The organism is Sinorhizobium garamanticum (assembly GCF_029892065.1).
Classification (GTDB): Bacteria; Pseudomonadota; Alphaproteobacteria; order Rhizobiales; family Rhizobiaceae; genus Sinorhizobium; species Sinorhizobium garamanticum.
Genome location: NZ_CP120373.1, coordinates 2,115,001 through 2,569,385, shown reverse-complemented (window position 1 = coordinate 2,569,385; position 454,385 = coordinate 2,115,001). Strand labels below are relative to the sequence as shown.

At 62.1% G+C, this 454,385-nt stretch carries 430 protein-coding genes, 2 tRNA genes, 2 rRNA genes and 2 pseudogenes (2 of these 436 only partly in view); 228 read left to right on the top strand and 208 right to left on the bottom strand.

Annotated features, from left to right (window positions below; translation table 11 throughout):
• From rpoD to PZN02_RS11935, 3 genes are all read right to left on the bottom strand, one after another.
• On the bottom strand, positions 1-285 hold the beginning of the coding sequence (gene rpoD, locus PZN02_RS11945; RefSeq protein ID WP_280658208.1) for an RNA polymerase sigma factor RpoD. The gene continues 1,776 nt to the left of window position 1, outside the view; the window shows 285 of its 2,061 coding nt (coding positions 1-285); its start codon is at positions 283-285; its stop codon lies off the left edge, out of view.
• A 498-nt stretch (positions 286-783) separates the two neighbouring features.
• Positions 784-1,818: an L-threonine 3-dehydrogenase gene (tdh, locus tag PZN02_RS11940; protein ID WP_280658207.1), complete on the bottom strand. Its 1,035-nt coding sequence runs from the start codon at positions 1,816-1,818 to the stop codon at positions 784-786.
• Between the two features lie 34 nt (positions 1,819-1,852).
• Entirely contained in the window at positions 1,853-3,040 is a 1,188-nt protein-coding gene (locus PZN02_RS11935) for a glycine C-acetyltransferase (protein WP_280658206.1), read from the bottom strand.
• Between the two features lie 396 nt (positions 3,041-3,436).
• Here PZN02_RS11935 and PZN02_RS11930 point away from each other — a divergent pair, with 396 nt between their 5' ends.
• A complete protein-coding gene (locus PZN02_RS11930; RefSeq protein WP_280658205.1) occupies positions 3,437-4,351 on the top strand; it encodes an AbiTii domain-containing protein in 915 nt (304 codons plus the stop codon).
• Positions 4,352-4,429: 78 nt separating this feature from the next.
• On the opposite strand, the gene recQ is transcribed toward PZN02_RS11930, so the two are convergent.
• The 3 genes from recQ to PZN02_RS11915 form a co-directional block, all read right to left on the bottom strand.
• The gene (gene recQ, locus PZN02_RS11925) at positions 4,430-6,295 is read right to left on the bottom strand and encodes a DNA helicase RecQ (protein ID WP_280658204.1); all 1,866 of its coding nucleotides are present in this window, start codon (positions 6,293-6,295) and stop codon (positions 4,430-4,432) included.
• A gap of 289 nt (positions 6,296-6,584) precedes the next feature.
• Entirely contained in the window at positions 6,585-8,573 is a 1,989-nt protein-coding gene (dnaG, locus tag PZN02_RS11920) for a DNA primase (protein WP_280658203.1), read from the bottom strand.
• 176 nt (positions 8,574-8,749) lie between these two features.
• Positions 8,750-9,199 (bottom strand): GatB/YqeY domain-containing protein, encoded by a 450-nt coding sequence (locus PZN02_RS11915; protein ID WP_280658202.1) that lies wholly within the window; start codon positions 9,197-9,199, stop codon positions 8,750-8,752.
• Positions 9,200-9,525: 326 nt separating this feature from the next.
• Between PZN02_RS11915 and carA the strand changes: the two genes are divergently transcribed.
• Positions 9,526-10,731, top strand: a complete 1,206-nt coding sequence (gene carA, locus PZN02_RS11910) for a glutamine-hydrolyzing carbamoyl-phosphate synthase small subunit (protein ID WP_280658201.1) — start codon at positions 9,526-9,528, stop codon at positions 10,729-10,731.
• A 68-nt stretch (positions 10,732-10,799) separates the two neighbouring features.
• On the opposite strand, the gene PZN02_RS11905 is transcribed toward carA, so the two are convergent.
• Entirely contained in the window at positions 10,800-11,690 is an 891-nt protein-coding gene (locus PZN02_RS11905) for a LysR substrate-binding domain-containing protein (RefSeq protein ID WP_280658200.1), read from the bottom strand.
• A gap of 118 nt (positions 11,691-11,808) precedes the next feature.
• On the opposite strand from PZN02_RS11905, the gene PZN02_RS11900 reads away from it, so the two are divergent.
• The 3 genes from PZN02_RS11900 to PZN02_RS11890 all read left to right on the top strand — a co-directional run bounded on the left by PZN02_RS11900 (position 11,809) and on the right by PZN02_RS11890 (position 14,429).
• On the top strand, positions 11,809-12,567 hold the full coding sequence (locus tag PZN02_RS11900) for an SDR family oxidoreductase (RefSeq protein ID WP_280658199.1): 759 nt from the start codon (positions 11,809-11,811) through the stop codon (positions 12,565-12,567).
• A 21-nt stretch (positions 12,568-12,588) separates the two neighbouring features.
• Positions 12,589-13,455 (top strand): NAD(P)-dependent oxidoreductase, encoded by an 867-nt coding sequence (locus PZN02_RS11895; protein ID WP_280658198.1) that lies wholly within the window; start codon positions 12,589-12,591, stop codon positions 13,453-13,455.
• Between the two features lie 335 nt (positions 13,456-13,790).
• Positions 13,791-14,429, top strand: coding sequence for a glutathione S-transferase family protein (locus PZN02_RS11890; protein ID WP_280658197.1), 639 nt, complete (start codon positions 13,791-13,793; stop codon positions 14,427-14,429).
• A gap of 168 nt (positions 14,430-14,597) precedes the next feature.
• Here PZN02_RS11890 and PZN02_RS11885 read toward each other — a convergent pair whose 3' ends face one another.
• Positions 14,598-15,800 (bottom strand): pyridoxal phosphate-dependent aminotransferase, encoded by a 1,203-nt coding sequence (locus tag PZN02_RS11885; RefSeq protein ID WP_280658196.1) that lies wholly within the window; start codon positions 15,798-15,800, stop codon positions 14,598-14,600.
• A gap of 427 nt (positions 15,801-16,227) precedes the next feature.
• Here PZN02_RS11885 and PZN02_RS11880 point away from each other — a divergent pair, with 427 nt between their 5' ends.
• From PZN02_RS11880 to PZN02_RS11870, 3 genes are all read left to right on the top strand, one after another.
• Positions 16,228-18,567 carry a marine proteobacterial sortase target protein gene (locus PZN02_RS11880; protein WP_280658195.1) on the top strand — a complete coding sequence of 780 codons (2,340 nt, stop codon included), beginning with the start codon at positions 16,228-16,230 and terminating at the stop codon, positions 18,565-18,567.
• The gene (locus PZN02_RS11875; protein ID WP_280658194.1) at positions 18,560-19,228 is read left to right on the top strand and encodes a class GN sortase; all 669 of its coding nucleotides are present in this window, start codon (positions 18,560-18,562) and stop codon (positions 19,226-19,228) included. The genes PZN02_RS11880 and PZN02_RS11875 overlap by 8 nt, the downstream gene beginning before the upstream one ends.
• Positions 19,229-19,313: 85 nt before the next feature.
• The gene (locus tag PZN02_RS11870) at positions 19,314-20,504 is read left to right on the top strand and encodes a PQQ-dependent sugar dehydrogenase (RefSeq protein ID WP_280658193.1); all 1,191 of its coding nucleotides are present in this window, start codon (positions 19,314-19,316) and stop codon (positions 20,502-20,504) included.
• Between the two features lie 61 nt (positions 20,505-20,565).
• Here the strand turns inward: PZN02_RS11870 and PZN02_RS11865 are convergent, their stop codons facing one another.
• A complete protein-coding gene (locus PZN02_RS11865) occupies positions 20,566-21,003 on the bottom strand; it encodes a hypothetical protein (RefSeq protein ID WP_280658192.1) in 438 nt (145 codons plus the stop codon).
• A 232-nt stretch (positions 21,004-21,235) separates the two neighbouring features.
• Here PZN02_RS11865 and PZN02_RS11860 point away from each other — a divergent pair, with 232 nt between their 5' ends.
• From PZN02_RS11860 to PZN02_RS11850, 3 genes are all read left to right on the top strand, one after another.
• Entirely contained in the window at positions 21,236-22,135 is a 900-nt protein-coding gene (locus tag PZN02_RS11860) for a DMT family transporter (protein WP_280658191.1), read from the top strand.
• Between the two features lie 674 nt (positions 22,136-22,809).
• Positions 22,810-23,025 carry a cold-shock protein gene (locus PZN02_RS11855; protein WP_128442587.1) on the top strand — a complete coding sequence of 72 codons (216 nt, stop codon included), beginning with the start codon at positions 22,810-22,812 and terminating at the stop codon, positions 23,023-23,025.
• 151 nt (positions 23,026-23,176) lie between these two features.
• Positions 23,177-23,590 (top strand): BA14K family protein, encoded by a 414-nt coding sequence (locus tag PZN02_RS11850; protein WP_280658190.1) that lies wholly within the window; start codon positions 23,177-23,179, stop codon positions 23,588-23,590.
• Positions 23,591-23,728: 138 nt separating this feature from the next.
• Here PZN02_RS11850 and PZN02_RS11845 read toward each other — a convergent pair whose 3' ends face one another.
• Together PZN02_RS11845 and PZN02_RS11840 are read right to left on the bottom strand one after the other, a co-directional pair.
• Complete coding sequence (locus PZN02_RS11845) at positions 23,729-24,370, bottom strand: MBL fold metallo-hydrolase (RefSeq protein ID WP_280658189.1); 642 nt, start codon at positions 24,368-24,370, stop codon at positions 23,729-23,731.
• Between the two features lie 123 nt (positions 24,371-24,493).
• Positions 24,494-24,655: a hypothetical protein gene (locus PZN02_RS11840; protein ID WP_280658188.1), complete on the bottom strand. Its 162-nt coding sequence runs from the start codon at positions 24,653-24,655 to the stop codon at positions 24,494-24,496.
• A gap of 214 nt (positions 24,656-24,869) precedes the next feature.
• Here PZN02_RS11840 and PZN02_RS11835 point away from each other — a divergent pair, with 214 nt between their 5' ends.
• Positions 24,870-25,499 (top strand): DUF1236 domain-containing protein, encoded by a 630-nt coding sequence (locus PZN02_RS11835; RefSeq protein ID WP_280658187.1) that lies wholly within the window; start codon positions 24,870-24,872, stop codon positions 25,497-25,499.
• A gap of 402 nt (positions 25,500-25,901) precedes the next feature.
• Positions 25,902-26,168, top strand: coding sequence for a hypothetical protein (locus PZN02_RS11830; protein ID WP_280658186.1), 267 nt, complete (start codon positions 25,902-25,904; stop codon positions 26,166-26,168).
• A gap of 323 nt (positions 26,169-26,491) precedes the next feature.
• Here the strand turns inward: PZN02_RS11830 and PZN02_RS11825 are convergent, their stop codons facing one another.
• Entirely contained in the window at positions 26,492-27,382 is an 891-nt protein-coding gene (locus PZN02_RS11825; RefSeq protein ID WP_280658185.1) for a branched-chain amino acid aminotransferase, read from the bottom strand.
• A 269-nt stretch (positions 27,383-27,651) separates the two neighbouring features.
• Here PZN02_RS11825 and PZN02_RS11820 point away from each other — a divergent pair, with 269 nt between their 5' ends.
• The 3 genes from PZN02_RS11820 to PZN02_RS11810 all read left to right on the top strand — a co-directional run bounded on the left by PZN02_RS11820 (position 27,652) and on the right by PZN02_RS11810 (position 30,395).
• On the top strand, positions 27,652-28,134 hold the full coding sequence (locus PZN02_RS11820) for a MarR family winged helix-turn-helix transcriptional regulator (protein ID WP_280658184.1): 483 nt from the start codon (positions 27,652-27,654) through the stop codon (positions 28,132-28,134).
• 141 nt (positions 28,135-28,275) lie between these two features.
• Entirely contained in the window at positions 28,276-28,977 is a 702-nt protein-coding gene (locus PZN02_RS11815; protein WP_280658183.1) for a response regulator, read from the top strand.
• 35 nt (positions 28,978-29,012) lie between these two features.
• Positions 29,013-30,395 (top strand): ATP-binding protein, encoded by a 1,383-nt coding sequence (locus PZN02_RS11810; protein ID WP_280658182.1) that lies wholly within the window; start codon positions 29,013-29,015, stop codon positions 30,393-30,395.
• Positions 30,396-30,514: 119 nt separating this feature from the next.
• Here the strand turns inward: PZN02_RS11810 and PZN02_RS11805 are convergent, their stop codons facing one another.
• From PZN02_RS11805 to PZN02_RS11785, 5 genes are all read right to left on the bottom strand, one after another.
• Positions 30,515-31,078, bottom strand: a complete 564-nt coding sequence (locus PZN02_RS11805; RefSeq protein WP_280661472.1) for a protein tyrosine phosphatase — start codon at positions 31,076-31,078, stop codon at positions 30,515-30,517.
• Positions 31,079-31,083: 5 nt separating this feature from the next.
• Positions 31,084-31,425, bottom strand: coding sequence for a tRNA-binding protein (locus PZN02_RS11800; RefSeq protein WP_280658181.1), 342 nt, complete (start codon positions 31,423-31,425; stop codon positions 31,084-31,086).
• A gap of 26 nt (positions 31,426-31,451) precedes the next feature.
• Complete coding sequence (gene proC, locus PZN02_RS11795) at positions 31,452-32,270, bottom strand: pyrroline-5-carboxylate reductase (RefSeq protein ID WP_280658180.1); 819 nt, start codon at positions 32,268-32,270, stop codon at positions 31,452-31,454.
• Position 32,271: 1 nt separating this feature from the next.
• Entirely contained in the window at positions 32,272-32,772 is a 501-nt protein-coding gene (locus PZN02_RS11790) for a type III secretion system chaperone family protein (protein WP_173509603.1), read from the bottom strand.
• A gap of 558 nt (positions 32,773-33,330) precedes the next feature.
• Positions 33,331-33,597 carry an accessory factor UbiK family protein gene (locus tag PZN02_RS11785; protein ID WP_280658179.1) on the bottom strand — a complete coding sequence of 89 codons (267 nt, stop codon included), beginning with the start codon at positions 33,595-33,597 and terminating at the stop codon, positions 33,331-33,333.
• A gap of 185 nt (positions 33,598-33,782) precedes the next feature.
• Here PZN02_RS11785 and lgt point away from each other — a divergent pair, with 185 nt between their 5' ends.
• From lgt to PZN02_RS11755, 6 genes are all read left to right on the top strand, one after another.
• Positions 33,783-34,625: a prolipoprotein diacylglyceryl transferase gene (gene lgt / locus PZN02_RS11780; RefSeq protein WP_280658178.1), complete on the top strand. Its 843-nt coding sequence runs from the start codon at positions 33,783-33,785 to the stop codon at positions 34,623-34,625.
• A gap of 12 nt (positions 34,626-34,637) precedes the next feature.
• A complete protein-coding gene (locus PZN02_RS11775; protein WP_280658177.1) occupies positions 34,638-35,741 on the top strand; it encodes a class I SAM-dependent methyltransferase in 1,104 nt (367 codons plus the stop codon).
• Positions 35,742-35,992: 251 nt separating this feature from the next.
• Positions 35,993-36,787 (top strand): peptidoglycan editing factor PgeF, encoded by a 795-nt coding sequence (pgeF, locus tag PZN02_RS11770; protein WP_280658176.1) that lies wholly within the window; start codon positions 35,993-35,995, stop codon positions 36,785-36,787.
• Between the two features lies 1 nt (position 36,788).
• Positions 36,789-37,940, top strand: a complete 1,152-nt coding sequence (locus PZN02_RS11765) for a M24 family metallopeptidase (protein ID WP_280658175.1) — start codon at positions 36,789-36,791, stop codon at positions 37,938-37,940.
• Positions 37,941-38,081: 141 nt separating this feature from the next.
• Positions 38,082-39,002, top strand: a complete 921-nt coding sequence (locus PZN02_RS11760; RefSeq protein ID WP_280658174.1) for a hypothetical protein — start codon at positions 38,082-38,084, stop codon at positions 39,000-39,002.
• 322 nt (positions 39,003-39,324) lie between these two features.
• Positions 39,325-40,257: a ribose-phosphate pyrophosphokinase gene (locus tag PZN02_RS11755; RefSeq protein ID WP_280658173.1), complete on the top strand. Its 933-nt coding sequence runs from the start codon at positions 39,325-39,327 to the stop codon at positions 40,255-40,257.
• A gap of 67 nt (positions 40,258-40,324) precedes the next feature.
• On the opposite strand, the gene PZN02_RS11750 is transcribed toward PZN02_RS11755, so the two are convergent.
• Positions 40,325-41,359, bottom strand: a complete 1,035-nt coding sequence (locus PZN02_RS11750; RefSeq protein ID WP_280658172.1) for an aldo/keto reductase — start codon at positions 41,357-41,359, stop codon at positions 40,325-40,327.
• A 124-nt stretch (positions 41,360-41,483) separates the two neighbouring features.
• Here PZN02_RS11750 and PZN02_RS11745 point away from each other — a divergent pair, with 124 nt between their 5' ends.
• Positions 41,484-42,389 (top strand): LysR family transcriptional regulator, encoded by a 906-nt coding sequence (locus PZN02_RS11745; protein WP_280658171.1) that lies wholly within the window; start codon positions 41,484-41,486, stop codon positions 42,387-42,389.
• Positions 42,390-42,392: 3 nt separating this feature from the next.
• Here the strand turns inward: PZN02_RS11745 and PZN02_RS11740 are convergent, their stop codons facing one another.
• The 3 genes from PZN02_RS11740 to PZN02_RS11730 form a co-directional block, all read right to left on the bottom strand.
• Entirely contained in the window at positions 42,393-42,785 is a 393-nt protein-coding gene (locus tag PZN02_RS11740) for a DUF779 domain-containing protein (protein ID WP_425336239.1), read from the bottom strand.
• A 100-nt stretch (positions 42,786-42,885) separates the two neighbouring features.
• The gene (gene adh / locus PZN02_RS11735; protein WP_280658170.1) at positions 42,886-44,394 is read right to left on the bottom strand and encodes an aldehyde dehydrogenase; all 1,509 of its coding nucleotides are present in this window, start codon (positions 44,392-44,394) and stop codon (positions 42,886-42,888) included.
• Between the two features lie 310 nt (positions 44,395-44,704).
• Complete coding sequence (locus tag PZN02_RS11730; protein ID WP_280658169.1) at positions 44,705-45,661, bottom strand: helix-turn-helix domain-containing protein; 957 nt, start codon at positions 45,659-45,661, stop codon at positions 44,705-44,707.
• A gap of 320 nt (positions 45,662-45,981) precedes the next feature.
• Here PZN02_RS11730 and PZN02_RS11725 point away from each other — a divergent pair, with 320 nt between their 5' ends.
• The 5 genes from PZN02_RS11725 to pth all read left to right on the top strand — a co-directional run bounded on the left by PZN02_RS11725 (position 45,982) and on the right by pth (position 52,262).
• A complete protein-coding gene (locus PZN02_RS11725) occupies positions 45,982-47,163 on the top strand; it encodes a benzoate/H(+) symporter BenE family transporter (protein ID WP_280658168.1) in 1,182 nt (393 codons plus the stop codon).
• Between the two features lie 158 nt (positions 47,164-47,321).
• Positions 47,322-47,948, top strand: coding sequence for a 50S ribosomal protein L25/general stress protein Ctc (locus PZN02_RS11720; RefSeq protein ID WP_280658167.1), 627 nt, complete (start codon positions 47,322-47,324; stop codon positions 47,946-47,948).
• A 287-nt stretch (positions 47,949-48,235) separates the two neighbouring features.
• The gene (locus PZN02_RS11715) at positions 48,236-50,608 is read left to right on the top strand and encodes an EAL domain-containing protein (protein WP_280658166.1); all 2,373 of its coding nucleotides are present in this window, start codon (positions 48,236-48,238) and stop codon (positions 50,606-50,608) included.
• Positions 50,609-50,633: 25 nt separating this feature from the next.
• Positions 50,634-51,368 carry a substrate-binding periplasmic protein gene (locus PZN02_RS11710; protein WP_280658165.1) on the top strand — a complete coding sequence of 245 codons (735 nt, stop codon included), beginning with the start codon at positions 50,634-50,636 and terminating at the stop codon, positions 51,366-51,368.
• A gap of 174 nt (positions 51,369-51,542) precedes the next feature.
• On the top strand, positions 51,543-52,262 hold the full coding sequence (gene pth, locus PZN02_RS11705) for an aminoacyl-tRNA hydrolase (RefSeq protein ID WP_280658164.1): 720 nt from the start codon (positions 51,543-51,545) through the stop codon (positions 52,260-52,262).
• Between the two features lie 16 nt (positions 52,263-52,278).
• Here pth and clpS read toward each other — a convergent pair whose 3' ends face one another.
• On the bottom strand, positions 52,279-52,590 hold the full coding sequence (clpS, locus tag PZN02_RS11700) for an ATP-dependent Clp protease adapter ClpS (protein WP_280658163.1): 312 nt from the start codon (positions 52,588-52,590) through the stop codon (positions 52,279-52,281).
• A gap of 285 nt (positions 52,591-52,875) precedes the next feature.
• Here clpS and ychF point away from each other — a divergent pair, with 285 nt between their 5' ends.
• The 3 genes from ychF to PZN02_RS11685 all read left to right on the top strand — a co-directional run bounded on the left by ychF (position 52,876) and on the right by PZN02_RS11685 (position 55,007).
• A complete protein-coding gene (gene ychF / locus PZN02_RS11695; protein WP_280658162.1) occupies positions 52,876-53,979 on the top strand; it encodes a redox-regulated ATPase YchF in 1,104 nt (367 codons plus the stop codon).
• 105 nt (positions 53,980-54,084) lie between these two features.
• On the top strand, positions 54,085-54,540 hold the full coding sequence (locus PZN02_RS11690) for a MaoC family dehydratase (protein ID WP_280658161.1): 456 nt from the start codon (positions 54,085-54,087) through the stop codon (positions 54,538-54,540).
• The gene (locus PZN02_RS11685) at positions 54,537-55,007 is read left to right on the top strand and encodes a MaoC family dehydratase (protein ID WP_280658160.1); all 471 of its coding nucleotides are present in this window, start codon (positions 54,537-54,539) and stop codon (positions 55,005-55,007) included. Before PZN02_RS11690 ends, PZN02_RS11685 begins: the two co-directional genes overlap by 4 nt.
• A 26-nt stretch (positions 55,008-55,033) precedes the next feature.
• Here the strand turns inward: PZN02_RS11685 and PZN02_RS11680 are convergent, their stop codons facing one another.
• Positions 55,034-55,579, bottom strand: a complete 546-nt coding sequence (locus PZN02_RS11680; RefSeq protein ID WP_280658159.1) for an adenine phosphoribosyltransferase — start codon at positions 55,577-55,579, stop codon at positions 55,034-55,036.
• Positions 55,580-55,929: 350 nt separating this feature from the next.
• On the opposite strand from PZN02_RS11680, the gene PZN02_RS11675 reads away from it, so the two are divergent.
• Positions 55,930-56,115: a DUF1059 domain-containing protein gene (locus PZN02_RS11675; protein WP_280658158.1), complete on the top strand. Its 186-nt coding sequence runs from the start codon at positions 55,930-55,932 to the stop codon at positions 56,113-56,115.
• An 81-nt stretch (positions 56,116-56,196) separates the two neighbouring features.
• On the opposite strand, the gene PZN02_RS11670 is transcribed toward PZN02_RS11675, so the two are convergent.
• The 3 genes from PZN02_RS11670 to PZN02_RS11660 are packed head-to-tail and all read right to left on the bottom strand — an operon-like array spanning position 56,197 to position 58,708.
• A complete protein-coding gene (locus tag PZN02_RS11670; protein ID WP_280658157.1) occupies positions 56,197-57,459 on the bottom strand; it encodes a CCA tRNA nucleotidyltransferase in 1,263 nt (420 codons plus the stop codon).
• On the bottom strand, positions 57,456-58,088 hold the full coding sequence (locus PZN02_RS11665) for a CoA pyrophosphatase (protein WP_280658156.1): 633 nt from the start codon (positions 58,086-58,088) through the stop codon (positions 57,456-57,458). Before PZN02_RS11665 ends, PZN02_RS11670 begins: the two co-directional genes overlap by 4 nt.
• On the bottom strand, positions 58,085-58,708 hold the full coding sequence (locus PZN02_RS11660; protein WP_280658155.1) for a DUF1285 domain-containing protein: 624 nt from the start codon (positions 58,706-58,708) through the stop codon (positions 58,085-58,087). The genes PZN02_RS11665 and PZN02_RS11660 overlap by 4 nt, the downstream gene beginning before the upstream one ends.
• 263 nt (positions 58,709-58,971) lie before the next feature.
• Between PZN02_RS11660 and PZN02_RS11655 the strand changes: the two genes are divergently transcribed.
• From PZN02_RS11655 to PZN02_RS11640, 4 genes are read left to right on the top strand one after another with little or no spacing between them, the layout of a single operon-like run.
• Positions 58,972-59,985, top strand: coding sequence for an AAA family ATPase (locus PZN02_RS11655; protein WP_280658154.1), 1,014 nt, complete (start codon positions 58,972-58,974; stop codon positions 59,983-59,985).
• A gap of 3 nt (positions 59,986-59,988) precedes the next feature.
• Positions 59,989-60,909: a DUF58 domain-containing protein gene (locus PZN02_RS11650; protein WP_280658153.1), complete on the top strand. Its 921-nt coding sequence runs from the start codon at positions 59,989-59,991 to the stop codon at positions 60,907-60,909.
• Complete coding sequence (locus PZN02_RS11645; protein WP_280658152.1) at positions 60,906-63,716, top strand: DUF4159 domain-containing protein; 2,811 nt, start codon at positions 60,906-60,908, stop codon at positions 63,714-63,716. The genes PZN02_RS11650 and PZN02_RS11645 overlap by 4 nt, the downstream gene beginning before the upstream one ends.
• A 10-nt stretch (positions 63,717-63,726) precedes the next feature.
• Entirely contained in the window at positions 63,727-65,796 is a 2,070-nt protein-coding gene (locus PZN02_RS11640) for a hypothetical protein (protein ID WP_280658151.1), read from the top strand.
• Positions 65,797-65,828: 32 nt separating this feature from the next.
• Here the strand turns inward: PZN02_RS11640 and PZN02_RS11635 are convergent, their stop codons facing one another.
• Positions 65,829-66,785 (bottom strand): LysR family transcriptional regulator, encoded by a 957-nt coding sequence (locus tag PZN02_RS11635; protein ID WP_280658150.1) that lies wholly within the window; start codon positions 66,783-66,785, stop codon positions 65,829-65,831.
• Positions 66,786-66,932: 147 nt separating this feature from the next.
• Here PZN02_RS11635 and PZN02_RS11630 point away from each other — a divergent pair, with 147 nt between their 5' ends.
• Entirely contained in the window at positions 66,933-67,904 is a 972-nt protein-coding gene (locus tag PZN02_RS11630; RefSeq protein WP_280658149.1) for an MBL fold metallo-hydrolase, read from the top strand.
• A gap of 105 nt (positions 67,905-68,009) precedes the next feature.
• On the opposite strand, the gene PZN02_RS11625 is transcribed toward PZN02_RS11630, so the two are convergent.
• Positions 68,010-68,570: a GNAT family N-acetyltransferase gene (locus PZN02_RS11625; protein WP_280658148.1), complete on the bottom strand. Its 561-nt coding sequence runs from the start codon at positions 68,568-68,570 to the stop codon at positions 68,010-68,012.
• Positions 68,571-68,830: 260 nt separating this feature from the next.
• Between PZN02_RS11625 and PZN02_RS11620 the strand changes: the two genes are divergently transcribed.
• A complete protein-coding gene (locus PZN02_RS11620) occupies positions 68,831-69,859 on the top strand; it encodes a glutathione S-transferase family protein (RefSeq protein WP_280658147.1) in 1,029 nt (342 codons plus the stop codon).
• Positions 69,860-69,862: 3 nt separating this feature from the next.
• Here PZN02_RS11620 and PZN02_RS11615 read toward each other — a convergent pair whose 3' ends face one another.
• The gene (locus tag PZN02_RS11615; RefSeq protein ID WP_425336238.1) at positions 69,863-70,384 is read right to left on the bottom strand and encodes an NUDIX domain-containing protein; all 522 of its coding nucleotides are present in this window, start codon (positions 70,382-70,384) and stop codon (positions 69,863-69,865) included.
• 58 nt (positions 70,385-70,442) lie between these two features.
• Here PZN02_RS11615 and PZN02_RS11610 point away from each other — a divergent pair, with 58 nt between their 5' ends.
• From PZN02_RS11610 to PZN02_RS11595, 4 genes are all read left to right on the top strand, one after another.
• Entirely contained in the window at positions 70,443-71,345 is a 903-nt protein-coding gene (locus PZN02_RS11610; protein WP_280658146.1) for a metallophosphoesterase family protein, read from the top strand.
• Between the two features lie 160 nt (positions 71,346-71,505).
• Entirely contained in the window at positions 71,506-72,051 is a 546-nt protein-coding gene (locus PZN02_RS11605; RefSeq protein ID WP_280661469.1) for a tetratricopeptide repeat protein, read from the top strand.
• A 300-nt stretch (positions 72,052-72,351) separates the two neighbouring features.
• A complete protein-coding gene (locus PZN02_RS11600; RefSeq protein ID WP_280658145.1) occupies positions 72,352-72,870 on the top strand; it encodes an RNA polymerase sigma factor in 519 nt (172 codons plus the stop codon).
• Positions 72,871-72,873: 3 nt separating this feature from the next.
• Positions 72,874-73,701 carry an anti-sigma factor family protein gene (locus PZN02_RS11595; protein ID WP_280658144.1) on the top strand — a complete coding sequence of 276 codons (828 nt, stop codon included), beginning with the start codon at positions 72,874-72,876 and terminating at the stop codon, positions 73,699-73,701.
• Positions 73,702-73,784: 83 nt separating this feature from the next.
• Here the strand turns inward: PZN02_RS11595 and leuA are convergent, their stop codons facing one another.
• On the bottom strand, positions 73,785-75,494 hold the full coding sequence (leuA, locus tag PZN02_RS11590) for a 2-isopropylmalate synthase (protein WP_280658143.1): 1,710 nt from the start codon (positions 75,492-75,494) through the stop codon (positions 73,785-73,787).
• Between the two features lie 511 nt (positions 75,495-76,005).
• A complete protein-coding gene (locus PZN02_RS11585) occupies positions 76,006-76,596 on the bottom strand; it encodes an ATP-dependent Clp protease proteolytic subunit (RefSeq protein ID WP_425336237.1) in 591 nt (196 codons plus the stop codon).
• Between the two features lie 309 nt (positions 76,597-76,905).
• Between PZN02_RS11585 and PZN02_RS11580 the strand changes: the two genes are divergently transcribed.
• Both PZN02_RS11580 and PZN02_RS11575 read left to right on the top strand, forming a co-directional pair.
• Positions 76,906-77,484 (top strand): HupE/UreJ family protein, encoded by a 579-nt coding sequence (locus tag PZN02_RS11580; RefSeq protein WP_280658141.1) that lies wholly within the window; start codon positions 76,906-76,908, stop codon positions 77,482-77,484.
• Between the two features lie 57 nt (positions 77,485-77,541).
• Positions 77,542-78,018 carry a GNAT family N-acetyltransferase gene (locus PZN02_RS11575; protein ID WP_280658140.1) on the top strand — a complete coding sequence of 159 codons (477 nt, stop codon included), beginning with the start codon at positions 77,542-77,544 and terminating at the stop codon, positions 78,016-78,018.
• 32 nt (positions 78,019-78,050) lie between these two features.
• Here PZN02_RS11575 and queF read toward each other — a convergent pair whose 3' ends face one another.
• The 4 genes from queF to PZN02_RS11555 form a co-directional block, all read right to left on the bottom strand.
• Entirely contained in the window at positions 78,051-78,515 is a 465-nt protein-coding gene (gene queF, locus PZN02_RS11570) for a preQ(1) synthase (RefSeq protein WP_280658139.1), read from the bottom strand.
• A gap of 116 nt (positions 78,516-78,631) precedes the next feature.
• Positions 78,632-79,543, bottom strand: coding sequence for a cation diffusion facilitator family transporter (locus PZN02_RS11565; RefSeq protein WP_280658138.1), 912 nt, complete (start codon positions 79,541-79,543; stop codon positions 78,632-78,634).
• A gap of 170 nt (positions 79,544-79,713) precedes the next feature.
• A complete protein-coding gene (locus tag PZN02_RS11560; protein ID WP_280658137.1) occupies positions 79,714-81,903 on the bottom strand; it encodes an anthranilate synthase in 2,190 nt (729 codons plus the stop codon).
• Between the two features lie 289 nt (positions 81,904-82,192).
• A complete protein-coding gene (locus PZN02_RS11555; protein WP_280658136.1) occupies positions 82,193-84,295 on the bottom strand; it encodes a TonB-dependent receptor domain-containing protein in 2,103 nt (700 codons plus the stop codon).
• Positions 84,296-84,569: 274 nt separating this feature from the next.
• Between PZN02_RS11555 and PZN02_RS11550 the strand changes: the two genes are divergently transcribed.
• Entirely contained in the window at positions 84,570-85,409 is an 840-nt protein-coding gene (locus PZN02_RS11550) for an extensin-like domain-containing protein (protein ID WP_280658135.1), read from the top strand.
• 7 nt (positions 85,410-85,416) lie between these two features.
• Here PZN02_RS11550 and PZN02_RS11545 read toward each other — a convergent pair whose 3' ends face one another.
• Positions 85,417-85,890, bottom strand: coding sequence for a YiiD C-terminal domain-containing protein (locus PZN02_RS11545; protein WP_280658134.1), 474 nt, complete (start codon positions 85,888-85,890; stop codon positions 85,417-85,419).
• A 253-nt stretch (positions 85,891-86,143) separates the two neighbouring features.
• Here PZN02_RS11545 and PZN02_RS11540 point away from each other — a divergent pair, with 253 nt between their 5' ends.
• A complete protein-coding gene (locus tag PZN02_RS11540) occupies positions 86,144-86,653 on the top strand; it encodes a DUF1993 domain-containing protein (RefSeq protein WP_280661468.1) in 510 nt (169 codons plus the stop codon).
• Positions 86,654-86,697: 44 nt separating this feature from the next.
• Here PZN02_RS11540 and PZN02_RS11535 read toward each other — a convergent pair whose 3' ends face one another.
• From PZN02_RS11535 to PZN02_RS11505, 7 genes are all read right to left on the bottom strand, one after another.
• Entirely contained in the window at positions 86,698-88,377 is a 1,680-nt protein-coding gene (locus PZN02_RS11535; protein ID WP_280658133.1) for a formate--tetrahydrofolate ligase, read from the bottom strand.
• 91 nt (positions 88,378-88,468) lie between these two features.
• On the bottom strand, positions 88,469-89,695 hold the full coding sequence (locus tag PZN02_RS11530; RefSeq protein WP_280658132.1) for a DUF2333 family protein: 1,227 nt from the start codon (positions 89,693-89,695) through the stop codon (positions 88,469-88,471).
• A 3-nt stretch (positions 89,696-89,698) separates the two neighbouring features.
• The gene (locus tag PZN02_RS11525; protein WP_280658131.1) at positions 89,699-90,988 is read right to left on the bottom strand and encodes a DUF6638 family protein; all 1,290 of its coding nucleotides are present in this window, start codon (positions 90,986-90,988) and stop codon (positions 89,699-89,701) included.
• A 49-nt stretch (positions 90,989-91,037) separates the two neighbouring features.
• Positions 91,038-92,954 (bottom strand): AAA family ATPase, encoded by a 1,917-nt coding sequence (locus PZN02_RS11520; RefSeq protein WP_280658130.1) that lies wholly within the window; start codon positions 92,952-92,954, stop codon positions 91,038-91,040.
• 2 nt (positions 92,955-92,956) lie between these two features.
• Entirely contained in the window at positions 92,957-94,105 is a 1,149-nt protein-coding gene (locus PZN02_RS11515) for a hypothetical protein (RefSeq protein WP_280658129.1), read from the bottom strand.
• Between the two features lie 61 nt (positions 94,106-94,166).
• Positions 94,167-95,255 carry a coiled-coil domain-containing protein gene (locus tag PZN02_RS11510; RefSeq protein WP_280658128.1) on the bottom strand — a complete coding sequence of 363 codons (1,089 nt, stop codon included), beginning with the start codon at positions 95,253-95,255 and terminating at the stop codon, positions 94,167-94,169.
• A gap of 235 nt (positions 95,256-95,490) precedes the next feature.
• Positions 95,491-96,078 (bottom strand): thymidine kinase, encoded by a 588-nt coding sequence (locus PZN02_RS11505; protein ID WP_280658127.1) that lies wholly within the window; start codon positions 96,076-96,078, stop codon positions 95,491-95,493.
• Positions 96,079-96,439: 361 nt separating this feature from the next.
• Here PZN02_RS11505 and PZN02_RS11500 point away from each other — a divergent pair, with 361 nt between their 5' ends.
• The 7 genes from PZN02_RS11500 to ade all read left to right on the top strand — a co-directional run bounded on the left by PZN02_RS11500 (position 96,440) and on the right by ade (position 104,319).
• Positions 96,440-97,396, top strand: a complete 957-nt coding sequence (locus tag PZN02_RS11500; RefSeq protein ID WP_280658126.1) for a choline ABC transporter substrate-binding protein — start codon at positions 96,440-96,442, stop codon at positions 97,394-97,396.
• A gap of 183 nt (positions 97,397-97,579) precedes the next feature.
• Positions 97,580-98,425 (top strand): choline ABC transporter permease subunit, encoded by an 846-nt coding sequence (gene choW / locus PZN02_RS11495; RefSeq protein WP_280658125.1) that lies wholly within the window; start codon positions 97,580-97,582, stop codon positions 98,423-98,425.
• Positions 98,422-99,471, top strand: coding sequence for a choline ABC transporter ATP-binding protein (gene choV, locus PZN02_RS11490; protein WP_280658124.1), 1,050 nt, complete (start codon positions 98,422-98,424; stop codon positions 99,469-99,471). Before choW ends, choV begins: the two co-directional genes overlap by 4 nt.
• A 92-nt stretch (positions 99,472-99,563) precedes the next feature.
• Positions 99,564-100,307 (top strand): HugZ family pyridoxamine 5'-phosphate oxidase, encoded by a 744-nt coding sequence (locus PZN02_RS11485; protein WP_280658123.1) that lies wholly within the window; start codon positions 99,564-99,566, stop codon positions 100,305-100,307.
• A gap of 119 nt (positions 100,308-100,426) precedes the next feature.
• Positions 100,427-100,768 (top strand): ArsR/SmtB family transcription factor, encoded by a 342-nt coding sequence (locus PZN02_RS11480; RefSeq protein WP_136505957.1) that lies wholly within the window; start codon positions 100,427-100,429, stop codon positions 100,766-100,768.
• Between the two features lie 334 nt (positions 100,769-101,102).
• Positions 101,103-102,431: an omega-aminotransferase AptA gene (gene aptA, locus PZN02_RS11475; RefSeq protein WP_280658122.1), complete on the top strand. Its 1,329-nt coding sequence runs from the start codon at positions 101,103-101,105 to the stop codon at positions 102,429-102,431.
• Positions 102,432-102,621: 190 nt separating this feature from the next.
• Entirely contained in the window at positions 102,622-104,319 is a 1,698-nt protein-coding gene (gene ade, locus PZN02_RS11470; RefSeq protein WP_280658121.1) for an adenine deaminase, read from the top strand.
• 3 nt (positions 104,320-104,322) lie between these two features.
• Here ade and bglA read toward each other — a convergent pair whose 3' ends face one another.
• The 4 genes from bglA to PZN02_RS11450 all read right to left on the bottom strand — a co-directional run bounded on the left by bglA (position 104,323) and on the right by PZN02_RS11450 (position 109,011).
• Entirely contained in the window at positions 104,323-105,969 is a 1,647-nt protein-coding gene (bglA, locus tag PZN02_RS11465) for a beta-galactosidase BglA (RefSeq protein ID WP_280658120.1), read from the bottom strand.
• 134 nt (positions 105,970-106,103) lie between these two features.
• Entirely contained in the window at positions 106,104-107,537 is a 1,434-nt protein-coding gene (gene der / locus PZN02_RS11460; RefSeq protein WP_280658119.1) for a ribosome biogenesis GTPase Der, read from the bottom strand.
• A 128-nt stretch (positions 107,538-107,665) separates the two neighbouring features.
• On the bottom strand, positions 107,666-108,334 hold the full coding sequence (locus tag PZN02_RS11455) for a tetratricopeptide repeat protein (protein WP_280658118.1): 669 nt from the start codon (positions 108,332-108,334) through the stop codon (positions 107,666-107,668).
• A gap of 89 nt (positions 108,335-108,423) precedes the next feature.
• Positions 108,424-109,011, bottom strand: a complete 588-nt coding sequence (locus PZN02_RS11450; RefSeq protein ID WP_280658117.1) for an NnrU family protein — start codon at positions 109,009-109,011, stop codon at positions 108,424-108,426.
• 146 nt (positions 109,012-109,157) lie between these two features.
• Here PZN02_RS11450 and PZN02_RS11445 point away from each other — a divergent pair, with 146 nt between their 5' ends.
• On the top strand, positions 109,158-110,168 hold the full coding sequence (locus PZN02_RS11445) for a polysaccharide deacetylase family protein (protein ID WP_280658116.1): 1,011 nt from the start codon (positions 109,158-109,160) through the stop codon (positions 110,166-110,168).
• Between the two features lie 10 nt (positions 110,169-110,178).
• Here PZN02_RS11445 and sbmA read toward each other — a convergent pair whose 3' ends face one another.
• The 7 genes from sbmA to glpK form a co-directional block, all read right to left on the bottom strand.
• Positions 110,179-111,441: a peptide antibiotic transporter SbmA gene (sbmA, locus tag PZN02_RS11440; protein WP_280658115.1), complete on the bottom strand. Its 1,263-nt coding sequence runs from the start codon at positions 111,439-111,441 to the stop codon at positions 110,179-110,181.
• A 167-nt stretch (positions 111,442-111,608) separates the two neighbouring features.
• Complete coding sequence (locus PZN02_RS11435) at positions 111,609-112,739, bottom strand: MFS transporter (RefSeq protein ID WP_280661467.1); 1,131 nt, start codon at positions 112,737-112,739, stop codon at positions 111,609-111,611.
• A gap of 262 nt (positions 112,740-113,001) precedes the next feature.
• Positions 113,002-113,751 carry a type I methionyl aminopeptidase gene (map, locus tag PZN02_RS11430; RefSeq protein WP_280658114.1) on the bottom strand — a complete coding sequence of 250 codons (750 nt, stop codon included), beginning with the start codon at positions 113,749-113,751 and terminating at the stop codon, positions 113,002-113,004.
• Positions 113,752-113,818: 67 nt separating this feature from the next.
• Positions 113,819-114,877, bottom strand: coding sequence for an LLM class flavin-dependent oxidoreductase (locus PZN02_RS11425; RefSeq protein ID WP_280658113.1), 1,059 nt, complete (start codon positions 114,875-114,877; stop codon positions 113,819-113,821).
• 178 nt (positions 114,878-115,055) lie between these two features.
• A complete protein-coding gene (locus tag PZN02_RS11420; protein ID WP_280658112.1) occupies positions 115,056-115,487 on the bottom strand; it encodes an SRPBCC family protein in 432 nt (143 codons plus the stop codon).
• Positions 115,484-115,807, bottom strand: coding sequence for an ArsR/SmtB family transcription factor (locus PZN02_RS11415; RefSeq protein WP_136505746.1), 324 nt, complete (start codon positions 115,805-115,807; stop codon positions 115,484-115,486). Before PZN02_RS11415 ends, PZN02_RS11420 begins: the two co-directional genes overlap by 4 nt.
• Before the next feature lie 355 nt (positions 115,808-116,162).
• The gene (gene glpK, locus PZN02_RS11410) at positions 116,163-117,656 is read right to left on the bottom strand and encodes a glycerol kinase GlpK (protein WP_280658111.1); all 1,494 of its coding nucleotides are present in this window, start codon (positions 117,654-117,656) and stop codon (positions 116,163-116,165) included.
• 305 nt (positions 117,657-117,961) lie between these two features.
• Between glpK and PZN02_RS11405 the strand changes: the two genes are divergently transcribed.
• From PZN02_RS11405 to PZN02_RS11375, 7 genes are all read left to right on the top strand, one after another.
• Complete coding sequence (locus PZN02_RS11405; protein WP_280658110.1) at positions 117,962-118,738, top strand: 3-hydroxybutyrate dehydrogenase; 777 nt, start codon at positions 117,962-117,964, stop codon at positions 118,736-118,738.
• 171 nt (positions 118,739-118,909) lie between these two features.
• Complete coding sequence (xdhA, locus tag PZN02_RS11400; protein ID WP_280658109.1) at positions 118,910-120,400, top strand: xanthine dehydrogenase small subunit; 1,491 nt, start codon at positions 118,910-118,912, stop codon at positions 120,398-120,400.
• A gap of 171 nt (positions 120,401-120,571) precedes the next feature.
• Entirely contained in the window at positions 120,572-122,908 is a 2,337-nt protein-coding gene (xdhB, locus tag PZN02_RS11395) for a xanthine dehydrogenase molybdopterin binding subunit (RefSeq protein ID WP_280658108.1), read from the top strand.
• A 441-nt stretch (positions 122,909-123,349) separates the two neighbouring features.
• Positions 123,350-124,249 carry a LysR substrate-binding domain-containing protein gene (locus PZN02_RS11390; RefSeq protein ID WP_280658107.1) on the top strand — a complete coding sequence of 300 codons (900 nt, stop codon included), beginning with the start codon at positions 123,350-123,352 and terminating at the stop codon, positions 124,247-124,249.
• Between the two features lie 217 nt (positions 124,250-124,466).
• Positions 124,467-125,699 (top strand): urate hydroxylase PuuD, encoded by a 1,233-nt coding sequence (gene puuD, locus PZN02_RS11385; protein WP_280658106.1) that lies wholly within the window; start codon positions 124,467-124,469, stop codon positions 125,697-125,699.
• On the top strand, positions 125,696-127,012 hold the full coding sequence (gene guaD, locus PZN02_RS11380) for a guanine deaminase (RefSeq protein WP_280658105.1): 1,317 nt from the start codon (positions 125,696-125,698) through the stop codon (positions 127,010-127,012). The genes puuD and guaD overlap by 4 nt, the downstream gene beginning before the upstream one ends.
• A 189-nt stretch (positions 127,013-127,201) precedes the next feature.
• Positions 127,202-128,338 (top strand): alpha-hydroxy acid oxidase, encoded by a 1,137-nt coding sequence (locus PZN02_RS11375; protein ID WP_280658104.1) that lies wholly within the window; start codon positions 127,202-127,204, stop codon positions 128,336-128,338.
• Here the strand turns inward: PZN02_RS11375 and uraH are convergent, their stop codons facing one another.
• The 5 genes from uraH to PZN02_RS11350 all read right to left on the bottom strand — a co-directional run bounded on the left by uraH (position 128,339) and on the right by PZN02_RS11350 (position 131,595).
• Entirely contained in the window at positions 128,339-128,701 is a 363-nt protein-coding gene (gene uraH / locus PZN02_RS11370) for a hydroxyisourate hydrolase (RefSeq protein WP_280658103.1), read from the bottom strand.
• 13 nt (positions 128,702-128,714) lie between these two features.
• On the bottom strand, positions 128,715-129,212 hold the full coding sequence (locus PZN02_RS11365) for an ureidoglycolate lyase (RefSeq protein ID WP_280658102.1): 498 nt from the start codon (positions 129,210-129,212) through the stop codon (positions 128,715-128,717).
• Between the two features lie 69 nt (positions 129,213-129,281).
• Entirely contained in the window at positions 129,282-129,785 is a 504-nt protein-coding gene (uraD, locus tag PZN02_RS11360) for a 2-oxo-4-hydroxy-4-carboxy-5-ureidoimidazoline decarboxylase (protein WP_280658101.1), read from the bottom strand.
• On the bottom strand, positions 129,785-130,714 hold the full coding sequence (puuE, locus tag PZN02_RS11355; protein ID WP_280658100.1) for an allantoinase PuuE: 930 nt from the start codon (positions 130,712-130,714) through the stop codon (positions 129,785-129,787). Before puuE ends, uraD begins: the two co-directional genes overlap by 1 nt.
• Positions 130,715-130,794: 80 nt before the next feature.
• A complete protein-coding gene (locus PZN02_RS11350; protein ID WP_280658099.1) occupies positions 130,795-131,595 on the bottom strand; it encodes a DUF1045 domain-containing protein in 801 nt (266 codons plus the stop codon).
• Positions 131,596-132,026: 431 nt separating this feature from the next.
• Between PZN02_RS11350 and PZN02_RS11345 the strand changes: the two genes are divergently transcribed.
• The gene (locus tag PZN02_RS11345; protein ID WP_280658098.1) at positions 132,027-133,127 is read left to right on the top strand and encodes a glycosyltransferase family 2 protein; all 1,101 of its coding nucleotides are present in this window, start codon (positions 132,027-132,029) and stop codon (positions 133,125-133,127) included.
• A 109-nt stretch (positions 133,128-133,236) separates the two neighbouring features.
• On the opposite strand, the gene PZN02_RS11340 is transcribed toward PZN02_RS11345, so the two are convergent.
• Entirely contained in the window at positions 133,237-134,403 is a 1,167-nt protein-coding gene (locus PZN02_RS11340) for an NAD(P)/FAD-dependent oxidoreductase (protein ID WP_280658097.1), read from the bottom strand.
• Positions 134,404-134,525: 122 nt separating this feature from the next.
• Between PZN02_RS11340 and mnmC2 the strand changes: the two genes are divergently transcribed.
• Positions 134,526-135,245 carry a tRNA (5-methylaminomethyl-2-thiouridine)(34)-methyltransferase MnmC2 gene (mnmC2, locus tag PZN02_RS11335; protein WP_280658096.1) on the top strand — a complete coding sequence of 240 codons (720 nt, stop codon included), beginning with the start codon at positions 134,526-134,528 and terminating at the stop codon, positions 135,243-135,245.
• A gap of 140 nt (positions 135,246-135,385) precedes the next feature.
• A complete protein-coding gene (locus PZN02_RS11330) occupies positions 135,386-136,966 on the top strand; it encodes a trimethylamine methyltransferase family protein (protein WP_280658095.1) in 1,581 nt (526 codons plus the stop codon).
• A gap of 33 nt (positions 136,967-136,999) precedes the next feature.
• Here PZN02_RS11330 and PZN02_RS11325 read toward each other — a convergent pair whose 3' ends face one another.
• Both PZN02_RS11325 and PZN02_RS11320 read right to left on the bottom strand, forming a co-directional pair.
• Entirely contained in the window at positions 137,000-137,449 is a 450-nt protein-coding gene (locus PZN02_RS11325; RefSeq protein WP_280658094.1) for a host attachment protein, read from the bottom strand.
• A gap of 107 nt (positions 137,450-137,556) precedes the next feature.
• A complete protein-coding gene (locus PZN02_RS11320) occupies positions 137,557-138,246 on the bottom strand; it encodes a helix-turn-helix transcriptional regulator (protein ID WP_280658093.1) in 690 nt (229 codons plus the stop codon).
• 83 nt (positions 138,247-138,329) lie between these two features.
• Between PZN02_RS11320 and PZN02_RS11315 the strand changes: the two genes are divergently transcribed.
• The 3 genes from PZN02_RS11315 (at position 138,330) to PZN02_RS11305 (ending at position 141,548) form a co-directional block, all read left to right on the top strand.
• Complete coding sequence (locus PZN02_RS11315; protein WP_280658092.1) at positions 138,330-138,629, top strand: hypothetical protein; 300 nt, start codon at positions 138,330-138,332, stop codon at positions 138,627-138,629.
• 9 nt (positions 138,630-138,638) lie between these two features.
• The gene (locus PZN02_RS11310; RefSeq protein ID WP_280658091.1) at positions 138,639-139,739 is read left to right on the top strand and encodes a DNA alkylation repair protein; all 1,101 of its coding nucleotides are present in this window, start codon (positions 138,639-138,641) and stop codon (positions 139,737-139,739) included.
• A 297-nt stretch (positions 139,740-140,036) separates the two neighbouring features.
• Positions 140,037-141,548 (top strand): DEAD/DEAH box helicase, encoded by a 1,512-nt coding sequence (locus PZN02_RS11305; RefSeq protein WP_280658090.1) that lies wholly within the window; start codon positions 140,037-140,039, stop codon positions 141,546-141,548.
• A gap of 217 nt (positions 141,549-141,765) precedes the next feature.
• Here PZN02_RS11305 and PZN02_RS11300 read toward each other — a convergent pair whose 3' ends face one another.
• The 3 genes from PZN02_RS11300 to PZN02_RS11290 all read right to left on the bottom strand — a co-directional run bounded on the left by PZN02_RS11300 (position 141,766) and on the right by PZN02_RS11290 (position 143,910).
• The gene (locus PZN02_RS11300) at positions 141,766-142,323 is read right to left on the bottom strand and encodes a cysteine hydrolase family protein (protein ID WP_280658089.1); all 558 of its coding nucleotides are present in this window, start codon (positions 142,321-142,323) and stop codon (positions 141,766-141,768) included.
• A gap of 72 nt (positions 142,324-142,395) precedes the next feature.
• Complete coding sequence (locus PZN02_RS11295) at positions 142,396-143,319, bottom strand: DMT family transporter (protein WP_280658088.1); 924 nt, start codon at positions 143,317-143,319, stop codon at positions 142,396-142,398.
• A gap of 129 nt (positions 143,320-143,448) precedes the next feature.
• Positions 143,449-143,910, bottom strand: a complete 462-nt coding sequence (locus PZN02_RS11290; RefSeq protein WP_280658087.1) for a GyrI-like domain-containing protein — start codon at positions 143,908-143,910, stop codon at positions 143,449-143,451.
• 264 nt (positions 143,911-144,174) lie between these two features.
• On the opposite strand from PZN02_RS11290, the gene PZN02_RS11285 reads away from it, so the two are divergent.
• From PZN02_RS11285 to PZN02_RS11275, 3 genes are read left to right on the top strand one after another with little or no spacing between them, the layout of a single operon-like run.
• Positions 144,175-145,569, top strand: a complete 1,395-nt coding sequence (locus tag PZN02_RS11285; RefSeq protein ID WP_280661466.1) for a circularly permuted type 2 ATP-grasp protein — start codon at positions 144,175-144,177, stop codon at positions 145,567-145,569.
• A 4-nt stretch (positions 145,570-145,573) separates the two neighbouring features.
• Entirely contained in the window at positions 145,574-146,515 is a 942-nt protein-coding gene (locus tag PZN02_RS11280; protein ID WP_280658086.1) for an alpha-E domain-containing protein, read from the top strand.
• A 16-nt stretch (positions 146,516-146,531) separates the two neighbouring features.
• Positions 146,532-147,380 carry a transglutaminase family protein gene (locus PZN02_RS11275; RefSeq protein ID WP_280658085.1) on the top strand — a complete coding sequence of 283 codons (849 nt, stop codon included), beginning with the start codon at positions 146,532-146,534 and terminating at the stop codon, positions 147,378-147,380.
• Between the two features lie 351 nt (positions 147,381-147,731).
• On the opposite strand, the gene araD is transcribed toward PZN02_RS11275, so the two are convergent.
• The 6 genes from araD to chvE form a co-directional block, all read right to left on the bottom strand.
• Positions 147,732-149,477: an L-arabinonate dehydratase gene (gene araD, locus PZN02_RS11270; protein WP_280658084.1), complete on the bottom strand. Its 1,746-nt coding sequence runs from the start codon at positions 149,475-149,477 to the stop codon at positions 147,732-147,734.
• Between the two features lie 48 nt (positions 149,478-149,525).
• A complete protein-coding gene (locus PZN02_RS11265; RefSeq protein ID WP_280658083.1) occupies positions 149,526-150,959 on the bottom strand; it encodes an aldehyde dehydrogenase family protein in 1,434 nt (477 codons plus the stop codon).
• Positions 150,960-151,031: 72 nt separating this feature from the next.
• On the bottom strand, positions 151,032-152,027 hold the full coding sequence (gene araD1, locus PZN02_RS11260) for an AraD1 family protein (RefSeq protein WP_280661465.1): 996 nt from the start codon (positions 152,025-152,027) through the stop codon (positions 151,032-151,034).
• A 146-nt stretch (positions 152,028-152,173) separates the two neighbouring features.
• A complete protein-coding gene (gene mmsB / locus PZN02_RS11255) occupies positions 152,174-153,388 on the bottom strand; it encodes a multiple monosaccharide ABC transporter permease (protein ID WP_280658082.1) in 1,215 nt (404 codons plus the stop codon).
• On the bottom strand, positions 153,388-154,923 hold the full coding sequence (gene mmsA, locus PZN02_RS11250; RefSeq protein WP_280658081.1) for a multiple monosaccharide ABC transporter ATP-binding protein: 1,536 nt from the start codon (positions 154,921-154,923) through the stop codon (positions 153,388-153,390). Before mmsA ends, mmsB begins: the two co-directional genes overlap by 1 nt.
• 98 nt (positions 154,924-155,021) lie before the next feature.
• On the bottom strand, positions 155,022-156,089 hold the full coding sequence (chvE, locus tag PZN02_RS11245) for a multiple monosaccharide ABC transporter substrate-binding protein (protein WP_280658080.1): 1,068 nt from the start codon (positions 156,087-156,089) through the stop codon (positions 155,022-155,024).
• A 302-nt stretch (positions 156,090-156,391) separates the two neighbouring features.
• Here chvE and PZN02_RS11240 point away from each other — a divergent pair, with 302 nt between their 5' ends.
• Both PZN02_RS11240 and PZN02_RS11235 read left to right on the top strand, forming a co-directional pair.
• Positions 156,392-157,342 (top strand): LysR family transcriptional regulator, encoded by a 951-nt coding sequence (locus tag PZN02_RS11240; protein WP_280661464.1) that lies wholly within the window; start codon positions 156,392-156,394, stop codon positions 157,340-157,342.
• Between the two features lie 98 nt (positions 157,343-157,440).
• Positions 157,441-157,896 carry a hypothetical protein gene (locus tag PZN02_RS11235; RefSeq protein ID WP_280658079.1) on the top strand — a complete coding sequence of 152 codons (456 nt, stop codon included), beginning with the start codon at positions 157,441-157,443 and terminating at the stop codon, positions 157,894-157,896.
• A 3-nt stretch (positions 157,897-157,899) separates the two neighbouring features.
• On the opposite strand, the gene PZN02_RS11230 is transcribed toward PZN02_RS11235, so the two are convergent.
• On the bottom strand, positions 157,900-158,130 hold the full coding sequence (locus PZN02_RS11230; RefSeq protein ID WP_280658078.1) for a hypothetical protein: 231 nt from the start codon (positions 158,128-158,130) through the stop codon (positions 157,900-157,902).
• A 355-nt stretch (positions 158,131-158,485) separates the two neighbouring features.
• On the opposite strand from PZN02_RS11230, the gene iolG reads away from it, so the two are divergent.
• The gene (gene iolG, locus PZN02_RS11225) at positions 158,486-159,478 is read left to right on the top strand and encodes an inositol 2-dehydrogenase (RefSeq protein WP_280658077.1); all 993 of its coding nucleotides are present in this window, start codon (positions 158,486-158,488) and stop codon (positions 159,476-159,478) included.
• Between the two features lie 77 nt (positions 159,479-159,555).
• Here the strand turns inward: iolG and PZN02_RS11220 are convergent, their stop codons facing one another.
• Together PZN02_RS11220 and PZN02_RS11215 are read right to left on the bottom strand one after the other, a co-directional pair.
• Complete coding sequence (locus PZN02_RS11220) at positions 159,556-161,907, bottom strand: bifunctional diguanylate cyclase/phosphodiesterase (protein ID WP_280658076.1); 2,352 nt, start codon at positions 161,905-161,907, stop codon at positions 159,556-159,558.
• A 125-nt stretch (positions 161,908-162,032) separates the two neighbouring features.
• Entirely contained in the window at positions 162,033-163,241 is a 1,209-nt protein-coding gene (locus PZN02_RS11215; protein ID WP_280658075.1) for an ROK family transcriptional regulator, read from the bottom strand.
• Between the two features lie 346 nt (positions 163,242-163,587).
• Here PZN02_RS11215 and xylF point away from each other — a divergent pair, with 346 nt between their 5' ends.
• From xylF to PZN02_RS11160, 11 genes are all read left to right on the top strand, one after another.
• Positions 163,588-164,628, top strand: coding sequence for a D-xylose ABC transporter substrate-binding protein (gene xylF / locus PZN02_RS11210; protein ID WP_280658074.1), 1,041 nt, complete (start codon positions 163,588-163,590; stop codon positions 164,626-164,628).
• Between the two features lie 156 nt (positions 164,629-164,784).
• The gene (locus PZN02_RS11205; protein ID WP_280661463.1) at positions 164,785-166,098 is read left to right on the top strand and encodes a sugar ABC transporter permease; all 1,314 of its coding nucleotides are present in this window, start codon (positions 164,785-164,787) and stop codon (positions 166,096-166,098) included.
• Positions 166,099-166,112: 14 nt separating this feature from the next.
• A complete protein-coding gene (locus PZN02_RS11200; RefSeq protein ID WP_136505789.1) occupies positions 166,113-166,898 on the top strand; it encodes an ATP-binding cassette domain-containing protein in 786 nt (261 codons plus the stop codon).
• Positions 166,899-167,108: 210 nt separating this feature from the next.
• Positions 167,109-167,185: transfer RNA gene (locus PZN02_RS11195), tRNA-Arg, on the top strand.
• Between the two features lie 163 nt (positions 167,186-167,348).
• Positions 167,349-167,972, top strand: coding sequence for a hypothetical protein (locus tag PZN02_RS11190; RefSeq protein ID WP_280658073.1), 624 nt, complete (start codon positions 167,349-167,351; stop codon positions 167,970-167,972).
• Positions 167,972-168,724 (top strand): hypothetical protein, encoded by a 753-nt coding sequence (locus tag PZN02_RS11185; protein ID WP_280658072.1) that lies wholly within the window; start codon positions 167,972-167,974, stop codon positions 168,722-168,724. The genes PZN02_RS11190 and PZN02_RS11185 overlap by 1 nt, the downstream gene beginning before the upstream one ends.
• Positions 168,725-168,944: 220 nt before the next feature.
• Positions 168,945-169,496 (top strand): alpha/beta fold hydrolase, encoded by a 552-nt coding sequence (locus tag PZN02_RS11180; RefSeq protein ID WP_280658071.1) that lies wholly within the window; start codon positions 168,945-168,947, stop codon positions 169,494-169,496.
• Positions 169,497-169,874: 378 nt separating this feature from the next.
• Positions 169,875-170,312, top strand: coding sequence for a MarR family winged helix-turn-helix transcriptional regulator (locus tag PZN02_RS11175; RefSeq protein ID WP_280658070.1), 438 nt, complete (start codon positions 169,875-169,877; stop codon positions 170,310-170,312).
• Positions 170,313-170,316: 4 nt separating this feature from the next.
• On the top strand, positions 170,317-171,063 hold the full coding sequence (locus tag PZN02_RS11170) for a class I SAM-dependent methyltransferase (RefSeq protein ID WP_280658069.1): 747 nt from the start codon (positions 170,317-170,319) through the stop codon (positions 171,061-171,063).
• Positions 171,060-171,500: a thioesterase family protein gene (locus PZN02_RS11165; protein ID WP_280658068.1), complete on the top strand. Its 441-nt coding sequence runs from the start codon at positions 171,060-171,062 to the stop codon at positions 171,498-171,500. The genes PZN02_RS11170 and PZN02_RS11165 overlap by 4 nt, the downstream gene beginning before the upstream one ends.
• 63 nt (positions 171,501-171,563) lie before the next feature.
• Positions 171,564-172,499 carry a bifunctional helix-turn-helix transcriptional regulator/GNAT family N-acetyltransferase gene (locus tag PZN02_RS11160; RefSeq protein WP_280658066.1) on the top strand — a complete coding sequence of 312 codons (936 nt, stop codon included), beginning with the start codon at positions 171,564-171,566 and terminating at the stop codon, positions 172,497-172,499.
• A 220-nt stretch (positions 172,500-172,719) separates the two neighbouring features.
• On the opposite strand, the gene PZN02_RS11155 is transcribed toward PZN02_RS11160, so the two are convergent.
• The 3 genes from PZN02_RS11155 to PZN02_RS11145 form a co-directional block, all read right to left on the bottom strand.
• Entirely contained in the window at positions 172,720-173,190 is a 471-nt protein-coding gene (locus tag PZN02_RS11155) for an aminoacyl-tRNA deacylase (RefSeq protein ID WP_280658065.1), read from the bottom strand.
• Positions 173,191-173,385: 195 nt separating this feature from the next.
• A complete protein-coding gene (locus PZN02_RS11150; RefSeq protein WP_280658064.1) occupies positions 173,386-174,228 on the bottom strand; it encodes an oxidoreductase in 843 nt (280 codons plus the stop codon).
• A gap of 49 nt (positions 174,229-174,277) precedes the next feature.
• The gene (locus tag PZN02_RS11145; RefSeq protein ID WP_280658063.1) at positions 174,278-175,123 is read right to left on the bottom strand and encodes an oxidoreductase; all 846 of its coding nucleotides are present in this window, start codon (positions 175,121-175,123) and stop codon (positions 174,278-174,280) included.
• A gap of 143 nt (positions 175,124-175,266) precedes the next feature.
• Between PZN02_RS11145 and PZN02_RS11140 the strand changes: the two genes are divergently transcribed.
• The gene (locus PZN02_RS11140; RefSeq protein WP_280658062.1) at positions 175,267-176,151 is read left to right on the top strand and encodes a LysR family transcriptional regulator; all 885 of its coding nucleotides are present in this window, start codon (positions 175,267-175,269) and stop codon (positions 176,149-176,151) included.
• A gap of 10 nt (positions 176,152-176,161) precedes the next feature.
• Here the strand turns inward: PZN02_RS11140 and PZN02_RS11135 are convergent, their stop codons facing one another.
• A complete protein-coding gene (locus tag PZN02_RS11135) occupies positions 176,162-177,106 on the bottom strand; it encodes a PLP-dependent cysteine synthase family protein (RefSeq protein WP_280658061.1) in 945 nt (314 codons plus the stop codon).
• Positions 177,103-177,480, bottom strand: coding sequence for a DUF488 domain-containing protein (locus PZN02_RS11130; protein ID WP_280658060.1), 378 nt, complete (start codon positions 177,478-177,480; stop codon positions 177,103-177,105). Before PZN02_RS11130 ends, PZN02_RS11135 begins: the two co-directional genes overlap by 4 nt.
• A 14-nt stretch (positions 177,481-177,494) precedes the next feature.
• Between PZN02_RS11130 and PZN02_RS11125 the strand changes: the two genes are divergently transcribed.
• Complete coding sequence (locus tag PZN02_RS11125; RefSeq protein ID WP_280658059.1) at positions 177,495-177,989, top strand: MarR family winged helix-turn-helix transcriptional regulator; 495 nt, start codon at positions 177,495-177,497, stop codon at positions 177,987-177,989.
• Positions 177,990-178,071: 82 nt separating this feature from the next.
• On the opposite strand, the gene PZN02_RS11120 is transcribed toward PZN02_RS11125, so the two are convergent.
• The 3 genes from PZN02_RS11120 to PZN02_RS11110 all read right to left on the bottom strand — a co-directional run bounded on the left by PZN02_RS11120 (position 178,072) and on the right by PZN02_RS11110 (position 181,649).
• Entirely contained in the window at positions 178,072-178,605 is a 534-nt protein-coding gene (locus PZN02_RS11120; protein ID WP_280658058.1) for a GNAT family N-acetyltransferase, read from the bottom strand.
• A 22-nt stretch (positions 178,606-178,627) separates the two neighbouring features.
• A complete protein-coding gene (locus tag PZN02_RS11115; RefSeq protein ID WP_280658057.1) occupies positions 178,628-180,061 on the bottom strand; it encodes a pyridoxal phosphate-dependent decarboxylase family protein in 1,434 nt (477 codons plus the stop codon).
• A gap of 148 nt (positions 180,062-180,209) precedes the next feature.
• Entirely contained in the window at positions 180,210-181,649 is a 1,440-nt protein-coding gene (locus PZN02_RS11110; RefSeq protein ID WP_280658056.1) for an FAD-binding oxidoreductase, read from the bottom strand.
• Positions 181,650-181,925: 276 nt separating this feature from the next.
• Between PZN02_RS11110 and rfbF the strand changes: the two genes are divergently transcribed.
• From rfbF to PZN02_RS11095, 3 genes are read left to right on the top strand one after another with little or no spacing between them, the layout of a single operon-like run.
• Positions 181,926-182,693: a glucose-1-phosphate cytidylyltransferase gene (rfbF, locus tag PZN02_RS11105; protein WP_280658055.1), complete on the top strand. Its 768-nt coding sequence runs from the start codon at positions 181,926-181,928 to the stop codon at positions 182,691-182,693.
• The gene (rfbG, locus tag PZN02_RS11100) at positions 182,690-183,763 is read left to right on the top strand and encodes a CDP-glucose 4,6-dehydratase (protein WP_280658054.1); all 1,074 of its coding nucleotides are present in this window, start codon (positions 182,690-182,692) and stop codon (positions 183,761-183,763) included. Before rfbF ends, rfbG begins: the two co-directional genes overlap by 4 nt.
• Positions 183,764-183,765: 2 nt before the next feature.
• The gene (locus tag PZN02_RS11095; protein WP_280661462.1) at positions 183,766-184,998 is read left to right on the top strand and encodes a class I SAM-dependent methyltransferase; all 1,233 of its coding nucleotides are present in this window, start codon (positions 183,766-183,768) and stop codon (positions 184,996-184,998) included.
• 132 nt (positions 184,999-185,130) lie between these two features.
• On the opposite strand, the gene rfbC is transcribed toward PZN02_RS11095, so the two are convergent.
• Entirely contained in the window at positions 185,131-185,664 is a 534-nt protein-coding gene (gene rfbC / locus PZN02_RS11090) for a dTDP-4-dehydrorhamnose 3,5-epimerase (RefSeq protein WP_280658053.1), read from the bottom strand.
• Positions 185,665-185,825: 161 nt separating this feature from the next.
• On the opposite strand from rfbC, the gene PZN02_RS11085 reads away from it, so the two are divergent.
• The 3 genes from PZN02_RS11085 to PZN02_RS11075 are packed head-to-tail and all read left to right on the top strand — an operon-like array spanning position 185,826 to position 188,504.
• Positions 185,826-186,653 (top strand): NAD-dependent epimerase/dehydratase family protein, encoded by an 828-nt coding sequence (locus PZN02_RS11085; protein ID WP_280658052.1) that lies wholly within the window; start codon positions 185,826-185,828, stop codon positions 186,651-186,653.
• 23 nt (positions 186,654-186,676) lie between these two features.
• Entirely contained in the window at positions 186,677-187,744 is a 1,068-nt protein-coding gene (locus PZN02_RS11080; protein ID WP_280658051.1) for a class I SAM-dependent methyltransferase, read from the top strand.
• Positions 187,737-188,504: a cephalosporin hydroxylase family protein gene (locus PZN02_RS11075; RefSeq protein WP_280658050.1), complete on the top strand. Its 768-nt coding sequence runs from the start codon at positions 187,737-187,739 to the stop codon at positions 188,502-188,504. Before PZN02_RS11080 ends, PZN02_RS11075 begins: the two co-directional genes overlap by 8 nt.
• A 111-nt stretch (positions 188,505-188,615) precedes the next feature.
• On the opposite strand, the gene PZN02_RS11070 is transcribed toward PZN02_RS11075, so the two are convergent.
• The 8 genes from PZN02_RS11070 to PZN02_RS11035 all read right to left on the bottom strand — a co-directional run bounded on the left by PZN02_RS11070 (position 188,616) and on the right by PZN02_RS11035 (position 196,117).
• On the bottom strand, positions 188,616-189,365 hold the full coding sequence (locus tag PZN02_RS11070) for an ABC transporter ATP-binding protein (RefSeq protein WP_280658049.1): 750 nt from the start codon (positions 189,363-189,365) through the stop codon (positions 188,616-188,618).
• Positions 189,362-190,195, bottom strand: coding sequence for an ABC transporter ATP-binding protein (locus PZN02_RS11065; protein ID WP_280658048.1), 834 nt, complete (start codon positions 190,193-190,195; stop codon positions 189,362-189,364). Before PZN02_RS11065 ends, PZN02_RS11070 begins: the two co-directional genes overlap by 4 nt.
• Positions 190,192-191,124, bottom strand: coding sequence for an ABC transporter permease (locus tag PZN02_RS11060; protein ID WP_280658047.1), 933 nt, complete (start codon positions 191,122-191,124; stop codon positions 190,192-190,194). The genes PZN02_RS11065 and PZN02_RS11060 overlap by 4 nt, the downstream gene beginning before the upstream one ends.
• On the bottom strand, positions 191,121-192,164 hold the full coding sequence (locus PZN02_RS11055) for an ABC transporter permease (RefSeq protein ID WP_280661461.1): 1,044 nt from the start codon (positions 192,162-192,164) through the stop codon (positions 191,121-191,123). The genes PZN02_RS11060 and PZN02_RS11055 overlap by 4 nt, the downstream gene beginning before the upstream one ends.
• A 42-nt stretch (positions 192,165-192,206) precedes the next feature.
• A complete protein-coding gene (locus PZN02_RS11050; protein WP_280658046.1) occupies positions 192,207-193,847 on the bottom strand; it encodes an ABC transporter substrate-binding protein in 1,641 nt (546 codons plus the stop codon).
• A 48-nt stretch (positions 193,848-193,895) separates the two neighbouring features.
• Positions 193,896-194,951 carry a dipeptidase gene (locus PZN02_RS11045; RefSeq protein ID WP_280658045.1) on the bottom strand — a complete coding sequence of 352 codons (1,056 nt, stop codon included), beginning with the start codon at positions 194,949-194,951 and terminating at the stop codon, positions 193,896-193,898.
• A 213-nt stretch (positions 194,952-195,164) separates the two neighbouring features.
• Positions 195,165-195,506 carry an SMR family transporter gene (locus tag PZN02_RS11040; protein ID WP_280658044.1) on the bottom strand — a complete coding sequence of 114 codons (342 nt, stop codon included), beginning with the start codon at positions 195,504-195,506 and terminating at the stop codon, positions 195,165-195,167.
• A 50-nt stretch (positions 195,507-195,556) separates the two neighbouring features.
• On the bottom strand, positions 195,557-196,117 hold the full coding sequence (locus tag PZN02_RS11035; protein WP_280658043.1) for a TetR/AcrR family transcriptional regulator: 561 nt from the start codon (positions 196,115-196,117) through the stop codon (positions 195,557-195,559).
• Positions 196,118-196,253: 136 nt separating this feature from the next.
• Here PZN02_RS11035 and PZN02_RS11030 point away from each other — a divergent pair, with 136 nt between their 5' ends.
• Together PZN02_RS11030 and PZN02_RS11025 are read left to right on the top strand one after the other, a co-directional pair.
• Positions 196,254-196,646 (top strand): globin domain-containing protein, encoded by a 393-nt coding sequence (locus tag PZN02_RS11030; RefSeq protein WP_280658042.1) that lies wholly within the window; start codon positions 196,254-196,256, stop codon positions 196,644-196,646.
• Positions 196,647-196,652: 6 nt separating this feature from the next.
• Complete coding sequence (locus PZN02_RS11025; protein WP_280658041.1) at positions 196,653-197,021, top strand: DUF423 domain-containing protein; 369 nt, start codon at positions 196,653-196,655, stop codon at positions 197,019-197,021.
• 75 nt (positions 197,022-197,096) lie between these two features.
• Here PZN02_RS11025 and hmuQ read toward each other — a convergent pair whose 3' ends face one another.
• The 5 genes from hmuQ to PZN02_RS11000 form a co-directional block, all read right to left on the bottom strand.
• Positions 197,097-197,411, bottom strand: a complete 315-nt coding sequence (gene hmuQ, locus PZN02_RS11020; RefSeq protein ID WP_280661460.1) for a heme-degrading protein HmuQ — start codon at positions 197,409-197,411, stop codon at positions 197,097-197,099.
• A gap of 112 nt (positions 197,412-197,523) precedes the next feature.
• Entirely contained in the window at positions 197,524-197,793 is a 270-nt protein-coding gene (locus PZN02_RS11015) for a hypothetical protein (protein ID WP_280658040.1), read from the bottom strand.
• A 58-nt stretch (positions 197,794-197,851) separates the two neighbouring features.
• Positions 197,852-198,265, bottom strand: a complete 414-nt coding sequence (locus tag PZN02_RS11010) for a DUF2325 domain-containing protein (RefSeq protein ID WP_280658039.1) — start codon at positions 198,263-198,265, stop codon at positions 197,852-197,854.
• 235 nt (positions 198,266-198,500) lie between these two features.
• A complete protein-coding gene (locus PZN02_RS11005; RefSeq protein WP_280658038.1) occupies positions 198,501-199,421 on the bottom strand; it encodes an energy transducer TonB family protein in 921 nt (306 codons plus the stop codon).
• 36 nt (positions 199,422-199,457) lie between these two features.
• On the bottom strand, positions 199,458-199,895 hold the full coding sequence (locus PZN02_RS11000; RefSeq protein ID WP_280661458.1) for a hypothetical protein: 438 nt from the start codon (positions 199,893-199,895) through the stop codon (positions 199,458-199,460).
• Between the two features lie 193 nt (positions 199,896-200,088).
• Between PZN02_RS11000 and hemP the strand changes: the two genes are divergently transcribed.
• The 7 genes from hemP (at position 200,089) to PZN02_RS10965 (ending at position 205,273) form a co-directional block, all read left to right on the top strand.
• Positions 200,089-200,268, top strand: coding sequence for a hemin uptake protein HemP (gene hemP / locus PZN02_RS10995; RefSeq protein ID WP_280658037.1), 180 nt, complete (start codon positions 200,089-200,091; stop codon positions 200,266-200,268).
• Between the two features lie 10 nt (positions 200,269-200,278).
• Positions 200,279-201,340, top strand: a complete 1,062-nt coding sequence (locus tag PZN02_RS10990; RefSeq protein ID WP_280658036.1) for a hemin-degrading factor — start codon at positions 200,279-200,281, stop codon at positions 201,338-201,340.
• Between the two features lie 9 nt (positions 201,341-201,349).
• On the top strand, positions 201,350-202,300 hold the full coding sequence (locus PZN02_RS10985) for a heme/hemin ABC transporter substrate-binding protein (protein WP_280658035.1): 951 nt from the start codon (positions 201,350-201,352) through the stop codon (positions 202,298-202,300).
• A complete protein-coding gene (locus tag PZN02_RS10980) occupies positions 202,287-203,408 on the top strand; it encodes a FecCD family ABC transporter permease (RefSeq protein ID WP_280658034.1) in 1,122 nt (373 codons plus the stop codon). Before PZN02_RS10985 ends, PZN02_RS10980 begins: the two co-directional genes overlap by 14 nt.
• 9 nt (positions 203,409-203,417) lie before the next feature.
• On the top strand, positions 203,418-204,209 hold the full coding sequence (locus PZN02_RS10975) for a heme ABC transporter ATP-binding protein (protein WP_280658033.1): 792 nt from the start codon (positions 203,418-203,420) through the stop codon (positions 204,207-204,209).
• A 193-nt stretch (positions 204,210-204,402) separates the two neighbouring features.
• Positions 204,403-204,765 (top strand): hypothetical protein, encoded by a 363-nt coding sequence (locus PZN02_RS10970; protein ID WP_280658032.1) that lies wholly within the window; start codon positions 204,403-204,405, stop codon positions 204,763-204,765.
• A gap of 76 nt (positions 204,766-204,841) precedes the next feature.
• Positions 204,842-205,273 carry a hypothetical protein gene (locus PZN02_RS10965; protein WP_280658031.1) on the top strand — a complete coding sequence of 144 codons (432 nt, stop codon included), beginning with the start codon at positions 204,842-204,844 and terminating at the stop codon, positions 205,271-205,273.
• Positions 205,274-205,339: 66 nt separating this feature from the next.
• Here the strand turns inward: PZN02_RS10965 and PZN02_RS10960 are convergent, their stop codons facing one another.
• The 3 genes from PZN02_RS10960 to PZN02_RS10950 form a co-directional block, all read right to left on the bottom strand.
• A complete protein-coding gene (locus tag PZN02_RS10960; protein WP_280658030.1) occupies positions 205,340-206,842 on the bottom strand; it encodes a sensor histidine kinase in 1,503 nt (500 codons plus the stop codon).
• A gap of 254 nt (positions 206,843-207,096) precedes the next feature.
• On the bottom strand, positions 207,097-207,651 hold the full coding sequence (locus PZN02_RS10955; RefSeq protein WP_280658029.1) for an RNA polymerase sigma factor: 555 nt from the start codon (positions 207,649-207,651) through the stop codon (positions 207,097-207,099).
• An 8-nt stretch (positions 207,652-207,659) separates the two neighbouring features.
• A complete protein-coding gene (locus PZN02_RS10950; RefSeq protein ID WP_280661457.1) occupies positions 207,660-207,872 on the bottom strand; it encodes a NepR family anti-sigma factor in 213 nt (70 codons plus the stop codon).
• Positions 207,873-208,008: 136 nt separating this feature from the next.
• On the opposite strand from PZN02_RS10950, the gene PZN02_RS10945 reads away from it, so the two are divergent.
• Positions 208,009-208,803, top strand: a complete 795-nt coding sequence (locus PZN02_RS10945) for a response regulator (RefSeq protein ID WP_280658028.1) — start codon at positions 208,009-208,011, stop codon at positions 208,801-208,803.
• 355 nt (positions 208,804-209,158) lie between these two features.
• On the opposite strand, the gene PZN02_RS10940 is transcribed toward PZN02_RS10945, so the two are convergent.
• The 9 genes from PZN02_RS10940 to PZN02_RS10900 form a co-directional block, all read right to left on the bottom strand.
• On the bottom strand, positions 209,159-210,742 hold the full coding sequence (locus PZN02_RS10940; RefSeq protein WP_280658027.1) for an FGGY-family carbohydrate kinase: 1,584 nt from the start codon (positions 210,740-210,742) through the stop codon (positions 209,159-209,161).
• Positions 210,743-210,830: 88 nt separating this feature from the next.
• Complete coding sequence (locus tag PZN02_RS10935) at positions 210,831-211,499, bottom strand: HAD family hydrolase (RefSeq protein WP_280658026.1); 669 nt, start codon at positions 211,497-211,499, stop codon at positions 210,831-210,833.
• Positions 211,500-211,501: 2 nt separating this feature from the next.
• Positions 211,502-212,986 (bottom strand): mannitol dehydrogenase family protein, encoded by a 1,485-nt coding sequence (locus tag PZN02_RS10930; RefSeq protein WP_280658025.1) that lies wholly within the window; start codon positions 212,984-212,986, stop codon positions 211,502-211,504.
• Positions 212,987-213,025: 39 nt separating this feature from the next.
• A complete protein-coding gene (locus PZN02_RS10925; protein ID WP_280658024.1) occupies positions 213,026-213,799 on the bottom strand; it encodes an L-iditol 2-dehydrogenase in 774 nt (257 codons plus the stop codon).
• Complete coding sequence (locus tag PZN02_RS10920; RefSeq protein ID WP_280658023.1) at positions 213,796-214,797, bottom strand: ABC transporter ATP-binding protein; 1,002 nt, start codon at positions 214,795-214,797, stop codon at positions 213,796-213,798. Before PZN02_RS10920 ends, PZN02_RS10925 begins: the two co-directional genes overlap by 4 nt.
• 10 nt (positions 214,798-214,807) lie before the next feature.
• Complete coding sequence (locus PZN02_RS10915) at positions 214,808-215,638, bottom strand: carbohydrate ABC transporter permease (RefSeq protein ID WP_280658022.1); 831 nt, start codon at positions 215,636-215,638, stop codon at positions 214,808-214,810.
• 5 nt (positions 215,639-215,643) lie between these two features.
• Positions 215,644-216,516 (bottom strand): carbohydrate ABC transporter permease, encoded by an 873-nt coding sequence (locus PZN02_RS10910; RefSeq protein WP_136505838.1) that lies wholly within the window; start codon positions 216,514-216,516, stop codon positions 215,644-215,646.
• Positions 216,517-216,707: 191 nt separating this feature from the next.
• Positions 216,708-218,018: an ABC transporter substrate-binding protein gene (locus tag PZN02_RS10905; protein WP_280658021.1), complete on the bottom strand. Its 1,311-nt coding sequence runs from the start codon at positions 218,016-218,018 to the stop codon at positions 216,708-216,710.
• Between the two features lie 224 nt (positions 218,019-218,242).
• Positions 218,243-219,196 carry a sugar-binding transcriptional regulator gene (locus PZN02_RS10900; protein ID WP_280658020.1) on the bottom strand — a complete coding sequence of 318 codons (954 nt, stop codon included), beginning with the start codon at positions 219,194-219,196 and terminating at the stop codon, positions 218,243-218,245.
• Positions 219,197-219,398: 202 nt separating this feature from the next.
• On the opposite strand from PZN02_RS10900, the gene PZN02_RS10895 reads away from it, so the two are divergent.
• The gene (locus PZN02_RS10895) at positions 219,399-220,760 is read left to right on the top strand and encodes an NAD(P)-dependent oxidoreductase (protein ID WP_280658019.1); all 1,362 of its coding nucleotides are present in this window, start codon (positions 219,399-219,401) and stop codon (positions 220,758-220,760) included.
• A 30-nt stretch (positions 220,761-220,790) separates the two neighbouring features.
• Positions 220,791-222,104 (top strand): NAD-dependent dihydropyrimidine dehydrogenase subunit PreA, encoded by a 1,314-nt coding sequence (preA, locus tag PZN02_RS10890; protein ID WP_280658018.1) that lies wholly within the window; start codon positions 220,791-220,793, stop codon positions 222,102-222,104.
• Positions 222,105-222,169: 65 nt separating this feature from the next.
• On the opposite strand, the gene PZN02_RS10885 is transcribed toward preA, so the two are convergent.
• Positions 222,170-223,192, bottom strand: coding sequence for a zinc-dependent alcohol dehydrogenase family protein (locus tag PZN02_RS10885; protein WP_280658017.1), 1,023 nt, complete (start codon positions 223,190-223,192; stop codon positions 222,170-222,172).
• 106 nt (positions 223,193-223,298) lie between these two features.
• On the opposite strand from PZN02_RS10885, the gene PZN02_RS10880 reads away from it, so the two are divergent.
• Both PZN02_RS10880 and PZN02_RS10875 read left to right on the top strand, forming a co-directional pair.
• The gene (locus PZN02_RS10880; RefSeq protein ID WP_280658016.1) at positions 223,299-224,198 is read left to right on the top strand and encodes a LysR family transcriptional regulator; all 900 of its coding nucleotides are present in this window, start codon (positions 223,299-223,301) and stop codon (positions 224,196-224,198) included.
• Between the two features lie 153 nt (positions 224,199-224,351).
• Entirely contained in the window at positions 224,352-226,025 is a 1,674-nt protein-coding gene (locus PZN02_RS10875) for an adenylate/guanylate cyclase domain-containing protein (protein ID WP_280658015.1), read from the top strand.
• Positions 226,026-226,053: 28 nt separating this feature from the next.
• Here PZN02_RS10875 and rutR read toward each other — a convergent pair whose 3' ends face one another.
• The gene (rutR, locus tag PZN02_RS10870; protein WP_280658014.1) at positions 226,054-226,725 is read right to left on the bottom strand and encodes an HTH-type transcriptional regulator RutR; all 672 of its coding nucleotides are present in this window, start codon (positions 226,723-226,725) and stop codon (positions 226,054-226,056) included.
• 306 nt (positions 226,726-227,031) lie between these two features.
• Between rutR and PZN02_RS10865 the strand changes: the two genes are divergently transcribed.
• Both PZN02_RS10865 and hydA read left to right on the top strand, forming a co-directional pair.
• Positions 227,032-228,282, top strand: a complete 1,251-nt coding sequence (locus PZN02_RS10865) for a Zn-dependent hydrolase (protein ID WP_280658013.1) — start codon at positions 227,032-227,034, stop codon at positions 228,280-228,282.
• Between the two features lie 80 nt (positions 228,283-228,362).
• Positions 228,363-229,817 (top strand): dihydropyrimidinase, encoded by a 1,455-nt coding sequence (gene hydA / locus PZN02_RS10860; protein WP_280658012.1) that lies wholly within the window; start codon positions 228,363-228,365, stop codon positions 229,815-229,817.
• A 58-nt stretch (positions 229,818-229,875) separates the two neighbouring features.
• Here hydA and PZN02_RS10855 read toward each other — a convergent pair whose 3' ends face one another.
• Positions 229,876-230,289 (bottom strand): cupin domain-containing protein, encoded by a 414-nt coding sequence (locus PZN02_RS10855; protein ID WP_280658011.1) that lies wholly within the window; start codon positions 230,287-230,289, stop codon positions 229,876-229,878.
• A gap of 112 nt (positions 230,290-230,401) precedes the next feature.
• Here PZN02_RS10855 and PZN02_RS10850 point away from each other — a divergent pair, with 112 nt between their 5' ends.
• The 9 genes and pseudogenes from PZN02_RS10850 to PZN02_RS10810 all read left to right on the top strand — a co-directional run bounded on the left by PZN02_RS10850 (position 230,402) and on the right by PZN02_RS10810 (position 240,822).
• Entirely contained in the window at positions 230,402-231,193 is a 792-nt protein-coding gene (locus tag PZN02_RS10850; RefSeq protein WP_280658010.1) for an ABC transporter ATP-binding protein, read from the top strand.
• Positions 231,183-231,662 (top strand): GNAT family N-acetyltransferase, encoded by a 480-nt coding sequence (locus PZN02_RS10845; protein WP_280658009.1) that lies wholly within the window; start codon positions 231,183-231,185, stop codon positions 231,660-231,662. Before PZN02_RS10850 ends, PZN02_RS10845 begins: the two co-directional genes overlap by 11 nt.
• Complete coding sequence (locus PZN02_RS10840; RefSeq protein WP_225170323.1) at positions 231,659-231,994, top strand: hypothetical protein; 336 nt, start codon at positions 231,659-231,661, stop codon at positions 231,992-231,994. The genes PZN02_RS10845 and PZN02_RS10840 overlap by 4 nt, the downstream gene beginning before the upstream one ends.
• Positions 231,995-231,996: 2 nt before the next feature.
• A complete protein-coding gene (locus tag PZN02_RS10835; RefSeq protein WP_280658008.1) occupies positions 231,997-232,881 on the top strand; it encodes an ABC transporter permease in 885 nt (294 codons plus the stop codon).
• The gene (locus tag PZN02_RS10830) at positions 232,878-233,747 is read left to right on the top strand and encodes an ABC transporter permease (protein WP_280658007.1); all 870 of its coding nucleotides are present in this window, start codon (positions 232,878-232,880) and stop codon (positions 233,745-233,747) included. Before PZN02_RS10835 ends, PZN02_RS10830 begins: the two co-directional genes overlap by 4 nt.
• A gap of 149 nt (positions 233,748-233,896) precedes the next feature.
• Positions 233,897-234,889 (top strand): ABC transporter substrate-binding protein, encoded by a 993-nt coding sequence (locus PZN02_RS10825; RefSeq protein WP_280658006.1) that lies wholly within the window; start codon positions 233,897-233,899, stop codon positions 234,887-234,889.
• A 585-nt stretch (positions 234,890-235,474) separates the two neighbouring features.
• Positions 235,475-236,662 carry an efflux RND transporter periplasmic adaptor subunit gene (locus tag PZN02_RS10820; RefSeq protein WP_280658005.1) on the top strand — a complete coding sequence of 396 codons (1,188 nt, stop codon included), beginning with the start codon at positions 235,475-235,477 and terminating at the stop codon, positions 236,660-236,662.
• Between the two features lie 14 nt (positions 236,663-236,676).
• The gene (locus PZN02_RS10815; RefSeq protein ID WP_280658004.1) at positions 236,677-239,991 is read left to right on the top strand and encodes an efflux RND transporter permease subunit; all 3,315 of its coding nucleotides are present in this window, start codon (positions 236,677-236,679) and stop codon (positions 239,989-239,991) included.
• A 149-nt stretch (positions 239,992-240,140) separates the two neighbouring features.
• Positions 240,141-240,822: pseudogene (locus PZN02_RS10810) on the top strand (Crp/Fnr family transcriptional regulator).
• An 11-nt stretch (positions 240,823-240,833) separates the two neighbouring features.
• Here the strand turns inward: PZN02_RS10810 and ureG are convergent.
• The 14 genes from ureG to PZN02_RS10740 form a co-directional block, all read right to left on the bottom strand.
• Positions 240,834-241,445 carry an urease accessory protein UreG gene (ureG, locus tag PZN02_RS10805; RefSeq protein ID WP_280658003.1) on the bottom strand — a complete coding sequence of 204 codons (612 nt, stop codon included), beginning with the start codon at positions 241,443-241,445 and terminating at the stop codon, positions 240,834-240,836.
• Positions 241,446-241,586: 141 nt separating this feature from the next.
• Positions 241,587-242,258: an urease accessory protein UreF gene (locus tag PZN02_RS10800; RefSeq protein WP_280661456.1), complete on the bottom strand. Its 672-nt coding sequence runs from the start codon at positions 242,256-242,258 to the stop codon at positions 241,587-241,589.
• A complete protein-coding gene (gene ureE, locus PZN02_RS10795; RefSeq protein WP_280658002.1) occupies positions 242,251-242,739 on the bottom strand; it encodes an urease accessory protein UreE in 489 nt (162 codons plus the stop codon). Before ureE ends, PZN02_RS10800 begins: the two co-directional genes overlap by 8 nt.
• A gap of 1 nt (position 242,740) precedes the next feature.
• Entirely contained in the window at positions 242,741-243,037 is a 297-nt protein-coding gene (locus PZN02_RS10790; protein ID WP_280658001.1) for a putative quinol monooxygenase, read from the bottom strand.
• A gap of 266 nt (positions 243,038-243,303) precedes the next feature.
• On the bottom strand, positions 243,304-243,843 hold the full coding sequence (locus PZN02_RS10785; RefSeq protein ID WP_280661455.1) for a peroxiredoxin: 540 nt from the start codon (positions 243,841-243,843) through the stop codon (positions 243,304-243,306).
• 185 nt (positions 243,844-244,028) lie between these two features.
• Positions 244,029-244,700, bottom strand: a complete 672-nt coding sequence (locus PZN02_RS10780) for a TIGR02117 family protein (RefSeq protein ID WP_280658000.1) — start codon at positions 244,698-244,700, stop codon at positions 244,029-244,031.
• A gap of 25 nt (positions 244,701-244,725) precedes the next feature.
• Complete coding sequence (ureC, locus tag PZN02_RS10775) at positions 244,726-246,438, bottom strand: urease subunit alpha (RefSeq protein WP_280657999.1); 1,713 nt, start codon at positions 246,436-246,438, stop codon at positions 244,726-244,728.
• A gap of 3 nt (positions 246,439-246,441) precedes the next feature.
• Positions 246,442-247,089, bottom strand: coding sequence for a Urease operon accessory protein (locus tag PZN02_RS10770; RefSeq protein ID WP_280657998.1), 648 nt, complete (start codon positions 247,087-247,089; stop codon positions 246,442-246,444).
• 3 nt (positions 247,090-247,092) lie between these two features.
• Positions 247,093-247,512 carry a lysozyme inhibitor LprI family protein gene (locus PZN02_RS10765; protein WP_280657997.1) on the bottom strand — a complete coding sequence of 140 codons (420 nt, stop codon included), beginning with the start codon at positions 247,510-247,512 and terminating at the stop codon, positions 247,093-247,095.
• Complete coding sequence (locus tag PZN02_RS10760; protein WP_280657996.1) at positions 247,509-247,814, bottom strand: urease subunit beta; 306 nt, start codon at positions 247,812-247,814, stop codon at positions 247,509-247,511. Before PZN02_RS10760 ends, PZN02_RS10765 begins: the two co-directional genes overlap by 4 nt.
• A gap of 13 nt (positions 247,815-247,827) precedes the next feature.
• The gene (locus PZN02_RS10755; RefSeq protein ID WP_280657995.1) at positions 247,828-248,082 is read right to left on the bottom strand and encodes a DUF1272 domain-containing protein; all 255 of its coding nucleotides are present in this window, start codon (positions 248,080-248,082) and stop codon (positions 247,828-247,830) included.
• A gap of 41 nt (positions 248,083-248,123) precedes the next feature.
• The gene (locus PZN02_RS10750) at positions 248,124-248,426 is read right to left on the bottom strand and encodes an urease subunit gamma (protein WP_026618115.1); all 303 of its coding nucleotides are present in this window, start codon (positions 248,424-248,426) and stop codon (positions 248,124-248,126) included.
• 26 nt (positions 248,427-248,452) lie between these two features.
• A complete protein-coding gene (locus PZN02_RS10745; RefSeq protein WP_280657994.1) occupies positions 248,453-249,286 on the bottom strand; it encodes an urease accessory protein UreD in 834 nt (277 codons plus the stop codon).
• 231 nt (positions 249,287-249,517) lie between these two features.
• A complete protein-coding gene (locus tag PZN02_RS10740) occupies positions 249,518-250,510 on the bottom strand; it encodes an alpha/beta fold hydrolase (RefSeq protein ID WP_280657993.1) in 993 nt (330 codons plus the stop codon).
• A 219-nt stretch (positions 250,511-250,729) separates the two neighbouring features.
• Between PZN02_RS10740 and PZN02_RS10735 the strand changes: the two genes are divergently transcribed.
• A complete protein-coding gene (locus tag PZN02_RS10735; protein ID WP_280657992.1) occupies positions 250,730-251,182 on the top strand; it encodes a MarR family winged helix-turn-helix transcriptional regulator in 453 nt (150 codons plus the stop codon).
• A 155-nt stretch (positions 251,183-251,337) separates the two neighbouring features.
• Here PZN02_RS10735 and PZN02_RS10730 read toward each other — a convergent pair whose 3' ends face one another.
• The 10 genes from PZN02_RS10730 to PZN02_RS10685 all read right to left on the bottom strand — a co-directional run bounded on the left by PZN02_RS10730 (position 251,338) and on the right by PZN02_RS10685 (position 262,330).
• A complete protein-coding gene (locus tag PZN02_RS10730) occupies positions 251,338-252,456 on the bottom strand; it encodes a branched-chain amino acid ABC transporter substrate-binding protein (RefSeq protein WP_280657991.1) in 1,119 nt (372 codons plus the stop codon).
• Between the two features lie 114 nt (positions 252,457-252,570).
• Complete coding sequence (locus PZN02_RS10725) at positions 252,571-252,915, bottom strand: DUF6867 family protein (RefSeq protein ID WP_280657990.1); 345 nt, start codon at positions 252,913-252,915, stop codon at positions 252,571-252,573.
• Positions 252,916-252,939: 24 nt separating this feature from the next.
• Complete coding sequence (locus PZN02_RS10720) at positions 252,940-253,665, bottom strand: ABC transporter ATP-binding protein (protein WP_280657989.1); 726 nt, start codon at positions 253,663-253,665, stop codon at positions 252,940-252,942.
• Positions 253,662-254,552, bottom strand: a complete 891-nt coding sequence (locus PZN02_RS10715; RefSeq protein ID WP_280657988.1) for an ABC transporter ATP-binding protein — start codon at positions 254,550-254,552, stop codon at positions 253,662-253,664. The genes PZN02_RS10720 and PZN02_RS10715 overlap by 4 nt, the downstream gene beginning before the upstream one ends.
• Positions 254,552-255,937 (bottom strand): high-affinity branched-chain amino acid ABC transporter permease LivM, encoded by a 1,386-nt coding sequence (gene livM / locus PZN02_RS10710; protein WP_280657986.1) that lies wholly within the window; start codon positions 255,935-255,937, stop codon positions 254,552-254,554. The genes PZN02_RS10715 and livM overlap by 1 nt, the downstream gene beginning before the upstream one ends.
• Positions 255,938-255,942: 5 nt before the next feature.
• Positions 255,943-256,845 carry a branched-chain amino acid ABC transporter permease gene (locus PZN02_RS10705; protein ID WP_280657985.1) on the bottom strand — a complete coding sequence of 301 codons (903 nt, stop codon included), beginning with the start codon at positions 256,843-256,845 and terminating at the stop codon, positions 255,943-255,945.
• Between the two features lie 356 nt (positions 256,846-257,201).
• Entirely contained in the window at positions 257,202-257,756 is a 555-nt protein-coding gene (locus PZN02_RS10700; protein WP_280657984.1) for a sarcosine oxidase subunit gamma, read from the bottom strand.
• Between the two features lie 11 nt (positions 257,757-257,767).
• Positions 257,768-260,725 (bottom strand): sarcosine oxidase subunit alpha family protein, encoded by a 2,958-nt coding sequence (locus PZN02_RS10695; RefSeq protein ID WP_280657983.1) that lies wholly within the window; start codon positions 260,723-260,725, stop codon positions 257,768-257,770.
• The gene (locus PZN02_RS10690) at positions 260,722-261,000 is read right to left on the bottom strand and encodes a sarcosine oxidase subunit delta (RefSeq protein ID WP_280657982.1); all 279 of its coding nucleotides are present in this window, start codon (positions 260,998-261,000) and stop codon (positions 260,722-260,724) included. Before PZN02_RS10690 ends, PZN02_RS10695 begins: the two co-directional genes overlap by 4 nt.
• Before the next feature lie 79 nt (positions 261,001-261,079).
• Entirely contained in the window at positions 261,080-262,330 is a 1,251-nt protein-coding gene (locus tag PZN02_RS10685; protein ID WP_280657981.1) for a sarcosine oxidase subunit beta family protein, read from the bottom strand.
• Positions 262,331-262,562: 232 nt separating this feature from the next.
• Between PZN02_RS10685 and cysQ the strand changes: the two genes are divergently transcribed.
• From cysQ to PZN02_RS10670, 3 genes are all read left to right on the top strand, one after another.
• Positions 262,563-263,339, top strand: a complete 777-nt coding sequence (cysQ, locus tag PZN02_RS10680; RefSeq protein ID WP_280657980.1) for a 3'(2'),5'-bisphosphate nucleotidase CysQ — start codon at positions 262,563-262,565, stop codon at positions 263,337-263,339.
• 182 nt (positions 263,340-263,521) lie between these two features.
• Positions 263,522-264,379 (top strand): SDR family NAD(P)-dependent oxidoreductase, encoded by an 858-nt coding sequence (locus PZN02_RS10675; protein ID WP_280661454.1) that lies wholly within the window; start codon positions 263,522-263,524, stop codon positions 264,377-264,379.
• Between the two features lie 78 nt (positions 264,380-264,457).
• Positions 264,458-266,014 carry a VOC family protein gene (locus tag PZN02_RS10670; protein ID WP_280661453.1) on the top strand — a complete coding sequence of 519 codons (1,557 nt, stop codon included), beginning with the start codon at positions 264,458-264,460 and terminating at the stop codon, positions 266,012-266,014.
• An 18-nt stretch (positions 266,015-266,032) separates the two neighbouring features.
• Here the strand turns inward: PZN02_RS10670 and PZN02_RS10665 are convergent, their stop codons facing one another.
• The 8 genes from PZN02_RS10665 to speB all read right to left on the bottom strand — a co-directional run bounded on the left by PZN02_RS10665 (position 266,033) and on the right by speB (position 273,962).
• Positions 266,033-266,596 (bottom strand): NADPH-dependent FMN reductase, encoded by a 564-nt coding sequence (locus tag PZN02_RS10665; RefSeq protein ID WP_280657979.1) that lies wholly within the window; start codon positions 266,594-266,596, stop codon positions 266,033-266,035.
• A gap of 108 nt (positions 266,597-266,704) precedes the next feature.
• Complete coding sequence (locus PZN02_RS10660) at positions 266,705-267,658, bottom strand: ring-cleaving dioxygenase (RefSeq protein WP_280657978.1); 954 nt, start codon at positions 267,656-267,658, stop codon at positions 266,705-266,707.
• Positions 267,659-267,815: 157 nt separating this feature from the next.
• Positions 267,816-268,601 (bottom strand): carbon-nitrogen hydrolase family protein, encoded by a 786-nt coding sequence (locus PZN02_RS10655; RefSeq protein ID WP_280657977.1) that lies wholly within the window; start codon positions 268,599-268,601, stop codon positions 267,816-267,818.
• Positions 268,598-269,398, bottom strand: a complete 801-nt coding sequence (locus tag PZN02_RS10650) for an ABC transporter permease (RefSeq protein ID WP_280657976.1) — start codon at positions 269,396-269,398, stop codon at positions 268,598-268,600. The genes PZN02_RS10655 and PZN02_RS10650 overlap by 4 nt, the downstream gene beginning before the upstream one ends.
• Entirely contained in the window at positions 269,395-270,249 is an 855-nt protein-coding gene (locus PZN02_RS10645; RefSeq protein WP_280657975.1) for an ABC transporter permease, read from the bottom strand. Before PZN02_RS10645 ends, PZN02_RS10650 begins: the two co-directional genes overlap by 4 nt.
• Positions 270,246-271,283 carry an ABC transporter ATP-binding protein gene (locus PZN02_RS10640; RefSeq protein WP_280657974.1) on the bottom strand — a complete coding sequence of 346 codons (1,038 nt, stop codon included), beginning with the start codon at positions 271,281-271,283 and terminating at the stop codon, positions 270,246-270,248. Before PZN02_RS10640 ends, PZN02_RS10645 begins: the two co-directional genes overlap by 4 nt.
• A 221-nt stretch (positions 271,284-271,504) precedes the next feature.
• Complete coding sequence (locus PZN02_RS10635) at positions 271,505-272,584, bottom strand: ABC transporter substrate-binding protein (protein WP_280657973.1); 1,080 nt, start codon at positions 272,582-272,584, stop codon at positions 271,505-271,507.
• A gap of 316 nt (positions 272,585-272,900) precedes the next feature.
• Positions 272,901-273,962: an agmatinase gene (gene speB / locus PZN02_RS10630; RefSeq protein ID WP_280657972.1), complete on the bottom strand. Its 1,062-nt coding sequence runs from the start codon at positions 273,960-273,962 to the stop codon at positions 272,901-272,903.
• Between the two features lie 217 nt (positions 273,963-274,179).
• Here speB and PZN02_RS10625 point away from each other — a divergent pair, with 217 nt between their 5' ends.
• Entirely contained in the window at positions 274,180-275,223 is a 1,044-nt protein-coding gene (locus PZN02_RS10625; RefSeq protein WP_280657971.1) for a LysR substrate-binding domain-containing protein, read from the top strand.
• 72 nt (positions 275,224-275,295) lie between these two features.
• On the top strand, positions 275,296-276,474 hold the full coding sequence (locus PZN02_RS10620) for an aminotransferase (protein WP_280657970.1): 1,179 nt from the start codon (positions 275,296-275,298) through the stop codon (positions 276,472-276,474).
• Positions 276,475-276,479: 5 nt separating this feature from the next.
• Here the strand turns inward: PZN02_RS10620 and PZN02_RS10615 are convergent, their stop codons facing one another.
• The 7 genes from PZN02_RS10615 to PZN02_RS10585 form a co-directional block, all read right to left on the bottom strand.
• Positions 276,480-277,370 carry a DMT family transporter gene (locus PZN02_RS10615; protein ID WP_425336236.1) on the bottom strand — a complete coding sequence of 297 codons (891 nt, stop codon included), beginning with the start codon at positions 277,368-277,370 and terminating at the stop codon, positions 276,480-276,482.
• Between the two features lie 164 nt (positions 277,371-277,534).
• On the bottom strand, positions 277,535-278,968 hold the full coding sequence (locus PZN02_RS10610; RefSeq protein ID WP_280657969.1) for an aldehyde dehydrogenase family protein: 1,434 nt from the start codon (positions 278,966-278,968) through the stop codon (positions 277,535-277,537).
• 16 nt (positions 278,969-278,984) lie between these two features.
• On the bottom strand, positions 278,985-279,719 hold the full coding sequence (locus tag PZN02_RS10605) for an MBL fold metallo-hydrolase (RefSeq protein WP_280657968.1): 735 nt from the start codon (positions 279,717-279,719) through the stop codon (positions 278,985-278,987).
• Positions 279,720-279,912: 193 nt separating this feature from the next.
• Positions 279,913-280,062 carry a hypothetical protein gene (locus PZN02_RS10600; RefSeq protein ID WP_280657967.1) on the bottom strand — a complete coding sequence of 50 codons (150 nt, stop codon included), beginning with the start codon at positions 280,060-280,062 and terminating at the stop codon, positions 279,913-279,915.
• A 121-nt stretch (positions 280,063-280,183) separates the two neighbouring features.
• The gene (locus PZN02_RS10595; protein ID WP_280657966.1) at positions 280,184-281,098 is read right to left on the bottom strand and encodes a transglutaminase-like domain-containing protein; all 915 of its coding nucleotides are present in this window, start codon (positions 281,096-281,098) and stop codon (positions 280,184-280,186) included.
• 260 nt (positions 281,099-281,358) lie between these two features.
• Positions 281,359-282,672: an NAD(P)/FAD-dependent oxidoreductase gene (locus tag PZN02_RS10590; RefSeq protein ID WP_280657965.1), complete on the bottom strand. Its 1,314-nt coding sequence runs from the start codon at positions 282,670-282,672 to the stop codon at positions 281,359-281,361.
• The gene (locus PZN02_RS10585) at positions 282,669-284,036 is read right to left on the bottom strand and encodes a glutamine synthetase family protein (RefSeq protein ID WP_280657964.1); all 1,368 of its coding nucleotides are present in this window, start codon (positions 284,034-284,036) and stop codon (positions 282,669-282,671) included. The genes PZN02_RS10590 and PZN02_RS10585 overlap by 4 nt, the downstream gene beginning before the upstream one ends.
• A gap of 120 nt (positions 284,037-284,156) precedes the next feature.
• On the opposite strand from PZN02_RS10585, the gene PZN02_RS10580 reads away from it, so the two are divergent.
• The 3 genes from PZN02_RS10580 to PZN02_RS10570 all read left to right on the top strand — a co-directional run bounded on the left by PZN02_RS10580 (position 284,157) and on the right by PZN02_RS10570 (position 286,854).
• A complete protein-coding gene (locus PZN02_RS10580) occupies positions 284,157-284,849 on the top strand; it encodes a GntR family transcriptional regulator (RefSeq protein WP_280657963.1) in 693 nt (230 codons plus the stop codon).
• Positions 284,850-284,995: 146 nt separating this feature from the next.
• The gene (locus PZN02_RS10575) at positions 284,996-285,676 is read left to right on the top strand and encodes a helix-turn-helix domain-containing protein (protein WP_280657962.1); all 681 of its coding nucleotides are present in this window, start codon (positions 284,996-284,998) and stop codon (positions 285,674-285,676) included.
• Between the two features lie 74 nt (positions 285,677-285,750).
• Entirely contained in the window at positions 285,751-286,854 is a 1,104-nt protein-coding gene (locus tag PZN02_RS10570; protein WP_280657961.1) for a M24 family metallopeptidase, read from the top strand.
• Between the two features lie 176 nt (positions 286,855-287,030).
• Here PZN02_RS10570 and PZN02_RS10565 read toward each other — a convergent pair whose 3' ends face one another.
• Positions 287,031-287,291, bottom strand: a complete 261-nt coding sequence (locus tag PZN02_RS10565) for a hypothetical protein (RefSeq protein WP_280657960.1) — start codon at positions 287,289-287,291, stop codon at positions 287,031-287,033.
• A gap of 219 nt (positions 287,292-287,510) precedes the next feature.
• Here PZN02_RS10565 and PZN02_RS10560 point away from each other — a divergent pair, with 219 nt between their 5' ends.
• The 12 genes from PZN02_RS10560 (at position 287,511) to PZN02_RS10505 (ending at position 298,865) form a co-directional block, all read left to right on the top strand.
• Positions 287,511-288,227, top strand: coding sequence for a FadR/GntR family transcriptional regulator (locus PZN02_RS10560; protein WP_280657959.1), 717 nt, complete (start codon positions 287,511-287,513; stop codon positions 288,225-288,227).
• Positions 288,224-289,390 (top strand): PLP-dependent transferase, encoded by a 1,167-nt coding sequence (locus tag PZN02_RS10555; protein ID WP_280657958.1) that lies wholly within the window; start codon positions 288,224-288,226, stop codon positions 289,388-289,390. Before PZN02_RS10560 ends, PZN02_RS10555 begins: the two co-directional genes overlap by 4 nt.
• Before the next feature lie 49 nt (positions 289,391-289,439).
• Complete coding sequence (locus PZN02_RS10550) at positions 289,440-290,702, top strand: ABC transporter substrate-binding protein (RefSeq protein WP_280657957.1); 1,263 nt, start codon at positions 289,440-289,442, stop codon at positions 290,700-290,702.
• Between the two features lie 120 nt (positions 290,703-290,822).
• The gene (locus tag PZN02_RS10545; protein WP_280657955.1) at positions 290,823-291,758 is read left to right on the top strand and encodes a carbohydrate ABC transporter permease; all 936 of its coding nucleotides are present in this window, start codon (positions 290,823-290,825) and stop codon (positions 291,756-291,758) included.
• A gap of 5 nt (positions 291,759-291,763) precedes the next feature.
• Entirely contained in the window at positions 291,764-292,597 is an 834-nt protein-coding gene (locus PZN02_RS10540; protein ID WP_280657954.1) for a carbohydrate ABC transporter permease, read from the top strand.
• Between the two features lie 9 nt (positions 292,598-292,606).
• Positions 292,607-293,674: an ABC transporter ATP-binding protein gene (locus PZN02_RS10535; protein WP_280657953.1), complete on the top strand. Its 1,068-nt coding sequence runs from the start codon at positions 292,607-292,609 to the stop codon at positions 293,672-293,674.
• Between the two features lie 229 nt (positions 293,675-293,903).
• Positions 293,904-294,290 (top strand): c-type cytochrome, encoded by a 387-nt coding sequence (locus PZN02_RS10530; RefSeq protein ID WP_280657952.1) that lies wholly within the window; start codon positions 293,904-293,906, stop codon positions 294,288-294,290.
• 143 nt (positions 294,291-294,433) lie between these two features.
• Positions 294,434-295,276 (top strand): cytochrome c oxidase subunit II, encoded by an 843-nt coding sequence (locus PZN02_RS10525; protein WP_280657951.1) that lies wholly within the window; start codon positions 294,434-294,436, stop codon positions 295,274-295,276.
• A gap of 42 nt (positions 295,277-295,318) precedes the next feature.
• Positions 295,319-297,097 carry a cytochrome c oxidase subunit I gene (gene ctaD / locus PZN02_RS10520; RefSeq protein WP_280657950.1) on the top strand — a complete coding sequence of 593 codons (1,779 nt, stop codon included), beginning with the start codon at positions 295,319-295,321 and terminating at the stop codon, positions 297,095-297,097.
• Positions 297,094-297,792 (top strand): cytochrome c oxidase subunit 3, encoded by a 699-nt coding sequence (locus PZN02_RS10515; RefSeq protein WP_280657949.1) that lies wholly within the window; start codon positions 297,094-297,096, stop codon positions 297,790-297,792. Before ctaD ends, PZN02_RS10515 begins: the two co-directional genes overlap by 4 nt.
• A 10-nt stretch (positions 297,793-297,802) precedes the next feature.
• Positions 297,803-298,519 (top strand): heme-copper oxidase subunit III family protein, encoded by a 717-nt coding sequence (locus tag PZN02_RS10510; RefSeq protein WP_280657948.1) that lies wholly within the window; start codon positions 297,803-297,805, stop codon positions 298,517-298,519.
• A 10-nt stretch (positions 298,520-298,529) separates the two neighbouring features.
• The gene (locus PZN02_RS10505; RefSeq protein ID WP_280657947.1) at positions 298,530-298,865 is read left to right on the top strand and encodes a cytochrome C oxidase subunit IV family protein; all 336 of its coding nucleotides are present in this window, start codon (positions 298,530-298,532) and stop codon (positions 298,863-298,865) included.
• 49 nt (positions 298,866-298,914) lie between these two features.
• Here PZN02_RS10505 and PZN02_RS10500 read toward each other — a convergent pair whose 3' ends face one another.
• Together PZN02_RS10500 and gshB are read right to left on the bottom strand one after the other, a co-directional pair.
• Positions 298,915-299,922, bottom strand: coding sequence for a serine hydrolase domain-containing protein (locus tag PZN02_RS10500; RefSeq protein ID WP_280657946.1), 1,008 nt, complete (start codon positions 299,920-299,922; stop codon positions 298,915-298,917).
• Positions 299,923-300,176: 254 nt separating this feature from the next.
• Entirely contained in the window at positions 300,177-301,121 is a 945-nt protein-coding gene (gene gshB / locus PZN02_RS10495; RefSeq protein WP_280657945.1) for a glutathione synthase, read from the bottom strand.
• Positions 301,122-301,407: 286 nt separating this feature from the next.
• Between gshB and PZN02_RS10490 the strand changes: the two genes are divergently transcribed.
• Positions 301,408-302,121: a DUF6065 family protein gene (locus tag PZN02_RS10490; protein WP_280657944.1), complete on the top strand. Its 714-nt coding sequence runs from the start codon at positions 301,408-301,410 to the stop codon at positions 302,119-302,121.
• A 191-nt stretch (positions 302,122-302,312) separates the two neighbouring features.
• The gene (locus tag PZN02_RS10485) at positions 302,313-302,537 is read left to right on the top strand and encodes a hypothetical protein (RefSeq protein ID WP_280657943.1); all 225 of its coding nucleotides are present in this window, start codon (positions 302,313-302,315) and stop codon (positions 302,535-302,537) included.
• 249 nt (positions 302,538-302,786) lie between these two features.
• Here the strand turns inward: PZN02_RS10485 and PZN02_RS10480 are convergent, their stop codons facing one another.
• Positions 302,787-303,575 (bottom strand): anti-sigma factor, encoded by a 789-nt coding sequence (locus PZN02_RS10480; RefSeq protein ID WP_280657942.1) that lies wholly within the window; start codon positions 303,573-303,575, stop codon positions 302,787-302,789.
• The gene (locus tag PZN02_RS10475; protein WP_280657941.1) at positions 303,572-304,114 is read right to left on the bottom strand and encodes an RNA polymerase sigma factor; all 543 of its coding nucleotides are present in this window, start codon (positions 304,112-304,114) and stop codon (positions 303,572-303,574) included. Before PZN02_RS10475 ends, PZN02_RS10480 begins: the two co-directional genes overlap by 4 nt.
• Before the next feature lie 343 nt (positions 304,115-304,457).
• On the opposite strand from PZN02_RS10475, the gene PZN02_RS10470 reads away from it, so the two are divergent.
• A complete protein-coding gene (locus tag PZN02_RS10470) occupies positions 304,458-305,840 on the top strand; it encodes a S8 family serine peptidase (protein WP_280657940.1) in 1,383 nt (460 codons plus the stop codon).
• Positions 305,841-305,967: 127 nt separating this feature from the next.
• Here PZN02_RS10470 and PZN02_RS10465 read toward each other — a convergent pair whose 3' ends face one another.
• The gene (locus tag PZN02_RS10465) at positions 305,968-306,417 is read right to left on the bottom strand and encodes an SRPBCC family protein (protein ID WP_280657939.1); all 450 of its coding nucleotides are present in this window, start codon (positions 306,415-306,417) and stop codon (positions 305,968-305,970) included.
• Positions 306,418-306,668: 251 nt separating this feature from the next.
• Between PZN02_RS10465 and PZN02_RS10460 the strand changes: the two genes are divergently transcribed.
• Together PZN02_RS10460 and PZN02_RS10455 are read left to right on the top strand one after the other, a co-directional pair.
• The gene (locus PZN02_RS10460; protein WP_280657938.1) at positions 306,669-307,727 is read left to right on the top strand and encodes an adenylate/guanylate cyclase domain-containing protein; all 1,059 of its coding nucleotides are present in this window, start codon (positions 306,669-306,671) and stop codon (positions 307,725-307,727) included.
• 145 nt (positions 307,728-307,872) lie between these two features.
• Positions 307,873-308,895: an LLM class flavin-dependent oxidoreductase gene (locus PZN02_RS10455; protein ID WP_280657937.1), complete on the top strand. Its 1,023-nt coding sequence runs from the start codon at positions 307,873-307,875 to the stop codon at positions 308,893-308,895.
• Positions 308,896-308,970: 75 nt separating this feature from the next.
• On the opposite strand, the gene PZN02_RS10450 is transcribed toward PZN02_RS10455, so the two are convergent.
• From PZN02_RS10450 to PZN02_RS10430, 5 genes are all read right to left on the bottom strand, one after another.
• A complete protein-coding gene (locus tag PZN02_RS10450; RefSeq protein WP_280657936.1) occupies positions 308,971-310,602 on the bottom strand; it encodes an FGGY-family carbohydrate kinase in 1,632 nt (543 codons plus the stop codon).
• A 66-nt stretch (positions 310,603-310,668) separates the two neighbouring features.
• The gene (locus PZN02_RS10445; RefSeq protein WP_280657935.1) at positions 310,669-311,397 is read right to left on the bottom strand and encodes an SDR family oxidoreductase; all 729 of its coding nucleotides are present in this window, start codon (positions 311,395-311,397) and stop codon (positions 310,669-310,671) included.
• 28 nt (positions 311,398-311,425) lie between these two features.
• On the bottom strand, positions 311,426-312,688 hold the full coding sequence (locus PZN02_RS10440) for a sugar ABC transporter permease (RefSeq protein ID WP_280657934.1): 1,263 nt from the start codon (positions 312,686-312,688) through the stop codon (positions 311,426-311,428).
• On the bottom strand, positions 312,685-313,506 hold the full coding sequence (locus tag PZN02_RS10435; protein ID WP_280657933.1) for an ATP-binding cassette domain-containing protein: 822 nt from the start codon (positions 313,504-313,506) through the stop codon (positions 312,685-312,687). Before PZN02_RS10435 ends, PZN02_RS10440 begins: the two co-directional genes overlap by 4 nt.
• Positions 313,507-313,790: 284 nt before the next feature.
• Positions 313,791-314,837, bottom strand: a complete 1,047-nt coding sequence (locus PZN02_RS10430) for an ABC transporter substrate-binding protein (RefSeq protein WP_280657932.1) — start codon at positions 314,835-314,837, stop codon at positions 313,791-313,793.
• 313 nt (positions 314,838-315,150) lie between these two features.
• On the opposite strand from PZN02_RS10430, the gene PZN02_RS10425 reads away from it, so the two are divergent.
• Entirely contained in the window at positions 315,151-316,170 is a 1,020-nt protein-coding gene (locus PZN02_RS10425; RefSeq protein ID WP_280657931.1) for a LacI family DNA-binding transcriptional regulator, read from the top strand.
• A gap of 26 nt (positions 316,171-316,196) precedes the next feature.
• Here the strand turns inward: PZN02_RS10425 and PZN02_RS10420 are convergent, their stop codons facing one another.
• From PZN02_RS10420 to PZN02_RS10410, 3 genes are read right to left on the bottom strand one after another with little or no spacing between them, the layout of a single operon-like run.
• Entirely contained in the window at positions 316,197-318,029 is a 1,833-nt protein-coding gene (locus PZN02_RS10420; RefSeq protein WP_280657930.1) for a carbamoyltransferase family protein, read from the bottom strand.
• Positions 318,030-318,042: 13 nt separating this feature from the next.
• Positions 318,043-318,192, bottom strand: coding sequence for a DUF5989 family protein (locus PZN02_RS10415; RefSeq protein WP_225106340.1), 150 nt, complete (start codon positions 318,190-318,192; stop codon positions 318,043-318,045).
• A 19-nt stretch (positions 318,193-318,211) separates the two neighbouring features.
• The gene (locus PZN02_RS10410; RefSeq protein WP_280657929.1) at positions 318,212-318,643 is read right to left on the bottom strand and encodes an SxtJ family membrane protein; all 432 of its coding nucleotides are present in this window, start codon (positions 318,641-318,643) and stop codon (positions 318,212-318,214) included.
• A 76-nt stretch (positions 318,644-318,719) separates the two neighbouring features.
• Here PZN02_RS10410 and PZN02_RS10405 point away from each other — a divergent pair, with 76 nt between their 5' ends.
• The 6 genes from PZN02_RS10405 to PZN02_RS10380 all read left to right on the top strand — a co-directional run bounded on the left by PZN02_RS10405 (position 318,720) and on the right by PZN02_RS10380 (position 325,539).
• Positions 318,720-318,992 (top strand): hypothetical protein, encoded by a 273-nt coding sequence (locus PZN02_RS10405; protein WP_280657928.1) that lies wholly within the window; start codon positions 318,720-318,722, stop codon positions 318,990-318,992.
• A 329-nt stretch (positions 318,993-319,321) separates the two neighbouring features.
• Positions 319,322-321,067 carry a sensor histidine kinase gene (locus PZN02_RS10400; protein ID WP_280657927.1) on the top strand — a complete coding sequence of 582 codons (1,746 nt, stop codon included), beginning with the start codon at positions 319,322-319,324 and terminating at the stop codon, positions 321,065-321,067.
• Positions 321,028-321,705 (top strand): response regulator, encoded by a 678-nt coding sequence (locus tag PZN02_RS10395; RefSeq protein WP_280657926.1) that lies wholly within the window; start codon positions 321,028-321,030, stop codon positions 321,703-321,705. The genes PZN02_RS10400 and PZN02_RS10395 overlap by 40 nt, the downstream gene beginning before the upstream one ends.
• 497 nt (positions 321,706-322,202) lie before the next feature.
• Entirely contained in the window at positions 322,203-323,246 is a 1,044-nt protein-coding gene (locus PZN02_RS10390) for an alginate O-acetyltransferase AlgX-related protein (RefSeq protein WP_342394695.1), read from the top strand.
• A 267-nt stretch (positions 323,247-323,513) separates the two neighbouring features.
• On the top strand, positions 323,514-324,098 hold the full coding sequence (locus tag PZN02_RS10385; protein WP_280657925.1) for a hypothetical protein: 585 nt from the start codon (positions 323,514-323,516) through the stop codon (positions 324,096-324,098).
• A 169-nt stretch (positions 324,099-324,267) separates the two neighbouring features.
• On the top strand, positions 324,268-325,539 hold the full coding sequence (locus PZN02_RS10380; RefSeq protein ID WP_280657924.1) for a hypothetical protein: 1,272 nt from the start codon (positions 324,268-324,270) through the stop codon (positions 325,537-325,539).
• Positions 325,540-325,575: 36 nt separating this feature from the next.
• Here PZN02_RS10380 and PZN02_RS10375 read toward each other — a convergent pair whose 3' ends face one another.
• On the bottom strand, positions 325,576-328,551 hold the full coding sequence (locus PZN02_RS10375; RefSeq protein ID WP_280657923.1) for an NAD(P)-dependent oxidoreductase: 2,976 nt from the start codon (positions 328,549-328,551) through the stop codon (positions 325,576-325,578).
• 256 nt (positions 328,552-328,807) lie between these two features.
• Positions 328,808-329,815 (bottom strand): GlxA family transcriptional regulator, encoded by a 1,008-nt coding sequence (locus PZN02_RS10370; RefSeq protein ID WP_280657922.1) that lies wholly within the window; start codon positions 329,813-329,815, stop codon positions 328,808-328,810.
• Between the two features lie 117 nt (positions 329,816-329,932).
• Here PZN02_RS10370 and PZN02_RS10365 point away from each other — a divergent pair, with 117 nt between their 5' ends.
• Positions 329,933-330,958, top strand: a complete 1,026-nt coding sequence (locus tag PZN02_RS10365; protein WP_280657921.1) for a GlxA family transcriptional regulator — start codon at positions 329,933-329,935, stop codon at positions 330,956-330,958.
• A gap of 139 nt (positions 330,959-331,097) precedes the next feature.
• Here PZN02_RS10365 and PZN02_RS10360 read toward each other — a convergent pair whose 3' ends face one another.
• The 6 genes from PZN02_RS10360 to PZN02_RS10335 all read right to left on the bottom strand — a co-directional run bounded on the left by PZN02_RS10360 (position 331,098) and on the right by PZN02_RS10335 (position 338,230).
• Positions 331,098-332,690: a BCCT family transporter gene (locus PZN02_RS10360; RefSeq protein WP_280657920.1), complete on the bottom strand. Its 1,593-nt coding sequence runs from the start codon at positions 332,688-332,690 to the stop codon at positions 331,098-331,100.
• Positions 332,691-333,006: 316 nt separating this feature from the next.
• The gene (gene sucD, locus PZN02_RS10355; RefSeq protein WP_225106328.1) at positions 333,007-333,906 is read right to left on the bottom strand and encodes a succinate--CoA ligase subunit alpha; all 900 of its coding nucleotides are present in this window, start codon (positions 333,904-333,906) and stop codon (positions 333,007-333,009) included.
• Positions 333,907-333,919: 13 nt separating this feature from the next.
• Positions 333,920-335,104 carry a malate--CoA ligase subunit beta gene (locus PZN02_RS10350; protein ID WP_280657919.1) on the bottom strand — a complete coding sequence of 395 codons (1,185 nt, stop codon included), beginning with the start codon at positions 335,102-335,104 and terminating at the stop codon, positions 333,920-333,922.
• 11 nt (positions 335,105-335,115) lie between these two features.
• Positions 335,116-336,057: an HpcH/HpaI aldolase/citrate lyase family protein gene (locus PZN02_RS10345; RefSeq protein WP_280657918.1), complete on the bottom strand. Its 942-nt coding sequence runs from the start codon at positions 336,055-336,057 to the stop codon at positions 335,116-335,118.
• Positions 336,058-336,077: 20 nt separating this feature from the next.
• On the bottom strand, positions 336,078-337,268 hold the full coding sequence (locus PZN02_RS10340; RefSeq protein WP_280657917.1) for an aminotransferase class V-fold PLP-dependent enzyme: 1,191 nt from the start codon (positions 337,266-337,268) through the stop codon (positions 336,078-336,080).
• Between the two features lie 320 nt (positions 337,269-337,588).
• Positions 337,589-338,230, bottom strand: coding sequence for a response regulator transcription factor (locus tag PZN02_RS10335; protein WP_280657916.1), 642 nt, complete (start codon positions 338,228-338,230; stop codon positions 337,589-337,591).
• A 352-nt stretch (positions 338,231-338,582) separates the two neighbouring features.
• Between PZN02_RS10335 and PZN02_RS10330 the strand changes: the two genes are divergently transcribed.
• Complete coding sequence (locus PZN02_RS10330; protein ID WP_280657915.1) at positions 338,583-340,859, top strand: CDC48 family AAA ATPase; 2,277 nt, start codon at positions 338,583-338,585, stop codon at positions 340,857-340,859.
• Between the two features lie 71 nt (positions 340,860-340,930).
• Here PZN02_RS10330 and PZN02_RS10325 read toward each other — a convergent pair whose 3' ends face one another.
• The 9 genes from PZN02_RS10325 to PZN02_RS10285 all read right to left on the bottom strand — a co-directional run bounded on the left by PZN02_RS10325 (position 340,931) and on the right by PZN02_RS10285 (position 350,669).
• Positions 340,931-341,959: a trans-3-hydroxy-L-proline dehydratase gene (locus PZN02_RS10325; protein ID WP_280657914.1), complete on the bottom strand. Its 1,029-nt coding sequence runs from the start codon at positions 341,957-341,959 to the stop codon at positions 340,931-340,933.
• Between the two features lie 29 nt (positions 341,960-341,988).
• Positions 341,989-343,680, bottom strand: coding sequence for a cis-3-hydroxy-L-proline dehydratase (lhpI, locus tag PZN02_RS10320; protein WP_280657913.1), 1,692 nt, complete (start codon positions 343,678-343,680; stop codon positions 341,989-341,991).
• Complete coding sequence (locus PZN02_RS10315) at positions 343,677-344,678, bottom strand: 4-hydroxyproline epimerase (protein WP_280657912.1); 1,002 nt, start codon at positions 344,676-344,678, stop codon at positions 343,677-343,679. Before PZN02_RS10315 ends, lhpI begins: the two co-directional genes overlap by 4 nt.
• Positions 344,679-344,691: 13 nt before the next feature.
• Positions 344,692-345,942: an NAD(P)/FAD-dependent oxidoreductase gene (locus PZN02_RS10310; RefSeq protein WP_280657911.1), complete on the bottom strand. Its 1,251-nt coding sequence runs from the start codon at positions 345,940-345,942 to the stop codon at positions 344,692-344,694.
• 7 nt (positions 345,943-345,949) lie between these two features.
• The gene (locus PZN02_RS10305) at positions 345,950-346,672 is read right to left on the bottom strand and encodes an amino acid ABC transporter ATP-binding protein (protein WP_280657910.1); all 723 of its coding nucleotides are present in this window, start codon (positions 346,670-346,672) and stop codon (positions 345,950-345,952) included.
• Complete coding sequence (locus PZN02_RS10300) at positions 346,665-347,315, bottom strand: amino acid ABC transporter permease (RefSeq protein WP_280657909.1); 651 nt, start codon at positions 347,313-347,315, stop codon at positions 346,665-346,667. The genes PZN02_RS10305 and PZN02_RS10300 overlap by 8 nt, the downstream gene beginning before the upstream one ends.
• Before the next feature lie 12 nt (positions 347,316-347,327).
• A complete protein-coding gene (locus PZN02_RS10295) occupies positions 347,328-347,993 on the bottom strand; it encodes an amino acid ABC transporter permease (protein WP_280657908.1) in 666 nt (221 codons plus the stop codon).
• A gap of 173 nt (positions 347,994-348,166) precedes the next feature.
• Complete coding sequence (locus PZN02_RS10290; RefSeq protein WP_280657907.1) at positions 348,167-348,973, bottom strand: ABC transporter substrate-binding protein; 807 nt, start codon at positions 348,971-348,973, stop codon at positions 348,167-348,169.
• 178 nt (positions 348,974-349,151) lie between these two features.
• On the bottom strand, positions 349,152-350,669 hold the full coding sequence (locus tag PZN02_RS10285; RefSeq protein WP_280657906.1) for an aldehyde dehydrogenase (NADP(+)): 1,518 nt from the start codon (positions 350,667-350,669) through the stop codon (positions 349,152-349,154).
• Positions 350,670-350,805: 136 nt separating this feature from the next.
• Here PZN02_RS10285 and PZN02_RS10280 point away from each other — a divergent pair, with 136 nt between their 5' ends.
• Positions 350,806-351,843, top strand: coding sequence for an Ldh family oxidoreductase (locus PZN02_RS10280; RefSeq protein WP_280657905.1), 1,038 nt, complete (start codon positions 350,806-350,808; stop codon positions 351,841-351,843).
• A 102-nt stretch (positions 351,844-351,945) separates the two neighbouring features.
• Here the strand turns inward: PZN02_RS10280 and PZN02_RS10275 are convergent, their stop codons facing one another.
• The 6 genes from PZN02_RS10275 to PZN02_RS10250 all read right to left on the bottom strand — a co-directional run bounded on the left by PZN02_RS10275 (position 351,946) and on the right by PZN02_RS10250 (position 358,712).
• On the bottom strand, positions 351,946-352,908 hold the full coding sequence (locus PZN02_RS10275; protein ID WP_280657904.1) for a dihydrodipicolinate synthase family protein: 963 nt from the start codon (positions 352,906-352,908) through the stop codon (positions 351,946-351,948).
• A gap of 125 nt (positions 352,909-353,033) precedes the next feature.
• Positions 353,034-353,738 carry a GntR family transcriptional regulator gene (locus tag PZN02_RS10270; protein WP_280657903.1) on the bottom strand — a complete coding sequence of 235 codons (705 nt, stop codon included), beginning with the start codon at positions 353,736-353,738 and terminating at the stop codon, positions 353,034-353,036.
• Between the two features lie 473 nt (positions 353,739-354,211).
• Positions 354,212-355,315, bottom strand: a complete 1,104-nt coding sequence (locus PZN02_RS10265; protein WP_280657902.1) for an SAVED domain-containing protein — start codon at positions 355,313-355,315, stop codon at positions 354,212-354,214.
• Between the two features lie 12 nt (positions 355,316-355,327).
• A complete protein-coding gene (locus PZN02_RS10260; protein ID WP_280657901.1) occupies positions 355,328-355,750 on the bottom strand; it encodes a Mov34/MPN/PAD-1 family protein in 423 nt (140 codons plus the stop codon).
• Positions 355,751-355,785: 35 nt separating this feature from the next.
• Positions 355,786-357,501 carry a ThiF family adenylyltransferase gene (locus PZN02_RS10255; protein ID WP_280657900.1) on the bottom strand — a complete coding sequence of 572 codons (1,716 nt, stop codon included), beginning with the start codon at positions 357,499-357,501 and terminating at the stop codon, positions 355,786-355,788.
• A complete protein-coding gene (locus tag PZN02_RS10250) occupies positions 357,498-358,712 on the bottom strand; it encodes a nucleotidyltransferase domain-containing protein (protein WP_280657899.1) in 1,215 nt (404 codons plus the stop codon). The genes PZN02_RS10255 and PZN02_RS10250 overlap by 4 nt, the downstream gene beginning before the upstream one ends.
• A 217-nt stretch (positions 358,713-358,929) precedes the next feature.
• On the opposite strand from PZN02_RS10250, the gene PZN02_RS10245 reads away from it, so the two are divergent.
• Positions 358,930-359,994, top strand: a complete 1,065-nt coding sequence (locus PZN02_RS10245; RefSeq protein WP_280657898.1) for a helix-turn-helix domain-containing protein — start codon at positions 358,930-358,932, stop codon at positions 359,992-359,994.
• 3 nt (positions 359,995-359,997) lie between these two features.
• Positions 359,998-360,489 (top strand): PIN domain-containing protein, encoded by a 492-nt coding sequence (locus tag PZN02_RS10240; RefSeq protein WP_280657897.1) that lies wholly within the window; start codon positions 359,998-360,000, stop codon positions 360,487-360,489.
• 183 nt (positions 360,490-360,672) lie between these two features.
• On the opposite strand, the gene PZN02_RS10235 is transcribed toward PZN02_RS10240, so the two are convergent.
• The 3 genes from PZN02_RS10235 to PZN02_RS10225 form a co-directional block, all read right to left on the bottom strand.
• Positions 360,673-363,987 carry a UvrD-helicase domain-containing protein gene (locus PZN02_RS10235; RefSeq protein ID WP_280657896.1) on the bottom strand — a complete coding sequence of 1,105 codons (3,315 nt, stop codon included), beginning with the start codon at positions 363,985-363,987 and terminating at the stop codon, positions 360,673-360,675.
• Positions 363,984-366,638, bottom strand: coding sequence for a PD-(D/E)XK nuclease family protein (locus PZN02_RS10230; RefSeq protein ID WP_280657895.1), 2,655 nt, complete (start codon positions 366,636-366,638; stop codon positions 363,984-363,986). Before PZN02_RS10230 ends, PZN02_RS10235 begins: the two co-directional genes overlap by 4 nt.
• Before the next feature lie 67 nt (positions 366,639-366,705).
• A complete protein-coding gene (locus PZN02_RS10225) occupies positions 366,706-367,278 on the bottom strand; it encodes an ATP-binding protein (protein WP_280657894.1) in 573 nt (190 codons plus the stop codon).
• Here PZN02_RS10225 and PZN02_RS10220 point away from each other — a divergent pair.
• The 4 genes from PZN02_RS10220 to PZN02_RS10205 all read left to right on the top strand — a co-directional run bounded on the left by PZN02_RS10220 (position 367,259) and on the right by PZN02_RS10205 (position 370,948).
• On the top strand, positions 367,259-368,221 hold the full coding sequence (locus PZN02_RS10220) for an ArdC family protein (protein WP_280657893.1): 963 nt from the start codon (positions 367,259-367,261) through the stop codon (positions 368,219-368,221). The genes PZN02_RS10225 and PZN02_RS10220 overlap by 20 nt on opposite strands.
• Positions 368,218-368,598, top strand: coding sequence for a DUF2958 domain-containing protein (locus tag PZN02_RS10215; protein ID WP_280657892.1), 381 nt, complete (start codon positions 368,218-368,220; stop codon positions 368,596-368,598). The genes PZN02_RS10220 and PZN02_RS10215 overlap by 4 nt, the downstream gene beginning before the upstream one ends.
• 434 nt (positions 368,599-369,032) lie before the next feature.
• Positions 369,033-369,944 carry a LysR family transcriptional regulator gene (locus PZN02_RS10210; RefSeq protein ID WP_280657891.1) on the top strand — a complete coding sequence of 304 codons (912 nt, stop codon included), beginning with the start codon at positions 369,033-369,035 and terminating at the stop codon, positions 369,942-369,944.
• 275 nt (positions 369,945-370,219) lie between these two features.
• The gene (locus tag PZN02_RS10205; RefSeq protein WP_280657890.1) at positions 370,220-370,948 is read left to right on the top strand and encodes a GGDEF domain-containing protein; all 729 of its coding nucleotides are present in this window, start codon (positions 370,220-370,222) and stop codon (positions 370,946-370,948) included.
• 709 nt (positions 370,949-371,657) lie between these two features.
• On the opposite strand, the gene PZN02_RS10200 is transcribed toward PZN02_RS10205, so the two are convergent.
• Positions 371,658-372,641, bottom strand: coding sequence for an AraC family transcriptional regulator (locus tag PZN02_RS10200; protein WP_280657889.1), 984 nt, complete (start codon positions 372,639-372,641; stop codon positions 371,658-371,660).
• A gap of 275 nt (positions 372,642-372,916) precedes the next feature.
• Positions 372,917-373,882, bottom strand: coding sequence for a helix-turn-helix domain-containing protein (locus tag PZN02_RS10195; RefSeq protein WP_280657888.1), 966 nt, complete (start codon positions 373,880-373,882; stop codon positions 372,917-372,919).
• A 624-nt stretch (positions 373,883-374,506) separates the two neighbouring features.
• Between PZN02_RS10195 and PZN02_RS10190 the strand changes: the two genes are divergently transcribed.
• Positions 374,507-374,692 carry a YdcH family protein gene (locus tag PZN02_RS10190; RefSeq protein WP_280657887.1) on the top strand — a complete coding sequence of 62 codons (186 nt, stop codon included), beginning with the start codon at positions 374,507-374,509 and terminating at the stop codon, positions 374,690-374,692.
• Between the two features lie 83 nt (positions 374,693-374,775).
• Here the strand turns inward: PZN02_RS10190 and PZN02_RS10185 are convergent, their stop codons facing one another.
• Positions 374,776-376,389: a putative bifunctional diguanylate cyclase/phosphodiesterase gene (locus tag PZN02_RS10185; RefSeq protein ID WP_425336235.1), complete on the bottom strand. Its 1,614-nt coding sequence runs from the start codon at positions 376,387-376,389 to the stop codon at positions 374,776-374,778.
• Positions 376,390-376,955: 566 nt separating this feature from the next.
• On the opposite strand from PZN02_RS10185, the gene PZN02_RS10180 reads away from it, so the two are divergent.
• The 3 genes from PZN02_RS10180 (at position 376,956) to PZN02_RS10170 (ending at position 379,817) form a co-directional block, all read left to right on the top strand.
• A complete protein-coding gene (locus PZN02_RS10180) occupies positions 376,956-379,085 on the top strand; it encodes a ParB/RepB/Spo0J family partition protein (protein ID WP_280657886.1) in 2,130 nt (709 codons plus the stop codon).
• 85 nt (positions 379,086-379,170) lie between these two features.
• Positions 379,171-379,587, top strand: a complete 417-nt coding sequence (locus PZN02_RS10175) for a hypothetical protein (protein ID WP_280657885.1) — start codon at positions 379,171-379,173, stop codon at positions 379,585-379,587.
• Entirely contained in the window at positions 379,584-379,817 is a 234-nt protein-coding gene (locus PZN02_RS10170; RefSeq protein ID WP_280657884.1) for a DUF6117 family protein, read from the top strand. The genes PZN02_RS10175 and PZN02_RS10170 overlap by 4 nt, the downstream gene beginning before the upstream one ends.
• Before the next feature lie 49 nt (positions 379,818-379,866).
• Here the strand turns inward: PZN02_RS10170 and PZN02_RS10165 are convergent, their stop codons facing one another.
• Positions 379,867-380,262 (bottom strand): thermonuclease family protein, encoded by a 396-nt coding sequence (locus PZN02_RS10165; RefSeq protein ID WP_280657883.1) that lies wholly within the window; start codon positions 380,260-380,262, stop codon positions 379,867-379,869.
• Between the two features lie 248 nt (positions 380,263-380,510).
• Between PZN02_RS10165 and PZN02_RS10160 the strand changes: the two genes are divergently transcribed.
• From PZN02_RS10160 to bioB, 7 genes are all read left to right on the top strand, one after another.
• Positions 380,511-384,839 carry a strawberry notch family protein gene (locus tag PZN02_RS10160; RefSeq protein ID WP_280657882.1) on the top strand — a complete coding sequence of 1,443 codons (4,329 nt, stop codon included), beginning with the start codon at positions 380,511-380,513 and terminating at the stop codon, positions 384,837-384,839.
• On the top strand, positions 384,839-385,897 hold the full coding sequence (locus tag PZN02_RS10155; protein ID WP_280661450.1) for a DUF7146 domain-containing protein: 1,059 nt from the start codon (positions 384,839-384,841) through the stop codon (positions 385,895-385,897). Before PZN02_RS10160 ends, PZN02_RS10155 begins: the two co-directional genes overlap by 1 nt.
• A 307-nt stretch (positions 385,898-386,204) precedes the next feature.
• Positions 386,205-387,143 carry a DUF2493 domain-containing protein gene (locus PZN02_RS10150; protein WP_280657881.1) on the top strand — a complete coding sequence of 313 codons (939 nt, stop codon included), beginning with the start codon at positions 386,205-386,207 and terminating at the stop codon, positions 387,141-387,143.
• A 133-nt stretch (positions 387,144-387,276) separates the two neighbouring features.
• A complete protein-coding gene (locus PZN02_RS10145) occupies positions 387,277-387,438 on the top strand; it encodes a cupredoxin domain-containing protein (protein ID WP_280657880.1) in 162 nt (53 codons plus the stop codon).
• Positions 387,435-388,091, top strand: a complete 657-nt coding sequence (locus PZN02_RS10140; protein ID WP_280657879.1) for a GntR family transcriptional regulator — start codon at positions 387,435-387,437, stop codon at positions 388,089-388,091. Before PZN02_RS10145 ends, PZN02_RS10140 begins: the two co-directional genes overlap by 4 nt.
• Before the next feature lie 99 nt (positions 388,092-388,190).
• Complete coding sequence (locus PZN02_RS10135; RefSeq protein WP_280657878.1) at positions 388,191-388,754, top strand: biotin transporter BioY; 564 nt, start codon at positions 388,191-388,193, stop codon at positions 388,752-388,754.
• Positions 388,751-389,734, top strand: coding sequence for a biotin synthase BioB (bioB, locus tag PZN02_RS10130; RefSeq protein ID WP_280657877.1), 984 nt, complete (start codon positions 388,751-388,753; stop codon positions 389,732-389,734). The genes PZN02_RS10135 and bioB overlap by 4 nt, the downstream gene beginning before the upstream one ends.
• Positions 389,735-389,771: 37 nt before the next feature.
• Here bioB and PZN02_RS10125 read toward each other — a convergent pair whose 3' ends face one another.
• Positions 389,772-390,935: a sensor histidine kinase gene (locus PZN02_RS10125; RefSeq protein ID WP_280657876.1), complete on the bottom strand. Its 1,164-nt coding sequence runs from the start codon at positions 390,933-390,935 to the stop codon at positions 389,772-389,774.
• A 153-nt stretch (positions 390,936-391,088) separates the two neighbouring features.
• Positions 391,089-392,609 carry a helix-turn-helix transcriptional regulator gene (locus PZN02_RS10120; RefSeq protein ID WP_342394694.1) on the bottom strand — a complete coding sequence of 507 codons (1,521 nt, stop codon included), beginning with the start codon at positions 392,607-392,609 and terminating at the stop codon, positions 391,089-391,091.
• Positions 392,610-392,975: 366 nt separating this feature from the next.
• On the opposite strand from PZN02_RS10120, the gene PZN02_RS10115 reads away from it, so the two are divergent.
• The 7 genes from PZN02_RS10115 (at position 392,976) to PZN02_RS10085 (ending at position 399,393) form a co-directional block, all read left to right on the top strand.
• A complete protein-coding gene (locus PZN02_RS10115; protein WP_280657874.1) occupies positions 392,976-393,764 on the top strand; it encodes an ATP-binding cassette domain-containing protein in 789 nt (262 codons plus the stop codon).
• Entirely contained in the window at positions 393,765-394,625 is an 861-nt protein-coding gene (locus PZN02_RS10110; protein WP_280657873.1) for an ABC transporter ATP-binding protein, read from the top strand.
• Positions 394,622-394,861, top strand: coding sequence for a hypothetical protein (locus tag PZN02_RS10105; RefSeq protein WP_280657872.1), 240 nt, complete (start codon positions 394,622-394,624; stop codon positions 394,859-394,861). Before PZN02_RS10110 ends, PZN02_RS10105 begins: the two co-directional genes overlap by 4 nt.
• A complete protein-coding gene (locus tag PZN02_RS10100) occupies positions 394,858-396,381 on the top strand; it encodes an ABC transporter substrate-binding protein (RefSeq protein WP_280657871.1) in 1,524 nt (507 codons plus the stop codon). Before PZN02_RS10105 ends, PZN02_RS10100 begins: the two co-directional genes overlap by 4 nt.
• A gap of 4 nt (positions 396,382-396,385) precedes the next feature.
• A complete protein-coding gene (locus tag PZN02_RS10095) occupies positions 396,386-398,173 on the top strand; it encodes an ABC transporter permease subunit (RefSeq protein WP_280657870.1) in 1,788 nt (595 codons plus the stop codon).
• A gap of 464 nt (positions 398,174-398,637) precedes the next feature.
• Positions 398,638-398,805, top strand: a complete 168-nt coding sequence (locus PZN02_RS10090) for a hypothetical protein (RefSeq protein ID WP_280657869.1) — start codon at positions 398,638-398,640, stop codon at positions 398,803-398,805.
• A gap of 147 nt (positions 398,806-398,952) precedes the next feature.
• Positions 398,953-399,393, top strand: coding sequence for a hypothetical protein (locus tag PZN02_RS10085; RefSeq protein WP_280657868.1), 441 nt, complete (start codon positions 398,953-398,955; stop codon positions 399,391-399,393).
• Between the two features lie 10 nt (positions 399,394-399,403).
• On the opposite strand, the gene PZN02_RS10080 is transcribed toward PZN02_RS10085, so the two are convergent.
• Positions 399,404-399,805, bottom strand: coding sequence for a hypothetical protein (locus tag PZN02_RS10080; RefSeq protein ID WP_280657867.1), 402 nt, complete (start codon positions 399,803-399,805; stop codon positions 399,404-399,406).
• 280 nt (positions 399,806-400,085) lie between these two features.
• Here PZN02_RS10080 and PZN02_RS10075 point away from each other — a divergent pair, with 280 nt between their 5' ends.
• From PZN02_RS10075 to PZN02_RS10010, 14 genes are all read left to right on the top strand, one after another.
• On the top strand, positions 400,086-400,409 hold the full coding sequence (locus PZN02_RS10075; protein WP_280657866.1) for a DUF736 domain-containing protein: 324 nt from the start codon (positions 400,086-400,088) through the stop codon (positions 400,407-400,409).
• A 190-nt stretch (positions 400,410-400,599) separates the two neighbouring features.
• Positions 400,600-400,848, top strand: a complete 249-nt coding sequence (locus tag PZN02_RS10070; RefSeq protein ID WP_280657865.1) for a helix-turn-helix domain-containing protein — start codon at positions 400,600-400,602, stop codon at positions 400,846-400,848.
• A gap of 121 nt (positions 400,849-400,969) precedes the next feature.
• A complete protein-coding gene (locus PZN02_RS10065; protein WP_280657864.1) occupies positions 400,970-401,224 on the top strand; it encodes a DNA -binding domain-containing protein in 255 nt (84 codons plus the stop codon).
• A gap of 77 nt (positions 401,225-401,301) precedes the next feature.
• Entirely contained in the window at positions 401,302-401,682 is a 381-nt protein-coding gene (locus PZN02_RS10060; protein WP_342394693.1) for a transcriptional regulator domain-containing protein, read from the top strand.
• Complete coding sequence (locus PZN02_RS10055; RefSeq protein ID WP_280657862.1) at positions 401,609-402,121, top strand: DUF2285 domain-containing protein; 513 nt, start codon at positions 401,609-401,611, stop codon at positions 402,119-402,121. Before PZN02_RS10060 ends, PZN02_RS10055 begins: the two co-directional genes overlap by 74 nt.
• Before the next feature lie 137 nt (positions 402,122-402,258).
• Positions 402,259-402,540, top strand: a complete 282-nt coding sequence (locus PZN02_RS10050; protein ID WP_280657861.1) for a helix-turn-helix transcriptional regulator — start codon at positions 402,259-402,261, stop codon at positions 402,538-402,540.
• 11 nt (positions 402,541-402,551) lie between these two features.
• Positions 402,552-403,667 carry a replication initiator protein A gene (locus PZN02_RS10045; RefSeq protein ID WP_280657860.1) on the top strand — a complete coding sequence of 372 codons (1,116 nt, stop codon included), beginning with the start codon at positions 402,552-402,554 and terminating at the stop codon, positions 403,665-403,667.
• Complete coding sequence (gene parA, locus PZN02_RS10040; RefSeq protein ID WP_280657859.1) at positions 403,664-404,317, top strand: ParA family partition ATPase; 654 nt, start codon at positions 403,664-403,666, stop codon at positions 404,315-404,317. Before PZN02_RS10045 ends, parA begins: the two co-directional genes overlap by 4 nt.
• Positions 404,314-404,568 carry a hypothetical protein gene (locus tag PZN02_RS10035; RefSeq protein WP_280657858.1) on the top strand — a complete coding sequence of 85 codons (255 nt, stop codon included), beginning with the start codon at positions 404,314-404,316 and terminating at the stop codon, positions 404,566-404,568. The genes parA and PZN02_RS10035 overlap by 4 nt, the downstream gene beginning before the upstream one ends.
• Complete coding sequence (locus PZN02_RS10030; protein ID WP_280657857.1) at positions 404,565-405,086, top strand: DUF2840 domain-containing protein; 522 nt, start codon at positions 404,565-404,567, stop codon at positions 405,084-405,086. Before PZN02_RS10035 ends, PZN02_RS10030 begins: the two co-directional genes overlap by 4 nt.
• Positions 405,083-405,628: a S26 family signal peptidase gene (locus PZN02_RS10025; protein WP_280657856.1), complete on the top strand. Its 546-nt coding sequence runs from the start codon at positions 405,083-405,085 to the stop codon at positions 405,626-405,628. Before PZN02_RS10030 ends, PZN02_RS10025 begins: the two co-directional genes overlap by 4 nt.
• A gap of 36 nt (positions 405,629-405,664) precedes the next feature.
• The gene (locus PZN02_RS10020) at positions 405,665-406,000 is read left to right on the top strand and encodes a DUF736 domain-containing protein (protein WP_280657855.1); all 336 of its coding nucleotides are present in this window, start codon (positions 405,665-405,667) and stop codon (positions 405,998-406,000) included.
• Between the two features lie 4 nt (positions 406,001-406,004).
• A complete protein-coding gene (locus PZN02_RS10015) occupies positions 406,005-406,781 on the top strand; it encodes a lytic transglycosylase domain-containing protein (protein ID WP_425336234.1) in 777 nt (258 codons plus the stop codon).
• A gap of 244 nt (positions 406,782-407,025) precedes the next feature.
• Positions 407,026-408,765, top strand: coding sequence for a relaxase/mobilization nuclease domain-containing protein (locus PZN02_RS10010; protein WP_280657854.1), 1,740 nt, complete (start codon positions 407,026-407,028; stop codon positions 408,763-408,765).
• Here PZN02_RS10010 and PZN02_RS10005 read toward each other — a convergent pair.
• Positions 408,762-410,456 (bottom strand): ABC transporter ATP-binding protein, encoded by a 1,695-nt coding sequence (locus tag PZN02_RS10005; RefSeq protein WP_280657853.1) that lies wholly within the window; start codon positions 410,454-410,456, stop codon positions 408,762-408,764. The genes PZN02_RS10010 and PZN02_RS10005 overlap by 4 nt on opposite strands.
• A 316-nt stretch (positions 410,457-410,772) precedes the next feature.
• On the opposite strand from PZN02_RS10005, the gene PZN02_RS10000 reads away from it, so the two are divergent.
• The 18 genes from PZN02_RS10000 (at position 410,773) to PZN02_RS09915 (ending at position 428,601) form a co-directional block, all read left to right on the top strand.
• A complete protein-coding gene (locus PZN02_RS10000; RefSeq protein WP_280657852.1) occupies positions 410,773-412,758 on the top strand; it encodes a conjugal transfer protein TraG in 1,986 nt (661 codons plus the stop codon).
• A 3-nt stretch (positions 412,759-412,761) separates the two neighbouring features.
• Entirely contained in the window at positions 412,762-413,196 is a 435-nt protein-coding gene (locus PZN02_RS09995) for a CopG family transcriptional regulator (RefSeq protein WP_280657851.1), read from the top strand.
• Positions 413,197-413,366: 170 nt separating this feature from the next.
• Positions 413,367-414,353 carry a P-type conjugative transfer ATPase TrbB gene (gene trbB / locus PZN02_RS09990; protein WP_280657850.1) on the top strand — a complete coding sequence of 329 codons (987 nt, stop codon included), beginning with the start codon at positions 413,367-413,369 and terminating at the stop codon, positions 414,351-414,353.
• Positions 414,350-414,682, top strand: a complete 333-nt coding sequence (locus PZN02_RS09985) for a TrbC/VirB2 family type IV secretion system protein (RefSeq protein WP_280657849.1) — start codon at positions 414,350-414,352, stop codon at positions 414,680-414,682. The genes trbB and PZN02_RS09985 overlap by 4 nt, the downstream gene beginning before the upstream one ends.
• Positions 414,682-414,963, top strand: a complete 282-nt coding sequence (locus tag PZN02_RS09980) for a VirB3 family type IV secretion system protein (protein WP_280657848.1) — start codon at positions 414,682-414,684, stop codon at positions 414,961-414,963. Before PZN02_RS09985 ends, PZN02_RS09980 begins: the two co-directional genes overlap by 1 nt.
• Before the next feature lie 13 nt (positions 414,964-414,976).
• Positions 414,977-417,430, top strand: a complete 2,454-nt coding sequence (gene trbE, locus PZN02_RS09975) for a conjugal transfer protein TrbE (protein ID WP_280657847.1) — start codon at positions 414,977-414,979, stop codon at positions 417,428-417,430.
• Positions 417,427-418,188: a P-type conjugative transfer protein TrbJ gene (gene trbJ / locus PZN02_RS09970; protein ID WP_280657846.1), complete on the top strand. Its 762-nt coding sequence runs from the start codon at positions 417,427-417,429 to the stop codon at positions 418,186-418,188. Before trbE ends, trbJ begins: the two co-directional genes overlap by 4 nt.
• A gap of 11 nt (positions 418,189-418,199) precedes the next feature.
• On the top strand, positions 418,200-418,595 hold the full coding sequence (trbK-alt, locus tag PZN02_RS09965) for a putative entry exclusion protein TrbK-alt (protein WP_280657845.1): 396 nt from the start codon (positions 418,200-418,202) through the stop codon (positions 418,593-418,595).
• A gap of 3 nt (positions 418,596-418,598) precedes the next feature.
• Entirely contained in the window at positions 418,599-419,957 is a 1,359-nt protein-coding gene (trbL, locus tag PZN02_RS09960) for a P-type conjugative transfer protein TrbL (RefSeq protein ID WP_280657844.1), read from the top strand.
• Positions 419,954-420,643: a conjugal transfer protein TrbF gene (trbF, locus tag PZN02_RS09955; RefSeq protein ID WP_280657843.1), complete on the top strand. Its 690-nt coding sequence runs from the start codon at positions 419,954-419,956 to the stop codon at positions 420,641-420,643. The genes trbL and trbF overlap by 4 nt, the downstream gene beginning before the upstream one ends.
• Entirely contained in the window at positions 420,640-421,623 is a 984-nt protein-coding gene (gene trbG, locus PZN02_RS09950) for a P-type conjugative transfer protein TrbG (RefSeq protein ID WP_280657842.1), read from the top strand. Before trbF ends, trbG begins: the two co-directional genes overlap by 4 nt.
• 23 nt (positions 421,624-421,646) lie before the next feature.
• Positions 421,647-422,822, top strand: a complete 1,176-nt coding sequence (locus tag PZN02_RS09945; protein ID WP_280661448.1) for a TraB/TrbI/VirB10 family type IV secretion system protein — start codon at positions 421,647-421,649, stop codon at positions 422,820-422,822.
• A 2-nt stretch (positions 422,823-422,824) separates the two neighbouring features.
• Positions 422,825-423,067, top strand: a complete 243-nt coding sequence (locus tag PZN02_RS09940; RefSeq protein WP_280657841.1) for a DUF2274 domain-containing protein — start codon at positions 422,825-422,827, stop codon at positions 423,065-423,067.
• Between the two features lie 209 nt (positions 423,068-423,276).
• Positions 423,277-423,636 (top strand): response regulator transcription factor, encoded by a 360-nt coding sequence (locus tag PZN02_RS09935; protein ID WP_280657840.1) that lies wholly within the window; start codon positions 423,277-423,279, stop codon positions 423,634-423,636.
• Between the two features lie 389 nt (positions 423,637-424,025).
• Entirely contained in the window at positions 424,026-424,526 is a 501-nt protein-coding gene (locus PZN02_RS09930) for a Csu type fimbrial protein (protein WP_425336233.1), read from the top strand.
• Between the two features lie 19 nt (positions 424,527-424,545).
• Complete coding sequence (locus PZN02_RS09925; RefSeq protein ID WP_280657839.1) at positions 424,546-425,265, top strand: fimbrial biogenesis chaperone; 720 nt, start codon at positions 424,546-424,548, stop codon at positions 425,263-425,265.
• 7 nt (positions 425,266-425,272) lie between these two features.
• On the top strand, positions 425,273-427,645 hold the full coding sequence (locus PZN02_RS09920) for a fimbria/pilus outer membrane usher protein (protein WP_280657838.1): 2,373 nt from the start codon (positions 425,273-425,275) through the stop codon (positions 427,643-427,645).
• Positions 427,646-427,659: 14 nt separating this feature from the next.
• Positions 427,660-428,601, top strand: a complete 942-nt coding sequence (locus PZN02_RS09915; protein ID WP_425336290.1) for a Csu type fimbrial protein — start codon at positions 427,660-427,662, stop codon at positions 428,599-428,601.
• Positions 428,602-428,794: 193 nt separating this feature from the next.
• Here the strand turns inward: PZN02_RS09915 and PZN02_RS09910 are convergent, their stop codons facing one another.
• Both PZN02_RS09910 and PZN02_RS09905 read right to left on the bottom strand, forming a co-directional pair.
• A complete protein-coding gene (locus tag PZN02_RS09910; RefSeq protein ID WP_280657836.1) occupies positions 428,795-430,069 on the bottom strand; it encodes an MFS transporter in 1,275 nt (424 codons plus the stop codon).
• Positions 430,059-430,619: an LbetaH domain-containing protein gene (locus PZN02_RS09905; RefSeq protein WP_280661446.1), complete on the bottom strand. Its 561-nt coding sequence runs from the start codon at positions 430,617-430,619 to the stop codon at positions 430,059-430,061. Before PZN02_RS09905 ends, PZN02_RS09910 begins: the two co-directional genes overlap by 11 nt.
• 133 nt (positions 430,620-430,752) lie before the next feature.
• On the opposite strand from PZN02_RS09905, the gene zigA reads away from it, so the two are divergent.
• From zigA to PZN02_RS09870, 7 genes are all read left to right on the top strand, one after another.
• Positions 430,753-431,985, top strand: coding sequence for a zinc metallochaperone GTPase ZigA (gene zigA / locus PZN02_RS09900; RefSeq protein WP_280657835.1), 1,233 nt, complete (start codon positions 430,753-430,755; stop codon positions 431,983-431,985).
• Positions 431,975-432,622 (top strand): DUF1826 domain-containing protein, encoded by a 648-nt coding sequence (locus tag PZN02_RS09895; protein ID WP_280657834.1) that lies wholly within the window; start codon positions 431,975-431,977, stop codon positions 432,620-432,622. The genes zigA and PZN02_RS09895 overlap by 11 nt, the downstream gene beginning before the upstream one ends.
• A 5-nt stretch (positions 432,623-432,627) precedes the next feature.
• Positions 432,628-433,761, top strand: a complete 1,134-nt coding sequence (locus PZN02_RS09890) for a CobW family GTP-binding protein (RefSeq protein ID WP_280657833.1) — start codon at positions 432,628-432,630, stop codon at positions 433,759-433,761.
• Positions 433,758-434,069: a hypothetical protein gene (locus tag PZN02_RS09885; RefSeq protein ID WP_280657832.1), complete on the top strand. Its 312-nt coding sequence runs from the start codon at positions 433,758-433,760 to the stop codon at positions 434,067-434,069. The genes PZN02_RS09890 and PZN02_RS09885 overlap by 4 nt, the downstream gene beginning before the upstream one ends.
• 137 nt (positions 434,070-434,206) lie before the next feature.
• A complete protein-coding gene (locus tag PZN02_RS09880; RefSeq protein ID WP_280657831.1) occupies positions 434,207-434,665 on the top strand; it encodes a Fur family transcriptional regulator in 459 nt (152 codons plus the stop codon).
• Between the two features lie 246 nt (positions 434,666-434,911).
• A complete protein-coding gene (locus tag PZN02_RS09875) occupies positions 434,912-436,801 on the top strand; it encodes a GGDEF domain-containing protein (protein ID WP_280657830.1) in 1,890 nt (629 codons plus the stop codon).
• Between the two features lie 90 nt (positions 436,802-436,891).
• Complete coding sequence (locus PZN02_RS09870; protein WP_425336232.1) at positions 436,892-437,191, top strand: helix-turn-helix domain-containing protein; 300 nt, start codon at positions 436,892-436,894, stop codon at positions 437,189-437,191.
• Here the strand turns inward: PZN02_RS09870 and PZN02_RS09865 are convergent.
• From PZN02_RS09865 to folE, 3 genes are all read right to left on the bottom strand, one after another.
• Positions 437,154-438,191: an alpha/beta hydrolase family protein gene (locus PZN02_RS09865; protein WP_280657829.1), complete on the bottom strand. Its 1,038-nt coding sequence runs from the start codon at positions 438,189-438,191 to the stop codon at positions 437,154-437,156. The genes PZN02_RS09870 and PZN02_RS09865 overlap by 38 nt on opposite strands.
• A 192-nt stretch (positions 438,192-438,383) precedes the next feature.
• Positions 438,384-438,881: a phosphoribosyl-AMP cyclohydrolase gene (gene hisI / locus PZN02_RS09860; RefSeq protein ID WP_280657828.1), complete on the bottom strand. Its 498-nt coding sequence runs from the start codon at positions 438,879-438,881 to the stop codon at positions 438,384-438,386.
• A complete protein-coding gene (gene folE, locus PZN02_RS09855) occupies positions 438,878-439,522 on the bottom strand; it encodes a GTP cyclohydrolase I FolE (RefSeq protein ID WP_280657827.1) in 645 nt (214 codons plus the stop codon). The genes hisI and folE overlap by 4 nt, the downstream gene beginning before the upstream one ends.
• 95 nt (positions 439,523-439,617) lie before the next feature.
• Between folE and PZN02_RS09850 the strand changes: the two genes are divergently transcribed.
• The 9 genes from PZN02_RS09850 (at position 439,618) to PZN02_RS09810 (ending at position 447,380) form a co-directional block, all read left to right on the top strand.
• On the top strand, positions 439,618-440,130 hold the full coding sequence (locus PZN02_RS09850; RefSeq protein WP_280657826.1) for a Fur family transcriptional regulator: 513 nt from the start codon (positions 439,618-439,620) through the stop codon (positions 440,128-440,130).
• A gap of 80 nt (positions 440,131-440,210) precedes the next feature.
• Entirely contained in the window at positions 440,211-441,182 is a 972-nt protein-coding gene (locus PZN02_RS09845; protein WP_280657825.1) for a CobW family GTP-binding protein, read from the top strand.
• Positions 441,183-441,328: 146 nt separating this feature from the next.
• Positions 441,329-442,696, top strand: coding sequence for a cysteine--tRNA ligase (gene cysS / locus PZN02_RS09840; protein WP_280657824.1), 1,368 nt, complete (start codon positions 441,329-441,331; stop codon positions 442,694-442,696).
• A 70-nt stretch (positions 442,697-442,766) separates the two neighbouring features.
• Positions 442,767-443,396 carry a HupE/UreJ family protein gene (locus PZN02_RS09835; RefSeq protein ID WP_280657823.1) on the top strand — a complete coding sequence of 210 codons (630 nt, stop codon included), beginning with the start codon at positions 442,767-442,769 and terminating at the stop codon, positions 443,394-443,396.
• Positions 443,393-444,085 carry a hypothetical protein gene (locus PZN02_RS09830; RefSeq protein WP_280657822.1) on the top strand — a complete coding sequence of 231 codons (693 nt, stop codon included), beginning with the start codon at positions 443,393-443,395 and terminating at the stop codon, positions 444,083-444,085. Before PZN02_RS09835 ends, PZN02_RS09830 begins: the two co-directional genes overlap by 4 nt.
• 26 nt (positions 444,086-444,111) lie before the next feature.
• Positions 444,112-444,525, top strand: a complete 414-nt coding sequence (locus tag PZN02_RS09825) for a VOC family protein (protein WP_280657821.1) — start codon at positions 444,112-444,114, stop codon at positions 444,523-444,525.
• Positions 444,525-445,394 (top strand): ABC transporter ATP-binding protein, encoded by an 870-nt coding sequence (locus PZN02_RS09820; protein WP_280657820.1) that lies wholly within the window; start codon positions 444,525-444,527, stop codon positions 445,392-445,394. The genes PZN02_RS09825 and PZN02_RS09820 overlap by 1 nt, the downstream gene beginning before the upstream one ends.
• A 19-nt stretch (positions 445,395-445,413) precedes the next feature.
• The gene (locus tag PZN02_RS09815; RefSeq protein ID WP_280657819.1) at positions 445,414-446,373 is read left to right on the top strand and encodes an ABC transporter substrate-binding protein; all 960 of its coding nucleotides are present in this window, start codon (positions 445,414-445,416) and stop codon (positions 446,371-446,373) included.
• Positions 446,370-447,380: a FecCD family ABC transporter permease gene (locus PZN02_RS09810; protein WP_280657818.1), complete on the top strand. Its 1,011-nt coding sequence runs from the start codon at positions 446,370-446,372 to the stop codon at positions 447,378-447,380. Before PZN02_RS09815 ends, PZN02_RS09810 begins: the two co-directional genes overlap by 4 nt.
• Positions 447,381-447,584: 204 nt before the next feature.
• On the opposite strand, the gene PZN02_RS09805 is transcribed toward PZN02_RS09810, so the two are convergent.
• Positions 447,585-448,745 carry an S-(hydroxymethyl)glutathione dehydrogenase/class III alcohol dehydrogenase gene (locus PZN02_RS09805; RefSeq protein WP_280657817.1) on the bottom strand — a complete coding sequence of 387 codons (1,161 nt, stop codon included), beginning with the start codon at positions 448,743-448,745 and terminating at the stop codon, positions 447,585-447,587.
• 192 nt (positions 448,746-448,937) lie between these two features.
• Between PZN02_RS09805 and PZN02_RS09800 the strand changes: the two genes are divergently transcribed.
• The 3 genes and pseudogenes from PZN02_RS09800 to PZN02_RS09790 form a co-directional block, all read left to right on the top strand.
• A complete protein-coding gene (locus PZN02_RS09800) occupies positions 448,938-449,942 on the top strand; it encodes a GlxA family transcriptional regulator (RefSeq protein WP_280657816.1) in 1,005 nt (334 codons plus the stop codon).
• A 674-nt stretch (positions 449,943-450,616) separates the two neighbouring features.
• Complete coding sequence (locus tag PZN02_RS09795; RefSeq protein ID WP_280657815.1) at positions 450,617-450,802, top strand: hypothetical protein; 186 nt, start codon at positions 450,617-450,619, stop codon at positions 450,800-450,802.
• A 19-nt stretch (positions 450,803-450,821) separates the two neighbouring features.
• Positions 450,822-451,859: pseudogene (locus PZN02_RS09790) on the top strand (recombinase family protein); the annotation flags it as partial.
• A gap of 54 nt (positions 451,860-451,913) precedes the next feature.
• Here PZN02_RS09790 and PZN02_RS09785 read toward each other — a convergent pair.
• From PZN02_RS09785 to PZN02_RS09770, 4 genes are all read right to left on the bottom strand, one after another.
• Entirely contained in the window at positions 451,914-452,210 is a 297-nt protein-coding gene (locus PZN02_RS09785; RefSeq protein ID WP_280657814.1) for a hypothetical protein, read from the bottom strand.
• Between the two features lie 370 nt (positions 452,211-452,580).
• Positions 452,581-452,657: transfer RNA gene (locus PZN02_RS09780), tRNA-Met, on the bottom strand.
• Positions 452,658-452,760: 103 nt separating this feature from the next.
• Positions 452,761-452,875: ribosomal RNA gene (rrf, locus tag PZN02_RS09775) — 5S ribosomal RNA — on the bottom strand.
• A 219-nt stretch (positions 452,876-453,094) separates the two neighbouring features.
• Positions 453,095-454,385, bottom strand: a 23S ribosomal RNA gene (locus PZN02_RS09770); it runs 1,508 nt beyond the window's last position.

Here is a 454,385-nt window from a genome sequence, read left to right as displayed (position 1 = left end):
GCCGTCTTCGTCGTCGCCGCCACCGCCGGCTTCCTCGGCTTCTTCATCTTCGATGACATTGATGCCCATGTCGGAGAGCATGGCCATCGTGTCTTCGATCTGTTCGGAGGTGACTTCCTCGGACGGCAGGACAGAATTCAGTTCGTCCATCGTCACATAGCCGCGCTTCTTGGCGGCCTTGATCATCTTCTTGACAGCGTCGTCGGAAAGGTCGAGAAGCGGGCCGTCCGGAGCGCCTTCGCGTTCAACGTCTGCTTCTTCGTTTTCTTTGACTTTAGTTGCCATGTATTCGTCGCTTTCCTTGTCGCAACCAGCGTGCGCCTGGTGCCAATGCCGCTTCGTGGTTCGGGCGCCGCGCACCCGCTACCGAATCATTTCCCCTGACGTAACGGGATGATGTTTAATTCCTGATTAACCACGACTGCGATCGCGGTTGAGCGGCAAGCTTCGACAGCTCTGCCACTGAAACGTCTCAGGCATGATTTTCCTATCCGCCGTACCGTGTCGCCATTTCTGCTTGAAATGGTGATTCCCAGAATTTTTGATCCCGTCAAGCATTTCCGGTGAAAAACCGCGTAAATCGGCAAAAAACGCTTCTCCGCGGGTTTTTGCGCTGTTTATCAGCTTTCGCTCAACATGTAGGAGCGGTCAAAAAAAAGACAAGGGTGGCGCCGGCTTTCGGGCCGCTGGAGCAATCTGCGGCCCGCCTTACCACGAGATCGAGTCCAGTTCGGACTTGCACACCGACCGTCCCTGGTGACGGCATGAGCGCGTCCGCGGCGCCTACCAGTCCATTACGACCTTACCGGAATTTCCGGACCGCATCGCCTCGAACCCCTCGCGGAAATCGTCGATGCCGATCCGGTGGGTGATGACCGGGGAGAGATCCAGCCCGCCCTGGACGAAGGCGATCATCTTGTACCAGGTCTCGAACATTTCGCGACCGTAGATGCCCTTCAGGTTGAGCATCTTGAAGATGACCTTGTTCCAGTCGATCTCGAAGCCCGCCGGCGCGATGCCGAGAATGGCGATCTTGCCGCCGTTGTTCATCTTGTCGATCATGTCGCGGAACGCCGGCGCCGCGCCCGACATTTCGAGACCGACATCGAAACCTTCGGTCATGCCGATCGATCGCATCACGTCGGCGAGGTTTTCCTTGGACGCATCGACGACATAGTCGATGCCGACCTTGCGGGCGAGTTCGAGGCGCGTCGGGTTAATATCGGTGATGACCACCTTGCGCGCGCCAGAGCGCTTGGCAACCATGGCACCCATGATGCCGATCGGGCCCGCCCCGGTGACGAGCACGTCCTCTCCGACGAGATCGAAGGAAAGCGCCGTGTGCACGGCATTACCAAAGGGATCGAAGATGGCGGCGATCTCATCCGGTACATCGCCGGGGATCGACACGACATTATATTCCGGGATGCAGACGAACTCCCCGAAGGAGCCCGGACGGTTGACGCCGACGCCAAGCGTGTTGCGGCAGAGGTGCCCCCTGCCCGCCCGGCAATTGCGGCACTTGCCGCAGACGATGTGGCCTTCGCCGGAGACGCGTTCACCCACGTGATACTTGGTAACGGCCGAGCCGACTTCGGCGATTTCGCCCATGAACTCGTGGCCGACGACCATCGGCACGGGGATCGTCTTCTGCGCCCACTGGTCCCAGTTCCAGATGTGAACGTCGGTGCCGCAGATCGCCGACTTCTTCACCCGGATCAAGACATCGTTGGGGCCTACTTCCGGCACCGGAACCCGCTCCATCCAGAGCCCGACTTCCGGTCTCGTCTTGACCAGCGCCTTCATCATGTTCGTCATCGCAAGATCCTCACTCGCCCCTCACCCTAACTCCTCAAATCACCCCAAGTTCGCGACCGACCTCTTCGAAGACCGCGATCGCGCGCCGGACATCCTGCTCACTGTGGGCGGCCGACATCTGGGTGCGGATGCGCGCCTGCCCCCGCGGCACCACCGGGAATGAGAAGCCGATGACATAGACGCCCTTGTCGAGCATCCGGGCGGCCATCTCCTGCGCGAGCGCCGCGTCACCGAGCATTACGGGAATAATCGGGTGCCCCTCGCCGGCAAGCGTAAAGCCAAGCTTCGACATTTCAGCGCGGAACAATGCCGCATTCGCATAAAGCCGTTCGCGCAGCTTGTCGCCGTTCTCGATCAGATCGAAGACCTTGAGCGACGCAGCGGCGATGACGGGCGCCAGCGTGTTGGAGAAAAGATAGGGCCGCGAGCGCTGCCGCAGCCATTCGACGACTTCGGCCTTGGCCGAAGTGTAGCCGCCCGAAGCGCCGCCGAGCGCCTTACCCAGCGTGCCGGTGGTGATATCGATCCTGCCCTCGACGCCGCAATGCTCGGCGGAGCCGCGGCCGTGCTTGCCGACGAAACCGACCGCATGGCTGTCGTCGACCATCACCATAGCGTCGTATTTCTCGGCGAGATCGCACACGCCCTTAAGGTTGGCGACGATGCCGTCCATCGAGAAGACGCCGTCAGTGGCGATCAGCTTGAAGCGGCAGCCTTCGGCCTTCTTCAACTCCTCCTCGAGCGCCGCCATGTCGTTATTGGCGTAGCGGAAGCGCTTCGCCTTGGAGAGCCGCACGCCGTCGATGATCGAAGCGTGGTTCAACGCGTCGGAAATGACCGCGTCTTCCTCTCCGAGCAACGTCTCGAACAGCCCGCCATTGGCGTCGAAGCAGGAGGAATAAAGGATCGTATCCTCCATTCCGAGGAAAGAGGAGATGCGCGCTTCGAGCTGCTTGTGCTCTTCCTGCGTGCCGCAGATGAAGCGCACCGACGCCATGCCGTAGCCGTAGCGATCGAGCGCCTTCTTGCCGGCCTCGGCAAGCTCTTGGTTATCCGCCAGGCCGAGATAGTTGTTGGCGCAGAAGTTCAGCACTCGGTCACCCGAAGCCACCTCGATTTCACCCCCCTGCTTCGAGGTGATCACCCGCTCGGACTTGTAGAGGCCGGCCGACTTCAGGCCTTCGAGCTCGGAACGAAGATGGGACAGAAAGGCTGAGGTCATGGCTGGCCACTCTCGCTGTAAGAAGGACGTTTCAAGCCAGGGCACCGCGCCTTTCGCACACGCTGCGGTCACCCTCGCTCCTGGATCTGCGCATCGGCTCTCACGAAGGTCGATTTCGAACTTCGATGGAACGCTAGACGACTAGCACGAGAGCCCGTCCCTTGCAGCAATTTCCCGCGCGAGACGCACTGACAGACGAAAACGACAGAGGCTTTCGCGCGGCCATCGTACAGAGGCGCTTTCTGTCACATGGAGCGCCTCAGGCGACATTTTTGTTCGCGAGATGCGGATCGATCACCTCTCGATCCGTGAAAGTCATAGGGGATAATTGCGCACCAGCCCTGGTGGACCAACCCGGATATACCTAAATTCGCAGGGTACAACCTGGGGTGAAAAATGGGCTTGCTTGTTGAGATACAGCGCGACGCGATTTCGGATACTACTCCTGCCTCGACACTTCTCCGTAAGTGCTTGGTCCTCGCCCACAACCTGGATAGCAATTTGCTCGAGGATTGGGTTCGCCACGAACTGAATGGCTATCCGAAGGACGTTGAAGTTCCTGACTACCGACGCATACCCATGCACTTCAAAGCAAACCTTACCAACCTTGTATACACCGTCACCAACCAACCGGTCCCGCAGGCCCTCGTGGCTAAGGCAGCAGGGGACAGCGACATTGGTACCTTCAAGTGCCGCCAGGCGATCGCGACAATCAGCGAGGATAAAATCAAAGATTCTGACACGTTGGTTGTCAACTTCGACAATTATGCACTCGTTCTGGAACGGAAGGGCATCTTTGATAGCAGTTATAACGTCTCCCAGTTTTGGGGCGAGGTTCCCTCTCCATCGGTACTGGGTATCGTTGACGCTGTTCGCAATCGAGTCCTTGAATTCGCGTTGGCGTTATCAAAGAAATATCCAAACGCGGGTGAAGTCGGCGGAATTACGATGAAGGAGCCTTCCGTAGAAAAGACGGTCAATCAGATATTCAACACGACGATCAACGGCAATGCGGGCGTAGTTGGCAATGCTGACAACGCCACCGTTAACATCACAGTCAATCAAGGCAATTTCGGTGATCTACGTCAGCAATTAATGCGGCAGGGAATTGGCGAAGACGACATCAAAGAACTTGAGGCAGCAATCACAAGTGAACCGCAGATCGGTGCTGATAAGAAGTACGGACCAAAGGTAGGTCAATGGGTTGGTAAAATGCTCGGTAAAGCGGCCTCCGGAGCGTGGAACGTCGGTCTCCAAGCTGGCGGCGTAATTCTGGAAAAGGCGCTGCTCGGCTACTATGGCCTCTCGTGAAAAGCCGAGACAGTTGCCTGCAAATAACGATCAGTAAGCCGTGGAGCGATCGATGCATGCGGCACCGGTAGAGACTGCCTACCCATCTAGATAGCCGTCAATGACGGCCAGGAATGCCTCGCCGTAGCGCTCGCGCTTGCTTTCGCCGATACCGGGAATATCGAGGAGGTCATCGAAATCCCGCGGGCGCTGCTTCGCCAGTGCGATCAACGTTGTATCCGGGAAGACGACATAGGGCGGCACGTTCAATTCCTTGGCGATCGAGAACCGCTCGACGCGCAGGCGCTCGAAAAGCTCGAGATCGGAGCCGGCGAGATCGGCTCTCTCGCGCTGCGCGCCGGATTTCGCCGTTCGGGCGGCCTTGCCCGAGGTCGGCCTGTCCTTGCGGAAGAACACCTGGCGCTCGCGTTTGAAGACGGCGCGGGCCTCCGGCTCGAGCTGGAGTGCCCCGAAAGCGGAATGATCAACCCGGACGAGGCCGGCGGCGAGCAACTGCCGGAACACCGATTGCCACGTTCGTGCCGGCAGGTCCTTGCCGGCACCGAAGACCGGCATATCGACATGACCGAAGCGCTCGGTTTTCTCGTTGACCGTGCCCATAAGCACATCGATCACATGGCCGGCACCGAAGCGCTCGCCGGTCCGATAGACAGCTGCAAGTGCCTTGATTGCGGCTTCGGTACCGTCCCAGGTCTCGACCGGCTTCAGGCAGGTGTCGCAATGGCCGCAGCGGCCGGGATGCGCCTCGCCGAAATGCGCAAGGATCGCCTGCCGTCGGCAGCCCACGGTCTCGCAGATTGCAAGCAACGCATTGAGCTTCGCCCGCTCGATGCGCTTGATCTCCTCCGCTGCACCGCCCTCGTCGATCATCCTCCGACGCTGGATGACATCGGCCATGCCATAGGCCATCCAGACCTCGGAGGGCAACCCGTCCCGACCCGCGCGCCCGGTCTCCTGATAATAGGCTTCGACCGAGCCCGGCAGATCGAGATGGGCGACGTAGCGGACATCCGGCTTGTCGATTCCCATGCCGAAGGCGACCGTCGCGACGAGGCAAAGATTCTCCTCCTTCAGGAAGGCGTCCTGATGGGCGTCTCGCAGGACGCGGTCCATTCCGGCATGATAGGGAAGCGCGCGCACGCCTTGCGCGTTCAGCCATTCCGCCGTGTCCTCGACCTTAGCGCGCGACAGGCAATAGACGATGCCGCTCGATCCCTTGAAGCGGGAGAGGAAGCGAAGGAGCTGCTGGCGCGGCTGATCACGCTCGACGATTTCATAGGCAATGTTCGGCCGGTCGAAGCTGGTCGTGAAGACCTTCGCTCCGGTGAGCGCCAGCCGCTCGATGATATCGTCGCGCGTATGCGCATCCGCCGTGGCCGTAAGTGCGACGCGCGGCACTCCGGGAAAGCGCGATGCGAGACAATCCAGGCCGCGATATTCCGGCCGGAAATCATGGCCCCACTGCGAGACGCAATGCGCCTCGTCGATCGCGAACAGCGCAATCTCCATACCGCTGATCATCTCGGCGAAACCGTCGGTGACGGCGCGCTCCGGCGTGACATAGAGCAGGTCGAGCGCGCCCGCCGAAAGCGCACGGCGGACCGCGATCGCCTCGTCGCGGGTCAGGGAGGAATTGAGCGCAGCGGCGCGAATGCCGAGCTGCTTCAACGCCTCGACCTGATCGCGCATCAAGGCGATCAGGGGGGAGACGACGATGCCAACGCCGTTTCGGCAAAGTGCGGGAATTTGAAAGCAGAGCGATTTGCCCGCCCCCGTCGGGAAGAGCACCACCGCATCGCCTCCCGCCATCACATGCTCGATGACGTCCCCCTGCTGACCGCGGAAGGCGGAATAGCCATAGACGCGTTTCAGGACATCGAGGGGATTGGCAACGCCTTCGCTTTCGAACAGGCGCGCGGCGGAAGCATTGTCGTTCTGAGGCATGGAATCGCTTTCGTCGGGCGCTGAGTATGGGGTTTCGGCAGGTGGGATGTAAACCGCTTAGAGACTCGCAAAGGGGGGCATCGCCGCGCTCCGCAGCTAACGCCCCTCACCCTGCCCTCTCCCTGCAAGCTGGGCGAGGGTGAACGCACTCGCCGCCCCGCGCTCTGCCTCAATCGCAAACCCTAACCGCCAGGGTTACGGCGCGGCGGACTGGGTCGACGCTGCAATGTCCCTTCGCCCGGGGAGAAGGTCGCGGCAGCGCGATGAGCGGCGGCCTGAGGCGTGTCTCCTACCGCGCAGCCGGACCTTTCACCCTTCCCGAAAGCACGCCGAAGCCTTCGATGATGGCTTCCTGGTTCTCAAGCCGCGTCACTTCGAACTGGACCTCCTGGAGCGTCCTGAGCAGTTGTGGCACGACCTCGAGGTCCCCCTCCTCGGTAGCGTGGGCCAGTTCCCGCTCCAGTTCGCGCCGCTGCCAATGGAGGGCCTTGCTGCGCCTGTGGAGGGCAAGCGCCTGAAGGTAGCCTTCGCGCGCGTCCTCTGGCGCCGCAGCAACCGTCGCCGTCCACAGCCGAGCATAGCGGACCTGCTGATCGAGTGCCGCGATCAGCGCGCCGAAACCCTCCGTCTCCAGTTGCTCGACGAGGATCTCGCGCGTCAGCCGCGGCCCGTTTGCCGCCGCGGCATTCAGTACTATGGCCCAGCAGCGCTGCAGATCGTGGTGGTCGAACTCGATGGTCGATATCTCGTCGTACTCATCGAAGAGCAATTGCGGATGGTTGACGATGGTAAGCGCCAGAACGCTTTCGCGCAGCACTGGCGGTCGAACCGAGCGGTCCGCTTTCAACAACTGGTTAAGCTTGGAACTGGCGGCAGTGCCGGCTTCGACAATCGCGCCCCTAACCGGATCGGGAGCCGCGGTTCTTCTCCCACTCTGGCGCCCGCCCCGCTCGAATGGCCGCCGTTCGTTCCTGAACGGCGCACCGCCCTGCAGAAAGGCATTGAGGCGGTCGCGCATGTCCTGGCCATAGTGGCGGCGCACGCTTTCATCGGCGATGACGGACGTCACCTGCCTCAACCGCGCTTCGAGTTCGGCGCGTTTTTCCGGCGTGTCGAATGCGCCGCCCTGGACTTCGCGCAGCCATACCATTTCGGCGAGCGAGCGGGCATTCGCGAGCACCTTGTCGAAAGGTTGGCGTCCGTCATGGCGAACGAGATCGTCCGGGTCCTTGCCGTCAGGGAGCACGGCGAAGCGGACCGATCGCCCGGGCTTCAGGTGGGGGAGCGCCAGATCGACGGCGCGGTTGGCGGCACGGATGCCCGCGCCATCGCCATCGAAGCAGAGCACCGGCTGCGGTGTCATCTTCCAGAGAAGATCGAGCTGATTTTCGGTGAGCGCGGTTCCGAGCGGTGCCACGGCATTCTCGATGCCGGCCTGATGGAGCGCGATCACGTCCATGTAGCCTTCGACGGCGATGATCGTGCCTGCTCCATCGGCACCCTGCGAAGCCCGCCGGGCGCGCGCGAAATTGAAGAGCACATTGCCCTTGTGGAAGAGCTCCGTCTCATTCGAATTCAGATATTTGGCCGGCGCGTCGGGCGACATGGCGCGGCCACCAAAGGCGATCACCTTCTCGCGTGCCGAAAGGATCGGGAACATGATGCGGTCGCGGAAACGGTCGTAGGAGACCGGCACGTCAGGCCCATGCACCACGAGACCGCAGGCTTCGATCTGCTCCTTGCCGACGCCCTTGCCGGCGAGAAACTCCTTCAGCGCATTGCGGCTGTCGGGCGCAAAGCCCAACCGAAACGTCTCGATCGTACGCCCTGTCAGCCCCCGCTCGCGGAGATAGGCCCGCGCCTTGGCACCATTCGCCGTCTGGAGCTGGTCCTGGAAGAACTGCGTCGCCATTTCCATGACGTCGAGCAGGCTGGTGCGTTCCTTTTCGCGCCGCTCGGCCTGCGGGTCGGGCTGCGGCATCGCGACGCCGGCCATGTCGGCAATCTGCTGCACCGCTTCTGGGAAGCTCAGGCCTTCAAGGTCGGTCAGAAAGCGGAAGTGGTCGCCGGAAACGCCGCAGCCGAAGCAATGATAGCGGCCCTTGCGGTCCTCGCAATGGAAGCTCGGCGACTTTTCGCCGTGAAAGGGGCAACAGGCCCAGTAGTCGCCGCGCGAAACATTGGTCTTGCGCCGATCCCAGGTGACGCGCTTGCCGACCACGTCCGAAATCGGAACGCGATCGCGTATCTCGTCGAGGAAGGACGGTGAAAAGCGCATGGATAGCCGATACCCCTAGCCGGCCTCCCATACAAGCAGTATGGGAAGGCGAAGTGGTGGCTGCGGTCCGTGGTACCCGCAATTCACAGGGTAGATACCGCGCGCCGAGGCTCGAAGATGAAGCCGGTCGGCGCCGGCGTGGAAGGCGATACGCCCGCTGCAAAGCGGGCGCGGGCTTACTTCAGCAGTTCCTTGACAAGACCGGAGGCCTTGGCGAAGTCCATCTGGCCGGGATAACGCTCCTTCAGCGCGTTCATGCACTTGCCCATGTCGCGAAGGCCGTGGGCGCCCGTCTCCTGGACAATGGCGGCGCAGGCCTGCTTCACCTTGTCCTCGGAAAGCTGTTCCGGCAGGAACTGGTTGATGACGGCAATTTCCTGGCGTTCCTGCTCGGCGAGCTCGGGGCGGCCGCCCTCGTCGTAAATGCGGGCGGATTCTTCGCGCTGTTTGATCATCTTGGCGAGGATCTGCATGATCTCGTCATCGCCGACCGGGTCCTTGCCCTGGCCGCGATTGGCAATGTCACGGTCCTTGATCGCCGCCTGGATCAGCCGGACGGTCGATGTGCGCCGCGTGTCCTTGGCTTTGAGTGCTTCTTTCAATGCGTCCGCGAGTTGGTCGCGCATGTCTTTACTCCATGTCGAAACCGGCCCGCGGTGCTTGTGCCCGGAACCGGTTCGATTACGTCGTTGTTGTCGTCGTCTTAAACCAGTGCGGCAGGTGCAATCAAACGGATTACGCAACCATTTGAATTATAAGGAACTTTATTTCCTCACAATTTACGGCGGCCGGTTGACCCGATCGAAGCCTTTGGCTATTTTCCGGCACCTGCACGACATCGGCATGAAACCTTTTCTCGCGGGGTTCCCGCGCGCCATGCCGCATGCACTTGAAATGGCGATGAACCTACCGGCTTTCAAGCCGCGCTTTCCGCCGCAACGGGATAGGAACGATGACCGCGACACCCGCATGGACAACCCAGAAACCCACCGCCCTTCTCGTTCTGGCCGACGGCACGGTGATCGAAGGCAAGGGCATCGGCGCGACCGGCAAGGTTCAAGCCGAGGTCTGCTTCAACACGGCGCTGACCGGATACCAGGAGATCCTGACAGACCCCTCCTATCTCGGCCAGATCGTCACCTTCACGTTCCCGCATATCGGCAACATCGGCACCAATGACGAGGATATCGAGGACCTGACGCCGGCCGCCCGCCACGGCGCAGTCGGCGTCATCTTCAAGGCCGACATCAGCGAACCCTCCAACTACCGCGCCGCCAAGCACCTCGACACCTGGCTGAAGGCGCGCGGCATCATCGGCCTTTGCGGCATCGACACGCGCGCGCTGACCGCCTGGATCCGCGAAAACGGCATGCCGAACGCTGTCATTGCCCACGACCCCGCCGGCGTCTTCGACATCGATCAGCTGAAGGCCGAGGCCAAAGCCTGGAGCGGTCTTGAAGGCCTCGACCTCGCCAAGGTCGCAACCTCCGGCCAGTCGTCCCGCTGGAACGAAAAGCCCTGGGTGTGGAACGAGGGCTACTCGACGCTCGGCGAAACCGACGCCGCCTATCACGTCGTGGCCCTCGACTATGGCGTCAAGCGCAACATCTTGCGGCTCTTCGCCGGTCTCAACTGCCGGGTGACGGTCGTCCCCGCACAGACCAGCGCAGAAGAGGTTCTGGCACTGCAACCGGACGGCATCTTTCTCTCCAACGGCCCGGGCGACCCGGCCGCAACCGGCGAATACGCTGTTCCGGTGATCCAGGACCTCCTGAAGACCGACATTCCGGTCTTCGGCATCTGCCTCGGCCACCAGATGCTGGCGCTGGCGCTCGGCGCCAAGACCGAGAAGATGCACCAGGGGCACCACGGCGCCAACCATCCGGTCAAGGATCACACCACCGGTAAGGTCGAGATCGTCTCGATGAACCACGGCTTCGCGGTCGATTCGAAGTCGTTGCCGGAAGGCATCGAGGAGACTCACATTTCGCTCTTCGACGGCACCAACTGCGGCCTGCGCGTCAACGGCAAGCCGGTCTTCTCGGTCCAGCACCATCCGGAAGCCTCGCCAGGCCCGCAGGACAGCCACTATCTCTTCCGCCGCTTCCTCAATCTCGTGCGCGAGAAGAAGGGTGAACCGGCGCTCGCCGAACGCTGAGAATACCACCGCTTTCACAAAGGCCCGCTCGCTGCGGGCCTTTTGCTTTCGGGGTACCGGTCTGCCCGTCAGGCTTCGCCGAGGCGCTCCGCGATGAAATCGACGGCGGCGCGCACGGACGGCAACTGCCCGCGCCGGTGCGGCATCAGGATCGTCGTCGTCACCGTCCCTGCGATCCACTCCGGTAGAATACGGACGAGCGTGCCATCGGCGATTTCGGCCGCGCAAAGTTTACCCGGGAGTGCGGTGATCCCGAGTCCGGCAAGGGCCGCCTCGCGCAGCACACGGGATTCATCCGCAACGAAACGTGGCTGCGGCCTGGCGGCCGCCTGCGCCCCCGTTGCATCCGTTGCCGTCCAGCCCTCGGATGCAAGCGAAGTCAGCAGACCGTCGTGGCCATCGAGGTCGTCCGGATGCTTCGGCTCGCCCCGCGCCGCCAGATAGGCCGGCGCGGCGACGAACCAGATCGCCTGTGAGCCGACCCGGCGCTGCACGAGAGCAGAGTCCGGCAGCGGCGCGAAATGATCGCGGACCGCCAGGTCGAATCCTTCCTGGACGATATCGACGAAGCGGTCGGTGGTATGCAGAATGACGCGAACCTTCGGATACGCGAGCGCAAACGCGGGCAACAGCGGAGCGAGCGAAAGCTGCGCCGTCGGAACGGAGGCGGTGATCCTGACCGCCCCGCTCGGCTCGGCGAGCCTGCCTTTCACCACGCTTTCGGCCGCTTCCGCTTCGATGAGCATAGCCGCCGCGTGACGGTAGAAATCCTCCCCCGTCTCGGTCACTGCAAAACGGCGCGACGTGCGGTTGATGAGCCGAACGCCAAGTGCCTTTTCGAGTTCCGCCACACGCTTGCTAAGCGTCGATTTCGGTAGCTTGAGCGCGCGCGCCGCCGATGCGAAGCCCTCGTGATCTACGACGTGGACGAAGAGCATGAAGTCATTAAGGTTTGCCATTTTACCGGTCCATCGTCCACATCTGCAGATGATAAGTTCACATCAGGCCATCTAGCACAAACTCGTCCATAAATGCATCTCTTCCTCATCCTTTATTGGAACCGACGAGGAAGACATCATGATAATCTACGAAGGTAAGAAAGCCGTTGTGATTGGCGGCACCCATGGCATGGGACTGGCGACGGTCGCACGATTGGTCGATGGCGGCGCGGAAGTGCTGCTGACCGGAAACAACGAGGACAACCTCGCAAAAGTGAGGGAGAAATTTGGCACGCGCGTCCACGCCCTGCGCTCCAACATCGCCGATCTCAACGATATCGCGGTTCTCGGCGCCGCCGTCGGCCAGAAGCTCGGCGCGATCGACCTTCTCCACGTCAATGCCGGCGTTTCGGAGCTCGAGCCATTCGACCAGGTGACCGAGGCCTCCTACGATCGCCAGTTCGCGGTCAACACCAAGGGTGCCTTCTTCACCGTCCAGCGGCTCGCGCCACTTATCCGCGACGGCGGCTCGATCGTCTTCACTTCGTCGGTTGCCGACGAAGGCGGGCATCCGGGCATGAGCGTCTACAGCGCCACCAAGGCAGCGCTCGCCTCCTTCGCCTCCGTGCTCGCGGCCGAACTCTTGCCGCGCGGCATCCGCGTCAACACAGTCAGCCCCGGCTTCATCGATACGCCGACCAAGGGCGTGCTTGGCCTCAGCGATGCCGAGCGCGCCGAGTTCAAGGCTCTCGGCGACACGATCACGCCGATGAAGCGCAATGGCACCGCCGACGAAGTGGCGCGCGCCGTCCTGTTCCTCGCCTTCGAGGCCACCTTCACCACCGGCGCAAAGCTCGCCGTCGATGGCGGCCTTGGCCAGAAGCTTTCGGTCGCTTAAGACGCGCCAAAGGAGAACTCCATGAGTAGAATTTCCATCCTCGGCCTTGGCGCAATGGGTGCGGCCCTTGCCATGACCCTCATCCGAAAAGGTCACTCGGTGACGGTCTGGAACCGGACGGCCTCACGCAGCGAGCCGCTCGCCTCGGCCGGCGCAACCGTGGCCGCGAGCCCCGCCGAAGCAATCGCGAACAGCGACCTGACGATCCTCTGCGTCGTCGACTACCCCGCCGCCCGCGCAATCCTCGCCGAAGCGGAGCCGGTTCTTGCCAACCGCGATCTCGTCAACTTGACCAATGGCACGCCGGGCGAGGCGAAGGACCTCGCCGCGTTCCTGCAGGCCAGAGGCGCGGCTTATCTCGACGGTGGCATCATGGCGATCCCGCCGATGATCGGCGATGATGGCGCGCTGATTCTCTATAGCGGCTCGGCGGCATTGTTCGAAGGGCACAAGGCGGCGCTCGACGCGCTCGCGGCAAGCCACTATCTCGGCGATGATCCGGGCCTCGCGCCGCTCTACGATCTCGCCCTGCTTTCAGGAATGTATGGCCTCTTCTCCGGCTTCATGCATGCCAGCGCGCTGGTGACGAGCGGCGGCGGCAAGGCGGTCGATTTCCTGCCGCTGCTCCTGCCTTGGCTTCAGGCGATGAGCGGCACGCTGCCGGACTTGGCGGACAAGGTCGATAGCGGCCGGCACGACCAAAACGTTGTCTCGAACCTGGCGATGCAAAAGATTGCCCTCGACAACATCGTCAGGGCGAGCCGTGAAGAGGGCGTTGCGCCGGACTTCATGGAGCCGATGCTGCGGCTCGCCGCCCGCCGTGTCGCCGACGGTCACGGTAGCGACGACATCTCGGGTGTGATCGAGACAATCCGGAGACAAAAGTGAATCCGATTCCAGAACCGTCGCCTGAAGGATTGGAGTCGTTGAATCGCTTTGTGAGCGACAAGGGCCCCGTCAGCGGGGCCTGCTCGGAGGTTTTTCACGTCAGAGATTTCTTGAAAGGTCGGACGCTTGACGTGCCTACGGCGCCGCGCGTCTTATCAGACGCGCGAAGGACGCTGTAGCTTTTGAATTCCTGCATGTTTTATCCCTAAATCCGCTACGATTTAAGGAAACATGCAAGTAGCGATAGAATGCACCGGGCACGGTGCTGCGGAAATCTGGCGCGAAGTCGCCGCCTTGATCGGGGCTTTCGCGGAATACGCTGTCGGGAACAGACAATGGCAAAGCCTCTTGTCTTCGGCGCTGATTATAGCGTCTACGTCAGAACTGTTCGGTTGACGCTGGAAGAAAAAGGCATTGGTTACGACCTCGTGCCGATCGACGTCTTTGCTGACGGCGGTCCGCCTTCCGACTATCTTCAACGACACCCGTTTGGCCGCATTCCGGCCTTCGAACACGACGGCTTTCAGTTGTATGAGACGGGCGCGATAACGCGCTATATCGATGAAACCTTTGAAGGGCCCGACCTTCAGCCTTCCGACCTGAAACGGCGCGCCCGCGTCAATCAGATCATCAGTATAATGGATGGCTATGCCTACCGGGTTCTGGTTTGGGGCATTTACGTCGAGCGGGTATCGAAGCGCGCCAGGGTCGGCTTTGCCGATGAAGCATGCATCGCCGAAAATCTCCCCAAGGCAGCAAGGTGTCTCAAAGCGATGAGCGATCTCATGAAGGATGCGCTTTGGTTCACCGGCGACAGCTTGACGTTGGCCGATCTGCATGCCGCTTCGATGTTCGACTATTTCCTGATGGCTCCGGAAGGACGCGCCCTGATCAAGGACTATCCTAATCTCGCATCGTGGTGGTCTCGAATGGCGGACAGACCGAGCATGCGGGCGACACGACCTACGACGTGACTGCACGCATTGCCCCCACGATCGCCTCAGGCGCTGGAAATTGATTCCGATTTCAACGCGATAGAACCGTCGCCTGAATCGGATTGGCAAGTCGTTGAATCGCCTTGTGAGCGCAGCAAAAAGCCCGCCGGCATCGGCGGGCCCTTGGTTTGCGGCAAAAGGCGGTTCTTACCGGCAGGCGGCGCAGAAGCGCTGGATGCGACTGCACGCCTCTTCGAGCAGTTCTTCCGAAGTCGCGTAGGAGATGCGGAAGTTCGGGCCGAGACCGAAGGCCGAACCATGGACAACCGCGACACCTTCCGCTTCCAGAAGCTCGGAGACGAAGTCCTCGTCCGTCTCGATGACCTTGCCCGACGGCGCGGTCTTGCCGATGAGGCCGGCGCAAGACGGATAGACGTAGAAGGCGCCTTCCGGCGTCGGGCAGGAAATGCCCTTGGCCTGGTTCAGCATCGAGACGACGAGATCGCGGCGGCCCTGGAAGATCTCCTTGTTGCGCGGGATGAAATCCTGCGGCCCGTTGAGCGCCTCGACAGCGGCCCACTGCGCGATGGAGGTGGCGCCCGAGGTCTGCTGGCCCTGGATCATGTCCATCGCTTTGATCAACTGCAGCGGGCCTGCGGCATAGCCGATGCGCCAGCCGGTCATGGCATAGGCCTTGGAGACGCCGTTCATCGTCAGCGTGCGTTCGTAAAGGCCGGGCTCGACCTCGACCGGCGTGGCAAACTTGAAGTCGCCATAGGTCAGGTGCTCGTACATGTCGTCGGTCAGCACCCAGACATGCGGATGCTTCATCAGCACGTCCGTCAGCGCCTTCAGCTCGTCATGCGAATAGGCAGCACCGGAAGGGTTGGACGGTGAGTTGAAGACGAACCACTTGGTCTTGGGCGTGATGGCCTTTTCGAGGTCCTCGGGCTTCAGCTTGAAATTGTCTTCCTGCTTGGTCGCGACGAAGATCGGCGTGCCGCCGCACAGCGCCACCATCTCCGGATACGAGACCCAGTAAGGCGCCGGAATCACGACTTCATCGCCGGCATTCAGCGTCGCCATAAAGGCGTTGAAAAGAATCTGTTTTCCGCCGGTGCCGACGATCGTCTGCGCCGCGATGTAGTCGAGATTGTTCTCACGCTTGAACTTCTTCGCGATCGCCTCGCGCAGTTCCGGGATGCCGGAAACGGGCGTGTACTTCGTCTCACCGCGGTTGATCGCATCGATCGCGGCCTTCTTGATGTTGTCCGGCGTGTCGAAGTCCGGCTCCCCTGCACCGAGGCCGATGACATCACGGCCTTTCGCTTTCAGCTCACGGGCTTTCTGCGAAACGGCGATGGTGGCGGAAGGCTTTACACGGGAAAGGGCATCGGCAAGGAAGGCCATGGTGTGAGGTCCTGATCGTTTCGAAACAGCGTGAAGCGCTACGGAACGGAAAGTCAGGCTCCATAGCGGTTAGGTCTATGTCGAAAGAAGCCCGGTCTTGCAAGCGCTCGAGCGGCAAAAACGGCGGCAAAGCCGCGCAAAATGCGTCACCATGACAAAGTTTCATAAATGCCATCGAGGTGATCGATCGGACAAAGCCATTGCCAGCTCGCGGCCAGCGGGCCGCGCGGCAGGAAAATTGACAACAGAAACGGACGTCCGGGGCTCCAGATTTTCTTCAAAGAAATCAGCGTGTTTTGCCGGTTTCTGCAATGCCTTAATTTGGTCACAACAACTGTCGCGGAACGCCGCAATTTAGTCCTGCAAGAGCCGATTTCCGGGCCTTTTCTACCATGACGTGAATGCATTCGCATCGTGGGGGTATGCAATGTTTCTCGACGACGAAATCGCCGCTGCGCGCACCCGGCGCAACGAGGCGCGCTGGGGCTTCTATCTGGCGCTCGCCGCACTTGCAGCCTGCATCGTGATGGTCCTCGGCCTATTGGCACAGGCCTCGGCTCAAACGGCCGAACCCAGACCGCAGCGGCTGGCGGGCTACGTCCGCCCGAACGACATGGGGACCGGTGCGCTGCTCTTTCCCTCCAGGGAACCTGGCTATTTCGTTGAGGCGCCACGGCTGGCAACCGACGTCGAGATAAACGTCAACGGCCCCGTCATGCGCACCCGCGTCACCCAGCGCTTCGAAAACCCGAGCAAGGGATGGGTCGAGGGCACCTACGTCTTTCCGCTCCCCGAGGACTCCGCCGTCGATACGCTGAAGATGCAGATCGGCGATCGCTTCATAGAGGGAAAGATCAAGCCGCGTGCCGAGGCCAAGGAAATCTACGAACAGGCAAAGGCCGAGGGCAAGAAGGCCGCGCTCCTCGAGCAGCAGCGGCCGAACATCTTCACCAACCAGGTCGCCAATATCGGCCCAGGCGAAACCATCGTCGTGCAGATCGAGTATCAGAGCGGCGTTCGCCAGTCCAACGGAGGCTTTTCCTTCCGCTTCCCGATGGTCGTCGCGCCTCGTTACAATCCACAGCCGATCGTCAACACGGTCGATATCGACGGCCGCAGCGGCTATGCCGTGAGCGAGCCTGTTCCGGATCGGGAGAAGATCGAGGCGCCGATACTCGATCCGAAGGAAAACGCCAAGGTCAATCCCGTAACCCTCACGGTCAACCTCAAGGCCGGTTTTCCGATCGCAAGTGTGACCTCGCCCTATCACGAGATCGAAACCGCATCACTCGACGAACTCAGCCGCCGGATCACCCTGAAAAGCGGCAGTGTTCCGGCCGACAAGGATTTCGAACTGAGCTGGAAGGCGATCGAGGGCAAGAACCCCTATGCCGGTCTCTTCCGCGAGACGGTAGGCGGCAAAACCTATCTGCTTTCCTTTGTGACGCCGCCGTCCGCCGTCGAGACTGGCAAGGCGGTCAGGCGCGAGGTTGTTTTCGTCATCGACAATTCCGGCTCTATGGCCGGCCCGTCAATGGAACAGGCCAAAGAGAGCTTGGCGCTAGCGATTTCGCGTCTGGACGACGATGACCGTTTCAACGTCATCCGCTTCGACGACACGATGACAGTGCACTTTCCCGAACTCGTCGCCGCCACGCCGGACAAGCGCGAGGATGCCATCGCCTTCGTGCGCGCGCTTACGGCCGATGGCGGCACCGAAATGTTGCCGGCGCTGGAAGCGGCACTTCGCACCCAGGGAGCGGTGGAACCCGGTGCCTTGCGCCAGGTGATTTTCCTTACCGACGGCGCCATCGGCAACGAGAGCCAGCTTTTCGACGAGATCCGCAACAACCGCGGTGATGCGCGCGTCTTTACCGTCGGGATTGGCTCCGCTCCCAACAGCCATTTCATGACCAAGGCCGCCGAGTATGGCCGCGGCACCTTCACCCTGATCGGCTCCGAGAGCGAGGTCGCCACCCGCATGGTCGAGCTCTTCGAGAAACTCGAAAGCCCGGTCATGACCGAAATTTCTGCCGCGTTCGACGGTGTCGCCGCAGCAGACATCACCCCCGACCCGATGCCCGACCTTTACCGCGGCGAGCCGGTGGTGCTGACGGCGGAACTTGCCGGCACGGCGCCGGAAGGCAAGCTCAGGATCGTCGGCAAGGCGGGAGACCAACCCTGGCGCGTCGAGATGGATATCGCCAAGGCGGCGGCAGGCGATGGCATCGCCAAGCTCTGGGCGCGCCGCAAGATCGACGATCTCGAAGCGAGCGGCGCCGCAATCGCAGACCCGTCCGAGCTCGGCCGGCAGATCGAGACCGTCGCGCTGGCGCATCATCTCGTGTCGCGCGTCACCAGCCTTGTCGCAGTCGACGTCAGTCCTTCCCGCCCGGCCGGAGAACCACTCTCAGGCGCCAAGGTACCGTTGAACCTCCCGGAAGGATGGGATTTCGGCAAGGTCTTTGGCGAGGACCCGGCCGAACCCGGCAAGATCGATGAGCGCGAGGCGGCGGCGGGCAACCGGAGCGAACGCGCCATGCTCGTCGCCGACCGCATGGCGGCAGCGCCGACGGCGCGTGCCGCAAGCCTGATCGCCGAGGCGAACAACGAGGTAAATCTGCCGCAGACGGCAACCGAGGCTGACAGACAGATTCTGATCGGCCTGATGCTGCTCGCCATCGCGCTCCTGGCCGGCACGACCTTCGCTCTCTGGCGGCAGCAGATCGCCGCGTTCATTGTCGCAAGGGTTCACCGCCATGGCTGACGACGATGACCTGTCCGGCCAGCGTGGCGGATTCCTTGCCAGGCTGTCGGCGATCGAAACGATCGTCGTGGCGATCATCGCCCTCATTGCCCTTGCCGGCCTTCTGCTGATCGGCAAGGGCTTCTACATGAAGGCCAAGGCCGAGGTTTCGCAGGTCCTGTTGCGAAAGAGTTTCGAAGAACAGCTTCGCGGCGCCGCCGACGGCAGGCCCTGGCCTTGGGCGGATTTCGAGACCGCGGCGGAAATCTCCGCACCGCGCATCAACCGCTCCGCAATCGTGCTTGCCGGAGCAAGCGGCGAGGCTCTTGCCTTTGGCCCCGCCTGGCTCGCCAACACGCCGCTCCCGGGCGATGAAGGAACATCCGTTATCGCCGCTCATCGCGACACGCATTTCCGCTGGCTGAAGGACGTGAACCCCGGTGACCTCCTGGTGCTGACGCGCAAGGATGGCCGCCGCTTCATTTTCCGTGCCGGCGAAGGCCGTGTCGCCCGTTGGGACGAAAGCGGCATCAACGCGTCGGCCAGCGGACGCAACCTTGCACTCGCCACCTGCTGGCCTTTCGACGCCGTCGAACAGGGGCCGATGCGCTACATCGTCAACGCCGAACTCGTGGGCGAGCAACGCGCGGTTCCGCTCACCACCGGCTCGATCTCCCGATAAAGCCGTTTTGATCCGATTTGACTTGAAAGGCTCGGGCCTGCGCCCCAGCTTACCCGGGAACTGAAAGCGCAATCCGGAGAATGCCATGTGGCGCTCGCTCTTAAGGGCAGGTTTGACGAACACCCCAACCCTTTTGGCGCGATCTGCGGCCCCTCTGCTTTCTGGTTTTCTTTGCCTCGTCGCCCCGCAGGCGGCGACCGCACAGCGGGCGCAGGAATTTTCGACCCAGACCGGCACAGTGCTTGTCGAAACGCTCGCGACCGGTCTCCGTCATCCCTGGGCCGTCGAGGTGATGCCGGACGGCGGCCTCATCGTCACCGAGCGCCCGGGACGGCTGCGCATCCTGCGCGACGGCGAACTTTCCGACCCGATCGACGGCGTACCCGATGTCGCCGCTCGCGGCCAGGGCGGATTGCTCGATGTCGCCCTCGATCCACAATTCGCCAACAACCGCGTGCTTTACCTGACCTATTCCGCCAGTGACGGCGATGGCTATGGCACGGTGCTTGTTCGAGCGGCCCTCTCCGACGACCAACGGCGCTTGACCGATGTGAAGGAACTGTTCCGGATGAGCAAGTTCACCGGCGGGGGCCAGCATTTCGGCTCGCGCATCGCCATCGACAAGGACGGCAGCCTGTTCTTCGGCATTGGGGATCGTGGTCAACCTGACCGCGCCCAGGACCCGCGCGACCATGCCGGCGCCATTCTGCACATCAATCCCGACGGCAGCATTCCGGCGTCCAACCCCTATCGCGGCGGCACCGAAGGTCGGGCCGAGATCTGGTCGAAAGGGCACCGCAATCCGCAAGGCATCACCTTCGACCAGGGCGACGGCAAGCTCTTGACCGTCGAACACGGCGCGCGCGGCGGTGATGAAGTGAACAACCCGCAGCCGGGCAAGAACTACGGCTGGCCGGTGATCACTTATGGGAAGGACTACTCAGGCGCAGAAATCGGCGAAGGCACGGCCAAGGAGGGTTATGAACAGCCGCTCTACTATTGGGATCCGTCGATCGCCCCGGGGGCGCTCGCCGTTTATCGCGGCAGCATGTTTCCGGAATGGGACGGCGACCTCCTGGTCGCGGCGCTGAAATACCAGCTGCTCGCTCGGCTGGAGAGAGACGAAAACGGCGCGATCACCTCCGAGGAACGACTGTTCGAGGGCGAATTTGGCCGCATCCGGGACGTGATCGTAGCGCCGGACGGCGCGTTGCTGATGGTGACCGACGAAGATAATGGCGCTGTTCTCCGGGTCTCCAAGTCTCCGACGCAGTAACAGCGTTCAGAGCAACTCCTGGAAAAGTGCGTGACGGTTTTCCGTCGGGAATTGCGTCGTTTCAGCCCCTTCGAAGCGACGCCCGCACCTCCTTGCGAAACATGAATTTGAGCCCCGACCAAACCTGGTCGATGGCGCAGACCTTCACATCGACGAGATCGAGCGGCAGAAATATCTCGCGCAAGGCATTCTCGGTCAGGGTCGTCGCAACGCCCGAGGCCCGTTTCGGCCACGAGACCCAGAGCATTCCATCGGCCTTCAGCCGCGCCGCGACCGCGCCGGCCCGGCTTTCGACCGCGGTCCGGTCCGTTTCGAAGATATGGATGTAGTCATAGCGGCGTGAGGCGATCCGGCCGATCGACGTGTCGACGCGTGCGAAACCGGGAAAGGCGGCAATTTCAGGAAGGTTGGCCGGAACGGCGAGAAGCAGGGCGGCCTGCCCGTCGCGCAGGCCGAGCTTTTTTGTCAGTGGCGTTCCGGAATAGCCGGTGTCGCCCATCGGTCACGCCGGGTGCCGGCCGTCGGAACGGGTCACAGGGCGCCGCTCGCCTCTTGGCAGCGGAATTTGTTTGTCGAGCGCCATCGTCATATCGCCAGTCTTCCCCCTCGCGGAGGCGGAGGATGAGGCTTGCCCGGCAAAAACGCAACTGATAGAGCGGCTTTGCAATCACCGGAGCGGCGTGGCTTTGGATTGCCTCGATCCAAATCCATCATGATCCGGGAGCACAGCCGTGACTCGCCTCCAGGCCAATCTTTTCCTGCTGTTTTCCGGCGCGATCTGGGGCGCCGGTTTTGTCGCTCAATCGACGGCGATGGAGGCAATCGGCCCGCTCTGGTTCATTAGCCTGCGTTTCGCGATCGCGACGATCGTCGCGCTGCCGCTGGCGCTCGTCGAAGGAAGGCTCGCCAAGACGCCGCTTCCGCAAAAGTCGATTCGCAACTTTATTTTCATCGGCCTGGCGCTCTTCGGCGGCGCGGTGACGCAGCAGTTCGGACTTCTGACCACCAGCGTCACCAATTCCGGCTTTCTGACGGGGCTCTACGTCGTCTTCGTACCGATATTGACCGTCGTGTTCCTGCGCCGCAAGCCGCATTGGGTTATCTGGCCGGGCGCCCTGCTTGCGACCTTCGGCATCTTCCTCCTGAGCGGTGGGGCCCTTTCGAGCCTGACCGGAGGAGATCTTCTGACGATCATCTGCGCGCTCTTCTGGGCAATCCAGATGCTGCTCGTCGGCATCTTCGCCTCCGATACCGGTCGTCCGATGCTGCTGTCGATGGTGCAATTCGCTGTCTGCGCCGTGCTTGGTTGCCTGCTCGCAACCTTCACCGAACCCTTAAGCCTCGAGGTGATCGAAAACGCCCTGCCCCAGATTCTTTACGCCGGCGTTTTTTCGAGCGGCGTCGCCTTCATCTGCCAGGTTGTCGGCCAGCGCTACACGACGGCACCGCAGGCGGCAATCTTCCTGTCGAGCGAAGCCCTGTTCGCTGCCCTTTTCGGCGTGTTGCTGCTTGGCGAGGTCATCACGCCGATCGGCTATCTCGGCTGCGCGGTCATTTTCGCGGCGATGCTGGCGGTCGAACTCATTCCGGAACTGGCGAAACGGCGCCAGGAGGCGGAAGCAGCCGCTTGATTCGACCACAGCAAGAATTTTCTGTGCTGCGCGCAATCTGAACTTACGGTATTACTTATTACTGTCCAATAGCGCCTATTTTGCTTCGGAATGAGACCGCCGGGCGCGGCCGCGCGAACTTTGCAGCATTTCCTGTAGATTTTCTGCAAAGTTTGGCGGCGGAGCATTGCCGCATGCGGAACATGAGACATATCAGGCGCTTGCGATTCCTCGAACGAAATTGCGCACAGTCGCGGCATGATCGAGAGCGACAAAATATGACGCAAATTGTCCAGTCCCGCCACAACTGTGTTCAAAAAGCTGTGATTTCAACAGCTTGCGATACGTTCAGAATATCCCGCGCCAGCATGGCAACTGATCGGTTTTTGAGCAATGACAAGCGGCAATACCTCGTCAGAAAAGTTTTGCTTGCCAATTCAAAATAAACCCATCACTCTTACTGTGTTCGGGCAATCTGCGAACATGGGAAGATCTTGAATTATAAGCGGGCCGGAGACGCAAGCCACTCCGGGCGGCCAGACCGGGGGGAGGCTTGTTTTCCCTTCTTAATGGCTGGTCGCGATAACAGGACCCTTTCCTCAAATTTCGAGAACTGCCTGCCCCCACGCCCATTTTGGGCAAAACTGCAATGCTGCCCGCTCCGTCAAGCGGGTGGAGAGAAAAGGACCTGACGCATGGCCGAAACTGGCACTGTAAAATTCTTCAACACTGACAAGGGCTTTGGTTTCATCAAGCCTGACAACGGTGGTGCAGACATCTTCGTACATATTTCTGCCGTGCAGGCTTCGGGCCTGAGCGGCCTTACGGAAAACCAGAAGGTAAGCTTCGACACCGAACCGGATCGCCGCGGCAAAGGCCCGAAGGCGGTCAACCTGCAGATCGCCGGCTGATACGGCCTCTGCTGAAACATATAAGTTTAAGTTGCAGCCCGGCAATCATGCCGGGTTTTTTCATTCAGGCTCCGTTCAGTTTGGGCACCATAAAGTCCGCTCATGATGAAAACCGGAACTGATTCCGGCCCAATGCATAGGATTGAAGCCCATGAACAAATTCATCAAAGCCGCTGTCCTCTCGGTTGCCGCAGCCACCGTGGTACTCCCGACCTTCGGTACCGCCCAAGCAGGAGATCACGATGATGCATGGGCAGCGGGCGCCGTAGGCCTGGTCACAGGCACGCTCATCGGCGGCGCGATCGCCTCGCAGCCGCGCTACTACAGCGAGCCGGTCTATGTCGATCCGGAACCCGAATATTATGAGCCGCGTCCGGTCTACCGAGCCCGGCCGGTCTATCAGGCCCGCCCGGTCTATCGCCGGGTCGCTGTCGAAAGCTACGGTATCGAACCCTGGACGCCGGCCTGGTACCGCTATTGCTCGCAGCGCTACCGCTCGTTCGATCCGGACAGCGGCACCTTCGTCGGCTATGACGGCCGCAGCCATTTCTGCACCGCCGGCTGATCGGGGCGCGACAGTCTGAACAATGGCACACGCCTTATGCGAGGTGTGTGCCATTTTGATTCTGACGGTCAACTGTGGCGCGATTCAAAGTTCTACAGCGACCTATGCGCGTCCGATCAGACGCGCGGCGCTGCAGTGTCAGAGACCTCTGAGATAGGGATTGCTGCGGCGTTCCTCGCCGATCTGCCCGCCCGGACCGTGACCGCAAATGAAACCGACATGGTCGCCAAGCGGCAGGACCTTGTCTCGGATCGAGGCAAGCAGTTGCTGGTGATTGCCGCCGGGCAAGTCGGTGCGCCCGATCGAACCGTGAAAGAGCACGTCGCCGACATGGGCGAAGTTCTGCGTCCTGTTGAAATAGACCACGTGGCCCGGCGCATGGCCCGGGCAATGCAGCACCTCGAAAACATGATCGCCGAAGGAAACGGTATCGCCGTCTTCGAGCCACCGGTCCGGCAGGACGTTCTGTACCTTCATCGTCAAGCCGAAGCGTTCCGCCTGGCTCTCCAATCGCTCGAGCAAGGGCTGGTCGTCCTTGTGCGGACCGATGATCTCGAGGCCCAGCGCTTCCTTCAATTCCTTGGCGCCGCCGGCATGATCGATATGGCCATGCGTAAGCCATATTGCTTTCAGGGTGATGCCGTTCTCACGAATGGTCTGAAGGATGATGTCGACGTCACCGCCCGGATCAACGACGACGCCCTCCTTGGTTTCACTGTCGAACAGGACCGTACAGTTCTGCTCGAAATGTGTAACCGGGATAATACCCGCCTGTAACATGCGACCTCGCCTTGCTTTCGGATCGTTTGGGTGAAATGCCGGCGTAACCCCGCGCGTCCCAACCCGATCTTAATCCGTTCCGCGGCCACCTATAGCGACATATGGGCAGGATGACAGCCCAATTCAGCGCAACGCGGCGATTTCCGGTGCCGGTGGAGGCGAAGAGAATTGCACTGTCGTCAGCAGCAGGGCCAATACCGCCAGCTTCGACGCCACGACGACAATCACCAACGGGCGAAGCCTTTGGGCCGTTATCCTGCCTTCATGGATGAGTTCCTGCTCCATTTCATCACCCTCGGATTGCAACGGACCGCCCCTTCCGCGGACGGGAAAATATCGGAATTTCACGCGGCCTTTCGACAGTCGAGCCGGCCGGCCGTATCGGTTCGATCGCCGACGTGGGAGCAATGTGTCTCATCTTCGCACTTCGTGATGTCACGGGGGGAACATCCCGGCTCTACGAGGCGTTTCGCCTCCATCACGCAATAGGAGCAAGACGATGAAGACCCCCTCCACCCATCTGTTTCGAGCGGTTGCGGCAGCGGGTTTGATGCTCGCCGCCGGCATCTCGACGGGCTATGCAGCAATGAGCGCAACCGCCGTTACGGACCTCAACATCCGCGCAGGCCCGGGGCCACAATATCCGACAATCGGCCTTGCAACCCGCGGCAGCGCTGCGATCCTCGAGGGATGCATCCAAGGCAGCAATTGGTGTCAGGTCAGCGTCAATGGCGTGCGCGGCTGGGCCTATGCCCGATATCTCGCAACTGATGTCGGCGGGTCCACCGTTGTGATAGAGCAGCGTCGCGCTGACCTCGGCATTCCGGCCGTGACCTATGAAGTACAGCCTGGTGAACCGGCGGTCGCGACCACCGCAGAACCGCTGGAACTGATCGGTCCGGTCGAACAGGTTGATGCCATCACGCCGCCTCCGGCGGTGCGCACGTATATCACCGCAAATCCCACCGATACGGTTTACCTCGAAGGCGAGCCCGTTATCGGCGCGGCATTGCCGAGTACGGTCGCAGTCCGCGAGATTCCGGATTACGCATACAATTATGTCACCATCAACGGACAGCCCGTGCTGGTAGAACCGGCGACACGGCGTATCGTTTACGTCTATCGCTGACACAATCGAGGATACGACCTGCTCTTCCTCACCCAACATGAGGCAGCGCACTAGCGTCAGGGCGCTGCACAGGGAATGATTCGCCGAATCACGCGCAAATATGCGTTTCCTACCAGAGAAGAAGTTGGCGCGCGCTGGGAATTACTCGGATTTCTTCTACCAAAAGCACCTTTTGCTATTCGCCAATTCCTTCCGCCAGCACCAGAAGGCAAGTAAATAACAATATAGATCAAGGCACTGCAGTAACTTTTCGTGCAGCTTCCCAAGCACCGCTCAGGGCCACCCGCCTCCGCACAACCCTCGACGGCGAAATTGACAGTTTCCGCTTTCGGTCTCAACCTGTCCTTGCCGGATCATCGGCGCATCGCGGCTCTTGGACGGTGGCCGCACACGGAGGGTTCAATGGAAGCATTAATGCCTATCATTACCCAGTTAATCGCGGGGGCAGCTGGCGGCAACGCGGCCAGCGCCATGCTGAAGCAGCAGGCATTCGGGGTTGTGGCGCGCACGATCGTAGGAGCCATTGGCGGTGTCGGTGGCGGCTTCCTGATCCAGATGCTGGGCGGGGAAGCGGCAGCCACCGGCCTTGTCATGCAGGCAATTGGCGGCCTTGTCGGCGGCGGCGTGCTGAGCGGCATCGTTGGACAGTTCCTCGGAAAAACAGCATGATGTCTTCCTAAAGCGCGTCGCATTTTAACGGGAGCCAGGCGACGCGCTTTAGGTCTTTGCTTGCATGTCGTTGTCCCGAAACCGCTGCACACTTTCGGGCGACATGCGTTAGCGATATCGGTAGCAAGACAAAAGGCGGCCGCAAGTCGCCTTTTCTGTTTCTGATTGCAGTGTAGACGCCCAAGCCATTGGGTTTAAAAGGCTTTTCGGCACCGCTCTCATCCCTGTGCCTGTCACAGGGATGACGGCAAGAAGGCGTGCGCCAAACGCCTCACGCTACTGTCGTGTAGCGTGGCGTCTGACAAGACGCGCGTCGTCGTAACCTATTCCGCCGCTGCGGCGACCGGATTAACTTCCTTCGTATAGTCGCTCATCAACGCTTCGGTGATCGCGGCAGGCGCAAAGCGATAGGGGCCGATCTCCGATACCGGAGTGACCTCAGCGGCCGAACCGGTCAGGAAGCATTCGGAAAAACCGGAAAGCTCTTCCGGCATGATTACCCGTTCGACCACCTCGTAGCCCCGGCGCTTGGCAAGCTCGATGACCGTCCGGCGCGTGATTCCGTCCAGGAAGCAGTCCGGCACCGGCGTATGCAGAACGCCGTCCTTAACGAAGAAGATGTTGGCGCCGGTCGCCTCGGCCACCTGGCCGCGCCAATCGAGCATCAGAGCGTCCGCATAGCCTTTGGCTTCTGCCGCATGCTTGGAGATCGTGCAGATCATGTAGAGGCCTGCGGCCTTGGACTTCGACGGGGCGGTTCGTGGATCGGGACGACGATACTCCGCAATATCCAGGCGAATGCCCTTCAACTTCTCTGCCGGATTGAAATAACTGCCCCATTGCCAGATGGCGATGGCGACGTTGATGCGGCTGTTCTGGGCGGAGACGCCCATCTGCTCGCTGCCGCGCCAGGCGATCGGGCGGACATAGGCCTCGGAAAAACCCTGGCGCTTCAGCAACTCGTTGCTGGCACTGTCGAGTTCGTCGACCGAATAGGGAATCTTGAAGCCCAGAATGGCCGCAGACTGGTGAAGCCGCTGATTGTGTTCCGTAAGCTTGAAGATGCGCCCGCCATAGGCGCGCTCGCCTTCGAAGACCGCGCTCGCATAGTGCAGCCCATGCGTCAGCACATGTATTTTGGCATCCTTCCAGGGCACGAACTCGCCGTTGAACCAGATTTCACCGTCCAACTGATCATAGGGAATAGCTGCCATGGTATTATCCTCCGGCGCGTATGCACCATATCTACTGTTGATTATCTTGCTGTTTCCAGTTTATCGGCAAACAGACTGAGGGAGAATTCAATTTCACGATTTGGATTTGCGAACTGAAACGCGCGGCCTATCCTCCAACGGCGACACCAGGCCCCGATGTCTCGCCCGGCGAGCCGATCGCTATCAATGGCGTAAAAATATGTCAACAAAACTGACATATTTTGCGATATATTTCGTGAAGTGCAATTTGGTTGAAAGGAAATGACTGCGTGCCCGGCCGACCCAAGGACAAGACCGAGTACCTGACCGAAGTTGTCGGTGATGAGGAGGACACGATAGATTTCGAGATCATCGAACTGCTGTTCTTTGCCTATCGCGACTTCACCGGTGACCCGGACGCCATACTCGAAAAGAGCGGTTTTGGCCGCGCACATCACCGCGTCGTGCATTTCGTCAACCGCGAGCCTGGTATGACCGTTGCCGACCTTCTCGATACGTTGAAGATCACCAAGCAGAGCCTCGCACGCGTTTTGAAGCAGCTCATCGATTCCGGCTATATTCGGCAGGTAACCGGCCCTGAGGACAGACGACAGCGAATGCTCTACACCACGGAGGAAGGCAAGGCGCTGGCTCGGGCGCTTGCGGAGCCACAGTCCCGCCGCATAGCCGAGGCATTGGCAAAAACGGGTCCCGGCGCGCGTGAAACCGTGAAGCGTTTTCTCGCCAACATGAAGAATGCCGCCGCGGACTGATTTTCATGGGGGCCTGCGTCTTGAGCTTCATTCGAGCGAAGCGGACGGCCCCTGGAATCAGGGAATTGGGCGGCCGTCGCGCATCTGCTTGAATGCGCGATCCAGCCAGCCCGGCTTGCGGAAAATGAGGGTAGTCGAGCCATGACAGTAAAAGCGAAAGTCTCCGACGATGCGGCGCATCTCCTGATCGTCGATGACGATCGACGGATTCGCGACCTGCTCAACCGCTACCTGGTCGAGCAAGGTTTCCGGGTGACGACGGCGGCCGATGCCGACGAGGCGCGGCGCAAGCTGATCGGCATCGATTTCGACCTCTTGATCGTCGATGTGATGATGCCCGGCGAGAGCGGCGTTCAACTGACGCAGAGCCTGAGGCAGATCAAGACGGTGCCGATCATCATGCTGACGGCGCTGGCGGAATCGAATTCGCGCATCGAGGGCCTTGAGGCCGGTGCGGACGACTATCTGCCGAAGCCCTTCGAGCCGCGCGAACTCGTGCTCAGGATCAACAACATCCTGCGCCGCAACCAGCCGGCACAGGCGCCCAAGGTCGATCAGGTCATTTTCGGTCCCTACACCTTCTCCGTGGTGCGTAAAGAGCTCCGTCGCGGCGCCGATCATATCCGGCTGACCGACCGCGAGCAGGAGATCATGACTCTGTTCTCCCAACGCGCCGGGGAGACCATTCCCCGGCATGAACTGATTGGAGACGATGCCGAGGTCGGTGAGCGGACAATCGACGTGCAAATCAACCGACTGAGGCGCAAGATCGAGGACGACCCTTCCAACCCGATCTGGCTTCAGACGGTACGCGGCATCGGCTACCGGCTGAGTGTGGACTGACATGCGGAATATTCCGGCAAGCACGGCAGAGACTCATGGCGAGCTTTGACAGCATCAGGCGCGAAAGAACAGGCCCCGCCGACGGTGCCTGGAAACGCCTGGCGCGGTGGTTGCGCCGCCGCCTGCCGATCGGCCTTTATGCACGTTCGCTGCTGATCGTCATCATCCCGATGGTGCTGCTGCAGTCGGTCGTCGCCTTCGTCTTCATGGAGCGCCACTGGCAGCTCGTCACGCAACGCCTCTCGGCCGCCGTGACCAGCGACATAGCTGCAATCGTCGATCTGATCACGACGTTTCCGCGCGATGGCGATATCAACCAGATCGTGCGCATCGCCCGTGAACAGCTCAATCTCAACATTGCCGTCGAGCCCGGCGGTGATTTGCCGCCGCCACGCCCCAAGCCCTTCTTCGAAATCCTCGACCAGATCCTCAGCGAGGAGATTTCGGAAAAGATCCGCCGCCCCTTCTGGATCGACACGGTCGGCAACTCGAAGATCGTCGAGATCCGTATCAAGCTCGATGATGGCCGTATCCTCAGGGTCTATGCGCGGCGCAACCAGGCCTATGCATCCAACACCCATATCTTCCTGGTCTGGATGGTCGGCGCCTCGCTCGTGTTGCTGACGATCGCGATCCTCTTCCTGCGCGGGCAGATCAGGCCGATCCTGGCCCTGGCGAGCGCCGCCGAAAATTTCGGGAAAGGCCAGAAGATCGATGACTTCGCGCCGCGCGGCGCCGAGGAAATCCGCCGCGCCGGCCTTGCCTTCATCCTCATGCGCGAACGGATCGAGCGCCAGATCGAGCAAAGGACCGCAATGCTGACCGGCGTCAGCCACGACCTGCGCACCATCCTCACGCGCTTCAAGCTGCAGCTCGCACTCGCCGGCAACAATCCCGACCTCGAAAGCCTCAACCAGGACGTCGAGGACATGCAGAACATGCTCGAGGGCTACCTGGCCTTCGCTCGGGGCGAGGCGGAAGAGGACGTCGGCCAGCTGAAACTCAGCGACCTCATGACCCGCCTTGCGGCCGAGGCGGAGTTATACGGCAAGACGCTGACGACCTCCGTCGAAGGAGAAGACGACATCCGCGTGAGGCCCGCCGCCTTCACCCGCCTCGTCGCCAATCTCGCATCGAATGCCTATCGCTATGCCAATTCGGTACGGATCGAGGCGCGCCAGAGTGCCAAGTGGCTGACGATTACGGTCGATGACGACGGCCCCGGCATTCCGGAGCGGTCCAGGGAGGACGTATTCAAGCCATTCTTCCGCCTCGACGAGGCCCGCAATCTCGACAGTTCCGGCACGGGGCTTGGTCTCGCGATCGCCCGCGACATCGCGCGAAGCCACGGAGGAAACGTCACCCTCGGTGACAGCCCGCTCGGCGGTTTGCGCGCGACGGTGCGCGTGCCGACATGACCGGTCGCTCTACAGCGCCGCGCGTCCTATCAGATGCGCAAAGGACGCTGTAGCACTTTGAATTGCTGCATGTTTCGTTAAATCGAGTACGATTTACGGAAACATGCAGCAGAGCTCCGTTATCGTGAATAGGCCGCGGTAAGGCCGCGCCGATGATTGAAGCGGTGCCATGCATCGATCCGGCGCGGATGGCGAGTGCGCATTGCGTCGAGCGGGGCAAGCAGCCTGCCCTCGCGGCCGAGGGAGGCATCGAGGATTTCGATGATCCGGCGGTTTGGCCAGGGCTTGCGGGTGATCGTCAGCAGCGCGGCGAAGGCTTCCTCTTCCCTGCCCGCTCCCAACTGGTGGGCGATCAGGCCGTAGGCGAAAGCCGTCGAGCGGCTGACGCCGGCATGGCAATGAACCAGGATACGGCTCGATCGATCGTCGGCGACCGGTCTCATGGCCTCGAAGACGTCCTGGACGAGATCAGGGAAATGCTGGGTCGCGCCGGCATTTTCCTGATCGCGCATGCGCACGACGCGGTGCGCGACACCGGCGATGATCGGCACGTTCGTTTCCGGCAACTCCGGATCGAGAAGCGAGAGCACATGGCTCGCCCGCCACTCGCGCGCGACTTCCGTCGCGCGCCAGAGGCAGGAAACCTTGACGCGTTCGCGGATCATCTCGTCGTTGATCGTCATGTTGCTCACATCAGCTTCTTGCCGTTCGGCACCGGCTTGTCGGTCGCCGCCAGCACGATCGCGCCGGCCTCATCTTCAAATCCGAGGGTCAGCACCTCGGAGCGCACGGGGCCGATCTGGCGCGGCGGAAAATTAACGACGCCCAGCACCTGTCGTCCGACGAGATCCTCCGGCTTGTAGTGAATCGTAATTTGCGCCGATGACCGTTTTATGCCGATTTCGGGGCCGAAATCGATCTTCAGCTTGAGTGCAGGCTTGCGCGCCTCCGGGAAAGGCTCGGCCTCGATGATCGTGCCGACGCGTATGTCGACGCGCTCGAAATCGGCGAAGGAAATGGTTTCGGCCATGATCGTGCTCTTGAAATCGCGATGATTTATCCGGCCAGTTCCTCCGCCCGCTTGCGCGCGGCCGCAATGGCCTTGTCAAAGAGCGGCTGCATTCCGTCGTCGGCCATCAGTATGGCGAGCGCCGCGGCCGTTGTTCCGCCAGGAGAGGTTACGTTCTGGCGCAGCTGCGCGGCTTCGTCGGGGGACTGATGCAGGAGTTCACCAGCCCCCGCGACGGTTTCCCGAGCGAGACGCATGGCGAGGTCCGCCTTGAGACCGGCCTTGCGCCCGGCCTCCGCCATGCACTCGACGAGATAGAAGACATAGGCCGGCCCACTGCCGGAAACGGCCGTCACGGCATCGATGTCGGCTTCGGTCGCGATCCATTCGACCGGACCGCTGACCTTCAGAAGGTCATAAACCAGACCACGCTGCGCCTCGGTTACGCGCGCATTCGCGTAGGCGCCCGTCACCCCGCGGCCGATAATCGCTGGCGTGTTCGGCATCGCGCGCACGATTGCGGCGTCACCGAGATGGCTTTCGATGAACCGGAGCGTCTTGCCCGCGGCGACGGAAACGATGACTGTCTCCGGGCCGACAAGGCCTTTGAGCGGCGGCAATACGGCATCCATGATCTGTGGCTTGACGGCCAGGAAGATCACGCCCGCCTTGATGCCTTCCGGCGCGGACGTGGCATGGCTGACGCCATTGTCGGCGATAAGCTTGGCCATCGCCGGCGGCGGACCTGGATCGATGACGAGGACGTCGCCGCCCTTGACGCCGCTCTTTAGCCAGCCGCCAAGCATCGCGCCGCCCATATTGCCGGCGCCGATAAGGACGATTGGACCTGACACGGCTAGAGCCATCTCACGCTTCCCCGACGGTTTCGAACAGCACCGCATCGACTGCACGCTGCGCATCCATTCCGGACCAGACGACGAACTGGAACGCCTGGAAATAGGATTCGCACGCATCGAGCGCACTCGACAACAGCACCTCGACCTGCTGATTCGTCGGTTCCGCGCCGCCCGCGAGCAGGAGAGATTGCCGGAAGATGATGACTTCTTCTTGGCGCCAGAGATCGAAATGCCCCATCAGCACCTGACCGTTGATGTGGGAAAGCAGGCGGATCACCTCGTTGACCCGGCCTTCCGGCACCTTGATGTCGAAGGCGCAGGCCAGATGCAGCGCCTCGAACTCCTCCATCCAGGAGAAGGAAACGTGATAGTCCGCCCATTTGCCTTCGACCGTCATGGCGATCTCGTCTTCGCCGGATCGCTCGAACGACCAGTCATTGTTGGCGGCAACGAACTCGATCATATCGACCGGGTTGGACTGGCGCTCGACTTCCATTTCCAAAAGGCTCATGCATCACCCTAGCGGTGCGGCACAGGTGTGCACGATCGCGCTCACAAGACGCAACGCTGCAAACCCAATACCAGATACGGACACACTATGATTGCTGGACACACGGCCATCCTGGCTTACTTACCCTGCCCGGAGCTTACGTGATCCGTTTCGAATCATCATTTAAAATCAGTGTATAACGGCAGAGTCAGCCTGCCAGCCCCTCGGGCGAAAAATTGCGGCGAAGAGTGACGCCCGCGTTGCGATTTTGATTCAGCACAGATGCTTAAACGACTCTGCCATAACGACTTTTTGGCAGTGTCCACAGGTGGAAAACTTTTCCGATTTTATTAACCCTAAAGCGCCGCACGTCTCTTCCGACAAACAAAGGTCGGCTAGCACTTTGAATCGCTGCATGTTTCCTCAATTCGGAGCCCCACCTGAGGAATCATGCAACACGCGCGACAGTCTTCTGCCCCAAGACCGCAGGAATCGATCCGATGAACCTGGCTCACTCAAGAACAGCCCCGAAGACAGAGCGAGCAGAGCCGCAAGGAGCTCGGCCCGGCCAATCGGTCGTTACTTTTTGTTTCCGGTCTCTGCGAGGCGTGCTTCGAGTGCTTCGATGCGGGCAAGCAGGGCGTCGTTTTCCTCGCGCGCCTTGACGGCCATTTCCTTGATCGCCTCGAATTCCTCGCGCTTGACGACATCGAGCGAGTTCAGCCAGCTTTCGGCCTGCGCGCGGAAGGCGGTCTCGACCTCGCGTCGCACGCCCTGGGCAGCGCCCGCCGCATCGGTCATCAGCTTGGCAAAGTCGTCCAGAATGCGGTTGGCTCCATTGCTCATTGTCCAGATCTCCATTTCAGCATCGCGCGTAGCAGCGCGGTCTTGAAATTGAGGTAGGGTTGTCGGCGAAAGGATGCAAGAAAAATAAGACGGCGCCGGGGTGACGGGCTGCACACGGCGGCTTGACCCGCTCGAATTCGATCGCCATGTTCCGCCAAAACAACTGGCCGGCACGAGACAAGACCTTGGAAACAATCGCCACCCGCCTTGCCATCCTCCCTTTCCCGGAGATCGATCCCGTCATCTTCACGATCGGGCCGCTTGCCGTTCATTGGTACGGCCTCGCCTATGTCGCGGGCATTCTCATCGGCTGGCTTTACGCGCGTCGCATCGTCCAGAACACGGCGCTCTGGCGCAACGAGACCCCCGCCTTCAACCTGACGCAGCTTGACGATTTCCTGCTCTGGGTTGCCGCCGGCATCGTCCTTGGCGGGCGCATTGGATACATCCTCTTCTACGATCTGGGCTCTGTCCTGCAGAATCCGATCCGCGCCGTCGAAATCTGGAACGGCGGCATGTCGTTCCATGGCGGTCTCCTCGGTACGACGTTCGCAATGATCGTCTTCGCGCGGCGGAACGCCATTGCGGTCTGGAGCCTGTTCGATGTTGTCGCAACCGTTGTGCCGATCGGCCTGTTCTTCGGCCGCATTGCCAACTTCATCAACGGCGAGCTCTGGGGACGTTTGTCCTCGGCGCCTTGGGCGATCGTCTTTCCGACCGGCGGACCCTTCTCACGCCACCCGAGCCAGCTCTATGAGGCGGCGCTCGAAGGCATTCTGCTCCTTCTGGTGCTCGCCTATTTTGTCTATCGCCGCAAAGCGCTGAGGATACCCGGCCTGGTCACCGGCATATTCGTCTGCGGCTATTCTGCGAGCCGCATTTTTGTCGAATTCTTCCGCGAACCGGACGCTCAGATCGGCTATCTGGCCGGCGGCTGGCTGACCATGGGCATGGTGCTTTCGCTGCCTATGGCGCTCGCAGGCATATGGGCGATCGCGCGCGCACGCCGGGCAGCAGCGACCGCATAACTGGACGGGTGCATGACGAATCCTCTTGCCGACAAGATCAAGGCGCTGATCAAGGCCAACGGGCCGATCAGCGTCACCGACTATTTTTCACTCTGCCTCGCCGATCCGCAGCACGGCTACTATCGTGCTCGCGAACCGTTCGGCCGCGCCGGCGATTTCACCACCGCCCCGGAGATCAGCCAGCTTTTCGGCGAGATGATCGGCATATTCCTGGTGCATGCATGGCAGGAGCACGGCCGCCCCGAGCCCGCGATCATCGCCGAGATCGGCCCGGGCCGAGGTACGATGATGTCCGACATGCTGCGTGTCATCGCTCGCCTGGCACCTGATCTCTATCGGTCGGCCAGCGTACATCTCGTGGAGACGAGCGAGCGGCTGCAGAAAGTACAGGCCGAAACGCTCGCGGGACACGAGGGCAAGACTCATTGGCACGAGAGCTTCGAAACCTTGCCGGCAGGCTTTCTCCTGCTTGCTGCAAACGAGCTTTTCGACGCAGTTCCCATCCGCCAATTCATTCGCACCGCGCAGGGGTTCCGTGAACGCGTGATTGGTCTCGATGCTGATGACGAATTGACCTTTGCGGCCGGCGTCGCGGGCATCGATCCGTCGCTTCTGCCGTCGCCGGCGCAATCGGTCGGCGAAGGTACGATTTTCGAGATCGCGCCGGCGCGCGACGCTGTCATGGCCGTGCTGTGCGAGCGCCTCCGCGCCGGCGGCGGCACGGCGATCATCATCGACTACGGACATCTGGCGACCGGCTACGGGGACACGCTGCAGGCGGTGCGCGAGCATCGCTACGATCCTCCGCTTGCCAGTCCCGGCCAGGCGGATCTCACGAGCCATGTCGATTTCGAGCAGCTTGCCCGTCGCGCGAAGGCGGAGGGGGTGCAGGTCAACGGACTTGCCCATCAGGGTGATTTCCTCGTCGGCCTTGGGCTGCTCGAGCGGGCGGCGGCACTCGGCCGCGGCAAGGACACGCTGACCCAGGAAGGCATTCGCTCCGCCGTCGAACGACTCGCGGGTTCGGGAGCCGGCAAGATGGGCGAGCTGTTCAAGGTGCTGGCTGTCAGCAGTCCCGAAGTCACGCTGGCGCCGTTCCAGAAAAAGGCACAGTGACGATCAAACGTCTGCAGCGCCATGCCTCTTTTCAGACGCGTGACGACCACGGCAGAACTTTGAATTGCTGCATGTTTTACCCTCGAGTCGATTCCGGTTTTAGGAAACTTGCAGCGGGCCGGTGGCGGTTCGGCGATTGACAGTGCCGGCATGCCGCGTCAACATCGCGCCGCAAATCAGCCGCAAATCACCGGGCCGCGACGCGCCCCAAATTCCAATGAAACCTTAAGATAGCAAGGGCGAGAACACCTATGCAGGACGATGCCTCGCTTTCCCCGGTTCAGAGTCCGCTCTTCAGCGCCCAGGCGGGACCGGCGATCGCACACGGCTATTTCACCCGCAAGGGCGGCGTTTCCGAAGGCATCTATCGCGGCCTGAATGTCGGCCTCGGCTCGAAGGACGACCGCGAGCGCGTCGGCGAAAACCGGGCGCGCGTGGCGCGCTGGTTTGATGCCGAGCCGCGGCGCCTTGCAACTGTTCACCAGATCCACTCGCCGGATGCCGTCGTCGTTGACGGCAGCTATGATGGCGCGCGCCCGGATGCCGACGCGCTCGTGACCGCGACCCCGGGCATCGTGCTCGGCGTTCTTTCGGCCGATTGCGGGCCTGTGCTCTTCGCCGATCCGCAAGCCGGCGTGATCGGTGCGGCCCATGCCGGTTGGAAAGGCGCCCTCGGCGGGATTCTTGAAAGCACCATCGAAGCGATGATCTCCCTCGGCGCGCGCCGCGACCGGATCATCGCCTGCCTTGGCCCGTCCATCAGCCGAACACACTATGAGGTCGGAGCCGAATTCGTCGAACGGTTCATCGCCGCCGACGAGGACTACGCATCTTTTTTCAGCCCCTCGGGACGGAACGGCCATGCCATGTTCGACCTGCCGGGGCTAACGATCCGGCGACTGATGGAGGCTGGCGTGACGGCGGAAAACCTCAACATCTGCACTTACGCGGACGAGGACCGTTTCTTTTCCTACCGCCGCACGACACACAGACAGGAGCCAGACTACGGCCGACAGATGTCGGCGATCTGCATACGGGAGATTTGAAATGGCGCTTCAGTTTGCGGCAGAGGAATATGCAGCCCGCCTTGCGCGGCTGACAGCCAGAATGCAGGAAGAAAAGCTCGACGCCCTGCTGCTCTTTGCCCAGGAGAGCATGTACTGGCTGACCGGTTACGATACGTTCGGCTACTGCTTCTTTCAGACGCTGGTCGTCAAGAGAGACGGCTCGATGGTGCTCTTAACGCGCTCGGCCGACCTGCGCCAGGCGCGTCACACGTCCAACATCGAGCGCATTGAAATTTGGGTGGACCGCGTCAATTCCGATCCGGCGGTGGACCTCAAGAATCTCCTCAACGAACTCGATCTGCTCGGCTGCCGCATCGGCGTCGAATACGACACGCACGGCATGACCGGCAGAACGGCACGACTCGTCGACAATCAACTCGCCAACTTCGGCGAATTGATCGACGCCTCGCTGCTTGTCAGCCGCCTTCGTCTGATCAAGAGCCCCGCCGAAGTCGCCCATGTCGAAAAGGCAGCCAGCCTCGCCGACGACGCGCTCGAAGCGGCTCTGCCATTGATCCGCCCCGGTGGCAGCGAGGCCGCCATTCTGGCGGCTATGCAGGGCGCGGTCTTTGCAGGCGGCGGCGACTATCCGGCCAACGAATTCATCATCGGCTCGGGCGCCGACGCCCTGCTCTGCCGCTACAAGTCGGGCCGGCGCACGCTCGATGCCAACGACCAGCTAACCCTCGAATGGGCAGGCGTCAGCGCCCATTACCATGCGGCGATGATGCGCACCGTCGTGATCGGAGAGCCGACCAACCGCCACCGCGAGCTCTACAGCGCCTGCCGCGAGACGATCCAGGCGATCGAAATGGTGCTCCGTCCCGGCAACACCTTCGGCACCGTCTTCGACGTCCACGCCAGGATCATGGACGAACGCGGCCTCGCCCGCCACCGGCTGAACGCCTGCGGCTATTCTCTTGGCGCGCGCTTCTCGCCCTCCTGGATGGAGCATCAGATGTTCCATGTCGGCAACCCTCAGGAGATCGAGCCGGACATGTCGCTCTTCGTGCACATGATCATCATGGATTCCGACAGCGGAACGGCCATGACCCTCGGCCAGACCTATCTCACGACACCGGATAAGCCGCGCGCACTCTCACGTTACGGACTGGACTTCATTTCTGCGTAAGGAAATCCGCCTATGATTTCCGACCGAGACGGACGAACGGAGGCAGCTTCGTAGAAACTGTCGCGAAATCGGAACGGGATCAGGACGTGCGAACCACCCCTCCCGCTCCGACTGTTAGAGTCGAGACGGACGGTGGGAACGATGCGTAAGCTGATCATGCCTATCGCAAGCCTTGGTCTTGCAACAGCACTAGCAGCCTGCAACAGCACGGACGTGCTGATACCGCAGGTGGACGTGGGCGCCGGAACCTTCCGTTCCCCGCCCGTGACGCAATCCGATCTCGACACCATGTCGACGCAAACGGCCATCGTTCCGGTGCAAAGCGTGCCACCAAGCCCCGCCTTCTCTGCGCAGCCGAACATCTCCAACCCGCCGACGCAATATGCCACAGGCGACGCAACCTATACGGATCCTGCCGGCACGCTCGACGCCCAGGCAAACCGCCTTGCCGAAGGTGGGGCACCGATCCAGACAGGGCAGGCCCAGACCGTACAAGGCGAGACCGTACAAGGCGAGACTGGGCGAGACGAGATCGAACAAGACGGGACCACGCAGGTTGAGGTAAGGAAGGTCCAGACCACGCGCATAGAAAGCCCCGCTCCTCGGCAGGAGCCGGCCCGGCAGCAATCCTCGACGCCAGCAGCCGCAGCGCCGCAAGAGGTTAACCACGCTGCCGCCTCGCCAGAAGCCGCAAGCGGCGCGGGCATTCGCTTCCTGCCGATCATCGGCGCACCGGTCGAGGCCGTGACGCCGCTTTCAAAACAGCTCGGCGCCGACGCCCGCGCGCAGGGCTTGGCGATCAAGAGCTCCGCGGACGCGACGAGCGAGCACATCCTCAAGGGCTATTTTTCGGCGCTCAACGACGGCGGCAAGACGACGGTCGTCTATGTCTGGGACATTCTCGATGGCAGCGGCAACCGCCTGCACCGTATCCAGGGACAGGATACCGTTGCAAGCACGGCCGCCGAGCCCTGGAGCGCGGTGCCGCCGGAAACAATGCAGGCAATCGCCACCAAAACGATCAAGGCCTACCTCGATTGGCGGCAATCCAGAGCAGGATGAGAAACGGCGTGCCGAGGGGTTTTTCGCCGTATCCCCGGTCCAAGATACTAAAATCGATGACGATCTATGATTATCGGTGCGGCCGACCCAGAATTGTCGTGATCTTGGCGGCTGACACAAAGTTTTTAGGGTAATGGCCTTTGCGCCGCAGCATTCCCCCTTGCATTCAAGTTCAGGGACGCTAAAAAGCGGCCGATCAGCTCTGAACAGCGGCCGTCCGTAAAGATTGCCCGCGATCGGAATGGCTTACGGAATTTGCGCGGAGAAAACCGCCCCGGACTGCACCCGGACGGAGGCCGCGCCAGCTCAAGGCGGACCGTCAATGAAGGTTTTCGCAGGCAATTCGAACCGGCTGCTTGCCGAAGCGATCTGCAACTATCTCAACCTGCCCCTCGGCAAAGCTACAGTAAGGCGGTTCGCCGACCAGGAAATCTTCGTCGAAATCGGTGAAAACGTGCGCGGCGAGGATGTGTTCATCGTCCAGTCCACCTCGTTTCCGACCAACGATCATCTGATGGAACTGCTCATCATGATCGACGCGGTGCGCCGCTCGTCCGCCCGCCGCATCACCGCCGTGCTTCCCTATTTCGGCTATGCCCGGCAGGACCGCAAACCCGGACCGCGCACGCCGATCTCCGCCAAGCTGGTCGCCAATCTCATTACCAGAGCAGGCGCCGACCGCGTCCTCACCCTTGATCTACATGCCGGCCAGATCCAGGGCTTCTTCGACATCCCGACCGACAATCTCTATGCCGTTCCGATCCTGGCGCGCGATGTCAAGGAGAACTACGACTTGAAGAACGTCATGGTGGTCTCGCCTGACGTCGGCGGCGTCGTGCGTGCCCGCGCGCTGGCCAAACGGCTCGACTGTCTGCTGGCGATCGTCGACAAGCGCCGCGATCGCCCAGGTGAATCGGAAGTCATGAATGTAATCGGCGATGTCAACGGCAAGGACTGCATCCTGATCGACGACATCGTCGATTCCGGCGGCACGCTCTGCAATGCCGCCGAGGCCCTCTTGAAGAACGGCGCCACCAGCGTCACCGCCTACATCACCCACGGCGTCCTCTCCGGCGGTGCGGTGACCCGCGTCGCCTCGTCCATGCTGAAGGAACTGGTCATCACCGATTCCATTCAGCCGACGACAGCCGTCCAGTCGGCGCATAATGTCCGCGTAATCTCGACCGCCGCGCTCATCGGCGAAGCTATCAGCCGTACCAGCCAGGAAGAATCGGTTTCGAGCCTCTTCGACTGAGATCGTTCGGTTCGAGACTAGAGCGCCGCGCGTCTAACAAGACTCGCGGCGCTGCAGGCATTTTCGCTTATCGACCTTTGCCCAGGAGCTGCGCCACCGGCTGGTCGGCGAGATTGTCGATGAACCAGTTCGGATAGACGGGTGCCGGCACGGTCTCTGCGTCGAGTGCCGCTATCTCGCCTTCCGTCAACGCGAGCTCGGCGGCGCCGAGATTGTCCTCCAGTTGATGCAGCTTGGAGGCGCCGAGCAGCACGCTGGTCACTGCATCCTTCGCCAGCAGCCAGGAAATCGCCACCTGCGCGACGCTTGCCCCGTGCGCGTCGGCGATCGTGCGCATGCGCTCGACGAGCCGGAAGCCGTGCTCCTTGTCGAAAGGCAGTATGTCGAAGCCGGAATAGCGATTGTCGGGATCACCGAGATTATCGCGGGTGTACTTACCGGAGAGGAAGCCCGCGGCAAGAGGGCTCCACACCGTCATTCCCAGGCCGTAACGCTGCATCATCGGGACCACGTCGCGTTCGACGTCCCGGCCGAGCAGGGAATAATGCATCTGGCCATGCGTGAAGCGCGCGAAGCCGGCGGCCTTCTGGATTTCGAGCGCCGCCGCGACCTTCCAGGCCGACCAGTTTGAGAAGCCGATGTAGCGCGCCTTGCCAGAGCGGACGACCTCGTCGAGCGCCGACAATGTCTCTTCGAGCGGCGTGTAGGGGTCCTCCTTGTGGACGAGGTAGACGTCGATCCAGTCGGTGCCGAGCCGTTTTAGGCTCTGGTCCACGGACCAAAGAATGTGGCGACGGGAGAGACCGGCCTGCGTCAGCGGCATGCCGGTGCGAAAGCCGACCTTGGTGGCGATCACCACCTCATCGCGGCGCGATCTGAGCGCCTCGCCAAGAATGCGCTCCGACTGACCGGATGCGTACGCGTCGGCCGTATCGAAGAAATTGATGCCGGCATCCAGCGCCTTCCCGACCAGAGCAGCCGCCGCCTCGGCATCCGTCTTGTAGACTGCGCCGATGCTGCGGTCGCCCGCCGTGAAGGTCATGGCGCCGAAAGCGAGACGCGAAACCACGAGACCGGTATTGCCAAGTGTTGTGTACTGCATGTTTTCCTCCGTTCTGCCCGATGGGCCGCATTGCTGTTGGCGATGATCATGCCAAAACGGATTATTGCGAAAAATAGGATATCGCTATAAAGGTTATGAAGAAAAACTTCATAATGGCGCGACAGTGGCAGTCGACCCCTTCAGCGGTTTGATGGAATTTCTGGCAGTGGCGGAGCATCGCAGCTTCACCACCGCCGCGGCCAAGCTCGGCGTTACGCCGAATGCCGTCAGCCAAACGATCAAGGCGCTCGAGAATCGGCTTGGTGTTCAGCTCTTCGTTCGCACGACGCGCCGCGTGGCTCTGACGGAGGCAGGCAGCGCATTCCTGCTGCGCGTACGCCCAGCGGCATCCGAGATCGCCGAAGCCTATGATCTGCTTGGCGGTTTTCGCGACCGGCCGATCGGCAACCTCCGCCTGTCCGTCCCGCGCATGGCGATCCCGCTCGTTCTGACACCGCTGCTGCCGCGCTTTCGGCAGGCTTACCCGGACGTGTCCGTAGAAATCTCGATCGATGACGCGGCGATCGATATCACCGAACGCGGCTTCGATGCCGGCATCCGCATCGGCGAGGCCGTCGAAAAGGATATGGTGGCCGTCAGGCTCACTCCCGACATTACCTGGGCCGTGGTCGGCGCTCCGTCCTATTTCGCCAAACGGGGACGCCCGGCAACGCCGGAGGAACTGACGCGGCACGAGGCGATCCGCTACCGCTATCCCACTTCGCGCATGATCTATCGCTGGGAGTTTGAGCGCGCGGGGCGCGATTTCTCCGTCGACGCTCCTGGTGGGCTGACCGTCAACGACTTCCTTCTGCTCGTTGAAATGGCGGAAGCCGGGATGGGGCTGGCCTATCTACCCGAGCCGTCGGTCCGCGAGGCAGTCGCAGCCGGGCGTCTCGAACGCACGCTCCAGGCCTATCTGCCGAAATCGCCGGGCCTCTTCATCTATTTTCCTGCCAAGGCCCAGACACAGCCCAAACTGCGGGCATTTCTCGATCTGGCGGCAAGGATCGGACGTGGGCCGAAATAGCGCCTACCCGCCGGTGGACGCTGGAGCGGCCACGGCGCAACCCTCGCCTCCACCGAACAGACGTGAGCGCGTCAAAAAACGCTTCTCCCGGCCATTGTCGAGGGAGAACATCCCGCCCCTGCCCGGAACGACATCGATGATCAGTTGCGTGTGCTTCCAGACTTCATACTGGCTAGCGCTGATATAGACCGGCACGCCATCGATCTCACCGAGCTTCACGTCATTTTCTCCGACGATATAGTCGCCAGCCGGATAGCACATCGGCGACGAGCCGTCGCAGCAGCCGCCCGATTGATGAAACAGTATACCCGGATGATCGCGCCGGATTTCGCGGATGAGGTCGATTGCCGCATCGGTCGCAAGTACGCGCGACTCGCCATTTGGTTCCGTCATCATTTTCTCCCTTCCCGTACGACCGACAGGCCCCCGATGAAATATCGGGAGCCCGCCGGGAGGATCACCGGCGATCGCCGCCGCCGGGATCGAACAATGAGGATCAGAAGAAGCCGAGCGCCTTCGGGCTGTAGCTCACCAGCATGTTCTTGGTCTGCTGGTAATGGTCGAGCATCATCTTGTGCGTCTCGCGGCCGATGCCTGACTGCTTGTAGCCACCGAAAGCCGCATGCGCCGGATAGGCATGGTAGCAATTGGTCCAGACGCGGCCAGCCTGGATGGCGCGTCCAAAGCGATAGCAGCGGTTGGCATCGCGGCTCCACACGCCCGCCCCCAGGCCGTAGAGCGTGTCGTTGGCGATCTCCAGCGCCTCGGCCTCGGTCTTGAAGGTCGTCACCGAAACAACGGGTCCGAAAATCTCCTCCTGGAAGATGCGCATCCTGTTGTGACCGCGGAACACGGTCGGCTTGACATAATAGCCCTCGGAAAATTCGCCTTCGAGCACGTTGCGCCCACCACCGGTCAGCACCTCGGCGCCCTCCTCCTTGCCGATCTCGATATAGGCGAGGATCTTTTCGAGTTGCTCGCTCGATGCCTGTGCGCCGATCATCGTCGCCTGGTCGAGCGGGTTGCCCTGGCGGATCGCCTCGACCCGTTTCAGCGCCCGCTCCATGAAACGGTCATAGATGCTTTCCTGAACCAGCGCGCGGCTCGGGCAGGTGCAGACCTCGCCCTGATTGAGCGCGAACATCGCAAAGCCCTCAAGTGCCTTGTCGAAATAGTCGTCGTCCTCGTTAAGCACATCGGCGAAGAATATATTCGGCGACTTGCCGCCGAGCTCGAGCGTCACCGGTATGAGGTTCTGGCTGGCATATTGCATGATCAGCCGCCCGGTCGTCGTCTCGCCGGTGAAAGCGATCTTGGCGATGCGGGGGCTTGTGGCGAGCGGCTTGCCGGCTTCAAGGCCGAAGCCGTTGACGATGTTCAGCACGCCCGGGGGCAGGAGGTCGCCAACGAGTTCCGCCCAGACGAGAATGGAGGCCGGCGTCTGCTCGGCCGGCTTCAGCACGACGCAGTTTCCGGCGGCAAGTGCGGGGGCCACCTTCCATGCGGCCATCAGGATCGGAAAGTTCCAGGGGATGATCTGCCCGACGACCCCGAGAGGCTCGTGGAAATGATAGGCAACCGTGTCGTGGTCGATCTCGCCGATCGAGCCTTCCTGAGCGCGGATGCAAGCGGCGAAATAACGGAAGTGATCGATCGCCAGCGGAATGTCCGCCGCCATGGTCTCGCGGATCGGCTTGCCGTTGTCGAAGGTTTCCGCCCGCGCCAGAAGCTCCAGATTGGCCTCCATGCGGTCGGCGATTTTCATCAGGATGTTGGAGCGCTCCGTCGTCGACGTCCGCCCCCATTTTTCTCGCGCCGCATGCGCAGCATCGAGCGCGGCTTCGATATCGGCGGCATCGGAACGGGCGACTTGGCAAAGCGTGCCGCCGGTGACAGGCGTCGTGTTGTCGAAATAGCGGCCCGCGACCGGCTCCCGCCATTCGCCGCCAATGAAGTTTCCATATTTCTGCTTGTACGGGTTCTCGACAATCTTCTGATGCAGCATGATTTCCTCCCTTCGAACAGCAGTCCTTTGCTGTGCGAAGAAGGGTGAGGCCGAATATCGAACTGCGATAGAGAGCCGCCGCACTTGGCGGTGCCATCTGTTTCAGAATTGAGACAGGCCGGCTCGGCTCGCCGTGCTGCAGCGCAGCATCGGTCGGAATTGAACGAATTTTCCAGTTTGTCCGCCCCTCATCCGCCTGCCGGCACTTTCTCCCCGCAGCCGGGAGCAGCGGTGTGCCGCGGCCGCCCAAGTCCCCTCTTCCCCGCTGGCTGGGAGAGGGTTAGGGTGAGGGCCCTCCTCGCGCGGCCCTTCAGTTCAGCGAAAGCCGCTTCATCTTGCGGTAGAGCGTGGCGCGGCTGATTCCAAGAAGGTCAGCTGCCATCGAGACGTTGCCTTTCGCACGAGACAGCACGCGGCGAAGGGCCGCCCGCTCGGCATCCGGCAGTTCCCCTCCGTCACCGGGCGGCTCCTCCTGTAGCAAGTCGGAAGCGGGAACACCCGCTGCAATCCGCCTGTCGTCGAGGCCGAGCCGTTGCCGCGCGGCGCGGGTCGCACCAAGGACGAGGTCGTCGCGGTCGACCGCAAGCAAGGCCGGCCCTGCCCTGTCCACCGGTACGAGCACGATGCGCGCACCGGCAAAAGCTCGCCGGAAAAGATTGGCCTCGATGCGGGAGGCGGCGTCGCGCACGGCCTGGGAAAGGATCGACACCGTCGCCTCGGACGCGTCGTCGCGGCAGGTGGAAATGTCGATCGCCCCCGCAAGGTGGCCCGCCTCGTCCCGGATCGGGGCCGTAGCGCAACTCAGTCCGATATTGCGGCTCAAAAAATGCTGGTCACGCTGGATGACGACGGCGCGCTCGTCCGCGATGGCCGTGCCGATGCCATTTGTACCGACGCTCGCCTCGCTCCACACGGTTCCCGACCATAGACCGACGTCGCGAAATTCAGCATCGTCTCCGACCGCGCCGCGGCGTTCGAGCGCGACGCCCTTGTCGTCGGTCAACAGAAGACAGCACCCGGCCTTGCCGATGACAGCGAACAGCCGATCGAGTTCTGCGGTCGCTTCCGCAACCAACACGCCGGAGCGCTCGTACGCCTGTTGGAACTCGTTATCCGTAAGCCGCCAGGGCGAACGGACCTCCTCCGGCGCCAGTCCGTGCAGCGTCATGCAGCGGCGCCACGATGCCGCAACCGGCGAACTCGCCGCAGCCGACGATTGATGCGCGATCCTGTAGACGTGTTCGGAATGATCCCTGACAGCAGGCATACGCTCCCTCCCTAAAAGCGTCCTCCGGCAGCGACAGGTCTGCCGATCTCCCAATGGATACCCGCCGCGGTGCCACTATAGGCATCGATTGCACGGCCGGTCCAGCCAGACGAAGGTCGCGCAACAAAACCCCTTCATGGATATATCAACCGAGCGGTACCGATACGGCCCCGCGTGTCCATCTGACGCGCAAGGGACACCGTAGCACTTTGAATTTCTGCATGTTTTTTATCTTTGAGTCGGGAACCATAAGGAAAGATCCAATAGGATGTGCTACAGAGTCGCTTCCCCGCACGCCCCGCAACACTCGGTTGTCCGTCATGCTTCGCGATTTTTCCCCTCAAAGCCTGTTCATGGGCCTGCTGATCGCCTTTGTCGGCTTTGCGAGCTCTTTCGCCGTTATCCTGAACGGACTTGCCGGCGTGGGAGCAACCGACGCCCAGGCCGCTTCCGGCCTGATGGCACTGTCGATTTCGATGGGGGTATGTGCAATCGTCATCAGCATTGTGACGCGGCTGCCGATCAGCATCGCGTGGTCAACCCCTGGCGCGGCATTGCTCGCAAGCTCGACCGCCGTCGAGGGCGGTTTCAATGCCGCGGTCGGCGCCTTTCTCATTTGCGGCCTGCTGATCGTTATCGCCGGGCTTTGGAGGCCGCTCGGCAGAACGGTTTCCTCGATCCCCCCGGCGTTGGCGAACGCAATGCTTGCCGGCGTGCTCATCGGACTGTGCTTCGCACCAGCCAAGGCAATCGCCTTCAACCCCCTCTTCGGCCTGCCGATCGTTCTCGCCTGGGCGCTGGTCGGCAGCATCCACAAGCTCTATGCCGTGCCGGCCGCCCTCCTCGCCTTTGTCCTCGTCATCGCCTTCGGCATAGAAATGCCCGACGGCATCTTTGCAAGGCTTTCCTCGGCGCTGATCCCCCAAGCCGAATTCGTCTTCCCGGTCTTCAACGCCGCCGCCACGGTCAGCATCGCCCTGCCGCTCTTCATCGTGACGATGGCGTCGCAGAACATTCCCGGCATCGCCGTTCTCAAGGTCAACGACTACCACCCGAATCCCGGTCCGCTCTTTGCAACGACCGGCCTCTTTTCGATGCTGAGTGCGCCCTTCGGCGGCCACGCGGTCAATCTGGCGGCGATTACCGCTGCCATGTGCGCCGGCGTCGACTCCCATCCCGACCGCGCCCGCCGCTACTGGTCGGCGATCAATGCAGGCATTGCCTATATCCTCTTCGGTCTGCTCGCCGGCGCCGTTACCACCTTCGTCAGTCTCGCGCCCCCTGTGCTCATCGAGGCCGTCGCCGGGCTGGCCCTTGTCGGCGCCTTTGCAAGCTCCGCCATGGCCGCCTTCAGCGAAAGTCAGACGCGCGAAGCCGCCGCCATCACCTTTCTGGTAACCGCATCGGGCGTCAGCTTCGGCGGCGTCTCCGGTGCCTTCTGGGGTCTTATCGCCGGTGGCCTCATGCTCGCGCTCGCCCGCTTTTCCAAGCGAAAGGCGTGAACCGCCCCGCCTCGCCTTGCATTTCCGCCCATACTCGGCTATGGACCGCGCGTCCGCGCAGACACCCTTGGAGGCAACGCGGATGAAGCTGCCAGTCAGCTTCAGGTTTTTCCGCTTTTTGACGGACGAACTCTCCAAATAACCAGAAAGGTCTACCCATGAGCCAGACTTACGAGCTCAAGGCCGAGACGCGCGAACGGGTTGGTAAGGGGTCCTCCCGCGAACTTCGCCGCAACGGTCTTATCCCAGCTGTCATCTATGGTGACAAGCAGCCCCCGCTTTCCATCGCGCTCGCCACCAAGGAAGTGACGATGAAGATACACGCCGGCGGTTTCATGACCACCGTTGCGATCATCGACGTCAACGGCGAGAAGATCCGCGTCCTGCCGAAGGACTACCAGCTGGATCCTGTCCGCGACTTCACGATGCATGTCGATTTCCTGCGCGTCTCGAAGGACAGCCAGGTTTCCGTTCAGGTCCCGGTTCACTTCGAAAACGAAGAGAAGTCCCCGGGTCTCAAGCGCGGTGGCGCGCTGAACATCGTTCGCCATGAAGTCGAGCTGAACGTCTCCGCCGACAGCATTCCGGAGTTTCTGACGGTCGACCTCACCGGCCTCAACATCGGCGACACCGTCCACATCTCGGACATCAAGCTTCCGGCAGGCGCGACCCCGGTTATCGCCGATCGCGACTTCACGGTTGCCACGATCGCCGGCCGCGTGATGGAAGCCGAGGAAGAAGAAGAAGCAGCAGCAGAAGAGGCTGAGGGCGAAGCAGAGGAATAATCTGCGTTTCGCGTATCCGCCAGCCACACTGACGGCTGACAAGACAAACCCGCTCCATGTCACATGGGGCGGGTTTTTCATTTCCGGTCGACGTGAGACCGCCCGGACTTGGCTTTTGCCAAGCATCATCATCCGCTAATGCAAGTCTTCGTTCTCATGAAATCTCGGCGTGCAACTTCAGCAACATTTAAGGATTTAATGATGTTCTGCCGGCGGGGAGACGTCGGTGGCAGTCCAAGAGAACTAGCAATGAATAAAGTGGCAGCAACTGCCGAGGGGGGCATGCGATGATGCACTCGGTGGAAAACCGGTTTGTTGCGATCATCGGCGGCGCGATGTTTGTATTCGTCGCCCCTTTGCTCGCACTCTTCCTCACCATATCCAGCGAACGTGTCGCACGCGAGCGCCTCCAGAATATCGAGCTTCTGATGGAGGCAAGCGGCGAGGCACTCGGCAAGCCGATCTGGGATTTCGACCAGCAAGGCATCGACCGGATCGCCCGCTCGCTGATGAACGCCACCGATATTCGCGCCGTCGCCATTCGCGATGCGAGTGGAAATATCCTTGCTCAATTGCCGAAGGGAAGTACTGGGGGCACGACCGCAAGCCGCTCCCTGAAGACCGCGATCGCCTTTGACAGCGTCGAGGGCATCAAGGAGGTCGGGACGCTCGAGGTCGTCGTCCCAACGCCCGGCATCCTCTCGCGCTTCAGCAAGGACGAATGGACCGTTCTCGCCATTCTCCTTTTTGCGGTCGCGATCGTCTTTGCGGCGGCCCTCGTCGGCAATCGCTTCACGGTGATCCGCCCGCTGATGCGACTGACCGCCGCGATCGAGGCGACACGGCGGCTGGGATCCCGCCACCGGGTCGACTGGACCTCGGACGACGAAATGGGTTCGCTCGCCGCAAACTTCAACGAGATGCAGGATCGTCTGGAACGCGAGGAAACCGAACTCAAGATTGCCCATGACCGCGCAACTGAGACATACAATCTGACGCCGGCCATGCTCTTCTCGCTCGACGCGGCAAACAGGCTGAGCGCCGTCAGCGATTACTGGTTGCTTGCGACGGGCTATGCCCGCGAGGAGGTCATCGGCCGCAACTTCACCGATTTCATCGATCCGCTGTGGCACGAAGCCTATCGCCTTCGCGCAAAGACGACCGCGGTCGACAATGACAATATCAGCGAAGTAACACTGCCCTTCCGCAAGGCCGACGGCGAGTTCATGACCGTCCTGATCCTGGAATCGGAAATGGACCATGGTGGCAATCTCTCGCTATCCGTCATGACCGATGTCACGGCGCTCAAGCAGGCGGAGAGCCGCAACCATGCCCAGGCGATCACCGATCACCTGACCGGGCTGCTCAATCGTCAGGGCTTCGAAAGCGCGCTCGACGACGCGATCCGCAACGCCGACGCGTGCGGCATGCAGCTTGCCTGCCTGTTTATCGACCTCGACCGCTTCAAATGGATCAACGACAATTTCGGCCACGCCGCGGGCGACGCCGTTTTGCGCCGGACCGTGGAACTGATCCGCACGACGCTCGGCGTGGATGATGTGATGTCGAGGCTCGGCGGCGACGAGTTCGCCATTCTCGTTGCCGCAACGGATGTCTTCGCTCTCGCCAGCGAGATTGCCGAGCGCATCTGCGAGGCACTGCGCGAGCCGATGCCGATTGCCGGCAACGAACTGTCGGTCAGCGCGAGTGTCGGCGTTTCCGTCTACCCGACGCATGCGGCAAGCGCCTCAGACCTTCTCCTGAAGGCGGACATGGCTATGTATGCGCGCAAGCGCGACGGCAAGAACGGCGTGCGGATTTTCGATGCGAGCATGCTCGACGCCGCACGCGAGCGCCATGAGATCGAGCAATGCATCGAAACTGGCCTGAAAGAGGATTGGTTCGAGTCATGGCTACAGCCAATCGTCAGCCTGGCCGACGGCCAGATTGTCGGTTTCGAGGCTCTGATGCGTCTCAATCACCCGGAAAAGGGGCTGATGCCGCCCGGCAAGATCATCGGCATTGCCGAGGAGACAGGCACGATCGGCCGTATCGGCGACCGCGTGCTCGACAAGGCGATCCGCCATCTCGCCGCGATCTCCGAACTGGATGGAACGCAGAACACCTATCTGGCGGTCAACTTCTCGCCGCTGCAGTTCGAGCTGACGCTGCCCCACAAGCTCGCTGCGCTGCTGCTCAAGCACCACATTTCGCCGCAGAGGATCGTCATCGAGATCACCGAGGCGGTGCTGATGCTGGACAATCCCGAGGTTCACGCCGTCCTGAAGCAACTCAACGAGTTCGGCTGCCGCATCGCGCTTGACGATTTCGGCACCGGCTATTCGTCCCTGAGCTACCTCAATCGCTTCCCCGTCGATATCGTCAAGGTCGACCAGTCCTTTACCCGGTCGCTGAGTTCCGGCACCGCCGACGTCAGGCGCAAGAGCCGCATGCTCATCAAGGGCATTCGCACCATTTCGCATCAGATGGGATGCACGGTCGTCGCCGAAGGGATCGAGACGAAGGAGCAATGGCAGCTTCTGCGCAAGCTCGGCGTGGACAATGGCCAGGGTTATCTCTTCAGCCGGCCCATGCCGATCGATGGCATGCTGGCTCTCCTGGAGAATGACTCCGAAGCCAAAGCGGCCAATCCGGCATAGCGCCGATCGAAAAGGAGAAAAGGGCGTGAAGCATCTGATCCTGGCATTCCTGCTCAGTCTTTCCGCCACCGCTCACGCCGAGACGATCCATTTCGTCACCGAGGAATATCCGCCCTACAACTTCTCGACCGCCAGCGGCGCGAATGGCGCATCGGTCGAACAGGTCGCCCTGATCATGAAGGCCGTCGATCTCCGCTACGAGATTAAGGTCCTGCCTTGGGCGCGCGCCTTTGCGCTTGCCGAAAGCCAGCCTTTCCACTGCGTTTTCACCACCGCTCACGACGCAGAGCGAGACAGGAATTTCAAGTGGATCGAACCGCTGCTCGTCGATCACCTGACCTTGGTGCGGCGCAAGGGTGCGGCGATCGCGCCGCAAACGATCGATGAGGCCAAACAGTTCGTCGTCGGAACGCAGCAAGAAGACTTCTCCGCGACCTATCTGAAGGCGCATGGCTTCGAGAAGATCGACTATGCCGCCAGTCTTGACTCCACCATGAAGAAGCTCGCGGCCGGTCGCATCGATCTGCTCATGACGTCGGAAAAAACCTTCGAGACCATGCGGGCCGACGGCAAACCGGTCGAGGCGGCATTGGTGCTGGAAGGCAAGCAATACGGCATCGCCTGCCACCGGGATATGCCCGATGAGACCGTTGCCCGCATGCAGGCCGAACTCGACCGTCTGATCGCCAACGGCACGCAGGACCGGATCTTCGAGCGCTACGGCCTGCGCCCGAACCGCATCGAACAGGCGGCGAAATAGGCGTTGACTTTGGCCGGGCCGCGATGATTTTGGGTGTAAATAACGGAATGTGGTGGAATTGCCCCTCACCCTAACCCTCTCCCCCGCGCGCGGGGAGAGGGAACTGGGAGGACGCGGCATAACCCTTCTCCCCGCCCACATCGCGTGGAGCGGAATCACTAGGAGCTTGGCGACATGCTGATTATCGCGGGACTTGGCAATCCGGGTTCGAAATATGCCGGCAACCGCCACAATATCGGCTTCATGGCCGTCGACGCGATACAGCGTCGCCCGAGCTTTTCCTCGTGGTCGAAGAAGTTCAAGGCGGAAGTCTCCGAAGGCGAGATCGCCGGCGAGCGCGTGCTCCTGATGAAGCCTCAGACCTTCATGAACCTGTCGGGAGAGGCCGTCGGCGAAGCCATGCGCTTCTACAAGCTAGCGCCGAAGGATATCGTCGTGATCTACGACGAACTCGATCTTGCTGCCGGCAAGGCACGGATCAAGACCGGCGGCGGCCACGGCGGCCACAACGGCATCAAATCGATCGACGCCCACTGCGGCAAGGACTACCGCCGCCTGCGCCTCGGCATCGGCCACCCGGGTGTGAAGGACCTGGTGCACGCCCACGTGCTTGGCGACTTCGCCAAGGCGGATCAGGCCTGGCTTTCGCCGCTTCTCGACACCATCTCCGACAACGCGGACATGCTGGTCAAGGGGGAGGATTCACAACTCATGAACAAGATCGCGCTGGCGACCGGAGGCAAGCCGACTGATGAAAAACCGCAGGCGGCGAAGAAGCAGACGGCGCAGTCCCACATCCACCAGGCCCGCGCCGCCGCGCAGCCGAAAAAACTTCCGACCACCGGTCCTATGGCCGAGATGCTGAAGAAGATGTTCGGCTCGAAGGGGGATTGAGGAGGGCCGGCCGAACCTACTCCTCCGGCTCGGTCGTGAACATCAGCGGAAAGCCCGCTTCCTTGCCGAGATCGGTCGCCTCCTTGGCTTTGGTTTCGGCGATGTCCCTGGCGCAGACCACGACGACCGAGGTGCCGAGCTTGTGTGCCGTCATCATCACCCGGTAGCCGGTTTCCTCGCTCATGCGGAAGACGGCCTTGAGGACCATGACCACGAATTCACGCGGGGTGTAGTCGTCGTTGACCAGAATGACCTTGTAGAGCTTCGGCCGCTGCAGCTTAGGCTTCGATCTGGTCTTGGGTTTTGCGGCAACATCATTGTCACTCATCGGAAATCCACCCGTTGATGACATGAGGAGGCGATCACCATCGCGCAGCACAATATTGCGCGTCGGGCATCCGCATTCAAGGCAGAGCCAGGTGATAAGGGCCGATGCATGTTTCCTCAAATCGTTCCCGATCCAAGGAAACATGCGGCAATTCAAAGTGCTGTAGCGTCCTTTCCGCCTCTGATAAGGCGCACGGCGCTTCAGAAGCGCGCGAAGAGCTTGACCGCTCCTCTCCTTTATCCCATAGGCACCGCCAAGCAATCCGAGAAAGACAGGTTTTTAGCCATGGGCTTCAAATGCGGTATCGTCGGGCTGCCGAATGTCGGCAAGTCCACACTCTTCAATGCGCTCACCAAGACAGCAGCGGCGCAAGCAGCAAACTATCCCTTCTGCACGATCGAGCCAAACACCGGTGAAGTCGCGGTTCCAGATCCGCGCATGCGCAAGCTCGCCGATGTCGCGAAGTCAAAGGAAATCATCCCGACGCGCATCTCCTTCGTCGACATCGCCGGCCTCGTACGCGGCGCGTCCAAGGGCGAAGGCCTCGGCAACCAGTTCCTCGCCAATATTCGCGAGGTCGACGCTGTGGTCCATGTTCTGCGCTGCTTCGAGGATGACGACATCACCCACGTGGAAGGCCGCATCCACCCGGTTGCCGATGCCGAGACGATCGAAACCGAACTGATGCTCGCCGACCTCGAAAGCCTGGAGCGGCGTACGGAACAGATGCGCAAGCGCGCCGTCGGCAAAGACAAGGATGCGATGGCACAGCTTCCCGTGATGGAAGCCTCGCTGAAGCTCCTGCAGGAAGGTAGGCCGGTACGGACCCTGCTTTCGAAGCTCGATGCGGACGAACTCCGCACTCTGCAGGGCCTCAATCTTCTCACAGCCCATCCGGTGCTCTATGTTTGCAACGTCGCGGAAAGCGACGCCGCTACCGGCAATGAACACACCCGCGCCGTTGCCGAAATGGCAAAGGCCCAAGGTGCCGAATCTGTTGTCATCTCGGCCGCGATCGAATCCGAAGTTGCGCAATTGCCCGAAGAGGAAGCCAAGGAATTCCTTGCTGCGCTCGGCCTCGAGGAGGCCGGCCTCGACCGGCTGATCCGCGCCGGCTACAAGCTGCTCGACCTCATCACCTATTTCACGGTCGGCCCGAAGGAGACACGCGCATGGACCATTCCGCGCGGTACGAAGGCGCCGCAGGCCGCAGGCGTCATTCACACGGATTTCGAACGCGGCTTTATTCGTGCGAACACCATCGCTTATGATGACTATATTTCGCTCGGCGGCGAAACCGGCGCGAAGGAAGCCGGCAAGGCGCGCGACGAAGGCAAGGAGTACGTCGTCCAGGACGGCGATGTCATTCATTTCCGCTTCAACACCTGACGCGGTGACTATGCGGCACGGCGCCGTCCTTAAATTGTCTTCGATTTAAGGAAACATGCAGTCGAGCCGCATAGCAGCACATCTCCGGCAGCGAGGGAGGCCGGCATGCTCTACTTCGAGGACTTCACGCCAGGGCGGCGCTTCGACTATCAGCCAGTCGTGATGCAGGCGCCCGACATCATCGCCTTCGCCAGTGAGTTCGATCCGCAACCGATGCATCTGGACGAAGAGGCCGGCAAGCGCAGTATTCTCGGCGGGCTCTCAGCGTCGGGCTGGCACACGAGCGCGATCGGCATGCGCATGATGATCGACGCCTTTCTTGGCAATTCCTCCTCTCAAGGCTCGCCGGGCATCGACTTCATGGATTGGAAGAGGCCGGTGCTCGCAGGCGACGTGCTGACGGGCTTCAGCCTGGTGCTCGGAGCCAGGCAGTCGAAGTCGAAACCTGGCGTCGGCATCGTCAAGTTCCGCAACGAGATCAACAACCAGACGGGGGAAGCAATCGCGGTTTCGGAATGTTCCGTCCTTTTCCGCCGCCGCGACCGGGGGCAGCGGCTATGATGACGTTGGCGGAAATTTACGCAGCCGGCCGAAAAACCGTGATCGGCAGTCTGACATTCACGGCAGAAGACATCGTCCGTTTCGCGCGCAACTTCGACCCGCAGTCATTCCATCTCGACGAGGAAGAAGCCAAGCACTCGCTCTTCGGTGGCCTTTGCGCGTCCGGTTGGCACACGAGCGCCGGCTGGATGCAATGTTTCGTGCGATTCTGGAAGGATGAGATCCGGCGCCTGGCGGCCGAGGGGCTGCACGCGCCGAAACTCGGCCCCTCACCCGGCTTTCGCGAACTTAAGTGGCTGAAGCCGGTCTATGCCGGCGACACGATAACCTATGCGGTCACCTTTCTCGAAGCGCGGACCGTCGCGTCGAGACCCGGATGGCGTATCAACACCATTCTTTGCGAAGGCGAGAACCAGCACGGCGAAACCGTCATCCAGTTCGAAAGCAAGGTGATCGAATTCACCTGACGTTGAGTTGAGGCGCTGCAAGCGCTTCAATGCCCCGCGAATTCGATCAGCGTGCGGACGTTGACGCCGAGGGCTTCGAGCTTCTTGCGCCCGCCAAGCTCCGGCAGATCGATGATGAAGCAGGCAGCTACGATGTCCGCGCCCATCTGGTTCAGAAGCCTGACGGCACCCTCGGCGGTTCCGCCGGTGGCAATGAGGTCATCGACCAGGATCACCTTCTCGCCCGGCTGGATCGCATCCCTGTGCATTTCCATCTCGTCCACGCCATATTCGAGGCTATAGGCGATGCGAACAGTATCGTGCGGCAGCTTGCCCTTCTTCCGGATCGGCACGAAGCCGGCCGATAGCTGGTGGGCGATCGCGCCGCCCAAAATGAACCCGCGCGCCTCGATGCCCGCGATCTTCTCGATTTTGGTTCCCGCATAGGGGTGGACGAGCTCGTCGATCGCCCGGCGGAAGGCTTTCGGATTGCCGAGCAATGTCGTGATGTCGCGAAACATGACGCCTGGCTTCGGGTAATCCGGAATGCTCCGGATGGAGGAAATCAGTTCCAATTGAACGGTCGCGGTCATGACAGGAAAACAGCCTCTGCGAGTCTCAAGGAAGGCAAAGCCATAACATCAAGGACGTGCAATTTTATAGAAATTTCTTCGCGTTGCCGTCAGAAAGCTGACCCTTCGCCGCCAACCGCAGCTCCCGTAAAATCTCCGCGGGACAGGTGGAACAATTTGTCGGCGTCGGGTGTTAATGGTGCGCTTGAATTTTGCAAGGCACGCAATGGGGGCGTGACTGCACCTACAGCGCCGCGCGTCTTATAAGACTCGCGAAGGACGCTGTAGGAGTTTGAGTTGCTGCATGTTTTAATCGTCTACGATTTAGGGAAACATGCAGTCGAGCCAGCAGCAGAGGAAGGAGCAGCACCATGCGCTTGTTTGAATGCGGTTCGCTCGTCCCGGGTTGTGAATGGCACACCCGCGCCGACAATGATGCAGAAATCGTCCGTCGTGTTGTGGAGCACATGCGCGTGACCCATGGCGAAACGACGATACGCGAGAACATGATCAACAACATCAAGGTTCGGATCGTCGACGAAAGCAAGGCCGCCTGACCGGAGTGGAGCAAGGCCGCCTTTGCCCCCGTTCGGGTCGTGCGGGATGGGGAAGCGCGGAGCAGCCTCCTTCAACCGATGTCACTTGGTGTCTGGCACCATCGATTCGAGCCGGGCCGCGAGCGCTGCCCGGGTGGGGGTGAAATTGCGCTCGATCCAGAAGTTTTCCAGTTCCAATAACACCTTGCCGACCTTCGGGCCGGCTGGAACACCGGCCTTGAGAACATCGGCCCCGGTCACAGGAAAGACCGGGCGCTTCCACTTCTCCGCACGCGACAGAAGCCGCTGAAACGCAGCCGTTTCGGGAAGAAGTGACGGATCGTTTTCGGACTGGCGGCGCGAGGATGCCAGGGAAAGCCGCAGGCGCGTTGTGATCCCCTCGGCGCCATAGCGGTAAAGCTGGCGGTCGAGAGCCGCATCCGCAAGGGTCGCGGGAACCGCGGGAGCATTTGCAAAGCGCGTGAAATAGGCGGCCTCCGCCTTCGATAGACGCAATCGCGCTGCCATGGCCTCAAGCCGTTCCGCATCCGGAGGAACGATCGCCGCCAGCCTGAGCAGCGGATCCGGCTTCCAGGAAAAGGCCTTCTCGGCGGCAATCAGGCCGGGAATGGCGTCGATGCCCCATTTCTCGGTCTCCGGCAGGATCTCGGTGAGCACGCCGGCTTGGCGCATCCACAGGAGCGCGCGGCCGGGATCATCGGCGGCGAGCAGTTTCTTGGTTTCGGACCAGACCCGTTCCGCCGAAAGCGTCGCGAGCTTTGCGCGCGCCCGTGCGCAGGCTCTCAGCCCGTCCGCGTCCGGCCGGCCGGCGCCATAATAGGCGAAGAACCGGAAGAAGCGCAGGATACGCAGATAATCCTCCCGGACGCGGTCGGCGGCGTTGCCGATGAAACGCAGCGTTCGGCTCTCGATGTCGGCAAGGCCGCCGACATGGTCGATTACCTGGCCTTTGCTGTCCGCATAAAGAGCATTGATCGTGAAGTCGCGGCGCTCCGCGTCCGCCCGCCAATCGGTTCCGAAGGCCACTTCGGCGCGGCGCCCGTCGGTTGCCACATCGCGGCGCAGCGTCGTCACTTCATAGGGCGTCTTGTCGATGACGAGGGTGACCGTGCCATGGTCGACACCGGTCGGCACGACCTTGATACCCGCGGCCCTTGCCCGTTCAGCAACGTCCTCCGGCTGCCAGGTGGTCGCCATGTCGACATCGCCCGCAGGCAGCCCCATGAGGCTGTTGCGGATCGCGCCGCCGACAACGCGCACCTCGCCGCCGTCGACGTTCAGGACGTCGAACACGCGCCGGAGCGAGGGAGCCTGAAACCACGCCTCAGCGGCAACGGAAGTCATGCGTAAAGCCTTTCGTAGAGCATGCGGACGATGCCCGCGGTAATTCCCCAGATATTCCGTTCGCCGTAGGGCATGCGATAGAATTGCCGCTCCGCGCCCTGCCAATGGCTGCGTCCGCGCCCGTGGTTGACAGGGTTCATCAAGAAAGAAAGCGGCACTTCGAACACGCTTTCCACCTCTTCCGGATTGGGCGCGAGTTCGAACCCCGGCTGGACGACCGCGAGCACCGGCGTGATGCGGAAGCCAGACATGGCCATATAGTGCGGCAGGCGGCCGATCGTCTCGACGAAACGGGGGTCGAGGCCGATCTCCTCCTGCGCCTCGCGGAGCGCCGCAACTTCGATGGACTCGTCCTCGGGATCGACGGCCCCGCCCGGGAAGGCGACCTGGCCGGAGTGTTTGCGCAATGTCGACGTCCGTTGCGTAAAGATCACGCTCGCATCTTCACCGTCGTCGACGACCGGCACAAGCACGGCCGCATCCTTCAAATGCAGGGTTTCCAGGTAGGGCACGATGCTTGGATTGAGCAGGAAATCGCCGTGATCGCGCCAGGCCGTCTCAATCGGTCCACCTGTCTGGGCGAGCGCCCTGCGGCGAAACTCATCGGCGGAAAAGGGATGATTTGTCATTGCGACAGGGCTTCCAGCTCGGCCGCCGGCATGATCGGAAAGATCGCGCCGGCCGATTTGACGCAGAACATGTCGACGCCATTGATCTCGACCGTTTCGCCCAGCTCGACAATGTCGTACATGACGGGCCTCGATACGAGCGCCTCAAGCCGCCCACGCACATGAAGGTAGGGTTTCAATTCGCGATTTTCGCCATGGACGACGAAGCGAAGCGGATGCTCCGGCCCTGCCTCTACCACGTCGCCGACATTGGTGCGAAATGTCAGGACATTTCCGCCATCCTTGACAGTAACGCTCATTTCCACGGCGATGAACGGAGCATCGGCGATGCGGATGCCGACTTTTTCCACTGGCGTGACAAGGTAGGTCTTGCCGTCCTCGTCCTTGCGCAGGACGGTGGAAAACAGCCGGACGAGTGGCTGGCGACCGATCGGTGTTCCCATGTAGAACCAGGTTCCATCGCCGCGGATTTCCATGTCGATGTTGCCGCAAAACGGCGGATTCCAACGGTCGACCGGCGGCAATCCCCGCGCTTCACCACCCCTTTCGCCGGCGGCGCGGCCAATCAGCGCGGCAAGGCCGGCGGCGTCGCCCGTTTGCTGAATCTTGGCTTCTGCCATCGTTCCGTCCCGTTTGGTCCCGATCTTGCTTCTGAAGCATAACGCGTTCAGATGAACGTGCGAGGGATGCTCCGGCCTCCGGCTTTAGGCATTCCGTCCGCGTCGACGAGCATGCGGGATGCACGGCGAGCGTCCTGCAAGCTCACGACATAGTGCGTTGACGGCGGCTTGTCAGCCGTCCGCCAGGGTCTAAATTGAAAAATAGGGACTGAATATTAGGCAATGGCGATTCGGTTCAGCAGCGACGATCTGGGAGAATTGCGATGAGTGTTATGAAAAGCGCGACCGATGCGGCCGACGAAAAGGCAATCGTCGCGGCCGCGGAAGCCGCACTGGGCGAGATCGCGCTCATACGCGCCGAAGTCGGCAAGGTGATCTTCGGCCAGGAAAGCGTCGTCGAGCAGGCGCTGCTCGCCGTGCTGTCCGGCGGCCATGCGCTGCTCGTCGGCGTACCGGGCCTTGCCAAGACCAAGCTCGTCGCCACGCTCGGTACCGTTCTTGGGCTCGACAACAGCCGTATCCAGTTCACGCCCGACCTGATGCCATCAGATATTCTCGGCTCGGAAGTGATGGACCAGGACGCCGCAGGCTATCGGTCGTTCCGTTTCATCCCCGGCCCGATCTTCACGCAGTTGCTGATGGCGGACGAGATCAACCGCGCCTCGCCGCGCACGCAGTCGGCGCTGTTGCAGGCCATGCAGGAGTATCACATCACCGTTGCCGGCGTCCGCAAGGACCTGCCTCAGCCGTTCCATGTGCTTGCGACCCAGAACCCGCTCGAGCAGGAGGGAACCTACCCCCTGCCGGAAGCGCAGCTCGACCGTTTCCTGATGCAGGTCGATGTCGGCTATCCCGAGCTTGCCGCCGAACGGCAAATACTGCTGGAAACGACCGGCGTCGCTGAAGCCGAAGCGCGACCGGTGATCGACGCCCAGCGCCTCCTGCAGATCCAGAGTCTGATCCGCCAGATGCCGGTCGGCGAGAAGGTGGTCGATGCCATCCTGTCGCTCGTGCGCTCTGCCCGCCCCGGCAACGGCAATTCGACCACCGACAAGAATGTCGCCTGGGGGCCGGGTCCGCGCGCGGGCCAGGCTCTGATGCTGTGCGCCCGTGCGCGCGCGCTCTATGACGGCCGGCTCGCGCCTTCCGCCGACGATATCCTGTCCCTTGCCGAACCCGTGCTGCAGCACCGCATGGCGCTCACCTTCGCCGCCCGTGCGGAAGGCATGACCGTGCGCGACGTCATCGCCGGCCTGGTGAAGCGAGCCAAGGGTTAGTGTATGGCCTCGATCGGGCACATAGTCGCGCGTACCCCTTCCGGCGAAGTCCTGTCGCGCGCCCAGCAGCGCGCAATGCTCGTTCCGGACTGCCTTGTCGAAGCGCGCAGGATTGCCAACACGGTGATCTCCGGCTGGCATGGCCGGCGCAAGCGCGGCATCGGTGAAAATTTCTGGCAGTTCCGCCCCTATAGCGAAGGCGAAAGCCTGTCGCGCATCGACTGGCGCCGCTCCGCCCGCGACGACCATACCTATGTCCGAGACCGCGAATGGGAGGCAGCCCATACGATCTGGCTTTGGGCAGACCTATCGCCCTCGATGATGTACAAATCAGAGCTCGGCGCGGTCTCAAAGGAAAGCCGTGCGCTCGTGCTGATGCTAGCACTTGCCGAAATTCTTGCCCGCTCCGGCGAACGGATCGGCTGCCCTGGCGTCATGGAGCCGGTCTCGGCGCGCAACGCCGCCGAACGATTGGCAACCGCGATCATGCTGAGCCAGCTTTCCGAGGGCCTGCCCGAGACCGGCATGATCCGCAATGCCAGCGATCTGGTGCTGATCGGCGATTTTCTCGACCCTGCCGACAAGGTGATGGAGCGTCTTGCTCCGCTCGCACGCCGCGGCTTCCGCGGACATATGGTCGAGATCGCCGACCCTGCGGAGGAAGTCTTTCCCTATGCCGGGCGAACCGAATTCACCGACCCGGAGACCGGCGAAAAACTCACAGCCGGACGCGCCGAGATTCTGCAGGAGGACTATCAGCGCGCCTATCTCGCCCGCCGCGACAGCCTGGGCTCGAGCCTCAGGCATCTCGGCTGGACCTTCATTCCGCATAGGACCGACCGTCCCGCGTCCGAGGCGCTGGTTGCCGTGCACATGTATCTTTCCGGAATGCCTGGACGGGCAACGCATGGAGGTCTGCTATGATCGGCGGCCTTTCCTTCGTCTTCGCCAATCCCGCCATGCTGGCCGCGCTTGTTGCGCTGCCGGTGATCTGGTGGCTTTTGCGGATGACGCCGCCGCGACCGGCGGCCGAGGTCTTTCCGCCGCTGCGCATCCTCGCCTCGGTTCTGAAGCGCGAGGAGACCCCGTCGAAAAGCCCCTGGTGGCTGACGCTTCTCAGGATGCTGATGGCGACCGCCGTCATTTTCGCAATCGCCGATCCGGTCTTCAATCCGCGCAGCAACACGCTCGCCTCCTCCGGCCCGCTCGCGCTGTTGATCGACAACAGCTGGGCGACCGCGCCCGATTGGGAGCGGCGGATCGAGGCTGCCTCGGCGCTGATCGACGACGCGGAGACGAGAGATCTTGCCGTCTCGATCGTCTTCACCGGCGATCGGCAGCATGATGCGACGCCCGGATCGGCCGGGGCCGCGCGCAACCGTCTGGCTGCCGCATCGCCCGAACCGCTTCCGGCCGATCGCCGCTCCGCGATCGCGGCGATGCGGACGGCTTTCAAGGACGCCGCACCCGGCACGCTCGCCTTCGTCACGGACGGCATCGAAGCAGAAGACGGCAAGACGATGGAGGCGCTCGCCGGAATTCGCGCGGCCAATCTCCGGGTGATCGAGGCCGACGGCAGTCAAGCGATAGCGCTCACCAATAGCAGCAACGATAACGCCGGCATGTCGGTGACGGCGAGCCGGTTGAACACCGATGATCGCCGTTCCGTTTCGATCGTCGCTTACGATACGCGTGGCCGTGCCATCGCCGATGGCGCGATCGACTTCGCGCCCGGTGACGCGATTGCGAAGGGCACGATCGCCGCACCCTTCGAGCTGCGCAACGACTTCGCCCGCATCGGCATCGAAGGCGCCGCGACCGCCGGCAGCGTCCACCTGCTCGACGACGGTTTCCGCCGCCGTCGAGTCGCTCTCTTGAGCGGCGAGGCTCGCGATCTTTCCCAGCCACTGCTGTCGCCGCTCTACTATATCAACCGGGCATTGGCTCCCTATGCCGATCTCGTCTTGCCGCGCGAGACCGATCTTGCCGTTGCCATTCCGGAACTTCTCGAACAACGGCCTTCGGTCCTGATCATGGCCGATATCGGCCGCCTGCCGGAAGAGATGTATCCGCTGATGAAAAAGTGGATCGATAATGGTGGCACACTGATCCGCTTTGCCGGGCCGCGGCTTGCGGCGGCACCGGCCGACGATCCGCTCGTCCCCGTGACGCTGAGGCAGGGTGAGCGGGCGCTTGGCGGGGCGCTGACCTGGTCGGAGCCGCAGCCTCTCGCCGACTATCCCGCCAACGGCCCCTTTGCCGGCATGCCACGTCCTACCGACATTCTCGTCAAGCGGCAGGTCCTCGCCGAACCTACGGCTGACCTGGCAGAGCGGACCTGGGCAAATCTTGCGGACGGAACACCCCTGGTGACGACGGCGGCCCAGGGGTCGGGACGCATCATCCTCTTCCATGTCAGTGCAGAGGCAACCTGGTCGAATCTTCCGATTTCCGGGCATTTCGTCGAAATGCTCCGCCGCAGCGTGCAACTTGCGCGCAGCGGCGGCGTCGCGAGCGAAGGCAAGGCGCAGGCACAGACGCTGGCGCCCTACCGGCTGCTGAACGCCGACGGTGTCCTTGTTGCCGAGACCGGCAATGCGCGGCCGCTCCACGTCGTGCCCGGCAAGACGCCGCTTGCATCTCCGGAAAACCCGCCGGGGCTCTACGGCTCCGAAGACGGTTTCACGGCGTTAAACCTGCTTCCGCGTGACACGGAACTTAAGCGGATCGACATGGTGGCAGCAGGCACGCACAGCTCGGAACGGCTGACCGGCGAGGAAAGCTGGTCACTGAAGCCGGCTCTCTTGACGCTGGCGCTGCTCCTGCTCCTTGCCGACGCCGTCATCGTTCTCTTCATGGGCGGAGCCTTTTCGCGGATGCGGATGGCAAGGAGTGCCACTGCGGTCCTCTTCGTGCTGTGCGGCACCCTTGTCCTCCTGCCGCCGCAGGCGCTTGCGGATGACGCGCGTGCGGATGACCAACGCATCCTCGAACGCCTCGATACGACCCATCTCGCCTATGTCGTCACCGGGGAAGACGACGTCGACCGTCTCTCCGAACGCGGTCTCGCGGGCCTCACCGATTTCCTGACCTATCGCACGACGCTCGAGCCGGGTGCGCCCGTCGGGCTCGACATTTCCAAGGACGAACTCAGCCTCTATCCGATCATCTATTGGCCGGTCTCCGCCAATGCGCCGATGCCGAGCCCGCAGGCTGTAAGCCGCATCGACGCCTATATGCGCGCAGGCGGTACGGTACTCTTCGACACCCGCGACCAGTTCTCCTCGCTCGGAGCCTCGTCGAACGGGACGAGCGCGAACACGGAACGGCTGCAGGCGATCCTGGCCAATCTCGACATTCCGCCGCTGGAGCCCGTTCCGGCCGACCATGTGCTGACGAAAGCCTTCTATTTGCTCACGAATTTTCCGGGGCGCTACACCGGCAGCCCTCTCTGGATCGAGGCGCAACTCGACAACCGCGAAGAGGCAAGCGACCGCCCGGCCCGGTCCGGTGATGGCGTCACGCCGATCATGATCACCGGCAACGACCTTGCCGGTGCATGGGCCGTGGATACGAATGGCGTGGCGCTCCTGCCGACGGTTCCGCCTGACGAGATGCAGCGCGAATACGCTTTCCGCTCCGGCGTCAATATCATGATGTATATGCTGACCGGCAACTACAAGGCCGACCAGGTGCACGTGCCCGCCCTGCTCGAGCGGCTCGGTCAGTGAGGACTGTTTGATGACCGTCGACTTTGCACCATTTCTTCCCTGGCCCTATCTCGCGGCGTTGATCCTCGCAGCGGTCGCGCTTGCGGCGTTCGGCCTGTGGCGTCGCGTTCGCGGTGCCTGGTTGAGAACGGCGGCGCTGGCGGCGTTCTGCCTGGCGATTGCCAATCCATCGGTTTTCCAGGAGGAGCGCGAGCCGCTTTCGACAATCGTTGCCATCGTCGTCGACCGCAGCCAAAGTCAGGAAAATGACGGCCGCCGCGAGCAGGCCGACAGGGCGCTTGCCGACCTCAAGGATCGCCTCTCCCGCTTTCCGCAGATTGAGACCCGCATTGTCGAGGCCGCGGATAGCGCCGAAACCGAGGCACCTTCGACAAAGCTTTTCGGCGCTTTGGCGACAGCGCTTGCCGACGTGCCGCCGGCGCGGGTCGGCGGCGCCGTCTTCATCACCGACGGACAAATCCACGACGTTCCCGACGTCAATCAGAAACTCGGCTTTGATGCGCCGATCCATGGCCTGATCACCGGCAAGCCGAATGAATTCGATCGGCGTATCGAAATCGTCAGCGCACCACGCTTCGGCATCGTCGGCGAACAGCAGAAGATGACCTTCCGTGTTGTCGATGACGGCGCCGCTCCTGGCGGTGGCGCTGAAGTGACGATCCGCCTCAATGGCAACGAGATCGCGACGGAGCATGCCGAGCCGGGCACCGACGTGCCGTTCAGCTTCACCGTGCCGCGCGGCGGCAACAACATCCTCGAATTCGCGGTGAACCCGCTCGCCGGCGAAGTGACGGAGGTCAACAACCGTGCCGTCCACGTACTCGACGGCATTCGCGAAAACCTGCGCGTGCTCCTCGTTTCCGGCGAGCCCCATGCGGGCGAGCGCGCCTGGCGCAATCTTCTGAAGTCCGACGCGGCAGTCGATCTCGTCCATTTCACCATTCTGCGTCCCCCGGAAAAGCAGGATGGCACCCCGATCAATGAGCTTTCGCTGATCGCCTTTCCGACGCGCGAGCTCTTCGTCGACAAGATCAGCGAGTTCGATCTGATCATCTTCGACCGCTACCAGCATCGCGGCGTGCTGCCGATCCTCTACTACGACAACATCGCGCAGTATGTGCAGAACGGCGGCGCCTTGTTGATCGCCGCCGGCCCGGAACACGCCGGAGACGACTCGATTGCCGCGACGCCGCTTTCGGCAGTGCTGCCCGCGACCCCCACCGGCGTCATGAATGAAAAGGCCTACTTCCCCCGCCTCTCAGATGAGGGAAAGAAGCATCCGGTCACGCGCGGTCTCGAAGGCGCGTCGAGCGAGCCGCCGGGCTGGGGCCGGTGGTTCCGCACCGTCGACGTCGACCGTCCGCTCGGGCAGACGGTGATGGAAGCGGCCGACGGAAAGCCGTTGCTCGTCCTCAACCGCGTCGGCAAGGGGCGTGTCGCGATGCTTTTGTCCGACCAGGGCTGGCTGTGGGCGCGCGGCTTTGAGGGCGGCGGACCGCATGTTTCGCTTTATCGGCGCACGGCCCACTGGCTGATGCAGGAACCGGCGCTCGAAGAGGAGGCACTGACGGCGCGCGCCTCCGGCCGTACGCTGGAAATTACCCGCCAGACGATCGAAGGCGATCCTGGCCAGGCGACGCTCACCTATCCGTCGGGCAAGACCGACGAGATCACTTTGACCGAGCGCGAACCGGGCCTCTACAAGGCCGAAGTCAAAACGACGGAGACCGGCCTCTTCGAGGTGGCCAATGACGAGCTCACGACGCTCGTCCATGTCGGCAATGTCGATGCACCGGAATTCAAGGCGGCAATCTCCACGGAGGAAAAGCTCCGCCCCTGGGCGGAAAAAACCAAGGGGCTCGTGCGCCGGCTGGCAGATGCCGATGGCCCGGTCGATCTTCCTTCGATCCTGCCGGTGCGTGGCGCAGTCCGGGTGGCCGACGACGAGCGCCTCTCACTGCGCATGACGGACGAGACGGTGCTGAAGGGTATCAACTCTCTGTCCCTGTTCGGCGGTCTCTTCGGGCTCGCCGCCCTGCTCTTCCTGATCTCTTCCACCTGGTATCGAGAGGGTCGATAGAGGCGTGACGCTTCAGGCCGGAACGGCAAAACCTATTCCGCAGCGAGCGGGTGCGGAAGCTGCGGGGCACTGGCGGAAAGACACGCACGAATGTGCCGCCGTAACCAGACGCCGGCCGGATCATTGTCCGAATGCAGCGGCCAGACCATGGTAACGGGCGGAAACCGAAGCACCAAAGGCACCGGGCTAACCTCCAATCCCAACAACGGCCCGTAACGCTCGGCAATACGCGAAGACACGGTAGCAATGACGGGCGACAAACTGGCGGTCGCCAGGACGGACATGAAATCGGGGGCGGCGGCGACCACATTCAGCTCGGTGCCGGCATGTTCAAGTGCATCTTTCACGCACCCATGAAGGCTTTCTGATTGCGAAATCACCACGTGGTCGGCCTGCAGATAGGCATCGAGGGTCACCGGACTCGGCAAGGGCAACAGATCGCAATTGAAGCAGCACAGCACCTCCGCCTCGTAGAGCACTTCGGAAATATAGCGCGAGTTCGGTGCGTAGGTGCAGCCGACGGCCATGTCGATCGTACCTGCGCTCAGCATCGAATCCACCTCGTCCGGAGTACAGGTCCGCACCAGAAGGCGGATACCGGGGGCCATTCTTCGCAGCAGCGCTGTCAAGTCCGGAAGCAGTAGAAGCTCGGCCTCGCAGGATAAGCCCAGGCGGAAAATTCGCCGCTCGGTTGCTGGATCGAATATGTCGGCGGCGAAGAGTGCGGCCTGCGCCTGCTTGAGTGCCAGGCGGATCGGCCCGGCCAGCGCCCGCGCCCGCGCGGTCGGCTGCATGACCTGGCCAATCCTCACGAAAAGATCGTCCTGAAACAGAACCCTCAACGTCGACAGGTTGTGGCTCATGGCCGGCTGCTGGATCTTGAGGCGGCGAGCCGCCTTGGTGACGCTGCCCTCCTCCATCATTGCATCGAAGGCGATCAACAGGTTGAGGTCGAAGGAGCGCAGATTGAAATGATCGATGACTTCCATGACCCGTATCGATTTGATTGCTGATCGCTCCATACATAGCTTTTGCCTGAGGTCTTGCAAGAGCCGGATCAGCAATCAGAGCGGGATGAGGAAAATGTGAGCGGTTTCCCGCCCGCATCCCGCTCCAAATTATTAGGAGTTGAAGCTATGCATACGCGCCGATCGATCCTAAAGGGAACCGCCACCGCTCTTATCGCGGCGAGTTCGATGCCGATTATCTCAACCCTCGCCGCCGCCAAAGCGCCCTTCGCCGAGGTCCAGGCTCCCGCTTTCTATCGCATGAAGGTGGGCTCGATCGAGGTGACGGCGCTTTCAGACGGAACTATCCCGATACCGCTTGCAAGCCTTTACAGCAATACGACTGACGAACACGCGCAATCCGCGCTGGCCGCAGCATTTCAGGGCACAGACAGCGAAACGTCCGTGAACGCATTTCTGATCAACGCTGGCGAACGTCTCGTCCTGATTGACGCGGGGACAGGCAGCTATCTCGGCCCGAAGCTTGGTAAGCTGATCCGGAACATCGAGGCATCAGGCTACCAGGCAAGTGACATCGATGACGTGATCCTCACGCATATCCACACTGACCATTCCGGAGGTCTCTCCGCCGATGGCGAGCGGCTCTTCGCGAACGCCATTGTGCGCGTCAACAAGCGAGACATCGATTTCTGGCTCGATCCCGCCAAACGGGAAGGCGCAACCGGTCCGCTTAAGAACCAGTTTGTCGAAGCGCAGCAAAGCCTCACGCCCTATCTGGACGCAGGTAGACTGGAGACCTTCGACGACGATGCCGCGCCAGTCGCGGGCATCGGTTCCATCCTACGCTCGGGCCACACGCCGGGCCATAGCTCGCTGGTGATCGAAAGCGAAGGAGAGAAGATGGTCTTCTGGGGAGATATTACGCACGGCGATGTGCTGCAGTTCGACGAACCGGGCGTTGCCATCGAATTCGATGTCGACCAGCAGAAGGCAGTCGAGGCACGCCGAGCCGCATTCGCGGAAGCAGCATCGGACCGCTATTGGGTCGCCGGCGCGCATATTGCCTTCCCCGGGATAGGTCACCTGCGCACGGACGACACGAACTACGACTGGGTACCGGTCAACTACTCGGCTGGTTGATCCACGAACGGAAACGGTGCAAATTTGCGCTCGTAATCCCAAACAGCGATCCGGTGGTGCCATCGGATCGCTGTTTGGTGTCAGTAGAAACGCAACTTATAGAAATCAGGCAGCAGCGCCTTCGGCCTGCGCGTCCACCGCGAGTTCGGCCACCGGAGCGGCACTGTCGTCGCGCCAGGCGATCAGGCCTTCGAGCCGCGCGTGAACGTCCGCCGCCATCGGCACGACCAGAACCCTCGCCGGGTCGACGGGCCCCGGAAATTCGAGTGCACCGTAATGCACTTTCTCGAAACCGAGCGGCTGATAATAGGGCGGGTCGCCGACGAGGATCACCGCCTCGGAGCCCTTCCGCCGCGCAGCCTCGACGGCAATGCGCACGAGCTCGCGGCCAATGCCCCGGTTCTTGTGCGAGGGCCGCACGGCGAGCGGGCCGAGCAGGTGCCCCCTAACCTGCCCGGCCATGACCGGCGTCAACCGCACGGAGGCGATCGTCTCGCCATCGTCGGCGCAGATGAATGACAGCGAGCGGTCATGAGGACCCTGCTCGCGAATCCGGGCTGCAGCGCGCACGAACCGCCCGGGACCAAAGGCTTCTTCGTTGATGATTTCGATGGCTGCGTCGTGTGACGCGTCTTCACTGAGATAGACGATGTCGTGCTTTTTCATGGATGTCGAAAACCAAGCATGCGAACGGACAATAAGGATGGCGCGCCCCGAAAGGGCGTTGGCAGCATCAGCGTCGTCGCAGGCTTCCCGACAGAATCATGGTTACGATCGTTCCGAACACGAAAAAAATTGCCCGATCGCGATAGCAGAAAATTGCCGTCTGTCAAAGCCCAAAACGCAGTGTTCAAAATTTGACACCTATCGCCGCCCCGCCGCTGCGTTATCTATCAATTGTAGGAGAAACATGAAGGAGCTCAGGCATGGGCAGGCTGGTCAACGGAGTCTGGCAGGACGTCTGGTACGACACCGAGACGACGAAAGGCCATTTCAAGCGCAGCGAGTCACAGTTTCGCAACTGGATCACTGCCGACGGATCGCCGGGGCCATCCCGCGAAGGCGGCTTTGCGGCCGAGCCGGACCGCTACCATCTCTATGTCTCGCTTGCATGTCCCTGGGCGCATCGCACGCTGATTTTCCGCAGGCTCAAGAAGCTCGAGGACATCATTTCGGTCTCGATCGTCGATCCCCTGATGCTGTCCAACGGTTGGGAGTTCAAGGGCGAGAACGGCGGCACCGTGGACCATCTCTTCGGTTCCGACACGCTTTGGCAGATTTATGTGCGCGCCGACCCCAAGTATTCCGGCCGCGTGACGGTGCCCGTGCTTTGGGACAAGAAGAAGAACACCATCGTCTCGAATGAATCTGCCGAAATCATCCGCATGTTCAACTCGGCCTTCGACCATCTTACCGGCTCGATCGAGGATTTCTGCCCCGAGGAACTACGCGCCGAAATCGACCGGCTCAACGCACGCGTCTATGACGCGGTAAACAACGGCGTCTACAAAGCCGGGTTCGCCACCAGCCAGCAAGCCTATGATGAGAGCGTCAAGGCCCTGTTCGCCATGTTGGACGAGTTGGAAGGCCGCCTCGCCTCGCAGCGTTATCTTTTGGGAGATCGGATCACCGAGGCCGACTGGCGCCTGTTCACGACCCTGGTCCGGTTCGACCCGGTCTATGTCGGCCACTTCAAATGCAACATCCGGCGCATTGCCGACTACCCGAACCTCTACGGCTACCTGCGCGACCTCTACCAGGTCCCGGGCGTCGCCGAGACCGTGAACATGCGCCATATCAAGGAGCACTATTACCGCAGCCACACGATGATCAACCCGACAGGCGTCGTGCCGGCAGGCCCGGCGGTTGACCTTACGACGCCGCACGGGCGCGATCGCCTCGATCGTGCAGCACGTCCAAGCGAGACTGCAAGGCGCGTTGCCGGCACCCGTTGACGCTTACCACACCGTGTCGGGTGCATCCGTTCCGGCAAGTTCGGCAATCCGCCGGCGCGTTGCGGCGGTCGTGTCTTTCGGCAGTTCGTTGAGCGCGAAGAAGCCGGCGGCGACTATCTCCAGGTCGGGAACCTTCGGCCGTAGCTGGCGCACGTTGTCGCAACGAAAGAAGATGACGTGATCGCGCTTGCTGGTGCCCCGGTTGTAGTAGACCTGCACCAGCAGCGGCGGCGACGTCAGTTCCAGATTGCCTTCTTCCCTGAGTTCGCGGGCGAGCCCCTCCACCGCAGTTTCATGGCGATCGAGGCCGCCGCCCGGCAGGTGCCAGCCGGGAAGATAGGAATGCCTGACGAGGAAGATCCGCCCTTCTCTGTCGAAGCAGGCGGCCCGCACGCCAAGCGTCATGCCGCGCGAGAGCGCAAAATAGGCATGCGCGAACCGCGTCAGCAGGCGAATTCGCCAGTTGCGCATTTCCGCCGGTCGCTGCTGCTTCAAAGAAGTCTCCTTGTGGGCCGCGGCATTCATCCGAAATCGTTACAATCTGGTGATTCCACTCTGATGGAATATGCGCTAGACGGGGGTGATGTTCAAACTCGCGCATATTTCGGACGTCCATCTCGGGCCTTTGCCGGACCTGTCCCTGAGGGAGCTTGCTTCCAAGCGGATCACCGGTTTCGTCAACTGGCACAGAAACCGAGCGCGCCATTTCTTTCCCGGCACGCTCGCCTGCCTGATGGATGACATCGAGAAGCGCAATCCGGACCATCTGGCGATCACCGGCGACCTCGTGAACCTCGCCTCTTCCCTGGAGATCGCGGCCGTGACCGCGTGGCTTGCGGCGGCAGGCGACCCCGGGGACATCTCCATCGTGCCAGGCAACCACGACGCCTATGTGCCGGGTGCCTACGAGAAGACGACACACGCCTGGTATCCCTACATGCGCAGCGACGAGGCTCCGCTCGGCTGGATCCGAGACCATCATTGCTTTCCTTATGTGCGCGTGCGCGGCCCCGTGGCACTCATCGGCTGCTCGACCGCCGTCGCCACGCCACCCTTCGCCGCGAGCGGCTACTTCGGTCAGCGACAGGCGCGTGCAACCGTCAACCTGCTACAGGCAGCGGGCGAGGCTGGCCTCTTCCGGGTCGTGCTGATCCATCATCCGCCGATCCGCGGCGCGACCTCGATGCACAAGCGCATGATTGGCATTCGCCGGTTTGCAGCGGCCATATCGTCCGGCGGCGCCGAACTCGTGCTGCATGGCCATACCCATCTCAACACTGTTTACTACCTGAAGGGACAGACCGCGCCGGTGCCGGTCGTCGGCATTGCCTCTGCGTCGCAGGGGCCGGGGGGCAGCAAGCCGGCGGCCGCCTACAATCTCTTCTCGATAGCGGGCGAGCCCGGCAACTGGAATCTCAGCCGCGAGCGCTTTGCGCTCAATGCCGACGCGAGCGGCCTCGAACTCGCCGAAACCACCCTTTTCTAGGTTCGGTCTGCCCGCAACGTCGACAGCCTTGCAGGAAAATTCCGCTCGCGGCGAATAATTTGCTACACCTATGCGTCATACTGCGGTTCGGCAGCCGGGGGACGCGTGCGTCGGTCGGTTGCCGGCTATGCTGCGCGACGTTCCAGGGAGACAGGCAATGATGTTCCGGAAGACGACTTTCTTTGTCCTTACTGCATTTATGGCTTCGATCGCCGGCCAGTCGGCCATGGCCGTCGGCGACACCAGCGAACCGCCGCGCAAGACCAAAACAAGCACCCAATGCAAGAACGGCAAGATCTGGGATACGCGCAAGGGCCAGTGCGTCAACGCGAAGAAGAGCGGCCTCAGCGACGACGTCCTGTTCGAAGCCGCACGCGAGCTTGCCTATGCCGGCCAGTACGACAATGCGATCAAGGTGCTAGAAGTCGTAAGCGACCAACGCAGTGCCCGCGTGCTCAACTATCTCGGCTACGCCAATCGCAAGGCCGGGCGCATGGAACTCGGCATGCAATACTACAAACGCGCGCTGCAGGCCGACGAGAACTACGTTCTCGCCCGGTCCTATCTCGGCCAGGCCCTGGTCGAGCAAGGACGGATCGACGAGGCCAAGGTGCAGCTCGTCGAGATTCGTGATCGTGGCGGCGAAAACACCTGGGCCTATAGGGCTCTGCTTCAATCCCTCGGCGGCATCCGTCATCATTACTGACAAGCCGGCGGAGACGGCCCGCTCTACGGCATGTTTCCTTAAATCCTACTCAGCAAATTCAAAGTGCTACGGCGTGCTTTGCGCGTCCGATTGGACGCGCAACGCTGTCGGCGAGCAGCTCAGCCTTCTCCGCTGCAGGCCGTGGCCGCGAGGCGATGGGAAACTGACGCCGGAACGCAAAAACCTGTTTCCGTTCCGGCTCTTCCCTTGCAGACTTCGGATCAAATGTTTCATATCATTGGGCAGTGCATTTCGCACCGTGAATAGATGCCCGATCCGGTACGTCTCATTGGAAGAGCAATGCGCCCAGCGGCAGAGACGAAAGACTTCAGACGGGATTTGGTCAGCCTGCTGCCCAAGTTGCGCCGCTTTGCGCTGACGCTGACGCGCAACGCCAATGATGCCGATGACCTCGTTCAGGTGGTTTGCGAGCGGGCCATCGCACGCAGCCACTTGTGGCATGGGGAAGGCCGGCTGGAGAGCTGGGTCTATGCCATGACACGCAATCTCTGGGTCGATGAAGTCCGCAAGCGCAAGGTCCGCGCCGGCGGCGCAGCCGTCGACATTTTTGACCAGAGCGAGTTGCGCGTGGAGGCTGTTGCCGAAAAGGCGGTCTATGCCAACCAACTGCAGAAGATGATCCTTTCCATGCCGGAAGGCCTTGCCAGCGTCTTCCTGCTCATCAATGTCGAAGGTCACAGCTACCGCGAGACCGCAGATATCCTCGGCGTTCCGATCGGTACCGTGATGAGCAGGCTGTCCACCGCCCGCCTGCGGCTCGCCGCCATGCTGTCCGAGAATACCGAAAGGAGGGCCTGACCATTGCAGCAGACGACAGGTCAAGCGCTTGAAGTTCGGTTGTCCGCCTATATCGACGACGAGCTCGGCGACGCCGAGAGAGCCGAACTCGATGCTTTGCTTGCCCGTGACGAGGACGCCAAGGTCATGCTCGATAAGCTGAAGGCCGGCAGTGCCTTTGGCAACAAGGCGTTCGAGGACTTTCTCCATGACCCGGTGCCGCTGGCGCTAGTGCGCCAGATCAAGCAGGGATCCGGCATCAATCCGAGATCCGAGCGCGTCGCGACGGCAAACCTGCCGGCGCGGACGATTCGCGTCTGGCCGCGAGCCTTGGCCGCGGCCATGGCGCTATTGCTTCTCGGCGGTGCCGCGGGGTTCCTCGCCGGCAGCGCGCATTACGTCGCCGAGCCCGAAAGCGCCGCCTCCGCGCGCCCGTGGATAGATGAGATCGCCGACTATCATCGCATCTATTCCCGGCAGAAGGAGCACCTCGTCGAGGCGCCTGCATCGGACGGGCCGAAGATCGAGGCCTGGCTCGCCTCCAGCGTCGGCGTCGGCTTCAAGACCCCGGATCTCGCAAGCAAGGGTCTCACCTTCGAGGGTGCAAGGCTGTTGGTGGTTGACGGCAAGCCCGTTGGCCAGCTCGTTTACCGCGATCGCGAGGGCGATATCTACGCGATCTGCTTCCTCAAGGGTGGCGAGGAGCCGCAAACGGACCAGTTCCGCGAGGACATCCGCGACAACCTCGGACTGGTCTCCTGGCAGAAAGGCGATGCATCGCTCGTGGTCGTCGGCCCGTCTGCGGATGCCGGGCTCCGCGAGCTCGCAGAAGCCGTGGCGGCGAGCATTTGATTAGCGGTGGTTGGCAAAATGAAAAAGCCGCACGGTCCGAAGAACCGGCGCGGCTTTTCTGCATAGGCTGATGTTGGCGGTCCTTATACCGCCTTCATCTCCGGCACCCGGTTGGCCGCCGAGACAATCGCTTCCAGCGAGGCAGCGACGATATTGGTGTTGATTCCAACGCCGAACAGCTTGCCGCCGGGATATTCGACCTCGACATAGGCAATGGCCGCGGCATTCGAACCATGCTGCAGCGAGTGTTCCGAATAGTCGGCCACCGAAAGCTCGATGCCGAGATAGATCGACAGCGCATTGATGAAGCCGTCGATCGGGCCCGTGCCCTTGCCCTCGATCCGCTTGGTCTCACCCCTGTCGGTGATTTCGGCGGCAACGACACGCAGGCCCTTGTGCTCACCGACCGGATAGGTGTGGTGGTCGACGAATTTCAGCCGCGCGTTGGGCTGCTCCACATAGCGCTCGAGGAAACGGGCATGGATGCGCTTCGACGGCAGTTCCTTGCCCTCTTCGTCGGTGATGCGCTGGATGTCCTCGCGGAACTCGACCTGCAGGTTGCGCGGCAGGTTGATGCCGTAGTCTTCCTGCAGGATATAGGCGATGCCGCCCTTGCCGGACTGGGAATTGATGCGGATGATCGCCTCGTAGCTGCGGCCGACGTCACGCGGGTCGATCGGCAGATAGGGCACTTCCCAGAGCGGCTTGTTGGCCTGCTTGATCGCCTTCATCCCCTTGTTGATCGCGTCCTGATGCGACCCGGAGAAAGCCGTGTAGACGAGTTCGCCGACGTAAGGGTGGCGCTCGGGAATGACCATCTGGTTTGAATATTCGTAGACTTCCTTGATCCGCTCGATGTCCGAGCAGTCGAGCTTGGGGTCGACCCCTTGCGTGAACATGTTCAAAGCCAGCGTCACCACATCGACGTTGCCAGTGCGTTCGCCATTGCCGAAGAGTGTCCCCTCGACGCGGTCAGCGCCAGCCATCAGACCCAGTTCGGTGGCAGCAATGCCGGTGCCGCGATCGTTGTGCGGATGCAGCGAGATGATCAGGTTCTCGCGGTTGTCGAGATTTCGGCACATCCACTCGATCTGGTCGGCATAGATGTTCGGTGTCGCCATCTCGACGGTCGAGGGCAGATTGATGATCAGCTTGTTGTCCGGCGTCGGCCTGACGACTTCGGTGACCGCGTTGCAGATCTCCAGCGCCACTTCGAGCTCGGTGCCCGTGAAGCTTTCCGGCGAATATTCGAAGCGATAGCCGCCGCCGGCCTTCGCGGCCATGTCGGTGATCATCTTGGCGGCATCGGTCGCGATCTGTTTGATGCCGGCGACGTCCTTGCCGAACACCACGCGGCGCTGCAACTCACTGGTTGAGTTATAGAAATGTACGATCGGCTGGTGCGCACCACGGAGTGCCTCGAACGTGCGGGCGATCAATTCCGGCCGGCATTGCACAAGCACCTGCAACGACACGTCGGCGGGGACATTGCCCTCCTCCACGCACCAGCGTGCGAAGTCGAAATCGGTCTGCGAGGCGGACGGGAAGCCAATCTCGATTTCCTTGAAACCCATGTCGAGCAGCAAATGGAACATGCGCGCCTTGCGGTCGTGCCCCATCGGATCGACCAGCGCCTGATTGCCGTCGCGCAGATCCACCGAGCACCAGATCGGCGCTTGCGTGATGGTCTTGGATGGCCACGTCCGCTCCGTCAGCGCGATCTGCGGGTAAGGCTGATATTTCACCGCCGCCTCGGGCATGCCGGTCTTGATGGAATGCGATTTCAGAATCATGTGCAGCTTCTCTTCGTCACTGGGGCGTGGCTTGCCGCCTGCAATAGCCGATCATCGAAATCATTGCGATCGCTAACGCCGCGGGGCCGCGCCTTTTTGTTTCAGCTCTCTTGGGATTCGAGGAGCATCTGCCGGCTAGGCTTTTCGGCCGCCGGGCGCTCCTCAGCGAACCCGGCAACCGCGAATAAGGCCGAGAAGAAGAAGCGATGCGAGGGCGCGGGACGGCGCACGATTGTCATCGTGTCCGGAGAAGATCGCTGCGATCTTATATACGTTCGCGCCAGTCATGGGGAAAGCCTATACACGGCTTGTGGCGGCGGGGCAAGGGAGCCGATGCGCGAGGCACAAACGTTGCTCCTACCTCGAATGCCCCTCACCCTAAACCTTCTCCTTGCATGCGGAGAGAGGGGATTTTGGGATCGAAGCATTGCCGAGAGTCACCTTCTCCCCGCATGAAGGGAGAAGGTGTGGCAGGCGGATGAGGGGCGGATTCCGATCGAATCCGCCGATATCAAATGTCCGCGATCGACGTGATGATCCGCGAAACGAGCCCGTAGGCCTTCGCTTCTTCCGCACCGAGCCAGTAGTCGCGGTCGGTGTCCTTGGCGATCTTCTCGACCGGCTGGCCGGTTGCCTCGGAGAAGATTTTGTTCAGGCGCTCGTTCATCTTGAGGATTTCGCGTGCCTGGATCTCGATATCGGAGGCCATGCCGCGTGTACCGCCGGACGGTTGGTGCAGCAGGAAGCGCGTGTTCGGCAGGCAAAGACGCCGTTCCTTGGGCGGACCGACATAGATCAGAGCACCCGCCGAGGCGACCCAGCCGGTGCCGATCGTCCAAACATTCGGCTTCACGAACTTGATCATGTCGTGAATGCTGTCGCCGGACTCGACGTGGCCGCCGGGAGAATTGACGAAAATGCGGATATCGTCATCACTGGCGGAAGCGAGCGCCACGAGCTGCGAGCAAACCTTCTGCGCCAGTTCCTGGGTGATCGTCCCGTAGATGAAAATCGAACGCGACTTGAAAAGGTTCGCCTCCGTTTCCTTGCCGAGCGGCAATTCGGTCTTTTTCTCTTCCTGTTCGTCGTCGTTCATCCGCATCCTCCGGACTCCTCATGAAATGTCTTCAAAGTCAGATAATGCGACTCGACGGCGAAAACAATGCAAACGCACGGGCGAAGACCGGCTCAAATGGCCAACGCTGCCGCCATGGTAAATGCGAGGGCCGTCAAATGCCGTATGGACAGGCCGACAAAGCCCAATAAGATCAGCGGGTCATCGAAGCGGGCGAGAACGCAGGAGCTTGGCACCGCTTTGACCGCAAGAATCGATCACCAGGCCGGAGTGACCCGAGCCGTGATCCGGATAAGGCGGGCTGCCTCCCGGGCCCGCCGATCAGTGGGGACCAGAATGAAGAGACATATCCTAATCGCCGCCGCGGCAGTCAGCACCTCCGCTGCGCCAGCCTTTGCCCATCTCAATCCCGCCGAGCACGGCTCGCTGATGGCGGGCCTTTCCCATCCATTTTTCGGCGCCGACCATGTCCTTGCGATGGTGGCTGTCGGGCTTTGGGCCGCGCAGATCGACGGACGGGCGCTTTGGACGATACCGGCCGGCTTCGTCGCCACCATGGCGCTCGGCTTCGCGTTCGCCGTGACCGGCACACCCCTGCCCCTCGTCGAACCGGTGATCCTCGCCTCGGTCGTCGCCTTCGGCCTTATCGTGGCGACGGCGGTGCGGCTCGATGCCGCGAAGGCCGCAGCCGTCGTCGGCGTCCTCGCCCTGTTCCATGGCCATGCCCATGGCGGCGAGATAGGCGCAGCCGAAATCGCCCCCTTCGCTGCGGGCTTCATGGTGGCAACCGCGCTCCTGCACGCAGCCGGCATCGGCCTCGGCATCCTGCTCGGCAAGCTTTCCGGCAACAAAGCTCTCGCCCGCCTCCTCGGCGGCTTCACAGCCGCAGCGGGCGCGGTCTTGATGCTGGGATGATGCATGAAGAGTGAAGGGGCTGGGGCAGCGCATCGGCCTGTCGGGAGAGACGGCTGAATGCTGGTGATTCGCCCTGCGCTGCTGGAGGAGATCGATGCGCTTGCCGACATCGGCCTCTCAGCATGGCTGAAGGGAATAAAGCCACTCGTGTCCGCGCAAGTGGCCGCCAAGATCGCGGCAAGCAATCCCTTCCTGCCATTCCTGCGGGAACTCGGTTCGCGCGTGCTGGTGGCCGAGATCGATAGCGAACCGGCGGGTCTCGGCGCCAGCGAGCGTGAAGACGATACCATCAGCGATATCTGGATTGCGCCGACCTTCGAAGGGCGCGGCGCCGGATCCGCACTGATAGGAGCGCTCGAGGCAGAGATCGCCGCTCGAGGATACGCCGAGGCGCACATTCACGTGGCCGCCATGAACGAGCGAGCCCTTCGCCTTTATCAGCATCTCGGATACCGCCAGCTTTGGCGGGAGGTTCTGTTCGACCCGATCCTTGAGAACAATCTGGAGAAGATTGGCCTCTCCAAGCCTCTTTGATCTCGACCCTCAAACGGCGCGAAATGCGCCAGTCACCCGCGACCGCGATAGGTCGGCACACCTTGGTCCGGCAGCCAGACGCCCTCCGGCGGCGCGCCGGTCTGCCAGAAGACGTCGATCGGAATGCCGCCGCGCGGATACCAGTAGGCACCGATCCTCAGCCATTTCGGCGAAAGCAGCGATACCAGCCGCTTGCCGATCTCCATGGTGCAATCCTCATGGAAAGCGCCGTGATTGCGGAAGGAATGCAGGAAGAGCTTGAGCGACTTCGACTCCACGAGCCAGCCATCCGGCACATAGTCGATGACGATATGCGCGAAATCCGGTTGTCCGGTCATCGGACAAAGCGAGGTGAATTCCGGTGCCGTGAAGCGGACGACGAAGTCCGTGCCAGCATGACCGCTTGGCACCCTTTCCAGCACCGCCTCATCCGGGCTCTGCGGCAGGTCGACCTTTGCGCCTAGTTGTGAAAGTCCCGATACGTCCGTTTTCGTCATTTCCTTACTGCTCCACTAGATCACGAGGATTTGGGTCGGTACGACCCAAATCCTGGCCGTGATCGATGCTAAATAGTAAGAGCGGGATGCGGGCGGAAAACCGCATACACTTTTCCTCATCCCGCTCTGGTCTTCACGCGCACACCGTGCGCCTTCTCGCCTTCCGGCTCGACATGAATGGCAATTCTCGCGCCAGGATGAACGACGCGAATCGCGTCCTCGACCCGGTCACAAATGTCATGGGCGTCGCCGACGGGCATCGCTTCGGGCACGACCATGTGGAAATCCACGAAGATCGCCGGACCGGCCTGCCGTGTCTTCAGATCGTGAACGCCGAGAGAGCCGCCGGCATTTGCCGCGATTGCCTGCTTGATCGCCTCTTCCTCTTCCGCCGGCACGGCCTTGTCCATCAGCCCGTCGACCGAACGAAAGATAACCTTCCAGCCCTGGAGCAGGATGTTGCCGGCGACGATCACTGCCAGCAGCGGATCGAGGATGGCGTAACCGGTGGCAATGGCAAGAAGAAGGCCGGCGAGCACGCCTGCTGATGTCACGACGTCGGAGAGAATATGATGTCCGTCGGCGCTCAGCGCCGGTGAGCGATGACGGGTGCCGGCGCGGATCAGCAGATAGGCCCAGATCGCATTGATGACGCTGGCGGCGAAGTTGATCGCAAGACCGAGCGCCGGTGCGCTCAAGAGCTCTGGCGCCATCATCTCGGGCACGGCCTGCCATAGGATTAGAAGCGCCGCCACGACAATCAACACGCCTTCGATGACCGCGGAAAAATACTCCGCCTTGTGATGTCCGAACGGGTGGGTCGCATCCGCCGGTTTCGCGGCATAGCCAATCACCACATAAGCGATCACTGCGGCAATCACGTTCACGATGGATTCCAGCCCGTCGGAAAGCAGCGCAACCGAACCGGTCACCCACCAGGCGAGCATCTTCAGGCCCATGACGCCGACGGAAAGCGGTATGCCCCAGAAGGCCAGCCTGAGGACGCTTCGATTATCGGGTGCGGTCATCTTCATTCCTCGCGCAGATGCAAACGAGTTGCAAATGCAAGCCCATTCAAACGCAAAACCGCCCGCGCGAATTTTCGCGCAGGCGGGTTCCAAAGACCATATGGGCAATAATGACCCTCTTGTCAAAGGGCCGTGTCGTGCTGGCTAACGCCGACGCCGATTCAAAGGCGTCAGGCGGCTTTGGTCTTGGCCCGCTTGGCGAGATGCGCAACCACGTTCTCGATCATTCGTATGCCGGCGTCGCCGCCGAGCGTCATGATCGATTCCGGATGGAACTGCACTGCCGCCACCGGCTCTTTCATGTGTTCGATGCCCATGATCGTGCCGTCCTCGCTCTCTGCCGTGATCATGAACTCGCGCGGCAGGCTGGAAGGATCGGCAAAGATCGAATGGTAGCGTCCGACCGTCACCTCCCTGCCGAGGCCGGAGAAGACGATGCCGGGTTCCAGCACGCGGATGCGCGACGGCTTGCCGTGCATGGGAATCGCCAGTTGCCTGAGGTCGCCGCCATAGGCTTCGGCCAGCGCCTGCAGGCCGAGGCAGACGCCGAAGATCGGCAGCTCGCGCGCCCGCGCCTTCTTGATCGTCGCCTTGCAGTCGAAGTCCTTCGGGGTGCCCGGTCCAGGGGAGAGCACGACGAGGTCCGGCTTGACGCGGTCGAAGATCTCGTCGGCAACCGGCGTGCGAACGGTGGTGACGGTCGCGCCCGTCTGCCGGAAATAGTTCGCCAGTGTATGGACGAAGCTGTCCTCGTGGTCGACGAGCAGAATATTGACGCCCGCGCCGACCGGCGCAACGTCACGCCCGACCTTGGCGCTGTTGGCGGATTTGGCGTCGCGGATGGCTGCAATCATAGCGGATGCCTTCAGTTCGGTTTCGGCTTCTTCTTCTTCCGGATTGGAATCGTAGAGCAGCGTGGCGCCCGCTCTCACCTCGGCGATCCCGTCCTTGATGCGGATGGTGCGCAAGGTCAGGCCGGTATTCATGTCGCCATTGAAGCCGACCATGCCGATTGCGCCACCATACCATGCGCGCGGACTCTTCTCATGGCTTTCGATGAAGCGCATCGCCCAGAGCTTCGGCGCGCCGGTGACCGTCACCGCCCACGCATGGCTGAGGAAGCCGTCGAAGGCGTCCATGTCGTCACGCAAGCGGCCCTCGATATGGTCGACCGTGTGGATCAGCCGCGAATACATCTCGATCTGGCGTCGGCCGATCACTTTCACCGAACCCGGCACGCAGACGCGGCTCTTGTCGTTGCGGTCAACGTCCGAACACATGGTGAGTTCGGATTCGTCCTTCTTCGAATTCAGCAGCTTCAGGATCTGTTCGCTGTCGGCGATCGGGTCGTCGCCCCGCTTGATCGTGCCGGAGATCGGGCAGGTCTCGATGCGGCGGCCAGAGACCCGGACGAACATCTCCGGCGAGGCGCCGACGAGATATTCCTGGTTTCCGAGGTTGATGAAAAAGGAATAGGGAGAAGGGTTGATCGCCTTCAGCCGCTTGGAAATCTCCGAAGGGCGGCTCTCGCAGCGCTCGTAGAACTTCTGTCCCGGCACGACTTCGAAGAGATCACCGCGGCGGAAGCTTTCCTTGGCCTTGACCACGAGTTCCGCATATTCGCCCGGCCGATGATCGCCATGCGGCGGAATACTGTCGACCGTGCGGAACGGCTCGGTCGCGATTTCCGCCGCCTGGCCCTCGGTCGAAAGGCCATCCTTGGCAAAGTCGTAGCGGTCGATCCATGCCTTCGCCGCATAGTGGTCGACGACGAGGATTTCATCGGGCAGGAAGAGGACCATGTCGCGCTGGTCATCGGGCCGCTGCAATTTGAGGTCGATCGCGTCGAACTGGAAGGCAAGGTCGTAGCCGAAGGCGCCATAGAAGCCGAGATTGGCATCTTCGGCCGAATGGAAGAGGTTCGTCACGGCGCGGAGAACCGTGAAAACCGTCGGCATCTTCGAGCGCTCTTCCTCGGTAAACACGCGGTCCGGCTGGTTGATGGTAAGATCGAGGCGACGCGCCGTCGACGCATCAATGGTGATGTCTGCGACCGATTTCAGATGCTCGCCGATGAGCGCGAGCAGCACCTCGCCGCGACCGTTATAGGCTTCGATCCAGATCGAGCGACCGAAGGAAGAGATGGCGAGCGGAGGATCGACGACGGCGGTGTCCCAGCGTGTATAGCGGCCGGGATATTCGTAGTTGGAGGAGAAGACCGCGCCGCGCCGCTCGTCGAGCTTGTCGACACAGGACGAGATCGCGTCCGTGTAGGAAGCATCGCGCCGCCTGCGCGTGATGACTATGCCGCCTTCGGTGGTGTAGCTCTCCGCGCCGTCTTCCAGAATTACCGTTGCCATTCGCCTCGCTCCGTAAAAGCCCGGTCTTTCCACGCGGCCAGAATACGAAAAAGCCGCCTCGAAATCTCCGGGCGGCTTCATGTCTCAATCACGCATGACTGGTCAAGGCCGCCTCAGCGAGCCCACCACCAGATCGAAATGTTGCGTTCGTTCATCATGGGCGAAAGTGTTAGCGCGGCTTGCGTATGCGCGCAAGCGGGAAAACGAGCGTTTGCCCGCTGCTGACATTGTCCCCACGAAAAGAGGCGGCCCTTTCAGACCACCCCGGTTGGAGACCGTCTGATGCTGATCAGAATTTGGCCTTCGCGGTGACAAGGAACGTCCGGCCGCGACCGGTTTCGACCGTGTTGCCCGCGATCGTGCTCGATGCCGGCGTGTAGGTCTTGTCGAAGAGGTTCGTTACGCTTCCCGTCAGTTCGAAGCCGTTTTCGAACTTGTAGTTCGCAAACAGATCGACCAGCCCGTAGCCCGCGACGAAGGGCGACCCCGACGGCGCGTTCGCCTCGCCGATGAAGGCGTTGGAGACGGCATAGAAGCGCGATCCCACCGTCAGCCGCTGCTCGTCGAGGAAGCGCGCCCCAATCGTCGCACTGAAGATGTCATCCGGCAGGAAGCTCTGCACGCCGAAACCGTTGATCTGAGACGGCAACTCGCTATCGGTATGGGTATAGGCGAGATTTCCGAAGACATAGCCGGCATCATAGGCGGCTTGCAGTTCGAAGCCCTGGACCGTGGATTCGCCCGGGTTGTTGACGAAGAAAACCTGCATGCCGCCGCCACCCAGCGCCGCAGTGATATAGTTATCTACCCTCTGGTGAAAATAGTTCGCCTTCAGGCGGAAGCTGTCTCCCGCAGCGATGACATCATCCAGTCTAATGTTGGCGCCTATTTCCCAGCCCTTGGATATTTCCGGCTGGAGGAACGGGTTGGGGAAAAACATCTGGAACCCGCCCGGGTGCGAGCCGCCGGCGAAAGTTTCGTTCACCGTCGGCGCCCGCGAAGTTTCCGCATAGGTCACGTAGGGCTGCAGCCAGTCGGTCGGGTTTAGCGCAACTGTTACACTGGGATTGAGGCGTCCGTCCGACTCGTCGACGCTGTAAGGGCCAGCCGGCATCCCGAGTGGATTGAAAGCGGAAACAACGCCATTTCCGTCGATCGTGTAGCGGTCGTAGCGCAACCCCGCCGTCAACTCGGCCATGCCGTAAGTGAACGTGTTCGTGCTGAAGACGCCGGTTGTCGAGTTCTTGCCCTCACCGTTTACGCCTCCCGAAGGCTGCGCCGCGCTGTTGATGACGTCGTAGTCGTCCTGGAAATATTCCACACCGTAGTTGGCTCGAACGGCTACCTCGCCGAGGTCGAACAGCGACGTGTTCGAGATGTCGAAGCCGGTGCCGGTGTCGGTGATTTCTCGTCCCTTCGCCGAGCCGCCGCCGGTGATGTTACCGTCATATTGCATCTTCACCCGGTTGTAGTAGGCGTTGGCACGGAAATCGATGAACTCGTTGTCGGGTGTGTACGCATAATTCGCGCCGAGCGTCTGATTCTTCACGTTCTGGAAATAGGAATTCGCAAAGAAATCATTGTCGTAGGCCATCGCGCTGAACTTGAACGAATGGTCCTTGTCCGGCGTGATTTCGGCCTTCAACAGGCCCGAGAGCAGATCTTCTTCAGTAAACGGGACTTCGATGCCGTCGCCGTTTTCGTAATTGCCGGGATCGCTCTTGCTGATACCGCCGAGGACCGAGAAGACGTCGTTGAATCGATAGGCGCCGAGCAGCGATTCCGACCAGTCACTGCCGTTCGTTCCGTAGGTGACCGCAGCATGGCCGCCATAGTTCTTGCCGTCCTGGATCAGATCCTCGATGTCATAGGTTCGGAAGTTCACCGACCCGGCCAGCGCGCCGCCGCCAACGCCCGTAACGGCGCCACGCGTGACGTCGATCCCGGCAAGAAAGGCAGGATCGAGGTAGGCGAAGCCTTGAGCTTCGTGACCGGTAAATCGGAAATTCTGGCGCACGCCGTCGATCATCATGTTGACACGGCCGGATCCTTCAAAGCCGCGGATATTGACTGCGACACCGGGATTCTGCGGGTTGTTGGCCGTTGACGTTCCGGGCACGCTGCGGAGCAGGTCGTCAGTCTCCTGCCCTGCCTGCAATGCGATCTCGTCCGTTGTCACCGTGCTCGAAGGGCCAGGCTTGGCATAGGGATCCGCATCACGCCCGCCTTTTACCACGATGGTTGAGAGATAGGTTTCGCCTTTTGCGGCTTCGGCTTTCTCGGTTTCCGTCTGTGCGGCCGTAGTATCTTGAGCGAATGTGTTGGAGGCAGCTGATAGTGCGAGTGTCGCCGTGCATGCGAGAAGAGCCAGGCGATGATGCCGGTTGAGCATGGACCAGTCCTTTGAGATTTTGGCCGGGCTTGCTGTTGAGCGGCAAACTCAAGGGGCTGGCTGGGCGAGTGTTTGGATGCGTGCGACGTGTCAGCGCGTCGCCTCATTTACGCCACATAAAAAACATGAGTGAAATTGTCAATATAAATCTAGGGGTATCGTCTGGGCCGGATTCACGCTCGCAGCTGCCCTTGTCCTCAGTTTGAGCACATTTTGAAAGAGGATCTGCTCTCATGCGTTCTGGCTTCGGCCCCAACGGATGCGAAGGACCTGCATGCGCCACACCGTCGGAATGATCCTGTTGCCCGTCTTGATTCTCTCAGGCGCAAGCCTTCCCAAGAAGGGTCCGGTGCCGGTCCCGAAACCCGCAATCCCCAGCGAGCAAGCAACGCCAACGCCGGAACCGAAGCCTGCCGTGCCGCCCAAGGGCGCCGAAGTTCCCGCCAATGGCAAGACGGGTTCTCAGCCAGGTGGAGAACAGAAAGAGGGCATCCCCGGGGACACAACCAAGGACGACAGCATTGAGACAGTATTCCTGCCGGTGAAAGAGGAGCCTGCCGAAGAGCACGCATCCTGCCTTGCCGACCTCAAGGCGCTCGGGGGCACATTCACTGACACCAAGCGCATCGACGACGGCAAGGGCTGTGGTATCGACAAGCCGATTCGCGTGACGGCAATATTGCCGGGTGTTGCGCTGAAACCGGAGGGGACGATGCGTTGCGCAACGGCACTGGCGCTTGCCCGCTGGACCAAGGAATCGGCAATCCCCGCCGCCGCCACGGCCTTCGGACCGGATACACGGATCACGGCGCTGAACCACGCATCGACTTATGTCTGCCGCCGGCGCAACAACGGGACGACCGGCAAGATTTCGGAACATGCCCACGGCAACGCTGTCGACATCGCCTCGTTCACGCTGGGCGACGGCAGGACCATCGCCATTCAGCCGCGCGACGAGGATGGCACACTGACAGGCGCGTTTCAGCGCGCGGTTACGGCATCGGGCTGCCTCTATTTCACGACTGTCCTCGATCCGGGCAGCGACGCCGCCCATGAGACGCACCTGCATTTCGACATCATCGAACGCAAGAACGGCTATCGCTACTGTCGATAGGCGGTTGTCACGTGCCGTCTATGCCCGTTGTCGCCTTTTCGGATCCAAGCGCAACGAACTCGCCGGAGAAGAAACCGGCGACCTCTTCTTCCGCAAGCAGATCGGCCCTCACCACAAGGCGCGCCCTGCCCCGCCGTTCCAGGAGGCGCATGAAAGCGGGCCATTGATCGGCGTCCTCAAGACTTGAGCGCGCCGAGAAGGAGCCGGCGATCGGCTGCAGGTAATCCATGCGGTTGCTCTGGATCACCAGGCGCGTGGCGATGCCGCTGAGACGGAGCCGGAGATGGAGGAGCGACCACGCGGCAAGGATCGACAGCGCCGAGGCGCTGCCACCGAAAACCGTTTCGCGGTGATTGATATTCGGTGCAAGCGGCGCGCGGAGGAGCACGTTCTCCCACTCCGCCTTGACCACTTCGACCTGCATGGCCGCCGACAGCGGAATGTGCGCGTGAAGGTAAGCCTGCAGTTCCGAAGGCGTCATGATGCTCTCGTATTGCTCGCCAACAAAGGAGTCTCGGCTACGGCAAGCTATCAGCAAACTAAGGACGAAGTCGTGCAGTGAATCAAGCTGTTACGCCGATACCTGCGCGCCTCGGCATGCATGCGGCACCGTCACGCGACGCGCAAGATAGCGGCAACTCGATTGAAATCGCCGTGGGCGAGAACAATCTATGGCGTGGACTGCAGAACTGCCGCATCATTCGCCCGCCATCGACCTGACAGAGGAACAATCCATGCCGCTAACCATGCACAAGCTTTCCGTGCCCGCCTTCATCCGCGGCTTTTCCGCCCTCGGTGGCCTGCTCGACAAGGCCGAAACCTTCGCTTCGGAGAAGGGCATGCCGCTCGCCGAGCTCTTTGAGGCACGACTCGCGCCGGACATGCTGCCGCTCGCCGGACAGGTCCAGCGGGCGAGCGACACCAGCAAGAATGCCATCGCGCGGTTGACGACGATCGAGGCGCCGCGCTTCCCGGACGAGGAACGGAGCTTCGCGGAACTGCGCGAACGGATCGCCAAGACGGTCGCATTCCTCGAAACGGTCCAACCCGCCGATCTCGAAGGCAGCGAGAACCGCGAAGTGACGCTGAGCTTCCCCACCCTCAAGATCACCTTCAGCGGTGGGGACTACCTCTTGAAGTTCGTGCTGCCGAACTTCTACTTTCACGTCACCACCGCCTACGACATCCTCCGCCACAAGGGCGTGCCGATCGGCAAGGCCGACTATATTGGCGGTCTTGGCTGAGATGCGTACACAGTGGGCGAAACGTCACGCCCGCTGCGCCACCTTCAGAACAACCCCTCGATCAGCCCCTCCTCATTGAGCCGTATCCTCTCCGAGGACGGCGCTTTCGGCAGGCCCGGCATCGTCATGATTTCGCCGGTGATGACGACGATGAAGCCAGCGCCGGCCGCAAGCCGCACCTCGCGGATCGGCACGGTGTGGCCGCTCGGCGCGCCGCGTAGGTTCGGGTCCGTCGAGAAGGAATATTGCGTCTTGGCCATGCAGATCGGAAGGTGGCCGTAACCCTGCTCCTCCCAGGTCCGGAGCTGTTCGCGCACCAGCTTGTCGGCAATCACCTCGCTCGCGTGATAGATGTCCTTGGCGATCGTCTCGATCTTCTGGAAGAGCGGCATGTCGTCCGGATAAAGCGGCGAGAACTGCGAGTGGCCCGCATTCGCGAGGTCCACGACCTTGTGCGCAAGTTCCTCGATCCCTGCCGAACCCTCGGCCCAATGCTTGCAAAGAACGGCTTCTGAACCAAGCGTCCTGACATAGTCCTTGATCGCCTGGATCTCGGCCTCGGTGTCGGAGGTAAAGTGGTTGATCGCAACGAGCACGGGAACGCCGAATTTCTTGACGTTCTGCACGTGCCGCCCGAGATTGGCGCAGCCTTTCTTGAGCGCTTCGATATTCTCCCGGCCCAGGTCGTCTTTCTTCACGCCGCCATTCATCTTGACCGCCCGCACGGTCGCGACGACGACCGCGGCGTCCGGCTTCAGGCCGGCCTTGCGGCACTTGATGTCGAAGAATTTTTCAGCTCCGAGATCGGCACCGAAGCCGGCCTCGGTAACGACGTAATCGGCGAGCTTCAGGGCAGTTGCCGTGGCGACCACCGAATTGCAGCCATGGGCAATATTGGCAAAGGGGCCGCCATGGACGAAGGCCGGGTTGTTCTCGAGCGTCTGCACAAGATTCGGCTGCATCGCGTCCTTGAGCAGCACCGCCATCGCCCCGTCCGCCTTGATGTCGCGGGCATAGACCGGGCTCTTGTCGCGCCTGTAGCCGATGATGATGTTGCCGAGCCGCTTTTCGAGATCCTTGATGTCCATCGCGAGGCAGAGGATCGCCATGACTTCCGAGGCGACGGTGATGTCGAAGCCGGTCTCGCGCGGGTAGCCGTTGGCGACGCCGCCGAGCGAGCCGACGATCTGGCGCAGTGCCCGGTCGTTCATGTCCATTACCCGACGCCAGGCGATGCGGCGAATGTCGATCGACTGCTCGTTGCCCCAATAGATGTGATTGTCGATCAGTGCCGCAAGCAGGTTGTGCGCCGCCGTGACGGCGTGGAAATCACCAGTGAAGTGAAGGTTGATGTCCTCCATCGGCACGACCTGGGCGTAACCGCCGCCGGCCGCACCGCCTTTGCTGCCGAAGCAGGGGCCGAGCGATGCCTCCCGGATACAGACGATCGTCTTCTTGCCGATGCGATTGAGGCCGTCGCCGAGGCCGACGGTGGTCGTCGTCTTACCTTCGCCGGCGGGCGTCGGATTGATCGCCGTCACCAGGATGAGCCGGCCGTTTCCGTTGTTCCGCTGCGCGGCGATGAATTCAGCGCTGACCTTGGCCTTGTCGTGGCCGTAGGGCAGCAGGTGCTCCGACGGAATGCCTAGCTTTTCGCCGATCTCCTGGATCGGCTTTTTCTTTGCGGCGCGCGCGATCTCGATATCGGATTTGACCTCCGGCATGGCTGCTCCCCCTTTGTGGCACGCCCAATCCGCCTCGTCCGCGAAAATGGGCGCGCTTTGTTTCTTTGCGCTTACGCTTACACGCCGCGCATCATCGGGCAAGGATATCGCGCATTTCCACCAGGTTGGACCGCACACGAAGGATGTAGAAGCCCATCGTTGCCAGATGCGTCGGCATGATCCAGCCATCCTCGCGGCCGTTCGAGATGATAAGCGGCTGGATGTTCAAGGCGGAGCGCAGCTGCCGGATCGTCTCCGTCCAGATCGGCGTCAGGCCGCGCTGGGCGACGACATTCTCGAAGTCGGCACCGGCGGCTGAAAGAATGCCGTAGTAGCCATAGAGCTGGCCGAAGGCGAACCAGAAGCGGTCGTCCGCGCGCGTGTCGAACCAGCCGCCATTGTGGAATTCGGAGCGTTCGCGGATGATCGCCGAGGTGTTGCCGAGGTCGTTGGCGATGCGGTCGAGGAACTCGACCATGTTGTCGGACCGACCGTCGAAGATCGCCTCGCACTTGCCGAGCGAGAGATTGAACTTCCTGAAATCGCGCATCGCCGCCCGATAGAAGCTCGGCGTCGGTGTCTTGGGTCCGAACGGGTTGATGCCGAAATACCAGGTCTCCTCGTCGAACTGGATGTTGCCGCGCGCGCTTTGCAGGTCGTTGTTGATGCCCGACGTGCCGCGGACGCGTCCGAGCGAATCCACGAGCTCCACCGACGTTCGGCGTATCGCCTGGTTGATGCCGCGCTGGAACGACGCCTTGTTGTCGAGCCAGGGCGTGTCGTCCCAGTCGAGCCCGAAGAGGCCGAGCTTGTAGTGCAGCATCGAAGATATCCAGGCATTCTGGTTGACGTTGAAGTCGATGAGATCGGCCGCGACGTCGACGATCGCCGAGGTTTGGCAAACCGTTCCCGCCGGCAGCTGCGCCACGGCGAGCGCCTCGGTCGTGTTGGCCCCGCCCGATGGATCGGCCGCTGCCGCCCGGTCGGCGGCGGCCCCTGCATTTGGCTGCCCCGGCGTCGTTGCGCCGGGACCTCTTACCGGCGACCCTGCCGGCACCTTGCGCTCGGCAAGCTTGTAGCGATCGACATAGTCAGGATTGAAATTGGTCCATGCCTGCGTCTGCCAGACGAAATAGCCGTAGAACAGGATCAGACCGAGCAGGATAAGGCCGATCGGTCCCTTGATGATCCAGCTTCGCTGCCGGTACCAGTTGCCCATTGCCACGAAAGGCCAGAGGAGCCAGGCAACAGCAAGGCCGATGCCACGGCCGATCGCCGTGAAAACCCGCTGGAAGAACGCAACGATCGGATCGAACATGTCCTATTCCTCTTTGAGGCCGTAGAGCTTGTGCCGGAAGGCGGCCTTGTCCTTGAGATACGTACTGGTCAATGTCGCCACAACATATTCCCGGAACTTTTCGCTGTAGCGCTCGTAAGCGTCATAGAATCCCTGCTTGTCGAACACGAAGCGGGAGACGAAATCTCGGGGAACGAGCTGTGAGATGAGGCGATTCACCAGCCATTGATCGGTATGCATCGGCGCGGCGCGCACCAGCAGAAAGCGATGTTCCGGCGGGACCTCCGCCATGGTGATCGTGCCCGTTGCGGCAATCGTCCGGGCCATTTCCTGAAGGAAGGGGTAGGTTCCATCGCGCGACACAAGCGCCGCGTTACGGTGGATCCAGGTCTGCAGCCAGATCCGATCAGCATTCATGAGATCGGCCGTCGGATCGGTATCGTTGATCAGCCCGCGAATGATCATATCCGCCCGGTGCTGAAACAGCCCGGATTCCTGCACCCAGGAGGCCTGCGGCAGTTGCAGCCGGTTGGTCCGGGCGAGAAACTCGTAGATGCGGGCATGATCGTTGATGGCAATGTAGCTCACCTGCCATGGCCGCGACCGCCTGAAACCGGGTACCGAAGGATCGCAGATCACCGTCGTCGTCTTCTCGTCGAGGAAGACATAGACGCCGCCGAAATGATTGGCCCAGAAGGCCTCGTGGCGGAAAACGAGTTCATTTGGCACGAGGACGTTCTGCCGGATGTCGCCCGTCATTTTTGCCAGCTCGACCATCCGGTTCAGCATGGCGTCATCGGCCCAGGCGGTCGGTACCTTCTTCAGCCGGTCCACCAGTTCCCTGAGCTCGGTTGCCTTGCCGAGCATGTCTTCCGCGGAAAGGACCCGGAAACGAACTTCATTGATCGACAGGAGGTCGTCGATGTCCTCGACCACCGAAACCGAGTCCTCGATCTCGCCGTAGAGCGCATCCTTGATGGTTACCGCGTTGATCGCGCGGCTGTTGGCGTTGAAGAACTCATGCATCAGCGCCGCGGTGTTGGAGAAACTCGTATGGACAACGGGAAGGTCCGCCTGAGCCGGCGTTAGGATAATGAAGCGCCGATTGACGCGATTCGGGTCGAGATAATCGCGATCCCCAAGTTCGTCGGCGATCTCCGGCGAGAAACCGGTCATGTCAATGCTGAAGTGATCGAGCGCCGTTGGTTTCAGGCCCAAGCCCTCCAGCGCCTTGTTGTAGCGGGCGATAAGATGAGGCTCGGATATGTCGAGCAGCCGACCATAGATCAGCTCGGCTTCGAGGAGGCGTTTCATGCGGAAATGCTCCTCGCCATGGCAATTGAGCGCTCCTGATCCTCATCGCTCATGCCTGCCACCTGCCCTCCCTCTTCATCGCCTCGATTTCGCGGATCGCCTTTTCGCGCTGGCGCTCACGCCGAATGATGTCGCCAATAGCGGCATCGTCCGACTTGTCGGTGTAGCGGAACTCGCTGTCGGCGTAGCGGTTGATTTCCTGCAGCACCATTTCGATCGTGATCGGACCGCGCAACTCCTCGATCATCGCCTTCTTCTCATCGTAGGACTTGTGCATGAAGGCGCCGGCATCCTTGAACCAGTCGTCGGGAAGCTCGACGTCCATCGCCCGCATCTTGATCGCGTCGGTGATGTTCCTGATCGCCCGGCCGGTGAAGCGCGGCTCGGCTTCCTTGATCATGTGCAGATAGGCGCCGACGTCGGCGAGCGTGGCAATCTTGCCCTTCTCTTTCTCGTAGCGCTCCCAAACGGCGGCGAGGCCCTCCTCCTGCGGCCGTGCATGGGCTGCATAGGACTGCGAGACCGCGCGCTTGATCTCCTGGCCGGCATAGAGATCGTGCTCACCAAGCGGGATCTTGTGGTTCTTGCCGACAAGCAGCGCGAATATGTCGATGTAGTCGCCTTCCGTCTGCGGCCCATCGACGAGCCAGCGCGCGCCCGCACGCTGACGCAACGCGTCATCGACGTTCTCCGGGTAGTTCGAGAACATGCCGAAGGTGCAGTTGCCGCGCACCACGGTGGAGGCACCGGCAAAGCTTTCCATCAGCACCGCCGTCACCTCGTGCTGACCGGCCGAAGCACGGTCGTCGGAACGCCTGGCCGCCACCTGATCGACATCATCGATCGTGCCGAAGCCGATCGCCCGAGGATTGATGACGTTGTTGACGAATTCCTTGCAGTTCTGCCCAGACTTTCCCTGATAGGAGGAAATCTGGTCGACGCCGAAATTCTCATAATGGAAAGCGTAGCCGGCGACGCCGCAGTAATCGTGGAGCATCCCGGCGAGCATCTGGATGAGAATGGTCTTGCCGGTGCCGGGCATGCCGTCGCCGAAAAAGGTGAAGAGAAAGCCGCCAAGTTCGACGAAGGGATTCATCTGCCGGTCGAAGTCATAGGCCATCAGCATCTTGGCAAGCTTCAGTGCCTGGTACTTCGCAATGTGGTTGCCGATGATTTCCTCGGGTTTCTTGAACGTCATCACCAGCGGCTTGCGCTTCTGCCCCGGTGCAATATCGAAACCGTTCAGGGTGAAATCGTCCTGGTCGAGCCGGATATGGACGTTTTCGAAGCTCTGAAGGCCGGTGAACCGCGCCTTGCGGGCGATCAGTCCTTCGATCGCGACACGTGAAAAGGCGCGCGTGCGCGCCGTCAAGGAAAGATCGTCCGGCGCACCGGCAATGCTGCGGTCGAGCGCCGCGACCATGCTCTTCAGCGCATCCTGGGGCGTGTCGAAGAGAAAGTCCGGCTCTGCCGCATCGTCGACCGGTTCGCCTTCGCTCTGCAGGGTCGCACCCAAATAGGCCGCGAGCGTAAATGCGGCAACATAGGCGGCGGCCGAAAGCAGTGCCTTGAATTGGCCCGCCTCTTCGCCGCCGAGCGGCGAGGAGGCGTTGCGCGCCTGCAATTGCTCGAGATTCGTCTGTCGCGCGAAGACGTCGGCGACGGCAAGCGCCACCTGAATGCCGCGGCGCGTCCGGTAAAGGACGGCATGCTGGGCCGGCGACAGGAGCGGATCGGCGCCGCGCACCGACTGGATCGTGCGCTGAAGCTCAACCTCTCGGGTGCGGCGCTGGCCGGCGGTCGAAACGGTCGAGACGAAGCGGCGGCCAGTGCCGGCGAGCGGCGTCCCCCCTGATGCGTCATCCCGTTCAAGGATGACAAGCTTGGTGACAAGGCTCTGGGCCGTCGCCTGATGCTTGGCGATGTCGTCCTCGTGCAGCGTCGTCAGGCCGGTATTCAGCGTCATCGTCAAACCTCGCTCACCACCTGGTTGCCGGAAATCACGTGCACCTTGTAGTCCCCGAAGACCTCGCCCGCCTCGCCTTCGGCGTAAAGCGCCTGATAGGCGTCGTGCGGCACGAGCGCATGCTTTTCGTAGCAGCTGACGCCCATCCGGGCAGCCTCCAGGTTGTCAGTGTCTATGTGGAATTCCTCCTGCGCCGGCGTCGAGGACCAGAAGCCGCGCTCCGCAGGACGTTCGGCCTTGGAGAAGACCTCCTGCACCGTCCAGGTCAAAAGCCAGGCATTTTCGGCCTTCCGCACCTTCGAGAGAATATCGTTGATCCTGGCGTTGTTCTCTGTAATCCCGGCCGAATAGAACGGGCCGAGTACGATGCGCCGAAGCTGTTTCGGGTGAAGCTCCGGGAAATCCTTGTCGAGATTGGTGGCGATCGTCACCGGCGTCAGCGAATAGGCGCTGTTCTTCGAGGCGAAGTCATCGAAGCGGCTCGCAAGGTCAGGATTGAGCAGACCGCCGACCGGAAGCGGAATCTCGATGTCCGGATTGAGCTTGCCGTCACGGGTGACCAGCATTTCGACGATGTTTTCCGAAGAATCCTCGATCGTCGCCATGTAGACCATGGGGAGCGTCTGAGTTCCATCGAAGGCGCCCCAGGAGACGACGTAATAGGGCCGCATCGTCTTCGGGTTGACGGCGACCCGGATCGTCTCCGGCAGGATGAAGGGCGAAAAGATGTCGCCCTTGCCGATCTGCTCGAGATAGAGCCTTTCCGCCATTCGGGCTTGCAGCGCCTCGGGAAAGGACTTCTGCCTGAGGATGAAGTCGGCCATCTCTTCGCGGAGCGCATCGGCAGGCGGAATGTTCGCCAGACGCTCTTCCGCACTCTGCCGGTCGTTTTCCAATTCGAGCACGTTCTGGAACACCGGGAAGCCGCTTTCGGCGCGCGAGATCCGGAACCGCTCGACGAAGCCGATGCGGTTTTCCCAGCAGGCGATCGACGCCTTCAGGCGGGCGAGATAGGAAACGATGATCTCCCCGACCACCGTGTTCTGGTAAAGCGGTGAGTTGCGGTCGCCGAGAAACAGTTCAAGCCCCGCCAGCGCGGAACGGATGGAACTGAAATATTGCCGTACGGCGGCGGATGCGGCGGTGTTCATGCCTAGTCCCTCGGCAGGCGCCGAAAGGCGGTCGGAAATCTGGTCATTGCCGCCTTGCCGATCACTGCTTCACGTAGTTTGCCGCGTTGTGCTTGTCCATCACCGTTTGGAAGCGACGGGCGAAGGCGTCGTCGGCGAGTTTCTTGCGCCGCTGGATATCCTGCGTCGCGAGCATGTTCTTTTCATGCATTTCGAGCAAGTCGCCGATGTGACGCTGTGCCGCCGCGCCGATGCCGGCCATGGTCTCCTCGGCCGCGGTGTCGACCTGGCTACCGAGCGTGTTGATCTTGTGGGCGACATCCTGCTGCGCCGCCGTCTTCAACGAATCCTCCAGCGACTTGTAGAGCACGATGCGCTGTTCGGTATCAATCGTCAGCTTGTTGATCAGCGTATTCTGCGCGGCGATCTGATTGTTGAGGGAATCGACGAAGGTCTGGAACATCGACGTGTAGCGCTCGAGCGTCTGGCTCTCTGCGAGCAGCTCCTGCTCCTTCGCCTGCTTCTCGTTATATTCCGTCGCAAGCGTCGAGCGCTCGCCCTCCAGTTCCGTTCTCGTCTTCTGGTCGGTCGACGCCGCGATCCTGTTCTCGATGTCGAGCAACAGGGGATTTAGCTCCTCAATGCGCTTCTGCGTCTCCTCAAGCGCCGCCATCGTGCCCTTGCGGCGATCGATCACCTTGATGAGGCTGTGCTCGGAGGTCTTGTAGCGCTGGTCGAGGACCGCCCTCTGGTCCTTGAGGATCCCGACGATCGTGTCGGACTTGGCGAGAAGCTCCTGCAGGTTGCCGGCAAGCGACATGTTGCGCACGCGATCGGTCCGCAAGCGCTGCATCTTCTGCTTGGAGAACATGCCGATGAACTTCTCATAGCCGGTATAGCTCTTCATGCTTTCGAATTCGGCGCCGAAGACATTGGTCGCATCTTCCAGCCCGATGATCAGATCGGCGATATTGGCTTCCATCACCTTCTGCTGATTGATCACGTCCTGAATGCGGGCGTTCTCGATGTCGAAATTGACGTCGCCGAGTTTGGTGTCGGCCTTGGCGAACTGGTCGAGAACAACGCCAGATTGCTCAAGCTTGCCGCGCATCTCCTGGACGACATTCTTCGTCTTTTCGATTTCCGCGTCAAAATTCTGAAGAGTCGCCATTCCTTCCCCCTTTAATCCGGCCCTTGATCGGGACAGTCACCGCATCGGCGTGCCGAATTATTCAGCCTTCGATTGCAGTTATATAAAGGACGTTTAGCCGGTGAGAACAAGTGCCGCACGCAGGCTTTTTCATGCGGATGGTCGAACAGAAGGCGAGCAATGGCGGCGGCCGTCTACCGGGCAGCCGAAGGGCCCTTGAGATAGGCGATCACATCGGCGATTTCAGCGGGCTTCTTCAGCCGTCGCGCATCCGGTCTTCCCAGTGACGGCGGCAATAGGAAACGTATTTCTCGTTGCCGCCGACATCCACCTGCGCGCCCTCGCGCACAAGGTTGCCGGCGCCGTCGAGGCGTACGACCATCGTCGCCTTGCGTCCGCAATGGCAGATCGTCCTGACTTCGCGCAGCTCGTCAGCGATCGCCAGCAGCGCCATGGAACCGGGAAAAAGCTTGCCCTGGAAGTCGGTCCTGAGGCCATAGGCCATCACCGGAATGCCGAGGCGGTCGGCAACACGCGCAAGCTGCCAGACCTGGTCTTCGCCGAGGAATTGCGCTTCGTCGACGAAGACACACGCGATCTTGCCTGACCCGTCCGCATTCAGGCGTTCGACAAGGGCGTAGAGATCGTCATGGCCGCTGAACGGGACTGCGTCCGAGGCCAGCCCGATGCGCGATGAAATGCGGCCGGTTCCGGCGCGGTCATCGAAGGCGGCGATCAGCATGACGACGCGCATGCCCCGCTCCTGGTAGTTATAGGAGGCCTGCAGCAACAGCGTGCTCTTGCCGGCATTCATCGTCGCATAGCTGAAATAGAGTTTGGCCATATTCCCCGTCTCCAGACTTCCGACAGCGCCGTGCGTCTTTTCGGACACATGCAGTAGTCCGCTTCTTGACGGGGCTTTCGGCCGATGGCCAGAGCGGGTCAGCATGACCCACAGATTTTCGCTTCCGCGCGATTCCTTAAAGCCACGCCGCTGGTCCAAGCATGACGACAACCCCTGCGCGTCGGCGCAAGCGCGTGACGCAAAATGGCTTCCTTTTCTTGGATATTGCGACATCGGGCGTCGCATTGTGCATCCCGTCAATGTATTGACGCAATACACTTCCTTCGACATCAAGGCGCTTGAATTCAAGCTCCATTGGTGTTTGGCTAAAACAATAAATAGAGGCAGGGGAACGACAACGATGATAAGGATACGCTCTCTCAAATTCATGCTGGCTGGTGCCGTCTGCATGGCAGCCCTGACCGCCGGAACTGCCGTCGCGGCCGAACCGGAAAGCTGCAGCACCGTCCGTTTCTCCGACGTGGGCTGGACTGACATTACGGCAACGACCGCAACTGCGACGACTATCCTCAAGGGCCTCGGCTACGAGACGGATGTGAAAGTCCTGTCGGTTCCCGTCACCTATACTTCGCTGAAGAACAAGGACATCGACGTCTTCCTCGGCAACTGGATGCCGACGATGGAAGCCGACATCGCGCCCTATCGCGAGGACAAGTCCGTCGAGACCGTGCGCGAGAACCTCGAAGGCGCCAAGTACACGCTGGCGACCAACGCCAAAGGCGCGGAACTCGGCATCAAGGATTTCAAGGATATCGCCGCGCACAAGGACGCGCTGGAAGGCAAGATCTACGGAATCGAACCGGGCAATGACGGCAACCGTCTGATCATCGACATGGTCGAAAAGGGAACCTTCGATCTCAAGGGTTTCGAAGTGGTCGAATCCTCCGAGCAAGGCATGCTGGCGCAAGTCGCCCGCGCCGAAAAGGACGGCGAGCCGATCGTCTTTCTCGGGTGGGAGCCGCATCCGATGAACGCCAATTTCAAACTCAGCTATCTGTCCGGCGGCGATGACATCTTCGGCCCGAACTTCGGCGGAGCGACGGTGCACACCAACGTGCGTGCCGGCTACACGACCGAATGCCCGAACGTCGGTGCCCTGCTGAAGAACCTGAAGTTCTCGCTCCAGATGGAGAACGAGATCATGGGCAAGATCCTGAATGACGGCGAAGAGCCGGAGGCAGCGGCAGCGGCATGGCTCAAAGCCAATCCGACGGCAATCGAACCCTGGCTTGCTGGTGTGACCACCAGGGATGGCGGCGACGGACTGGCTGCGGTGAAGGCCGCCCTCGGTCTCTGATCGACCAGAGGGCCGTGTGTCCTGCAGCACGCATAAAGATCGCTGTAGCACTTTGAAGTGCTGCACGTTTTATCCTTCAATCGGTCCGGTTTGAGGAAACATGCAGCGGGCGGGGACCACCCCGCCTTTTTTCACCGCTTCGCGCGATCTGGTTTTTGACCCTGACTAGAGGGATCCAAGCTCGTGGAATTTCTGACTGAATACCGCATTCCGATCGGCGGCTGGGCCAAAGCGTTCGTCGATTGGCTGACAACCAATTTCGAACTGTTCTTCGATCAGCTCGCAAATTTCCTGTCGGCGGTCGTGGCCGTCCTGCTCTACATCCTCCAGACACCGCACCCGCTCATAGTTGTTGCTATCGTCACCGCGCTTGCTTGGTGGTTGCGACGCTCAATCGGGATTGCGCTCTTCACGTGTCTTGGGCTGCTGCTGATCATCAATCAGGGCTATTGGCAAGAGACGACCGAAACGCTGGCGCTGGTGCTCGCGGCGAGCTTCGTCAGCATGGCTGTCGGCATCCCTCTCGGCATTGCCGCAGCGCGACGTGCCTGGATCTACTCGATCATGCGTCCAATTCTCGATCTTATGCAGACCATTCCCACCTTCGTCTATCTCATCCCGGCGCTGATCCTCTTCGGCCTCGGTATGGTGCCGGGCCTGATCGCCACGGTCATCTTCGCGATCCCGGCGCCGATCCGATTGACCCGCCTCGGCATCATCTCCACGCCGCCGTCGCTGGTCGAGGCAGCCGAATCCTTTGGCGCCACGCCGTGGCAGGTGCTGCGCAAGGTGGAGTTGCCTTTCGCAATGCCGCAGATCATGGCCGGGCTTACCCAGACGATCATGCTGTCGCTCTCCATGGTCGTCATCGCCGCTCTGGTGGGCGCCGACGGTCTCGGCGTACCGGTCCTCAGGGCGCTGAACACGGTGAACATCGCCAGGGGTTTCGAATCCGGCCTCTGCATCGTCATTCTCGCCATTGTTCTCGACCGTCTGTTCCGCTCGTCCGATGAAGGAGAAGGCGCATGACAGACGCGGTCGTTTTCAAGAATGTCGACATCATCTTCGGCAAGAACCCGCAGACCGCCCTGCAAATGGTCGACCAGGGAAAAAGCCGCGACGAGATCGGTGCGGCCACGGGTCTCGTGCTCGGCGTCGCCGGTGCTTCGCTGACGATCAACGAGGGCGAGATCCTGGTCCTGATGGGCCTCTCCGGTTCCGGCAAGTCGACGCTGCTTCGAGCCGTGAACGGCCTTGCGCCCGTGGTGCGCGGCGACGTCGAGATAAAGACCGCAAACGGATCGCTGAACCCCTATCGCTGCACCGCGAAGTCGCTGCGCGACTTCCGCATGCACACGGTTTCCATGGTGTTCCAGCAGTTCGCGCTTCTTCCCTGGCGCACCGTCGCCGATAATGTCGGCTTCGGCCTCGAGCTCGCAGGCATGCCTGAGGCAGAACGCAAGAAACGCGTCGGCGAACAGCTCGAGCTGGTCAACCTTACGAAATGGGCGGACAGGAAAGTCAACGAGCTTTCGGGCGGCATGCAGCAGCGCGTCGGACTTGCCCGCGCCTTTGCGACCGGTGCGCCCATCCTCCTGATGGACGAACCATTCTCGGCGCTCGATCCGTTGATCCGCACCCGTTTGCAGGATGAATTGCTCGAATTCCAGCGGCGGCTGAAGAAGACGATTATCTTCGTAAGCCACGATCTCGACGAAGCCTTCCGCATCGGCAACCGCATCGCCATCATGGAAGGCGGACGCATCATCCAGTGCGGCACACCGCAGGAGATCGTGAAGAACCCGGCCAACCAGTATGTCGCCGACTTCGTCCAGCACATGAACCCGATCACCATGCTGATGGCCAAGGACGTCATGCGGACCGGCGTCGAACGAGGCGCGACAATAGCCGGCGTGACGGCGACGGCGAAACCGACGACTCCCCTCGTTGATATTCTGGACGCGATGTCCCGCCAGCCGGGCAGCATCGGCGTCGTCGACAACGGCTCGGTAGTCGGCACGATCGACGCGCAAAACATTGTCGAAGGCCTGACGCGTCATCGCAACAAAAGTTGACGCAACACGCCGAACGGCGAATAAAGGCCTGGAGCAACCGCTTCGGGCCTTTTTTATTGTTCGGAGCGACAAGCGGCGAAAGGAAGACGTTCATGAGCGAAAAACCCAACGTTCTGCGCGAAACCGATGATGAGGCCCGCAAGCTCGCCCGGACATTGCTTCGCTCGGCGAAAAGCGGCTCGCTCGCTGCGATCGAGCCCGAAAGCGGCGGCTTTCCTTTCGTCAGCCGCGTGCTGATCGGCATCGACATCGATGGCGCGCCGGTCGTTCTCGTCTCGCGACTGGCAACGCACACGCAGGCGCTGCTCGCCGACCGGCGCGCGTCGCTTCTGACGGGCGAGCCCGGCAAAGGCGATCCGCTCGCCCACCCGCGCCTGACCGTTCAGTGCGAGGCGGAAGAGGTCGCACGTGCATCCGAGGCCCACGATCGCATCCGCGCGCGCTTCGTCCGCCGCCATCCCAAGGCCAAGCTCTATGTCGACTTTCCCGATTTCGGCTTCTTTCGCCTGAAACCACTGAGGGCAAGCCTCAACGGCGGCTTCGGACGCGCCTATGCGCTGACGGCCGAAGATCTCGCCATTGCTTCGCCCGCCGCAGCCGCGCTCGCCGAAATGGAAGACAGCGCGATCGAGCACATGAATGCCGACCATGCCGACGCCGTGAAGCACTACGCGACCGTCCATTGCCGCGCGCCGGACGGTGACTGGAAGGTCGTCGGTATCGACGCGGCAGGCCTCGATCTCTTCGATGGCGAGCGGTTGAAGCGCCTCGAATTCGAGGCCCCGATCCAGGGGACGGGGGAATTGCGGCCGCTTCTGAAAAAACTTTACGGTTAATCGGCGTCCAGGTACCCCCATTTTTCGCACTGGGTGGTTGCCCTTTTATGCATCACGTCTAATTATCGTGCTTCATCAATCATAACTACGTGTGATGTAATTTTCGCATGGAGCACGCAATGCAGCCCCTTCCGCCTGAAAAACACGAGGAAGCCGAAATAGCAGCCGGTTTCCTTTCGGCCATGGCAAATCCCAAACGCCTCCTCATCCTTGACTCTCTCATCAAGGAAGAGCTGGCGGTCGGCGCCTTGGCCAACAAGGTCGGGCTGAGCCAGTCGGCCCTTTCCCAGCACCTTTCGAAATTGCGCGCCCAGAATCTGGTAAGCACTCGTCGTGACGCCCAGACGATTTATTATTCGAGTTCCTCTGACGCTGTCATGAAGATCTTGGGCGCCCTCGCAGAAATCTACGGCGAAGACAATGCCGTGGAAGAAAAAGTCCTCGTCCGCAAATCGGCGTAATCTCCCAATACGTCCGCCCCGCAGGACACACCTTAAGAAGCCCCCACGAGCAATCGCGCGGGGCTTTTATTTTTTCGGCGAACCACGGAAACGCCGACCGTCTTCTCTCGAGACGCAAAAGCCACAGGCTTGACGCTATCGGGCGCGCTGATAGTTTGACCAAAGGGTAAAAGAATCCGACCTACAGCGCCGCGCGTCTTATCGAACGCGTGGACGCTGTAGCACTTTGAATTGCTGCATGTTTGATCCCCCGATCGGGTACGATTTGAGGAAACATGCAGCGGCCAGCGACGCGCACCACCAGCAGTCAGAATTCGCGGAGGAGAAACAGGACATGTCGAACCGATTGAATACAACGCCGAACGATCTGCGCGCCTTCTGGATGCCGTTCACGGCCAACCGGCAATTCAAGAAGGAGCCGCGCCTCTTCGTCGGCGCCAAAGACATGTACTACACGACCCATGATGGTCGCACGGTGCTGGACGGCACGGCCGGCCTCTGGTGCGTCAATGCGGGTCACTGCCGGCCCAAGATCACCGAAGCGATCCGCGAACAGGCCGGCGAACTCGACTATGCTCCGGCTTTCCAGCTTGGCCATCCGAAAGCCTTCGAGCTGGCGAACCGGCTTGTGGACATCGCGCCTGAGGGCATGAACCATGTCCTCTACACGAACTCGGGTTCGGAATCGGTCGATACGGCGCTGAAGGTCGCGCTTGCCTATCATCGCGCCAAAGGCAATGGCTCCCGCTTCCGGCTGATCGGCCGCGAGCGCGGATATCACGGCGTCAACTTCGGCGGCATCTCTGTCGGCGGCATCGTCGCCAACCGCAAGATGTTCGGCACGCTTCTGACCGGCGTCGATCACCTGCCGCACACCCACCTTCCGGCAAAGAATGCTTTCACCCGCGGGGAACCGGAGCATGGCGCCGATCTTGCTGCCGAACTGGAGCGGATCGTCACCCTGCATGACGCCTCCACGATCGCCGCCGTCATCGTCGAGCCCGTTGCGGGGTCGACGGGCGTGCTCATCCCGCCGAAGGGCTATCTCCAGAAGCTTCGGGAAATCTGCACCAAACACGGCATCCTCTTGATCTTCGACGAGGTGATCACCGGTTTTGGCCGCCTGGGCACGCCCTTCGCTGCGCAGTATTTCGACGTGAAGCCAGACATCATCACGACCGCAAAAGGCATCACCAACGGCGTGATCCCGATGGGTGCTGTCTTTGTGACGTCGGAGATTCACGACGCCTTCATGACCGGGCCGGAACATCTGATCGAGTTCTTCCACGGCTACACCTATTCCGGCAACCCGATCGCCTCCGCTGCTGCACTCGGCACGCTCGACACCTACAAGGAGGAAGGCCTGCTCACGCGGGCCGCCGAGCTCGCACCCTATTGGGAAGAAGCTCTGCATTCGCTCAAGGACTGCCCGCATGTCATCGACATCCGCAACATCGGACTGATCGGCGCGATCGAACTGGAACCGATCGCCGGAGAGCCTACGAAGCGTGCATTCTCTGCCTTCCTGAAGGCCTATGAGAAGGGGCTGCTTATCCGCACGACCGGCGACATCATCGCGTTGTCGCCGCCGCTGATCATTCAGAAGCAGCAGATCGACGAATTGTTCGACAAGCTGCGAGATGTCCTGAAGAATAACATCTGAGCTTTCGACATCACGCTTTCTCAGGCCCTTTCCCCGCATGCGGGGAGAGGGTTATTGTTATGAATCAACCGCTGCATGATTCCTTAAATCGAGATCGATTTAAGGACAAAATCATGCAGCAATTCAATAGTGCTATAGCGGCCTTTGCGCGTCCGATTGGACGCGGCGCTGGAGAATGCGGAGTGCGCGCATGTCCGAGATGTTGGAGCGTATCATCGATCAGGGCGTGGGCCGCGCCCCGGCAGACATCGTGCTCAAGGGCGGCCGTTTCTTCGACCTTGTCACCGGCGAACTTGTTGCCTCCGACATCGCCATTTGCGGCGACCGCATCGTCGGCACCTACGGGGATTATCAGGGACGCGAGGAAATCGACGTTGCCGGCCGCATCGTCGTTCCAGGTTTCATCGATACGCATTTGCATATCGAATCCTCGCTCGTCACCCCGCACGAGTTCGACCGCTGCGTGCTGCCGCTCGGCATCACGACGGTGGTCTGCGATCCGCACGAGATCGCCAACGTCCTTGGTACCGAGGGCATCCAGTTCTTCCTTGATTCGGCGATGGAAACGATCATGGACATCCGCGTCCAGCTATCGTCCTGCGTGCCGGCAACGCATCTCGAGACGGCCGGCGCCGACCTGCCGATCGAGCGCCTCGTGCCCTTCCGCCACCACCCGAAAGTGATCGGGCTCGCCGAGTTCATGAACTTTCCCGGCGTCATCCACAAGGACCCCGTCTGCCTGGCCAAGCTCGATGCATTCCAGGGCGGGCACATCGACGGCCATGCACCGCTTCTCTCCGGCAAGGAGCTGAACGGCTATCTAGCCACCGGCATCCGCACCGACCACGAATGCACGACCGCCGACGAGGCGCTCGAAAAGATCCGCAAGGGCATGCACATTCTCGTGCGCGAGGGCTCGGTCTCGAAGGACTTGCATGCCCTGATGCCGATCATCACCGAGCGGCTGTCTCCCTACCTCGCGCTCTGCACCGACGACCGCAATCCGCTCGATATCGCCGAACAGGGCCACCTCGATCACATGATCCGCACTGCGATCGCCGCCGGCGTCGAGCCTCTGGCGATCTATCGCGCTGCCTCGATTTCTGCCGCCCGCGCCTTCGGCCTCAGGGACCGCGGCCTTGTCGCGCCGGGCTGGCGCGCCGACCTCGTGGTCATCGACAGCCTGGAGAACTGCAAGGCCGAGATCGTGTTTTCAGGGGGGAGACGGGTTACGGATGCGCTGTTCGCGACGCGCAAGCCAGTCGAGCCGGTCGGGCTCGACAGCGTCAAGGCTGGCGAGGTCAAAGCAGCCGATTTCGCGGTTCCCCTTACCGAGGGCCAGACCTCGGTGATCGGCGTCCTGCCCGGCAAGATCATAACCGAACACAGGCGCTTCCATCTGCCCGCTGAAGGAAATCAGACTGGAATCGATCTCGGCCAGGACATCATCAAGGTGGCCGTCATCGAGCGCCACGGCGTCAACGGCAACCACGCCAACGGTTTCGTTCAGGGTTTTGGGCTGAAGAAGGGCGCGATCGCCTCGACCGTCGGCCATGACAGCCACAATATCTGCGTGGTTGGCGTCAGCGACGAAGACATGGCGATCGCCGCCAATCGGCTCGGCCAAATCAAGGGCGGCTTCGTCGTTGTCGAAGACGGCAAGGTGACCGGTGAGATCTCCCTGCCTGTCGCGGGCCTCATGAGCCTCGAACCCTATGAGCGGGTGCGCGACACCCTCCATCACCTCCGGCAGGCCGCCTTTGCCCTCGGCGCCACGCTGCAGGAGCCCTTCCTCCAGCTCGCGTTCCTGCCATTGCCGGTGATTCCGCACCTGAAGATCTCGGATCGCGGGTTGGTCGACGTGGACAAGTTCACGCTGATCGGGTGACGGTCACCGCAACCGACCGCAGAAGACGTCGAGCGCAGAAAGCGCGACTACGTCGTCGACCAAGTGCGGTGCGAAGCCGGGCATCGGGACGGCTTCGCGAACAATCACATCGACCGGCAGACGCACCTCCTGCGGTTCCCGCGTGAGATTGAACACGAACAGCAGCCGTTCGCCATTCTTCTCCCTCGTGAAAGCCAGAATGTCATGGTTGATGGTGAGAAATGCCATTTCGCCATCAAGAAGCGGTGCGTGCAGTCGACGGAAAGCGAGGGTTCGGCGATAATGCTCCAGCACCGATCCCGGAACGCCCTCCTGCGCGTCGACCGCGAGCAGCCGCTGTTCCTCACGCACCGGCAGCCAGGGTGCCCCGCGGGAGAAGCCCGCATTGGGCAATTCCTGTTCCCACACCATCGGCGTGCGGCATCCGTCGCGACCCTTGAAGGCCGGCCAGAAGCGGATGCCGTAGGGGTCGCGCAGTTCCTCGAAGGCAAGTTCCGCCTCCGGTAATCCCAGTTCCTCGCCCTGGTAAAGGCAGATCGACCCGCGCAACGCGGCAAGCAGGGAAATCGCGATCTTCGCCACCCGCTCCCGCTCGGCTTCATTGCGCGCGAACCGGCTGACATGGCGGGTAACATCGTGGTTGGAAAAGGCCCAGCAGACCCAACCGTCGGCGACCACGGCCTGGAAATTCTCGACGCAGCGACGGATATGGCCTGCCGTGAATTCGGGTCCGAGAAAATCGAAGGTGTAACACATGTGCAGCTTGTCGCGGCCGCCCGTGTAGGCGGCGACCGTCCTCAGCGAACGGGCGCCGTCGCCCACTTCGCCGACCGTTGCGCGTCCGCTGTATTCATCGAGCATCGCCCGCAATCGGCGCAAGAAGCCGACGTTCTCCGGCTGCGTCTTGTCGTAGAGATGATCCTGCATGCCATAGGGGTTGACATCCGGCGCATCGTGGCTCGTTGCATTCGGATCGGGAACGAGCGGCGGATTGTCCCTGAGGTTCCGGTCGTGGAAATAGTAGTTGGCGGTATCGAGCCGGAACCCGTCGACGCCGCGATCGAGCCAGAAGCGGACGGTCGAGAGTACGGCCTCCTGGACCTCCGGATTGTGGAAGTTGAGGTCCGGCTGCGACGACAGGAAATTGTGCAGGTAATACTGCTTGCGGACGCCGTCCCATTCCCAGGCTGGGCCGCCGAAGATCGAAAGCCAGTTGTTCGGCGCCGTCCCGTCTGGCTTCGGGTCGGCCCATACATACCAGTCCTCCTTGGCATTGGTCCTGCTCGACCGGCTCTCGATGAACCAGGGATGCCGGTCCGAGCTGTGCGAAATCACCTGATCGATGATCACCTTCAGGCCGAGACGATGCGCCTCCGCGAGCATGGCGTCGAAATCGGCGAGCGTGCCGAACATCGGATCGACGTCGCAATAGTCGGAGACATCATAGCCCATGTCGGCCTGCGGTGACCTGAAGAAGGGCGACAGCCAGATCGCATCGACACCGAGCGAGGCGATATGGTGAAGCCTCCGGGTGACGCCGCGAAGATCGCCGATGCCGTCGCCGTCGGTGTCCTGAAAGGAGCGCGGATAGACCTGATAGATCACCGCGCCCCGCCACCAGTCATCCGCTGATATCGATGCTGTCGCCATCGGCAAATCCCCTCGTTTCGGCTGTCTCCAAGCAGATGTATCTTTGGGAGTTCTTCGAGTAAACGACGATGGTGGCATTCGCTTGCAGGACATCGTCTTGCGGGTGGGGCATTGATCGCGCGGGAGGCCGCTGATCAACGCTTTTTGCGTGCCTTGGATTCGTAAGGATTATCCGACGCGCGGAAATGCACCCGGATTGGCACGCCCGGCAGGTCGAAGTCGTTGCGAAGCCCGTTGATCAGATAGCGGGTGTAGGATTCCGGCAGGGCCTCGGGACGCGTGCAGGAGATCATGAAGCCCGGCGGACGGGCCTTTACCTGCGTCATGTATTTGAGCTTGAGGCGGCGCCCGGAAACGGCCGGGGGCGGATGCTGCACCTGCTGCGATTCGAGCCAGCGGTTGAGCCGCGCCGTCGAAATGCGCCGGTTCCAGACCTTGTCGGTGTCGATGATCGCCTGCATCAGCCGGTCGAGGCCATAGCCCGTATGGCCGGAAATCGGCACCGCGCGGATGCCGCGCGCCTGCGGCAAGAGACGCTCGGTCTTTTCACGAAGATCGGCCAGCACTGCTTGCCAGTCCTCGACAAGATCCCATTTGTTGAAAGCGATCACAGCCGCCCGTCCCTCGCGCAGGACCAGATCGACGATCTGCAGGTCTTGCTTCTCGAAGGGGATCGTGGCGTCGAAAATGATGACGACAGTCTCGGCGAAGCGGATCGCCCTCAGCGCATCGGCGACCGACAGCTTCTCGAGCTTCTCCTGGACCTTGGCCTTGCGGCGCATGCCGGCCGTGTCGAACATCTTGATCGTGCGGCCGCGCCATTGCCATTCCACGGAGATCGAATCGCGGGTGATGCCCGCCTCTGGTCCGGTCAGCAACCGGTCTTCGCCGAGGAAACGGTTGATCAGCGTCGATTTGCCGGCATTCGGCCGGCCGACGATCGCCACGCGCAGCGGCTTCGTCTCGTCATAGGCGGGCTCGGCATCCTCGTCTTCCGTCTCCTCGCCCGGAGCGGTTGGGCGGATGTCGACATCGGTCACCGCCACGTCTTCCTTCGGCGGAAATGCCCTCTCCTCGCCGAGCGCGGCCACGATCGCGTCGCGGAGGTCGATCATACCCTCGCCATGTTCGGCCGAGATCGGGCAAGGGTCGCCGAGACCGAGCGTGAAAGCATCGTAGAAGCCGCCATCGGAGCCGCGCGCTTCAGCCTTGTTGGCGACGACGATGACCGGCTTGCCGCGACGGCGCAGCATTTCGGCGAGCGTTTCGTCGGCCGGGGTCAATCCTGCCTTGGCATCGATCACGAACAGCGAAAGATCGGCCTCGTCGATCGCCGCCTCGGTCTGCGCCCACATACGGCCCTGCAGGCTCTCGGGCGCCGACTGTTCTAGGCCGGCGGTATCGATGATGCGAAACTTGAGATCGACAAGCTTGGCGTCGCCGGGACGGCGATCGCGGGTGACTCCCGGCGTATCGTCGACGAGCGCCAGCTTCTTGCCAACCAGGCGGTTGAACAAGGTGGACTTGCCGACATTGGGGCGCCCGACGATGGCGACGGTAAAACTCATCTCAAAATCCGTTTCAAGATCACGATGATTTTTGGGTCAAACCGACCCAAAATCATAAACGTGATCGATTCTAGTAGGCTAGAGCGGGATGCGGGCGGAAAACCGCACACACTTTTCCTCATCCCGCTCTAGGCTTTGCCGCTCGCAGCGATCACGTCAAGCAGCATCTGCGCACGGCCCATGACCCCGCGCGGGCTCTCGGCGTCGTCGGTGATCTGTTGGAACCAGCTTCTTGCCTTGGTGAAGTCGCCCGCCTTGTAGGCCGCGAGCCCAAGCGCTTCCCGGGCGGAATGGCGCATCGTGTTTTGCGGAACGGCCAGTTGTTCGACCTCCGACGACACCTGCTCATAGGTTCCGTGGTCGACAAGCAGATAGGCGGCGCGCAGGCGCGCGGCGTCACGCAGCGCCGGCGGAATGCGCGTATCCTTGCCGATTTCGGAGAAGGCAGTGATCGCCGCGTCGGTCTCGCCCTTCTGCGCCTGCAGGGTCGCAGACCGCAACCGGGCCAGCACAGGATAGGAACCGTAGCCGTCCTTTTCCAAAGCCGTCAGCGCCGCAAGAGCCTCATCCGACTTGTTCTCCCGCGCGAGATTGAGCGCGGCGAGGAAGGCGTCGCCCGATTGCGACGAGGATGTTTCCTGCCAATAGTCGTAACCGACCTTGCCGACGGTGCCGAGAACGATCAAGGCAGCGAGCGCGACGATCAGCCCGCCGAAGCGTGTCCAGATGGCTTTCATCTGGTCCGAACGGAGTTCTTCATTGACCTCGCGGATAAAGCTGTCGTCTTGGTTCGCCATGTCCCTGTGTTCCGGCTGCCCGGCCTTCATGCTGAGAATTCTGCGCCTTCTACCCGATTTTGCGCCGCTTGTAAGGGGGAGAAGATCATTTAGCCGATGGCGATGGGCGCTACGCCGATCATCAGTTCGTGCAGCCTCCAGACAATCGCAACGAAGAGCACGGCACCGAGGAGGATTGCGCCGGCATCGTAGCGATAGGAAACAACGGTGGGATAGCTGATCTCGCCGGCTAGCCAGCGCTTCTTCATGGATATGCGGAGTATGACGCCCCAGGCCAGGAAGGAGCCGAAGAGCAGGACGGACGACGTCTCGCCGTTGGCAAGCAGATGGGCGAGCGCCCAGATTTTGATGGCGAGGATGGCCGGATGTTTCGTTGCGACCCGGATCTTGCCGGCCGGCAGGAAGGCGGCGGCGAGACAGATGCAGGCGATCAGCATCAGCGTCAGGGCGATATGAGTGAGAAAGACCGGCGGCGTGTAGAGGATGCCGGTGGTCGCGCGCGCCTGGTCGAAACCGAAGGCGATAAGCACGAGGCCAATGACCGCCGAGATGCCGTGGATCGCATGCCAGGTCCCGACGCCCTTCCGCTCGATCACCGCCATGCGCACGCCGGGCGCGAAGCTTCGAACGAGGTGGATGCCGAAGAAGATCACAATGCCCAGTATCAGAAGCGCCATGTTTCACCCGCCGCAATTATTCATTTGTTTACCAAGCCATAGCGATATCGATCGCGGATTTCCAGATGGATCAAAGGATTGCCGCATTCCTGCAGAAGGGACGGCAGGAACAATTCCTTTACTGATTCTCCCAAGATGCCTCCGGAATGACGCGCCAGATCCTTGCTCTCTCCCTTTGCCTTTTTCCCGCCCTCGCCATTGCCGAGCCGCTGCTGGCGCCGGCGCCGGGGGCCACGGCGAACAAGCAACTCGTAATCGTCTCCTTCGACGGCGCACATGACAACGCGCTGTGGGAGAAGAGTCTCGCCATGGCCAAGCGCAGCGGTGCCCACTTTACCTATTTCCTCTCCTGCACCTTCCTGATGACGAAGGCCGACGGCAAGCAGATCTACAAGGCACCGGGCCAGAAGGCCGGGCGCTCGAACGTCGGCTTCGCGCAAAGCCGCGATGAAATCGCGACGCGCGCCGGGCATATCTGGCAGGCCCATCTCGATGGACACGATATCGGCAGCCATGCCTGCGGCCATTTCGACGGCAAGGGCTGGAGCGAGCGCGCTTGGCAGCAAGAATTCACCGCGTTCCGCGAGGCACTAATCGACGCCTGGAAAAAGGCCGCCAGGGCAGAGGCCGAGCCGCAAGGCTGGGCGGAGTTTGCCAGAAACGATGTCAAGGGCTTCCGCGCGCCCTACCTTTCGTTGAGCGACGGCCTGCTGCCGGCGTTGAAGACGTTCGGCTTCACCTATGACGCAAGCCTGGTGACCAAGGGGCCCGGCTGGCCGTCGGTGCAGGACGGCTTGCCGCGTTTCGGTTTGCCTCTCATTCCCGAAGGCCCGTCGCATCGGCCGGTGATCGGAATGGACTATAATCTTTTCGTCCGCCATTCGATGGGGGTCGAGAACAAGAAGAACAGCTCCGTTTTCGAAGAACGCACGCTTGCGGCCTACCGCGATGCCTTCCGCAAGGAGTATGACGGCGGCCGTGTTCCGCTGCAGCTCGGCTTCCATTTCGTCGAGATGAATGGCGGCGCCTATTGGCGCGCGCTCGACCGTTTCCTGGCAGAGACCTGCGGCAGGCCGGATGTCGCCTGCGTCAGCTACGCGGAAGCGCTTCCCATCATCGAGAGCGCAAAAAAGAAGGCGGATCGCTCCGCCTTCTGACGGCCACCTCTTAAAGGGCCAGCTCCTCCTTGCCGCCGACCTCGATGAACTGCTGGTCGATCTCAGGCAGCGGCTCCTCGTCGAGGATCGCTTCGAAGGCGCGCAGGCGCTTGTAGATCGAGAGGAGCTCGACGATCGTCGGCCACGAGTTGACGAGATACTGGAACGAAGACGTCACCTGGCCGAATGCACCGGAAATCTGGTTCAGGGCGCCGAGCGAAATCCTGCCGGCGATGATCGACGGAGCGAGAATCAGCAGCGAGAAGATGTTGTTGATCTGCAGGTAGAAGATGCGGGCGATATTGAAATAGAGATAGTGGAAGTAAAGCCGGAAATAGTTCCGGCGGACATTGTCGAACAGATCGGCGACCGTCGGCGGCTGGGCGCGGTCGGCGTGATCCTCGCCGTAGACGAGTTCCTTACGGTAGGCGGCCTCCACGCGCTGATTGCGGAACTCCAGCCCCGGCAGCTTGACGCCGACGAGAGCCAGGAACACGGTGCCGAACAGCGACCAGAGCACGGCTGCCGTCACCAGCGGATAGGGAATGATGCCGACAATCGGAAGCTCGGTGACGTTGGCCGACAGTCGGATCAGCACCGGCGTGAATGCGATCAGGGTCATGACGCTATCGATCAGGCTGACGCCAAGCCCCTCGACTGTAGTCGAGAAACGCATTGTGTCTTCCTGGACGCGCTGCGAAGCACCTTCGATATGGCGAAGCCTGCCCCAGTTGTCCATGTAGTATTCGTTCATCGCTGTGCGCCAGCGGAAGATGTAGTGGCTGACGAAGAAGCGCGTCATGACCGCAACGGCGACGGCCACCATCGCGATCGCCAGGAAGGTGGCAATCTCTCCGTAGAACTGCTCGGCCGTCACCACTGCCGATTTCGAAACCGCAGCCTGCACCAGATCCCAAAACGGGCCGTACCAGTTGTTGATCGCGACACTGACCTGAACCTGGAAATAGGTAACAAAAAGGATCAGGGCGGATCCCAGGATGGACCAGGTCTGCCAGCGATGCGGCGAGTAGACATACCAGAACGCCGTGAAGAGCCCGACGACCACAGCGAAGTAGATGTAGAACCACAGGAAAGCCGGCGACCAGAACGCCGAAATGCCGACGATGGGCGGCGCGTCAACCGCCAGCGGTGGAAGACCGAACTCCGCTCCCAGCCTTTCGCCCCAGCCATACCAGAAGGCAATGGCTAGCAGCGACCAGACGGTGACGGAAATGAAGAATTGCTTCGGCTTGGGGAAAAAGGATTGGAACAAGGTGCGGCACTCTCGCTTCTGAGGAGGGACAATGACTTGCCCCTTGATGTGCCGAAACTAGGGCAATTCGCCCTAGGCAACAATTAGGTAATGTGAATGTTACTGTTATTTCATCAATCTGCGCGCGTTCAAATTTTTCCTGCGCGTCAGCCGGATGACCTTGGAAATCAACGATCCAGCGCGGGGTTGATCTTGCGCAGTTCGAGGACGACCACGCTTCCGCAGCAAAAGAGAACGCCGGCTGCTACGAGCGTCGGCAGGGTAAAATCGCCGGTCCGTTCGGCCAGCCACCCCGCCACCAGCGGTCCGATGATCTGGCCGATGCCGAAAGCTGCGGTCATCAAGGCCAGCGCCCGGCGCGGGCTTTCCGGCGCAAGGCGCCGGCCGATCTGCAGCCCGTAGGCCGTGATCATCATGAAGGTGGCGCCGAGCATCAAGCCGCCTATGAGCGGCGCGAAGGGCAAGGGCAACGAAACGGTCAGAACAAGCCCCGCAGCCTCCACCAGCAGGCCGATGGCGTAAACGCCGGCAAGCCCGAAGCTCGGTACCGCGAAGCGCCAGAGATAAACCGAGACCGCGGCGCTCGCGCCCGTCAGCAGCCAAGCGAGGAATTCGACGCTGTGGCCGCCGCTGGCATCCCTTGCCATGGCGACGAGAAACGTGGCGGTGATCACATAGCCGAAGCCGAAGAAGCCGTAGGTAAGCGTCATGACCGTCAACGGCCGCGTCCACGTCAGCGGTCGTTCGCGTTCACCCCCGCTCGCGGCAATATGACCGCGCGGCAGCAGCGCAGCCACGACGACCGTGCCTACAAGCGCGACGAGCGCACCGGTGAACCAGTCGGCCTGCGACGTGGAGAAGCCGGCGGCCGCAAGCAGCGCGGCCCAGACACAAATCGAGGAAAGGGCGATGCCGAGACCGACGCCGCCGAAATGCACCGACGGTACATGCTCCGATCTGGCGCGCAGCCCCTCTCCCAGCACGATCCCCGAGATGAAGATCATCGCGAAGGCGCTGGCGAGGCCGGCAAGGAAACGAATGACCGAGTAAGCGAGCACGGAGGACGTCATCCCCATGGCGGCGAGCAATAGCGTCGTCGCCACGAGCGCCGCGAGGCCGATCCGCCGTTCGCGACCATGAGCCCAGCCATAGGCCGCAAGCACGGCGCCGGCGAGATAGCCAACGAAGTTCGCCGATGCAATCAGCCCGGCGTCCCGCGGCGAGAGCCCAGCATCTGCCATCATCGCCGGCAGGATCGGCGTGTAGGAAAAACGGCCGAAGCCCATGGCAACTGCCATCGCGATGGCACCGGCGACCGCCGTAGCCGCGAGATTGTCACTCGGAGCGGGATGCACGACGGAAGACGCCGGCTCTTTGCTTCCGCGGTGCTTTACCTCATGAAGGCCGGCACCGGTTTGCTTCGAAGGGACGTGATCGCGGTCCGGCAGTTTGTGAAGCGTGCTCATGGTCTTCTTATTGCACCGCAGCAAGAAGACGACAAATGACTATAATTGAACGTCCTATTGAAGGAATCGAACGATCCACGGGGTCAGTGGTGCGTCAGCCCGGCAAAGTCACGACCAGCGGCCCGCCGCGCGTGACGACGACGGTATGTTCATACTGGACCGTCGGGGCGCGCGGCTCGCTGTAGAGCGTCCAGTCATCGTCTCCGCCTTCCGCCCAGTGAGCGCCCATCGACAAGAACGGCTCGACGGTGAAAACCATACCATCGGTCATGTGCCGCCGCTCGGACGGGTCCGGCCAGGTGGCGATCTCGCCCGGCTCCTCATGCAACGAACGGCCGATGCCGTGGCTCGCGAGGTTGGTGACGAGCGAATAACGGTTCTTGCGGGCAAAGTCGCCGATGGCATTGCCAATCGCAGCCAATGGTTGACCCGGGCGCACCTGCTTCAGTCCGACCCACATGGCGCGCTTGCCGTCGCGGCAAAGCCTGTCGATTGCTGTGGTTACCGGCGGCACCGGAAAGGAAGCGCCCGTATCGGCGAAGATGCCGTCCTTCTCGGCCGAAACATCGATGTTGACGAGGTCGCCGGCGCGGATCACGCGGCTGCCGGGGATGCCGTGCGCAACTTCCTCGTTGACGCTGATGCAGGTTGCGCCGGGGAACTTGTAGCAGAGCTCCGGCGCCGAGCGCGCGCTCGCATCCTCCAGCACCTTGCGGCCGATCGCGTCGAGCTCCGCCGTGGTGATGCCGGGTTCGAGCGCCTCGCCCATTGCCTGGAGAGCATTGGCGCAAATGCGGCCAATTTCCTTCAGCCGCTCGAGATCTTCGTCGTTGTTGAGGGTCATGGTATCTCACTTTCGCGGCCACATGTAGCGTGCCGGCGCGGCATATGCCAGCGCCGACAGCGGACGTTCAGGCGCCGGCAGGCTGCGATCGGCGTTCCTCCGCCAGCATCTCCCGGACCAGCGGCGCGACCTTGGTGCCGTAAAGCTCGATGCCGCGCATGATCTGGTCGTGCGGCATCAGGCCGATCGCCATTTGCAGAAGGAAGCGATCATTGCGGAAGAGCTTTTGATGCGCGACGATCTTTTCCGCCACGGTCTCGGGATCGCCGAGGAAGAGGTTGCCGGTCGCGCTGCGCGCCTGGTCGAAGTGGGCGCGGTTCGTCGGCCCCCAGCCGCGTTCACGGCCGATGCGGTTCATCACCTCCCCCTGCGGTCCGTAAAACTGGTCAGCCGCCTTCTCCGTTGTGTCGGCGATGAAACCGTGAACATTGATGCTGGTCTTCAGCTTCGCGATGTCCTGACCAGCGCGGCGCGCCGCCTCGCGATAGAGATCGAAGAGCGGCGCGAAACGGCGGGGCTCGCCGCCGATGATCGCAAGCGCCATCGGCAAGCCGAGCGCGCCGGCCCGCGCGACCGACTGCGGCGTGCCGCCGACGGCGATCCAGAGCGGCAGCGGATTCTGTAGCGGGCGCGGATAGACACCGCGGTCGTCGATCGGCGGACGCAGCTCGCCCGACCAGGTGACTTTCTCCGTCTCCCGGATCGCCAGCAGCAGATCCAGCTTTTCGGAGAAGAGCTGGTCGTAGTCGTCGAGCGACTGGCCGAAGAGCGGGAAGGATTCGATGAAGGATCCTCGTCCGGCCATGATCTCCGCGCGGCCGTTGGAGAGAAGGTCGAGCGTCGAAAACTGCTGGAAGACCCGCACCGGATCGTCCGAGCTCAGCACCGTCACGGCGCTGCTCAATCGGATCTTGGCTGTACGCGAGGCCGCGGCCGCCAGGATCACCGCCGGCGCCGAGGCCGCATAGTCCGGTCGGTGGTGCTCGCCAAGACCGAAGACATCGAGCCCGACCTGATCGGCAAGCTCGATTTCCTCAAGCAGATTGGCGAGACGCCGCCGTCCTTCGGCTCCCTTGTCGATCGCATTCGGATCGACGTCCGCGAATGTGTAAAGCCCGAGTTCCATGATGCCTCCCTGTTGCTGTTTGCAGAGAAATAGTTGGCATCACATCGAGCCGCAAATGCCGTTGAGGAAACGCACCGTTTCCAACGGGAGTGTTCACTTCATTGCAGCAGTAGGCCGACCGCATGAAGCGCAGTGGATCGGGCCTCGTTTGGCCCATTTTGAGCGATGGCGGCAGACTTCAATCCATCCTCGCCAAGACCTGCTCCAGATTTGCAAAGAACTTCTGCCATCCCGCGTTGGCGCCTCCGTAGGCCTGCCGCTGTTCCGGCCGGAAGCCCGACTGCTCCATGCGCAGCTGTGTCCCCGTGCTCGTTGGGGTGAGGGTGAAAGTCACCACGCTCTTCAGATCGTAGGCCGGATCCTCGTGGGCGAAATTCCAAGTGTAGGTCAGCTTTTTGTTCGGCTCTACGGTTAGCACCTCGCAATCCAATACTCCGCCCCAATCTCCGCGAAGATTGAAACGGTGACCCACAACCGGTTTGAAATCGTTCTTCATCAGCCACTCCTCGACCAGATGTGGCTGGGTGAGCGCGCGCCAGATCTTTTCCGGCGGATGAGGGATCTCGCGTTCGACCACGACGGAGCGCGTTTCGGGCAACGTTTCATTCATTGGTCCATCCTTTTCAGTAGGTCTTCGAGGTCGTCGAAGCGGCTTTGCCAGAACCCGGCCATCTGGCTTGTCCAATCGACCAGCGGGGCAAGCGCGCCGAGTTGGGCGCTGTAGTACGTATGGCGACCTTCGTGGCGGTCGCGCACCAAACCCGCCTGCTTCAGGACCCCGAGATGCTTTGAGACGACGGGTTGCGACACCCCGGCCCGCGCCGTCAGGGCTCCGACCGTCCTTTCCCCCTCACGGCAAAGGCGTTCAAAGAGAGCCCGCCGAGTCGGATCGGCAAGCGTCCTGAAGAGAACATCGTGAGCGTTCGACATTTGGGATCAATACCCCGCTGGCTATTGATCAATATATAGCCGGCGAGCTATGCGTGAGTCAAGTCGATCCCGGGTCGGTTGATGATCCTCCTACAGGAGCCGTTGGTCGGGGGCTAAATCGCCGTTGTGCTGGGCCTCATTCGGTCCAGGAGTGCGCGCGTGTGCGGGAATGGCAGCGCTCACCATGGCGCGCGGAGTCGCATATCTCTCCAGCTATACCTTCGAGTATTATCGATATGCGCCACGTCCGACCCCGCACCGAGATCGACCTCGTCGGAAAGGAAGCGGGGAGCCCCGCAGAGAGGGATTGCCGCCCGCGCATGGTAGCCGCGATTCGGGCAGATCGGGCGTTGCTCTAAGCCGCGATCAACGTCCTCTTGACCGCGCTGCGCCAGCCCTTGAGCTTCACCTTACGTGTCGCCTCGTCCATCTTCGGCTCAAAACGCCGGTCGCGCGCCCAGGATCTCGCGAACTCCTCCTGGCTTGGCCAGATGCCGGCGCGACTTCCGGCAAGCCAGGCGACCCCAAGCGCCGTCGTCTCGAGAATGAAGGGACGATCGACCGGGGCGTCGAGCAGATCGGAGAGGCGCTGCATCGTCCAGTCGGACGCGACCATGCCGCCGTCGACGCGCAGCACTGTATCCCTGCCGCCGTTGCGCCAATCCTTGTGCATGGCCTCGAGCAGATCGCGGGTCTGGTAGCAGACAGCTTCGAGCGCCGCCCGGGCAAACTCTGCCGGGCCTGTGTTGCGCGTCATGCCGAAGATCGCGCCGCGAGCATCAGGATTCCAGTGCGGCGCACCGAGGCCGGTAAAGGCCGGAACGAGATAGACGTCCTGCGAGGGATCGGCACTCTCGGCAAGCGTGCCGGTGTCCGGGGCCGCCTTGATCACCTTGAGACCATCGCGCAGCCATTGCACGGCCGCACCGGCAACGAAGATCGAACCCTCGAGCGCGTAGGTGGTTTCGCCATCGAGACGATAGGCGATGGTGGTAAGCAGGCGGTTCTTTGAGCGGACGATGTCGCTGCCGGTGTTGAGCAGGGCGAAGCAGCCGGTGCCATAGGTCGATTTCAGCATGCCGGGCGTGAAGCAGGCCTGACCGATCGTCGCCGCCTGCTGGTCGCCGGCGACGCCGAGGATCGGGATCGCCGCGCCAAAGAGCGCTGAGTCAGCCACGCCGAAGTCGGCGGCGCAATCCTTGACCTCCGGCAGCATCGCCCGCGGAACGCGCAGAATATCGAGCAGGTCGTCGTCCCAGGCATTGTCGGCGATGTTGTAGAGGAGCGTGCGCGATGCGTTGGTCGCGTCCGTCGCGAAGGACTTGCCGCCGGTGAGCCGCCAGATGAGGAAAGTGTCGATCGTGCCGAAGCAAAGCTCGCCCTTTGCCGCGCGCACCCGCGCCCCCTTCACGTTCGAAAGCAGCCAGTTGAGCTTCGTGCCGGAGAAATAGGGATCGAGCAGCAGGCCGGTCTTTTTCGCAAAGGTCTTTTCAAAGCCCTTTTTCTTCAGCTTTTCGCAGAAGGACGCCGTGCGGCGGTCCTGCCAGACGATCGCATTGTGGATCGGCTTTCCGGTCTCCCGCTCCCATACGACCACCGTCTCGCGCTGGTTCGTGATGCCGATCGCGGCGATCTCGCTTGCGGAAATACCCGCGTTTCCGATCGCCTCCTTGACGGTGAAGAGAACCGTTTGCCAGATTTCTTCCGGGTCGTGCTCGACCCAGCCCGACTTCGGGAAATGTTGCCTGAATTCCTTCTGGCCGACGCCGGCGACCTTCTGCTTGCGGTCGAAAACAATCGCCCGGCTCGATGTCGTGCCCTGATCGATCGCGAGAATATATTCGCCCATGCGCCCCTCCCCGGCCTTACCTCGACGTCGCGCCTTCCTCAAGGACGACATTCGAAAAACTTCAATACGACGGAAAAACGAATGTCAAACGAAAACGAAACGCAATTCCATTGCCCGTGCGAACGGCGCCAAATCTGCGTCGGCAATCTGAAAAACACAATTGTCACCCGTGCATTTTTCCGCGTAGGTTGACACTGTTGCATTGCAAAACCGAGCCGAGGCGGAACGAGGAACAGCGCGGCGCGTTTCGTCCGCGACCCGCTCGAACCGGTGACAAGGAGCGGCAGCGCGAGGGAGAGAACAAAATGACAAAAACTGCGGTCATAACGGGTTCGACGAGCGGAATCGGTCTGGCGATTGCCAGGGCTTTCGCGAAGACCGGAGGCAATATCGTGCTGAATGGCTTCGGTGCGCCGGACGAGATCAGGGCAGTGACGGACGACGTCGCCGGACTCGGAAGCGGCATCGTCATCTATCATCCCGCGGACATGACCAAACCCGACGAGATCGCCGACCTGATGGCGACCGCTGCGACGCGCTTCGGCGGTGTCGATATCCTCGTCAACAATGCCGGCGTGCAATATGTCGAGAAAGTCGAGGACTTTCCGGTCGAACAATGGGACCGGATAATCGCCATCAATCTCTCCTCTTCCTTCCACACGATCCGCGCCGCGCTGCCGGGCATGAAGGCGAAAGGCTGGGGGCGTATCATCAATATCGCCTCGGCGCATGGGCTCGTCGCCTCGCCGTTCAAGTCCGCCTATGTCGCGGCCAAGCATGGTATCATGGGCCTCACCAAGACGGTCGCGCTGGAGGTCGCGGAAAACGGCATCACCGCGAACTCGATCTGCCCCGGCTACGTACTAACACCGCTTGTCGAGAAGCAGATCCCGGACCAGGCTAGGACGCGCGGCATCACGGAGGCGCAGGTGGTGAACGACGTGATGCTCAAGGGCCAGCCGACCAAGAAATTCATTACGGTCGAGCAAGTGGCATCGCTGGCGCTCTATCTTGCGAGCGATGACGCTGCGCAGATCACCGGCACGCATGTCTCGATGGATGGCGGCTGGACTGCGCAGTAGAGCGGACTAAGGAAAAGCGTAAGCGGTTTCCGCCCGTATTGCGTTCCAATCTACGCCGCCGCGAGTCTAATCAGACGCGCAAACGACGCTGTAGCACTTTGAATTGCTGCATGTTTTATCCTTAAATCGGGTACGATTAAGGGAACATACGGCAGCAACGGAATGATTGGCATGGCACAGGCATCCGACAGCATCCGCTTCATCCTGAACGACACCGAGGTCGCCCTTTCGGACGTCGCGCCGACCGCGACACTGCTCGACTATCTGAGGCTGGAGCGCCGGCTGACCGGGACGAAGGAGGGCTGTGCTGAAGGCGATTGCGGCGCCTGCACGGTGCTGGTTGGCCGCCTTTCGAACGATGGCGAGAACGGCGAAAGACTCGTCTACGAAAGCGTCAACGCCTGCATCCGCTTTATCGGCTCGCTGAACGCGACGCATGTCGTGACCGTCGAGCATCTCGCGGCCAAGGACGGCACGCTCCATCCGGTGCAGCAGGCCATGGTCGATTTCCACGGTTCGCAATGCGGCTTCTGCACGCCCGGCTTCGTCATGTCGCTCTATGGCCTGTGGCTGACGAACGACAATCCGAGCCGGGCCGCAATCGAGAAGACGCTGCAAGGCAATCTCTGTCGCTGCACCGGCTATGAGCCGATCGTGCGGGCGGCAGAGGCCGCAGCGCGGGAACGCCCCTCGGCAATCTTCGATCCGATCACCCGTACGCGGCAAGCGGTCACCGCACGGCTGAAAGCGCTCCGCTCTACGAAAACGATCGTGATCCGCACGGGCGAGGACTGTCTGATCGTGCCGGCGGACGCGACGGGACTCGCGACGGCGCTGGACGAACATCCGACCGCGACGATCGTCGCCGGCGCAACCGATGTCGGTCTCTGGGTGACGAAGCAGATGCGACCGCTCAATCCGGCGGTGTTCATCAACGGCATCGCCGAACTGCAACGGATCGACCGCACGGACGCGGGCCTGACGATTGGCGCCAGCGTCAGCTATACGGCCGCGTTCGATGCCCTGTCCAATGCCTACCCGGCCTTCGGCCAGCTCATCGATCGCATCGGCGGCGAACAGATCCGCAACATGGGCACGATCGGCGGCAACATCGCCAATGGCTCGCCGATCGGCGACAGCCCACCACCGTTGATCGTCCTCGGCGCATCGGTCACCCTGCGATCGAAGAACGGCACCCGCACGCTGCCGCTCGAGGATTTCTTCATCGGCTACGGCAAGCAGGATCGCAAGCCGGGCGAATTCGTCGAAAGCATCTTCGTTCCCGCGCTGCCTGACGGCGATCGTTTCGCCGCCTACAAGGTCTCCAAGCGTCGCGACGAGGATATCTCCGCCCTCCTCGGCGCCTTCCGGGTTGCGCTTGACGAGGACAATCGCGTCCGCACCGCCCTCGTCGCCTTCGGCGGCATGGCCGCGACGCCCAAGCGGGCGAAGGCCGTCGAGGCGGCCCTCATCGGCCAGCCCTGGAGCGAGGAGGCTGTTCGTGCGGCGCAGGCAGCTTTCGAGACCGATTACCAGCCGATCACCGACTGGCGCGCCACGAGCGCCTATCGCATGTTGGCGGCAAAGAATCTGCTGATGCGCTTTTTACTGGAGAGCACCGGCGAGACGGTTCAACTCCAGCGTTTCGAGGACGTGGCATGAGTGCGGCATTCGAAGCCTGTGCCGTGAGATCGCCCCTCACCCTAACCCTCTCCCCGCAGGCGGGGAGAGGGAACAAAGGCCGCGCGGCAACGTCCCTTCTCCCCGTCAGAACGGGGAGAAGGTGGCCAGCAGGCCGGATGAGGGGCGCTTTCTTCGAAAGGAATCGACAAGATGGATAAGTCCACCTTCGAAGAACAGACCACCATTGCTGGCCCGATGCACATGCGGCTCCGCCACGACAGCGCCCACAAGCATGTGGCGGGAACGGCCGACTACATCGACGACATGCCCGAGCCCGCCGGTACCCTGCATGGCGCGCTGGGCCTCACCGATCGTGCTCATGCCGAGATCCTGGAGATGGACCTCTCCGCCGTCGTCGCGTTGCCCGGTGTCGTCTGCGTGCTGACCGCAAGCGACATGCCGCATTCGAACGACATCAGTCCCAGCCACCTGCATGACGAGCCGGTGCTGGCCGACGGGCGCGTGCAGTTCCATGGCCAGCCGGCCTTCGCCGTGATTGCCGAAACGCGCGACATCGCCCGCCGCGCGGCGCGGCTCGCGAAGATCACCTATCGCGACCTGCCGCATCTGATCGATGTGGCAGACGCCATGGCTCAAGGCGGCGAACTCGTGACGCAGCCGCTGACGCTCCAGCGCGGCGACGCGGAAGCTGAACTGGAACGAGCGCCGCGCCGGCTGAAGGGGCAGATGCGGATCGGCGGCCAGGAGCACTTCTATCTGGAGGGGCACATAGCCCTGGCCATTCCCGGGGAAGACGACGAAATGACCGTCTGGTCCTCGACGCAGCATCCAAGCGAAATCCAGCACATGGTCGCGCATGTGCTTGGTGTGCCGTCCAACGCGGTAACGGTGAACGTTCGCCGCATGGGCGGCGGCTTTGGCGGCAAGGAGACGCAGGGCAACCAATTTGCGGCGCTTGCCGCCGTCGCCGCGCGAAGGCTTCGCCGCGCCGTGAAATTCCGGCCGGATCGCGACGACGACATGATGGCGACCGGCAAGCGCCACGATTTCCTCGTCGATTACGACGTCGGCTTTGACGACGAAGGGCGCATCCACGCCGTCCATGCGAACTACGCCGCCCGTTGCGGCTACTCCTCCGATCTCTCTGGGCCGGTGACCGACAGGGCGCTCTTCCACGCGGACAGCTCCTATTTCTACCCGCATGTGAAGCTGACCTCGCAGCCGCTGAAAACCAATACGGTCTCCAATACCGCCTATCGCGGTTTCGGGGGGCCACAGGGCATGATCGGCGCCGAGCGCATCGTCGAGGAGATCGCCTATGCGCTTGGCAAGGATCCGCTCGAAATCCGCAAGTTGAACTTCTACGGAGAGAAGGGATCGGGCCGCGACGTCACGCCCTACCACCAGAAGATCGAGGACAATATCATCCATCGGATCGTCGGCGAATTGGAGGTCAGCGCCGATTACCAGGCGCGCCGCGCGGCAATCATCGAATTCAACAAGTCGAGCCGCGTGATCCGAAAGGGCATCGCGCTGACGCCCGTTAAGTTCGGCATCTCCTTCACCATGACCGCCTTCAACCAGGCGGGCGCGCTGGTGCATATCTATCAGGATGGCTCCGTCCACCTCAATCATGGCGGCACCGAGATGGGCCAGGGCCTCTACACCAAGGTGGCCCAGGTTCTTGCGGACAGCTTCCAGATCGATATCGACCGGATGAAGATCACCGCGACGACAACCGGCAAGGTGCCGAACACGTCGGCGACCGCGGCCTCATCGGGCTCGGATCTCAACGGCATGGCCGCCTTCGATGCGGCCCGCCAGATCAAGGATCGTCTTGTCGCCTTCGCCGCCGAACGCTGGCAGACAACCGCCGAGCACGTCACCTTCGTGGCGAACCATGTGAAGATCGGCGAAGAGCTCGTGCCCTTCCCCGATTTCATCCGGCAGGCTTACACGGCCCGCGTACAGTTGTCCGCCGCCGGCTTCTACAGGACGCCGAAGATCCACTGGGATCGAGCTACGGGGCGCGGCACGCCCTTCTACTATTTCGCCTATGGCGCCGCCGTCTCCGAGGTCTCGATCGACACTCTGACTGGCGAATACCTCGTCGACCGCGTCGACGTGCTGCACGATGTCGGCCGCTCGCTCAATCCGGCGATCGACCTTGGCCAGATCGAAGGCGGCTTCGTCCAGGGCATGGGCTGGCTGACCACGGAAGAGCTCTGGTGGGACGAAAAGGGACGTTTGAGGACGCATGCGCCCTCGACCTACAAGATTCCGCTCGCCTCGGACCGGCCGAAGATCTTCAACGTGCGGCTCGCCGAGTGGTCGGAAAACGCAGAAAAGACCATCGGACGATCGAAGGCCGTGGGAGAACCGCCCTTCATGCTGCCCATCTCCGTATTGGAGGCCTTGTCGATGGCGGTCGCGAGCGTCGCCGACTATCGCGAATGCCCCCGTCTCGATACCCCGGCGACACCCGAGCGTATTTTGATGGCGCTGGAAAGGCTCAGGGGAATCTGAGCAGTTCCGAGATTTGCCTGTTCATCTTTGACAGAAATGGCTGGGGCAGCAGGTCGCTCGGCCCTCACCTTTGCCTTCTCCCCGCAAGCGGGGCGAAGGTGGCCGGCAGGCCGGATGAGGGGCAAACAGCCTCGCCTACCGCAGGACCTCGTCATCCTGCCGGGGCATTCGCCCGTCGAGGATGCCCAAGTCCTTTTTCATGTAATCGGACGTGGAGTCGAGATCGAGTCTCAAGCCGATACCCCTGATGCGGCGGACGGTGAAAGCGACGGCGCGCACTACGCCCGCAAACGAAAGAAGCGGTTTTCTTTCAGTATATTCCAATACATCGCACGACATCTGAACACCCTTCGTAAGCGGTGAAGTTGACTTGCAGGATGCCGGGAAAGATGCTCGAATTCCAATCGAACATCCGTCTGCATGCATCAAGAGAACTTATCCATGAAAATGTCGAAGCAGTTCCCGCTGAACGCGCTAAGGATCTTCGAGGCCGCGGCCCGGCTCGGCAGTTTCACCAAGGCAGGCGATGAGCTCGGCATGACCCAGACGGCCGTCAGCTACCAGATCAAGCTCATCGAGGAGAATATCGGCGAGCCGCTTTTCCTGAGGCGCCCGCGGCAAGTCACGCTGACGGAGGTCGGCCAACGGCTGGCGCCCAGGGTGACGGAAGCATTCGAAATGTTGCAGGAGGCGGTTGCCTCGGCGCGCGGCGATGCGGCGTCCGCCCTGCTCATCAGTTCGACCGCGACCTTCGCGTCGCAATGGCTCGCTCGTCATATCGGCTCGTTCCAACTCGCCCATCCCAACATGGCCGTCCGCCTGTCGGCGAACGATGCGATGATCGATTTCAGCAAAGAGGCAGTGGACGTGGCGATCCGCTCCGGGTTGGGCGATTGGCCGGGTCTCGTTAGCCATCGACTGATGAAAGTGGAATTTACGCCGATGCTCAGTCCGGCGCTCGCTTCGACGGTCGGCGGGGTGAACGAACCGCGAGACCTCCTGAAGCTCCGCATCATCGACCCTCAAGACCGTTGGTGGCCGCTATGGTTTAGCGCTGCCGGCGTCCGCGATCCGGATCTCGAGGGCCGGGTTCCGACGCGGCTCGGTGCCCAGGCCTTCGAGGCAGGCGCTGCAATCGCCGGGCAAGGCGTGGCGATCCTTACTCCGCAATTCTATACCGATGACGTCGCACTCGGTCGGCTTTATCAACCTTTCGATCTGCGCGGCAGCGATGGCCACGACTATTGGCTGGTCTACCCGCATGCACGGCGCAACGTCGCAAAGATCCGCAACTTTCGCGACTGGATCCTCGCAGAGTTCAAGCAGGACGGCGCCGCCTAAAGTCTGTCGCGTGACTCTGTCGCGTGACAAGGAGTGCACGCACGGGTGTTGGGGCATTGTTTTCATACATGTTATTGGAAAAACGCTGCAGATTTTTGCACGACGTGCATTAAGGTGGCTCGACCTTCGCAAAGGCTCGCTGGATCGCCGAGAACGCCCCTTCCCCGTTTCCGCTTTTTTTCGCAAGGTACGTCAACGGAGAAAAAAAGGGACCTGAATGTACGAATTCGCCATTGCCTGGGAGTGGCTGGCCTTCGCCGCCCGCTGGCTGCATGTCGTGACGGCGATCGCCTGGATCGGCTCATCCTTCTATTTCATCGCGCTCGACCTTGGCTTGGTGAAGCGCAACCATCTTCCCCCCGGCGCCTATGGCGAGGAATGGCAGGTGCATGGCGGCGGCTTCTACCATATCCAGAAATATCTGGTCGCACCGGCTGCGATGCCGGAGCATCTCACCTGGTTCAAATGGGAATCCTACATGACGTGGCTCTCGGGCTTCGCCATGCTCTGCATCATCTATTATGGCGGCGCCGATCTTTTCCTGATCGACCGTCATGTGCTCGACATCTCGGCGACGACGGCGATCCTGATCTCGCTCGCCTCGCTCGGGATCGGCTGGGTTCTTTACGATCTTCTCTGCAAATCGCCGATCGGCAAGAGCACCTGGGGGCTGATGGCGCTGCTTTATGTCGTGCTCGTCGCCATGGCGTGGGGCTACACGCAGGTTTTCACCGGCCGCGCCGCCTTCCTGCATCTTGGCGCCTTCACCGCGACCATCATGTCCGCCAACGTCTTCTTCATCATCATTCCCAACCAGAAGATCGTCGTGGCCGACCTGATCGCCGGCCGTACGCCGGATCCGAAGCTCGGCGCCCAGGCCAAGCAGCGCTCACTCCACAACAACTATCTGACGCTGCCGGTCATCTTCTTCATGCTGTCGAACCACTATCCGCTCGCCTTCGCCACGGCTTTCAACTGGATCATCGCCGCACTCGTCTTCCTGATGGGCGTCACCATCCGCCACTGGTTCAATACCACCCATGCGCGCAAGGGCGAGCCGACCTGGACCTGGATCGTCACGGTGATCCTCTTCATCCTGATCATGTGGCTCTCGACAGTGCCGAAGGTGTTGACCGGCGAGGAACAGGCCGAGGCCGCCCCGGCCTTCAAGCGCTTCGCCGATAACGCGCATTTTCCGGCGGTGAAGGACACGATCTCGACCCGCTGTAGCATGTGCCACGCAGCCGAGCCCGTTTACGAGGGCATTGCCCGGGCGCCGAACGGCGTCATACTCGAAAGCGACGCCGAGATTGCCGCCCGTGCCCGCGAAATCTATATCCAGGCCGGGCGCAGCCATGCCATGCCGCCCGGCAACATAACCGATATGACGGCGGATGAACGTAGGCTGGTGACCGCCTGGTACGAAAGCGCCGTCGGGGAGACACGATGACAACCACCCTCATTCGCGGCCGCCTGCTGAGCTTCAACCGCGCCCCGCAAGCCATCGACGACAGCGCTGCCTATTCCTATGAAAGCGATGGCGCGCTGCTCATCGGGGACGGCGTGATCAAGGCGTCTGGCCCGTACGGGGTCGTCAAAGCCGCAGCGCCGGACGGCGTCACGGAGATCGATCATCGCCCGCATCTGATCATGCCCGGCTTCATCGACACGCATCTTCACTTCCCGCAGATGCAGGTGATGGCCTCCTACGCCGCCAATCTGCTCGAATGGCTGAACACCTACACGTTCCCGGAGGAATGCCGGTTCGTCGAATCGGCTCATGCCGAACGCATCGCCATTCATTTCTTCGACGAGATGATCCGCCATGGGACGACGACGGCGGCTGCCTATTGCTCGGTCCACAAGGCCTCCGCCGACGCCTTCTTCGCCGAAAGCCTGAAGCGCAACATGCGCATGGTCGCCGGCAAGGTGATGATGGACCGCAACGCTCCGCAAGGCCTGCTCGACACCCCTGGGATGAGCTATGACGAGACGCGGGCGGTCATCGCGGATTGGCACGGCAAGGGCCGCAACCACGTCGCCATCACGCCGCGTTTCGCCATCACCTCGACGCCGGAGCAGATGGAGGTCGCAAAATCGCTTGTCGGCGAATTCCCCGATCTGCACGTGCAGACGCATCTTTCCGAAAATCGCGACGAGATCACCTTCACCTGCGAGCTCTATCCGGAAGCGAAGGACTACACCGACGTCTATGCCCGCTACGGCCTGCTTGGACCGAAGAGCCTCTTCGGCCATTGCATCCATCTTTCCGATCGAGAGGCAGATGCCATGAGCGAGACCGGCTCCGTCGCGGTCTTCTGCCCGACCTCGAACCTTTTCCTGGGCTCGGGTCTCTTCCCGCTGCGCGCCTTGACGCGCCGGCAGAAACCGGTGCGCGTTTCGGTCGCCTCCGATATCGGCGGCGGCACCAGCTACTCGATGCTGAAGACGCTCGACGAGGCCTACAAGATCCTGCAGTTGCAGGCCGAGCGGCTGAACCCTTTCGACAGCTTCTACCTGATGACCCGCTGCAACGCCGAGGCGCTGTCGCTTGTCGAACGCATCGGCACTCTGGAGCCAGGCACCGATGCAGACCTTGTAGTGCTGAACATGGCGGCGACGCCGGCCATGGCGCTGCGTGCCGAAGTGGTCAATTCGCTGGCCGATGAGCTCTTCCTGTTGCAGACAATGGGGGACGATCGGGCGATCGTGGAGACCTATGTGGCCGGCCGCCCGGCCAAATCTTCGCTCGGTACAGTCTGAATCGAACAAGAGGTCAATTTTTTTGACCTCTTTCTCCCGAGAGCTATTACACGCCTCCTCAAATCATGATAATGGCCCCTACAGCGCCGGGCGTCCTATTAAGACGCAAAACGTCGCTGTAGCACTTTGAGTTGCTGCATGGTTTTACCGGAAACATGCAGTCGTCATTCATCGATGAAGGCCGTTCTCATGACGCAAATCCTCGAAATCCGCGATCTCAAGGCGCTCGCCAAGCGGCGTGTCCCGAAGCTCTTCTTCGACTATGCCGACAGCGGCGCCTGGACGGAGGGAACCTATCGCGCCAACGAGGAGGATTTCCAGAAGATCAAGCTGCGTCAGCGGGTACTGGTCGACATGAGCAACCGCTCGCTGGAAACGACGATGATCGGCCAGAAGGTGTCGATGCCCGTCGCCCTTGCGCCGACGGGCCTCACGGGCATGCAGCATGCCGACGGAGAAATGCTGGCGGCGCAGGCGGCGGAGGCTTTCGGGGTTCCCTTCACGCTTTCGACCATGAGCATCTGCTCCATAGAGGATGTCGCCTCGGTCACCACAAAGCCCTTCTGGTTCCAGCTTTACGTGATGCGCGAGCGCGAATTCGTGCTGAACCTGATCGACCGCGCAAAGGCCGCCAAATGCTCGGCGCTGGTCCTGACACTCGATCTGCAGATCCTCGGCCAGCGGCACAAGGACCTGCGCAATGGCCTGTCCGCGCCACCGCGCATGACACCGAAACACCTCTGGCAGATGGCGACGCGGCCGCGCTGGTGCATGAAGATGCTCGGCACTAACAGGCGCACCTTCCGCAACATCGTCGGCCACGCCAAAAGCGTCACCGATCTTTCCTCACTGGGCGCCTGGACCAACGAGCAGTTCGATCCGCAGCTTTCCTGGAAGGACGTCGAATGGATCAAGGAGCGCTGGGGCGGTCCGTTGATCCTCAAGGGAATCCTCGATCCCGAGGACGCGAAGATGGCGGCAAAGACCGGTGCCGACGCGATCGTCGTCTCGAACCACGGCGGCCGCCAGCTCGACGGCGCACCGTCATCGATCAGCATGCTGCCGCGCATCGTCGAAGCCGTCGGGCATCAGATCGAAGTCCATATCGACGGCGGCATCCGTTCCGGCCAGGATGTGTTGAAGGCCATCGCCCTCGGTGCGAAGGGAACCTTTATCGGCCGCCCCTTCCTCTACGGCCTCGGCGCCATGGGCAAGGAGGGCGTGACGCTCGCGCTCGAAATCATCCGCAAAGAGATGGACATCACCATGGCACTCTGCGGCAAGCGCAACATCACCGACGTGAGCAGCGACATTCTCGCGGAATGATCAGCTTCCGCGATAGGTCGAGTACCCGTAGGGCGAAAGCAGCAGCGGCACGTGATAGTGGCTTCCGGGATCGGCGATCCCGAAGCGCAAGGGGATGAGGTCGAGGAAGGCCGGCTTCGGAAGGACGACGCCGGTTGCCCGGAGATAGTCGCCGGCGTGGAACACCAGTTCGTAATTGCCCGCCATGAAGGCCAAGCCTTCGACCATCGGTCCGTCGACGCGCCCGTCACTGTTCGTGTGGACCGAGCGGATCAATTGCCGTTCCTCACCCTCCAGCCAATAGAGATCGATCCTCAAGCCCTCGGCCGGTTTGCCGAGCGCAGTATCGAGAACGTGGGTCGTAAGTCGCCCGGTCTTGCTCATCGCTTCATTTCCTTCAGAAGGGAGCGGGAATGACGAAAGGCTCGTCGTAGAAGAATTCTTCCAGATTGTTGCCCGGCCCTTCGCGATCGACGACGATGAAATCGCTCGCCGCTTCGACCGCCATAAGCGGATGATGCCAGACGTTGCGGCCATAGTTGACCCCCTGCCGTCCGCTCGCCAGGAACACCCGGGGACTGCTCGGCCGCCCGCCTTCATCCTCGGCCACCACTGCGAGCCACGGCCTATCATCGAGCGGCGAAAAACTCTGGCTGCCGAGCGGATGCCGCTCCATCATCGTCACGGCATAGGGGAACGCGCGCGGCTGGCCGCGAAAGATGTTGATGATGACGCCGGCGCCCTCGCCCGTCACATCGGCCCGCGCAAGTGCGTGAAACCGTTCGGTGTTGCCGCCATTGATGAAGCGCATCGATGCCGGATCCGCTTCGATGACACTGCCAAACGGGGCAAAAGCCTCCTTCGTCAGGGGCTCGATCGAAAGCAGGCGCGACATCAGGCTTCAGTTCCGCAGCATGCGGGCGCGCCGCGCGATGCCGAGGCGGACAAGTCAGGGACGGCACTTTTAGGCATTTTCATCTCCGGGGAGCATGGATCTGAGCCGCAGCCGGGCGATCTGCTCCACCTGCGCGCAGGCGGTTTCAAATTCTTCTTCTTTCGAGTTGTCAATCCGCGTTTCGAAGGCAGCGAGAATGTCGTCCTTCGTCAGCCCCTTGACCGCAATAATGAAGGGGAAGCCGAATTTCTTCGTATAAGCCTTGTTGAGCGCAATGAACCGCTGATGTTCCTCGGGTGAAAGGCGGTCCAATCCGGCGGACGCCTGCTCCGCCCGGGAGTCGGCGGTCAGCTTGCCGGCGATCGCGAGTTTTCCGGCGAGATCCGGATGGGCCTTGAGGACGGCAAGACGTTCGGCGGGCGAAGCCGCACGAAACGCGTTGCAGAGTGCCGAATGAACGCTGCCAGCGGTCAGCCCGGCGGCAGCGGCGCGGTCGTAGGCGCGCTCCGCCACCCATGGCGAATGCTCGAAGACACCGCCGAAGCGAGCGACGAAGGCCTCCCTGTCAGACATCAGCGCACACCTTCCGGCTTGTGATGATCGTACCAATGGCGCGCAATGTCGATGCGGCGCGGGATCCAGACCTTGTCGTGGGACAGCACGTAATCGATGAAGCGGGCGAGCGCAGCCGCGCGGCCGGGCCGGCCGACGAGGCGGCAATGCAGACCGATATTTATCATCTTCGGACTGCCTTCCTTGCCCTCCGCATAGAGCACGTCGAACGTGTCTTTGAGGTAGGTGAAGAACTGGTCGCCGGAATTGAATCCCTGATTGGTCGCAAAGCGCATGTCGTTGGCATCGAGCGTGTAGGGAATGATGAGATGCGGCTTGTCGGCGGTCAATCCAGGAACCCAGTAGGGAAGCTCGTCCGCATAGGAATCGCAGGAGTAGAGAAAGCCGCCCTCCTCCAGCACGAGCTTCAGCGTGTTGACCGAAGGCTTGCCCTGATAGATGCCGAGCGGCCGCTCTCCTGTCAGTTCCGTATGCAGGCGGACGACCTCGCGGATATGCTCGCGTTCCACTTCTTCCGGGAAATCCTTGTATTCGAGCCAGCGTAGCCCGTGGCTGGCGATTTCCCAGCCCGCCTCCTTCATCGCCGCGACCGCTTCCGGGTTGCGCGCCATCGCAAGCGTCACGCCATAGACCGTGAGCGTGACGCCGCGGCTGGTGAACATGCGCCACAGCCGCCAGAACCCAGCACGAGCGCCATACTCGTAGATCGATTCCATATTGAGATTGCGCTGACCCGGCCAGGGCTGCGCGCCGACGATCTCCGACAGCAGGCATTCGGATGCCGGATCGCCATCGAGAATGCAGCTTTCGCCCCCCTCCTCATAGTTCAGGACGAACTGCACGGCGATGTGCGCATCACCCGGCCAGCGTACCTGCGGCGGTGTCCGCCCATAGCCTACGAGATCGCGCGGGTAGGAAGTCTCTGCCATCAAATCACCCTTCGATTTTTCCGGAACGGTAGCACCGCGAACCGGATTGTCGAGATGAATTTGACGCTTGCGAGGGGCGTCTAACTGCCCGCAAGCAAAGAGGCCATGATGAAGGGGATGGGCCTGGCGGCGCGACCGTCGGCCGGGTTTTCGACGCCCTGCCGTTTCGCCGTGCCGTCGCGCAGGCGGGCGGAAATCTTGCCAAGTGGATGCTGCGAATGGACCCGCATCGGCGCGCCTGGATCCTGCTCGATGAACAGGGCAAGGCTGCCGATCGCTAACGGCCTCTCCAAATGCGGCTCGAAAAGCTCCCTGAGGGGCGCCTCCATGCGTCGGGCGGTTTCCGGATTCAAGGCGCCCGTCACCTTCATGTGAAAGCGATACTCGTCCATCACATAGGGATCGCCCCAGCGATACAGGTTGGTGAATTGCGGTGCCGTCAGCCGGTCCGGATCGCATCGTTCGATTTCGTCCTCGCTCATCGGGGCGCGAAACCTGTCGAATGCCTGCACGACACGGGCGGCAAGCAGGTGCATTTCGAGGCTCGGCACCTGCGGCACGAGCCCCCAGCACTGGCTGAATCGGGCAACCTCCATCCGCGCGATTTCAAAAGGCGTTTCGGCACTGGCGAAATGCATCAGCGACTTCAGCAGCTCGGCTTCGTCCGTCGCCACGTTGAGGGAGAACGGCGCCATGATCATGGCATGAAAGCCGAAGCGGCGGGGTGCTGCCGTATGGAAGGCGATCTCCGAAACGCTCAATCCGGCAACAGAAGGCAATTCCGTCGGCTCATCCGAATAAACGTTCCGCCCGAGCCAGCTGGCGGCCACTGCCGACAGCGGGTCCCCCATAGGCGGGGTGAAACAAATGGCGTAACGCATGGCGCAAGCTCCGGAAGTCCGTAGATGGCCGCCCTATTAGGTGATTTGCATGACAGATTGACGAACTTGGCGGCTCGGAACCGAGCCATGGATCGATCGCCCAGAAGCGACGGAGGCGTGTCATGCAAAGCAAGATGGACCATCGAAACTCGCGGCGTCGAAACCCTGCCAAGTCCTATCGACATCCCGCGCCGATCCGGCAAGGCCCTATTGTCAACACAATAGGTGCAGTTACTACGTCGCAGCGCTTCCCTTGAAGCGTGGAGAATCGCGCAATGGTGCAAGGCAGCAATCTGCCGTTTTAAGCACCGCCGCGCCGGAGGAAATCTACCCGCGGTTTCCTTTAATGGTCGGTACCGGCCGCCTGCTTGGCGGGCGAATGCCTTGTTGTGTCCAGGCGAGACGCCGGTGACCGGCCGCTTACACTCAGCATGAGTAACCGAAGCAAAAAGCGGGGATCAGAGCGAGGGCAGGCTTTGCTGGACCAAACTTCCGTATCAATCATCATCACCAACTATAACTACTCACGCTTTCTGAGGCGCTGTATTGACAGCGCGTTGGCTCAAGATCACCCGCATACCGAGGTTATCGTCGTCGACGATGCCTCATCCGATGGATCGCCAGATATCATTCGATCATACGGCGACAGGATCCGCGCCTGTCTGCGACCGGCAAACGGCGGACATGCGGCCGCCTTCAACACCGGTTTCGCCGCAAGCGCGGGCGACATCGTGTTCTTTCTGGACGCCGACGACTATCTCTATCCGACTGCCGTATCCGAGGTCGTCAATGCATGGGATGCCTCAACCGCACAGTTTCAGTTCAGGCTCCATCTCGTCGATCAACGAGAAAAGGTAATGGATATCTTCCCGCCGCCGGAGCAGCCATTCGATACGGGCGACGTAACGCCAAAACTGTTTCATCGCGGTCGCTATCAGACGACAGTCACCAGCGGCCTTGCCTTCGCCCGTTCGGCCCTGGAAGCGGTGATGCCGATGCCGGAAGGAAAATTCAGGCAAGGAGCCGATGGCTATCTTGCAACTGTGGCTCCGCTGCATGGACAGGTCCAGGCCACGGACGATTGCCTCGGAGCATACCGCATGCATGGTTCCAATCATTCGCTGTTTGCCGAAAAGCTGGCCGAACGGGCCCGCTGGCGCGTGCAGCATGACTTCCGCCGCCTCGAGGCTCTTTCCGCTGAGGCGGCCGCCACCGGATCGCAGTTGCAGCCGGGGATCGCCCTGCGCGACCCGACCCACCTCGAAGAGCGGCTCGCGTCCTTGTGCATCGAGGAGACTCGGCACCCGGTCAGAAATGACTCGCGGCTGCGCCTGGCGACAGCCGGTGCAACCGCGAGCCTTGCCATGAATTACTCTATCCGCAGGCGCGCCGTGGAAGCGATCTGGTTCCTTGCGGTCGGGGTGCTTCCGCGGCAGTTGGCGACGTCGGTGCTCTCCTGGAAGCTCGTGGCATCCTCCCGCCCGGCCTTCCTGTCTCTGCTGTCAAAAACCGTACGGCGGGCAATGGGCTGACGCTACTGCATGTTTCCTTAAATCGTAGCCGATTTAAGGATAAAACATGCGGCAATTCAAAGTGCTACAGCGTCCTTTGCGCGTCTCACAAGACGCGCGGCGCTGTCGGTCATGGGGCGCCCTCAGGCAGCGTGCGGACTTGATGCCGTAGCGCCGCGATGTGGTGCGCGCACGCAAACGACTCCGGAAGATCGATCGTCGGCCGCCCAATGATGTCGTCGATCACGAAGCGCGCCAGCGCGTGTGCTATGCCGAAACTCACTTTGAAGCCGCCGGTCAGCACGGACAGATTGTCGTGATCGGGATGGCGGCCGACGATCGGCTCGCGCCCCGTCGCCTTCGGGCGCAGTCCGGCCCAACGTTCGACCACCTGCGCGCCGCGCAACGCGGGCGCTATCGCTTCGGCTCGCCGGATCAGCGCGTCCAGTTGATCGTCCGTCGAATACGGCTCGTCGAAGCGATTTTCGCTGGTGCTGCCGATCGCCACGTGACCATCTTCATGCGCAACGATGTAGAGCCCGTCGGTGAAGATGATTGGCGAAGCCGGATCGATATCGGCGCTAAGCAGCGCTGCCTGTCCCTTGACCGCACCGCCGCTCGGCGCCTGTGCCGAACGCGCGAGGCGGTCGATCAGGCAAAAGCTTTCGACGCCGGCGGAAAGGATGCAATGTCTGAAGGAGACCACCCTCCCGTCCGAGAGCGAGAGCCGTCCGCGTTGAGGATCGAGCGCCGCAACCTCGGCGCCCTCTTCGACCCGGACATGGGGGAATTGCTCAAGCGCAGTCTTGAGAACCTGCACCAGACGCCGCGGCGCCACTCTCGCAGCGAGCGTGTCGTGGACGATGCCGAAGGGCGCCGCCTCTGCCGCCGGCCAGTCGCAGCCGGCATCCACATCCCGGACATGCCAATGGAACGGGCGTTCGCCGGAAATCCAATGCCGCGCCGCATCCTGCTCGTGGCCCAGGGCGATGTCTCTTAGATGCGGTCTGCCAAGCGGCATGAGCCGGCCGCAGCGGCGATAATCGGCCGATAGTCCGGTCGCTCGCTGCAGTTCGGCGATCTCGTCTTCGAGCGCGACCAACGCATCGAACTGGAATTGTTTCTTTGCGTTCCATCGGTCGGGCATATGCGGCATCAGCGCGCCGAGCAGGCCTCCGCTCGCGCCCGCGCCTGTGCTGCTGCGCTCGACAAGGCACGTCGCGATACCGGCCCGGCCGGCCATCACGGCGGCCCACAACCCCATGACACCGCCGCCCACGATCAAAAGTTCACTCATCGATTGACCTTCTACGGCATAATTCCTTAGATCGAATTCGATCGAAGGGAAAATTATGCAGCGTTTCAACGTGCTACAGCGACCCTTGCGCGTTTTCAAAGGGTCGGAAGACGACTATCGCCATGACAGCACCTGATCTCCGCCAGAGCCATCCGCCATCACGGCAGAACCTCGAATGGCACGAGGGCGATATGCCCTACTCGATGGAATTTGGCGATCACTTTTATTGCCGCATTGACGGCCGGCTGGAATGCGGTCATGTCTTCCTCTCCGGCAACCGGCTGCCGCAACGCTGGCAGACGGCAGAGAGGTTCGTCATCGGCGAGCTCGGCTTCGGCACGGGCCTCAATTTCTGCGAAACCTGGCGGCAATGGAAGCAGACGCGGACGGCGACGGGCCAGTTGCACTTCATCTCCTTCGAGCGTTTCCCGATGCCGGCGGCCGATATCGACCGGGCACTTTCGCACTGGCCGGAAATTTCCGATGAAAGACAGACGCTTATCGCAAGTTGGCCGGAAATACCGGACGGCCACGTCGATCTCGACTTCACGGATGGGGTTCGGTTGACGGTGGTGTGCGGCCCTGCGCTTGAGAGTCTCGGCGCCTCGGAGCACAGATTCGACGCCTGGTATCTCGACGGGTTTGCTCCATCGCGGAACCCGGACATGTGGTCACAGGAGCTGATGCAGCTGGTGTTCGACAAGGCCGCGTCCGGCGGCACCTTCGCGACCTATGCCGCGGCCGGCTTCGTCCGCCGCAATCTCGAGGCGGCCGGGTTCATCGTCGAGCGGCGCCCAGGTTTCGCCGGCAAACGCGAGATGCTGCGCGGCGACAAGCCCTGACCTACAGCGCCGCGTTGGCAATTGCGACGGCGCTTTTCAACCTCTGCTACCCTGCACGAAGTGAACTGTCGCAAATGGCGGGCCATGGCGCATCAAAATCTGCGACAGAGATCCAACGGAGACGCGGGGGTGGATCTTTCATGACCGACAATCAATTCCGGGACGCTGCGGCAGGCGAAACTTCACCGCTGGAGCGACGCCGCCGATCTGGCGGCCGAGGCGCGGAACGGTCACGAAAGCCAGCGGCCACGAAATACCTCAAACTCGTCAACACGTTGGCGAAGTCGACGGTCCTCTCGGAAGATGCACTCGAAGCCATACACGACGCTTCCCTGACGATCCTCGAAGAAATCGGCATGGACATCATCCTGCCGGAGGCGCGCGATCGCATGAAGGCGGCCGGCGCGGACGTGACGCCCGGCACAGACCGCGTCCGCTTCGATCGCGGTCTGATCATGGAGATGATCGCCTCGGCTCCCTCCGGTTTCACCATGCATGCGCGCAATCCGGCGCGAAACGTCGAGATCGGAGGCAACAACCTCGTCTTCGCGCAGATCGCCAGCGCGCCCTTCGTTGCCGATCGCGAAGGCGGGAGGCGCACCGGCAACCAGGAGGATTTCCGCAAACTGGTCAAGCTGGCGCAGTCCTACGACATTGTGCACACCACGGGCGGCTACCCGGTCGAACCGGTCGACCTCCACGCCTCGATCCGTCACCTGGATTGCCTCTCGGACATGGTGAAGCTGACCGACAAGGTGTTTCATGCCTATTCGCTCGGTCGCCAGCGCAACACCGACGGCATCGAAATCGCCCGTATCGGCCGCGGCATCTCGATGGAGCAGATGCAGCGGGAGCCGTCGCTCTTCACAATCATCAATACCTCTTCGCCGCTCCGCCTCGACGGCCCGATGCTTCAGGGCATCATCGAAATGTCGTCGCGCAATCAGGTGGTCGTCGTCACCCCCTTCACGCTCGCCGGCGCCATGGCGCCTGTCACCATCGCCGGGGCCCTGGTGCAGCAGAACGCCGAAGCGCTTTGCGGCATTGCCTTTACCCAGATGGTGCGCAAGGGCGCGCCGGTCATGTATGGCGGCTTCACCTCGAATGTCGACATGAAGACCGGCGCGCCCGCCTTCGGGACGCCGGAATACATGAAGGCCGTCATCGCCGGCGGCCAGCTCGCGCGCAAGTACAACATCCCCTACCGCACATCCAACACCAACGCGGCGAATACGCTCGACGCGCAGGCCGCCTATGAGTCGGCACTTTCGCTCTGGGCGCTGACCCAGGGCGGCGGCAATTTCGTCATGCACGCGGCCGGCTGGACCGAGGGCGGCCTGACAGCCTCGTTCGAGAAGTTCATCCTTGATGTCGATATGCTGCAGATGGTGGCTGAATTTCTCCAGCCACTCGATGTCAGCGAAGATGCACTCGGTCTCGATGCGGTGCGGGATGTCGGTCCCGGCGGACACTATTTTGGTACGATGCACACGCTCCAGCGCTACGAGACGGCTTTCTACTCGCCGATCCTTTCCGATTGGCGGAATTTCGAGACGTGGACAGAAGCGGGTCGGCCGACCACCTACGATCATGCCAACCGCGTCTTCAAGCAGAAGCTCAACGAATATGAGCGCCCCCCGCTCGATCCGGCGATAGAAGAAGAACTCGACGCTTTCGTCGCCAGGCGCAAGGAGGAAGGCGGCGTACCGACGGATTTCTGACGGCACGCCGAGAGTAGAGCAGTATCTCGCGCGCTACGGAAACACCACGGAGCGGACCGTTGCGATCAGTTGGTCCGTGGGCACGGCGACGCAGTTGCGATCGATCTCCGCAACGGTCCTTTCCTTGACCTGGTGCGAAAGCAGCTTCCTGAGGTCGCCCAGCGTCCTGGGCGCTGCACAGATCACAAGGTTCTCGAAGGCGTGCTCAAGCGCATAGTGGTCGAGTTTCCCGGCAATCTCCATGGCGAAGCGGTGCTGTTCCTCGCGAACCGGATCGCTGCTGTATTCCATGGCCGAGCGGCCGTAGCCGACCGACGTGTGACTGCGGCCGGGTTTGTCGGCCATGATATCCTGAGCTCGCTTGGCTTCGATCTGGTACGTCTCCACTTCCGGTTGCTGACGTCCATCTTTCAGCAAGTTGACGTCCTTGACGATCCGCGCCGTGTTGCCGTCGGCTGTCAGTATCCAAACCCGGTTCCGCACTATTTTCTCCCCTGTGTCGTCGATGGCAGATAGATCGGCGAATGCCTAAAGGACGGAACGACTGAAGTCGCGCCAAGTTCCTTACGCCGAAGGTCTAACGTCCGATTTCACGCGCGCCCCAGCTCCATTCGGGCAATATAGGCGTCGAAACTGCGCTCCGGAGCCGGCTCGTACCGCTCCCGCTCGGTCTTGAGGGAAACGATCCTGTCGACGCGGAAATCACGGAAGTCCTGGCGCAACTCGCACCAGGCCGTCACCAGCCAATAGTGCCCGAAAACGCTAAGGCCGAGTGGGCAGATTGTACGCTCGGACGTTTCTTCTGCAAGACTTTCATACGTGATGCGCAGCTTGCGCCGTCCGGAAATCGCTTCACGGATTTCGCCAAGCAACACCGGCGGGTCAGGCTGGAGTTGAGATCGAAAGGCGCGCAGCGGCGCACTTCTCAGCTTTCTTGCATGCTCGGCCGGCAAACTATGGCCGATCTTCTCCATGGCCTCGCGGGCCGCTTGAGCCAGGCGCCGATCGCCGAGCATCTGTACGGCCCGGACGCCAAAGGCAAGCGCCTCCAATTGCTCAAAGGTGAAGGCAAGCGGCGGCGCATCGAAAGCGTCGCGCATAAGGTAGCCGACGCCGCGTTCGCCATCGATCGGTGCACCAGACGCGATCAGATGCTGCATGTCGCGGTAGATCGTTCGCGGCGCGACTTCCATCCTCTCGGCGATCTCGCTCGCCGTCATCACGCGACCTGAGGCGCGCATGAGCTGGATGATTCGGAACAATCGGTCGGCGGGCCGCACGGTTCTCCTCCTGCAACATTATGGCCATAAGGCTGGCAGTTGGGGTGTGATTAAGTCAAGCGGTATTCAGCAAGGAGACAAGCATGACATCCCCGAACATTCTCGAACTCGCCGTCTGTACCATCACGGACAAGGACGCGGCACTTGCGGCCCGCGAGCGCGCCATGCAGGCCGTCTCCCGTTATCCAGGTTTCGTTTCCTGGCGTGCCCTTACGGCATGCGAGACGGCCGACATGATCGCCGATCTCGTCGCATGGGAATCGCTTGAAGCGGCACAGGCAGCCGGCAAACGCGTTCTCACTGACCCGGATTTCGCCCCTTACATGGCAGCGATCGGCTCGGTAAAGCTGATGCAGCACTTCGTCACCGAGCAGCAGATATAGGTCAGGCCTATGGCAGAACCGCTCAAGAACCTGTTGCATGCAGGCGTCGTACTTGAAATCGCCACGCAGCTGGGCCGGAATGCGGCCGCATTCGACCGCGAGCGCTTCATTGCGCTCGCGACGCGCGACCTGGATTCGCTCGAACTAATGCAGCGATCGCTGCGGATCCGCGATGCCCTCTTTCAAACGTTGCCCGAAGAGTTCCCTGCCGCCGCCGAGATCCTACGGCGGGCGCTGCCGAGCGACGACGCACCGGGGCTCAGCGGCTGGGCGCTTCTTCCGGTGAACCAGTTCATCGCGGCCCGCGGCCTTGACGATTTCGAACTCTCGCTCGCGCTTCTGCACCGCCTGACACCGCATTTCACCGCGGAATTCGGCATCCGCGCTTTCATCCATCGGGATCAGCAACGGGCGCTGGCCACGATCTCCGGCTGGACCGGCGACAGCAACCATCATGTCCGGCGGCTGGCGAGCGAAGGCACGCGCCCGCGCCTGCCTTGGGCCATGCGGCTGCCGGAACTCATCCGCGATCCGGGCCCGATCCTTCCGATAATTGCCGCGTTGATCGACGACCCGGAAGACTATGTGCGCCGCTCCGTCGCCAACAGCCTCAATGACATCGCCAAAGATCATCCGGACCTCGTCGCGCGGTTCGTGGCCGCGCATGTTGACGGCGCATCGCCGGAACGCCTGAGGTTGCTCCGCCGCGCTTGCCGTACGCTGCTGAAACAGGGACATGTGGAGGCGCTCGCCAATTTCGGTTTCGGTGCATTGTCAGACATCGATGCCAGTTTGACGCTGGGCACACCGCTTGTCCGCCTTGGCGAGCAACTTCGCTTCGGTGTCGAAATACGGAATTCCGGCGCGGCCGGGCAAAAAGTCATGATCGACTACGCCGTGCATCACCAGAAGGCGAACGGCACGACATCGCCGAAAGTGTTCAAGTGGACGACAATGACGCTCGGACCAGGCGCGGTCCTCGAAATCGAGAAACGCCACCCGATCCGCCCGATCACGACGCGGCGTTACTATGCCGGCGCGCACCGGCTGGTCGTTCTGATCAACGGCCAACCGGTGGCTGACGCCGCTTTCGAACTCGTGATCGACTGAAACGTACGGCTTTTCGCACCTGCGAAAAGATAGACCTTGACTTTTCCGGCCAAAACAACGACATGGTCGCAGCGTCACCTTCCGGCCGCCGCGTGAGCGCGCCCTCGGCAACCACTCTCAGCCGTGAAGAAGGAAAAGCGCGAACATTCGCCGCGATCAGCGGCAGCATAGGCGCCTGACGATTTTTCTTTAACCTACAAGTTCCCAATTCACGCGGGGTTCTTGACGCCAGACGACACCGGAATTGCATGCTGCGGTTCCGGCGAGAGCGTTTGGCGCGCCCTAAAGGTATACGCATTGTCCACTTTTAAAGAGCTCGGTCTTTCCGAGCATATTCTGGTGACACTCTCCGCCAATGGTTTCGAAAAGCCGACGCCGATCCAGGCGCAGGCCATTCCGCTGGTCTTGAAAGGCCATGATCTCATCGGCCTCGCACAGACAGGCACCGGCAAGACCGCTGCATTCGGCCTGCCGATGATCGAGAAGCTCGTCGCCGACGGCAAGCGCCCGGATCCGCGCAACATCCGCGCTCTCGTGCTTGCCCCCACCCGCGAACTGGTGAACCAGATCGCAGCCAACCTGAAGCTTTTCGTGAAGAAGAGCCCGCTTAAGATCGGCGTCGTCGTCGGTGGCGTCTCGATAAACAAGCAGACCGAACAGCTCGCCCGCGGCGTCGACATTCTGGTCGCGACCCCTGGCCGTCTCCTCGATCTCGTTGCCCGCAAGGCGGTGACATTGACGCAGGCTCGCTATCTCGTCCTCGACGAGGCCGACCAGATGCTTGACCTCGGCTTCATCCACGACCTGCGCAAGATCTCGAAGCTGGTGCCGAAGAACCGCCAGACGCTGCTCTTCTCCGCGACCATGCCGAAGCTGATCGCCGAGCTTGCCGGCGAGTACCTGACCGATCCGGTCAAGGTCGCTGTCACGCCTCCGGGCAAGGCCGCCGACAAGGTGGAGCAATATGTCCATTTCGTTCCCGGCAAGGATCTGAAGACGGTAATCCTGAAGCAGACGCTGACCGCCAATCCCGATGGCCTGTCGCTGATCTTCAGCCGCACCAAGCATGGCGCCGAGAAGCTGATGAAGCATCTGGACCATGTCGGCTTCAAGGCCGCCTCAATCCATGGCAACAAGAGCCAGGGTCAGCGCGAGCGCGCCTTGAAGGCCTTCCGCGACGGTGAAATCCGGGTGCTCGTCGCGACCGATGTCGCCGCCCGCGGTATCGACATTCCAGGCGTGACCCATGTCTACAACTACGACCTGCCGGAAGTTCCGGACGCCTACGTCCACCGCATCGGCCGCACGGCCCGCAACGGCCGCGACGGCATCGCCATCGCCTTCTGTGCACCGGACGAAATCCGCCTTCTGCGCGACATCGAGAAGTTGATGGGCATCAACATTGCCGTCGCTAGCGGCGAGACCCCTGCCGACCAGGCGCGTCCGTCGAAGGGACGCGGCGGTCGCGGCAATGGCCAGCGTCACGGCAACGGTGGCGGTCACCGGCAGGAAGGGCGCCCGCATCGCGAGCGTCCGGCGCGCGAACCGGCGGCAGCTCCGTCGAGCTTTGCCGGCGACGATCTGCTGCGCGACGAACGGCATCCGCAAAAGCACGACCGCCGCGATCAGCGCCAGCCGGCTCACGGCCATCATGACGGCCGGTCGGAAGGCAACCGCAACCACGAAGGTCGCAAGCACCACGGCCGTCCGGCATCGAAACACGAAGGCCGAAACCACCGTGACGGGCAGTCCGGCAACCGCCAGGAAAGCGGCCGGGGAACCCGTCGCAGCAACAATGGTGTTCGCTAGAGCATTCTTCGTGCGTTCATTTGAACGCACGGCGCTCTACAGCGCCGCGCGTCTTTCAGACGCACAAAGGACGCTGTAGCACTTTGAATCGCTGCATGTTTTTGTCCTTAAATCGAGTACGATTTAAGGAAACATGCAGTAGGGCTGACGTCTGCGCGGCATACATACCAAGCGCGATCGCGGACTTCCGCGGTCGCGCACTAAACTGGGGCCTCTATCAGACGGCTATTTCGGCGGCGGGGCGGACACTCACTTTGGCTCTGCCGGCATCGAACCCATCGAGTGTTTCATTGTGATGCGCCACTATCGCGGGAAACGGTAGGCTTCCCGAGTCCGCCGTCATGTGGCCATCGGCAACCAGCGTCACGTCATATCCGAGCGTAACGGCCCGCCTTACCGTGGTATCGACACAGAACTGCGACATGCATCCGCCAATGATCAGGTGCGTCACGGACCGCTCCTTGAGGCGCTCCGCAAGGTCGGTGTCGAAGAACGAGTCGCAACTCTTCTTGTGAACGACCACGTCGTTTTCCGCCGGCGCGATTTCGTCGCGAATGGCCCATCCGGGTGTACCGACGGCCAGACGATGTTCCGGAGGGCCGTCATGCTGGACGAGCACCACCGGAACGCCAGCAATTCGCGCCTTTTCTTGAAGCGCGCGCAGCCGTATGACGGTCTCGTCCAGCGCCGCATCGATGTGCGGCTGTCGCTCTGGCGTGCCTTTTCCCGAAAGAATGGCGTTTTGAACGTCGATTATCAGCAGTGCTTTGGTCATTTGATTTGGAAGCTCCAAGAATGCCCCGCGGTTTCAGCTATCTATGGCGGCAATGCTTCTGCCTGCAACGATCTAACTGGCCGCAGCGCTTCCGGCACGATCGGCAGATGGCGCCGGGCCGGCGGCCTTTCGGTTGGTAAGATAGACCCCGGTCACGGCGATGATCGTGCCGACGATCATTGGCAGGGTCAGTGCCTCGCCGAAGAAGAGTGCCGCCTGGACGGCCGCAAGCGGCGGCACCAGATAGATCAGCGACGCTGCCCGCGAGACCTGTCCGCGGCGGATGAGATAGAGCAGGAGCGCGATCGCTCCCATGGACAAGCCAAGCACCGACCAGGCCAGCGCGGCGACAAGCTGCAGATTCCAGGTGACATGCAGGTCCTCAAGCGCGAACGCGAGAGGAACCGTGACGATCAGGGCGCCGGCATATTGCAGCGTCGCGATGGCACGGATGTCTCCGTTCTGAAGATGCCGTTTCTGGTAGAGCGTGCCGTAGGTAACGGCCGCCATGCCAAGGACGTTGACGACGACCGGCAGGAACTCAATCTGCGTCGCGGCGGTATCGATTGCCACCATCTTCGGCAGCACCGCGAGCGCAATGCCGAAAAAGCCGAGCACGAGCCCGGCCTGCTGCAGCCGGGTGAGGTTTTCGTTGATCATGAACGGCGCGACGGCCGCGGTCATCAATGGCTGCAGTCCGGCGATGATGCCGGAAATCGCTGCCGGCACACCCTGCCCGATCGCCCACCACACGGCCCCCAGGTAGAGCCCATGGAGGAACATCCCCGACACGATGGCATGACCGATCGTCGTCCAGGAGCGCGGCCAGCGAGCGCCCGTCACCACGCAGAAGCCGATAAAGAGCAGGATCGCGAAGGCATAACGCAGCACAAGAAAGGTCAGCGGATCGGCGAAAAAGGCCGCATATTTGGCGACCACCCAGCCGGTGGACCAGAGCAGGACGAAGATGGCCGGAGCCAGACGGGCAAGCGTCATCGATTTTTCCATGGCTGGGCGTGACCACGGCGAATTAGTCGAGTGCCAGAGGTCGCAAGCTGATACGAGCACGCCCGCCGATAAAGCGCACGCCGCCATCGGTCAAAGCAATTTTTCTGATGCTCACCATCAGCGAATCGGAACCATAAGCCTGAGCGACGAAGTCGAGGGCGAAACGAACCCGGCCTCGTATTCCTCCCGATAGTGGAAATGGGTCGTATCGACGACGTACCCCTCGGCGGCGATCCAGTCGAACATCTTGCTGTAATCCATGAAGACATCCGAGCTCTCGGGACGATGGATCGTCGTTGCCAGACGCATGGCCGGCAATTCCACCTGGTGCGGCTGGGTGAAGGTCCCGTCGTCTTCACCCGCATAGCCGACGAGATAACGGAAGCCGTCCAGCCGATCGTTCCAGGAAAGACCGATCAGCGCCGAATGATCATCGGGATAAACACGCCGGCGATGCTCCTGCGTCTCGGCGATCAGGCGGCGGACGGCACCGTCGGCCGCTTCGACAAAAGTGCCCTCCCAGAGGTGACCTGTGATCCTTTGGGCCGGGCGCTCCACGATTTCGAACGCTATCACCATCTCGCTTCCTCCCATCGCCTCCCGCCGAATGCTCAAATTCTAAGCATCTGCCGATTTCCTAACACACATCGAGAAGTCGCCCTGGAGCCTGCCGCCGGCTGTGGCGGATTTCGGCCGCCCGCGACCGCGGCAGCCACGTCCCGAAAGACATTTAAGGCAGCTCGAAAATTCTTGATCCGCGAATGTGCACGCTTCTTGCATTGCATCAACCATTGTACTCAAATGGTCAAAAATAAGGGGACCACGCCTTTGGCATTTGACGAAATGATGAATGCGGACAGCAGTCCGCGCCAGCCATATTCGACCTACAATGAATGGTATGCCAGCCAGGACAGAAATCGGCTCATAGCGAAATCAAAGGAAGCTGAGAACATCTTCCGCAAGACGGGCATCACCTTCGCGGTCTACGGACACGCAGACTCCTCCGAAAAACTCATCCCCTTCGACCTTATCCCCCGCATCATTTCCGGCCGAGAGTGGCGCAAGCTGGCGCAAGGCATCGAACAGCGGGTCATCGCCCTCAACGCCTTCCTCGACGACATCTACCACAAGCAGGAAATCGTCCGCGCCGGCCGCATCCCGCGCGAACTGATCGAGAAAAACGATGCCTTCCTGCCGCAGATGATCGGCTTCAGGCCGCCGGGCGGCGTCTACACGCATATCGTCGGCACCGATATCGTGCGCACCGGCGAAGACCAGTTCTATGTCCTGGAGGACAATGCCCGCACACCGTCCGGTGTCAGCTACATGCTGGAAAACCGGGAAACCATGATGCAGATGTTTCCGGAGCTATTTCATCAGAACCGCGTGCGGCCGGTCGAGAACTATCCCTACCTGCTTCGCCAGAGCCTCGCCTCGCTGGCGCCGCCCGGCTGCAGCGGCAAGCCGCGGGTGGCTGTGTTGACACCAGGCATCTACAACTCCGCCTTCTATGAACACGCCTTCCTTGCGGACATGATGGGCGTCGAACTGGTAGAAGGCTCGGACCTTCGCGTCATCGACGGCAAGGTGAAGATGCGCACGACGCGCGGCTACGAGGCGATCGACGTGCTCTACCGCCGCGTCGACGACGATTTCCTCGATCCCCTCACCTTCCGCGCCGACTCCGCGCTCGGTATCCCCGGCATCATGGACGTCTACCGGTCCGGCAACATCACCATCGCCAACGCGCCCGGCACCGGCATTTCCGACGACAAGGCGATCTATTCCTACATGCCGGAGATCGTCGAGTTCTATACCGGCCGCAAGCCCTTGCTCGAGAACGTACCGACCTGGCGCTGCTCGGAACCGCAGAGCCTTAAATATGTGCTCGAACACATCGAGGAACTGGTGATCAAGGAAGTTCACGGTTCGGGCGGCTACGGCATGCTCGTCGGCCCGACGGCGACCCGGAAGGAGCGAGCCATTTTTGCCGAAAAGCTGAAGGCGCGCCCCGGCAACTACATCGCCCAGCCGACACTGTCGCTCTCCACCGTTCCGATCCTCGTCAACAAGGGCATCGCTCCTCGCCATGTCGACCTGCGTCCCTACGTCCTCGTCTCTGACAAGGTGCAGATCATTCCCGGCGGCTTGACCCGCGTCGCGCTGAAGGCCGGCTCCCTGGTGGTCAATTCCAGCCAGGGCGGCGGCACCAAGGACACCTGGGTATTGGAGGACTGACGCGATGCTGGGAAGAACTGCGAATGGCCTCTACTGGATGTTCCGCCATATCGAGCGCGCGGAAAACGGCGCCCGCCTGATCGATGCGGGCCTGCGCATGTCGCTGACCCGCAGCGAAGCGACCGAGGGCGACTGGGACGGTGTGCTGCAGAGCGCCGGTGTGCGCGAGCTCTATGACGAGGTGCACGACACGCTGACGAGCAGCGATGCCATCGACTTCCTGCTGCGTGATCGCGCCAACCCTTCGAGCGTCATGTCCTGCATAGAGGCGGGCCGCCACAATGCGCGCATGGTCCGCACGGCGCTGACGCGCGAGACCTGGGAAGCGACCAACGAATGCTGGATCGAGATGAAGGCGATGCTGGCGAAAAAGGCGCGGCCCGCCGATATGCCCGAGATCATCGACACAATCAAGCGCCGCGCCGGTCTCATCCGCGGCGCCTTCCACGGCACGATGCTGAGGAACGAGATCTTCAACTTCTCGCGCATCGGAACCTTCATCGAGCGGGCGGACAATACGGCGCGCATTCTCGACGTGAAGTATTACGTGCTGCTGCCAGCCGTCGCCGCCGTCGGGTCATCGATGGACAACGTGCAGTGGGAATCGATCCTGCGCTCCGTCTCAGCCCACCGCGCCTATGGCTGGGTCTACGACGCCGAACTCAGGCCGGCGAACATCGCCGACTTCCTGATCTCCAACGGACGCATGCCGCGCTCGCTCGCCTATTGCTACGAAAAGATCGTCAGCAATCTCGGCTATCTCGCGCGCGAGTACGGCGAGACGCACGCGGCCCATGAGACCGCCGAGCAGACGCTCGCGTCGCTGCGCAGCCGCTCGATGACCGACATCATGGACCAAGGCCTGCACGAATATCTCGAGGAATTCATCAGCGACAACAACCGTCTGGGCCAGGAAATTTCCGACGGTTATCGGTTTTATCACTGAGCTTCAGGAGAAGAACATGCACCTGAAAATCAGCCACACGACCGAATATCACTATGATGAGCCGGTGCAATATTCACTTCGGCGGCTGCGACTGACGCCGACGACCCAGGTGGGTCAAACGGTCCTGAACTGGGAGACCCGCGTCGAGGGTGCGGCTGTCGAGGTGGCCTACGACGACCACTTCGGCAATCGCACGCATCTCGTCAGTATTGAAGGAGACCGCGAGGCCATTCGGATCGTGGCGAGCGGCGAAGTGGAGACGGAGGATCGCGCCGGCGTTTTCGGCCCGCACCACTCCTTCGTGCCACTATGGCTTTATGCGCGCGAGACGCCGCTCAGCAAAGCGGGGAAGCTGATCCGCGACCTCGCGAAGTCGGCCGAAGGCGAGACCGATCTCGAGCGCGTCCATTCGCTGATGGCCATCATTCACGAAACGGTCGAATACAAGCCCGGCGACACGCAGACCGAGACCACCGCCGAAGAGGCGTTGGAGCGCGGCAAGGGTGTCTGTCAGGATCATGCTCATATCCTGATTTCCGCCGCCCGCACGCTCGGCCTTCCCGCCCGCTATCTCTCCGGCTATCTCATGACCGAGGGCCATCCCGAGCAGACGGCGAGCCATGCCTGGGCGGAGATCCATCTCGCCGGCCTCGGCTGGGTCGGCTTCGACGCCGCCAACAAGATCTGCCCCGACGACCGCTATGTCCGGATCGCCTCAGGCCTCTGCTACCGGGATGCCGCGCCGATTTCCGGGCTCGTGCACGGCGCCGCCAGTGAGAGGCTGAAGGTGGCGGTAACGGTCGAAAAGCAGGGGCAGACGCAAAGCCAGGCGCAAGGCGAGCAGAGCCAAACGCAGAGCCAATAGTGCTTCGCGTTAGTACTCCGAGCCTATTGCCATGCACCGCCACCTCAACAAAAAGACAGCCCCGCTTGTGATTGCTCTCTCGTTTTCCGCATTCACCGCGGTGCTTTTAACCTTTGCCTTCGTTCTTCTTCGGTGCAGCAGCGAATTGTCGAGCGGAAAATTGAGAGGTCTTTTCAGGGTTTATGAGCGTATGCATCCGCCTCACCGGCCACCTTCTCCCCGCAAGCGGGGCGAAGGGAGACTCGCGGCGACCACCTAAGTACCCTCTCCCCGCTGGCGGGGAGAGGGTTAGGGTGAGGGACAATCCGGTGAGGATTTGAAGGCGAAAGGCAACGGCCCTCCGCCAACTCATCAATGGCTGTCGCGGTCCATCGGGATGCGATCCCCGCGTGCGCCGACGAGGAAGTCGAGGTCGGCACCGGTGTCGGCCTGCATGACCGTCTTGATGTAGAGCCCGCCGTAACCGCCCGTGAGCGGCTGAACGGGCGATACCCAAGCCAGGCGGCGGCGGGCAAGCTCCTCATCCGAAACGTCGAGGTGCAGCGTGCGGTTCGGGATATCGACTTCGATCAGGTCGCCGTTTTGGACGAGCGCCAGCGGCCCGCCCTCGGCCGCCTCCGGGGCGGTGTGGAGGATGACGGTGCCGTAGGCCGTGCCCGACATGCGCGCATCGGAAATGCGGATCATGTCGGTGATGCCCTTCTTCAGCACCTTGGGCGGCAGGCCCATGTTGCCGACTTCGGCCATGCCCGGATAACCCTTGGGGCCGCAATATTTCAGCACCATGATGCAGTTCTCGTCGATGTCGAGATCGTCACGGTTGATGCGCGCGTGATAGTCCTCGATGCTCTCGAAGACGACGGCGCGGCCTTTGTGCTGCATCAGGTGGGGCGAAGCGGCGGACGGCTTCAGCACGGCGCCCCGCGGGGCAAGGTTGCCGCGCAGCACCGCGATGCCGCCCGCCTTCGTTAGCGCCTTTTCGCGCGGCAGGATCACGTCTTCGTTGTAATTGACGACGCCCTTGACGTCGTTCCAGATCGTGTCGCCGCTGACCGTGATGGCGTCGTTATGAAGGAGCCCCATCTCGGCGACGGCCTTGATGACAACCGGCAGGCCGCCGGCGTAATAGAACTCCTCCATCAGGTACTTGCCCGACGGCTGCAGGTTGACGATCGTCGGCACGTCGCGGCCGAGCCGATCCCAGTCATCGAGCGAAAGATCGACGCCGACACGGCCGGCAAGCGCGAGCAGGTGCAACACCGCGTTGGTGGAGCCGCCGACCGCGCCGTTGACGCGGATGGCGTTTTCGAAGGCCTGCTTGGTCAGGATGTCGGAAGGCCTCAGGTCTTCCTTGACCATTTCGACGATGCGGCGGCCGGTGAGCTGAGAAATTACCCGGCGGCGCGCATCAACGGCGGGGATGGCGGCGTTGCCGGAGAGCGTCATGCCGAGCGCTTCGGCCATCGACGCCATGGTCGAAGCCGTGCCCATGGTCATACAGCTTCCGGCAGAACGGGCCATGCCCTGCTCGGCGTCCATGAACTCTTCCAGCGTCATTTCGCCGGACTTGACCATTTCGGAAAACTGCCAGACAGCGGTGCCCGAACCGACATCCTTGCCGCGCCACTTGCCGTTGAGCATCGGTCCGCCGGAGACGACGATCGCCGGAATATCGACGCTCGCCGCCCCCATCAGAAGGCTAGGCGTGGTCTTGTCACAGCCGCCGAGCAGCACGACGCCATCGACCGGGTTGCCGCGGATCGCTTCTTCGACATCCATGGCCGCGAGGTTGCGGAACATCATCGCCGTAGGCCTGAGTGTGCTTTCGCCCGTCGAGAAGACCGGGAATTCCACCGGGAATCCGCCCGCCTCGTAGACGCCGCGCTTTACGCGCTCCGCAAGGTCACGCAGATGCGCATTGCAGGGCGTGAGCTCGGACCAGGTGTTGCAGATGCCGATGATCGGCCGACCGTCGAAGGTATCGGCGGGTAGCCCCTGGTTCTTCATCCAGGAGCGATGCATGATGGCATTCTTGCCCGTACCGCCGAACCATTCCTGCGAACGGAGTTTGCGCGGCCACTCAGCTTTCTTCTTCATCGTTTCCTCTTTAACCCCGCATCGCGGGCGGGCAATACCACGCTGGCGTTAGGCCAGCGTGTAGGCTGTCTTGACAGTTGTGTAGAATTCGGCGGCGTATTTGCCCTGCTCGCGCGAGCCGTAGGACGAGCCCTTGCGGCCGCCGAACGGCACGTGGAAATCGACGCCGGCGGTCGGCAGGTTGACCATCACCATGCCGGCCTCGGCATTGCGCTTGAAATGCGTCGCATGCTTGAGGCTGGTGGTGGCGATGCCGGAGGACAGCCCGAACGGCGTGTCGTTGGCAACGGCAAGCGCCTCGTCGTAGTCCTTCACCCGGATCACCGCCGCCACCGGGCCAAAGATTTCCTCGCGGGATATGCGCATCTGATTGGTCGCCTCGGTGAACAGCGCCGGCTGCAGATAGAAGCCGGGCGTGTCGCGGGCAATCAGTTCGCCGCCGAAGGCGAGCCTGGCGCCTTCCTGCTGGCCGATGGCGATATAGTCGGTGTCCTGGTTCAACTGGCCCTGATCGACGACCGGACCGATATGGGTGCCGGCCTTCAAGGCGTCGTCGACGACAAGACCGTGCATCCGCTCGGCCATCGCCGCGACGAACTTATCGTGGATGCCTTCGGTGACGATCAGCCGCGACGAGGCGGTGCAGCGCTGGCCGGTCGAGAAGAAGGCGGAATTGACCGCCGCCTCGACGGCGACCGCAAGGTCGGCGTCATCGAGCACGACGAACGGGTTCTTGCCGCCCATCTCCAGCTGGAATTTGCGGTTGTGCTCGACCGAGGCGGCGGCGACACGTTTGCCGGTGCCGACCGAGCCGGTGAAGGTGATCGCCTGCAGGTCGGGGCTGTCGAGCATCGCCTGGCCGACGACCGAGCCCTTGCCCATGACGAGGTTCAACACCCCCTTGGGCAGACCGGCGCGGTGGAGAATATCGACGATCGCCCACGAGCAGCCGGGCACCAGTTCGGCCGGCTTGAAGACGACGGTGTTGCCGTAGCAAAGCGCCGGGGCAATCTTCCAGGCGGGAATGGCGATCGGAAAGTTCCACGGGGTGATGATGCCGACGACGCCGACTGGCTCGCGGGTGATCTCGACACCGATATTGGGCCGCACCGACGGGATGACCTCGCCGGCCAGCCGCAGAGCTTCGCCGGCGAAGAAGTCGAAGATCTGGCCGGCCCGCACCGTCTCGCCGATGCCCTCGGCCAGCGTCTTGCCCTCCTCGCGCGACAACAGCCGCCCGAGTTCGTCCTTGCGCGCCAGGATCTCGTCGGCGGTCTTCTTTAAGATCGCGTGGCGCTCGAGGATGCCGGAGCGCGACCAGGCCGGAAACGCCGCCTTGGCCGCCGCGATCGCGGCTAACGCGTCGTCGGCGCTGGCGCGGGCATAGTCGCCGATGACATCGTTGGTGTTCGACGGATTGATGTTGGCAACGCCATCCGTGCCGACCCATTCGCCGGCGATCAGGTTCTGATGAAGTGTCATGGGCTCTGAGCCTCCTTGTCTTCTTGACGCAACCGGCCGCCCTCGCGGCCTGCGGCTGCCGTAGCAGATATATCAGAGTTGGCGTATTGCGATCTCTTCCTCTGCCGCAATCGCCAGCGGATTGCGCAACGGCAGGCCGAATTCCCCGGCCTCGATCTCGAATACGTCGCCCTCCTCAGTCCGGATGCCGTCGCCGAAGGAAAGCGTCGCCGTGCCGAACATGTGCACATGCACGTCGCCCGGCACACGGAAGAGACCGTACTTGAAATGGTGATATTCGAGGTTGGCGAAGCTGTGCGACATGTTCGCTTCGCCGGAAAGGAACGGCTTTTCCCACAGTACCTCGCCGCCGCGCAGGATGCGCGAGGTGCCGCGAATGTCGTCAGGCGCCACACCGATGCGAATTTCCGGCCCGAAGCTCGCCTGGCGCAGCTTCGAATGCGCGAGCCAGAGATAATTGACCCGTTCCGTCTTGTGATCGGAAAACTCGTTGGCGACGGCAAAGCCGAGGCGGTAGGGCACGCCCTTGTCCGAGATGACATAGATGCCGGCCATTTCCGGTTCCTCGCCACCATCTTCGGCAAAGGCGGGCGACGTCAGCGGTTGGCCCGGGGCGACCGCGGCGATGCCGTTGCCCTTGTAGAACCATTCCGGCTGGACGCCCTTTTCGCCCGGCTTCGGCTTGCCGCCTTCGAGTCCCATGCGGAACATCTTCATCGAATCGGTCAGCGTCTCTTCCACGGCCTCGGCCGTCTTCTTGTGCATGGCGTCGCGGGTCGCCGCCGAGCCGAGATGGGTCAAGCCGGTTCCGGTCAGATGCAGGTGCGCGGGATCAGGATGAGTGATAGGTGAAAGAAGCCGGCCTTCCGCATACGCCTTCTCGAGATCGACCGTATCGCCCAGACCGCGGGCGTCGATCACCTCCTTGAGGCTCTTGCCGCCGTTGGCCGCCTCCATTGCCAGTGCGTAGACGCTTTCCGCCCCCTTGACGACGCGAGCCATCTCGCCCGGCGAGCGAACGGCGACGGCGATCGATCCATCTTCCTTCCTGACCTGAGAAATCAGCACGTTCCTGTCCTTCCTGTCGAACTGGGCTGCCTGCCATTCATGATGCAGGCAATGCGCCGCCCTGAGGGTGAGTTGCGTCACCCAATCCAGCGGCCGCAGCCGCCCGTTTCTGTTTCTGGTTCAATGCTGGCTGATCGGAGAACCGGTCAACCTTTGCCTTTGTTCTTGTTGTAGACGTCGAAGAATACGGCTGCGAGCAGCACGAGACCCTTGATCAGCTGCTGGTAGTCGATGCCGATGCCCATGATCGACATGCCGTTGTTCATCACGCCCATGATGAAGGCGCCGATTACGGCACCGGTGATCTTGCCGACGCCGCCCGAAGCCGACGCTCCACCGATGAAGCAGGCCGCGATGACGTCGAGTTCGAAACCGACGCCTGCCTTCGGAGTGGCCGAGTTCAACCGCGCCGTGATGATCATGCCGGCAAGGGCGGCGAGCACGCCCATGTTCACGAAGGCGTAGAAGGTCAGTCGTTCGGTGTTGATGCCGGAGAGCTTGGCCGCCTTCTCGTTGCCGCCCATCGCATAGATCCGGCGGCCGATCGTCGTACGCGTGGTGACGAACGTGTACAAGGCGATCAGCACGCCCATGACAATAAGGACGTTCGGCAGGCCGCGATAGGTCGAGAGCTGGAAACCGAGGAACAGGGCGACGACGCCGATGACCGCCATCTGGATGGCGAAAAAGACGAAAGGCTCGTTCTCGGTGCCGTGCTGCTCGTTGATCCGGCGATTGCGGAAGCCGGCGTAGATGGCATAGGCCACCAGCGCGATGACCGCGAACAAAGCCACATAGTTCTTGATGAGACTGGTCGCCGGATCGGAGAGTGACAGGAAGTCCGGGATGAAGCCCGTCGAAAGCAGCTGGAATTCCTTCGGGAACGGCCCGATCGGGCGTCCGCCTAGCACCACATAGGTGAGACCGCGGAAAACCAGCATGCCCGCAAGGGTGACGATGAATGAGGGAATCTTCTGATAGGCGACCCAGTAGCCCTGTGCGGCCCCCATGATACCGCCGAGGATCAGACAGGCGGGCACCACGATCGCGAAATGAACCTGCCATTTGACCAGCATGATCGCAGAGATCGCGCCGATGAAGGCCACGATCGAGCCGACGGATAGATCGATATGGCCGGCGACGATGATCAGCAGCATGCCCAGCGCCATGATGACGATGAACGAGTTCTGCAGCACCAGGTTCGTGATGTTCACGGGCCTGAAGAGAACGCCGTCGGTCACGAACTGGAAGAACAGCATGATGATCACGAGCGCGACCAGAAGGCCGTATTCGCGGATATTGTTCCTGAGATAATCGCCGATCGACGGTTTGGTGGTATGGGTGCTCGTATCGGCGACCATTAGTGTTTCTCCCCTGAACGCATGATGGCACGCATGATGGATTCCTGGCTTGCTTCTTCCTTGGAAAGCTCTGCCACGATGCGCCCTTCGTTCATGACATAGATGCGATCGCAGGTCCCGAGTAGTTCCGGCATCTCCGACGAAATCATCAGGATGCCTTTGCCCTCGGCCGCGAGTTGGTTGATGATGGTGTAGATTTCATACTTCGCGCCGATGTCGATGCCGCGTGTCGGCTCATCGAGTATGAGAACCTCCGGGTTGGTGAACAGCCACTTGGACAGAACCACCTTCTGCTGATTGCCGCCAGAGAGATTCACCGTCTCCTGATAGATCGAATGCGAACGGATCCGGAGCTTGGAGCGATAGTCCGCAGCGACCTTTCTCTCTTTGCGCTCATCGATGACGCCGTTCGACGCGACCGCGCTCAGGTTGGCAAGCGTCGTGTTATCCTTGATGTTGTTGATCAGCACGAGACCGAGCTGCTTGCGGTCTTCCGTGACATAGGCAAGGCCCGCCTTGATCGCGCGCGGAATCGTGCTCACGTCCACAGGATTGCCGCGCATGGTCACCTCGCCGGTAATCTTGTGCCCCCACGACTTGCCGAAGATGCTCATCACCGTTTCGGTGCGGCCGGCGCCCATCAGCCCGGCGATGCCGACGACCTCGCCGGCGCGGACGTTGAAGCTGACATCATGCAGGAACTGCCGGTCGCGGTGGTGCTGGTGGTAGACGTTCCAGTTCTTGACCTCGAGCAGCGTGTCGCCAATCTTCGGTTCGCGCGCCGGATAGCGATCCTCCATGGCGCGACCGACCATGCCCTTGATGATCCGGTCCTCGCTGATGTCTTCCTTGTGACAGTCGAGCGTTTCCACCGTGCCGCCGTCACGCAGAATGGTGATCTGGTCCGCAACCTTCTTAATCTCGTTCAGCTTGTGCGAGATGATAATCGACGTCATGCCCTGCTTGCGAAATTCCATGAGCAGCTTCAGAAGCGCGTCGGAATCGGTCTCGTTGAGCGAGGCGGTCGGTTCGTCGAGGATCAGCAGCCGGACCTTCTTGGAAAGGGCCTTGGCGATCTCCACCAGTTGCTGCTTGCCGACGCCGATGTCGGTGATGAGCGTCGCCGGCGACTCGCTCAGGCCCACCTTTTTCAGCAGCTCCTGCGTGCGGGCAAAGGTCTGCGGCCAGTGGATCACGCCTTTGCTGGCGATCTCGTTGCCAAGAAAGATGTTCTCGGCGATCGAGAGCAGCGGGACGAGCGCCAGTTCCTGATGGATGATGATGATGCCGAGATGCTCACTGTCAGAGATCGTGCTGAAGCGGCGCTCCTCGCCGTCATAATGGATCTCACCTTCGTAGGTTCCGGCGGGATAGACGCCGCTCAGCACCTTCATCAAGGTCGACTTGCCGGCGCCATTTTCACCCACAAGAGCGTGAATTTCACCTTCGCGGACCTTGAAACTGACATTGTCCAGCGCCTTGACGCCGGGAAACGTCTTGGTGATGCCCCGCATTTCGAGAATGATATTGTCCATGTTCAGTCATTCCAGCGGCAATCTGCGAGAGACTACAGACTCCCTCACCCAGATAAAAGGGTCCGCAATGGATCGCGGACCCTCCATGTTCGACGGGATCAGTTGTTGATCTGGTCTTCCGTGTAATAGCCGGAGCCGACAAGGACTTCCTTGGCGTTGGACTTGTCAACCGAAACCGGCTTCAAGAGGTAGGACGGAACAACCTTGACGCCGTTTTCATAGGTCTTGGTGTCGTTCACTTCCGGCTCTTTGCCATCCATGATCGCGTTGACCATGTTGACCGTGACCTTGGCGAGTTCGCGGGTGTCCTTGAAGACGGTCGAATGCTGTTCGTCGGCAAGGATCGACTTGACCGACGGCAACTCCGCATCCTGACCGGTGACGATCGGCATCGGCATGTCGCCGGAGCCGTAGCCGACACCCTTCAGAGCCGAAATGATGCCGATCGAGAGGCCGTCATAGGGCGAGAGAACGCCATCGACCTTGGCATCGGTGTAGGTGGACGACAGCAGGTTTTCCATGCGAGCCTGAGCAACGGCACCATCCCAACGCAGCGTGCCGACCTGATCCATGCCCACCTGCCCGGACTTCACGACAATCTTGCCGCTGTCGATCAACGGCTGAAGAACCGACATGGCGCCGTCATAGAAGAAGAAGGCGTTGTTGTCGTCCGGCGAGCCGCCAAAAAGTTCGATGTTCTTCGGCTCGGTGGCGCTGTCGAGCTTCAGGCCTTCAACGAGCGATGTCGCCTGCAGCACGCCGACCTGGAAGTTGTCGAAGGTCGCGTAATAATCGACATTGCCCGAGTCGCGGATCAGACGGTCGTAAGCGATGACCTTGACGCCGGCGTCGGCTGCTTTCTGCAGGATGTCGGAGAGTGTCGTGCCGTCGATGGCGCCGATCACGAGGACCTTGGCGCCCTTGGTCACCATGTTCTCGATCTGGGCGAGCTGGTTCGGAATGTCGTCGTCAGCGAACTGCAGGTCCGGCGTGTAGCCGGCTTCCTTGAAAAGCTTCTCCATGGTTTCGCCATCGGAGATCCAGCGCGTCGACGTCTTGGTCGGCATGGAGATGCCAACCGTGCCCTTGTCCTGTGCGAAGACCGGTGCAGCAAACGACGCGACGGTGAACGCCGCGGCTGCGAGAAGCGAAGTAATCAATTTCATCAGATCTCTCCCTGAGTGTTGAAGCCGGCAGGCCCCGTCATATGCGCAGCGATCCACCGGCCCGGAGAGTTGGTCTCCGGCGGTGGTTCAAGGTGAAGGAAAGCCCTCCCGGCCCCACATACTCCCGCATGCACTGACGCATCGGAAGGGAAACTGGAATCAATCGACATAACTGTCAAATACAATATCGATTTGCATGCATATCAAATCTGGTATACCACGCAAAAAGAGTGTGATTATTGAAGCTTCCCGAAAACAGGACCGGTGCCGTGACAGTAGACAGCAGGGCGAATGCCGCAGGCATGGCGGACGAACTCCTCGATACCGGCATATTGCGGTCGGGGCTGAAGATCAATCACCTGAGACTCATCCTGGCGATCGAGGATCACCGTCGCATCAGCACCGCCGCCGATTCGCTCGGCATTTCGCAACCGGCTGCATCGCGGATGCTCGCCGAGATCGAAGCAATCATGAAGGCGCCGATCTGCGAACGCGTGGCGCGCGGCGTCGAATTGACGCGTTACGGCGAAGCACTTGCGCGACGTGCCCGCACGATCTTTCTCGAACTGCGAGAGGCCGCCCGCGAAATCAATGAATTGAAGACCGGCAGCGGCGGTTCGGTATCGCTGGGCTCGGTGACCGGCCCCGCCCTCAATCTCGCCGTACCGGCCATCCGCCAGGTTTCGACCGCCTATCCCGGCATCGAGATCAACGTGCAGATCGACAACAGCAATGTGCTGACGCGCGAACTCCTGGCGGCGCGCCACGACTTCGTCGTCGGCCGTATTCCCGACGATCTCAACCCTCGTCTCTTCAATATGGTGGAGATCGGTTTCGAGGAAGTCTGCCTCATCGTTCGCGAAGGCCATCCCCTACTCGACAAGCCACTTGTCAATGCCGAGGACCTGCCGGGTTACGACTGGGTGTTTCAGCCGCCGGGCACGCTGTTGCGCCGTGCGGTCGAGGACAGCTTCGTCTCCGCCGGCGTCCGGCTGCCGGCAACCGTTATCAACACGTCCTCGATCATCCTGACGCTGTCGATCGTTCGAAACACCAATGCAATTGCGCCAGTCGCTCTCGACGTCGCAAACCTTGTCGCCGGCAACGGGACGCCCGCCGGCGATATTCGCGTACTGCCGACGCAATTCCCGATACGCATCAAGCCCTACGGCCTCATCACCGCCGAAGGCCGTGCCCTGCCGCCGAGCGCAAAGCTGCTCTACGACCTGATCCTGAAGCAAAGCAGAGCGTGATCAGGTCCGCATAACCCTCACAGGCCAGGATGGCCGAAGAATCTTGCTTCGTCGGTCGCGCTAAAGCAGTGCCAAAACAAATACGAGAAGGCAAAATCATGTTCGGCATGTCGGTGTTTCAGTCAGTGCTCGAACGATTGAAGGCAGAGCAGGAGGACGAGGCGTCCAACGAGGACGCAGGCGGGCAGGCATTCCGGCATGAGATGGCCGGTTTCCCGCAAGGCTTCATCGCCGATACGTCGCCGGCCATAACTGCATTCGATGCGGTGCAACGAGCCTATCGCGACCTTGCACCGGCCGAGAGCACGCAGCCGCCGGTGATGCCCGATTATCTGAAGCGCATCAGTCTTGCCGAGATTGCGGCCGAGCTTGCGCTTGAGAAGCAGGAAACCGCGGTCACGCTTGCTGCCAAACGACGGCGGTTCGCCGCCGCCAACCATCCGGACAAGTTAGCCGCCGAATTCAGGGCCAACGCCACCATCCGGATGAAGCTCGCCAACATGCTCATAGACGAAGCGTCGCGAAGGCTGCCGCGCCACAACCGGTCGACATGACCCTCACTTCGAGGCGTCGCCCGCGTCGGTCTTGTCATCGGCCGATTGCTTCGGCTTGAAAAAGATCAGCAGCGCACAGCCTGCATAGGCGGTCACGGCCAGAAAGATCATGCCCCAAGTGATCTGCCCGGTGCTGAACTCGACCGCCGTCCAGGCGGCGCAGAAAGCGACGATCAACAGGCGGACCCACAACGGTCTGTAGAAAGGGTGATCCGGATCGATGAATTTGAGCATCCTGTCTCTCGGCCTGTTGTTAATCGGCCTTCCTTCTAGGGGTAAACTGGCTGCGTCTGCAAGTGCGCCACCACAAACAGACGCTTGACGCCTTCAGCATAGATGGAATAAAAATTCCGAAATAGAACAAACTAGCGTTTTCATTCCGTCGGTGGCCTCTCGCGAAATTGTCGCGAAGGAGAGACGGTGTCGGAATGGAGGCAAGGGAGAGACACACGTCGCCGCGGTGCGCGGGGACATAACTGCCGGCAGTTCCTTCGTATGCGCGGGCAACGTGGTCCGCGACGCTTTTGCGCGATGAGCGTCAATCATCGCGCCCCCTTCCGGTTGCGACCGGATTTCGAGAGAGACGAACATGACAGTGAGATTTGGTCTTCTGGGCGCCGGGCGCATCGGCAAGGTTCACGCGAAAGCCGTCAGCGGCAATCCCGAGGCCGTCCTCGTCGCGGTTGCCGACGCCTTCCCGGCCGCGGCGGACGCCATCGCCAAGGCCTATGGCTGCGAAGTGCGCACGATCGAAGAAATCGAAAGCGCTGCCGATATCGATGCCGTCGTCATCTGCACGCCGACCGACACCCACGCCGACCTGATCGAGCGCTTCGCCCGCGCCGGCAAGGCGATCTTCTGCGAAAAGCCGATCGATCTCGATGTCGAGCGCGTAAGGGCCTGCCTCAAGGTCGTGTCTGACACCAAGGCAAAGCTGATGGTCGGTTTCAACCGCCGCTTCGATCCGCATTTCATGGCGGTGCGCAAGGCGATCGACGACGGCCGCATCGGCGATGTCGAGATGGTGACGATCACGTCGCGCGATCCGGGTGCACCGCCGGTCGATTACATCAAGCGCTCGGGCGGCATCTTCCGCGACATGACGATCCACGACTTCGACATGGCGCGCTTCCTGCTCGGGGAAGAGCCCGTTACCGTGACCGCCACTGCCGCCGTGCTCGTCGACAAGGCGATCGGCGAGGCCGGCGACTACGACAGCGTTTCGGTCATCCTGCAGACGGCCTCCGGCAAGCAGGCAATCATCTCGAATTCGCGCCGCGCCACCTATGGCTACGATCAGCGGATCGAGGTTCACGGATCGAAGGGTGTCGTCTCGGCGGAAAACCAGCGCCCCGTATCGATCGAAATCGCCACCGGCGAAGGCTACACCCGTCCGCCGCTGCACGACTTCTTCATGACGCGCTATACCGAGGCTTACGCAAACGAGATCGAGAGCTTCATCGCCGCGATCGAAAAAGGCGCGGAAATCACGCCCTCCGGCAAGGATGGCCTCGCAGCGCTGGCGCTGGCAGACGCGGCCGTGAAGTCGGTTGCCGAGAAGCGGCAGGTCAGCGTCGCCTGACGCCAGCATTTTCGACAAAACGGACAGGGCCGGGCCACTGTTAGTGCCCGGCCTTGATCTTTTTCAGTCGGTAAAAATCACGCCTCGATCCTTTTCGGCCGGTCCTGCGCCGAGTGGCTGGAACTCGGTGCGCGCCCCGGGCGGCCGGAGAGGAAGCCCTGAATCTGCCGGCATCCCTCGTCGACGATGATCTGCTTCTGTCGCTCTGTTTCGACGCCTTCGGTCACCACCGGCAGATTGAGGCTTTGGCCAAGCGCGATGATCGCGCGGATAATGGCATGCGCCGCAGGATCCTTGTCGAGAGCCGCCGTGAAGCTGCAATCGATCTTCAGCTTGTCGAACGGGAAGGTCTGGAGATTGCTGAGCGAGGAATGCCCCGTCCCGAAATCGTCCATGACGATGCGCACGCCGAGCAGCCGCAGCCGGACGAGCGTCGCCAGCACGTCGTCTCTATTGTGTATCAGGGCTGCTTCGGTGATCTCCAACTCCAGCCGGCGCGGCTCGAGACCGGTGCGCCTCAGAATCCCTTCGATCTGGTCAAAGAGGTTGGGAAGCAGAAACTGCACCGGGGATATATTGACTGAAATCGCCAGCGGCTCGTTCCACCGGACCGCTTCAAGGCACGCCTGCTCGAGCACCCACTCGCCGATCTGGATGATCGAGCCGCTTTCCTCGGCAATTGGAATGAAGACACCGGGACTGACGAGGCCGCGATCGGGGTGCCGCCAGCGCAACAGTGCCTCGTAGCCGACGACCCTGTCGTCACGAACGTCGACGAGCGGCTGGTATTCGAGGAAAAGCTGGCGCCTGACAACCGCATGCCGAAGGTCATTTTCCATCTGCCGGCGCGTGCGCACCGCTGTATCCATCTCGGCGTCGAAGAAGCAGGCAACTCCCTTACCGCTCCGCTTTGCCCGGTAGAGCGCCGTATCGGCGTTGTTGCAAAGTCGGTCCGCCGTCATCCCGTCGGCCGGATAGATCGCCACCCCGATACTGACCCCGACAGCCATCGGATCACGGCTCGTGTCCATTTCCTCCGCGAAAAGCCTGAGAATGCGCTCCGACAATTGCCGCGCTGCCTCGGGCTGCCCGGCGGAAGGCTGGATGATCGCGAATTCGTCGCCGCCGAGCCGCGCGATCGTATCGCCTTCCCCGCATGCTTTACGCAGGATGTCGGACACCTTGCGCAAGATGCGATCACCTTCGCAGTGACCGAAAATATCATTGACGGCCTTGAAGCGGTCGAGGTCGAGACAGAGGACGGCGAGCGGTTCGTCCCTCGCGCGAGCCACGGCGATCGCCTGCGCCATGCGGCGGTCGAACGAACTGCGGTTCGAAAGGTCCGTCAGCGCATCATGATGCGCAAGGTGCTCGATCGTGCGTTCCGCCTCCTTGCGCTGACTGAGATCGCGCACGAAAATCACGTCGCACTCCCGGCCCCGGTATTCGATCGTGCGGCACACGTATTCGACGGGAATTCGCCTCCCGTCCGCGTGAAGCAATTCGAGTTCGCATGATCCGCCGAACGCCCGACGCTCCGCCGGCCGCTCTCGATCCTGCACGAACAACTCCGTGAGGTTTCTCTTTGCCAGTTCGGTTGAGGTCCGGCCGCAAAGGTCGGCGAAACGCTCATTCACGTCGACGATTTCATCGCCGCGGACGATCATCATGCCTTCGAGCGACGCGTTGACGAGCCCGCGAAGATCGGTGAGGTGGCGGTCGAGAAAGAGCGCGCCGAAAGCCATGAGGATGAGTGTCGTCGATGCGGCGATCACACCGCCGGCAAGCCAGGCGGGATCGAATGCATCGGCGGCGGCAACGCTCGGATCCGGCACAAGGCTCACACCGCTCATCGACTTGAAGTGCATCGCGCAAATCGCAAACACGAGCAGGACCGTGGACACGACCAGCCGGCGAACGCCGCGCAGCGTCCGGAACATATGAAGCGCCACGCCCGCGATCAGCGCGCCGACGATGACGGCGGTCACGGTTGATGCAAAATCGAACGTAACCTGGCCTTGCGTTTCCACCGCGCGCATGCCGGTAAAATGCATCGCTGCGATGCCGAGGCCGAGCAGCAAACCGCCGACGGCAAAGGCGTAACGGAAGGTCCCGGCCAGGGCCACGGTAAATGCAATCCAGGACGCCGAGATCGCCACCAGCACCGAGAGGGTCGTGCCTCGGATATCATACGCGATCGGTATGCCGCCATCGTAGGCAAGCATCGCGATGAAGTGTGTCGACCAGATACCGACGCCGGACGCAAAGGCGCAGGCGATGGTCCAGTGGCGTCGCTGGCTGCCCGCGCTGCGCTGCGCGCGCATGAGGAGCAGCATCGTGGCGACGCTGCCGGCAAGACAAACGATCGCCGCAACGGCGATCAGTCGCCAGTCATGATCATTGCGTATGCATGCAATCACTGAAAACATGGCTGCCCCCGCGTCAGGGGACAGCTTTGCAATGAGTCGCTAAATAACCGTAAATTGCAAAAGCGCGAAGACTCGCCTCCAAAATTTCGACCGAGCGGCGCGGACTGCTGACCGTATGTTTGAACTTAACCATGCCCGCCGGCAATGTCGGCGTCGATCGCGCTCAGTGCGCGATTGAGATGGCCATCGAAAACGAGCTGTTGCTCGTCGGCCGCCACCGCGATCTCCGGCGGTCCTTGCAGGCGCACCTGCAGGGACTGGGCAAGCCCCTCCTCCATCCCTTTATGGAGGAGGTCGAAGTAACGTGTCCCCGGCCCGGTGACGAAGATCGCCATCGGCTCGTAGAGGCTGAGCAGGCGGGAAATGCCATTGCCGAGCGCGATGCCGGCCTGGCGGAATGCATAGCCGGCCATGCGGTGCCCCTGGCGCGCGCTGGCCGCGATCTTGTCCATCTCCGATAGCGGCACGAACTTCGCGGGGATCGTGTCGGAAGGCACCTCGAACGCCGTGCGCAGGATTCCATAGAAACCCGCGGCCGCCTCGATGCAGCCATGGCTGCCGCACCGGCAAAGCCCGGCGGAACTCGCGTGCAGCATGTGCCCGAAATTCGGCGCCGAAACATCGAGGTCTCCGAGACGCCCTTTCCGCGCAAGGCCGAGACCGATGCTGTGTCCGAGCGATATGGCTGCAAGCGCCTTGAAGTCTTCTCTCCCCTTCTGGGGGCGGACGGCAAGCGCCTGGGCAACCAGCAGCGTCTCGTTGCTGAGCATGATCTTGGCCCGCCAGTCCGGACGCAGCAGCTCTTCGAAATCGAGTTCCTCACGGCCGAAAACCGGCGACCAGATCAGCCGCGCTGCATCAGCGGCAACAAGGCCCTTGCTGCTGATCGAGATGGCGAGCACCTCTTCCTTCGTGATGCGGGAGCGCTGAAGCAACCGTTCAAGCGCGGCGGCGAATATCCGCCCGAAAGCGGCGGTACCTTTCAGGTCGTGATTTCTGGACTCCTCGAACCGGTCGAGCAGCGTGCCGCCGTAATCGACGAGCGAGTACTGCACGATATCGGACGAGATGCGCACGACGATCACATGGCCGCAGTCGCGCTTTGGCATGAAAAGCACACGCGGCCGGCCACGGCCGCCCTGAACATGCTGCTCGCTTCTGGCGATGATTCCGGCGCGTTCGAGTTCCGCGGTGATGGCGGAGACGGTAGCCGAGGCGAGATCGGTCTCCGACGCGATTTCCGTGTGGGACAAGGAACCTTTCCGGCGGAGCGCCGCAAGGACAAGCGTGCTGTTCTGCTGACGTACAAGCTCAGTGCTGGACTTCGTCAGCATTACGCGTCCCTGTCGATGGCGGATCCTTCAGCCCCATGCCTCCTCCAAAGCATCTGTTGAACGGCAAGACAAGGCGCCGTGCACATTTCCTTCGATCGCAGCCGGCCTAAGGACAAAAAGATACAGCATTTCAAAGTGCTACAGCGACTTTTCGCGCTTCTCGGATAAGGCGCATGCCGCTGCACCGAGCCTTGTTGACAGCTTGCTAAAACTCTGACATTTATTTTCTCGACTGTCGAGAAAAAAGTCCGCACTGGTTGCGGCGGGTTTGCGACAGCACTTCACGGTTGGCCGAGGAGGCGTGCGGGAGGTTCGTGCGCACGGCGCAACCACTTGGGAGGATGAAATGAAATCCGTTTTGAAGTTGATGGCGGGGGCTGCCATCATCGCGTCCATGCATTCGGCGGCGATCGCCAAGGATCTTGTCGTCGGCGTTTCCTGGTCGAACTTCCAGGAAGAGCGTTGGAAGACCGACGAGGCTGCCATCAAGGCCGCGCTTGAAGCTTCCGGCGACAAGTATATCTCAGCCGATGCCCAGTCTTCCGCCGCCAAGCAGCTGACCGACATCGAATCGCTGATCGCGCAGGGCGCAAACGCCTTGATCGTGCTCGCCCAGGATTCCGACGCGATCGCCCCGGCGATCGAAAAGGCCACCGCAGAGGGCATTCCGGTGGTCGGCTACGACCGCCTGATCGAGAATCCGGCCGCCTTCTACATCACCTTCGACAACAAGGAAGTGGGCCGCATGCAGGCCCGGGAAGTCTTCAAGGCGAAGCCGGAAGGCAACTTCGTCTTCATCAAGGGCTCCTCGTCCGACCCGAATGCCGACTTCCTCTTTGCCGGCCAGATGGAAGTGCTGAAGGAAGCGGTTGACGGCGGCAAGGTCAAGAATGTCGGCGAGGCCTACACCGATGGCTGGAAGCCGGAAAATGCTCAGAAGAATATGGAGCAGTTCCTGACCGCCAACGACAACAAGGTCGACGCGGTCGTCGCTTCGAACGACGGCACGGCCGGCGGCGCGATTGCCGCGCTTTCGGCACAGGGCCTCGCCGGCTCCGTTCCGGTATCCGGACAGGACGGCGACTTTGCGGCGCTCAACCGCGTCGCGCTCGGCACCCAGACCGTTTCCGTCTGGAAGGACGCGCGCGAGCTCGGCAAGAAGGCCGCTGAAATCGCTTCCGCGCTCGCCGCCGGCAAGACGATGGACGAGATCGAGGGCGTTCAAACCTTCAACGGCGGACCGAAGGGTGTTGCCATGAAGTCGGTCTTCCTGGCACCGCTTGCCATCACCAAGGATAATCTGAACGTCGTCATCGACGCGGGCTGGATTTCCAAGGACGCAGCCTGCCAGGGCGTTGCTGCCGGCACCACCGCCGCGTGCAACTGACGGCTCGGCATTTGAATTGACCTCAAGACGCCGCAACGCGACCCGTTGCGGCGTTTGCTTGAAGTCGGGACTCTCCGCATGCGGGTGATAAGATCGCGGCAACGCGGCGCGAAAACAAACCGCATGAGCAAATGGAAACAGTGGGGGACGGCGGCCATGGCCGACACGACAAATACCGCACATTTTAATCGCGCGCGCAGCGCGGCTGAAAATCCGGTGAAGCGCTTCTTCCGCGCCACCGAAATCGACACGCGCCTGCTCGGCATGGTCGGCGCAATGCTGATCATCTGGATCGGATTCGACTTCCTGTCCAACGGCCTGTTCCTCACGCCGCGAAACCTCTGGAACCTTTCGGTGCAGACCGCTTCTGTCGCCGTGATGGCGACCGGCATGGTTCTTGTCATCGTCACGCGCAACATCGACCTGTCGGTCGGCTCCATCCTCGGCTTCGTCGGCATGATCATGGGCGTGCTGCAGGCCGAACTGCTGCCGCAGGTCCTCGGCTTCAACCATCCCGCCACCTGGATCATCACACTGCTTGCCGGCCTTTCCCTTGGAGCGGCGATTGGCGCGCTCCACGGCATGATCATCGCTTTCCTCAACGTGCCGTCCTTCATCGTCACGCTTGGCGGGCTGCTCGTCTGGCGCGGCGCCACCTGGTTCGTGACGAGCGGCCGCACGGTCGCGCCGATGGACGCCACCTTCCGCCTGATGGGCGGCGGTACCGAAGGCTCGATCGGCGCAACGGCAAGCTGGATCGTCGGCTTCCTTGCCTGTCTCGCGATCGTCGCCAGCATCATCAATGCCCGCAAGCAGCGCAAGCGCTTCGGCTTCCCACGCCGCCCGGTCTGGGCGGAGTATTTCCTGTCGGGAATTGGCTGCGCCCTCGTTCTCGGCGCCGTGGCGGTCGTCAACAGCTACCCCTGGCCGACCAACATCGCCCGCAAATATGCCGAAGCCAACGGCATCACCTGGCCCGAAGGCGGCCTCTTCATCGCTCACGGCATCGCCATTCCGGTGCTGATCGCCATCGTCATCGGCATCGTCATGACCTTCATCGCCACGCGCCTGCGCTTCGGCCGCTATGTCTTCGCGATCGGCGGCAATCCGGAGGCAGCCGAGCTCGCCGGCATCAAGACGCGCTGGGTGACCGTCCGCATCTTCGCGCTGATGGGCATGCTCTGTGCCGTCGCCGCTGCGATCTCGACGGCACGCCTCAACGCCGCCACCAATGCCCAGGGCGAGCTCGACGAACTCTACACGATCGCCGCGGCCGTCATCGGCGGCACCTCGCTTGCCGGCGGCATGGGCACGATCGCCGGTGCCATGCTTGGCGCCCTCGTCATGCAGTCGCTGCAGTCCGGTATGGTGCTGCTCGGCATCGACAGCCCGCTGCAGCGGATCGTCGTCGGCGTCGTGCTGGTGACCGCCGTCTGGCTCGATACCGTCTATCGCGCCCGCGCGAAATAATCAGGAGTTCGAACATGACAGATCAACGCACTCCGCTCGTGGAAATGAAGAACATTTCCATCTCCTTCGGCGGTATCCACGCGGTGGACAACGCGTCCGTCGATCTCTATCCGGGTGAAGTCGTGGCGCTCCTCGGCCACAACGGCGCCGGCAAGTCGACGCTGATCAAGATCCTTTCCGGCGCCTACCGGCGCGATGCCGGCGAGATCCTGATCAATGGCGAACCGGCGGACATCCACAATCCGCGCGACGCCAAGAAATACGGCATCGAGACGATCTACCAGACACTCGCCGTCGCCGATAACGTCGACGCCGCCGCCAATCTCTATCTCGGCCGGGAACTCCGCACCCCTTGGGGCACGCTCGACGACGTGGCGATGGAGGCGAAGGCGCGCGAGGTCATGGGCCGCCTCAACCCGAACTTCCAGCGCTTCAAGGAACCGGTAAAGGCGCTCTCCGGCGGCCAGCGGCAATCGGTGGCGATCGCGCGGGCGATCCTTTTCAACGCCCGCATCCTGATCATGGACGAGCCGACGGCTGCCCTCGGCCCGCAGGAAACCGCGCAGGTCGGCGAGCTCATCAAGCAGCTGAAGCGCGAAGGCATCGGCATCTTCCTGATCAGCCACGACATCCACGACGTCTTCGACCTCGCCGACCGCGTCTCGGTGATGAAGAACGGCCAGGTCGTCGGCCACGCCCGCACCGAGGATGTGACCAAGGACGAGGTGCTCGGCATGATCATCATGGGCAAGGTGCCGCCAAAGGCGATCCCTGGCCCCGGCGCCATGCAGATGGCGTGAGGACGGAGCACTGCAGACACCGCGAATGCCGCGTCCGGGGACGCGGCATTTCTCTTTTCGGAAGTCCCTGCCCTAAGCAGCGCTGCAGGCTCGACGCGAACACAGTACGCAAAAATCCGCTGCAAACTCCATCAATCACCATTGAAGCGGCGCGCAAGCTAGGCTAAGAACCGCTCATAGCCTGCTTCGGCGGCCCTGCCGCCAACGGATGCACCCGTAGCTCAGCTGGATAGAGTGTTGGATTCCGATTCCAAAGGTCACAGGTTCGAATCCTGTCGGGTGCGCCATTTCCTCTCACGCTTGGCAACCAACCAGGGTCCGAGTTTCTCGTATGAAGAATTCCTGTGGAATAGTCCCGCCGTGCAAGGACTCGCGTTGTCGTTGAAATGCCATCTCGCGATACCCTGATCCAAGTGATTCGGTGCCACTGCATTCAGGCGAGAGCGTTGTATGGCTAAGGGAACGACAGGCAAGACCGGAGGAACCTCCAAAATCCGCTTCATCATGGTCGAGGCGGAGATCGCAGACGGCGATATCGGGCAAATCACGCAGGCCATTCAGAACGCATTGAAGACGTCGCCGCCAGCAACCACCACCCAGCGCATCGCTGGTCCGAATGGCGTAAAGGCAGTCGCTCGCGAGGCCGAGATCGACAACGAGGACGACATCGAGGAAGCGGAGGTGGTCGAGATCGAAACTCCGGTCAGGCAGTCTCGGCCGAAGACCCAGCGGACAGCAAAGCCAGCCCCGGAGGTCCTTGAGATCGACATGACTACCGGCGTTTCGTTGGCATCCTATGTCCAAGGCGCAAGCCCGAAGAGCAACGCGAAGCGCTTCCTGATGATCGCGGCTTGGTTTAAGGAACACCGCGATACCCCGCTGGTGACGGCCTCGCACATCTACACCGGATTCAGGACCTTGAAGTGGTCCGTAAGCATTCCGGACTTCTCCCAACCCCTTCGTGACCTTAAATTCGCACAGTACATGACGACCCCTGGCGAGAAGGGTCACTACGCGATCAACCACCTCGGAATTGCAGAAGTCGAGAAGTTGCGAGCGGGCGGCGGCGACTGATGGAGATTTCTGAATTCGTCCACCAGGTCGATGGATTCGACGGCCTCGCGCCGAAGGAAAAGATAAAGGTCTGCGCGTGGTTCCTTCACGTGCACAAGGCGATGGCGTCCTTCGACAACGAGGCGGTCAGGAACTGCTTCAAGCAGCTCCACCTGAACTCCCCCGACGTGTCCGTTTATCTGCCGCGCATGGCCGTGTCTAAGCCGCCCGAACTGCTCAGGGAGCGCAGCCGGTATCGTCTAGCCCGCAGCGTCCGCTCGGAACTCGACAAGAAGTACGGCGTCCACCAGAGCGTGATCCAGGTCAGCAGGCTCCTGTCCGACCTTCCTGACAAAATCCCCGACATGACCGAACGCGCGTTTCTCCGGGAAGCCCTGAGCTGCTACCGCGCCGAAGCCTTTCGGGCCTGCGTCGTGATGACTTGGAACCTAGCATTCGACCACCTGCTCAGGTGGATCCTTGCCGACGCCCAGCGCATCGCGGACTTCAACGCGGCTATCGGACGACGCTTCCCCAGGAAGACCGGTCTCGTGGTCTCGTCCATAGAGCACTTCGAAGAGTTAAAGGAAGCGGAGACGATCGACGTCTGCCAGAACGCCTCCCTGTTCTCGAAGAACACCACCGAAATCCTGCGGGAGAAGCTGAAGAAGAGGAATATGGCGGCGCATCCCTCACAGGTCACCATACTGCAGTCTCAGGCCGATGATGTCGTCACTGATCTCGTGAACAACGTCGTTGTTGCGCTGGTATAGCCATGGCCGAAGAAGACGCTGTCGATCCGCTAAAGGAAGGATTTCGCGAACCGCCGGATTGGATCACAGATCTCACGCTCGGCATCAGCGTGAGACTTCGATATAAACCTGCGAACGCCAGCAACCGCCGATTCTAGGCCCCAGCGGCGACAGACGTCTTTAGTGGTTCGGTTTTGCGACGCCACAGGCGGCGATATGCTACCGTGCAAGGACCTCAACGATGAAGAAGCAAGTCTTGTTCATTCAAGGCGGAGGCGCAGGGACCCATGATGAATGGGACAACAAGCTCGTCGATAGCTTGAGGCGAGAACTTGGGCCTGTCTACGACGTCCGCTACCCGCGCATGCCGAACGAGGCCGATCCCAGCTATTCCATATGGAAGGCCGCGCTCGCGGAAGAGATCGCCGGCCTCGATGATGGCGCGATACTGATAGGCCACTCACTTGGCGGAACGATTCTGATCAGCGCCCTGGCGGAGGCACCACCGAGCCGGAAGCTTACTGGCGTATTTCTCATCGCAGCGCCCTTTGTTGGTGCTGGTGGGTGGCCGAGCGAGGACATCCAGCCAATGGTCGATCTAGGTTCGAGACTGCCTTCAAAGACGCCGATCTATCTCTATCATGGCAGCAAAGACGACACGGCGCCGTTTGCGCATGTCGACCTTTATGAGAAAGCGATACCCGGCGCGATCGTGCATCGGCTCCACGGCCGCAATCACCAGCTCAACGACGATTTGGCCGAGGTTGCCGCTGGCGTCCGCGCTTTGACATGAGACGGGCCTGCCAAGCCAACTCCCGCGTCGGAGGCCCACTTCGTCTTCGGCTTCGGCGTGAAAGCCTTCGCTGGCTCTTGTTCCGCCACGGAGGGCGCTCCAACGGGACCTCATATCCGGTATTTGGCCATGCTAGCTCACCCCACCCCGGCGGCGCCGATTTCACGTGATTGTACTAGCTTCGGCGACCCCGCAGATGTTTTTGTGACGGCTCGACGCTGCAATTGATCGTTGTGCGCGGTCCATCGGTCGATCTGATCGATCACCAAACGTACCGGAAAACTCACGCTTGAAATTACATTAGCGCTAATGTAATTTGCTGCCATGAACAATAAACAGATGCCAGGTCTCGGTGAATTGCTCCGCTATGTCGGAGAATTGGTCGATCAGGGTGCGGAGGAAGAGTACCGCGCCATGAGCCTTTCTTATCGCGCCAGGTACACCCCGGTCATGCGCGCGCTCGCCGCCGGCGCAGAAACCGTCACCGAAATCACAGCCCGCAGCAACCTCACGCAGGGCGCGATCAGTCAGACGGTGAGGCTGATGGAGGCCGATGATCTGGTGGCACGCCATGGCTTGGAGGATGGGCGCAAGAACGGTGTTCATCTGACGCCTCGCGGTCAGGAATTGCTGAAGAGGCTCGAACCCCACTGGGCGATCACGTTCGCAGCCATAGACGCGCTGGAAAAGGAAATTGGCCATCCGCTTCTTGAGGTGCTGGCAAAGACGGCGCGCGCGCTGGAACACCAGGGATTTGCCGCCCGACTGAGGGCCGCCGCACACCACGCAAACGAGGATCACGTCGATGCGGAATGACGCCATGCCACGCAAGAACTGGTTTGATGCAGGAGGTAGCGCCTATGCGCACTTCAGGCCGGAATACCCGGCCGGGCTGTCTACGTTCCTTGCGGGAATTGCGCCTACGCGCGAGATGGCCGTCGATGTCGGCTGCGGCAATGGGCAATTGACCCGGCAGCTGGCGGCCTATTTCGAGAGCGTGATCGGGCTCGACCCAAGCGAAGACCAGATCGCCAATACACAGGCTGAGGACAAGGTGCGATATCTTTGCGCACCGGCCGAGAAACTGCCGCTTGCGGACAACACGGCCAGCCTCATCACGGCAGCACAGGCCGCCCACTGGTTTGATCTGCCGGCCTTTTATGCCGAGGCCCGCCGGATCGCCGTCGAGAACGCCGCCATCGCGCTCATCAGCTACGGGGTCCTGCGGCTGGAACCCGACGATCTTCAGGAGCGGTTCCTTGATTTTTACCGCAACGAGATCGGCCCCTATTGGCCGCCGGAGCGCAAGCTGGTGGACACCGGCTACGCCGATATCAGTTTCCCTTTCGATGAGCGCGAGGCACCAGAGATGGAGATCTACAGGGCTTGGGAACTCGGCGATTTTCTTGGTTACCTTTCGACATGGTCCGCCGTGCGTCGTGTCAACGACGCCGGGCGCGAAGACATTCTCACTGCTTTCGTGCGGGATATTTCCGAACTCTGGGGCGACCCGACGAAGAAGCGGCCCGTGTCCTGGCCCATCAACATGAGATTGGGGACCATATGAGCGATACCAGGGAACTGCCGATACTCGCGGCTGGCCTGCGTCATAGCGAACGGCTGGCCGTGACCCCATTTCACACCGTGCCCGAGGTCGATGATGCCTGGCCGGGCTTTAGGGACATGCCGCCGGTGTTCGCAACGGCGATGATGATCGGCTTCATCGAGCAGACCTGCATCGAAGCGTTGCGTCCCTATCTCACCGACGAACAACGCACCGTCGGCACCCATGTCGATGTCAGCCATGTAACGCCAACACCCGTTGGCATGTCGGTGACGGCAGAGATCGAACTGATCGCGGTAGAAGAGAGGTCGCTTCTCTTCAAAGTCTCCTGCTGCGACGAAACCGGTCTGATCGGAGAAGGAACCCATCGCCGCGCCATCATCGACCTGAACCGGTTTACCCGGCGATTGGCTGACAAGCCGTCCAGGTCAGATAGTTGACATTGTCAGATTATATGACAAAGTCAACGATATATCTGACAGCGTCAACTAAATGAGTGCTCGATGCCGCAGGTTGATCAGGAAGATTATGTGGCTGCGGTGCGCCGCTTCAGTCGCTTCTACACACGCCGCATCGGCCTGCTACACGAGGGCCTGCTTGGCGGCCCCCTGTCGCTGGCCGAAGGCCGCCTCGTCTACGAACTGGCGCAGCGCAAGACATCCACGGCCAAGGAGCTTGGGGCCGAGCTCGAACTCGATTCCGGATATCTCAGCCGGCTATTGCGGGGCCTTGAAGAGCGCGGTCTCGTCTCGAAAAGCCCGTCGCTGGAGGACGGACGGCAGGTTCTGATCTCGCTGACCCCGGCGGGCCGCGAAAGCTTCGCTACTATCGACGCGCGTTCGCGCGACGAAGTGAGCGCCATGCTCGATCGCCTCTCACTGCCCGAACGGCGGAAACTTGCCACGGCACTCGCCGAGGCCGAGCGCCTGCTCGCGGGTCCGACCCCGGAGCCTACTCGCGTCCCCTATATCCTCCGCACACATCAGCCTGGAGACATGGGTTGGATCGTCCATCGCCATGGCGTGCTCTATTCTGAGGAATACGGATGGGATGAGAGGTTTGAGGCTCTGGTCGCCCGGATCACGGCCGATTTCATTCAAAACTTCAAGCCGAACCGCGAACGCTGCTGGGTCGCCGAGCGCGAAGGCGAGATCGTCGGTTCTGTCTTTCTGGTTGAAGAATCAGCGACCGTCGGCAAGCTCCGCCTCCTCTACACTGAGCCGAGCGCACGAGGTCTCGGGATCGGCCGCCGGCTTGTCGAGGAATGCATCCGCTTTGCGCGACAGGCGGGCTATTCGAAGGTCACCCTCTGGACCAATGACATCCTGACCGCCGCAAGGCACATCTACCAAACGACAGGCTTTCACCTCGTGCACGAAGAGAAGCACCATAGCTTTGGGCACAATCTGGTCGGGCAGAATTGGGAACTGATGCTGTGACGGCTACACGGCGCTGCCCCCAGCGCCAGGCTGCTGCCGATGAGGCAGGCAATAGCGCTCCCTGTTCATCGCGTTTGGGACCGTTCACCACTGGATCTTCGCAATCTTCGAGCCGTCGGGGAATTTCGTGCCGTTGCCGGGTACGCCGTTACACGCGCGGTCACCCCCGAAAGCGCCAACTCGGCGTCCGGTTGCAAGGACTCGACCGGGATCGCGACCGTTACGACGGGTGGCTGAAGCGGGCGACCTGCGCATCCTTCATCAGGCTGCGGAAGTTTGGTCCGCTGACATGCACCAGTGTTTTGTGGTCGCCGCCTTCGAAGTAGACGTCGGGGACGTTGCCGAGGCTCTCATCAAGGACCACCGGCACATTATAGGCCGATCCGATGGGCGGCACCGCGCCGGTGTCGCAATCGGCGAATAGCGTGCTGACCTCCTCCTCCGAGGCGAGGCCAAGGCGCCTGTTCATCACCTCCTGCAACGTGGAGAGTTCGATCCGATGCGTGCTCGGAACAACGGCGAGAAAATATCCCATTTCGTGATGCACGACCACGGACTTGGCCAGCCTGCTGCCCGGAACATGCGCCGCCTGCGCCGACTGACTGGTGGTTGCCGTGCGGTGATGAGCGACGGTGTCATAGGCCACACCCTCGCCTTCGATATAGTCCTGAAGTTTCCTTGCGATCGTCATCGTAGGCACCCTCAATGTTGCGTAGTGACGTATCAGGAGAAACATTTTCCTCTCATCACCTGCGAAGTCAACGACGAATGGCCGTTGCGCCGCAGGCCCGACTTCAATTCTCCGGATACCCACTCCAGTCGCAAAAAGGCCGGTGGCCACCTTGCACAGCCACCGGCCTCCAGATCTAGGCAATTCCGTCGGTCGTTAGACGGACGCACTGTCCTTCGGAAAGTCCGTCGATACCGCCAGTTCCCGCCAGGCGGCGAGTTCGCCTGCGACATGGGCATTCTTGGCCTCGATCGCGGCGACCGTGTCGCTGCCGAAGGGCATACGCAGCGGCGGGTTGTCGGCGTGGGCGAGTTGGACCATGGCTTTTGCAAGCCGTGCCGGGTCGCCCGGCTGGGCATGGTTTGCCGTCTTGGCGAATTCGCGCATGGCGCCGACGGTCTCGCTATAATCCGAGATCGACAGCGGGCTCACCGCCAACGATTGCTCGTCCAGGAAGTCGGTGCGGAAGAAACCCGGCTCGACCACCGTCGCCTTGATGCCGATCGGCGCCAATTCCTGCGCTAGTGCCTCGGTCAGCCCCTCGATCGCGAATTTGGTCGAGCCGTAAACGCCCCAGCCGGTAAAGGCCGAATAGCCGCCGATCGAAGAGATGTTGATGATATGGCCCGAGCGCTGGCTGCGCATCTGCGGCAGGACGGCGCGGGTGACGGCGAGAAGGCCGAAGACATTGGTGCGATAGATCTTCTCGATTTCTTCCGCGGTTGCTTCCTCGACGGCACCGAGCAGGCCGTAGCCGGCATTGTTGAGGAGGACGTCGATCCGGCCGAAGCGCTCCACCGCTGCCGCGGCCGCCGCCCGAGCCTGTTCCTCATTGGTGACGTCGAGGGCCAACTTAAGAAGATTCTCGTGCTGGCCGAGGGCATCGAGGGATTCGACGCGGCGCGCCGTGGCGACGACCGCATCTCCGGCACTGAGTGCCTCCTTCGTGATCAGCGCGCCAAAGCCGCGGGAGGCACCTGTGATGAACCAGATACGCATGGAAATATCCTTTCCTTAATTTGAGTTGGACGCTTTCTTCAAGTTTCAATCAGTTCGATTCGGTGGCCGGGAAATCGGCCCCTTCGGTCACTTCGGCCCACGCATCGAAATCCTTGCGCAAGGCCTCGAGCTTCGCCCGAGCGCCGGCGAGAGCCTCGCGGCCGAGCAGCAGCCTAAGCGGTGGTTCGGCGGCATTGACCGCCATGACGATCGCACGCGCGGCCCGTTCGGGGTCGCCGGGTTGCTTGCCGCTGTAACCCCTGATCCGGCGCCAGACGGCACCTGCCGTGTCCTCATAGTCGTTGCTTGAGACGGTGGCCTCGCTGGCGGAGCGTCCCGCCCAATCGGTGCGGAAGGGACCGGGCTCGACGATGAGCACCTTGATGCCGAGCGGCTCGGTCTCTTTCGACAGCCCCTCGGACAAGGCTTCGACAGCGAATTTCGAGGCCGCGTAGAAGCTGAGCGACGGTACCGACCGCAACCCGCCGATCGAAGAAATGTTGACGATCGTGCCCGAGCGGCGCCGGCGCATGCCGGGCAAGACCGCGCGCGTCATGTTGGCGAGACCCCAGACATTGACCTCGAACATGGCGCGGACGGCATCCACGTCGCTCTCTTCGAAAGCGCCGAAGTAACCGACACCGGCATTGTTGACGAGAACGTCGATGTGGCCGAAACGCTGCTCGGCGGCGCGTGTCGCCTCGGCAATGTCGTCTGTCTTCGTCACGTCAAGCGCGAGAGCGAGCGTGCGGTCCGGCGCGATGGCCGATAGATCGGCAACCTGCGCCGCATCACGAGCCGTGACGACGACATTGTGGCCGAGCGCGATGACGTGCTGTGCGAGCGCGCGGCCGAAGCCGGTCGAGCAGCCTGTGATGAACCATGTCTGTGCCATTGCGAACTCCTTCCTTGATCGGATGAGGATCAGATCCTCGAGGCCGGGCTGACTTTGCCCGTGGCGACGAGGGGAGAATGGCGCAATTCGATTTGCGTGATTAGAATGGAAATTCTCTCAATAATGCTGAGCGAGATTCATCTATGCGCGCAACCGACCTGTCAGAACTCGCGGCCTTCGACGCCGTCGCCCGGCACCGAAGTTTTCGCAAGGCGGCCGAGGAACGTGGGGTCACGGCCTCGGCGATCAGCCATGCCGTCAGCAACCTGGAGGAGCGGATCGGGCTTCGGCTACTCAATCGCACGACCCGCAGCGTCTCGCTGACCGACGCCGGCACCATGCTTCAAGCGCATCTCACGCCCGCCTTCGGTGAAATCGGATCGGCGCTCGACGCGCTCAACAGGTTTCGCGACACACCGTTCGGCAAGGTGCGCATCAATGTCCCGAATTCGATTGCCCCTTTCATCATCGGCCGCGTGATGGGGCCGCTCATCCGGGACAATCCCAATCTGCAACTCGAGATATCGGCGACCGACCGGCTGGTAGATATCGTCGAGGAAGGCTTCGACGCCGGCATCCGCCTCGGCGAAAGCCTTCGGGAAGGCATGGTGGCGGTGAAGGTCGGGCCCCGGCTACGCTTCGCGGTTGTGGGCGCACCGGACTACTTCCGCGAACGGAGCATTCCGCAGACGCCGCATGAACTGAAGGACCATGTCTGCGTCCAGAACATGTATCCGAGTGGTGTCCGCTACCCCTGGGAATTCGAACACAACGGCGAGGCCGTCGCCTTCCACCCGAGCGGACCGATCGCGCTCGACGACCAGGAACTCATGGTCCAGGTGGCGCTCTCCGGCGTGGCGCTCGCCTATGTCTGGGAAAACCGCGCGCAACGCGAGATCATCGACGGCAGGCTGATCCGCTGCCTCGACGAATGGTGCCCGCCAGAGGACTGGTTTTATCTCTACTATCCGAGCCGCCGGAACATTTCGGCGGGGCTGCGGGCCGTGATCGAAGCGATGAGGGTGTGACCGTCGGGAGTCAAACCGGCAGATGCACCGCCCCGTAATTCCGAAGGTACTTCATGCCTGTATCGCACATCACCGTGACGATGGTCGCGTCTGACCCGAGCCGTTCGGCCAGTCGCAGTGCTGCGATAACGTTGGCGCCTGTTGAAGTGCCGGCAAACAACCCCTCCTCGCGGGCGAGTCGCATCGCCATCGCGATTGCTTCGCCTGTCGAGACTCGCTCGATCTCGTCAGCAAGGTCGTGGCGCCAGAGCGGCACGACGAACCCGGCGCCCACACCATCGATCTTGTGTGCACCGGGCTCGTCGCCCGACAGAACCGCGGATTCCGATGGTTCCACGGCGATGACCCGAACCTGCTCGTTGTGACGGCGCAAGCCTTCTCCGATGCCACGGAGGGATGCAGCCGTTCCCACGCTCTGGACAAAACCGTTGATGCGCCCCGCCGTATCGGCCCAGATTTCCTCCGCCATCGCGTGATAGGCGACGATCTGGTCCTCGTTCTTCATCTGGTCGGTCCAAAAGGCCCCGATCTCGAGCGCAATGATGCGCGCCGCCTCGATCATGTCTCGCGTCAGTTTTCCCGTCATCCTGCCGCCATCACTCGGCACGATTTCAAGCTTGGCGCCGAGGATTTTCATGTGGTCAAGCTTTTCCTGGGCGAAGGCATCGGACGTCACGATATGGAGCGGATGGCCTTTCACGGCGCAGACCAGCGACAGCGACACACCCGTGCTGCCACCGGTATATTCGACGACCGCCCCGCCCGGCTTCAGGCGCCCGTCCGCCTCCGCCGCCTCAATCATGGCGAGTGCCATGCGGTCCTTCATGCTGCCGGTGGGATTCTCGCTTTCGAGCTTCAGCAAGATGCGCGCGCCGTTTGCGGGAACGATATTCCGGAGGGCGATCAGCGACGTGTTGCCAATGCAGTGCAAGATGTTCCGCCGAAGCTCGCTCATGGCGACTGGTTCCCTCCCCGCCCCCCTTCGAGCCATGCCTTCAGCGCCACCGCATTGTTCCTCTCCTCGTTGCGCGCGGCGTAGACCAACGTCACGGAACCCTTTGCCAGACGCTCGCGAAGCTCCTGGACTGCCGCCTGCGCCGCGGCGCCCTCCAGCTCCGCCGCATAGGCCGTGCAGAACTCGTCCCATGCATCCGGCTTTCCATGGAAGCGCTTGCGCAAGGCATCGCTCGGCGCGATGTCCTTCAGCCAGAGATCGATCCCGGCCTTGTCCTTGGCAATGCCGCGCGGCCAGAGCCGGTCGACGAGGATGCGTGTGCCGTCGCTGGTCTCCGGCGCCTCGTACACACGCTTCAATTTGAGCGAGGTCATCAGAAGGCCTTTCCATGTATCTACATACTATGTATATGCATACAATCATGGGAAAGACGAGGCAACCGCCAAAAACGCTCCGCAGCGATGCCAGGACCTTGGTAGACACCTGCGCCGGTCTGAACAGCCGGCTCGCTGCCCGGCGCATCACCCAATTCATGGACCGCGAAATGGCGGGGTGCGGGCTCAGCGTGGCGCAACTCGGCCTGATGGCCCAGATCGCAGCGGCATCTGACGACACGCTCGGCGCATTGGCGCGCCGCAGCGGGCTTGACCAATCCACCCTTTCCCGAAACCTGCGCACCCTCGAGAACGAAGGCTTGATCGAGATCGCCGTGGTCGAGGCCGATTTGCGCCGCCGCGCGGTGTGGCTGACTGAGACCGGCGCTCAAAGGCTCGAGGCGGCGATCCCGGTCTGGCGCGACGCCCAGGCAAGGCTGGCAGCGCACTTTTCCCCCGACCTCGCCCGCCGTCTGGCGCAAGAGACGGAGGCGTTAGTCAGAGATTGAACGACAGCGCCGCGCGTCTTATCGGACGCGCAAAGGACGCTGTAGCATTTTGAACTGCTGCCTGTTTTTATCCTTACGTTGGCTACGATTTAAGGAAGCGTGCGGTAGGTGCGCCGAGCTCACGCTCCATGAAGACGATATGGGGCATGAGGTCGTCCGGATATTGCTGGTAGGGAGGACAATTGCTGAACCCGAGCGATTTGTACAAGGCGATTGCCTCCGTTAATCGGCTTGCCGTGTCGAGCCGCATCAGCGTGTAGCCGTCGGCGCTCGCCGCAGCCATGATCGCCTCGCCCAGGCGCCTGCCGATGCCGTGCCCCTGAAAGCGCGCCGGAACGAACAGCCGCTTCATCTCACAAATCTCGTCGGAAAGCTTGCGGTAAGCGCACGCGCCATGGATCTGGTCGCCGACCGTGGCAAGAAGGGTTTTGCCGTTCGGCGGCCCGTATGCCGCAGGCAGGTTCCTTAGTTCCGCGTCGAGCGATTGATGACCAAACGCCGCGTCCACAAACCAGCGGTCATGCGCATAGCGGGCTCGGCACCAGTCCGTATACTCCTGGATCAACGCGCCAAAGGCGCCATAGTCGTCAGCCGACGCTGCGCTGCGAATGGTCACGTGCATATCCGCATACCTGCCATCAGGCCTGAATGGGACCGTCACTCTCCCGGAGCACCGCTCGCCAGGCCGCGATGATCGCGTCTGCCGCAACGTTTCCGGCGACATCGTCGGTCAACCACGCGATCACCGATAGTCGCATGACCTTGCGGCCACGCCAGATCGCGCCGCCGCAGAAGCAGACACCGTCGGTCTGTATCCGCTCGATCGTCCGCTGCGTGAGCCGGTCGGCCTCGTCGTCCGGGTGTTTCACACCGAACCGCACGAGGAACTGATTGAGCACGACGTCGTTCAGTACCGCGATTCCCTGTTCCGACCTCAGTCTTTCGGCCATTGCATTGGCGACCCGGCAGTGACGCTCGACCATAGCGGCGATCCCGTCACGCCCGAGATGCTTGATCATCGCCCAGGTGGCAAAACCGCGGGCACGACGCGACAATTCCGGCACGAAATGGCTCGGATCCCGCTCGCCCTCAAAGCTCGGTGGCAGGTAGCTTGCCGCAGTCGTCATCGCACGGCGGTGCGCCTCTTCGTCGCGAACGATGGCATAGCCGCAGTCATAGGGCGTCTGCAGCCATTTGTGACCGTCGGTCGCCCAGGAATCGGCGCCGTCGATGCCTTTGGCAAGGCCACTCCTTTGCGGGCAGGCGCGCGCCCAAAGGCCGAACGCGCCATCGACATGAACCCAGGCGCCGATATCCCTGGCGATAGGGATGATGCGGTCGAAATCGTCGAAGGCGCCCGTATTGATCTGTCCAGCCTGAAGGATGGCAATGCAGGGGCCGGAGACCTTGCCAGCCGCATCGGCGAAATCGGACACGACAATGCGGCCGGCCTCATCGGTCTTCACGCGGACAACCCGGTCGTGCCCGAGGCCGAGAAACTGCAGGGCGGAGAAAACCGTCGCATGGGCGTCGTCGCCAATCAGAACCGTGATTGGCGCTGCGCCGAACAGGCCCTGCCCTTCGACATCCCAGCCGGCGTTTCGCAGCACATTGCCGCGTGCCGCGGCGAGGCAGACAAAGTTGGCGACCGTCGCGCCGGTAACGAAACCGATGGAACTCTCTCTCGGCAGATCGAGAAGGTCGAGCAGCCAGTTGCCGGCAACCGCCTCGGCGGCCGCCGCTGCCGGTGTCGCATGATGGTTGCCGGTGTTCTGGCCCCAGGCGCTCGTCAGCCAGTCGGCGGCGACACCGACCGGATGCGACCCGCCGATGACCCAGCCGAAGAAGCGCGGGCCCGTCATCGCGTGAAGTCCCGGCTCCGCCTTCGCCACAAGCGCGTCGATCACGCCAAGGCCGGCGTCCCCTCGCTCTGGCAAGGCTTCACGAAATTCCTCAAGCGATGCGTGATAGGAGACCCGCGGCTTTTGCGGGCCTGCGGATATGCTGTCGCGGAAGCGCACGGCATGTTCCGCCGCGCGCTGAAACAGGTCGTCTACCGACTCTTCTCCCATCAAGCCCCCCTCAGGCCAAGGCGCCGGCCCTCGCCGGCGACAATGATAACTCTTACGCATCTGTTCCGCCGTCACGACGTGAGGCCGGCCACGCGCATGACGAACGCGCATGGCCACATTTTAGCAGTGGGCGGCAGTTCTTGCGGGCTCAGGCCGCTCCCCGCTCCTCGATCGGCCTTACGTTCTGGTTCATGCGAAACAGGTTTTGCGGGTCGTATCTACGCTTGACCTCGACGAGCCGGCCGTAATTGCTGCCATAGGCAGCCTCGACGCGGTCGATTTCATCGGCCGGCATGAAATTGATGTAGGCCGTTCCGGCTGCATAGGGCTTGGCGGCTTCGAAAAGGCGGCGCGCCCAGTCTATGCAGGTCTGGTCCATTCCCGGTTCGCGCCACCGAGCATGAACATTCATGACGAAATGGGAACTGCGCTGTGGGAAAGCCGTCTCCTCCGCAGCGACGCGGCCAGCGGCACCACCGACGTGACCGATGAAGATTTCGCATTCCGGTCCCGGCAATTGACGAATGGCGTCCAGCAGGATGCCGATCGTCGTGTCGGACAGTTCCATGAAATCATGGCTCTTCCAGTAGTTACGAGCACCCGGCGTGAGCAAGGGATCGAACGCCTGCTGCCAGCCGACGAAGGGACTGGGACCGACGACGTCGGCGATCGGATTGCCGATCGAGCGCAATGCAGCAGTTGCCTGCCCCCCGGCCGCGATATCGCCTGAGTAGCACATGGCCAGAACGAGGATTTCCTTGCCGTGCCACTCCTCCGGAAGAAATGGCAGCGGCGGTGCCTGCCGCATCACGGCCCAGCAGGTGAGTTCGTCGGGCGCCGTCTCGAGCGCTTGGCGGTATTGCTGAAGGACCGCTTGCGCGTCCGCGAAGGGGTGAACGACGAGACCCGCGAGAACCTGGGTGTCGAGTTCGTGGAGCTGGAATTCGAAAGCCGTGACGACGCCGAAATTCCCCCCGCCGCCGCGCAGCGCCCAGAACAGGTCGCGATGCTCCGTAGGGCTAGCGCGCACCAGCTCGCCATTCGCCGTCACCACATCGACCGAAAGCAGGTTGTCCAGCGTCAACCCGAACTTACGCGTGGTCCATCCGAAACCGCCGCCAAGCGTCAGTCCGGCAATACCGGTCGTCGAATTGATCCCCGTCGGCAGCACCAGTTGGAAAGCCTGGGTTTCCTTGTCGACGTCGGCGAGCGTCGCGCCCGGCTCGACCCATGCCTTTTTCGCCGTGGTGTCCACCCGCACCGATTTCATCGGCGACAGATCGATCATCAGGCCGCCGTCGCAGACGGCGTTGCCGGCAATGTTATGTCCACCGCCGCGCACGGCGACGAGCAGGCCGTTTTCGGCCGCGAAACGAACCGCGTTGATGACGTCGGCCGCCCCGGCGCATTGCACGATCAGAGAAGGCTTGCGGTCGATCATTCCGTTCCAGATCGTGCGCGCCTCGTCGTAGCCCGCGTCGTTCGCGTTCAGCACGCGACCGCGCATTTGTCCCGCCAGCGCCTCGATTGCCTCGGCCTTAACCGTCGTCTTTCCCGCTTGCAGATTAGTGAGGCTCATTTCATCCATGATTCGCTCCTCCCGCGGTGAACCATGCCCCAGCGAGCGGCATCTTGCGCCTTTCCCCAAACCCGCGCAAGCAGCCGGCATGGCTGCATCGGCCAGCCTCAGCACGCCCCATGGTTGCAATTTTCGCTCAAATACGCCAAGGAACGCCAGGCGGCGCTCGGACGCCTCCGCAGTCCGTGCCGAATCCCCAGGAAGGACATCGCCAATCAAGCCCCGGGCAAGGCTGGAATACGAGAAAAGCGGAGCGCACGTGCGCAGGTTGGAGGCAGATCGGGCATGAAAGTCGTTATTCTCGCCGGTGGATACGGCACACGCATCTCCGAAGAGAGCCACCTGCGACCCAAGCCCATGATCGAGATCGGCGGCCGTCCGATCCTCTGGCACATCATGAAGATCTACAGCCATTTCGGCTTTTCCGATTTCGTGATCTGCCTTGGCTATCGCGGCTACATGATCAAGGAGTACTTCTCCAATTACATCCTGCACTCCTCGGACGTCAGCTTCAACATGGCGACCGGAGAGACCATTTTTCACACAAGCAAAGCAGAACCTTGGCGGGTAACACTCGTGGAAACCGGCGCGGAGTCGATGACCGGCGGGCGCCTGAAGCGCGTCGCCGATTATCTCGGCGATACCTTCTGCCTCACCTATGGCGATGGCGTCGCCGACATCGACATCCGCGCATTGACCGATTTCCACCGCCGGCATGGACGAGATGCGACCGTGACGAGCGTCGTGCCCCCGGGACGATACGGCGCGCTCGCGATAGATTCCGGCCGGGTCTACAGCTTTACGGAAAAGCCTGCAGGAGACAACGGTCGCATCAACGGCGGCTTCTTCGTGCTCAACCGCGCCGTGCTCGATCGCATCGAAGGCGATCACAGCCCCTTTGAAGACGGGCCGCTCGAAGGCCTGGCGCAGGACGGCCAGTTGATGGCCTTCCAGCATGACGGCTTCTGGCGTCCGATGGACACGCTGCGCGACAAGAACCAGCTCGAAGAACTCTGGCAGCAGAACCGCGCACCCTGGAAGGTCTGGTCATGACCCGTCTGCCTGATCCAGAGTTCTGGGCGGGAACGCGCGTCCTTCTCACCGGCCATACCGGCTTCAAGGGCGGTTGGGCTGGACTGTGGCTGCGAGAGATGGGGGCGCATGTCAGCGGCTACGCCCTGCCGCCGGTCTCGCAGCCATCGCTCTACGCCCTGCTGCATGGGGGCGAATTACCGGACGGGCAGCTCGGAGACATTCGCGATCGCGAAGCACTTGCCGAGACCCTGCGGACGAGCGAGCCGGAAATCGTTCTGCACATGGCGGCACAGCCGCTGGTGCGGGAAAGTTATGCGGCGCCCGCCGAAACCTTCGACGTCAACGTCATGGGCACCATCCGACTTCTGGAAGCCGCGCGCGCCGTGCCGTCGGTCAAGGCTATCCTCGTGGTGACGACAGACAAGGTCTACCGCAACGACGAGAGCGGCCGCCACTATCAGGAGACCGACACGCTTGGCGGCCACGATCCCTATTCGGGCTCGAAGGCCGCGTGCGAGATCGCGGTCGCGACCTGGCGCAGTTCCTATTTCAACGAGCGCGGCATCCGCATTGCCACGGCGCGCGGCGGTAACGTGATCGGCGGCGGCGACTTTTCGACCGACCGGCTGGTGCCCGATATCGTGCGGGCAGCGCTTTCAGGTGAACGGCTCCATATCCGCAGTCCGCTGGCGACACGCCCGTGGCAACACGTGCTTGATTGCCTTAACGGCTATTTCCTGCTCGCCGAATCGCTCTACAAGGGCGAAGCCACAGTCGATGCACTGAACTTCGGTCCCTCGCCCACCGAACAGCCTATTGCCGTACGCGATGTGGCAAACGCCATCCAGGCGGCAATGGGCCTGTCCCCGCAATGGGACGATGTTTCCTCGCTCGCGCAACCGCGCGAAATGCAGACACTCGGTCTTGACCCTGCACTCGCAGCCGAGACCCTCGCCTGGCGCGCGCGACTGACGCAGCGACAGGCGATCGAGTGGACCGCCCACTGGTACAACGGCTGGCGCCGGGGCGAGGCCGCGCGCCAGCTCACGCTCGGCCAGATCGCCGCATTTACGAAAGGTCGCCCATGATAATGCCTCATCACTGCCGTTTCTGCTCGACCCCGCTTGCAACCCTGGTTGCCGACCTGGGTGCGACGCCCTGGTCCAACTCTTTTCTCGAGCCGACCGAAGAAGCGATCGCGCGGGAGCAGGCCTTTCCCCTGCAGGTGATGGTCTGCTCGGAGTGCCTGCTCGTCCAGACCACCGAAACGGTACCGGCCGATAAAATCTTCAACGCGGAATATCACTACCTGTCGTCGTTCTCGACGAGCTGGCTGGACCATTCCCGGCGCTATGCCGAAAAGATGATCGGCCGTTTCAATCTCGACGGCACGTCGCAGGTGGTGGAGGTTGCCTCCAACGACGGCTATCTGCTGCAATATTTCGCCGAGAAGAATATTCCGGTGCTTGGCGTCGAACCGGCGGCCAATGCCGCCAAGATCGCCGAAGGCCGCAACGTCCCGACCCACGTCGCCTTCTTCGGGCAGATAACCGCGAGTGAACTGGTCGCCCGCGGCATCCGCGCCGACCTGACGGCCGCAAACAATGTTCTGGCGCACGTGCCGGACATAGCCGATTTCGTCAGCGGTTTCCCGATCCTGCTCAAGCCGGACGGCGTGGCGACCTTCGAATTCCCGCATCTGCTGCACACGATCGAAGGCATCCAGTTCGATACGATCTACCACGAGCACTACTCCTACCTGTCGCTCGTCGCGGTCGAGCGCATTTTCAAATCCTGCGGCCTGCACGTCTTCGACGTCGAGGAACTACCGACCCATGGCGGCTCGCTCCGCGTCTATGCGCAACTGGCGGGCGGCAAGCGACCAGAAACCGCGGGCCTCGCGAAGGTGCGCGCCGACGAAGCTGCGGCCGGTCTGATGCGCATGGAGACCTACACGGCGTTCGGAAAGCGTATCGCAGCGGTCTGCGAGGAGTTCCGGGCTTTTCTCGCGGACGCAAAGGCCGAGGGCAAGACCGTGGCGGCTTACGGCGCGGCGGCCAAGGGCAACACCTTCCTCAATGTTTGCGGCCTTACCTCCGAAGACATAGCCTTCATCGTCGATCGTAACGACCTGAAACAGGGCAAGTTGTCACCCGGCAGCCACATCCCAATCCATGCGCCGGACGAACTGGCGGCCGCCAAGCCCGACTACGTCGCGATCCTTCCTTGGAACCTGACGGACGAGATCGTTGCTGCGAATGACCACGTCCGCTCCTGGGGCGGCCGCTTCGTTGTCGCGATTCCGGAAGTGCGGGTAATCTGAGGGCGCGACCACAGCGCAGCGCGTCTTTTGAGACGCGCAAAGGTCGCTGTGGCAGTTTGAATCGCTGCATGATTCCTCAAATCGATTCCGATTTGAGGAATCATGCAGTAAGCGCCCCACCCCTGCCGGCGATCAGATGAAGGCGAGGTTTCTGTCGCGCTCAGACATCTGGGTGATTTCGATTGGCCACGCGATATTTACGCTCGGATCGAGCGCATTCAGTCCGCCTTCCGCCTCCGGCGCAAAGGGTTTGTCGTGAAGATAGATCAGCTCGCAATTTTCGGTAAGGGTCTGGAAGCCGTGGGCAAAGCCGCCCGGGATCATCATGGACCGCGCGTTCTCGGCGCTCAGGACTTCGCCGTGCCAGCGCAAATAGGTCGGCGAATCCGGCCGCATGTCGACGGCGACATCGAACACCGCACCGGCGAGACACGAGACGAACTTTGCTTCCTCATAGGGAGGCCGTTGGAAATGGAGCCCGCGGACGGCGCCCTTGGTGCGCGTCATCGAATGATTGATTTGTGCAATCGTGCCGGCAGAACCAAGCTCGGAAAGCTCCTCCTGGCAAAAGAAACGCGAGAAGAAACCACGCTCGTCACCGAACTGCATGCGCTCGACCACCGTCAGGCCGGGAAGTTCCGTATGGATGCGCCTGAAGCGCTGCATGGCATGTCCTCTCAATTGGCCGAAGCGTTCATAGCGACGACTTTGGAGGGCGGTACCATCATTTCCGTGCGATCGAAAGACGTTAGTGCGCGGAAACCTGATATCAGTCCCATGAACACTATGCCTTGCAAAAATCGCCCTCGCCCGCGACTGGAAAACGCTTGACCAAACAAGTCCTTCTCACCGGCGCCACCGGTTTTGTCGGCCGCCATGTTTTACGCGAATTGACCGAACGCGGCATTGTCGCATGTCCTGTCGTCCGCCCAGCAAGCGAGGACAGATTCGTCGGCATGGCCGGAATCGGGCGCATACTTGCAACCGATGCGCTTTTTTCCGAGTCGGCGGAATGGTGGACGCAAGCACTCGCCGGGATCGACACGGTCATCCACTTGGCATGGTATGCCGAGCCCGGCAAATACCTCGCCTCACCCCTCAACCTCGATTGTCTCACCGGCACTCTGGCGATCGCCAAGGGTGCTGCGGCCGCTGGCGTCAGGCGCTTTGTCGGCATAGGAACATGCTTTGAATACGAGCTTACAGACCGGCCTCTCACCATCGATACGCCGCTCAAGCCCCTGACACCGTATGCGGGCGCCAAGGCGGCGGCCTTCATGGCGCTTTCACAATGGCTGCCGCAGGCGGGCGTCGAATTTGCCTGGTGCCGACTGTTCTATCTTTACGGAGAAGGAGAAGACGAGCGGCGCTTCGTTCCCTATCTCAGAAAATGCCTTGCCGCGGGGCAGAGAGCGGATTTGACCCAAGGTCTCCAGGTTCGCGATTTTCTCGAGGTCAGCGAAGCCGCCAGGATGATCGTGGACACTTCGGTCAGCACCGCGCAAGGAGCGGTCAATATTTGTTCAGGCATACCGGTAACGATCCGAGAATTTGCCGAGAGAATCGCCGACGAACATGGTAGGCGGGACCTGCTCAATTTCGGAGGTCGAGCCGAAAACCTCGTCGACCCGCCTTTTGTCGTGGGCGTCAGGTGAACCGACAGGCTGAGGAACCACTTATGGCATCAGGAAACTCCACGCGGGTGCTTTACGAGCAGCGCGAGTTGCCGATTTTTCAGAACAAGATGTACGACAGTGCCGAGGAGGCAATATCCTCGCCGCGCGGGGAAATGCGCCTTGTGGAGGATCCTGGCACGGGCCTGGTGCGCAATGCGGCCTTCCGGCCGGAACTGATGGTTTACGATACGAGCTATCAGAACGAGCAGGCGGTCAGCCCGTCGTTTCAACGGCATCTCGATGATGTCGCCAGGATCATCCTCGACACGATGGGACGCCACGAACTCGTCGAGGTGGGATGCGGCAAGGCCTTCTTCCTCGAAAAGCTTCTGGGCGAAGGAGTGGACATCACCGGTTTCGACCCCGCCTATGAGGGTGACAACCACCGAGTCCGCCGGGAATATTTCCAGCCCGGCTCGGGCATTGAGGCCAAGGGCCTCATCCTCCGCCATGTGCTTGAGCACATTCCCGATCCCGTCGCCTTCCTTGAGCAATTGAAAGAGGCGAACGGCGGCCAGGGGAAGATCTATATCGAGGTCCCCTGCTTCGACTGGATCTGCGAGCGCCGGGCCTGGTTCGACATCTTTTACGAACACGTCAACTATTTCAGGCTGTCCGATTTTCACCGGATCTTCGGCAACGTCATTTCGAGCGGCCGGGTCTTCGGCGGCCAGTATTTGTTCGTGGTCGCAGAACTGAATTCCTTGCGCAAACCCGTCATCGACGAGAAGGACCGGGCCGGCCTTCCCGAGGACTTCACCCGCAAGCTCGACGCGCTGGATACGGCGGACCATGAGCCGGCGGTGATCTGGGGCGGAGCGTCGAAGGGCGTCATCTTCTCGCTGCTGCGCACGCGCGCAGGGCTGCCGGTGAAAGCGGTCATCGACATCAACCCGGCCAAGCAAGGCAAGTACCTGCCGATTACCGGACTGCGCGTCCGCGCGCCTGAGGACGTGCTGGCGGACTTGCCCTCCGGTTCGAGCATCTACGTGATGAACCGCAATTATCTCGACGAGATCAAGCGAATGTCCAACAATGCATATACCTATATCGAGGTCGACCATGACTGATTTCCGAAAGGAGGTCGCCGCGCGCATCTCCGAGATCGAAGCAAACAGCGAGTTCCGCAAGAGTGCCGCCGATTTCCTGCGCCAGTCGATCGGTCCGAAATATTCCTACAACTACTTCTGGATGGACCGGCCGATCATCCAGTATCCGCAGGACATCGTCGCGATGCAGGAGATCATCTGGTCGGCACGTCCCGATCTCATCATCGAAACCGGCATCGCTCACGGCGGTTCGCTCATCATGAGCGCATCGATCCTGGCGCTGCTCGACATGAGCGACGCGATCGAGGCCGGCACGACATTCGACCCCCGCGCCCCGCGCAGGAAGGTGCTGGGCGTCGACATCGATATCCGCGCCCACAACCGCGAGGCCATCGAGGCCCACCCTATGTCGTCCCGGATCCATATGATCCAGGGGTCGAGCATCGAGCGCAACGTCGTCGAGCGGGTCTACGACTTTGCAAAACCGTTCTCGCGCGTCCTTGTCTGCCTCGACAGCAACCACACGCATGATCACGTGTTGGCGGAACTGGAGGCCTACGCGCCGCTGACCACGAAGGACAGCTATTGCGTCGTGTTCGACACCGTCATCGAAGACCTTCCGGAAGAGGCCTACCCCGATCGTCCATGGGGCAAGGGAAACAACCCCAAGACGGCCGTGTGGAAATATCTCGAATCGCACCCGGAATTCGAGATCGACCGATCCATCGACCAGAAACTGATGATCACGGTTGCTCCGGACGGCTTCCTGCGGCGCAAGTGAAGACCAGAAAGTCGCTATTCTGCAAACGCACCGAGACATTGTCTCGGTGCGTTTTTGCGTTTCACAGGGAGATTGAGGGCCGGCGCGCGAATAGAGGCCGCTTCGGGGAGTTCAACCCCGCCGAAAGCCTTTGCTCGCCACCATCAGGTTGCGGGTATAGTCCTCGCCGATGCGTCCCGCGACGAGATCGGCCGACGACAGCCGTTCGACGACGCGTCCGTTCTGCATGACCGCCAGCCGGTCGCACATATGAGTGACGACGCCGAGGTCGTGGCTGACCATGATGAAGGTCAGCTTGCGGTCGCGACGCACCTGTTCGAGAAGGTTGAGCACTTCCGCCTGGACGGACGCATCGAGCGCCGACGTCGGCTCGTCGAGCAGCAGGATGGAAGGTTCGAGGATCAGCGCCCGCGCAATGGCGATGCGTTGACGCTGGCCGCCGGACAACTGGTGCGGATAGCGGAAGCGAAAGCCGGAACCGAGTCCCACCTCGTCCAGCGCCTTCAGGATGCGGCGTTCGCCGTCGCCGACGCCGTGGATCGCCAGTGGCTCCAGCAATTGCCGATCAACCGTCTGGCGCGGATGCAGCGAGCCGTAGGGGTCCTGAAACACCATCTGCACCGAGCGGTAAAAGGCCTTGTCACGGCGGGCGCCTTGAAGCTGTCGGTTCTCGACACGGATCGTACCCTCGGCTACCGGCGCAAGCCCGGCAACGGCCCTGAGAAGCGTCGATTTTCCCGAGCCGGACTCGCCGACGAGGCCGAAGGACTCGCCGGAAGCGACATCAACGCCGACCGCGTCCAGCGCCTTGAAGTCGTCATAGCTCACCGTGAGATTTTGAACGGAAACGGCAGTCGTCATAGCGCCCACTCCGGCTTGCGGTCGAGGACGGGCAAGGGATGGCGGTCCGCCCCGATGACGGGCATGCAGTTTAGGAGGCCCTGCGTATAGGGATGCTTGGCGTTGCCAAGATCCGATGCGGCGATTTCCTCGACGATCTTGCCGGCATACATGACCAGCACCCGATCGCAGAAAGACGAGACGAGCCTGAGATCGTGCGAGACGAAGATCAATCCCATGCCGCGGCCCGCGACCAGCTTATCGAGGATCGACAGCACTTCGAGCTGCACCGTCACATCAAGAGCCGACGTCGGCTCGTCGGCAATCAGAAGCTCCGGGCCCGCGACCAGCATCATGGCGATCATCGCGCGCTGGCCCATGCCACCTGAGACCTCGTGCGGGTAAAGGTCGAACACGCGAGCCGGGTCGCGAATCTGCACCGCCGCCAGCATGTCCAGCGCCCTCTCCCGGGCCTCCGCGCGGCTGACACTCTCGTGCCGCCGAAGCGTCTCGACGATCTGCCGGCCGATGCTCATCACCGGATTCAGCGAATATTTCGGATCCTGCAGGATCATCGCAATGCGCTTGCCGCGAAGGTCGCGGCGGACTTTTGGCTGAGCGGAAAGCAAATCGATACCGCCGAACGAAAGCGTCTTTGCCGTCACTTCGGCATGCGGCGGCGTGAGCCCCATGATCGCCCTGCCCGTCTGCGATTTGCCGGAACCGCTTTCGCCGACGATGCCGAGACGTTCGCGCCCGAGCGCAAAGGAGACGCCGCGCACGGCCTCGACGACACCGGTGCGCGTCGGAAACCGGACCCTCAGGTCTTCAACGGTCAAGAGCGCGCTCATTGGCCGCTCTCCCGCGGGTCCAGCGCGTCGCGCAGACCGTCGCCAAGCAGGTTGAAGCCGAGGCTGACGATCAGGATGGCGATACCGGGCATGGTGGCAACCCACCATTGATCGAGAATGAAGCGGCGGCCGGAGGCGATCATCGCACCCCATTCCGGCAGCGGCGGCTGCGCGCCGAGGCCAAGGAAGCCGAGGCCCGCCGCCGTCAGGATGATGCCGGCCATGTCCAGCGTGACGCGCACGATCAGCGACGACAAACACATCGGCATGACATGGCGGAAGATGATGCGCGCCGACGACGCCCCCATCAACTGCACTGCGGCGATATAGTCGGAATTGCGCACCGTCAGCGTCTCGGCGCGGGCAATGCGCGCGTAGGGCGGCCAGGAGGTGATCGCAATCGCGATGACGGCGTTTTCGATGCCGGGTCCAAGCGCCGCGACGAAGGCAAGTGCCAGGACGAGCTTTGGAAAGGCGAGGAAGATATCGGTGATGCGCATCAGCACGGCGTCGACCCAACCGCCGGAGTATCCGGCGACAGCCCCCACGATAAGGCCGACCGGCGCGGCGATGATCGCGACGAGCACGACCACAGCAAGCGTCAGCCGCGACCCGTGGATCAGTCGCGACAGGATGTCCCGGCCCTGGTCGTCGGTGCCGAGTAGATACCCCTCGCCTCCCGGCGGCAGCAACCGTGCGCCAGCGAGGTTGCCGATCACCGGCGAATGCGGCGCCAGCACATCGGCAAAGGCTGCCACGAAGATCAGCCCGAGCAGAATGATGAGGCCGAGTACAGCCAGGCGGTTGGCCGAAAAACGGCGCCAGGTCATGTAGGCGCGGCCGAGACGCGCCTGGGTGCGCGATTGCGGCCGGTCGGACAGCAGCCATTCGCGGCGTGTCATCGGTCGTGTTTCGGTGGCAAGGCTCATCGTGCGCGCGTCCTTGGATCGAGCGTCCGGTAGAGTAGATCGGACAGGAGATTGATGCCGACGAAGACCGACCCGATGACAATCGTTCCGCCGAGTACGGCGTTCATGTCGGCATTCTGCAGCGAATTGGTGATGTAGAGGCCGAGCCCCGGCCAGGCGAAGACGGTTTCGGTGAGCACCGAGCCTTCGAGCAGGCCCGCATAGGAGAGCGCGATCACCGTCACCAGTGGCACGGCCGCGTTGCGCAACGCGTGGCCCCAGATGATCCGCGCTTCCGAAAGACCCTTGGCGCGCGCGGCGACGATATATTCCTGCTGCAGCTCGTTCAGCATGAAGCTGCGGGTCATGCGGCTGATATAGGCGAGCGAGAAATAGCCGAGCAGCGACGCGGGCAGAATGATGTGGCGGAAGACGTCGCGGAAGACATCCCACTGCCCCTGCCACAGCGCATCGACAAGATAAAAGCCGGTGATCGGCGAAAACGTATATTCGTAGACGATATCGATGCGGCCGGGATAGGCGACCCATTGCAGCCGGGCGTAGAAGACGAGCAGCGCCAGCAGCGCCAGCCAGAAGATCGGAACCGAGTAGCCGACGAGGCCGATCACCCGAACGATCTGGTCGGCGATGCTACCGCGCTTGACCGCTGCGAGCACGCCGAGCGGGACACCGATGAAGGCGCCGATCAGTGTTCCGAGCGTCGCAAGCTCGATCGTCGCTGGGAAAACGCGGCGGATATCCGTCATCACCGGGTTGGTCGTCAGCACCGAAACGCCGAAATCGCCGGAAAGCGCCTGCCGGACATAGATGAAGAATTGCTGGTAGAGAGGCAGGTTGAGCCCCATCGCCTCGCGCGTCCTCTCGACGACATGCGAAGGCGCCCGGTCGCCGAGGACGGCGAGCACCGGATCAATCGGGATCACCCGACCGATGAAGAATGTGACGGCGAGAAGGCCGAGATAGGTGGTTGCCACGACGACAAGGAATTGCAGCGCCGAGACCACAGCCTTTCGGGAGCGGGCGCGTCTGCGCCCGCTCAGTCGTTCTGTTCCGCTCATGCTCAAGGGAACGTTCCTTTCGGCTTATTCCTTGGAGACGTTCCAAACGTAGTTGGTGTCGAAGCTCGGACCGAGCTTGAGGCCCTTCAGGTTGCCGCGGTGGCCCGCAACTTCCGTCTGCTGGAAGATGATGACGAACGGGCTCTCCGCGAGAACTGTCTTCTGGAGTTCCTTGTAGGTCTCGGCGCGCTTGGCGCTATCACGCTCGAGAAGTGCCTCCTTGGTCTTCTTCGTCAGCTCCGGAACGTCCCAGGCATTACGCCAGGCAAGCGTCTTGTTCTTGCCTTCGTCGGAATTGTCCGGGTTGCTGGTGAATGTTTCGGCGTTCGAGTTCGGGTCGAAATAATCCATGCCCCACTGGCCGATATACATGTCGTGGTTGCGGGCGCGGTATTTCGTCAGCGTCTGCTTACCGTCGCCGGGGATAATCTCGAGCTTCACGCCCGCCTGCCCCAGCGTTTGCTGGAAGGATTCGGCAATGCCGGTGACCGGCTGGCTATTGCGCACGTCCATGGTGACGGAGAAGCCGTCGGCATAGCCGGCTTTCGCCAACAGTTCCTTGGCCTTTGCCACATCGAACTTGTAGGGGTTTTCGTCAAGCGCGCCGAGAACGGCCTTTGGCAGGAAGCTCTGATGGATCTCGCCGATGCCCTTGATCAGGGTCGAGCCGATCGCGTCGTAGTCGACGAGATACTTGAAGGCCTCGCGCACCTCGGGCTTGGCGAGCTTTTCGTTCTTCTGGTTGAGGCTGATGTAGTAGACGGTACCCTTCGCCGCACTGGTTGTCGCCAGATCGCTGTTCTTAGCCACGGCCTCGTAGTCGCCCGGTTCCAGGTTGCGGGCGACGTCGATGTCACCGGCTTCGAGTGCCAGCCGCTGGCCGGAGCTTTCCTTCATGTGCCGGTAGATGACGCGGGCAAGCTTTGCCGGTTCGCCATAATAGTTGTCGTTGCGTTCCAGCACGACGACTTCGTTCGCCCGCCATTCGCGCAGCTTGAACGGGCCGGAGCCGGCATAACCCGTCTTCAGCCATTCGTTGCCGAAGTCGTTGTCATACTTGTACTCTTCCGTCGGCGTCATCGGCTTGACGTGTTCGAGTACCAGCTTCTTGTCGACGACCGAAGCAACCGTCGCGGTCAGGCAGTTGAGGACGAAGCTCGGTGCGTAGGCCTGGTCGACAGTGAAGACGAAGGTCGTCTCGTCAACCGCCTTCGCCTTTTCGGTGACGTTGTCGCCGTTGAGGCCGAACTGGGTAAGGATGAAGGCCGGGCTCTTGTCGAGCTTGACGGCGCGTTCGAACGAATAGGCGACGTCTTCGGCCGTGATCGGATTGCCGGAGGCGAACTTCATGCCGGGCTTCAGCTTGAACGTATAGGTCAGGCCGTCGTCGGAGACCGTCCAGCTGTCCGCGAGATCGCCGACGACCTTGGTCGTGTCGTTGAGATCCAGGCGGACGAGCAGGCTGTACGTATTGCTAGTCATCTCGGCGGTCGAAAGCTCGAAAGCCTCGCCCGGATCCATGGTGATGATGTCGTCGATCGCGAAGGCTTCAACCAGCGTGTCCTTCGGCGTCTCTGCGAAGGCAGGCTGGGAAGCGCCCATCGCCATGGCAAGTGCCGCCGAGGCGGCAAGCAGTCGAAAACGTCCATTGAGCTTGTGCATCATTTTTTGCAGTTCCCTCGTTTAATGCCCTTTGCGGGCTTTCTTCATAGGTCAGGCAGCTTCGTGCCACGCCTGTCCCAGAACTCTCAGCCAGTTCTCCCGGCATATCTTTGCCAGTTCGGCCTCACCATATCCAGCGTCTTGCAGTGCGGCAACGAGCTTCTGGTTACCCGCCGCGTCGGCTATCTCCTCCGGTATGGTCGCGCCGTCGAAATCCGATCCGAGCGCGACGCAATCGATTCCCATGCGCTCGACCATGTGGTCGACATGGCGCACCATGTCGGACAGAGGCGTTGCGGCATTCTCCTGCCCGTCCGGGCGAAGCATCGTCGTCGCGTAGTTGAGGCCGACGAGCCCACGGCTCTCGCGCACGGCGTCGAGTTGCCGGTCGGTGAGATTGCGGGCGACGGGCGTCAGGGCATGGGCATTGGAATGGCTGGCGACAAGCGGCTGGTCGGTTGTCTTCGCCACATCCCAGAAGCCCTGTTCAGTGCTGTGCGCCAAGTCGATCAGGATGCCGAGCCTGTTGCAGGCGCGCACCAGCTCGAACCCCGCCTCGGTCAGACCTGGCCCCGTGTCCGGAGACATGGGATAGGCGAACGGCACGCCATGCCCGAAGACGTTGTGACGGCTCCAGACCGGTCCCAGCGACCGAAGCCCCGCCGCATAGAAGGTTTCGAGCGCGGTTAGATCGGGCCCGATCGCCTCGCAGCCCTCCATATGCAGGACCGAGGCGAAGATACCGTCGGCGATCGCCGACCGGATTTCCGCGGTCGAGCGGCAAAGCCTCCAGGCCCCGTCGCGATCGAGCCTGATGGCGATGTCGGCAAGCTCCATCGCCGTGGCAAGCGACGGCAGACGGTCAAGCGGTGCGGACATAGGCGTGGCATAGTGGCCGTTTTCGTCCGGCGTCTTCAGCACGAGATCGCCCGATGGAATGTAAATTGCCGAAATACCGCCCGCGAGTCCGCCCTGTTTGGCGCGCGGCGCATCGATGTGGCCCTTGTCGGCTCCCTCGACGAATTCGGTTACCGGATCGCCTCCGCTGCGCCCGTGCTGCCAGAGGCGCAGAAGCACGTCGTTGTGGCCGTCGAAAACCGCCTGCATTCCCAAAATTCCTTCGCATTATCAGGGAGATGGGATGGGATGCATCCATGCCGCATCAAAGAAAGGACGCAGGTGATGCTATTGAAACAGATCAGCCATTTCAATGAATTTCAGGGGTTTTTCGAGCGTAGTCTGTAGCGAAATGTTGCATTGACCAGCGCGGCATTTGGTAGCGTACAACGCGAAACGCCGCGCGAAAGGCACCGCCGACGGTCAGTGGAACGTCGATTTGGAAAAGAGATTGAGAACCAACACGCCGGCGATGATGAGCACCAGCCCGAATACGGCCGGCAGGTCGAGCTTCTGACCGAAGACGAGATAGCCGGCGACAGAGATCAGCACGATTCCGAGACCGCTCCACAGCGCGTAGGCGATTCCGACCGGAATATAGCGCAGCGTAGAGGACAGGAAAAAGAACGCGACGCCATAGCACAGCACCATGACCACGGTGGGCGCCAGCCGCGAGAAATGCTGCGCCGCCTGCATCGCGGAGGTGCCGAGCACCTCGAAGACGATGGCGATCACCAGGACCGTATAGAGCATGGCGGGGTTCATGGGACGTCTCCGGTGGGTAGTTTGAGAGTGATCTGCTCCGACTTTCTTGCCTATTGCCGTGAAAGCGCCTTGAGCTCCTCGAGCACAAGCGCCCGCGTTGCTGCGTCGAGCTCATGGCTCTCAAGCAGGTCCGCCAGCCAGACGCCGTCGGCGGCAAACCGGGCGAGCAGGCAGTTCGGCGAGGAATCGGTTGCTGCGAACTCGTCCGCGCGTCGTGCCACCCAGTCGCGCCAGCGCGCCTTGAGATGCGGCTCGGCGAGCAATGCGATCGTCAGCACCTGCCATCCCTTCCCGTCTGCCTCCGCCTCGAGCGCAAAGCAGACCGTCAGATAGGCGCGCGTAAACCGCCCCCGCTCGATATCGTCGCCTTCCATCGCCTCCTTGATCGCCCGGTCGAAACGCGCGATGAGTTCATCGAAGAGGCCGTCGAGCAGGGCGAGCTTGTTCGGGAAATGATGCAGGAGCCCGCCCTTGCTGACGCCCGCCGCCTGTGACACCGCGTCCAGCGTCACGGCACCGATGCCCTGCTCCAGCGACAGGCGTGCGGCGACCTCCAGCAATTGCTGGCGAACCCGCTCCGGCTGCTTTTTCCTGTGATAGGCGTTTGTCATGCCCCATAAAGATACCGTCTGGACGGTTTGTCAAGGCGTCCGTTTGCCACCGCGATGAAACGCCGCAAACAGAAGACGGTGAAAGCGATTGTCGGAAGGCGGGTCGCGTTATACCAATCCGGCAAAGGACGGCGATATGGCGGAAACCGGAACGACAACCCTTTATGAAGCGATCGGCGGCGACGCCGCGGTTCGCGCCCTTACACAGCGCTTCTACGTGCTCATGGACAGCCTTCCGGAAGCCGCCCGCTGCCGGGCCGTCCATCCGCCGGACCTCTCGGGCAGCGAGGAAAAGCTATACGAATACTTGACCGGCTGGCTCGGCGGGCCGCCGATCTATGTGGAAAAGCGCGGCCATCCGATGCTGCGCCGTCGGCATTTCATCGCGGAAATCGGCCCGGCCGAGCGCGACGAATGGCTACTTTGCTTTACGCGCGCGCTCGAAGAGACGGTTGCGCATCCGAAATTGCGGGCGATCATTCTCGAACCGATCACGCGGCTCGCCCATCACATGCAGAACAAGGAATAGTCTTCGATGCCGAACAGCGGAGCGCGCTCGACCGTCCTTTTCGTCGCCGGGCTGATGGGGATTACCGGTGTCGCCGCCGCGGCAGCGGCCTCGCACGGCGCCGACCCGAGACTACTCGGTGGCGCCTCCGCGATGTGCCTCGCCCATGCGCCGGCACTCGTGGCGCTCCACGCCGGATGGACCCATTTCCGGACAGCGGCAGTCGCCGCTCTGCTATTGGCCGCAGGCACTGCGCTTTTCGCTGGCGATCTCACCGCGCGCCATGCTCTTGGCCACGGCCTCTTCCCGATGTCGGCGCCGCTCGGCGGGCTGACCATGACGGCCGGCTGGCTCGCCGTGGCGCTAGGAGCGTTTCTTCCATCGAAGGTGAGTTGAGAGTGCCGGAAGCGGCGATTGCCTCATTACAAGGAGTCAGAGCATTTCACTGGTTCAGCGAAACAATGAAATGATCTACGCGCCCTCGACAACGGAATAGCCCTCGAATTTCGGCGGACCGAGATACATGGCCTTGTTGTCGCCGGCGCTCCGGTGCGCCGCGCGGAAGTTTTCCGACTTCGTCCAGGCGACGAAAGCGTCCTTGCTTTCCCAGGTCGATTTCGAAATGAACGGTGTATAGCCTTCTTCCGGCACGCTCTCCCCGCGAAGCAGGTGGAAGGCGATGAAGCCGGGCATTTCGGCGAGGCTCGAGTCCCGGCCTTTCCAGACGGCCTCGAACGCCTCTTCCTGACCGATTGCAATGCGGAAACGGTTCATCGCGAAGTACATTTCGTCGCTCCTGAGCATTTCACGGTCTCATCGGAACGGTGAAACGCTCTAATTCTTTGAAATTACGCAATTCCGGACGGAAAGCCGTTACACACTTTTCCCTGGAATTGCTCTATGCTCGATCTTTTTTCAACGGAGCGTCGGTCCCGACGCTCCGGAACGGCAGGATAGCGCCCTCAAGCGGTGACGCAAGGCCGAGAGGATCCCTGGCCGGCTGCCGCACCTGCCATGTCGGGAACTCGGCAACGTTCGGATTTTCCTCCAACATGCGGGTCCGGCGGGTCAGCAGTTCGTAAAGCTCGGGCACCAGTCCATCGCCGAATTGCGAGGCCAGTTTGTGCAGGCCGATCAGCATCATCTGATCTGGGGGTTCATCATTCATCGTCAATTCTCCCGGCGCCGCGCCCTCGCGCAAGCGTGCCGCTGTTCTTCGAAAAAATTCAGCCGTCGCGGCTGTTATTGGTGGTGAGATCTTGTAGCGCCCGCTCCAGGCTCGATTTCGAGCCGTTGCGGAGCGGCACGAAGGCCTTGCCCCACTTCTTGCAGCCGGTCTTCACGCGAAGACACGCGTCGTGACTGATGCAATCGATGGGGCAGAAGACGCAATCGACGGAAGGAAGGACGCGGTCGATGCGCGACACGGCTTCGCGCAGCCCCCCATCGTGATGGATCAACTCCGCGCCGAAGGAACTGGCGATCTCGCGCAGATGTGCAACCTGGCAGTCCCTGCCACCAACGTAGAGGAAGCTGCGGCCCTCGAGCGTCGCCTTGCCGGCATCGGGCCTCGGTTCGGGTTCCGCATTCGCCGCTTTGCCCTTGCTGCCTTTGCCTGCGTTCTGCCGCTTGCCGCGCATGCATCCCTCTCCATCTTGTTTCCATGGCGGCCGACGTTTTTTCGCCGGTCACCCTCGGGATTTGATTCAGAACACACACCGAACGGTTGCGTGACGGCGGCAACTTATTAAACTTGATAATCAGAGTAAAGTATAAACATGAGTATTAAATTCATATTTTTTGTCGCGCGAGTCGCCGACATTCAGCGGCGGCTGCGGGACGTGGGGAACTGTCGTCCCTCGCGCGCGCATCAATTCATCGGTTGAAGGCGAGCGGGATGGTGAAAACCCAACTTTCGCGCCCCGCACCGGCGGGAATCGCTGGAAACGGAGCCGCGCGGCGTACGGCGTCAAGCGCGGCCTGATCGAGGATCGGCGAACCGGCGCTCTTCGCCAGGCTGACACCCGCCACGCCACCGCCGGAGGTTACCGTGAAGCGAACCTGGGCGACGCCGCGTAGACGCTGGCGCTTTGCCTCGGAGGGATAGCGGAAGGCGCGATTGAGCTTGCTACGCACCTTGCCCGGATAGTTCGACACGGCCGCGTTTCCGGATTGCTGCGCGACGCGGCCCTTGTCGCCCGTGGCCGCGCTTGCAGCGGCGTTTTCTACGCCGTCGGCCGTGCCTTTGACCTGCGATTTCGCTTGCTCGCCGCCGTCACCGGCCTTTTTCCGGGTGACTTTCTTTTTCTTCACCGGCTCCTTTTTTGGCTCCGGCTTTTCTGCCTTCGGCTTCTCGACCTTTTCCGGCTCCGGTTTTTCCTCCGGAACGACGGTCTCGACGGGCGCCACGCTGGCTGTTACCGCGGCCTCCGGCTGCTGAAGGGTCGGCATCTCCTCCGCCGGCAGGATGACGTCCGCCTCGGTGGGCGTGACGTCGGATGCCCGCTCGGAGACGACCTCAGGCGTGGTCGGCGGCACTTCCTCGCTGAGTTCCTCGGCCGGCTGAACCTTGTCGGGCTTCAACTCTTCGGTCACATCTTCCGCCGGCTCAACGATTTCAGAGGGGTCTCCGGCCTGAAGCGTCTCCTCGAAGGGATCGCCGAGCAGCGTCACCTCCGTGGCGGCGCCACCAGCAACCTGAACCTCTTCCTCGCCGGAGCTAAACAGTATCGCGCCGCTCGCATGCGCAAGAAGCGATAGCGCGATCGCAGCCGTCCATTTCACCGTCTGCTTCATCGATGCCTTACCTTCATCGCCGACTGACCGGCATGCTCAGCCCTTCAGCTCGACCGCCGACTTGGAGCCGGTCTTGAGGCCCGTCATGCAGGCGCTCTTGTCGACGCCCTCGCCGACACATGCCGGGGCATCATTGATCAGCAGACTCTTCACCGACTCGCATTTCGTTCCCGGCAGATCGAACTGGCGAACTTTTGTCTTGCCGGCAGGCAGGTCACGGAAGTCGAGTACGGCCATGCGCTCCACCAATCCCTTGTGATCGAAGAGAACGAATTCGAAAGAGACTTTCGAAAGCGACTGCGGCAGGGCATTGCCGGCGACGAACGTCAGCTTGCAGCCCTTCTCCGATGGAGCGACGTCGTTCAGTTCGATGGCGAGTCCGCCTGGGGTCGCAGTGTCCTGCGCGATGGCCGGCGCGGCTGCCGGAAAAAGTGCCAATGCGGCCGAAAGGGCGAAACGGAAAGGATGCGTCATCATAACACCACTCGACATCTGCGCGCGTGCCTCGGCAATCCTCGAACAGCTCTCGCGCCCATAAACTTGACTATAATAATCCGGTATTGCGTCCTTAAAGAAATATGAGTAATGAAGTCAAGATACTAAAAGGGAATACGCGGGAGGAATTCGGAAAAACAGCCGGTCCGTCCCTCGCGAACTGGCCGAAACCGTGACACCTAACGATACCGATACCCCGCGCCCCTCGCAGCCGACCCTGGCCGGCCGAAACCAGCGAATCGTGGAGAGCCGCGACCTCTTCTGCGGCGATAGCGAGATCCTCATTTCCCATGACGGAACGATCTACCGGATGAGGATCACCCGTCAGGGCAAACTGATTCTGAACAAATAGGCAGAAGACAATGATCGAGAGCATTCGCCCAACCCCTTCCGAAATCCGTGCCTACCGCGCCGCGAACCCGAAGCTGCGCGAGCGCGATATCGCCGCGCAGATCGGCGTTTCGGAAGCCGCGCTCGTTGCTGCTGAATGCGGGCTCACGACGTTTCGCATCGATAGCGACGCCAACCGCTTTCTGGAGCGGGTCGAGGAACTGGGTGAAGTACTCGCGCTCACTCGCAACGAAAGCGCGGTCCACGAGAAGATCGGCGTCTACGAGAACATCAAGACAGGAAAGGCGGCGGCCCTGGTGCTGGGAGCCGAAATCGACCTGCGCATCTTCCCGGGTGCCTGGGCCCACGGCTTTGCTGTCACCAAGACCGACTCCAACGGCGACGTCCGCCGCAGCCTGCAATTCTTCGACAAGTGGGGCAACGCCGTCCACAAGGTTCACCTGCGCCCTGCCTCGAACTCAGCGGCCTATGACAGGATCGTCGAAGATTTCCGCCTGGACGACCAGTCGCAGGACTTCGTTGCCGACGCGAGCACACCGTCGAGTGACGACCATTCCGATGTTGCGGTCGATGCCGAGGAGCTCCGGAACCGCTGGTCGAAGCTGACCGACACCCACCAGTTCCACGGCATGTTGCGCAACCTGAACATCGGCCGGCGCCAAGCCCTGCATGTCGTCGGCGAGGATTTGGCCTGGCGCCTCGATCCGGCGGGCGTCGAGGCGATGATGCGCGGCAGCGCCGAAATTGAGCTGCCGATCATGTGCTTCGTCGGCAACCGGGGCGTCATCCAGATCCATTCCGGTCCGGTTGCCCACATCGGGGTGATGGGCCCGTGGCTCAACGTCATGGATCCGACGTTCCATCTGCATCTGCGCACGGACCATATCGCCGAATTGTGGGCGGTCCGCAAACCGACGACTGACGGCCATGTGACCTCGCTCGAGGCACTCGACGCCAAGGGCGAGTTGGTCATCCAGTTCTTCGGCAAGCGCAAGGAAGGCCTCGCCGAGCGGCCGGAGTGGCGCGGCCTCGTCGAACGCCTACCCCGGCTCAACACGATCGTCGCAGCCTGAGGAACGATCATGCTCACCGGTCTCGATTTCCGCCGCCTTCGCCGCTGGGAACTGGCGCTTGCCGCTTTCGCGCTCTCCGCGCCCCTGTTGCTGCCGGCACTCGCCCCCGGAAGCCCCTCGTTCCTGCGCCCGGCAATGGCCGAGGACATGCAGCAACCGGACGTTTCCCGCGTCGTGTCGGTTGGCGGCGCGATCACCGAGATCATCTACGCGCTCGGCGAGGAAAACCGCCTCGTCGGTCGCGACTCCACCAGCACCTATCCGGAAGCGGCAACGAAGCTGCCGGACGTCGGCTATATGCGGCAACTGGCTCCGGAAGGCATCCTCGCCGTCAATCCGACGGCTATCGTCGCGGTCGAAGGCAGCGGACCGCCCGAGGCGCTCGCCGTGCTTAAGGAAGCAAGGATCCCCTTCACCAGCGTTCCCGATACCTTCGACAGAAACGGTATCGTCGCGAAGATCCGTGCCGTTGGCGCCTTTCTTGGCGTGAAGGACAAGGCAGAAGCGCTTGCGCAATCCGTGGAGAAGGACCTTGGTGCTGCGCTGGTAGAGGCAGCCGAGCGCCCAGACAGCGAACGCAAGCGTGTCCTCTTCATTCTCAGCACGCAGGGCGGCAAGATCCTGGCATCCGGTACGGGCACGGCCGCAGACGGCATCATCCAGCTTTCCGGCGCGGTCAATGCCACCGGAACGTTTCCGGGCTACAAGGCGCTGACGGACGAGGCGATCATCGAAGCCAAGCCGGACGTCGTCCTGATGATGACTCGGGGCGGCGGCGAAACGGCCAGCACCGACGAACTGTTCGCCATGCCGGCGATGAGCTTGACGCCGGCTGCAAAGAACAAGGCGCTGATCCGCATGGACGGGCTGCATCTGCTCGGCTTCGGCCCCCGCACCGCCGGCGCCATCCGCGAACTGAACACCGCAATCTACGGAAGGAAGACCAATGCCCCGCAGTGAGGCGATGGAAGGCATGCGCGCGCCTGCCTTCGCCGCCAATATTGTCAGAGAATGGCGCGCCGGCAACCGCTCGGGTCTTGCGCGCCTGCTGATTGTCGTGCTCGCAGTCGTTGCGACCGCGACATTCGTCACGTCGATCATGACCGGCGCCGCCGACGCCTCTCTCTCCAATGTCGTTCATTGGCTGGCCGGCAGGGAGGGTGCCGACCAGGCGCTGAGTGTCCGCGACCGCATCATCATCCTCGACATCCGCCTGCCGCGCGCGGTACTCGGCCTGCTCGTAGGTGCGGCGCTGGCCGTCTCCGGCGTCGTGATGCAAGGCCTCTTCCGCAATCCGCTCGCCGATCCCGGCCTCGTCGGCGTTTCGTCTGGCGCCAGCCTTGGCGCCGTTCTGCTGATCGTCCTCGGTTCGAGCGTGTTCGGCCCACTCTTTGCACTCGTCGGCTTTTACGCGCTTCCAGTCGCCGCTTTCTTTGGCGGCCTTGCCACCACCCTGCTTCTCTATCGCATCGCGACGCGCGGCGGCCAGACGTCGGTGGCGACAATGCTGCTTGCGGGCATTGCGCTCGGCGCGCTTACCGGTGCGGTCACCGGCGTGCTCGTCTTCATTGCCGACGACAAGCAGCTGCGGGACCTGACCTTCTGGGGCCTCGGTTCGCTTGCCGGCGCCAACTGGACGAAGATCCTCGCCGCGGCCCCGATCATCCTCATGTCGCTTGCCGTGGTCCCCTTCCTGGCGCGTGGTCTCAACGCGATTACGCTCGGCGAAGCGGCGGCGTTCCACATGGGTATTCCCGTCCAGCGCCTCAAGAACATTGCGGTCCTCAGTGTAGCGGCCGCGACGGGTGCGTCCGTTGCCGTCAGTGGCGGCATCGGTTTCGTGGGCATTGTCGTGCCGCATCTTCTTCGCCTCGTCATCGGTCCGGACCACCGCTACCTGCTGCCCGCCTCCGCGCTGCTGGGCGGCACGATGTTGATCTTCGCCGATATGCTGGCACGGACGATCGTTTCGCCTGCCGAACTGCCGATCGGCATCATCACGGCCTTCGTCGGCGCGCCGTTCTTTCTATGGATCCTGCTGCGCGGCCGATCGAACATGGGACTTTGAGAGCGCGTCATGATCAAGGTTTCCGATATCTCCGTCCGTCTTGCCGGCAGGCAGGTGATCCATGGCGTCTCGTTCGATGCCGCTCCGGGCAAGATGACCGCGATCGTCGGCCCGAACGGATCGGGCAAGACGACCACCCTGAAGGCGGTTTCCGGCGAACTCTCGCTTGTATCCGGGAAGGTCACCATCAACGGCCATGATCTCGCCGCCCTCGGGCCGTGGGAGCTTGCGCTGAAACGCGGCGTGCTGCCGCAATCGACCGTCATTTCCTTCCCCTTCACGGTGCGGGAAATCGTCCGCCTCGGCCTTTCTGCCGGCGGCACGGGCAGTCACTCCGCCAACGACCGCATTGCCGACGATGCGCTCGAGGCCGTCGATCTGGCGGGCTTTGCCGGGCGCTTCTATCAGGAGCTCTCGGGCGGCGAGCAACAGCGCGTCCAGCTTGCGCGCGTGCTCTGCCAGATCTCGGCACCGGTCAGCGATGGCGAACCCCGCTATCTCCTGCTCGACGAGCCCGTATCGAGCCTCGACATCCGCCACCAGCTGACGATCATGCAGCTTGCGCGCCAATTCTGCGAACGCGGGGGCGGCGTCATCGCCGTCATGCACGATCTCAATCTGACCGCGATGTTCGCGGACCAGATGGTCATGATGAGGGCCGGACGCGTCCGCGCGAGCGGACCGCCTAGGAAGGTCCTGACCGACGAAACCATGGAAGCCGTGTTCGGCTGCCGGATGCAGGTCAATGCCACTCCGACGCGAGACATCCCTTTCGTATTGCCGCAATCGGTGGCAATCTGATCGCGGCCGGCCGCCCCGCGCGCTTTTTCGCTGCTCCCAGGAACTGTTTGCGGTAACGGCAGGATTTATCGAAACAAATCTCGCTTTCGCGCGTTGTTCCGCTGAATCTCGGGCGAGACACTCCTTGCCCGAGGGGGGTGGAACATGCGCCGGCTGTCTTGGCCGGCGTTGCAGCGAAAGGGAGCTTCATATCATGGCAACGGGTCTCTTCTCGAGTTCGAGCACCAGAAAACGCAATGGCGGGCACAGCGAAACTCCTATCGAAGACCAACTCCACGAAATTCGAGAGGACATAGCGGCGCTCGTCGGACTGCTTAGCGAGCGCGGGGCGGCCGTTTCCCACGACGCAAAAGCCAAGGCAAAAGGCGCGCGCGATCGGGCCGAAGCCGATCTTGAAAATCTGCTGGCCAGCGGCGAGCAACTGCTCGCGGATTTGCGCGACCGCTATTCCGGGACGGAAAGGGAGCTCCGCAGGGCGGTGCGCGAGCACCCGATCGCAACGCTCGGCGCGGCAGCGGCGATAGGCCTTATCGCGGCTGCGCTTCTGCGCCGATAGCACGTCCGCCTGGTGAACGACCCGCCGCAGGAAGGCCACTTCCTGCATCGCCCGACCCGCGATCGGAGTAGCTTGCATGGGAACGCTTGGGGCCGCCTTGTCCGCCTTGCTTGCAGTCGATGTGGCTGCTGCCACCTCACGCTATAGACGTAACGCGATGTTATGGGCGATCATCGCGACCTTGCTCGTCACGGCTTACGTGTTCGCCCTGGCAGCGGTCACGCTGTTTCTCGCAATGCGTTATTCGCCGGTAGCGGTTGCAGCGACGATTGCGATCGTTCTGTTCGTGACAGCATTGCTCCTTTTCGCGGTGATGGCAGGACTTCGCGCCCGCGACCGGCGGCTCGCCGAGGAGCGTCGGCGCCGCGCGGCGATGCAGACAAATCTGGCGCTCGTTGCCGCCGCAGGTATGTTGCGAACGCAACCGCTGCTCGCCGTGGCGACCGCCGTTGCGGTCGGGGCCCTGCTCGGTCTCGGCACGGGCCGTCATCGCAACGAGCAGCGTTGATTTCCACTCAGGCACTGAGGTCTACGACAGGTAAACGGCCTCCTCATCCCGCTGCCGCAACCACTGTTAAAGCGGCAACCGGATGAGCGCCGTCACGCCGGCCGGCAGATATTCGACTTTCACGGAACTGCCTATGATCTTGTCGAGGCTGCGCTCGATCAGGATCGAACCGAAGCCACGTCGTCTCGGCTCGCGGACCGGCGGGCCGCCCACCTCGGTCCAGGTCAGATGTAGTACGGAGTCGCCGTCTTCGACGACACCGCGCGCGGTCAGCACGACCTTGCCTTTCGGGACCGAAAGCGATCCGTATTTCAGGGCGTTCGTCGCCAGTTCGTGCAGCACCAGCCCAAGGCCCACCGCCTGATCGGGGCCTAGCAGGATTTCGTCCTTATGGATCTCGACCTGTTCAGCATAGTCGCTGACATAGGGGCGCAACTGCTTCGATATCAGCTCCGAGAGGCGGATGGTGCCCCATTCGTAGTCGGAGAGCAGCCCGTGCGCGTCCGAGATGGACTGAAGACGACCGGCGAATGCAGCCATGAACTCGACAGGATCGCTCGTTTGTCGAAGCGTCTGACGCGCCAACGACTGCAGCATCGCCAAAGTATTCTTGACGCGGTGGTTCAGTTCCTTGAGCAGAAGCCGCGTCCGCTGCACCGAAGCCTGCTGGTCCGTGACATCGATGGTCATGCCGAGGAAGGTCAGCGGAGCACCCTTGCCGTCGCGGTCGTGCACCCTGCCGCGCCCAAGCAGCCAGCGCCCGCTGTCGCGGATGCGAAACATGCCGTCATATTCCTCGTTCGCCGCCATAGCCTGCCTGAGCTTGGAAAACGTCGCGATACGGTCGTCGGGATGGATGGCGGCGAAGATCGCCCTGGCGCCGACCGAGTGTTCAGCCGACAGTCCGAACATGCGCATCATCGCGCTGTTGCCCGCGACCGTGCCGGCGCGGATATCCCAAAGCCAACTGCCGACATTCGCCGCGTCAAGCGCCATGGCAAGGCGCTGTTCCTCGCGCGAAAGCGCCGCCTCCTTGAGGGCGCGCCGGCGCGCCTCGTCCTTGAGCTTGAGCAGTGATGCGGCGATACCGGCAATCCGGCGAAGCTCATCGATCAGTTTCGGCGCGATTTCCTTACGCGGGGCCACGTCGAAGACACAGACTGTGCCGACCGCCTGGCCGTCCAGGAGAATGGAAGCGCCCGCGTAGAAACGCAGGAATGGCGCGCCGGTCACCGTTGGCCGATCACGAAACAGCGGATGCCGGGATGCATCAAGCACGACAAAGACACCGTCGCGGTCCGCGACCGTGTGGAGGCAGAAAGATTCGTCGCAGCGCCGCCGCGTTTCCGTCGTTCCGACGGCCGCCTTGAACCATTGCCATTCATTATCAACGAGGCTGACGAGCGCAATTGGGGCGCTGAACAGGCTTGCCGCGAGCTTCGCAAGGCCGTCGAAATCGCTGTCCGGTACCGCCATGTCAGGCACCGCGGCATGCAGCACGCCAAGCCGTTCGCGGGCATCGAGCACTTGCGCTACCGTTGGAAGCATCACCTCGGTCTTCTCGCGCATCCGGTCCAACTCCAAACTCGCGCACCCGCCGCAGCAGAACCGATCAGGGGTCCACTGCATGTCTCCGTAAATCGTAGCCGATTTATGGTTCACAACATGCAGCAGTTCAAAGTGCTACAGCGTCCTTTGCGCGTCTGAAAAGACGCGCGGCGCTGCAGAAGGTTCCCGCCCTCACCGCAGCGCCTGGTGCTCCAAGCAAAAAAAGCAGGACCGCCGTCGACTTGCAACGGTCTGGCCTCAAGAGCGCACGCAGATCACGAAACGAATGCGCGCGAGGTAATGGGCGCCGAGGTCTCGTCAGGGCCGTAGTCGTTCTCGCCTTGCACCTGGAGAATTTCCTGCAGGCGTTGGCGCGCGCGGTTGACGCGGCTTTTGATGGTGCCGAGCGCGCAGCCGCAGATCTTGGCGGCTTCTTCGTAGGAAAAGCCGGATGCACCAACCAGGATGATCGCTTCGCGCTGGTCCGGCGGCAACTGCTCCAGGGCCCGCCGGAAATCCTGGAGATCGAGCGAACCGTATTGCTCGGGATGGTGGGCGAGCGTTTCCGTGAAATGGCCATCGCTGTCCTGAATCTCGCGACCACGCTTGCGCATCTGGCTGTAGAGCTCGTTGCGCAGGATCGTGAAGAGCCATGCCTTCATGTTCGTGCCGATCTCGAAATGATCCTGCTTCGCCCAGGCCTTCATGATCGTGTCCTGAACGAGATCATCCGCGCGGTCGTGGCGACCGATCAGCGACATGGCAAAGGCGCGCAGACTAGGGAGTGCGGCGAGCATCTCGCGCTTGAATTCTTGGTTTTCGGATGGCATCCCGGCGCCTACTCCCTCCCTTGCAGAACCGATTGGCTTTGCAGAGTTGAGTGCTGTTCCGCCGCGTCCAGCTTTTCCAGCAGATCGAGAAACCGTGCTGGAATGGCCTCTTCCTGCACTGATTGATAGAGCGCCTTCAGCTTCGCTGCGATCTGTGCATTTGGATTACCGCTCGAAGAGCTTGTGCCAATCGGCCGCCCTGCCCCTGATTTATATCTCATTGTACAATCGTCACCTTGAGAGTTCGCCTGCATCATAACGCAGGAAAAAAATGAAATGTTCCAGCGCGGAACCTTTTTTTCGGCCGGGCGTTTCCGCGTCGAGACAAAAACCGAAGTCTGACTGAGGGAGTCCTGAATGACACTGTCCAACCGGATCGCGCCGCTCCTGCCCTATCTGCGCCGTTATTCCCGCGCGCTGACCGGCTCGCAAACGTCGGGTGATGCTTATGTGGCCGCGGTTCTCGAGGCTCTCATCGCAGATACCACGATCTTTCCCGAAGCAAGCAACGACAGGGTCGCCCTGTTTCGTCTTTATACGTCATTGTTCGGGTCATCCTCGGTCCTGATCCCCGAACCGGTTTCACCTTTTGCCTGGGAACAGCGGGCATCGGTCAACCTCGCGGCGGTGTCGCCGCTGGCGCGCCAGGCGTTCCTGCTCGTCTCGGTCGAAGGCTTCAGCCCTAACGAGGCAGCCGAGGTGCTTGATGTCGATGCAGACAAACTGAGCGCGCTTCTCGAGCGGGCATCGCAGGAAATCTCCCGTCAGGTTGCGACCGATATCATGATCATCGAGGACGAACCGCTGATCGCGATCGACATCGAGCAGATGGTCAAAAGTCTCGGCCATCGCGTCACCGGCATTGCGCGCACCCGGGACGAGGCAATCGCGCTTTACAAGGAAACAAAGCCGAGCATGGTGCTCGCCGACATCCAGTTGGCCGATGGAAGTTCCGGCATAGATGCCGTGAACGAGATCCTGAAGAGCAGCGCCATTCCGGTGATTTTCATCACCGCCTTCCCCGAAAGGCTGTTGACCGGCGAACGGCCCGAACCAACCTTCCTCGTCACGAAGCCCTTCAACCCGGAAATGGTCAAGGCGCTTATCAGCCAGGCGCTCTTCTTCAACGAATCGACGAAGGCGGCCGCCTGAACCGCAAATCGGGAAACGGCGGCGATTCTGTCGTCGATAAAGCCACATGTCTTAACGCAAAACAGCCAGTGCCGAGGGAAAGGCACTGGCTGAGCTTTATCAACTCACAGAGGGGATGTGAGTTGGCAACCGGCGGTATGCCTCCGGCGTCACATTGGGGGCGATGTGCGCCACCGTCCGGCTATTCGTCCTAACGCGCGAGCAAGAAAAAGGTTCCACAAAAAATGAAATCGATGCCTGCAGCGCCGCGCGTCTTTTTCAGACGCGCAAAGGACGCGCAGGACTTTGAATTTGCTGCATGTTCTTATTCTTAAATCGGCTACGATTTAAGAATAAGAACATGCAGTGGCGCCGGCTACTCCATCGCTTCCAGCTCCGCGCGATGCCGGTAAAGTGCCAGAAACCGCCGATAATCTCGGTCGTAGAGGTGGCGCGATGCAGCATCGGGAAGACGTTCCTGACCGCCCGACGCCATTGCTGTCCCCGCCTTTGCAAGGTCGGAATAAAGCCCGCCGGCAACAGCAGCCGCCATCGCAGTGCCGAGCAGCACGGCATCGGGCGTCTCGGGCGCAACCACGCGGCAGCCGGTCGCGTCGCAATAAAGCTCTATCAGCAACGGATTGCGCACATGGCCGCCGGTCACGTGCAGCGTATCGAGATTGTATCCCGCCTCATTCATCATTTCGAGAATGTGCCGGATTCCAAGCGCGATGGCGACGCAGGTGCGCCAATAGAGCCGGCAAAGCCCATCGAACGATGAATCGAGCGCGAGACCGCTGATGACGCCGAGCGCGTGCGGATCGGCGAGTGGCGACCGGTTGCCGTGAAAATCGGGAAGGACGTGCAGCCGATCGGCGAAGCCCGGGCCATGCAGCGCGCGCAGTTCCTGCACGCGCCCGATGATCTTCATGTGCGTTTCCGCGGTCGGTTCCCGCCCTCCGCCATGCACGCGCACGATATGATCGAGGAGCGCGCCCGTCGCCGACTGCCCGCCCTCGACCAGCCAGCAGCCCGGAAGCACCGCTTCGAAATACGGCCCCCACATGCCGAAGCCAGGCTTCATCTCGCGTGAAAAGGCGACAATGCAGCTCGATGTGCCGGCGATGAGGGCGAGTTGCCGTTCGAGATTTGCGGGCTCGGCGGCAAATCTGCCGAGCACACCGAGCGCGCCGGCATAGGCATCGATCAGCCCTGGTGCAACGTAGCATTCCGCGTCGAGGCCGAGCTCTTCCGCTGCCGTCTCGGTCAGGCGCCCAACCGCAGTGCCGACGGGCAGGGTTTCCTCGGGCAATCCCCCTCGATCGAGAAGGTCCGCAAGGCCGATCTGTTCGAGATAGTCCGGCTGCCAGCCTCTCTCCTTATGCGCGAGATAGTTCCATTTTGCCGTGAGCGTGCAACGCGAACGCGCCGCGCTGCCCGTCGCGCGCCAGGACATGTAATCCGCCAGATCGAAGAAATAACCGGCCCTTTCCCATTGCGCTGGAAGGTTTCGCTTCAGCCACATCAGCTTCGGCATTTCCATCTCCGGCGACATCACGCGGCCGGAATGGTGAAGGACGGGATGTTCTGTCGACGTGCAGAAATCGGCCTCCTTGAGCGCTCGGTGATCGAGCCAGACGATCGTGTCCCAGCGCGCGTCACCGGCACGATTGACTGAAAGCTGTGCGCCGTCACGGTCGCGCACGACCAGCGAGCAGGTCGCGTCGAAACCGATCGCCGCGACATTCTCCGCAGCGACGCCGGCGTGGCCGCGTGCCGCCTTGACCGCCCCGCAGACCGCCGCCCAGATGTCCTCGGAATCCTGCTCGGCGTGGTTTTCTTCCGGCCGGTTCATGGCAATCGGCCTGTCGGCCCGCGCGAGAAGCTTGCCTTTCCGGTCAAAAATGCCGGCACGGGCGCTACCGGTGCCGATATCGACCGCGACGACATATTCGCGCATTAATGGATGTCTCCGTCCCGAGATCACGATGATTTAAGAGGTCAGAACGGGACGTAGGCACGCTGCATTGCCGCCATCCCGCTCCGACTTATTGCCGGACAAACTGTATCAATTCGCCCATATCGTCAAACAGGACATCGGGGTGAAGTTGCGCCAGCGCTTGCCTGTGCCGGTCGTTGCGCGCATGGCTGGCGCCGGCGAAGGCGAAGACGCGCATGCCGGCCGCTTTTGCTGCCTCGATGCCGGCCGGACTGTCTTCCACGACGACGCAATCGGCGGACGCGTAGCCCATTTGCTCGCTCGCATAGAGGAAGAGATCGGGCGCCGGCTTGCCGAGCGCGACCATGCTGGCACTGAAGATGTGCGGCTCGAAGAGATCGATCAATCCGGTCACCGTCAGGGAAAGACGAATGCGCTCGGGCTGGCTCGACGACGCGACGCAGCAGGCTCCGTCGAGTTGTTCGACCGCCCGGCGAATGCCGTGAACGGGCTTCAGTTCCTCGCGGAAGCGCGCATAAAGGCGCGTGCGCATGCCTTCGAGAAAGGCGTCGTCGGTCGCAAGACCGTGTTCGTCATGAAGTATGGCGGACATGCTTTTAAGGCTGCGGCCGAGGAAGCGTTCGCTCGCCTCGGCCGTCGTCATCGATACTCCTGCGGCATCCAGCGCCTCGACAAGAACGGCAAGCGAGATCGGTTCGCTGTCGACCAGGACGCCGTCGCAGTCGAAGATCACCAGCCTGGAGTCGCTGCCCGCCATTGTTATCCCTCGAGTTTGTCGTCCAGATAGAGCTGGAGCGTTGCGCGCGTGCCCTGTTCCCAGAGGGTTTTCAATGCGTGTGCGAAACGGCGCCGGAAAAGGTCGGACCGGGCGACGTCACCGAAAATATCGGAAAGAGCGAGGAACGCCATCGGGTCTTCCTTGGCTGCCAGGGCGGCGGCGTGCAGCCGGTCGGCGCTTGCATCGTTGAAGACAATATCCTTGCCGCTGTCCGATTTGCCGGCGAAATAGCGGCACCAGAGGGCAGAGACCAGCGACAGCCCGATCACATCTTCGCCGCGGCGCAGGCGGTCGGCGGTCGACGGCAGGATGAATTTCGGCTGGCGGTTCGAACCATCCTGAGCCAGCCGCGGAATCGTGTCGCCGATCTTGGGGTTGGCGAAGCGCGTCTCGATGAGCCTGTAGTAATCGTTGAGATCCGTATCCGGGACCGGCGGGATGACCGGGATGATTTCGTCGTGCTCGAGTTTCGCCAGGAAGCCGCGGATCAACGGCTCCTCCATGGCCTCGTGGACGAAATGGATATCGAGCAATGCCGCTGGATAGGCGATTGCGGCGTGGCCGCCGTTGAGGATGCGGATCTTCATGTGCTCATAAGGAGCGACGTCGGGGACGAACTGGACGCCGACCTTTTCCAAGGCCGGGCGGCCTTGCGGGAAATGGTCCTCCAGCACCCATTGCTTGAATTCTTCGCAAAAGACCGGCCAGGCATCGCCGATGCCGTATTCCGAGGCGACGAAATCGATTTCCCGGGCGCCCGTGGCGGGCGTGATGCGGTCGACCATGCCGTTCGGAAAGGCGACATTGGCATCGATCCAGTCTGCGAAGGCGGGATCCGAGAGGCGCGCAAGGCCGGCAACAGCCGCATGCGTCACCTCGCCATTGCCAGGAATGTTGTCGCAGGACATGACGGTGAAGGGCGGTATGCCCCTCGCTCTGCGCTCGGCAAGGCCCGCCAAGATGAGACCGAAGACCGTCTTCGGCGAAGTCGGATTGCGCCCGTCCTCGACGATGGCCGGATGGGCGGGATTGAAGACGCCAGACGCCGGATCGATGAAATAGCCGCCTTCGGTGATCGTCAGCGATACGATGCGAATGGACGGGCTGGCGAGCTGCGCCAAGATCGCCGGCGTATCACCGGGCTTGAGATAGGCGATCATCGCGCCGGTGACATGCGCGCCCGTGCGGTTATTGTCCTGCTCGACCACTGTCGTCAGGAAATCCTGCGCTTCGAGCTTGGCCCGCATCACCTCGTCCGACGGCAACACCCCGGCCCCTATGATCGCCCAGTCACGGTCGAGCCCCAGGTTGAAGAGATCATCGAGATAGACGGCCTGGTGGGCGCGGTGAAAGTTGCCGACGCCGAAATGGACGATGCCGGCGCGAAGATCGTGCCGACCATATTTCGGAACGCCGGCCTTGGCCTTAACTGTTTCGAGTGTGGCAAGGGAGAGTTTGGTCGTCATCCTATCGTTCCTTTCGAGGACTCGTCCTGCAACGAAGCCTCAGCTCATCCAGTTACCGCCATCGACGTTATAGGTCTGGGCGACGACGTAGTCGCTTTCCGATGAGGCCAGGAAAATCGCCATGCCGGTGAGATCTTCGGCGGTACCCATCCGTCCGTAAGGCACCTCCTCGGCGACCAGGCGCTTCTTTTCGCCGAGCGGACGGTTCTCGTACTTGGCAAAGAGCGCATCGACGCCATCCCAGTGTTCGCCGTCGACGACGCCGGGGGCAATAGCATTCACATTGATGCGATGCTTGATGAGATTGAGCCCGGCCGATTGGGTAAGGCTGATGACGGCCGCCTTCGTAGCGCAATAGACGGCCACCAGCGCCTCGCCGCGGCGGCCCGCCTGGCTCGCCATGTTGATGATCTTGCCGCCGCGACCTTGCGCGATCATCTGTTTGGCCGCCGCCTGCAGGGTGAAGAGCGTGCCGGCGACATTGATCGAAAAAAGTCTTTCGTAGCTTTCTCGGGTGATCTCGACGATTGGGGCCAGATCGAAAAGAGCGGCATTGTTGACCAGGATATCCAGGCCGCCCGCGTGCTCGACAACGGCAGCAATCGCCGCATCGATCGATTCCTGTCGGGTCACGTCCATTTGCACGGCGTAGGCCGCCGGTCCGATTTCCTGAGCCGTCTGCTTCGCCCGGTCGATATTGATGTCGGCGATCGCGACGGTTGCCCCCTCGCGCACGTAAGCCTCGGCGAAGGCACGGCCGATACCCCGCGCGGATCCGGTAATCAGCGCGCTTTTCCCTTCAAGACGTTTCATCGAATTGCCAATCCCTTGTCGTCAAACTTGTGGAGGCGCTGGACGTCCGGCGTCAGGAAGACCGGATCTCCATGGGTTACGCCGAAGTCGCCGCTGACGCGCGCCGTCAACGTGCCAATGCCATCCGCATTCACATGCAGGAAGGTGTCGGAGCCGAGATGTTCGGCGACACCGACGGTGCCCCGCCACGTTCCCTGTTCCTCGGAAAGCGCCAGATGCTCGGGACGGATACCGATTGTGTGCGCCTGATAGGCGGCTGCCGGCGCGCCGGAAATGAGATTCATTTTCGGCGAACCGATGAAGCCGGCAACAAAAAGATTGTCCGGCTTGTGATAGAGATCGAGCGGCGAGCCGACCTGCTCGATGCGTCCGCGATTGAGCACCACGATCTTGTCGGCCATGGTCATGGCCTCCACCTGGTCGTGGGTGACATAGACCATTGTCGTCTTCAGTTGCTGGTGAAGCTGGCTGATTTCGAGCCGCATGTTGACGCGCAGCGCCGCATCGAGGTTCGAAAGCGGCTCGTCGAACAGGAAGGCTTCCGGTTGCCGAACGATCGCCCGGCCGATCGCCACGCGCTGGCGCTGACCGCCGGAAAGCTGGCGCGGCTTGCGGTCGAGATAGTCGGTGAGGTTCAGCACCCGCGCGGCGTCCGCCACCTTCTTGTCGATCGCCGCCTTGTCCTCGCCCGCCATCTTCAGGGGAAAGGCGATGTTGGAACGCACGCTCATATGCGGATAGAGCGCATAGGACTGGAACACCATCGAGAGGCCGCGCTTTGCCGGCGGCAGCTCGGTGGCGTTCCTGCCGTCGATGACGATCTGGCCGTCGCTGACGTCCTCCAGGCCGGCGATCAATCTAAGCAGCGTGGACTTGCCGCAGCCGGACGGTCCGACGAAGACGACGAACTCACCGTCGTTGATATCGAGGTCGATCGAAGGGATGACGGCGTGGGCGCCGAAGACTTTCGATACGTTCTTGAGTGTGATGCTTCCCATGGTCGTATCCTTATTTGACCGCGCCGAAGGTCAGGCCGCGTACGAGCTGCTTCTGCGAGAACCAGCCGAGAATGAGGATGGGGGCGATCGCCATCGTGGAGGCGGCCGAGAGCTTCGCGTAGAACAGGCCTTCCGGGCTCGAATAGGAGGCGATGAAGGCGGTCAGCGGTGCCGCTTTCGCCGCGCTCAGGTTCAAGGTCCAGAACGCCTCGTTCCAGGCGAGAATGATATTGAGGAGCAGCGTCGAGGCAATGCCAGGGATCGCCATCGGCGTCAGCACATAGATGATCTCCTTGGCAAGCGAGGCACCATCCATGCGTGCCGCCTCCAGGATCTCGCCGGGGATCTCCTTGAAGTAGGTGTAGAGCATCCAGATGATGATCGGCAGGTTGATCAGCGTCAGGACGATCACCAGGCCGGTGCGGGTGTCGAGAAGCCCCGAGTTGCGGAACATCAGATACATCGGCACCAGCACGCCGACGGGAGGCATCATCTTCGTCGACAGCATCCACATCAGCACGTCCTTGGTGCGCTTCGCCGGGGCGAAAGCCATGGCCCAGGCCGCGGGAATGGCGATGATGAGGCCAAGCAGCGTCGAGCCGAAGGAGACGACCACCGAGTTCATGAAGTGCTTGAAGTAATTCGACCGGCTCTGCACTTCGAAGTAGTTCTCGGTCGTCCAATCGAAGAAGAGGAATGCCGGCGGCGAGGCGATCGCTTGTGCTTCCGTCTTGAAGCTCGTCAGGAACGTCCAGAGGATCGGGAAGAAGATGAGGATGCCAATCGTCCAGGCGACGACGGTGACAACCAGCTTGCGTCGGGTCGAGACATTGCGTGCCATGACTATCAAGCCTCCAGCGTCTTGCCGATCATGCGCATCAGGAAGAATGCGACGATATTGGCGAGGATGACCGCGATGATGCCGCCAGCGGACGCGCCGCCCACGTCGAACTGCAGGAGAGCCTGCGCATAGACGAGGAAGGTGAGGTTCGTGCTCTGCGTACCGGGGCCACCGTTGGTGGTGACGAGGATTTCCGCAAAGACGGACAACAGGAAGATCGTCTGGATCAGGATCACGACGGTGATCGCCCGTGAGAGATGCGGCAGCACCAGATAGAAGAAGCGGCTCCAGGCGCCGGCACCATCCATCTGCGCGGCCTCCTTCTGTTCCTCGTCGAGCGACTGCAGCGCCGTCAACAGGATGAGCGTCGCAAAGGGCAGCCATTGCCACGCGACAATGAGGATGATCGAGAAGAGCGGCGCATTGGCGAGGAAGTCGAAGGGCTGCAGGCCGACGAGTTTGGCGAGCCAGGCGAAGAGCCCGCTCACCGGGTTCATGAACATGTTCTTCCAGACGAGTGCCGCAACGGTCGGCATGATCAGGAAGGGTGCGATCACCAGGATGCGCACGATCCCCTGCCCGAACATCGGCTGGTCGAGAAGCAGCGCAAGAGCGATGCCGCCAATCACCGTGATGAACAGCACGCCGAGGACGATCGCGAGCGTGTTGAAGATTGCCTGGAAGAATGCCGGATCGGTCAGAAAGTAGGTGTAGTTGGAGAGCCCCGCGAACTCCTCCATTCCCGGCATCAGCAGATTATAGCGCAGAAGCGAGAAATAGATGGTCATGGCCAGCGGAACGATCATCCAGGCCAGAAGCAGAAGCACCGAGGGCGCGATCATCAGCCGCGCGGCGGAGCGGGTGTGCAAGGTCGCCATGGCGTCCTCCCGTAATTGTCAACGCTGTCCCATGAAGGCTGGCGCGGCTTACCGCGCATACCGGACGCGCCGTGACCGATCCAAAAAAGTCAGAGCGGGAAGCGGAAAACCCGTTCCGCTTTTCCCCATCCCGCTCTGGGAGTTGCCGGGACGCCAGCCGGTTCCAGCCAGCGCCCCGGCCCTTGGGAGCCTTACTTGATGTAACCTGCCTTGGTCATTTCGCGGGTCGACAGTTGCTGCGCGCTGGCAAGCGCCTGATCGACGCTCATCTGACCGGCAAGCGCTGCCGAGAACACCTGGCCGACGGCAGTACCGAGGCCCTGGAATTCCGGAATTGCGACGAACTGCACGCCGACATAGGGCACCGGCTTGACCGCCGGGTTCTTCGGATCAGCGGCATTGATCGAGTCGAGCGTCATCTTCGCGAAAGGCGCGGCCTTCTGGTATTCCGGGTTTTCGTAGAGGGAGGTACGGGTGCCGGGCGGTACGTTTGCCCAGCCTTCCTTCTCTGCGACGAGCTTCAGGTAGTCCTTGCCGGTTGCCCAGGCGATGAACTTTTCTGCCGCCTCCGTCTTCTGCGAGCCAGCGGGGATCGCAAGGTTCCACGCCCAGAGCCAGTTGCCGCGCTTGCCAAGGCCGGTATCGGGCGCGAGCGCGAAACCGACCTTGTCGGCGACCGTCGATTCCTTCGGGTTGGTTACGAAGGAAGCGGCAACCGTCGCGTCGATCCACATGCCGCACTTGCCGGTCTGGAAGAGTGACAGGTTTTCGTTGAAGCCGTTGGAGGAGGCACCGGGCGGGCCCGCGTCATTCATCAGCTTGACGTAGAAGTCGAGCGCATTCTTCCATTCGGGCTGATCGAACTGCGGCTGCCATTTCTCGTCGAACCAGCGCGCCCCGAAAGCGTTCGCCGTGGCCGTCAGGAAGGCCATGTTCTCGCCCCAGCCGGCCTTGCCGCGCAGGCAGATGCCGTAGATTTCACTGTCCTTGTCGGTGATCTTACGGGCAGCTTCCGCGATGAAGTCCCATGTCGGGGCATCGGGCATGGTGAGGCCGGCCTTCTCGAACAGGTCCTTGCGGTACATCACCATCGAGCTTTCGCCATAGAAGGGCGCGGCATAGAGCTTGCCGTCGATCGTCAGACCGCTGCGGATCGCCGGCAACAGGTCATCGACGTCGTAATCAGCGCCAAGGTTGTCGAGCGGCAGGAGCCAGCCCTGCTTGGCCCAGATCGGCACTTCGTAGGTGCCGATCGTCATGATGTCGTACTGGCCGCCCTTCGTCGCGATATCCGTCGTCACGCGCTGGCGCAGCACATTTTCCTCGAGCGTTACCCACTCGAGCTGAATGTCCGGATTTTTCGAGGTGAAATCATCCGTCAGCTTCTGCATCCGGATCATGTCGCCGTTGTTCACGGTCGCAATGGTCAGGGTTTCTGCTTGGGCCAGACCCGCCAGAGCGACTGCCGAGCACGTGCCCAGCAGGAAAGTTCTCAAATTCATCGACTTCCTCCCAGAAGAAATTGAGCATTTGCCTTGCTCATGGGCAATTACTCACCCATTGACGCAAAATGTCAATCCGCATTCGTTGCTGCGACGCACCTGAAACTGTTAATGAACTGTTTTAGCTATGGATTTTTTGTCGAGTGCGGCGGATCAAATGCGCTCAGCAACCTAGACTGCGGCGCTCCCGAAGCTCGACATCGCGCGAGTCAATCTCGCCTGAATCATGCGCCGAGCAGAAAGTCGGCAGTGGTTTCGTCGGTGATAAGGCCGTTGATGATGCGGCCCTTGAGCGCAGCGCGGAGCGCCTCGTATTTGCGCTTGCCCTTGGCAATGCCGATGACCGATGCCCGGTCGCGCGGCGGAAGCGGAATGGAGGCCACGCGTTCGTTGATGCTGCCGGCGAGCAGTTCGCCGTCGTGATCGAACATCCAGCCGCAAATCTCCCCTGCAGCACCGGCTGCCGTCAGTCGCTCCATTTCCTCGCGCGCCAGGAAGCCGTCCTCGCAGAGCGGTGCGTCCGGTCCGAGTTCGCCCACGCCGACGAAAGCGGCATTGGCTTCTGCACCGAGCTTGAGCGCGATCTTTACGAGACTCTGGTTGTGAAGGACCTCGCGCTCCTCGGCCGACGAAACGAGAACCGGCAGGGGCATGGGAAAATGCCGCGCCTTGATCGTATCCGCCATGCTGAAGATGACGTTGTAATAGGCGGCCGAGCCATCGAGCCTGATATTGCCGGTCAGCGACACGATCCGATGCTGCGGGCACTCCATCGAGGGCAACTGGTCGATCGTTGCCTTCAGCGTCCGCCCGGTTCCGATCGCCAGAACCACCGGGTCCGTCGATTTCAGCCACCGCTCGATCTCCACCGCGCCGGCTTCGGCGATGCCGACCGTCGTCGAGCTCGAACCTGGATCGCTCGGCACGACATCGACGTGTTTCAGCTCATATTTTTCCTTGAGCCGGGCGGCCGTCTCGAGACAGGCAGCGATCGGATGATCGAGCCGAACCTTGATCAGCCGCTCGGCCATGGCAAGGGAAACGAGGCGCTGCGCCGATTGCCGCGAGATGCCCATGGTCGAGGCAATCTCGTCCTGCGTTCGGCCGGCGACATAGTATAGCCAGCCAGCCCGGGCAGCATCGTCCAGCCTGTTGTTGGTCTCCGGCCTGCGCGCCATGCGATTTTCTCCTTCCCCTTTGATTTGCTGCCACTATTTGCCCTGCCCTGTCAAACAAAGGTGGATATTGACTCGGACGAGTGAAGAGAAAGCCCCTGTTCTCACGGCGTTCGGCGAGCTTCCGAAGTAAAATTTTACCGTTTGATAAAAAAATAAAGCGTGTTACCGTTCTGTCATCCTGAGAAAACATTGGGAGCCAAAAATGGGAACGACGCAATCTGGGATCCTTGGCGGCCGGCTGCCGCTCAAGGAATACGAAACCAATTTCTCCGACCTTCATCCGCCGCTCGACAAACACGAGGCCTTGGTCGCTTCCGACCGCTGCTACTTCTGTCACGATGCGCCGTGCATGACGGCCTGTCCCACCTCGATCGACATCCCGATGTTCATCCGGCAGATTGCCACAGGTAATCCGATCGGCTCGGCAAAGACGATTTTCGACCAGAACATTCTCGGCGGCATGTGCGCCCGCGTCTGTCCCACCGAAACGCTCTGCGAGCAGGCCTGCGTGCGCAACACCGCCGAGGAGCGACCGGTCGAGATCGGCAGGCTGCAGCGTTACGCGACCGATACCGCGATGAAGGAGAACAAACAGTTTTACACGCGGGCCGCCTCGTCCGGCCGCAAAGTGGCGGTCGTCGGTGCCGGGCCAGCGGGTCTTGCCTGCGCTCATCGGCTCGCGGTCAAGGGCCACGATGTCGTGGTCTACGACGCACGCGAAAAATCCGGCGGCCTCAATGAATACGGCATCGCTACCTACAAGACGGTCGACGATTTCGCCCAGAAGGAAGTCGATTACGTCCTTTCGATCGGCGGCATCGAGGTGCGCCACGGTCAGGCGCTCGGCCGCGACTTTTCGCTTGCCGACCTGGCGGAGCAATATGACGCCGTCTTCCTCGGCCTCGGCCTTGCCGGCGTCAACGCGCTCAGGATCGAAGGCGAGAATGCGGAGGGAGTCCAGGACGCCGTCGACTTCATCGCAGCCCTCCGCCAATCGAAGACCAAGGCCGATATCCCGGTCGGCCGGCGGGTTGTCGTGCTCGGCGGCGGCATGACCGCAATCGACGCGGCCGTTCAGGCGAAGCTGCTCGGCGCCGAGGAAGTGACGATCTGCTACCGCCGCGGCAAGGAACACATGAATGCCTCCGAGTTCGAGCAGGATCTGGCAACCTCAAAGGGTGTCACCATTCGCCACTGGCTGCAGCCGAAGCGCATCGCGCTGAAGGACGGCCGGGTCGCCGGCATCGAGCTCGACTACACGACGCTCGACGACGGCAAGCTGACGACAACTGGCGAAACGGGTATCATCGCAGCCGACCAGATCTTCAAGGCTATCGGCCAGACCTTCGAGGCATCAGGCCTCGGCCCCTTGCAAATGGAGAGCGGGCGCATCGTCACCGATGCCGAGGGCCGCACCTCGCTCGCCAAGGTCTGGGCGGGCGGCGACTGCGTCCTCGGTGGCGAGGACCTGACCGTTTCCGCCGTCGCCAGGGGGCGTGACGCCGCCGAATCGATCAACCGGGCTTTCGCCGCGGCTCAGCCGCTGGCGAGCGCCGTCGCGTGAAGAGCGGAACAGGATCGAGAGGACGAAACAATGGCTGATCTTCGCAACAATTTTGTCGGCATCAAATCCCCGAACCCGTTCTGGCTCGCTTCGGCGCCGCCGACGGACAAGGCCTATAACGTCGAGCGCGCCTTCAAAGCCGGCTGGGGCGGCGTCGTCTGGAAGACGCTCGGCGAGGAAGGACCGCCCGTAGTCAACGTCAACGGGCCGCGCTACGGCGCGATCTGGGGCGCCGACCGGCGCCTGCTCGGCCTGAACAACATCGAGCTCATCACCGACCGCGACCTTTACGTGAACCTGCGCGAGATGAAGCAGGTGAAGATGAACTGGCCCGATCGGGCGCTGATCGCCTCGATCATGGTGCCTTGTGAGGAGGACGCCTGGAAAGCGATCCTGCCACTGGTCGAGGAAACCGGCGCCGACGGCATCGAACTCAACTTCGGCTGTCCGCACGGCATGTCCGAGCGCGGCATGGGCTCGGCGGTCGGCCAGGTTCCGGAATATATCGAGATGGTCGTGCGCTGGTGCAAACAGTACACGCGCATGCCGGTGATCACCAAGCTGACGCCGAACATCACCGATATCCGCAAGCCCGCCCGCGCCGCCAAGGCCGGCGGCACCGACGCGGTATCGCTGATCAACACGATCAACTCGATCACTGCGGTCAATCTCGACACCTTCTCGCCGGAGCCCTCGATCGACGGCCGCGGCAGCCATGGCGGCTATTGCGGCCCGGCGGTGAAGCCGATCGCGCTCAACATGGTCGCCGAGATCGCCCGCGATCCGGAAACCCACGGACTGCCGATCTCCGGCATCGGCGGCATCACCACATGGCGCGACGCGGCCGAATTCCTGGCCCTTGGCGCTGGCAACGTCCAGGTCTGCACGGCAGCGATGACCTACGGCTTCAAGATTGTCCAGGAAATGATCTCCGGTCTTTCCGACTGGATGGACGCCAAAGGCCACAGGTCGCTCGACGACATCTGCGGCCGCGCCGTGCCGAATGTCACCGATTGGCAGTACCTAAACCTCAACTACGTCGCCAAAGCCAAGATCGATCAGGACGCCTGCATCAAATGCGGCCGCTGTCACATCGCCTGCGAGGATACCTCGCACCAGGCGATCACCCAGTTCGTCAACGGCGTGCGCCATTTCGAGGTGATCGAGGAGGAATGCGTCGGCTGCAATCTCTGCGTCAACGTCTGTCCGGTCGAGAACTGCATCACGATGGAACCGCTCGCGGCCGGCACTCTCGACAAACGCACGGGCAAGCCGGTCGATCCGAAATACGCCAACTGGACGACGCATCCCAACAACCCGATGGCCCGCCAGGCTGCCGAGTAGGGGAAGGTCGATGCGACGGGGAAGGCCGCTGGAGGTCACCGGCGGCCCTCTGCTTGAGTACGGCGTCAGAACTCTATCACCACCTTGCCGAAAGAACCGCGATCGAGATGCGCGAACGCTTCACGGAATTCGGCGAACGTGTATCGCTTGTCGATGACCGGCTTCAGTCCTATGCGGTCGACCGCGCCGACGAAATCTTCGAGCGCCCGGCGATGTCCCACGCTGATGCCCTGTAGCACCGGGGATTTCAAAAGCAGCGGCGCCGCCGGCCCTGAAATTTCAAAGCCTTCCAACACGCCGATCACGGAAATGCGCCCATCCGCCGCAACGGCTCTCAACGACTGACCAAGGCCAGCGCCGCCGGCGATTTCCAGAATGTGGTCCGCGCCATGATCTGCGGTCAGTTCATAGACCCGCTCGACCCAATCCTCCGATTTGCGATTGATGCCGTGGTCGGCGCCAAGTGCCAGCGCCCGGGCGAGCTTTTCCTGGCTCCCCGACGTGACGATCACCTCCGCGCCGTTCGCCTTGGCGATCTGCAGTCCGAAGAGGGCGACGCCACCCGTTCCCTGGACGACGACGCGATCGCCGGGTCTGAGACGGCCCTTCTCCATCAGCGCGAACCAGGCGGTGAGGCCGGCGCATGGGAGCGTGCTCGCCTCGGCTGCATCGAGGCTCTTCGGCGCGGCGACGAACCAGTCTTCAGGGAACGCGACATATTCCGACATGACGCCCGGATGCACGCCGCCAAGCGTCGCGTAGGAAGGCGCCCTGCCGCTTCCCGGCCGCAAGCCGTCGAGCCAGCCGGGGTGGAAGGTCGAGATGACGCGGCCGCCGGGCCTGAAGCGCGTCACGCCTTTACCCACGTTTTCAACAACCCCACTCATGTCGGAGGCCGGCACGAAAGGGAAGTCAAGATCCAGTCCCATGGCGGTTTCAAGCATCAGCTTGTCGCGATAATTGAGCGACACGGCCGTCGTCCGGACGAGCACATCACGGTCACCGATATCCGGCACAGGACGTTCGGCGATCTTGAGATTTTGCGGGCCGATCGCGTCGATGCTCCATTCCCTCATCCATTTCGTCATGATCATTCCTTTCACGTGAAGAGTGATGGGACGAGCATAGTGTTGAATTCACATCGCCAGTCGCGATAAGATTTCCCATTATTGGTTCTCAGATGGATACAATCGCGTGGAAAGGCTGAACGGTATTTCCGTATTTGTGGAGGTCGCCGATGCCGGCGGTTTCTCGGCCGCCGCTGAGCGGCTGAACCTTTCCCGCTCCGCCGTCGGCAAGACGGTGGCACGGCTCGAGCAGCGGCTCGGCGTGCGTCTCTTTCATCGCACCACCCGGACGCAGAGCTTGACGGACGAGGGCCAGCTCTTCTACCGGAGCTGCCTGAAGGCGCTTGACGAAGTCCGGAACGCTGAGGCTGTACTTGAATCCGGCAAGCAGGAAATTCGCGGCCGGCTGCGTATTTCGATGCCTGTCCTCTTCGGCCGCCAATGCGTGGCACCGCTACTGCACGACCTGCTTCGTGCGCATCCGCGTCTGGAGTTCGATCTTTCCTTCAACGACCGCGTTGTCGATCTCCTCGACGAGGGTTTCGATCTCGCCATCCGCAACGGTTCCGCGGGCACTGACCCGGGCCTCATGGCACGCGCGATCGCCGATCAGCGCATGACGGTCTGCGCGGCGCCCGCCTATCTCGAAGCACACGGCACACCGACAAGCCTCGGTGACCTCGCCATGCATGATGCCGTTGTCTACGCGCGGAGCGGACACCAGCGCCCGTGGTCCTTTCCAGTCAAGGGGAATACGACCGAAGACGTGACGCCGAAGACTCGTTTGCGGCTGGACGATCTTGCCGCGATCGCCGATGCCGCTGCCGATGGCCTCGGCCTTGCCTGGCTGCCATGCTGGCTGGTGCGCGACCGCGTGCAGCGCGGCCAACTCGTGCGGGTGCTTACGGATCGACCCGGTCTAATCTTCAGGGCTTACGCGGTCTGGCCGCAAACACAGCTTATGCTGCCAAAACTCCGGGTGGTGATCGATAAACTCGCGGAGCGGCTACCCCGCATCATGGAATAGGATCTGGAGCCGGTCGAACGCCAATGACACGGCACAAGTCACGAAAACGAAACAGTTTGTGTCGAAAACGTAAGTTGTCGGTATCCGCGATCTGGTTAATAAGAACCGCATCAGCAATGGCCGGCCAGAGCCGGCAAATACCGGGCAGAGTGCTTGACGATTTTTTCCACCAGCGCACGCAAGAAGACACATCTGGTCTCGGGGGCGGTGCTCGGCACATTCATCCTCTGCCATTTCTTCAATCATTCCCTCGGCCTGATCTCCATCGACGCCATGGAAGCCGGCAGGCGGACGTTCAATCTCCTTTGGCACAGCGTACCCGGGACAATACTGCTCTACGGCGCATTGCTCCTGCATTTCATGATAGCGCTCGACAGCCTCTACCGGCGGCAGACGCTCAGAATGCCCGCCCGCGAGGCGTTCAAAATCGTCTTCGGTCTCATCTTGCCGTTTATGTTGATGGCGCATGTGGTCGCCGCCCGGGTGGAACCGATCTTCTCCGGGATCGAAGCGACTTATCCCGAAATCCTCCGAACGCTCTGGTCGAGTTCCATCAACACCACCCGGCAAACGGCGGCGCTTCTCCTCGCCTGGGGCCATGGATGTCTCGGCGCCTGGTTCTGGATGCGCGGTCGAGCTTGGTTTCCGCGTTATGAGATCCTGCTCTACACGGTTGCGCTGCTCGTCCCGATCTTCGCGCTGCTCGGTTTCGTCAATGGGGCGCGATCGCTTGAGCGCGTCTATACGGAACATGGCGGCTATGGCGACACGGCTTACGTCAGTCAGAAACCGCGGGTCGATGCGACGCTCATGGAAAATATCCGCTTGGCTCTCTACGCCGGTTTCGGTGGCCTGATCGCCGGTACTTTCGCCCTTCGCGCGCTGCCGAAGCGCGGGCGCATCCGCGTCCGTTATCCCGACGGCCGTGTCGCGTCCGTCGGCCTTGGTTTCAGCGTGCTGGAGGCAAGCCGCGCCGCCGGTGTTCCCCATGTCTCGGTCTGCGGCGGACGTGGCCGCTGCTCGACCTGCCGGGTCCGCGTGATCCAGGGCCTGGAGGGTCAACCGGGACCGGAGGCCGCCGAACGGGCGACGTTGACCCGGATCGGCGCGCCGGAAAATGTGCGGCTTGCCTGCCAGTTCCGGCCGGTTCACAGCGTCACCGTGGTCCCCATTCTCGATACCGACAGCCTGGGGATAAAGAAGCAACTCGCCCAGCAGGACGGCGAGGGCCGCGAGCGCCGGATCGCCGTGCTCTTCTGCGATCTGCGTGATTTCACCCGCATCGCCGAACACAGACTGCCTTTCGATACGGTGTTCCTGCTCAACCGCTACTTCGAGATGGTCGGCGAAGCGGTCGAAAGCTCGGGCGGCGTGATCGACAAGTTCATCGGCGACGGTGCACTCGCGATCTTCGGGCTGAAGACCCCGTTCCAGGAAGCATGCCTTCAGTCACTGTCGGCCGCAGTCCGTTTGTCCAAGGGAATCCAGGCTCTCAATCAGACATTCTACGGCGAACTTGAACAACCGCTGCGACTGGCGATCGGCCTGCACGCAGGCCCGGCGATCATCGGCGAGATGGGCTATGGCCGGGCGACCTCGCTGACGGCGGTCGGCGATACGATCAACATCGCGAGTCGACTCGAAGGGCTGGCGAAGGAGCATGATGCCGAACTCGCGGTTTCGGTCGAACTCGTCCGTCGCGCCGGCCTCAACCTCGAAGGCAACATACGCCTCGACATTGGCCTGCGCGGCCGGCAGGCGACGCTTGAGACCTGGATCCTCGGCAGCGCCACGCAGCTTTCCGAAGTGCTGCCGGCGCCGAGTTAACCGCCCCTCAGGGTTCGATCGAGAGGACTTATGCCTCCTCAGTGTAATCCGACGACGGTTGCTCGCGGACCTGCAGGCCGTCGACGAACAGTCGCTCAAGAAAGCGTGCGGCATCCTCGAAGCGCCCGTCGCCGGCATTCTCCTGGCCGAGCACGGCACGGACCTGCACATCGAAGTCGGCGTAGTGTTGCGTCGTCGACCAGATTGCGAAGATCAGGTGATAGGGATCGCACTTGGCGATCTTGCCGGCCTTTGCCCATGCGCGGATGACCTCGGCCTTCTCGTCGACGAGCTCCTTCAGCGGGCCTTTCAACTCGTCCTCTATGTGCGGCGCGCCCTGCAGCACCTCATTGGCGAACAGCCGGCTTTCACGCGGGAAATCGCGCGCCATTTCCAGCTTCCGCCGGATGTAGCTGCGGATTTCGGCGACCGGGTTTCCCTCGGCGTTGAACTCGCGGAGCGGATCGAGCCAGGTGTCGAGCACGCGGTCGATCAGCGCGCGATGCATCGCCTCCTTGGTGCGGAAATAATAGAGCAGATTCGGCTTCGACATGCCCGCCACTTCGGCGATCTGATCGATGGTCGAGCCGCGAAAGCCATGGGCAGAAAAGACCTCCAGCGCCGCCTCGAGGATCTGCTCCTCCTTCTCCTCCTGGATGCGTGTACGCCTCTGGGTCTTGGCCGCTCTTGGAAGTACCATCTTGCCCCCTGCCCGCTGCTTGCGCACAACGACACTCGCGCGCAGACGCACAAAATCGTTGCAGCACCTCGAATTGCCCAAAATTCGGACGCGCCATCTTTTTGGGCAACAACTCCGATTTTTTGTTTTTCCGGCTTGAGTGCCGCCACGGAAGTTGTAATGTTTACCAACCGGTCAAATTATCAGCCAGTTTGCCGACAAAGGCAACGGCTGATCGAAAGGCACCAAAAAACAAAGCCTAGATTTGACCGGCGGGAACATGAGGGCTGCGCCGCAAGGGGCAAACCGAAAAACGAGGAGGACGCCATGGCAGCACCTGGCGAGAACATGCGCGTCAACGCTGACCGCCTGTGGGATTCGTTGATGGATATGGCAAAGATCGGCCCCGGCGTCGCCGGTGGCAACAATCGCCAGACATTGACGGACGAAGACGGCGAGGCTCGTCGGCTTTTCCAGTCCTGGTGCGAGGCGGCGGGCCTTACCATGGGCGTCGACAAGATGGGGACCATGTTTTTCACGCGCCCCGGCACCGATCCAGACGCCCTGCCCGTGCATATCGGCTCCCATCTCGACACGCAGCCGACCGGCGGCAAATTCGACGGCGTGCTCGGCGTACTAAGTGGGCTCGAGGTCGTCCGCACGATGAACGATCTCGGCATCCGCACCAAGCATCCGATCGTGGTGACGAACTGGACCAATGAAGAGGGTGCGCGTTTCGCCCCTGCGATGATCGCCTCCGGCGTCTTTGCCGGCGCTCTCACACTTGATTACGCCTATGCCCGCAAGGATCCCGAGGGCAAGACTTTCGGCGACGAACTGAAGCGCATCGGCTGGCTCGGCAACGAGGAAGTTGGCGCGCGCAAGATGCACGCCTATTTCGAATATCACATCGAACAGGGACCGATCCTTGAGGCCGAGAACAAGCAGATCGGCGTCGTCACGCACTGTCAGGGCCTGTGGTGGCTGGAAGTCACGCTCACGGGCCGGGAGGCGCACACCGGATCGACGCCGATGAATATGCGCCTCAATGCCGGCCTCGCCATGGCGCGGATCTTGGAAATGGTCCAGAATGTTGCCATGGAAAACCAGCCGGGCGCGGTCGGCGGCGTCGGTCAGGTGTTCTTCTCACCCAATTCGCGCAATGTGCTGCCGGGCAAGGTCGTCTTCACGATCGACATCCGTTCGCCCGACCAGGCCAAGCTCGACGGCATGCGCGCGCGGATCGAGGCCAAAGCGCCGAAGATCGCTGAGGCGCTGGGTGTCGGCTGTTCGATCGAGGCGGTCGGCCATTTCGATCCCGTGACCTTCGATCCTAAACTGGTCGCGACAGTGCGCGGCGCCGCGGAGAAGCTCGGCTACAGCCACATGAATCTCATCTCGGGCGCCGGCCATGATGCCTGCTGGGCCGCGAAGGTCGCGCCGACCACGATGATCATGTGCCCCTGCGTCGGCGGCCTCAGCCACAACGAGGCGGAAGACATCTCCAAGGAGTGGGCCTCCGCGGGGGCCGATGTCCTCTTCCGCGCCGTGATCGAAACGGCCGAAATCGTAAAGTGACAGTGTGGGCGGGACGACGGTTCCGCCCTTTTTCTTGGCGCTTCAGGCGGCCGAAACACAATCGCAAGGGAACACGAGCAATGAGCACTGTGATCAAGGGTGGAACCATCGTCACGGCTGACCTCACCTACAAGGCCGACGTCAAGGTCGAGGGCGGCAAGATCGTCGAGATCGGTCCGAACCTCTCCGGCACCGAGACGCTGGATGCGACCGGCTGCTTTGTCATGCCCGGCGGCATCGACCCGCACACCCACCTCGAAATGCCCTTCATGGGCACCTATTCCTCGGACGATTTCGAAAGCGGCACACGTGCGGCACTCGCAGGCGGCACGACCATGGTCGTCGATTTCGCGCTCCCCTCGCCCGGTCAGTCGCTCTTGGAAGCGCTCACCATGTGGGACAACAAGTCGACACGCGCCAATTGCGACTATTCCTTCCACATGGCGATCACCTGGTGGGGTGAGCAGGTCTTCAACGAGATGGAGACGATCGTCAAGGACAAGGGCATCAACACCTTCAAGCACTTCATGGCCTATAAGGGCGCACTGATGGTGGATGACGACGAGATGTTCTCCTCGTTCCAGCGCTGCGCCGGGCTTGGTGCCCTGCCGCTTGTCCACGCCGAAAACGGCGACGTCGTAGCTCAGTTGCAGGCGAAGCTGCTCGCCGAAGGCAACAACGGCCCCGAGGCCCACGCCTATTCTCGGCCGGCCGAAGTCGAAGGCGAGGCAACCAACCGCGCGATCATGATCGCCGACATGGCCGGCTGTCCGGTCTACATCGTCCACACCTCCTGCGAGCAGGCGCACGAGGCGATCCGGCGCGCCCGCGCCAAGGGCATGCGCGTCTTCGGCGAGCCGCTGATCCAGCACCTGACGCTCGATGAAAGCGAATATTTCAACAAGGATTGGGACCACGCGGCACGTCGGGTGATGTCACCGCCCTTCCGTAACAAGCAGCATCAGGACAGCCTCTGGGCCGGGCTTGCCTCAGGCTCGCTTCAGGTGGTGGCGACAGACCATTGCGCCTTCACGACGGCGCAGAAACGCTTCGGCGTCGGTGATTTCACCAAGATCCCGAACGGCACCGGTGGTCTCGAAGACCGGATGCCGATGCTGTGGACCCACGGCGTCGCCACCGGTCGCATCACCATGAACGAATTCGTCGCGGTCACCTCGACCAACATCGCCAAGATCCTCAACATCTATCCGAAGAAGGGCGCGATCCTGGTGGGTAGCGATGCCGACCTAGTCGTCTGGGATCCGAAGCGCTCGAAGACGATCTCGTCCAAGACCCAGCAATCGTCGATCGACTACAACGTCTTCGAGGGCAAGACCGTGACGGGACTACCTCGCTTCACGCTCAGCCGCGGTGTCGTTTCGATTGAGGAAGGCACGGTGAAGACGCAGGAAGGCCACGGAGAATTCGTCAAGCGCGATCCCTTCCCCGCTGTCAGCACGGCCTTGACCACATGGAAGGAAGTGACGGCGCCGCGGGCCGTACAGCGCACCGGCATCCCGGCAAGCGGGGTTTGACGCACTCCATATGCCGCATCCGTCATACATTTCTCGGGCAAGGTCGCTTTTCGGAGCGCTAGGCCGGTACCAACGCATCGAGTTCGGGCAGCAGCACGACGCTTTCCTGTTCCTTCGGATCTGTCCGGGCGATCACTGCCGAGCAGGGTTTGTCGGAGAGATTGGCGGGCAGGTGCGGCACGCCGGCCGGGATGTAGAACATCTCGCCCGCCTTGACGATCACATGTTCTTCGAGCCGGTCGCCGAACCAGGTATGGGCCTCGCCGGCAAGAATGTAGATCGCGGTCTCATGGCTTTCATGCAGATGCGCCTTGGCACGCGCGCCAGGCGGGATCGTCAGGAGATGCATGCAAATGCCCTTCGAGCCGACCGTTTCCGCGGCGATCCCCTCGAAATAGGTGAGCCCTTGCTTGCCGGCATAGGTGTCACCCGGACGAACCACGCGACAGCCAGAATTGGATGATCGAGACATGAACGCTCTCCAGAATTCGCTGAAAAAACCGCAACAGACGACATCGGCGGCATTGCATGTTGCAGGTTCGGATAGCAGTCTGCCACAGACAAGCCACAATGAGAATCCGCCCATGACATCCAATTCTGCCTCCGTGGTCTCGGCTCGGGATCTCGGCCTCACGTTCCAGACCAGTGACGGGCCGGTCAATGCGCTGACGGGCGTGAACCTCGATGTGGTCAAGGGCGATTTCGTTTCCTTCATCGGCCCGTCCGGATGCGGCAAGACGACATTCCTGCGGGTCATCGCCGACCTCGAGAAACCGACCTCCGGCGCCATCACGGTCAACGGCATGACGCCGGAACAAGCCCGCCGGCATCGCGCCTACGGCTATGTTTTCCAGGCGGCGGCACTTTACCCCTGGCGCACGATCGAAAAAAACATCGCCCTGCCGCTCGAAATCATGGGCTATTCGAAGGATGAGCGGAGAGCACGGATCGAGCGCACGCTCGAACTCGTCAACCTCTCGGGCTTCGGCAAGAAATATCCCTGGCAGCTTTCCGGCGGCATGCAGCAGCGCGCCTCGATCGCCCGCGCGCTTGCCTTCGACGCCGATCTGCTGCTGATGGACGAACCGTTCGGCGCCCTCGACGAGATCGTCCGCGATCACCTGAACGAGCAGCTTCTGAAGCTCTGGGCGCGCACCAACAAGACGATCTGTTTCGTCACCCATTCGATTCCGGAGGCGGTCTACCTCTCGACCAAGATCGTCGTCATGAGCCCGCGCCCGGGCCGCGTGACCGACATCATCGAATCCACTCTCCCGCGGGAGCGGCCGCTCGGCATCCGTGAGACGCCCGAGTTCCTGGAAATCGCCCACCGCGTCCGCGAGGGTTTGAGAGCGGGGCATAGCTATGATGAGTAGCTGTTCCGCCAACATCACGTGCCGGGACGCAGTCATCGCGGATATGACGGCATGTGCCGGTATTCTCAACCGCTGGATCGATGCTACGGCTTGGATGCCGAGGGTGCATGCTGCAACCGACGTGGAGCGGCATTACCGGGAAACTGTCTTCGCGGACCGCGCGATCATCGTTGCAGACCGCGAGGGTGAAGTCGTTGGCTTTCTCGCCCAATCACCGGAGGCCTACGTCACGGCGCTCTACGTTGATGAACGCCATCGAAGGGGCGGTGTCGGCGCCCGGCTGCTGCGCGAGGCAAAGAAACGCGCACCGGACGAGCTCAACCTGTGGACTTTCGAGCGTAACGCGGACGCACATCGCTTCTATGAGCGCGAAGGCTTCGTCGCAGTGGGGAGAACGGACGGCGAGAACGAGGAAGGTTTGCCCGACATACTCTACCGCTGGCATGCCGCCGGAGGTGAGCGCTCATGAACCCCGCCTACGTTCTGTGGCTTCTCCTTGCCACTTTCATTTTCCTTGGCGGCGCGACCGCATCGCGCGCCTACGTTTCCAGCAACAGCATTCCCGTGCTGCTGCTCGCTCTTGGGCTCTATGTGATCGGCAACCTGATCATGGTGAAGCTCATGCGCGAGGGAGGCCTGGGGCTCGCCATTTCGCTGTCGGCCGTTGTGCAGTTGGTGCTCGTCAACCTCATTGCCTTCACACTCTTCGGCGAGAAACTGAGCACGACGCAGATGGCGGGCGTGCTGCTCGGAATCGCCGCGATGGGGCTGATGCTGCTGCCGACGAGCGGAAGGGCCTGACCATGCGCGACCAAAGCTTTCTCAAGGACAAGCTGCTGCCGATCAGCACCGTCGTCTTGCTATTGATCGCCGTCTGGTATGTGGCCGCCATTTACCTCAACGCGCCCTTCGAGCGCGATACGGCCGCGCGCGCCAGAACCGAAATCGGCTTCTCCGAAATCGTCCGGAACACGATGGTGCAGGAGCGGCCCGTCCTGCCCGCGCCTCATCAGGTCGTGGCCGAAATCTGGGATACGACCGTCAACAAGGCGATCACGTCGAAGCGGAGCCTCATCTATCACGCCTGGATCACGCTGTCCGCGACGCTGCTCGGCTTCGGCATCGGCGCCGCGCTCGGCGTCCTTCTCGCCGTCGGCATCGTTCACAACCGTGCGATGGACAGGTCCTTGATGCCGTGGGTGATCGCCAGCCAGACCATCCCAATCCTTGCGATCGCGCCGATGATCATCGTCGTTCTGAACGCGATCGGCATTGCCGGCCTGCTGCCGAAGGCGCTGATCTCGACGTACCTCTCGTTCTTCCCGGTCGTCGTCGGCATGGTGAAGGGGCTGCGCAGCCCGGAAACGATCCAGCTCGACCTGATGCACACCTATAATGCCTCATCGGCGCAGACCTTCTGGAAGCTGCGCTGGCCATCCTCCATGCCCTACCTCTTCACCTCGCTGAAAGTCGCCGTCGCCATCTCGCTTGTCGGCGCGATCGTCGGAGAGTTGCCGACAGGGGCTGTGGCCGGGCTTGGCGCCCGCCTGCTCGCCGGGTCGTATTACGGTCAGACGGTACAGATCTGGGCGGCTCTGTTTATGGCCGCAGCGCTCGCCGCCGTCCTCGTCATGATCGTCGGCCTGGCGCACACCGCCGTTCTCAAGCGCATGGGAGCCAAGGCATGAATCTTCCCGTTCTCGCCGGAGCCGTGCTCTTCTGGCTCGCTGCCTGGGTCTTAAACGAATGGCTCGTGCGCCAGCACTTTGCGCACCCAACGGCCGCCAACGCCGCGCGTTTTGCCGTTCCCCTCCTCTTCGGCATCACCATTCTCGTGCTTTGGGAGGGCATTGTCCGCGGCTTCGGCATTCCGTCGGTGCTGCTCCCGGCGCCCTCGATGATCTGGCAGCGCCTCATCAACTCACTGCCGACGCTGGCGGCCGATTTCCGGCAGACCTTTCTCAAGGCCGTGCTGATCGGCTATGCGCTCGGCTGCGGCCTCGGCTTCGCCGTGGCGATCCTGATCGATCGCTCTCCTTTCCTGCAGAAAGGCCTGCTGCCTTTCGGCAACTTCGTCTCCGCCCTGCCCGTCATCGGCGTCGCGCCGATCATGGTCATGTGGTTCGGCTTCGACTGGCAGTCGAAGGTTGCCGTCGTCGTCATCATGACTTTCTTCCCGATGCTGGTGAACACGGTTTCCGGTTTGGCGGCGGCCAGCCACATGGAGCGCGACCTGATGCGCACCTACGCGGCCACATGGTGGCAGACGCTCGTCAAGCTGCGCTTGCCGGCCGCCTGGCCTTTCATTTTCAACGCGCTCAAGATTAACTCCACGCTGGCGCTGATCGGCGCCATCGTGGCCGAATTCTTCGGGACGCCCATTGTCGGCATGGGCTTCCGGATCTCCACAGAAGTGGGCCGCATGAACGTCGACATGGTTTGGGCCGAGATCGCCGTTGCGGCGGTGGCTGGCTCCGCCTTCTACGGGGTGGTCGCGCTCGCCGAGCGGGCCGTCACCTTCTGGCATCCGTCCATCCGCAGTGGACGGGCCTAATGCATGTCGCCCGAAAGTGTGCAGCGGTTTCGGGACAACGACATGCATGCAAACAAAGACTTAAAGCGTGTCGTCGGGCCTCTATTGAATGCGACGCGCTTTAAAACGAAGCGACAATGAGAATGAACCAACAATAAGAGGGAACAGACATGAATAAGAAAATTGCGTCTCTGCTTGCTGCAGGCGTCTTTTCGCTTGCCGCCTTCCATGCCAATGCCGCCGAGAAGGTTACGCTGCAACTGAAGTGGGTCACCCAGGCCCAGTTTGCCGGCTACTACGTGGCCAAGGACAAAGGCTTCTACGAGGAAGAGGGCCTCGACGTCGATATCAAGCCCGGCGGCCCAGATATCGCGCCGGCACAGGTGATCGCCGGCGGCGGAGCCGACGTCATCGTCGACTGGATGCCATCCGCTCTTGCCACGCGCGAAAAGGGCGTTCCGCTCGTCAACATCGCCCAGCCGTTCAAGCAGTCCGGCATGATGCTGACCTGTCTCAAGGAATCCGGCGTGACGAGCCCTGACGACTTCAAGGGCAAGACGCTCGGCGTCTGGTTCTTCGGCAACGAATATCCGTTCCTCTCCTGGATGTCGCAGTTGAAGATCCCGACGGACGGCGGTCCGGAAGGTGTGACCGTCTTGAAGCAGGGCTTCAACGTCGATCCCCTGATCCAGAAGCAGGCCGCCTGCATCTCCACGATGACCTATAACGAGTATTGGCAGGTGATCGACGCCGGCATCAAGCCGGAAGACCTCGTCACCTTCAAGTACGAGGACCAGGGCGTCGCCACTCTCGAAGACGGTCTCTACGTGCTCGAGGACAAGCTGAAGGACCCGGCCTTCAAGGAGAAGATGGTGAAGTTCGTCCGCGCCTCGATGAAGGGCTGGAAATATGCCGAGGAGAACCCGGACGAGGCTGCCGACATCGTCCTTGAGAACGATTCCACCGGTGCCCAGACGGAAAAGCATCAGAAGCGCATGATGGGCGAAATCGCCAAGCTGACTGCAGGCTCCAACGGCGCCCTCGACGAGGCCGACTTCAAGCGCACCGTCCAGTCGCTGCTCGCCGGCGGCTCCGACCCGGTCATCTCCAAGGAGCCGGAAGGCGCCTGGACGCACGAAGTAACGGACGAAGCGCTCAAGTAAACACGCGGAAACCGATGGAAACTGGAGCGTGCGGCCCCGCCGCGCGCTCTTTTTTGTTCAAGCCGCCCGGCCCAAGATCAGCCGAAGGATTAGACGCACAACGGTCGCTGTAGCGCTTTGAATTATTGGATTTTTTTGGAATTACTGGATGTTTCTGTCCTTAAATCGGCTAAGATTTAGGGAAATATCCAGTAACGTCAAAAAGTCGCGCCGAAGTTGCATCCTTCGCGTACTCGCCATATTGCATTGCGAGCTATACGGGAATAGAAATCTTGAGGCACCATCGCTTCAGTGGCCTTGTAAGCATTTGGCGCGACGATTACATAGGCCAAAGCGTTTTGGTTGAGGCGGGCGCAGGGAGGAAATCGTTTTCTTAAGCTTTGCCCTTTAGGGAACTTTTTCCTGGACTCGATGTATTCGGTTTGAAACCGCCTGCATTGGGAGAAATTTAAGTTTGTGACCATGTCCCGTGGGCCTGGCGAACCGTCGGCGGTGCAGGGAACACAAGAGAATAGCGTGATTTAAGCCAGACCTTCGTCGCTCAAGGCGCGATGTCCGGTATTTCATTTTTAGGAAAACAGGCCGATGGCTCAGAAGCTTCTACCTCTTTTCGGCGCCTGCGCGGCAATGACACTGTGCGCATTTTCCAGCGCCTTCGCCGAAGAGGCCGCCAAGCCGCAACAATCGCAGGCGCTCCCCTCCATCGTCGTTACCGAAGCCGTAGAGCAATCGATCAGTGACCGCGTCATCGCCACCGGCTCCATCGAGGCGGTCGAGGAAACCTATGTTTCGCCGCTGGTCGACGGCCTTTCCATCCGATCTTTGAACGTCGATGTCGGCGACAGGGTCGAAGAAGGCAGCACCCTGGTCGTGCTCAACGACGACGCGCTGCTGTTGCAGAGGAGCCAGCTCGAAGCCAACCTCGCCAAGGCAGAGGCGTCGCTCGCCCAACTGCGCGCCCAGCTTGCCGAAATGACCGCCAATTCGGAAGAGGCGACACGCGTTGCCGATCGTGCCGTGCGGCTGTCTGAGAATGGCACGGTGTCGACTGCCGAGGCGGACCGCTTGAAGGCGCTCGCCGCTGCCGCCCGCGCCCGCGTTCACTCGGCCGAGCAATCGATGAGTGTCGCTACGGCAGACATCAACGTGGTGCAGGCACAGATCGATGACATCGACCTGCGTCTTGCGCGTACCGCTGTGAAGGCCCCCGTCAGCGGCGTGATCTCCGCCAAAAACGCCAAGATCGGCGCCATCGCCAGCGGCAGCGGTGAGCCGCTCTTTGCTATCATCCGCGACGGTGCGATCGAGATGAAGGCGGATGTCGCCGAGGCCGACCTCATCAAACTTGCGGTCGGACAGCCGGCGTCGGTCAGGCTCGCCGGAAGCAGCACCACGATCGAGGGCAAAATCCGGCTGATCGCGCCGACCGTGGACCCTCAGACGCGGCTTGGCGCAGTCGACATTGCTCTCAGCGACACGTCCAAGGCTCGCGCCGGCATGTATGCGAGCGCGGTCATCACCGTCGAACAAAAGCAAACGGTTGTTTTGCCGCAAACGGCCGTTACAGCCGAAGACGGCAAGGCAATCGTCCGCAAGGTCGAAGACGGCGTGGTGCGGCTGGTGCCGGTGGTAACCGGTATCCAGGATGGACAGTTCGTCGAAATCCTTTCCGGCCTCAAGGCAGGAGAACAGGCTGTTGCAAAAGCCGGCGCCTATGTCCGCGACGGCGACCGCATCAACCCGGTCAAATCTGCGCAACCGGCAACCAACTGACGGGAACAGAGACCATGAACTTCTCAGCCTGGTCCATCCGCAATCCGGTCGCGCCGATTCTGGCCTTCTTCGTGCTGGTCGTGCTCGGCTGGCAGTCGTTCAATTCGCTGCCGATCACCCGCTTCCCGAACATCGACGTGCCGATCGTACAGATCGCCGTCACGCAGAGCGGCGCCGCCCCCGCTGAACTCGAAACCCAGGTCACCAAGGAGATCGAGGACGCGGTCGCCGGCGTCTCCGGCGTCGACCACATCCAGTCGACGATCACCGACGGCAGTTCAACCACCGCCGTCATCTTCCGCATGGAGGTGCCGACGACTCAAGCCGTGCAGGACGTCAAGGACGCGATCGACCGCATCCGCAGCGACCTGCCGACCTCGATAGAGGAGCCGATCGTCTCCAAGGTCGACGTCGAAGGCCAGGCGATCCAAACTTTCGCCGTCTCCTCCCCCGGCATGACGCTCGAGGAGCTCTCCTGGTTCGTGGATGACACGATCAAGCGTGCGATCCAGGGCAAGAGCGGCATCGGCCGTGTCGACCGCTATGGCGGCTCCGACCGCGAGGTCCGCATCGAGCTCAATGAAGACCGACTGAACTCCTTCGGCATCACCGCCGCCGATGTCAACAGCCAGCTTCGCCGGATGAACATGGATCTCGGTTCCGGGCGCGGCCAGGTCGGCGGCAGCGAACAGGCGATCCGCACGCTCGGCGACACGCGCGACGTGGCCGAGCTTTCCAATACGATGATTTCGCTCCCGAACGGTCGCTTCGTGCGCCTGTCGAAACTCGGCACGGTGACCGACACCTACGAGGAGCCGAAGTCGTTTGCCCGCTTTAACGGCAACCCGGGCGTCACCTTCGCGGTCTTCCGCTCCAAGGGCGCCAGCGAAGTGACCGTCGCCGAAACGGTCGCCAAGACGCTCGACGAAATCCGGGCGAAGAATCCGGATGTCACTATCGAGATGGTGGACGATTCGGTCTACTTTACCTACGGCAACTACGAGGCCGCCATTCACACGCTGATCGAAGGCGCCCTGCTCGCCGTTCTCGTCGTGATGCTGTTCCTGCGCAACTGGCGCGCAACCCTAATCTCGGCGGTCGCGTTGCCGCTCTCTGCGATTCCAACCTTCTGGGTGATGGAGCTCCTCGGCTTCTCGCTGAACCTCGTCAGCTTCCTCGCGATGACGCTCGCGACCGGTATCCTCGTCGATGATGCGATCGTGGAGATCGAGAACATCGAGCGGCATATCCGCATGGGCAAGTCGCCTTACAAGGCCTCGATCGAGGCGGCGGACGAAATCGGCCTTGCGGTGATCGCCACCACCTTCACCATCATCGCCGTCTTTGTCCCGGTCTCCTTCATGCCGGGCATTCCGGGGCAGTACTTCATCCAGTTCGGCCTGACGGTCGCGGTCTCCGTCTTCTTTTCGCTGCTCGTCGCCCGCCTGATCACGCCGGTGATGGCCGCCTATCTGATGAAGCCGACGGATGTCGGCGGCGGTCACTACAATGGCGACGGCTTCATGATGCGGCAGTACAGCCGCGTCGTGCGCTTCACCACGAAACGCTGGTACACCCGCTATGCCACACTGCTTGCCGCTATCCTCCTCTCGATCGGCTCCGTTTTCGCGCTGATCGTCTTCGTGCCAGGCAGCTTCCTGCCGCCGGAGGACAATTCGCGCGTGAGCCTGTCGATCGAATTGCCGCCGGATGCGATGCTCGAGGATACGGATCGCACAACGACCGAGATCTACAACCGCATAAAGGACATAGACGGCGTCGAAAACGTCTTCGTGCTCGGCGGCGCCTCGCCGAAGGGCGATCTCGAACTGCGGCGCGCCGCAGTCACGGTGCTTCTCAAGAAGCTCGATCACTCCCTCGTCAACAAAGTCGTCAACGACGTCATGGGCCGCACGCCACTTATCGGCAAGTATCTTCCGAAGCTGCCGCCGGCGGGCCGCATCAAGCCGCAATCTGAGATCGAAAGGGAGATATTCGCAAAGCTGCGCTCGATCCCCGACGTTCGCGTCACCAAGCTCAATGACCGTGGCGAGCGCGATCTATCGTTCAACCTGCTTTCCAACAACGACGCAGACCTGGACACGGCGGTCGCGACTCTCGAAGCGAAGCTGCGCAGCGATCCCCTGCTCGCCAATGTCAGCCCCGACGGCGCATTGCCGCGGCCGGAACTGCAGATCCGTCCGCGCGCCGATCAGATGTCCCGCCTCGGCATCACCACGCAGCAGATCTCCGAGGTGATCCGCGTCGCCACAATCGGCGACATCGACGCGCAACTCACCAAGATCGCGCTCGACGGCCGGCTGATCCCGATCCGCGTCCAGCTCAACCGCGATTTCCGCACGGATCTCGCGGCAATCCGCAACCTCAAGGTCCAGACCGCGTCGGGGGCGACCGTTCCGCTTTCGAGCGTCGCGGACATCAACTATTCGGAGGGTCCCAGCTCCATCAAGCGATACGATCGCAACCGCGTCGTGGCGCTCGGTGCCGACCTGCCGATCGGCGTCGCGCTCAACACCGCGTCCGACCGCTTCAAGCAGATCGCGGCCGAAGCCAAGCTGCCCGGGACGGTGGAGTTCCTCGAAAGCGGCGACGCCGAGGTGCAGGCAGAAATGCAGCAGAGCTTCGGCAACGCCATGCTGCTTGGCCTGATGATGGTGCTGGTGGTGCTCATCCTCCTGTTCAAGGACGTGATCCAGCCGTTCACCATCCTGTTCTCGCTGCCGCTCGCAATCGGCGGCGTTGCGGCCGGGCTGATCCTGACCCAGAACGCGCTTTCGATGCCGGTGCTGATCGGTATCCTCATGCTGATGGGTATCGTCACCAAGAACGCGATCCTGCTCGTGGATTTCGGTATCGAGATGATGCATCACGGCATGGACCGCACCATGTCGATGATCGAAGCCGGCCGCAAGCGTGCACGCCCGATCGTCATGACCTCGATCGCCATGTCCGCCGGCATGCTGCCGTCGGCGCTCGGCGTCGGTGAAGGCGGCTCCTTCCGCGCGCCGATGGCGATCGCGGTGATCGGCGGCATCATCGTCTCGACCATCCTCAGCCTCGTCGTGGTTCCCTCATTCTTCCTGATCATGGACGACCTTTCGCGGCTGCTCGCCCGCATCTTCGGCCGCTTCGTCGGCAAGAAAGAGGAGGAGGACCTGCCGCTCGACCGCGAGACACTGACACAGCTCGCCGCCGAACAGGGCGGCACGCTCGAGGAATTGCAGGAGCGCATCAAGGCGCTGGAAGAGCAGCGTGACGACAAGTCCGATCGCAAGGTCATCAACCATCCCGCGCTTGCCGCCGAATAAAACCGCTCCTGCGCCGCAAGACTTAACCTATTGTCCAAAGCCCGCGCCGTCATGCGCGGGCCTTTTTGTGAAAGTTATTTGATCGGGGTCAATTCACGTCTTTCGATGACCGATTAGGATCTGGTCGATCCAATTCGGGAATGGCACGGATGAAGACCTTGCGACTGACCTCGACCGACAGAACCGTTCTTCTCGATTCGCGTTTCTTTGCGAGACTGCCGCGTCCGACGGCAGAGGCAATCCTCGAGGGCGCAATCGTTTCCACGCACGAGGAATACGATATCCTGTTTCGTCAGGACGAGCGGATCGACCATGTCTTCTTCGTGCTCTCGGGTCTCGTCCGTCTCTACCGCTTGGGCAAGGACGGTCGCGAAGCCGACATTGCCGTATTGCCGAAGGGCGAGATCTTCGGCGCAAACGCCATGTTCCTGGAGCATCGTGCGACCGCCAATGCGCAGGCAGCGGAGGCTTTGATCGTCGCGCGGTTCGAAAGCCACAAGCTTCGTCAGCTTGCTGCGGAAAAATACCGATGTCGCCCAGGCGCTGATCGAACTTCTCTGCCGCCATGGCAAGATGGCGGAAGACTGCCTTGCCGAGGACCGACTGCTTACCGCGCCTCAGCGGGTCGCCAGCTATATCCTCAGCCATTGCCCGGACGGTCTGAGCAGCTTCTCCTTCCGCCTGCCGTTCCAGAAGAACGTGCTTGCGGGCAAGCTCGGCCTCGCGCCGGAGGCCTTGTCGCGCGCCTTCTCGACGCTCCGCCAATCAGGCGTCACGGTCAAAGGCCGCGTGATCGAAATCCGCGACCGGCAAGCGCTGGAGAGGTTCTGACGGGCGGTGACCTAAAGTCCCCCCTGTACCGTGAGAAACTCGACGATCCGGTCTATGCCGTCGCCGCGCTTCATGTCCGAAAACACGAACGGCTTTGCCGCGCGCATTCGCTCCGCGTCCCGTTCCATCACGTCGAGGTCGGCCCCGACATAGGGCGCGAGGTCCTTCTTGTTGATCACAAGGAGATCGGACTTGGTGATCCCCGGGCCGCCCTTGCGCGGAATTTCCTCGCCCTGGCAGACGGAGATTACGTAGATCGTCAGGTCGGCGAGATCGGGAGAAAAGGTCGCCGCCAGATTGTCGCCGCCCGATTCGATGAAGACCACGTCGAGATCGGGAATCCGGCGGTTGAGATCGGCGATCGCCTGCAGATTGATCGACGCGTCCTCGCGTATCGCCGTATGCGGGCAGCCACCGGTTTCGACACCGACGATCCGTTCCGACGGCAGTGCCTGCATCCGTACCAGCGCTTCGGCATCTTCCTTGGTGTAGATGTCATTGGTGACGACCGCGACGGAATATTTCTCCCGCATCGCCTTGCAGAGCTTGTCCGTCAGCGCCGTCTTGCCGGAACCAACCGGGCCGCCGATCCCGACGCGAAGCGGACCGTTTTTCGATGACATCTGCTTGTCCTTTCAGAATGGCCGCCCGTTAGAGCGGGATGAGGAAAAGTGTGTGCGGTTTTCCGCCCGCATCCCGCTCTACCTTATTAGAATCGATCACGTTTATGAATTTGGGTCGATTCGACCCAAAATCATCGTGATCTAGGAGCGGAACAGGCGGGTATAGAGGGTTTCGTGTCTCAGCGACGAAACATCCGCCATGATCGTAGCCGAGCCAAGCTCGTCCAGCGAGCTCTGCGCGGCGCGTTCGGCTACAGCGGCAATCGTGTTTTCGAGGCCGGCCAACACAGCGACGCCATCGCGCTGACCGATTACGCCGCAGCGGATGGCAGCCGAAACGGCGTTCGAGGCCGCGGCGCCGAGAAAGGCCGCCAGGGAGGACCGCAGTCCCGTGCCATGCGCACCGGCCACGGCACCGACCGCCACCGGATAGACCGCCACCGGTCCGAGCAACTCGAATACGGCGCTCGGCCAGCTGCGCGCGGCGGCAAGAAACGCCTCGCCCTGCAATACGGTTTCCATGTGCCGCTCCGACGAACCCGCCAACGCTTCGGCCAGCTCGCTCGCCGCCTTCAATCGTCGCGGATCGTCATGTCCCCGGTAGCTTTCGGCGAGGAGAACGGCGTCGTTCCACATGCCGCCGCGCGTCAGCAGCGTTTCCAGCCAAAGCCGCAGCTCTTCGGCACTGGTGACGAGGCCATCGTGAACCGCCTGTTCCAGCCCCCCGGAATAGGCGAAGGAACCGACCGGAAAGGCAGGTGAGAGCCAGGTGACCAGGCGCAAAAGCGCCCGCGTGTCGGCCTGGTCAGCCATGATCGTGATGGTGACCGCCATGGCCGTGATGGTCGTGACCGTGCCCGCCACCATGATAAGCACCACGCAGCGGTTGGAACGGTTCGGTCACTTCGCTGACAGTGGCGCCCAGCCCTTCGAGCATCGCACGGATGACGGGATCGCGGGCGATCAGGATCCGCCCCTCCTCGACCGCCGCCGGAAGATGTCGATTGCCGAGATGCCAGGCAAGTTCGATGAGATGTAGGCCGTCCCGTGCGCGAACCTCGTAAAGCGCCTCGTTGGCGGCCTTGATCCGGATATAGCCGCCGCCTTCCAGCACCAGGAGGTCGCCATCGGCGAGCATCACCGGTTGCTTGAGGTCGAGCATCACCACATCGTCGTTTTCGAGATGGAGCAGCTTGCGCCGCAGATGGCGCTCGTCATGGGCGAGCGTCACACTGTGAAGCGGCACCTTGTCCGCGGGGCCTGGCGACAGAACTTCGGTCGAGCGATAAGGCACGTCAGATCACCTCTATCTTTTCCGGGTGCAGGACCTCGATGCGAACGTCCGCCAGGAGATCCGCCATCGCCGCCTGAAAGGCCTTCAGGTACGGCTCGGCAAAATGCGCGTCCACGGCCGCCCGGTCTTTCCAGTGCTCGACGAAGACCAGCGTGTCCGGTTCCGCGGGCTTGCGATAGAGATCATAGCTGATGCAGCCCGCTTCCGTGCGGCTGGCTTCAAGCAGCGGTGCCGCTAGGGCGACGACGTCATCGCCTTTGCCCGTATGTGCCTTCAGATATGCGATAACGCAAACCATCGATCCTCGCCGCGCCTACTGCATGTTTCCTTAAATCGCAGGCGATTTAAGGGTAAAAACATGCAGCAATTCAAAGTGCTACAGCGTCCTTTGCGCACCTAATAAGGCGCGCGGCGCTGTAGTCGCACCAATGTAACAAGAAAAGGCCCCGGCGCCAGCAGGAACGCGGAAAGCGAAATGGTTTCACGCAGCCTGCCTGGAGAACCGGGGCCTTCAGCTGTTCTCAGCCCTGCGCCTCTTGAGAGGCACAGGCATTCACGACCGGATCAGGCGGCGATCTTTTGCGACTTCAGCGCGGTGAGAATGTTTTGCGGCGAGGAAACGCCGTACGGATCGCTGTCGCAATTGTCGGAGTAGCCTTCCTCTTCGAACCACTGCTCGACGACGCCATTGTTGATGACGGCGCCATAACGCCAGGAGCGCATGCCGAAGCCGAGATTGTCCTTGGCGACCAGCATGCCCATCTTGCGGGTGAATTCACCCGAGCCGTCCGGGATCAGCTTGACGTTTTCGAGGTTCTGCGACTTGCCCCAGGCGTTCATCACGAAGGCGTCGTTGACCGAAATGCAGTAGATCTCATCGATGCCTTCGGCGCGGAACTCAGCGGCGAGCTTTTCGAAATCCGGAAGCTGGTATGTCGAGCAGGTCGGCGTGAAGGCACCTGGGAGCGAAAACAGCACGACGCGTTTGCCGGCGAAATAGTCGTCCGACGAAACATCCTGCCAGCGGAACGGATTGGAACCGCCGACGGCTTCGTCGCGGACGCGGGTGCGGAAGGTTACAGCGGGAACTTTTCTGCCGAGCATCATTATCTCCTTCGAACTGGCTGCCGGCAGCAATCAGTCTTGGGAGGAAAGCGCAGCCGGCCGGAAAGTGAGAGCCTTTCCTATCGGAGATTCCGCTGCGGTGCAGCATCAAAGCGGCGATTTCGGTGGCCGCGCATAGCTGCCATGCGGCGGCCGCATGGCTCTCTGCGCTGCTTCGCGGTGTGCTAATTGTGGAGGTCGAGCGAGACGCCAAGCGTTGCTGGAAGAGGATTCCAGAATCCGGTCCGAATGCCGGCTGATCTCAATGCGCTTGCAGTCCAGGTATTGCAGCCGAACAGCGCGTTGAAATAGCCCTTCGCCTCGAAGAAGCGATCGTCCGGACCGTATGAGAAGTCACGAATCGGGACGACTTGGCCCGCCTCTTTCTCGAAGCTATCGGATATGAAGTTCACAAGCCGCTCGAATTCCGCGTCATCGACCTCAAATGCAGTGACTGATTCCTGCGGTTCGACGATACGCCCTGCGATGTCGACGTGCATCACGGAGCGATCGATAGTGAGTGCCCGCAAAACCGGTAGCGGTTTCAGATCGCTCCAGGTTGGCGTTTCCAGATAAAAGGCGCGCCCTCCCCACCCGAAGATCAGCCATTCGCCGCCAGGGTGCCGAAGAGGTACACCGGCGCTACCGACAAAACTGAATCTTGCCCGCAATGCCTCATCCAAGGGAAGGGCGATGTCTGTGTGAATCGGGCCGGAAATCAGTAGGACCCGTCGCGAGCCCGCCATCTCGGATGAAGCATAGACGGGCATGAGCGGACGCGGAACCAATGTCCCGAAAGCGACGGCGAGCATAAGGAGCACGATGGCCGTGAAGAACCGCCTGACCGTTTTAGTCATGCACAAATGCTCCGAGGGCGTCCGCCTAGAACAGGAAGTAGCGTTGCGCCATCGGCAGAACCGTCGCCGGCTCGCAGGTCAAGAGTTCGCCGTCGGCACGGACCTCGTAGGTCTCCGGGTCGACCTCGATATGCGGCGTGAGGCTGTTGTGGATCATCGACGCCTTGCCGATGCCGCCGCGGGTGTTCTGGACGGCGACGAGTTCCTTGGCGACACCGAGCCTGCCTGCAAGTCCGGCATCAAGCGATGCCTGCGAGACGAAGGTGACGGAGGAATTCGTGCGGTTCCGGCCATAGGCCCCGAACATCGGCCGGTAGTGGACCGGCTGCGGTGTCGGGATCGAGGCGTTCGGATCGCCCATCAGTGCCGCGGCGATCGAGCCACCGAGCAGCACCATGTCGGGCTTCACGCCGAAGAACGCCGGGTTCCAGATGACGAGGTCGGCACGCTTGCCCACTTCGAGCGAACCGATCTCGTGGCTGAGACCGTGCGCGATCGCGGGGTTGATCGTGTATTTGGCGATGTAGCGCTTGACCCGGAAGTTGTCGTTGTCGCCGGTCTCTTGCCTGAGCCGCCCGCGCTGGCGCTTCATCTTGTCGGCCGTCTGCCAGGTTCGGATCGCCACCTCGCCGACGCGGCCCATCGCCTGGCTGTCGGACGAGATGATCGAAAAGGCGCCGATGTCGTGCAGGATGTCCTCGGCCGCGATCGTTTCCTTGCGGATGCGGCTTTCGGCAAAGGCAATATCCTCCGGGATGGAGGGCGACAGGTGATGGCAGACCATCAGCATGTCGAGATGCTCTGCCAGCGTGTTGAGCGTATAGGGCCGCGTCGGATTGGTCGAGGACGGAATGACATTCGGCTGGCCGCAGATCTTGATGATATCCGGCGCATGGCCACCGCCCGCCCCCTCCGTATGGAAGGCGTGGATTGTCCGGCCCTTGATCGCGGCGATCGTATCCTCGACGAAGCCGCTTTCGTTCAGCGTATCGGTGTGGATCATCACCTGGACGTCATATTCGTCGGCGACCGACAGGCAGCAGTCGATCGCCGCCGGCGTCGTGCCCCAATCCTCGTGCAGCTTCAGCGACGTGGCACCGCCGAGCACCATTTCCACCAGCGCACCGGGGAGCGAGGCATTGCCCTTGCCGGCAAAGGCGAGATTCATCGGAAAGGCGTCCGCTGCCTCGATCATCCGGGCGATGTGCCAGGGGCCGGGGGTGCAGGTCGTTGCGAGCGTGCCGTGCGCCGGGCCGGTGCCGCCGCCCAGCATGCAGGTGATGCCGCTCATCAGCGCTTCCTCGATCTGCTGCGGGCAGATGAAATGAATATGGCTGTCCATGCCGCCGGCCGTGACGATCTTGCCCTCGCCGGCGATGACCTCCGTGCCCGGTCCGACGATGATGGTGACACCCGGCTGCGTGTCCGGATTGCCGGCCTTGCCGATCGCCGCGATCCGCCCGTCCTTGAGGCCGATATCCGCCTTCACGATCCCCCAATGGTCGAGGATCAGCGCGTTGGTGATCACGGTATCGACGGCGCCGCCCTCGCGCGTCACTTGGCTTTGCCCCATGCCGTCACGGATGACCTTGCCGCCGCCGAACTTCACCTCTTCACCATAGGTGGTGAAATCCTTCTCGACCTCGATGAAAAGCTCGGTATCGGCAAGGCGCACCTTGTCGCCCACCGTCGGACCGAACATGTTGGCATAGGCCGCGCGCGACATCTTGTAGGGCATGGATCAGGCTCCCTGGGAAAAGTCTGAAGATTGGGATTGACCGAGGCGGCGCAGGCGGCCTTCGGCGACAAGTGCGTCAACGTACCGGCGCTCCGCCGCAAAGGGATGCCATTCCCAGCCGCTATGGCCGAAGCCGGCAAGCACGACGTCGTCTCCGGGCTGGATGAAATCGGACAGGACGTCGGCGACTACCACCAGGCCGCTCGACGGCACGACATAGGGCGCCGGCGTGAAGCGGGCGAGATCGCGATCGAGTCGCTCGTGCGTTTCCACCGGGATCACCCGATGGCGCCGGCCGGTCGCACGTGCGAAAGCTTCGAAACCCATCGTGTAATCGTCGCAGAAATCGTCGAGATTCGGGTGCGTTTTCGCAAGGTCCGCCCGCATGGCGGCAAACTTCGCACCGAAGCGGACGCTCCAGATCTCACTCGCCTGCCGCACTGCGTCGCTGGTCTTCCACCGGCCGCCACCAAGCATCGACAGCGCAGGGCGACCAGTGTTGCAGACCGCGATAATATCGGTCCTCGTGCCGCCCTTGCCGACTGATCGGCAATCGTTGAAGCGGATGACGAGATCGGCGGCGTCAATCGCGGCCGCCGCACCTTGCGGCACGTCGCCATTGCCAACGATCGTAATGGTGCGGCCGCTCAACGGTCAGTTTCCTCTCGGTTCGAGGAGTTGCTTCAATTCGGCGGTTCGCTTGCGGGTCAGTTCCGCCAGGCAGCCGGAAACCAGCATCGGCTCCATCGAGCCGCCACGCGCCTCGAACCCGGCCAGTTCGCACTGCCCGTCGCGGTAGCCGATCCAGGCCCGTTGCGCCTTCTTCAATGCCTCTTCGGCCCCGACATGGGCGGCATCGATTTCGCCGAGTTCCTTGTCCATCGCCTTCATGGCAGCGACCGCTTGCTTATAGGTTTTGTTCAGGTCCGCGTCGGCTCTGTCGTAGTCCTGGCCAGCGCAGATGTTCATGTCCATCTGCGTAACGGCATTCTGGCAATCGACCGTTGGCTGTTGCGCGACTGCCGAAACCGCTGACAGCAAAAGCAAGCCGGCGAGAGGCGCGAACATCCTCATAGCTTGCCCATGATCGCCTGGCGGAAACCAAACACCTCGCGCTTGCCGGAAAGCGGGATCAGCGTTACCTGCCTCGTCTGGCCGGGCTCGAAGCGCACTGCAGTGCCGGCCGGAATGTCGAGCCGCTTGCCGCGGGCCGCTTCACGATCGAAGATCAGGCCCGGGTTCGTCTCGGCGAAATGATAGTGGCTCCCCACCTGCACGGGACGGTCGCCGGAATTGGAAACCTCGATGGTGACCGTTTCGAAACCGGCGTTCAGTTCAACCTCGCCTTCGGCTGCGATGATTTCGCCTGGAATCATGTCCCTCTCCTCTTCACGCCGCTTGGCCACCCGCGCAACCTTGCGGCTTCAACACCCGGTCCGTCGACGCCGGATATTTCGCAAGCATCGCAGCCGGGCGGATCGGCCGGCGGACCAGTTCCCCGCTGCAGTTCGGGCAGATGCCGGCGAGGCTCGCCTCGGCACATTCGGCGCAGAAGGTGCATTCGAACGTGCAGATCATGGCCTCTCGGCTCTCGGGCGGCAGATCGCGATCACAACATTCGCAGTTCGGTCGTAGGCTAAGCATGGTTGCCCCTCAAAGTTGGCGGCGGATGCGGTCATCCCGCGCTAGCGGATCGGCTCGTGGACCGTGACGAGCTTCGTCCCATCCGGAAAGGTCGCCTCGATCTGAATGTCATGGATCATTTCGGGGATCCCTTCCATGACCTGGTCGCGGGTCAGCACATGCGCGCCGGCTTCCATCAGCTCGGCCACGGAGCGTCCGTCCCGCGCACCTTCGACGACGAAGTCGGTGATGAGGGCGATCGCTTCCGGATGGTTGAGCTTCACGCCACGCTCCAGCCTCCGGCGCGCGACCATCGCCGCCATGGAAATCAACAGCTTGTCCTTTTCGCGCGGGGTAAGATTCATGCGTTGCCGTCCAATGAATTGTGGGATCAGAGAGTCCAGACTCTCGGCACAGATGCATCGTTACGCAAGTGCGAAATAACCGGGACAAGAATTTTTCTAAGTGCGAAGCCGCCTGTCGCAGCAATGCGGGCGACCAGCTTGTCGCGACCGGCAACCTGAAAATGGCTGACACCGGCGCTCGCGTAGCCGCCAAACGTGCCTCGCAGCCTGGATAGCATCGCTTCGCAATCCGACCCGACATAAAGCAATGTCGCAAAGGCTGCTGCGCCGCCGAGCACCGCGGAACGCCCCGCAAGCGCGGCGATATCATCAGCAAGCGTCAGGTTCTCCGCATGCAGCAGCCGGCCGCCACTTCTGACGCGCCAGCGGTCACGAAAGAGACCGGCCTGCACAACCTCGCCCATGGCTTTGCGGCCGAGAAGAACCGCCTCGACCGCCAGAAAGGTTGCATCTGCGGCAAGTTCGACCTCCAGGGACCGTGCCAAGGATGCGCGATCGAAGAAGATGGTTTCCTGCGGGAGCCAATCGACCCGGCTTCCGCCAGCAGCAAAGATCCGCGTCGAGATCTCGGCCGTTCCCGCACTCGCCCTGTAGATCTTCTCGCAGGCCTGCGTCGTCAACGTCAGCGCCGTGCCCTCGCCCGCCTCGAACGCCCAGGCCATCCGATCGCCGCCGGTGATCCCCCCCGACGAATTGATCAGCACCGCTTCGAGCGACGCATCAAAGGTCTTTGGGAGACGGATCTTGGCGCAGCCTTCCTGATAGAGTTCGGCGATAGCCGTACGATCGCTCCGGCATTTGGCGACAAGCCGCCCTTTTCCCCATGCCCGCTGCGGAGCGACGATTGCTGCATCATTCATGAATGGCCGTTGGATATTTTTGCAACACACGGCATGTACCGATGGCGGCATCGTCCGCGAGCGAGCCCCCAAAGTCAAGGCATTGTTTCGCAAGGAAAATTCTCGCTGGCCTGGCGAGACACTTACTGCTTAAGCCACCCTGCCCGGCGGCTCACCACCGGCGAAGAAGGTGGTGAGGTTGCCGACGAGAAAAGGGCGCCGCTCAGGCGCCCCTTCTGTTTCGCTTAGGAATTACGACCTCGCGAATTCGAGCAGGTCCTGGTTGAGCTGCTCCTTGTGGGTGTCGGTGATGCCGTGCGGGGCGCCGGGATAGACCTTGAGCACCGCATGCGGGATGAGCGTCTTCGAGGCCCGCGCCGCCGCGTCGATCGGCACGATCTGGTCGTCGTCGCCATGGATGATCAAGGTCGGCACGTCGAACTTCTTCAGGTCCTCGGTGAAATCGGTCTGCGAGAAGGCGGCGATCGAATCATAGGTGTTCTTGTGGCCGCCCATCATGCCCTGCAGCCAGAAACTGTCGATCATGCCTTGCGAAACCTTGGCACCCGGCCGGTTGAAGCCGAAGAACGGGCCGGAGGCAATGTCCTTGTAGAGCTGCGAGCGGTCGGCGACACTTGCCGCCTGGAGATTGTCGAATACCTCCTTTGGCAGCCCGCCGGGGTGCTTGTCGGTCTTGACCATCAAGGGCGGCACCGCCGAGATCAGCCCGGCCTTGGCGACGCGCTTGGTGCCGTGGCGGCCGATATAGCGGGAGATCTCGCCGCCGCCGGTCGAGAAGCCGGCGAGGAAGATGCCGGCGAGATCCAGTTTTTCGATCAGCTCGGCGAGATCGTCGGCATAGTGGTCCATGTCGTTGCCGTCCCAGGGCTGGCTGGAGCGGCCGTGGCCGCGGCGGTCATGGGTGATGACGCGGAAGCCATTGTTGGCGAGATGGAAGGCCTGGGCTTCCCAGCTGTCGGCCGACAGCGGCCAGCCGTGGCTGAGCACGACGACCGGTCCGTCCTTCGGACCCCAGTCCTTGTAGTAGATTTCGACGCCGTCGCGGGTGACGATCCTGCTGCCCATGGTCCTTGCTCCTTCGCTGGTGGTGGTGGTTGCATTTGAGGCACTTGCCGCCGAGGCCGGGCGGACGGCAGATACTGCCGCAGCGGCGCCCAGAGTGCCAGCCAGCACGTCTCTCCGAGAGATGCCGCTCGTCGTTGCTCTTGCCTGTATGCTTGTCATGGAATTGCTCCCTTGTTCCCTCGTGCGGCTCTGCTTGAAGTCTCACGATTAACTCGTGCGCGATATAAATCTCTCCGAAAGGCGCGGCCCAATTGATCGTTATATCGCTGCCAATTAAATCGTGCACGATGTTTAGCGTGACAAATTTAATGTGTCAATACCTTGCGATTAGATCGCGAACGATTTATTTTGTCATATGAACAAATTCGAGTTGGAACAATGACCAAGGCAGACAGCCCCTCTCACGAAGACCTTATGAAACTCGACAATTTTCTGTGCTTCGCGATCTATTCGACAAACCACGCGTTCACGCGCGTCTACAAGCCGCTGCTGGACGAGTTGGACCTCACCTATCCGCAATATCTCGTGATGGTCGTCCTTTGGGAAAAGGACGACCAGACCGTCGGCAGTTTGGGCGAAAGGCTTTTTCTGGAATCGAGCACGCTCACACCCATGCTGAAGCGCCTCGAAGGCATGGGCTACATTTCGCGAATCCGGGACCGGACCGACGAACGACAAGTGCGCGTGAAATTGACAGCAAGCGGCCGCGCCTTGCGGGAAAAGGCTGGCAACGTTCCGTGTGACATTGCCAGCGCCACGGGGATGAAGCCCGCGGAACTCGTCAGGCTCAAGCAGGAGATCGCGTCGCTGCGTACCTCGCTGCTGAGATGAGGCGCCGCTGTACAGGCGATGGCACGGTGCCTTAAACCGGCCGATTTGCGTGTCTGATAAGAAGCGGCGCTGTAGGCGCATGTGGATTGCTGCTACAAAACAAAAAGACCCGGCGCTTTCACGCCGGGTCCTCCAAAAGCGGAACGAAGTGACGACTACTCGTTCTGGAAGTAGCTGTACTTGCCGTCGTCACCCTTCTTCCAGGTGTACATGACGTAGTCCGGGCGGGTGATGTCGCCCTTTTCGTCGTAGCCGAGTTCGCCGATCGCGGTGTTGAACGGGCCCTTGGCCTTGATGGCTTCGGCAACGGCCTGCGGATCATTGCCGCCGGCAGCCTTGGCGCCTTCTGCGATCACCTGAAGCGCCGCATAGGCGTAAAGCGTGTAGGCCTCCGGTTCGAAGCCGGCGTTACGGAACTTCTCGACGAGGTCCTTGGCATTCGGGTTCTTGCGCGGATCCGGCGAGAAGGTCATCAGCGTGCCGTCAACGGCGTCACCGGCGATCGACGCCAGTTCGTTCGAGACGATGCCGTCACCCGACATCATCGTTGCCTTCAGGCCCTGGTCCTTCATCTGGCGCATGATCAGGCCAGCTTCCGTGTGCAGACCGCCGTAGTAGACGATGGAAACACCGGCCTGCTTCATCTTCGCGATCAGCGCGGAGAAGTCCTTGTCGCCCGTGTTGATGCCTTCGTAGAGCGATTCGGTGAGGCCGGCCTCGTTCATTGCCTTTTTGGTTTCATCCGCAAGGCCCTGACCATAGGGGGTCTTGTCGTGAACAACAGCGATCTTCGCGTCCTTGAAGTTGGCGGCGAGGTAGGCACCGGCAACAGCGCCCTGCTGGTCGTCGCGACCGCAAGTACGGAACGTGTTCCACAGGCCGCGCTCCGTGAACTGCGGGTTGGTGGAGGCCGGCGTGATCTGCAGGATGCCGTTTTCGGCGTAGATTTCCGAAGCCGGGATGGACACGCCAGAGTTGAAGTGGCCAACGACGAACTTCACGCCGTCTGCAACGAACTTGTTGGCGACCGAAACGCCCTGCTTGGCATCCGACACGTCGTCGCCGAGCACGACCCTGATCTGTTCGCCATTGATGCCGCCTGCAGCGTTGAGATCGGCAGCCGCCTGTTCCGCACCTTTCTGAAGCTGCGCACCGAACGCAGCGTTCGGGCCGGTCAACGGGCCGGCGACGCCGACCAGGATGTCAGCCCACGCAGAGCCGCTAAAGGCGACCATTGCCGTCAGCGCAACGGCCGACAGAAGAGACTTTTTCATCTTGTTACTCCCAAATATTCGAGCGGGTCTCGTTTCCAAGCCTGCGCAATGCCCACCTTAATTGCGCCGGTGTTCTTTCGCACCGGCCGCAATCGACCGGCACGCGCTGTTCCCTTATTTGGCTTTCCAGGAGAAGGGCGACGCCTTCTCATAGAGCCAGTAGTAGTTCTTGGTCATTTGCCTGGTCCGGTAGTATCGGAAACCGGCGGTAGCAAACAACAAAAGCACGATCGTGTCCACGATATAGTACTGCAGGCTGAACATGGTTCCGCCGAAAAGAGCGTGATGGATGAAGCGGATAGCCCAGCCTAGCAGCGCCACGTAGAGCAGCAGCCGCGGAAAGTTATGCCACGTGTCGGCGACGCTCTTGCCCGTCCGCCAGGCAGTCCATCCGCCCAGCACACACGTGATGAAGAGAAACTGCCAGATCGACGCTTCTTCGTAGAGAATTCCCTGCATGTCACATACTCCAGGCGCGGCGCATCAATGACGGCCGCCTTCGAGATAGGCCGAACGGACTTCCGGATTGGCGAGAAGATCCTTGCCTGTCCCGCTCATGGTCACCCTGCCGTTGACCATGACATAACCGCGGTCCGACAGCTTGAGCGCGCCGAAGGCGTTCTGCTCGACGAGGAACACCGTCAGGCCCTCTTGCTTGTTGAGTTTCTTGATCGCTTCGAAGATGCCCTTCACGATCAGCGGCGCAAGCCCGAGCGAGGGCTCGTCGAGCAACAGAAGCTTCGGCCGCGCCATCAGCGCCCGCCCGATCGACAGCATCTGCTGTTCGCCGCCCGACAGCGTGCCGCCGCGTTGCGCCTGCCGCTCCTTCAGGCGCGGGAAGAGCGTGAAGATCTTTTCGACGTCTTGGTTGAAATGCTTCAGGTTGTCGAGGCTCGCTCCCATCTGAAGGTTCTCAAGAACCGTCATGCGCGGGAAGATGCGTCGCCCTTCCGGCGACTGCGCAATCCTGAGACGGGCAATCTCGTGCGTCGGCAGACGCGTGATATCCTGACCGTCGAAATGGACGGAGCCGGTGCGCGCCTGCGGGCTGCCGCAGATCGTCATCATCAGTGTCGACTTCCCGGCACCATTGGCGCCGATAAGACTGACGATTTCTCCGCGGTGGACCTCCACATCGACGCCGTTGAGCGCCCGGATATTGCCGTAATAGGTTTCGACGGCTCTTACATGCAGCAGTGGCGCAGTCATTGCTTGGTGCCTCCCTGCCCGCCTTCGATTTCCTCGATCTGTTCGATCACCTCTTCAACCTCTTTATCCTCGACACCCAGATAGGCCGCGATGACCCTTGGATCGTTCTTCACGAAATCCGGGTTGCCGTCGGAAATCTTCTGACCGTATTCGAGCACGACCACATGGTCGGAAATCTCCATGACCACGGACATATCGTGCTCGATCAACAGGATCGATGTGCCCGTTTCAGTGCGAATGCCCTGCAGCAATTCATTGAGCGCATGCGATTCGCGTGGGTTGAGGCCGGCCGCAGGCTCATCAAGGCAGAGCAGTTCCGGCTCGGTGCACATCGCCCGGGCGATCTCGAGCCGCCGCTGCGCACCGTAGGGGAGGTCCCCGGCCGGATCGTCGGCGCGATCGACGAGCGACGCCTTCTCGAGCCAATGCCTGGCAAGTTCCTTCGCATCCTTGGCGGCCTGCCGATAGGCCGGAAATCCGAGCAGTCCGAGCACCGTATAGCCCGACGCCTGCATCAGCTTGTTGTGCTGCGCGACCAGAAGGTTCTCGAGCACCGTCATGCCTGAGAACATCCGGATGTTCTGGAACGTGCGCGCCACCTTCGCACGCTTGGTGATCTCGAAGTCCGGCAGACGCTCAAGCAGATATTCCTTTCCGGATCTCTGCTTCATGGTGATCATGCCCATCGTCGGCTTGTAGAAGCCGGTGATGCAGTTGAACACTGTCGTCTTGCCCGCTCCGTTCGGGCCGATCAGCGCGGTGATGTCGCCGCGAGCGGCCTCGAAGGAGAAGTCGTTGATGGCCATGAGACCGCCGAAGCGCATCGACAGGTGCTCAACCTTGAGAATGGGGTCTTTTGTCATTGTCATTGTCTCGTCGAGGGCCATCAGCCGTGCCCTTCCTTGGTAAAGCTGCCGGAGACGGCCTTACGCTCGCGGAGGAACGCGGTCGGTTCGCGGGATCCGACGAAGCCGCGCGGCTTCCAGACCATGACGACGACCATGGCCAGGCCAAAGATCAGCATGCGGTAAAGTTCGGGCGTGAAGTTAGGTCCGAAGATCAGCTTCAGGAAAGTGAGCTCACGCAGGATTTCGGTACCGCCGATCATGACAATCGCCGCGATTGCTATGCCGGTCAGTGATCCCATGCCACCAAGAACGACAATTGCAAGGATCACCGCAGATTCGAGGAACACGAACGATTCCGGCGACACGAAGCCCTGACGAACGGCGAAGAAGGACCCCGCAAGGCCGCCGAACATAGCGCCCATCGCAAACGCAGTCAGCTTGGTCGTGACCGTGTGGATGCCCAGCGAACGGCAGGCGATCTCATCTTCGCGCAACGCTTCCCAGGCACGCCCGATCGGCATCCGACGCATCCGGATGGTGACGAAGGCCGTCAGCATGCAAAGGCCGAGGATCAAATAGAACAGAAAGATCTTGTAATAGGCCGACGAGATCGGCAGGCCCATCATCGCCGCAAAGCCATCCTTGGAGGCATCGAACTTGATGCCGAACAGCGTCGCCTTGGCGATGCCGGACACACCGAAGGTGCCCTTGGTGACCTCTGTCCAGTTGATCAGCACGAGGCGAATGATTTCCCCGAAGGCGAGGGTGACGATCGCCAGGTAGTCACCGCGCAGACGCAGCACCGGGAAACCGAGGACCATACCCCAGCAGGCGGAAAGAAGGCCGGCAACCGGCAGCAGCACCCAGAAGGACAGGCCGAAATAGCTGGAAAGCAACGCATAGGAATAGGCGCCGACCGCGTAAAACGCCACGTAACCGAGGTCGAGAAGGCCGGCAAGACCGACGACGATGTTAAGGCCCCAGGCGAGCATCACGTAGATCAGGATCTGGATGCCGAAGTTGTCCACCCATTTCAGCGATCCCTGGACACCGGTGAGAGCCAGGATCACCGGCGGATAGAGAATGAGTGCCATGATCGCGATCGTGGAGAAGTTGCGGCTGAAAAAGCCCTCCTCCTTCACGATCTCCGGGGCAGCGGCCTTTGCCGCCTTTCTCTGCGCGAGCCAGGGCTGGGCGTAGGCGACGATCAGGAAACGACCGACCATGGCAACGATCACGAAGATCGCCAGCAGCCCCCAGCGCTGGGTGAGGACCAGCTCGTTACGAATGTTCTGGTCGGTCTTGAGGCCGACGAAGAGCACGAACAAACCGAGGGTGATGAGGCCGGCGAAGACAGCCTCGCGCAGGGCCCGCGCCGTCACCTCAGTGCCGGCGCTTGCAGTAGTAGATGCAATGTTTGCCATGGAATTTATACCTTCTCGACTTCCGGTCGTCCGAGAATACCCGACGGCTTGAAGATCAGGACGATTGCGAGAATCGAGAATGTCGCAACGTCCTTGTAGTCGATTGTGAAATAAGCCGACCACAGGGATTCGATGAGGCCGATCATCAGTCCGCCCAAGACAGCGCCTGGCAGCGAGCCGATGCCGCCGAGAACGGCGGCGGTGAATGCCTTCACCCCCGGAACGAAGCCGTCGGTGAAAACAACGACGCCATAATACATGAGATACATGGTACCCGCCACGGCAGCGAGGGCGGCGCCCATGATGAAGGTCACTGAAATGGTGCGGTCGACATCGACGCCGAGCAGCGCCGCCATCTTGCGATCCTGCTCGGTGGCCCGCTGCGCACGCCCAAGCGGCGTCTTGTTGACGATGTACCAGAAGCTCGAAAGCAGGATTGCCGTGATGATGATGATGATGATCTGCTTCAGCGATACGGCGATGCCCAACACGTCATAGACGGACGAGACGAGCGGCGGGATCGGCTTGTTGCGCGGTCCCTGCGTCACCTGAATGAAGTTTGACAGCACGATCGACATGCCGATGGCGGTAATCAGCGGCGCCAGGCGGAAAGACCCGCGCAACGGACGGTAGGCCACTCGCTCAATCGTCCAGTTCCACAGCGACGCCGCGAGCATCGCCACGATCATCATAAGCAAAAGTGCCAGAACAACGGGCACGCCTGCTATGAATGAGGTAAGAAGCAGAAAGACAATCAGCGCGGCAAAGCCGCCCAGCATGAATATATCGCCATGAGCGAAGTTGATCATGCCGATGATGCCGTAGACCATGGTATAACCGATCGCGATCATACCATAAATAGACCCAAGCGTCAGCCCGTTGACGAGCTGCTGGACGAAATACTCCATCAATCTTCCCCTGGACCAGATCCTAGCGGTCCGATCTCTTGTTATTAGAGCTCATTGGTGAGCGTGCTCTTTGCCCCAATTCCATACCTCTTTCAAACGAAAATGAAAGCTAAAAAGTGGTTCTCCTCCGGATTCTTCGGCGATAAAATCGATTTGGCGCTTTCGAAGCCAGAAAAATCAAAATTTTAGCAGCGATCGCACGCGAAATGAGCAAATTTGAACGCAAAATCGCGGGAAATCGGCACCAACAGCGCCGCGCGTCCCATAGGACGCGCAAAGGACGCTGTGGCACTTTCAAATTGCAGCCGATTTTGCGATTGGACGCCATCCGGAGACTGCCGCAACCGCTTGCCTCGTCACGCGGCGAAGGCCGCCGCCAGGTCGTATTCGCGCCCCATTGTCATGAGGTCGTCGAAAAGGGACTCGGCAAAAGAGCGCGGAGCGATCAGTTCGAATGCATCTTCCCCAGTACGCGCGAGATTGACGGCGATGTGACCGCAAAGCGCATTCGCGCTGGCACCGGTCGCGAAGGCTTTGGGATGCAGGTCGAGGCCGATGCCCTTTGCAAGAATTCGGCGCGTTGACGGGCCGGAAAGGCGAAACAAGACGCGCGCCTCGCTTTGGTCGACGATATGGGCCTGGCCGCTGCAAAGAGCGTCGAGACGACGTTGCAGCCCCTCGGGCGTATCGTTTTCAGAGACGACCAGCCATTCGCCCGGCGCACTGAAGCGGACGGCGAATTCAGTTGCAGACGACAACAGCCTTTCGACCGAGTCCCCCTCGCCGGCGACGGCAAGCACCATCGCCACCGCCTGCCGGTAGCCGATCGCGAGATGATTGGCGCCCGGCGGCCGGGGCGCGCCGCGCAGCTTCTCATCGAGCGCATTCCGGTTGTAGTAATCGCGGATCATCGGCGCTTCCCTCAGGCTTTCATTCTGGCGTTCTCGGGATCGAGGAAGACCGGATCGCAGACCTCGGCGACGACGTCCTGATCGCGCAGCTTGTCCCAGACGACAATCCGTTCGCCATAACGTTCGCGGCCCGACTTCAGGAAGGCAAGCGCGATGTGATGACAGAGTACCGGCGAGTAGCCGGCGGAACTGACCCAGCCCTGGTCGTTGAGGGTCGACGGCTTCATGCCTTCGCGCAGCAGATGCGCACCCGCGCGCATGTCCTTTTCCCTGTCCACCGGCTTCAGTCCCACGAGTTGCATGCGGTCTGCGGCCGTCAGCCCGTATCTCGACGAGAGATGCTTGCCGATGAAGTCCGTCTTGTGGGGTGAAACCATGCGGCCCAGTCCGGCGTCGTCCGGCGTCACCCGACCATCGAATTCAGCATGCGTGGGCAGGCCTTTTTCTAGCCGCAGCACGTTGAGGGCCTCCACCCCATAGGCACAGATATCGAAGGCGCGGCCCACGTCCATCAACTGATCGGCAACCGCCATGCCAAATCCTGCCGGAACGGCCAGTTCAAAGGCCAACTCGCCGGAGAAGGAGATGCGGAAAAGCCGCGTTTTGAGGTCGCCCTTGAGGGTTACCGTTCCGGCTGCCAGGAACGGGAAGGCCGCGTCGGAGATGTCGTCCTCGATAAGCTGCTGCAACACGCTGCGCGCCTTCGGACCGGCGATGGCGATCTGCGCCCATTGGTCGGATACGGAACAGAAGCGAACCTTCAGCTCAGGCCAGAGGACCTGCGAGCAATATTCCATGTGGGACATCACGCCGCCCGCCATCGCGGTCGTCGTTGTGACAAGGAAATGCTCCTCTGCAAGCCGGCTCACGGTGCCATCGTCATAGACGAAACCATCCTCGCGCAGCATCAGGCCATAACGGGCCTTGCCGACCGGAAGCTTCAACAGCGCGTTGCAATAGATCCGGTTGAGAAATTCAACCGCATCCGGGCCGAAAAGCTCGATCTTGCCCAGTGTCGAGACGTCGCAAATACCGACGTTCGCACGCACGTTCAGCACCTCGCGATCGACGCTCTCGCGCCAGGTCTTTTCGCCTGCGCGGGGGAACCACGCGGACCGATACCAAAGACCCGCCTCGACAAAGGCCGCGCCGTGTTTCCGTGCCCATTCATGCAGCGGTGATTTGCGTATGGGTTCCGCATGTTTGTCGCGCGCCGTCCCGGCAAGCGCCCCGAAGGAAACGGGGGTATAGAACGGGCGGAATGTCGTGGTCCCCACATCCGCTGGGCTTACCCCGCGCATGCCAGCAAGAATGCCAACGGCGTTGATATTCGAGAGCTTGCCCTGGTCGGTCGCCATGCCGCTGGTCGTATAGCGCTTGGCGTGTTCGACATGGCCGAACCCTTCGCGCAGAGCAAGCCCCAGATCCTTCGCATGCACGTCGTTCTGGAAATCGACAAAGGCCTTGGACTTTGCGCCGGGTGCATACCAGAGCGCGGTGAAGGACGGATCAGCTTCCTCGCCCGTTTCCGGCAAAACGTCCTGAGCGGGCTTGAATCCCAATTCGGAGGCGATTGCCGACGCCTTGGCAACGCCATCGCCGAGGCAACCGGAAAGCGTGTAGACGCCGTTCGCCGAGCCGGCGACCCGCAGCCCGCCACCGACATCCGGCGCGACGAACGCGCTCAGTTGATCGGACCACACAGGCTTCGCCCCACGCTGGCAGGCCAGGTGAATGACCGGGCTCCAGCCGCCGGACATGCCGACGGCATCGCAGGCGACGAGTTCCTCGAAGCCCGATCGCTCCACCACGACCCCGGAAACCCGCCGGCGTCCCTTGGTATCGACGATGCAGGCCGAACGAATCACGCGTGTGCCTTCCGGCGCGGCGTCTTCTGCCGCTGCACGACTGTCGACGATTGCCGCTATGGCAATGCCCTTGGCATGGAGGTCGCGGGCTGCCTGATATCCGGCGCTGCCATTGGTAAAGATCGCAACCGATCTGCCGGCCGCCACGCCGTAGCGGTTCGCATAGGTCCTGAGCGCCCCGGCCATCATCACGCCCGGCCGGTCATTGCCGCCGAAGACCAGCGGACGCTCCTCGGCACCGGTCGCGAGAAGCGCCCGCCTCGCGACGATGCGCCAGACTCTCTCCGTCGGCAGCTTGGCCAAAGGCTCCGCCACATGCTTCTGAAGCCGTTCCACGGCGCCGAAAACATTGTCGTCGTACCAGCCGAAGACCGTCGTTCGCGGCAACAGGGTTACGTTCGGCAGCGCCTGCAATTCGGCGACGACACGATCGGCAAAGACATGCGCGGGCGCACCATCGATCGCCTGCGTTTCCGAAAGGAGTGCCCCTCCCAGGCGGAAATCCTCGTCGGCGAGAATGACGCGAAGCCCGGCGCGCGCCGCTGTCAGCGCCGCCATCAGTCCGGTCGGGCCGCCACCGACGACGAGCAGATCGCAATGCGCCCAGGATTTCTCGTAGCTTTCCGGATCGCGCTCGAGCACCGCACGCCCGAGGCCGCCAGCACGGCGGATCAGCGGTTCGTAGAGCTTTTCCCAGAGTTGGGCCGGCCACATGAAGGTCTTGTAGTAGAAGCCCGCGCCAATGAATGGCGAGAGAAGATCGCTCACCGCGCCGATATCGAAGCCAAGCGAGGGCCAGCGGTTCTGGCTGCGCGCCGTCATTCCGGCATAGAGTTCGGCAACGGTCGTTTTCGTGTTCGGATCGCTGCGCGCGCCGGAACCGATCGTCACGAGCGCATTCGGTTCCGACGGCCCCGCGCTGACGATCCCGCGCGGCCGGTGATATTTGAAACTGCGGCCGACCAGCAGCTGGTCGTTGGCAATGAGCGCCGCGGCCAGCGTGTCGCCGGCAAAGCCGCGCAAGGGGCGGCCGTCGAAACTGAAACTCAGCGAACGGCTGCGATCGACCAGTCCTCCGGCCGTCAGGCGATAGGCGGTCATTTGCCGTTCTCCCTGGCGAACGCAGCGCCATCGGTCACGGAGTACACCTCATGGGTGAACGTGTCTCGTTCGACCACGAGGAAACGGCGGCAGCCTCCGGCGTGCTGCCAGTGCTCGAGCGTACGCCCCCGCGGATTGGCGCGCACGTAGACATAGTCGTGCCAGGTCTCGTCCGATGCGGTCGGCGCCGGGCGAACGAGGGACGCGTCGCCGCGGATCGTAAACTCTTCCTTCGGGCGGACCCCGCAATGGGGACAGGTGATCAGGCTTGCCATCGTCTTGTCCTTGGACCCGGGCTGGGTCCAGTTGATTCGAAAATGCGACCGCACGGGATAGAGCGGTTCGTCGCTGCTATTAATGAAGATTGGGTTGGGGACCGGCACCGGCCTCGTCGACGGCATAGCCGCGGGCAAAGCGGTCGAGCCTCAGGAAACGTGCGACCGGATGCGTGTCGTTCTTGGCGATCAGGTGAGCAAAGCAGTAGCCCGATGCCGGCGTGGCCTTGAAACCGCCGTAGCACCAGCCGCAGTTCAGATAGAGATTGTCGATCGGTGTGCGGTCGATGATCGGCGATCCGTCCATGCTCATGTCCATCACGCCGGCCCAGGAGCGCAGCACCCGAACGCGCGAAAGGCCCGGGATCATCGTCACCCCCTCCTCCATCACATGCTCGGCGGTGGCGAGGTTTCCGCGCTGGGCGTAGGAGGTATAGCCGTCGATCTCTCCCCCGAAGACGAGACCGCCCTTGTCGGACTGCGAGATATAGAAGTGTCCGCCACCATAGACGATCACATGATCGATGCAGGGCTTCAGCCCCTCGGTCACGAATGCCTGCAGCACGTGGCTTTCGATCGGCAGTTTCAGATCCGCCATCTCCCCGACGCGGGATGTGTTGCCCGCAGCCGCCAGCGCGAGCTTGCCGCAGCCGATGAAGCCCTTGGTCGTCTCGACACCGGTGACGACGCCATTCTCGCGGCGAATCGCGGTCACCTCGCAGTGTTCGATGATATCCACTCCGTGCCGGTCGGCGCCGCGCGCATAACCCCAGGCGACCGCGTCGTGCCGGGCGGTACCGGCGCGGCGCTGCAGGAGTCCACCGAGGATCGGATAGCGGGCGTGGTCGTAATTGAGGAAGGGGATCATCTTCTTCAGCTGGTCGCGCTCGATCAGCTCGGCCGCCACGCCCTCCATCCACATGGCGTTGCCGCGCCGTATGTAAGCGTCGCGTTGGCCGTCGCTATGGTAAAGCATGATGACGCCGCGCTGCGACAGCATCACATTATAGTTGAGCTCCCGCTCCAGCCCTTCCCAAAGCTTCATCGAGAATTCGTAGAACGGCTCGTTGCCCGGCAGCATGTAGTTGGAGCGCACGATCGTCGTGTTGCGCCCGACATTCCCGGAGCCAAGATAGCCCTTCTCCAGCACGGCGACGTTTTTGACGCCGAATTCCTTGGCGAGATAGTAGGCTGTCGCGAGGCCATGACCGCCGCCGCCGACGATGATCACATCATAATGCGATTTCGGCTCCGCCTGTCGCCATTGCGGCTTCCATTTCAGATTTCCGGAGAGAGCGTTCTTGACAATCGAGAATGCGGAATAGCGCATGAAGGCATCCAGTTCACTTGCGCCGTCACTTTTGCATAAGCAAAGCGCAACGCAAAGATGCAAGACGCCTTGCGGCTGCAAAATGCCACGGTGACGCGTCCTTCTGCGGCGACGCCAGGAGCTTCCGCGATTGCGGCAAAGAGACAGATTTGAGTATGAAGGGAGGAAGGCTATCGGTATTCCGCCCGCCTCATGCGAATCGGGGCGATGACGCCCAAAAAGAAGAATGGCGATGCTGGAAACATTGGAAAGATCGGCGCTCGCAGCCGGAAGGGCGATCCTGGACATTTACAACGCTGGGCCGGCCGTCAGCTACAAAGCCGATACTTCGCCCGTCACCGACGCGGACCACAGCGCCGAACGCATAATCCTCGCCGATCTCGCGGCGAGCTTTCCCGACATTCCCGTTATCGCCGAGGAAGCCGCTGCGGCCGGTCATGTACCCGATATTTCCGGTAAACGCTTCTTTCTCGTCGATCCCCTGGATGGCACAAAGGAGTTCGTCGGCCGCAGCAGCGATTTCACGGTCAATATCGCATTGATCGAGAACGGGGTGCCCGTTGCCGGCGTGGTTTATGCCCCCGCGCTCGGCATCCTCTATTCGGCAAACTCCAAGAAGGCGAAGAAGGCTTTAATCGAAGATGATCGCATTGCCGGTCCCCACGCAGTTATCGGCTGCCGCATCTGCGGCGACCGGCCGGTGGCGTTGACCAGCCGCTGGCACAACAGCGCCGAGACGATCACCTTTCTCGCCGATCACGGCATTACCGATTATGAGGCTGTCGGCTCGTCGCTGAAGTTTTGCCTGCTGGCCGAGGGGCTTGCCGACATCTACCCGCGCTTCAGCCGCACCATGGAATGGGACACGGCAGCCGGTGACGCCATCCTGCGCGCGGCTGGCGGCGAGACGCTGACCATGGAAGGAATGCCGCTTACCTACGGCAAGCGCAACCAGCGCCACGACAGCGATTTTGCCAATCCCTGGTTCGTCGCCCGCGGCAAGCCCTGACAGTCACCGACTCGGCGTAGCGCATTGACTGGCTCTCGCGCGCTCCTGAGCAAGATAGCGCGCTGGAAAGCGATGACATTTCAGATGTTTCACAAGCCGGTTCGCCGGTGATTGCGATGGACTTGGCGGCGGGGGCGCTCTATCTCTTTCGGAACTTTCCGCCGCCAACGGGGATCTACGCCATGTCCTACGCCGCCATCGCAAAAAACCATGTCGCCGTCATCACCGGAGCCGCCTCTGGCATCGGACTTGCAGCGGCCAAGCGCTTCGCTGGCCTCGGGCTGAAGGTTGTCCTTGCCGACCTGCCCGGTGACCGCTTGCAGGCGGCTGCGGTCGAAGTGGCAAAGGTTGCCACAGGGGGAGCGAGCGATGTCACCGCAATCGCCACGGACGTCTCCCGGCCTGACGATCTCGTGGCGTTGGCGCGCTCGGTACGCGAACGCTTCGGCCATGTGCATGTGCTGATGAACAATGCCGGCATCCAGCCAGGCAGTTCGATGTTCGGCCCGCTGGAGAACTGGGAAGCCGTGATCGCCGTCAATCTCTGGGGCGTCATCAATGGCTCGCGAATTTTCGCGCCAGCCATGATCGCCCATGGCGAACCGGCGCTGATCATCAACTCCGGCTCGAAACAGGGCATCACGACGCCGCCCGGCGATCCAGCCTACAATGTCTCAAAGGCCGGGGTGAAGGTCTTCACTGAGGCGTTGCAGCATGAACTGCGCAACACCGAGGGCTGCAAGGTCGCTGCGCACCTCTTCATCCCCGGCTTCGTTTACACGTCGCTGACCGCCCATGGACGGACCGAGAAGCCAGCGGGTGCCTGGACTCCGGAGCAGACCGTGGACTTCATGATGGAAAGCCTCGAACGCGGCGACTTCTATATCCTCTGCCCGGACAACGAGGTCGTCCGCTCGACCGATGAGAAACGCATCCTGTGGGCGGCGGGCGACATCGTCGAGAACCGGCCACCGCTTTCGCGCTGGCATCCGGACCATGGCGAAGCCTTCAAGTCCTTCCTCGCCAGCAAAAAAGACTGAGGCCCCCCACTGACCTAGCCGGGCCCCTGTAGCCAGGCCCAAGCGCGATGCGCAGTTGACATGCGGAAGGACAAGACGGTGACCAGCGGCATCCACCACATCACCCTGATCGCCCGCAAAGTGCAGGCAAATGTCGACTTCTATGTCGGCTTCCTTGGCCTGCGCCTCGTCAAGCGAACCGGCGGCTACGAGGACCCAAACCAGTTGCATCTCTTTTACGGCGATGCAGCGGGTTCGCCGGGCTCGCTCGTCACCTTCCTGATGTGGGAAGACGGCTCGCCCGGACGCGTCGGCCACGGTCAACCGAGCGAAATCGCCTTTGCCACCCCGCCGGAGAGCATCGGCTTCTGGCTGACACGCGCATTGCAATTCAACATTCAGGCGACCGGCCCTGCGCAGGAGTTCGGCGAGCCGGTGCTGCGTCTCAAGGATCCGGACGGCGTGATCGTGAAACTGGTCGGAACCAATGCGCTTGCCGAGCCTGCTCCATGGGCGAGCCGGGATATTCCGGAGACGGACGCAATCCGGCGCCTGCGCGGCGCGACCATCCTCACCGAGAAGCCAAAGGAAACCGCCCACTTCCTTCAAAATCATTTCGGCTATTCGGAGAGCGGAGCGACAGCCACGATCCGGCGCTTCACGTCGAAATCCGGAGACGTCATCGATGTGCGCGACGCCACCGGCTTCTGGACGTCGGCGCCCGGTACGGGCACGATCGACCACATCGCCTTCCGCGCGCCGGATGAGGCGACAGTGCTTGCCGTGCGCGCCGATCTCGAGCAGGAGCACGCCGGTGCGACCAACGCGCACGACCGGAAATATTTCTTCTCGCTCTATGTGCGTGAACCGGGCGGCACGCTTTACGAGCTGGCAACCGACGGTCCGGGGTTTGCGGTCGACGAGCCGGCGGACACACTCGGATCCAGGTTGTTTCTACCAACGCACCTGGAAGCCGATGCGGCTGCGACCTTGGTGAAGCTTCCGCAATTCGCCCTGCCCGGCGAGCCGCGGCTGACACCGCGCGACCTGCCTTTCATCCACCGCTTCTATCACCCGGACGAACCGAACCACCGCACTTTTGTGCTGTTGCACGGCAGCGGCGGCAACGAGACGGATATGCTCCCTTTCGGGCATCAGGTCGATCCGCATGCCACCCTGCTTGGTATGCGCGGCCGAAGCACCGAGGAAGGCTTCCCCCGCTGGTTCCGTCGCCTGTCGATGACGAGCTTCGACCAGCAGGACATCCGCTCGGAGGCAGAGGCCTTCGTCGCCTTCGTCGAGGGGGCGCGCGAGGGCTACGGGCTTACGCCCGACGAGACGATATTCATCGGCTACTCGAACGGCGCCAACATGCTGGCTGCCGTGATGCTGCTTTACCCCGGCCTCATCAGGAACGTGGTGATGATGCGGGCGATGGCCGCGCTCGAAGACGCGCCGACCCCCGCTCTTGCCGGGGCAAACATCCTGGTGCTGACGGGCAAGGAAGATCCCTACGGCAAATATGCGCCGACCCTGATAAAGGTCCTCGCCGACACCGGCGCAAACCTAAAGGCACTGGACATCGATACCCATCACGGCATCGGTGACGACGATGTCGAAGCCATTCGCCGCTGGATGGCGGAAAGCGGCCTCTGATCCGGTCGCCGGAATGCGCTACGAAGCTTTCGTCGATGCGACATACTCGGCGAAGGCCGTGACAAAGCTGCGTACCCGCTCCCTGGTCTGCTCGTCGGTCAATTGCCCCTCGCTATCGAACAAGGTGCCAGCCTTCGGTAACATCAACCGCATGCCCGCCCAAAGGTCGGCTCCGAGCGTTCGCATCACGGAAAGCCAGGCATTCTGGCTGAGAATGGTGCCGAAATTTCCGGGGGTCGCACCGGCCAACGCAAAAGGCCGACAACCGAACACCTTTTTGATATCGGCCGGCGGGCGACTAAGCCAGTCGATGGCGTTCTTGAAAACGCCGGGCATCGAGTTGTTGTATTCTGGCGTGAAGAGGATCACGCCGTCCGCCGCCATGATCTTCTGTTTGAGATCGGCCACCGGGGCCGGGATGCCGCTTTCAGCCTCGACATCGCCATCGTAAAGCGGAATGCCGTGCAGCGTCGCGGTCTCGAACTCGATTTCGGTAGGCGCGACGGACTTTGCCGCCTTCAGCAACGCCGTATTGAAGGAAGCCTTCCGCAGACTGCCCGATATGCCGAGTATCTTCGTCATGAATGCTCTTTTCCTCTTGTCTGTGCGTGAGCGGTCGCCCCTCCTCACTAGAACTAGCGGTCAAAGGACAAAAAGAAAGCCGGAACAACGCCCCGGCTTTCTTTGCAATTACTCCAACGGCTTCAATCCTGCCTCGATCTGGGCCCGCTTAGACTCCAGGAACGGCGGCAGCGAAAGGCTTTCGCCGAGCGTTTCCATCGGTTCGTCCACGGCAAAGCCGGGGCCGTCGGTCGCAATCTCGAACAGGATGCCGTTCGGCTCGCGGAAATAGAGCGAGCGAAAATAGAAGCGCTCGACCTCGCCGCTCGACGGCAAGCGGAAGCCGTTCAGCCGTTCCGTCCACTGATGCAACTGATCCACGTCCGGCGTGCGGAAGGCGACATGGTGCACGCCGCCCGCGCCCTGGCGAGCCGGTGGCAGGCCCGGTTGGACCGCGACATGCAACTCGGCCGCGGGACCGCCCTCGCCCATCGAGAAGACATGCACTTCGCCGACGCCATCGGGCGCGGCGTAGGCGCGCACGTCGGTCATGTTCATGACGTGCGTGAGCACCAGCGCCGTGTTGGTGATATCCGGCACGCTGATCGTGATCGGACCGAGGCCCTTGATCTGATGCTCGGCGGGAACCGGGCTCCTTTCCCAGGGATGGGACGGCGCAAGTTCGCCATCGTCCAGAAGCCGGAAGCGCTGGCCTTCGCCATCCTCGAAGTCGACCGAAGTCCGCCCGTCGATTTCCGTGACCTCACCGGCGGACACGTCCAGTTCGGTAAACCGGCGCTTCCACCATCTCACACTTTCGGCGCTGCCGACCCGGAGGCCGGTGCGCGAGATGCTGTGCGTGCCGCGTCCCTCTCGGCCAACCGGCCAGTCGAAGAACGTCAGGTCGGTGCCGGGCGTTGCCTGTCCGTCGGCATAGAAGAGATGATAGGCGGTCGTGTCGTCCTGATTGACGGTTTTCTTGACCAGCCTCAGCCCGAGCGTCTGGGTGTAGAAGTGCAGGTTTTTTGGCGCATTGGCCGTGATTGCCGTGAGATGGTGGATGCCGGTCAGTTGCAAGCTCATGATTGCCTCCAGTTCAATGCGTTACGGTGGCCCTTGCGCGTCTGATAAGACGCGCGGCGCCGTAAGGCGGGCATTTCGTTGAGCACAATATCGGTCGGCCCGGTCACTTCAGAAAGAGGAAACGACGCGAACAGATTGTTCTCTAAAGACGAACGACCTAGCGGCGCGGACGCTGCAGGTCTCTGAGATAGGTATTCTCCGACCGCGAAATGGCAAACAGCTCCGGATCGATCTCGGCGAAGATCAGGGTCTCGTCTGCGGAATTGGCTTTTGCCAGGAGCTGCCCGTCCGGCGAGGCGATGCGCGACGAACCGGCGAAGGAAAAAATCGCATCGGAACCGCAATGATTGATGTAGGCGACGAAAAGCTGGTTCTCGAACGCCCTTGTCTGGATCATGTGATCGGCGATAAAGGTTCCCGACCAGCCGGCCGGCAGCGCCGTCGGCACCAGTACTGCATCAGCGCCGGCAAGCGCGAGCCGGCGGACGTTTTCCGGAAACTCGACGTCGTAGCAGATCAGCATGCCGCACCTGACGCCCTCGTGTTCGAAGAGCCGCGTCGACGGTTCCGCCGGCGTGAACAGCGAACGCTCGTAGTCGCCATAGAGATGCGACTTGCGATAGACTGTTGGGGCAGCGTCACCGTCGACATAGACGGCGCTGTTGTAGACGGCATCGCCCTCGCGCTCGGCGAAGCCGGCGATGATCGCAATGCCGGCCTCGGCCGAAATCTGCTGCAGTCGCCGCACGATCGGGCCGTCGGCGGGCTCGGCGATGTCACGGATCACATCGCCGGCACCATAGCCGGTAATGCCGAGCTCGGGCGTGACCAGCAACGTCGCACCCTGGAGCGAAGCCTCCGCCGCCGCTCCGCCGATCCGGCCGAGATTGGCGGCGGTGTCACCGCCAACGGATTTCATCTGCAAAGCGGCAAGCTTCATCATTTACCATCCGATGACATGGCGCCGAGCAGCTTCGGCAGGTCCCCGAACCGGGCGACGAGGCCGAAGATGATCGCGGCGGTCGTGACGAAGAGGATCGTCACCGAGGCCATGGTCGGCGTGTAGCCGTAGCGCAGCGCATTGAAGATCTTGATCGGCAGCGTCTCCATGGTGAAGCCGACGGTCATGTAGGCGACGATATATTCATTGAGCGAGAGCACGAAGGCAAAGGCATAGCCCGAGACGATGTAGGGCAGGATCAGCGGCAGCACCACGGTGCGGAACACCATGCGCTCGTCCGCGCCCATGGTCGAGGCCGCCTCGACCAGCGAACGATCGATCGACGTGAAGCCGAGGGACAAGGTGACGAGCGGCAGCGTTACGAAGAAGATCGCGTGGCTGACGACTGCCGTCCAGGGCTGCCCGTAGAACCCGGCGGTCGCCCAGAAGGTGAGAAGCCCGAGCGCCGTGATGACCGGCGGCAGCGTGAAGGGTGCGACGCCCAGAAGCTGGAAGATGTTGGCCCAGGGCGCTATCCGCCGCCAGAGGAACCAGGCAAGCGGCAAGGCGATGGCGACGGCAAGGGCTGCCGAAAGCACGGCGAGTGTGACCGAGGCCATCAGCGCGTTTCGCCATTCTGGGTTCAGGAAGATCTCGCCATACCAGGATGTCGAAAAGCCCTGCGGCGGGAAAGCGAGCGTCTGCTTTTCGTTGATCGACACGCCGGCAACCACGATCAGCGGCAGCGCGAGGAAGAGCGCGATCAGGAAGAAATAGAACTTGCGGAAAATCGACGTCATGCCGCCTCTCCCTTGCGTCCCGCAATCACCGTCAAGGCGACCAGCCCGAGCGTCACCAGCACGAGGAACACCGCCATCGCCGCGGCGAAAGGCATGTTCGACTGGTAGATCGCCTGGTCGGTGATCAGCACCGACAGCGTCCAGTGCTGTGGCCGGCCAAGGAGCTGCGGCAGCAGATAGGAACCGAGCGCGAAGATGAAGACCATGATCAGCGTCGCAACGATCGTATTCCTGAGCGCCGGAACGACGACGGTGAAGAAGGCCTTGAGCGGCGAGGCTCCAAGCGTTCGCGCGGCCTCGGTCAAGGTCGGATCGAGTCGGATGAGCGCGGGGAACAATACAAGTACCGTATAAGGGAAGGCCTGATAGACCATGCCCGTCAGCACCGCCGCAAAGCTCGGGGTCAGCGCCTTGGCCTCGCCCATAAGGCCGAGCGCAACAAGGATGTTGGTGATCCCGGCCGTGCGCGAGAGGAGCGTCGACCAGGCGAAACCGATGATGACCTCGGAAAGCGAAAGCACCGAAAGCAGCGCAACGAGCCAGACGACCTGCACACTGCGCGCCATCCGCGTCAGCATGTAGGTGAAGGGCAGCGCCAGGACGACGCAGCAGATGGCAACGGCGATCGCCATCATGAGCGAAAAGCCCAGCACGCCGCCGAAGAAGGCCGAAAGAAAGCGGGCGTAATTGTCGTAGACGAAGGCCGGCGTATAGAAGCCGCCCTGCTGGCGCTGGAAGAAGCTTACGGCGATCATCGTACCGAAGGGCACGACGAAGAAGATCGTGAGCATCGCCGCGGGGAAAAGGAGCGGCGCGTAGTCGCCGATGGTCTGGGGCGGTTCGCGTCTCATTTCCTGAGCACCACGCAAACGTCCGGAGTGAGCGCGACGCCGACCTCCTGGCCGACGGTGACGTCCGGCCGCTCGCGCGGCGTGGAAACGGCGACAATCTGGCGGCCGGCGACATCGACAAAGGTTTCGATCGTTCCGCCAAGATCACGCACGAAGGTGACAGTGCCGGAAATCGCACCGGCACCCGGTGCCGTCAGGTGTACGTCCTCGGGACGAATTGAAAGTGTCGCCTTTGCCGCGCCGGGGAGTAGCGAGAGACCCGGCACCGACTGGCCGAGCACGGAAACATGGCCGAGCGAGTCTGCTTCGGCTTCAATCAGGTTGGTCTGGCCGATGAAGTCGGCGACGAAACTGTCCGCCGGCCGGCGGTAGATTTCAATCGGCGAGGCCGCCTGGCAGATTTCGCCACCATTCATGACAACGACCGTGTCGGCCATGGTCATCGCTTCGCGCTGGTCGTGCGTGACGACGATCGTTGTGATGCCGAGCTTCTGCTGCAACTGCCGAAGTTCCACCTGCATCGCTTCCCGAAGCTTCGCGTCGAGCGCCGAAAGCGGCTCGTCGAGCAGGAAAAGCTTCGGCGAGATTGCCAGCGCGCGGGCAATTGCCACACGCTGGCGCTGGCCGCCGGAAAGCTTGGAAACCGGCCGGTCCGCATAGCCCTGAAGGTGGATCATCGACAGCAGTTCCTCGACCCGCCGCTTCTGGTCCTCCTTCGGCGCCTTTCGGATGCGCAAGGGATAGGCGATGTTTTCGCCGACGCTCAGGTGCGGGAAGAGCGCCAGCGACTGGAACACCATGCCGAGATTGCGCTTATGGGTCGGCACGCGGGTGATGTCTTCGCCGTCGAGGCGGATCGCACCTCCGGTCGGCAGATCAAGCCCGGCGATCATGCGCAGCAACGTCGTCTTGCCGCAGCCAGACGGGCCGAGCATGCAGACGAAGGTGCCGTGCGGCACCGTGAGCTCGACATTGTTGACGGCCCTGAAGGAGCCGAATTCCTTGACGACGTTTTGAAGGGCAAGTCCCGACATATATTCCCCGTCCCGCAGCGCCGTGCGTCTTTTCAGACGCACAAAGGTCGCTGTAACGCTTTGAGTTGCTGCATGATTCTATCCTTAATCGGCTTCGATGTAAGGAACCATGCAGTAGAGCGGAACGAGGAAAATGCAGGGGCGGTTTTTCCGCCCTCGTTCCGCGCAGTCTTCGATGCGGACCTCCCGCTCGCCGGCGGGAGGTCGTTGCTCATTGGCGATCAGCCGACGATCAGCTCCGTCCACTTCTGGTTCAGCCAATCCGACTTGGTCTGGTAGAGATCGTAGCGCGGGATGATCGGCTCGATGTCCGACGAAACGGCTGCAAACTCCTTGTCCGTGAGATCAGTCGACTCGCGCTTGACCGTCGGCGAGGTGCCGACCTTGCGCGACAACGTCGCCTGAATCGACGGCTGGCACATATAGTCGATGAATGTGTGCGCTTCCTCCGTTTTCTGCGAAGCGCGCGACAGCGCCCAGCAGCCGGAATCCTGGATGCCGCCCTCCTTCGGGAAGGTGGAACGCACCGGATGGCCATCGGCGGCCGCAAGGCCGGTCACGTCATGATAATACTGGCCCATCGGAATTTCACCCGACTTCAATGCCTGCTCGAACTGCGCCTCGTCGCGATACCAGAGCCGCACATTCGGCTTCACCTCCGCGAGTTTCTCGAATGCTTTCAGGATGCCCTCCTCCGTGTCGAGCGCATTGGTGCCGCCCATGAAGGTCTTGGCGGTCACCTCGAGCAGGAAGGAGTTCGAGACGAGCGCGAGCAGCCCAAGCTTGTCGGCATTCGCCGGATCCCAGAAGGCGGACCACGAGGTCGGCGCTTCCTTGTAGACATCGGTGTTGGTGACGAGGGTGATGTACCAGGAAACGGCCCCGATACCCGCGACGCGGCCATCCGGATACTTGCTGATGAACCGGTCGAGCAGGTGCGAGGCGTTCTTGATCTTCGCCATGTCGATCGGCGTCCAGAGATCGGTCGCCTGACCCTTGAGCATTGCGACCTGCGACATCATCGAGACGTCCGCCGGAGCCTGGCCGGCACGAGCGGCCTGTTCCAACTGGACGAGCCAGGCTTCACCGGTCGGCTCGGCGACCGACTCGATCGCGATACCCGTCGCCTTGGTGAATTCAGGGAAAATGTTCTTGTCGAACGAATCCTTGAAGTAGCCGCCATAGACGCCGACCTTCAGCGACTTGTCCTGCGCTCTCAGCACCGCTGGCATCGCCAGCATCGACACACCGGCAAGCCCCGCCCCCAGCAGCGTGCGGCGCTTGATGGAATTGATGTTCATTGCACGTCTCCTTTGTTTTGGCGGCAGCCGCCGCGTTCCCTGTTGTAGTTGATTCCCTGCATCTTTTCGGCTCGCTCCGCCACCATTTCTTGCCGGAGCGATGCCCCTTGTTGGAGCGGCGCATGGCGAGGCGCGAATAGCTCGCAATCAGCCCATCCGCTGCGAAAAACCTACGTCCGCATTATCGACTGCATTGGCCATTCTGAGAAGCGCCTCGCACCCGACCGCTGCTCATGATCTCCATCAGAGCGGCCTGCTCCGATGTCAGAAAAGGCGTCATCGTGGTTCCCCGGTCTGGAAGTTTGCTTCGCGCGTGTCAGCCTGCCTTGCCGGTGATCGCCGGGCTGAAAACCATCAGGCTCAGGATCTCGAAAAGCACCTGCGCGCCGGCATGTGCCGTATTGGTCGTCGCGTCATACTGCGGGGCGACCTCGACGACGTCGCCGCCGACGAGATTGATGCCCTTGAGCCCGCGAATGAGTTCAAGCACCTCACGGGTCGTGAGCCCGCCGACTTCCGGCGTTCCGGTGCCTGGAGCGAAACTCGGGTCGAGGCTGTCGATGTCGAACGAGAGGTACGTCGGACCATCGCCAACGATCTTCTTCGCCTTTTCGATGATAGCCGGAATACCGAGGCCCGTAACTTCCTCGGCGTGGATGACCGTCATGCCGGACTCGTAGGAGAACTCCCAGAGATATTCGGCCGAGCCGCGAATACCGATCTGGACGACGCGGGTCGGGTCGAGCACGCCGTCGAGAACGGCGTTGCGGAACGGCCCGCCGTGATGGAACTTGGTGAGGTCAAAGGCCCCGCCGGTGTCGCAATGGGCATCGATATGAATCATGCCGACCGGGCGCCTCTTGCCGACCGCCTTCAGGATCGGATGGGTGATCGAATGATCACCACCGACTGAAAGCGGCACCACGCCAGCATCGACGATCTGGTTGATGCGCTTTTCGATGTCTTCATGGCTCAGCTCCAACCGATAGCGGCTTCGGAAGGCAATGTCGCCGATATCGGCCACCCGGAGATCGTGGACGGGCGCGCATCCGAGCACATGGTTGTAAGGACCAATGCGCTCGATCGCACGGAGCGCCCTCGGTCCGAAACGGGAGCCCGGACGATTGGTGACACCGAGATCCATCGGTATGCCGACGATCGCCACCTGGAGATTGCCGAAATCCGGGTTTTCGGCGTCGACCGGCATATAGGGCGCGGTCAGGAAGGTCGGGATGCCGGAATAGGGCGCCAGCCGCGTGCCGCTCTTGGTGAAGATCTTGTCAGCGACCTTGCGAAAGGTGGGATCGAAGAGTTCGCCGCCATGGCTTTCGCCATATTTCGCCTTCAATTCGTTGAGCTTCTCTTCATCCCAAGCCATGCGCCCGAACCTCCGTGTGTTCTGCCGGGGACATTTGCGCGAGGCACCGCAAATGACGATCTGCGGTTTCGCCGGCTTTGCCGGCGCGGTCACGTTCCCCAGGCTTTTGCCCTTGTTGGCGCATATTAGGAGACAATTCCGCTGGAAAATCAATTGACATTGTTATAGCGTTTCGTGTGAGAAAAATTCACATTCTTACCGCCTTCCGGGAGCCGATTTGTCGAGCCGCCTGCCTCCTCTCAATCCGCTGCGTGCCTTCGAGGCAACCGCCCGGCGCGGCTCCGTTTCGGCGGCGGCGCGCGAGCTCAACGTTACCCACGGTGCGATCAGCCATCAGATCCGGGCGCTCGAACTCTCGTTCAACGCCGCGCTTTTTGAGCGCGGCGGCAAGCGGCTGAGGCTGACCCCCCAAGGGGCCCTGCTGCTGCCGGCCGTCACCCACGCCTTCGCCGAGATCGCCGCCGCCACCGCCGCCATGACGCGCCCGGCGACAAGCGGGGAGCTCAAGATCACCTGCGTGCCGGCGCTGCTGTCCTTCTGGATGATCCCGCGCCTGCACCAGTTCACCGAACAGTTCCCGGACGTCAGGCTGACGCTGATCGCCTCCAACGATGCGGCACATCTCCATTCGCCTGACGTCGACATCTGCCTGCTCTATGGCGATGGCAACTGGAACGACTGCTGGGCGAAGCTCTGGAGCCGGCTCGAGCTTTTCCCCGTTGTCAGCCCGACGCTCCTCAACATGCGGCCGCTGCGCTCCGTGCGGGATCTGCGCGATCATGTGATGCTACACGGCGACGACGGCCGCGAGTGGAACACCTGGCTGGCCGCCGCTGATGCGATCGATCTGCAGCGCGGCCGCCAGCATTTCATGAGCGATGCACGGCTTTCGACCGAGGCGGCATTGCACAATCAGGGCGTGGCGCTTGGCGACACGATCACGGCGGGAAGTCTGATCGCGCGCGGCGAGTTGATCGCGCCCTTCGATCTAACGGTGCCGGCCAACGACGCCTTCTTTGTCGCCTGCCGCAACGAAATCCGCGCCGCGCCGATCGTTCGCGTCTTCATCGACTGGTTGTTCGCCGCCCTTGAGAGCGACCCGATGCCGGAGCTGCAGGTCTCCGCGCGCACCATCATTCGCAGCCGCATGTCGAGGCCGGAAACCGCGCGAAAGTCGACAACGGACGGCTTTCAACCCGTCTCGTCTCCGGCGCGCAACCGTCGCCCGGAACGCCCCAAGAAACGCAAGGCCAAATCATAAAACGGCGCACAGGGCCTGCCGCAATTCTCTGCCAGCCATTCGTCCCCGCTTACCACCAACAGGAAGGTTCACATGCCGCATTTCAATCCCCTCGTCGAAAAGCTCTCGCCGCCGCCGGTTCCCTCGGTGCTCGCCTGGGCGAGGGCCTACGACGGGGCCAGAGGTCCGCTGATCGATCTTTCGCAGGCCGTGCCGGGTTATCCCGCGCATCCGGACATGCTGAAATGGCTCGGCGAGGCATCCGCCTCGACCGCCTACACCGGTTACGGTGCGATCGAGGGCGAGGCGGAATTGCGCGCGGCCTATGCCGCCCATGTCGCCGGTCTCTATGGTGCGGCGGTTACGGCCGACAACATTCACATCACCTCCGGCTGCAACCAGGCCTTCATGTGTGCTGTCATGGCGATCGCCGGCGCCGGCGACACGGTCCTGATGACCAACCCCTATTATTTCAATCAGGAAACAACGCTCGCGATGCTCGGCATAAATGTCGAGCTGGTACCCTGTGACGCCGGCGCCGGATTCCTGCCGGAAGTCGAGGAGATCGCCTCAGCGCTTCGCCCGGGCATTCGCGCGCTTGCACTCGTCTCGCCGAACAACCCGACCGGCGCAGTCTATCCGCCGCAATTGCTCCAGCGCATCCACGAAGCCTGCCGCAAGAACAGCACGTGGCTGATCCTCGACGAGACCTATCGCGACTTCCTGCCATCGGCAGACGTCGCGCCGCACGGCCTGCTTCAGGCAAATGGTTGGCAGGACAGCTTCATCGGGCTCTACAGCTTCTCGAAATCCTTCTGCATTCCCGGCCACCGCCTCGGTGCAATCACCGCCGGTCCGGCGCTCGTCAAACAGATCACCAAGATCATGGACAACCTGCAGATCTGTGCTCCGCGTGCAGCCCAAGCCGCAGTCGCGATAGCCATTCCGGCGCTTGCAGATTGGCGGCTTGCGAACCGCGGCGAAATTGCCGCGCGCGCCTACGCGCTCAAGGATGTCATGAGCCGGCTGCCGAAATGGAAGATGCAGGCGGTCGGGGCCTATTTCGCCTATATCCGCCACCCCTTCCCCGATATCGATTCGCAGTTCGTTGCCGAGAAACTGGCGAAGCTTGCCGGTGTGATCTGCCTGCCGGGTGATTGTTTCGGCGAGGGCCAGGACAACTATCTGCGCTTTGCCTTCGCCAATGCCGATGTTGCGACGATCCGCAGGCTCGAAGAACGGCTCGCGGGCTTCGAACTGCCCGGCATCTGACGAGGTTATCCGCGGCGCGCGATCAAGATCCCGACGAGCACGATCGCGCCGCCGATTGCCTGGTTAAGGCCCACCGGTTCGCTGAGCAGCACCCAGGCGAGGATCGCCGCCACGACGGGCTGCAAGAGCAGCGTCAACGACGAGAAGGCGGCCGGCAAATAGGCGAGCGCATAGGTGATCGCGACCTGTCCGCCCGCATGGCTGACGAAAGCGAGACCGAACACCATCGCCCATCCGAAGGCACTTGCCGGGAAGAGCGAGGGTTCGGCGACAAGCGTTATCGGCAGCATGCAGACAGCGGCGGAGGCCGTACTCCAGATCATGATCCGGTTGGTATCGAAGCGGCTCCGCAATTTGCCGATTGCCAGGATATAGCCCGCGTAGAACATAGCGGCGACGACCGCGATGCCGTCGCCGAGAACGTCGCCGCCAGCGAGCGCCGTCGGCCCGCCCTTCAGGATCACGACGCCGGCGATGGCTGTGGCGAGCCCCGCGACGAAGACGCCGCTGACCGGCGCCCGAAATAGCGCCCAGCCCGCGAGCGTGACGAAGACCGGTGCCAGGTTTGCGAGCAGCGTCGCGTTCGCAACCGATGTCATGGTCAGCGCGAGATGCCAGGCGGCGAGGTCGATCGCGAGAAAGACGCCGGGCAGTATGAGCATGGCGTAATCGGAGAATTGCTGCGGCCGCTTGTCGCTTGCCGGCCAGTTGCGCAACCACGACCAGGCGACAAGCGGGATCAGCGCTAAGGCCACGCGCCAGAAGGCGGTCGCCATCGGCCCCACCTCGGAAAGCCGCACGAAGATCGGCGATCCGCCGATGGCGCCGCCGCCGAGCAGCAGCGCTGTCATCGCAATCGAGTTGCGGGAAGAAACGGAAGCGGCGGCTTGGGTCACGGCGATGTCCAGTGGGTCAGCTGAAGATGGATGCCGCAGGATCAATGGCATCCCGGCATGCCAGCTATCAGAACCCACCCGCAGACAACAGCCGACAACCGCTAATTTAGCGACAAAAATTCAGCCGGCGGGCGAACACCGGCTGTATCTCAGCATGCAGAGGATCAGGCCGCGTCCGGAACGTGTACGGTCTTCACTTCCAGGAAATCCTCGAGGCCGAACAGGCCGCCCTCGCGGCCATTGCCGGACTGCTTGTAGCCGCCAAAGGGGCTGCCGTACCGGTGCGGTCCGCCGTTGATATGCACCATGCCTGCGCGCAGCCTTGCGGCGACACGTTCGGCCCGTTTCGGGTCTCCCGTCTGGACATAGGCCGCCAGCCCGTAATTGGTGTCGTTGGCGATCCGGATCGCTTCCTCTTCCGTGCCGAAGGGAATGATCGCAAGCACCGGGCCGAACACCTCTTCACGCGCGATGCGCATGGTGTTGTCGACGTCGGCAAAGATCGTCGGTTTGACGAAGTAGCCCGTCTCGAAGCCTTCCGGCTTGCCCACACCGCCGACGAGCAATTTGGCGCCTTCGGCAATCCCTGCTTCGATCAGCGCCTGCACGCGGCCATATTGGATGTGGCTGACGAGCGGCCCGATGTGCGAGCCCTCCTTGGTCGGATCGCCGACCCTGGTCTCGGCGCCCACGCGCCTCGCAATCTGCACCACGTTGTCGTAAACGCCGCGCTCCACCAGCATGCGCGTCGGCGCGTCGCAGGACTGGCCGGAATTGTTGAAGCATTCGAGAATGCTGCCGGTGACGCGTTCCTCGAGATCGGCATCCGCAAAGACGATGTTCGGCGACTTGCCGCCAAGTTCCAGCGTCACGCGCTTGACCGTCTCGGCCGCATCCTTGCTGACGGCGATGCCAGCCCGGGTCGAACCGGTGAACGACATCATGTCGACGTCACGGTGTTTCGAGAGCGCGGCACCGGCGTTGATACCGTCGCCGTTGACGAGATTGAAAACACCCGCCGGGAAGCCTGCCTCATCGATCATCTCCGCGTAGAGCATGGCGTTGAGCGGCGTGAATTCGCTGGGCTTCAGGACGCAGGTGCAGCCGGTCGCAAGCGCCGGCACGACCTTCAGAGCGATCTGATTGATCGGCCAGTTCCAGGGCGTGATCAGCCCGCAAACACCGATCGGCTCGCGCAGCATGACATCGCCGTTCGGCAGCCGGTCGCGCGTCTTCAAGCGTTTCAGCGCGTCGATGAAGCCCTGCAGGTGGCCGACGCCGACATCGGCCTGTTGCTCCCGTGCCATCCTCGCCGGCGCGCCTAATTCCATCGTGATCGTTGCAGCCATCTCGTCATAGCGGCGCTTGTAGATCGAAAGCAGCTTTTCGAGCAGCGCCAGACGCTCCTCGACACTGGTCTGGCTATAGCTTGCGAAGGCTTTCTTCGCCGCGGCGACGGCGCGATCGATGTCGGCGGCAGCACCCATCGAAATCACGGCTATCGGTTGCTCGGTCGCCGGATTTAGAACCTCCAGATCCTTCGCCTCGATCGGATCGACCCATTCACCGTTGATGTAGAATTTTCTCTTGTCGAGCATTCGCTCCTCCTTCCCGTCAAATTGTCTTTTCTTTCATGGCGAGCCAGTCCTGGATGAGCTCCCGGTAGCGTTCGCCCGAAAAGCTCGGGAAATGCCCGCCGTGCACAATGCGCGCTGGCATTCTCAGCAGACGCTCCATCGACGCGAGGTAATCATCTGCGTTGGAATGATAGGTATCCTCGACCAGCGGACCGTCATAGAGAATGTCGCCGCTGAAGAGCACGCCGGTTTTCTCCTCCCAGAGCGCGATGCCGCCGGGGGAATGTCCCGGCGTGTGGATAACCTCGAAGATCCGGTCACCGAGATCGATCGTATCGCCATCTTCGAGAACACGCGTCGCGGCGGCCGCTTTGACACCATAGCATTGCGAACAATAGGGTTCCGGCGGCAGCGCATCGAAGATGTCGTCGGTAACATAAGGATCGGCAAGCGTATTGGCGCGCGTCGGATGGGCGAGAAGGTCGGCCTCGGCCGCGTGCACCGCCCGGCACTCGAATTCATGATGACAGCCGATGTGGTCGAAATGCGTATGGCTCGCCACGGCAATGAGCTCGCGTTCCGTTACCAGCGGCACCCACTGCCTGAGCGAGACGACACCCATGCCACTGTCGACCAGCATGTCGCGGTCACGGCCGCGCACGTGCCAGACGTTGCAGCGATAGAACTCCTGGATGAACGGCTCCGAAATCGAGGTGACGTCATCTTCGAGACGCTTCACCAAATACCAGTCTTCCGGAGCAATCCGCCGCATATGTCGCACATTCCCGCTTGCCGATGGCAAGGCTACGACGTCGGCAGCCTGGACTGCAAGCGGAACGATGTCCGCCGCACGCGGCGTCCCGACAAGGGCGGAGGAAAAGGAAACGATCGTGTTCGAGATTACGCCGAGCGGCTACTGCCGTGCATGAGCATCTGTCGCGGTCAGGTTAGCCACCACTGGCGGTTTAGATCGCGCCGATGATGAGCGCCGCGACAAAACTGAATGCCGCCGCAATAGCAATGGTGTGAGGAATGAGATTGCCCCGGGAGCGTCGCCTCGGTTGTGCAGCGTAGATCGTGTAGCGGGATTGGGTTGTCGCCTTGATCGCGTGCATCTTGCCTCTCCGCTGTTTTCGAAGTAGCTATGTTCTCCTATATTATCCATTGAGTTTATAGATATTATTTTCTGCCAATCGCGTTTGAAATGAAAAATCCATTTACGGCGTCTGGCCGCGTTCAGTGCCGGTTGCGGTCGCGCTCCTGGAGATGGCGCGACCAAGTTTCGCTGAACCAGGGCGTCAGCAGCGAAACGTCGGCCCCGCGGTGCGACCGGGCGAGCGAGACATCGGTTTCGACGGAGGTCCACACGGTAAAGACGGTGAGTTCATGCTTCCCGAAGGTCTGGATCAACGGGACGTCCGCGGCGTCGCGGCCGCGCGCAACGGGAATGCGGCCGATGCGTCGCGCATTGTTCTTGGCATCGAAGGTATACCAGCGATCGCCGAGATAAACCTCGAACCAGGCATTGAAATCCATGGGTGCCGGGCTCTCCGGTACGCCGACATTGGTCATGTAGCCGTTGACGTAGCGCGCCGGCATGTTCATGCAGCGGCAAAAAGCGATGGCGAGATGAGCATAGTCGCGGCTCACGCCCAGGCGACCTTCGTGCGCCTCGAGGGCCGTGCGCATTGCCTGCGCATAGCCATAGCTGAAAACCAGCCGATCATGGACATAGTCGCAGATCGCCTGGACGCGCTGCCATCCGGCGGGAACGTCGCCGAAAAGCTTCCACGCCAACGCGCCGAGGCGGTCGGTCTCACAATAGCGGCTGGCGGAAAGATAAGGCAGCCAAGCGGGCGGAAGCCTTTCCACGGGTACGGCTTCGGCCAGTGGATCCGAGGCATCGGGCCTGCCGTCATCGTTGATCACAGCGTCATAGCTGAGCTTGGTTTCGCCCGCGTGCAACACCATCCGCAGGCAGGCGTTGCCGTGAGGATCGGTGATTTCCTCCATCGCCAGGATCGGCGATGCGACGGGGCCGCGCTCACGGACGATGTTGTCACGCCGCTCGGGTACAACCGAAAGATAAGTCATCATCGGCGTCGGCTGCGTGCACCGAACGCCGATCTCGTAGCCGAAGCGTATGAACATTTCCGACCTCCCTGATCGACCGCGGGCCCGCGGCCGGGGGCGTGAATGCCCTGAAATAACTGTTCACGCGTCGCGTTTGCCGCGATCTCGATTTGTTGAGCTCCGCTCCGAAGAGAATGCCCGAGGTGCACCCTTGCGGCATGCCGGACATCACGCCCGATCTGGATGCGCTGGTCAGGCGGTCCGGCCAAAAAATTCTAGCGCATCATCGGCCGGAGAGAAATCGATTTGAAGGGCGCGTCCGTCGCAAGCTCGGCCATTCACCAGCCGACCGCATCCTTGAAGGAATACCACCAGGAACCGATCGTCGAATATTGTGCACGGAACATGCGTCCGCCCGGGAACGGATACCATGGCAGTTTCTCGAAGACGTCGAAGCGCGCGGTATCGCCATCGATCGCCTCGGCGAGCGTGCGACCGAAGAGATGGGAACCGGTGACGCCATGGCCGCTATAGCCGTGGGCGAAATAGGTGTTGGCGCCGATCCGGCCCATCTGCGGCACGCGCGTGAAGGAGAGGGCGAAATTCCCGCTCCAGGCATAGTCGATCTTCACACCCTTGAGCCGCGGGAAGACCTTTTCGAGATTGGGCTTGAGCTTGGCGACGACATCCGCCGGGTCGGTGCCGCCATAGACGGTGCCCCCGCCGAAAATCATCCGCTTGTCGGCGGAGAGCCTGAAATAGTCGAGGATATAGCGCACGTCCTCCACGCACATGTCGCTCGGGATCAGAGAATGGGCGAGTTCCTCGCCGAGCGGCGCCGTAGTGATCATCTGCGTCGAGACGGGCATGACGCGCGAAACAAGCTTCGGCACGGCATCGCCGAGATAGGCGTTGCCGCAGAGCACGACAATGCGGGCACTGACTTCGCCTTCCTGCGTATAGACCGTCGGTCGCGCCGCCTCGTGGTCCACGCGTGTCACTGGTGACATCTCGTAGATCGCGCCGCCGAGGCTCTCGAAGGCGCGGGCTTCGCCGAGCACGAGATTAAGCGGGTGCATGTGGCCGCCCGTCGTGTCGAGCATGCCGCCGCAATAGGCATCGGAATTGACGTACTTCCTGAGCGCTTCGCGGTCGAGAAGCTGGTGGTCGTCCATCCCGTATTTGCGCCAGAGCGCCTGCTTGGCCTCCAGTTCCTTCATATGCGCGGCGGTATAGGCGGCATAGATGTTGCCGGGCTTCAGGTCGCAGTCGATCTGGTATTGGCTGACGAGCCGGCGAATGATCCGCCCGCCCTCCTGCACCAGGCCGCCGATGAAACGCGCCGCGTCCTCGCCATAGCGGCGCTGGATGGTCGACAGGCTGGCATTGAGGCCATTGACGACCTGTCCGCCATTGCGACCCGAGGCGCCCCACCCCACTTGCGCGCCTTCGATCACCGTGACCTTGTAGCCCTTTTCAGCGAGGTGGATTGCCGTCGACAGGCCCGAATAGCCCGCGCCGACGACGCAGATGTCGGTCTCGATGCGGCCCTGAACTTTGACCGGGGTACGGATGATGTTGCGGGAGGCGGCGTAATAGCTCGTCGGGTACCTGCCGTCACCGGCGTAGGATTTCTTTGCACTTGTCATCATACGATTTCCAGATAGGCGCTGAACTCATAGTCCGTAACCTGCTCGGCAAAGCCGGCGATCTCCTGGCGCTTGCAGGCGATCAGCATGGAGCGAAGCACGGGATCGAAAATCTCGGCGGCAATCGGTCCGGCCTCGAAAGCATCGACCGCCTGCCCCCACTCGGCAGGAATTTTGGGCAGTTTCTCCGCATCATAGGCCCGCCCCTCAACAGGTGCCGCTGGCTTCCATTTGTTGCGGATGCCGACGAGTGCTGCACCGAGGATCGCGGCGATGACGAGGTAGGGGTTTGCATCGGCGCCGGCGACACGGTGCTCGATGCGCCGCGCCGCCGGATTGCCGCCCGGAATGCGGATCGCCGAGGTACGGTTCTCGTAGCCCCAGGAAATCGAGGTCGGCGCGTGGGTGTCGGGCCTCAGCCGCCGGTAGGAGTTGAAATGCGGCGCGAAGAGCAGCGTCGTCTCCGCCATCCCTCGCAACAGTCCCGCGACCGCATGCTTCAGCACGGACGACCCTTCGTCACTGCCGTCATCGAAGACATTGTTGCCTTCCTCATCGAGCAGGCCGAAATGGACGTGCATGCCGTTGCCGGATCGTGTGCCGTAGGGCTTGGCCATGAAGGTCGCGGCGAGCCCGTGCTTGCGGGCGACGCCCTTGACGATGCGCTTGAAGAAGATCGCGTCGTCCGCCGCCTTCAACGGATCGTCCGTGTGGAGCAGGTTGATCTCGAACTGGCCGATGCCGTTCTCTGCAATCGCCGCGTCCGCCGGCACGTTTTGCCGCGCGCATTCTTTGTAGACGTCGGAGAAGAACTCGCCGAAATCGTCAAGCTCGTCGATGGACAGGATCGCGTCGGAATCGAGCCGCTTGCCGGTATAGGGCGAGATCGGCGGCACGGCGCTGTCGGGCTCCGGATCGATCAGGTAGAATTCCATCTCGGTCGCCACGACCGGGCGCAAGCCCAGTTCGCGGTATTCCCTGACGATGGCCGCAAGTGCCTGACGCGGATCGGCGAGGAATGGCTTGCCGTCCTCGACGAAGAGCCAGAGAGGCACCAGCGCGCTTGGCCGGGACGTCCAGTTAACCGGCAACGCCCCTCGCCCGGTGACACCGCATATGCCGTCGCGGTCGCCGGTCGCGAAAACCTGTTCGCTGCCGATGATGTCCTCTCCCCAGACATCGACGCCGACGATCGAGAGCGGCATGCGGATGCCGCCGCCGAGCACCTTGGAGGCCTGTTCGACCGGCACACGCTTGCCGCGCATGATGCCGTTCAGGTCGCAGATAACCGCCTGGATGCTTTCGATCGGGCCGTTCTGTTCCAGCCAAACCTTGAACGCGCTTGGATCTTCCGCCTCTAGAGACATATCTCAATTCTTATTTTGTGATCACATTTTTAGAAAGTTGACATAATTCACGATTTGAAGTCAAGCTTGACCGGTGCTATCAGCCGCGCGCGAACCAACGCGGCAGGAGGAATCGCAATCTTGAAGGCCCTGGTTTTGCCGGCGTTGGAACGGCCGGAAGGCATGACCACACATGACTATGCCTTTGCACGCCTCAGACAGGCGATCATGGTCGGCGCCTTTCGCCCCGGGACGTCGGTGACGATCCGCGGTTTGGCCGAAGCGCTGGAGAGCAGCCCGACGCCGGTGCGCGAGGCGCTGCGGCAGTTGACATCGATCGGCGCCCTGCACTTCCTCGAGAACCGCCGTATCGTCGTGCCGCGCATCACGCCGGCACGGTTCGAAGAGCTGATTTCGCTGCGGATCGTGCTCGAAAGCCACGCCGCGCGCCGGGCGGTCGCCCATCTTTCCGACCGGCAGATCGACCGCATCGTCGCAATCGATGACGCCATCGAGGCCGCAATTCTCGATGGCCAGAAGGCTGCGGCGCTGATCGCCAACCAGGAATTCCATCGGCAGATCTACATGGCCAATCCCGACCAGATCGCCATGCCGCTGATCGAAAGCGTGTGGCTGCAGCTCGGACCCATTCTCGGCATCGCCATGGAACATGTCGCCGAACTCTACGTCATCGATCGTCATCGCGAGGCGATCGACGCGCTGAGACGCCGGGACGAAGACGCCGTGGCCGAGGCAATCGGAGCCGATATCCGCGAGGGTATAGGCGGCTTTGACCAGCAGGCGATCGCCAAGCTGCTCGGCCTCGCCGGCTGAAACAAACTCTCCGCTTATCGCCAAAGAAGCGGCAAGCTCGCCCAAACTCATACGCGATCGATTTTAGTGCGGCTAAAAAAGTCGTTGACAGCGGTTCGGGACTGCGAGAACTTTGAAGAAATACTAAAAAGTCGGGAGGCGCCCCTTTGAAAACGGAGAACGCTCCGGAAGCGCGCGTTGGCGTGGGCGATCCGCCGCTCGGCGAGCGACTGCGCCGGCGTCGGAAGGAACTGAAGCTGACGCTCCAGAACGTCGCCGACCGCTCGGGCTTTTCCGTCGGTTTCATTTCCCAGATAGAGCGCGGCATTACTGTGCCTTCCCTCACATCGCTGATCGCCGTCTGCCGTACGTTGAAAGTCGAAGTCAGCACCGTCTTCACGCCGCCGAAAGTTGCCTCGCCTGTCACCCGCCGCGCACACCGCCCGGTCTACGCGCTCGGCGACGGCGATGGCAACGTCTCTTACGAACGCCTCTCCGCCGCCTTCCCCGGCAATGTCCTTCGAAGCACGATCATTCATGAGCCACCCGGGCGTCGAAGCGAACCGATGTCGCACGAAGGCGAAGAGATTTACTTCATCCTCGAGGGCTCGCTGACCCTAGAGATCGACGGCGAGCGCATCGTTCTGGAGTCCGGCGACTCGGCCCATTTCCCATCCACGCGCACCCATGCCACCTGGAACCACACGAGCAAGCCGACGACGATCCTGCATACGTGCACAATGGACGTCTTTGGCGATGGCGAGCCTTCCGGCGACCCGGACAACAGCCTGGCGGTGACGCGCGGCGCAAGCCGCCGCGGCGTGGCGAAAAAACACAAGCCGCGCTGAGGCGGGAACGGCACGCATCTGCCGCCGCCCTCGCAAGCAGCGTTTCATCCACCAGCAACACAGGACGGAACCACATGAACGAACAGACGAAGATGCGGCTCGCCGCGCTGCGCACACGAATGAAGGAAACCGGCACGGGACTTATCGCTGTCGCGCCGGGGTCGCACATGGATTGGGTGCTGGGCTTCCACCCGCATCCAGACGAGCGTCCCTGCCTGCTTCTGATCGCGCCGGAACGGGAAGCCTTCCTGATGCCGGCGCTTAATGCCGAAGGCACGCGCGAGCATACCGACATTGACTTCTACAGCTGGTCGGATGCCGAAGGTCCCGTTCTGGCGCTCAAGGCGGCGCTTGCCGCGCTCGGTGCCGCAGAGCCTGGCCGCGTCGTTCTCGACGAGACGATGCGTGCGGATTTCGCGCTGCTGCTTCTCGACAATCTGCCGGAGGACACCGCACGTGATTTTACCCCTGGCACGCTTGGCGCACTGCGCATGCGCAAGGACCGCAGCGAATACGAACTCCTCAAAATGAATGCAGCGATCGCCGATCGCGCGATGCAGGCCGCCTTTTCGACGGTCCGTCCCGGCATGACCGAGAAGGAACTCGCGGCCGAGATCCGCGCGCACTTTTCCTCCGAAGGCGCAGCGCCAGCTTTCTGGATCGTCGGTTCCGGCGGCAACGGCGCCTTTCCGCACCACTCCGCCAGCGACCGCGTCATCGAAGAAGGCGATGCCGTGGTGATTGACATCGGTGGCCGCAAACAGGGCTTTCCGAGCGACATTACCCGCATGGCGGTCGTAGGCCGCGCGCCGGAGGGCTATGGTCAGATCCACACGATCGTGGAAAAAGCAGTGCAGGCTGCGATGAAGGCAGCCCGCCCCGGCGTGCCGGCAAAGGAGGTCGATGCGGCCGCGCGCAAGGTGATCGCGGATGCTGGCTATGGCGAATATTTCGTCCATCGCACCGGCCACGGCATGGGCATCGACGGTCACGAGCCGCCCTACATCACCGCGACCTCCGAAACGATTCTCGAGGAAGGCATGGTGTTTTCGATCGAGCCCGGCATTTACCTGCCTGGCCGTTTCGGCATTCGGCTCGAGGATATCGTGATCCTGCGCGCCGATGGGCCTGAGATCCTCTCCTCATTGCCGCGCGAGGTTTATGTCGCCAAGGTTTGACGGCGAGCGCCTTTTCGCTGTCCTATGAGACGACAGCGCCGGCGCGATGCACCGGCGTCCTTCGCCTACAGCGCCGCGCGTCCTTTTGGACGCGCAAAGGTCGTTGTAGCATTTTGAATGACTGCATGATTTTGTCCTTAAATCGATTCCGATTTAAGGACAAAATCATGCAGTAACTATTGGCCCGGATAGCTCCTGCTGCTCTTCGGCGGCTGCTTGCCAGCGCCCGCTTTCTTCCTTGCGGCTGCACCATAAGTGGCCGGGTTATCCTGGCCGGTAATCCAGAAAAAGAGATAGCTCGGCCAGGGCTTGCGTTGGATGCCGCTGTAATACTCACCCTTCCCGGTGCGCATCTGGGCATTCGCATCCGCTGGCAAAAGGCCGGATACGGTCAGGGCCACGGCAAGGGCGAGAGCGGCACAGACTCGATATCTCATCTCGGAATTCCTTCCCCCCGATATCGCGCTCAATCACGGCAACGGTCAAGGACCGATGCAGCGTGGGATCCGATCGCTTCTGTCGTGCTCCGACACAAGCCGCGACGTCGGCCCGCCCCTGCATCATAGACCGACGACCCGAGTTCGCCGCTTGACCACCGGATCTATCGTCGTCATATTGCTCAGATGTCAGACCAATTTGGCGTGAGGGAGCACCGGATGCCTCGGCAAGACAAGGCGACGCTTGTGCCCCTGCCCCCGGTCGACCGGGTGCAACAGGTCATTGCCGCTCTTGCCGACTACATCCAGCATTCCGGCCTGAAACCGGGCGATCGGCTGCCGGCCGAGCGCGAATTAATGGCGGCGCTCGCCGTCGGGCGCTCCACGGTTCGCGAGGTCCTCAGCCATTTCCAGGCGCTCGGCGTCGTCGAGGCCCGCAAAGGCAGCGGCACCTACCTGCTGCGTGCCATTTCCGGCGCGACGATCCACATGCCGCTGACGCTCGACACGGAACACCTGCGCGACGCGCTTCTGCAGACGCTCGAAGTGCGGCGCGGCATCGAGGTCGAGGCCGGCATGGTGGCCGCACGCCGCCGCACCGATGCGGACCTCGTCAACATCGAGACAAAACTTGATGAGATGGAACGCGTGCATCTCGCCAAAGGCACCTCCGGTCCGGAGGACCTGGCCTTCCATCTCGCGATCTACGACGCCACGCACAACCCGCTCTTCCGCCAGCTTCTCGAGCAGATGCGCGAGGCCTTCGAACGCTTCTGGGAGAAGCCCTTCGACCGGCCGGATTTTGCACGGCGCTCCTTTCCGTTCCACCGCACGCTTTTCAACGCCATCGCAGCGCAGGACACCAACGCCGCGCGCGAAGAAACACTGAAAATCCTCGCCATCGTCGAGGAAGACATCAAGGAAATGTCCAAATGAACAACGGCTTCGATCCGTTCGATGCAGCATCTCTCATCGTCGCGCATGACGAAGGCAACGCCTTCGACGCCGTCGTGCCGCCGATCGTGCAGACGTCGCTTTTCACCTTCAAGGACTATGACGATATGGTCGCCTCCTACCGGGGCGAACGCGTGCGGCCAATCTACACCCGCGGCCTCAATCCGACCGTCAGGATGTTCGAGGAGATGCTGGCGAAACTCGAAGGCGCCGAGGATGCGCTCGGCTTCGCGAGCGGCATGTCGGCGATCTCGTCGACCGTTCTTTCCTTCGTCGAGCCGGGCGACCGCATCGTCGCGGTCAAGCATGTTTATCCCGACGCCTTCCGCCTGTTCGGCACGCACCTGAAGCGCATGCGCGTCGAAGTAACCTATGTCGACGGACGCGACGAGGAGGCGGTGGCAAAGGCGCTCCCCGGCGCCAAGCTCTTTTATATGGAAAGTCCGACGAGTTGGGTGATGGACACCCACGATGTTACCGCCCTTGCCGCACTCGCCAAGGCCGAGGGCATTGTCACCGTGATCGACAATAGCTGGGCGAGCCCCGTATTCCAGCAGCCGATTTCGCTCGGGGTCGATCTCGTCATCCACTCGGCCTCGAAATATCTCGGCGGCCACAGCGATGTCGTCGCCGGGGTCGTTGCCGGATCGAAGGAACTGATCGGCCGTATCCGCTCCGAAGCCTACCCCTATCTCGGCGGCAAGCTTTCGCCTTTCGATGCCTGGCTCCTGATCCGCGGGCTTCGCACGCTGCCGATCCGCATGAAGGCGCACGAAAGCTCGGCCCTGACCGTCGCTGAGCGCCTGCAGAGCCATCCGCTGGTCGAAACTGTCTGCCATCCCGGCCTCGCCAATGATCTGCCGCCAGGACTTTCCGGCACGTCCGGCCTGTTCTCGTTCATCTTCCGCGAGGGCGTCGATGTGCGTCGTTTCGCCGATCATCTTCAATTGTTCAAGCTCGGCGTTTCCTGGGGCGGCCACGAAAGCCTCATCGTGCCGGGCGAAGTCGTTCTGGCGCAGAAAGCCCAGCCCAATTCCGCGGCCGCCTTCGGCATTTCGCCGCGGTCGGTACGGCTCCATGTCGGCCTGGAGGGAACGGAGGCCCTCTGGAGCGATCTCGAAGCGGCGATTGCCGTCGCTTCCTAAGGCCGACGACAAAGCAGAACCCGAACACCTAAGAAAAGGGGAACTGAAAATGAGGAAACTGATTACCGCAACCCTGCTTGCCACGCTGATGGCCGGCAGCGCGCTCGCTGATACAAAGCTGAAGCTCGTCGAGGTCATCACCAGCCCCGAGCGCACCGAGACACTGAAGTCGATCGTCGCCAAGTTCGAGGCCGCAAACCCCGGCACCACTGTCGAGATCATCTCGCTACCCTGGGGCGAAGCTTTCCAGAAATTCGCGACCATGGTCTCGGCCGGCGAAGTGCCGGATGTCATGGAAATGCCTGACACCTGGCTCTCGCTCTACGCCAACAACGGCATGCTCGAAAGCCTCGAGCCCTATCTCGCAAAGTGGGAGCACACGTCCGGCCTCACCGAGCGCGCGCTCGAACTCGGCCGCGACGTCAACGATACCGCCTACATGCTGCCCTACGGCTTCTATCTCCGGGCGATGTTTTACAACAAGAAGCTGCTGTCCGAAGCGGGCGTCGCCGAACCGCCGAAGACGATGGACGACTTCGTCAAGGCGTCCGAGGCGGTATCCAAGCTGCCGGGCAAATCCGGCTACTGCCTGCGCGGCGGTCCGGGCGGCCTCAACGGCTGGGTGATGTTTGGCGCCACGATGGCCGGCGACAACAAGTTCTTCAACGAAGATGGCACCTCGACGATGAACAGCGAGGGCTGGGTGAAGGGCCTGACCTGGGTCATCGACCTCTACAAGAAGGGCCTCGCGCCGAAGGACAGCGTCAACTGGGGCTTCAACGAAATCGTCGCTGGCTTCTACAGCGGCACCTGCGCCTTCCTCGACCAGGACCCGGATGCGCTGATCGCCATTGCCCAACGCATGAAGCCGGAGGACTTCGGCGTCACCACCATGCCGAAGGGGCCGAGCGGCAAGGCCTTCACCACGATCGGCTTTGCCGGCTGGTCGATGCTTTCCGCGAGCGAGAACAAGGATCTCTCCTGGAAGCTGATCGAAACGCTCGAAGGTCCGGAAGGCAATATCGAGTGGAACAAGCGCACCGGCGCGCTGCCGGTCCACAAGTCGGCCGAGAAGGATCCTTTCTACGCGAGCCCGCAATTCAAGGGCTGGTTCGACGAATTGGCTGACAAGGACGTCGTGCTGACCGTCATGCCGACCTACCTCGAGGAATTCGCCTACTTCAAGGACTCGCTGGCGATCAAGACGACCCAGGAAGCGCTGCTCGGCGACATTACGCCCGAAGAGCTCGCCAACCAGTGGGCGGACTACCTGACCAAGGCGCAGCAGAAGTACCTGGCGAACAAGAAGTAAAACCGGCACCGGCGGCGGTTCGTGCCGCCGCCGGTCGCCCGACTAAATGAGAAGCCGACTAAATGAGAAGAAGGCACGCCGAACGATAACGGCGGTCCAAAAAAGGGGAAAATTCGACCGATGGCCTATGCCGCACGCCATGACGGCCTGCATGCAATTCGTCCGCCGCTGATGAAGCGCATCGCCGACGCCTCCGCGCCTTATCTCTACAGCGCGCCGGCGCTGATCCTGATCGTCGCGGTCATGCTCATGCCGCTGGTGCTCGGCGTCTCCTATGCCTTCCGCGACATCCAGCTGCTCAAGCCGTTCTCCGGTGCCTTTGTCGGTCTCGATCACTTCAGGGCCTTGTCGCAAGATCAGGCGTTTTTCCGCGCGCTCAGCAACACGCTCTGGTGGACCGGCGCTTCCGTGCTGCTGCAGTTCACATTCGGGCTGATCCTCGCCCTCCTGCTCGACAAACCCTTCCACGGCCGCGCGATCGCCCAGGCTCTCGTCTTCCTGCCCTGGGCCGTGCCGAGTTTCCTCGCCGGCCTCAACTGGGCCTGGCTTTTCAACCCCGTCGTCGGTCCATTGCCGCATTGGCTCTATGGGCTCGGGCTCATGAGTCAGCCGGCCAACATACTGTCCGATCCCCAGCTCGCCATGTGGGGGCCGATCGTCGCCAATATTTGGTGGGGCATCCCGTTCTTCGCGATCACCCTGCTCGCCGCGCTGCAGGCGATCCCGCGCGATCTTTACGAGGCCGCCAGCATCGACGGGGCGGGACCGGTCCAGCGCTTCCTCTCGATTACCCTTCCCTTCCTCGCTCCGACGATCGCGATCACCATCCTCCTGCGCACGGTCTGGATCTCGAACTTTGCCGACCTCATCATCGTCATGACCAATGGCGGCCCCGCCGACCGGACGCAGATCGTCGCCAGCTACATCTTCACCCAGGCCTTCAAGCGGCTCGATTTCGGCTATGCCTCGGCGATCGCGCTGGTGCTGCTGGCGCTGCTCCTCGTTTATTCGCTGCTGATCGTCATCCTGAGACAGTGGCTCTTGAGCAAGGATTGAGTCCGATGCGCGCCAAATCAACCTTCCTCACCGTTGCGCACCGTCTGGCGATCCTCGCCTACATCGCCTTTGCGCTCTTCCCACTGTTCTGGCTGCTCAAGGTCGCGGTCACGCCGAACGATCTGCTCTACACCGAGGGTGTCCGGCTCTGGCCGTCACGGGCGAGTTTGGAGCATTTCGACTTCGTGCTCAGGCACAGCGCTTTTCCGGTTTTCTTCCGCAACAGCCTGATCGTTTCGGGCTCGACCGCGTTGATTGTGACGATTCTTTCTTCCCTCTCCGGCTACGCGCTGTCGCGCTTTCGCTTCCGCGGCAAGTATTGGCTGGTGACCTTGATGCTGCTCACCCAGATGTTCCCGCTGGTGATGCTGGTCGCGCCGATCTTCAAGATTCTCTCGCCGATGGGGCTCACCAACAGCCTTACCGGCCTCGTCATCGTCTACAGCGCTTTCAACGTGCCCTTCGCCACCTTCCTGATGCAGTCCTTCTTCGACGGCATTCCGAAGGATCTGGAGGAAGCGGCGATGATCGACGGCGCCACGCAGTTCGTCGCCTTCCGCCAGATCATTCTGCCGCTGACGCTGCCCGGCATCGCCGCGACGCTCGGCTTTGTCTTTACCGCCGCCTGGAGCGAACTGCTCTTCTCGCTGATGCTGATCTCCGGCAACGAGCAGGCGACCTTCCCGGTCGGGCTTCTGTCCTTCGTGTCAAAGTTCTCGGTCGATTTCGGGCAGATGATGGCGGCCGGTGTACTGGCATTGATCCCGGCCTGCCTCTTCTTCCTGTTCATTCAACGCTATCTCGTCCAGGGCCTCACGGCCGGCGCGGTCAAAGGCTGAGGATTATTCATGGCTTCCATCGATATCGCCAATATCCAAAAATCCTACGGCATCCACCCGGTGCTGCATGACGTCGACCTCAAGATCCGAGACGGTGAGTTCGTCGTGCTCGTCGGTCCGTCCGGCTGCGGCAAGTCCACCCTTCTGCGCATGATCGCCGGGCTCGAAAGCGTGACGGCCGGCGAGATTCGCATCGCTGGCAAGCGTGTCAACGAGCTCGCGCCGAAGGACCGCGACATCGCCATGGTGTTCCAGTCCTATGCGCTCTATCCGCACATGTCGGTCGAGAAAAACATGAGCTACAGCCTGCGGCTGCGCAAGACGGCCAAGGACAGGATCACCACCGTCGTTTCGGGCGCCGCCGCCAAGCTTGGCCTGGAGCCCCTTCTGGAACGCCGCCCGCGCGCGCTTTCCGGCGGCCAGCGCCAGCGCGTCGCCATGGGGCGCGCGATCGTCCGCCAGCCGAAGGCCTTTCTTTTCGACGAACCGCTGTCCAACCTCGATGCACGCCTGCGCGAACAGATGCGCGCCGAAATCAAGAAGCTACACAAGGACCTCGGCGCCACGTCGATCTACGTGACGCACGATCAGATCGAGGCGATGACGCTGGCGGACCGCATCGTCGCCATGAATGCCGGCGTGGTCCAGCAGGTGGGAAGCCCGCTCGACCTCTACGACCGTCCGGCCAACCTCTTCGTCGCGGGTTTCATCGGCTCTCCCGGCATGAATTTCTTCAAGGGCACATATCGTGCCGGCGAAAGGCCGAGTTTCGAGACGGAAGGAGGCGTCAGCATTCCGCTCGATGCATCCGCGTCGTTCGCGGACAATGCCAAGGCGACGCTCGGCATCCGTCCGGAACACGTCGTCCTTGCGGGTCACGGGCCGGACAGCCTGCTCGCGACTGTAGACCTCGTCGAGCCGACCGGATTCGGCATCATCCTGCACTTGTCGCTCGGCCGGACAAGCTTCAAGGCCTTCACCAACGACCGGTCCTTCCTCACGGCCTCCGGCACCGTCCCGATCCGCTTTCCCGCACACTACCTGCATTTCTTCGACGCGGAGGGCAATCGCGTCTGATCCCACGCGTCACAGCAGAACCGGCAGGAGTTGCATGTGCAAAGGCGCTTCAGAGCGCTGAACGCGCCCCGACATGGCAATTGACTTCTGCTATGTGGGCCTTAGTTTTGTTTTTGTCGCCAGTATCAACGCCCTCGGCGCGCCACCACTGAGAGAAGCAAGCACCGCCAATACAACGATTTGACGATAGTCCTCCTTGCCCCGCGCCCGGCGAAATTGAGGAAGTGTCATGCGAATTCCTGTTGTTGCCCTGTCTTTTTCGGCACTCTCACTCTGTCCCGTTGCTGGTCTCGCCCAGGAGGGCGACGCCGAGGCCGGCGCCACGGTCTTCAAAAAATGCGCGGCCTGCCACGTCGTGGATAAGGACCAGAACAAGGTCGGTCCGTCGCTCCAGGGCGTCATGGGCAGGACTGCCGGCACCCATCCGAATTTCAAGTATTCGCAGGCCATGACCGAGGCCGGTAAGGGAGGCCTCGTCTGGGATGAGGCGACCATGCGCGAGTATCTTCAGAACCCGAAGGCCAAGGTCAAGGGAACAAAAATGGCCTTTCCGGGCCTGAAGAAGGAAGACGAAGTCGCCAACGTGATCGCCTACCTCAAGCAATATTCACAATAGGTAGAACTATCGCGCGAAACGGGACCGGACAACAACCCTTTCGGGCGATTTGCGACTATTTTCCGTTCGTGCAATAATCGTGATCGGAACTCTACGGATTGCGTATTCATGCCCACAGCCGATTACGGTAGGAGGGACAAGAAATGGCCGTGGTGGTGATTCTGGTTTTGTTGGCCGCCGGATCAGTGTTGTTCCATTTGTTGAGTCCCTGGTGGTGGACACCAATCGCCTCCAACTGGAATTACATCGACAATACTCTCATCATAACTTTCTGGATCACCGGCTTCGTCTTCGTCGCGGTTGTCCTGTTCACCGCTTATTGCGTTTTCCGGTTCCGCCATCGGCCCGGAAACCAAGCCGCCTATGAACCCGAAAACAAGCGCCTTGAAGGCTGGCTCGCCGTAAGCACGACGGTTGGCGTCATCGCAATGCTGGCGCCGGGTCTTTTCGTCTGGAACCAGTTCATCACCGTCCCGGCGGCGGCAACGGAAGTCGAAGTCGTCGGCCAGCAATGGCTGTGGAGTTTCCGGCTCCCGGGCGCGGACGGAAAGCTCGGAACGTCGGAAACCCGGGACGTCGCGCCCGAGAACTCGCTTGGCCTCAATCGCAATGACGCGGCTACGCTCGACGACGTGATCATCGAGGGTGGCGAGCTGCATCTGCCGGTCGGAAAGCCCGTCAAGGTTCTCCTGCGTTCGGTCGATGTCCTGCATGATTTCTATGTGCCGGAGTTCCGCGCCAAAATGGATATGGTGCCCGGCATGGTGACCTATTTCTGGTTCACGCCGACGCGGACAGGCACGTTCGAGATCCTCTGTGCAGAGCTTTGCGGCGTCGGCCATCCGCAGATGCGCGGCACAGTAGTGGTCGACACCGAGGCCGATTACCAGACGTGGCTCGCCGAGCAGCAGACCTTTTCGCAATTGACGGCATCGTCCGATGACAGCCCGAAGGCGGTCACGGCCGTCGCCTCGTCGGCGCAATAGAGGGCGCCAGGGTAGAAATCTGGGAAACTTGGAGGGAATATAATGGTCGACGTCCGGTCCGGTATTGGCGAGGCGGTTCCGCCCGCCGAAGTCGAGGATGTTGAACTTTATCATCCGCACAGCTGGTGGACCCGATACGTTTTCAGCCAGGACGCGAAAGTCATCGCCATCCAATACGCGACGACGGCGATCGCCATCGGCATGGTCGCGCTGGTGCTTTCCTGGTTGATGCGCCTGCAACTCGGCTTCCCTGGCACCTTCGAGCTGATCGATGCCGAGCGCTATTACCAGTTCATCACCATGCACGGGATGATCATGGTGATCTATCTGCTCACCGCGCTCTTCCTCGGCGGCTTCGGCAACTATCTCATTCCGCTGATGGTCGGCGCCCGCGACATGGTGTTCCCCTACGCGAACATGCTGAGCTACTGGATCTATCTGCTCGCAGTGCTGGTGCTGGTCGCAAGCTTCTTCACTCCCGGAGGGCCGACCGGGGCCGGCTGGACGCTTTATCCGCCCCAGGCGATTCTGTCCAATACACCCGGCGGAAGGGATTGGGGCATCATCCTGATGCTCTCTTCGCTGATCATCTTCATCATCGGCTTCACGATGGGCGGCCTCAACTACGTCGTCACGGTTCTCCAAGGCCGGGCCCGTGGCATGACGCTGATGCGCATGCCGCTGACCGTCTGGGGCATTGTCACCGCCACGGTCATGGCCCTGCTCGCCTTCCCGGCACTGTTCGTCGCCTGCGTCATGATGCTTTTTGATCGGCTGCTCGGCACGAGCTTCTTCATGCCGGCAATCGCCGAGATGGGAGAGCAACTGCAATATGGCGGCGGCAGCCCGATCCTGTTCCAGCACCTCTTCTGGTTCTTCGGCCATCCGGAAGTCTACATCGTCGCCCTGCCCGCCTTCGGCATCGTTTCCGACCTCATCAGCACCCATGCTCGCAAGAATATCTTCGGCTACCGCATGATGGTTTGGGCGATCGTTATCATCGGCGCACTGTCCATGGTCGTCTGGGCGCACCACATGTACGTCAGCGGCATGAATCCCTACTTCGGCTTCTTCTTCGCCACCACGACGCTGATCATCGCAGTGCCGACGGCAATCAAGGTCTACAATTGGGTCCTGACGCTTTGGCGGGGCAACATCCACCTGACCTTGCCGATGCTCTTCGCTCTCGCCTTCATCGTCACCTTCGTCAACGGCGGCCTCACCGGGCTGTTCCTCGGCAATGTCGTGGTGGACGTGCCGCTCTCAGACACGATGTTCGTCGTTGCGCATTTCCACATGGTCATGGGCGTCGCGCCGATTCTGGTCATCTTCGGGGCGATCTATCATTGGTATCCGAAGATCACCGGGCGCATGCTCAACGAGGCGCTCGGCCAGTTGCATTTCTGGATCACCTTCCTTGGCTCCTACGCGATCTTCTTCCCGATGCACTATGTCGGCCTCGTCGGCGTTCCGCGCCGCTACCACGATCTCGGCGAAGTGGCGTTCGTGCCGGAGTCGGTCCATAGCCTCAATGCCTTCATCAGCGTCGCGGCACTCATCGTCGGCGCGGCCCAGATCGTCTTTCTCTTCAACCTCGTCTGGAGCCTGCGCCACGGCAGAGAGGCCGGCGGCAATCCCTGGCGCGCCACGACGCTCGAATGGCAAACGCCTGAAACGCCGCCGCCTCACGGCAACTGGGGCAAGGAACTGCCGGTCGTCTATCGCTGGGCCTACGACTACAGCGTCCCCGGCGCGCCCGAGGACTTCATTCCGCAAAACCAACCTGCACCCGGACGCGTCAGTCACGAGGCCGCCTCATGACGGTCGTGCTGGTCTTCCTGGCGGTCATCGCCGTCATCATCGCCTGGTGGCTGGCACAACAGCGACTGGCCTCGAAGCCGTGGCTGGAAGTCGGTCATCTGCATGACCATCGCGGCACCGAGCCCGTACCTGCCGCAAAGATCGGTCTCGCTGTCTTTCTCGCGGTCGTCGGCGCGCTCTTCACGCTTTTCATCAGCGCCTACTTCATGCGCATGGCCTCGTCCGACTGGTCGCCGCTGCCGCTGCCGCGCTTTCTTTGGATCAATACCGGTATTCTTGCGCTCAGCAGCGCGATCCTGCATTGGGCCAAGGTCGAAGCCGAACGACGGAACGAGGAAGCTGCCCGGACCAGCCTGCTCGTCGCATTCGCCGCAGGCCTCGCCTTCCTCGTCGGACAGCTTTTCGCCTGGCGCGCGCTTTCTTCCGCCGGGTATCTGCTGACCAGCAGCCCCGCCAACAGCTTTTTCTACATGCTCACCGCGATGCACGGCCTGCACATCGTCGGCGGGCTCGCGGCGCTCGGACGCGTCAGCCTGCGCACTTGGGATGCACCGATCGACCAGCGGTCGCGTCTCGCGATCGGGCTCTGCGCCACTTACTGGCATTTCATGCTGGCCGTCTGGCTGGTTCTATTTGCCCTCTTTTCAGGTTGGGCCAACGACGTCGTCGATCTCTGCCGTCAATTGCTGACATAGGAACGCTGACATGTCCGCTCCACTAAAGCCGTCCTCCATGGAAACGCTCCCATCCGGTCTCACCGGCTTGGCCGCCGACTGGGCCTCGGACCAGCGGGCCTTCAAGAATGTCTCCTGGGGAAAGGCCATGATGTGGATCTTCCTCCTGAGCGACACGTTCATCTTCGGCTGCTTCCTGATCGCCTACATGTCGGCGCGCATGTCAACCACCGTGCCTTGGCCGAACCCGAGCGAGGTCTTCGCGCTGGAGATCGGCGGCGTCCACGTGCCGCTGATTCTCATCGCCATCATGACGTTCGTCCTGATCTCCAGCAGCGGCACCATGGCAATGGCCGTCAACTACGGCTACCGCCGCGACCGGCGCAAGACCGCCGCGCTTATGCTCATCACCGCGCTGTTCGGCGCCATGTTCGTCGGCATGCAGGCATTCGAATGGTCGAAGCTGATTGCCGAAGGCGTGCGGCCCTGGGGTAATCCCTGGGGGGCGGCACAGTTCGGCTCGACCTTCTTCATGATCACCGGCTTTCACGGCACTCACGTCACGATCGGCGTGATCTTCCTGCTGATCATCGCCCGCAAGGTCTGGCGCGGCGATTTCGACACGGAGCGGCGCGGCTTTTTCACAAGCCGCAAGGGTCACTACGAGATCGTCGAGATCACCGGCCTCTACTGGCACTTCGTCGATCTGGTCTGGGTCTTCATCTTTGCATTCTTCTATCTTTGGTGAGGAGGGCATCATGGCTCCGGTAGAGGCGCATGCCGCGCAGCAGCACCACCCGATCAAGCTCTACCTTCTGGTCTGGGGCCTGCTTTTCGTCCTCAGCACTTTCTCCTATCTGGTCGACTATGTCGGCCTTCAGGGTTATCTGCGCTGGTCACTGATCCTGATTTTCATGGTGCTCAAGGCCGGTCTCATCGTCGCCGTGTTCATGCACATGGCCTGGGAGCGCCTCGCACTGATCTACGCGATTTTGCTGCCGCCCCTGCTCGTCCTGGTTTTCGTGGCGCTGATGGTGTCGGAGTCGAGCTACGTGCTCTTGACGCGGCTGCTGTTCTTCGGCGCGGCGCCCTGAACGCGATAGGCATGCGCGCCGTCATTTCCTGACCGTGGGCATGCCACGTTTAGGACGCCCGGACCGCATTCACGATCTCGGCCATGACAGCATGCAGCGCGTCGCGATAGCCGTTGCGCGCCGAAGGCCCGTTCTCCTCCGAGGTCATCACGACGGTTAGTTGCAGCGACGGGACGATATACAGCATCTGGCCACCATAACCCCAGGCAAAATGGACGTCCTCGCCGCCGATCGGCCGTGTGAACCAGCCATACCCATAGGCGTCGCCCGAGAAACGCGAATTGGTGCGCGCCTGCCATGAGAGCTCGATCCAATCTTCCGGAATGACTTGCTGACCCTCGGCCGTCCTGCCGCGGTTGCGGTAGAGCTCTCCGAAGGCAAGCAGCGAGCGGGCGCTCATCGCCATCTGGTTGCCGCCGAGATAAATCCCCTGCGGATCTCGTTCCCAAGCGCCGATCCGGAATCCGTCGACCGGACCGAGCCAATTGCGCGCGAGCGCCAGGGTCGACTTGCCGCTGACTTTCGTCAGGATCGCCGAAAGGAGATGGGTGGAGGCCGTCGAGTAAAGCATCCGCCCTCCCGGCTCGTCGTCGAAAGGCTGGGCCAGTGCAAAACGGACCCAATTGTTGCTGGAGACCCAGCGCCCGTAGTTCGGCCCAGACATCCGGCCCAGTCCAGCCTGCATCGAAAGCAGGTTGCCGATCGTGATGTCGTTCATTCGCGGGTCCGGCGAGGCCGGCAGCTCGCTTTTCAGGATCGGCGCGATTTTCTGGTCCGGGCCTTCGAGCAGGCCCTTATCAATCGCGATGCCGACAAGCGCCGAAACGATGGACTTCGACGCCGATTTGATGTTGGTCGAATCCTCAGGCGTATGGCCGCGATAGCCGCGTTCCGCGAGGACCTTGCCGTTGCGGGCAATGACGACGGTCTTCAGTGACGTCAGATTCTGGCGGGCCGCAAGGTCATCGAGCAGCGAAGGGACGGAAGGGATCTCCTGCGCGATCGCAAACGGCAGGAACGCGAAGAACGACAGGAAGGCGGCAATCAGCTTGACCATCCGCATCACCTAGAGCAGGTCCAGGAAAAGTGTGTAACGGTTTCCCGTCCGGAATTGCGTCATTTCAAATGAGTTAGGCTATTTCATTTGTTTCAATGAAATGGTCTAGCGCGGATGCTCGGCGAAATCATCACGCCGGTCCAGAACTCACGTCGATTTGAAACCAGTTTATTGCGAAGCCCACTACAGCGCCGCGCGTCATATCAGACGCGCAAGGCACTGTAGCATTTTGAATTGCTGTGGCGAGACCATCGTCACCCCGCCCGCTTCGCCTCCAGCACGTCCCACACCTTCGCTGCCACGTCCGGACCACCAAGCTTCCTCACGGCGCGAATACCGGTCGGAGCCGTGACGTTTATTTCGGTGAGCTTGTCATCGATGACGTCGATGCCGACGAGAATAAGGCCCTTCTCACGCAGGGAGGGACCCAACCGCTCGCAGATTTCCCGCTCCTTCTGGGTGAGGTCAGCGACGGTCGGCGCACCGCCGCGCACCATGTTGGAGCGCAGATCACCCGCTGCTGGCACACGGTTGACCGCGCCCGCGAACTCGCCGTCGACGAGAAGAATGCGCTTGTCGCCGTGCTTCACGTTCGGCAGGAACTGCTGAATGACCCAGGGCTCGCGGAAGGTCGTCGCGAAAATATCGTAGAGCGAACCGTAGTTGAGATCGTCCTTGGTGAGGCGCACCACGGCTGCGCCGCCATGGCCGAACAGCGGTTTCATGACGATGTCGCCATATTCCGCCCGGAACAGGTCAATTTCCGCCTTGTCGCGCGTGATGAGCGTCGGCGGCATCAGGTCCGAGAATTCGGTGACGAAGAGTTTCTCCGGAGCGTTGCGCACTTGAGCCGGATCGTTGACCACGAGGGTCTTGGGATGGATTTTCTCCAGGATATGGGTCGCCGCGATGTAGGAGAGGTCGAATGGCGGATCTTGGCGCATGAGCACCACGTCGACATCAGCCAGGTTCGCACGCTGCTTCTCGCCCAGCACAAAATGGTTGCCTTTCTCGTCGCGCACTTCGACCGGTTCCAGCGTGCAAAAGACATTGTCGCCGATCATCGCCAGGCGGTCGGGAGTATAGTGATAAAGCTCGTGTCCGCGCGCCTGCGCCTCCAGCATCAAGGCAAAGGCGCTGTCGCCCGCGATGTTGATTGAAGAGATATGATCCATCTGGACCGCAACTTTGAGTGTCATGGAGAGTCTCTCTCGGGCGAACCGCCGCCATTATGGAATTTGGGCCGGCTGGCGGTCTCGCCGGCCTCATTGACGAGACATGCATCCGGGCTGGCATTGCCAGCGCCATTCCGCATGTCGGTGACGTGCCATCTTGAAGCACGACTTCGACCTGCGTGCAACGGTGGCGGACGCCGTGGTGCTTGCCGCAGCAATTACGGAGACTTGCGGATCTCAGGGCAATCCCGGGGCGGAATAGAAGCCGCGCAATTCCGTTTCTCCCGAACCATTCAACTGGAGAACCGGGATGTTCAGTTTACCGAAGAAAGAACCGCGGGTGATCCGCTTTGTCTGCCGTCCGGAAGACTATGGCGTCATTGCGCCGCCGCTGCCTGCCAAATCGGTCCTGCCCGAGTGGTTCCGCAAGCTGCCGGCGATCGATCAACAGCACCTGGCGACCACTAACAACGGCCTGACCGTCAAGCGCTGCATGCCATTCCTCGACGCGCTCAGCACCGGTTGGATCCTGCCGATCGCCGCGACCGTGAGACTGGAAATCAAGGATGGCGGCCGCAGCGTGGAGACGGGCTGGGAATTCGACCGCGTCATGGTCAGCAATCACAGCGCCCATCAGGTGGCGGGAAACCCGCGAGACCCGTCTCCGCCTTGCAAGTTTCACAACTATTGGTCGATCCGCACACCGCCCGGCTGGAGCTGCCTGTTTCTGCCGCCGCTCAATCGGCCAGGACAGCCATTCGAATGTGTCGCAGGCGTCGTCGATACCGACACCTATGCCGCTCATATCCATTTTCCGTTCTTCGCCACGGCGCCCGACGGCCTGTATGTCGTCGAGAAAGGGACGCCGCTCGTGCAGGTCATACCGTTCCGACGTGTCGATGCAGCGGTCACGGCGGACATCCGCCCCGAAACGCGCAACGAAGCCGTGGAGCGCGAGGCGATTTATCGAAACACCATCGCCGGAGCTGGCTGGTATCGAAAAACGGCGCGCGCCGCCCGCTGACCTTTTCGAGCGGTCAAAGAAAGGGGGCCGGATCGATTGTCCGGCCCCCTCTTTTTGCCTCGTCTTCGAATTGCTGCATGCTTTATCCTTAACGCGACGCCGATCTAAGGAAGCATGCACTGGATTTTTAGCGCCACGCGCGCCACAACTTGCCCGGACGATACGACCGGTCGGAACCGTTCGAGCTCGAGTTGGACGAGCTGTTCGACGACGAGTTCGAGCTCGTGTTCGAGGAACTGTTCGAGGACGAATTGGAACTCGTGTTCGAGGAACTGTTCGAAGACGAGTTGGAACTCGAATTGTTCGATGAATTCGAACTCGAATTGGACGAACTGTTGCCAGCCACGATGATCTCGCCATGGCTCCGCCCCGCTGTTTGCGCGGTTTGGGTGGGCGAGCTCTCGACGTCAGTATAGATCTGCGGATGTTCCCTCGCCTCGGCGGCAGAGCCTGCGAACGCCGTCAAGGTGGCGATGAGTGCCGTACTCAGCTTCCAGTGCCTTGTCATGCCATTACTCCTTCTTGAAAACCGGACCGGTTCTTCCAGTCCGGCGGAGTAACGGACGATGCGTGCCTCTATTCCATCACTACAGCGCCGTGCGTCCTATCAGAGGCGCAAAGGTCGCTGCTGCACTTGGAAACGTGCGGTTGCGTTCGCGGCGGCTTTACCTTGAAGGACCTTGGCGGAGCTGGCTGAGAGCCTTGGCCTCTTCCGCCGCCTCCAGCGGCGGTCCGGCATCGATAGCGCCAAGATAGGCGTCGAGGGTCTCCGCGGACGATGCCGGCGCATAACCGCCACTGGTGCCGGGCGCAACGACAGCGAAGGTCACACGCCATTCGGCTCCGGTGCGGCACGCAACCGACACGACGGTCGAGCGGTCGGCGGAGTCCACCTCGAACTCCCGGCACAGCGTCTGCGCATTATCGCGGAACGTCGCTATCGCCCGGAAACGCTGGTTGGAGTCCGGCAGTTGCCGTTCCTCACCCGTGGCAACTGCCGCAAGCGCATCGTCAAGCGCGGAACCGCTGATGCCGGCGATATGCAAACCGCCATCGAGTGCCGGCTCCGCGCCGCCCCGCAACCAGTATCCGCCGATGCCGGCAACGACGACCGCGAGAGACGCGGCGATGGGCGCGAGCCAGCGATTTCCCCGGCGGTCATTTGCAGCGGGCCGCCGGAAAGGTAGAACGCGGGCGCTTGACGCATCCTGCTCAGACGTCCTTTCTGCGACCATTCTTTCGACGGCAGCCGAAAGTTCGGGCGGAAGCGGTTCCTCGAGCAGTGGTTTCATGGCCGTCTGTGCCGCCTGACGTGTCTCGATGAAAAGAGCCACCCGCGAGACGAGCTCCTCGTCCGCCTCCATCGCTCGCTCGATCTCGGCAGACATGTCGGAATCGAGCTCGCCGTCGGCGAACCGCATCAGCATTTCGTCGGAAAAATCCGCTTTGGTCATTCGTCTGCGCCCTTCATCATTTGAGAACGAGCGGCCGTCGTCGTTATTCCGGCGGCTTCGGCCAGATTCTTTCGGGCCCTCGCCAGTCGGCTCATGATCGTTCCAATCGGGACGCCGAGCACATCGGCCGCCTCGCGGTAGGAAAGCTCTTCGACGCAGACCAGAAGCAGCACCTCGCGCTGTTCGTTCGGCAAATCGGCGATCGCCTCAGCCACCGTCTTCAGAGTCAATCGCGCCTCGGCTTCGCGTTCTCCATGCGCTCCCGCGATATCCTGGCGCTCGGAAATATCGTCCTGCACGCCTGCAGTCTTCTGCCTGCGCACATGGTCGATCCAGAGATTACGCAGTATACGAAACATCCACGCGTCGAATCGCGTGCCCGGCTCGAAGCGCTCGGCACTGGCGAGCGCGCGCTCACAGGCCGCCTGCACGAGATCATCGGCGATATCACGCGAACCGCAAAGCGAGATGGCGAAGCGGCGGAGATTGGGCAGGAACGCAATGAGGCGTTCGCCGACGTCCTTCACTGCACTGCTCATCCCGAAACTCCGCGATTCTGGCTACTGCTTCTTAAATCGGTGCCTATTTAGGAATAAAAACATTCCGTAATTCAAAGTTCTACAACGACCTTTGTGCGTCGGAAACAACGCACTGTGTTCTAATGCATGTCGCCCAAAAGTGTGCAGCGGTTTTGGGGCAACGACATGCATAAAAACAAGAACCTAAAGCGCGTCGCATGAGTCCGAATGAACGCGACGCGCTTTAGAAGACGGAATAGATCGACGACTCGGCCGTTTCGTTCCAATCTACAGGCACCGGCCGCTGCAGTCCAAGGTATGTCCTCTCATGCTTGAGCGCTGCCAAACCGTTCGAGGTTCTCAGATGCTGACCCGTCGCGCGCTTAGACTTGCACTGATCGCCCCATTCGCAGCAACAGCATTGTTGGCGGGTGACATCATCGCTCCTCGAAACACGATACTGTTTCAAATGCTCGGGACCTATGAGGCGCTCGCTGACGACGACGATGACGACGATGGCGGCGGTGGTTCCAGAGGCTCCGGCTCCTTCCGCAGCGGAGCGGGATGGAGCGGCGGAAGGAGTCTGCTCCCGTTCCGAGGCCTGTTGCCAAGGCGAAGCAGCCCGCGACGCTCACAGCCCCCTGTGCCTGCTGTCCAAGCGCCGAACGAGATCATCGGGCTTGGCTTCAGCCCGGCTCAGCTAGAGCAGTTGACGGCGTCCGGCTTCCAGGTCCTCGAACGAGGCACGATGGCGACGTTCAACACCGAGATAATCAAGCTTCGCATCCCCTCTGAGCTGACGATGGACGCCGCCCGGCAGCAAGCCCGGGCTCTCGCGCCACAAGCGGTCGTCGATTTCAATCATTTTTTCCGACCGGAGCAGCGGGCCGAGCGGCCATGTGTCGCCAACGACTGCCTGGCGCGCAGCGTCATTGGCTGGCCTTCGGCTCAAGATTGGCCCGGCGCTTGCGCCGGCGGTGCGCGGATCGGTCTCGTCGATACAGCAATCAACCCTGAACACGACGCCTTCGAACACGGAAACGTCGAGATCATCCGCCTTGCCGATGAAAAGTTGCCGGAGTCCGGCAGACAGCATGGCACCGCCGTCGCGGCGTTGCTCGTCGGATCCGCGGCGACCCGCACGCCGGGCCTGATACCCGGCGGCAGGCTGATCGCCGTGGACGCGTTTCACCGCGCCGGGCGCCAGGACGACCGCTCCGGCGCGTTCGATCTTGTCCGTGCCATCGACCTGCTCATCGCGCGCGAGGTGCACGTCATCAATCTGAGCCTCTCGGGCCCGCCCAATCTGCTGCTTGAACGGGTCGTGAAGAAAGTGGGCGAGCGCCAGATCATTGCCGTTGCCGCCGCCGGCAACGACGGCCCGAGGGCGGAGCCGGTCTATCCGGCGGCTTACGAAGAGGTGATCGCGGTGACCGCGACCGACAAGCACAAGCGGCCCTACAGGCGCGCAGGGCGCGGCGAGCACATTGACTTCGCCGCCCCGGGTGTCGCCGTCTGGACCGCGGCCTCGGTCAGCGGGGCGCGTCCGAAAACGGGCACGTCTTTTGCAGCACCTTTCGTCACCGCCGCGGTGGCACTGTTGAAGGCGTCGAAACCGGAACTCGCACCCGATCGAATCCGTGAGATGCTGACGGGAAACGCCGAGGATCTCGGTGATCCGGGCAAGGACCCTGTCTTCGGCTGGGGCCTGTTGAACGCGCACGCTATCTGCGAAACGGTGCCTTGAGGTCCAGCAGCTTCTCGACGCGCACGTGCTTCCTGCCCTAACGAAGCCCCACGGGAAACGGTACGATCCGCACGTCGCAAACGCGCGGCCGTGTAGTGTCAGCTGAATCGGAATAACGCCCGAGACGTCAGCCGGTGCGACCGTGCCAGGGATCCGGTCCCGGATCGCGACCGGCCGCAACTTCGGCCAGCCGGTCGAGGTAATGGGCCCAGCCCTCCGCATGGCCTGCGCACTGCTCGGCATTAGGCAGGCCGCTATGGGTCAGCCGCAGCAGCGTTCCGTCCGGCTGTTCGATGAGGTCGATCTCGACAAGGCTCGACGCCGGCGGCACGATCTCGCTGTCATCCCAGCCGAAGCTGTATACCAGGCGGTGCACCGGCACGACCTCGCGGAAGGAGCCGCGGGCGAAGCGCGCCCCGGTGACGTTCACGAGATAGAGCCCGCCAGGCTCCGGCTCGACGTCAGCCTCCGTTCCCATCCAGCGCAGGATCTTCTCAGGATCGGTCAGCAGAGCGAACACCGCGGCGGGCGGCGCTGAAATATGTGTTTCACGGCGGACGACGAGGGTCTCTGGCATCGGTCTCCCCCAGTGGTTGCGACGTGCTGCCCGACTGCGGTCAAACGGGCAAACGCCGGATCGGTACCCGATGATAGACCGGCGCGGCCGACCGCGCCACCACTTAAGGCCTCGCGCATTTCTGCAGGCGCGCACCGATCGCGATAGCACTTTGAATTTGCTGGGTGTTTTTTCGTTGAATCGGCCCTCCTGCAAGGAACGGTCCTGTAACCCAGATGACAGGTGAGCGAACGTGACGCTATGATCGCGGCATGGATCTGCCCGCACCCCTTGCCTGGCTGGTCGACGAGGCCGGCGCGTCGCCCGGCCCGGACCGGTTTTTGGCCGAGCTCGGCCGCCGGCTGCAGGCCGACGGACTTCCGTTGATCGGCGGTGCGCTGACGCTGGCAGTGCCGCATCCGATCGTCGCCCGCCGCACCTGGCTGTGGCGGGCGGACACCGGGACGGTGATCGAAGCCCTCGCTTTTGCAGGCAGCCCACCCAACCAGGCAGGACACGACTGGCTCGCCGGGCTGGGGCCGGTGCAGGAAGACACGGTCGGCCCAGTGCCGGACAGACTGGTGCTGGGCTGGGCCGGCAGCCGAACATTCGATCCTGCCGAGACGTCCCAGCTGCGTCAGGCCGCACGCTTCGCCGCCGCACCCTTGGCTACCTTGGCCGAACGGGCAGCACTTGCAACGCTGCTCGAGGCCTATCTCGGCCGGCGCAGCGCCGCCCGGGTGCAGGCCGGCGCGCTCAGTCGAGGCACCGGAGAGACCATCCGTGCCGTGCTGCTTTGTACCGATCTGCGCAACTTCACCGCCTTGTCCGAGGCGACGGAGCCTCAGGCGATGATCGCTACCCTCGATGCCTGGTTCGACCGCGTCGCCGGGGCGATACACGCCTTCGGGGGCGAAGTCCTGAAGTTCATGGGCGATGGCCTGCTGGCGATCTTTCCCGTTTCCAGCACACCGGCCGAGGCCTGCGGGGCGGCATTGCGCGCGGTCGTCGCGGCCCGCGCCGGCATGGCCCATCTCGATGCCACCCGTGAGGCGCAAGGGCTGCCACCGCTGCCCTTCGGGGTGGCGCTGCATCTCGGCGAGATCTTGTGGGGCAATATCGGCGCGGCCGACCGGCTGGACTTCACCGCCATCGGCCCGGCGGTCAACCTGGTTAGCCGGCTGGAGGGGCTGTGCCGGCCGCTTGGCCGGTCGGTGCTGCTCTCGGGCGCGGTCGCCGCCGAGACCACCACACCGCTGGTGCCGCTTGGCGAACACGTGTTGCGCGGCATCGCGGCGCCCTGCGCCGTATTCACGCTGCCGGATGCTTGAGCCGTCGTCGGCGGCACATCATCTGTTCGGATCGCCTTCAGAGGCCCCGCGTTCAGTGTCAGGGGCGACATCGCATGGTATGCCTATATCCCCAGCCGGATTTGTGCGATGAAGCAGTGGCTGCAACATCACAGGCTGCACAACCATGAAGAAGATCGGCTTTCTCTCGTTCGGCCACTGGTCGCCCTCGCCGCATTCGCAGACGCGATCGGCGTCCGACGCACTCCTGCAGTCCATCGACCTCGCCGTCGCAGCCGAGCAACTCGGCGCGGACGGGGCGTATTTTCGAGTGCATCATTTCGCGCGCCAACTGGGCTCGCCGTTCCCGTTGCTTTCGGCCGTCGGCGCGAAGACAAGCCGCATCGAGATCGGCACCGCGGTCATCGACATGCGCTACGAGAACCCGATGTACATGGCCGAGGACGCGGGCGCGGCCGACATCATCGCCGGCGGGCGGCTGCAGCTCGGCATCAGCCGCGGCTCGCCCGAGCAGGTGATCGATGGATGGCGTTACTTCGGCTACCAGCCGCCCGAGGACAGCACCGACGCCGACATGGCGCGACGCCATGCGGAGGTCCTGCTCGATGTGCTACGCGGCGAAGGCTTTGCCGAGCCCAACCCGCGACCGATGTTTCCCAATCCTCCCGGCCTGCTGCGCATCGAGCCGCACTCGGAGGGGCTGCGTGAGCGGATCTGGTGGGGCGCCAGTTCCAACGCCACCGCCGTTTGGGCAGCCAAGCTGGGCATGAATTTACAGAGTTCTACACTCAAGGATGACGAGACCGGCCTTCCCTTTCACGTGCAGCAGGCCGACCAGATCCGCGCGTTCCGCGAGGCATGGAAGGCGGCAGGTCACGAGCGCGAGCCACGAGTGTCGGTCAGCCGCAGCATCTTCGCACTGGTGGACGACCGTGACCGCGCCTACTTCGGACGAGGCGGCCAGGATGAGGACAAGATCGGTTTCATCGACGAGAAGACCCGGGCGATTTTCGGTCGGAGCTACGCCGCAGAGCCGGACGTCCTCGTTGAACAGCTGGCGAAGGACGAGGCAATCGCCGAGGCCGACACGCTGCTGCTGACCGTCCCCAACCAGCTTGGTGTCGAGTACAACGCACATGTCATCGAGGCGATCCTGACCCATGTCGCTCCGGCTCTCGGGTGGCGTTGAGGCCGCCACCGCGCGAGCCGAAAAGGTGCAAGCAACCATCTGCGTTCGTTTCACCCGTAGCGGCTTAAGGCGAGTCTACCGGATCTCCCGCGCCAGCGACTGAAGCTTCTTGAAGGCGTCGTATCTCAGCGCATGAAGCGCTGCGATTTCACCGACCGCGGGCGCATAGGTGCGATCCGTGCCGGAAAGCCTTGCCATCGCCGAGCGAACGTCCGGGAACTCGCCTGCCGCCACGCTTCCGAGGATGGCCGCACCGAGAAGCACAGGCTCCTCGGAGCGCGTCGCCAGAACGGGCTTCCCGGTCGCGTCCGCAAGGAGCTGGCGGACGAGATCAAGCTGACCTGCGCCGCCGCTGATGACGATCTTGTCGATCAGAGCGCCGGACGACGCCTGCGTATCGATGATCTGCCGGAGCCCGTAGCCGATGCCACATAGTCCGGCCACGTAGAGCGACGCGAGATTGTCGATATCCCTTTCCATCCCAAGGCCCACGACAACGGCGCGGGCATGCGGATCGGCAAAAGGCGCGCGGTTGCCGAGGAATTCCGGAACGACATGGAGGCCGCCGGCCAGCTCGACCGCACCCGAGAGTGTCTGGGCCTTCTGCGCGGCAAGGTCCGCCAGAAGGACGGGCAGCGAGACAGCGCGGCGCTCTGCGAGCTCCAGCGCCTCGCCGGCCGCGGGATGGAACGACACAAGCTGCTCGATCGCGGCGCCCGCCGCGGACTGGCCTCCCTCGTTCAGCCACATCCCCGGCACCATCGCCGAATAGTAGGGTCCCCAGACGCCGGGCACGAAAACCGGTTCTGCGGTGGAAGTCATCGTGCAGGAGGAGGTCCCGAAGACATAGGCGAGGTTGCTCTCCGGCGGGCCATCGACACCGACGGTCCCGATGCCGCCGGCATGGGCGTCGATCATGCCGGCTCCGACCGGCGTGCCGGCCGCGAGGCCCAGCTCTGCGGCGGCGCGCTCCGTCAGCCCGTCTCCAACCGGCGTGCCCGGCTCCACGACACGCTGGCCTATGCGCACGAAGTCTTCATCCGCGAGTTCGCCAAGGCCGATCGCGCGGAAATAGTCCGGATCCCAGCGCTTCTCGTGTGCGAGATAGGTCCACTTGCAAGTCACGGTGCATGTGGAGCGGGCAAGGTCGCCCGTTGCCCGCCAGGTCAGGAAATCCGCAAGGTCGAAGAATTGCCAGGCGGCATCGAAGACGTGGGGACGATTCTCGCGCAGCCAGAGGAGCTTTGGCGTCTCCATCTCGGGCGATATGCGTCCGCCGACATAGCGCAGCACACCATGACCCCTGGCATTGATGCGCTCCGCCTGGTCGACGGCGCGGTGGTCCATCCAGACGATGATATCGCGCTGAGGGTCCTCCGACGGTCCGACCGGAAGCGATCGCCCGTCATCGCCAAGGACGACGAGCGAGCAGGTCGCGTCGAAGCCGATGCTTGCTACTTTTGCAGGATCGACGGCCGCCGAGGAAACCGCCTCGCGCACAGCCTCGCAGACCGCGGACCAGATCTCCGTGCTCGACTGCTCGACGATGGAACCGGCCTCGCGAAAGAGCGTGATGTCGCGCTTGCCCGAAGCCAGCAGCCGGCCGGTCAGGTCGAAAAGACCAGCTCTGGCGCTTCCGGTCCCGACATCAACGCCGATGAGGTATCGTTCGCCGCCCGTGGGGCGCGCGGGAGAAGTGTTGGTCATGGTCTACCGCCTGCAAATCAGGAACGTGGATCGGCGGAGGCCTGGGCCTCGCGCCGTCGGAGGCAATCAGAGATCGACGCTGTTGGGCAGGATCACCAGATCGCGGATCGTGACGTTGCGCGGACGCGTCAGCATGAAGAGCACCGCATCCGCCACTTCCTTCGGCTGCATGAGGCTGCCGTTGGCAAGCGCTTCTTCCATCTTCGCCTTCGGCCAGTCGTCGAGCAGCGCCGTCACTACCGGCCCAGGCAACACGGCTCCGACGCGCACGCCATGCGGCGCCACCTGTCGCCGCGTGCTGTGCACGAAAGCCTGCACGGCAAATTTCGATGCCGTATAGATCGGCTCCCAGACGACAGGGACGACGCCCGCAATCGAGCTTGTAAAGAGAATGTCGCCCGATTTCTGCTCGATCATATAGGGCAGCACCGCATGCACGGAGCGGAATGCCGCATTGATGTTGAGGTTGAGCATCCGGTCCCAGGCGTCCGGATCGCCTTCGGCCACCGGACCACCGATATAGGCGCCGGCATTCGCGTGGAAGATGTCGAGCTTCCCGGCAAGCTCCAGGATCCTCGGAAGCATGCCGGAGACTTCGGCGGGCTTGAGAAGATCGACGACCAGCGGCAGGGCGTTCTCGCCGAGCTCGGCACAGAGCTGTTCCAGCTTGTCTTGCGCACGATCGACGAGGACGACCTTCGCCCCTTCTGCAAGCAATGTGCGAGCGCATTCCAGACCGATGCCCGATGCCGCGCCGGTGATGGCGGCAACCTTGCCTTTCATGAGGTCAGCCATATTGAAAACTCCATAACGAGAGGTTGGGTTACGCGCGTCCGTGGCTGACACGGGAACGACGGGCCAACGAGTCGACGATGACAGCGATCGCCAGAACGCCGCCGGTGATCATGTAGCGGAGAGACGAGCTCAGATTGAGCAGCGTCAGGCCGTTCGAAATCGCCTGGATGACGATGATGCCAAGCAGAGCCGAATAGGCGCTGCCACGCCCACCGAAGAGGCTGGTGCCGCCGATGACGGCAGCGGCGATCGCGTTGAGGTTGACGTCGCCCGTGCCGGCCTGCTGGCTCGACGAGGCAAGGCGCGACGCCGACAGGATCCCGCCGAGCGTGGCGAGCGTTGAGCAGAGGACGAAGGCGCTCATGTAAATCCGGCGCACGTTGATGCCCGACCGCCGCGCGGCCTCCCGGTTACCACCGACCGCGAACATCGACCGGCCCCACTTCGTACGCGTCAGCGCATAGTTGAGGATCACGGCAAGGGCAACGAACAGGCCGAACATCCACGGCACGCCGCGACCGAGATTGAGGTAGAATACTGCCACTTCAAGCGCGACCGTAAGCACGACCGCCTTGATGATCAGCGCGCCGAGTGGCTGGGAGGAGAGGTTCGCCGCCTGCCGCTGGCGCATCGTGCGCATGCCTGTGGCGACCATCACCAGGCCCGGCACCACCGCCAGCGTATGCGAGAGCCAATCCGGCATGATCATTATCTGTCCGAAGCGGACAAGCGAGGAAGCGTATGGCAGGTTGATCGAACCGGTTGGCCCCAGGATATAGAGCTGCATGCCGAGCAGCGCGAGAAGACCAGCGAGCGTGGCAATGAAGCTCGGCATTCCGAGTCGGTTGTAGAGGCTCGCGTAGATCAGTCCGACCACGGCGCCGACCAGAAGCGCCGCGAATATCGCCGCGGCGATCGGCCAGCCGGAATTCACCCACAGCACCCCCACCATCGCCGAGGCCAGGCCGCTCATGGAGCCCACCGAAAGGTCGATTTCGCCCAATACCAGCACGCAAATGATGCCGAGCGAAATCACGCCTACGGTGGCGCAATCGAAGAGCAGGTTGACGAGGTTGTTTGGCGCGAGAAAGATCGGATTGAGCGCCGAAAAGATGATCGAGATGACGATGAGTCCGACCGCGACCGGCAGCATGCCGAGATCCCCGGACCGCACGCGATCGATAAACCCCCACACCATGTCGAGCATTCCCTCGTCATGGCGCACACGTTCATCACTGCGGTCGAGCCTCTGCTGGGTCTGGACAGCGGTGTTCGAAGGATTCTGGCTCATGCGGCTCCTCCGCTCTGCTCGTTGACGAGGCCGGTCTTGCGGTCGTGCCGGCGCGAAACGGCGTTCTCCGTGGCGCCGGTGATCGCGGTGACGAGGTCATGGTTGGACGCATCCGGCAGGAAGACGCCGTTGTTCCGTCCAAGCCGCAGCACGACGATGCGATCCGCTACCGCGCGCACGTCCTCCATGTTGTGGCTGATGATGATCACGCCGAGCCCGCGGTCGCGGACGCGTTCGATCAGGTTGAGGACTTCGGCGGTCTGGGCGACGCCGAGTGCCGCCGTCGGCTCATCGAGCATGATGAGCTTGGGATCCAAGAGCAGCGAGCGAGCGATCGCCACCGTCTGGCGCTGGCCGCCGGAGAGTGACGCGATCGGCTGGCGGACGGACGGGATGCGCGCGGCCAGCTCCCGCAGAAGCGTCCAGGCGCGCACTTCCATCGCGACTTCGTCGAGCTGCCAGGGGGCCAGTTCGTGGCCGAGGAACAGGTTCGCGACGACATCGAGATTTTCGCACAGCGCCAGGTCCTGGAAGACCGTCGCGATCCCGAGGCCAAGCGCCTTTGCGGGATTGTCGAGCGTCACGCCTTCCCCGCAGAACTCGATCGTGCCCGCGGACGGTTGATGCACGCCGGCGAGGATCTTGACGAGCGTCGACTTGCCGGCGCCGTTGTCTCCCACCAAGGCGACGACTTCGCCGGCGTTGACGTCGAGTTCGATGTCGGTGAGTGCGGATACGGCGCCAAAATTCTTGGATATGCCGCGAAGACGCAGCACAGGCTCACCCTTTGCGGGGGCACTCTGGATATCGCGTGTCATCGCCTTTCGACCTTTCGACTACAGCACCGCGCGTCTTATCAGACGCGCAAGGGACGCTGTGACACTTTGAATTGCTGCATGTTTCCACCCTTTAATCGGATACGATCATAGGAAACATGCAGTGGAGCGGGATCAAGGAAACGTACGAGCGATTCTCCGCCGCGCATCCGCTCCAGGTTGCTAGAATCGATCACGGCCATGGTTACGGGTCGACCAAGAATCATCGTGATCTCGGAGATGTGTTCGGCCGCGCCTCGCGACCGAACACGAAAACAGCCAGAGTCTCAGTTCATGATGCCGAGTTTGCGGCAACCTTCAACATATTCGCCGGTGCAGATCTCTTCCGGCGTGTTGATCTTCTTGTCGAAGATCTCGGCTTTGATGTTTTCGGCCGTGACCACTGCGGGAGTGAAGAGCTGCGAGGGCGTATCGTACAGCTTATGGGTCGCTTCCGGGGTTTCGCCCTTGATCAGCTTCACGGCAACATTGGCTGCAGCGGCCGCTACGATCTCGGAAGGCTTGGAGATCGTGTTGTACTGGTCCCCGGAGATGACCAGCTGCAGGGCTGCAATCGTCGCATCGTTGCCGGTGACCGGGGGGACCGGCTTGACGCCTGCCGCCTTGAGAGCGGCAATCGCACCCCCGCCGGTTCCGTCGTTGGCGGCGACGATGCCCTTGATCTGCTCGCCGAAACGGGTGATCTGGCCGGCGGCCCATTCCTGCGCCTTCGGCGGCGCCCAGTCTGGCGTATCGTACTCGGCGAGCGTCTTGTAGCCGGAGGCGTCGAGGGCGGAATCGATGCCGTCGCGAATGAGTCCGGCGGCCGCATCGGTCGGCGAGCCGTTGATCTGCAGCACGCCGGAACCTTCCGGAACGCCGGATGCCTTCAGGTGCTCGACGAGCGACTGCGCGATCGAGCGGCCGATGCCCTCATTGTCGAACGAGACATAGTAGTCCGCCGGCTTGTCCGGGATCGGACGGTCATAGGCGATCACCTTGACATCCTGGGAATGGGCGATTTCGACGAGTGCGGCGGCTGCCGCGGAATCAACCGGATCAAGCACGACAACCTTGGCGCCCTGAGCGATCGCGGAGTTGAACTGCTGCTGCTGAAGCGCCACGTCCGCATTGGCGTTCTGGTAGATGACGGTGCAGCTCGGGCAGAGCTTCTCCATCTCTGCCTTGAAGCCTGGATAATCATGTTCCTCGTAGCGAGTCGAAGCCTGGTCCGGCATCAGGAAGGCAACGGTGGCCGCTTCCTGCGCAACGGCGGCGCTGCTGAGCGACACGGCAAGGCCGGTCGAGGCAAGCAAGTAATAAATCGTCTTCATAAGTTTCCTCCACGGTTGATTTTTCGCCGGCGTCCTGAAGCTTTTGAAGGGCGACACCCCCAAGATATCGCGAAGTCGTCCGCGGACAAATTCCGCACAGCTTTTACAGGCCCATCAGGGCGCAGCCGGTCGCTCGCCGCAGCAAACACCGCAGCGCTAGATTTTTTGATTTCCTGTCTGACTCCCTCCCTGCCCAGCTTTGTTGAAACTGGCGGCTTCATCGATTGTGCTTGCGTGCTCAATCGATGAAGCAGAATTGCCACTGTACGCCTTTGATGTCAAGGTGGTGGTCGAAAAAGGGAGATCAAAATTCGTGAAGCGTAGCATTCCGACGAAAAGGACAACGATCTACGACCTGGCCGAATTGGCCGGGACCTCGGCGAGCGCCGTGAGTGCCGTGCTGAATGGAAACTGGAAGAAGCGCCGCATCAGCAGCCAACTGGCCGAGAAGATAACCCGGCTCGCCGAAGAGCAGGGATATGCGCTGAACATGCAGGCGAGCGTGCTGCGGCGCGAGCGATCGAAAATCATTGGAATGATCGTCCCGAAGTACGACAACCGCTACTTCGGCTCGATCGTCGAACAGTTCGAGGCCATGGCCCGCGAGAGAGGCCTCTTCCCGATCATAACCTGCACGCGCCGCGATCCCGCACTGGAAATCGAAGCCGCGCGCGCCATGCTCTCCTACCAGGTGGACTGCCTGATCGCGACGGGCGCGACCGATCCGGATCGGATTGCCGACATATGTTCTGCCGCCGGCGTGCGCGCCGTGAATCTCGACCTGCCGGGTTCGCGTGTTCCGTCGGTCATTTCGGACAATTTCGCCGGCGCGCTCGAACTCACGCGGCGTGTGCTGGCGAACTGCGAGAGGGAGTTCGGTGAAAAGGCGCCGCTGCTCTTCGTCGGCGGGCGCGGAACCGACCACAACACATCGGAGCGTGTTAGAGGGTTCCGCGCCGCCCATGCCGAAGCGGGGGTGACAGTCGACGAGACGCTGGTGCTCACCTGCGGCTATGCGCCCGAGAAGGCGGAGAACGCCATGAAGGCAATCGCGGAAAAGGTCGGAACACTGCCGCGGGGCATGTTCGTCAACTCCACGATTTCGCTTGAAGGCGTGATGCGCTGGATCCGTCGCTCCGGCCACTATGCCGACCGGATGCCGCACCTCGGCTGCTTCGACTGGGATCCTTTCGTGGCCATGCTCGGCGATCACATAGAAATGGTTCGCCAGGATGTTCCGAGAATGCTCGACGCGGTCTTCGAGATCATCGACTCCGGTGCATCGGACCTGAAAGTGATCCAGATTCCGCCGATCGTCGAGCAGACGGGGTAGCTGCAGCCTCTACAGCAGAAGTCCCGCTAGTCGAGCTCGAACTGTTCCTTGTAGTCCTTGCGTAGACGTTCAGGCTGGTCTTCCTTCTTCAGCATGCAATTGCCGACGACGAGGCGTTCGATCTCCGTGCCCATGAAGCATCGGAATGCATCTTCCGGCGTGCAGACGATAGGCTCTCCGCGCACGTTGAAGCTGGTGTTGACAAGGACCGGACAGCCGGTGCGAGCTTTGAAGGCTGTCAGCAGATCCCAGTAGCGAGGGTTGGTCTCGCGATGCACCGTCTGGATGCGCGCCGAGTAGTCGACGTGGGTGACAGCCGGAATCTCTGATCTCGGCACATTCAGCAGGTCGATGCCGAACAACTGTTCCTGCGGATGATTGGCATGCAGTCTCCGGCTCTCCAACACGTCGGCGACGAGCAGCATGTAGGGGCTGTCGGCATCGAGATCGAACCAGTCCGCTACGTCCTCGCGGCGAACCGAGGGAGCAAAGGGGCGAAAACTCTCCCTGTATTTGACTTTGAGATTGAGCGTCTTCTGCATTGTCGGCGAGCGCGGATCACCGAGTATCGAGCGCCCTCCCAGCGCGCGCGGCCCGAACTCCATGCGCCCCTGCATCCAGCCAACAGCCTTTTCCTCGACAAGGGCCTCGACCGTGGTTGCTGTAATTTCATCGTCGGACAGAACCCTGTAGGCCGCGCCGGCGGCAGCGAGGCGTTGTTCGATTTCAGCTTGTTCGTAACTCGGGCCGAGATAGGCCCCGGCCATGCTGTCCCCGCCGTTTGTGGCGCGGGGCTTGCTCAGGTAGTCATGCCATACGGCGAGCGCCGCCCCCAGTGCGCCGCCTGCGTCGCCAGCGGCCGGCTGTATCCAGATGTCCTCAAAGAGACCTTCCTTGAGGAGCTTGCCATTGGCAACGCAATTGAGCGCGACACCGCCGGCCAGGCAAAGGTTCTTTTCGTTGGTTTCCCGCCTCGCGAACCGCGCGAGCCTCAGTACGACCTCTTCCGTGACGCTTTGGATCGACGCCGCCAAGTCCATCTCGCGCTGTGTAAGCGGGGATTCCGGCTTGCGCGGTTCGCCGCCGAACAAGCGGTGAAAGGCGGGCGACGTCATCGTGAGACCGGTGCAATAGTCAAAGTAGCGCTGATCGAGCCGAAACGAGCCGTCCTCCTTGAGGTCGATGAGATGGTCGAGGATGGTCTGGGCGAAGCGCGGCCGACCATAGGGCGCAAGCCCCATTAGCTTGTACTCGCCGGAGTTCACCTTGAAACCGGTGTAGTAGGTAAAGGCGGAATAAAGCAGGCCCAGGGAATGGGGGAAATGGATTTCCTTCAATATCTCAAGGTGATTGTCGCGACCGTGACCAAGGGACGTCGTGCACCATTCGCCGACGCCGTCCATGGTCAATACCGCCGCCCTTGGGAAGGGAGAAGGAAAGTACGCGCTCGCAGCGTGGGCCAGATGATGCTCGGTAAAGAGCAGTGACCCCGCCCATTCCTTCACCCCCGCAATCCTGCCCAAATCCTTGCGAAGAAGCTTCTTTTGAAACAGCTTCTCCTTGATCCATATTGGCATCGCAAGCTTGAATGAGCGAAACCCTCTGGGGCTCGTCGCAAGGTAGGTCTCGAGAAGTCGCTCGAATTTTAAGAACGGCTTGTCGTAAAACACGACATGATCGATATCGTTCATGCCGCAGCGGGCTTCCGTCAGGCAGTATTCTATCGCCCGCGCTGGAAAACTCGGGTCGTGCTTCTTTCGAGTGAAGCGTTCCTCCTGCGCGGCCGCGACAACGCGGCCGTCTTCGACCAGAGCCGCCGCGCTGTCGTGGTAGAAGGCGGAGATGCCTAGAACGCGCAAGGCAGGCCCCGCATCAGAACAGAGTATAGATGAACGGTGCTACAGCGGTGCCCTGAGTCAGGACCACCAGCGATCCAAAAACCGTCACCATGATCAGGATCGGCAGCAACCAGAACTTCTTTCGGTTGCCCATATAGGCGAAAAGTTCCTGGACAAATTCCATCTCTCTTCCCTCTCGAAATTTAATACTGGTCGCGCATCGTCGCCGGCGTCGGCTCGTTTGGAGGCCTCGTTTTCCAATATGTGCTCACGCTACGGTCGAATGCCGCCGCCAAGGGGTCGTGGCCTCGTAATCGCATTAGAACCCCGATCGGAATGAACGTGGTTACATAGATCAACAGCATCACGAGCGGATTGATTACCTTGAACAGGAGCAGACCGAGTTTGGTCCAGAGCCGGTTCGCGGTGGTCAAGGTGTGAGGAGCCAAGTATGCCAGGACGACAAGCGCAATGCCGACCGAACCAAGCGCAATGGTCAGTGGGGTGGCTTGCTCCGCTTGCCACCACCTCAAAAGTGCGATGCAAAAAAGAATTCCGCCGACAGTGTAGCCGAAACTACGATTGGACGGACCTTCCGGGATGTTTTCTATGATCGGTTCATGCGACGCGCTCATTGCTACGCACCTCAATCAAGCGCCGGGCGTCAAACTGAATTCGAGGGCGATAGTCCCTCACAATCGCATTAATTTCATGACCGACTACAGCAACAGCAGTCGGGTTGGTCAATATGCCGATGGATATAGAAACGGCTTGATGGCAGCAAGGCGGCATCATTCGATGGTCTATATCGGCATATCTACAGCCGATGACAGCATAGGAAGAAATGGATTTTCACATATTGGCCAACGTTACGACGGTCCTCGGGGTTTTGGTACGCGCAACAGGATTTTCCCAGCTGATATTACTGAACATGATTTTGTCTACACACCTGGTTGCTGGCCGGTGAAAAATTCGATCGCATGAGAGAAAAACGGATCGACGGATCCATATATCCAGCGGTATATTGGCGGTCATTCCAATTAAGCTTATCCCAGCCCAAATGCATTCTCGCGTCATTGAGAGACGGGAGCGCTTTTAAAAGACTAGATTTTGCTGCCGCAGCCGGCAGATACCTGTTTTGACAGTAAATACCTGGATCAGTTCATACTCGGGTGGCCGCTTTGACGCGGAACAGTTCGGCCGACATAAGCGCTTCAATTGAGGCGGCTCTCAGAGGATGTACAACGGCCATCCTCAGGACGTTCAACCTGCCAGATCGACTGCGTGTTGGATTTGATCGCGCGGACGAAAAGATGTCGCGGCGCGATCGCCGCGCGAACGAGCGGGACCTTGTGTCAGGTCGCATGGTCTGGACGAACACCTTTCGTGCCCGATCGGACAAGGTGATCGCAATCGGCCGGATCATGCTTGCGGCCGGCAGCATCTGGATCGCATGGCTGGACTCGGCACACGTGCCGTTACCGCCCGAACCGATGTACGCGCTGCTCGTCGTTTATTTCTGCTACGCCGTCATCGTCGCCATCCTGGCCTGGCGAACGGAGATTTCACGAGTACGCGGAACGTTCGCACGCCACGTGATCGATATCGTCGCATTCGCCGCGTTCATGTCGATGACCGACGGCGCGTCGAGCCCCTTTTTCGTGCTCATGCCTTTCACGCTGTTGTCTGCGACCTTGCACTGGAGATGGCGGGGTGCGTTCTGGAGCGGGCTCATCTGCCTGCTGATCCTGCTGTATCTCGGATCCTCAGATACACGCGACCTGTTCGATCCGGACGCTGGTACCACGACGAATGTTTCGAGGCTTTTGTTCATCTTCGTGGCGGCGGTGCTGCTTATCTGGCTGGGCGCCCATCAGGAGGCGGTGCGCGCCGAACTGTTGAGGTTGGTGCAAAGAACGCCTGCCTTGCCACAAGGCCGTGAGTGGCCCGCCGCTGCTGCGCTGGAGTATGCCGCGCATGTGACGCTGGTTAAGCGCGCACTGCTCATCTGGAGCGATGGCGAAGAGCCATGGACGTATGTGGCGTTGTGGGAAAACGGGGGCTGCAAGGTCACACAGATGCCTCCGGACGCTTTTGGATCCTGGACCGACAAAACTCTGCATCAACGAAGCCTTTTGATTTCCGACGCCACGCGCAACCGTCTTCTGGTTCATAAAGGTGACGGTCGATTTGACTCATGGACCGATGAGCGGCCACCCCTCTCCCCTGCGCTTGTCGATGCGTTTTCGTTGACTTCCGCGGTCTCCGTACATTTCGAGGTCGGCGACCTGCAGGCTCGTCTCTTTCTGCTCGAGCCGCCGGTGCTGACGCTTGACGACGTCGCAATCACCGAAATCATAGCCGATCGCATTAAGGCACTCTTCGAACAGGCAATGCTGGTGCGTCGTCTTAGCGACGAAGCGGCCGTCGAGGAACGCATTCGAATTGGCCGCGACCTTCATGATGGCGTTCTTCAGACCCTGGCAGGCACCGCCTTGCAGCTTCAATCTCTGCGGCCGACGGGAGATCAACCGCCGGACGACTTGGAGGAACGCCTGACGGCAATCCAGTCGATGCTTCTCGACGAGCAGCGCGAGCTGCGCAGCTTCATCCGAGCGCTCGAACCGGGGCGTGAGCATGGAGACGCTGCTGAGGCACAATTGGAGCACCAATTCGCGGCGTTGGTCGATCGGCTCATGCTGCAGTGGCAGATCGATGTAGACGTCGCGCTGTATCCAGCCAAGGTCAGGCTTCCGATGGGCCTGATTTACGAGTTGGCCCGCATGACCTCAGAGGCGACGGCCAACGCGGTGCGCCATGGGCACGCACAGAAGGTCAGGATCAAACTGCGGACAGACGAGGAAGCAATCATACTGACCGTGGACGACGACGGTGTCGGCTTTGGCTTCGGCGAACGTGTCGAGCACGCCGAGCTCGAACGCAAGAAAATGGGTCCAAGAAGCTTACGCGAGCGAACAGCCGCCCGTGGTGGGAAACTTGCTATTGACAGGATTGCGGAATGGACACGAGTGGTGATCATGCTTCCGATGCCTCGATAACCCTCCGCGTGATTGTCGTCGACGATCATTTGATCGTTCTCGACGGACTGCGGCGCTTGATCGAGACTGTGCCGGGTTGGCGGGTCGTGGCGACATGCCAAAACGGCGCGCAGGCGCTTGATGTACTGAAGTCCGGCGCTGTTGACGTCGTTGTTCTCGATTTGCGAATGCCCGAGATGAACGGCCTGGAGCTCGTTCGTCGCGTACGTGGCCGCTGCCGTGCTGCGATCGTGATCCTTACTGCGGACATAGGCGATGACCAACTCGAAGAAGCGATGCAACTGGGCGTTAGCGGCATCGTGCTGAAGGAACAAGCGCCTGTCGCGCTGTTGGATTGCATCAGAAAGGTCGTGGCCGGAGGCACCTACTTTCACGACCCGGCGCTTAAAGGCGCGCTCGATCGACTCCGTGAGCAAGAGAGCGAACGCGACCGAATTCTTGAAGTGCTGACGCAGCGCGAAATAGAGGTGTCACGCCTTGCTGCGGCGGGAATGCGGAGTAGAGAGATTGGCATGCAACTCGGGATTTCACCCGGCACGGTGAAGCTCCACCTTCACAGCATCTATAGCAAGCTCGCCATTTCGACGCGCGTGGAGCTCGCTAATCTGTCAAAGAGACTGCAGCTCAATATTGAATGATCCCTATGGTAATTGCGGAACTTATTGGCCAAGACTGCTGGTTTCAGGAAATGATCTTCGACAGAATTGACGAGTGCTCGCCGGAGATCGAGACCGGAAAATAACCTCCGAATGCTCCTCCCGTGCCGGTCCTCGGGTCCGGCGGACAGGAACGAGCGAAGAGCGGAAGCCAAACATAGGCTTGACCTTGCGAGGAGAGGTGGACCGCCTTGAGACACAGAAGAACGGGATTTATACTTTGTACGGTCCTGGCGGCTTACTTCTTGCTGAGTCCCGCCTACGCGCTGTTGAACTATAGCGAATATGCTTCCTCCGCTCCGCATTTCCTTCGCTATGTTGTGATTCCAGGATCGCTTGCCTTTTTGTTTCTGCTAGCGGGGTTCCTGGCGAGGCCCAAACTGGCGATGGCAGTGGGCATCTACGGTCTAAGCGCTTTGCTCGGCCTGTTTCTCTTTGAAGCGTTGCTTACCTTCCGGTCCGTGCCAGTGCGATTAGCGATGTTGGGGCAGCTTGACGAAAACGAACGACAGGCCCTTGAGCAGAAAGGATATGTCGTATCCGCCTTCACACTCAATCAGCTCAATAGAATGTCCGACGTCGACAATCTGCCGGAGGCAATATTGTCCGGCTTCCCGAAGACTGAGGTTGTACTCTGCGCGCCGGAGAACAATGCAGTCATCTATCGCTCGGATCGTTTCGGCTTCAACAATCCGGACGAGGTGTACGATCGCGGCTCAATGAACGCGATGCTTCTCGGAGACTCGTTCGTCGAGGGCTTTTGCCTGCCTCCTGGCGACGATATTGCGTCACGCCTGAGAAATGACCGCGTTGCGGTGACTGCTGCGGGTATCAGGGGCAATGGCCCCCTCGTAGAACTCGCAACGCTCGGACGTTTCGGCCCAATCCTTCGTCCGGATCATGTTCTGATGGTGTTTTTCGAAGGAAATGACTGGGAGAATCTGGAAAACGAACTCCGCATGCCATGGTTGCGCGCGGCTCTCGACATGGATGCGGACTACGGATCCCCGTCGAACGCCAGCGATTCCCTGCATCGAGCAAGAGCTGCGATAGAGCAACGCAACAAGCAGCCAGTGACGGTCATCGATCTGTTGACAAAGACAGCGCTCCTGCGGAATTTCGCGGCCCTGCAACAGACGCTTACGCGGTTGGGACTGGTCTTGCCTAGGGCTACGCCGGAAATACCGGAGTTCCGCATGATCCTCCATCGTGCGAAAACGATAGCCAACAGTTGGGGCGGGACCTTCACGCTTGTCTATGTGCCGAGGGTCGATCGGTTCATGGGCGCGCTGCGGTCAAGGGCCGCATTCGACCCACTGCGCACGCTTGTGCTCGATAGCGCGGTTGCCGAAGGCATCGAGGTGATCGATCTCGTGCCTCCCTTGGAGGAGCACCCGGAGCCGGAGAAGATGTATGCCGCCGACAGCCACTTCAACCGCGACGGCGCCGCGTTTGCTGCTGACATCGTGGCGAAACGCTTGAGAGGGCCTGCGCTGTCGAAGGCTGCTAGCGCGATGCACTAAGCGCGATGGCGAGGCAAACTCGGCATCGCGGCCCGCCTGCGTCAGTGGTGTCGCCAATGCGATTTTGCATCATGAAACGTGAAAAAAGACGCGGTGAGTATATCCATGGGAATATATTCGAACAACCGGCAATAGGTTAGAGTTTCTCCGTTTGGTATCCAGTTCCCGGAATCATGCGAATTTTGATTAGGTAATCAACGCGGTCGCTTTTTTTGATCCATACCTACTGCATGTTTCCTTAAATCGTAGCCGATTTAAGGATAAAACATGCAGCAAATTCAAAGCGCTACAGCGTCCTTTGTGCGTCTGGGAAGACGCGCCGCGCTGCAGGGTGTTCCAAACTTGAAGCGTTCTTCTTTTCTTCGGAGAGCGACTATGCATGTACAAAACGTTATAGAGATTACGCAGACCGACGGACTGCTCCCAGCGGCTGTGATTATTACTGCTTATCGGTCGAGCCGGCACGGGCTTGTGGTCTTCGTTCTGAACGACGTGGCTCCTGCGGCAATTGACGTGATCCTGGACCCTGTCGTCAGCACCATGCCATTGTCCATCCCTGGCGTCCTCTATGTCCAGATTTCCGACGAGGCAGGCGTGAGCCAGGCTGTGACTTCCGCGGAAGCCATTTATGTCGCGACGGAAGCGTTCCGGAACTTAGCAGTCGGCTACGGGGCCTCGCCCGGCAATATTCGTTCCGTCCTGACTTCCCAATTTTGGCCACGGAAACGAATGCGACTTACCGTTTCTGGTGGAGCGCGCGGGCTCCCAACCGTGAGACGGACACCAACGCGAACCGTTCTTTATCAAGCCTGTCGAACGCAATTGCGCGACAGCGAAAACCTGCACGCGTGACGCACCGGGCAAGTGGGCTCGTGTGGCACTATCACGATTGCGACTCTGATCCCGATCTCACATCAGGTTCGGGGAAGCAAGACAAGAGCTGCGGAATACGGCAGTTGGGAAGGTCCTCGTAACGATGCGGGAAGACACTCGTCGCAACAAGCCGAACACTGAAAGTTCGATGGCGTCAGCTGACGTGGTGCCTGCCGCAAAAAGCGCAGGGCAACGCAGGCACCTGTCAACGGCCTTCCCTTGGATAGGCGATGCATTGACGGTCGTCGTGTCGATTGCAGTCGTCATTATCGGATCTGAACTGTCATTGCGCCTTTTCCCAAGCCTTCAGATCCCCGTTGGCGAGAGCGAATACGTGTTTTGCGGGGCGCCGCGAACGAGACACCAGCCTCACGCGCGCTACGGCTTCACGGAAATCCCCGGCAACAACTACTTCGAACGATACAGCAGTTTCGATCCGTGGAACCCTGTGAAAATCAACGCAGATGGCTTCCGCGACAATGCCAGTGGCAACGGCGAGCCCGTGATCGTGCTCGGTGACTCGTTCGTGCGAGGCTCGCTCGTCAGGGAAAGCGAGACATTCAGCGCATTGTTGAACGCATGGCACCCGCAGCTTCTGTTTAAAAACTACGGCACCGGCGGTTACGGACAGCCGAATGAGATCCGGCTTTATGAGGACAAGGGGCGAACGATCCCCCACAAGCTCTTGATCGTCGGCTTTTCACTGAGCACGGACATAGAAGACAACGCCGAGAGGGCGGTTCTCACACCTTCCTCCGTCGACATCAACTTTGAACCGGCGGGTTCAAGTCCAAAATATGCGGGTTTGTTGCTGGAGACGCACCTGTTCTTGTGGAAGAACAGCAAACTATACAACTGGGTTTATTCGACGCTCCTGCGGCCGTATGTCGGAAACAGCGATTCTCGCCAGGACATAGACGACGCGCTCGAATTGACGAAACGTCTGTTCGGGCGGCTGGCCGCGAAAGCACAGGGTAACGGCGCCGACCTACTCGTCGTTATTCTGCCCGGATGGGCAGAGATGGCCGGTCGCGACGACGGCCTGCAGCCGGCTCGGCAACGCGAGATGATCGAGAACCTGGCCGCCACGACGCCGAGCATGTTCGTTGTCGACCCGACCGCGCGTTTGGCGGCCGCCGACCCCACGAAAACCTTTGGCGTCGTTGACAAGCATCTTTCTCCCCTAGGGCACTTTCTCGTCGCGGAAGTGATCGACGAATGGCTCCTGAGCGAATGGAGAGGCAGGAAAACAGTCAGGAAAAGCCAGCACTCCTTCACCCCAGGCCCGCCCGTCGAACCCGACTGCGGACAGCTATCCAAAGCCAATAGAAGCTACAGCGCCGCGCGTCCGATTGGACGCGCGGCGCTGTGGCACTTTGAATTGCTGCATGATTTTGTCCTTAAACCGATTCCGATTTAAGGAATCATGCAGTGGGGGCCAAAGCCGCAGAAGATCTTACTCCTCCGCCGGCCCGTAGAGGCCGAGTTGGTCGAGCAACGCCCTCTGCCGGCCGGCATTTTCGACCAGCAGGCCAGTGTAGCGATCGATGATCCGGCCGCGATGACCCGGGTCCGAAACGGCGGAGAGCGCGCCGACGATCGCCACGATCCTTTCCGAGGTCTGCCGCAGGTCCTCCAGGAGTTCCGGCTTGCCGGCAACCTCAGTGACCGCCCGCTTCGTCACCCGGCCGATGCCGCGGGGCGTGCGGCTGCCTGCTGAAACGTAACCATCCGGCAGGTCGCCCTTGAGGTTGGTGACCGTTTTGAAGCGGATGACGTCGAAGATCTGGTCGACCGCCTGCTTCGCGCCGGTCACCCGCGAGGGATGATCGGTGTCGGCAGCCGCATGCGGCAGCAGCTCGAGCTTGCCCTTGTGGCGCTCTTCGAGCGGCAGGTAAGGCAGCATCGGCCCGCTAAGCTTGCCGGTGGCGGTGTCCTTGAAGAGGTCGGCGTCGATCGCCGCGTGTACGATCTTGCCGGACGAGAGCGCCTCGTCGAGCGCGGCGGCATCGACGACCTCGCCCCGGTCGTAGTTGACCAGCACCGCGCCGTCATTCATTGCGCCGAGCACCTTCGCATCGACGGTTCCGGCGTTGGAATAGACGCCGGTCGTCGCGTCGAGGCGGCCGAGGCCGATATGGACGGAGAGCACGTCGGCGCCGGTCGCCGCTGCGACCGGACTTGCGGCATATTCGAACCCTTCCGCCTCGATCCAGTGCTTGTGATGCTCGCGGGCGTAAATCGCCACCTCCATGCCGAAGGCCTTGGCGAGCTTGGCGACCTCGCGACCGATATTGCCGTAGCCCAGAATGGCGATCTTCCGGCCCTCGAGCTTGGCGGTCGGAAAATCCTTGAGCTGACGGCCGGTGTCGAAGTCGCCTTCGGCGACCATCCCGTGCAGCCGGTCGACCGGCAGGTCGGGAACGACCTTCAGGATCGCCTTCATCGCCATTTGGGCGGTCGCCCGGCTGTTGATGCCCGGCGTGTTCATGAGCGGCGCATCGCCGCCCTCGCCGTTACCGCCACCCCAGGAGGCAGAGCCCATATTGCCGGTGCCCGCGCCGATGCGCACGCCGCCGAGCGGGAATACCGAGGCCTTCGGAATGAAAGTCGCCGCCGCGATCAGCGCGTCGTATTGGCCTTTGTCCGTCTGCGGCAGGATCTCCGCCTCGGTGCTGAGATTCGGCTGGTAGAAGAAATGGATGCGGCCCTTCTCGAGCGCCGACCGGTCGCCAAGCGGCCCGAGATGGAAGACGCCGCCATTTTCCTCGATATAGGCCTTGACCTCGCTGTGATCCGGCTGACCGTCGGCGCCGAAGCGCAGGCCGACCAGATCGGCGATCAGCACGGTATAGGCGCGCGCGCGATCGTCCTTGCGGACAGCGCCGTCGGCCTTGGCCGGGGCCTCGAAAGTGACGCCGTTCTTCGCCAGTTCCTCTTCGAGAACGACGATCTTGGCGCGCAGATAGGCGTATTGGAGATTTTCCAGCAACGCGACGACATCGTCCGACTCGCGGATGCCACCGACCCAGGCGCGATAGTCGCCGGGCGTGCCCGGGAAGGCATTGACGTAGCGGGCCGCATCGAGGCCAGGCTCGTATTCGCCGTTCGGATGGGTAATGCCCTCATAGCCGAGCAGTTGCTTCGAACGGGCGATGATGCGGGCGTGAATGTCGGAATCTGTGATGCCGTCGTCTTCGACCTTGAGGAGCGTCACCGCCGCGCCGCGCCGCTCGGCATCGGTGACCGTCAGCGATAGAAGCGGATGCCGCTCGACCCACTCGTCGATCACCTTGCGATTGGCGGCGGAGCGGCGGTTGAGCTCGACGACGGAGCCGACGCGTGCCTCCGACTGCAAAAGGCCGAAGGTGGTCTCGGCAAAGGCGAGCGCGCTGTAGGTGTTGATGACGCCGCCAAGCATGCGGTCTTCCGCGGCATCGTAGAACGGCCCGGCATCGACGGAGCGCTTGGCCGAGAACGGCTGCCTGGGATCGATCGGCGGCGCGATCTTTAGCTGGCGCGGGATCGCCCAGGCCGGGTCTTGCTGGTTCTTCTCGATCAATGCCAGCGCATGCGGCGTGAAGGAGGCGACGAAATAACCCGAAACCCCACCGATCGCCTTCTGGAACGGCATGAATAGGCAGCACTTCGCCATGACGGCGGCAACCAGTTCGGGCTCCCACGGCATGGCGCCGAGCATCGACGTGGCATCGAACACCGCATGGCGATTTTTCGGATCGCCGTCTATCCAGCTCAAGAGCTCGCGGACCTCGCGGCTGGTATAGGCATTGGCGCCGGTCGTCTCATGGCCGACACCGACAAAGATCGAGACGCCGAGGGCGGAGAGCTCTTCTGCCGACGGGATCACGCCTTCCGAGGCGGCGAAATGGATGCGGCTCTCGCAACCCTTTTCGGCGAAGCGCTGCATCTCGATCAACTGGGTGGCCCAGGACTGGCGGAAGAAGCCCGCGGCCTTCGACGGATCGCTCTCTGGCCGCGGCGTGTCGACATAAATGCGCTGGGAGGCGTCGTTGGCGTTCATCAGGTGCTGGACGCAGACGGTGAAGCCGCTGTGGCCACCGCCGAGCCCCACAGCCATGCGGTTCGTCTTCGGAAAGCCGAAATAGCGATGGATCGCCCGCATCATGTCGGTCAGGATCTTGTCTGCCGGATAGCCGCGGTGCATGCTGCGCGAAATCTCGGCGGTGGTGAAACCGCCGATGTCGTTGCCCCTGTCGTCGAACTTGCGATAGGTCTTCTCAATCCAGGCATCGAAAGCGAGGCGCCGCAGGCGGCTATCCACTTCGTCGGTGGTCGCATCGGTGATCGGGCCGACGCCGAAGAACGGATTGGACGGCAGCCTCGGCGCGCCATTCCTGGTCAGTTCGAGTGCCTTCAGTCGCTGTTCCTGCATCTGCGCAATGTTCATCATGATCTGCCTATCTGTTTTCGAGGCCGGGAGATGGCGCTGATAGTGGATCGAACACTTCAGAAAGAAGACCTCATATGCGCCGAACAGCACGCGGAATGCGTCATCGTCGCGCCTGCAGAAAGGGATTGCTGCTGCGCCGGCGCTGGCAGCGCATCGACGACCTCCGCGCGGACTTTTCGCGGAAAGACGGCGCGGCGGCTGCGTAGTCCTATAGCCGGATCAACAAGGCGCCTTGAGTCTTTCGATTTGCTGTCGCCTAGGCACCCAGGGATGCGCGGAAATTTTGCGGTGTTTTGGCAAACCGCCTGCGGAACATTCGGCTGAGATGGGATGAGTCACAGAAGCCGCTTTCCGCTGCGACCGTCGCAATCGACTTGCCGGTGTTCTCGAGCATGTGCCGCGCAAGCAAGAGCCGCATCTCGATGAACGCGGTCAGGGGCGAGGTTCCAAGTGCCTCCCTGAAATGCCGTTCAAGACACCGCTTACCGACTTTTAGATTCCTTGCTATCTCGGCGACGGAGAGTGGCGTGTCCAGGCTTTGCTGCATCAGCAAAAGCGCCTTCCTGACAATTGGATCCTTCGTCCGGAAGCTGAGCGTCAGGCCAGGCTGCGGTGTGCCCCCGTCCTCCGCCTCGCTGATCATCATGATATTCAAGCTCTTCGTGGATTGAGCCTTGCCGATGTGTCTGTCGACCAGAAATGCCGCGAGGTGAGCTGTGCTCGTACCGCCCGAGCAGGTCAGGCGGTCGCGATCGACCACGAAGATCTGGTCGGATATCGGCTTGAGCCCGTCGAACTGCGAGAGAAAATCCTGATGGTGGAACCAGCTCACACAGCCGCGATAGCCCTCCATTAAACCGGCACGATGGAGGATGAACGTGCCGGTGCAGAGGCCAACCAGCGGAACGCCGGCCGCGGCGGCCTGCCGCAAGTAACGTTCCACCCGGTCATCGGGCCGGTCCATTTCGTCGATGAGGCCGCCAACCACCACGAGATAATCGAAGAGTTTGGGACTGCCGAACACCTCGTGAGGTTGTACGGAGACACCGCAGCTGGCCGTGATCGGCTTCATGTCCGGGGCAACGACTTTCCATCGACACTGAATCGGCCGGCTACGGTCGCCTTCATCGGCAGCGAGGCGCAAAACGTCCACGAAGTTGGCGAAGGCGCAGAGCGTAAATCGCTGCACCAGAACGAACCCCACCGTCAGGCGCGCATCCTGCTCGCGCCGCACGCTCCTCTGGGAAACGTCGTTTACAGCCATACTGTCTCATTTCTACTGCCGATATGACGCGATCATTCTTTTCAGATCTCCAACGCAAGTCAATATTTCGGGATATGTCGCGGATCGAGCCATTCGGCCGTCGGGGGAGAATCTTGGATGAGACTAGTGAGCGCAGAACAGCGTCTGTTTGCCTTCTACCTTGTGCCGGAATTCACGTTGCTGGCGTTCTCTTCCGCGGTCGAGGCCCTGCGGTTGGCAAACGCAGTCGTCGGTTACGAAGCCTACGCCTGGCGAGTGGTCTCTTCCGACGGGGCCAAGGTCCGCGCGAGCTGCGGCCTCACGCTTGAAGCTGACGACTCGGTAGCGGTTGAACGCCAGCATCTCAGCAGCCGACTGCGCCCCTCGGTATCCGTCATTTGCGGAGGAAAGCACGTGGAGCGCCACGTCGACCGTGCGGCCGATGCATGGCTGCGCGAATGTCGCAATCGCGGCGTCGCCGTCGCGGGCCTGTGCACCGGCGCCCATGTCCTGGCGAGAGCCGGACTGCTCGACGAGCGGAAATGCGCGATCCACTGGGAGAATCAACCCGGATTTGTCGAGCGCTTTGGGGCGGCTAACGCCAGCACTGGGATCTACGAAGTCGACGGTAACATCTATACCTGCGCCGGCGGGTCCGCTTCCTTCGATATGATGCTGCACATCATTGGCCGCGATTTCGACGAGAGCGTTGTGAGTGGCATATGCGAACTCGCGCTTGTCGACCGCGTGCGAGAGCCCGGGGAGCGGCAGCGCCTTCCCTTCGCCCAACGCATTGGGGTTCGAGATCCCATCGTGTTGAAGCTGGTCGAGAAGATGGAGAAGAGCCTTACCGAGCCGATGCAAGTGGAAGAGCTTACCGCTTCAATCGGCCTTTCACGGCGCCAGGTCGAGCGACTGTTCCGCAACGAGCTGCGCTGTTCGCCGGCGCGGTATTATTTGAAGCTCCGTCTCGAGCGCGCCCAACTGCTGCTGGTGCAGTCAACGATGCCTGTCGTGGAAGTCGCCATCGCCTGTGGCTTCGTGTCAGCTTCCCATTTTTCCAAGTGCTACCGTGAGACGTTTGGGTGTTCACCGCAGGAAGCGCGAGGCCGCCTCATGAGAATGCCGGCGGCGCGTCCGGCCGCATGTGCGTCCGCCGCGTGACGCATCCTTCACGTCGCGGATCACGCCACGGCAAGTAGTCCAACGGGGCCGACAAACCCCGCAATCTCTTCGCGTTTCAATTGGAGTCCCTCTTTGCACCGTCGGTCCCGGACCGACGGTGCAGCTGAACGATCTCAACTCACGACACGGCTTCAGGTACAAGCCCGGGAGCCTCGTCTGTTCCCGTGCCCGGCATTGCGGATGTTGGCACGGGACGCTGCGCCCTTCCCTCTTCGAGCTCATCGAGAAGGGCATGCCATAGCGAAATGCAAAGCCCGACCATCACCAGTAGGAACGGTGCGGCCGCGATGATCGACGCGGTCTGGAGGCCCTGAAGCCCGCCCATGACCAGAAGCACCGCGGCCGAGGCACCGGCAAGCACGCCCCAAAGGACGACAACACCACGCTTTGGCTCCAGTGCCCCGCGTGATGAAAGCATTCCCATCACGACCGCGCCTGCGTCCGCGCCCGAGATGAAGAAGATCGCGACCAGAAAGATGGCGATCAACGATGTCAGCCAGGCGAATGGATATTGCGCCAGAAGGGCAAAGAGCGAGACCGCTGCGCCTTGGTTGTTGACGGCATCGACGATCCCGCCGGCACCGAAGAGCTCGGAATGAAGTGCCGTGCCGCCCAGGATCGTGAACCAGATGAAAGTGACGCCGCTCGGGATCAGGATCACGCCGGTCACGAACTCCTTGATCGTGCGACCGCGCGAGATCCGCGCGATGAACACGCCGACGAAGGGCGCCCAGGATATCCACCAGGCCCAATAGAAAATGGTCCAGCTGCCCAGCCATTTGCCGTCGCTGAAGGCTGCCGTGCGCAACGACATGGACACGAGGTCGCTCAGATAGAATCCTAGCGATTCGGTGAACGTGTTGAACATGAAGATCGTTGGTCCGATGCACACCAGGAACACCAGCAGCAGCATTGCGATGATCATGTTCATGTTGGAGAGGAACTGGATCCCCTTGCCCACGCCAGACACCGCCGAGAGTATGAACAGCACCGTCATGACCCCGATGATCGTCAGCGCGATGGCGTTGGAAACGCCCGTACCCCAGAGAAAGTTCATACCGCTGTTGATCTGCTGTGCGCCAAGACCGAGCGAGGTGGCGGTTCCGAACAGTGTTGCAATCAGCGCAAGCACGTCGATCGCCTTGCCGATCGGCCCGCTTGCGGCCTCGCCGAGGATCGGCGTGAAGGCAGCGGAAATCAGGTTCGGCTTTCCCTTGCGGAAGGTGAAATAGGCGATGGCAAGACCAACCACCGCGTAGATGGCCCAGGGATGAAGCGCCCAATGGAAATAGGAATACTTCATCGCAACAAGAGCCGCCTCGAGGGTCCTTGGCTCGGCCTGCCCATGGGGCGGACCTGCAAAGTGGTAGATTGGCTCCGCGACGCCCCAGAACATCAGCCCAATGCCCATGCCGACGCTGAACATCATGCAGATCCACGAGGCGGTGCGAAATTCCGGGCGCTCGTCGTCCTGTCCCAGGCGGATCTTGCCGAAGCGGCTCACGGCCAGGAACAGAGCAAAAACCAGGAAGCCGGCAGAAGAGACGACGAAACCCCAGCCAAAGTCGGCGATGATGGCATCGAGTACCACCTTCGAGACCGAGGACAGGCTTTCAGGGAATACGGTCCCCCAGCCGACAAATCCAAGGATGATGAACATGGCCGGCCAGAATACAGCCGGGTCGATCCCACTCGGTCGTGATCGCTCCATTTTTGCTCCTCCCACAGCGCCGCGCGTCCTGTCAGACGCGCAAAAGGACGCTGTAATACTTTGAATTGCTGCATGTTTTCCCCCTGAACCGGCTGCGATTTAGGGAAAACATGCGGTAGTTAACCTCCAGGCCGCCGATGGCCATTCATAAGATCCCGTCCCGTGGATCGCGGCTCGATATGCGGCAGAACAACGACGTTTTTGACATCCGTCAGTGGAACCCGCCGCCGACGAGCGTCCCTGTCGAAGCGCACGGCAGGCGCGCGCTCCGCTTCTCCCGCTCAGGGACGCGTCACCAGCAGGCGGGGCTTTGCAATCAGGCAGCCTTAGTCATGGCCGCCAATACATCCGCCACCGTCTCGCCGAACGAGGACGGCGTCGGCACGATCGTGACGCCCGCGCCCTTGAGGATCTCGACCTTTTCCTGGGCCGATTCCCCGAAGGCGGAGATGATCGCGCCGGCATGACCCATGCGGCGGCCCTTCGGTGCTGAAAGGCCGGCGATATAGGCGATCAGCGGCTTCTTCATGTGGTCCCGCGCCCAAAGCGCGGCCTCCGCCTCCTGAGGGCCGCCGATCTCGCCGATCATTAGAACCGCATCGGTGTCGGGATCCTTCTCGAAGAGTTCGAGCATGTCCTTGAAAGAGGATCCGTTGACCGGGTCGCCGCCGATGCCGACCGAGGTGGACACGCCGATGCCGAGCGCCTTCATCTGGCTTGCCGCTTCATAGCCGAGCGTGCCGGATCGGCCGACGATGCCGATACGGCCAGGCAGGTAAATCGACCCCGGCATGATGCCCATCAGCGCCTCGCCGGGCGTGATCATGCCGGCGCAGTTCGGGCCGATCAGCGTCATGCGATCCTCGAAGCGGTAACGCCGCATATATCGTTTGACCCTGGTCATGTCCTGGGAGGGAATGCCGTCGGTGATGCAGACGCAGAGCCGGATACCGGCGTCCGCCGCCTCCATGATCGAGTCGGCAGCAAAGGGCGGCGGCACGAACACGATCGAGGCCTCCGCGCCGGTCTCCTGCACCGCGCCCTTCACCGTATTGAAGACCGGCAAGCCGAGATGGGTATGGCCGCCCTTTCCGGGGGTCACGCCGCCCACGACATTGGTGCCGTAACGCTTCATGTCTTCCGCGTGGAAGCTGCCGATCTTGCCGGTGAAGCCCTGCACGATGACGCGGGTGTTCCTGTCGAGTAGGATGGACATGTCTCGGACTCCCTCAAGCAGCTTTGGTAGCGGTGTAGGAACGCCATGCGCCGACCGCCTTTTCGGCGGCCTCCGCCAGCGTTTCCGCGATGATGATGTTCTCGCCGGATTCGGCGAGGATGCGCCGCCCCTCTTCCATGTTGGTGCCGGAGAGGCGCACCACGAGCGGAACCGGTACGCCGACTTCGCGCAATGCCTTGATCACGCCCTCTGCCACCCAGTCGCAGCGGTTGATGCCGGCAAAGATGTTGACGAGGATCGTCTCGACTTGCCTGTCCCTGAGTACGGCGCGGAACGATTTCGCCACGCGCTCGGGCGAAGCACCACCTCCGATGTCGAGGAAGTTCGCGGGCTCACCGCCGGCGATCTTGATCATGTCCATGGTCGCCATCGCCAGGCCCGCACCGTTGATGATGCAGCCGATATTGCCGTCGAGGCCGACATAGGAAAGGCCGCGGTCGGATGCGTAGGTCTCGCGCGGATCCTCCTGGCTCTTGTCGCGCATCTCCGCGATTTGAGGCCGGCGGAAGAGCGCGTTCTCGTCGAAGCTCATCTTCGCGTCGAGGGCCACGAGATCACCCCGGCGGGTCACGACCAGCGGGTTGATCTCCAGCATCGAGGCATCGTAGTCGACGAAGGCGCGGTAGCAGCCCATGAGCGTCTGCGTGGCGCGGCCGACGAGCGCATTGTCGATACCCAGGCCGAAGGCGATCTCGCGGGCCTGGAAATCCTGCATGCCCACGCCCGGATCGACGGTGGCGCGGATGATGGAGTCGGGTTCGGCCTCGGCGATCTCTTCGATCTCCATACCGCCGGAGGACGACGCGACGATCATGATCCGTTCGGATTTGCGGTCGAGCACGAAGCCGAGATAGATCTCACGTTCGATGTCCATCGCCTCCTCGACGTAGAGACGACTGACCAGCTTGCCCTGCGGGCCGGTCTGGTGCGTCACCAGCTTGGCGCCGAGCATGGCGTCGGCAGCCGCGGCGATCTCATGGTCGGACGAGCAGAGCTTGATGCCGCCCGCCTTGCCGCGCGCGCCGGAATGAATCTGCGCCTTCACGACCCAGCGGTCGCCGCCAATCTCGCTTGCGCGATAGGCCGCCTGTTCGGGGCTGTAGGCCAGCCCGCCGCGTGGAATGTGGATCTGGTAGCGGGATAGAAGTTCCTTGGCCTGGTATTCGTGAATGTCCATATCTGCCTCCCTCAGCGGCTGGCGATGATTGCTTCGTGGGTGGCGAGCACGTTGCGCGCCATGCGCTCGGATGCGGCGTCGATCATCTTGCCGTCGAGCGATGCGGCACCCTTGCCCTGGCTCTCGGCAAGCTTCAGCGCGTCGATGATGCGGCGGGCACGATCGACCTCCTTCTCGGGTGGGGAGAAGATGTCGTTGGCAAGCGCGATCTGGCTCGGGTGGATCGCCCATTTGCCCTCGATCCCGAGCGCGGCGGCACGACGGGCGGCGGCCTTGTAGCCCTCGGGATCGGAGAAGTCGCCGAAGGGTCCGTCGATGGCGCGCAGTCCATAGGCACGGCACGCGACCGTCATGCGCGACAGCCCGAAATGCCACTGGTCGCCGGGATAATCCGGGTTGAGCCCGCCGATGTTGACCGTGCGGGCCTTGAGGCTCGCGGCATAGTCGGCGACGCCGAAATGCAGCGCCTCGAGCCGCCCGCCGAAGGAAGCGATGGCTTCGACATTGGCCATGCCGAGCGCGGTCTCGATCAGCGCCTCGAGCCCGACGCGGGTCTTGTAGCCCTTGGCGATCTCAATCTGGTTGACCATGGCTTCGACCATGTAGAGATCTGCCGGCACGCCGACCTTTGGCACGAGCAGCGTGTCGATCCGGTCGCCGGCCTGCTCCATGAGATCAACGACGTCACGATACATATAGTGGGTGTCGAGGCCATTGATGCGGACGGAGATGGTCTTGCCGCGGCCGTGCCAGTCGATCTGATTGAGCGCGGCGACAATGTTGGCGCGGGCACGCTCCTTGTCCGGCGGCGCCACCGCGTCCTCGATATCGAGGAAAATGTAGTCGGCCTCCGAATTGGCCGCCTTCTCGATCATCTCCGGATTCGAGCCCGGAACCGCGAGTTCGCTGCGCTGTAAGCGGAGGCGGCGGAGATGGTTTATCGTGTGGCTCATGAATGTCTCCCCTCTTCTGTTCAGGCCGCCTTGGCGGTTGCCGTCGCGGCAGCGGAACGGAACTGCTTGATCGCGGCACCGACGCCGGAACCGGGCTCAATCGCTACGCCGCAATCGAGCAGCGTCAGTTCGGCGGCCGAGAGCGCGGCGAGCACCATCACCTCGTTCAGCGATCCCAGATGGCCGATGCGGAAGACCTTGCCCGCCACCTTGCTGAGCCCGCTGCCGAGCGAGGTATTGTAGGTTCGATAGGCGTGGCGGATGACCTCGGCGCCATCGATCCCTTCCGGCAACTGGATCGCCGACACCGTGTCGGAATGCCACTTCGGCTCGGTCGCGCAGAGCCTGAGGCCCCAGGCGGAAACCGCGGCCCGCACGCCGTTGGCGAGATGGTGGTGACGCGCGAAGATATTTTCGAGGCCTTCCTCGAAGATCAGGTCGAGCGCAGCGCGTAGGCCCCGCAGGAGCTGAGTCGGCGGCGTGTAGGGAAAGTAGCCGGTATCGTTGGTCTTGATCATGTCCTCGAAGGAGAAGTAGCAGCGCATGTGACGCGCGGTCTTGGCCGCTTCCAGCGCCTTCTGGCTGACCGAAAGGAAGCCGAGCCCGGCGGGCAGCATGAAACCCTTCTGCGAGCCGGAGACGGCGCAATCGACACCCCATTCGTCCTGGCGGAAATCGATGGAGCCGATCGAGGAGACACCGTCGACGAAGAGCAGCGCCGGGTGGCCGCAAGCATCGAGCGCCGCGCGAACAGCCGCGACATCCGAGGTCACGCCGGTCGCGGTTTCGTTATGCGTGACGAAGACGGCCTTGATCCTGTGCGCCTTGTCGGCGGCGAGCCGCTCGGCATAGAGCTCGACCGGCACGCCCGTTCCCCATTCCCTGTCGATGCAATCGACCTCGAAGCCGAGGCGCTCGGCCATGTCGACCCAGAGATGGGAGAACTGACCGAAGCGGCTCATCAGTACCCGGTCGCCCGGGGAGAGCACGTTGGTCATCGCCGCTTCCCAGGCGCCAGTGCCCGATGAAGGATAGATGAAGACGCGGCCGTCGTGGTTCTTGAAAACCTTCTTGACGTCGGCAAGGAGCGGCAATGTCAACAAGGGATATCGAGGGGAGCGCATGTCTTCCATCGGCAGGTTCATGGCCTGGCGAACCTGCTCGGGAATGTTGGTGGGGCCGGGAATGAAGAGATGATTGTAGCCTGGCATGGTTCCTCCAAGTGACCGCGGACGAGATTTGATTGCGGTGCTCAGGCTGCCTTTCGGGCGACCACCACACAACACTCGCTCTGGCAGAAAGGAATGCCGGACGGGCAGCGCAATTTCGGCCCGGGCGGGTGGCGGTTTCGGAAAACGGGTAGGCAATCCCTACCCGGACAGCCAACCCTGACGAAAGCTGGCCCAACCCTCGAGACGAAGCGGTGCTGCCACCTAGTCGGGGCAAAGCTTTTGCTGATGACGGGTGCAGCACGCGTGGCGCACAGGGATTGTCGCTACCCGTCGCCGGGTTCTGGATGGAGATTGCGCGCTTATGTTTGAATGCGCCGCCGTTCCTTGGCGTAGATCGCGACCGCCATCGCCCGGTTTCGGACCTGGAGCTTGTCGTACAGATTCTTGAGGTGATATTTCACGGTGTTTTCGGATATGCCGGTCCGCGCTGCAATCTGAGTATTGCTCCAGCCGTCGGCCAGCATGGACAACAGCTCGTTCTCACGGGACGTGAGCTGCGAAAACGGTGAATGCGGCACCTTCGCGAGAACGGTATAAGGGATACAAATGCGCCCTTTCATCACCGCCGTTAGCGTGGCGAAAAGGATCTCCGGATCTTCGAACTGGTAACAAAGCCCATTTACGCCGAGCCGGATTGTTTCGCTTACGACGGCCGGGTTATGGCTTTCAGCGAAGAGCACGATCCTCGGGTCGAAACCGAGCCGCTCCAGATCGGCGAGCACATCTGGCGCCTCCGCATCGATAAGTTGCCAGCTCAGCAACACGCAATCCGCTTCGATCGACCCAAGCTTCTCGCATAACTCCGCAGACGAGCTGGCGGTGCCGACGATCGAGAACTTGGTGTTCTCCGAAAAGAGCCCGCGCAGTGCGGCAATGACAAGTGGATTGCGTTCTGCAATCAACACGCGTCCTCCGGCTTCCTGCGGTGTCAGTATCACCATGCGCCATATCCTCATTTGACGCTGACAGACCCGATTTCAGCGGCTGAAACCTATCACTCCCATCCGCTTTGGTTTTTTCGACAAGCGACGAAACTTGGCTTATTCGCCCCCCAGGGCCAGGCCGCCCTCTGTTATCGAGAGCGTATCAGTCACCGCTTTCAGGTTCTTTGACTATACTTCAGGCTCTCTTGACCATTTTGTATTGCCTAACTTGAAATCAGCTTGTTCGGGCCATGCCGAAACGCTGACGCGCGAGCTGGAAATGCCTGTCCGCAACCATATGTTTGGTCGTATAACTGATCTGCACTGCACTCGTCCCTCTTTCAGACCTTGTCCGAGCCCGGAGAGTTCAATGGCACAATCCCAAGACAACACCGTCAAGCTTCAGGTCGCAAATACCCGTCCCGAAGACTCCGGAGGACCATTCGCGAGAATTACGCCGAGGATCATGTCCGCGCTCGGAGTCGAAGAAGGCGACATAATCGAGATTGTCGGGAAACGTCATACGGGTGCGATCGCTTTCCGGGGCTACGCTGAGGACGAGGGCCTCAACATCATTAGATTGGACGGCCTGCAGCGTGTGAACGCCGGCGCAACCAGCGGCGACTATGTGGAGGTTCACAAGGTGGATGCGCGACCTGCCCAGCGGGTCGTTCTCGCCCCTGCCCAGAAGAACCTTCGGCTGCAGGGATCGGGCGAAGCGCTTCAGCGTACGTTCTTTCGCCGCCCGATGGCTGCCGGGGATGTGATCTCGACGTCCGTACACCAACGCATCAGTCGCAACGTCCGCACGGAGCATGACATCATGCGCGGCTTGGTCGAGCTTCCAGCCTATGGTCTCCAGGAGATCCGTCTGGTCGTCGTGTCGACCCAGCCGCGCGGCATCGTCACGATGGGAGAAAATACCGTCGTCGAACTGCGACCGGAATACGAAGAGCCCAAGGAGGCCAGACGGGCCGACGTCACCTATGATGACATCGGCGGCCTCGGAAACGCAGTCGATCAAGTGCGGGAAATGGTGGAGCTGCCGCTTCGACATCCGGAGCTGTTCCAGCGCCTTGGCATCGATCCCCCGAAGGGCGTGCTGCTTCACGGCCCTCCGGGAACGGGCAAGACACTTCTGGCGCGGGCGGTTGCAAACGAAACCGAAGCTCATTTCTATCATATCGCCGGGCCGGAAATCATGGGGAGCCAATATGGTGAATCCGAACAACGGTTGCGCCAGGTGTTCGAGGAGGCGGCCAAGAACGCTCCTTCCATCATCTTTCTCGACGAGATCGACTCGATCGCGCCGAAACGGGAGAAAGTGACCGGCGAAGTGGAACGCCGGATCGTGGCACAGCTCTTGACTTTGATGGACGGTCTCGAGCCCAGGCAGAACATCGTCGTCATCGGTGCCACCAATCGCCGTGATTCAATTGACGAAGCGCTGAGACGTCCAGGCCGCTTCGATCGCGAGATCGTCATCGGAGTGCCGGATCAGAAAGGCAGGCGCGAGGTTCTTGCAATCCACACGCGCGGCATGCCTCTGGCGGAAGACGTCGACCTCGACGAAATTGCAAGAACCACCTACGGTTTTGTCGGCGCCGATGTCGGCGCGCTCGCGCGCGAAGCGGCGATGGATTCGCTTCGCAGGATATTGCCCGACATCAATCTCAGAGAGGGCATCCCGAGCGAGGTCCTCGAAAATCTGAGCGTCAACCAGGCTGACTTCTTGACCGCCCTGAAGCGGATACAGCCGTCAGCACTCCGCGAAATCATGATTCAAGCGCCCGACGTTCGGTGGGCTGACATCGGGGGGCTGGACGACGCGCAGATGCGGCTTCGCGAAGGGGTCGAATTGCCGTTGCGATCTCCGCAATCATTCAAGCGAATGGGCATTCGTCCGGCGAAGGGATTCCTGCTGTTCGGTCCGCCGGGGACCGGGAAGACCTTGCTGGCGAAGGCCGTCGCGCGGGAAGCGGAGGCGAATTTCGTGGCGACCAAGTCGTCCGACCTGCTTTCGAAATGGTACGGGGAGTCCGAGCAGCAGGTATCGCAGCTCTTCGAACGGGCAAGGCAGGTCGCGCCGACAGTGATCTTTATTGACGAAATCGATTCCCTTGCCCCGGCTCGGGGTGGCGGCATCGGCGAGCCCGCCGTGACCGAACGCGTGGTAAACACGTTGCTAGCGGAAATGGACGGGTTGGAAGATATGCAAGGCGTGGTCGTCATGGCGGCGACCAATCGGCCGAACCTCCTCGACCCCGCCCTGCTTCGACCTGGCCGTTTCGACGAGCTTGTCTATGTTCCGGTTCCGGATGAAAAGGGCCGGCGCAAGATTCTTGGCGTACACACGCGCAAGATGCCGCTGGCCAAGGACGTTGACCTCGACGATCTCGCGCAAAGGACCGAGCGGTTCACGGGTGCCGACCTTGAAGATCTCACCAGGCGCGCGGGTCTTATCGCGCTCAGGGAAAATCTCGACGCCCAGGACGTCACGCTGGAGCATTTCAACAAGGCGTTCGATGAAATTCGCCCGTCAGTGACGCCCGAACTCGAGCGGGAATACGAGGCGATGCTCCGTACGCTGAAACAAGAAGACCCGCAGCGACAGCAGATCGGATTCTTGCCTAGAAAAGGCGGCTGAACCTGCCTGTCTGGAGCGCCGCGCGTCGTGTCGGACGCACAAAGGACGCCCTTGCCGCGATCGAAACCGGCTCAGCGGGCGCCCCAGGTGTCGGTCAGCCGGTAACCCTCGGGCCAGGGATCGGAAGGGTCGAGCATGTGCTGATGAACGCCGGTGATCCAGGCGCGGCCCGAGATTTCCGGCAGGATCGCCGGCCGACTGCCGACCTCGGTAGTGCCCACGATCCGGCCTGTAAAGGTCGAGCCTATCAGCGATACCGCCGTCAGCCTGTCCTCCGGGCCCATCTCGCCGCGGGCGTGCAACACCGCCATGCGTGCCGAAAGCGCCGTGCCGGTGGGCGAGCGGTCGACCTTGCCCGGCTGGATGGCGACGGCCGCTCCGGCGCGCAGGCCCTCCGCAGTGCGCTCCACGGGACCCGCGAAGAGGCAGAAGGAGAAATGCCGCCAGCCAGGATTTTCGGGGTGGTGAAAACCGAACTGCGCATTGGCGGCATTGGTGATCCTTACGCCGAGGCGAGCGATATCATAGGCCTCGCCCGGCTTGAGGCTGAAGCCCATTGCGGCAGCATCGACGATAACGAAGCTGTCGCCGCCATAGGCGGTGTCGACGGTCAGCGTACCGAGGCCCTCGACCTCAAGCTTTGCGTCCAGCCGCTCCGCAAAGCTCGGCAGGTTCTGCACGAAGATGCGCTCGGCCTTGCCGTTGCGGCATTCGGCTCGGACGCGCACGAGACCGCCCGGTGCTTCGAGCGTGATCTCCGTCACCGGCTCCTGCATAGGGAGGATGCCGCTGTCGAGGAGCACCGTAGAGACGCAGATCGAATTCGAACCGGACATGGGCGGCGTGTCTTCCGGTTCCATGATGATGAAGGCGGCATCGGCGTCCGGGTGCTTTGGCGGAACCAGCAGATTGACGTGGCGGAAGACACCGCCGCGCGGTTCGTTGAGGACGAATTTGCGCAACGTCTGGTCGCGGGCGATCCAGCGGCTCTGTTCCCAGATCGTCTCGCCCGGCGGAGGCGCAACGCCGCCGACGATCACATCGCCCACCTCGCCTTCGGCGTGGGCGGAGATGACATGAATGGTTTTCGTGCTGCGCATCGCGAACTCCTTTCAGGATAACCAGTCGCTCAGGATAACCAGTCGGGCAGCCGTGCCGGGACGCGCCCGGTCAGAGCCGCGGTGATGCAATCGGCGAGGCTGCCGAAGCGCACAGTGCGGCCGGAGAGACCGGGACCGTAATGGGCGTATTTGCCCGAATTGGTGATCAGCGCGCGGGTTTTGGTCGGGAACACCGGTTCGGAAATCGAGCACCAGCAGAGATCCGGCAGAACCTGCACGCCGCTCATCTCGAGCCGGGCGAGCGTACCGTCGCTGCGCGCCACGGCGATGACCTGGTGCGCGGCGGTGACGATCACCACCACCTCGGGATGCCGCATGCGCCCGCCAAGCGCATCCGCCAGGGCGCGACATTCCCCAAGCGAGGCATGCGGGCTGCCGATGGCGACGAGTTCCACCTCGTCCGGTCCGTCGTTCAAGCTCGACCAGGCGGCGGCCATTTCGGCACGGGTGATGGTCGCGTGGTCGGCGTCTTCGGCCGCTGCGCCATCCGCCTCGGGCGTGACGCCATCCACATGCAGCATCGGCGCGGCGGAGGTGGTGCCGAAAGCGGCGCAGAGCGCCTTGAGGTCGTCGCGCGTGGGCTGCCCCGCGGCGAGCCCGCGCAGGAGCGGTATACGATCCGGCGCGGCGCGACCGGCGAGATAACCAACCAGCGGCCAGAAAGCATCGTCTACGCCTCCGGGCAGGTCGACGTCGATCACGCGTCGGGCCTTCCTATGTTCGTCCAGGTAGACGCCGGAGCGTGGCGCGCGCCCGGTCAGCGCGATGCAAAGGTCGAGAAAATCCGGATGCTTCGCCGTCCGTGCGCCGATAACGCTATTGGCGAAGATCACGGCGTTGGATTCCGCCCAGGCGATCAATTCGCCGGCGCGCGGTGCGCTGTCGAGCAGATAGGGCGAGCAGGTGAAGGTCGGACGACAGCCCATGCGGACATAGGCGTCGGCCAGTCGCGCCGCCGGGTCGCCGAAGGCGGCCGGCACGCCCTGCGCCTGCCAGTTGGCGCGGTCGACCGAAATGGCGTTCATGGTCGTCGGCACGCGGACTTTCGCCCCCATCGCCGCCATCTTCTCGGCAAAGGTCAGGTTCGCCGGGCCCGCATAAATGCACCCGTCGATGTGGCCCTGCACCACGTCCACGAGCCCTTCTGCTCCCTGCTGCGCCGCCATGGCGCAGATAATGCGCATGGCCTGCTGGACCGCGACGCCGTCGCGGCCATCCAGCATGGCGCGATCGCTCTCGGAAAGGTCGAGCGCGGCCGTGGCCGGCGGCTCGACCGTGATCGCCAGGCCATCGGTCTCGATCGCTGTGTTGCTGATCCGTGCTGTCTTTACTTGCGAAAGCGCTTCAAAGGCCGGGCGCGAGACCCGTAATACCGGCAGCGGCTTGCCGAACATTTCAGCGGCGATCAGCGCGCCGAGGGTCAGGACGTCCTCGGCTTCGCAGAATACCAGCGCGGCTGGGGCGCGACCCGTCAGCGCGAGTTCGAGCAGGACGCCCGAGCCAGTGCAGGAGCCGCGGCTCGACGGCATCAGCAGGATTGCGCCGGTCAGACAGTTGCCGTGCAGCGGATGGCGCACATCAATTACCCGGCCCGTCGCCGGGTCGACCCCGCCCCAGAAGCTCAGCGCCTCCACGGCGGCGACGATGGGGCCATGGGCGGTGCCGCCCAGAATGCTGCGAGCGGAGATCGATTGGGTCATTTTACGACAAAGCCGTGAGCAAAGGGATCGCGGTCGTCGATGAAGATCGTGTTTATGCCGGTCATCCGCGCCCATCCAGCGATGGAAGGAATGATGGCGTCGCGATCCGCAACCTTGGTCTCAGCCTCGATCCGGCCCTTGAACAGCGAGCCGATGATCGATTCATGCACGAACTCGTCGGCAACCTTGAGCTTGCCTTTGGCGGCGAGCTGCGCCATGCGCGCCGAGGTGCCGGTACCGCAGGGCGAACGGTCGATGGCCTTTTCGCCGTAGAACACGGCGTTGCGCCCATGCGCCTCCGCCTGCGTCGGCTTGCCTGTCCATTGAATGTGGCTGAGGCCCCGGATCTCCGGATGCCCGGGGTGGACGAATTCATATTTGGCGTTCAATGCGGCGCGCAGCTTCGGGCTCCAGCCGACAAGTTCGCCAGCCGTATGGTCGGCCATGTCCCGAAAATTCTTTTGCGGCTCGACGATGGCATAAAAGTTGCCGCCATAGGCAACGTCGACGACGATTTCACCCAGGCCTTCGACTTCGGCGGTCAATCCCTCGGCATAGAGAAACCCGGGCACGTTGGTCAGGCGTACCTCCTCGACGAAGCGGCCCTCCTGGCGATAGGTGATGTCCACCTTGCCGGCCGGCGCGTCGATCGACAGCTTGCCGGGCTCGCGCGGGGTGATCAGCCCGTTCTCGATCGCCATGGTGATGGTGCCGATCGTGCCGTGACCGCACATCGGCAGGCAGCCGGAGGTCTCGATGAAGAGCACCGCGACGTCGCAGTCCGGTCGCGTCGGTGGATAGAGGATCGAACCCGACATCATGTCGTGCCCGCGCGGCTCGAACATCAGGCCCGTGCGGATCCAGTCGAATTCCTTAAGGAAGTGGGCGCGCTTCTCCAGCATGTTGGCCCCCTCCAGTCTTGGCCCGCCGCCGGAAACGAGGCGGACCGGATTGCCGCAGGTGTGGCCGTCGATGCAGGAGAAGGTGTAGGTGGCCATGGTCGCTGTCCTGTCAGAATCTCTGAGGCGAGAAGGATTGGATGTCGATGGCCGGCCTCTGGCCGGTCAAGAGATCGGCGACGAGCCGGGCGGTCCCTGCCGATTGCGTCAGGCCGAGGTGACCGTGGCCGAAGGCGTAGATCACCTGCGGCGTGGCGCGGGCGCGGCCGATCGCCGGCAGGCTGTCGGGCAGCGACGGGCGAAAGCCCATCCATTGCACGCCGCCCTCGCCTTTCAGCCCCGGCAGGAAGGTCTGCGCCTTCTTCAGCATGGCTTCCGCGCGACGATAGTTCGGCGGCAACTTCAAGCCACCGAGTTCCACGGCGCCGCCGACCCTGATGCCCGTCGAAAGCCGCGTGACGACGAAGCCGTGGCCGCCGAAGGTGACCTGGGTGCGCAGGTCGAAGGCGTTCGAGGGAAGCGTGGTATTGTAACCGCGCTCGGTCTCGAGCGGAATGCGCTCGCCAAGGGTGCGGGTGATACGGTGCGAGAAGGCGCCGGCCGCAAGCACCACGTGGCGGGCGCGTCGCGTCTTGCCGTCCGCCGCCGTCAGTTCGACCCCGCCCTCGACCGGCTTCAGTGCCGCGATCTCGGCGCGTTCGATCGCACCGCCCCCGGCGCGGAAATGGTCCGCAAGCGCCAGCGTGTAGAGCTTCGGATCGGCGATCGAGTACCAGCCAGGCGTGAAGGTGCCGTGGGCGAAGCGCGGCGCAAGGCCGGGCTGAACCTCGCGCATGGCCGAGGCGTCGAGGTGACGGAACTCGATGCCGTGCTCCGCCCGCGCCTTCCAGCCCGGCAGCGAAGCCTTCAGCTCCGCCTCGCTTTCATAGACCTGAAGATTGCCTTCCTTGCGCAGCATCGGCAAGGTGCCGGTCGCCGCAAGGAAGGGCTCCAGCTCCGCCTTTGACAGGTCCATCATCGCCGTTTGTGCTGCCGTCGAATGCGCCACCCGCTTCGGCGAGCAGGCGCGCCAGAAGCGGAACGTCCACGGTGCGATCTGTGCGGCGTAGGCAGGCGGAATGGTCAGCGGCCCGAGCGGGTCGAGCAGCCATCTCGGCGCCTTCTTGAGGATACCGGGCGAGGCGAGCGGCAGGATGTCGGTGAAGGCGAAAGCCCCGGCATTGCCGGCCGAGGCTCCGGCAGCGGGGCCTTCCCGGTCGAGCACGGTGACCGAAAGCCCCCGTGCCTGGACCGCGATTGCGGCGGAAAGGCCGACAACGCCGGCGCCGATAACGATGACGTCAGGCTGGGCTGCATCCTTCATGATCGCCTCAATGCGTTGCTGCCAAGAACTTCTGCAGTTCGGGATCCTTCGGCGCACCGAAGAGCGCATCCGGCGGCGCAATCTCTGCCATCACGCCCTTGTGGAAGAAGGCCACCCGGTCGGAAACCTCGCGGGCGAATTTCATCTCGTGCGTAACGCAGATCATCGTCATGCCCTCGGAGGCGAGCATGCGCAGCGTATCGAGCACTTCGCCGACAAGCTGGGGATCGAGCGCCGAAGTCACTTCGTCGAACAGCATGTATTCCGGTGACATGGCGAGCGCGCGGGCGATTGCCATGCGCTGCTGCTGGCCGCCCGACATGCGGTTCGGATACACCAAGAGCTTCTCGCCGAGGCCGACATGGGTGAGCTGCTTGACGGCAATCTCCTCGGCCTTGTCCTTGGAAAGGCCAAGCACCTTGCGCGGCGCCAGCATGACGTTCTCGAGAACGGTCAGGTGCGGGAAGGCGTTCCACTGCTGAAAGACGATGCCGATCTTGCGGCGCAGTTTGTTGAGGTCGGTCGTCTTGGCGTGGACCTCGGTACCATCGACCATGATGCGGCCCGCATCGATCGGCTCGAGGCCGTTGATGCAGGTGAGCAGCGTCGATTTGCCGGAGCCGGAGCCGCCGATGACCGTCACGACTTCACCCTTCTCGACGGTGAGGTCGATGCCTTTGAGAACCTCCAGCGAGCCGAAGGATTTGCGGACGTTCTGGATCTCAATCATTGGACCACCGTTTTTCAAGATAACCGCCGAGCCGGGCGATTGGGAAGCTGATGAGGAAGTAGATGGCACCGCAGATCATGAGGATGAGCAGCGGTTCCTGCAGGCGGGTGACAAGCACCTGCGAGGCGCGCAGCAGTTCGATCAGCCCGAGCCAGAGCACGAGCGCGGAATCCTTCATGACACCGAGCGTCAAGCCGATCCAGGACGGCAGCGAAACGCGGGTGGCGAGCGGCGCCACGATGTAGCGCATGTCCTGCCACCAGGTCATGCCGAGCGATCGGGCGGAGCGCCGTATCGTCGGCGGCACCGAGGCGATGCCGCCGCGCACGATCTCGGTGCAATAGGCGGCCGTATAGAGTGACAGCACCACGCAGGACGTCGTGAACGGAGGCCAGCCGAGCTTGGCGATCGACTGGAAGGCGTTGCCGAGGACGAGCTGGATCAGCAGCGGCACCGAGCGGAAGACGTCGAGCAGGAAGGTGAGCGGCGCCGACCAGTAAGGACCGACCTGGTTGCGCACGACGCCGAAGATGACACCGAGCACGGTGCCGGCAGCGACCGAGACGGTCGTGACCGCGAGCGTCATCAACGCACCCTGTGCGAGAAAGCCGAGGTCACTTAGGGTGAGGGCGGTATTGAACATCTCTCACCTCTCTCAGTAGCGGTACATGCGGGAGGCGAGCACACGCGCCGCCAGCGTCACGGCCTTGGCGATGACATAGTAGATCACGGCGGCAAGGGCGAAGAATTCGAAGGTGCGGAACGACCGCGCGTTCAGCTCCTGGGTGACGCCGGCGAGATCGGAATTCATGCCGACCGTGACGCCGAGCGACGTCATCAGGATCGCCCAGACCATCTGATTGGTGGTGGGCAGGAATGCAACGCGCAGCATCTGCGGCAGGACGATGTAGCGAAAGGCCTGCACCGGGGTCATCCCGAGCGAGCGCCCGGCGCGCGTCTGGGTGTCCGGAATGGCTTTCAGCGCACCGCGGAAATTCTCGGCAAGGTAGCCGGCATTGTTGAAGGCGATCCCGACGAGCAGCGCCGTATAGGGGCTCAGATGGATGCCGAAATTGCCGAGGCCGAAATGGGCCATGTAGATCTGGAACAGCGCCGGAGTGTTGCGGGCGATCTCGACCCAGGTGGTGGCAATGCCACCGAGGACGCGATTCCCGGACAGGCGGCAGGCCGTTAGCGCGAGCGCGAGTGCGAGGCCTATGACCATCGATAGCAGTGCCACCTGCAAGGTGATCAACGCGCCGTCGAGCATCTGCGGCAGGGCCTTCAGCGCCTGGTTCCAATGGAAGGTATAACTGAACATTTTTCGTCTCACCCCTTCGGAAACGAATAGCGGCGCGAGGCTACAGCGCCGCGCGTCTTATGAGACGCGCAAAGACCGCTGTAGCACTTTGAATTGCTGCATGTTTTTTGCTTAAATCGGCTACGATTCAAGGAAACATGCAGTAGGCCTCGCGCCGCAGAGAAGCGGCGTGATCAGCGATAGACGCCGTTGACCGTCAGTTCCGGCACCTCGCCGCCAACCCACTTTTCGTAGAGTTCCTTGTAGCGGCCGGTGCGTACCTGCTGATTGATGAACAGGTTGAGGTAGTTGATGAGGCCGTATTCTTCGCGGTTGGTGAAGAGCGCCACATAGTCGGTGTCGAACGGTGCCTTGCCAACCACGGAGATGCCGGGGAACTTGCCGGTCTTCACATTGGCCTGGGCGACGGTAGAGGTCGACACGGTGGCGTCGATCTGTCCCTGGCTCAGTGCAAGGAAGACATCAGCCTGCGTCTGGTACGGACGGAACTCACCGGCGCCCCAGGCCTTGACCTGATTTTCCAGCGCGATCGCTTCGAACGTGCCTGCCGTCGCACCGACGACCTTGCCCTTCATGTCTTCGAAGGACTTGATGCCCGACTTGTCGTTGGCAGTGACGGCCATTTCGAAGGCAAAGTACGGCATCGTCATGCCAACGGTCTTGGCGCGCTCCAGCGTGTCCGAGGTCGAGGCAACGCCGACGTCAACACGGCCCGACATGAGAGCGGGAATGCGCTCCGGGAACGGGGTTTCCACGATCTCTGCCGTTACACCGAGTGCCTTGGCAAGGTCGTTGCAATAGTCGACGTCGAAGCCGATCGGATTGTTGTTCTCGTCGCGAGAACCCATCGGCGGGAAGTCGAGCACGACGGCACAGCGCAGCGTGCCCGAGCCAATGATGTCATCAAGTTTGTCGGCATGGGCCGGGCTGGTCAGAGCCGTGGCCGCAACGAGGCCGAACGCGAGCACCGAAGTCTTCATTATCTCTCTCTCCCTGAAATGGTGTCTTACGGCGGCGCACTATTCCGCATTGGAGAGCACAAATCAATTGTAAAAATACAAGAAAAATACAAAAAGTATATAGCCTGGTGTCCAGACGCAATTAAACGGAGCTTTCCCTTGTGGAAAAGCCCCGTTTATTGCTTGCACGCCCCTTGGATCAGCCGAGGAAGTCTTCCGGCAGCAGGCCTTCCGGCATGTTCTGGTAGGCCACCGGACGCAGGAAACGTCGAATCGACAGGGTACCGACGCTGGTTGCCCCGAAATTGGTCGAGGCCGGATAGGGTCCGCCATGCACCATCGAATCGACGACTTCGACCCCAGTCGGAAAGCCGTTGACCAGCACCCGCCCCGCCTTGCGCTCAAGTACCGGGCGCAGGCGCCGGGCCGCGTCCAGGTCGGCGGAGTCCATGTGGATGGTCGCCGTCAGTTGTCCCTCGAACCCACGCGCGAGTTGCTCCATCTCGTCGAGCGAGCCCACCCGGACCACGAGACCGAGCGGTCCGAACACCTCCTCGCCGAGCGCATGATCTGAGAGGAACTGCGCGCCGGTCGTCTCGAAGAGGTTGGGCGAGGCGGCGCGATCTGTCGACCGGGTGACGAGCAGCGGCTTGACTGCGTTGCGGCTGGCAAAGCGCGCCTGCCCGTCATGATAGGCTTTCGCGATGCCGTCGGTCAGCATCGTCTGCGGCGCTACCGTGGCGAGCGCCTCTACGGTCGCGGCCGTGAAGCGGTCCGCGGCAGCACCATCGACGACCACGGCGATGCCGGGATTGGTGCAGAACTGGCCGGCGCCCATGGTCAGCGAACCGGCCCAGCCTTGGCCGAGCGTCTCCGCCCGGGCGTTCAGCGCTTCCGGCAGCAGGAACATCGGATTGACCGAACCGAGCTCACCGAAGAACGGGATCGGCTCGGGCCGTGCGGCGCAGAGGTCGAAGAGCGCGCGGCCACCAGCCAGCGAACCGGTGAAGCCGACGGCCTTGATCAGTGGGTGCTGCACCAGGGCGTGGCCGACTTCGCGGCAACCGCCTTGGATCAGCGAGAAAACCCCGGGGTGGACGCCGGTCTTGCGGATGGCTGCTTCGATCGCTTGGGCGACGATTTCACCGGTGCCAGGATGCGCCGAATGGCCCTTTACGACCACGGGGCAGCCTGCGGCAAGCGCCGCGGCGGTATCGCCGCCGGCTGTCGAGAAGGCGAGCGGGAAGTTCGAGGCGCCGAAGACGGCAACCGGACCGATCGGCCGCTGGATGAGCCGGATCTCCGGGCGCGGCGCCGGCTTGCGGTCCGGCATTGCCGCGTCGAAGCGGCGGTCCAGGTGCTCGCCCTTTTCGATGTGGTCGGCGAACAACCGGAGTTGCCCGGTGGTGCGGCCGCGTTCACCCTGCAGACGGGCCTCGGGCAGACCGGTTTCCTGGCTGCCGATCTCGGTGATGGCATCGGCACGGGCGTCGATCTCGTCCGCAATGGTGCGCAGGAAGGCCGCGCGCTCCGCCCGCGAGGAATAGCCAAAGCTCCAGAAGGCTTCCTCGGCCGCCTCGCAGGCCCGGTTCACCAGTTCGACGGTGCCTATGGCAAAGTGATACACCGGGCCGTGGGCCGGGGCGGAGCCGAAGGTGCCCTCCCCGTCGAGCCATTCGCCGGCGACGAGGTGTTTTCCTTTTGGGGTAAAGACCATCTGACGTTCCTTTCTCAAAAAATCGGTGCTTCGGCAAAGATCAACCCGCGAACGAATTGCACTTGTCGAAACTTTGTATACTGTTTGTATGCACGATATCAACCGCCCGCCGGCGGTAGCGACAAGAGGCCATACGATGAGTGAGACCACAACCCTTTCGATCAGTGCGCTTTACGAGCGCGTCGAGGCAATCTTCCGCAAGGTGGGGCTCAATAGCGTTCAGGCCGGGGCGCTCGCCCGCGTGATCGTCGCCGGCGAGCGTGACGCCTGCAAATCCCACGGTATCTATCGCATCGAAGGGGCTCTGCGAACAGTGAAGGCGGGCAAGGTGCAGCCGGACGCCGTACCGGATCTCGATCGCCGGGAGGGCTCGGCCATCGTCAAGGTGAACGCCAAGGGCGGCTTCGCCAATCCTGCCTTCGAGCTCGGCCTGCCGGCCCTAGCCGACCGTGCCAAGGCGCTCGGCCTTGCCGCACTCGTCATCAATGATTGCGCGCATTTCTCGGCGCTTTGGCCTGAAGTCGAAGCACTGACGGAAGAGGGGCTCGCCGGCCTCGTCATGTGCCCGAGCTATGCGACCGTGGCGCCCACGGGCGGCAACAAGCCGCTGCTCGGCACCAATCCCTTCGCCTTCGGCTGGCCGCGCGAAGGCAAGCCGCCCTACGTCTTCGACTTCGCGACTTCGGTTGCAGCGCGCGGCGAGATCGAACTGCACCGGCAGGCGGGCAAGCCCCTGCCGGAGGGTTGGGCGATCGATGCCGAAGGCAAGCCCACGACCGATCCTGAAGCTGCGCTCGCCGGCGCCATGCTGCCGTTCGGTGGGCACAAGGGCTCGGCGATTGGAACGATGATCGAGCTTCTCGCGGGCATTATGATCGGCGACCTGACGAGCCCCGAAGTGCTTGATTACCTCGGCACGACCACCTTGGCGCCGTTCCACGGCGAGCTCATCGTCGCCTTCTCGCCGGAGGCCTTCGCGGCCGGACGGCCGGGCAATCCCTTTGCCCGCGCGGAGGTTCTGTTCGAGGCGATCGTCGGCCAGGGGGCCCGCCTTCCCTCGCAGCGGCGCTTCGTGGCGCGCGCCAAGTCCGAGGCAGAGGGGGTCGCCTTGACACAGGCCGAGATCGACCAGCTCGATCGGCTCCTCGCCCTTGGCTTGGACGCCGTCGCGTAGTGGAGCATTGGTCCCAGCGCATGTGAGGCCAACAAATCGAAGCCGCCAAACGAAAAAGGTCCTCCAACCGGAGGACCTTCTGTTTTGTGGGCCTTACAGCGATCAGGCTTTGTACTTCTGTACGGCGCCCGGAAGCTTGCTCCACTCGGCATACCAGGTGTTGAAGAGCTTGAACTGCGCTTCGACGTAGCCGCGTTGGCTTTCCGACAGCGCGTCGGTCTCGTTGAAGTGCAACGTGTATTCCTTGTCGCCCTTCAGCACCATCATGTACTTGAAGTAGAGAACCAGATCCGGGCCTTCGTCGAAGGAGGACAGCACGGCGAGCGCCTGCTCCAGTTCCAGGGCGCGCTGGCGTGCATCGACGTCGCCTTCGGCGGCTGCCTGCGACAGGTTGCACATATGGATGACTTCCTTCGGCAGCACGCAGCCGATGCCGGTGATGGCGCCGGTTGCGCCGCAGTTGACGAAGCCGTGGAACACGGCTGTGTCGACACCGATCATCAGCGAAACGTCATCGTCACGGCTGGTAATGTTCTCGGCCGCATAGCGCATGTCGGCGGCGCCCCCGAACTCCTTGAAACCGACGAGGTTCGGATGTTCGGCGCGCAGGGCGAAGAACAGGTCGGCGCGGGTGGCGAAACCATAATAGGGGCTGTTGTAGATGACCGCCGGCAGATCCGGAGCGGCCGAGAGAATGGCCTTGAAGTGGTTCTTCTGGGCGACGACGACCGAGCCACGCGAAAGCACGCGCGGGATGACCATCAGGCCCTTCGCACCGACCTTCTGGGCGTGGGCCGCATGGGCGACGGCGGAAGCGGTGTTGACGGCGCCGGTGCCGACGATGACCGGGATGCCGGCCTTGATCAGACGCTCGACGCCTTCCATGCGCTGTGCGTCGGTTAGGAGCGGCCAGTCACCCATCGAGCCGCAATAGACGACGGCGGACATGCCCTGGGCGATCAGTTCCTTGCCCTTGCGAACGAGGGCGTCGAAATCGGGGGTGCGGTCGTCCTTGCAAGGGGTCATCAGCGCGGGGATGACGCCGGAGAAAATCTTCGCCTTCATTTGAAACTCCTCTTGTCTTGTTGCGGGGCACGGGCGTGCGCACAGTCACTGGTGCCGCCTCCGTGCCTTTGAAGCAGACAATAGCGTCTTGTATTTTATTTGTCGACAAGAAAAATACAAGGTTGCTACAGGTCAATGTCGAGCTTGTTGGTTCGGGTGAACAGTTTCTGCACCTGCTCGACGATCTGCTCGGCATGCGCCTTGCCGAGACGATCGGCCGCCTCGACGTCGCGCGCTTCGATCGCCGCAATGATTTCCGCGTGCTCGTCGACGAAGCGCTGGGGGAACTGCTCCTCGTAGGACTGGTAGTAGAGGCGAAGAATCCGCCGCCCTTCATCAAGCAACCGGCGGAACAGCCCAGTGAAATAGGGGTTGCGGCCGGCTTCCGCGATTGCCGCGTGAAAAGCTGCATTGGTGGCGATCATGGCCAGCGCGTCGCGCGACTGGACGGCGGCCGCATAGTCTTCGTGGAAGCCGCGGATGACCGGCAGGTCTTCCGGACGGTGGTTCTGCGCCGCAAGCCGGGTCGTCACCCGATACATCAGCACCAGTGCCTCGAAGAAAGTATGCAGATTGAGGAAATCGATGTTCGACACCATCGTCGATCGATTCGGCAAGGTATCGATCAGCCCCTCGCCTGCCAGCCGCACCAGAGCCTCACGGATCGGCGTGCGCGAGAGCTTGAAGCGCTCGGCGAGTTGCACCTCGTCGATCGGGCTACCGGGCGGCAGGACCAGATCAAGGATCTCGTCGCGGAGAAGGTCGTAGACCATCTTCACGCCGGAGCCCCGCTTGCGTTCTGGGAGGGAATTGTTGTCGGTGTCGGTCATTTGCAAATCCTCTTGTCGACAAAAGGAATACTTTCCCGCGACAACGGGATCAACAATTTCCGGGCGGCGCAGTGGTGCAGCTTACCAGGAAGTATTCGGTTTGCTGCTCTGCTTCTACACTGCCCGCGCCATAATGTTCCGGGAAGCGGTGTCCCGACGACGAGCGCTATGTCGGTCGTCTGACGGCAGAGGAGTTGGACACCAACCGGACACAGAAAGAGCGCTTCGACGCTTGTGCGGAGGAGCGCTTGGGAAGGCGCCATCCGCGGGGTTTTGTGCCGGACGGCAAAAAGCCCCCGCGAAGGGGGCTCATTGGGATCGCAGGGATCGTTGGTTGCGGGGGCACGCAACCATCTCAAATTGCTTTTCCAAGCGGCGGCCTAGGGTATTGAAACTAATGCGCTTTCTCACTTGCAACGCAATAGCGGACGCTATTGGACGGCTTGCGCACTGGCGGCCAATGCTCCCCGAACTCACTGCGCCTCAACTCTAGCTGAATGGACAATACGAGCGCTCGCTCCGGCGACCGGCATCTCAACACCCCACGGGTACCGGAGGTTCTGCGCGCGCTCGAACTGGTACACGGTGACTTTCGGGAGGTTCCTTTTATCGTAGCGCCTGCCGAGATTGAAGGCGACGCTGTTTTGTGCAGCCAGGACGAGATGAATTCGGTCGGCTCCCATCGCGTCGAGTTGCTTTAAGACACCGAGAAACTGATCCGCCATCGCCGCCTGCTTGGCTTGAGACCAATGCGACGACTGAAAGTCAGGCAACGTCATCCGAACAACCGGATATGTGAAGGTGGTCGCAAGATCTTCCGACTTCACCATGTACGAGGCCGAAACGGCGAGCACGACTTCGCGGGCGCCGCGCGCTGCCTCGATATCAGTCACATCGAATCGTACATTGTCGTCGGGACCATCAAGCAACTTCCACCGACCGGCGATACGATCCCAATCCATGACCACAACGTTGCTCTCGTCGTCCAAAAGCACGCCCGTCAAGAAGGTCAGGGGAACAGCTGTCAGCCCTCCGTAGACAGTCGTCAGATCGCTTCGGTCATGTCCCTTCTGGACTTGGTGGAACCAAGTTTTCATGGCGCCGATAGGCTGGAGCAGTTCCTCCGGCTCAACGATGACACCGTCCTTCCGCTGACGGAGGTCCAAGAGATAATCCACCCGGGTACCAACAATGTTGTCGGGGATCGCAGCCTTCAATGGCGAACCATCATCGTCGCGCAAGCCTCTGCCCTCGATGACGAAGACCTTTCTACGCGAGAGCCTCTCCTGCTCGTTCGCGTATCGCTTCCATGCCCAGCCTGCCGACGCCATCATCAGCAGGGCGCAAATGACCGTCAGGCCCCAGAGAATTCCATCGGGGATCGTCCCGGCGGTGCCGATCTCGACGGAGCCGGGACTGCCCGATATAGGGCCGGAATATTTGAAGACCCAGTTTGCTCCGCATAGTGCAACGAGGACCGCGATGGCGCCGCGAAAAATCCAGCTTTCAGCGTTGCGAGCGCGAAAGAACCAGGCCGCGGCAGATCGAATGACAAAGTCGATGGTATCCCAGCTCATCGGCGGCTCTCTTCAATTGGTTTCCAGTTTGACAGGCTCCGGCCTCTGGCTGCGCATGTGAAGGCTCGCCGACGAAACGAAGCGGCGGAAGAATCCCAGTTTCACGATCAGAAGTACCGCGAACTCGATCCCTCTTTCTCCATCGACCAGATCCTGCATCGAGCAAAGATCTGGGACGCTCGGCCGTGCCGGAAAACTCGGATGCGAATGCCATTCGCCCAAATAGTTGAACGATTGATAGTTGTGCCCCGTCCGATCGAAAAATTCTTCGAGTGCTTTCCGGTGATGTTCGACATCGCGCACGAAGTGGGCGCGCGCGCCTGAAATTTCGTCCAGAGAGAAGTCGACGACCGCAAAATGACCGACCGCGAGTTCCTGCCCCATCAGGACGCCGCCAATCTCGCGCGATCCAGCTCGTCGAAGAGCCTGTTTCATACGATCTCGCGTGCCCGAAGAGATTCTCACCCGGATCACGCTGCGGCCTCCGGGAAGAGAGTGGTCAGAAGATCCTTCAGGTCCTCCACGGATGCAGCCTCCTGGGATTCGCCCCACTCTCCTTCTGGCCGCAGATCGATCGGCCACGTATCGAACGGCGCCTGGAAAATCCACTCCGCCGCCAGGCCGATCGCATAAGCCGAGGACGGGAAGATGCTTTGCTCGCGCGTCAGGATATCCAACGCCAATCTGGACGCATGGCCCGCAATAACGCTGACATCGGCGTCGTCGGCAACTAACGGGGAGCCATCACTCGACTGTACCCCATAATCCGCATCGTTTGTTCCCGCCGCCCAGGGCACGCCATGGCCGTCACACCAGGCCCGGATCTGGCTCCGGGCAAGCGTCGGGATCGGGTCGAGGTCCGGCCTCATCCTCGCGACGACGCCTCCGATGCCTCCGGCAAACACCTCACACCAGACCATCGGTTTACGATGCCGACGCGCGACCGCCGCGACCAAGTTGAACGCGCGCGGATCGGCAGTCGCATCGATCAACAGGTCGGCCTGCGCCAGCTCCTCCATGACCGACTCGGTTGTCCCGGCACTCTCCTGTTGGCCGAGGGCTACGCGCCGGCAGTCAACCTCAGCATTTGCAACGATATCCTTGATACGCACCGTCAAGGCATCGACCTTGTGTCGGCCGATCGCTCGCGCATCGAGGTCATTCCTGACGAGGTTCGCCTGGAAGAAGATATCGTCGTCGACCAGGGTGAACTTACGGACGCCGGATCGCGCGAGCGTGGCGGCTATCTTTGATCCGACTGAACCGCATCCAATGATCGCGATCCGCTTCCCGACGAGCGCACCATAGTCGGCGGAAAGCCGCCCGGAGGCTTCAGGTTCGACTATTGTCTTGTAGTGAAATACGGTCTGCTTGTCGTCGTGAGCGAACAGGTTCAGCGCAGTCCACCGGTCCGCTCCACCCAGCAAGACGAACCCGTTGAAGGGGTTTTCAGGAAGCCGCTCGGCAAGTTCGGGAAACTCGGCGGGCAGCGCTTCGACGAAACTGCGAGGGTCAGTGCGGAAACGCTCGACATCGCGCGTCGTTCGTAGCGCAAACCCCTTCGCCATCGAGGACCCCGAAGGCTGCGGAGCGCTTTGCGACCAGATCATCGAGCCCTCGTCCCCGACACTCACGAGAGATGCGATCCATGTCGGCTTTTCAAGTCTGTCCCAGGCTGTGATGGGTACGGGAACGTCCATCGGAAGACCAGCCAAGGATTCGATGGCGTCTCCAGCAATCACGAACCTGACGAGCTCGCCGCGGACCTCGCGGCCAATCGATGTCTGATGAGCCGACCGGACGACGCCGTCTTCATCTCCCGTCGGCCTTTCACCCGAGAGAAGACGATATGCGCTCTCGACCATCATCGCGCCGGTGATGGACGGATCCCAGTTGTCCGGCCGGTGCTCGAGGCAGAGTTCTCCTTCTGCCCCGTACTGGTGCCAGGAGAGCCGTTTGCCATCCCGCGAGCGCACCATCGGCGGCGTATCCGGGAAGGTCGACGGATAGGCCATGAAAAGGCTGAAGGTCTCACCGTTATGCTGGATGTCGAAGTCAACGATCAAGTGAAGGTCATCGCCGATCCTCCAGCTGACGCCCGACAGCCATCCAGACCCCTCCGCTAACTGAGCGAGAGCGACCTGCTCGGACTTTGCACGAGAGGCGTTCGTCAACCACCAGCTCATGCAAAGCCCTTGGGTGTCGTGGGCACGCGTGGCGCGTTTCCGAAAGTCGGAATAGCGGCCGCAGGAGCAACCGAGGCCTTGCGCAAGAGCCCGCCGCCGTTTCCGCTGATCTTCCTCACCGCGCGGTCCGCCAGCGCCGTTCCCATTCGCGCCGAGACGGCCTCGTTCATGCCCTGGAACGTCGTGGCGCGAGCGGCGCGACCGAAGTCCTCGCGCGCCTGTTCGAGCCAATTGAAGAAGGCCTGCGCCTTTTGCGGCTCTTTCTCCCATTTGTCTGCGAAATTCTCGAACGGGTCGGTCGGGTTCGGAATTACAAATCTGCTGCCGTCATGACGGATGTGCTGGTCCATGCGCCCGAGGATCGAGAAGAGCGCGCCGGCAATCGTGTCCTCCTCGCCATAGGCGTGGCCTGCCAAAGTGGTGATGATCACGGAGATGGGCTTAAGATCGGGATCGCGGGCGAACATGTTGTCCCGATGCCTCTTCAAGAGCATTACCGCCGCCTGCAACGGCGTCCGCACGCGATAGTCCGGCAATTTCTCGACACTCGCGGTAACGCCGCGCCTCTTCAGAGACTCGGCGAGCATCTGCTTTCGCCGGGCCAGGACCACCGCCATCCGCGACTTGAACCACTCACCATATCCCTTGGGATTGGAGCGCGGCCAATCTGGCGTCCGAACCATATAGGTCGGCACCTCACGGTCCGTGATCGCGATCGCAGTGTCTGCCCACCGCGCATCAAATTGCGCCTTTTCGAGAAGAAGCCTCTGTTCCGCGCCATTCGGTAGCGCAGGGACGATGTCCATGTGGAACTGGGCACCATTGGCGTACTCGAGAATCCAGCAGCGCCGCCCTTCGCGGACGGGCTTCGTCATCCCTTTGGCGTCGTGATAGGCCTTGATCTCGCCGCCCAGCAACAGCTTCAGCTCGAACTGGCTGAGATCTCTTTTTGCAAGCCTTTTCAGCTCGCACACCGAGTCGACATCATACTCCTCGGCATCATTGATCGGTCGAATCGCTGTTCCGAGACGAAAGGATCCCTGCACATAGACCGCCGGATCAAAGTCCCGGACCTTGCTCTCGTCCCTGTGAAACCAGTCCCCAAGGGATTTATAGCTGGTCTCGGCCTGTTCGTAGCGAGACTCGGGTATGGCGAGTTCGTCCACCAGCGCCTGAAGAAATTGCTCAACTTGCATATCTGCGTCCGCCATCACCGACTCCGCTGCTTGCCCGACACCGTTCTGCTCGTCGCCGAAGCCCCGAAGGGACTCCCCTGCGATACGCCATGCCTGGTCGGTTTACAAAGCCGGGTTCAGAAACAGCGCCAGGCGCATGTGGGAACCGTTTTACCGACTTTCAAGGCTTTTCGGTTTACAATCTTCTCCCCATATCCTAATATTGGAAACTGAAAATCGCAAGGAGGCCACCATGATCGGAAACAAGCTCAAAGTTGCCCGATCGGCGTCGGGCCTGTCGCTACGCGCGCTCTCCGATGCCATCGATGGCATCGTTACGGCCCAGGCCATCGGCAAGTATGAGAGAAACGAGGACATGCCGAGTTCGCGCGTGCTGATCGCGCTCGCAAAGGCTCTCGACGTCACGGAGGAATATCTCCTCAACGAGGATGAGATCGCCCTGGAAGGCGTGGATTTCAGGAAGAAGGTCGGAGCCTCATCCAAAGAGGAGGCCCTCCTTGAGGCTCGCGCGATTCACATGCTTGAGCGCTATCTCGCCGTCGAGGATCTCTTGCAGATGCGCAGCGTGGAGTGGGAACAGCCACGAAGCGCTCCGCATCCCGTTGCCGACATGCGCGACGCTGAGGATGCCGCACGCTCGGTGCGTGATGATTGGGGACTCGGCAATGATCCAATCCCGCAGCTCGCAGAGCTGCTTGAAGAGCGTGGCATAAAAGTCCTGTCGCTCGATCTTAACGATATCGACGGCCTTGCTGCCAAGGTTAGGCGCAAGGACCGGACGGCCGCGCGCGTCATCGTTATCAAGCGCAGCACGTGGTCGGAGCGAAAGCGCTTCAACCTCGCCCACGAGCTCGGCCATATGGTGATCGCACCATCCGGCGACGTCGATGAGGAAAAAGCCGCCCATCGGTTTGCCGGCGCGTTCCTGATGCCTGCCGACGTGCTTCGTGCGGAGGTCGGCGCCCATCGCTCGTCGATCAGTATCGGTGAGCTCGTCGCACTGAAGAAACGCTTCGGTGTGAGCATTCAGGCTCTCGCCTATCGCTGCAAGGATCTGGGCATTATCAGCCCGGCTGCCCTTGCGCGGCTGTTCAAGGTGTTCGCCGAGCGGGGATGGAGAACGGCGCCCTTCGAAGAGCCGGAAACGATGGAGCCAGCGCTGGAAGAGCCCAAGCGTTTCGAGCGGCTATGCTACCGAGCACTTGCCGAAGGGATGATCGGAGAATCCCGCGCCGCGGAACTGCTTGGCATTTCCGTCCGCGAACTCGACGCCAGATTGGACCAGGTGGCGGCTTGATAAGTGCCGATTCTCGTCTCCGACACATCAGTTCTGATTGATCTCGAGCGGGCACAGCTCCTTGAAGAGATGTTCCGTCTGCCCTTCGAGTTCGCCGTACCCGACTTACTCTATGCTCGGGAACTGGCAGGCGAGCTCGGTGACAAGCTGGTGGGGTTGGGGCTTCGCGTCGAAGCCCTGACCCCAACCGAGCTCAGCCGCGCGACGATTGTCCGACGGCAGAACGTGCGTCTCTCCGTGCCAGACACATTCGCCTTTTCGATCGCTGAGTCCCGCCAATGGAGCTTGCTTACCGGCGATGGCACATTGCGGGAGCTTGCCGTCGCCGAGCAAATCGAAATGCACGGTGTGCTATGGCTCTTCGACCAGTTCGCTGACGGCAACCACGTCCCCTTCAACCGGCTGCACGACGGTCTGAACACTCTCTTCGCCCATCCAAGATGCCGACTGCCCGCAGCTGAGGTCCGGCGCAGATTGGTGCGTTTTGCAGGTTAGGCCTTTGGCCTCAATCAATATCGTTGAGCGGAGAAGAATTTCGACTTTTCGTTGATGTGCACAAGCAGAGGTTCAAGGAAAGCACACGCACGCGGACTTGCTCCGTGCAGGCGAATAGCTGGCCCAACAGCACTGAACCCGGTCCGATCGGGAGGTTCGCGAGCAGTACGTGTCATGGAGCCCTCACTGTGGCGAGCTAGCTGTTATCCATCGAATGACACCATTCGTCATGTAGATCACGGCACCCCGCGGTGCTCCGGTCGCGCGGAGATAGTCACTCAGCTGAATGGTATGGTCGCGCATATCGTGCTCGGTCGGTGCGACATCGCTCTTCCAGTCGAGCACGACGGCAGGTTGCCCGTCTTGAAGCGCCATCGCGTCGATCCGTCCGGTGAGCGCGGTCGGCTCCGGCCGGTCCGAAAGCACCGCGTAGATCGGCCATTCGGGGACAAGATTCGGCCTGAGCGCGGCGATTTCGGGCAGCGCGAGGGTACGCAAAACGGTCGCCGCGATCTCGTCTGGGTCGGGAGCCTGCGCGCCACCCTCGGCGTCGATCACGAGCTCGCTCATTAGCACACGCGCCCGCGCGGCGAAGGCCGATGGGCCCTCGGGGAGTTCGCCGGTGAACACCTCCTCCATCAACTTGTGTAGGATCAGGCCACGCACGCGCCCTGCGCCAACCGGCAATTCGGTTTCGGGAGCATCGCCGAGTTCGATCGCGATCGTCTCGCCCATCGGCACACGATCCTGGTCACTATCGCTCGGCCTCAGCCAATGGAGCGGCTTCGAGGCGGTGGCAATGACGGCGCGCTCCCTATCAAATACCTCCTCTGTCTGCCCGTTCGGGAGCTCAACGTCGATCGTGCGGACCGCTGGCGTGAGCCGCGAAAGGTTAAGCTGCGGGAGGTCCTGATGAGCGAGATCGACGATCCGCGCCCACGACCGCTGCTCGGCCTGCGGCAATTCGGGAACGATCAGAAGCTCGCGGGCCCGCGTGCAGGCGACATACCAGAGGCGCTCACGCTCACGCGCCAGGCTGTCGTCTTCGGTTTCAAGCGCGCGAAGCAGATCGGGCGGAACGACGTCGCCGATCAGCCAATGCAGCGTCTCGTCAGCGGTGCGATAGACGAACGGCTGACGAGAGCGGAGCAAGGTGCCGGTGTTGATCGGGATCACGACCGGCCATTCGAGGCCCTTAGCGCTGTGAATGGTGATGATCTCGATCGCATCGCCTTCCGCGTCGACCCGTCCCTCACTGTGGGAAGCGCCGTCGCGCCATTCCCGAGCGAGATCGCGGACGAACTTCTTGAGACCCCGCACACCATAGGGCCGCGCGCGTTCCAGAAATGCTTCGACGTTGGCGGCGGCGCGGCCGCTGCGATCGCCCTCGCGTGCAGCGAGAATCGGCCGGACCGCGAGACGTTCGGCCGCTTCGGCGAGGAGAAACGCTGGCGTGGTCGCCCGCACGCGTCGCCTGAGCTCCTGCAGGATCGCGAGCGTTCGACGCGCGATCGGATGGGTGACGTGATTGAGATCGGTCAGAAGCGAAAAGTGCGGCGGCGCATCAGGGCGATCGGGATGCGGGGGAAGCGCCGCGGTGATGTCGAGCAGCTCCTCCTCGGCTAGCCCGACCAGCGGGCCGCGCATCAGCGCGCCGAACGCCAGCGTGTCGCCGGCATTGGCGAGCACTCGGGCCAGCGCGAGCAGATCCTGCACCTCCTGTCTACGGAACAGGCTTTTCCCGGCCTGCGACGCTATCGGAAGGCCGCGCTGCTCGAGCGCGCGCTCGTAGCGCCAGAGCTCGGCGCCGGTCGGGGCAAGCAAGGCGATGTCGCCGGCGGTGAGCGGCACGATCGTCCCGTCCTCGTCGGGAACGCGCAGATTGCCGACGAGGCGCGCACAGAGGTCGGCGACCGCTTCGGCCTCGGCGTCCCGGATCTGGGCGGGCCGAGAGTCGGGCGGCACGTCCACCGTTATCCGCGCCGCACAAGGCATATCATGGTCGGGGCCATCGAGCGTCGGCGCGAGCGGTACGTAGCCGGGCTGGCCGTCGCCCGACAGCGGACGCGCGAAGCAGCGGTTGATGTGCGCGAGGATGTCAGGACGCGAGCGGAAGTTGGCGGTGACCTGGACGATTTTGTCCGGCCATTGGCGCTCAATGGCGGCGCGCGCCTGCGCATAGGAGCCGATGTCGGCGCCGCGAAAGCGATAGATCGCCTGCTTCGGGTCGCCGACCATGAACAGCGCTCCCGCGCGCAGGTTGCTGTCCTGCCAGCGTTCGGCACGATCCTCCGCCGCGATCCGGAAGAGAATCTCCGTCTGGGTCGGATCGGTGTCCTGGAATTCGTCGACGAAGATGTGACGATAGCGTTGCCCAAGCGCGCGCCGCACATCGTCATGTTGGCCTACCAGCGCCCGCGCCTTCTCGAGCAGGTCGTCGAAATCGAGGACCGCGGCGGCGCGCTTGAAGGCGGCATAGTCGTCGAGCACTTCGTCAAGCTCGGCGGAGAGCTGGGCAACCAGCGCGGTCGCGATACGCCCCAGCAGTATCCGGTAGCAGCGATTGACACGCTCGAAGCACGCGTTCGCTTCCTCGTCGAGGCGCGCGCCGAGCTCCCTGCCTGCGACTCGCTCCCAGGCCGATTTCCGCCTCGGCGTGAGCAGATCGAAGCTGTTTCGACGCATGCAGCGCAGGTGCGGCGGATGCGCTAGGCGCCAGAGCGCCGCAAAACCGGGCGGAGGATCAAAGCTGCCGGCATAGAAATTGGCGAGCGTCTCGAGCTCGCTGACCAGTTCCAGGGTCTTGGGCTCGCCCGGCTGCGACGAGATCCAGCGCCGGAAATCCGCGACAGCATCGACCAGATCGATATCGGGCCGACCGCCGAGGTTGGCGGGCAGCGTGTGCGCGCCGCGATATCTCAAGCGGAATCGTGCGAGCTCCTGGAGGGTCCCGACGATGCGGCGCGGATCGTCGCGCGAGAGCGTCGCAATGGGATCGCCGGGCCGCTCCTCCCCATTCAATCGCCGCTTCAGCCACTGCTCGAACACCGAGTCGAAACCGGCCGCCGCCTGGACCGCGTCGAGGATGCGCGCGCCCGGATCGATGTCGGCCTCGACCGCGTAGCTGGAGATGATCGTCTGGCAGAAGGCGTGGATTGTAGCGGTGGTGAGCTCGTCTAGCTTGACCGCAGCGGCCGAGAGCGCACGCTGTTGGTCTTCGTCGAGTCCGTTGGGCAAGGCAAGCCGCAGCGGTTGAGGTACGCGGCCCGCTAGCAGCTCCTCGATATAGCGATGCACGCGCGCCGAAAGCGCGCTCGCGGCAAGCTCCGTGAAGGTGATGGCGGCGATCGCACCGGGCTCGGCGCCACGTGCGAGCAGCATGGTCAAGCGTCCGGCCATCAGCGCCGTCTTGCCGGTGCCGGCGGCGGCCTCGACGAGCAAGGTGGAGCCGAGATCGGTGAGAATGCGCAGCCGCGCGGGGCTGTCAGCGAGTATCATCGGCACCCCCATATCCGCGCGAACTCACCGAAGGCGCGCGTGAAGGCGGCATTCTTGGTCTGGAGATAGGTGGTGGCCGATGCCGGCAGCGCGATGCGGAAGTCATTGTGCTCTTCCCGCGCGTCGGGCCCAGGCAAGGCGTGTCCGTTTCGCAAGAGCACGAGGGCCGCCGTGACATGCTCGGCGAGTTCGGCGATCGCCTGGTCGACGTCCGGCAGGCGATAGGGCTTCGGCTCTTGGTCGGCGAGAAATACGAGCCGTGCGATCACCCGCTGACTCTCGGGGAGCAACTGGCGGGCCGCGATTGCGTAGATGACGCGCTGAAGCTCCGTGCCGCGGCCGAGCACGATCTCGTCCGCCCGGCGCGGCTCGGCGCCGGTCTTGTAGTCCGACACGCGCACGGCACGACCGTCGCCGGTGAGATCGAGCCGATCGATGCTGCCGCGGATCCGCACCTCAGTGCCCGGAATCGTCACCTCGGCGTCGGGACGCCACGGCAGATCGGTTGCGGTAGCGCCATCCCCGGCGCTGCCGAAGGCAAGCTCGGTCCAGCTGCGTGTGCCAGATTGGAACGTTTCGTCGAGCGTCAGCGCCTTAAGCGCGAGCTGCGCGGCCGCGGTGAGCGTGTGTTGCCAGAGCAAGGTGGGCGGCGCCGCTCGCTCGAGCGGCCAGTGCACGCGCACCGTTTCGGTCGACGCCGCGAGCGCAGCCTCGATTTCCTGGCGCGACGCGCGCGCATAGCCTGGCACGGGTTCGAGGGCATTAACGGTACGCTTCAGCAGGTCATGGACCAGTTCGCCATAGGCGCGTGCGTCGAGCGTAAGGGGCTGATCGTCTTCGGGAACCGCACGCCAGCCCAGCGCGTAGCGCCACACGAAGGCCAGCGGGTCACGAAGCATCAGCCGCAGGGAGGTCGCGGATTGGACCTCGCCGATCGCACGGGCGATCTGCGGATGGTCCGCGCGCACTTGGCCATCGTGCGCGGTGACCCCCGGGCGTCGCCAATCGCGCCAGCAGAGATCGGCGGCGGCGAGCGCCGGCGATGCCGCCGCCTCGTCGGGCCGTGCGAGAAGCCGATCGACTTCGCTGAACGCGTGCTGCGGAATGCGCGCGCCTTTTAGGATCTGCGGCTGCATGTCCTGCGGGAGCAGAGGGCTGGCGGACAGCTGCCCGCCCTGGGCGTTGCGCCGGCTTCGGGAGAGCACGCAGCCGCGCGCGGCGTGGCCAGTGATCACGACGAAGGCGCGCCGGTCGTGCTCGGTGACGGGGTCGGGATCGAGCACAGGACGCGGCAGGACGTGTGCCGGTATTAGTGGGTCTTCCGCGGCGCGGCGCGGCCAGGAGCGCGAGGTCATCCCGAGCAGGCGCACCCAGGGACGCGGCGCGCCCACGAGGTGGCTAGCCGGGCACCAGACTGCGGACGTGCCCGGATCGCGTCCATCGGGCAGGCACAAGTCATGCAGCGAGAATTCGAGCGCTTCGGCGGGCGCGCGCCTGAGCGCCTCGGTCCAGAGCGCCCGAGCCGCCGTACCCAGCAGCACTGCACCGGCCTGTGCGGCCGCTCCAGGCCCCTGCGCAAGCAGCTCGAGAACGGGCATGACAATCGGGCGCGGATCGATTCCGTCGGTCGGGCGCCCGGCCGCCTCATCGAGCGCGCGACGCCATTGGTCGAGCTCGAACAGCGCGGCGCCGGGCTGGAGGCTGAGCGACCAGGTCGCAGGCAGCTCTGCGAGCGCACGGCTTCGGCTCGCGGCATGGCCGAACAGCCGGCGGATTCGATCCTGCCTGAGGCCGTTGAGCAGGACGTCAGCAAGCGCCGCGCACGCTTGCCCGTCCCGCGACGCGAGGACCGGCACTCCGTGTGAGAAATGGAGTGGCAGGTCCGCATCGGCGACTAGCACGAGGAAATGCTCGTCCCATTCCTCTGTGGCAGTGGCGCAGATCGCGATCTCTTCGGGACGCGCGCGGCCGGACGCAATGAGCTCGCGCATCCAGCGCAGCGCCTCGACGGCTTCCGCGCGAGGGTTAGCGCAGGTAACGATTGACATGGCAGCGGCCGGCTGTCGCTCGCCGCTGACGACCTGTCCAGCGAACCAGCTCACGTCCGCAGTGCCGGGATTGCGCCAGGTGAGGGTAACGGTCGTGGCGAGCTTCGCAAGCAACGGGCGCCAGACGGGGGCGATGGCCGTCAGCCGATCGATTTCGATGGCTCCGAGCATTGCAGGTGCATGCGCGACGCGCGCAAGCGCGACATCACGCAGATCGCGCGGCGTCAGCACGCCGGGTGGCAGGCTGGCGCGAACGCGGCGTTCAACCTCGGCGAACTCGGCAAGTCGCGCGCTGCGGCTAGTGAGGGTGTCAAGAGCGAGATCGGCTTGCCAAACCTTTGCTAGCGTGCGGGCGATCGAGCGTGTGGTCCCGGGAAGATGGCGGACTCGTTCGAGTTCCGTGAAGCCGCCTTCCTGGAGTGCAGTGCGAATGGCGGGGTCCAGATCCTGCGACCGAGCGGGCCGACTAAAGCCCCCCGCGAGACGCGCGGCAAGTAGCGGCAATGTGAAAATCTGTAGCCCAGATTCCGCCCGCTGCGCGGCGCCGATCCGCGCCATGCGGAACGCAAGCGGCCCTTCGACAACTATCGATCGCCGCCTCATGGCTTCTCCCGCCATCGGTGGCCACAGTGCACGGCGTGATCACAGATGGACAGAAGAGACATTCGGATCATTGTTCCCCTGGGTGCGTCGGAGGAACGCCCGACCACTCCTGCGAAATCGCACCCCAATCGACGCTTCGCTGTTCGGCCAATGTCCATACCTTCCAGAAATCGGGGTCTGCCGACTGCGGCCGCTGCGCATCAGGCAACTCGTCGATCTCCACCAGAACTGGGATCGGCGTTGCCCAACCGAGAAGAACTGCCTGCCTCGACGGCAAACTCGGCAGCTCCCGCAAGAGCCCACCCACATTGTCAGGTACCAAGCGAGCGACGAGGTTCTGATCCGTGTCGTTGACGATGCGGTGCAATAGGAACGTATTGCATTGGGCAAGAACTGTCGGAGAAAGCTCCGACGGCCGCTGCGACGAAAGGACAAGCCCAAGCCCGAACTTGCGTCCCTCCCGGGCTATGCGCTCGAATACCTCGCGACAGAGTTGGGTCGGAGATGAAGCGGGGCCGTCGTCATCCTTGCCGCGCCGAACGAACGTGTGGGCTTCCTCAAGCACCAGCACGGTCGGCAGCTGGAGGAGAGGCCTCCGGCGCCCGTCGCGGAGAACCGCGATGTCCAGAAACTCCACCAACGGCCGCTCCGGCACGGACCGGGCGAGCCTCTATGACGAAATCACCGACAAGATCATCGCTGAGCTTGAGGCCGGCCGCGTCCCATGGGTTCAGCCTTGGGGAAGCGCGGCGGCGAAGGCGCCGCTCGCGATGCCAAAGAATGCCGCGACCGGCCGGCAATATTCCGGGATCAATGTGCTGATCCTCTGGGGCGCCGTCATCGAATACGGCTTCCCGAGCCAGACCTGGCTCACGTTCCGCCAGGCGCTCTCGCTCGGCGGCAATGTGCGAAAGGGCGAGCGCGGCACGACCGTCGTCTATGCCGACCGGTTCATTCCCGAAGATGAAAAGCAGCGCGCACGCGAGACTGGCGAGGAGGCCCAGGCGATCCCGTTCCTGAAGCGCTTCACCGTCTTCAATGCTGCTCAATGCGACAACCTTCCGGACGATATCGCCACCGTCGCACCACCGCCGCCCGAGGGGCTTGTCGAGCCCAAGGTCGAGGCGCTGATCAAGGCAACCAGCATCGACTTCCGGATCGGCGGCAACAGGGCCTTCTACGTGCCGGCCCTCGACTACGTACAAGTCCCGCCTCCGCAGACTTATTACGATCCGATCAACTGGCACCGCACGGCCCTGCATGAGCTCGGTCATGCCACAGGCCATCTCTCGCGCCTTAATCGTGACCTGACGGGATCCTTCGGCTCGAAGAGGTACGCATTCGAGGAATTGGTGGCTGAGATGAACGCGGCTTTCTGCTGCGCGTCACTCGGCATCGTCCCGACCGTCCGCCATGCCGACTATATCGGCTCCTGGCTCGAGGTGCTGCGCGAAGACAATCGCGCGATCGTGCGCGCCGCTTCGCAGGCAAGCAAGGCGGCAGCATATCTCCTCGGCTTCCTGCCTGAGGACGACCACCTGGAGAGCGGCGACGAACCCTCGGACGAGAGGAGGGCAGCATGATCCTCCTCACACCAGAGCTGCGGGAGCGGCTGCTCGCCAACGGCAGCAATCCCGACACCGACCACATCCCCGTCGTCAAATTCTTCAACCCGCTCGGGGCCGCGACATGGCTCGCCACCGAGCTCGACGCTGATAATGATACGCTGTTCGGTCTGGCCGACCTCGGCTTCGGCTGCCCGGAGCTCGGATCCTTCAGCTTCTCCGAGATCGCATCGTTGCGCCTGTCGCTCGGCATGGGCATCGAGCGCGACATCCTCTTCGAGGGGAAATTCCCGATCTCTGCCTGGGCGGAGGCAGCACGCGAAACCGGAAGCATAAGCGCTGCTGAGCGGGTGCTATACGCCGCCGCTCGTCACGGGCCGGAGGAGGGCACGTGACGCGCTTCGGCTGCTGACTTAGACCGACCGCCAATCAGGACATCTCACGCAAACGCGGGCCGTTTCTGCGCAGGCAGCGCCTCAAATCGGGAGGCGCTGCCGTTCGCCCACCGATCACGACTCATCAGCAAAAGATCGATGAGGAAATGGCTCACCTGGCCGTCTCGTGTGACGAAGCTCAGCGAGAGCGGCGAGCAGGAGAATTTCACCCACTCTCTTCACGTGCATCCATTCGTTAATCATCTTTAACAACACGTAACGCTATAACGTACCAGATATTTTCACTACTTCGGAGCAAGACCGAGTCAATACGAAAGGGAGTAAGCATGCTTCTTCGAGGTCTATATCGCCTCGCTCAATCCAGACCTCACCCGTTGCGCTGGCCCACAGCAGCCCTCCGCAACAATAGCTGGTCACAGGCGAGGTAACGCCAAATGACTTTCGATCTCAGGCAGCTTCGCTACGCCATCGCCACCGCCGATCATCATAGTTTCCACCGCGCGGCAGAGGTCCTCAAGATCGAACGATCCACGCTGAGCCGAGCAATCCTCGCCCTCGAGCGCTGCACTAAGGTCAAATTGTTCGTGCGAAGCCATGCCGGCGTCACGATGACTCCCCTCGGCCGGGAGTTCATCCGCGATGCGCGCGAGATCATCACCAGAGTCGACCGCCTCGAACGCTCGATGCTTGCGGTCGATCGCGGACGCGGCGGTAAGATCATGATCGGCCATAATGGTCCGATCTCCGCCGGCCATCTCCGCGCGACGCTATTTGCATGGGGAGAACATAGCCCCGACATTGAAGTCGATGGCGTCGAGGCGCCGCGATGCGAACTCATATCCGAGCTCAACTCCGGACGCATCGACGTCGCCATCATGATGGGCGAGGCGAATTATCCCGGCGTCAACAGAGCCGCCTTCTGGAGCGAACGCATGCTGCTCGCCATGCCCGCTGACCACCCCTTGGCCATACACGAAAGCCTGCAGTGGGTTGAACTTCGCAACGAGACCTTTCTCCTGACAGAACGCGATCCAGGTCCAGAATTGCGCGACATGCTGCTCGGGCGTCTCGGTACAGTGAGTTCTCGCCCCACGATCAAGATGCACGCGGTCTCGCGCGAATCCATCATGAGTGTGCTCGGTGGCGGGCTTGGTGTCACAATCACCTGCGAAGGCGCGAGCGGAGCAACCTACCCCAATGTCGTGCTACGCGAGATCCATGGCCCCCACGGCCAGGCCTATTTGGGCTTCTCCGGATATTGGCGAACCGACAACTCCAATCCGGCCCTTCGCCATTTCCTGACCTTCGTCAAAAATCGCTATTCGCTGTCGTTCGACATCCCGTAACGCTGACTGAGACAATGTTTGGTCGATAGCGGTCAGCGCCGCGGCTCGCGCGCAGATCAGACATGTTGGCCCAGAGGCAGACACATCGCGCAGCAAAGTGCGCGACTGACCCTGGTTGCGTACAAGTCTACAGATTCCAGAAACCACCTGGGTAAGTGCGCTGTTCCTACGCTTCGCGCATGGAGACGTTGCTACCAAAACTGCGTATCACTTCGAACCGCCTAGTTTTTTCTTTGCTGGCCGTCATCACATCGATTTCGGTCGCGGTACCGGTTGTGTCGATCGCAACGGCGCTCGCATTCATCCGCGGGCTACCGCCCCACGCCTATTGGGGCATCCTATCTCTCGCGGCGATCATCCCGCTGTTGATTGCACCACCGATCGCCATCGGAGCTTTGAGCGTCCTCAGGCTGCTCACGATCACGATTGATCGTCTCGACAATTGCGTCCGCTACGATCCGCTCACCGGCTTGCTCACGCGCCTCTACCTGCTGAATCAAATCCGCGAGCAACTGGCGATCGGCGGCACATTCCTGATGATCGACGCGGACCATTTCAAGTCGGTCAACGACACTTACGGACACGACATCGGCGACGAAGCTCTGAAGTGCCTCGCCAACGTGCTCAGAGCAGCGCTGCCGCCCGATGCGTTGGCGGGACGACTGGGCGGCGAGGAGTTTGGTGTCTTCCTCCCCGCGAAAGCCAATGTCGAAGCGGCGCACCTTGCCGACGCGCTCTGCAATGCCATGCGGCGATCCGGGAAGATCATCGCAGGACACAGGATCAATCTCACGATCAGTATTGGCGTTGCCCAGCATCGGCCATCAAACACGCTTGAGCAGACCATGAAGCTCGCCGATGAGGCACTCTACCACGCCAAGCGAACCGGGCGTGACCGTTATCACATTGCCGCCGACAATGAATCCGACGCAACCCCTGCGACGGCGTCGATCCGCGCGCACCGCGAGCGGCGCCTGCAGCAACTTGCGGCAGCCAACAGCTAGCCGGCGGCGCCGGTTACAATGCAGAACTGCGAACTGGTTATTCCCCGGCATGGCTTCCCGGGTCGCGGGTTATCCGCCTCGGGTTGCGTCCGCGACGAGCGCGTCCCTGAGGGACCGTTTCTCTCCACCACGACCAATCGCTACAAGCCTCCTGCGCGGCGCGAGGGGGTCACGCCCGCGCAGGAGGGAAGGCGAGCCTCTTAGAGGTGGCGGCCCGAAGGGCGGCTCGCCAGCGACACGTCCTTCGGGCCAGGGAAGCCAAGCCGGGAGGCCATGCCTGCTCACCCTAGCGAAATCGGCACTGCAAATATCTCAGATTGGTGTCACGGGTGTCGGATTTGTGTGGCGCTCCGTCAGAGCGATCATCGAACGCGCGGTTCAGGAATCTCCCGGAAACAGGACGTCGAAATGCTCGGCCGACCCGACGCGGCCTGCATGCGAAATACAGGGCAAAAGGGTAGACCTCCCGTGCGACGCAATATGGCGGTCGCGCCGCACAGGAGGAGACCGGCTTCGGCGCGAAGGTCGGCGCGCCCGCATTGCAACCTGCAGGCTTGGGCGGGAAGCCTTGCCTGTTCATGCTACCTTTCTCAACGCCGCCGGTATCCCGAATTAATGTCGCGGCTCTCAGATTCAGACGGCAGCAGACTGGATTGAGACGCTCACTCTTGGTCTCCCCCGCCGACAGGCGACGGTTCCGTGCCGCGCTTCAAGTCTTGCGGCGGATCAACTCCGTCGGGAAAATTCCGTAGGCCGCCTTGAAATAGCGGCTGAACCGTCCGGCATTGGTGAAGCCCCAACGCAATGCGATCTCCTCGACCGATGTCCCTGGCTCACGCAGAAGATCAGCGCGCGCCCGCTCCAATCGGACCTGACGTTGGTACGCGCCAACAGAGACGCCCACGAACCGTCGAAAGCCCTGTTGTAGCGCGCGAAGACTAACCCCCGACAGAGCTGCAAGCTCAGTGCCGCTTGGAATCATCTGCGCGTGCTCATGGACGAAATCCACGGCGAGCTTCACATGCTGAGGCGCGATCATCGGCGCCGGTCGGCGCAGGATCTCCGAGTAGCTGTTCGGCCACGTTTCGAGCACCAGGTCGACCAAAGTCTCGCGAATCCGCTCTGCTGTCAGACTCATCCGGTTAAGCTGCGGCCCGAATTCCGGACCCGTGATGCACATCACCAAAGCCCTCAGCGCGCTGGCGCCGCCGGATGCCATATCAAACGCCGGTTGGAAGACCGGCTTCTCGACGACCGGATGGCCGAGCAGGGCAGACAGCCGCCCGGCAAACACGGGCCGATCGATCACCACGCCGCAAAACGAGCTGTCGGCGAGAAATTCCATTGATCTGCAAGCCAGGCCTTCGGCCGCGACCGCGGTCGTCGGCGAGCTCATGACATTCTCGCGGCTCTGCTGGAAAACGATGCTGCCGGCACCTGGGAACATGAAGAACACGCCGTCATAGAGCCGCTTTGGGAATATCCTGAATTCGCCCTGGACCCGGCTTCGGCTAAAATCGATGCCGGCGACCTGACCATAGGTGCCGGACATGGTGAATCGATCCGCAGCCCGAATGGGCTCGATCCTGACCGGCGCAAACCGCTGACCGATGTGCTCCGCTAGACCGTCCGCGTCTTGCAGCTCAAAATTCACTACCGACTGGACCGAGCGAGCGAGTGCCCGTTCCGGCATAGTGTCTCCTCACAAGTCTTGGCAAAATCAAAAAGGCGCCTGGCCAGCCAGCCGGCTGATCCAGGCGCCTCATGCGCTGATCGACCTCCTGCCCGAAGGACCGGTTACAACCTCACGGTCATCTCAAACCCGCAATCGCCCGAACGCATGCGCAGGATACGGACAAATCGCGCAAGATTCTTTCGAATTGGTGCCGCAAATGTCCAATTCGTCCGTATGGAGGCGGAAACCGGCACGTTTGTCGCGCTCGTTTCGAGGACGCCCATGCCCCCGCACTAGGCGATCGAGCGTCGGTAGCCAGCGGGCGATTTTCCAGTGAAGCGCCTGAAGACCGCGCCGAAATGCGATTGGTTCGAAAAACCGCACATCAGGGCGATTGATACGATCTCAAGCTTTGGATCGGCCAAGTAGGCCTTGGCCTGCTCGATGCGAACCATCATTACATATCGGTAGGGAGTCATCCCGAGCGACGCTCTGAAGCGGCGGAAGAACTGCTCGCGGCTGAGACCGGTGATCGCGGCAAGCTCGTTGACGCTGATCTCGCTGGAGAGATTGGCTTCGATATAGTCGACCACTGCCCGGAACTGGTTCGATCCAAGCCTGTCAGGAACCCTGTTCCGCACAACTCCGTCGGTGGAGTGGATCTGCAAAACATGCGCCGCCATCGCCCTGGAGAGGAACTCCGCCTTCAGGAGATTGCTCCGGGGAGGGTCGTCTAGCGATACGCGGATCGCGTGAAGAAGGAAATACAGCGCCCGATCTTCGATCGCGAACGCCGGTATGATGGCCCGATCCGAGCGGTGCCTCGCAAAGAGATCATCGGCGACCTCCTGCATCAGGTCGCCTCTGAGAAAAACGTGAACGGCATTGACGGGCACAGCGATCTCGTCACGCACCGCCATGCCTGCCGGCGTTATCGTAACAAGGTCGGACGACAGCACCGCATGGTGCTGCTCTTCGCCCACCGTGCGGCGCAGTTCGATTCCCGTAAGGGTCGATGCGAACCAGATATCTGGAATTGCCCTGCGGATTGCGAGATGAGGCCGCTCGTCGGTCACCGCGGCGTAGAGATCGGACCAGCCGAAGCCTTCGCTAGATTTGACGACGGTAACATCCGGATGCACGTGCAACGAGGTTTCCGCTCGGCTGTATTCACCCGTGGCGCCGATCACCGCCAGTTGTCGACCGGCCCCATTGTTTCCATTGGGATCGAGTGTCGAGTGCTGATCTGTCCGCCCCAAATTGCGATACCCCCCGCAAACCTCCTTTTCACCATCACGGATCGCAGCCCCGACCACGTGATCGAGAGAGGTGCAAATCGCGGCAATCCGTCTGATATCTCCCTTATACGTAATGTTATATCATTGCAATCGGCGCAAGAATTAGTCCGAAATTGGCCCAAAGTATCGACGCGTTCAGTTTGCTGGCAGCCGCTACAAGCGACCAGCGCGCGCAGAATCTCCAAGGCTGTCTCCATCCAAAATCCGCTCATCGGCCTCAACAGGCCCAGCTTATCTTGTCTCTCGCTCATTCCTGCGAGGGCGCTTCAGACGAAACGCGCAAAAATAGACGCTTCGCGCAAAAAAACATCGCCCGGTTGCTGTGCGAGACCAATTCCGCGGATCGCACGAACATGCGCGTGACTATCTTGTTATTCAGGAGTTTGCGGTTGGGGATTTGAGAAACTGAACAACGACAAGGTTAATCTCGCGCTGTATTTAGGATCGCGCCATGCTATCCGCGACCGAGCAGAGCTCTCTGTCCTGACACGTGAGCGCTCCCCTCAGCATCAATCACTTGCACAAGCACGACAGCGGGCCAAGCTGGCGCGCGCTTTTCAATCTCAATCAGGAGGAAAGCAGCCGATGAACGTTGAAGCGCACCTTGAAACCTTGCAGCGCAAGCATGGCGAGCTCGAGCGCGAGATCCAGGAGGCACTCGCTCATCCGTCGGTCGACGAGATGGAGCTCCATGGCCTCAAGCGTCGCAAACTCCATCTCAAAGACGAGATCGAGCGGCTCAAGGCGACAGGGATCAACGCGTCATCCTGACTTTGGACGCCGCGGGGAATGCCGCTCCGCGCGCTAGACCGCGCCGTCAAGGTTGACCGCGCGGCGGACCCTTTCTTGCAGCATCAGCGGTTACCGGCGGTGCTGCTTTGGAGCGCTTGTCGATGCGGTCGCGTCGCCTTGCTTCCCCAGCGCGGCTTCTCGCTGGCAACCGCAATTCCGTCATCGGCGTCCCGAAGGGTCAAGTGACTAAAGGCCGCCGCCGGAGCTGGCGCACCCAGATGGTAGCCTTGGCCGACCTCGCAGCGCTCCGCCTCAAGGAACAGGAGCTCATCTTTCGTCTCGATTCCTTCCGCAAGAACGGGCAGGCCAAGTCCGCGCCCAAGCCCAAGCACGGCCCTGATGATCGCAGCCGACTTTTCGTTCTGCTCAACCGCACGCACGAACGATCCGTCGATCTTGATCAGATCGAAGGGGAAAGAGCGCAGATGCGACAGCGATGAGAATCCGACGCCGAAATCGTCCATCGCGATGCGCACGCCGAGCGCCTTGACCTGGCGTAGGGTCGCAAGCGCGCGGTTCATGTCCTTGATCAAAGCGGTCTCGGTCACCTCGAGCTCCAGCCGGCTTGGCGACAGGCCAGTGTTGAGCAGCACCTCGTGGACGGTTCGCGCGAAATGCACGCTGTGCAACTGCACGGCCGAGACATTGACCGCAATTCGGAGCGGATTCCTCCAGCGGACCGCTTCGGCGCAGGCCTCGAGCAGCACCCAATTCCCGATTTCCAGAATAGCGCTTGTCTCTTCGGCGATCGGGATGAAAACCGCCGGAGCGATGTCACCGCGTTCTGCATGTTCCCAGCGCAAGAGCGCTTCAAATCCGACGACTTCGCCCGAACTGATCCTGCTCTGGGGCTGGTATTCGACGCGCAGTTCCCCGCGCGTGATCGCTTGACGCAGATCGCGCTCAAGCAGGCGCCGTTCTCGCGCTTCGACACCCATAGCGGCTTCGAAAAAGCGATAGTTGTCGCGCCCTTCTGCCTTCCCACGATAGAGAGCGATGTCAGCATGGCTAAGCAGCGTTTCGCGATCCTCGCCATCGGTCGGAAAAAGGGCAATGCCGATGCTCGTCGTGATCGGTGGCTTGTCGGGCGAAGAAGCATTCTCCGCACGAAGCGCGGCGAGAATGTCCTCGGCAATCCTGCCCGCCGCCATCGGATCCGGCAGATCCGGCGCAATCACTGCGAATTCATCGCCGCCCAGCCGGGCCAGCATCTGCCCGTCCCAAAGGACACCTTGGATTGCGCGGGCGACCCTCTGCAAATGCTCGTCACCGGCAGCATGTCCGAGCAGATCATTCACCTCCTTGAAGCGATCGAGATCGAGGCAGAGGACCGCGAGCGCTTTGCCGTTATGGACACAGCTCGCTGTCGCAAGCTCCTGATCGAGCCGCGCGACGAAGCTGCCGCGGTTGGCCAATCCCGTCAGCGAGTCGTGATGCGCGAGATGATAGAGGTCCGCCTCCGCCTGCATGCGGTCCCGCGCATCGCGTATTGAAAGGCCGCTCAGCCCAGCACTAACTGCGACGAGAGCGAATGGCGCGAGCGATGCCCATTCGATGCTCGTTGGGACCATTGTCGAACGAACGCCCAAATAGTGCATCACCGCGAAACCGGCTCCAAACAATGCCCCGCTCAGCGCAACATTGGCAAAGAGCATCCTCCAGGGCCTGTCCTTCACGCCGCCACTCGTCCTCGCCGAAGTCAAACAACATGCCGTGCATGCCACGACTGCAAGAGCCGACACAATATTCCCGCATCCAAAGGAAGAACACGCGTACTCAAACACAACTAATACCCCGAACCTTCCGGCGCACTGACCGCCGAGACCAATTCAAACGATCTGTCGTTTTGTCACGACAGTGCTCTTTGACTTCAACGACTCACGCGCGGCCTGTTAAGGCGCGCTAAATTCGAAGGACGTCCTGTGAATGGGGCGTCACTTATTTTGCGTGTTGTGTCTGAGAATTCGCGCGCTGTCCGGTGGGAGCGGCGCCTGCTCGCATTCCGCAACGATGTTCCGTCCATTTCGAGCAGATGTTGCAAACGCCCGCCGCGCACGTCGGCGGACCGACCGCACTTGTCGGTTCTGCGTTTCAATCCTCGACCTCCACGATCGCGAGTTCAGTCAGCGAACGTCGAGCCACACCGTGTCCGGCAAAGAGAGTGAGAGGGCTGCGCCCGGTTTCGCGACGGGTTGGAGGTCGAGAGAGAGGCTCTCTGCCGCCCGTCGCGGAGACTGACATCATGGCCACTGCCGTTCAGAAGATCACCCTCAGCGCCTCGCGCGACATCCCCTTCAACAAGCTGGTGCTCTCCCAGTCGAACGTCCGGAAGATCAAAGCCGGCGTCTCGGTCGAGGAGCTTGCCGAGGACATCGCCCGCCGCGGCTTGCTCCAGAGTCTCAACGTGCGTCCCGTGTTCGACGCCGAGAGCAATGAGACGGGCATGTTCGAGATCCCTGCTGGCGGACGGCGCTACCAGGCCCTTGCGCTTCTGGTGAAGCAGAAGCGCCTCGCCAAGACCGCCCCCGTACCCTGCATCGTGCGCGATCCCGCCGTCGGCATCCTCCCGGAAGACGACTCGCTTGCAGAAAACACCCAGCGCGTCGCCCTGCACCCGCTCGACCAGTTCCGTGCCTTCGTGGCGCTGCGCGAGAAGGGGCAGTCCGAGGAGGAGGTCGCGGCGGCCTTCTTCGTAACCGTCAATGTCGTGAAGCAGCGTCTGCGCCTCGCCTCGGTGTCGCCCGCCCTGCTCGACATCTATGCCGAGGACGGCATGTCGCTCGAGCAACTGATGGCCTTCACCGTGTCCTCCGACCATGCGCGTCAGGAACAGGTCTGGGAGGCGCTCCAGAAGTCCTGGTCGAAAGAGCCCTACCAGATCCGGCGCATGATGACGGAGAGCACCGTGCGCGCCTCCGACAAGCGCGCGCAGTTCGTCGGTCTCGATGCTTATGAAGCGGCCGGTGGCGCCATCCTCCGCGATCTCTTTCAGTCGGACGACGGTGGATGGCTGCAAGATGTTGCGCTGCTCGACCGCATGGTGACCGACAAGCTCAAGGCGGCTGCCGATGAGGTTGCGAAGGAAGGCTGGAAGTGGATCGAAGCGGCGGTGAACCTGCCTTACGGCATCGCCTACGGGCTGCGCGAACTCGCCGGCACTCCGACCGATCTCTCGCCCGAGGAACAGGCGACGATCGAGGCGCTCAACGCCGAATATGCCAAGCTTGAGGCACAGTATGAGGGCGCGGACGAAATCCCCGACGAGATCGATGAACGTCTTGGCGAGATCGAGAAGGCCCTCGCTTCCTTCGACGACCGCCCTGTCATCTACGATCCCGCCGAGATCGCCCGTGCCGGCGTCTTCGTCAGCATCGAGGCTGACGGCTCTCTCTCGATCGACCGCGGCTATGTGCGCCCGGAAGACGAAGCGCCGCTGACCGTCGACGGCGAAACGGGTGAGGTCGAGCAGAACGGCGCCGATCCCTCTGATCCGTCCGCACCGGCCGTCCAGCGCACCGTCGTCACGATCGGCGGCCAGAGCACCGAGGCAGAGGAGGAAGACGACGAAATCCTCAAGCCGCTGCCGGACCGACTGGTGACCGAGCTCACCGCGGAGCGGACTTTGGCCCTGCGCGACAAGCTGGCAAACACCCCATCGGTCGCGTTTCTCGCGGTCCTTCACAAGTTCTGCCTCGACGCCTTCTCCCGCTATTCATCGCACGGCGTCGCCATAGAGGTTTCCGTGCGCAGCGCCGTCTTCCCGGTGCACGCATCCGGCCTCAAGGCCACGCTGGCGGCGCGCGCAATCGAAGCGCGGCACAAGGCATGGGAAGAACGGCTCCCCAAAGACCGTGCCGAGCTTTGGGACTGGCTCAGCGCGCTTGAGGGCAACGAGCAGGCGGCCCTGTTCGCCCACTGCGCCTCGTTCGGCGTCAACGCCCTCTACGAGCGGGCGGATCGCTACGGGAGCGGTGCGATCACGGCGCACGGCGTCGAGCAGCGTCTCGCAGAGGCTGACCGGCTCGCGCGCGCCGTCGAGCTCGACATGGTCGAGGCCGGCTGGCGGCCCACGGCCGACAACTATCTCGGCCGCGTCACCAAGGCCCGTATCCTCGAGGCAGTCCGCGAGGCAAAGGGCGAACGGGCGGTGCAGCTCATCGAGCACCTCAAGAAGGGCGACATGGCCAAAGAGGCTGAACGCCTGCTGGCCGACAGCGGATGGCTGCCCGAACCCCTCCGGCTGGCGGATATCGAGGCGGATGACGCCCTCGAAACCTCTGACGAAGAGGAGGCGTTGCCCGCCTTCCTCGCCAATGACGATGAGCAGACCGCCGCGGACGACGCTGCCGAGCAGATGATCGCCGCCGAGTGATCCACCCCTGACCATCGCGGCAACTGCCGCCTCCCCCTTCCAAGCCCGGCCTTAGCGCCGGGCTCTTTTACTTCAGGAGACCATCATGGCGGACTATTTCACGCGCTTTTCATGTCTGCTCGACGTCGGGACACCCGACAACGGAGATCGCGCGCTCGACCTTTACAATCAACTCTGCGAGGAAGGCGTAGCCGAGGATCCACCCTCGGACGGCTTCCTCCTTTCGATCCAACCGGAGCATGGCGGCACGCGCCTCTGGATGCATGACGGCGGTTCGGGCGACCCACAGCGCGTGATCGATTTCGTGCTGATCTGCGCGAAGGAGTTCAAGCTCACCGGGCTCTGGGGCTTCCAGTACGCCAACACCTGCTCGAACGCCCGCGTCAATGCCTTCGGTGGTGGCGCGCATGTACTCGATCTCGGCACACGCGAGACCATCGCCTGGATCTCGACGCATGCCTGGCTCGAGGACACGCTTGCGGGGACCGGAGGGGCGTCATGAGTATTCCGGATTACGCGCGCGCAAATTTCCAGACCCTGCTCCGCGCCGCAGAAGCCGGCGATCTCGCGCTCATGGAATGTACGGATGCCCAAACCCGCGAGTCGCGCTATGTGATCTGCGCCGTTGGATGGGAAAACGGAGACTATCTCTTCACGCCCTTGGGCCATCTCGCCGACGGTAATCCCTACGAGGCCTACGTTCCGCCTGCGAGTGAGCCCGATCGCACGTAAGCTCCCACCGATTAGCTTCGCATAGCCGCACCGACCGCAATCGGTGCGGCTATTTTTCTGCAGCAGAGGGCAACCTGCACCAGTGCCGGGCGCGCGCCTCCCACGCGTCGTGCCCTCGCTGCCACTGCACGGCTAGCCCCTCCGCTACGAGGACGGCGCCAACATCGCGTCCATCAACCATCAAACGTCCCAGCGTGCGACCGTAACGATCCCGACCACCGCTTCGATCAAGATCGATTGCGCGCGCCGATCTCAGTAAGGAACGCAGGCGCTCCTTCGCCTCCAGCCCGCGCACCATTTCTGCTTCGCATCGCGGTTCTTTCGTCTCCGGCGCATCGATGTCGAGCAGGCGAATTCGCTCGCTCCCAATGGCGACCGTATCGCCGTCGATGATGATGACCTGCTCGTTTTCGATCGGCGCGCCAAAGGCGAGCGTCGATGACACTCCAATGATCACAGCGATCGCTAGCAACGGTCCTCGGCTCATAGGGCTCCTCTGACAATGGCGCGTCTTCAATCGCAATCGGGCGCGCAACAGCAGCGAACCCCCACGACACCCATCGCCCAGCTCTGCGAGCAGATCAATCACTCGCGCTCCAAGAGGGAGAGGCGGCCGGGACGGGTTTGAGCCGCAGGGGTCGAGAGAGAGCACCCGGCGGTTCGCTCCGTCCCGCTCTCCTCGAGGTTCCCATCATGACCAGTTCTTCCGTTTCCACGGCCGCTGTTGCGGCTGCGCCGCTACCGCTCGCGCCCGCGACTGACCCGGGCTTTGCCTTGATCCAAGCCGCGCGTCTCCTTCTGCCCCATCTCGAACGCGGCGAGCGCGTCGACGCCGTCGCGCTGCGCGATGCCATGCAGACCGCCTTCGGTGCCTCCGACGCGTCCGGCACCTGGGACTGGAAGACCGCTTATGACGCCTGCGAGGCGGCCACGGTCCTGTTCCTGCGCAAATACGGAAAGGCGCTTTTCAGCCGTTCCGGCTCTTCGGCTGCGCGCCTTTCCGCACTCGGCAAGATCGCGGGCCTTCTCCCGACCCACACCCGCCGTTCGGAAGAATCCCAGGCCTTCCAGCAATTCTCGACGCCGGTCACGCTCGGCTATGCCGCGCTCGCCGCTGCCGCCATCACGCCGGCAGATCGTGTGCTCGAACCATCCGCCGGCACCGGACTCCTCGCCGTCCTCGCCGAGATCGCCGGCGGCGTGCTCGCGCTCAACGAGCTCGCAGAGACTCGGGCAAGCCTGCTCGCCTCTCTCTTTCCGACTATCCCCGTCACCCGCTTCGACGCCGCGCAGATCGACGATTATCTTGATCCAGCGCTCGTCGCGAGCGTCGTCCTGATGAACCCGCCCTTTTCGGTCATGGCGCATGTCGACGGGCGCGTCGCAGACGCTGGCTACCGCCACATCGCCTCAGCACTCGCGCGCCTCGCCGATGGCGGCCGGCTCGTCACGATTACCGGGGCGAATTTCTCGCCAGAGGCGCCCGCCTGGCGTGACGCATTCGTCCGCCTGCAGGAACGCGGTAGCGTCGTTTTCACCGCGGCGATCGCCGGCTCTGTCTACGCCCGCCACGGCACCACGATCGAGACCCGCCTGACCGTCATCGACAAGATGCCGGGTGAGAACCCGACGGCATTTCCATCGTCGCCCGGCATGGCTCCCGACGTCGCGACGCTGCTCGACTGGGTCACAAGGCTCGTGCCACCGCGCCCGGCTGTGACCTCACCCGTCGTCGTGCCCGCGGCTATGCGCGCGGCTCGGCCGCAACCGGCCCGCTCCGTCCTGACGCGGCTGGTGGTGCCGCCGACGATCGCCGAGCCCGAAGGCATCGAGCTCGCCTATGAGACGATCGACTGGACGCCGGGCGAGAGCGACCGCCTCACCGATGCGCTTTATGAGGGATACGCTCTTCAGTCGATCCGTATTCCCCGCTCTCAGGCGCATCCAACGAAGCTCGTGCAATCGGCTGCGATGGCGTCGGTCGCGCCGCCCAAGCCGAGCTATCGGCCGCATCTGCCGGCGAACATCATGTCGGGCGGCATCCTCTCCGACGCGCAGCTCGAGAGCGTCGTTTATGCCGGCGAGGCGCACACCGACTTCCTCGCCGGATCCTGGACTGTCGACGAAACCTTCGACGTCGTCGCAGCGGCGCGCGATGACGCCCCGAACGCCGTCCGCTTCCGCCGCGGTTGGTTCCTTGGCGACGGCACCGGCGCGGGCAAGGGCCGGCAGGTTGCCGGCATCCTGCTCGACAACTGGCTGAAGGGCCGCCGCCGCGCGGTCTGGGTATCGAAATCTGACAAGCTGATCGAGGACGCGCAGCGCGACTGGTCGGCGCTCGGTATGGAGCGTCTGCTTGTGACGCCGCTCTCCCGCTTTCGCCAAGGCACGCCCGTCCGACTCTCGGAAGGCATCCTATTCACCACCTATGCCACGCTACGCTCCGACGAGCGCGGTGAGAAGGTTTCGCGCGTGCGCCAGATCGTCGAATGGTTGGGCTCCGACTTCGATGGAGTGATAATTTTCGACGAGAGCCACGCCATGCAGAACGCCGCCGGCGGCAAAGGAGAACGCGGCGAACAGGCCGGGTCGCAGCAGGGTCGCGCGGGCCTCAGGCTCCAGCATGCCCTGCCGAACGCTCGCGTCGTCTATGTCTCGGCGACCGGCGCTACCACGGTGCATAACCTCGCCTATGCGCAACGGCTCGGGCTCTGGGGCGGCGAGGATTTTCCGTTCGCCACCCGCGCCGAATTCGTCGAGGCGATCGAGGCGGGCGGCGTTGCGGCCATGGAAGTGCTTGCGCGCGACCTGAAGGCGCTCGGCCTCTATGCCGCGCGCTCGCTCTCCTATGAAGGCGTCGAATATGAGCTTGTCGAGCACGAGCTGACGCCCGAGCAAATCCGCATCTACGACGCCTATGCCGGCGCCTTTTCGATCATTCACAACAATCTCGACGCGGCGATGCAGGCCGCCAACATCACCGGCGAGACGGGCACGCTCAATGCCCAGGCCATGTCTGCGGCGCGCAGCGCGTTCGAGAGCGCCAAACAGCGTTTCTTCTCGCACCTCATCACGAGCATGAAGACGCCGTCGCTGATCGCCTCGATCGATCGCGATCTCGCCGCGGGCCACTCGGCCGTGATCCAGATCGTCTCGACCGGCGAGGCGCTGATGGAACGTCGCCTGGCGGAAATACCGACCGAGGAATGGAACGACGTCCAGGTCGACATCACGCCGCGCGAATATGTGCTCGACTACCTCGCCCACTCCTTTCCGGTGCAGCTCTACGAGCCCTTCACCGACAGCGAGGGCAATCTCTCCTCACGCCCCGTCTATCGCGACGGCCAACCGGTCGAGAGCCGTGAGGCCGTGGCGCGCCGTGACCGCCTGATCGAGAAACTCGCCTCGTTGCAGCCGGTCCCCGGCGCACTTGACCAGATCATCCAGCGCTTTGGGACTGAGATGGTCGCCGAGGTGACGGGCCGCTCGCGGCGCATCGTGCGCAAGGGTGACCGTCTCGCGGTCGAGAACCGCGCCGGCTCCGCCAACCTCGCCGAGACGCAGGCCTTCATGGATGACGAGAAGCGCATTCTGGTCTTCTCCGACGCCGGCGGCACCGGCCGCAGCTATCACGCCGAGCTCTCCGCGAAGAACCGGCGTCTGCGCGTGCACTACCTGCTCGAGCCGGGCTGGAAGGCCGACACCGCCATCCAGGGACTCGGGCGCACCAACCGCACGAACCAGCAGCAGCCGCCGCTCTTCCGGCCGATCGCCACCAACGTGAAGGCGGAGAAGCGCTTCCTCTCCACCATCGCCCGCCGGCTGGACACGCTCGGCGCCATCACCAAGGGCCAGCGCCAGACGGGCGGCCAGGGCCTGTTCCGGCCCGAGGACAATCTGGAGAGCCACTATGCCCATGACGCGCTGCGCCAGCTCTATCTGCTGCTGGTCAAGGGCAAGGTCGATGGCTGTTCCTTGCAGATGTTCGAGGAGACGACTGGGCTCAAGCTGACCGATGCGAATGGCATCAAGGACGAGCTTCCGCCGATCACCACCTTCCTCAACCGGCTGCTCGCGCTCACCATCGACCTCCAGAACATCCTGTTCACCGCCTTCGAGCAGCTGCTTACGAAGCGGATCGAAGGCGCAATCGCATCCGGCGTCTATGATGTCGGGCTGGAGACGCTGACAGCCGAGAGCTTTGTCGTCACCGACCAGCAGACGATCTACTCCCATCCCGGCACGTCGGCCGAGACCCGGCTTCTGACGATCACGCAGCGCGAACGCAACCGGCCTGCCACACTGTTCGATGCGCTGCGCCATCTCGACGATCCGCGCGCCGTCCTGCTCGTCAACGAGCGATCGGGGCGGGCAGCCGTGCAGATCCCGACCACGAGCATGATGCTCGACGATGGCGAGATCGAACGCCGCGTCCGGCTCATCCGGCCGATGGAGCAGCAGAACATTCCCGTTGCGTTGATGGGCGAGACCCGCTGGGTCGAGGCCGATCGTACCGCTTTTGCCTTGGCGTGGGAGCGCGAAGTGTCATCGGTGCCCGCATTCACCGACAGCACGATCCACATCGTCAGCGGCTTGCTCCTGCCGATCTGGAAGCGCCTGCCGAACGAGTCGACGCGGGTCTATCGCCTGCAGACCGACTCGGGCGAGCGCATCATCGGCCGCCGCGTCTCCCCGGCCTGGGCGGCGACCGCCTGCGTCACCGGCGGGTCCAGCCTCTCACCGGACGGGGCCTTCACGGCGCTGATGGAGGGGCGCACCGTCCTCGATCTCACCGAGGGCCTGCAGCTCCGCCGCGTCCGCGTCATGGGCGCCCACCGGATCGAGCTCTCCGGCTTTTCCGACACCATGCGCGAGCGCCTCAGCGCCTACGGCCTTTTCCACGAGATCATTTCGTGGAAGCTGCGCATGTTCGTGCCGACTGATGCGAGCGGCCCTGCGATCCTCGCGAAGGTGCTCGAGCGCTATCCGATCGAGCGCATCGGTGAGCGGGAGGCTGCATGATGGCTCGCCTCGACGCCTCCGAACTCGCACAGCGTCTCGGCCGGGAGGCCGAGGCGGTGTGCCGCCATTATCTCTCCGCCGGCCATCGCGAGGGCAATTACTGGCTCGTCGGCGACGTCCGCAACACGCCCGGCCGCTCGATGTTCGTGCGCCTGAAAGGCCCGGCATCCGGCAAGGGCGCGGCCGGCAAGTGGACCGACGCCGCCACGGCAGAACATGGCGACCTGCTCGACGTGATCCGCGAGAGCTGCGGCTTCGTCGATTTCAAGGATGTTGCCGAGGAGGCTCGCGCCTTCCTCAGCCTGCCGCGATCAGATCTGGACCCATCGCCCAGGCACCGATCGGCCCCGGCGCCGGGCCGGTCTCCCGAAGCAGCACGTCGGCTCTTCGCCATGTCACGACCGATTCCCGGCACGCTCGTCGAGACGTATTTGCGCACTCGCGGCATTACGGCTCTGCACGGAACCGGAAGCCTGCGCTACCACCCCCAATGCTACCATCGGGCCGATGAACACGCGCCGACCGAAACCTGGCCGGCAATGATCGCCGCGGTTACCGATCTCGATGCGCGCATCACCGGCGCGCATCGCACCTGGCTCGATCCCGACGGGTTCCACCCCCTCCGACTCGGCAAGGCGCCGATCGACACGCCACGCCGCGCTATGGGCGATCTTCTCGGGCACGCCGTCCGCTTTGATGTCGCCGGCAGCGTGATGGCGGCCGGCGAAGGTATCGAGACGATGCTCTCGCTGCGCATGGTGCTGCCGCACATGCCGATGACAGCCGCGCTCTCGGCCGCGCATCTCTCCGCGCTCCTGTTCGGCCCGCTGCTCCGCCGGCTCTACATCGCCCGCGATAACGATCCGGCCGGCGATGCGGCGCGTGACTGCCTGATCGAACGGGCCCAGGCGGTCGGGATCGACACGATCGTCCTGTCGCCCGCACGTGGCGACTTCAACGAGGATCTCCGGCAGCTTGGCGTCGATGCCCTGCGGGCGGGGATCCGGACGCAACTCGCAGCCGAGGACGTCGCCCGCTTCATGGCGCTGGCGGCATAGCCGGTAATGGGAACGAGGGGGCGCTGCGCTTCGCGTCCCCTTCATCGCCCGGTTGCCCAGTCTCGCCGGAGAGGGCTGCGACCCGGGCCTTCGAGAGGGCGAGCGGCCCACAAGCGGGCCGGCCAGGCAATGGCGGCGGCCGACTATTTTCCGCCGGCCCTCCCGGGCCTTTGCAGCGCGAAGCAAAATATTCGGCCTTAGCCATCATGGCCCTCGCTTCGCTCGGGCTGCCCGTCCGGCCCGCCCGTGGGCTTCCGTCGCCATGAAGGCCGCGAGGGTCGCGGTCACACCGACGAAGGAGCATCCCATGACGAGCGAGCAGGACGACAGCTATGAGCCGCATCACGCCTCATCCCCGACCGACCATGTCCTCAACGAACTCCAGCTCTACGGCTACCGTCCCTTCGAAGACGAGCCGGATCCACGGCCTCTCCCCGAAGGCAACATCGTCGCCGGCGCGGTGGCCGACATCTTCGACGCGCTGATCGTGAGCCTCAGCGACACCCGGCTCGAACCCGACCTCGAGGACCTGCTGTGGTCGACGGTCAATCTCTTCCACCGCGCCACCGAGCGGATCGAACGCGAGCTCGACGACAACGAGCAGGCGCAGCGCCGCAGCCAGCGGGAACAGGACGGCAGCGAAGTCAAATCCAACGACCTCGAGCGCCTCATTGCTGAGGGCCAGACTCTCCTCGAACGCCGCGACGCCTTCGAGCTCATGCGCGATCAGGCCGCCGAGCAGTTCGAGCGCCACACCGGCTCGAGCTGGCGCCCGCGCTCCGGATCGATGGTCAATCACCGGGCGATGACGGCCGCGATGATCGACAGCCGCGACTTCCTGGCCGCGAAGAAGCACGCCGAGACCCAGGTGATGCTGCCACCCGGTCCGAAGATCGCCTTCACCGGAGGCCTCGACTTCAACGATCATCAGCTGATCTGGGGCACGCTCGATCGGGTCCACGCGAAGCACCCGGACATGGTGCTGATGCATGGCGGATCCCCCAAGGGCGCCGAACGCATCGCTGCCCGCTGGGCCGATCATCGCAACGTCGCGCAGATCGCCTTCAAGCCCGACTGGACGAAGCACGCCAAGGCGGCGCCCTTCAAGCGCAACGACGCCATGCTCGACGTCCTCCCGATCGGCGTCATCATCTTCCCGGGCACCGGCATCCAGGACAATCTCGCCGACAAGGCGAGAAAGCTCGGCATCCGCTGCTTCGACTTCCGTAAGAAGGGCGGCGCGTGAGCGCCGCCCTTCGCTCGCGACGACTTCATCTGATTCGCTGAAGCCTCGGCTTCCCAGGCGAGTTTGACTCACGAGGCGCGCGCCGCCGCGGAACCGGGTGACATCGTGACCCCCGTGCCGGAAGACAGCGGCCATGATGTCCTACAGCACGCCCGACGGCGCGGAGCCCTGGAAGAGAAAGCTCGACGAGACTTTCTCCGTCACCCTCATCATTATGCCGATGGTCGGCGTCATCCCTGTGGCCACCACATTCGGCTCGACGGAACGCGGTTCACGAATTATCTATAAAATATGACGACAGCAAAGGACGACACCATCGCGGTGCGGATCAGCCGCACGCTCGCCGACCGCATTGTCTCGGGCGCAATTATGGCCGGCAGTAAACTAAGACAGGACCACATTGCCGAGGAGTTCGGCGCCAGCCACGTGCCCGTGCGCGAAGCGTTCCGTCGCCTCGAAGCGCAGGGTCTGGTGGTGAGTGAGCCCCGCAAGGGCGTGCGCGTCGCCGAATTCAGTCTTGAAGATGTTCGCGAGGTCGCAGAAATGCGCGCAGCGCTCGAAGTGCTCGCGCTACGCAATGCTGCCCCGCACCTGACAAAAGCCATTCTTGATCAGGCCGAGGAAGCCACAAGGGCCGGCGATCGTGCGGGCGATGTGCAGGCTTGGGAAGAGGCCAACCGCACCTTCCATCGTATCCTCCTCACCCCTTGCAAGATGCCTCGCCTCCTCAAGGCAATCGACGACCTGCATGCGGCCAGTGCGCGTTTCCTGTTCTCCGGTTGGCGAGCAGAATGGGACGCGCCGACCGACCGCGATCACCGGGCGATCCTTGCCGGCCTGCGTGCTGGAGACGTGGAAGCCGCCGCTTCGGTGCTAGCCCGCCATGTTCAATGGGTCGGCCAGAAGCCGCGGCACGCCCCGGCGGGAAAAGTCGTCGCTCGCGGCTGAATTATCTATTATCTGTCGGATGACTTGAACTCTCGATCCTTTTGTGGACTCTATCTAGCGATAGAATCGAATAATTATCTATAATTCAGGAGAGTTCACATGGTCGCCGCTGCCGCAAGGCTTGTCGAGCATCGGGCACAAATAGCCCGAACCTGTTTCATCGTTCTCGCCGGCGTCGCCCTGATGACGTTGGCCGCAAAAATCCAGGTTCCGTTCTGGCCGGTTCCCATGACGCTCCACACCTTGGCGGTCATGGCATTTACCGTCTATTTCGGTCCCCGTATCGCCGTGTCGATCTTCCTCGCTTATCTCGTCGCCGGCGCCCTTGGGTTTCCCGTTTTCTCCGGATCGCCGGAACGGGGCATCGGTCTTGCCTATATGGTTGGCCCGACGGGCGGTTATCTCGCTGGCTACCTCATTGCATCCTGGTTGGTGGGATGGCTGGCGTCCGGCAAGAGGCTACTCGGGCGTCTTGCTGCGATGCTGATCGGTATCTCCGTGGTCTATGCATTCGGCGTCGCGTGGCTCGCGCTCTATATCCCGGCCGCTCAACTTCTCGCCGTTGGCGTTCTGCCTTTCCTTCTCGGCGATCTGGTCAAGATCGTCGTTGTCGCTGTCGGATTCGGCCTGCTTCCTGCACCGCTGCGGGAGGCCTCGCAATGACCGACGACAGTAGCATCCGGCACGACTGGACCGTCGAGGAAATCGAAGCGTTGCATGAGCTGCCGCTCCTAGAGCTGATCGGCCGCGCCAGCACCGTCCACCGCCTCCACCACGATCCCAACAGGGTCCAAAAGGCGAGTCTGCTCTCGATCAAGACCGGGGGATGCCCTGAAGATTGCGCCTATTGCCCGCAATCGGCCCATCACCGCGAAGTCGAACTCACCCGCGACAGGCTGATGGACCCGCAAAAGGTCGTCGCTTTGGCGGCGACTGCCAAGGCGGCAGGGGCGGAGCGGTTCTGCATGGGAGCCGCCTGGCGTCAGGTGCGCGACGGCAAGGAATTCGATGCCGTCATCGAGATGGTCGAGGGCGTCAGAGCCCTCGGTATGGAAGCTTGCGTGACGCTCGGCATGCTCAAGCCCCACCAGGCCGCGCGCCTCGCGGCGGCGGGGCTGACAGCCTACAACCACAATCTCGACACCAGTCCCGAGTTCTACAGCCGCATCATCACAACCCGCACCTATCAGGACCGGCTTGAAACACTGGCGACGGTGCGCGCGGCCGGCATTGAGCTCTGCTGCGGGGGCATTATAGGGATGGGCGAGAGCGGGCGAGACCGCGCCGCCATGCTCCAGGTTCTCGCCAATTTCGATCCTCACCCGGAGAGCGTACCAATCAACGCGCTCGTGCCGGTGAGCGGTACGCCGCTCGCCGCGCGGCCGCGGATCGACCCGCTGGAACTTGTGCGCATGGTGGCAACAGCCCGGCTCGTTATGCCGGCTTCTGTCGTGAGGCTTTCGGCCGGACGCGCCGCCCTGAGCCGGGAAGCGCAGATCCTTTGCCTTGTCGCCGGGGCAAATTCGATCTTCTATGGCGATACACTGCTGACGACGCCCAACGCCGGTCTCGGCGAAGACGCAGGGCTGCTAGCGGCGATAGGTGTGCAGCGGCACGCGGACGTGTCGGTCTCCAGTGCGTGACAGGGACCAAAAGCGATCTATCTATCGGCGCGTGCTGCTACCCAGCATTCGCGCCGTTCTTCGGGATATCGACCACCACACGAGCACCATGCCCCGCCTCGACCCTAAGCGTCCCTCCAAACTGATCGACGATTGACCGGATCAGGCGCATGCCGAGTCCGGGGCTGTCTTCGTTGTTGAAGTCGCTCGGTAGGCCAACGCCATCATCGCTCACCGTCAGGCGAGCGATCGACCCCGTTGACCAGAGCTCGACTCTGATGCTGCCGTGGCGATCTGCCGGATAAGCGTGCTTCAAGCCGTTCATCACGAGCTCGGCGACGAGCATTCCCGTCTTCATCGCCCGCTTCGAACCAAATTCGATCGGTTGAGCACGGACTTCAATGCCATCGACATTGCTCGGCCGGTGAGCTGCGAGCGCTCCACAAATGCCCTCAAGGAACACCGACATGTCGACCCTGTCGCTGCCTGAGGCTCGATAGAGTTGGTCATGCGCGGCCGCGACGCTTGCAATTCGGCGCTGTGCTTCCTTGATCGCAAGCGCAGCCTCGATGTTGGTGAGCCGGCGTGCTTGCAGCGTCAGCATGCTCGACACCAATTGCAGCGAGTTCTTCACCCGGTGATCGACTTCCTGCATGAGCACATGGTTCTGCGCCAGCAGCCGATCCTTTTCCATCAAGAGCTGTTCCGCATCACGACGCGCCACGCGCTCGGCTTCAAGCGACCGCCGCAGCTCGAGCTCGGTGATCACACGGCGGGCCAACGCCTTCAACAGAGACCGCTGCTTGTCGCTCAGATCGCGCGGCTGCCGATCGAGCACGCAAAGGGCACCGACATAGGTCCCGTCCGGAGCAACAAGTGAAGCCGCCGCGTAAAAGCGCACCGAGCTTGCCGGGTGCGTTCGCAGATAGTTCCTGAACCGCGCATCCGTTACGAGGTCCCGAACGACGATGACCTCATCTGAGGGCTGCGCTAACGCGCAAATACTGCCTGGATCGGCGCTATCCTCGTCGCGCAGGCTGGTAGCCGCCTGAATCCACTGATCACCCTCATCGACAAAATGGATCGTGGCGACGGGCGCGTCGCACACTTCTGTCGCCAACCCGACGATTTCGTCGAATGCCGGCGCAGCCGAAGTAACCGCGACATCATAACGATCCGAAAGGCCGAGACGATTTTCTTTCAATTCTTGAGCTTGCCGCACGAAACCTGCCCCTCCAACGCGCGCACATCGCCGAAGGAAGGAGTGGCCGAACTCTACGCACCTCTCCTTGGGTGTCCGCAGTCGTTCACTACGGCTCTGCGGCCCTACGCCCTAGACCCGGTCAGATCATGCAGCATAGTACATTTGCATCATTCAGCGCGGCCCCGGCCGCACCGGGCCTGGTTTGTGGTTTCCAGTAAAGCCGCGCTCGCGCGCCCACACGACAGCGCCTGCCCTGTCATGCACATCGATCTTCACGTAGATTCGAGCGATGTGATTGCGTACGGTATTCTGCGTCACACCCAGTTTCTTCACGATCGCCGCATTGGTGAGCCCCTGACACATGAGCCCGAGTACCTCGAGTTCCCGCGGGGTCAAATCAGATAGACTTGCTTCCGGCTTGCCTGACGAGCCAGGGCGACGAAGAAGAGCGAGCTTCTCGATGATCGTCCGGCTGAACCAGGAGGTGTCCTGCATCACGGCCTCGATCGCCGCGATAAGCTCCTCTTCCGAGCGCTTGCGCTCGGTGATGTCCTGGATGACCGTCAGGACGCATTCCTCGTCCTGAATGCTGACCGTCTCTGCGGAGATGAGGCAGTCGAGCACTTCATCGTGGGGCGTGCGCAGTTGCACCTCGACCTTGCGTAAGCTGCCGGACGCCTGGATCTCACTTTCGAGGTGCTTGCGCGCGGCCTTGTCCACCCAGATCGGCAGTTCGGCGCTCGTTCGCCCGATCACCTCTGCCGGTTCATAGCCGAGCACAGTCTTGAAGGCGTCGTTGACATCCAAAATGCGCAAGCCGTCCCGTGTCGACAGCATCGTTGGAATCGGCGTCAGCCTGAACGACCGGGCGAAGCGCTCCTCGCTCTGGCGCAGAGCGTCCTCCATATGCTTGCGAGGCTCCATGTCGATGAAGGTGAAGAGCATGCATTTCTCTTCACCGATCTCGATCGGCTGGCCGGCAACGATGACGGCTTTGGTTTTTCCGTCGGGAAGTCGAACCGTCGATTCCATTTGCGGAATAGTCCGGCCGTCGCGAAGACTGGCGAGCGCGACATCCTTCTTTTCCGCGTTCTCCAAAACGTCGAACTCATAGGCGGACCGACCGATGAGGTCGTCCCGGCTATAGCTCGCCATCGCCAAAAAGCCCGCATTGACCCTGACATAACGCAGATCGGACAAGCGGCAGATGATCGCCGGCGCGGGATTGGCCGCAAATGTCCGCTCGAACCGGTCTTCGGCGCTGATCTTCTCAGTAACGTTCTCGATAACCAGAACGTATGACTCCGGGTTGCCCTTCGCGTCGGGAAGGGCAAAGCCGCGAAACTGCAAAACCCGTCGTCGATCTTCTGTCGCGCCTGAAGACGTCCGTCCCAGTTCGACAATCACGTCACGAAATTCCTCTCCCGCCTGGAGGCGATCGACGGGATACTGGTCCGCACCCAAAACGTGGTTGTTCCGGTATTTCAGCTCGAAACGCTCACGATAATCGGCCGCGGATACACCAAGCTCCAAGAGTTCCGAGACATTGTGAAGTGCAAGCGCACTCTCGTTCGCCCAGACGATACCGTCCTGGGGATCAATAAGAATGATGCCCTCGCCAAGCCCCGCAATAATCGTCTGCAGCTGACGCCGATTGACCTGGCTTTGCAACGCGACTCGATCTGGCGCCATTTGATTCATCCAGAGGGTTCCTCCTACCTACCGTCACGCGACGCACCTCATCCCGCAGGCAGAGCACGTGCTTCAAAAATGCCAATCGGTGCACCAGCGCCCAGGCAGCGCCTTCACTATTCTGCGCGATTGGTCTGTTTCTGCGCGAAATGTCCTTATCGGCAGTGCGCACCGCCTCACCATTCGGGCTAGTGAGGCGGTGTTACAAACGACGGCTGCTCACATGCGAGGCCGCCCTGTCATTGATTTACGGCCCGCGTAGCTTGCCAATTGCAATGTTATAACGTATCGCTGTTAAGATGACAATTTTTCGGGTTAGTTGTAATTTTGGAGCCGGTCCCCAAACCAATCCTGTCCGTACGAGAGTTGCGTGTTCTGATCGGAACTCAGCGCGTCGTCGACGGACTCTCATTCAACGTGTTCCCGGGCGAGCGTGTTTGCCTTCTCGGAGCTTCGGGTTCGGGCAAGTCCCTCACGGCAGGCGCCATCCTCGGGCTTCTTCCAGCCAGCGCATGCGCGCAAGGAAGCATCCGGGTCCAGGGACGCGAAGTTATTGACCTGCCCGCCGCGCGTCGCCCCATCGACGTGCGCGTCGGCATGGTGTTTCAGGACTCCTTTTCGGCACTCAATCCCCTGGTGTCGATCGGCTCTCAGCTCCAGGAGCCATTCCGCCGCCTGCACGATCTCTCGCCACGCGCAGCCCTCCAGGCCGCGATCGAACTTCTGGACGCGATGGCTCTTCCCGATCCAGGCCAGATCGTTCGCCGATCCCCTGCTGAGCTCTCCGGCGGTCAACGCCAAAGGGTCTGCATCGCGCTCGCGCTCGCCTGCAAGACGCCGCTGCTCGTCGCCGACGAACCGACGACCGCGCTCGATGTCGTCACGCAAGCGCAGGTGCTTCGCGTTCTGAAGGAAAGCACTGGGCGCACCGGCACGCCGGCTCTGCTCTTCATCACGCACGACCTTTGTGCGGCCTCAGAGCTCTGCGAGCGCGCGATCGTCATCGAACGGGGCACGCTCGTCGAAAGCAACCGCGTCGATGCGCTTATCGCCGACCCACAGCACAGCTTCACCAGGGAGCTTGTTGCTGCCGCCCGTGACGGCATTGGGCTCGCGCCACGTGCCACCGAACCGACGCTCGCTGCGGGGGCCTGAATGCAGAGCGCTTCTCCCCTCAACGATGACGGCTCCTTCCTCTCCGCTGACAAGCTCGCGAAGAGCGTTAGGCTGCCAAGGCACGCCTTCTGGAAGCCGGCAAAAAGCAAGCTGGTGATGAAGGACATTTGCCTTCGGCTTTATCCGGGCGAGCGTGTCGGACTGGTCGGGATGTCGGGATCCGGCAAGACCACGCTCCTGCGCTCGCTGCTCGCGATCGAGGAGCCGGATGCCGGCACCATCCTCTGCCAGCGGAAGCTGGTGCGGCCGAGCTCGGTTGCCGCCTTGCGCTGGTATCGAAAGGCCGTGCAGTACATTCCGCAGGATCCGGCGTCCTCACTCGATCCCGCAATGACAGTCCAGGCGCTCGTCGCCGAACCGCTGACACGGTTGCGGGTTGATTGCGATCCCTTCGAACGCGCTGCGAAGGTTCTCGAGGAGGTCGGCCTCGACCGCCGATTCCTCGACCGGCGCCCGCTTGAACTTTCCGGCGGGCAGGCTCAACGCGTCGCCATCGCCCGAGCCCTTGCAACCCGTCCTGGATATCTGCTCGCCGACGAGCCGCTGAGCGGCCTCGATCTTCCCATCCGGTCTCAGGTCGTGGACGTGCTCAGGCGCCTGTGCGAAACCAACGGGACGGGCCTTCTCATCGTTTCCCATGATCTGTCGGTTGTTGCGAAGTTCTGCCAGCGCACGCTCGTCATGGACGACGGCGAGATCGTTGAAGATCGTCCAACCGCGGAACTGCTCCGCGATCCGAGGCATCCGCGAACCGCGGATCTGATCAACGCCGTTCGCCCATTGCCGGACCCTGGCAAGCGGCGGCCAACGGTCGAAGCGGGAGCAGGACATCCCCAATGATCGCCTCAGCCCCGACCGGGGCTGGAAAGATCGTTGAGGTTCCGCCCAGCCCACAAATTCTTCTCGCAAACCGGCTCGTCTTCAACATCGGCTTTCCACCTCGCGATCGTGTCCCGGCAACGCCGTTGTCGGGCCTGCGCTCGATGCCGGCCGTTCCGCCGCCCGCCGCGCTCGCCGTCACTCTCCAGTTCACTCCCTTCAACCTCGCTTCCATCTCAAAGGAGTCCCTCCGGTGAAATCCCGCACCATCACGCTATCGCTGCCCGTCATCCTCGCAACCTCCGTCCTGCTCGCCGCGTGTTCCGACGACGACAAGGTCGCAGGAACATCCGCCCCCCAGTCAGATGCACGCGTCCGTGTCGCGATGCTCCAACCGCCCCGCTCCGGTTTGACGCCGCTGTCCGACGATGCCTTCAAGCTGTCCCGCTGGAGCACGGCCGAAACGCTGATCAGGCTTGATGCCTTGGGAGATCCCCAGCCTTTCCTCGCGACCGAATGGAAGCAGATCGATCCCAAGACGTGGCGTTTCGTCATTCGCAAGGGAGTCAAGTTCCACGACGGAACCGACCTTACCGTGGAGCGGGTTGTTCAGGCCCTCACCGCCGCGACCAAGGCGGCGCCTAAGCCGCGCATCCTCGACGGCATCGCCATGACCGTCGAGGCCGACGGCGAGAACGCAATCATCGTGCGCACTGCAAACGAGGATGCTCTGATCCCTAACCGCCTCTCGAGCCCGCAGCTCGCCATTCTCGCAGCGAGAGCGTATGGCCCCGACGGCCGCGTCATCCCAATCGAGGCGGGCACCGGCCCGTTCGTGCTGAAAGAGATCAAGGGAACAGAAAGCGCGAGGCTGGACCGTTTCGAGAATTATTGGGGCGAAAAGGCAAAGCTCGCCGGTATCGATGCCGATTATGTGCCCGATGGAACGGCCCGCGCTGCCGCCCTCAGAACCGGCGCGGCCGATGTCGTCGAGGCGGTTCCGGTCTCGCAGGTGGCCCTTCTCGATCCTGCGCTCGTGCACGAAGTGCCGATGCCGAGAACCAACACGCTTTATCTGAACACCAAGTCCGGCCCGCTCACCGATCCCGGTCTACGGGCCGCCATCCGTGAGGCGATCGACCGCGAAGCGATCGTCAAAACCGTCTACGAGGGCCGCGCGGACATCGCCGCGGGGCTGCTCGGGCCAGCGCTTCCCTGGGCCGCCGAACTGCGCCGTCCGATTCCGGATCGCACGCAGGTGTCGAACCCGAACGGTGTCGAGATCACCCTTGCGACATTCTCCGACCGCGCCGAGCTCCCGGAGGTCGCCGTTCTGCTTGAGCAACAGCTCACCAAGGCAGGGTTCAAGGTGAAACAGGAAGTGCGCCAATATGCGCATATCGAGGCGGATGCGCTCGCCGGAAAGTTCGACGCCTTCATCCTCTCTCGCGCGACCGTTCTCGATTCCGGCGATCCCGTCGCCTACATGTACAGCGATTTTGCCTGTGCCGGATCCTTCAACATCTCCCAACTCTGCAACGCGGACGTTGACGAGGTATTGCGTCGAGCCGCGGCGCTGTCCTCCGGTCCCGCACGCCGCCAGGCCATCATCGATGCAGAGAGTGCGATCCTCGCGACCGATGCTGCCATCCCGATGCTCCACGAGCGCGTCATCCAGGGCGAATCCAAGCGCGTCACCGCGGCTGAACGTGATCCGCGCGAACGGACGCTCATTACCGAACGGACGGCAATCGCATCCGGCCAGCAAGCGGACTAGCACGATGGCGCCAACCGATGTCATGGCCTCGTCCTCGCCGTCGCGCCTGCTGACGAGACGGTTGCTGCCCTTCGTTCCAGCCCTTTCACGGGCAACGACGCTCACCGCCGTTCTCATCCTCGTCGGATTGCTGCCCTGGCTTTCGGGGCGCGATCCGGCGCTCAGCATCCTGCGCGCCCGCTCCGGCGAACAGGAGGCAACGCCAGAGGCGCTCGCGGCGATCAGGAGACAGCTCGGCCTCGACCTCGGCCCTATCGAGAAACTCAGGACCTGGCTCCTCGGTCTGCTCGAGGGTGACGCGGGGACGTCCTGGATTTCGGGCGCTCCTGTTCTGCCGGGAATGCTGAATGCTGCGCAGGTCTCGCTGACGCTGATGGCATGCGCGATGCTGGTCGCGGCGACCACTGCGGCGCTTCTTTGTTCTCCGACAATGCACCAAGGTCTCCGCGGCAATCTCGGCCGCTCTTCAGGCGCCGCGGGAGCGGCCCTCACGGCATTACCCGAGTTCCTGCTCTCCTCGATCCTGCTTGTCGTCTTTGCCGCCTGGCTCAAATGGTTTCCACCCTATGGCTGGCGCGGCCCGGTTTACGCCGTGCTTCCAGCGCTTGCGCTTGGGTTGCCGGCCGGCGGCTTGCTCGGACGCCTCTTCAGCGATGGATTGTCGGCGACGTTTTCCGAGCGATGGGTCGCGACCTGGAGCGTCGCAGGCTTCCCTCGCTGGAGGATCGCACTCGCGGTCTTTCGTCGAACCCTTCCGAGCCTGATGCCGCAGGTGGGAATGGTGATGGTCGGGCTGACGGGCGGCGCGATCGCCGTCGAGCAAGTGTTCTCGATCCCAGGCCTCGGGCGCGCGACGCTCGGCGCTGCGTCGGCGCAGGATTTGCCGGCGCTCCAGACGGGCATTCTCATCCTGCTTGCGATTGCGGTCTTCCTTGGAAGCATGGCCAATATCGGCCGAGCACTGCTGCTCGGCCGCGCGCTCGAGCTTGGCGCATTGCCGGTGCCACGTGCTGACAGCAGCGCATACCGCCCCTCCTGGGTCGTGCCGGCGGTCGTTGGGGCCATGCTTCTCGTGCTGATCGCTGCCGGGCTCGGCCGGGACCCGTTCACCTCCGCTTTCGTGCGCCTGCAGCCGCCAAGCCTTGCCTTGCCACTCGGCGCCGACGGGATCGGTCGCGACATTCTTGCACGCGTCGGCCACGGAGCGCTTTCGACGATCGGTATGGCGCTGGTCGTCGTCTTCCTGTCACTGACCCTGGGGCTGGCTGTCGGCATGGCGCCACGCCTCGCCGCCGGTCCGATCGAAATCACAAAGGGCACGCCGCCTATCATCGCCGGCCTCGTCGTGGCGGGGATCATAGGACCGAGCGCGAGCGGCGCCATGATCGCGGTCACCGCTGTCGCTTGGGCACCGCTCGCGGCCCATACTGCCGCTCTCGTCTCCGAGGTAATGGCGCAGCCACATGTCAGGATCACGCCAATCCTGGGTGTGGGCCGTATGCGCCTAATGAGCCGATATGTCCTGCCGGCTGTCGCCGGTCCCGTGTTCCGGCACGCGATGCTTCGCCTGCCGGGTACGGCTCTCGCCCTTGCGGCTCTCGGATTCCTGGGGCTTGGCCCCCGTCCGCCCTCGCCGGAATGGGGCCTCGTGCTCGCCGAGGGGATGCCCTACCTTGAGCGCGCGCCTTGGGCCGTTCTGATACCGACGCTGGCTCTCGTGCTCCTGTCCGTACTGGCGGTATCGTTGTCTGGTTTCGTCGGTACCTTCCGACGCCGCCGTACAACGCGGTAAGCGTTCGACGATCGGCAGCAGCTCAGGCGGGCTTTCCCGTAACGGCAATATGCGCGGCGCGTGCATAGACTGGTGCGCGAGTTCGCCGACGACCGCTTGCTCCAGCTTTCAGGGGGAGGGCGCATCACGTCTTTCAGCTACTCGCCGGGGTTATCTTGGGACCGGCCTCAAGATGGCCATCGCTGGCGTTGTGGCGCGACGAACCACGTGGGCGAGGCCTCTGTGGGAGAGCGAACCTGCGAGCTCAGATCTCGTCAGCCCCTGACGGACAGAACACCACCCCCGCGTCCATCCGCTGATCCTTGGTCCGGCCGCCGGCCTGTCGCCATCAACCCGTAAAGGGTCCGCTCGCGAGCGTGCGGCCTTGAGGCTTCGCCTCCGCGGTGATTGCGGCCAACAGCCAGACACATCGGGCGCCTGTCGCGCGGGGGGTGGTCCCCCGCCCTGAAACAGGAGCCGAAACGATGTCCCTCAACGACGCTCACGCCTTCGCCTTCAGCCTCGCTTCCACCCTCATGGTCGCCATCGTGATCTTCCGCGCCGGCGATGGCAGCCTCTCAGTCCTGCCAGCTAACGAATACGACGGCGACAGCTCAGAGATCATCCGCGAGATCGATCCCTTCGCCTCATGACGAGGCGGAGGCATTGCTCAAGCGCCAGCGGGAATTGCGAGCAAATTCCCGCTCCCGCCGCTGATCTTCTTCGGCTATATTTCGAGTTGCGCCGTGGTGGTGGTGGTGGAGGCGCGCTTGTCGCTGCTTTCCATGGGAGACACCACCATGATTATTCTTGCCATCATCGCCAGCTTCGCCGCCATCGGCGTCATGTGCTGGCTGCTCTTCAATCTCGCCGTTTTTGCTCTTCCCCTTTTTGCGGGCATCACCGCCGGCACCTGGGCTTATCAGTCCGGCGCTGGCTGGCCCGGCGGGATCATCGTCGGCATCGTCGCCGCCGGACTGACGCTTGTCGTTGGTCAGCTCCCGCTCGCCTTTGTCCACGCGCTCTGGCTGCGCCTGCTGGTCGCAGCGGCATTCGTCGCGCCAGCCGTCCTCGCCGGCTACCACGCCACGCTTGGCATCGTGAAGCTCACCATGCCGTCGGAAGGCTGGCAGATCGCCTTCTCCATTGTCGGGGCGATCGCCGTTGGCGTCTGCGCGTTTGCGCGCCTCGTCGCGATGCCCCTGAGCGGAGACACTGCTCAATCGGCCAGATTGTCGTGATGCAATCCTATCAAAGCATCTCCTGTTCAGCATCGGTCGGAGGCTCCAACCCGAACGCAGTTGATGCAATTGGCCCCGCCCGGCGGTAACCGGGCCGGGGATGCGAAAGGCCCGTGGAGCCAATGGCAGCGAGAGGCGAGATCGGGAGGGAGAGGCACCCCGCGCGAGCGCCGTCATCCGAAGCCGGTGCGTTGGGCGGCTTGAGGCTCAGATCGACGCCCGGCGCATGAGGGGCACCGTCGCGAGTGCAGTCGACATGGGCGGCCGGTCTCGACGGCGCGCCGGAGGTCTCGATCGGTGGCGGCGCGGTCGCCGGCTCACCAGTCTGGGACAGGCGTTCGAGCCTGGCCGGGACGACGATAATGATGCCGCGAGCGATACCGGAGCCGTGAAGGCGAAGCCAGGTCGCCATGTTCGTCCTTGATCCCGAGCTGGTAGTCACCCGCTCCCCGGCGGCCTCCTCAATGGCCTGATCTGGCCGAAGACCGGCTAAAGCCTCGATCGCCTATGGCGCAACAGCGGCGTCGAAACTTTCTTCCCCTGGGCTGAAGCCCATTCCTCGCGAGACAAGAAAGTTCCTCCTTTGCTGTCGGGCCCCTCACGGGGTGCGCCGGCGCTCGTCTCCGGCCGGTCGATCGCCATCGAGGCCGCGATGGGCGCGGGCTCGAAACAGCAGATCAAGGAGAACTACCATGGCGACTATCGGCACCTTCAAGAAGTCCGGCAACGAATTCGTCGGCGAGATCGTCACCCTCTCGGTCCAGGCCAAGAACGTCCGCATCGTCCCCGAGATGGACCAGGCCAGCGAGAACGCCCCCAGCCACCGGGTCTTCGTCGGCCGCGCCGAGATCGGCGCCGCCTGGGCCAAGCGCTCGAACGAAGGCCGCGACTATCTCGGCCTCAAGCTCGACGATCCGAGCTTCACCGCCCCGATCTACGCCAACCTCTTCGACGACGAGGACGGCAAGGGCTACTCCCTCATCTGGTCCCGCCCGGCCCCACGCAACCGGGACTGACCACCCGCAACGCCCCGCCCGGTCACCACCGGGCGGGGGCTTCCTTATTCGCGAGCGACCGAATCAGTTCGCCGCAAATCGCCAAAATTCCTTCAAAGCCCGGCACAAATGACTGGCTTCGATGAGAGAGAGCGACTATTTTAGTCGTAGTTCTGGCGTATGGCGCTGTGTCGGTGGGAGGTGATCATGTATGATCACCGCCCGACAGTCGCGGGCCGCACGCGCGTTGCTCGGATGGACGCAGGAGACGCTCGCTGACAAGGCCCAGGTATCGCTGACCGCGTTGAAGCGCCTCGAGTCCGAAAGCGGCCTCGCGGTGTATGAGAGCACGCGCGATCAAGTCCGCCGCGCCTTCGAAAGCAATAACATCGTCTTCCTCTCATCCGAACAGGGTGAGGGAGTGATGCTTGTTCGTGGGAAAACCGAACGTCGCGGTTAAGGCGTCAAAACCCCTTCATCTGAGCAGTGTTTGCTTCTGGCGGCTTCAGTTATTGCCGCCCGGTAGGGTTAACAATCTCCAACTCGCCGCGTATGATTCAGGCAATGGGACGACAGCTTAGATGCCCGATTTTTTGAACGAACCACCACAGAGCCCGGTCCTCACTGCCTATGACCGGGAACATATGAAGCTCTACCTGCGCTTGCTCGATGCCGCGACCGATGGCGCCAGTTGGCGCGAAGCCGTTTCCATCCTGTTCGGGCTCGACCCCGACCGCGAACCCGAACGCGCACGGCGCGTCCACGACACGCATCTCGCGCGGGCCCGCTGGATGACGGAGCACGGCTACCGTCAACTTGTCCGAGAAGGACGCTAATCGTCCAGAAAACGTGCATTTGGCGCAACGCGCAGCGCCAACGCCGCGGCTTCCGCAAAGCGAATCGTGCCGGAATCATGACTGCCTCGTATCCACCATTGGATGCGCGTGGAGTGAAGGTCATGATTCCGGACACATCACGCTGGAGATCATCATCGACCTACGACTATGTTGATGATCTCTCTGGTCCCGACTTCGCCTGGGAATGGTTGCGCCGTAACAGCAATTACCAGGCGGACTACCAAGCGACTCAATTTTCAGACGCCGATCGCGAGCGCGTGACCAATACGCTTCGCTCGCGCTGGGGGCTACACTTTCGCCATTCCTCCCGATCTCAACGCAAAGCAAACCAACGTCTTCTGGTCACCCGACATCGACACCTCCATGGTGCTATTAGCGCCATCGCCGTCCTCGGTTCGCTCCAAACCCAGTCTCCTGAGCGTTTCCAATGTCACTGAGGGTCAGGCTTCCGAACGTGGAGTCTTCGTCCGCCACGCACTGGGCGGCGGCGAGACCGCCAATTTGCTTTTTTTGGCCGACGCCGTAGCGGACCAGCCGCTCGCTGCCCTCATCCCGCTCGATGTCGATGCTCCCGACCGCCTTCACTCCGTCTCTCGCCTCATGCGAGGACTGCTCGGCCGAACCATTCCAAGCGACGCGCGCCTGACGCCTCAGCGCCGGCGTCGTTTGCGCAATATGCTGCAAGCTGTCGACGGACGCGCTAACGGCGCAAGCTACCGCGAAATCGCCGAGGTCCTCTTCGGCAAAGACCGGGTCGCCACCGAGGCCTGGAAGACGTCGGCGCTCCGAGATGCAACGATGGATCTCGTCAAGGACGGCCTCGCCATGATTGCCGGCGGCTATCGCGCTCTCCTGCGGCATCGTCGTCGATCCTGACGAATTCATCCTCTTCGAGGGGGGTGATTTTTAGATTCTTATCTTCGCACTCCCTCCTGCCGGCCTTCCTTCGCCACCGTGGCCTTCGCTCACCGCTGACAACCAGCGGCCCCACCGAAACCACGGAGGCCCCGACCATGACACCCAGCCTATCCGGCATACCCCCACGTTATCTCCGAACCCCCGAAGCCGCTCGCTTTCTCGGTCTATCCGGCCGCACGCTCGAGAAGCACCGGACCTATGGGACCGGCCCGGCCTATCGCAAACTCGGCGGACGCGTCGTCTACGCGATCGAGGATCTGCAGGCCTGGGCCGACCGCGGCATGGTCACCTCGACCTCCGACCCGCGCGGTGAGGTCCTGCCGGCGAAACGCCACGATCCCGTACAGCTCGCCCACATCGGCCGCCACCTGCGCTGAGGCCGCCCATCATGAAGCGGCGGCGCCTCATCACCCCAAGCGAGCGCAGCAAGCTCGACCCCTTCGTTGTAGCCACAGGCGACGCCAGCCCGCGCGATCAGCGCGACCTGATGGAGCGACCCTTCTTCTCGCTCGCCAAGGCCAAGCGCGTGACGCCGATTCTATACAAATCAGGCGACGTGCAGGTGGAAGTCTTTGCGGTGCCCGAGCACGGGATGGCGAACATCTGGGACGCCGACGTCCTGATCTGGGCAGCGAGCCAGATCGTCGAGGCGGAAAACATCGGCCTCAAGACCTCGCGCTTCCTGCGCTTCACCCCCTATCAGCTCCTGACCGCCGTCGGTCGCGACACGGGCGCGCGCGAATACAAGTTGCTGAAGGGCGCACTCGCACGGCTTCAGTCGACCTCGATCCGCACGACCATTCGACACGGCGAGCATTGGCGCCGCCATCAGTTCTCCTGGATCAACGAATGGGAAGAATGCGCGACGCGTGACGGTCGCACCGAGGGCATGGAGTTCGTCCTGCCCGACTGGTTCTACCGAGGTGTCGTCGACCGCTCGCTCGTGCTCGCGATCGATCCCGCCTATTTCCGCCTAACTGGCGGAATCGAACGCTGGCTTTATCGCGTCGCCCGCAAGCACGCTGGCCGCCAACCGCGGGGTTGGCTCTTCGAGATCCCGCATCTGCACGAAAAGTCGGGAAGCCTCTCGAGGGTCTCCGACTTCGCCTTCGACCTTCGCCGCATCGTGCAGCGCCAGCCTCTCCCCGGCTATCGGCTGCAGATCGAGCGAGATGGGCAACGCGAACTACTGCGCATCCTGCCCGGCAACTTATCCACAGCCCCTGTGGATAAGGCTGTGGAACCACTCGGGACTTCGGGCGCAACGACTATCGGGATTTCGGGCGCAGCCCTATCGGGATTTCGGGCGCACGGATCGCAGCTAAGTCTCTGGCCTGAAACGGCGATCCCGGGCCTTAACTTAGAATCTAACAGAGAATCTAACTTTCTTATTGATGGCGGCGGCAAAAACCTCGCGCACCCGCCGTCAACGCCGCACCGTTCAGCGGCATCCGATCAGCCTGCACAGCTTCGCTTTCCGCGTCGCACCGGAGGCGCTCGATGATCATCGCGCTCCTCAACCAGAAGGGCGGCGTCGGCAAGACGACGTTGGCGCTGCATCTTGCCGGCGAATGGGCGCGGCTCGGACAACGTGTCACACTGATCGATGCCGATCCCCAGGGCTCGGCTCTCGACTGGTCCGAGCAACGCGCTCGCGAGCGCCACGCGCGCCTCTTTAGTGTCGTCGGCCTGGCGCGCGATACGCTCCATCGCGAGGCGCCCGAACTCGCCCGCAGTTGCGATCATGTCGTTATCGACGGGCCGCCCAGAGTGGCCGGCTTGATGCGCTCCGCGCTGCTCGCCGCCGAGCTGGTGCTGATCCCGGTCCAGCCGTCGCCCTTCGATGGATGGGCTTCGGCGGAGATGCTGGCACTGCTCGCCGAAGCCCGCATCTACCGTCCCGAGCTCGCCGCTCGGTTCGTTCTCAATCGCTGCGCCACGCGCACCATCCTCGCGCGCGATACCGCCGAGGCGCTCGCCGACCACGACCCACCAGTCTTGTCGGCGACAATTGGTCAGCGAGTCGCCTTCGCCGACGCCGCGCAGTCCGGGCGTCTCGTCTTCGAGCTCGACGACGAAAGCCCGGCGACGCGCGAGGTTCACGCGCTCGCTGCCGAGATCGATGCGCTTCGCGCGCGGAGGATCACGCCATGAGCGAGCGATCCTCCAGGCGCGGCTTTGCGGCTCGCCCCGCCGATCCTGAGCGGTGGATCAAAGCTGCCGATGCCGACGACAAGTGCTCCGGCGACACCTCGCCATTCAGCGCGCGCCTCACCATCGACGTCACGCCGGAGCTGCGCGGCCGCATCAAGATCACCGCGTTCCAGCGCGGGATGACCGTCGCGGACATGCTCCGCGACCTGCTGATCCGAGAATTCCCACCATCCGAAGGAGACCCATCATGACCGGCACCGCGGCCCCCCGCGTGCGCGGCGGCCCTGTGCCGGCCGCCAGTCCAACCGACAATCTCACGCGCGTCGAACTCACCTGGGTTGAGAAGAAAATCGAGAACTGGATCAGCTTCGGTGAGCCAGCCCACGAGCAGATCCTCGATCGGCGCCGGCGCGTGCTCTTTTTCCGCCCGGACACGATCTTCGCATTCGTCCGCTGGGCGTCGAACGACTTCGGCACGATCATCTCGCGCCTCGATATCGTGCGCGCCGTCGCGCCGGGTGAGGCTTACCAAACGCTGCCCTTCGTGCGCCCTGGCGGCGACATCCTCCTCAAGGTCGAAAGCTGGCCGAGAGTCGAGCAAGTGCTGCAGGCAATCGATGCGATCGAAGCGCTCGACATCGTAGCAGCAGACGTCTCGCCGGACCATTGGCGGCACGTCCACAACCGCCTGACTGCCGGGCAGCAACCGCGCGCTTACACGCCCGAACAGCACCAGGCGTACCTCCTGCGCCGGAGGACCACGTCATGAGCCGCTTCGCCTATCTCATGACGGCGTATTTCGCGACGATGGTGATCATCATCACCGCCTTCATCACGATGCCGCTCAGGCTCGTCTGGAATGCTTCCGCGAGCACGCCCATCGGCCTCTATGAAATCACTCCGGCAGACCGCCTCGAAGTGGCCGACCTCGTTGCCGTCACCGCACCTGAGCCGCTCGCAACTTTCATGCATGAGCGCGGATACCTGCCACGCGGCGTGCCGCTGATGAAGCGCGTGGTCGCACTTCCCGGGCAGACGGTCTGTCGCACCGGCCGCGACGTCCTGGTCGATGGCGCGTTCATCGCCGCCGCGCTCGATCGCGATCGCGAGGGGCGCGAACTGCCCGTTTGGCAGGGCTGCCGCATCATAGCAAAGGGCCAACTCTTTCTCATGAACTGGCAGGTCCAGGACAGCCTCGACGGCCGTTACTTCGGACCTCTCCCCGACAGTTCTGTCCTCGGTCGTGCGGTCCCCCTGTGGACCGACGAAGACGGCTCCGGCCGTTACGAATGGCGCGCCCCAACGCGCTGAAAACCTCCCTCAAACCCACCCATAAGGAGACTGGCCATGACCCAGATCGGTCAATTCACGCGCACCAAGACCGGCTATTCGGGAACGCTGCGCACGCTCGTGCTCAACGCCGACATCGTGCTCATTCCTGCCGAACCATCGGACGCCGAGAACGCGCCCGACTACCGCATCCACCTCGGCGACGACGATGGACCAGAGATCGGCGCCGGCTGGAAACGCACCGGCGAGAAGGCCGGCGACTATGTCTCGCTGCAGATCGACGATCCCGCTCTCGCATCGCCGATCCGCGCAAACCTGTTCCAGTCGGGCGACGACAAGACCGCCTGGGGTCTCTACTGGAACCGGCCGCAAAAGCGCGCCGAGCGGGACTGAAGCGATGCACGAGAACTGCACGCGTCGCTTCGCCATGATCGCGTTCGGGCTGCCTCGCGCAGCCCGGCTCGTTCCCTTCCTCCTCCTTTCCGGCCTGTTCGTCGCAGCATTGCCTCATGCCGGTGTCACCGCACAGACAGCGCCAACCGCGCGTCCCGCGCCTGCTGATTCCTATGCTGCCCACATCGCGGAGGCGGCGCAGCGCTTCGCCATTCCGCAGTCATGGATTCGCGCCGTCATGCGCGCCGAAAGCGCGGGGGATATGCACGCTCTCTCGCGCGCCGGCGCCATAGGTCTGATGCAGATCATGCCGGATACTTGGGCCGAACTGCGCGTCCGCTATCGTCTCGGCAATGATCCTTATGCTCCGCGTGACAACATTCTGGCGGGCGCGGCGTACCTGCGCGAAATGTACGATCGTTATGGCTCTCCGGGCTTTCTCGCGGCCTATAATGCGGGGCCGAAACGCTACGACGAACATCTCGCGTCTGGCCGCCAGCTGCCGGCCGAGACCCGCGCCTATGTCGCCTCCATCGCTCCTCTTCTCGGTCCGGGCTACCTCGCCGGTGTAGCGGTCGCGACGGCGCCCGAGCAGCCGTCCTGGATGCAAGCGCCGCTCTTCGTGACGCGCACGAGCGCAACGCCAACCGCACGGGAACCTGCGCAACCGCAGCGCACCGACGGTGCCGAAAAATCGTCGGTAGCGCGCAATTTTTCTGCACCCGAACCGCGCACAAACGCACTTTTCGTTGCACGCAATGAACCGCGTGGTGCGCCATGAGCACTCCCTTCGGAAAGCGCAGAGCAGCGAGCCCAAGCGCATCATGGAGAGCGTTGGGGCGGGAAGCTGGAAACACGACCGTACGATGGCAGGATAAAGAGCCGCGATGTGCGGCTGATGACGGTCGTGGTTTTTCAAGGGCTTGCGCCGCGAATTCGCGAGGTGCGCAAAATGCGCGCACCTCGCGAATTCTCCGATTTCTCTTTAATCCTCGCAGATTAGCTCGATGTGCGGGCTTCCGCTCATGAGCGAGGAAGACGACTTCCGCATTCGGCCTGGTCGCATCCGCTCCCCCAGCGCGCAGCGCGCCAGGCCCTTCATCGCCCAGGCGCTTGCCGCCGCCCAGCGCGCCGGCGGCTCAGTTTCACGACAGGGGAAGATTGGCCCTGGGAACCGCTCGCGCTTCGGGCGCGGACAGCGTGCCTCCCTCCAGGCCAATCGCCTCATCACTTCCCGATCGCGCGGCTGCGTCGTCAAGGCGCGCGTTGTCCGTCTCGGCGGCAAGAGCGCACCGCTCGCCACCCATCTCAACTATCTGCGGCGCGAGGGCGTCACCCGGGACGGGGAGAAGGCGCGGTTATTCGGTCCCGGAGTCGACGAGGCGGACCCGAAGGCCTTCGCCGAACGCTGCGACGGCGACCGGCATCATTTCCGCTTCATCGTCTCTCCCGACGACGCGTTGCAGATGTCCGACCTCAAGGCCTTCACGCGCGGGCTTGTCGGTCAGATGGAGAAGGACCTCGACACCCGGCTCGACTGGGTTGCCGTCGATCATTGGAACACCGAGCACCCACACGTCCATATCATTGTCCGCGGCGTCCGCGGTGACGGCGAGAACCTCGTCATCTCGCGCGACTACATCAAGGAAGGCATGCGCGATCGCGCGCGTGACCTCATCACCCAGGAGCTCGGCCCGCGCACAGATCAGGAGATCCGGCAGACGCTCGAACGTCAGATCGATAGCGAGCGCTGGACCAACCTCGACCGCCAGCTCGCGCGCGACAGCTATCGCACCGGCGTTATCGATCTCGCACCGCATCCCGATCGACAGCCCGACGAATTCCACGCCCTCAAGGTCGGCAGGCTGCGCAAACTCGAATCCCTCGGGCTTGCCGATCAGGTTGGCCCTGCCCAGTGGGTCATCGCCGAGAATGCGGAGGCGACGCTGCGCGAGCTCGGCGAGCGCGGTGACATCATCAAGCGAATCCACCGCGGCCTGTCGGAGCGCGGCATCGAACGGAGCACGGCGAGCTATGTTCTTGCAGGCGAGAGTCTCGACACGCCCGTCATCGGCCGCCTGGTCGACCGCGGTTTGGATGACGAACTCAAGGGCACGGCCTATGCCGTGGTCGACGGCGTCGATGGCCGCACCCATCACATCAAGCTGGCCGATCTCGATGCCGCCGGCGATGGCCCGACCGGATCCATCGTCGAACTGAGAAAGTTCGATGACGCGCAAGGGCGGCGCCGGGTCGCGCTCGCCGTACGGTCGGATCTTACGATCGAGCAGCAAATCACGGCGAACGGTGCTACTTGGCTCGACCGGCAGGCGATCGCGCCCGAACCGGTTGCCCTCGGCAGCGGCGGATTTGGCGCCGAGGTTCGGGACGCCATGGACCGAAGGGCCGAGGAGCTCATCGAACGCCGGCTTGCAGAGCGCCAAGGCCGCAGCGTGATTTTCGCGCGCAATCTGATCGAGACTCTGCGCCGGCAGGAGCTCGAAGCGCTTGGAGAGAAACTCGCCGCCGAGACAGGCAGGCCATTCAACAAGGCCGGGTCAGGCGAATACGTCGCCGGCACCTACCGCCAGCGTTTCGCTCTCGCCTCGGGGCGCTTCGCCATGATCGATGATGGTCTCGGCTTCCAGCTCGTACCGTGGTCGCCGTCGCTCGAAAAGCACATCGGGCGACATGTCTCCGGCGTCGCGCGCAACGACGGCGGGATCGAATGGGGCTTCGGGAAGAAGCGCGGCCTCGGCCTCTAACCGGCATGTAGCCGCTGCTTGTTCAGGTCGATCACCGAGTCGGTGCTCACGATGACGCTTCGGCGGTGGGTGATGGCGATGACCGTGACATCGCGGGCGAGCAGACGGATATGTTCCATGATGTCGCGCTCGGTGGCTTCATCGAGCGCCGAGCTCGCCTCGTCGAGGAACAGGATCGCCGGATCGCCATAGAGGGCACGGGCGATGGCAATCCGCTGACGCTCGCCACCGGAGAGCTTCAGGCCGCGCTCGCCCACCGTCGTCTCGAATGCAGCTGGCAGGTCGACGATGAAGGACAGGATCGCCGCCTTTTCGGCCGCGAGACGAAGGCGCACGTCATCCCGGGGCCGGCCGAGCAGGATGTTGTCGGCGAGGCTCTCGTTGAGCAGCACAACGTCCTGCGGTACGACGGCGACTGCGCTGTACCAGTCGGCCCGGTCGATGGTTGTAAGGTCGATCCCATCAACGAGGATGCGCCCCTGATCCGGTTCGACGGATTTGAGCGCCAGCTTGAAGATCGTCGACTTGCCAGAGCCTGTCTCGCCAACGAGGAAGGTGATGGAACCGCGTTCGGCTGTGAAGCAGATGTCCTTCACGCCGCGCCCGTTACCATAGGCGTAGTCCACATCTTCGAAGACGATCCGACCATCGCTCGGCACGAAGGCGGGAGCGTGCGAGACCTGCCGCTCCTCAGGTGCGGCCCACATCGTCGCCAGCGGCGCGAGCGCCGCGCGCGAGCGCACCACGTCATCGATAGCATGGGCAATCATTTCGAACGGCATGTTGAGCTGGAGCAGGAGTGTGTTGAACAACACGATATCACCGATCGTGAGGGTTCCGGCTTCGTAGCGCGGCAACAGCAGAAGGAACGTCACAGCAAACTGCACGGACAGGCCCAGCCCGAGCAAGGCGATGTAGCCGACGCGCTGCAGCACGTAGGCACGCCAGTTGTCGCGAACCTCCTCGGCCTTTGCCCTAAAGCGCCGGCTCATCCAGCCATGGCTGCCGAAATGCCGGAGCGTCTCCATGGCGTTCATGGCGTTGCCGACGAAGCGGGCGTTCTCCTGACCGGCCTCAATGGCCTTGTCGAGGAAGACGCGGGCACGGCGGGCCGATAATAGGGTCAGGGCGACCGCGGCGATGCCGTAGACGACGACGATCGCGGCCACCTCGAGATTGATCAGAGCGCCGAGGGTCACCAAAGTAAGCAGGATCTGCGTCGCGCCGGGGATGAAGACGATGAGCCCGAGTTGCACCAGCGTCGTCAGCGAACTGCGTCCGCGCGCGGCTGCATTCTGGATCTCGGCCGGATTGTGCTCGACGAAGAACGAAGCGGTCTTCCTCAGCAGGCGCTCGAAAAAGCGCGTGCCGGTGATGAAGCCCAGATTCTCCGCGCTCATGAAGGAGAGGTACTGCACCATGTGCTGCAGCGCCGACGCGACGCCAAGCAGCACGGCATAGATCACGAAGCCCCACGCCAAGGCCGAGGCCGCGCCGTCTTGGGGCAGCCGATCGACAAGACGCGAGAAGAGAAAGGGTGCGGCGACGCTCGCCACACTGGACAGGAAGACGACCACCGTGACGAGCAGCAACGTCCAGCGGTCGGACTTCCAGTAGGCGCGAAGGATTTCGGAGATCGGAGCGAATTGAGAAACAGGTCTCTTGCGAGCTGGTCTCAGATGCTGGGCCACGGATCTCTCCATCGTGTTGTGGCGAAACGGTACACTACTTGAATGCAACGTTATAACGTTGCATGATGGGCTGCAACTGTCTGACCGGAGAAATACGGCGGCGGGTTTGCTCATGGGCAGCGGCGACTCAATCAGACTATGGGACCGCTCAGCTTAACCCGATGAAGCGTCGGGAGTTTGTCCGACCACGATCCCGTAGATCGGAAACAGTCCTTTGTACCGCCGATACTATCCGTTTGTTCGACCGGCACCGCCATTAGCTTGAACTTCAAGACGATCTCTCGCCACCGTTGGGCATTTGCTCGGGCCGGTGAGTATGTCCGCTACGAAAATCTTGTGGGGTCAGATCCTCACTGTCTTCATGATCGTGCTGCTCACGACCTGGGCCGCCACGCAGTGGACGGCATGGCGGCTCGGCTTCCAGGCGCAGCTCGGACCGGCGTGGTTCGAACTTGCCGGCTGGCCGATCTACTATCCGCCAGCCTTCTTCTGGTGGTGGTACTTCTACGACGCGTATGCCCCCGATATTTTCTGGAAGGGCGGGGTCATTGCCGCCTCGGGCGGCTTTATCGCCATCGCCGTCGCCATCGGCATGTCGGTCTGGCGCGCGCGGGAGGCGAAGAACGTCGAGACTTATGGCTCCGCGCGTTGGGCCCGGCCCGAAGAGGTGAAATCGGCTGGCCTCCTTGGTCCCGACGGTGTCGTGCTCGGCAAGCTCAGTCGCGACTATCTCCGACATGACGGTCCCGAACATGTGCTGTGTTTCGCACCGACGCGATCCGGCAAGGGTGTGGGTTTGGTCGTTCCCACGCTGTTGACGTGGCCAGGTTCCGCGATCGTCCACGACATCAAGGGTGAAAACTGGCAGCTCACCTCGGGCTTCCGCGCAAAGCACGGCCGCGTGCTGCTGTTCGATCCAACCAATCCGAACTCGGCCGCCTATAATCCGCTGCTTGAGGTCCGACGCGGCGAATGGGAAGTCCGCGACGTTCAGAACATCGCGGACATCCTGGTCGATCCCGAAGGATCCCTCGAGAAACGCAATCACTGGGAAAAGACCAGCCACGCGCTCCTCGTCGGCGCGATCCTGCATGTGCTGTACGCCGAGAAGGAGAAGACGCTCGCCGGCGTCGCAGCCTTCCTCTCCGATCCGAAGCGGCCGATTGAATCAACGCTCGCCGCGATGATGAAGACACCGCATCTGGGCGAAGCAGGGCCGCATCCGGTCATCGCCAGTGCGGCGCGAGAGCTGCTCAACAAATCCGACAATGAACGGTCGGGCGTGCTTTCGACCGCCATGTCTTTCCTCGGCCTCTATCGCGATCCTGTCGTCGCCGAAGTCACGCGCCGTTGCGATTGGCGGATCACCGACATTGTTGGCGAAACTCGTCCGAGCACGCTCTACCTCGTGGTGCCGCCATCCGACATCAATCGCACCAAACCCCTGATCCGTCTCATCCTTAATCAGGTCGGCCGGCGCCTCACCGAAGATCTGAACGCCAGAACCCGCCGGCATCGCCTCCTGTTGATGCTTGACGAATTCCCTGCGCTGGGCCGCCTCGATTTCTTTGAAAGCGCGCTCGCCTTCATGGCCGGCTACGGTCTCAAGAGCTTCCTGATCGCGCAGTCGCTGAACCAGATCGAAAAGGCGTACGGGCCCAACAATTCGATCCTCGACAACTGCCATGTGCGTGTGAGCTTCGCCACCAACGACGAAAGGACCGCCAAGAGAGTGAGCGATGCCCTCGGCACCGCCACGGAAATGCGGGCGATGAAGAACTATGCGGGACACCGCCTATCGCCCTGGCTCGGACACTTGATGGTCTCGCGCTCAGAAACCGCGCGGCCGCTCCTCACGCCGGGCGAGGTGATGCAGCTCCCGCCCGCCGACGAAATCGTCATGGTGGCAGGCACGCCGCCCATCCGTGCAAAGAAGGCGCGCTATTTCGAAGACCCACGCTTTCAAGAGCGCATTCTGCGACCGCCTGCGGTGCAAAAGGCGGCTGGTGAAAACCGTGACGACTGGAGCGCGCTGCCGCTTCCGACATTGCCGGCCGTAGAGACGCCCGCATCGCAAGACAACGGCGACGACGAAGATACAACCGGCTCCGAGCGTCGCCAGCAACCCGAGCTCAACATCACAAAACCAATCGAGAAAAAGGAGCCGATCGCAAACGAGTTCGAATATGAGCCGCATGACGACGCCGACGAGGACGCAAACCGCAACCGTCGCATGACAGGGCTCATGCAAGGCGTCGCGCGTCAGGTCGCGCTCGATCCGGGCGACGGCATGGAGCTGTAGGCGATGAAGAAGCCGTCCAAAAAACAACGCCTCTCCGTTTATCTCGATCCTCCGGTGATGAAAGCGCTTAGTGACTATGCCGCGCGCCGCGATCAGTCGCGCTCGCTCGTCGCCGAAGCGTCGATCGCCTCCTTCCTGTCGCCGGACGCCGCGGAACGCCAGGAGGCCGCGACCACGAAACGCCTTGATCAGGTCGATCGGCGCATGGCGCGGCTCGAACGCGACCTCGGAATCGCAGTAGAGACCCTCGCTGTCTTCGTGCGCTTCTGGCTCACTACCAATCCGCCACTCCCCGAGCCGGCCCAGGCCGCGGCCCGCGCTAAGGCTGGCGAACGCTATGACGCTTTTGTCGCGGCGCTTGGCCGTCGACTCGCCAAGGGTCCGAAGCTCAAGCAGGAGATCTCCGAAGACATCCAACCAGAACCAAACCCCGAATAGGCTTGGAATTGCGGCACGCCAGATACCAAGCATTCCGCCGATCGCCTGTCTTTCTACGCCACGGCCCTACTACGCCCTCGACCTTGTTGCCGGAGCCCCATTTCTGGCTCTTTTAATCATCCCCGATCCAGGGCCGCGCGTCATGTGGCCCGCCAGAGAACGGGGACGACGTGGCGGTTTCTCATCCAAAATCCGAAGCGATGACGCGAGGCGTGCGCATGCTGCGCACGGCCCTCGGCCCCTCCATCGCCGGATATCTGGAAGACCCGTCGATCGTCGAAGTGATGCTCAACCCCGACGGGCGGCTCTGGATCGACCGGCTTTCTGAAGGTCTCTCGAATACCGGCGAGCACCTTTCTCCCGCCGACGGCGAGAGGATCATTCGTCTGGTCGCCCATCACGTCGGAGCCGAAGTTCACAGCGGCGCACCCCGACTTTCCGCCGAGCTTCCCGGAACGGGGGAGCGGTTCGAGGGGCTGCTGCCGCCGGTCGTCGCTGCGCCCGCCTTCGCGATCCGAAAGCCGGCCGTCGCGGTCTTTACGCTCGACGACTATGTCGCCGCCAGGATCATGTCTGCCGGCCAGGCCGAGGCCCTGCGACACGCCGTCGCGACACGAGCGAACATTCTCGTCGCCGGCGGCACATCGACCGGCAAGACGACGCTCACCAACGCACTCCTTGCCGAGGTCGCAAAGACCTCCGACCGCGTCGTCATCATCGAGGATACGCGCGAGCTGCAATGCGCGGCTCCCAACCTCGTCGCCATGCGCACCAAGGACGGTGTCGCCTCGCTCTCCGATCTCGTTCGCTCGTCCTTGCGCCTACGTCCTGATCGCATCCCGATCGGCGAGGTGCGCGGCGCCGAGGCCCTCGATCTCCTGAAGGCCTGGGGCACCGGCCATCCCGGCGGCATCGGCACCATCCATGCCGGCAGCGCCATCGGCGCCCTGCGCCGCCTCGAGCAGCTCATCCAGGAAGCCGTCCTCACCGTCCCGCGCGCCCTGATCGCCGAGACGATCGATCTCGTCGCGGTCCTCGCCGGTCGCGGCTCCTCGCGCCGTCTCGCCGAACTCGCCCGCATCGAAGGGCTCGGTCCGTCCGGCGACTACGCCATCACCCCCGCATCTCAGCCAAACCCAACAGGAGCTCCTGCATGATCCGCCAATTCCTGCGCGTCCGTCGTCACCTCGCGACGGTAGCATCCGTCACGTTCCTCTCGCTCGCACTTGCCCCTGCGGCGCATGCCTCCGGTTCGTCGATGCCGTGGGAGCAGCCGCTCCAGCAGATTCTCCAGTCGGTCGAGGGCCCTGTCGCCAAGATCATCGCCGTGATCATCATCATCGTCACCGGCCTGACGCTGGCCTTCGGTGACACTTCCGGCGGATTCCGCCGGCTGATCCAGATCGTCTTCGGTCTCTCGATCGCCTTCGCCGCGAGCTCCTTCTTCCTGTCCTTCTTCTCCTTTGGTGGCGGGGCGCTCGTCTGATGGCCGCTTCCGCATCCCACGCCGAGGAGGTCCCGGGCTACTCCGTTCCAGTGCACCGGGCGCTGACCGAGCAGATCCTGCTCGGCGGCGCCCCGCGCGCGATCGCCATCCTGAACGGCACGCTCGCCGCCGCGCTCGGTCTGGGCCTTCGCCTCTGGCTGGTTGGCCTTGGCCTCTGGGCACTCGGGCACCTGGCGGCCGTGTGGGCAGCAAAGCGTGACCCGCAGTTCGTCGACGTGGTGCGCCGGCATCTGCGCATCCCCGGTCACCTGTCGGTCTGAGGGGCTGCCTGCCATGATGAATCTCGCCGAATACCGCAATCGCAACACCAGGCTCGCCGACTTCCTGCCCTGGGCAGCGTTGGTCGGCGAAGGCGTCGTCCTCAACAAGGACGGCTCCTTCCAGCGCACCGCGCGCTTCCGCGGTCCCGATCTCGACTCCGCTGTGCCGGCCGAACTCGTCGCCGTCGCCGGTCGCCTCAACAACGCCTTCCGCCGTCTCGGATCAGGCTGGGCAATCTTCGTGGAAGCGCAGCGGCACGCAGCCGCGACCTATCCCAGTAGCAGGTTTCCCGACGCCGCCTCGGCCCTCATCGATGCCGAGCGCAAGGCCGACTTCGAGGAAGCCGGCTCGCATTTCGAGTCGAGCTATTTCCTGACCTTTCTTTATTTGCCGCCGGCAGAAGATGCCGCGCGCGCCGAAACCTGGCTCTACGAGGGCAAGGCCGAAGCCGGCGTCAGTCCACACGAGATCCTGCAGGGGTTCATCGACCGCACCAACCGCGTGCTGCAACTGGTCGACGGCTTCATGCCGGAATGCGCCTGGCTTGATGACGCCGAAACGCTGACCTATCTGCACGCGACCGTCTCGACCAAGCGCCATCGCGTGCGCGTCCCCGAGACGCCGATCTACCTGGACGCGCTGCTCGCCGATCAACCGCTCACCGGCGGGCTCGAACCGCGCCTCGGCAACACACATCTGCGCGTGCTGACCATTGTCGGGTTTCCGACCGCGACCACGCCCGGCATACTCGACGATCTCAACCGTCTCGCCTTTCCCTATCGCTGGTCGACACGGGCGATCATGCTCGACAAGACCGACGCGACAAAGCTGCTGACCAAGATTCGGCGGCAATGGTTCGCCAAGCGCAAGTCGATCGCGGCCATCCTCAAGGAGGTGATGACCAACGAGGCCTCGGCCCTTGTCGACACCGACGCCGCCAACAAGGCCGCTGACGCCGATCTCGCCCTGCAGGAACTCGGCGCCGACTATGCCGGACAGGCCTATGTAACGGCCACCGTCACCGTCTGGGACGCGGATCCGCGCGTTGCCAGCGAAAAGCTACGCCTTGTCGAAAAGGTCATCCAGGGTCGCGACTTCACGGCGATGGCTGAGACCATCAATGCGGTCGACGCCTGGCTCGGCAGCTTGCCCGGGCACACCTATGCCAATGTCCGGCAACCGCCGATCTCCACCCTGAACCTCGCCCACATGATCCCGCTTTCGGCGGTGTGGGCAGGGCCGGAACGGGACGAGCACTTCGGTGCACCCCCCTTGCTGCTCGGCAAGACCGAGGGCTCGACCCCGTTCCGGTTTTCCATCCATGTCGGCGATGTCGGCCACACGCTCGTGGTCGGCCCAACCGGCGCCGGCAAATCCGTGCTGCTCGCGCTCATAGCGCTGCAGTTCCGCCGGTATGAGCGGTCTCAGGTCTTCGCCTTTGATTTCGGGGGAAGCATCAGAGCCGCCGCGCTCGCCATGCAAGGCGACTGGCATGACCTCGGTGGCGGCCTCACCGAAGGCGCCGAGAGCTCGGTGTCACTGCAGCCGCTCGCGCGCATCGAGGATGTTAGCGAGCGCGCCTGGGCTGCCGACTGGATTGTCGCGATCCTGATCCGCGAGGGCGTCACCATCTCGCCCGAGGTGAAGGAGCATATCTGGACGGCACTCACCTCGCTCGCGTCCGCGCCCGTCGGCGAACGCACGCTCACCGGCCTCACCGTCCTGCTCCAGTCGAACGACCTCAAGCAGGCGCTCCGACCCTATTGCGTCGGCGGTCCCTACGGCCGGCTGCTCGACGCGGAAACCGAACATCTCGGCGAGGCCTCCATCCAGGCCTTCGAGACCGAGGGCCTGATCGGCACCGGCGCCGCGCCCGCGGTGCTCGCCTATCTCTTCCACCGCATCGAGGACCGGCTCGACGGCAGCCCGACTCTCATCATCGTCGACGAAGGGTGGCTCGCGCTTGACGACGAGGGCTTCGCCGGTCAACTCCGGGAATGGCTGAAGACGCTGCGCAAGAAGAACGCCTCGGTCATCTTCGCCACCCAATCGCTGAGCGACATCGACGGCTCAGCAATCGCGCCGGCGATCATCGAGAGCTGCCAGACGCGACTGCTCCTTCCCAACGAGCGCGCGATCGAGCCGCAGATCACCGCGATCTATCGCCGCTTCGGCCTCAACGATCGACAGATCGAGATCCTCGCCCGCGCCATGCCCAAGCGCGACTATTACTGCCAGTCGCGCCGCGGCAACCGTCTGTTCGAGCTCGGTCTCTCCGACGTGGCGCTCGCGCTCTGCGCGGCCTCTTCCAAGACGGATCAGGCTGCCATCCAGCGCATCCTCGCCGAGCATGGGCCGGACGGATTCCTGCCCGCCTGGCTGCGCCACCGCGACGCCGGGTGGGCCGCCGACCTCATCCCCGACCTCACCAATCTCGCCCCTCAAGTCCAGGAGATGCAGTCATGACCATGCGTTCCCTCCGTCGCGTCCGCACGCTTCGCATCGTCGCGGCCCTACTTGCCACGCCCGCCGCGCTTTCGCCCTTTCTCACCACACCGGCGCACGCGGTCATCGTCTTCGATCCGAAGAACTACGTGCAGAACCTGCTTTCGGCGGCGCGCTCACTCGAGCAGATCACCAATCAGATCACCTCGCTTCAGAACGAGGCGCAGATGCTGATCAACCAGGCCCGCAACCTCGCGAGCCTGCCTTTCTCCTCGCTGCAGCAGCTCCAGCAGTCCGTCCAGCGCACCCAGCGGCTCCTCGCCCAGGCACAAAACATCGCCTTCGATGTCCAGCAGATCGACCAGGCCTTCCGGACCACCTACGGCAAGGTGTCGATGTCCGCGACCGATCAGCAGCTCGTGGCAGGCGCACGCTCGCGCTGGCAGAACACGGTCGGCGGGCTGCAGGACGCGATGCGTGTGCAAGCGACCGTCATCGGCAACCTCGACACCAACCGCACGCAGATGTCCGCGCTCGTCGGTCAGAGCCAGGGCGCTACCGGCGCCCTGCAGGCGACGCAGGCGGGGAACCAGCTCCTTGCATTGCAGGCCCAGCAGCTCGCTGATCTCACCGCGGTCGTCGCCGCCAACGGACGCGCGCAGGCGCTCGCCGAGGCAGAGCGCGCCGCCGCGGCCGAGCAGGGTCGCGAGCAGCGCCGCCGCTTCCTCACCCCGGGCGCCAGCTACCAGCCGGGCAACGCCCGGATGTTCCACAACTGACGGAGGCGAGCATGGACGGCAAGTGGTTCGCCCGGCTCGCGGCAGTAGGCCTCATCGCGGTCGCGCTGACCGCGACCGCAATCGAGATGACCCGGAAAGAGGAGGAGCCGGAGACGCCAGCGCTCGGCGACCGCGATGACAGCCGCGTCGACCCGCTGCGGGCTGAGCTTCGGCGCTGTGCCGTAATGGGCGAAGCCGGCGCTCGCGACGCCGGCTGCCTGCGCGCCTGGGCTGAGAACCGCCAGCGGTTCCTCACTCCCGGTGCGCGGCCCACCGACCGGCAGGTCGATCGCCCGGCCGCTCCGAACACTCCCGCCACTCCGGCGCCCACGGACGTCCTCCCGGACAATCCCATTCTTAAGGAAACCGCACCGGCGATCGCGCCGGATGCGAGCGAGGACCAATAATTCATGGGCGGCACCGGCGTCATCGACCAGTTTCTGGAGGTCTTCACCCGCTACATCGATTCCGGCTTCGGCCTGCTCGGTGGCGAAGTCGCCTTCATCGCCACCACGTTGATCGTCATCGACGTGACGCTCGCCGCGCTCTTCTGGAGTTGGGGCGCCGACGACGACATCATCGCGCGCCTCGTGAAGAAAACGCTCTTCGTCGGCGTCTTCGCTTACCTCATCTCCAACTGGAACAATCTCGCCCGCATCGTTTTCGAGAGCTTTGCCGGCCTCGGCCTCAAGGCGTCCGGAACCGGCTTCTCGACTGCCGATCTCCTGCGGCCCGGCAAGGTCGCGCAAACCGGACTGGACGCCGGCCGGCCGCTGCTCGAGTCCATCTCGGACCTCATGGGCTGGATGGCGTTCTTCGAGAACTTCATCCAGATCGCCTGCATGCTGTTCGCATGGGTTCTGGTGCTGCTCGCCTTCTTCATCCTCGCCGTCCAGCTCTTCGTCACCCTGATCGAGTTCAAGCTGACCACGCTTGCCGGCTTCGTCCTCATCCCCTTCGGCCTCTTCGGCAAGTCCGCCTTCATGGCCGAACGTGTGCTCGGAAACGTGATCTCGAGCGGCATCAAGGTGCTTGTCCTCGCCGTCATCATCGGGATCGGCTCGACGCTGTTCTCGCAGTTCACACAGGGCTTCGGTGGCCAGACGCCGACCATCGACCAGGCCATGGCGATCGTGCTCGCCGCCTTGTCGCTACTCGGCCTTGGCATCTTCGGGCCCGGCATCGCCAACGGCATCGTTTCCGGTGGTCCGCAACTCGGCGCAGGCAGCGCGGTCGGGACCGGCCTCGCCGCAGGCGGCGTTGTCGCTGTCGGCGCGGCGACCGCCGGCGCCGCCATGTCCGGCGGAGCTTCCCTCCTGGGCGGCGCTGCTGCCGCCGCCCGCGGCGGCGCCGCCATGGCCGGTGGCGCCTCCACTGCCTACAGCCTCGGCGCTGCCGGAGAAACAGGTATGGCAGCCGTCGCCTCCGGCCTCGGCGGCGTGGCAAAGGCCGGGGCCAGCGGGGCGGTCTCGCCCCTGAAGCGCGCCGCCACACGCGCCGCCGACAGTCTCAAGGCGAGCTACGCAGCCGGGGCCAAATCCACCGTCGAAGCGACCGGCGGCTCCTCGACCATGGGCACGATCGGCGGCGGCGAAGGCACTAGCGAAGCCGCTGCCGCACGCGCGGACGCCGCGCCCGCCTGGGCAGAGCGCATGAAGCGCTCGCAGCAGCTCTCACACGGCGTTCAGGCCACCGCCCACGCCATCCGTTCCGGAGACGCCCATGGCGGCGGCTCCTCCGTCAACCTGTCCGAAAGCGACCGCTCATGAATCTCTTCCGACGACCGTCCACCCATTACGGCAAGTCTCCACAGCCGGAGACTCCCTATCAGCGCGCCGCCCAGGTCTGGGACGAGCGCATCGGCTCCGTCCGAGTGCAGGCCAGGAACTGGCGGCTCATGGCTTTCGGTTGCCTCATCCTGTCGGCGGGGTTCGCCTCCGCGCTCGTATGGCAATCCGCCCGCGGGACCGTCGTGCCCTGGGTGGTCCAGGTCGACGATCTCGGTCAGGCGGAGGCGGTCGCCCCAGCAACCGCGGACTATCGCCCGACCGACCCGCAAGTGGCCTGGCATCTGGCTCGCTTCATCGAGCAGGTCAGAAGCATCCCCGCCGACGCGATTATCGTCCGTCAGAACTGGCTTCGAGCCTATGAGTTCACAACCGACCGTGGCGCCATGGCGCTCAACGACCACGCGCGCGCCGACGACCCGTTCACCAAGGTCGGCCGGATCCAGATCGCCGTCGACGTGTCGAGTGTCATCCGCGCATCGCCTGACAGCTTCCGCGTCGCCTGGACCGAGCGGCGCTATCAGGACGGGTCGCTCGCCGGAACCGAGCGCTGGACGGCGATCCTGACAATCGTGGTGCAGCCGCCCCGCAATTCCGAGAAGCTCCGCGCCAACCCGCTGGGCATCTACGTCAATGCCATCAACTGGTCGAAGGAGCTTGGACAATGACCCCCGCTTTCCGCATCGCCGGAAAGCCGGCCTTCCGTACTACCGCAATGGCGGGCGTTCTCCTCGCAGGCTCGATGCTTGCCGGCTGCGCTACCGCAACAAAGCCGCCGGAGATAAGCTACGATGCTCATATTCCACCGGTTCCGGCAGTCCCTACATCCACCGCTGATGGGCGACCGCGCCCCCTTCATGTCCCACCACCCTGGACCCCCAGCCGTGGGGGTCCGGCCGCAAGCCTGCCAATCACGCGCGTTGAGAACGCCAACGCCGCCGCACGCGTCCAACCGCGTCGCGAGGGATACTACAATGCCATCCAGATCTATCCTTATAGCGATGGCGCCCTCTACCAGGTCTACGCGGCAGTGGGACAGATCACCGATATCGCGCTCGAGCCGGGAGAGAGCCTGACCGGCTCCGGACCGATCGCGGCCGGCGATACCGCGCGCTGGATCATCGGCGACACCGAAAGCGGCAGCGGCGCCACACGTCGCGTCCATGTCCTGGTCAAACCGACGCGACCGGACATCACCACCAACCTCTTCATCACGACGGACCGGCGCACTTATCTGATCGAGCTCCGCTCCGGCGAAAAGCCCTACATGCCGGCCGTCGCCTGGGCCTATCCCTCGCCGTCCGCATCGCAACGCCAGAATATCCCCGCCACGCCAATCATCCCGGCGATCGCGGCACGGAACTATCGCTACGGGCTGACCGGCGACACCCCGCCATGGCGCCCGGTCTCGGTCTATGACGACGGCCGGCGGGTCTATATCGAGTTCTCGCGCGGCATCGTCCAGGGCGAGATGCCCCCGCTCTTCGTCATAGGCCCCGACGGCGAACCACAGATCGCCAACAGCCGCATCCACCAGAATGTCCTGATCGTCGACCGGCTCTTCGGTGCAGCGGAGCTGCGCCTTGGCAACGGAAAAAGCCAGCAAACGGTCCGGATCGTGCGCACCGATGGAAAGCCGACATCATGAGCCAAACCGACAAGGAACAGGGAATGGAGCGTGACGAGCCCGTGCACCCGCAGGGGGGCGAGCCCGTCGCAACAATGCGGCTGCGCGCGGACGCTCCCCGCGTGACGCGCATCTCGCGCAAGGTCCTGGCCGGTGTCGGCTTGGTCGCTGGCCTTGGGGTCGGCGGGGCCTTGATCTATGCCCTGCAGACGCAGAATGCCTCCAAGACTGGCGAAGAACTCTATTCGACCGACAACCGCCAGACGGCCGATGGCCTTTCGGGCCTGCCGAAAGACTATACCGGTCCCGTGCTGGGCCCGCCCTTGCCGGGCGACCTCGGTCGGCCGATCCTCGATGCGCAGAACCGGGGGCAGCCAGTCACCCCGCCCGTGATGACAACGCCAGCCGTCGATCCCGAGGAGCAACGCCGGCTCGCCGAAGAAGAGGCGGCGCGCACCAGCCGCGTCTTCTTCCAGACCGGCGCGACGACCGCAGCGACCGGCCAGGGCGCCAGCCTGTCTGCAGCGCCTGGCCTTACGGGTATCGACGTCGGCGGCCAACCCGGCGCGTCCACTGCACAGGACCGTCAACTGGCCTTCCTCAACGCCCCACCGGACAAGCGCACCGTTTCGCCTGACCGGGTCTCGCCGCCGGCATCACCTTTTGTTCTTCAGGCCGGTGCGGTCATTCCGGCGGCGCTAATCACCGGTATCCGGTCCGATCTCCCCGGCCAGATTACTGCCCAGGTGACCGAGAATGTCTATGACAGCCCCACCGGCCGTTACCTCCTCGTTCCGCAGGGAACGCGGCTCATCGGGCAGTACGACAATGGCGTGCAGTTCGGCCAGCGCCGGGCGCTCCTCGTCTGGAACCGGTTGATCCTGCCGAACGGCCGCTCGATCGTCCTCGAACGTCAACCGGGTGCGGACTCCGAGGGCTATGCCGGCCTGGAGGACGGCGTCGATTACCATTGGGGGCAACTATTCAAGGCGGCGGTTCTGTCGACGATACTCAGCGTCGGCGCCCAGGCCGGCTCGTCGAGCGAAGAGGACGCGATCCTCCGCGCTCTTCGCCAGGGTGCATCCGACAGCATCAATGATGTCGGTCAGCAGATCGTGCGGCGCCAACTCGATGTCGCCCCGACGCTCACTATCCGCCCCGGCTTTCCAGTCCGCGTCATCGTCACACGCGACTTGGTGCTCGAACCCTATAGGAGCTGACGATGACCAAGCTGAAACTCGGACGCATCGCCGATGACAAGCCTGTGAAGATCACGCTGGAGCTGCCTGCCACGCTCCACCGTGACCTCCTCCTCTATGCCGAAGTGCTCGGGCGGGAAACCGGGCAGCCCGTCGCCGACCCAGTCCGCTTGGTCGTGCCCATGCTCGAGCGCTTCATCGCGACCGATCGAGGATTTGCCAAAGCCAGACGCCAAGACCAACGCATCGACTTGCGTGACACCTGAAATCTCTCCCCGTTCTCAAAACGCTCACCGCCAGGCACGCCTGCAAACGATGCTCGGCTCAGACGGATCGCGCATGAACATACAGAACGCGCAATGAAGTTAACTCGCCGACCAGCGTTTTGCGTCCCCTCACACATCGAACAGGCGCATCGCGCGTTCCCCTAGGCGTGAAGCCTGAACCGCGGTGAGAAAAAAAGCGAGGCAATGCGATGCTTCGAGTTCTACTGGTCGAGGACGAGTGGCTCATAGCCACATGCACCTGCTCCGCGCTGGAGCACGCCGGATACCACGTGACACTCGCCGGCGATGGGCAGGCTGGCCTCGAAATCGTTCAACGAGAAGCCCCACAATTCATCATTACCGATTACATGATGCCGCGGATGGATGGAATGACCATGATAAGGCTCGTGCGGGAGCACGGTTACGCCGGCCCCATCATTCTCATCACGGCTACTCCGGAACACGACCTTCCTGAGCGTTGGTTCTACGATGCGTATATGCCAAAGCCCTGCAAAGACGAGGATCTGCTCGCAATGATGTCCACATGTGCCACGCAGCGTCGAAGCTGATTGGCGCCAGTCCTTCGCCTTGCTCGCCGGCGGCCACGTGATTCGCTTGCAAGACCGCCAGGCGCGACGGCCGCCCACCACCGCGACGCGCGTTGCCCTTTCGCCGCTTTTGCAGGTCGTCCAACCTAATGGAATCGTTTCTTCTGGCGTTGGGACATGTCGCTGCTCTGCGCCGAGCGACACTATTTTTCTATTCACGCAACTATCGTGACATCCGCGCCACTGATCTGACAGACAGCACATCGGTATTCCGATATTGCGGCGCACCATGCGGTTATTCAGCGTGGTTGCCCTCCACACGCCGGATCGCATTGAAGCATTGAATGATCCCGAGCGCGTATCAGTGGGATCACGATGCTGCCCCTCAACGCGTTTTAGGAATAATGGCCGTGCTCAAGACTCTCGCTCGGGCTCTCGCAGCCCTAATCATTGCTCACCCAATCCTTGCCGGACCCGCCTTCGCCGCGACCGCGACCGGCAACATGAATGTCCGCATCAATATCGTCGCCGAGTGCAAGGTCGTCACAGCGACCGATATGGATTTCGGAACAACGGGCGTCATTGACGCCAATGTCGACCAGACGAGCTCGATAACTGTCCAGTGCACCAATAGCACGCCTTACACCGTCGGATTGAACGCGGGCGGCGGCATAGGCGCCACCGTAGCGGTCCGCAAGATGACCGGGCCGGCCTCTGCAACCGTCAACTATTCGCTTTATCGCGATGCCGCGCGCACGCAGGTCTGGGGCTTCACGCCCGGAACAGACACCGTGGCGAGCACGGGCAACGGCAATCCGCAGACCATGACTGTCTACGGCCGGGTGCCTGTCCAGACCACTCCCGGCGCTGGCGCCTATTCCGACATCGTGGCCATCACGGTCCAATACTGACAGCGGAAAGTGAGCTACCATGCGTCCGATGATGCGATGCATCAGCGCGGCCGCTCTCTTTCTGCTCTCCGGGCAGATCGGCGAAGCGGCCTCGTTGCGTGTTTCTCCCACGACCGTCGACCTGATCGCGCCGGACAGCGCCGCCACGCTCAATTTGAGCAACGAGGCCAAGCGTCCGATCAACGTTCAGGTGCGCGTCTTCCGCTGGACGCAGGAAGGCGGCGTTGATCGACTCGAGCCGACCGAGGATGTCGTTGCCAGCCCGCCTGCGACGGAAATGCAGGCGAATGCGAGCTACGTCGTGCGCGTTGTTCGCGTGACAAAGGCGCCGATCGCGACCGAGGAGAGCTATCGCGTCGTCGTCGATGAGCTTCCGGATCCGGCGCGCCGGCAAGCGGGCACCGTCAGCCTTGTCGTGCGTCATTCCATCCCCGTCTTCTTCCGAAACCCGGATGCGTCGGCTGCTCAGGTCTCGTGGACAATCCAACGCTCCAGCGGAACGACATTGCTTGTCGGCCGCAACAGCGGCGATAGCCGCCTCCGATTGTCCGACCTCTCGCTGTCCCGAGACGGTCAGCGTCTTGGCGGCCGAAACGGCCTCATCGGCTACGTTCTCGGCGGCGCGACGATGCAATGGCCCATCCCGCTTTCCAGGACGCCCGCTGGCGGGTCGATCACACTTTCCGCGCAAACCCAAACGGGGCCTCTCAATGCGAGCGTTGCGGTCAAGGACCGTTAGGTTCGCAATGGTCCTGGGAGCGGCAATTTCCATTTCCGCGGCTGCGGGGGCCAATCAGATAAACAACACAAACTCGCCTTCGCCCGGCGCTGCGGGCCAGGCACGCGACCTCTATCTGGAGGTTTTCATCAACGGCGTTTCCACCGGGCTCATCGGCAACTTCAAGCAACTGCCTGATGGAGGCCTAGCCGCGACCGAAGCGGAATTGACCGAAGTTGGCCTGAAGCCTGTGCGGTCTGCGCAAGCAGATGGCCTAGTTCGCGTCGATCGGCTGCCTAATGTGTCCTTCCGGCTGGATGAGCCGGCGCAGCGCCTCTACGTGACCTCAACCGATGAGGCGCGCGCTCCAAGAACCATCGACATCGGCACCATCGGCAAGAGCGACAGACCGCAACCACAATCGAGCCTGGGCGCGGTCCTCAACTACACGCTCTTCGGCAGCTCGAACTCGTTGTTCGAGAAGCACACCGATCTGTTCCAGGGTGTTTCCGGCGCTTTCGACACGCGCCTGTTCAGCCCCTATGGAACGCTCAGCCAATCCTTTATCGCGGGCTATTCAAACAGCCCGGTGGATCGCTTCACACGCCTCAACACCACCTGGAGCTACTCCGATCCGAACAGGCTCGTGACCTATCGGGCCGGCGACGTCGTCTCGGGCGGCCTATCCTGGACGCGACCCGTCTATCTCGGCGGCCTTCAGGTACAGCGGAACTTCGCGCTGCGCTCCGACCTCGTGACAATGCCGCTCCCGTCCTTCTCCGGAAGGGCCGCGGTGCCATCGACTCTCGAAGTCTATTCGCAAAACGCGCGCACCTTCACTGGCACCGTCGCACCCGGACCATTCCAACTCGTCAACCTGCCGGTTTTCACTGGCGCCACCGAGACACGCGTTGTGCTGAGGGACAGCTTGGGGCGCGAAACGACCGCCACCCTTCCGTTCTACGCATCGAGCTCGCTTCTGCGCGAGGGCTTGCTCGATTTCTCGGCCGAGCTCGGCTACCCGCGCAGAAACTTCGGTATCGAATCGCAAGACTATGACGGACGGCTCATGGGCGTTGCGACCGCGCGCTACGGCCTTACCGACTGGCTAACGCTCGAGGGGCACTTCGAAGGCGGCAACGATCTCCTCAACGGCGGCATTGGCGCAGCCTTTCCCATCTGGACCTATGGCGTCGGCTCGGTGGCTGTTGCCAGCAGTGAGCACAATGGCCGGACCGGCTCGCTCGTAAACGCATCGCTCGAATTGCGAAACGACCGTTGGTCGATCTTCGGCAGAGTCCAAAGAACTTTCGGTCAGTATGAGGACATCGCTTCAATAACAGCGAAACCCAGTATCGACCCACGTTTTCCTACCGCGTTCAGCGCCAAGGTCCCGCGCGCCCTCGACCAGGTTGCAGTTAGCGTTCCCACGCCATTCGATGCCTCAAATCTCACCTTCTCCTACACAAACCTCGACACCGGTGACAGCGAGCGCAGCCGAATAGCGGGCGTTTCCTACAGCCAGCAGATCTTCGGGCGAAGCACGCTATTCGCGACCGCCTTCAAGGATTTCGGCAACAAAGGAGGCTTCGGTCTGTTTGCAGGCCTCTCCATCCCGCTCGGCAGCGACATCAACACGACGACGGCAATAGAACACGGCCGCGACGGAACGAACTTCGTAGCCGATGTTACGCGCAGCGAACGCCTGGAGGAGGGAAGCGTCGGCTGGCGCGTGCGCACATCCGAGGGCAAGACGACCAACCGATCCGCCGCAGTCAGCTACCGCGCTCCCGTCGCGCGCGTCCAGGCCGGCGTCGAGCAATATGGCGGCAGTGTCAGGGCGACCGGTCAGGTCGACGGCGCCATTGTCGTGGCCGGTGGCGACGTCTTCGCCTCCAATCGCATCGATGACGCCTTCGCGGTCGTCGACGTCGGCGCGCCCAATGTCGAAGTGCAGCATCAAAACCGACGCGTCGGAACGAGCAACAGGCGCGGCCGCATCGTCGTCCCCGGCCTCAACTCCTACGAACCGAATACGATCTCGATCGACCCGAGCAATCTTCCAGTGGACGCCGATATCGCTTCCACCAGGCAAGTGGTCGTTCCCGCCGATCGGAGCGGGGTCGTGATCGACTTCGGGGTCAACAACAAGCCCAACGCTGCGTTGGTCCGCTTCATCGACAGCCGTGGCCTCGCGCTCGAGGCCGGCCTCAAAGGGCGGCTGCTGAGCGGCTCCGGGGAGTTCGTGATCGGCTATGACGGCGAGGCCTACATCCGTTCGCTTTCCTCGCAAAACACGGTGGAAATCCAGCGTGTCGATGGCGCCTCCTGTCGCGCCGAATTCCAGTTCCGGCCTGATCCAGGTCGGCAGGTGGTTTTGAAGGACGTCCCATGCCACTGAAATTCAGTTTGAGCCTGCTTGGGATTCTTGCCCTCCTGTTGCTGGCGGCGATGCCGGCGCCGGCGCGTGCGCAGAGTTGCAGCTTCAGCGTCGCCAGCGTCAACTTTGGTTCGACCGATACATTGTCCGGCGCTCCAGCCACGACGAACGCAACACTGCTCGCCAATTGCAGCGGATCACCTTTCTCAACGATTCTGATCTGCCCGAACCTGGGAAGCGGCAGCGGAGGCGCGACCGCTTCGATGCGCCAAATGCTGAGCGGCGCCGATGTTCTCAACTATCAGCTCTACTCGGATTCCGCGCGAACGGTGGTCTGGGGATCCCAGGTCTGGCCGTTTCCATCAAGGCCCCCCGCAATCAGCGTGACTTTGAATGGGATCGGTACCGGCTCTGCATCCAGACAAATCTACGGCGCTCTCTTCGGCGGTCAGTCCACCGCGCCGCCGGGAAGCTATTTGTCTTCCTTCTCCGGCATGCACGTGGAGTTTCGATATCGGTATAGCTCGCTCAACTCCTGCAGCGGCGGCGCTTCCGGCGCGATCGCCCGGCCGAGCTTCAACGTCATGGCGAACGTTGCGGCGAACTGCCTCGTCGCAACCCAAGACGTCGATTTCGGATCGCGCGGCATTCTCGATTCCAGTGTCGACGCAACCGGGCAGCTCGCAGTCACCTGCACACCGGGCAGCGCATACACGGTCGCCCTGAACGGAGGCATGGCGAATGCCCCACCGACGGCGCGCAAGATGTTCAAGGGCACTGAAACAGTCACCTATGGCCTCTACAGGGACCCCGCTCGCAGCCAGCCATGGGGCGACGCATCAACGCCCGGCAGCACGCTTACAGGTACCGGGAACGGAAACACCCAGTACCTGACGGTGTACGGGCGCGTGCAATCCCAGACAACGCCATCACCCGGCGTTTACACGGATACAGTCGTCGTGACTGTGACCTACTGACCCGTACGCCGTGAGAATAGTGAGAGAATCACAATGTCGTTGCGATCTCGCATGAGCGGAGCCCATCGGCGCTGGCGGCTCCCGCGGCAGCCCGATCTAGCCCAGCGGGGTCGATATCGGAGAGCTGGCGACATTCGTGTTCGGAGCAATGGTCGAGATCTTTCAGCCACCTCCGATCGCTTCGATTTTCCCCTCACGCATCGGCCGGTTGCGCCTTGAGCCTGAACTTGCGCTCACTGGGAAGTGCAGCACTGAGGAGTGCTGAGCATAGCGCCGCCCCGAGCATGATCAGGTAGATCGGCTCGAACGAGCCGATTGATTCCTTGAGCACTCCACCGAGCATATTGCCGACGATCCCGCCCACGCCGAGCGCGATGTTGCCAAAAGCAAAAACCAACGCCGCCGCGCCAGCCCCAAAGACATGGCTGATATAGGCTGGCACCAGACCAAAGATTGCGTAGAAAGAAATGCCGAAGGTGATCGCTGCGCAGTAGAGGAGCAGCGACGCCTTGCCTCCTGTTGCATTGAGTACCAGCAAGCAGGAGCTCGCCAGGATCAAGTAAGTAACAATCATTCCCCACCGGACGGTAATCCGATCAGCCAGCGCGCCAATCGCAAAACCACTCACCATCCCAACGACACCGATCACACGCCAGACGTAAGCTGCTGTGTCGGCACTGTAGCCGGCCTCGCTTTCCAGGAACGCCGACAAATATGTCTGATAGGGCATGCAGGAGAGCCCGTTCAGAAACATCATGACCAGGACTGCGGCCGCCAGACCCTTTGGCAACCCGCTCCAGCGCGTTCGAATCGAATGGCCAGCCTGCGATCCTGGAACGTGACGACGACCAAGCCCGCGCAAGCGAATGAAGCCAGCGATCGCAAGCAAGGCGACAAGTACAAACGTTGCGGCCCAAAGGGAGCGCCAACCTGAAGTGGGAAGAAGGTTCGTAAGCAGGAGACTGTTGATGAACACCCCATAGCTGGTACCTGACGACATCAGGCCCAACGCTTTGCCCCGATGCTCAATCGGTACGACTTCTTGCGAAACGTCGACCATAGGAACCCAGATGGCAGCCGCACTCCCTCCAAGCACGACGAGCAGCGCAGCCATCATGTAGATGTTCGAAGCTAGCGCCAGCCCGCCCAAAGCAAGTGCGCACACCGCTATCGATCCCAGCATCATCGGCAAGGCGCCGAAGCGCACTGTCAAGATCCCACTCATCAGTGCACAGACCATAAACCCGGCCTGAACCAGACCGGACATCGCGCCCATCGTCCCGTATGAAAATGGAATCTCCTGCCGGATGGACTCGACCATCGCCGGAAACAGATAGACACCAAATCCATAAGTCGATGCAATAAACGCCGTAAACAACAGGACAGCTTCAATGCTGCGGTATCTTCCGATCCCCATCCCCTTCGCCCGAAAATACTTGAGTTCCGATCGCATTCCCTCAGAAGTCATTCCTTAGCTTCCGGTAGTCCCGAGCGTGGCCGACATTCGTCCGTGCGACGTGTTCGGAGAATGCCGTGACGTCGATCGTCACTTGCGGAATGCCGGCGAGATCGGAATCCGAATGCACCGTGGTGGTCGAAGGCACATGAAATCCCGCCGGCAAATGGCAGCCTTCGACTACAGAGTTGTGCCGGATCGCCGCCCCATTCCCGACCGTGCAATTGAACACCACTGAATTGAAGCCGACGAAAACCTCGTCACCGATCGTGCAAGGGCCGTGGATGATCGAGCGATGCGCGATCGACGTGTTCGAGCCAATCGTCACCGGTTCTCCCGATTTCGAATGGATCACGACGCCGTCTTGGATGTTCGTTCCCTTTCCGATGCGAATAGGCTCCAGATTGCCGGCTTCATCCGTCTCGTCCGCACGGATCACGGCGTAGGGGCCCACAAAGACGTCATCCTCAATAATCACTAGCCCGCAGATGATTGCGGTTGGATCGACAAAGGCGCTCTCGGCCACACGTGGCCAATCGCCCCGCGGATTGCGGCGGATCATGCGGTTCACTCCCATTTCCTGATTGAAGCTTCGAGCCGCGCATGGTGCTGACCACACTCCGACCCTTGACTTGGAATTGCCATAAACCTTACAAGAATGCAATGTTATAACGTATCATTTGCAGGAACGCTCCATGTCGCAAACGAATCCGATCGATAACCGCCTTCCCGTCACCGTTCTTTCCGGCTTCCTCGGCGCCGGCAAAACGACCCTCCTCAATCACGCCCTCAACAATCGCGAGGGCCGGCGCGTCGCGGTCATCGTCAACGACATGAGTGAAGTGAACATCGACGCCGACCTCGTTCGCGAGGGCGGCGCAAATCTGTCCAGAACCGACGAAAAGCTGGTCGAAATGACCAATGGCTGCATCTGCTGCACGCTCCGCGACGACCTGCTGCACGAAGTCCGCCGCCTCAGCGAGAGCGGCCGCTTCGACTATCTGTTGATCGAAGGCACTGGCATAGCCGAACCGCTACCCGTCGCCAGCACCTTCTCCTTCCGGGACGAGGACGGCCACAGCCTGTCCGACATCGCTCACCTCGACACGATGGTCACCGTCGTCGATGCGGCCAGCCTCTTGAAGGACTACGGCTCCAACGACTTCCTGCGCGATCGCGGCGAGACCGCCGGCGACGGCGACGAACGGACGATCGTCGATCTCCTGGTCGAACAGATCGAGTTCGCCGACGTCATCGTCATCAACAAGGTCTCCGAGGTTTCCCCCGAACAGCGTGCCCTGGTCCGCAAGGTCGTGATCGCGCTCAACGCCGATGCGCGGATCGTCGAAACCGATTTCGGTCGCGCCCCACTCGGCGACATCCTCGACACCGGGCTGTTCAGCGAAGAGAAGGCCGAGCGTCATCCGCTCTGGTTCAAGGAACTCTACGGCTTCAAGGACCACGTCCCCGAAACCGAGGAATATGGCATCCAGAGCTTCGTTTATCGCGCGCGCCGTCCCTTCCATCCCCGCACCTTCAACACCTTCATCAACCAGACCTGGCCGGGTCTGATCCGCGCAAAAGGGCATTTCTGGCTCGCCACACGGCCTGATTGGGTCGGCGAATTCTCGCTCGCCGGCGCGATCGCCCGTTCAATTCCCCTGGGGCGCTGGTGGGCCGCCGTTCCGAAACATCGCTGGCCCGATCATCCGGAGTGGCAGCGCATTCTCAAGCGCAACTGGCATGAAACGTGGGGCGATCGCCGCCAGGAGCTGGTCTTCATCGGCACCGGCATGGACGAGGCCAAGATCCGCGCCGCGCTCGATGCCTGCCTCCTCGGCAGCTCAGATACTGAACGCTTCGATCCAAAAGCCTGGCGAAACCTGCCTGATCCATTTCCTGCATGGGAAGCTGCCAATGCGGCCTGACCCCGCCATCGCGCCGCCACCGCCGCGGCGCCGCTGCCCGACCGCGAAGCGCCTAGCCCGTGACATCCTTCTGAATAATCCGGTCAGCGTGTTGCAGCGGACGCTCAGCGCGGATGTCTCTTCAGCGCTCGAAAGAGCGCCTGTCGACCAACTCCCCGATTTTCGCTTCACGGCTTCGGCCGTGGAGCTTCGTTCGACGCTACTGCGCCATTTCAACGAGATGAGCCTCGAGCCGGCGTGGCTGCGCGACTGGCTCTTCAACGACGTGTTCTTTCTCGCGCGCCTCTTTCGCTATCTGACCTCAGCATCGAGCGTGATTGTGCGCCTCGAGACCATCACGACGGATGCCTGCAAGCGGTTCCATGCTGACAATGTGCGCCTCAGGCTCGTGTCCACCTACCGTGGCCCCGGCACGCAATGGCTCGGGCCGCGCGCGCTCGCCATGCAAGAAGCGGGAAAGCCGCTCTCTCCTGACGCCATCAAGACGACGCCGACTGGCGCCATCCTGTTGATCCGCGGCAGCAAGAGCGCCTCCGAAACAAGCTCGGCGTTGCTCCACCGATCACCACCAATCGAGGGAACCGGCATCAACCGTCTGCTCCTCGCCGTCGATGATGCCGACGAGTTCGGGAGCTAGCGTCATTGCCCTCGCGCCGCATTGAACCCACACCGTTTTCTTCCGACCCGCCGACCTCGAAATCAATCGAGCCGAAGCCCGTAACGCTTCTCACGGGCTTCCTTGGCTCCGGCAAGACGACGCTGCTCAACGATCTCCTCGCCGATCCACGGCTCGCCGACACGGCGGTGATTGTCAACGAGTTCGGCTCCGTCTCCGTCGATCACCACCTCGTGCGGCGTGGACGTGAGCAATACATAGTCACCAGCACAGGCTGCATCTGCTGCCTCGCCACGAGTGACATCCGCGCGTCCCTCTTCGAGCTGCTGAGTGCCCACGAGCAAGGCCTTGCTCCGTCTTTCTCCCGCGTCATCATTGAAACCACGGGGCTCGCCGATCCTGCGCCAATCGTGAACAGTCTTATCCCTGGCGGCGCGCCGGCGACCGCTCTGCGCGATCACACCGTCGCCAAGCGCTTCCGGCTGGCGGGCATCGTGACCGTCTTCGACAGTGTCTGCGGAACCGAGACGCTCGATGCGCACATGGAGAGCTGGAAGCAACTCGCTTTCGCCGATCATATCGTCCTGACCAAGACCGACCTTGCGCCGATCGCTGGGCAGGCAGCTCTAACCCTGCTCAAGGAGCTCAATCCCGGGGCGCAAATCCACGACGGCCGCCAGCCAGGCTTTGATCCCGTGAGCCTCATCGGCGCCGGCTCCTATCACCTCACATCCAAGCCGGAGGACGTGGCAGGCTGGCTCGCGATGGAGCGGTTCAGTGACCCCGACAGCCATGTCGCGCCACATGACGTCAATCGCCACGGCAATCGCATCCAGGCGCTGCCGCTCATCCATGACGAGCCGCTCGACCCGCGCGCGGTCGACGGCTTCCTCACCGTCATTTCCAGCCAGCATCATGACCGCATTTTGCGTCTCAAGGGGCTCTTTGCCCTCTCAGATGATCCGGCCCGGCCGCTCGTCGCGCATGCCGTACAAAACAAGCTGTACCCGCCAATCAGGCTCGACTATTGGCCGGACATCGATGTTCGAAGCCGCATTGTCGTGATCGGCAAGGACCTGCCAGTCGATCCAATCCGCAAGCTGTTTCAGGCGCTCCTTCCGCGGCCCACCCGCACACGTTTTTGGGCGGCACGTCGATGAGCGGCTTTGTGAATCCCCTCGCTCGCTCACGGATCGGGCTTCTCGGACAAGCGGCTGCGATCAAGGGTTGGACGCGAATGGCGCTCGGCTGTGCCGATGACGTCGTGGTGTCAGTCAATCAGCTCGCCTGCGCGGAGCCGGGATGCCCGCCAGAGGAGACGGTCATCATGGCTTTGCCGGCCGGGGGCCCAGCCCTCAAGCTTTCGATCCACAAGGCGCTTGCCGACTTGACAGAGGCCGACATCATCACCGCGGCACGCGAAGCGACCAGCCTAACTAAACGTTCGATAGCGCCATCACCGGAGTAACGCCTTGGATCTCCGCACCTCAGATTCCTCTACTTCCGCGCATTCGCTGAGCAAAACGATGGGGTGCGGTGTCCAGGTATTGACGACGTGCGGTAATAGAGTAACAGTTGTTTGCAATGATATAACGTTGCATATTGATGATGGTCGTCGTCGATCGGAAATTCTCCTTAACCCGCAATCAGAAACTCGTACTTGGCACGATCGAAGCCTCGCCCATTCCTTTGAGCGCCTATGCCATTCTCAAGGTCTTGGAAGGGAGCGGCATCCGCCATCCATTGCCGGTATACCGAGCGCTCGAAAAGCTGATAGCTTTGCGTCTCGTCTATCGGCTTCACACCATTGCAGCATTCGTCGCGGCAGCGGCCTTTCCGAATCCGCTCACCGCAGAAGACCAGATCGTCTTCACGATTTGCGACGCATGCGGCCAGGTCAACGCGCTCATGGACAAGGCGCTTGGAGCGCAACTGAGCAGCGTCGCGCGCGACGCAGGCTTCGCAGTCTCCCAGCCCTATCTGGAGCTGCACGGACGCTGCTCCGACTGCAGCGAGCCAATGGACTCACCAAGCACTCCCGCTCTTCCCGACTACGCCATCTGATCCTGGCAAAGACCCATGGGCTTCGCCTCTTCGCCAGCGGCCGGGTTCACACACACTCCGGAGCTCGTTATCAGGCCGACATAAACGCCCCGAACTCAAGCGTTTCGGCTCCCGTAAACAAACTTCTAACCAAACGCCTTCACCAAAATGAAGGCGAACTATTTTATGGGTTTTGCGAGACATAGCGGTTAGCGATTGTCGGAGAAATGTATAACAAAACGCTAACGCGCTGGTAATTCATCCAAAATGCTCAAGAGCTTCATTTCTACATGGCAGAATAAGCGCCACCAACCCGAAGAAGAATCCACAAACAATTCTGATCGTGTTCGTCAAACGCAAATCGGCTCCCATCAGAGTTTCGACCAAAAGTTATCAGTCGGCATTCTCCTCGCGATCATCTGCACGACGCTTCTGGCGTTATCCATCGTTACGCCGACCTACCGCGACTTCACCCTCTCGCGTCAGAACCTCCACGACATTCGGCAATACCGACTAGTCCTTGATGCGGCGAACTACCTGGCAGCCGAGCGCGGTCCTGCCAATATCGTCATGTCCGAGGAACCGTCTCTCGACAGCGCCGGAGTGAAACGATTAGCTGAATTCCGGACGCGTAGCGACGCCGCGTTAGCCCAGCTCGAAGTGAAGTCAGTTTCTTATTTCGGACTGCACGATCACCTCGTCCCGCGGCGCATGCTGGAAGAGGTCCGCAACCAACTCGCCATCGCGCGCAGCAAAGTTGATCGGATTGCGGCGATACCGCGCGTGTCGCTGAGCCGCGAAGAAATCCAGGACGCGATTGACAGCATGTTCGAGGTCTCGGACAGATTCCGGGCCGTGATTGCTTGGAACGCCAGCGAACTGGTCCAGCACGACACGGGTCTCGAGGCGTCCGCTCTCATCGGCCAGATGCTCAGTGACCTACGCGATTACGGCGGCAGGGTTGGCTCCGAGATCGTGGCCCCGCTGGCCACCAACCAGAGAATGCCGCTGCAGAACGTGATCGAGAGCCGACAAACCCAGGGTCGACTCCTCGAACTTTGGCAACTCATCAATAGCCAAACGACCCTCTATAACGCCGCGTCGCTGGCAGCGAGCCGCGACGAAATCGACCGCGCCTTCTTTCGCGACGGCCTTGCGCTGGTCGATCAAGTCATCGCCGAGGGACGACGCAACCTGCACTATACCCTGACGGCGACGGAATTCACCAACCGCTATGTCCCGACGATGCGGCCGATCGAGACTTACCGGACCGCATTCCTCGATGGCGTCGTGGAACACTTCGTCGATGTGAAAACCAAGGCCCTCATGACCCTCGCTATGACGGTGCTTATCACCGGCGCTATTCTTGCGATCCTCGTCGGCATCATGCTTTCGGTGCGATCACATGTCTTTCGCCCGCTCATGCTGGCTCACGACAACGTCCTTGAACTTGCCGCCGATCGCTCGATCTCGCCGCCAGCGCGTGCCGCCCGAGCGCGAGAGATTCGAAGCCTCTTCGAGGCAATCGAAGTGCTCCAGGAAAGGCTCCAAGAACGCGCATTCCTCACGGAGGAATTGAAGCGTCAGGCGGAGACCGATGGACTGACCGCGCTCCTGAATCGCAGGATGCTCGACCGATTTGCCCAATTGTCCTCGCCTCAGGACCGCGCCGACAGGAGCCTGTGTCTGATCCTCTTAGACCTCGATCATTTCAAGGACGTCAATGACACCTACGGCCACGTCACTGGCGATCGCGTCCTGATCCAGACTGCAGAACTCCTGCGGTCTCATCTGCGTGCAAGTGACATCGTCGCGCGCTTCGGCGGTGAAGAATTCGCCATTCTCGTCCCGGGCAATGATCTGTCAGGTGCCATCTCGATTGCGCGGAAAATCCGATTGGCCATCCAAACCGAGACTTTCACCACGTCCGATGGAACGCCATTCCGTGTCACGGCAAGCTTCGGGGTCGCTCGCGGTCGCCGTGATGCATGGCCGGAATTGATCGAGCATGCCGACGCCGCGCTGTACCGAGCAAAATCCGAAGGCCGCAACCGCGTTCGATTCACGCGCGACACGTTGCCATCGCCGAGCATAGTGCCTTCAACTTCAAACGTTTTGACGCTCACGGGCGCCAGACGACCGAAGACCGTCCGATAGAAGGCAGCGTGTTTCGCCGGCGCCGCGCTCAGTTCCGCTCCGGTCGCGTTAGATCAACGAGCCCAGCCTCCCGCACGTCTGCGCGTTGGGGTGCCTGATCGATGGGAACCCGCTCGGCGTCCGGTAGTCCGCCCAGTTGGTTTGCCCGTCCAACAACTGCAAGTGGTGAACGAGTACCGGATCGAGGAAGCGAAGCGGCTTCTGGCTCAGTCCAATCTGCCGGTAACCACCATCATATTCGAGGCTGGTTTCCAGACGAAATCGAATTTCAATCGCGAATTTCTTCGGGTCACGGGGATGAGCCCGAGCGATTATCGCCGCTCGAACTCGCTGCCTTCCGTTGAGGGTGAACCTATTTCGGTGGGATCACCTTCGCCAGGAATGCCGTGATCATATCCGCCACCTCACGGTGAATGGCCTTCCGATCCCGTGTCCCTCCATCCTTGCAGACGATGCCATCACCCGGTGTATCTTCTTCGATCAAGTCGGCGGCTCCTGGTTTGCAAACCTGCATGAAACTGAAATGCATTGCGTCCGGAATCTCGGCATAGCTGGAGGTCGCCTGGGGGAGATTGGCGGCAAGGTATCCAGACTCAAGCTTGGCCGGAAGGTCGCCAATATCCACGCCTGCACCGATGATCAGCGCCGGCACATGGAAGGCTGCGAGGCTTTCTGGCGTGAAGCCACGTGCAAGTCCCAGATCGAGTGAAACGATTGCGCCGATTCTTGCATCACTCAGATCACCATCCAGCGGGTTGTCATGACCCTGTGCAATACCAAGTTCGGCGGAGAGACCACACGTGCGCGGGTTTGGATGAATCTTGCAGTCCTGTGCGAACCGGTCTGTGCTGAAGCGCGCGCCGCCAAGAGCAGTAACCGTCCACCCTCCGAGAGAATGGCCAATGACCGCGATGCGAGCCGGTTCGATCGCACCGGCCAAAGAAGGATTTTCTGTCAGAGCGTCGATCACCCGGCTGAGGTCATGGGGGCGGTTCCAAAGCTTGGCCGCCTGTGCCGGAGATTTGTCAAATGTCGTCGTTCCGGGGTGGTCTGGCGCTGCGACAACATATCCTTGGTGGACGAGTTCCCACGCAAGCCAACTAAGGTTTCGCCAGCTGCCACCATACCCGTGGGATAGAACGACAAGCGGGTGTGCATCATCGACCGGCTTGGCATCCATGATAGCGGTCACGCCATAAAAGACACGGTTTTCGCCGACCGAGGCGACTGGTCCAACATCGTCGGTCGGATACCAAATACTGACGTGCAGTGGTCGATCGCCGCCCACATCCGGTAGCTCAGTCTCTTTGAAACCGATGGCATCGGCAGCTTGTGCGGCAGAAATGGAAAGGGCGGCAAGCAGCAATGCGGATAGAACAGATTTTAGCATGAAGATCTCCGACAGGATTGAATATACGCAACAACTTCGCCGTCCCTGACAATCAGGCAGCCGACCGCAGGGTAAGGACGATATGTGTCCCTGCATTTGCGATGCCCGCTTCAGCGCATTCGCTCATCCAGCGGCGTCACTCCGTCCTCTGGCCGGACAAGGAGCTTCGAACCGGCTTGTTCATGGGATCCGTCAGAGCTGCGTCGGATTCGGTGCGTCCCGATAGACCGCGACCGGATCGAAGATTTTCGCCGCCTCCTCAAAGGAGAGGGGGATTGGAGCGTCGCCGAAAGGACCAACCGGGATGGAGCGATAAAAGCAGGATCGATAGCCGACGTGGCAACTCGCGCTGCCCTCGACTTGGACCCTCAGCCAAATTGCGTCCTGATCATCGTCGACGCGGATCTGCACGACCTTCTGAATCAACCCACTTGTCGCACCCTTGTGCCACAGGCATTGCCGGCTCCGGCTCCAATAATGGGCTTCTCCCGTCTCGATCGTCCGCAGCAAAGCTTCGGCGTTCATCATGCCCATCATCAGGACCTCGCCCGACGAGGCGTCCGTCGTCACCACAGGGATCAAACCGTCTGCGTTGAACCTGGGCGCAAGAAATCCACCTTCTTCGACGGCTTCGACGGAGAGCCGCGGCCCGAATTGAACAGGACGGCCGGCGTTGGGGAGGCTGGTCATCCGAACGTCTCCCGCGAACCGGAGATCGTGGACAGGAAGTCTCGCTTGAGCTCCGCATCCGTTTCGAATGCGCCGATCAACCGGCGCGTCACCATGGTCACGCCGGGTTTGCGAATGCCACGCGTCGTCATGCACATATGCGCCGCTTCGATCACCACCGCGACACCCTTTGGCTTCAGCACCTCGTTGATGGTGTCGGCGATCTGTGCCGTCAGCGTTTCCTGAATCTGGAGCCGCTTGGCATAAACCTCGACCAGCCGGGCAAGCTTACTGATTCCGACGACGCGATCCGAGGGGACATAGGCGACATGCGCCTTGCCAATGATCGGGACGATGTGATGCTCGCAATGCGATTCAAGTCGAACGTCGCGCAGCACGACCATGTCACCGTAGTCCTGCGTCTCCTCGAACGTGCGGCCGAGCAAGTCGACTGGATCGATACGATAACCCTCGAAAAACTCCTCATAAGCCCGCACAACTCGATCCGGGGTTCCCACGAGACCTTCCCGATCCGGATCGTCGCCTGCCCATTCAATCAACGTTCGCACCGCTAACTCAGCGGCCTCGCGCGTCGGGCGCTTACGAGGGACAACAGGCGATGCCAAACCTGCATCGGGCTCACTCAACATAACGTCACTCATGATTTCTCCAGTGCATATTGCGAAACATCATGCAACGTTATAACGTATCATTCAAGAGACTATGTCGTCTCGACAAGAGCTTGATGGAGACATCCATGGCACAGCGCATGGCGGCGCATCACCGTAGACCCGTTTCTCACACCGTCGTTTCCGCGGCGCTGAATGCAGTCGCCACGACCTGCCGAGAACGCGGGCTCCAGTTCACGATTATACGTCGCCAAGTCATGGAGACACTGATCAAGGCAGGCCAGCCGCTCGGCGCGTATGAGCTGATGGGCGCTCTGCAAGACTCGCTCGGCCGTCGACTCGCGCCGCCGACGGTCTACCGGGCGCTCGAGTTTCTCCAAGAGCAGCACTTCGTATCCCGTATCGAGAGCCGGAACGCTTTCGTACCGTGCGCACATCCCGATCATCCGCATGCCTGCGTGTTCTTCATCTGCGACAATTGCGGCGCCTCAGAAGAGGTCGAGGATCGAACGATCGAGCGCGCAGTCGCCCGCGACGCCGCCTCCCTTGGATTTCGAGTCGCCCGCCGCGTCGTCGAGCTGCAGGGCACCTGCGCAACCTGTCTCGCGACAGGCACTCCTACCGCTTCCCATCACCCCTGACGAAACCGCCCGAAGGCGCAGCCGGTCTCAAGCTGCATCCGGAGCGGGCCCCAGACCAATTCAAAAGGAGAGTCCATCAGATGCAGTCCGCTTCGCCTCAAACGCCCGTCACCGTGCTCACCGGCTATCTCGGCGCCGGAAAGACCACGCTCCTCAACCGCATCCTCACTGAGAAGCACGGCAAGAAATACGCCGTCATCGTCAACGAGTTCGGCGAGGTCGGTATCGACAATGATCTCATCGTCGATGCCGACGAAGAAATCTTCGAAATGAACAACGGCTGCATCTGCTGCACCGTGCGCGGCGATCTCATTCGCATCATCGACGGGCTCATGCGCCGTCGCGATCGCTTCGATGCCATTCTGGTCGAGACAACAGGTCTCGCCGACCCGGCTCCCGTCGCCCAGACCTTCTTCGTCGACGAAGATGTCCGCTCGAAGACCAAGCTCGACTCGATCGTGACCGTCGTCGACGCCAAGCACCTGCTCGGCGAAATCGACGAGGCACACGAAGCGCAAGAGCAACTCGCTTTTGCCGACACGATCCTGATCAACAAGACTGATCTCGTTTCTGCCGACGAACTCAAGCAGGTCGAAGATCGTATTCGGCGCATCAATCCGACGGCGACGCTCCATCACACACAGCGCTGCAATATCGATCTCGACCAGGTGCTTGGCCGTGGCGCATTCGACCTCGATCGTGTTCTGGAAGTCGAACCGGACTTTCTCGACGAGTTCCACGAGCATGAACATGACGACCATGTTTCAAGCTTCGCGCTTGTCGCCAAGGAGCCCCTCGATCCCAACAAATTCCTGCCTTGGCTTGGCACGATTATCCAGCACCTCGGCATCGATATCCTGCGCATGAAGGGCATCATCTCGTTCAAGGACGACGACGACCGGTTCGTGGTCCAGGCAGTCCATATGCTCCTCGACGGCGATCATCAGCGCCCGTGGAAGCCCGACGAGGAACGCATCACGCGCCTCGTCTTCATCGGCCGTAACCTCCCGAAAGACGTCATCGAAACGGGCTTCAACGCATGCCGGGCATAAGATCGACGCCCCGTCGAGGTGCCCCGCTGCATAGACGGCGGGGCCACCGCAGGCTTCAAGCGCTTATTGGTGAGCCGAATTGTTGTGGGACCGAGACCCGCCTCTGGTGAGGCCCTCGCAACACTCCGGCAAGCCAAGGAACCATTATGTCCCTCATCCTTACCAACAGCCTCGGAGGCCAAAAAGAGCCTTTTGTTCCGCAAGATCCAACGCACGTCCGCATCTACGTGTGCGGGCCGACCGTCTACAACTATGCCCACATCGGCAATGCTCGGCCGGCGGTGATCTTCGACGTTCTCGCCCGACTGCTACGCGACCGCTTTCCGGCGGTCACCTATGCCCGCAACTTCACCGACGTCGACGACAAGATAAACGATGCCGCACGCGCTTCTGGGGAGCCGATCGGTGCCATCACCAAGCGCTATATCGAGGCGTACCACGCCGACATGGCCGCGCTCGGTGTTCTGCCGCCATCGGTCGAGCCCCGTGTCACCGAACACATCCCGGAGATCATCGACCTGATCGGTCGTTTGATAGCCGAGGGCCACGCCTACGAAGCGGAAGGCCATGTTCTCTATCACGTCCCTTCCTTCCCGGACTACGGTGCGCTGTCCCGACGCACTCCGGATGAAATGATCGCTGGTGCTCGCATCGAGGTCGCACCCTTCAAGAAGCACCCAGCGGACTTCGTCCTTTGGAAACCCTCCACACCCGACCTGCCTGGATGGGACAGTTCTTGGGGACGTGGCCGGCCCGGTTGGCATATCGAATGCTCCGCCATGATCGAGCGCCATCTCGGACCGCGGATAGACATCCATGGCGGCGGGCAGGACCTGATCTTCCCGCACCACGAAAACGAAATCGCGCAAGGGACCCGCGCGACCTATTGGCTGCACAACGGCTTCGTCACCGTCGACGGGCGGAAAATGTCGAAGTCGCTCGGCAATGTGTTTCTCGTGCGGGATCTCCTGAGCCAGGCGCCTGGCGAGGCGATCCGCTATGCCCTTCTCAGTGCGCACTATCGCCAGCCACTCGACTGGAGCGCTCGGGCTCTCCAGCAAGCCAGGCGCAGCCTTGACCGTCTGTACACGACTCTCGGGGATCTCGGTAATCTCGCACACGAGGGCGCTGATCCTCGACCATATCTCGAGACCTTCCGCGCCAAGCTCGATAACGATCTCAACACGCCGGCGGCCATCGCCGAACTCTTCCGACTCGCGCGCATGGCGCAATGCGAGCGATCGCTGCGCATCCGTGCATCCTTGCACGCGGCCATGCTCGCCGCAGGCGCAATGCTCGGCCTGATCCAGCAAACGCCCGCCGAATGGTTCGAGCGCAACAACAGCCACAATGTCGATGAGGCCGAAGTCGAGCGACTGATCGCCGAACGCAACGCCGCTCGCGCAAAGCGCGATTTCGTCACCGCAGACCAGCTCCGTGAACAGCTCCGCGAACTCGGTGTCGTGATCGAGGATCGATCCGACCGCGCGATCTGGAGGAAGGCGCCAGCATGACCATGGCACGACGTCCTAGGCGCCGCGCCTTTACGCGCCCTTCCGTTCTGAGAGGTCTTGGAGGATCAAATTGAAGACTCGCAACACCAGAAGCTCGCACTGGCGAGCTCTGAGCGCGCTGGCGCTCGCACTCATTGCATCGATCCTAAGCGTCCGCGCTGCCGACGCCCACGTGCTTGGCGGCGCCTTTGGCGGCTTCGGGAGTGGCTTTCAGCATCCCATCCTCGGCTTCGACCATTTTCTCGCCATGGCGTCCGTCGGCATCTGGGGCGCTCAACTCGGCGGCCGATCGGTCTGGACGCTGCCGGTAACATTCCCTCTGATCATGTGCATCGGCGGTGTGATCGGCATGTCGGGTGCATTCCAACTCCCCTATGTCGAAGCCGTCATCGCGCTATCCGTCGTGACGCTCGGCATCGCCATCGCCGTTCACTGGCGACCGCCAGAAGCGCTCTCGATCAGCGTCGTCGCGGTCTTTGCGATTTTCCACGGCTACGCACATGGCCTTGAGCTACCGCAGGCGGCCGACCCCGCCGCCTACGCCGTCGGCTTCGTCGTTGCCACCGGCTTGATCCACGTCTTCGGCATTCTGCTAGGCCTTGCCGTCGAACGGCTCTATCGCGGCGCCGCCACACGCGGTGTCGGCGGCGCCATCACTGCGTGCGGCCTCTATTTCCTCTTCGCGTCAGGTGGCCCTTGATCAAGCGGCTATCTCCCACGCAAGTCAGAACGCTAGCGCTTTTCGCGGTCCTCCCAACGCTCGTCGCGGCATCGCAGCTCATCCCGCACGAGTTCTTCTTCCCCGAGATGGGGGCGCTCTTCACGCTCTCGGTCTACGACGTCGCGCTTGCGATGATCGGACTCGGTCTGAATGCTGCGCAGATATCTGACACGCGCTTCTCGCTGCCGCTGATCGCGCTCTTTCTTTGCGCGCTTTTGCCGACAGTCCAGTTCACGGAGCCATTGCTGCGGTTCTTCGAGCGCTTCGCGATGGACGGAAATCTTTACGCGCTTCCACCGTCCGCGGTTGTTTTAGCAGGCTTGGGCTTATGGACGCCCGACCGCAGGCGTCGAGCAGCGTGCCTGATCGTCGCGCCACTCCTCGGTCTGACACTCGGGCTGTTCATCGGCCTGGAAGATCTCGCCATTCCGTCCTTCATCGGCGGCGCCATTGCCTCTGCGCTTTGGTGTTTAGTTGCGCCCAGTCTGCTCGCGCGCCACTTCGTCCCTGCGCGCCCCTTGCGTATCGCGACCCGGATTCTCGGCAGTTGGCTCGTTGTGATCGGGCTCATTGTGTTCCTCACCGCGCTGCTCCCCGCCCGCGAGCAGGCGCCCGCCGATGGAACCATCCTGCCATTCAGCGACGAGGGTTCGGTCCCGCAAGAATGAACAATCATCCGCGAAAGGAGCGCCCCGTGTTCAGTCACATCATGGTCGGTACACGCGATCTCGAATCGCTTACGCGCTTTTATGACGCCGTGCTCGCACCAATTGGCCTTGAGCGGGGTCATCAGGAAGACGACGGTGGCCCGGTCGGTCACACCTGGCGGCGCCCGGGCACGGCGTGGCCGCATTTCATCGTCCAGTACCCGTTCAATGAGCGACCGGCCACGTGGGGAAATGGCGTCCAGGTCAGCTTCGCCGCTCCGTCTCAAGATGCCGTCGACAGGGCCTGGAAAGCTGCAATCGACAATGGCGGCAACGACGAAGGGGCGCCCGGGCCGCGTCCCCACTACGGGTCCGATTATTACGGTGCCTATTGCCGTGATCCCGAGGGCAACAAGCTCTGCTTCGTTCATACGGCAGAGTTGGCGAGGATTTCGCTCTGATGACGCGCGACGAAGCGCTTGGCCGCTCCATTGCCGCGAATAATCGGCTCGTTCGGAAAGATGCGGCAATCGGCCTCAGAGCGGAACATGTCTCAATTACAACACCAGATGGGCGGCGAATCGTCGATGCCGTCGATCTCTCCGTTGAACCGGGCGAGCGGCTAGCCATTGTCGGGCCAAATGGCGCCGGCAAGACCTCGCTCTTGCGTCTGTTCTTTGGCCGGCTGAAGCCGGATGCAGGAAGAATCCTGCTCGGCGATCGCGACCTCGCCAGGATTTCCCTCACTGAGCGTGCGCGGATGTTCGCCGTCGTCGGCCAGAACGATCTGCCTGACCTGCGCATGACGCTCGCCGACTATGTGGATCTCGGTCGCATTCCGCACCGCGGACGTGTGAGCGCTGCGGCCGATCGAGAAATCGTCGAGCGCGCTCTCGATCTTCTCGGTCTTGGTGCTGCGGCCGGCCGTCGATTGCAGATGCTATCGGGCGGGGAGCGGCAACGCGCCGCGATTGCTCGAGCACTCGCTCAAGAGCCGTCAATCCTGATCCTCGATGAGCCAACCAATCATCTCGATCCGCGCGCGCGAGCCGACATGCTTGAGACTGCGCGCCACCTCCGCATCACAGTTGTCGCCGTGCTGCACGACCTAACCTCGGTGAGCCCCTTCGCCGACCGCGTCGCGGTCATGCAAGGCGGGCGGCTCGTTGCCCATGACGCGCCCGCCGCCGCGCTCGACCCGAAGATCGTGCGCAACGTCTTCGCCATGGACTGCTTCCCCTTCACCAATCCCGAGACCGGCCGGTCACTGCTGGTCTTCGACACACCGGCACTAGGCGGCTCCAACGTCGCCCGCGCTCTGGTGCCATAACAAACGGAGAAAATGACCAATGCTACACCGCCTGTCCCTTGCCCTTGCCGCGAGCCTTGTCTCGCTCCCTGCATTCGCCTTTCCTGTCACGGTCGAGAATTGCGGCCGCACCCTCATGTTCGAGAATGCGCCGAAGCGCGCCGTCGTTCACGACCTCAACATGAGCGAGATGGCCTTCGCCCTTCATCTCCAGCCGAACATGGCGGGCGTGACCGGAGTGACCGGCTGGTACAAGACTACCGACAGCTTCAAAGCCGCGCTCGGCGCCATCCCTGAGCTCGCCCCCAAATATCCGACGATGGAGAATCTGCTCGCAGCCGACGCCGATTTCTTCTTCGCCGGCTGGTATTACGGCATGAAGCCGGGCGGCGAGGTGACGCCGGACACGCTAAAGGAAAAAGGCATTGAGACCTATGTCCTGACCGAAAGCTGCGCCCAGGTCGACAAGACTCGCCCGCGCGCCTCGATGGATCTGCTCTATACTGACCAGCTCAATCTCGGCACGATCTTCGGCAAGCAGGTCGAAGCCCGTGCGCTGGTCGATTCGTGGAAGGCGCGGCTGGCCAAGGTCAGTGAAGCCGTGCGCGCCGAAAAGCCAGTCACAGTCTTTCTCTATGACTCTGGTGAGGACAAGCCGTTTACGGCAGGCAAGTTCGCCATGCCGACGGCGCTGATCGAGGCGGCGGGCGGCCAGAACATCCTCGGCGAGCTCGACATCAGCTGGGGTACGACCTCCTGGGAAGACGTGGCCGTGAAGAACCCGCAGTTCCTCATCCTGCTCGATTACCAGGATGGTGCCGGCCACCGAAAGCTGCTCGATTTCCTCAAGAGCCATCCGGTGATGAAGGAGACCGACGCCGTGCGCAACGAGCGCTTCCTGCCGCTGCGCTATGAGCAGATCACACCGGGTCCGGCCAACATCGACGCGATCGAGAAGCTGGCAGCCGCACTTCATCCCAGCGCATTCAAGCCGGAATGAGGGCGCGGCGCCTTGTCTCGGCCTGGTCGGTGGGGGCGGCGATCATCGCCGCCCTTGTCGTCGCGGGTATCGCTTATGGGTCTACGCCGCTCGCCTTCGGCGATGTGGCCCGCGCGCTCGCCCAGAGCCTGTTGCCAGGTCTCGACACAGGAGTTTCGCCGGCCGTCATGCGAATCGTGATCGATCTCAGGCTGCCACGCGTGCTTCTGGCGATCTGCGTCGGCTCGGGGCTCGCCGTGGTCGGCGCGCTTCTGCAGACCACGACGCGGAACGACCTCGCCGATCCCTTCCTGTTCGGCCTTTCGTCCGGCGCGGCGGCGGGTGCGGTTTCGGTCATCACATTCTTTGGCGACCGGCTTGGTGTCTGGACCCTGCCGACGGCGGCCTTCATCGGGGCGCTGCTTTCGGCCGGAGCTGTCCTGGCGCTCATCAGTGCGCAAAGAGACAAGGGACCGGAACGGCTGGTGATCGCCGGCCTCGCCGTTTCGTTCCTATTCGGCGCAATCACGACTTATCTTGTCTTCGCGGGCGATCAGCGCGCCGCGCATTCAGTGCTCTTCTGGTCGGTCGGCGGCCTCGGGCTTGCGAGTTGGAGCAACCTGCCGCTCGGGCTTGCAGGCGCCGCGGTAGCCGTAGGCACGGGGATTGTCCTGCGGCATCGCCTCGATGCTCTGCTCAGCGGGGAAGATACGGCACTGTCCCTCGGCATCGATGTCCCTCGGCTGCGCTTCACCGTCTTCGCACTCTCTGCGCTGGCAACGGCGGCGCTTGTGTCGCTATCCGGGGTCATCGGCTTCGTCGGGCTAATGGTGCCGCATCTCGCTCGTGCAATGGTTGGGGTACGACATGGCGCCTTGATCGTCACCGCCACGATCATAGGCGCCATCATGTTGCTGGCCGGTGATCTCGCAAGTCGCGTGGTGCTCGCGCCACAGGAATTGCCGGTCGGCATCATCACCGCTGCTGCCGGCGCTCTCTTCGTGCTCGGCGTGGTGCTTAAGCGGTGACCCCGGCGGCCTTCGCCGCCATCCCCCGTCTCCGGTCGGGCGCCTTGCTCAGAACCGCTGCCGATCCATTCCGACCACCCCGAAGCGTGAAAGCCCTCACTTGATTGGATTCTTGGGCACGGCGACGTAAGCGTCGTGGATCACGTCGCCAGTGTTCCGACAGAGGGGCAAACGCGTCTGGGCGCGTGCCCCCCTTTCACACAGTCAGCCGACGATCTTTCCGGGAAGGTCGTTCGCGAGCATTGTCCGCTGCGGCTGGTAATGGATGACCGAGCGGATGGCCTCACCGCTATGGAGCAAGTCGAACGCGGTGTTGATGTTGTCGTGCGTCATGTTGTGGGTGATGTACGGATCGACGCTGAAGTCGCCGCGCAGCCACTCGTCAACCATGCCCGGCAATTGGCTGCGGCCACGGACGCCGCCAAAGGCTGTGCCGCGCCAAACGCGGCCGGTCACCAATTGGAAGGGACGCGTCGCAATCTCCTCACCCGCACCCGCGACGCCGATGACCGTGCACTCGCCCCAGCCCTTGTGGCAGCTTTCGAGCGCCGAGCGCATAAGCTTGACGTTGCCGACGGCTTCGAAGGAATAATCCACGCCACCATTGGTCATCTCCACGACAACCTCGTGGATCGGTCGGGCATGATCCTTCGGGTTCACGCACTCGGTTGCACCGAGAGCCTTCGCAAGCAGAAACTTGTTTGGATTAGTGTCGATGCCGATAATGCGGCCGGCGCCGGCCAGAACCGACCCCTGAATGACCGCCATACCGATCGCGCCAAGGCCGAATACCGCGACTGTCGCACCCGCTTCCACCTTGGCGGTGTTGCGCACGGCGCCGATCCCGGTGGGCACGGCGCAACCCATGACGCAGGCTTTCGTCAAGGGCGCCTCCGGTGCGATCTTGGCCACGGAGATCTCCGGGAGAACGATGTATTCGCTGAAGGTGCTGGTGCCCATGTAATGCAGGATCTGCTTCCCCTTGAAGGAGAAGCGCGACGTCCCGTCCGGCATCACGCCGCGCCCCTGCGTCTCGCGGATCGACTGGCAGAGATTGGTCTTCCCGCTTTTGATGTAGGGGCAGTTCGGATCTTCCGGGATGTAAAGCGGAATGACGTGATCGCCTGGTTTGACCGAGGTCACGCCACGCCCGACCTCCTCGACAACGCCGCAACCCTCATGGCCAAGGATCACCGGGAAGAGGCCTTCCGGATCGCGCCCCGACAGCGTGAAAACGTCGGTGTGGCACAGGCTCGTCGTGACGATCCGAACCAGCACCTCGCCGTCCTTGGGACCCTCGAGATCCACCTCTTCGATTTCAAGGGGCCGATTAGGTTCCCAGGCGATGGCTGCGCGCGTCTTCATAGCGAGTCCTCCGTCAAGCGTTCTTGTGTTGTTCAGCCAGCGGCGATGCCGTCGCTGAAGGATCGCTGACACCATACTCGGTGCACCCGACGAGGAAATTTGTCTTATCGGACGATTTCGGACAAACATCACCCTGATTCAGACACGGCCAAACCGACACAACATCGGGAGCCGCTACAGGAACTTCCCGATATGACCCATGCCATCGACGTTGTTATCTATCCCGGCTTCAAATCGATGGAGGCTGTCGGGCCAGTAAATGTCTTCACCTATGCGAACCGACATCTGGAGCGCCGTGGCGACCCCCGGCGTTATGACATCCGGATTACGGCGCCCGATCCCGGGATGATCCCATCCGACACGTTGCTGTCGTTGGAAGCGACGGCCAAGCTCGCCGCTGATGATGTCGCCGACACAGTGATGATCACAGGTGCGCCGGACATCGAGCGTGCCCTTGATGAGACGCCCATGATCGTCGATTGGTGCCGCGCCAATTCGGGGAAGATTCCGCGATTGGCCGCGCTCTGTTCCGGTAGCTTTTTTCTTGCCGCGTCCGGCGCACTGGACGGAAGACGAGCAACGACGCATTGGAGCGTCGCCACGCTTCTTCAGCAACGCTTTCCCCGCGTGCAGGTCGCCGCGGATGCCATCTTCATCCAGGATGGCAATCTCTGGACGTCGGCCGGCGTGTCAGCAGCGATCGATCTTGCCCTTGCCTTCGTCGAGCATGATTTCGGACGCGACCTTGCGCTGGAAGTCGCGCGCGATTTGGTAATCTTCCTGAAGCGTCCTGGCGGACAGTCGCAATTCAGCACGACCTTGACCAGCCAAATGACCACATCACCGAGCGTGCGGGAACTTCAGAGCTGGGTTCTCGCCAATCTCGGGAACCCGATCAAAGTCGATGATCTGGCGCGACGCGCTGGAATGAGCGTGCGGAATTTCGCGCGGCTGTTTCAGAAGGAAACGCACACGACTCCAGCTGAATTCATCGAAATCGCGCGATGCGAGAGGGCGATGGGATTGCTGCTGGACACCAATCTTCCGATGAAAACAATCGCTTTTCGCTGCGGTTTTCCGTCCGACGAACAGATGCGAAAGGTTTTCCAGAGACGGTTCTCGCTCACGCCCCGCGAATACCGTGAGCGCTTCAAAACAACCGATTCAGAAATGCATGCGTTAACCTTTGCTCGATGACATTGTCGCAACAAGCAGCGCGCTGAATCTGACGATCGCGGATCTGGACGCGGTTCTGTTACCCGCCCGGTGAGCGCCGGAGCGACCCTCCGCGACGCAATAGGCCCTGACGATGCCGACAGCCGCTCCGCCGCAATCTTCGATCCGTTCGGCCACATCTGGGGCCTGATCGAGCGCAAGACCTCCTCCGCCCTGCGGGCTGCCTGATTGCCGAGCCGCTCGCTGCTCGCGCGGTAATCCAAGCGGCATTCGCCGACATCCCCTCTGAGAAGGAATCGCCTTTCAGAAAAAGCTGAACGAACACAGAGTATTGACTGTGAAATGTTATAGCGTAACATTTCAGGGGCTTGGCTATTTATCGTGCGCGCACCAGGGGGAAGAGTCGCCAGTGGCAGCAAAAGCTTACAACGCAGCGACAGGCTCGAGCGCATCTCATTTGTCGACCGTGGTCGGAGCTGCGTCTCGACATTACCTCGCTACGACCTTCTGCGGCTCAACTGATCTTAGGTATTTGCGCGACGCCAGAGCCGCCTCATCTACGACAAGCTATCCGCAAGTGCGCTTGAAGCGCATCTCGACCGCCGTTTTTTTACGAGTGAATTCAGTTGCTTATGCTTCATTTGGAGCCGATCGTGCATCAGGTGAACTTGTAATCGACTGGGCACGGCTCCACAATGAGCGACGGCACTCGCCAAACAGGAGGACGCGGACTCCGGCTTGCACAGCCGGAACTGACGCTGACTCCGCGTGGCGAAGGCTCCGACCCTCGTCTGGTCGAGTTGGTGCGCCTCCTGGCGCGTCGCGCCGCGCGGGAGTGCTACGAAGAACAGGTCAAGGATCGCAGGAAGAAGCGCTCCTGATCTCGCAGGAGGCAGCATCTTGAAGGTCGCGATCTACGCCCGCTACTCCTCGGACAATCAGCGCGACGCATCGATCGCAGATCAGCTGCGGATCTGCCGCCTTCACGCTGAGAAGCAGGGTTGGCACGTCGTCGAGGAATATACCGATCACGCCATCTCCGGCGCATCCCTTCTCCGTCCTGGCATCCAGGCGTTGATCTCCGACGCGACGCGGGGTCGTTTTCGCCTGGTGCTCGCGGAAGCGATGGATCGCCTTTCTCGCGACCAGGAAGACATCGCGGGCCTCTACAAGCGAATGGCCTACTCCGACGTGAAAATCGTCACGTTGTCGGAGGGCGAGGTCACACACCTTCATGTCGGCCTGAAGGGGACGATGAACGCCCTCTTCCTCAAGGATCTCGCTGACAAAACACGACGTGGACAGCGCGGCCGCGTCGAAGCTGGCAAGTCTGGCGGTGGAAACGCCTACGGCTACGACGTCGTGAAGAAATTCGATGGCAACGGCGAACCCGTCCGCGGCGATCGCACGATCAACGAGATCGAGGCCGATGTGATCCGACGCATCTTCCGCGACTATGTCGCGGGCAAGTCAGCCAAGCGGATTGCGTTCGAACTGAACAAGGAAGGTATCCCGGCTCCAGGCGGCGGCGAATGGGGCTTCAGCACCATCAACGGCAACGTCAAGCGGGGCAACGGCATCCTCAACAACGAGATGTATGTCGGCCGCCTCGTCTGGAACCGTCAGCGCTTCATCAAAGATCCCGATACGGGCAAGCGCCAGGCGCGGCCGAACCCCGAGTCGGAATGGATTATCCAGGAGGTGCCTGAACTACGCCTCCTCGATGACGACCTCTGGAATGCTGCCAAGGCCCGGCAGGCCGCCGTCAAGACAACGCGTAAGGACGACGGTCAGGAAACGGAGAACCAGTTCCGCGAACGCCGGCGGCCGAAATACCTGTTCTCGGGCCTCACGAAGTGCGCCTGCTGCGGCGGCGGCTATTCTATGATCTCCGCCGACCTCGTCGGCTGCTCGACCGCACGCAACAAGGGCACGTGCGACAATCGGAGGAATATCCGACGCGACCGCCTCGAGGCGCGTGTTTTGAACGCCCTACGCCAGAACCTGATGGAGCCGGCGCTCTTTAAGGAATTCTGTGATGAGTTCACCCGCGAAATGAACCGCCTCCGCATGGAAGGCCGAGCAACGATTGATGCTGCCCAAGCTGAGATGACGCGTATCGAGCGTGAGCTTGAGAAGATCATGGATCTCTATCTCAAGGACGCGATGCCGATCGACATGGTGAAGGAACGCAGCACCAAGCTCGAAGCCCGGAAGGCCGATCTGACGCGCTTCCTCGAAAGCGCCGAGGAGCCGCCGCCTCTCCTGCATCCAAACATGGCGCATCACTACCGCATCCAGGTCGAAGAGCTTTACGTAGCGCTCCAAGAGGACTCAGAAGCCAAGCGAATGACCGCCGCCGATATCATTCGCTCGCTGGTCAAGGAAATCATCCTCACGCCGGAGGGCGATGAGCTCCAGATCGATGTCCGCGGCGATCTGGCCGGAATCCTTGCCGTATCCCTCAAAAGCAAAACCCCCGCCACGAGGACGGGGGGGTCGCAAGTTGAGATGGTTGCGGGGACCGGCTTTGATCAGAACTTGCGGAATTCGCAAGTTGAGATGGTTGCGGGAGGGCGCAACCATCAGAGCTTGCGAACGCAAAAAAGCCGCCCGATTGGGGCGGCTGATCTGCGCGAATTGGCTTCGCAATTTGAGATGGTTGCGGGGGCAGGATTTGAACCTGCGGCCTTCAGGTTATGAGCCTGACGAGCTACCGGGCTGCTCCACCCCGCGTTATGTTCAAAGCACAAGGGCCGCTTGGTTGCGGCCCTTTTGATTTCGGCTTGGGCCGCGTTTTGTGAGGAGAAGATGTTTTGTTTTTGCTTGCGATTTGCAGACCTGGCAGCGACCTACTCTCCCGCGTCTTAAGACGAAGTACCATCGGCGCTGGGGCGTTTCACGGCCGTGTTCGGAATGGGAACGGGTGCAGCCACCCCGCCAGAACCACCAGGTCGGCAAAGCGCAAGCGTTGCTCCTTGCGGAGCAAACTTTAATCGAGAAGCTGGTGAAGTTTTCACTTCTTTTGTTTTGAACACGTCTTGCGTCTTATCCGGATATTTCCAGCAGCCGGCAGAGCCGAGCCGCCGGACGTCCGGCGCGCCGTCCGCAGCGCTACGCGCGTGAGGACAAAGAATTGCGATGCTCATCTATGATGAGCATGAGCAATGGGAACGATCAAGCCGATCGAACGATTAGTACCGGTAAGCTTCATGCGTTGCCGCACTTCCACACCCGGCCTATCAACGTGGTCGTCTTCCACGGTTCTCAAGGGAATACTCGTTTTCAGGTGGGTTTCCCGCTTAGATGCCTTCAGCGGTTATCCCTTCCATATATAGCTACCCTGCTATGCCCTTGGCAGGACAACAGGTCCACCAGAGATATGTCCATCCCGGTCCTCTCGTACTAGGGACAGATCCTGTCAATATTCCTACACCCACGGCAGATAGGGACCGAACTGTCTCACGACGTTCTGAACCCAGCTCACGTACCGCTTTAATTGGCGAACAGCCAAACCCTTGGGACCTGCTCCAGCCCCAGGATGCGATGAGCCGACATCGAGGTGCCAAACAACCCCGTCGATATGGACTCTTGGGGGTCATCAGCCTGTTATCCCCGGCGTACCTTTTATCCGTTGAGCGATGGCCCTTCCACGCGGGACCACCGGATCACTATGACCGACTTTCGTCTCTGCTCGACTTGTCAGTCTCGCAGTCAGGCGGGCTTATGCCATTGCACTCGACGAGCGATTTCCGACCGCTCTGAGCCCACCATCGCGCGCCTCCGTTACTCTTTCGGAGGCGACCGCCCCAGTCAAACTACCCACCATACACTGTCCCGGATCCGGATGACGGACCGCGGTTAGACATCCATGACGATAAGGGTGGTATTTCAAGGATGGCTCCACGAGAACTGGCGTCCCCGCTTCAAAGCCTACCACCTATCCTACACATGCCGACACGAATGCCAGTGTAAAGCTATAGTAAAGGTGCACGGGGTCTTTCCGTCTGACCGCAGGAACCCCGCATCTTCACGGGGAATTCAATTTCACTGAGTCTATGTTGGAGACAGCGGGGAAGTCGTTACGCCATTCGTGCAGGTCGGAACTTACCCGACAAGGAATTTCGCTACCTTAGGACCGTTATAGTTACGGCCGCCGTTTACTGGGGCTTCGATTCAGAGCTTGCACCCCTCCTCTTAACCTTCCAGCACCGGGCAGGCGTCAGACCCTATACGTCGTCTTGCGACTTCGCAGAGCCCTGTGTTTTTGATAAACAGTCGCTACCCCCTGGTCTGTGCCACCCCATCATACTTGCGTACAAAAGGGTCACGCTTCTTCCGAAGTTACGCGTGCAATTTGCCGAGTTCCTTCAACATAGTTCTCTCAAGCGCCTTGGTATACTCTACCTGACCACCTGTGTCGGTTTCGGGTACGGTCTATACGGTGGAGCTATTTCCCGGGAC

What these genes read in the sequence shown, in the direction of transcription:
- tdh (WP_280658207.1), bottom strand. Translation starts at nt 1,818, where the DNA reads ATGACGAACATGATGAAGGCGCTGGTCAAGACGAGACCGGAAGTCGGG.
- PZN02_RS11935 (WP_280658206.1), bottom strand. Translation starts at nt 3,040, where the DNA reads ATGACCTCAGCCTTTCTGTCCCATCTTCGTTCCGAGCTCGAAGGCCTG.
- PZN02_RS11930 (WP_280658205.1), top strand. Translation starts at nt 3,437, where the DNA reads ATGGGCTTGCTTGTTGAGATACAGCGCGACGCGATTTCGGATACTACT.
- recQ (WP_280658204.1), bottom strand. Translation starts at nt 6,295, where the DNA reads ATGCCTCAGAACGACAATGCTTCCGCCGCGCGCCTGTTCGAAAGCGAA.
- dnaG (WP_280658203.1), bottom strand. Translation starts at nt 8,573, where the DNA reads ATGCGCTTTTCACCGTCCTTCCTCGACGAGATACGCGATCGCGTTCCG.
- PZN02_RS11915 (WP_280658202.1), bottom strand. Translation starts at nt 9,199, where the DNA reads ATGCGCGACCAACTCGCGGACGCATTGAAAGAAGCACTCAAAGCCAAG.
- carA (WP_280658201.1), top strand. Translation starts at nt 9,526, where the DNA reads ATGACCGCGACACCCGCATGGACAACCCAGAAACCCACCGCCCTTCTC.
- PZN02_RS11905 (WP_280658200.1), bottom strand. Translation starts at nt 11,690, where the DNA reads ATGGCAAACCTTAATGACTTCATGCTCTTCGTCCACGTCGTAGATCAC.
- PZN02_RS11900 (WP_280658199.1), top strand. Translation starts at nt 11,809, where the DNA reads ATGATAATCTACGAAGGTAAGAAAGCCGTTGTGATTGGCGGCACCCAT.
- PZN02_RS11895 (WP_280658198.1), top strand. Translation starts at nt 12,589, where the DNA reads ATGAGTAGAATTTCCATCCTCGGCCTTGGCGCAATGGGTGCGGCCCTT.
- PZN02_RS11890 (WP_280658197.1), top strand. Translation starts at nt 13,791, where the DNA reads ATGGCAAAGCCTCTTGTCTTCGGCGCTGATTATAGCGTCTACGTCAGA.
- PZN02_RS11885 (WP_280658196.1), bottom strand. Translation starts at nt 15,800, where the DNA reads ATGGCCTTCCTTGCCGATGCCCTTTCCCGTGTAAAGCCTTCCGCCACC.
- PZN02_RS11880 (WP_280658195.1), top strand. Translation starts at nt 16,228, where the DNA reads ATGTTTCTCGACGACGAAATCGCCGCTGCGCGCACCCGGCGCAACGAG.
- PZN02_RS11875 (WP_280658194.1), top strand. Translation starts at nt 18,560, where the DNA reads ATGGCTGACGACGATGACCTGTCCGGCCAGCGTGGCGGATTCCTTGCC.
- PZN02_RS11870 (WP_280658193.1), top strand. Translation starts at nt 19,314, where the DNA reads ATGTGGCGCTCGCTCTTAAGGGCAGGTTTGACGAACACCCCAACCCTT.
- PZN02_RS11865 (WP_280658192.1), bottom strand. Translation starts at nt 21,003, where the DNA reads ATGGGCGACACCGGCTATTCCGGAACGCCACTGACAAAAAAGCTCGGC.
- PZN02_RS11855 (WP_128442587.1), top strand. Translation starts at nt 22,810, where the DNA reads ATGGCCGAAACTGGCACTGTAAAATTCTTCAACACTGACAAGGGCTTT.
- PZN02_RS11850 (WP_280658190.1), top strand. Translation starts at nt 23,177, where the DNA reads ATGAACAAATTCATCAAAGCCGCTGTCCTCTCGGTTGCCGCAGCCACC.
- PZN02_RS11845 (WP_280658189.1), bottom strand. Translation starts at nt 24,370, where the DNA reads ATGTTACAGGCGGGTATTATCCCGGTTACACATTTCGAGCAGAACTGT.
- PZN02_RS11840 (WP_280658188.1), bottom strand. Translation starts at nt 24,655, where the DNA reads ATGGAGCAGGAACTCATCCATGAAGGCAGGATAACGGCCCAAAGGCTT.
- PZN02_RS11835 (WP_280658187.1), top strand. Translation starts at nt 24,870, where the DNA reads ATGAAGACCCCCTCCACCCATCTGTTTCGAGCGGTTGCGGCAGCGGGT.
- PZN02_RS11830 (WP_280658186.1), top strand. Translation starts at nt 25,902, where the DNA reads ATGGAAGCATTAATGCCTATCATTACCCAGTTAATCGCGGGGGCAGCT.
- PZN02_RS11825 (WP_280658185.1), bottom strand. Translation starts at nt 27,382, where the DNA reads ATGGCAGCTATTCCCTATGATCAGTTGGACGGTGAAATCTGGTTCAAC.
- PZN02_RS11815 (WP_280658183.1), top strand. Translation starts at nt 28,276, where the DNA reads ATGACAGTAAAAGCGAAAGTCTCCGACGATGCGGCGCATCTCCTGATC.
- PZN02_RS11810 (WP_280658182.1), top strand. Translation starts at nt 29,013, where the DNA reads ATGGCGAGCTTTGACAGCATCAGGCGCGAAAGAACAGGCCCCGCCGAC.
- PZN02_RS11805 (WP_280661472.1), bottom strand. Translation starts at nt 31,078, where the DNA reads ATGACGATCAACGACGAGATGATCCGCGAACGCGTCAAGGTTTCCTGC.
- PZN02_RS11800 (WP_280658181.1), bottom strand. Translation starts at nt 31,425, where the DNA reads ATGGCCGAAACCATTTCCTTCGCCGATTTCGAGCGCGTCGACATACGC.
- proC (WP_280658180.1), bottom strand. Translation starts at nt 32,270, where the DNA reads ATGGCTCTAGCCGTGTCAGGTCCAATCGTCCTTATCGGCGCCGGCAAT.
- PZN02_RS11790 (WP_173509603.1), bottom strand. Translation starts at nt 32,772, where the DNA reads ATGAGCCTTTTGGAAATGGAAGTCGAGCGCCAGTCCAACCCGGTCGAT.
- PZN02_RS11785 (WP_280658179.1), bottom strand. Translation starts at nt 33,597, where the DNA reads ATGAGCAATGGAGCCAACCGCATTCTGGACGACTTTGCCAAGCTGATG.
- PZN02_RS11775 (WP_280658177.1), top strand. Translation starts at nt 34,638, where the DNA reads ATGACGAATCCTCTTGCCGACAAGATCAAGGCGCTGATCAAGGCCAAC.
- pgeF (WP_280658176.1), top strand. Translation starts at nt 35,993, where the DNA reads ATGCAGGACGATGCCTCGCTTTCCCCGGTTCAGAGTCCGCTCTTCAGC.
- PZN02_RS11765 (WP_280658175.1), top strand. Translation starts at nt 36,789, where the DNA reads ATGGCGCTTCAGTTTGCGGCAGAGGAATATGCAGCCCGCCTTGCGCGG.
- PZN02_RS11760 (WP_280658174.1), top strand. Translation starts at nt 38,082, where the DNA reads ATGCGTAAGCTGATCATGCCTATCGCAAGCCTTGGTCTTGCAACAGCA.
- PZN02_RS11755 (WP_280658173.1), top strand. Translation starts at nt 39,325, where the DNA reads ATGAAGGTTTTCGCAGGCAATTCGAACCGGCTGCTTGCCGAAGCGATC.
- PZN02_RS11750 (WP_280658172.1), bottom strand. Translation starts at nt 41,359, where the DNA reads ATGCAGTACACAACACTTGGCAATACCGGTCTCGTGGTTTCGCGTCTC.
- PZN02_RS11740 (WP_425336239.1), bottom strand. Translation starts at nt 42,785, where the DNA reads ATGATGACGGAACCAAATGGCGAGTCGCGCGTACTTGCGACCGATGCG.
- adh (WP_280658170.1), bottom strand. Translation starts at nt 44,394, where the DNA reads ATGCTGCATCAGAAGATTGTCGAGAACCCGTACAAGCAGAAATATGGA.
- PZN02_RS11730 (WP_280658169.1), bottom strand. Translation starts at nt 45,661, where the DNA reads ATGCCTGCTGTCAGGGATCATTCCGAACACGTCTACAGGATCGCGCAT.
- PZN02_RS11725 (WP_280658168.1), top strand. Translation starts at nt 45,982, where the DNA reads ATGCTTCGCGATTTTTCCCCTCAAAGCCTGTTCATGGGCCTGCTGATC.
- PZN02_RS11720 (WP_280658167.1), top strand. Translation starts at nt 47,322, where the DNA reads ATGAGCCAGACTTACGAGCTCAAGGCCGAGACGCGCGAACGGGTTGGT.
- PZN02_RS11715 (WP_280658166.1), top strand. Translation starts at nt 48,236, where the DNA reads ATGATGCACTCGGTGGAAAACCGGTTTGTTGCGATCATCGGCGGCGCG.
- pth (WP_280658164.1), top strand. Translation starts at nt 51,543, where the DNA reads ATGCTGATTATCGCGGGACTTGGCAATCCGGGTTCGAAATATGCCGGC.
- clpS (WP_280658163.1), bottom strand. Translation starts at nt 52,590, where the DNA reads ATGAGTGACAATGATGTTGCCGCAAAACCCAAGACCAGATCGAAGCCT.
- ychF (WP_280658162.1), top strand. Translation starts at nt 52,876, where the DNA reads ATGGGCTTCAAATGCGGTATCGTCGGGCTGCCGAATGTCGGCAAGTCC.
- PZN02_RS11690 (WP_280658161.1), top strand. Translation starts at nt 54,085, where the DNA reads ATGCTCTACTTCGAGGACTTCACGCCAGGGCGGCGCTTCGACTATCAG.
- PZN02_RS11685 (WP_280658160.1), top strand. Translation starts at nt 54,537, where the DNA reads ATGATGACGTTGGCGGAAATTTACGCAGCCGGCCGAAAAACCGTGATC.
- PZN02_RS11680 (WP_280658159.1), bottom strand. Translation starts at nt 55,579, where the DNA reads ATGACCGCGACCGTTCAATTGGAACTGATTTCCTCCATCCGGAGCATT.
- PZN02_RS11675 (WP_280658158.1), top strand. Translation starts at nt 55,930, where the DNA reads ATGCGCTTGTTTGAATGCGGTTCGCTCGTCCCGGGTTGTGAATGGCAC.
- PZN02_RS11670 (WP_280658157.1), bottom strand. Translation starts at nt 57,459, where the DNA reads ATGACTTCCGTTGCCGCTGAGGCGTGGTTTCAGGCTCCCTCGCTCCGG.
- PZN02_RS11665 (WP_280658156.1), bottom strand. Translation starts at nt 58,088, where the DNA reads ATGACAAATCATCCCTTTTCCGCCGATGAGTTTCGCCGCAGGGCGCTC.
- PZN02_RS11660 (WP_280658155.1), bottom strand. Translation starts at nt 58,708, where the DNA reads ATGGCAGAAGCCAAGATTCAGCAAACGGGCGACGCCGCCGGCCTTGCC.
- PZN02_RS11655 (WP_280658154.1), top strand. Translation starts at nt 58,972, where the DNA reads ATGAGTGTTATGAAAAGCGCGACCGATGCGGCCGACGAAAAGGCAATC.
- PZN02_RS11650 (WP_280658153.1), top strand. Translation starts at nt 59,989, where the DNA reads ATGGCCTCGATCGGGCACATAGTCGCGCGTACCCCTTCCGGCGAAGTC.
- PZN02_RS11645 (WP_280658152.1), top strand. Translation starts at nt 60,906, where the DNA reads ATGATCGGCGGCCTTTCCTTCGTCTTCGCCAATCCCGCCATGCTGGCC.
- PZN02_RS11640 (WP_280658151.1), top strand. Translation starts at nt 63,727, where the DNA reads ATGACCGTCGACTTTGCACCATTTCTTCCCTGGCCCTATCTCGCGGCG.
- PZN02_RS11635 (WP_280658150.1), bottom strand. Translation starts at nt 66,785, where the DNA reads ATGGAAGTCATCGATCATTTCAATCTGCGCTCCTTCGACCTCAACCTG.
- PZN02_RS11630 (WP_280658149.1), top strand. Translation starts at nt 66,933, where the DNA reads ATGCATACGCGCCGATCGATCCTAAAGGGAACCGCCACCGCTCTTATC.
- PZN02_RS11625 (WP_280658148.1), bottom strand. Translation starts at nt 68,570, where the DNA reads ATGAAAAAGCACGACATCGTCTATCTCAGTGAAGACGCGTCACACGAC.
- PZN02_RS11620 (WP_280658147.1), top strand. Translation starts at nt 68,831, where the DNA reads ATGGGCAGGCTGGTCAACGGAGTCTGGCAGGACGTCTGGTACGACACC.
- PZN02_RS11615 (WP_425336238.1), bottom strand. Translation starts at nt 70,384, where the DNA reads ATGAATGCCGCGGCCCACAAGGAGACTTCTTTGAAGCAGCAGCGACCG.
- PZN02_RS11610 (WP_280658146.1), top strand. Translation starts at nt 70,443, where the DNA reads ATGTTCAAACTCGCGCATATTTCGGACGTCCATCTCGGGCCTTTGCCG.
- PZN02_RS11605 (WP_280661469.1), top strand. Translation starts at nt 71,506, where the DNA reads ATGTTCCGGAAGACGACTTTCTTTGTCCTTACTGCATTTATGGCTTCG.
- PZN02_RS11600 (WP_280658145.1), top strand. Translation starts at nt 72,352, where the DNA reads ATGCGCCCAGCGGCAGAGACGAAAGACTTCAGACGGGATTTGGTCAGC.
- leuA (WP_280658143.1), bottom strand. Translation starts at nt 75,494, where the DNA reads ATGATTCTGAAATCGCATTCCATCAAGACCGGCATGCCCGAGGCGGCG.
- PZN02_RS11585 (WP_425336237.1), bottom strand. Translation starts at nt 76,596, where the DNA reads ATGCGGATGAACGACGACGAACAGGAAGAGAAAAAGACCGAATTGCCG.
- PZN02_RS11580 (WP_280658141.1), top strand. Translation starts at nt 76,906, where the DNA reads ATGAAGAGACATATCCTAATCGCCGCCGCGGCAGTCAGCACCTCCGCT.
- PZN02_RS11575 (WP_280658140.1), top strand. Translation starts at nt 77,542, where the DNA reads ATGCTGGTGATTCGCCCTGCGCTGCTGGAGGAGATCGATGCGCTTGCC.
- queF (WP_280658139.1), bottom strand. Translation starts at nt 78,515, where the DNA reads ATGACGAAAACGGACGTATCGGGACTTTCACAACTAGGCGCAAAGGTC.
- PZN02_RS11565 (WP_280658138.1), bottom strand. Translation starts at nt 79,543, where the DNA reads ATGACCGCACCCGATAATCGAAGCGTCCTCAGGCTGGCCTTCTGGGGC.
- PZN02_RS11560 (WP_280658137.1), bottom strand. Translation starts at nt 81,903, where the DNA reads ATGGCAACGGTAATTCTGGAAGACGGCGCGGAGAGCTACACCACCGAA.
- PZN02_RS11555 (WP_280658136.1), bottom strand. Translation starts at nt 84,295, where the DNA reads ATGCTCAACCGGCATCATCGCCTGGCTCTTCTCGCATGCACGGCGACA.
- PZN02_RS11550 (WP_280658135.1), top strand. Translation starts at nt 84,570, where the DNA reads ATGCGCCACACCGTCGGAATGATCCTGTTGCCCGTCTTGATTCTCTCA.
- PZN02_RS11545 (WP_280658134.1), bottom strand. Translation starts at nt 85,890, where the DNA reads ATGACGCCTTCGGAACTGCAGGCTTACCTTCACGCGCACATTCCGCTG.
- PZN02_RS11540 (WP_280661468.1), top strand. Translation starts at nt 86,144, where the DNA reads ATGCCGCTAACCATGCACAAGCTTTCCGTGCCCGCCTTCATCCGCGGC.
- PZN02_RS11535 (WP_280658133.1), bottom strand. Translation starts at nt 88,377, where the DNA reads ATGCCGGAGGTCAAATCCGATATCGAGATCGCGCGCGCCGCAAAGAAA.
- PZN02_RS11530 (WP_280658132.1), bottom strand. Translation starts at nt 89,695, where the DNA reads ATGTTCGATCCGATCGTTGCGTTCTTCCAGCGGGTTTTCACGGCGATC.
- PZN02_RS11525 (WP_280658131.1), bottom strand. Translation starts at nt 90,988, where the DNA reads ATGAAACGCCTCCTCGAAGCCGAGCTGATCTATGGTCGGCTGCTCGAC.
- PZN02_RS11520 (WP_280658130.1), bottom strand. Translation starts at nt 92,954, where the DNA reads ATGACGCTGAATACCGGCCTGACGACGCTGCACGAGGACGACATCGCC.
- PZN02_RS11515 (WP_280658129.1), bottom strand. Translation starts at nt 94,105, where the DNA reads ATGAACACCGCCGCATCCGCCGCCGTACGGCAATATTTCAGTTCCATC.
- PZN02_RS11510 (WP_280658128.1), bottom strand. Translation starts at nt 95,255, where the DNA reads ATGGCGACTCTTCAGAATTTTGACGCGGAAATCGAAAAGACGAAGAAT.
- PZN02_RS11505 (WP_280658127.1), bottom strand. Translation starts at nt 96,078, where the DNA reads ATGGCCAAACTCTATTTCAGCTATGCGACGATGAATGCCGGCAAGAGC.
- PZN02_RS11500 (WP_280658126.1), top strand. Translation starts at nt 96,440, where the DNA reads ATGATAAGGATACGCTCTCTCAAATTCATGCTGGCTGGTGCCGTCTGC.
- choV (WP_280658124.1), top strand. Translation starts at nt 98,422, where the DNA reads ATGACAGACGCGGTCGTTTTCAAGAATGTCGACATCATCTTCGGCAAG.
- PZN02_RS11485 (WP_280658123.1), top strand. Translation starts at nt 99,564, where the DNA reads ATGAGCGAAAAACCCAACGTTCTGCGCGAAACCGATGATGAGGCCCGC.
- PZN02_RS11480 (WP_136505957.1), top strand. Translation starts at nt 100,427, where the DNA reads ATGCAGCCCCTTCCGCCTGAAAAACACGAGGAAGCCGAAATAGCAGCC.
- aptA (WP_280658122.1), top strand. Translation starts at nt 101,103, where the DNA reads ATGTCGAACCGATTGAATACAACGCCGAACGATCTGCGCGCCTTCTGG.
- ade (WP_280658121.1), top strand. Translation starts at nt 102,622, where the DNA reads ATGTCCGAGATGTTGGAGCGTATCATCGATCAGGGCGTGGGCCGCGCC.
- bglA (WP_280658120.1), bottom strand. Translation starts at nt 105,969, where the DNA reads ATGGCGACAGCATCGATATCAGCGGATGACTGGTGGCGGGGCGCGGTG.
- der (WP_280658119.1), bottom strand. Translation starts at nt 107,537, where the DNA reads ATGAGTTTTACCGTCGCCATCGTCGGGCGCCCCAATGTCGGCAAGTCC.
- PZN02_RS11455 (WP_280658118.1), bottom strand. Translation starts at nt 108,334, where the DNA reads ATGGCGAACCAAGACGACAGCTTTATCCGCGAGGTCAATGAAGAACTC.
- PZN02_RS11450 (WP_280658117.1), bottom strand. Translation starts at nt 109,011, where the DNA reads ATGGCGCTTCTGATACTGGGCATTGTGATCTTCTTCGGCATCCACCTC.
- PZN02_RS11445 (WP_280658116.1), top strand. Translation starts at nt 109,158, where the DNA reads ATGACGCGCCAGATCCTTGCTCTCTCCCTTTGCCTTTTTCCCGCCCTC.
- PZN02_RS11435 (WP_280661467.1), bottom strand. Translation starts at nt 112,739, where the DNA reads ATGGCAGTTGCCATGGGCTTCGGCCGTTTTTCCTACACGCCGATCCTG.
- map (WP_280658114.1), bottom strand. Translation starts at nt 113,751, where the DNA reads ATGACCCTCAACAACGACGAAGATCTCGAGCGGCTGAAGGAAATTGGC.
- PZN02_RS11425 (WP_280658113.1), bottom strand. Translation starts at nt 114,877, where the DNA reads ATGGAACTCGGGCTTTACACATTCGCGGACGTCGATCCGAATGCGATC.
- PZN02_RS11420 (WP_280658112.1), bottom strand. Translation starts at nt 115,487, where the DNA reads ATGAATGAAACGTTGCCCGAAACGCGCTCCGTCGTGGTCGAACGCGAG.
- PZN02_RS11415 (WP_136505746.1), bottom strand. Translation starts at nt 115,807, where the DNA reads ATGTCGAACGCTCACGATGTTCTCTTCAGGACGCTTGCCGATCCGACT.
- glpK (WP_280658111.1), bottom strand. Translation starts at nt 117,656, where the DNA reads ATGGGCGAATATATTCTCGCGATCGATCAGGGCACGACATCGAGCCGG.
- PZN02_RS11405 (WP_280658110.1), top strand. Translation starts at nt 117,962, where the DNA reads ATGACAAAAACTGCGGTCATAACGGGTTCGACGAGCGGAATCGGTCTG.
- xdhA (WP_280658109.1), top strand. Translation starts at nt 118,910, where the DNA reads ATGGCACAGGCATCCGACAGCATCCGCTTCATCCTGAACGACACCGAG.
- xdhB (WP_280658108.1), top strand. Translation starts at nt 120,572, where the DNA reads ATGGATAAGTCCACCTTCGAAGAACAGACCACCATTGCTGGCCCGATG.
- PZN02_RS11390 (WP_280658107.1), top strand. Translation starts at nt 123,350, where the DNA reads ATGAAAATGTCGAAGCAGTTCCCGCTGAACGCGCTAAGGATCTTCGAG.
- puuD (WP_280658106.1), top strand. Translation starts at nt 124,467, where the DNA reads ATGTACGAATTCGCCATTGCCTGGGAGTGGCTGGCCTTCGCCGCCCGC.
- guaD (WP_280658105.1), top strand. Translation starts at nt 125,696, where the DNA reads ATGACAACCACCCTCATTCGCGGCCGCCTGCTGAGCTTCAACCGCGCC.
- PZN02_RS11375 (WP_280658104.1), top strand. Translation starts at nt 127,202, where the DNA reads ATGACGCAAATCCTCGAAATCCGCGATCTCAAGGCGCTCGCCAAGCGG.
- uraH (WP_280658103.1), bottom strand. Translation starts at nt 128,701, where the DNA reads ATGAGCAAGACCGGGCGACTTACGACCCACGTTCTCGATACTGCGCTC.
- PZN02_RS11365 (WP_280658102.1), bottom strand. Translation starts at nt 129,212, where the DNA reads ATGTCGCGCCTGCTTTCGATCGAGCCCCTGACGAAGGAGGCTTTTGCC.
- uraD (WP_280658101.1), bottom strand. Translation starts at nt 129,785, where the DNA reads ATGTCTGACAGGGAGGCCTTCGTCGCTCGCTTCGGCGGTGTCTTCGAG.
- puuE (WP_280658100.1), bottom strand. Translation starts at nt 130,714, where the DNA reads ATGGCAGAGACTTCCTACCCGCGCGATCTCGTAGGCTATGGGCGGACA.
- PZN02_RS11350 (WP_280658099.1), bottom strand. Translation starts at nt 131,595, where the DNA reads ATGCGTTACGCCATTTGTTTCACCCCGCCTATGGGGGACCCGCTGTCG.
- PZN02_RS11345 (WP_280658098.1), top strand. Translation starts at nt 132,027, where the DNA reads ATGAGTAACCGAAGCAAAAAGCGGGGATCAGAGCGAGGGCAGGCTTTG.
- PZN02_RS11340 (WP_280658097.1), bottom strand. Translation starts at nt 134,403, where the DNA reads ATGAGTGAACTTTTGATCGTGGGCGGCGGTGTCATGGGGTTGTGGGCC.
- mnmC2 (WP_280658096.1), top strand. Translation starts at nt 134,526, where the DNA reads ATGACAGCACCTGATCTCCGCCAGAGCCATCCGCCATCACGGCAGAAC.
- PZN02_RS11330 (WP_280658095.1), top strand. Translation starts at nt 135,386, where the DNA reads ATGACCGACAATCAATTCCGGGACGCTGCGGCAGGCGAAACTTCACCG.
- PZN02_RS11315 (WP_280658092.1), top strand. Translation starts at nt 138,330, where the DNA reads ATGACATCCCCGAACATTCTCGAACTCGCCGTCTGTACCATCACGGAC.
- PZN02_RS11310 (WP_280658091.1), top strand. Translation starts at nt 138,639, where the DNA reads ATGGCAGAACCGCTCAAGAACCTGTTGCATGCAGGCGTCGTACTTGAA.
- PZN02_RS11300 (WP_280658089.1), bottom strand. Translation starts at nt 142,323, where the DNA reads ATGACCAAAGCACTGCTGATAATCGACGTTCAAAACGCCATTCTTTCG.
- PZN02_RS11295 (WP_280658088.1), bottom strand. Translation starts at nt 143,319, where the DNA reads ATGACGCTTGCCCGTCTGGCTCCGGCCATCTTCGTCCTGCTCTGGTCC.
- PZN02_RS11290 (WP_280658087.1), bottom strand. Translation starts at nt 143,910, where the DNA reads ATGGTGATAGCGTTCGAAATCGTGGAGCGCCCGGCCCAAAGGATCACA.
- PZN02_RS11285 (WP_280661466.1), top strand. Translation starts at nt 144,175, where the DNA reads ATGATGAATGCGGACAGCAGTCCGCGCCAGCCATATTCGACCTACAAT.
- PZN02_RS11280 (WP_280658086.1), top strand. Translation starts at nt 145,574, where the DNA reads ATGCTGGGAAGAACTGCGAATGGCCTCTACTGGATGTTCCGCCATATC.
- PZN02_RS11275 (WP_280658085.1), top strand. Translation starts at nt 146,532, where the DNA reads ATGCACCTGAAAATCAGCCACACGACCGAATATCACTATGATGAGCCG.
- araD (WP_280658084.1), bottom strand. Translation starts at nt 149,477, where the DNA reads ATGAAGAAGAAAGCTGAGTGGCCGCGCAAACTCCGTTCGCAGGAATGG.
- PZN02_RS11265 (WP_280658083.1), bottom strand. Translation starts at nt 150,959, where the DNA reads ATGACACTTCATCAGAACCTGATCGCCGGCGAATGGGTCGGCACGGAT.
- mmsB (WP_280658082.1), bottom strand. Translation starts at nt 153,388, where the DNA reads ATGGTCGCCGATACGAGCACCCATACCACCAAACCGTCGATCGGCGAT.
- mmsA (WP_280658081.1), bottom strand. Translation starts at nt 154,923, where the DNA reads ATGGACAATATCATTCTCGAAATGCGGGGCATCACCAAGACGTTTCCC.
- chvE (WP_280658080.1), bottom strand. Translation starts at nt 156,089, where the DNA reads ATGAAATTGATTACTTCGCTTCTCGCAGCCGCGGCGTTCACCGTCGCG.
- PZN02_RS11240 (WP_280661464.1), top strand. Translation starts at nt 156,392, where the DNA reads ATGGCGGACGAACTCCTCGATACCGGCATATTGCGGTCGGGGCTGAAG.
- PZN02_RS11235 (WP_280658079.1), top strand. Translation starts at nt 157,441, where the DNA reads ATGTTCGGCATGTCGGTGTTTCAGTCAGTGCTCGAACGATTGAAGGCA.
- PZN02_RS11230 (WP_280658078.1), bottom strand. Translation starts at nt 158,130, where the DNA reads ATGCTCAAATTCATCGATCCGGATCACCCTTTCTACAGACCGTTGTGG.
- iolG (WP_280658077.1), top strand. Translation starts at nt 158,486, where the DNA reads ATGACAGTGAGATTTGGTCTTCTGGGCGCCGGGCGCATCGGCAAGGTT.
- PZN02_RS11220 (WP_280658076.1), bottom strand. Translation starts at nt 161,907, where the DNA reads ATGTTTTCAGTGATTGCATGCATACGCAATGATCATGACTGGCGACTG.
- PZN02_RS11215 (WP_280658075.1), bottom strand. Translation starts at nt 163,241, where the DNA reads ATGCTGACGAAGTCCAGCACTGAGCTTGTACGTCAGCAGAACAGCACG.
- xylF (WP_280658074.1), top strand. Translation starts at nt 163,588, where the DNA reads ATGAAATCCGTTTTGAAGTTGATGGCGGGGGCTGCCATCATCGCGTCC.
- PZN02_RS11205 (WP_280661463.1), top strand. Translation starts at nt 164,785, where the DNA reads ATGGCCGACACGACAAATACCGCACATTTTAATCGCGCGCGCAGCGCG.
- PZN02_RS11200 (WP_136505789.1), top strand. Translation starts at nt 166,113, where the DNA reads ATGACAGATCAACGCACTCCGCTCGTGGAAATGAAGAACATTTCCATC.
- PZN02_RS11190 (WP_280658073.1), top strand. Translation starts at nt 167,349, where the DNA reads ATGGCTAAGGGAACGACAGGCAAGACCGGAGGAACCTCCAAAATCCGC.
- PZN02_RS11185 (WP_280658072.1), top strand. Translation starts at nt 167,972, where the DNA reads ATGGAGATTTCTGAATTCGTCCACCAGGTCGATGGATTCGACGGCCTC.
- PZN02_RS11180 (WP_280658071.1), top strand. Translation starts at nt 168,945, where the DNA reads ATGAAGAAGCAAGTCTTGTTCATTCAAGGCGGAGGCGCAGGGACCCAT.
- PZN02_RS11170 (WP_280658069.1), top strand. Translation starts at nt 170,317, where the DNA reads ATGCCACGCAAGAACTGGTTTGATGCAGGAGGTAGCGCCTATGCGCAC.
- PZN02_RS11165 (WP_280658068.1), top strand. Translation starts at nt 171,060, where the DNA reads ATGAGCGATACCAGGGAACTGCCGATACTCGCGGCTGGCCTGCGTCAT.
- PZN02_RS11160 (WP_280658066.1), top strand. Translation starts at nt 171,564, where the DNA reads ATGCCGCAGGTTGATCAGGAAGATTATGTGGCTGCGGTGCGCCGCTTC.
- PZN02_RS11155 (WP_280658065.1), bottom strand. Translation starts at nt 173,190, where the DNA reads ATGACGATCGCAAGGAAACTTCAGGACTATATCGAAGGCGAGGGTGTG.
- PZN02_RS11150 (WP_280658064.1), bottom strand. Translation starts at nt 174,228, where the DNA reads ATGCGTATCTGGTTCATCACAGGTGCCTCCCGCGGCTTTGGCGCGCTG.
- PZN02_RS11145 (WP_280658063.1), bottom strand. Translation starts at nt 175,123, where the DNA reads ATGGCACAGACATGGTTCATCACAGGCTGCTCGACCGGCTTCGGCCGC.
- PZN02_RS11140 (WP_280658062.1), top strand. Translation starts at nt 175,267, where the DNA reads ATGCGCGCAACCGACCTGTCAGAACTCGCGGCCTTCGACGCCGTCGCC.
- PZN02_RS11135 (WP_280658061.1), bottom strand. Translation starts at nt 177,106, where the DNA reads ATGAGCGAGCTTCGGCGGAACATCTTGCACTGCATTGGCAACACGTCG.
- PZN02_RS11130 (WP_280658060.1), bottom strand. Translation starts at nt 177,480, where the DNA reads ATGACCTCGCTCAAATTGAAGCGTGTGTACGAGGCGCCGGAGACCAGC.
- PZN02_RS11125 (WP_280658059.1), top strand. Translation starts at nt 177,495, where the DNA reads ATGTATCTACATACTATGTATATGCATACAATCATGGGAAAGACGAGG.
- PZN02_RS11115 (WP_280658057.1), bottom strand. Translation starts at nt 180,061, where the DNA reads ATGGGAGAAGAGTCGGTAGACGACCTGTTTCAGCGCGCGGCGGAACAT.
- PZN02_RS11110 (WP_280658056.1), bottom strand. Translation starts at nt 181,649, where the DNA reads ATGGATGAAATGAGCCTCACTAATCTGCAAGCGGGAAAGACGACGGTT.
- rfbF (WP_280658055.1), top strand. Translation starts at nt 181,926, where the DNA reads ATGAAAGTCGTTATTCTCGCCGGTGGATACGGCACACGCATCTCCGAA.
- rfbG (WP_280658054.1), top strand. Translation starts at nt 182,690, where the DNA reads ATGACCCGTCTGCCTGATCCAGAGTTCTGGGCGGGAACGCGCGTCCTT.
- PZN02_RS11095 (WP_280661462.1), top strand. Translation starts at nt 183,766, where the DNA reads ATGCCTCATCACTGCCGTTTCTGCTCGACCCCGCTTGCAACCCTGGTT.
- rfbC (WP_280658053.1), bottom strand. Translation starts at nt 185,664, where the DNA reads ATGCAGCGCTTCAGGCGCATCCATACGGAACTTCCCGGCCTGACGGTG.
- PZN02_RS11080 (WP_280658051.1), top strand. Translation starts at nt 186,677, where the DNA reads ATGGCATCAGGAAACTCCACGCGGGTGCTTTACGAGCAGCGCGAGTTG.
- PZN02_RS11075 (WP_280658050.1), top strand. Translation starts at nt 187,737, where the DNA reads ATGACTGATTTCCGAAAGGAGGTCGCCGCGCGCATCTCCGAGATCGAA.
- PZN02_RS11070 (WP_280658049.1), bottom strand. Translation starts at nt 189,365, where the DNA reads ATGACGACTGCCGTTTCCGTTCAAAATCTCACGGTGAGCTATGACGAC.
- PZN02_RS11065 (WP_280658048.1), bottom strand. Translation starts at nt 190,195, where the DNA reads ATGAGCGCGCTCTTGACCGTTGAAGACCTGAGGGTCCGGTTTCCGACG.
- PZN02_RS11060 (WP_280658047.1), bottom strand. Translation starts at nt 191,124, where the DNA reads ATGAGCCTTGCCACCGAAACACGACCGATGACACGCCGCGAATGGCTG.
- PZN02_RS11050 (WP_280658046.1), bottom strand. Translation starts at nt 193,847, where the DNA reads ATGATGCACAAGCTCAATGGACGTTTTCGACTGCTTGCCGCCTCGGCG.
- PZN02_RS11045 (WP_280658045.1), bottom strand. Translation starts at nt 194,951, where the DNA reads ATGCAGGCGGTTTTCGACGGCCACAACGACGTGCTTCTGCGCCTCTGG.
- PZN02_RS11040 (WP_280658044.1), bottom strand. Translation starts at nt 195,506, where the DNA reads ATGAACCCCGCCATGCTCTATACGGTCCTGGTGATCGCCATCGTCTTC.
- PZN02_RS11035 (WP_280658043.1), bottom strand. Translation starts at nt 196,117, where the DNA reads ATGACAAACGCCTATCACAGGAAAAAGCAGCCGGAGCGGGTTCGCCAG.
- PZN02_RS11030 (WP_280658042.1), top strand. Translation starts at nt 196,254, where the DNA reads ATGGCGGAAACCGGAACGACAACCCTTTATGAAGCGATCGGCGGCGAC.
- PZN02_RS11025 (WP_280658041.1), top strand. Translation starts at nt 196,653, where the DNA reads ATGCCGAACAGCGGAGCGCGCTCGACCGTCCTTTTCGTCGCCGGGCTG.
- hmuQ (WP_280661460.1), bottom strand. Translation starts at nt 197,411, where the DNA reads ATGTACTTCGCGATGAACCGTTTCCGCATTGCAATCGGTCAGGAAGAG.
- PZN02_RS11015 (WP_280658040.1), bottom strand. Translation starts at nt 197,793, where the DNA reads ATGAATGATGAACCCCCAGATCAGATGATGCTGATCGGCCTGCACAAA.
- PZN02_RS11010 (WP_280658039.1), bottom strand. Translation starts at nt 198,265, where the DNA reads ATGCGCGGCAAGCGGCAGAACGCAGGCAAAGGCAGCAAGGGCAAAGCG.
- PZN02_RS11005 (WP_280658038.1), bottom strand. Translation starts at nt 199,421, where the DNA reads ATGAAGCAGACGGTGAAATGGACGGCTGCGATCGCGCTATCGCTTCTT.
- PZN02_RS11000 (WP_280661458.1), bottom strand. Translation starts at nt 199,895, where the DNA reads ATGACGCATCCTTTCCGTTTCGCCCTTTCGGCCGCATTGGCACTTTTT.
- PZN02_RS10990 (WP_280658036.1), top strand. Translation starts at nt 200,279, where the DNA reads ATGATCGAGAGCATTCGCCCAACCCCTTCCGAAATCCGTGCCTACCGC.
- PZN02_RS10985 (WP_280658035.1), top strand. Translation starts at nt 201,350, where the DNA reads ATGCTCACCGGTCTCGATTTCCGCCGCCTTCGCCGCTGGGAACTGGCG.
- PZN02_RS10980 (WP_280658034.1), top strand. Translation starts at nt 202,287, where the DNA reads ATGCCCCGCAGTGAGGCGATGGAAGGCATGCGCGCGCCTGCCTTCGCC.
- PZN02_RS10975 (WP_280658033.1), top strand. Translation starts at nt 203,418, where the DNA reads ATGATCAAGGTTTCCGATATCTCCGTCCGTCTTGCCGGCAGGCAGGTG.
- PZN02_RS10970 (WP_280658032.1), top strand. Translation starts at nt 204,403, where the DNA reads ATGGCAACGGGTCTCTTCTCGAGTTCGAGCACCAGAAAACGCAATGGC.
- PZN02_RS10965 (WP_280658031.1), top strand. Translation starts at nt 204,842, where the DNA reads ATGGGAACGCTTGGGGCCGCCTTGTCCGCCTTGCTTGCAGTCGATGTG.
- PZN02_RS10960 (WP_280658030.1), bottom strand. Translation starts at nt 206,842, where the DNA reads ATGCGCGAGAAGACCGAGGTGATGCTTCCAACGGTAGCGCAAGTGCTC.
- PZN02_RS10955 (WP_280658029.1), bottom strand. Translation starts at nt 207,651, where the DNA reads ATGCCATCCGAAAACCAAGAATTCAAGCGCGAGATGCTCGCCGCACTC.
- PZN02_RS10950 (WP_280661457.1), bottom strand. Translation starts at nt 207,872, where the DNA reads ATGAGATATAAATCAGGGGCAGGGCGGCCGATTGGCACAAGCTCTTCG.
- PZN02_RS10945 (WP_280658028.1), top strand. Translation starts at nt 208,009, where the DNA reads ATGACACTGTCCAACCGGATCGCGCCGCTCCTGCCCTATCTGCGCCGT.
- PZN02_RS10940 (WP_280658027.1), bottom strand. Translation starts at nt 210,742, where the DNA reads ATGCGCGAATATGTCGTCGCGGTCGATATCGGCACCGGTAGCGCCCGT.
- PZN02_RS10935 (WP_280658026.1), bottom strand. Translation starts at nt 211,499, where the DNA reads ATGGCGGGCAGCGACTCCAGGCTGGTGATCTTCGACTGCGACGGCGTC.
- PZN02_RS10930 (WP_280658025.1), bottom strand. Translation starts at nt 212,986, where the DNA reads ATGACGACCAAACTCTCCCTTGCCACACTCGAAACAGTTAAGGCCAAG.
- PZN02_RS10925 (WP_280658024.1), bottom strand. Translation starts at nt 213,799, where the DNA reads ATGAAACGTCTTGAAGGGAAAAGCGCGCTGATTACCGGATCCGCGCGG.
- PZN02_RS10920 (WP_280658023.1), bottom strand. Translation starts at nt 214,797, where the DNA reads ATGGGAAGCATCACACTCAAGAACGTATCGAAAGTCTTCGGCGCCCAC.
- PZN02_RS10915 (WP_280658022.1), bottom strand. Translation starts at nt 215,638, where the DNA reads ATGGCACGCAATGTCTCGACCCGACGCAAGCTGGTTGTCACCGTCGTC.
- PZN02_RS10910 (WP_136505838.1), bottom strand. Translation starts at nt 216,516, where the DNA reads ATGGCGACCTTGCACACCCGCTCCGCCGCGCGGCTGATGATCGCGCCC.
- PZN02_RS10905 (WP_280658021.1), bottom strand. Translation starts at nt 218,018, where the DNA reads ATGAATTTGAGAACTTTCCTGCTGGGCACGTGCTCGGCAGTCGCTCTG.
- PZN02_RS10900 (WP_280658020.1), bottom strand. Translation starts at nt 219,196, where the DNA reads ATGGCGCGCAGGCCGGAGACCAACAACAGGCTGGACGATGCTGCCCGG.
- PZN02_RS10895 (WP_280658019.1), top strand. Translation starts at nt 219,399, where the DNA reads ATGGGAACGACGCAATCTGGGATCCTTGGCGGCCGGCTGCCGCTCAAG.
- preA (WP_280658018.1), top strand. Translation starts at nt 220,791, where the DNA reads ATGGCTGATCTTCGCAACAATTTTGTCGGCATCAAATCCCCGAACCCG.
- PZN02_RS10885 (WP_280658017.1), bottom strand. Translation starts at nt 223,192, where the DNA reads ATGACGAAATGGATGAGGGAATGGAGCATCGACGCGATCGGCCCGCAA.
- rutR (WP_280658014.1), bottom strand. Translation starts at nt 226,725, where the DNA reads ATGGTACTTCCAAGAGCGGCCAAGACCCAGAGGCGTACACGCATCCAG.
- PZN02_RS10865 (WP_280658013.1), top strand. Translation starts at nt 227,032, where the DNA reads ATGGCAGCACCTGGCGAGAACATGCGCGTCAACGCTGACCGCCTGTGG.
- hydA (WP_280658012.1), top strand. Translation starts at nt 228,363, where the DNA reads ATGAGCACTGTGATCAAGGGTGGAACCATCGTCACGGCTGACCTCACC.
- PZN02_RS10855 (WP_280658011.1), bottom strand. Translation starts at nt 230,289, where the DNA reads ATGTCTCGATCATCCAATTCTGGCTGTCGCGTGGTTCGTCCGGGTGAC.
- PZN02_RS10850 (WP_280658010.1), top strand. Translation starts at nt 230,402, where the DNA reads ATGACATCCAATTCTGCCTCCGTGGTCTCGGCTCGGGATCTCGGCCTC.
- PZN02_RS10845 (WP_280658009.1), top strand. Translation starts at nt 231,183, where the DNA reads ATGATGAGTAGCTGTTCCGCCAACATCACGTGCCGGGACGCAGTCATC.
- PZN02_RS10840 (WP_225170323.1), top strand. Translation starts at nt 231,659, where the DNA reads ATGAACCCCGCCTACGTTCTGTGGCTTCTCCTTGCCACTTTCATTTTC.
- PZN02_RS10835 (WP_280658008.1), top strand. Translation starts at nt 231,997, where the DNA reads ATGCGCGACCAAAGCTTTCTCAAGGACAAGCTGCTGCCGATCAGCACC.
- PZN02_RS10830 (WP_280658007.1), top strand. Translation starts at nt 232,878, where the DNA reads ATGAATCTTCCCGTTCTCGCCGGAGCCGTGCTCTTCTGGCTCGCTGCC.
- PZN02_RS10825 (WP_280658006.1), top strand. Translation starts at nt 233,897, where the DNA reads ATGAATAAGAAAATTGCGTCTCTGCTTGCTGCAGGCGTCTTTTCGCTT.
- PZN02_RS10820 (WP_280658005.1), top strand. Translation starts at nt 235,475, where the DNA reads ATGGCTCAGAAGCTTCTACCTCTTTTCGGCGCCTGCGCGGCAATGACA.
- PZN02_RS10815 (WP_280658004.1), top strand. Translation starts at nt 236,677, where the DNA reads ATGAACTTCTCAGCCTGGTCCATCCGCAATCCGGTCGCGCCGATTCTG.
- ureG (WP_280658003.1), bottom strand. Translation starts at nt 241,445, where the DNA reads ATGTCATCGAAAAACGGTCCGCTTCGCGTCGGGATCGGCGGCCCGGTT.
- PZN02_RS10800 (WP_280661456.1), bottom strand. Translation starts at nt 242,258, where the DNA reads ATGGCTGACCAGGCCGACACGCGGGCGCTTTTGCGCCTGGTCACCTGG.
- PZN02_RS10790 (WP_280658001.1), bottom strand. Translation starts at nt 243,037, where the DNA reads ATGGTTTGCGTTATCGCATATCTGAAGGCACATACGGGCAAAGGCGAT.
- PZN02_RS10785 (WP_280661455.1), bottom strand. Translation starts at nt 243,843, where the DNA reads ATGCTCGGCAGAAAAGTTCCCGCTGTAACCTTCCGCACCCGCGTCCGC.
- PZN02_RS10780 (WP_280658000.1), bottom strand. Translation starts at nt 244,700, where the DNA reads ATGACTAAAACGGTCAGGCGGTTCTTCACGGCCATCGTGCTCCTTATG.
- ureC (WP_280657999.1), bottom strand. Translation starts at nt 246,438, where the DNA reads ATGCCCTACAAGATGTCGCGCGCGGCCTATGCCAACATGTTCGGTCCG.
- PZN02_RS10765 (WP_280657997.1), bottom strand. Translation starts at nt 247,512, where the DNA reads ATGAGGATGTTCGCGCCTCTCGCCGGCTTGCTTTTGCTGTCAGCGGTT.
- PZN02_RS10760 (WP_280657996.1), bottom strand. Translation starts at nt 247,814, where the DNA reads ATGATTCCAGGCGAAATCATCGCAGCCGAAGGCGAGGTTGAACTGAAC.
- PZN02_RS10755 (WP_280657995.1), bottom strand. Translation starts at nt 248,082, where the DNA reads ATGCTTAGCCTACGACCGAACTGCGAATGTTGTGATCGCGATCTGCCG.
- PZN02_RS10750 (WP_026618115.1), bottom strand. Translation starts at nt 248,426, where the DNA reads ATGAATCTTACCCCGCGCGAAAAGGACAAGCTGTTGATTTCCATGGCG.
- PZN02_RS10745 (WP_280657994.1), bottom strand. Translation starts at nt 249,286, where the DNA reads ATGAATGATGCAGCAATCGTCGCTCCGCAGCGGGCATGGGGAAAAGGG.
- PZN02_RS10740 (WP_280657993.1), bottom strand. Translation starts at nt 250,510, where the DNA reads ATGACAAGCATACAGGCAAGAGCAACGACGAGCGGCATCTCTCGGAGA.
- PZN02_RS10735 (WP_280657992.1), top strand. Translation starts at nt 250,730, where the DNA reads ATGACCAAGGCAGACAGCCCCTCTCACGAAGACCTTATGAAACTCGAC.
- PZN02_RS10730 (WP_280657991.1), bottom strand. Translation starts at nt 252,456, where the DNA reads ATGAAAAAGTCTCTTCTGTCGGCCGTTGCGCTGACGGCAATGGTCGCC.
- PZN02_RS10725 (WP_280657990.1), bottom strand. Translation starts at nt 252,915, where the DNA reads ATGCAGGGAATTCTCTACGAAGAAGCGTCGATCTGGCAGTTTCTCTTC.
- PZN02_RS10720 (WP_280657989.1), bottom strand. Translation starts at nt 253,665, where the DNA reads ATGACTGCGCCACTGCTGCATGTAAGAGCCGTCGAAACCTATTACGGC.
- PZN02_RS10715 (WP_280657988.1), bottom strand. Translation starts at nt 254,552, where the DNA reads ATGGCCCTCGACGAGACAATGACAATGACAAAAGACCCCATTCTCAAG.
- livM (WP_280657986.1), bottom strand. Translation starts at nt 255,937, where the DNA reads ATGGCAAACATTGCATCTACTACTGCAAGCGCCGGCACTGAGGTGACG.
- PZN02_RS10705 (WP_280657985.1), bottom strand. Translation starts at nt 256,845, where the DNA reads ATGGAGTATTTCGTCCAGCAGCTCGTCAACGGGCTGACGCTTGGGTCT.
- PZN02_RS10700 (WP_280657984.1), bottom strand. Translation starts at nt 257,756, where the DNA reads ATGATCCGCGATTACTACAACCGGAATGCGCTCGATGAGAAGCTGCGC.
- PZN02_RS10695 (WP_280657983.1), bottom strand. Translation starts at nt 260,725, where the DNA reads ATGACCGCCTATCGCCTGACGGCCGGAGGACTGGTCGATCGCAGCCGT.
- PZN02_RS10690 (WP_280657982.1), bottom strand. Translation starts at nt 261,000, where the DNA reads ATGGCAAGCCTGATCACCTGTCCCCATTGCGGGGTCCGCCCGAAGGAA.
- PZN02_RS10685 (WP_280657981.1), bottom strand. Translation starts at nt 262,330, where the DNA reads ATGCGCTATTCCGCATTCTCGATTGTCAAGAACGCTCTCTCCGGAAAT.
- cysQ (WP_280657980.1), top strand. Translation starts at nt 262,563, where the DNA reads ATGCTGGAAACATTGGAAAGATCGGCGCTCGCAGCCGGAAGGGCGATC.
- PZN02_RS10675 (WP_280661454.1), top strand. Translation starts at nt 263,522, where the DNA reads ATGTCCTACGCCGCCATCGCAAAAAACCATGTCGCCGTCATCACCGGA.
- PZN02_RS10665 (WP_280657979.1), bottom strand. Translation starts at nt 266,596, where the DNA reads ATGACGAAGATACTCGGCATATCGGGCAGTCTGCGGAAGGCTTCCTTC.
- PZN02_RS10660 (WP_280657978.1), bottom strand. Translation starts at nt 267,658, where the DNA reads ATGAGCTTGCAACTGACCGGCATCCACCATCTCACGGCAATCACGGCC.
- PZN02_RS10655 (WP_280657977.1), bottom strand. Translation starts at nt 268,601, where the DNA reads ATGATGAAGCTTGCCGCTTTGCAGATGAAATCCGTTGGCGGTGACACC.
- PZN02_RS10650 (WP_280657976.1), bottom strand. Translation starts at nt 269,398, where the DNA reads ATGACGTCGATTTTCCGCAAGTTCTATTTCTTCCTGATCGCGCTCTTC.
- PZN02_RS10645 (WP_280657975.1), bottom strand. Translation starts at nt 270,249, where the DNA reads ATGAGACGCGAACCGCCCCAGACCATCGGCGACTACGCGCCGCTCCTT.
- PZN02_RS10640 (WP_280657974.1), bottom strand. Translation starts at nt 271,283, where the DNA reads ATGTCGGGACTTGCCCTTCAAAACGTCGTCAAGGAATTCGGCTCCTTC.
- PZN02_RS10635 (WP_280657973.1), bottom strand. Translation starts at nt 272,584, where the DNA reads ATGAACATCAATTCCATCAAGCGCCGCACGCTGCTGGGGGCGGGGCTT.
- speB (WP_280657972.1), bottom strand. Translation starts at nt 273,962, where the DNA reads ATGGCTTGGGATGAAGAGAAGCTCAACGAATTGAAGGCGAAATATGGC.
- PZN02_RS10620 (WP_280657970.1), top strand. Translation starts at nt 275,296, where the DNA reads ATGCCGCATTTCAATCCCCTCGTCGAAAAGCTCTCGCCGCCGCCGGTT.
- PZN02_RS10610 (WP_280657969.1), bottom strand. Translation starts at nt 278,968, where the DNA reads ATGCTCGACAAGAGAAAATTCTACATCAACGGTGAATGGGTCGATCCG.
- PZN02_RS10605 (WP_280657968.1), bottom strand. Translation starts at nt 279,719, where the DNA reads ATGCGGCGGATTGCTCCGGAAGACTGGTATTTGGTGAAGCGTCTCGAA.
- PZN02_RS10600 (WP_280657967.1), bottom strand. Translation starts at nt 280,062, where the DNA reads ATGCACGCGATCAAGGCGACAACCCAATCCCGCTACACGATCTACGCT.
- PZN02_RS10595 (WP_280657966.1), bottom strand. Translation starts at nt 281,098, where the DNA reads ATGTTCATACGCTTCGGCTACGAGATCGGCGTTCGGTGCACGCAGCCG.
- PZN02_RS10590 (WP_280657965.1), bottom strand. Translation starts at nt 282,672, where the DNA reads ATGATGACAAGTGCAAAGAAATCCTACGCCGGTGACGGCAGGTACCCG.
- PZN02_RS10585 (WP_280657964.1), bottom strand. Translation starts at nt 284,036, where the DNA reads ATGTCTCTAGAGGCGGAAGATCCAAGCGCGTTCAAGGTTTGGCTGGAA.
- PZN02_RS10570 (WP_280657961.1), top strand. Translation starts at nt 285,751, where the DNA reads ATGAACGAACAGACGAAGATGCGGCTCGCCGCGCTGCGCACACGAATG.
- PZN02_RS10565 (WP_280657960.1), bottom strand. Translation starts at nt 287,291, where the DNA reads ATGAGATATCGAGTCTGTGCCGCTCTCGCCCTTGCCGTGGCCCTGACC.
- PZN02_RS10560 (WP_280657959.1), top strand. Translation starts at nt 287,511, where the DNA reads ATGCCTCGGCAAGACAAGGCGACGCTTGTGCCCCTGCCCCCGGTCGAC.
- PZN02_RS10555 (WP_280657958.1), top strand. Translation starts at nt 288,224, where the DNA reads ATGAACAACGGCTTCGATCCGTTCGATGCAGCATCTCTCATCGTCGCG.
- PZN02_RS10550 (WP_280657957.1), top strand. Translation starts at nt 289,440, where the DNA reads ATGAGGAAACTGATTACCGCAACCCTGCTTGCCACGCTGATGGCCGGC.
- PZN02_RS10545 (WP_280657955.1), top strand. Translation starts at nt 290,823, where the DNA reads ATGGCCTATGCCGCACGCCATGACGGCCTGCATGCAATTCGTCCGCCG.
- PZN02_RS10540 (WP_280657954.1), top strand. Translation starts at nt 291,764, where the DNA reads ATGCGCGCCAAATCAACCTTCCTCACCGTTGCGCACCGTCTGGCGATC.
- PZN02_RS10535 (WP_280657953.1), top strand. Translation starts at nt 292,607, where the DNA reads ATGGCTTCCATCGATATCGCCAATATCCAAAAATCCTACGGCATCCAC.
- PZN02_RS10530 (WP_280657952.1), top strand. Translation starts at nt 293,904, where the DNA reads ATGCGAATTCCTGTTGTTGCCCTGTCTTTTTCGGCACTCTCACTCTGT.
- PZN02_RS10525 (WP_280657951.1), top strand. Translation starts at nt 294,434, where the DNA reads ATGGCCGTGGTGGTGATTCTGGTTTTGTTGGCCGCCGGATCAGTGTTG.
- ctaD (WP_280657950.1), top strand. Translation starts at nt 295,319, where the DNA reads ATGGTCGACGTCCGGTCCGGTATTGGCGAGGCGGTTCCGCCCGCCGAA.
- PZN02_RS10515 (WP_280657949.1), top strand. Translation starts at nt 297,094, where the DNA reads ATGACGGTCGTGCTGGTCTTCCTGGCGGTCATCGCCGTCATCATCGCC.
- PZN02_RS10510 (WP_280657948.1), top strand. Translation starts at nt 297,803, where the DNA reads ATGTCCGCTCCACTAAAGCCGTCCTCCATGGAAACGCTCCCATCCGGT.
- PZN02_RS10505 (WP_280657947.1), top strand. Translation starts at nt 298,530, where the DNA reads ATGGCTCCGGTAGAGGCGCATGCCGCGCAGCAGCACCACCCGATCAAG.
- PZN02_RS10500 (WP_280657946.1), bottom strand. Translation starts at nt 299,922, where the DNA reads ATGGTCAAGCTGATTGCCGCCTTCCTGTCGTTCTTCGCGTTCCTGCCG.
- gshB (WP_280657945.1), bottom strand. Translation starts at nt 301,121, where the DNA reads ATGACACTCAAAGTTGCGGTCCAGATGGATCATATCTCTTCAATCAAC.
- PZN02_RS10490 (WP_280657944.1), top strand. Translation starts at nt 301,408, where the DNA reads ATGTTCAGTTTACCGAAGAAAGAACCGCGGGTGATCCGCTTTGTCTGC.
- PZN02_RS10480 (WP_280657942.1), bottom strand. Translation starts at nt 303,575, where the DNA reads ATGACCAAAGCGGATTTTTCCGACGAAATGCTGATGCGGTTCGCCGAC.
- PZN02_RS10475 (WP_280657941.1), bottom strand. Translation starts at nt 304,114, where the DNA reads ATGAGCAGTGCAGTGAAGGACGTCGGCGAACGCCTCATTGCGTTCCTG.
- PZN02_RS10470 (WP_280657940.1), top strand. Translation starts at nt 304,458, where the DNA reads ATGCTGACCCGTCGCGCGCTTAGACTTGCACTGATCGCCCCATTCGCA.
- PZN02_RS10465 (WP_280657939.1), bottom strand. Translation starts at nt 306,417, where the DNA reads ATGCCAGAGACCCTCGTCGTCCGCCGTGAAACACATATTTCAGCGCCG.
- PZN02_RS10460 (WP_280657938.1), top strand. Translation starts at nt 306,669, where the DNA reads ATGGATCTGCCCGCACCCCTTGCCTGGCTGGTCGACGAGGCCGGCGCG.
- PZN02_RS10455 (WP_280657937.1), top strand. Translation starts at nt 307,873, where the DNA reads ATGAAGAAGATCGGCTTTCTCTCGTTCGGCCACTGGTCGCCCTCGCCG.
- PZN02_RS10450 (WP_280657936.1), bottom strand. Translation starts at nt 310,602, where the DNA reads ATGACCAACACTTCTCCCGCGCGCCCCACGGGCGGCGAACGATACCTC.
- PZN02_RS10445 (WP_280657935.1), bottom strand. Translation starts at nt 311,397, where the DNA reads ATGGCTGACCTCATGAAAGGCAAGGTTGCCGCCATCACCGGCGCGGCA.
- PZN02_RS10440 (WP_280657934.1), bottom strand. Translation starts at nt 312,688, where the DNA reads ATGAGCCAGAATCCTTCGAACACCGCTGTCCAGACCCAGCAGAGGCTC.
- PZN02_RS10435 (WP_280657933.1), bottom strand. Translation starts at nt 313,506, where the DNA reads ATGACACGCGATATCCAGAGTGCCCCCGCAAAGGGTGAGCCTGTGCTG.
- PZN02_RS10430 (WP_280657932.1), bottom strand. Translation starts at nt 314,837, where the DNA reads ATGAAGACGATTTATTACTTGCTTGCCTCGACCGGCCTTGCCGTGTCG.
- PZN02_RS10415 (WP_225106340.1), bottom strand. Translation starts at nt 318,192, where the DNA reads ATGGAATTTGTCCAGGAACTTTTCGCCTATATGGGCAACCGAAAGAAG.
- PZN02_RS10410 (WP_280657929.1), bottom strand. Translation starts at nt 318,643, where the DNA reads ATGAGCGCGTCGCATGAACCGATCATAGAAAACATCCCGGAAGGTCCG.
- PZN02_RS10405 (WP_280657928.1), top strand. Translation starts at nt 318,720, where the DNA reads ATGACCGACTACAGCAACAGCAGTCGGGTTGGTCAATATGCCGATGGA.
- PZN02_RS10400 (WP_280657927.1), top strand. Translation starts at nt 319,322, where the DNA reads ATGTCGCGGCGCGATCGCCGCGCGAACGAGCGGGACCTTGTGTCAGGT.
- PZN02_RS10395 (WP_280657926.1), top strand. Translation starts at nt 321,028, where the DNA reads ATGGACACGAGTGGTGATCATGCTTCCGATGCCTCGATAACCCTCCGC.
- PZN02_RS10390 (WP_342394695.1), top strand. Translation starts at nt 322,203, where the DNA reads ATGTTGGGGCAGCTTGACGAAAACGAACGACAGGCCCTTGAGCAGAAA.
- PZN02_RS10385 (WP_280657925.1), top strand. Translation starts at nt 323,514, where the DNA reads ATGCAGCAAATTCAAAGCGCTACAGCGTCCTTTGTGCGTCTGGGAAGA.
- PZN02_RS10380 (WP_280657924.1), top strand. Translation starts at nt 324,268, where the DNA reads ATGGCGTCAGCTGACGTGGTGCCTGCCGCAAAAAGCGCAGGGCAACGC.
- PZN02_RS10375 (WP_280657923.1), bottom strand. Translation starts at nt 328,551, where the DNA reads ATGATGAACATTGCGCAGATGCAGGAACAGCGACTGAAGGCACTCGAA.
- PZN02_RS10370 (WP_280657922.1), bottom strand. Translation starts at nt 329,815, where the DNA reads ATGGCTGTAAACGACGTTTCCCAGAGGAGCGTGCGGCGCGAGCAGGAT.
- PZN02_RS10365 (WP_280657921.1), top strand. Translation starts at nt 329,933, where the DNA reads ATGAGACTAGTGAGCGCAGAACAGCGTCTGTTTGCCTTCTACCTTGTG.
- PZN02_RS10360 (WP_280657920.1), bottom strand. Translation starts at nt 332,690, where the DNA reads ATGGAGCGATCACGACCGAGTGGGATCGACCCGGCTGTATTCTGGCCG.
- sucD (WP_225106328.1), bottom strand. Translation starts at nt 333,906, where the DNA reads ATGTCCATCCTACTCGACAGGAACACCCGCGTCATCGTGCAGGGCTTC.
- PZN02_RS10350 (WP_280657919.1), bottom strand. Translation starts at nt 335,104, where the DNA reads ATGGACATTCACGAATACCAGGCCAAGGAACTTCTATCCCGCTACCAG.
- PZN02_RS10345 (WP_280657918.1), bottom strand. Translation starts at nt 336,057, where the DNA reads ATGAGCCACACGATAAACCATCTCCGCCGCCTCCGCTTACAGCGCAGC.
- PZN02_RS10340 (WP_280657917.1), bottom strand. Translation starts at nt 337,268, where the DNA reads ATGCCAGGCTACAATCATCTCTTCATTCCCGGCCCCACCAACATTCCC.
- PZN02_RS10335 (WP_280657916.1), bottom strand. Translation starts at nt 338,230, where the DNA reads ATGGTGATACTGACACCGCAGGAAGCCGGAGGACGCGTGTTGATTGCA.
- PZN02_RS10330 (WP_280657915.1), top strand. Translation starts at nt 338,583, where the DNA reads ATGGCACAATCCCAAGACAACACCGTCAAGCTTCAGGTCGCAAATACC.
- PZN02_RS10325 (WP_280657914.1), bottom strand. Translation starts at nt 341,959, where the DNA reads ATGCGCAGCACGAAAACCATTCATGTCATCTCCGCCCACGCCGAAGGC.
- lhpI (WP_280657913.1), bottom strand. Translation starts at nt 343,680, where the DNA reads ATGACCCAATCGATCTCCGCTCGCAGCATTCTGGGCGGCACCGCCCAT.
- PZN02_RS10315 (WP_280657912.1), bottom strand. Translation starts at nt 344,678, where the DNA reads ATGGCCACCTACACCTTCTCCTGCATCGACGGCCACACCTGCGGCAAT.
- PZN02_RS10310 (WP_280657911.1), bottom strand. Translation starts at nt 345,942, where the DNA reads ATGAAGGATGCAGCCCAGCCTGACGTCATCGTTATCGGCGCCGGCGTT.
- PZN02_RS10305 (WP_280657910.1), bottom strand. Translation starts at nt 346,672, where the DNA reads ATGATTGAGATCCAGAACGTCCGCAAATCCTTCGGCTCGCTGGAGGTT.
- PZN02_RS10300 (WP_280657909.1), bottom strand. Translation starts at nt 347,315, where the DNA reads ATGTTCAATACCGCCCTCACCCTAAGTGACCTCGGCTTTCTCGCACAG.
- PZN02_RS10295 (WP_280657908.1), bottom strand. Translation starts at nt 347,993, where the DNA reads ATGTTCAGTTATACCTTCCATTGGAACCAGGCGCTGAAGGCCCTGCCG.
- PZN02_RS10290 (WP_280657907.1), bottom strand. Translation starts at nt 348,973, where the DNA reads ATGAAGACTTCGGTGCTCGCGTTCGGCCTCGTTGCGGCCACGGCTCTG.
- PZN02_RS10285 (WP_280657906.1), bottom strand. Translation starts at nt 350,669, where the DNA reads ATGGTCTTTACCCCAAAAGGAAAACACCTCGTCGCCGGCGAATGGCTC.
- PZN02_RS10280 (WP_280657905.1), top strand. Translation starts at nt 350,806, where the DNA reads ATGAGTGAGACCACAACCCTTTCGATCAGTGCGCTTTACGAGCGCGTC.
- PZN02_RS10275 (WP_280657904.1), bottom strand. Translation starts at nt 352,908, where the DNA reads ATGAAGGCGAAGATTTTCTCCGGCGTCATCCCCGCGCTGATGACCCCT.
- PZN02_RS10270 (WP_280657903.1), bottom strand. Translation starts at nt 353,738, where the DNA reads ATGACCGACACCGACAACAATTCCCTCCCAGAACGCAAGCGGGGCTCC.
- PZN02_RS10265 (WP_280657902.1), bottom strand. Translation starts at nt 355,315, where the DNA reads ATGAGCTGGGATACCATCGACTTTGTCATTCGATCTGCCGCGGCCTGG.
- PZN02_RS10260 (WP_280657901.1), bottom strand. Translation starts at nt 355,750, where the DNA reads ATGAAACAGGCTCTTCGACGAGCTGGATCGCGCGAGATTGGCGGCGTC.
- PZN02_RS10255 (WP_280657900.1), bottom strand. Translation starts at nt 357,501, where the DNA reads ATGAGCTGGTGGTTGACGAACGCCTCTCGTGCAAAGTCCGAGCAGGTC.
- PZN02_RS10250 (WP_280657899.1), bottom strand. Translation starts at nt 358,712, where the DNA reads ATGGCGGACGCAGATATGCAAGTTGAGCAATTTCTTCAGGCGCTGGTG.
- PZN02_RS10245 (WP_280657898.1), top strand. Translation starts at nt 358,930, where the DNA reads ATGATCGGAAACAAGCTCAAAGTTGCCCGATCGGCGTCGGGCCTGTCG.
- PZN02_RS10235 (WP_280657896.1), bottom strand. Translation starts at nt 363,987, where the DNA reads ATGATACTCGCTGACAGCCCCGCGCGGCTGCGCATTCTCACCGATCTC.
- PZN02_RS10230 (WP_280657895.1), bottom strand. Translation starts at nt 366,638, where the DNA reads ATGAGGCGGCGATCGATAGTTGTCGAAGGGCCGCTTGCGTTCCGCATG.
- PZN02_RS10220 (WP_280657893.1), top strand. Translation starts at nt 367,259, where the DNA reads ATGTCCAGAAACTCCACCAACGGCCGCTCCGGCACGGACCGGGCGAGC.
- PZN02_RS10215 (WP_280657892.1), top strand. Translation starts at nt 368,218, where the DNA reads ATGATCCTCCTCACACCAGAGCTGCGGGAGCGGCTGCTCGCCAACGGC.
- PZN02_RS10210 (WP_280657891.1), top strand. Translation starts at nt 369,033, where the DNA reads ATGACTTTCGATCTCAGGCAGCTTCGCTACGCCATCGCCACCGCCGAT.
- PZN02_RS10200 (WP_280657889.1), bottom strand. Translation starts at nt 372,641, where the DNA reads ATGCCGGAACGGGCACTCGCTCGCTCGGTCCAGTCGGTAGTGAATTTT.
- PZN02_RS10190 (WP_280657887.1), top strand. Translation starts at nt 374,507, where the DNA reads ATGAACGTTGAAGCGCACCTTGAAACCTTGCAGCGCAAGCATGGCGAG.
- PZN02_RS10180 (WP_280657886.1), top strand. Translation starts at nt 376,956, where the DNA reads ATGGCCACTGCCGTTCAGAAGATCACCCTCAGCGCCTCGCGCGACATC.
- PZN02_RS10175 (WP_280657885.1), top strand. Translation starts at nt 379,171, where the DNA reads ATGGCGGACTATTTCACGCGCTTTTCATGTCTGCTCGACGTCGGGACA.
- PZN02_RS10170 (WP_280657884.1), top strand. Translation starts at nt 379,584, where the DNA reads ATGAGTATTCCGGATTACGCGCGCGCAAATTTCCAGACCCTGCTCCGC.
- PZN02_RS10160 (WP_280657882.1), top strand. Translation starts at nt 380,511, where the DNA reads ATGACCAGTTCTTCCGTTTCCACGGCCGCTGTTGCGGCTGCGCCGCTA.
- PZN02_RS10155 (WP_280661450.1), top strand. Translation starts at nt 384,839, where the DNA reads ATGGCTCGCCTCGACGCCTCCGAACTCGCACAGCGTCTCGGCCGGGAG.
- PZN02_RS10150 (WP_280657881.1), top strand. Translation starts at nt 386,205, where the DNA reads ATGACGAGCGAGCAGGACGACAGCTATGAGCCGCATCACGCCTCATCC.
- PZN02_RS10145 (WP_280657880.1), top strand. Translation starts at nt 387,277, where the DNA reads ATGATGTCCTACAGCACGCCCGACGGCGCGGAGCCCTGGAAGAGAAAG.
- PZN02_RS10140 (WP_280657879.1), top strand. Translation starts at nt 387,435, where the DNA reads ATGACGACAGCAAAGGACGACACCATCGCGGTGCGGATCAGCCGCACG.
- PZN02_RS10135 (WP_280657878.1), top strand. Translation starts at nt 388,191, where the DNA reads ATGGTCGCCGCTGCCGCAAGGCTTGTCGAGCATCGGGCACAAATAGCC.
- bioB (WP_280657877.1), top strand. Translation starts at nt 388,751, where the DNA reads ATGACCGACGACAGTAGCATCCGGCACGACTGGACCGTCGAGGAAATC.
- PZN02_RS10120 (WP_342394694.1), bottom strand. Translation starts at nt 392,609, where the DNA reads ATGGCGCCAGATCGAGTCGCGTTGCAAAGCCAGGTCAATCGGCGTCAG.
- PZN02_RS10110 (WP_280657873.1), top strand. Translation starts at nt 393,765, where the DNA reads ATGCAGAGCGCTTCTCCCCTCAACGATGACGGCTCCTTCCTCTCCGCT.
- PZN02_RS10105 (WP_280657872.1), top strand. Translation starts at nt 394,622, where the DNA reads ATGATCGCCTCAGCCCCGACCGGGGCTGGAAAGATCGTTGAGGTTCCG.
- PZN02_RS10095 (WP_280657870.1), top strand. Translation starts at nt 396,386, where the DNA reads ATGGCGCCAACCGATGTCATGGCCTCGTCCTCGCCGTCGCGCCTGCTG.
- PZN02_RS10090 (WP_280657869.1), top strand. Translation starts at nt 398,638, where the DNA reads ATGTCCCTCAACGACGCTCACGCCTTCGCCTTCAGCCTCGCTTCCACC.
- PZN02_RS10085 (WP_280657868.1), top strand. Translation starts at nt 398,953, where the DNA reads ATGATTATTCTTGCCATCATCGCCAGCTTCGCCGCCATCGGCGTCATG.
- PZN02_RS10080 (WP_280657867.1), bottom strand. Translation starts at nt 399,805, where the DNA reads ATGGCGACCTGGCTTCGCCTTCACGGCTCCGGTATCGCTCGCGGCATC.
- PZN02_RS10075 (WP_280657866.1), top strand. Translation starts at nt 400,086, where the DNA reads ATGGCGACTATCGGCACCTTCAAGAAGTCCGGCAACGAATTCGTCGGC.
- PZN02_RS10070 (WP_280657865.1), top strand. Translation starts at nt 400,600, where the DNA reads ATGATCACCGCCCGACAGTCGCGGGCCGCACGCGCGTTGCTCGGATGG.
- PZN02_RS10065 (WP_280657864.1), top strand. Translation starts at nt 400,970, where the DNA reads ATGCCCGATTTTTTGAACGAACCACCACAGAGCCCGGTCCTCACTGCC.
- PZN02_RS10060 (WP_342394693.1), top strand. Translation starts at nt 401,302, where the DNA reads ATGACTGCCTCGTATCCACCATTGGATGCGCGTGGAGTGAAGGTCATG.
- PZN02_RS10055 (WP_280657862.1), top strand. Translation starts at nt 401,609, where the DNA reads ATGGTGCTATTAGCGCCATCGCCGTCCTCGGTTCGCTCCAAACCCAGT.
- PZN02_RS10050 (WP_280657861.1), top strand. Translation starts at nt 402,259, where the DNA reads ATGACACCCAGCCTATCCGGCATACCCCCACGTTATCTCCGAACCCCC.
- PZN02_RS10045 (WP_280657860.1), top strand. Translation starts at nt 402,552, where the DNA reads ATGAAGCGGCGGCGCCTCATCACCCCAAGCGAGCGCAGCAAGCTCGAC.
- parA (WP_280657859.1), top strand. Translation starts at nt 403,664, where the DNA reads ATGATCATCGCGCTCCTCAACCAGAAGGGCGGCGTCGGCAAGACGACG.
- PZN02_RS10035 (WP_280657858.1), top strand. Translation starts at nt 404,314, where the DNA reads ATGAGCGAGCGATCCTCCAGGCGCGGCTTTGCGGCTCGCCCCGCCGAT.
- PZN02_RS10030 (WP_280657857.1), top strand. Translation starts at nt 404,565, where the DNA reads ATGACCGGCACCGCGGCCCCCCGCGTGCGCGGCGGCCCTGTGCCGGCC.
- PZN02_RS10025 (WP_280657856.1), top strand. Translation starts at nt 405,083, where the DNA reads ATGAGCCGCTTCGCCTATCTCATGACGGCGTATTTCGCGACGATGGTG.
- PZN02_RS10020 (WP_280657855.1), top strand. Translation starts at nt 405,665, where the DNA reads ATGACCCAGATCGGTCAATTCACGCGCACCAAGACCGGCTATTCGGGA.
- PZN02_RS10015 (WP_425336234.1), top strand. Translation starts at nt 406,005, where the DNA reads ATGCACGAGAACTGCACGCGTCGCTTCGCCATGATCGCGTTCGGGCTG.
- PZN02_RS10010 (WP_280657854.1), top strand. Translation starts at nt 407,026, where the DNA reads ATGAGCGAGGAAGACGACTTCCGCATTCGGCCTGGTCGCATCCGCTCC.
- PZN02_RS10000 (WP_280657852.1), top strand. Translation starts at nt 410,773, where the DNA reads ATGTCCGCTACGAAAATCTTGTGGGGTCAGATCCTCACTGTCTTCATG.
- PZN02_RS09995 (WP_280657851.1), top strand. Translation starts at nt 412,762, where the DNA reads ATGAAGAAGCCGTCCAAAAAACAACGCCTCTCCGTTTATCTCGATCCT.
- PZN02_RS09985 (WP_280657849.1), top strand. Translation starts at nt 414,350, where the DNA reads ATGATCCGCCAATTCCTGCGCGTCCGTCGTCACCTCGCGACGGTAGCA.
- PZN02_RS09980 (WP_280657848.1), top strand. Translation starts at nt 414,682, where the DNA reads ATGGCCGCTTCCGCATCCCACGCCGAGGAGGTCCCGGGCTACTCCGTT.
- trbE (WP_280657847.1), top strand. Translation starts at nt 414,977, where the DNA reads ATGATGAATCTCGCCGAATACCGCAATCGCAACACCAGGCTCGCCGAC.
- trbJ (WP_280657846.1), top strand. Translation starts at nt 417,427, where the DNA reads ATGACCATGCGTTCCCTCCGTCGCGTCCGCACGCTTCGCATCGTCGCG.
- trbK-alt (WP_280657845.1), top strand. Translation starts at nt 418,200, where the DNA reads ATGGACGGCAAGTGGTTCGCCCGGCTCGCGGCAGTAGGCCTCATCGCG.
- trbL (WP_280657844.1), top strand. Translation starts at nt 418,599, where the DNA reads ATGGGCGGCACCGGCGTCATCGACCAGTTTCTGGAGGTCTTCACCCGC.
- trbF (WP_280657843.1), top strand. Translation starts at nt 419,954, where the DNA reads ATGAATCTCTTCCGACGACCGTCCACCCATTACGGCAAGTCTCCACAG.
- trbG (WP_280657842.1), top strand. Translation starts at nt 420,640, where the DNA reads ATGACCCCCGCTTTCCGCATCGCCGGAAAGCCGGCCTTCCGTACTACC.
- PZN02_RS09945 (WP_280661448.1), top strand. Translation starts at nt 421,647, where the DNA reads ATGGAGCGTGACGAGCCCGTGCACCCGCAGGGGGGCGAGCCCGTCGCA.
- PZN02_RS09940 (WP_280657841.1), top strand. Translation starts at nt 422,825, where the DNA reads ATGACCAAGCTGAAACTCGGACGCATCGCCGATGACAAGCCTGTGAAG.
- PZN02_RS09935 (WP_280657840.1), top strand. Translation starts at nt 423,277, where the DNA reads ATGCTTCGAGTTCTACTGGTCGAGGACGAGTGGCTCATAGCCACATGC.
- PZN02_RS09925 (WP_280657839.1), top strand. Translation starts at nt 424,546, where the DNA reads ATGCGTCCGATGATGCGATGCATCAGCGCGGCCGCTCTCTTTCTGCTC.
- PZN02_RS09920 (WP_280657838.1), top strand. Translation starts at nt 425,273, where the DNA reads ATGGTCCTGGGAGCGGCAATTTCCATTTCCGCGGCTGCGGGGGCCAAT.
- PZN02_RS09910 (WP_280657836.1), bottom strand. Translation starts at nt 430,069, where the DNA reads ATGACTTCTGAGGGAATGCGATCGGAACTCAAGTATTTTCGGGCGAAG.
- PZN02_RS09905 (WP_280661446.1), bottom strand. Translation starts at nt 430,619, where the DNA reads ATGATCCGCCGCAATCCGCGGGGCGATTGGCCACGTGTGGCCGAGAGC.
- zigA (WP_280657835.1), top strand. Translation starts at nt 430,753, where the DNA reads ATGTCGCAAACGAATCCGATCGATAACCGCCTTCCCGTCACCGTTCTT.
- PZN02_RS09895 (WP_280657834.1), top strand. Translation starts at nt 431,975, where the DNA reads ATGCGGCCTGACCCCGCCATCGCGCCGCCACCGCCGCGGCGCCGCTGC.
- PZN02_RS09885 (WP_280657832.1), top strand. Translation starts at nt 433,758, where the DNA reads ATGAGCGGCTTTGTGAATCCCCTCGCTCGCTCACGGATCGGGCTTCTC.
- PZN02_RS09880 (WP_280657831.1), top strand. Translation starts at nt 434,207, where the DNA reads ATGATGGTCGTCGTCGATCGGAAATTCTCCTTAACCCGCAATCAGAAA.
- PZN02_RS09875 (WP_280657830.1), top strand. Translation starts at nt 434,912, where the DNA reads ATGCTCAAGAGCTTCATTTCTACATGGCAGAATAAGCGCCACCAACCC.
- PZN02_RS09865 (WP_280657829.1), bottom strand. Translation starts at nt 438,191, where the DNA reads ATGCTAAAATCTGTTCTATCCGCATTGCTGCTTGCCGCCCTTTCCATT.
- hisI (WP_280657828.1), bottom strand. Translation starts at nt 438,881, where the DNA reads ATGACCAGCCTCCCCAACGCCGGCCGTCCTGTTCAATTCGGGCCGCGG.
- folE (WP_280657827.1), bottom strand. Translation starts at nt 439,522, where the DNA reads ATGAGTGACGTTATGTTGAGTGAGCCCGATGCAGGTTTGGCATCGCCT.
- PZN02_RS09850 (WP_280657826.1), top strand. Translation starts at nt 439,618, where the DNA reads ATGGCACAGCGCATGGCGGCGCATCACCGTAGACCCGTTTCTCACACC.
- PZN02_RS09845 (WP_280657825.1), top strand. Translation starts at nt 440,211, where the DNA reads ATGCAGTCCGCTTCGCCTCAAACGCCCGTCACCGTGCTCACCGGCTAT.
- cysS (WP_280657824.1), top strand. Translation starts at nt 441,329, where the DNA reads ATGTCCCTCATCCTTACCAACAGCCTCGGAGGCCAAAAAGAGCCTTTT.
- PZN02_RS09820 (WP_280657820.1), top strand. Translation starts at nt 444,525, where the DNA reads ATGACGCGCGACGAAGCGCTTGGCCGCTCCATTGCCGCGAATAATCGG.
- PZN02_RS09815 (WP_280657819.1), top strand. Translation starts at nt 445,414, where the DNA reads ATGCTACACCGCCTGTCCCTTGCCCTTGCCGCGAGCCTTGTCTCGCTC.
- PZN02_RS09810 (WP_280657818.1), top strand. Translation starts at nt 446,370, where the DNA reads ATGAGGGCGCGGCGCCTTGTCTCGGCCTGGTCGGTGGGGGCGGCGATC.
- PZN02_RS09805 (WP_280657817.1), bottom strand. Translation starts at nt 448,745, where the DNA reads ATGAAGACGCGCGCAGCCATCGCCTGGGAACCTAATCGGCCCCTTGAA.
- PZN02_RS09800 (WP_280657816.1), top strand. Translation starts at nt 448,938, where the DNA reads ATGACCCATGCCATCGACGTTGTTATCTATCCCGGCTTCAAATCGATG.
- PZN02_RS09795 (WP_280657815.1), top strand. Translation starts at nt 450,617, where the DNA reads ATGAGCGACGGCACTCGCCAAACAGGAGGACGCGGACTCCGGCTTGCA.